393 protein-coding genes, 3 tRNA genes, 12 pseudogenes and 1 riboswitch are annotated in these 454,775 nt (G+C 72.1%); of the genes and pseudogenes, 200 read left to right on the top strand and 208 right to left on the bottom strand.

The genetic code is table 11. The features are described 5' to 3' along the window. The first annotated feature begins 45 nt into the window (after positions 1 to 45). Positions 46 to 708, top strand: a complete 663-nt coding sequence (locus tag GQF42_RS39715) for a nucleoside/nucleotide kinase family protein (protein ID WP_158928122.1) — start codon at positions 46 to 48, stop codon at positions 706 to 708. A gap of 24 nt (positions 709 to 732) precedes the next feature. On the opposite strand, the gene GQF42_RS39710 is transcribed toward GQF42_RS39715, so the two are convergent. Then, on the bottom strand, positions 733 to 2,562 hold the full coding sequence (locus GQF42_RS39710) for a hypothetical protein (RefSeq protein WP_158928120.1): 1,830 nt from the start codon (positions 2,560 to 2,562) through the stop codon (positions 733 to 735). Positions 2,563 to 2,727: 165 nt separating this feature from the next. Here GQF42_RS39710 and GQF42_RS39705 point away from each other — a divergent pair, with 165 nt between their 5' ends. The 4 genes from GQF42_RS39705 (at position 2,728) to GQF42_RS39690 (ending at position 7,205) form a co-directional block, all read left to right on the top strand. Further along, a complete protein-coding gene (locus tag GQF42_RS39705; protein ID WP_158928118.1) occupies positions 2,728 to 3,510 on the top strand; it encodes a hypothetical protein in 783 nt (260 codons plus the stop codon). Between the two features lie 163 nt (positions 3,511 to 3,673). Continuing rightward, the gene (locus GQF42_RS39700; RefSeq protein WP_158928116.1) at positions 3,674 to 5,440 is read left to right on the top strand and encodes a phospholipid carrier-dependent glycosyltransferase; all 1,767 of its coding nucleotides are present in this window, start codon (positions 3,674 to 3,676) and stop codon (positions 5,438 to 5,440) included. A 78-nt stretch (positions 5,441 to 5,518) separates the two neighbouring features. Next, complete coding sequence (locus GQF42_RS39695) at positions 5,519 to 6,436, top strand: MurR/RpiR family transcriptional regulator (RefSeq protein ID WP_199272957.1); 918 nt, start codon at positions 5,519 to 5,521, stop codon at positions 6,434 to 6,436. A 400-nt stretch (positions 6,437 to 6,836) separates the two neighbouring features. Next, positions 6,837 to 7,205, top strand: coding sequence for a hypothetical protein (locus GQF42_RS39690; protein ID WP_199272956.1), 369 nt, complete (start codon positions 6,837 to 6,839; stop codon positions 7,203 to 7,205). 655 nt (positions 7,206 to 7,860) lie between these two features. On the opposite strand, the gene GQF42_RS39685 is transcribed toward GQF42_RS39690, so the two are convergent. Continuing rightward, on the bottom strand, positions 7,861 to 8,559 hold the full coding sequence (locus GQF42_RS39685; protein WP_158928112.1) for a peptidoglycan-binding domain-containing protein: 699 nt from the start codon (positions 8,557 to 8,559) through the stop codon (positions 7,861 to 7,863). A gap of 191 nt (positions 8,560 to 8,750) precedes the next feature. On the opposite strand from GQF42_RS39685, the gene GQF42_RS39680 reads away from it, so the two are divergent. Next, positions 8,751 to 11,168: a polysaccharide lyase 8 family protein gene (locus GQF42_RS39680; RefSeq protein WP_158928110.1), complete on the top strand. Its 2,418-nt coding sequence runs from the start codon at positions 8,751 to 8,753 to the stop codon at positions 11,166 to 11,168. On the opposite strand, the gene GQF42_RS39675 is transcribed toward GQF42_RS39680, so the two are convergent. From GQF42_RS39675 to GQF42_RS39650, 6 genes are all read right to left on the bottom strand, one after another. Further along, on the bottom strand, positions 11,155 to 11,997 hold the full coding sequence (locus GQF42_RS39675; RefSeq protein WP_158928108.1) for an ATP-grasp domain-containing protein: 843 nt from the start codon (positions 11,995 to 11,997) through the stop codon (positions 11,155 to 11,157). The two genes, GQF42_RS39680 and GQF42_RS39675, sit on opposite strands and share 14 nt — an antisense overlap. Before the next feature lie 264 nt (positions 11,998 to 12,261). Next, positions 12,262 to 13,248: a hydroxyacid dehydrogenase gene (locus tag GQF42_RS39670; RefSeq protein WP_158928106.1), complete on the bottom strand. Its 987-nt coding sequence runs from the start codon at positions 13,246 to 13,248 to the stop codon at positions 12,262 to 12,264. 59 nt (positions 13,249 to 13,307) lie between these two features. Beyond that, on the bottom strand, positions 13,308 to 14,231 hold the full coding sequence (locus tag GQF42_RS39665) for a carbohydrate ABC transporter permease (protein WP_158928104.1): 924 nt from the start codon (positions 14,229 to 14,231) through the stop codon (positions 13,308 to 13,310). Beyond that, a complete protein-coding gene (locus GQF42_RS39660) occupies positions 14,228 to 15,214 on the bottom strand; it encodes a carbohydrate ABC transporter permease (RefSeq protein WP_233273638.1) in 987 nt (328 codons plus the stop codon). Before GQF42_RS39660 ends, GQF42_RS39665 begins: the two co-directional genes overlap by 4 nt. Before the next feature lie 205 nt (positions 15,215 to 15,419). After that, positions 15,420 to 16,727: an ABC transporter substrate-binding protein gene (locus tag GQF42_RS39655; RefSeq protein ID WP_158928102.1), complete on the bottom strand. Its 1,308-nt coding sequence runs from the start codon at positions 16,725 to 16,727 to the stop codon at positions 15,420 to 15,422. A 148-nt stretch (positions 16,728 to 16,875) separates the two neighbouring features. After that, positions 16,876 to 17,985 carry a substrate-binding domain-containing protein gene (locus tag GQF42_RS39650; protein WP_158928100.1) on the bottom strand — a complete coding sequence of 370 codons (1,110 nt, stop codon included), beginning with the start codon at positions 17,983 to 17,985 and terminating at the stop codon, positions 16,876 to 16,878. A 197-nt stretch (positions 17,986 to 18,182) separates the two neighbouring features. Between GQF42_RS39650 and GQF42_RS39645 the strand changes: the two genes are divergently transcribed. The 3 genes from GQF42_RS39645 to GQF42_RS39635 all read left to right on the top strand — a co-directional run bounded on the left by GQF42_RS39645 (position 18,183) and on the right by GQF42_RS39635 (position 22,629). Next, positions 18,183 to 18,926, top strand: coding sequence for a TetR family transcriptional regulator (locus tag GQF42_RS39645; RefSeq protein ID WP_158928098.1), 744 nt, complete (start codon positions 18,183 to 18,185; stop codon positions 18,924 to 18,926). A gap of 159 nt (positions 18,927 to 19,085) precedes the next feature. Next, the gene (locus GQF42_RS39640) at positions 19,086 to 19,502 is read left to right on the top strand and encodes a Zn-ribbon domain-containing OB-fold protein (protein WP_158928096.1); all 417 of its coding nucleotides are present in this window, start codon (positions 19,086 to 19,088) and stop codon (positions 19,500 to 19,502) included. 370 nt (positions 19,503 to 19,872) lie between these two features. Then, a complete protein-coding gene (locus GQF42_RS39635) occupies positions 19,873 to 22,629 on the top strand; it encodes a hypothetical protein (protein ID WP_158928094.1) in 2,757 nt (918 codons plus the stop codon). Between the two features lie 34 nt (positions 22,630 to 22,663). On the opposite strand, the gene GQF42_RS39630 is transcribed toward GQF42_RS39635, so the two are convergent. Together GQF42_RS39630 and GQF42_RS39625 are read right to left on the bottom strand one after the other, a co-directional pair. Beyond that, the gene (locus GQF42_RS39630) at positions 22,664 to 23,050 is read right to left on the bottom strand and encodes a PPOX class F420-dependent oxidoreductase (protein WP_158928092.1); all 387 of its coding nucleotides are present in this window, start codon (positions 23,048 to 23,050) and stop codon (positions 22,664 to 22,666) included. A gap of 10 nt (positions 23,051 to 23,060) precedes the next feature. Continuing rightward, on the bottom strand, positions 23,061 to 24,257 hold the full coding sequence (locus GQF42_RS39625; protein WP_158928089.1) for a MalY/PatB family protein: 1,197 nt from the start codon (positions 24,255 to 24,257) through the stop codon (positions 23,061 to 23,063). 150 nt (positions 24,258 to 24,407) lie between these two features. Here GQF42_RS39625 and GQF42_RS39620 point away from each other — a divergent pair, with 150 nt between their 5' ends. Both GQF42_RS39620 and GQF42_RS39615 read left to right on the top strand, forming a co-directional pair. After that, positions 24,408 to 25,238 carry an SAM-dependent methyltransferase gene (locus GQF42_RS39620; RefSeq protein WP_158928087.1) on the top strand — a complete coding sequence of 277 codons (831 nt, stop codon included), beginning with the start codon at positions 24,408 to 24,410 and terminating at the stop codon, positions 25,236 to 25,238. Positions 25,239 to 25,356: 118 nt separating this feature from the next. Next, positions 25,357 to 26,742 (top strand): S1 family peptidase, encoded by a 1,386-nt coding sequence (locus GQF42_RS39615; RefSeq protein ID WP_158928085.1) that lies wholly within the window; start codon positions 25,357 to 25,359, stop codon positions 26,740 to 26,742. A 94-nt stretch (positions 26,743 to 26,836) separates the two neighbouring features. Here GQF42_RS39615 and GQF42_RS39610 read toward each other — a convergent pair whose 3' ends face one another. Together GQF42_RS39610 and GQF42_RS39605 are read right to left on the bottom strand one after the other, a co-directional pair. Further along, positions 26,837 to 27,031: a hypothetical protein gene (locus tag GQF42_RS39610; RefSeq protein WP_158928083.1), complete on the bottom strand. Its 195-nt coding sequence runs from the start codon at positions 27,029 to 27,031 to the stop codon at positions 26,837 to 26,839. A 100-nt stretch (positions 27,032 to 27,131) separates the two neighbouring features. After that, positions 27,132 to 28,280: an ROK family transcriptional regulator gene (locus tag GQF42_RS39605; RefSeq protein WP_233273637.1), complete on the bottom strand. Its 1,149-nt coding sequence runs from the start codon at positions 28,278 to 28,280 to the stop codon at positions 27,132 to 27,134. A 157-nt stretch (positions 28,281 to 28,437) separates the two neighbouring features. On the opposite strand from GQF42_RS39605, the gene GQF42_RS39600 reads away from it, so the two are divergent. Next, complete coding sequence (locus GQF42_RS39600) at positions 28,438 to 29,640, top strand: Gfo/Idh/MocA family protein (RefSeq protein WP_158928079.1); 1,203 nt, start codon at positions 28,438 to 28,440, stop codon at positions 29,638 to 29,640. Positions 29,641 to 29,669: 29 nt separating this feature from the next. Here the strand turns inward: GQF42_RS39600 and GQF42_RS39595 are convergent, their stop codons facing one another. Both GQF42_RS39595 and GQF42_RS39590 read right to left on the bottom strand, forming a co-directional pair. Next, the gene (locus tag GQF42_RS39595) at positions 29,670 to 30,368 is read right to left on the bottom strand and encodes a L,D-transpeptidase family protein (RefSeq protein WP_158928077.1); all 699 of its coding nucleotides are present in this window, start codon (positions 30,366 to 30,368) and stop codon (positions 29,670 to 29,672) included. 111 nt (positions 30,369 to 30,479) lie between these two features. Further along, a complete protein-coding gene (locus tag GQF42_RS39590) occupies positions 30,480 to 31,118 on the bottom strand; it encodes a maleylpyruvate isomerase family mycothiol-dependent enzyme (RefSeq protein ID WP_158928075.1) in 639 nt (212 codons plus the stop codon). Between the two features lie 70 nt (positions 31,119 to 31,188). Here GQF42_RS39590 and GQF42_RS39585 point away from each other — a divergent pair, with 70 nt between their 5' ends. Next, the gene (locus GQF42_RS39585) at positions 31,189 to 32,082 is read left to right on the top strand and encodes a LysR family transcriptional regulator (protein ID WP_158928073.1); all 894 of its coding nucleotides are present in this window, start codon (positions 31,189 to 31,191) and stop codon (positions 32,080 to 32,082) included. An 11-nt stretch (positions 32,083 to 32,093) separates the two neighbouring features. Here the strand turns inward: GQF42_RS39585 and GQF42_RS39580 are convergent, their stop codons facing one another. The 5 genes from GQF42_RS39580 to GQF42_RS39560 all read right to left on the bottom strand — a co-directional run bounded on the left by GQF42_RS39580 (position 32,094) and on the right by GQF42_RS39560 (position 36,127). Next, positions 32,094 to 32,945, bottom strand: coding sequence for an SDR family NAD(P)-dependent oxidoreductase (locus GQF42_RS39580; RefSeq protein WP_158928071.1), 852 nt, complete (start codon positions 32,943 to 32,945; stop codon positions 32,094 to 32,096). 54 nt (positions 32,946 to 32,999) lie between these two features. Next, complete coding sequence (locus GQF42_RS39575) at positions 33,000 to 33,914, bottom strand: SDR family oxidoreductase (RefSeq protein WP_158928069.1); 915 nt, start codon at positions 33,912 to 33,914, stop codon at positions 33,000 to 33,002. 95 nt (positions 33,915 to 34,009) lie between these two features. Continuing rightward, a complete protein-coding gene (locus tag GQF42_RS39570) occupies positions 34,010 to 34,384 on the bottom strand; it encodes a DUF4180 domain-containing protein (RefSeq protein ID WP_158928067.1) in 375 nt (124 codons plus the stop codon). A gap of 28 nt (positions 34,385 to 34,412) precedes the next feature. Continuing rightward, positions 34,413 to 35,042, bottom strand: coding sequence for an MBL fold metallo-hydrolase (locus GQF42_RS39565; RefSeq protein WP_158928065.1), 630 nt, complete (start codon positions 35,040 to 35,042; stop codon positions 34,413 to 34,415). After that, positions 35,042 to 36,127 (bottom strand): S-(hydroxymethyl)mycothiol dehydrogenase, encoded by a 1,086-nt coding sequence (locus tag GQF42_RS39560; protein ID WP_158928063.1) that lies wholly within the window; start codon positions 36,125 to 36,127, stop codon positions 35,042 to 35,044. The genes GQF42_RS39565 and GQF42_RS39560 overlap by 1 nt, the downstream gene beginning before the upstream one ends. 289 nt (positions 36,128 to 36,416) lie before the next feature. On the opposite strand from GQF42_RS39560, the gene GQF42_RS39555 reads away from it, so the two are divergent. Continuing rightward, entirely contained in the window at positions 36,417 to 37,202 is a 786-nt protein-coding gene (locus GQF42_RS39555; RefSeq protein ID WP_158928061.1) for an acyltransferase domain-containing protein, read from the top strand. A 44-nt stretch (positions 37,203 to 37,246) separates the two neighbouring features. Here the strand turns inward: GQF42_RS39555 and GQF42_RS39550 are convergent, their stop codons facing one another. After that, positions 37,247 to 37,552, bottom strand: coding sequence for a hypothetical protein (locus GQF42_RS39550; RefSeq protein WP_158928060.1), 306 nt, complete (start codon positions 37,550 to 37,552; stop codon positions 37,247 to 37,249). A 173-nt stretch (positions 37,553 to 37,725) separates the two neighbouring features. On the opposite strand from GQF42_RS39550, the gene GQF42_RS39545 reads away from it, so the two are divergent. The 3 genes from GQF42_RS39545 (at position 37,726) to GQF42_RS39535 (ending at position 40,801) form a co-directional block, all read left to right on the top strand. Next, positions 37,726 to 38,091 carry a nuclear transport factor 2 family protein gene (locus GQF42_RS39545; protein WP_158928059.1) on the top strand — a complete coding sequence of 122 codons (366 nt, stop codon included), beginning with the start codon at positions 37,726 to 37,728 and terminating at the stop codon, positions 38,089 to 38,091. Between the two features lie 250 nt (positions 38,092 to 38,341). Then, positions 38,342 to 38,422, top strand: a riboswitch (ZMP/ZTP riboswitch). A gap of 24 nt (positions 38,423 to 38,446) precedes the next feature. Further along, positions 38,447 to 39,292, top strand: coding sequence for a bifunctional 5,10-methylenetetrahydrofolate dehydrogenase/5,10-methenyltetrahydrofolate cyclohydrolase (locus tag GQF42_RS39540; RefSeq protein WP_158928057.1), 846 nt, complete (start codon positions 38,447 to 38,449; stop codon positions 39,290 to 39,292). Positions 39,293 to 39,571: 279 nt separating this feature from the next. Then, a complete protein-coding gene (locus tag GQF42_RS39535) occupies positions 39,572 to 40,801 on the top strand; it encodes a glycosyltransferase (protein ID WP_158931140.1) in 1,230 nt (409 codons plus the stop codon). 223 nt (positions 40,802 to 41,024) lie between these two features. On the opposite strand, the gene GQF42_RS39530 is transcribed toward GQF42_RS39535, so the two are convergent. Next, on the bottom strand, positions 41,025 to 42,050 hold the full coding sequence (locus GQF42_RS39530; RefSeq protein ID WP_158928055.1) for an alcohol dehydrogenase: 1,026 nt from the start codon (positions 42,048 to 42,050) through the stop codon (positions 41,025 to 41,027). Positions 42,051 to 42,222: 172 nt separating this feature from the next. Next, entirely contained in the window at positions 42,223 to 42,885 is a 663-nt protein-coding gene (locus GQF42_RS39525; RefSeq protein WP_158928053.1) for a TetR/AcrR family transcriptional regulator, read from the bottom strand. Between the two features lie 173 nt (positions 42,886 to 43,058). On the opposite strand from GQF42_RS39525, the gene GQF42_RS39520 reads away from it, so the two are divergent. Next, a complete protein-coding gene (locus GQF42_RS39520) occupies positions 43,059 to 44,312 on the top strand; it encodes a YncE family protein (protein ID WP_158928051.1) in 1,254 nt (417 codons plus the stop codon). 64 nt (positions 44,313 to 44,376) lie between these two features. Here GQF42_RS39520 and GQF42_RS39515 read toward each other — a convergent pair whose 3' ends face one another. Next, positions 44,377 to 46,242 (bottom strand): cellulase family glycosylhydrolase, encoded by a 1,866-nt coding sequence (locus GQF42_RS39515; RefSeq protein WP_158928049.1) that lies wholly within the window; start codon positions 46,240 to 46,242, stop codon positions 44,377 to 44,379. Positions 46,243 to 46,307: 65 nt separating this feature from the next. Next, complete coding sequence (locus GQF42_RS39510) at positions 46,308 to 48,407, bottom strand: elongation factor G (protein WP_158928047.1); 2,100 nt, start codon at positions 48,405 to 48,407, stop codon at positions 46,308 to 46,310. A 207-nt stretch (positions 48,408 to 48,614) separates the two neighbouring features. On the opposite strand from GQF42_RS39510, the gene GQF42_RS46415 reads away from it, so the two are divergent. Both GQF42_RS46415 and GQF42_RS39500 read left to right on the top strand, forming a co-directional pair. Further along, positions 48,615 to 49,142: a 2Fe-2S iron-sulfur cluster-binding protein gene (locus GQF42_RS46415; RefSeq protein WP_233273636.1), complete on the top strand. Its 528-nt coding sequence runs from the start codon at positions 48,615 to 48,617 to the stop codon at positions 49,140 to 49,142. A gap of 418 nt (positions 49,143 to 49,560) precedes the next feature. Beyond that, on the top strand, positions 49,561 to 50,664 hold the full coding sequence (locus tag GQF42_RS39500; RefSeq protein WP_158928045.1) for an XdhC family protein: 1,104 nt from the start codon (positions 49,561 to 49,563) through the stop codon (positions 50,662 to 50,664). A gap of 188 nt (positions 50,665 to 50,852) precedes the next feature. On the opposite strand, the gene GQF42_RS39495 is transcribed toward GQF42_RS39500, so the two are convergent. After that, positions 50,853 to 51,353, bottom strand: a complete 501-nt coding sequence (locus GQF42_RS39495) for a metallophosphoesterase family protein (RefSeq protein ID WP_158928043.1) — start codon at positions 51,351 to 51,353, stop codon at positions 50,853 to 50,855. 108 nt (positions 51,354 to 51,461) lie between these two features. Between GQF42_RS39495 and GQF42_RS39490 the strand changes: the two genes are divergently transcribed. Genes GQF42_RS39490 through GQF42_RS39480 form a run of 3 tightly spaced genes read left to right on the top strand, consistent with a single transcriptional unit; the run spans position 51,462 to position 53,894 of the window. Beyond that, positions 51,462 to 51,899, top strand: a complete 438-nt coding sequence (locus tag GQF42_RS39490; RefSeq protein WP_158928041.1) for a MarR family winged helix-turn-helix transcriptional regulator — start codon at positions 51,462 to 51,464, stop codon at positions 51,897 to 51,899. Next, the gene (locus tag GQF42_RS39485; RefSeq protein ID WP_233273635.1) at positions 51,896 to 53,302 is read left to right on the top strand and encodes an MFS transporter; all 1,407 of its coding nucleotides are present in this window, start codon (positions 51,896 to 51,898) and stop codon (positions 53,300 to 53,302) included. The genes GQF42_RS39490 and GQF42_RS39485 overlap by 4 nt, the downstream gene beginning before the upstream one ends. A gap of 7 nt (positions 53,303 to 53,309) precedes the next feature. Next, positions 53,310 to 53,894: an isochorismatase family protein gene (locus GQF42_RS39480; RefSeq protein ID WP_158928039.1), complete on the top strand. Its 585-nt coding sequence runs from the start codon at positions 53,310 to 53,312 to the stop codon at positions 53,892 to 53,894. Between the two features lie 117 nt (positions 53,895 to 54,011). Here the strand turns inward: GQF42_RS39480 and rfbB are convergent, their stop codons facing one another. Beyond that, the gene (gene rfbB / locus GQF42_RS39475; RefSeq protein WP_158928037.1) at positions 54,012 to 54,983 is read right to left on the bottom strand and encodes a dTDP-glucose 4,6-dehydratase; all 972 of its coding nucleotides are present in this window, start codon (positions 54,981 to 54,983) and stop codon (positions 54,012 to 54,014) included. 101 nt (positions 54,984 to 55,084) lie between these two features. On the opposite strand from rfbB, the gene ctaD reads away from it, so the two are divergent. Beyond that, complete coding sequence (gene ctaD, locus GQF42_RS39470; protein ID WP_158928035.1) at positions 55,085 to 56,773, top strand: aa3-type cytochrome oxidase subunit I; 1,689 nt, start codon at positions 55,085 to 55,087, stop codon at positions 56,771 to 56,773. Continuing rightward, on the top strand, positions 56,770 to 57,153 hold the full coding sequence (ctaF, locus tag GQF42_RS39465) for an aa3-type cytochrome oxidase subunit IV (protein ID WP_158928033.1): 384 nt from the start codon (positions 56,770 to 56,772) through the stop codon (positions 57,151 to 57,153). The genes ctaD and ctaF overlap by 4 nt, the downstream gene beginning before the upstream one ends. Here the strand turns inward: ctaF and qcrB are convergent. From qcrB to GQF42_RS39450, 3 genes are all read right to left on the bottom strand, one after another. Beyond that, the gene (qcrB, locus tag GQF42_RS39460; protein WP_158928031.1) at positions 57,089 to 58,582 is read right to left on the bottom strand and encodes a cytochrome bc1 complex cytochrome b subunit; all 1,494 of its coding nucleotides are present in this window, start codon (positions 58,580 to 58,582) and stop codon (positions 57,089 to 57,091) included. The two genes, ctaF and qcrB, sit on opposite strands and share 65 nt — an antisense overlap. Beyond that, complete coding sequence (locus tag GQF42_RS39455; RefSeq protein ID WP_158928029.1) at positions 58,579 to 58,854, bottom strand: hypothetical protein; 276 nt, start codon at positions 58,852 to 58,854, stop codon at positions 58,579 to 58,581. Before GQF42_RS39455 ends, qcrB begins: the two co-directional genes overlap by 4 nt. Positions 58,855 to 58,934: 80 nt before the next feature. Then, positions 58,935 to 61,397 carry a SpoIIE family protein phosphatase gene (locus GQF42_RS39450; protein WP_158928027.1) on the bottom strand — a complete coding sequence of 821 codons (2,463 nt, stop codon included), beginning with the start codon at positions 61,395 to 61,397 and terminating at the stop codon, positions 58,935 to 58,937. Between the two features lie 216 nt (positions 61,398 to 61,613). Here GQF42_RS39450 and lanKC point away from each other — a divergent pair, with 216 nt between their 5' ends. From lanKC to GQF42_RS39430, 4 genes are all read left to right on the top strand, one after another. Further along, positions 61,614 to 64,226: a class III lanthionine synthetase LanKC gene (lanKC, locus tag GQF42_RS39445; protein ID WP_158928025.1), complete on the top strand. Its 2,613-nt coding sequence runs from the start codon at positions 61,614 to 61,616 to the stop codon at positions 64,224 to 64,226. 36 nt (positions 64,227 to 64,262) lie between these two features. Further along, positions 64,263 to 64,379 carry a SapB/AmfS family lanthipeptide gene (locus GQF42_RS39440; protein ID WP_158928023.1) on the top strand — a complete coding sequence of 39 codons (117 nt, stop codon included), beginning with the start codon at positions 64,263 to 64,265 and terminating at the stop codon, positions 64,377 to 64,379. A 299-nt stretch (positions 64,380 to 64,678) separates the two neighbouring features. Further along, on the top strand, positions 64,679 to 66,463 hold the full coding sequence (locus GQF42_RS39435) for an ABC transporter ATP-binding protein (RefSeq protein WP_158931136.1): 1,785 nt from the start codon (positions 64,679 to 64,681) through the stop codon (positions 66,461 to 66,463). Positions 66,464 to 66,683: 220 nt separating this feature from the next. Continuing rightward, positions 66,684 to 68,351: an ATP-binding cassette domain-containing protein gene (locus GQF42_RS39430; protein ID WP_158931134.1), complete on the top strand. Its 1,668-nt coding sequence runs from the start codon at positions 66,684 to 66,686 to the stop codon at positions 68,349 to 68,351. A 7-nt stretch (positions 68,352 to 68,358) separates the two neighbouring features. Here the strand turns inward: GQF42_RS39430 and GQF42_RS39425 are convergent, their stop codons facing one another. After that, positions 68,359 to 68,967: a response regulator transcription factor gene (locus GQF42_RS39425; RefSeq protein WP_158928021.1), complete on the bottom strand. Its 609-nt coding sequence runs from the start codon at positions 68,965 to 68,967 to the stop codon at positions 68,359 to 68,361. Positions 68,968 to 69,351: 384 nt separating this feature from the next. Here GQF42_RS39425 and GQF42_RS39420 point away from each other — a divergent pair, with 384 nt between their 5' ends. After that, positions 69,352 to 71,493 (top strand): SpoIIE family protein phosphatase, encoded by a 2,142-nt coding sequence (locus tag GQF42_RS39420; protein WP_158928019.1) that lies wholly within the window; start codon positions 69,352 to 69,354, stop codon positions 71,491 to 71,493. A 104-nt stretch (positions 71,494 to 71,597) separates the two neighbouring features. Here GQF42_RS39420 and GQF42_RS39415 read toward each other — a convergent pair whose 3' ends face one another. Then, a complete protein-coding gene (locus tag GQF42_RS39415; RefSeq protein ID WP_233273633.1) occupies positions 71,598 to 73,046 on the bottom strand; it encodes a S1 family peptidase in 1,449 nt (482 codons plus the stop codon). A gap of 184 nt (positions 73,047 to 73,230) precedes the next feature. Between GQF42_RS39415 and GQF42_RS39410 the strand changes: the two genes are divergently transcribed. The 5 genes from GQF42_RS39410 to GQF42_RS39390 all read left to right on the top strand — a co-directional run bounded on the left by GQF42_RS39410 (position 73,231) and on the right by GQF42_RS39390 (position 80,320). After that, positions 73,231 to 73,644 (top strand): PaaI family thioesterase, encoded by a 414-nt coding sequence (locus GQF42_RS39410; RefSeq protein WP_158928017.1) that lies wholly within the window; start codon positions 73,231 to 73,233, stop codon positions 73,642 to 73,644. 454 nt (positions 73,645 to 74,098) lie between these two features. Beyond that, positions 74,099 to 74,314, top strand: a complete 216-nt coding sequence (locus GQF42_RS39405) for a type A2 lantipeptide (protein ID WP_158928015.1) — start codon at positions 74,099 to 74,101, stop codon at positions 74,312 to 74,314. A gap of 144 nt (positions 74,315 to 74,458) precedes the next feature. Next, positions 74,459 to 75,262, top strand: a complete 804-nt coding sequence (locus tag GQF42_RS39400) for an HlyD family efflux transporter periplasmic adaptor subunit (RefSeq protein ID WP_158928013.1) — start codon at positions 74,459 to 74,461, stop codon at positions 75,260 to 75,262. Between the two features lie 65 nt (positions 75,263 to 75,327). Continuing rightward, complete coding sequence (locus GQF42_RS39395; protein WP_158928011.1) at positions 75,328 to 77,493, top strand: NHLP family bacteriocin export ABC transporter peptidase/permease/ATPase subunit; 2,166 nt, start codon at positions 75,328 to 75,330, stop codon at positions 77,491 to 77,493. Between the two features lies 1 nt (position 77,494). After that, positions 77,495 to 80,320 carry an NHLP bacteriocin export ABC transporter permease/ATPase subunit gene (locus GQF42_RS39390; RefSeq protein ID WP_158928009.1) on the top strand — a complete coding sequence of 942 codons (2,826 nt, stop codon included), beginning with the start codon at positions 77,495 to 77,497 and terminating at the stop codon, positions 80,318 to 80,320. 55 nt (positions 80,321 to 80,375) lie between these two features. Here GQF42_RS39390 and GQF42_RS39385 read toward each other — a convergent pair whose 3' ends face one another. From GQF42_RS39385 to GQF42_RS39375, 3 genes are all read right to left on the bottom strand, one after another. Next, positions 80,376 to 81,218: a ribonuclease BN gene (locus tag GQF42_RS39385; protein ID WP_158928007.1), complete on the bottom strand. Its 843-nt coding sequence runs from the start codon at positions 81,216 to 81,218 to the stop codon at positions 80,376 to 80,378. Positions 81,219 to 81,703: 485 nt separating this feature from the next. Continuing rightward, on the bottom strand, positions 81,704 to 82,228 hold the full coding sequence (locus tag GQF42_RS39380; protein ID WP_158928005.1) for an SRPBCC family protein: 525 nt from the start codon (positions 82,226 to 82,228) through the stop codon (positions 81,704 to 81,706). Positions 82,229 to 82,234: 6 nt separating this feature from the next. Continuing rightward, positions 82,235 to 82,579 (bottom strand): ArsR/SmtB family transcription factor, encoded by a 345-nt coding sequence (locus GQF42_RS39375; protein ID WP_158928003.1) that lies wholly within the window; start codon positions 82,577 to 82,579, stop codon positions 82,235 to 82,237. 174 nt (positions 82,580 to 82,753) lie between these two features. Here GQF42_RS39375 and GQF42_RS39370 point away from each other — a divergent pair, with 174 nt between their 5' ends. Continuing rightward, positions 82,754 to 84,268: an MFS transporter gene (locus GQF42_RS39370; protein WP_158928001.1), complete on the top strand. Its 1,515-nt coding sequence runs from the start codon at positions 82,754 to 82,756 to the stop codon at positions 84,266 to 84,268. Positions 84,269 to 84,860: 592 nt separating this feature from the next. On the opposite strand, the gene GQF42_RS39365 is transcribed toward GQF42_RS39370, so the two are convergent. Beyond that, positions 84,861 to 85,295 carry a subtilase-type protease inhibitor gene (locus tag GQF42_RS39365; protein ID WP_158927999.1) on the bottom strand — a complete coding sequence of 145 codons (435 nt, stop codon included), beginning with the start codon at positions 85,293 to 85,295 and terminating at the stop codon, positions 84,861 to 84,863. A gap of 610 nt (positions 85,296 to 85,905) precedes the next feature. Between GQF42_RS39365 and GQF42_RS39360 the strand changes: the two genes are divergently transcribed. Next, a complete protein-coding gene (locus GQF42_RS39360) occupies positions 85,906 to 87,075 on the top strand; it encodes a lactate 2-monooxygenase (protein ID WP_158931130.1) in 1,170 nt (389 codons plus the stop codon). A 46-nt stretch (positions 87,076 to 87,121) separates the two neighbouring features. Here GQF42_RS39360 and GQF42_RS39355 read toward each other — a convergent pair whose 3' ends face one another. From GQF42_RS39355 to GQF42_RS39345, 3 genes are all read right to left on the bottom strand, one after another. Next, entirely contained in the window at positions 87,122 to 88,867 is a 1,746-nt protein-coding gene (locus GQF42_RS39355; protein ID WP_158927997.1) for an RICIN domain-containing protein, read from the bottom strand. Positions 88,868 to 89,367: 500 nt separating this feature from the next. Then, positions 89,368 to 89,745, bottom strand: a complete 378-nt coding sequence (locus GQF42_RS39350) for a toxin Doc (RefSeq protein ID WP_158927995.1) — start codon at positions 89,743 to 89,745, stop codon at positions 89,368 to 89,370. A 4-nt stretch (positions 89,746 to 89,749) separates the two neighbouring features. After that, positions 89,750 to 89,989 carry a hypothetical protein gene (locus GQF42_RS39345; RefSeq protein ID WP_158927993.1) on the bottom strand — a complete coding sequence of 80 codons (240 nt, stop codon included), beginning with the start codon at positions 89,987 to 89,989 and terminating at the stop codon, positions 89,750 to 89,752. A gap of 179 nt (positions 89,990 to 90,168) precedes the next feature. On the opposite strand from GQF42_RS39345, the gene GQF42_RS39340 reads away from it, so the two are divergent. Together GQF42_RS39340 and GQF42_RS39335 are read left to right on the top strand one after the other, a co-directional pair. Beyond that, positions 90,169 to 90,678, top strand: coding sequence for a methylated-DNA--[protein]-cysteine S-methyltransferase (locus GQF42_RS39340; protein ID WP_158927991.1), 510 nt, complete (start codon positions 90,169 to 90,171; stop codon positions 90,676 to 90,678). 11 nt (positions 90,679 to 90,689) lie between these two features. After that, positions 90,690 to 90,974 (top strand): annotated as a pseudogene (locus tag GQF42_RS39335) (2OG-Fe(II) oxygenase); the annotation flags it as partial. 191 nt (positions 90,975 to 91,165) lie between these two features. Here the strand turns inward: GQF42_RS39335 and GQF42_RS39330 are convergent. Continuing rightward, positions 91,166 to 94,273 carry a glycoside hydrolase family 2 TIM barrel-domain containing protein gene (locus tag GQF42_RS39330; protein ID WP_158927989.1) on the bottom strand — a complete coding sequence of 1,036 codons (3,108 nt, stop codon included), beginning with the start codon at positions 94,271 to 94,273 and terminating at the stop codon, positions 91,166 to 91,168. Positions 94,274 to 94,538: 265 nt separating this feature from the next. On the opposite strand from GQF42_RS39330, the gene GQF42_RS39325 reads away from it, so the two are divergent. Beyond that, the gene (locus tag GQF42_RS39325) at positions 94,539 to 96,923 is read left to right on the top strand and encodes a SpoIIE family protein phosphatase (RefSeq protein WP_158927987.1); all 2,385 of its coding nucleotides are present in this window, start codon (positions 94,539 to 94,541) and stop codon (positions 96,921 to 96,923) included. Positions 96,924 to 97,637: 714 nt separating this feature from the next. Here the strand turns inward: GQF42_RS39325 and GQF42_RS39320 are convergent. Beyond that, positions 97,638 to 98,186 (bottom strand): RNA polymerase sigma factor, encoded by a 549-nt coding sequence (locus GQF42_RS39320; protein ID WP_158927985.1) that lies wholly within the window; start codon positions 98,184 to 98,186, stop codon positions 97,638 to 97,640. A gap of 47 nt (positions 98,187 to 98,233) precedes the next feature. Here GQF42_RS39320 and GQF42_RS39315 point away from each other — a divergent pair, with 47 nt between their 5' ends. From GQF42_RS39315 to GQF42_RS39295, 5 genes are all read left to right on the top strand, one after another. Continuing rightward, positions 98,234 to 99,628 (top strand): serine/threonine-protein kinase, encoded by a 1,395-nt coding sequence (locus GQF42_RS39315; protein WP_158927983.1) that lies wholly within the window; start codon positions 98,234 to 98,236, stop codon positions 99,626 to 99,628. Positions 99,629 to 99,779: 151 nt separating this feature from the next. Continuing rightward, a complete protein-coding gene (locus GQF42_RS39310) occupies positions 99,780 to 100,481 on the top strand; it encodes a DUF4232 domain-containing protein (protein ID WP_158927981.1) in 702 nt (233 codons plus the stop codon). Between the two features lie 197 nt (positions 100,482 to 100,678). After that, on the top strand, positions 100,679 to 101,920 hold the full coding sequence (locus GQF42_RS39305; protein ID WP_199272955.1) for a polysaccharide deacetylase family protein: 1,242 nt from the start codon (positions 100,679 to 100,681) through the stop codon (positions 101,918 to 101,920). A gap of 64 nt (positions 101,921 to 101,984) precedes the next feature. Next, positions 101,985 to 103,238 (top strand): arsenic transporter, encoded by a 1,254-nt coding sequence (locus GQF42_RS39300; protein WP_199273149.1) that lies wholly within the window; start codon positions 101,985 to 101,987, stop codon positions 103,236 to 103,238. A 31-nt stretch (positions 103,239 to 103,269) separates the two neighbouring features. Then, positions 103,270 to 103,788 (top strand): universal stress protein, encoded by a 519-nt coding sequence (locus GQF42_RS39295; RefSeq protein WP_158931124.1) that lies wholly within the window; start codon positions 103,270 to 103,272, stop codon positions 103,786 to 103,788. A 1-nt stretch (position 103,789) separates the two neighbouring features. Here the strand turns inward: GQF42_RS39295 and GQF42_RS39290 are convergent, their stop codons facing one another. The 3 genes and pseudogenes from GQF42_RS39290 to GQF42_RS45180 all read right to left on the bottom strand — a co-directional run bounded on the left by GQF42_RS39290 (position 103,790) and on the right by GQF42_RS45180 (position 106,341). Further along, entirely contained in the window at positions 103,790 to 105,769 is a 1,980-nt protein-coding gene (locus GQF42_RS39290; RefSeq protein WP_158927979.1) for an RICIN domain-containing protein, read from the bottom strand. Positions 105,770 to 106,012: 243 nt separating this feature from the next. After that, positions 106,013 to 106,219 (bottom strand): annotated as a pseudogene (locus GQF42_RS39285) (helix-turn-helix domain-containing protein); the annotation flags it as partial. Beyond that, a complete protein-coding gene (locus GQF42_RS45180) occupies positions 106,180 to 106,341 on the bottom strand; it encodes a hypothetical protein (RefSeq protein ID WP_199273181.1) in 162 nt (53 codons plus the stop codon). The pseudogene GQF42_RS39285 and the gene GQF42_RS45180, both read right to left, overlap by 40 nt. A gap of 97 nt (positions 106,342 to 106,438) precedes the next feature. Between GQF42_RS45180 and GQF42_RS39280 the strand changes: the two are divergent. Beyond that, a pseudogene (locus GQF42_RS39280) lies at positions 106,439 to 107,259 on the top strand (phytanoyl-CoA dioxygenase family protein). Between the two features lie 12 nt (positions 107,260 to 107,271). On the opposite strand, the gene GQF42_RS39275 reads toward GQF42_RS39280, so the two are convergent. Further along, positions 107,272 to 108,240 (bottom strand): aldo/keto reductase, encoded by a 969-nt coding sequence (locus tag GQF42_RS39275; protein WP_158927977.1) that lies wholly within the window; start codon positions 108,238 to 108,240, stop codon positions 107,272 to 107,274. Positions 108,241 to 108,439: 199 nt separating this feature from the next. Here GQF42_RS39275 and GQF42_RS39270 point away from each other — a divergent pair, with 199 nt between their 5' ends. Together GQF42_RS39270 and GQF42_RS39265 are read left to right on the top strand one after the other, a co-directional pair. Continuing rightward, positions 108,440 to 109,243 (top strand): endo alpha-1,4 polygalactosaminidase, encoded by an 804-nt coding sequence (locus GQF42_RS39270; RefSeq protein WP_233273632.1) that lies wholly within the window; start codon positions 108,440 to 108,442, stop codon positions 109,241 to 109,243. 159 nt (positions 109,244 to 109,402) lie between these two features. Beyond that, entirely contained in the window at positions 109,403 to 110,254 is an 852-nt protein-coding gene (locus GQF42_RS39265; protein WP_199272953.1) for a hypothetical protein, read from the top strand. On the opposite strand, the gene GQF42_RS39260 is transcribed toward GQF42_RS39265, so the two are convergent. Next, on the bottom strand, positions 110,251 to 110,784 hold the full coding sequence (locus tag GQF42_RS39260) for a flavoprotein (RefSeq protein WP_158927973.1): 534 nt from the start codon (positions 110,782 to 110,784) through the stop codon (positions 110,251 to 110,253). The genes GQF42_RS39265 and GQF42_RS39260 overlap by 4 nt on opposite strands. A gap of 9 nt (positions 110,785 to 110,793) precedes the next feature. Beyond that, complete coding sequence (locus GQF42_RS39255; protein WP_158927971.1) at positions 110,794 to 111,252, bottom strand: nuclear transport factor 2 family protein; 459 nt, start codon at positions 111,250 to 111,252, stop codon at positions 110,794 to 110,796. Positions 111,253 to 111,366: 114 nt separating this feature from the next. Between GQF42_RS39255 and GQF42_RS39250 the strand changes: the two genes are divergently transcribed. Further along, the gene (locus GQF42_RS39250; protein WP_158931120.1) at positions 111,367 to 111,954 is read left to right on the top strand and encodes a TetR/AcrR family transcriptional regulator; all 588 of its coding nucleotides are present in this window, start codon (positions 111,367 to 111,369) and stop codon (positions 111,952 to 111,954) included. On the opposite strand, the gene GQF42_RS39245 is transcribed toward GQF42_RS39250, so the two are convergent. The 3 genes from GQF42_RS39245 to GQF42_RS39235 all read right to left on the bottom strand — a co-directional run bounded on the left by GQF42_RS39245 (position 111,929) and on the right by GQF42_RS39235 (position 114,004). After that, entirely contained in the window at positions 111,929 to 112,135 is a 207-nt protein-coding gene (locus GQF42_RS39245; protein ID WP_158927969.1) for a ferredoxin, read from the bottom strand. The two genes, GQF42_RS39250 and GQF42_RS39245, sit on opposite strands and share 26 nt — an antisense overlap. Positions 112,136 to 112,147: 12 nt before the next feature. Next, the gene (locus GQF42_RS39240) at positions 112,148 to 113,377 is read right to left on the bottom strand and encodes a cytochrome P450 (protein WP_158927967.1); all 1,230 of its coding nucleotides are present in this window, start codon (positions 113,375 to 113,377) and stop codon (positions 112,148 to 112,150) included. A 201-nt stretch (positions 113,378 to 113,578) separates the two neighbouring features. After that, on the bottom strand, positions 113,579 to 114,004 hold the full coding sequence (locus GQF42_RS39235) for a nuclear transport factor 2 family protein (RefSeq protein ID WP_158927965.1): 426 nt from the start codon (positions 114,002 to 114,004) through the stop codon (positions 113,579 to 113,581). Between the two features lie 207 nt (positions 114,005 to 114,211). Here GQF42_RS39235 and GQF42_RS39230 point away from each other — a divergent pair, with 207 nt between their 5' ends. After that, complete coding sequence (locus GQF42_RS39230; RefSeq protein ID WP_158927963.1) at positions 114,212 to 114,661, top strand: nitroreductase family deazaflavin-dependent oxidoreductase; 450 nt, start codon at positions 114,212 to 114,214, stop codon at positions 114,659 to 114,661. Positions 114,662 to 114,830: 169 nt separating this feature from the next. On the opposite strand, the gene GQF42_RS39225 is transcribed toward GQF42_RS39230, so the two are convergent. Both GQF42_RS39225 and GQF42_RS39220 read right to left on the bottom strand, forming a co-directional pair. After that, entirely contained in the window at positions 114,831 to 115,295 is a 465-nt protein-coding gene (locus tag GQF42_RS39225; protein ID WP_158927961.1) for a pyridoxamine 5'-phosphate oxidase family protein, read from the bottom strand. A gap of 44 nt (positions 115,296 to 115,339) precedes the next feature. Beyond that, positions 115,340 to 116,059 carry a TetR/AcrR family transcriptional regulator gene (locus GQF42_RS39220; RefSeq protein WP_158927959.1) on the bottom strand — a complete coding sequence of 240 codons (720 nt, stop codon included), beginning with the start codon at positions 116,057 to 116,059 and terminating at the stop codon, positions 115,340 to 115,342. Positions 116,060 to 116,182: 123 nt separating this feature from the next. Here GQF42_RS39220 and GQF42_RS39215 point away from each other — a divergent pair, with 123 nt between their 5' ends. Both GQF42_RS39215 and GQF42_RS39210 read left to right on the top strand, forming a co-directional pair. Then, on the top strand, positions 116,183 to 117,685 hold the full coding sequence (locus tag GQF42_RS39215) for an APC family permease (RefSeq protein ID WP_158927957.1): 1,503 nt from the start codon (positions 116,183 to 116,185) through the stop codon (positions 117,683 to 117,685). Positions 117,686 to 117,718: 33 nt separating this feature from the next. Continuing rightward, positions 117,719 to 119,344 carry an amidohydrolase gene (locus tag GQF42_RS39210; protein WP_158927955.1) on the top strand — a complete coding sequence of 542 codons (1,626 nt, stop codon included), beginning with the start codon at positions 117,719 to 117,721 and terminating at the stop codon, positions 119,342 to 119,344. A 70-nt stretch (positions 119,345 to 119,414) separates the two neighbouring features. Here GQF42_RS39210 and GQF42_RS39205 read toward each other — a convergent pair whose 3' ends face one another. After that, entirely contained in the window at positions 119,415 to 120,389 is a 975-nt protein-coding gene (locus tag GQF42_RS39205; protein ID WP_158927953.1) for a GlxA family transcriptional regulator, read from the bottom strand. 71 nt (positions 120,390 to 120,460) lie between these two features. On the opposite strand from GQF42_RS39205, the gene GQF42_RS39200 reads away from it, so the two are divergent. Together GQF42_RS39200 and GQF42_RS39195 are read left to right on the top strand one after the other, a co-directional pair. Continuing rightward, entirely contained in the window at positions 120,461 to 121,411 is a 951-nt protein-coding gene (locus GQF42_RS39200) for an NADP-dependent oxidoreductase (protein WP_199272952.1), read from the top strand. Positions 121,412 to 121,591: 180 nt separating this feature from the next. Further along, entirely contained in the window at positions 121,592 to 121,972 is a 381-nt protein-coding gene (locus tag GQF42_RS39195; RefSeq protein WP_158927949.1) for an anti-sigma factor antagonist, read from the top strand. A gap of 23 nt (positions 121,973 to 121,995) precedes the next feature. Here GQF42_RS39195 and tuf read toward each other — a convergent pair whose 3' ends face one another. The 3 genes from tuf to GQF42_RS39180 form a co-directional block, all read right to left on the bottom strand. Further along, positions 121,996 to 123,189: an elongation factor Tu gene (tuf, locus tag GQF42_RS39190; RefSeq protein WP_158927947.1), complete on the bottom strand. Its 1,194-nt coding sequence runs from the start codon at positions 123,187 to 123,189 to the stop codon at positions 121,996 to 121,998. A 64-nt stretch (positions 123,190 to 123,253) separates the two neighbouring features. Then, complete coding sequence (locus GQF42_RS39185; RefSeq protein WP_158927945.1) at positions 123,254 to 124,207, bottom strand: ribose-phosphate diphosphokinase; 954 nt, start codon at positions 124,205 to 124,207, stop codon at positions 123,254 to 123,256. A gap of 42 nt (positions 124,208 to 124,249) precedes the next feature. Beyond that, positions 124,250 to 126,739 carry an ArnT family glycosyltransferase gene (locus GQF42_RS39180; RefSeq protein WP_158927943.1) on the bottom strand — a complete coding sequence of 830 codons (2,490 nt, stop codon included), beginning with the start codon at positions 126,737 to 126,739 and terminating at the stop codon, positions 124,250 to 124,252. Positions 126,740 to 126,998: 259 nt separating this feature from the next. On the opposite strand from GQF42_RS39180, the gene GQF42_RS39175 reads away from it, so the two are divergent. Then, complete coding sequence (locus GQF42_RS39175; protein ID WP_158927941.1) at positions 126,999 to 128,234, top strand: lectin; 1,236 nt, start codon at positions 126,999 to 127,001, stop codon at positions 128,232 to 128,234. 12 nt (positions 128,235 to 128,246) lie between these two features. Here the strand turns inward: GQF42_RS39175 and GQF42_RS39170 are convergent, their stop codons facing one another. Beyond that, the gene (locus GQF42_RS39170; protein ID WP_158927939.1) at positions 128,247 to 128,492 is read right to left on the bottom strand and encodes a hypothetical protein; all 246 of its coding nucleotides are present in this window, start codon (positions 128,490 to 128,492) and stop codon (positions 128,247 to 128,249) included. A gap of 65 nt (positions 128,493 to 128,557) precedes the next feature. Between GQF42_RS39170 and GQF42_RS39165 the strand changes: the two genes are divergently transcribed. Then, positions 128,558 to 129,637: a PHP domain-containing protein gene (locus GQF42_RS39165; protein ID WP_158927937.1), complete on the top strand. Its 1,080-nt coding sequence runs from the start codon at positions 128,558 to 128,560 to the stop codon at positions 129,635 to 129,637. Positions 129,638 to 129,764: 127 nt separating this feature from the next. Here the strand turns inward: GQF42_RS39165 and GQF42_RS39160 are convergent, their stop codons facing one another. The 4 genes from GQF42_RS39160 to GQF42_RS39145 all read right to left on the bottom strand — a co-directional run bounded on the left by GQF42_RS39160 (position 129,765) and on the right by GQF42_RS39145 (position 135,942). After that, the gene (locus GQF42_RS39160) at positions 129,765 to 130,637 is read right to left on the bottom strand and encodes an alpha/beta fold hydrolase (RefSeq protein ID WP_158927935.1); all 873 of its coding nucleotides are present in this window, start codon (positions 130,635 to 130,637) and stop codon (positions 129,765 to 129,767) included. Between the two features lie 151 nt (positions 130,638 to 130,788). Further along, on the bottom strand, positions 130,789 to 132,078 hold the full coding sequence (locus tag GQF42_RS39155) for an ROK family transcriptional regulator (RefSeq protein WP_158927933.1): 1,290 nt from the start codon (positions 132,076 to 132,078) through the stop codon (positions 130,789 to 130,791). Positions 132,079 to 132,153: 75 nt separating this feature from the next. Next, complete coding sequence (locus tag GQF42_RS39150) at positions 132,154 to 132,717, bottom strand: hypothetical protein (protein ID WP_158927931.1); 564 nt, start codon at positions 132,715 to 132,717, stop codon at positions 132,154 to 132,156. 45 nt (positions 132,718 to 132,762) lie between these two features. Further along, entirely contained in the window at positions 132,763 to 135,942 is a 3,180-nt protein-coding gene (locus GQF42_RS39145) for a cytochrome P450 (protein WP_158927929.1), read from the bottom strand. Positions 135,943 to 136,202: 260 nt separating this feature from the next. Here GQF42_RS39145 and GQF42_RS39140 point away from each other — a divergent pair, with 260 nt between their 5' ends. Further along, complete coding sequence (locus GQF42_RS39140) at positions 136,203 to 136,844, top strand: PAS domain-containing protein (protein ID WP_158927927.1); 642 nt, start codon at positions 136,203 to 136,205, stop codon at positions 136,842 to 136,844. Positions 136,845 to 137,410: 566 nt separating this feature from the next. Here the strand turns inward: GQF42_RS39140 and GQF42_RS47370 are convergent. Then, the gene (locus tag GQF42_RS47370) at positions 137,411 to 137,698 is read right to left on the bottom strand and encodes a DUF3626 domain-containing protein (RefSeq protein ID WP_325100391.1); all 288 of its coding nucleotides are present in this window, start codon (positions 137,696 to 137,698) and stop codon (positions 137,411 to 137,413) included. Positions 137,699 to 137,743: 45 nt separating this feature from the next. Between GQF42_RS47370 and GQF42_RS39130 the strand changes: the two genes are divergently transcribed. From GQF42_RS39130 to GQF42_RS39115, 4 genes and pseudogenes are all read left to right on the top strand, one after another. Beyond that, entirely contained in the window at positions 137,744 to 138,238 is a 495-nt protein-coding gene (locus GQF42_RS39130) for an FBP domain-containing protein (RefSeq protein WP_158927925.1), read from the top strand. 97 nt (positions 138,239 to 138,335) lie between these two features. Beyond that, positions 138,336 to 139,589 (top strand): FUSC family protein, encoded by a 1,254-nt coding sequence (locus tag GQF42_RS39125; protein ID WP_199272951.1) that lies wholly within the window; start codon positions 138,336 to 138,338, stop codon positions 139,587 to 139,589. Between the two features lie 54 nt (positions 139,590 to 139,643). Further along, positions 139,644 to 140,298, top strand: a pseudogene (locus GQF42_RS39120) (hypothetical protein). Positions 140,299 to 140,404: 106 nt separating this feature from the next. Next, a complete protein-coding gene (locus GQF42_RS39115; protein WP_199272950.1) occupies positions 140,405 to 141,607 on the top strand; it encodes a lactonase family protein in 1,203 nt (400 codons plus the stop codon). On the opposite strand, the gene GQF42_RS39110 is transcribed toward GQF42_RS39115, so the two are convergent. Both GQF42_RS39110 and GQF42_RS39105 read right to left on the bottom strand, forming a co-directional pair. Then, a complete protein-coding gene (locus GQF42_RS39110; protein WP_158927923.1) occupies positions 141,575 to 142,300 on the bottom strand; it encodes a DUF2470 domain-containing protein in 726 nt (241 codons plus the stop codon). The genes GQF42_RS39115 and GQF42_RS39110 overlap by 33 nt on opposite strands. An 82-nt stretch (positions 142,301 to 142,382) precedes the next feature. Then, on the bottom strand, positions 142,383 to 142,988 hold the full coding sequence (locus GQF42_RS39105) for a TetR/AcrR family transcriptional regulator (RefSeq protein WP_158927921.1): 606 nt from the start codon (positions 142,986 to 142,988) through the stop codon (positions 142,383 to 142,385). A 161-nt stretch (positions 142,989 to 143,149) separates the two neighbouring features. Between GQF42_RS39105 and GQF42_RS39100 the strand changes: the two genes are divergently transcribed. Continuing rightward, positions 143,150 to 144,712, top strand: a complete 1,563-nt coding sequence (locus GQF42_RS39100; RefSeq protein WP_199273148.1) for a cytochrome P450 — start codon at positions 143,150 to 143,152, stop codon at positions 144,710 to 144,712. On the opposite strand, the gene GQF42_RS39095 is transcribed toward GQF42_RS39100, so the two are convergent. The 8 genes from GQF42_RS39095 to GQF42_RS39060 all read right to left on the bottom strand — a co-directional run bounded on the left by GQF42_RS39095 (position 144,674) and on the right by GQF42_RS39060 (position 153,445). Further along, complete coding sequence (locus GQF42_RS39095; RefSeq protein WP_158927917.1) at positions 144,674 to 145,531, bottom strand: pentapeptide repeat-containing protein; 858 nt, start codon at positions 145,529 to 145,531, stop codon at positions 144,674 to 144,676. The two genes, GQF42_RS39100 and GQF42_RS39095, sit on opposite strands and share 39 nt — an antisense overlap. 141 nt (positions 145,532 to 145,672) lie before the next feature. Continuing rightward, positions 145,673 to 146,974, bottom strand: coding sequence for an alpha/beta fold hydrolase (locus GQF42_RS39090; protein ID WP_158927915.1), 1,302 nt, complete (start codon positions 146,972 to 146,974; stop codon positions 145,673 to 145,675). Between the two features lie 94 nt (positions 146,975 to 147,068). Further along, positions 147,069 to 148,094 (bottom strand): LacI family DNA-binding transcriptional regulator, encoded by a 1,026-nt coding sequence (locus tag GQF42_RS39085; protein WP_158927913.1) that lies wholly within the window; start codon positions 148,092 to 148,094, stop codon positions 147,069 to 147,071. Positions 148,095 to 148,428: 334 nt separating this feature from the next. Further along, positions 148,429 to 148,749, bottom strand: coding sequence for an L-rhamnose mutarotase (locus GQF42_RS39080; protein ID WP_158931114.1), 321 nt, complete (start codon positions 148,747 to 148,749; stop codon positions 148,429 to 148,431). Between the two features lie 17 nt (positions 148,750 to 148,766). Further along, on the bottom strand, positions 148,767 to 149,846 hold the full coding sequence (gene rhaS, locus GQF42_RS39075; RefSeq protein WP_158927911.1) for a rhamnose ABC transporter substrate-binding protein: 1,080 nt from the start codon (positions 149,844 to 149,846) through the stop codon (positions 148,767 to 148,769). A gap of 32 nt (positions 149,847 to 149,878) precedes the next feature. Further along, entirely contained in the window at positions 149,879 to 150,868 is a 990-nt protein-coding gene (locus GQF42_RS39070; protein WP_158927909.1) for an ABC transporter permease, read from the bottom strand. Continuing rightward, positions 150,861 to 151,931, bottom strand: a complete 1,071-nt coding sequence (locus GQF42_RS39065) for an ABC transporter permease (RefSeq protein ID WP_158927907.1) — start codon at positions 151,929 to 151,931, stop codon at positions 150,861 to 150,863. Before GQF42_RS39065 ends, GQF42_RS39070 begins: the two co-directional genes overlap by 8 nt. Beyond that, positions 151,928 to 153,445, bottom strand: a complete 1,518-nt coding sequence (locus tag GQF42_RS39060) for a sugar ABC transporter ATP-binding protein (RefSeq protein WP_158927905.1) — start codon at positions 153,443 to 153,445, stop codon at positions 151,928 to 151,930. The genes GQF42_RS39065 and GQF42_RS39060 overlap by 4 nt, the downstream gene beginning before the upstream one ends. Positions 153,446 to 153,717: 272 nt before the next feature. Here GQF42_RS39060 and rhaI point away from each other — a divergent pair, with 272 nt between their 5' ends. From rhaI to GQF42_RS39025, 7 genes are all read left to right on the top strand, one after another. Next, a complete protein-coding gene (gene rhaI, locus GQF42_RS39055; protein WP_158927903.1) occupies positions 153,718 to 154,887 on the top strand; it encodes an L-rhamnose isomerase in 1,170 nt (389 codons plus the stop codon). Positions 154,888 to 154,996: 109 nt separating this feature from the next. After that, the gene (locus GQF42_RS39050) at positions 154,997 to 157,036 is read left to right on the top strand and encodes a bifunctional aldolase/short-chain dehydrogenase (RefSeq protein ID WP_158927901.1); all 2,040 of its coding nucleotides are present in this window, start codon (positions 154,997 to 154,999) and stop codon (positions 157,034 to 157,036) included. Further along, a complete protein-coding gene (locus GQF42_RS39045) occupies positions 157,033 to 158,481 on the top strand; it encodes a rhamnulokinase (protein WP_199272949.1) in 1,449 nt (482 codons plus the stop codon). The genes GQF42_RS39050 and GQF42_RS39045 overlap by 4 nt, the downstream gene beginning before the upstream one ends. A 72-nt stretch (positions 158,482 to 158,553) precedes the next feature. After that, positions 158,554 to 159,309: a (Fe-S)-binding protein gene (locus GQF42_RS39040; protein WP_158927899.1), complete on the top strand. Its 756-nt coding sequence runs from the start codon at positions 158,554 to 158,556 to the stop codon at positions 159,307 to 159,309. After that, positions 159,306 to 160,802 (top strand): LutB/LldF family L-lactate oxidation iron-sulfur protein, encoded by a 1,497-nt coding sequence (locus tag GQF42_RS39035; protein WP_158927897.1) that lies wholly within the window; start codon positions 159,306 to 159,308, stop codon positions 160,800 to 160,802. Before GQF42_RS39040 ends, GQF42_RS39035 begins: the two co-directional genes overlap by 4 nt. After that, positions 160,799 to 161,443, top strand: coding sequence for a LutC/YkgG family protein (locus tag GQF42_RS39030; protein ID WP_158927895.1), 645 nt, complete (start codon positions 160,799 to 160,801; stop codon positions 161,441 to 161,443). Before GQF42_RS39035 ends, GQF42_RS39030 begins: the two co-directional genes overlap by 4 nt. A 91-nt stretch (positions 161,444 to 161,534) precedes the next feature. After that, complete coding sequence (locus GQF42_RS39025) at positions 161,535 to 162,689, top strand: ABC transporter ATP-binding protein (protein WP_158927893.1); 1,155 nt, start codon at positions 161,535 to 161,537, stop codon at positions 162,687 to 162,689. Positions 162,690 to 162,715: 26 nt separating this feature from the next. Here GQF42_RS39025 and GQF42_RS39020 read toward each other — a convergent pair whose 3' ends face one another. The 4 genes from GQF42_RS39020 to GQF42_RS39005 form a co-directional block, all read right to left on the bottom strand. Beyond that, complete coding sequence (locus GQF42_RS39020; protein WP_158927891.1) at positions 162,716 to 163,654, bottom strand: ABC transporter substrate-binding protein; 939 nt, start codon at positions 163,652 to 163,654, stop codon at positions 162,716 to 162,718. After that, a complete protein-coding gene (locus tag GQF42_RS39015; RefSeq protein ID WP_158927889.1) occupies positions 163,651 to 164,322 on the bottom strand; it encodes an ABC transporter permease in 672 nt (223 codons plus the stop codon). The genes GQF42_RS39020 and GQF42_RS39015 overlap by 4 nt, the downstream gene beginning before the upstream one ends. Continuing rightward, on the bottom strand, positions 164,319 to 165,062 hold the full coding sequence (locus GQF42_RS39010) for an ABC transporter permease (protein ID WP_158927887.1): 744 nt from the start codon (positions 165,060 to 165,062) through the stop codon (positions 164,319 to 164,321). The genes GQF42_RS39015 and GQF42_RS39010 overlap by 4 nt, the downstream gene beginning before the upstream one ends. A gap of 179 nt (positions 165,063 to 165,241) precedes the next feature. Continuing rightward, a complete protein-coding gene (locus GQF42_RS39005) occupies positions 165,242 to 165,817 on the bottom strand; it encodes a TetR/AcrR family transcriptional regulator (protein ID WP_158927885.1) in 576 nt (191 codons plus the stop codon). A gap of 121 nt (positions 165,818 to 165,938) precedes the next feature. Between GQF42_RS39005 and GQF42_RS39000 the strand changes: the two genes are divergently transcribed. The 3 genes from GQF42_RS39000 to GQF42_RS38990 all read left to right on the top strand — a co-directional run bounded on the left by GQF42_RS39000 (position 165,939) and on the right by GQF42_RS38990 (position 169,224). Further along, positions 165,939 to 166,796 carry an AAA family ATPase gene (locus GQF42_RS39000; protein ID WP_158927883.1) on the top strand — a complete coding sequence of 286 codons (858 nt, stop codon included), beginning with the start codon at positions 165,939 to 165,941 and terminating at the stop codon, positions 166,794 to 166,796. Between the two features lie 53 nt (positions 166,797 to 166,849). After that, the gene (locus GQF42_RS38995) at positions 166,850 to 168,151 is read left to right on the top strand and encodes a VWA domain-containing protein (protein WP_158931110.1); all 1,302 of its coding nucleotides are present in this window, start codon (positions 166,850 to 166,852) and stop codon (positions 168,149 to 168,151) included. Between the two features lie 89 nt (positions 168,152 to 168,240). Next, positions 168,241 to 169,224: a pyridoxal-phosphate dependent enzyme gene (locus GQF42_RS38990; protein WP_158927881.1), complete on the top strand. Its 984-nt coding sequence runs from the start codon at positions 168,241 to 168,243 to the stop codon at positions 169,222 to 169,224. Between the two features lie 539 nt (positions 169,225 to 169,763). Here GQF42_RS38990 and GQF42_RS38985 read toward each other — a convergent pair. Continuing rightward, the gene (locus GQF42_RS38985) at positions 169,764 to 172,100 is read right to left on the bottom strand and encodes an MFS transporter (protein ID WP_158927879.1); all 2,337 of its coding nucleotides are present in this window, start codon (positions 172,098 to 172,100) and stop codon (positions 169,764 to 169,766) included. A gap of 183 nt (positions 172,101 to 172,283) precedes the next feature. Between GQF42_RS38985 and GQF42_RS38980 the strand changes: the two genes are divergently transcribed. Further along, positions 172,284 to 173,249, top strand: a complete 966-nt coding sequence (locus GQF42_RS38980) for a pirin family protein (protein WP_158927877.1) — start codon at positions 172,284 to 172,286, stop codon at positions 173,247 to 173,249. Here the strand turns inward: GQF42_RS38980 and GQF42_RS38975 are convergent. From GQF42_RS38975 to GQF42_RS38955, 5 genes are all read right to left on the bottom strand, one after another. After that, positions 173,154 to 173,822 (bottom strand): hypothetical protein, encoded by a 669-nt coding sequence (locus GQF42_RS38975; protein ID WP_158927875.1) that lies wholly within the window; start codon positions 173,820 to 173,822, stop codon positions 173,154 to 173,156. The genes GQF42_RS38980 and GQF42_RS38975 overlap by 96 nt on opposite strands. A gap of 296 nt (positions 173,823 to 174,118) precedes the next feature. Continuing rightward, positions 174,119 to 174,700: a class I SAM-dependent methyltransferase gene (locus GQF42_RS38970; protein WP_158927873.1), complete on the bottom strand. Its 582-nt coding sequence runs from the start codon at positions 174,698 to 174,700 to the stop codon at positions 174,119 to 174,121. 179 nt (positions 174,701 to 174,879) lie between these two features. Continuing rightward, entirely contained in the window at positions 174,880 to 175,062 is a 183-nt protein-coding gene (locus GQF42_RS38965; RefSeq protein ID WP_158927871.1) for a hypothetical protein, read from the bottom strand. A 162-nt stretch (positions 175,063 to 175,224) separates the two neighbouring features. Continuing rightward, a complete protein-coding gene (locus tag GQF42_RS38960) occupies positions 175,225 to 175,659 on the bottom strand; it encodes an OsmC family protein (protein WP_158927869.1) in 435 nt (144 codons plus the stop codon). A 27-nt stretch (positions 175,660 to 175,686) separates the two neighbouring features. Beyond that, entirely contained in the window at positions 175,687 to 177,081 is a 1,395-nt protein-coding gene (locus GQF42_RS38955) for an FAD-binding oxidoreductase (protein WP_158927867.1), read from the bottom strand. A 156-nt stretch (positions 177,082 to 177,237) separates the two neighbouring features. Between GQF42_RS38955 and GQF42_RS38950 the strand changes: the two genes are divergently transcribed. The 5 genes from GQF42_RS38950 (at position 177,238) to GQF42_RS38930 (ending at position 179,906) form a co-directional block, all read left to right on the top strand. Next, positions 177,238 to 177,669 (top strand): universal stress protein, encoded by a 432-nt coding sequence (locus GQF42_RS38950; RefSeq protein ID WP_158927852.1) that lies wholly within the window; start codon positions 177,238 to 177,240, stop codon positions 177,667 to 177,669. A 125-nt stretch (positions 177,670 to 177,794) separates the two neighbouring features. Beyond that, on the top strand, positions 177,795 to 178,283 hold the full coding sequence (locus GQF42_RS38945; protein ID WP_158927850.1) for a MarR family winged helix-turn-helix transcriptional regulator: 489 nt from the start codon (positions 177,795 to 177,797) through the stop codon (positions 178,281 to 178,283). Beyond that, positions 178,280 to 178,735, top strand: coding sequence for a winged helix DNA-binding protein (locus tag GQF42_RS38940; RefSeq protein WP_158927847.1), 456 nt, complete (start codon positions 178,280 to 178,282; stop codon positions 178,733 to 178,735). Before GQF42_RS38945 ends, GQF42_RS38940 begins: the two co-directional genes overlap by 4 nt. Before the next feature lie 62 nt (positions 178,736 to 178,797). After that, positions 178,798 to 179,145 carry a tetratricopeptide repeat protein gene (locus GQF42_RS38935; RefSeq protein WP_158931108.1) on the top strand — a complete coding sequence of 116 codons (348 nt, stop codon included), beginning with the start codon at positions 178,798 to 178,800 and terminating at the stop codon, positions 179,143 to 179,145. Between the two features lie 92 nt (positions 179,146 to 179,237). Further along, positions 179,238 to 179,906 (top strand): peptide deformylase, encoded by a 669-nt coding sequence (locus tag GQF42_RS38930; protein ID WP_158927845.1) that lies wholly within the window; start codon positions 179,238 to 179,240, stop codon positions 179,904 to 179,906. Here GQF42_RS38930 and GQF42_RS38925 read toward each other — a convergent pair. Further along, positions 179,891 to 181,321 carry a dihydrolipoyl dehydrogenase family protein gene (locus GQF42_RS38925; protein ID WP_158927843.1) on the bottom strand — a complete coding sequence of 477 codons (1,431 nt, stop codon included), beginning with the start codon at positions 181,319 to 181,321 and terminating at the stop codon, positions 179,891 to 179,893. The genes GQF42_RS38930 and GQF42_RS38925 overlap by 16 nt on opposite strands. A 140-nt stretch (positions 181,322 to 181,461) precedes the next feature. Between GQF42_RS38925 and trxA (GQF42_RS38920) the strand changes: the two genes are divergently transcribed. Further along, a complete protein-coding gene (gene trxA, locus GQF42_RS38920; RefSeq protein ID WP_158927841.1) occupies positions 181,462 to 181,836 on the top strand; it encodes a thioredoxin in 375 nt (124 codons plus the stop codon). A gap of 37 nt (positions 181,837 to 181,873) precedes the next feature. Here the strand turns inward: trxA (GQF42_RS38920) and GQF42_RS38915 are convergent, their stop codons facing one another. Beyond that, the gene (locus GQF42_RS38915) at positions 181,874 to 182,887 is read right to left on the bottom strand and encodes a LacI family DNA-binding transcriptional regulator (RefSeq protein ID WP_199273147.1); all 1,014 of its coding nucleotides are present in this window, start codon (positions 182,885 to 182,887) and stop codon (positions 181,874 to 181,876) included. 173 nt (positions 182,888 to 183,060) lie between these two features. Here GQF42_RS38915 and GQF42_RS38910 point away from each other — a divergent pair, with 173 nt between their 5' ends. Both GQF42_RS38910 and GQF42_RS38905 read left to right on the top strand, forming a co-directional pair. Further along, positions 183,061 to 183,804 (top strand): TetR/AcrR family transcriptional regulator, encoded by a 744-nt coding sequence (locus GQF42_RS38910; RefSeq protein WP_158927837.1) that lies wholly within the window; start codon positions 183,061 to 183,063, stop codon positions 183,802 to 183,804. A gap of 146 nt (positions 183,805 to 183,950) precedes the next feature. Then, positions 183,951 to 185,120 (top strand): FAD-dependent oxidoreductase, encoded by a 1,170-nt coding sequence (locus GQF42_RS38905; RefSeq protein ID WP_158927835.1) that lies wholly within the window; start codon positions 183,951 to 183,953, stop codon positions 185,118 to 185,120. Positions 185,121 to 185,126: 6 nt separating this feature from the next. On the opposite strand, the gene GQF42_RS38900 is transcribed toward GQF42_RS38905, so the two are convergent. After that, the gene (locus tag GQF42_RS38900; protein WP_199272948.1) at positions 185,127 to 185,810 is read right to left on the bottom strand and encodes a TetR/AcrR family transcriptional regulator; all 684 of its coding nucleotides are present in this window, start codon (positions 185,808 to 185,810) and stop codon (positions 185,127 to 185,129) included. 99 nt (positions 185,811 to 185,909) lie between these two features. Here GQF42_RS38900 and GQF42_RS38895 point away from each other — a divergent pair, with 99 nt between their 5' ends. From GQF42_RS38895 to GQF42_RS38885, 3 genes are all read left to right on the top strand, one after another. Next, positions 185,910 to 186,473, top strand: coding sequence for an NADPH-dependent FMN reductase (locus GQF42_RS38895; RefSeq protein ID WP_158927833.1), 564 nt, complete (start codon positions 185,910 to 185,912; stop codon positions 186,471 to 186,473). Positions 186,474 to 186,837: 364 nt separating this feature from the next. Beyond that, positions 186,838 to 188,259 carry an amidase gene (locus tag GQF42_RS38890; RefSeq protein WP_158927831.1) on the top strand — a complete coding sequence of 474 codons (1,422 nt, stop codon included), beginning with the start codon at positions 186,838 to 186,840 and terminating at the stop codon, positions 188,257 to 188,259. 227 nt (positions 188,260 to 188,486) lie between these two features. Then, the gene (locus GQF42_RS38885; RefSeq protein WP_158927829.1) at positions 188,487 to 188,933 is read left to right on the top strand and encodes a type II toxin-antitoxin system PemK/MazF family toxin; all 447 of its coding nucleotides are present in this window, start codon (positions 188,487 to 188,489) and stop codon (positions 188,931 to 188,933) included. Between the two features lie 12 nt (positions 188,934 to 188,945). On the opposite strand, the gene GQF42_RS38880 is transcribed toward GQF42_RS38885, so the two are convergent. After that, complete coding sequence (locus GQF42_RS38880; RefSeq protein ID WP_199272947.1) at positions 188,946 to 189,797, bottom strand: TIGR02452 family protein; 852 nt, start codon at positions 189,795 to 189,797, stop codon at positions 188,946 to 188,948. A 276-nt stretch (positions 189,798 to 190,073) separates the two neighbouring features. Between GQF42_RS38880 and egtA the strand changes: the two genes are divergently transcribed. From egtA to egtD, 4 genes are read left to right on the top strand one after another with little or no spacing between them, the layout of a single operon-like run. After that, positions 190,074 to 191,414 carry an ergothioneine biosynthesis glutamate--cysteine ligase EgtA gene (gene egtA, locus GQF42_RS38875; RefSeq protein ID WP_158927825.1) on the top strand — a complete coding sequence of 447 codons (1,341 nt, stop codon included), beginning with the start codon at positions 190,074 to 190,076 and terminating at the stop codon, positions 191,412 to 191,414. Further along, the gene (egtB, locus tag GQF42_RS38870) at positions 191,411 to 192,757 is read left to right on the top strand and encodes an ergothioneine biosynthesis protein EgtB (RefSeq protein ID WP_158927823.1); all 1,347 of its coding nucleotides are present in this window, start codon (positions 191,411 to 191,413) and stop codon (positions 192,755 to 192,757) included. The genes egtA and egtB overlap by 4 nt, the downstream gene beginning before the upstream one ends. Continuing rightward, the gene (gene egtC, locus GQF42_RS38865) at positions 192,757 to 193,572 is read left to right on the top strand and encodes an ergothioneine biosynthesis protein EgtC (RefSeq protein WP_158927821.1); all 816 of its coding nucleotides are present in this window, start codon (positions 192,757 to 192,759) and stop codon (positions 193,570 to 193,572) included. The genes egtB and egtC overlap by 1 nt, the downstream gene beginning before the upstream one ends. Continuing rightward, positions 193,569 to 194,528 (top strand): L-histidine N(alpha)-methyltransferase, encoded by a 960-nt coding sequence (gene egtD / locus GQF42_RS38860; protein WP_158927819.1) that lies wholly within the window; start codon positions 193,569 to 193,571, stop codon positions 194,526 to 194,528. The genes egtC and egtD overlap by 4 nt, the downstream gene beginning before the upstream one ends. 1 nt (position 194,529) lies before the next feature. Here egtD and GQF42_RS38855 read toward each other — a convergent pair whose 3' ends face one another. After that, complete coding sequence (locus GQF42_RS38855) at positions 194,530 to 195,783, bottom strand: extracellular solute-binding protein (RefSeq protein WP_158927817.1); 1,254 nt, start codon at positions 195,781 to 195,783, stop codon at positions 194,530 to 194,532. Between the two features lie 209 nt (positions 195,784 to 195,992). Between GQF42_RS38855 and GQF42_RS38850 the strand changes: the two genes are divergently transcribed. Continuing rightward, a complete protein-coding gene (locus GQF42_RS38850; protein WP_158927815.1) occupies positions 195,993 to 196,208 on the top strand; it encodes a dodecin in 216 nt (71 codons plus the stop codon). 12 nt (positions 196,209 to 196,220) lie between these two features. On the opposite strand, the gene GQF42_RS38845 is transcribed toward GQF42_RS38850, so the two are convergent. Continuing rightward, positions 196,221 to 196,712, bottom strand: coding sequence for a phosphatase domain-containing protein (locus tag GQF42_RS38845; RefSeq protein ID WP_158927813.1), 492 nt, complete (start codon positions 196,710 to 196,712; stop codon positions 196,221 to 196,223). A 341-nt stretch (positions 196,713 to 197,053) separates the two neighbouring features. On the opposite strand from GQF42_RS38845, the gene GQF42_RS38840 reads away from it, so the two are divergent. From GQF42_RS38840 to GQF42_RS38810, 7 genes are all read left to right on the top strand, one after another. Then, positions 197,054 to 198,061, top strand: a complete 1,008-nt coding sequence (locus tag GQF42_RS38840) for an LLM class flavin-dependent oxidoreductase (protein ID WP_158927811.1) — start codon at positions 197,054 to 197,056, stop codon at positions 198,059 to 198,061. A gap of 73 nt (positions 198,062 to 198,134) precedes the next feature. Further along, complete coding sequence (locus GQF42_RS38835; protein WP_158927809.1) at positions 198,135 to 198,332, top strand: antitoxin; 198 nt, start codon at positions 198,135 to 198,137, stop codon at positions 198,330 to 198,332. Between the two features lie 32 nt (positions 198,333 to 198,364). After that, complete coding sequence (locus GQF42_RS38830) at positions 198,365 to 200,695, top strand: ATP-binding cassette domain-containing protein (RefSeq protein WP_158927807.1); 2,331 nt, start codon at positions 198,365 to 198,367, stop codon at positions 200,693 to 200,695. A 97-nt stretch (positions 200,696 to 200,792) separates the two neighbouring features. Next, positions 200,793 to 201,188, top strand: coding sequence for a CU044_2847 family protein (locus GQF42_RS38825; protein ID WP_158927805.1), 396 nt, complete (start codon positions 200,793 to 200,795; stop codon positions 201,186 to 201,188). Positions 201,189 to 201,191: 3 nt separating this feature from the next. Then, complete coding sequence (locus GQF42_RS38820; RefSeq protein ID WP_158927803.1) at positions 201,192 to 203,336, top strand: VMAP-C domain-containing protein; 2,145 nt, start codon at positions 201,192 to 201,194, stop codon at positions 203,334 to 203,336. After that, positions 203,333 to 204,283, top strand: coding sequence for an AAA family ATPase (locus GQF42_RS38815; RefSeq protein WP_158927801.1), 951 nt, complete (start codon positions 203,333 to 203,335; stop codon positions 204,281 to 204,283). Before GQF42_RS38820 ends, GQF42_RS38815 begins: the two co-directional genes overlap by 4 nt. Positions 204,284 to 204,285: 2 nt before the next feature. Next, complete coding sequence (locus GQF42_RS38810; RefSeq protein ID WP_158927799.1) at positions 204,286 to 207,630, top strand: SAV_2336 N-terminal domain-related protein; 3,345 nt, start codon at positions 204,286 to 204,288, stop codon at positions 207,628 to 207,630. On the opposite strand, the gene GQF42_RS38805 is transcribed toward GQF42_RS38810, so the two are convergent. From GQF42_RS38805 to GQF42_RS38785, 5 genes are all read right to left on the bottom strand, one after another. Then, positions 207,611 to 208,477 carry a lysophospholipid acyltransferase family protein gene (locus GQF42_RS38805; RefSeq protein ID WP_158927797.1) on the bottom strand — a complete coding sequence of 289 codons (867 nt, stop codon included), beginning with the start codon at positions 208,475 to 208,477 and terminating at the stop codon, positions 207,611 to 207,613. The genes GQF42_RS38810 and GQF42_RS38805 overlap by 20 nt on opposite strands. Next, the gene (locus GQF42_RS38800) at positions 208,477 to 209,247 is read right to left on the bottom strand and encodes a GNAT family N-acetyltransferase (RefSeq protein WP_158927795.1); all 771 of its coding nucleotides are present in this window, start codon (positions 209,245 to 209,247) and stop codon (positions 208,477 to 208,479) included. The genes GQF42_RS38805 and GQF42_RS38800 overlap by 1 nt, the downstream gene beginning before the upstream one ends. Before the next feature lie 238 nt (positions 209,248 to 209,485). Continuing rightward, on the bottom strand, positions 209,486 to 210,235 hold the full coding sequence (locus tag GQF42_RS38795) for a succinate dehydrogenase/fumarate reductase iron-sulfur subunit (RefSeq protein ID WP_158927793.1): 750 nt from the start codon (positions 210,233 to 210,235) through the stop codon (positions 209,486 to 209,488). Next, a complete protein-coding gene (locus GQF42_RS38790) occupies positions 210,232 to 212,178 on the bottom strand; it encodes a fumarate reductase/succinate dehydrogenase flavoprotein subunit (protein WP_158927791.1) in 1,947 nt (648 codons plus the stop codon). The genes GQF42_RS38795 and GQF42_RS38790 overlap by 4 nt, the downstream gene beginning before the upstream one ends. Before the next feature lie 2 nt (positions 212,179 to 212,180). Further along, positions 212,181 to 212,852, bottom strand: a complete 672-nt coding sequence (locus tag GQF42_RS38785; protein ID WP_158931104.1) for a succinate dehydrogenase — start codon at positions 212,850 to 212,852, stop codon at positions 212,181 to 212,183. A gap of 119 nt (positions 212,853 to 212,971) precedes the next feature. On the opposite strand from GQF42_RS38785, the gene GQF42_RS38780 reads away from it, so the two are divergent. Next, complete coding sequence (locus tag GQF42_RS38780; RefSeq protein ID WP_158927789.1) at positions 212,972 to 213,856, top strand: LysR family transcriptional regulator; 885 nt, start codon at positions 212,972 to 212,974, stop codon at positions 213,854 to 213,856. Positions 213,857 to 213,974: 118 nt separating this feature from the next. Here the strand turns inward: GQF42_RS38780 and GQF42_RS38775 are convergent, their stop codons facing one another. The 3 genes from GQF42_RS38775 to GQF42_RS38765 all read right to left on the bottom strand — a co-directional run bounded on the left by GQF42_RS38775 (position 213,975) and on the right by GQF42_RS38765 (position 218,179). Beyond that, the gene (locus GQF42_RS38775) at positions 213,975 to 216,128 is read right to left on the bottom strand and encodes a putative bifunctional diguanylate cyclase/phosphodiesterase (RefSeq protein WP_158927787.1); all 2,154 of its coding nucleotides are present in this window, start codon (positions 216,126 to 216,128) and stop codon (positions 213,975 to 213,977) included. Next, a complete protein-coding gene (locus GQF42_RS38770) occupies positions 216,125 to 216,937 on the bottom strand; it encodes an SAM-dependent methyltransferase (protein ID WP_158927785.1) in 813 nt (270 codons plus the stop codon). The genes GQF42_RS38775 and GQF42_RS38770 overlap by 4 nt, the downstream gene beginning before the upstream one ends. 279 nt (positions 216,938 to 217,216) lie before the next feature. After that, complete coding sequence (locus GQF42_RS38765; RefSeq protein ID WP_158931102.1) at positions 217,217 to 218,179, bottom strand: SCO0930 family lipoprotein; 963 nt, start codon at positions 218,177 to 218,179, stop codon at positions 217,217 to 217,219. A 748-nt stretch (positions 218,180 to 218,927) separates the two neighbouring features. On the opposite strand from GQF42_RS38765, the gene GQF42_RS47050 reads away from it, so the two are divergent. Continuing rightward, a complete protein-coding gene (locus GQF42_RS47050; RefSeq protein WP_267906197.1) occupies positions 218,928 to 219,056 on the top strand; it encodes a hypothetical protein in 129 nt (42 codons plus the stop codon). 31 nt (positions 219,057 to 219,087) lie between these two features. Beyond that, complete coding sequence (locus tag GQF42_RS38755; protein ID WP_158927781.1) at positions 219,088 to 219,852, top strand: bestrophin-like domain; 765 nt, start codon at positions 219,088 to 219,090, stop codon at positions 219,850 to 219,852. Positions 219,853 to 219,912: 60 nt separating this feature from the next. On the opposite strand, the gene GQF42_RS38750 is transcribed toward GQF42_RS38755, so the two are convergent. After that, entirely contained in the window at positions 219,913 to 220,326 is a 414-nt protein-coding gene (locus GQF42_RS38750; protein ID WP_158927779.1) for a hypothetical protein, read from the bottom strand. Between the two features lie 332 nt (positions 220,327 to 220,658). Between GQF42_RS38750 and GQF42_RS38745 the strand changes: the two genes are divergently transcribed. After that, positions 220,659 to 221,330: a class F sortase gene (locus GQF42_RS38745; protein ID WP_199272946.1), complete on the top strand. Its 672-nt coding sequence runs from the start codon at positions 220,659 to 220,661 to the stop codon at positions 221,328 to 221,330. An 89-nt stretch (positions 221,331 to 221,419) separates the two neighbouring features. Here GQF42_RS38745 and GQF42_RS38740 read toward each other — a convergent pair whose 3' ends face one another. Both GQF42_RS38740 and lysX read right to left on the bottom strand, forming a co-directional pair. Then, positions 221,420 to 222,256: a polysaccharide deacetylase family protein gene (locus GQF42_RS38740; protein WP_158927777.1), complete on the bottom strand. Its 837-nt coding sequence runs from the start codon at positions 222,254 to 222,256 to the stop codon at positions 221,420 to 221,422. A gap of 353 nt (positions 222,257 to 222,609) precedes the next feature. Next, positions 222,610 to 225,888, bottom strand: a complete 3,279-nt coding sequence (lysX, locus tag GQF42_RS38735) for a bifunctional lysylphosphatidylglycerol synthetase/lysine--tRNA ligase LysX (RefSeq protein ID WP_158927775.1) — start codon at positions 225,886 to 225,888, stop codon at positions 222,610 to 222,612. A gap of 135 nt (positions 225,889 to 226,023) precedes the next feature. On the opposite strand from lysX, the gene GQF42_RS38730 reads away from it, so the two are divergent. Beyond that, positions 226,024 to 226,506, top strand: a complete 483-nt coding sequence (locus GQF42_RS38730) for a universal stress protein (protein WP_158927773.1) — start codon at positions 226,024 to 226,026, stop codon at positions 226,504 to 226,506. On the opposite strand, the gene GQF42_RS38725 is transcribed toward GQF42_RS38730, so the two are convergent. Next, entirely contained in the window at positions 226,442 to 227,683 is a 1,242-nt protein-coding gene (locus GQF42_RS38725) for an MFS transporter (protein WP_233273631.1), read from the bottom strand. The two genes, GQF42_RS38730 and GQF42_RS38725, sit on opposite strands and share 65 nt — an antisense overlap. A 204-nt stretch (positions 227,684 to 227,887) precedes the next feature. Here GQF42_RS38725 and GQF42_RS38720 point away from each other — a divergent pair, with 204 nt between their 5' ends. Next, positions 227,888 to 229,312 (top strand): amino acid permease, encoded by a 1,425-nt coding sequence (locus tag GQF42_RS38720; protein WP_158927769.1) that lies wholly within the window; start codon positions 227,888 to 227,890, stop codon positions 229,310 to 229,312. An 11-nt stretch (positions 229,313 to 229,323) separates the two neighbouring features. Here GQF42_RS38720 and GQF42_RS38715 read toward each other — a convergent pair whose 3' ends face one another. Continuing rightward, the gene (locus tag GQF42_RS38715) at positions 229,324 to 230,469 is read right to left on the bottom strand and encodes a CapA family protein (protein ID WP_158927767.1); all 1,146 of its coding nucleotides are present in this window, start codon (positions 230,467 to 230,469) and stop codon (positions 229,324 to 229,326) included. A 215-nt stretch (positions 230,470 to 230,684) separates the two neighbouring features. Between GQF42_RS38715 and GQF42_RS38710 the strand changes: the two genes are divergently transcribed. From GQF42_RS38710 to GQF42_RS38700, 3 genes are all read left to right on the top strand, one after another. Beyond that, complete coding sequence (locus GQF42_RS38710) at positions 230,685 to 231,254, top strand: sigma-70 family RNA polymerase sigma factor (RefSeq protein WP_158927766.1); 570 nt, start codon at positions 230,685 to 230,687, stop codon at positions 231,252 to 231,254. A 151-nt stretch (positions 231,255 to 231,405) separates the two neighbouring features. Continuing rightward, positions 231,406 to 231,921: a hypothetical protein gene (locus GQF42_RS38705; protein ID WP_158927764.1), complete on the top strand. Its 516-nt coding sequence runs from the start codon at positions 231,406 to 231,408 to the stop codon at positions 231,919 to 231,921. 173 nt (positions 231,922 to 232,094) lie between these two features. Next, positions 232,095 to 232,748, top strand: coding sequence for a zf-HC2 domain-containing protein (locus tag GQF42_RS38700; RefSeq protein WP_158927762.1), 654 nt, complete (start codon positions 232,095 to 232,097; stop codon positions 232,746 to 232,748). Between the two features lie 26 nt (positions 232,749 to 232,774). On the opposite strand, the gene GQF42_RS38695 is transcribed toward GQF42_RS38700, so the two are convergent. The 3 genes and pseudogenes from GQF42_RS38695 to GQF42_RS38685 all read right to left on the bottom strand — a co-directional run bounded on the left by GQF42_RS38695 (position 232,775) and on the right by GQF42_RS38685 (position 237,012). After that, positions 232,775 to 233,638 carry an Fpg/Nei family DNA glycosylase gene (locus GQF42_RS38695; protein ID WP_158927760.1) on the bottom strand — a complete coding sequence of 288 codons (864 nt, stop codon included), beginning with the start codon at positions 233,636 to 233,638 and terminating at the stop codon, positions 232,775 to 232,777. A gap of 31 nt (positions 233,639 to 233,669) precedes the next feature. Beyond that, positions 233,670 to 235,756 (bottom strand): annotated as a pseudogene (locus GQF42_RS38690) (SpoIIE family protein phosphatase). Positions 235,757 to 235,869: 113 nt separating this feature from the next. After that, a complete protein-coding gene (locus tag GQF42_RS38685; protein WP_158927759.1) occupies positions 235,870 to 237,012 on the bottom strand; it encodes a DUF6777 domain-containing protein in 1,143 nt (380 codons plus the stop codon). A gap of 136 nt (positions 237,013 to 237,148) precedes the next feature. Between GQF42_RS38685 and GQF42_RS38680 the strand changes: the two genes are divergently transcribed. Next, positions 237,149 to 238,570, top strand: a complete 1,422-nt coding sequence (locus tag GQF42_RS38680) for a lipase maturation factor family protein (RefSeq protein ID WP_158927757.1) — start codon at positions 237,149 to 237,151, stop codon at positions 238,568 to 238,570. On the opposite strand, the gene GQF42_RS38675 is transcribed toward GQF42_RS38680, so the two are convergent. The 7 genes from GQF42_RS38675 to GQF42_RS38640 all read right to left on the bottom strand — a co-directional run bounded on the left by GQF42_RS38675 (position 238,558) and on the right by GQF42_RS38640 (position 246,224). After that, entirely contained in the window at positions 238,558 to 239,382 is an 825-nt protein-coding gene (locus GQF42_RS38675; RefSeq protein ID WP_158927755.1) for an amidohydrolase family protein, read from the bottom strand. The two genes, GQF42_RS38680 and GQF42_RS38675, sit on opposite strands and share 13 nt — an antisense overlap. Before the next feature lie 124 nt (positions 239,383 to 239,506). After that, entirely contained in the window at positions 239,507 to 240,469 is a 963-nt protein-coding gene (locus tag GQF42_RS38665) for an aldo/keto reductase (protein ID WP_158927753.1), read from the bottom strand. Further along, the gene (locus GQF42_RS38660) at positions 240,466 to 241,221 is read right to left on the bottom strand and encodes an SDR family NAD(P)-dependent oxidoreductase (RefSeq protein ID WP_158927751.1); all 756 of its coding nucleotides are present in this window, start codon (positions 241,219 to 241,221) and stop codon (positions 240,466 to 240,468) included. Before GQF42_RS38660 ends, GQF42_RS38665 begins: the two co-directional genes overlap by 4 nt. Then, the gene (locus GQF42_RS38655; RefSeq protein WP_158927749.1) at positions 241,218 to 242,558 is read right to left on the bottom strand and encodes an L-fuconate dehydratase; all 1,341 of its coding nucleotides are present in this window, start codon (positions 242,556 to 242,558) and stop codon (positions 241,218 to 241,220) included. Before GQF42_RS38655 ends, GQF42_RS38660 begins: the two co-directional genes overlap by 4 nt. Before the next feature lie 69 nt (positions 242,559 to 242,627). Beyond that, positions 242,628 to 243,656, bottom strand: a complete 1,029-nt coding sequence (locus GQF42_RS38650; protein WP_158927747.1) for an ABC transporter permease — start codon at positions 243,654 to 243,656, stop codon at positions 242,628 to 242,630. Beyond that, a complete protein-coding gene (locus tag GQF42_RS38645; protein ID WP_158927745.1) occupies positions 243,649 to 245,163 on the bottom strand; it encodes a sugar ABC transporter ATP-binding protein in 1,515 nt (504 codons plus the stop codon). Before GQF42_RS38645 ends, GQF42_RS38650 begins: the two co-directional genes overlap by 8 nt. Further along, a complete protein-coding gene (locus tag GQF42_RS38640; RefSeq protein ID WP_158927743.1) occupies positions 245,160 to 246,224 on the bottom strand; it encodes a sugar ABC transporter substrate-binding protein in 1,065 nt (354 codons plus the stop codon). The genes GQF42_RS38645 and GQF42_RS38640 overlap by 4 nt, the downstream gene beginning before the upstream one ends. Before the next feature lie 207 nt (positions 246,225 to 246,431). Here GQF42_RS38640 and GQF42_RS38635 point away from each other — a divergent pair, with 207 nt between their 5' ends. Next, a complete protein-coding gene (locus GQF42_RS38635) occupies positions 246,432 to 247,133 on the top strand; it encodes a FadR/GntR family transcriptional regulator (protein ID WP_158927742.1) in 702 nt (233 codons plus the stop codon). Between the two features lie 149 nt (positions 247,134 to 247,282). Here GQF42_RS38635 and GQF42_RS38630 read toward each other — a convergent pair whose 3' ends face one another. From GQF42_RS38630 to GQF42_RS38605, 6 genes are read right to left on the bottom strand one after another with little or no spacing between them, the layout of a single operon-like run. After that, on the bottom strand, positions 247,283 to 250,303 hold the full coding sequence (locus tag GQF42_RS38630; RefSeq protein ID WP_158927740.1) for an alpha-mannosidase: 3,021 nt from the start codon (positions 250,301 to 250,303) through the stop codon (positions 247,283 to 247,285). A 30-nt stretch (positions 250,304 to 250,333) separates the two neighbouring features. Continuing rightward, positions 250,334 to 250,648: a hypothetical protein gene (locus GQF42_RS38625; protein WP_199272945.1), complete on the bottom strand. Its 315-nt coding sequence runs from the start codon at positions 250,646 to 250,648 to the stop codon at positions 250,334 to 250,336. Further along, a complete protein-coding gene (locus tag GQF42_RS38620; protein WP_158927738.1) occupies positions 250,645 to 251,901 on the bottom strand; it encodes a glycoside hydrolase 5 family protein in 1,257 nt (418 codons plus the stop codon). Before GQF42_RS38620 ends, GQF42_RS38625 begins: the two co-directional genes overlap by 4 nt. A gap of 29 nt (positions 251,902 to 251,930) precedes the next feature. After that, entirely contained in the window at positions 251,931 to 252,836 is a 906-nt protein-coding gene (locus GQF42_RS38615; protein WP_158927736.1) for a carbohydrate ABC transporter permease, read from the bottom strand. Next, positions 252,833 to 253,744, bottom strand: coding sequence for a carbohydrate ABC transporter permease (locus GQF42_RS38610; protein ID WP_158927734.1), 912 nt, complete (start codon positions 253,742 to 253,744; stop codon positions 252,833 to 252,835). Before GQF42_RS38610 ends, GQF42_RS38615 begins: the two co-directional genes overlap by 4 nt. 6 nt (positions 253,745 to 253,750) lie before the next feature. Further along, entirely contained in the window at positions 253,751 to 255,037 is a 1,287-nt protein-coding gene (locus GQF42_RS38605) for an ABC transporter substrate-binding protein (protein ID WP_158927732.1), read from the bottom strand. Between the two features lie 257 nt (positions 255,038 to 255,294). On the opposite strand from GQF42_RS38605, the gene GQF42_RS38600 reads away from it, so the two are divergent. Next, on the top strand, positions 255,295 to 256,329 hold the full coding sequence (locus tag GQF42_RS38600; RefSeq protein ID WP_158927730.1) for a LacI family DNA-binding transcriptional regulator: 1,035 nt from the start codon (positions 255,295 to 255,297) through the stop codon (positions 256,327 to 256,329). 600 nt (positions 256,330 to 256,929) lie between these two features. Here the strand turns inward: GQF42_RS38600 and GQF42_RS38595 are convergent. Continuing rightward, a complete protein-coding gene (locus GQF42_RS38595) occupies positions 256,930 to 259,266 on the bottom strand; it encodes an alpha-L-fucosidase (protein WP_158927729.1) in 2,337 nt (778 codons plus the stop codon). Between the two features lie 210 nt (positions 259,267 to 259,476). On the opposite strand from GQF42_RS38595, the gene GQF42_RS38590 reads away from it, so the two are divergent. After that, positions 259,477 to 260,826 (top strand): amidase, encoded by a 1,350-nt coding sequence (locus GQF42_RS38590; RefSeq protein ID WP_158927728.1) that lies wholly within the window; start codon positions 259,477 to 259,479, stop codon positions 260,824 to 260,826. A gap of 7 nt (positions 260,827 to 260,833) precedes the next feature. On the opposite strand, the gene GQF42_RS38585 is transcribed toward GQF42_RS38590, so the two are convergent. Together GQF42_RS38585 and GQF42_RS38580 are read right to left on the bottom strand one after the other, a co-directional pair. Then, entirely contained in the window at positions 260,834 to 261,319 is a 486-nt protein-coding gene (locus tag GQF42_RS38585; protein ID WP_158927727.1) for a GNAT family N-acetyltransferase, read from the bottom strand. A 98-nt stretch (positions 261,320 to 261,417) separates the two neighbouring features. Beyond that, positions 261,418 to 261,594, bottom strand: a complete 177-nt coding sequence (locus tag GQF42_RS38580; protein ID WP_158927726.1) for a hypothetical protein — start codon at positions 261,592 to 261,594, stop codon at positions 261,418 to 261,420. A 421-nt stretch (positions 261,595 to 262,015) separates the two neighbouring features. Between GQF42_RS38580 and GQF42_RS38575 the strand changes: the two genes are divergently transcribed. Both GQF42_RS38575 and GQF42_RS38570 read left to right on the top strand, forming a co-directional pair. After that, the gene (locus tag GQF42_RS38575; RefSeq protein ID WP_158927725.1) at positions 262,016 to 262,411 is read left to right on the top strand and encodes a hypothetical protein; all 396 of its coding nucleotides are present in this window, start codon (positions 262,016 to 262,018) and stop codon (positions 262,409 to 262,411) included. Between the two features lie 54 nt (positions 262,412 to 262,465). Beyond that, on the top strand, positions 262,466 to 263,266 hold the full coding sequence (locus GQF42_RS38570; protein ID WP_158927724.1) for an SDR family oxidoreductase: 801 nt from the start codon (positions 262,466 to 262,468) through the stop codon (positions 263,264 to 263,266). 102 nt (positions 263,267 to 263,368) lie between these two features. Here GQF42_RS38570 and GQF42_RS38565 read toward each other — a convergent pair whose 3' ends face one another. From GQF42_RS38565 to GQF42_RS38550, 4 genes are all read right to left on the bottom strand, one after another. Beyond that, positions 263,369 to 264,871, bottom strand: coding sequence for an SDR family NAD(P)-dependent oxidoreductase (locus GQF42_RS38565; RefSeq protein ID WP_158927723.1), 1,503 nt, complete (start codon positions 264,869 to 264,871; stop codon positions 263,369 to 263,371). Positions 264,872 to 265,099: 228 nt separating this feature from the next. Continuing rightward, positions 265,100 to 266,431 (bottom strand): wax ester/triacylglycerol synthase family O-acyltransferase, encoded by a 1,332-nt coding sequence (locus GQF42_RS38560; protein ID WP_158927722.1) that lies wholly within the window; start codon positions 266,429 to 266,431, stop codon positions 265,100 to 265,102. Positions 266,432 to 266,587: 156 nt separating this feature from the next. After that, a complete protein-coding gene (locus GQF42_RS38555) occupies positions 266,588 to 268,909 on the bottom strand; it encodes a GH92 family glycosyl hydrolase (RefSeq protein WP_158927721.1) in 2,322 nt (773 codons plus the stop codon). 131 nt (positions 268,910 to 269,040) lie between these two features. Continuing rightward, positions 269,041 to 269,304: a GNAT family N-acetyltransferase gene (locus GQF42_RS38550; protein WP_158927720.1), complete on the bottom strand. Its 264-nt coding sequence runs from the start codon at positions 269,302 to 269,304 to the stop codon at positions 269,041 to 269,043. Positions 269,305 to 270,275: 971 nt separating this feature from the next. Here GQF42_RS38550 and GQF42_RS38545 point away from each other — a divergent pair. The 7 genes from GQF42_RS38545 to GQF42_RS38515 all read left to right on the top strand — a co-directional run bounded on the left by GQF42_RS38545 (position 270,276) and on the right by GQF42_RS38515 (position 278,791). Continuing rightward, the gene (locus GQF42_RS38545) at positions 270,276 to 271,568 is read left to right on the top strand and encodes a formylglycine-generating enzyme family protein (RefSeq protein WP_233273630.1); all 1,293 of its coding nucleotides are present in this window, start codon (positions 270,276 to 270,278) and stop codon (positions 271,566 to 271,568) included. A gap of 32 nt (positions 271,569 to 271,600) precedes the next feature. Continuing rightward, the gene (locus GQF42_RS38540) at positions 271,601 to 272,077 is read left to right on the top strand and encodes a pyridoxamine 5'-phosphate oxidase family protein (protein WP_325100416.1); all 477 of its coding nucleotides are present in this window, start codon (positions 271,601 to 271,603) and stop codon (positions 272,075 to 272,077) included. A 48-nt stretch (positions 272,078 to 272,125) separates the two neighbouring features. Further along, entirely contained in the window at positions 272,126 to 273,367 is a 1,242-nt protein-coding gene (locus tag GQF42_RS38535; RefSeq protein ID WP_267906160.1) for an MFS transporter, read from the top strand. A 31-nt stretch (positions 273,368 to 273,398) separates the two neighbouring features. Further along, positions 273,399 to 274,127, top strand: a complete 729-nt coding sequence (locus tag GQF42_RS38530; RefSeq protein ID WP_158927717.1) for a class I SAM-dependent methyltransferase — start codon at positions 273,399 to 273,401, stop codon at positions 274,125 to 274,127. Positions 274,128 to 274,183: 56 nt separating this feature from the next. Next, complete coding sequence (locus tag GQF42_RS38525; RefSeq protein ID WP_158927716.1) at positions 274,184 to 275,395, top strand: cytochrome P450; 1,212 nt, start codon at positions 274,184 to 274,186, stop codon at positions 275,393 to 275,395. A gap of 109 nt (positions 275,396 to 275,504) precedes the next feature. Next, positions 275,505 to 276,659, top strand: coding sequence for an ATP-grasp domain-containing protein (locus GQF42_RS38520; RefSeq protein ID WP_158927714.1), 1,155 nt, complete (start codon positions 275,505 to 275,507; stop codon positions 276,657 to 276,659). Beyond that, positions 276,656 to 278,791: a xanthine dehydrogenase family protein molybdopterin-binding subunit gene (locus tag GQF42_RS38515; RefSeq protein ID WP_158927712.1), complete on the top strand. Its 2,136-nt coding sequence runs from the start codon at positions 276,656 to 276,658 to the stop codon at positions 278,789 to 278,791. Before GQF42_RS38520 ends, GQF42_RS38515 begins: the two co-directional genes overlap by 4 nt. Positions 278,792 to 278,864: 73 nt before the next feature. Here GQF42_RS38515 and glgC read toward each other — a convergent pair whose 3' ends face one another. From glgC to GQF42_RS38500, 3 genes are read right to left on the bottom strand one after another with little or no spacing between them, the layout of a single operon-like run. Continuing rightward, a complete protein-coding gene (gene glgC, locus GQF42_RS38510) occupies positions 278,865 to 280,085 on the bottom strand; it encodes a glucose-1-phosphate adenylyltransferase (protein WP_158927710.1) in 1,221 nt (406 codons plus the stop codon). Positions 280,086 to 280,136: 51 nt separating this feature from the next. Further along, positions 280,137 to 281,288, bottom strand: a complete 1,152-nt coding sequence (gene glgA / locus GQF42_RS38505; RefSeq protein ID WP_158927708.1) for a glycogen synthase — start codon at positions 281,286 to 281,288, stop codon at positions 280,137 to 280,139. 34 nt (positions 281,289 to 281,322) lie between these two features. After that, positions 281,323 to 282,099 carry a (2Fe-2S)-binding protein gene (locus GQF42_RS38500; RefSeq protein ID WP_158931096.1) on the bottom strand — a complete coding sequence of 259 codons (777 nt, stop codon included), beginning with the start codon at positions 282,097 to 282,099 and terminating at the stop codon, positions 281,323 to 281,325. 173 nt (positions 282,100 to 282,272) lie between these two features. On the opposite strand from GQF42_RS38500, the gene GQF42_RS38495 reads away from it, so the two are divergent. Beyond that, positions 282,273 to 283,475 carry a DMT family transporter gene (locus GQF42_RS38495; RefSeq protein ID WP_158927706.1) on the top strand — a complete coding sequence of 401 codons (1,203 nt, stop codon included), beginning with the start codon at positions 282,273 to 282,275 and terminating at the stop codon, positions 283,473 to 283,475. On the opposite strand, the gene GQF42_RS38490 is transcribed toward GQF42_RS38495, so the two are convergent. Then, positions 283,465 to 284,637, bottom strand: coding sequence for a transglycosylase family protein (locus GQF42_RS38490; protein WP_158927704.1), 1,173 nt, complete (start codon positions 284,635 to 284,637; stop codon positions 283,465 to 283,467). The genes GQF42_RS38495 and GQF42_RS38490 overlap by 11 nt on opposite strands. 271 nt (positions 284,638 to 284,908) lie before the next feature. Here GQF42_RS38490 and gndA point away from each other — a divergent pair, with 271 nt between their 5' ends. Further along, positions 284,909 to 286,351, top strand: coding sequence for an NADP-dependent phosphogluconate dehydrogenase (gene gndA, locus GQF42_RS38485; protein WP_158927702.1), 1,443 nt, complete (start codon positions 284,909 to 284,911; stop codon positions 286,349 to 286,351). A 574-nt stretch (positions 286,352 to 286,925) separates the two neighbouring features. Here the strand turns inward: gndA and GQF42_RS38480 are convergent. Both GQF42_RS38480 and panD read right to left on the bottom strand, forming a co-directional pair. Then, positions 286,926 to 287,279 (bottom strand): annotated as a pseudogene (locus GQF42_RS38480) (GNAT family N-acetyltransferase); the annotation flags it as partial. Positions 287,280 to 287,312: 33 nt separating this feature from the next. Beyond that, positions 287,313 to 287,732 carry an aspartate 1-decarboxylase gene (gene panD, locus GQF42_RS38475; RefSeq protein WP_158927698.1) on the bottom strand — a complete coding sequence of 140 codons (420 nt, stop codon included), beginning with the start codon at positions 287,730 to 287,732 and terminating at the stop codon, positions 287,313 to 287,315. 674 nt (positions 287,733 to 288,406) lie between these two features. Here panD and GQF42_RS38470 point away from each other — a divergent pair. After that, positions 288,407 to 289,633, top strand: coding sequence for an IS30 family transposase (locus GQF42_RS38470; RefSeq protein ID WP_158927696.1), 1,227 nt, complete (start codon positions 288,407 to 288,409; stop codon positions 289,631 to 289,633). 154 nt (positions 289,634 to 289,787) lie between these two features. Here GQF42_RS38470 and GQF42_RS38465 read toward each other — a convergent pair whose 3' ends face one another. From GQF42_RS38465 to dnaK, 8 genes are read right to left on the bottom strand one after another with little or no spacing between them, the layout of a single operon-like run. Further along, on the bottom strand, positions 289,788 to 291,602 hold the full coding sequence (locus GQF42_RS38465; RefSeq protein WP_158927694.1) for an FAD-dependent oxidoreductase: 1,815 nt from the start codon (positions 291,600 to 291,602) through the stop codon (positions 289,788 to 289,790). Beyond that, positions 291,602 to 291,865 carry a UBP-type zinc finger domain-containing protein gene (locus GQF42_RS38460; protein WP_158927692.1) on the bottom strand — a complete coding sequence of 88 codons (264 nt, stop codon included), beginning with the start codon at positions 291,863 to 291,865 and terminating at the stop codon, positions 291,602 to 291,604. Before GQF42_RS38460 ends, GQF42_RS38465 begins: the two co-directional genes overlap by 1 nt. Positions 291,866 to 291,870: 5 nt before the next feature. Further along, positions 291,871 to 292,317 carry a thioredoxin gene (gene trxA / locus GQF42_RS38455; protein WP_158927690.1) on the bottom strand — a complete coding sequence of 149 codons (447 nt, stop codon included), beginning with the start codon at positions 292,315 to 292,317 and terminating at the stop codon, positions 291,871 to 291,873. Further along, positions 292,314 to 294,953 carry an ATP-dependent chaperone ClpB gene (gene clpB, locus GQF42_RS38450; protein ID WP_158927689.1) on the bottom strand — a complete coding sequence of 880 codons (2,640 nt, stop codon included), beginning with the start codon at positions 294,951 to 294,953 and terminating at the stop codon, positions 292,314 to 292,316. The genes trxA (GQF42_RS38455) and clpB overlap by 4 nt, the downstream gene beginning before the upstream one ends. Then, positions 294,944 to 295,351: a chaperone modulator CbpM gene (locus GQF42_RS38445; RefSeq protein WP_158927688.1), complete on the bottom strand. Its 408-nt coding sequence runs from the start codon at positions 295,349 to 295,351 to the stop codon at positions 294,944 to 294,946. Before GQF42_RS38445 ends, clpB begins: the two co-directional genes overlap by 10 nt. After that, the gene (locus GQF42_RS38440; RefSeq protein WP_158927687.1) at positions 295,348 to 296,301 is read right to left on the bottom strand and encodes a DnaJ C-terminal domain-containing protein; all 954 of its coding nucleotides are present in this window, start codon (positions 296,299 to 296,301) and stop codon (positions 295,348 to 295,350) included. Before GQF42_RS38440 ends, GQF42_RS38445 begins: the two co-directional genes overlap by 4 nt. A gap of 6 nt (positions 296,302 to 296,307) precedes the next feature. Next, complete coding sequence (locus GQF42_RS38435) at positions 296,308 to 296,916, bottom strand: nucleotide exchange factor GrpE (RefSeq protein WP_158927686.1); 609 nt, start codon at positions 296,914 to 296,916, stop codon at positions 296,308 to 296,310. An 8-nt stretch (positions 296,917 to 296,924) separates the two neighbouring features. Then, positions 296,925 to 298,826 (bottom strand): molecular chaperone DnaK, encoded by a 1,902-nt coding sequence (dnaK, locus tag GQF42_RS38430; protein ID WP_158927685.1) that lies wholly within the window; start codon positions 298,824 to 298,826, stop codon positions 296,925 to 296,927. A gap of 277 nt (positions 298,827 to 299,103) precedes the next feature. On the opposite strand from dnaK, the gene GQF42_RS38425 reads away from it, so the two are divergent. Continuing rightward, positions 299,104 to 300,885, top strand: coding sequence for a helix-turn-helix domain-containing protein (locus GQF42_RS38425; RefSeq protein ID WP_199272944.1), 1,782 nt, complete (start codon positions 299,104 to 299,106; stop codon positions 300,883 to 300,885). 224 nt (positions 300,886 to 301,109) lie between these two features. Here the strand turns inward: GQF42_RS38425 and GQF42_RS38420 are convergent, their stop codons facing one another. Further along, positions 301,110 to 302,009 carry a LysR family transcriptional regulator gene (locus GQF42_RS38420; RefSeq protein WP_158927684.1) on the bottom strand — a complete coding sequence of 300 codons (900 nt, stop codon included), beginning with the start codon at positions 302,007 to 302,009 and terminating at the stop codon, positions 301,110 to 301,112. A gap of 266 nt (positions 302,010 to 302,275) precedes the next feature. Here GQF42_RS38420 and GQF42_RS38415 point away from each other — a divergent pair, with 266 nt between their 5' ends. The 5 genes and pseudogenes from GQF42_RS38415 to GQF42_RS38390 all read left to right on the top strand — a co-directional run bounded on the left by GQF42_RS38415 (position 302,276) and on the right by GQF42_RS38390 (position 308,998). Continuing rightward, positions 302,276 to 303,463: an MFS transporter gene (locus GQF42_RS38415; RefSeq protein WP_233273628.1), complete on the top strand. Its 1,188-nt coding sequence runs from the start codon at positions 302,276 to 302,278 to the stop codon at positions 303,461 to 303,463. A 502-nt stretch (positions 303,464 to 303,965) separates the two neighbouring features. Continuing rightward, entirely contained in the window at positions 303,966 to 304,415 is a 450-nt protein-coding gene (locus GQF42_RS38405) for a DUF1931 family protein (protein WP_158927682.1), read from the top strand. Positions 304,416 to 304,622: 207 nt separating this feature from the next. After that, positions 304,623 to 304,925, top strand: a pseudogene (locus tag GQF42_RS38400) (hypothetical protein); the annotation flags it as partial. A 291-nt stretch (positions 304,926 to 305,216) separates the two neighbouring features. Continuing rightward, on the top strand, positions 305,217 to 306,392 hold the full coding sequence (locus tag GQF42_RS38395; protein ID WP_158927680.1) for a glutathione-independent formaldehyde dehydrogenase: 1,176 nt from the start codon (positions 305,217 to 305,219) through the stop codon (positions 306,390 to 306,392). 431 nt (positions 306,393 to 306,823) lie between these two features. Beyond that, positions 306,824 to 308,998, top strand: a complete 2,175-nt coding sequence (locus GQF42_RS38390) for an FUSC family protein (protein WP_158927678.1) — start codon at positions 306,824 to 306,826, stop codon at positions 308,996 to 308,998. Between the two features lie 158 nt (positions 308,999 to 309,156). Here the strand turns inward: GQF42_RS38390 and GQF42_RS47845 are convergent, their stop codons facing one another. The 3 genes from GQF42_RS47845 to GQF42_RS38375 form a co-directional block, all read right to left on the bottom strand. Continuing rightward, the gene (locus GQF42_RS47845; protein ID WP_158927676.1) at positions 309,157 to 309,345 is read right to left on the bottom strand and encodes a hypothetical protein; all 189 of its coding nucleotides are present in this window, start codon (positions 309,343 to 309,345) and stop codon (positions 309,157 to 309,159) included. Between the two features lie 323 nt (positions 309,346 to 309,668). Continuing rightward, positions 309,669 to 313,253 carry a sodium/proline symporter PutP gene (putP, locus tag GQF42_RS38380; protein ID WP_158927674.1) on the bottom strand — a complete coding sequence of 1,195 codons (3,585 nt, stop codon included), beginning with the start codon at positions 313,251 to 313,253 and terminating at the stop codon, positions 309,669 to 309,671. 161 nt (positions 313,254 to 313,414) lie between these two features. Next, positions 313,415 to 314,014: a PP2C family protein-serine/threonine phosphatase gene (locus tag GQF42_RS38375; RefSeq protein ID WP_233273627.1), complete on the bottom strand. Its 600-nt coding sequence runs from the start codon at positions 314,012 to 314,014 to the stop codon at positions 313,415 to 313,417. Positions 314,015 to 314,321: 307 nt separating this feature from the next. Between GQF42_RS38375 and GQF42_RS38370 the strand changes: the two genes are divergently transcribed. The 3 genes from GQF42_RS38370 (at position 314,322) to GQF42_RS38360 (ending at position 319,248) form a co-directional block, all read left to right on the top strand. Next, the gene (locus GQF42_RS38370; RefSeq protein ID WP_158927672.1) at positions 314,322 to 314,735 is read left to right on the top strand and encodes an FKBP-type peptidyl-prolyl cis-trans isomerase; all 414 of its coding nucleotides are present in this window, start codon (positions 314,322 to 314,324) and stop codon (positions 314,733 to 314,735) included. 318 nt (positions 314,736 to 315,053) lie between these two features. Then, positions 315,054 to 317,852, top strand: coding sequence for a SpoIIE family protein phosphatase (locus tag GQF42_RS38365; RefSeq protein WP_407699518.1), 2,799 nt, complete (start codon positions 315,054 to 315,056; stop codon positions 317,850 to 317,852). Positions 317,853 to 318,099: 247 nt separating this feature from the next. Next, positions 318,100 to 319,248 carry an ABC transporter substrate-binding protein gene (locus GQF42_RS38360; protein WP_375993497.1) on the top strand — a complete coding sequence of 383 codons (1,149 nt, stop codon included), beginning with the start codon at positions 318,100 to 318,102 and terminating at the stop codon, positions 319,246 to 319,248. 40 nt (positions 319,249 to 319,288) lie between these two features. On the opposite strand, the gene GQF42_RS38355 is transcribed toward GQF42_RS38360, so the two are convergent. Then, complete coding sequence (locus GQF42_RS38355) at positions 319,289 to 321,364, bottom strand: SpoIIE family protein phosphatase (protein ID WP_158927670.1); 2,076 nt, start codon at positions 321,362 to 321,364, stop codon at positions 319,289 to 319,291. Between the two features lie 265 nt (positions 321,365 to 321,629). Beyond that, positions 321,630 to 321,749 (bottom strand): annotated as a pseudogene (locus tag GQF42_RS47840) (LysR family transcriptional regulator); the annotation flags it as partial. Positions 321,750 to 321,790: 41 nt separating this feature from the next. On the opposite strand from GQF42_RS47840, the gene GQF42_RS38345 reads away from it, so the two are divergent. Further along, positions 321,791 to 322,189 carry a TOBE domain-containing protein gene (locus tag GQF42_RS38345; protein WP_158927668.1) on the top strand — a complete coding sequence of 133 codons (399 nt, stop codon included), beginning with the start codon at positions 321,791 to 321,793 and terminating at the stop codon, positions 322,187 to 322,189. On the opposite strand, the gene GQF42_RS38340 is transcribed toward GQF42_RS38345, so the two are convergent. The 10 genes from GQF42_RS38340 to GQF42_RS38295 form a co-directional block, all read right to left on the bottom strand. Next, positions 322,143 to 322,409: a hypothetical protein gene (locus GQF42_RS38340; RefSeq protein ID WP_199273180.1), complete on the bottom strand. Its 267-nt coding sequence runs from the start codon at positions 322,407 to 322,409 to the stop codon at positions 322,143 to 322,145. The genes GQF42_RS38345 and GQF42_RS38340 overlap by 47 nt on opposite strands. Next, positions 322,406 to 322,708 carry a thioredoxin family protein gene (locus GQF42_RS38335; protein ID WP_158927666.1) on the bottom strand — a complete coding sequence of 101 codons (303 nt, stop codon included), beginning with the start codon at positions 322,706 to 322,708 and terminating at the stop codon, positions 322,406 to 322,408. Before GQF42_RS38335 ends, GQF42_RS38340 begins: the two co-directional genes overlap by 4 nt. A gap of 32 nt (positions 322,709 to 322,740) precedes the next feature. Further along, positions 322,741 to 323,928, bottom strand: coding sequence for a sensor histidine kinase (locus tag GQF42_RS38330; protein ID WP_158927664.1), 1,188 nt, complete (start codon positions 323,926 to 323,928; stop codon positions 322,741 to 322,743). Positions 323,929 to 323,994: 66 nt separating this feature from the next. Continuing rightward, complete coding sequence (locus GQF42_RS38325; protein ID WP_407699517.1) at positions 323,995 to 325,719, bottom strand: sodium/solute symporter; 1,725 nt, start codon at positions 325,717 to 325,719, stop codon at positions 323,995 to 323,997. Positions 325,720 to 325,750: 31 nt separating this feature from the next. Then, positions 325,751 to 326,134 carry a hypothetical protein gene (locus GQF42_RS38320; RefSeq protein ID WP_158927662.1) on the bottom strand — a complete coding sequence of 128 codons (384 nt, stop codon included), beginning with the start codon at positions 326,132 to 326,134 and terminating at the stop codon, positions 325,751 to 325,753. 99 nt (positions 326,135 to 326,233) lie between these two features. Then, entirely contained in the window at positions 326,234 to 327,037 is an 804-nt protein-coding gene (locus tag GQF42_RS38315; RefSeq protein ID WP_158927660.1) for a LytR/AlgR family response regulator transcription factor, read from the bottom strand. 216 nt (positions 327,038 to 327,253) lie between these two features. Beyond that, positions 327,254 to 329,650, bottom strand: a complete 2,397-nt coding sequence (locus GQF42_RS38310; RefSeq protein ID WP_199272943.1) for a glycoside hydrolase family 65 protein — start codon at positions 329,648 to 329,650, stop codon at positions 327,254 to 327,256. Between the two features lie 171 nt (positions 329,651 to 329,821). Next, positions 329,822 to 332,026, bottom strand: coding sequence for an RICIN domain-containing protein (locus tag GQF42_RS38305; protein ID WP_199272942.1), 2,205 nt, complete (start codon positions 332,024 to 332,026; stop codon positions 329,822 to 329,824). Positions 332,027 to 332,083: 57 nt separating this feature from the next. Beyond that, positions 332,084 to 333,442 carry a lectin gene (locus GQF42_RS38300; protein WP_158927658.1) on the bottom strand — a complete coding sequence of 453 codons (1,359 nt, stop codon included), beginning with the start codon at positions 333,440 to 333,442 and terminating at the stop codon, positions 332,084 to 332,086. A gap of 225 nt (positions 333,443 to 333,667) precedes the next feature. Next, positions 333,668 to 335,527, bottom strand: a complete 1,860-nt coding sequence (locus tag GQF42_RS38295; RefSeq protein ID WP_158931078.1) for an ABC transporter ATP-binding protein — start codon at positions 335,525 to 335,527, stop codon at positions 333,668 to 333,670. Positions 335,528 to 335,800: 273 nt separating this feature from the next. Here GQF42_RS38295 and GQF42_RS38290 point away from each other — a divergent pair, with 273 nt between their 5' ends. Further along, positions 335,801 to 336,718 (top strand): lysylphosphatidylglycerol synthase transmembrane domain-containing protein, encoded by a 918-nt coding sequence (locus tag GQF42_RS38290; RefSeq protein WP_158931076.1) that lies wholly within the window; start codon positions 335,801 to 335,803, stop codon positions 336,716 to 336,718. A gap of 46 nt (positions 336,719 to 336,764) precedes the next feature. After that, entirely contained in the window at positions 336,765 to 337,529 is a 765-nt protein-coding gene (locus GQF42_RS38285; RefSeq protein ID WP_158927656.1) for a crotonase/enoyl-CoA hydratase family protein, read from the top strand. A gap of 32 nt (positions 337,530 to 337,561) precedes the next feature. On the opposite strand, the gene GQF42_RS38280 is transcribed toward GQF42_RS38285, so the two are convergent. The 3 genes from GQF42_RS38280 to GQF42_RS38270 are packed head-to-tail and all read right to left on the bottom strand — an operon-like array spanning position 337,562 to position 341,762. Beyond that, on the bottom strand, positions 337,562 to 338,917 hold the full coding sequence (locus GQF42_RS38280; RefSeq protein ID WP_158927654.1) for an NAD(P)/FAD-dependent oxidoreductase: 1,356 nt from the start codon (positions 338,915 to 338,917) through the stop codon (positions 337,562 to 337,564). Further along, entirely contained in the window at positions 338,914 to 340,335 is a 1,422-nt protein-coding gene (locus GQF42_RS38275; RefSeq protein ID WP_158927652.1) for an FAD-dependent oxidoreductase, read from the bottom strand. Before GQF42_RS38275 ends, GQF42_RS38280 begins: the two co-directional genes overlap by 4 nt. Next, entirely contained in the window at positions 340,332 to 341,762 is a 1,431-nt protein-coding gene (locus GQF42_RS38270; RefSeq protein WP_158927650.1) for an FGGY family carbohydrate kinase, read from the bottom strand. The genes GQF42_RS38275 and GQF42_RS38270 overlap by 4 nt, the downstream gene beginning before the upstream one ends. A gap of 254 nt (positions 341,763 to 342,016) precedes the next feature. Between GQF42_RS38270 and GQF42_RS38265 the strand changes: the two genes are divergently transcribed. The 8 genes from GQF42_RS38265 (at position 342,017) to GQF42_RS38230 (ending at position 353,257) form a co-directional block, all read left to right on the top strand. After that, entirely contained in the window at positions 342,017 to 343,003 is a 987-nt protein-coding gene (locus GQF42_RS38265) for a hypothetical protein (protein ID WP_199272940.1), read from the top strand. 44 nt (positions 343,004 to 343,047) lie between these two features. Beyond that, positions 343,048 to 344,580 (top strand): amino acid permease, encoded by a 1,533-nt coding sequence (locus GQF42_RS38260; protein WP_158927648.1) that lies wholly within the window; start codon positions 343,048 to 343,050, stop codon positions 344,578 to 344,580. A 184-nt stretch (positions 344,581 to 344,764) separates the two neighbouring features. Next, positions 344,765 to 345,856, top strand: coding sequence for a mechanosensitive ion channel family protein (locus GQF42_RS38255; protein WP_158927646.1), 1,092 nt, complete (start codon positions 344,765 to 344,767; stop codon positions 345,854 to 345,856). A 281-nt stretch (positions 345,857 to 346,137) separates the two neighbouring features. Beyond that, positions 346,138 to 348,357 (top strand): NADP-dependent isocitrate dehydrogenase, encoded by a 2,220-nt coding sequence (locus tag GQF42_RS38250; protein WP_158927644.1) that lies wholly within the window; start codon positions 346,138 to 346,140, stop codon positions 348,355 to 348,357. A 200-nt stretch (positions 348,358 to 348,557) separates the two neighbouring features. Continuing rightward, positions 348,558 to 349,874: a bifunctional o-acetylhomoserine/o-acetylserine sulfhydrylase gene (locus tag GQF42_RS38245; RefSeq protein ID WP_158927642.1), complete on the top strand. Its 1,317-nt coding sequence runs from the start codon at positions 348,558 to 348,560 to the stop codon at positions 349,872 to 349,874. After that, positions 349,875 to 351,014 carry a homoserine O-acetyltransferase MetX gene (gene metX, locus GQF42_RS38240; RefSeq protein WP_158927640.1) on the top strand — a complete coding sequence of 380 codons (1,140 nt, stop codon included), beginning with the start codon at positions 349,875 to 349,877 and terminating at the stop codon, positions 351,012 to 351,014. Positions 351,015 to 351,083: 69 nt separating this feature from the next. Beyond that, positions 351,084 to 351,863 carry an N-formylglutamate amidohydrolase gene (locus GQF42_RS38235; RefSeq protein WP_158927638.1) on the top strand — a complete coding sequence of 260 codons (780 nt, stop codon included), beginning with the start codon at positions 351,084 to 351,086 and terminating at the stop codon, positions 351,861 to 351,863. A 176-nt stretch (positions 351,864 to 352,039) separates the two neighbouring features. Next, positions 352,040 to 353,257: a cytochrome P450 gene (locus GQF42_RS38230; protein ID WP_158927636.1), complete on the top strand. Its 1,218-nt coding sequence runs from the start codon at positions 352,040 to 352,042 to the stop codon at positions 353,255 to 353,257. 24 nt (positions 353,258 to 353,281) lie between these two features. On the opposite strand, the gene GQF42_RS38225 is transcribed toward GQF42_RS38230, so the two are convergent. The 3 genes from GQF42_RS38225 to GQF42_RS38215 are packed head-to-tail and all read right to left on the bottom strand — an operon-like array spanning position 353,282 to position 355,862. Further along, positions 353,282 to 353,800: a hypothetical protein gene (locus GQF42_RS38225; RefSeq protein WP_233273626.1), complete on the bottom strand. Its 519-nt coding sequence runs from the start codon at positions 353,798 to 353,800 to the stop codon at positions 353,282 to 353,284. Beyond that, positions 353,797 to 354,435, bottom strand: coding sequence for an RNA polymerase sigma factor (locus GQF42_RS38220; protein WP_199272939.1), 639 nt, complete (start codon positions 354,433 to 354,435; stop codon positions 353,797 to 353,799). Before GQF42_RS38220 ends, GQF42_RS38225 begins: the two co-directional genes overlap by 4 nt. Continuing rightward, positions 354,432 to 355,862, bottom strand: coding sequence for a S8 family peptidase (locus tag GQF42_RS38215; RefSeq protein ID WP_158927632.1), 1,431 nt, complete (start codon positions 355,860 to 355,862; stop codon positions 354,432 to 354,434). The genes GQF42_RS38220 and GQF42_RS38215 overlap by 4 nt, the downstream gene beginning before the upstream one ends. Before the next feature lie 77 nt (positions 355,863 to 355,939). Here GQF42_RS38215 and GQF42_RS38210 point away from each other — a divergent pair, with 77 nt between their 5' ends. After that, the gene (locus tag GQF42_RS38210) at positions 355,940 to 358,552 is read left to right on the top strand and encodes a CHAT domain-containing protein (RefSeq protein WP_158927630.1); all 2,613 of its coding nucleotides are present in this window, start codon (positions 355,940 to 355,942) and stop codon (positions 358,550 to 358,552) included. A gap of 6 nt (positions 358,553 to 358,558) precedes the next feature. Here the strand turns inward: GQF42_RS38210 and GQF42_RS38205 are convergent, their stop codons facing one another. Beyond that, complete coding sequence (locus tag GQF42_RS38205; RefSeq protein ID WP_158927628.1) at positions 358,559 to 360,277, bottom strand: LuxR family transcriptional regulator AbsR2; 1,719 nt, start codon at positions 360,275 to 360,277, stop codon at positions 358,559 to 358,561. 95 nt (positions 360,278 to 360,372) lie between these two features. Between GQF42_RS38205 and absR1 the strand changes: the two genes are divergently transcribed. Then, complete coding sequence (gene absR1, locus GQF42_RS38200; RefSeq protein WP_158927626.1) at positions 360,373 to 361,458, top strand: beta-glucuronidase AbsR1; 1,086 nt, start codon at positions 360,373 to 360,375, stop codon at positions 361,456 to 361,458. Positions 361,459 to 361,653: 195 nt separating this feature from the next. On the opposite strand, the pseudogene GQF42_RS38195 reads toward absR1, so the two are convergent. The 5 genes and pseudogenes from GQF42_RS38195 to GQF42_RS47045 form a co-directional block, all read right to left on the bottom strand. Further along, positions 361,654 to 362,481: pseudogene (locus GQF42_RS38195) on the bottom strand (LLM class flavin-dependent oxidoreductase); the annotation flags it as partial. Then, positions 362,478 to 362,817 (bottom strand): annotated as a pseudogene (locus GQF42_RS38190) (ABC transporter substrate-binding protein); the annotation flags it as partial. The pseudogenes GQF42_RS38190 and GQF42_RS38195, both read right to left, overlap by 4 nt. Before the next feature lie 230 nt (positions 362,818 to 363,047). Further along, positions 363,048 to 363,203, bottom strand: a pseudogene (locus GQF42_RS38185) (amino acid ABC transporter permease); the annotation flags it as partial. Between the two features lie 18 nt (positions 363,204 to 363,221). Beyond that, positions 363,222 to 364,106, bottom strand: a complete 885-nt coding sequence (locus GQF42_RS38180; protein WP_158927624.1) for a glutathione S-transferase C-terminal domain-containing protein — start codon at positions 364,104 to 364,106, stop codon at positions 363,222 to 363,224. Positions 364,107 to 364,182: 76 nt separating this feature from the next. Continuing rightward, positions 364,183 to 364,305, bottom strand: a complete 123-nt coding sequence (locus GQF42_RS47045; protein WP_267906159.1) for a putative leader peptide — start codon at positions 364,303 to 364,305, stop codon at positions 364,183 to 364,185. A 173-nt stretch (positions 364,306 to 364,478) separates the two neighbouring features. Between GQF42_RS47045 and GQF42_RS38175 the strand changes: the two genes are divergently transcribed. The 7 genes from GQF42_RS38175 (at position 364,479) to GQF42_RS38145 (ending at position 371,733) form a co-directional block, all read left to right on the top strand. Continuing rightward, complete coding sequence (locus tag GQF42_RS38175; protein WP_158927622.1) at positions 364,479 to 365,639, top strand: NAD(P)/FAD-dependent oxidoreductase; 1,161 nt, start codon at positions 364,479 to 364,481, stop codon at positions 365,637 to 365,639. A gap of 34 nt (positions 365,640 to 365,673) precedes the next feature. Further along, positions 365,674 to 365,991: a (2Fe-2S)-binding protein gene (locus tag GQF42_RS38170; protein ID WP_158927620.1), complete on the top strand. Its 318-nt coding sequence runs from the start codon at positions 365,674 to 365,676 to the stop codon at positions 365,989 to 365,991. Continuing rightward, positions 365,988 to 367,391, top strand: a complete 1,404-nt coding sequence (locus GQF42_RS38165) for an FAD/NAD(P)-dependent oxidoreductase (protein WP_158927618.1) — start codon at positions 365,988 to 365,990, stop codon at positions 367,389 to 367,391. The genes GQF42_RS38170 and GQF42_RS38165 overlap by 4 nt, the downstream gene beginning before the upstream one ends. A gap of 31 nt (positions 367,392 to 367,422) precedes the next feature. Then, positions 367,423 to 368,319 carry a dihydrodipicolinate synthase family protein gene (locus tag GQF42_RS38160; protein ID WP_158927616.1) on the top strand — a complete coding sequence of 299 codons (897 nt, stop codon included), beginning with the start codon at positions 367,423 to 367,425 and terminating at the stop codon, positions 368,317 to 368,319. A 23-nt stretch (positions 368,320 to 368,342) separates the two neighbouring features. Next, complete coding sequence (locus GQF42_RS38155) at positions 368,343 to 369,344, top strand: proline racemase family protein (protein WP_158927614.1); 1,002 nt, start codon at positions 368,343 to 368,345, stop codon at positions 369,342 to 369,344. A 22-nt stretch (positions 369,345 to 369,366) separates the two neighbouring features. Then, positions 369,367 to 370,062: a GntR family transcriptional regulator gene (locus GQF42_RS38150; RefSeq protein ID WP_233273625.1), complete on the top strand. Its 696-nt coding sequence runs from the start codon at positions 369,367 to 369,369 to the stop codon at positions 370,060 to 370,062. Between the two features lie 222 nt (positions 370,063 to 370,284). After that, positions 370,285 to 371,733, top strand: coding sequence for an amino acid permease (locus GQF42_RS38145; RefSeq protein WP_158927610.1), 1,449 nt, complete (start codon positions 370,285 to 370,287; stop codon positions 371,731 to 371,733). 456 nt (positions 371,734 to 372,189) lie between these two features. On the opposite strand, the gene GQF42_RS38140 is transcribed toward GQF42_RS38145, so the two are convergent. After that, positions 372,190 to 372,768 (bottom strand): TetR/AcrR family transcriptional regulator, encoded by a 579-nt coding sequence (locus tag GQF42_RS38140; protein ID WP_158927608.1) that lies wholly within the window; start codon positions 372,766 to 372,768, stop codon positions 372,190 to 372,192. A 90-nt stretch (positions 372,769 to 372,858) separates the two neighbouring features. Between GQF42_RS38140 and GQF42_RS38135 the strand changes: the two genes are divergently transcribed. Further along, complete coding sequence (locus tag GQF42_RS38135) at positions 372,859 to 373,740, top strand: SDR family oxidoreductase (RefSeq protein WP_158927606.1); 882 nt, start codon at positions 372,859 to 372,861, stop codon at positions 373,738 to 373,740. Positions 373,741 to 373,877: 137 nt separating this feature from the next. On the opposite strand, the gene GQF42_RS38130 is transcribed toward GQF42_RS38135, so the two are convergent. Together GQF42_RS38130 and GQF42_RS38125 are read right to left on the bottom strand one after the other, a co-directional pair. Next, complete coding sequence (locus tag GQF42_RS38130; RefSeq protein WP_233273837.1) at positions 373,878 to 374,321, bottom strand: aldo/keto reductase; 444 nt, start codon at positions 374,319 to 374,321, stop codon at positions 373,878 to 373,880. A 121-nt stretch (positions 374,322 to 374,442) separates the two neighbouring features. Continuing rightward, complete coding sequence (locus GQF42_RS38125) at positions 374,443 to 375,075, bottom strand: MmyB family transcriptional regulator (protein WP_233273624.1); 633 nt, start codon at positions 375,073 to 375,075, stop codon at positions 374,443 to 374,445. A 191-nt stretch (positions 375,076 to 375,266) separates the two neighbouring features. Between GQF42_RS38125 and GQF42_RS38120 the strand changes: the two genes are divergently transcribed. The 3 genes from GQF42_RS38120 (at position 375,267) to GQF42_RS38110 (ending at position 378,149) form a co-directional block, all read left to right on the top strand. Continuing rightward, entirely contained in the window at positions 375,267 to 375,932 is a 666-nt protein-coding gene (locus tag GQF42_RS38120; RefSeq protein WP_158927602.1) for a nitroreductase, read from the top strand. 504 nt (positions 375,933 to 376,436) lie between these two features. Further along, positions 376,437 to 376,805: a DUF6479 family protein gene (locus GQF42_RS38115; RefSeq protein WP_158927600.1), complete on the top strand. Its 369-nt coding sequence runs from the start codon at positions 376,437 to 376,439 to the stop codon at positions 376,803 to 376,805. Positions 376,806 to 377,291: 486 nt separating this feature from the next. Then, entirely contained in the window at positions 377,292 to 378,149 is an 858-nt protein-coding gene (locus GQF42_RS38110) for a SigB/SigF/SigG family RNA polymerase sigma factor (protein ID WP_158927598.1), read from the top strand. A gap of 40 nt (positions 378,150 to 378,189) precedes the next feature. Here the strand turns inward: GQF42_RS38110 and GQF42_RS38105 are convergent, their stop codons facing one another. Beyond that, on the bottom strand, positions 378,190 to 379,146 hold the full coding sequence (locus GQF42_RS38105) for an SRPBCC family protein (RefSeq protein WP_158927596.1): 957 nt from the start codon (positions 379,144 to 379,146) through the stop codon (positions 378,190 to 378,192). Between the two features lie 3 nt (positions 379,147 to 379,149). Next, positions 379,150 to 380,001 (bottom strand): histone protein, encoded by an 852-nt coding sequence (locus GQF42_RS38100; protein WP_158927594.1) that lies wholly within the window; start codon positions 379,999 to 380,001, stop codon positions 379,150 to 379,152. 140 nt (positions 380,002 to 380,141) lie between these two features. Here GQF42_RS38100 and GQF42_RS38095 point away from each other — a divergent pair, with 140 nt between their 5' ends. Genes GQF42_RS38095 through GQF42_RS38060 form a run of 8 tightly spaced genes read left to right on the top strand, consistent with a single transcriptional unit; the run spans position 380,142 to position 383,944 of the window. Continuing rightward, positions 380,142 to 380,504 carry a gas vesicle protein GvpO gene (locus GQF42_RS38095; protein ID WP_158927592.1) on the top strand — a complete coding sequence of 121 codons (363 nt, stop codon included), beginning with the start codon at positions 380,142 to 380,144 and terminating at the stop codon, positions 380,502 to 380,504. A gap of 31 nt (positions 380,505 to 380,535) precedes the next feature. Then, entirely contained in the window at positions 380,536 to 381,015 is a 480-nt protein-coding gene (locus GQF42_RS38090) for a gas vesicle structural protein GvpA (RefSeq protein WP_158927590.1), read from the top strand. A 3-nt stretch (positions 381,016 to 381,018) separates the two neighbouring features. Beyond that, positions 381,019 to 381,732, top strand: coding sequence for a GvpL/GvpF family gas vesicle protein (locus GQF42_RS38085; RefSeq protein ID WP_158927588.1), 714 nt, complete (start codon positions 381,019 to 381,021; stop codon positions 381,730 to 381,732). 12 nt (positions 381,733 to 381,744) lie between these two features. Then, complete coding sequence (locus GQF42_RS38080; RefSeq protein WP_158927586.1) at positions 381,745 to 381,999, top strand: gas vesicle protein GvpG; 255 nt, start codon at positions 381,745 to 381,747, stop codon at positions 381,997 to 381,999. 20 nt (positions 382,000 to 382,019) lie between these two features. After that, on the top strand, positions 382,020 to 382,451 hold the full coding sequence (locus tag GQF42_RS38075) for a gas vesicle protein (RefSeq protein ID WP_158927584.1): 432 nt from the start codon (positions 382,020 to 382,022) through the stop codon (positions 382,449 to 382,451). Beyond that, positions 382,444 to 383,286 (top strand): GvpL/GvpF family gas vesicle protein, encoded by an 843-nt coding sequence (locus GQF42_RS38070; RefSeq protein ID WP_158927582.1) that lies wholly within the window; start codon positions 382,444 to 382,446, stop codon positions 383,284 to 383,286. Before GQF42_RS38075 ends, GQF42_RS38070 begins: the two co-directional genes overlap by 8 nt. Next, the gene (locus tag GQF42_RS38065) at positions 383,283 to 383,516 is read left to right on the top strand and encodes a gas vesicle protein (RefSeq protein ID WP_158927580.1); all 234 of its coding nucleotides are present in this window, start codon (positions 383,283 to 383,285) and stop codon (positions 383,514 to 383,516) included. Before GQF42_RS38070 ends, GQF42_RS38065 begins: the two co-directional genes overlap by 4 nt. After that, positions 383,513 to 383,944: a gas vesicle protein K gene (locus GQF42_RS38060; protein ID WP_158927578.1), complete on the top strand. Its 432-nt coding sequence runs from the start codon at positions 383,513 to 383,515 to the stop codon at positions 383,942 to 383,944. The genes GQF42_RS38065 and GQF42_RS38060 overlap by 4 nt, the downstream gene beginning before the upstream one ends. An 85-nt stretch (positions 383,945 to 384,029) precedes the next feature. Here the strand turns inward: GQF42_RS38060 and GQF42_RS38055 are convergent, their stop codons facing one another. Then, entirely contained in the window at positions 384,030 to 384,995 is a 966-nt protein-coding gene (locus GQF42_RS38055) for an LLM class F420-dependent oxidoreductase (RefSeq protein WP_158931070.1), read from the bottom strand. Positions 384,996 to 385,239: 244 nt separating this feature from the next. Here GQF42_RS38055 and GQF42_RS38050 point away from each other — a divergent pair, with 244 nt between their 5' ends. Beyond that, a complete protein-coding gene (locus GQF42_RS38050; RefSeq protein WP_158927576.1) occupies positions 385,240 to 385,413 on the top strand; it encodes a CsbD family protein in 174 nt (57 codons plus the stop codon). Between the two features lie 336 nt (positions 385,414 to 385,749). Here GQF42_RS38050 and GQF42_RS38045 read toward each other — a convergent pair whose 3' ends face one another. From GQF42_RS38045 to GQF42_RS38035, 3 genes are all read right to left on the bottom strand, one after another. Next, positions 385,750 to 390,093, bottom strand: coding sequence for a cation-translocating P-type ATPase (locus GQF42_RS38045; protein ID WP_158927574.1), 4,344 nt, complete (start codon positions 390,091 to 390,093; stop codon positions 385,750 to 385,752). A gap of 12 nt (positions 390,094 to 390,105) precedes the next feature. Next, positions 390,106 to 390,795, bottom strand: a complete 690-nt coding sequence (locus GQF42_RS38040; protein WP_233273623.1) for a hypothetical protein — start codon at positions 390,793 to 390,795, stop codon at positions 390,106 to 390,108. Positions 390,796 to 391,070: 275 nt separating this feature from the next. Then, a complete protein-coding gene (locus GQF42_RS38035) occupies positions 391,071 to 391,253 on the bottom strand; it encodes a hypothetical protein (protein WP_158927572.1) in 183 nt (60 codons plus the stop codon). A gap of 531 nt (positions 391,254 to 391,784) precedes the next feature. Here GQF42_RS38035 and GQF42_RS38030 point away from each other — a divergent pair. Together GQF42_RS38030 and GQF42_RS45170 are read left to right on the top strand one after the other, a co-directional pair. Continuing rightward, a complete protein-coding gene (locus GQF42_RS38030; protein WP_158927570.1) occupies positions 391,785 to 392,342 on the top strand; it encodes a hypothetical protein in 558 nt (185 codons plus the stop codon). An 87-nt stretch (positions 392,343 to 392,429) separates the two neighbouring features. After that, a complete protein-coding gene (locus GQF42_RS45170; RefSeq protein WP_199272937.1) occupies positions 392,430 to 392,585 on the top strand; it encodes a DUF6131 family protein in 156 nt (51 codons plus the stop codon). A 54-nt stretch (positions 392,586 to 392,639) separates the two neighbouring features. On the opposite strand, the gene GQF42_RS38025 is transcribed toward GQF42_RS45170, so the two are convergent. The 3 genes from GQF42_RS38025 to GQF42_RS38015 form a co-directional block, all read right to left on the bottom strand. After that, complete coding sequence (locus GQF42_RS38025) at positions 392,640 to 393,449, bottom strand: class I SAM-dependent methyltransferase (protein ID WP_158927568.1); 810 nt, start codon at positions 393,447 to 393,449, stop codon at positions 392,640 to 392,642. 36 nt (positions 393,450 to 393,485) lie between these two features. Beyond that, positions 393,486 to 394,034, bottom strand: a complete 549-nt coding sequence (locus GQF42_RS38020; RefSeq protein ID WP_158927566.1) for a type 1 glutamine amidotransferase domain-containing protein — start codon at positions 394,032 to 394,034, stop codon at positions 393,486 to 393,488. An 82-nt stretch (positions 394,035 to 394,116) separates the two neighbouring features. Beyond that, entirely contained in the window at positions 394,117 to 394,788 is a 672-nt protein-coding gene (locus GQF42_RS38015) for an HhH-GDP family DNA glycosylase (protein ID WP_158927564.1), read from the bottom strand. A gap of 448 nt (positions 394,789 to 395,236) precedes the next feature. Here GQF42_RS38015 and GQF42_RS38010 point away from each other — a divergent pair, with 448 nt between their 5' ends. The 8 genes from GQF42_RS38010 to ligD all read left to right on the top strand — a co-directional run bounded on the left by GQF42_RS38010 (position 395,237) and on the right by ligD (position 400,693). Next, entirely contained in the window at positions 395,237 to 395,725 is a 489-nt protein-coding gene (locus tag GQF42_RS38010; protein WP_158927562.1) for a hypothetical protein, read from the top strand. After that, on the top strand, positions 395,722 to 396,015 hold the full coding sequence (locus GQF42_RS38005; RefSeq protein WP_233273622.1) for an MrpF/PhaF family protein: 294 nt from the start codon (positions 395,722 to 395,724) through the stop codon (positions 396,013 to 396,015). The genes GQF42_RS38010 and GQF42_RS38005 overlap by 4 nt, the downstream gene beginning before the upstream one ends. A gap of 1 nt (position 396,016) precedes the next feature. Then, complete coding sequence (locus GQF42_RS46400) at positions 396,017 to 396,325, top strand: cation:proton antiporter (protein WP_233273621.1); 309 nt, start codon at positions 396,017 to 396,019, stop codon at positions 396,323 to 396,325. After that, complete coding sequence (locus GQF42_RS46395; protein WP_325100386.1) at positions 396,322 to 396,627, top strand: Na(+)/H(+) antiporter subunit B; 306 nt, start codon at positions 396,322 to 396,324, stop codon at positions 396,625 to 396,627. Before GQF42_RS46400 ends, GQF42_RS46395 begins: the two co-directional genes overlap by 4 nt. Then, positions 396,617 to 397,372 (top strand): MnhB domain-containing protein, encoded by a 756-nt coding sequence (locus GQF42_RS37995; RefSeq protein ID WP_158927558.1) that lies wholly within the window; start codon positions 396,617 to 396,619, stop codon positions 397,370 to 397,372. Before GQF42_RS46395 ends, GQF42_RS37995 begins: the two co-directional genes overlap by 11 nt. Continuing rightward, positions 397,369 to 397,713 (top strand): sodium:proton antiporter, encoded by a 345-nt coding sequence (locus GQF42_RS37990; RefSeq protein WP_158927556.1) that lies wholly within the window; start codon positions 397,369 to 397,371, stop codon positions 397,711 to 397,713. The genes GQF42_RS37995 and GQF42_RS37990 overlap by 4 nt, the downstream gene beginning before the upstream one ends. A gap of 10 nt (positions 397,714 to 397,723) precedes the next feature. Next, entirely contained in the window at positions 397,724 to 399,574 is a 1,851-nt protein-coding gene (locus tag GQF42_RS37985; protein WP_158927554.1) for a complex I subunit 5 family protein, read from the top strand. A 186-nt stretch (positions 399,575 to 399,760) separates the two neighbouring features. Next, complete coding sequence (gene ligD / locus GQF42_RS37980; RefSeq protein WP_158927552.1) at positions 399,761 to 400,693, top strand: non-homologous end-joining DNA ligase; 933 nt, start codon at positions 399,761 to 399,763, stop codon at positions 400,691 to 400,693. A gap of 1,008 nt (positions 400,694 to 401,701) precedes the next feature. On the opposite strand, the gene GQF42_RS37975 is transcribed toward ligD, so the two are convergent. Beyond that, positions 401,702 to 401,775 (bottom strand) — tRNA-Pro (locus GQF42_RS37975). 47 nt (positions 401,776 to 401,822) lie between these two features. Further along, positions 401,823 to 403,247, bottom strand: a complete 1,425-nt coding sequence (locus GQF42_RS37970) for an MFS transporter (RefSeq protein ID WP_158927550.1) — start codon at positions 403,245 to 403,247, stop codon at positions 401,823 to 401,825. 235 nt (positions 403,248 to 403,482) lie between these two features. Between GQF42_RS37970 and GQF42_RS37965 the strand changes: the two genes are divergently transcribed. Next, complete coding sequence (locus tag GQF42_RS37965) at positions 403,483 to 404,061, top strand: TetR/AcrR family transcriptional regulator (protein WP_158927548.1); 579 nt, start codon at positions 403,483 to 403,485, stop codon at positions 404,059 to 404,061. Positions 404,062 to 404,074: 13 nt separating this feature from the next. On the opposite strand, the gene GQF42_RS37960 is transcribed toward GQF42_RS37965, so the two are convergent. Beyond that, a complete protein-coding gene (locus tag GQF42_RS37960; protein WP_158927546.1) occupies positions 404,075 to 404,599 on the bottom strand; it encodes a hypothetical protein in 525 nt (174 codons plus the stop codon). 130 nt (positions 404,600 to 404,729) lie between these two features. Here GQF42_RS37960 and GQF42_RS37955 point away from each other — a divergent pair, with 130 nt between their 5' ends. After that, positions 404,730 to 405,074 (top strand): cupin domain-containing protein, encoded by a 345-nt coding sequence (locus GQF42_RS37955; protein ID WP_158927544.1) that lies wholly within the window; start codon positions 404,730 to 404,732, stop codon positions 405,072 to 405,074. 56 nt (positions 405,075 to 405,130) lie between these two features. Here GQF42_RS37955 and GQF42_RS37950 read toward each other — a convergent pair whose 3' ends face one another. Next, positions 405,131 to 405,742, bottom strand: a complete 612-nt coding sequence (locus tag GQF42_RS37950; RefSeq protein WP_158927542.1) for a poly-gamma-glutamate hydrolase family protein — start codon at positions 405,740 to 405,742, stop codon at positions 405,131 to 405,133. A gap of 9 nt (positions 405,743 to 405,751) precedes the next feature. Then, complete coding sequence (locus GQF42_RS37945) at positions 405,752 to 406,783, bottom strand: LacI family DNA-binding transcriptional regulator (RefSeq protein WP_158927540.1); 1,032 nt, start codon at positions 406,781 to 406,783, stop codon at positions 405,752 to 405,754. Between the two features lie 136 nt (positions 406,784 to 406,919). Between GQF42_RS37945 and GQF42_RS37940 the strand changes: the two genes are divergently transcribed. Genes GQF42_RS37940 through GQF42_RS37930 form a run of 3 tightly spaced genes read left to right on the top strand, consistent with a single transcriptional unit; the run spans position 406,920 to position 409,943 of the window. Then, positions 406,920 to 408,086, top strand: a complete 1,167-nt coding sequence (locus GQF42_RS37940) for a phytanoyl-CoA dioxygenase family protein (protein WP_158927538.1) — start codon at positions 406,920 to 406,922, stop codon at positions 408,084 to 408,086. Between the two features lie 16 nt (positions 408,087 to 408,102). Then, positions 408,103 to 408,897: an SDR family oxidoreductase gene (locus tag GQF42_RS37935; RefSeq protein ID WP_158927536.1), complete on the top strand. Its 795-nt coding sequence runs from the start codon at positions 408,103 to 408,105 to the stop codon at positions 408,895 to 408,897. 41 nt (positions 408,898 to 408,938) lie between these two features. Next, entirely contained in the window at positions 408,939 to 409,943 is a 1,005-nt protein-coding gene (locus tag GQF42_RS37930; protein WP_158927534.1) for a Gfo/Idh/MocA family protein, read from the top strand. 49 nt (positions 409,944 to 409,992) lie between these two features. Here GQF42_RS37930 and GQF42_RS37925 read toward each other — a convergent pair whose 3' ends face one another. From GQF42_RS37925 to GQF42_RS37905, 5 genes are all read right to left on the bottom strand, one after another. Next, complete coding sequence (locus GQF42_RS37925) at positions 409,993 to 410,184, bottom strand: hypothetical protein (protein ID WP_158927532.1); 192 nt, start codon at positions 410,182 to 410,184, stop codon at positions 409,993 to 409,995. 189 nt (positions 410,185 to 410,373) lie between these two features. Continuing rightward, the gene (locus tag GQF42_RS37920) at positions 410,374 to 411,282 is read right to left on the bottom strand and encodes a sugar phosphate isomerase/epimerase family protein (RefSeq protein WP_158927530.1); all 909 of its coding nucleotides are present in this window, start codon (positions 411,280 to 411,282) and stop codon (positions 410,374 to 410,376) included. Positions 411,283 to 411,284: 2 nt separating this feature from the next. Then, complete coding sequence (locus tag GQF42_RS37915) at positions 411,285 to 412,196, bottom strand: ATP-binding cassette domain-containing protein (RefSeq protein WP_158927528.1); 912 nt, start codon at positions 412,194 to 412,196, stop codon at positions 411,285 to 411,287. Positions 412,197 to 412,199: 3 nt separating this feature from the next. Continuing rightward, positions 412,200 to 413,279, bottom strand: a complete 1,080-nt coding sequence (locus GQF42_RS37910; RefSeq protein WP_199272936.1) for an ABC transporter permease — start codon at positions 413,277 to 413,279, stop codon at positions 412,200 to 412,202. Continuing rightward, positions 413,279 to 414,298: a sugar ABC transporter substrate-binding protein gene (locus GQF42_RS37905; protein ID WP_158927524.1), complete on the bottom strand. Its 1,020-nt coding sequence runs from the start codon at positions 414,296 to 414,298 to the stop codon at positions 413,279 to 413,281. Before GQF42_RS37905 ends, GQF42_RS37910 begins: the two co-directional genes overlap by 1 nt. A gap of 177 nt (positions 414,299 to 414,475) precedes the next feature. Here GQF42_RS37905 and GQF42_RS37900 point away from each other — a divergent pair, with 177 nt between their 5' ends. The 6 genes from GQF42_RS37900 (at position 414,476) to GQF42_RS37875 (ending at position 421,617) form a co-directional block, all read left to right on the top strand. Continuing rightward, positions 414,476 to 415,267, top strand: a complete 792-nt coding sequence (locus GQF42_RS37900) for a GntR family transcriptional regulator (protein WP_158927522.1) — start codon at positions 414,476 to 414,478, stop codon at positions 415,265 to 415,267. 323 nt (positions 415,268 to 415,590) lie between these two features. Continuing rightward, a complete protein-coding gene (locus GQF42_RS37895) occupies positions 415,591 to 416,904 on the top strand; it encodes an ABC transporter substrate-binding protein (protein WP_158927520.1) in 1,314 nt (437 codons plus the stop codon). A gap of 8 nt (positions 416,905 to 416,912) precedes the next feature. Further along, positions 416,913 to 417,893, top strand: a complete 981-nt coding sequence (locus GQF42_RS37890; RefSeq protein ID WP_158927518.1) for a carbohydrate ABC transporter permease — start codon at positions 416,913 to 416,915, stop codon at positions 417,891 to 417,893. Further along, a complete protein-coding gene (locus tag GQF42_RS37885; protein WP_158927516.1) occupies positions 417,890 to 418,777 on the top strand; it encodes a carbohydrate ABC transporter permease in 888 nt (295 codons plus the stop codon). The genes GQF42_RS37890 and GQF42_RS37885 overlap by 4 nt, the downstream gene beginning before the upstream one ends. Positions 418,778 to 419,103: 326 nt before the next feature. Next, positions 419,104 to 420,438, top strand: coding sequence for a PP2C family protein-serine/threonine phosphatase (locus GQF42_RS37880; protein WP_158927514.1), 1,335 nt, complete (start codon positions 419,104 to 419,106; stop codon positions 420,436 to 420,438). A gap of 186 nt (positions 420,439 to 420,624) precedes the next feature. Next, positions 420,625 to 421,617 carry an MASE1 domain-containing protein gene (locus GQF42_RS37875; protein WP_158927512.1) on the top strand — a complete coding sequence of 331 codons (993 nt, stop codon included), beginning with the start codon at positions 420,625 to 420,627 and terminating at the stop codon, positions 421,615 to 421,617. A 28-nt stretch (positions 421,618 to 421,645) separates the two neighbouring features. Here the strand turns inward: GQF42_RS37875 and GQF42_RS37870 are convergent. Beyond that, positions 421,646 to 421,722: transfer RNA gene (locus GQF42_RS37870), tRNA-Pro, on the bottom strand. 136 nt (positions 421,723 to 421,858) lie between these two features. On the opposite strand from GQF42_RS37870, the gene GQF42_RS37865 reads away from it, so the two are divergent. From GQF42_RS37865 to GQF42_RS46385, 3 genes and pseudogenes are all read left to right on the top strand, one after another. Beyond that, positions 421,859 to 422,392, top strand: a complete 534-nt coding sequence (locus GQF42_RS37865) for a DUF309 domain-containing protein (protein ID WP_158927510.1) — start codon at positions 421,859 to 421,861, stop codon at positions 422,390 to 422,392. A gap of 58 nt (positions 422,393 to 422,450) precedes the next feature. Beyond that, positions 422,451 to 423,230 carry a precorrin-6A synthase (deacetylating) gene (gene cobF, locus GQF42_RS37860; RefSeq protein ID WP_158927508.1) on the top strand — a complete coding sequence of 260 codons (780 nt, stop codon included), beginning with the start codon at positions 422,451 to 422,453 and terminating at the stop codon, positions 423,228 to 423,230. 59 nt (positions 423,231 to 423,289) lie between these two features. Then, positions 423,290 to 423,487, top strand: a pseudogene (locus GQF42_RS46385) (hypothetical protein); the annotation flags it as partial. A gap of 15 nt (positions 423,488 to 423,502) precedes the next feature. Here GQF42_RS46385 and GQF42_RS37850 read toward each other — a convergent pair. Next, positions 423,503 to 424,249 carry a cobalt-precorrin-6A reductase gene (locus GQF42_RS37850; protein WP_158927506.1) on the bottom strand — a complete coding sequence of 249 codons (747 nt, stop codon included), beginning with the start codon at positions 424,247 to 424,249 and terminating at the stop codon, positions 423,503 to 423,505. A 62-nt stretch (positions 424,250 to 424,311) separates the two neighbouring features. Here GQF42_RS37850 and GQF42_RS37845 point away from each other — a divergent pair, with 62 nt between their 5' ends. Then, the gene (locus GQF42_RS37845; RefSeq protein WP_233273620.1) at positions 424,312 to 425,121 is read left to right on the top strand and encodes an HAD-IIA family hydrolase; all 810 of its coding nucleotides are present in this window, start codon (positions 424,312 to 424,314) and stop codon (positions 425,119 to 425,121) included. Here the strand turns inward: GQF42_RS37845 and GQF42_RS37840 are convergent. The 3 genes from GQF42_RS37840 to GQF42_RS37830 all read right to left on the bottom strand — a co-directional run bounded on the left by GQF42_RS37840 (position 425,110) and on the right by GQF42_RS37830 (position 428,761). After that, a complete protein-coding gene (locus GQF42_RS37840) occupies positions 425,110 to 425,892 on the bottom strand; it encodes a sulfite exporter TauE/SafE family protein (protein ID WP_158927504.1) in 783 nt (260 codons plus the stop codon). The genes GQF42_RS37845 and GQF42_RS37840 overlap by 12 nt on opposite strands. A 78-nt stretch (positions 425,893 to 425,970) precedes the next feature. Beyond that, the gene (locus GQF42_RS37835; RefSeq protein ID WP_158927502.1) at positions 425,971 to 427,500 is read right to left on the bottom strand and encodes a long-chain-fatty-acid--CoA ligase; all 1,530 of its coding nucleotides are present in this window, start codon (positions 427,498 to 427,500) and stop codon (positions 425,971 to 425,973) included. Positions 427,501 to 427,573: 73 nt separating this feature from the next. After that, the gene (locus tag GQF42_RS37830) at positions 427,574 to 428,761 is read right to left on the bottom strand and encodes a thiolase family protein (protein WP_158927500.1); all 1,188 of its coding nucleotides are present in this window, start codon (positions 428,759 to 428,761) and stop codon (positions 427,574 to 427,576) included. Between the two features lie 155 nt (positions 428,762 to 428,916). Between GQF42_RS37830 and GQF42_RS37825 the strand changes: the two genes are divergently transcribed. Both GQF42_RS37825 and GQF42_RS37820 read left to right on the top strand, forming a co-directional pair. Beyond that, a complete protein-coding gene (locus tag GQF42_RS37825; protein WP_158927498.1) occupies positions 428,917 to 429,726 on the top strand; it encodes an alpha/beta hydrolase in 810 nt (269 codons plus the stop codon). A 143-nt stretch (positions 429,727 to 429,869) separates the two neighbouring features. Further along, complete coding sequence (locus GQF42_RS37820; RefSeq protein ID WP_158927496.1) at positions 429,870 to 430,697, top strand: SAM-dependent methyltransferase; 828 nt, start codon at positions 429,870 to 429,872, stop codon at positions 430,695 to 430,697. Here the strand turns inward: GQF42_RS37820 and GQF42_RS37815 are convergent. Beyond that, entirely contained in the window at positions 430,694 to 431,548 is an 855-nt protein-coding gene (locus tag GQF42_RS37815) for a Cof-type HAD-IIB family hydrolase (RefSeq protein ID WP_158927494.1), read from the bottom strand. The two genes, GQF42_RS37820 and GQF42_RS37815, sit on opposite strands and share 4 nt — an antisense overlap. Positions 431,549 to 431,741: 193 nt before the next feature. Between GQF42_RS37815 and GQF42_RS37810 the strand changes: the two genes are divergently transcribed. From GQF42_RS37810 to GQF42_RS46380, 6 genes are all read left to right on the top strand, one after another. Beyond that, complete coding sequence (locus tag GQF42_RS37810; protein ID WP_158927492.1) at positions 431,742 to 432,554, top strand: SAM-dependent methyltransferase; 813 nt, start codon at positions 431,742 to 431,744, stop codon at positions 432,552 to 432,554. Between the two features lie 45 nt (positions 432,555 to 432,599). Beyond that, a complete protein-coding gene (locus GQF42_RS37805; RefSeq protein ID WP_158927490.1) occupies positions 432,600 to 434,003 on the top strand; it encodes a type I glutamate--ammonia ligase in 1,404 nt (467 codons plus the stop codon). A gap of 2 nt (positions 434,004 to 434,005) precedes the next feature. Next, on the top strand, positions 434,006 to 435,190 hold the full coding sequence (locus GQF42_RS37800; protein WP_158927488.1) for an amidohydrolase family protein: 1,185 nt from the start codon (positions 434,006 to 434,008) through the stop codon (positions 435,188 to 435,190). 16 nt (positions 435,191 to 435,206) lie between these two features. Beyond that, on the top strand, positions 435,207 to 435,734 hold the full coding sequence (locus tag GQF42_RS37795; RefSeq protein WP_158931064.1) for an NUDIX hydrolase family protein: 528 nt from the start codon (positions 435,207 to 435,209) through the stop codon (positions 435,732 to 435,734). Between the two features lie 182 nt (positions 435,735 to 435,916). Beyond that, positions 435,917 to 436,714: a COG4705 family protein gene (locus tag GQF42_RS37790; protein WP_158927486.1), complete on the top strand. Its 798-nt coding sequence runs from the start codon at positions 435,917 to 435,919 to the stop codon at positions 436,712 to 436,714. Positions 436,715 to 436,979: 265 nt separating this feature from the next. Further along, positions 436,980 to 437,165, top strand: a complete 186-nt coding sequence (locus GQF42_RS46380; protein ID WP_233273619.1) for a hypothetical protein — start codon at positions 436,980 to 436,982, stop codon at positions 437,163 to 437,165. A 221-nt stretch (positions 437,166 to 437,386) separates the two neighbouring features. Here the strand turns inward: GQF42_RS46380 and GQF42_RS37780 are convergent. Next, positions 437,387 to 437,460: transfer RNA gene (locus GQF42_RS37780), tRNA-Pro, on the bottom strand. A 125-nt stretch (positions 437,461 to 437,585) separates the two neighbouring features. Between GQF42_RS37780 and GQF42_RS37775 the strand changes: the two genes are divergently transcribed. Further along, on the top strand, positions 437,586 to 438,293 hold the full coding sequence (locus tag GQF42_RS37775; protein WP_158927484.1) for a thiamine pyrophosphate-dependent enzyme: 708 nt from the start codon (positions 437,586 to 437,588) through the stop codon (positions 438,291 to 438,293). 47 nt (positions 438,294 to 438,340) lie between these two features. Continuing rightward, the gene (locus GQF42_RS37770; RefSeq protein WP_158927483.1) at positions 438,341 to 439,261 is read left to right on the top strand and encodes a transketolase family protein; all 921 of its coding nucleotides are present in this window, start codon (positions 438,341 to 438,343) and stop codon (positions 439,259 to 439,261) included. Between the two features lie 16 nt (positions 439,262 to 439,277). On the opposite strand, the gene GQF42_RS37765 is transcribed toward GQF42_RS37770, so the two are convergent. The 13 genes from GQF42_RS37765 to GQF42_RS37705 form a co-directional block, all read right to left on the bottom strand. Continuing rightward, on the bottom strand, positions 439,278 to 440,639 hold the full coding sequence (locus tag GQF42_RS37765; protein ID WP_158927482.1) for an MFS transporter: 1,362 nt from the start codon (positions 440,637 to 440,639) through the stop codon (positions 439,278 to 439,280). 96 nt (positions 440,640 to 440,735) lie between these two features. Next, a complete protein-coding gene (locus GQF42_RS37760) occupies positions 440,736 to 441,095 on the bottom strand; it encodes an MmcQ/YjbR family DNA-binding protein (RefSeq protein WP_158927481.1) in 360 nt (119 codons plus the stop codon). A gap of 30 nt (positions 441,096 to 441,125) precedes the next feature. Then, complete coding sequence (locus GQF42_RS37755; protein ID WP_158931062.1) at positions 441,126 to 441,641, bottom strand: GNAT family N-acetyltransferase; 516 nt, start codon at positions 441,639 to 441,641, stop codon at positions 441,126 to 441,128. Between the two features lie 2 nt (positions 441,642 to 441,643). Next, positions 441,644 to 442,225: a helix-turn-helix domain-containing protein gene (locus tag GQF42_RS37750; protein WP_158927480.1), complete on the bottom strand. Its 582-nt coding sequence runs from the start codon at positions 442,223 to 442,225 to the stop codon at positions 441,644 to 441,646. Between the two features lie 46 nt (positions 442,226 to 442,271). Next, complete coding sequence (locus GQF42_RS37745) at positions 442,272 to 443,177, bottom strand: LysR family transcriptional regulator (protein ID WP_158927479.1); 906 nt, start codon at positions 443,175 to 443,177, stop codon at positions 442,272 to 442,274. A 31-nt stretch (positions 443,178 to 443,208) separates the two neighbouring features. Continuing rightward, positions 443,209 to 444,408 carry a glycine C-acetyltransferase gene (locus tag GQF42_RS37740; protein WP_158927478.1) on the bottom strand — a complete coding sequence of 400 codons (1,200 nt, stop codon included), beginning with the start codon at positions 444,406 to 444,408 and terminating at the stop codon, positions 443,209 to 443,211. Between the two features lie 84 nt (positions 444,409 to 444,492). Further along, complete coding sequence (tdh, locus tag GQF42_RS37735; protein ID WP_158927476.1) at positions 444,493 to 445,521, bottom strand: L-threonine 3-dehydrogenase; 1,029 nt, start codon at positions 445,519 to 445,521, stop codon at positions 444,493 to 444,495. 189 nt (positions 445,522 to 445,710) lie between these two features. Then, positions 445,711 to 446,286 (bottom strand): GAF domain-containing protein, encoded by a 576-nt coding sequence (locus GQF42_RS37730; RefSeq protein ID WP_158927474.1) that lies wholly within the window; start codon positions 446,284 to 446,286, stop codon positions 445,711 to 445,713. Positions 446,287 to 446,371: 85 nt separating this feature from the next. Continuing rightward, a complete protein-coding gene (locus GQF42_RS37725) occupies positions 446,372 to 446,971 on the bottom strand; it encodes a GTP-binding protein (protein ID WP_158927472.1) in 600 nt (199 codons plus the stop codon). Next, complete coding sequence (locus GQF42_RS37720; RefSeq protein WP_067053808.1) at positions 446,949 to 447,320, bottom strand: DUF742 domain-containing protein; 372 nt, start codon at positions 447,318 to 447,320, stop codon at positions 446,949 to 446,951. Before GQF42_RS37720 ends, GQF42_RS37725 begins: the two co-directional genes overlap by 23 nt. Before the next feature lie 2 nt (positions 447,321 to 447,322). After that, entirely contained in the window at positions 447,323 to 447,757 is a 435-nt protein-coding gene (locus GQF42_RS37715; RefSeq protein ID WP_158927470.1) for a roadblock/LC7 domain-containing protein, read from the bottom strand. Positions 447,758 to 447,857: 100 nt separating this feature from the next. Beyond that, positions 447,858 to 450,002: a sensor histidine kinase gene (locus tag GQF42_RS37710; protein ID WP_199272934.1), complete on the bottom strand. Its 2,145-nt coding sequence runs from the start codon at positions 450,000 to 450,002 to the stop codon at positions 447,858 to 447,860. A gap of 497 nt (positions 450,003 to 450,499) precedes the next feature. Further along, on the bottom strand, positions 450,500 to 451,699 hold the full coding sequence (locus GQF42_RS37705; protein WP_375998458.1) for an MBL fold metallo-hydrolase: 1,200 nt from the start codon (positions 451,697 to 451,699) through the stop codon (positions 450,500 to 450,502). Positions 451,700 to 451,959: 260 nt separating this feature from the next. Here GQF42_RS37705 and GQF42_RS37700 point away from each other — a divergent pair, with 260 nt between their 5' ends. Both GQF42_RS37700 and GQF42_RS37695 read left to right on the top strand, forming a co-directional pair. Further along, positions 451,960 to 453,144, top strand: coding sequence for a glutamate dehydrogenase (locus tag GQF42_RS37700; RefSeq protein ID WP_158927466.1), 1,185 nt, complete (start codon positions 451,960 to 451,962; stop codon positions 453,142 to 453,144). Between the two features lie 26 nt (positions 453,145 to 453,170). Further along, complete coding sequence (locus tag GQF42_RS37695) at positions 453,171 to 453,791, top strand: TetR/AcrR family transcriptional regulator (RefSeq protein WP_199272933.1); 621 nt, start codon at positions 453,171 to 453,173, stop codon at positions 453,789 to 453,791. A 128-nt stretch (positions 453,792 to 453,919) separates the two neighbouring features. On the opposite strand, the gene GQF42_RS37690 is transcribed toward GQF42_RS37695, so the two are convergent. After that, on the bottom strand, positions 453,920 to 454,705 hold the full coding sequence (locus GQF42_RS37690) for an SGNH/GDSL hydrolase family protein (protein WP_158927464.1): 786 nt from the start codon (positions 454,703 to 454,705) through the stop codon (positions 453,920 to 453,922). Positions 454,706 to 454,775: the final 70 nt, after the last annotated feature.

Genomic DNA, 454,775 nt, shown 5'->3' with positions numbered 1-454,775 from the left:
GGACTTCCGGATCCGCCGGAAGGGGGCGGTGCCACACTGTCCGGTGTGCCGCTGACCTTCGACGACCTCCTCGCCCGCGCCCGTGTCCTCGCTGCGGGCGGCCGGCGTGCCGTGCTCGGCATCGCGGGCAGCCCCGGTGCGGGCAAGACGACCCTCGCCGCGCACCTTGTGCGCGCGCTGAACGCGGACGGCCCGCCCCGGGCCGCGCACGTGCCGATGGACGGCTTCCATCTGGCCGACGCCGAACTCGACCGCCTGGGCCGCAGGGACCGCAAGGGCGCGCCGGACACCTTCGACCCGGCCGGGTACGCGGCGCTGCTGCTGCGGCTGCGCGAGGACACCGAGGAGGTGGTGTACGCGCCGGGGTTCGAGCGGGTCCTGGAGCAGCCCCTTGCGGGCGCGATCCCGGTGCCGCCGGCCGCCCGGTTGGTGGTGACCGAGGGCAACTACCTTCTGCTGGCGGAGGGTTCGTGGGCGCGGGTGCGGCCGTTGCTGGACGAGGTGTGGTTCTGCGAGATCGCCGAGGACGAGCGGATCCGCCGACTGGTCGCCCGGCACGAGGAGTTCGGCAAGGACCACGAGAGCGCCGTGGCCTGGGTGCTGGGCTCGGACCAGCGCAACGCCGGCCTGGTGGCGGCGACCCGGGGGCGGGCGGACCTGGTGGTGCCGCCCGCCGCGCTGCCCACCGCCGTCCTCCCCGAGGGCTGACGCCCCGCCGTGCGGCGCCTTGGCTCAGCCGCGCAGGGTGAGCGAGGGCTCGCCCCGGCCGTCCCCGGCCACGGCACCGACGAGCGCCGTGAACGCCTCCGTGCGTACGGTGAGTTCTCCCCCGGCTTCCTCGAAGGCGGGCGCGAAGACTCCCCCGGGCCCGTACCGTACGGCGAACACGTGCAGCCCGTCCGGGGTGCCCGGCGCCGGGTCGGCTTCCAGGGCGGTGGAGGAGACCAGGTGGCGCCAGCCCTCGTCCGGGTTGCCGTAGCCGCGCGGGTCGGCGGCGAGCGCGAACGCGGCCTGTTCCTGGGTGAGTTCGGCGCGGGCGTCGAAGTGCTCGTCGCCGGGCGCCGCCGGGTGGGTGAGCCGCAGGGCACCCGCCGCCGTGACCTCGCCCTCGGCAGTGCGGCGCACCCGGTCGCCGTCGTCGGCCGCGTACGGCAGCCCGGACAGCAGGTACGGCGCTCCCTCGAGCCGCTCCACGGCGACCGTCACCCACAGGCGCGTGCCGTCGGTGACGTACAGCGAGCGGACATGGCGCAGGACGTGGTCGCGGCCGACGACCGGCTTGGTGACCAGCTTGGCGGCGAGTGTGTCGGCGCGGACGTCGCGGACCCGTACCTCGCCCATCGGGCGGCACAGCAGGAAGCCGTCGGTGACCGGGCCGAAGCCGTGCCGGCGGCGCACGGCGGCGGGCAGGTAGTAGGTGCCGGCGGCCTCGACCAGGGTGGGGGTCATCCGGCTGTCGAAAGCCACGGAGACGGTGCCGGAGCGCAACTGGTGGCGGGCGGCGTCCGGGGACGGAGCGCGGTGCCAGCGGGTGGGGTCCTGGATCTGCCAGACCAGCATGAAGGCGAAGTGCCCGTCGATCCGGCCGTCGCGCCGCGTCGCGTGCCGGCCCCAGCGGGTGTCGCCCCGGTAGCGGCCGAGGTCGGCGCCGATGCGAGCGCCGAAGTACCTGAGGCCCAGGACGGATTCGAAACCCGAGTGCTGTTCGCTGTAGCGCGGTCCTCCGCAGTCGTAGCCGCCGCCGGTGAGCCGGGCGTCGAGGTAGCGGGCGAGGGTGTCGCCGTCCTCGGCGAACATCTCCGTGCCGCTGACCCGGTGGGCCTGGGCGAGGAAGGACAGGGAGATCGGGCCGTAGTTGTTGTCGTAGGCACCACCGTGCTCGGGCGGCAGCAGGGCTCCCCGGTCGCGGACCCGGTGGGCGCGGATCTCCTCGGCATACAGGCTCAGTGCCCTCCCCCGCACCGACTCCCCTTCCTCTTGGGAGAGATGGCGGGCGAGCATGAGGCCACCGACCACACAGCCGATGGCCTGGTTGCCGGCCCGCTGCGGGTTGAAGAAGGTCGCCTCGGTCAGCCAGCGCCAGTAGCCATGGGCCACCTGCCGTAGTTCCGCCAGCTGTTCGTCGCCGAGAAGGCCTTCGGCCTGGTCGAGGACGTTGACCGCCTGGAGCAGCGCCCAGACCGTGCTGGGCCAGTCGCCGATGGGGTGGGCGCCCGCGTCGAGGACGTAACGGGCGTACGGCAGGCCGGAGTTGGTCAGACACAGGTTGGGGTAGCCGGGGTTGTCCCCGGTGTAGACGCGCTCGCGCAGGTGGAAGACGAGGCTGCGGCGAACGGCCTCGGGCAGGCGGGGGTCCTTGCCGCGCTGCCAGGCGAGGGCGAGCAGGGAGGTGATGCCGAGCGAGGTGTCGCCGATGTCGTCGTGGGCGTCGGGGTGTTCGAGGCTGCCCTCGGGGGTGAGCCGCGCGAGGGCCTCTTCGGTCACGTCGGCGAGCACCGCGTCGTACGCCTGCGGGGTGTCCGGCAGGTCGTGCAGCGGGCCGCGCTGGTGGGGCAGGTGCACGCTGGGTCAGCCCTTCTTCGTGGTGGTCGCCAGGCCTGCCACCAGTCTCTTGCGGGAGACGGGGAAACAGATGAGCGTCGGGGCGAGCGCGCGTGTCGACAGGGCGAACTTCGCACCGCAGGAGGAGCCGCCTGCCCTGTCCGGGACCAGGGTGGGGTCGCTCCGGTGGCCGCCGCCGGGTCGGACCGGGGTGTGGGCGCGCCCGCCGGCACCGGCCCGGTTGCCGTGCGCCGATGCGCCGATGCCTGCGCGGTGCGGCCCCGCCTGACGTTCGCCCTCACCCGGCAGGGCCGCGAGGTGCCGCTGACCGTGCCCCAGGGCGCGGAGGTGCTGCTGGAGGCCCCTCTGCCCTGTCCGGGCGTGGACCGGCGCCGGGAGGTGCTGCGTACCACCGCCCTGCCCTTCGGGTGTGTGCTGCTCGACGGCCTCGAGCAGTGGGGCCGGCTCGACCTGTTCGCCGCGGCCGACGGCTACGGCGCCTTCGACACGGACGTCACGGTCACGCTGGACGCGTCGGCGGGCGGCTTATCGGTCGCCGACGCGGGGCGCAACGACATCGACGTGCGCGGCGGCCTCACCGAGCGCGGCACGGGCACGCTCACGCCGACCGGCCGCAACCGGTACACGGGCGGGACCGTCCTGGTCCAGGGCACGCTGGTCGCAGGCGGCAAGGACGCCCGGCACGGGGACGTCCGGATCACGGACGGCGCGCCGGGCTTCGCCGAGCGGCTGCGGGTGCGCGGCGCCTACGCGCAGGACGCCGGCACGCTCGAGGTCGTTCTGCGCGCGGGCCGCAGGGCGCCGCTGGCGGTTCGTCACTGGCGGTACCGGGTGGCTCGGCGGCGCTGTCGCTGCGGCTCGGCAGCGAGCGGCCACCTGCCGCGGGCAGCACCCTGCCGGTCCTCGACGCGCCGCGGCTGCGCGGCCGGTTCGCCCGGATCGAGGTGAACTCCGAGAGGCTGCGGGCCGTACCCGTGTACACGGCAGAAGGTCTGTCGGTACGACTCGTGCAGCGGTGACGCCCCCGGCGGTGGGAGCGGTGCGACAGTAGGGCCATGATCCGGCCCACGCCCGCCTCCGCCGTCGTACGGCCGGTGCCACCGCGGGGCGGATGATGGCGCGCGAACAGCACCTGGTCCTCGGCCGGACGGCTCTTGCCGGAGCACCGGCCCGCCCGTACACGGGAGTGCGCCGGCACCGGCGGTGGCTGGTGCCGCTCCTGGTCGTGCTGCTGCTCGCCCAGATGGCCGCGGCGATGGTGACGACGGCCGTGCAGCAGACGCCGACGATCGACGAGCCGGTGTACGTGGCGACGGCCACCGACTATCTGCACGAGCACCGGATCCGCTACAACCCCGAGCATCCGCCGCTCGGCAAGCTGCTGATCGCGGCCGGGGTCGCGGTGGCGGGGCCGCACTACGACCCGGGGTACGCCGGCACGCAAGGGGACGTGGGCCGGCATCTGCTGTACGAGTCGGGCAACGACCCCGGGCGGCTGATGCTGTGGGCGCGGCTGCCGGTCATCGCGCTGACGCTGCTGTTCGGGCTGGTCGCGTTCGCGTTCGCCCGTGAACTGACCGGCACGGCGGGCGGCTTGGTGGCACTCGCCCTGTACGCCTTCTCGCCCGATCCGATCGCGCACGGTTCACTGGCGACGCTGGACATGCCGATGACCGGCTTCGTGCTGACCTCGGCGTGGCTGGTGTGGCGGGCGCGCCGGCGGCCCGCGCTGTACCTGCCGCTCGCGGGGGCGGCTTTGGGGGCTGCCGTGGCGACCAAGATGAGCGCGCTGCCCGCGGTGCCGGTGCTGATGGGGCTCGCGGCGGTGTCGGTCCTCGCCGCGGGCCGGGAGGTGACGCGGTCCGGCCGGCCGGGCACGGGCGCGGACCGGTGGCGGCACCTGCCCGCGGGACTCACGGGCCTGCTCGGCGCCGGTCGGCGCAGACCCCTGCCGGCGCTCGGCGGGGCGGCCGTGGTGGCGGTGGTGGCCGTCGCCGTCGTCTGGGCCTCGTATCTGGTGGTCGACCCTCGGCTGCGGTTCTCTCCCGCCGAACCGGTACCGGCCCTGCACGGGCTGCGCGGCCGGCTGGTGGACCTGCTGCCGCTGCCGCCCGCGTACCGGGCCGGGATGCGGGTGCAGTTCGCGCTGGAGGAGCAGCCGTGGCAGGGCTATCTGTTCGGGCACCTGTACACCGGCTCGCGCTGGTACTACCTGCCCGTCGCCCTGCTGGTGAAGACGCCGCTCGGCCTGCTGGCGCTCGGTGCGGCCGGTGCCGTGGCGGTCGTCGCGGTACGGCGGCTGCGGCCCGCGGCGCCGTATCTGCTGCTGCCGCCCGCCGTACTGCTGGCGGCGGCGATGACGGGTTCGCGGGACTTCGGGACGCGGTACGCGCTGTTCGTTCCGGTGTTCCTGGCGGTGACGGCGGCCTGTGTACCGGCCTGCCTGCCGCGCCCGGGCCGGCGGTGGACGGCCGCCGCGGCCGCCGCGCTGGTGCTGTGGACGGCGCTGACTTCGCTGCGGACCTTCCCCTGCTACCTGCCGTATGCCAACGAGGCGTTCGGCGGGCCGGCCAACACCCATCGGCTGCTGCACGACTCCAACGTGGACTGGGGCCAGGACCTCGGACGACTCGCGGACCGGCTCCGGCAGCGCTACCCGGATGAGCGGGTGTGGCTGGTGTACAAGGGCAGCGGTGTGCCCTCGTACTACGGCATACACGCCGCCGATCCGCGTGACGTGCCGCCGGACCGGGTGCACGGGCTGCTGGTGGTGTCGGACTCGGCGGTCGCCAGGGCACGCGGACGACTGGCCGAACTGATCGCCACCAGTCATCCGATCGACGATGTGGGTCATTCGATCACTCTCTTTCGTCGCTGAGCACGCACGCTCAACCCGCTGGTCACAGCTTTGAGTGAGCTATGTTGAGTGCTTGTGGCAGACAAAGGAGGCGGACCGGTGCCCTCGCCGCAGCAGGCACGCGCCCAGGCATCAGCGATCACCTCGGGCAAGAGCGTGCCCGAGGCCGAGGCGGCACCGACCTCACGACTCAGGGAAATGTTCGACGGCCCCCGCCTGTCACCGGGTCAGCGGCGCATCGCCCAGTATCTGATCGAGCACATCACCGAGGCCGCATTCCTGTCGATCACCGAGCTGGCCGACCGGGTCGGGGTCAGCCAGCCCTCCGTCACCCGCTTCGCCGCCGCCGTCGGCTTCAGCGGCTATCCGGCGCTGCGCGAGAAGCTGCAGTCGATCGCGCTGAGCACGCTCGCGGGTGGGCCGGGCGAGGAGGACCGGGCCAACGAGCTCCAGGCCGCGGTCGACGCCGAGATCGAGAACCTGGAGAACCTGCGGCGCGACTTCGCCGATCCCGACCGCGTCATCCAGGTCGGCCGCGCGCTGTCCCGCTCCACCCCGCTGACCGTGCTCGGCCTGCGCATCTCGGTGTCGCTGGCCGAGTACTTCGGGTATGCGGCCCGCCGGATCCATCCCGACGTACGGCTGGTCACGCGGGGCGGCAGCGTGGCCTACGACGCGCTGATGCAGTCGCGTGAGGCCGGCGGCACCTGGGTCCTCGCCTTCGCCATGCCCCGGCACTCCCAGGAGACCCTCAACGCCGTCCGGGTGGCCCGCGGCGCCGGTCTGAAGGTCGTGCTCGTCACCGACCTCGCGCTCGGACCGGTGGCCGACGAGGCCGACGTCGTCTTCGCCACCGGGACCGGCTCGCGGATGGTGTTCGACTCCTACGCCGCGCCCGGCGTGCTGGCGGCAGCGCTGCTGCAGGCCATGACCGACGCCGATCCGGAGCGCACCCAGGCCCGCCTCGAGAAGTACGAGCAGCTCTCCGATCAGCACCAGTTCTTCCTGAAGGACTGAATACCGCGGCTGCCCGCGCCGGTCGCCGGGCAGCCGTCGGGCGCCCGTGAAGATCCTGCGGATCCCCCCTGTCCTGGACCGGGACGATCCACAACAAAGCGCGCATGAATGTTTTCATACGTCTTGCAAAGCGCACGGCATATATAAATACTGCTCGGACATTGCCCCGAGAAAGCCGACGGACCCGCCATGCGCACGCACCTCCACACGCAACGGCGGTTCCCGATGCCCGGGGCCCCGCACGGACACCCTCAGCCGCCGTTTCCTACCCACGTCGGTGCCCGGGGTGTTCCGGGGCGCGCCCGTTGCACGACGCGCCCGTGGCGGCCCCGGCCATCCCCTAGGCCGGGGCCGCCCCGCACTCGTCGGACCACCCTCACGACGCCGCACACCGGAAGCGATGATCATGCCCCTGACCAGCACGCGCATCAGTCCCGACTGGCCCTGTCAGGTCAAGAGCCCGGGCTCGTACGACTGGGAGCGCTCGGCCGCCAGATGGCTCCGGGAGCTGATCCCTGCACGCTACGCCAGCTATCCGGCGCTCATCCGGCACCCGGTCCTGCTGGCCCGGCACGCCCAGCTCCAGGTCCAGCAGGAGGTCCGGGTGGCCCGCACGGCCCTGCAGACCGCGCGGGCCGAACTGCCGATGCTGGGGCTGCCCGAGTCGGTCATCGAGCACACCATCAAGCTGTACGCCGCCGAGGTCCTGCAACTGCAGCACATCGCCCGCAGCGTGCGGGCGGTCAGCGAGGCGCTGGCGGGGCGCTGACCCGCGCGTCGGCGCGGGCCTCCCGGCCCGCCGGGGCGAGGCACCCGACGTCGGGCCGGTGAACTCTTCGGGGGCTCACGCGCGCCGGCCCCGGCGCGCGCGGGAACGGCGCCGACGCAGGGAGCGGCGGCGTGGGCGGAAGCCGCATCGCGCGCGGGAGCGACCTCGCGCGTGAAAGCCGGGCCGCATACGGAAGCCACGTCGGATGCGGGGGCAGCGGCTTTCGCGGGAGCCACGGACGTCGGACGCCGACGCCACGACCTGCACGGGAGCCACGGACGTCGAACGCGGACGCCACGACCTGCACGGGAGCCACGGACGCCGGACGCCGACGCCACGACCTGCACGGGAGCCACGGACGCCCGACGCCGACGCCACGACCTGCACGGGAGCCACGGACGCCCGACGCCGACGCCACGACCTGCACGGGAGCCACGGACGCCCGACGCCGACGCCACGACCTGCACGGGAGCCACGGACGCCCGACGCCGACGCCACGACCTGCACGGGAGCCACGGACGTCGGACGCGGACGCCACGACCTGCACGGGAGCCACGGACGTGCGCGGCAGCAGTGTCGTCCGCGACAGCCGTATCGGCCTGCCCGCCGGGGCGGTCCGCGCCGGTTCGCCGCCGCGGACCGGACCGGGAGGGCCTTACGAACCGTCGTCGGGGTTCGTGCGCGACTCCAGTGCGCGGCGGGTGTCGTCGCCGTAGACACCGGTCTCGTCGCCGCGGATGCCGTACCAGAGCTGGAAGCGGGCCACGGCCGCGGTGAGGGCGGCGTCGTAGGTGCCGCTGGCGGAGCCGTCGCGGTAGACGTCCGGGATGCGCAGCAGGCGTTCCTGGAGTTCGGTGACCTCGGGGCCCGTGTCGCCCTGACGCAGGGTGCCGGGGCCGTCGGGATCTGCGGCAGCGGTGGCCGAGGAGGTCGCGGTCGGTGTGGCGGCGGGCGGTGCGCCGGTCGCGGGCCGGGACGGGTGCGCGGTCGCGGCGGCCTCCTGGCGGGCGGGCAGCAGCAGGGCGCAGCCGAAGCCGACGAGTGCGGCCGCCGCCACGGCCCCGGCCACGGCGGCCCGGGTGAGGCGGGGGGCCGGGACGCGGGCGCCGGAGGCGGGGCCGGCCGGCGCGGCGGGTGGCAGTTCCTGGGTGTCGTCCTCGGCGGTGGGTGGCTCCCCGCGCACCGCAGCGGGGCGCGGGGAGAGCGCCGTGGTGACGGGCTCGAAGGTCACCGGGTCGGGACGGATCTCCCGCATCAGCTCCGCGAGGGCGTCGAACCGGCGGGGCCGCAGCACCCGGATGGGTTCCAGCACCGGTGCGGGCTCAGGGCGTTCGGGCTCGGGCGGTGTCGGCACCTGGCTCTCCTTCCGTCCCCGGCCCGTCTCGGACGGGCAGGACCTGCGAAGCCCCCGTGCTCGGATACGGCCCGCACGGCCGCCCCGTTCAGATCCTCCCCGGCTCCCCTCACAGTCACAGAACGATCGAAACGCTCAACTCGGTATAAAGCATTGAGCGTTTGGGAAAGCGCGTGCTAGAAAGCGCCGTCATGACGACTCCTTGGTCACGCCGTGGCTTTCTGGCCATCTGTTCCGGCACCGCTGTCGCCCTGGGGATCGGTACGCCGGCATTCGCGGCCTCGGACGAGTTCGCGACGCTCCGCGCGCGCTGGCGCACCCTGATCCTCGGCGAGGGATTCGACCCCGCCGCCGAGCCGTTCGCCTCCCGCCTCTCCGGCCTGGGCACGACGGCGGGCCGGTACCGGGCCACGATGGCCCCCGCCGCCGGCTCCCTGTGGCCCGACCTGGTCTACGCCGACCCGGATCCGGACACCGACCAGGAGTCGTTCGGCTACTCCGGCAACATGAACACCAGCTACACCCGGCTGAGCACGCTCGCTCAGGCCTACTGCCAGCCGGGCACCGGGCTTACCGGTGACACCGGCCTGCGGGACGCGATCGTCGCCGGCCTGGACCATCTCCACGACGACGTCTACAACGCGAGCCGGACCCCGTACGGCAACTGGTACAACTGGCAGATCGGCGCCCCTCAGGCGCTGCTCGACGTGTGCGTGCTGATGTACGACGCCCTGTCGGCCACCCAGCTCGCCGGCCACCTCGCCGCGGTGGACCACTTCGTGCCCGACTCGGCGGTGGCGAGCTACAGCGGGACGAGCACGGGCGCGAACCGGGTGGACCTGTGCCGGGTGCTGGCGCTGCGCGGGGTCGTCGGGGCGAGTGCGGCCAAGGTGGCGCTGGCCCGTGACGCCCTGTCCCCTGTTTTCCCGTACGTCACCTCGGGCGACGGCCTGTACGCCGACGGCTCGTTCATCCAGCACACCTCGGTGCCGTACACCGGTTCCTACGGTTCGGTGCTGCTCGGCGGGCTGGGGCTGCTGTTCGCGCTGCTGGCGGGCTCCGGTTGGGCGGTGACGGACCCGAACCGGCAGATCGTGTTCGACGCGGTGGAGCACTCCTGGGCGCCGTTCCTCTACAACGGTCTGGTGATGGACGGCGTCGCGGGCCGGGCGATCAGCCGGGGGCTGACGGCGTCGGACCCTCAGCACATCCAGCAGGACGATCACTTGCGCGGTCATCCGGTCCTGGCCTCGATCGTGCTGCTCGGGCAGGGGGCGAGCGATGCGGAGAACGCGCGCTGGCGGGCGCTGGTGAAGGGCTGGGTGCAGCGGGACCACTACAGTCCGCCGCTGGCCGACCCGGTGCTGAGCCTGCCGCATCTGGCCCGGCTGAAAGCAGTTCAGGACGACACCTCGCTCACGGCGGTCGCCGAGCCGGCCGGGCATCGCCTGTTCCCGTCCATGGCGCGGGCCACCCACCGCAGACCCGGCTGGGCGGCCTCGCTGAGCATGGCCGACAAGAGGATCACCTACTACGAGACCGGCAACGGCGAGAACCTGCGCGGCTGGCACACCGGTGCCGGGATGCTCTACTGGTGGGGCGACACCTTTGCCAACGGCCAGTACAGTGACGCCTTCTGGCCCACCGTCGACCCGTACCGGCTGCCGGGTACGACCACCTCCCGCAAGGCGCTGGCCGATGCGGCGGGCGGCGACTGGGGGGCGGCGAAGCCGGACGTGAACTGGGTGGGCGGGGCCACGGACGGCGAGCGGGCCGCCGTCGGGCAGTACCTCAAGGGGCTGCAGTCGACGCTCGTGGCGAAGAAGTCGTGGTTCTTCCTGGACGACACGGTCGTCTGTCTCGGCGCGGGCATCACCTGCACCGACGGCACGGCCGTGGAGACCACGGTCGACAACCGCAACCTCGGCCCCACCGGCGGTGCCCCGTTCACGGTGGACGGCACGCTCGAGCCCGCTGCCTACCCATGGTCGGCGACGCTCACGGGCGCGAAGTGGGCGCACCTGGGCGGGCACGGCGGCTACGTCTTCCCCGGTGGGGCGGCGGTGCGGGCGCTGCGCGAGTCCCGGGACGGCAGCTGGAGCACGATCAACAAGGGCGGTGCGACGACCGTCGTGAACCGCAGGTACCTGACGCTGTGCGTCGATCACGGAACCGATCCGGTGAACGCCTCGTACGCCTACCTCCTGCTCCCCGGCGCATCCGCGGCCCGCACCCGGGCGCGGGCCGCGGATGCGCAGTGGCTGACCGTTCTCGCCAACTCCGACAGCCAGCAGGGCATTTCGGTGCGTTCGCTCGGGTTCACCGGGGTGAACTTCTGGTTCGGCGGAACGGTCGGAACGCTGACCGCGAGCGATCCGTGCTGTGTGATGATCAGCGAGCACGGCGACGGCACCGCCGTGATCGCCGTGAGCGATCCGATGCGCATGCGCACCGGCCTCACCCTGACCTGGCGGCGGGCGGTCGCCGCGGTGACCTCCACACCGGCCGCACTTGCCTCGGCAGCCACCGGAAGCGCACTGACGCTCACCTTCGGCGACCTCACGGGAACCGCGGGGGCCACCCAGCGGGTCGCCGTCAGGCTGGGCTGAGCGCTCCCTGCACAAACCGGCTCAGGGACGCCGTGAACGTGCCGACGAAGGCGTCCCTGGCCTCCTCCGGCAGTGCCTCCAGAGACAGGTAGGGGTTCAGGTCCTCCAGTTCGACCAGCAGCAGGCCGCCGTCGCGGGCACGGCAGGCGTCCACGCGCTGGATGCCGTGGCCGAGGTCGTTCCAGTCGACGAAACGCCGGGCGAACTCCAGGTCGGCGGCGGTGGCCGGGTACGGCTGCAGCTCCCAGCGGCGCTCCGGGTCGGGGGCGTACAGGGCGTACTCGAAGTCGTCGTCGACGAAGTAGAAGGAGACCTCGTGGACGAAGTCGACGCACGGCTGGATCAGCACCTCGCCGCGGGCCGCCGCGGCGATCTGTCCGGCGGGCACGATCCGCAGGCCCACCGAGTCCGCGCCCAGCTTCGGCTTGACCACGTACCGCTCGGCGGGCGGCAGCCGGTCCAGGTCCTCGGTACTGCCGACGGTCGGTATGACCGGGAAGCCGGCGGCGCTCAGGTCGAGCAGGTACTGCTTGCCGGCCATGTCCGCCTTGCCGGTGAGCGGGTTGTACACCCGGGTGCCGGTGGCGAGCGCCTGCTCGCGGAAGGCGTCGTAGGCGCTCTGGTAGCCGAGGACGGGCCCGCTGTTGCGGACGACCACGGCGTCGAAGCCGTCCATGAGCGCGGCCGCGTCCAACGGATGACACAGGGCGAGGTCGAAGCGGGCGCGGAGGCGGGCGGTGAGGAAGATGTCCTCGTCGCAGTAGCGGCGCCCGCGGGCCTGGTACGCCAGGTCGGTGACGTAGAGCAGGCGGGGGCGGACGGCGGGCATGCGCGATCTCCTAGGACGGGCCGGTGCGGGGACGGCCGGCGGCCCGCCACCGCAGGCGGGCCTGCCGACGCGGGCCGGTCCCGGCACGGTGGAGAAAGGTTACGTCGCAGGGTGGGGGCGGTGTCGGGCGGGGCTGGCCGCAGCGCTGGACCGGAACCCGGGACCGGGCCGCCGGTGAGTGCCGCAGGGGCTCTTGCCCCACCCGGCGTGCTCGGCCAAGGGGCCATGGATCTCTTTTGCCTGCAAGGGAAGTTGGACTGTCGGTCAGGCCGAGCGGGTCAGCTCCTGCGGGCCGACCGGGTGGGCGAAGGGCAGGCCGCGGGCGTAGCGGGCGAGTTCGTCGACGGCCCAGTCGGTCATGCGGCCCAGTTCGGTCCCGAGGGAGCCGGCGATGTGCGGGGTGAGCAGGACGTTCGGCAGGGTGTAGAGGGGGGAGTCGGCGGGCGGCAGGTCGGGCTCGGTGACGTCGAGGACGGCGTTCAGGCGGCCGGTGCGCAGGTGTGCGGTGAGGGCGTCGGTGTCCACCAGGGAGCCACGTGCGGTGTTGACGAGGGTCGCGCCGTCCTTGAGCAGGGCGAGGCGCCGGGCATCGAACATGTGCCGGGTCTCGGGGAGTTGGGGCGCGTGGATGCTCACCACGTCGCTGCGCGCGGCGAGTTCGTCCAGGCCGGCGGGTTCGGCGCCCAGGGCGCGGGCCTCGGCAGGATCGACGTAGGGGTCGTACAGCAGGACGTGCAGGTCGAACGGGCGCAGCAGCTCGATGACGCGTCGGCCGACCCGGGAGGCGCCGACCACGCCGACCGTGCGCCGGTAGTTGCCGTGGCCGGTGTAGTACGGCAGGAGGCCGGGCCGGGTGCGGGTGCGGGCGTAGGCGTGGGCGATGTCGAGGACGCGTTTGCCCGCGAACAGGATGGCGGCCAGGGTGAATTCGGCGACGGGTACGGCGTTGGCGGCGGCGGCCGAGGAGACGGTGATGCCGTGTTTCCAGACGGCGTCGGTGACATGGTGTTTGACCGAGCCGGCCGCGTGGACGACGGCACGCAGCCGGGGCATGCGGCGCAGCGCGTCCTCGGTGAGCGCGGGCGCGCCCCAGTGGGTGAAGAGCACTTCGGTGCGGGCCAGTCGGGCGGCTGTCGCCGGGTCGGCGTCGTCGATCGTCGTGATCGTCGTGGTCGTGTCGATGCGGGCGACGGTGTGCAGCCGGTCGAGGCGGCCGTCGGTGAGCAGGGTGTGGTGGATGTCGCTGCCCATGGCGAGTGCGGTACGCGGGCGGGCAGGGGCAGGGCAAGGGGCGGGGGTCTCGGTCACCTTCACTTCACCGCGCCGGCGGTCAGGCCGGAGCGCCAGAAGCGCTGCAGGCAGACGAAGGCGGCGATCAGCGGGAGGACGGCCACGAGCGAGCCGGTGATCACGAGAGCGTAGTACTCGGGCTGCTGCTGGGTGACGCTGTTCCACATGAACAGGCCCAGGTTGACCGGGTAGAGGTGATCGTCGTTGAGCATCACGAGCGCGCCGAAGAAATTGTTCCAGCCGGCCGTGAAGGAGAACAGGAAGATCGTCATGAAGCCGGGTGCCAGCATGGGCAGTCCGATGCGGGCGAAGGTGCGCAGTTCGCCGGCGCCGTCGACGTGGGCGGCCTCGAGGACCTCGTTCGGTACGTAGCCCTCGGAGAAGACGCGGGCCAGGTAGACGCCGAAGGGGTTGACCAGGGCGGGCAGCAGCAGCGCCCAGTAGGTGTTGACGACCCCGGCTTTGGTGGCGAGCAGGTACATGGGCAGCTGGATGACGGTGCTGGGTACCAGGACGCCGCCGAGGACGAGGCCGAACAGCTTCTCCTTGCCCTTGAAGTCGTACTTGTCGAAGGCGTATCCGGTGGCGACGCACAGCAGGCTGCAGGCGGCGGAGCCGACGACGGAGTAGAGGATGCTGTTGGCGAACCAGCGCAGGTAGATGCCGTCGTCGAAGGTGAACAGGTGTCTGAGGTTGGTGAGGAGGTTCATGTCGCCGAGCGCGAAGCCCGAGGTGGCGAACAGGTCACGGTGGTTCTTGGTGGCGGCGATCAACAGCCAGCTGACCGGCATCAGGGTGTAGCAGGCGGCGAGGACCAGCAGGCCGTTGACGACGGTCTTCGACAGCAGTGCGGACGTGGGCGTACGGCGGCCGGTGCGGGTCGGGGTCCGGTGGCGGGCGGTGGGTTGCCGGGCGGCGGAGGTGCCGTGGGTGAGGGTGGTCATGCCGCCGCCTTCCAGCGGTTGCCGAGCCGGGTGACGACGAAGGAGAGGGCGATGCCGAGCGCGGCGAGCATCAGGGAGGCGGCCGCGGCGAGGCCGTAGTCGTGCTGCACGAATCCCGCCTTCCAGATGAACAGGGTCGGTGACCACGCGGTGTCGATCGAGGGCGCGCCCCGCTGGTTGAGCAGCTTGGGTTCGGTGAACAGCTGGATTGCGCCGACGCAGGTGAACAGGACGGTCATGACGATCGCCGAGGCGATCATGGGGATCTTGATGCGCAGGGCGGTGCGCAGGTGGCCGGCGCCGTCCATGACGGCTGCTTCGATCACTTCGCGCGGTACGGCCTGGAGGGCGGCGTAGAAGATGACCATGTTGTAGCCGGTCCACTGCCAGGCGGACAGGTTGGTCATGGAGAGCAGGACGTGATCGTTGGCGTAGAAGTCCCAGCTGCCGCCGGCCGACTGGATCCAGTCGAGCACGGGGCTGAGGCCGGGGGTGTAGAGGTAGATCCAGACGATCGAGGCGATCAGCGAGGGGATCGCGTGCGGCAGGAAGAGCGCCAGCTGGAAGAACCGCTTCGCCCGGGCGAGGGCGGAGTCGACAAGCAGGGCGAGGGCGAGGGACGAGCCGATCAGTGCCGGGATGTACAGCGCGCAGTAGAGCGCGATGTGTGCGAAGGAGGCGCGGAAGCCGGCGTCGGACAGGGCGGCGGAGTAGTTGGCGAGTCCGGCGAACACCCTCCGGGTGCCGCCGAAGCCGAGCCCGGAGGAGCGTTCCCGGAAGAGGCTCATCCACAGCGCGTAGCCGATCGGCGCGACCATCACGGCGCCGAACAGGACGAAGAACGGCGTGATGAGCAGGGCTGCGGCCCGGCGCCGGCCGCGGCTGGGCCGGACGGCCGCGGCCGGCTCGGCGGACTGCGGTCCGGCGGCCGGGCCGTGCTGTGCGCCGGGCGGTCCGGCGGTTCGGGCCAGGGGTGCTGCCACAGCGGCTCCTTCGAAGGCGGGGCGGGGGCGGACGAGTCGGAAGCGAGGAGGATGCGGCGGGTGGGGAAGGCGGGGTCTTCACGGTTCGGATCCGCGCGGTCCGGGCCGGAGCCGGCGGGGCGGGTGCGGCGCGCCCCCTCAGCGCACCGCACCCGCGCGCCCTCTCCTTGCCCGGGGTCCCGGCATGCGGGGCCCCGATGAGGATCTACTCGGCGAGCTTGAGGCCGCGGTCGGTGATGCCCGACTCGGCCTTCTTCTCGCCCGCCTCGACGCCCGCGGTGAAGCCGGACTTGGCGGTGGCGTCCTGGATGGCGGTGTAGACGTCCATCTGGTCGGGGCCCCAGGTCCAGCCGGGCACGATCGTGTCCGCCTGCTGGGAGGCGAGGCCGTAGAGGTCCTGGCCGTTGAGGTAGGAGGTGTCGAACCTGGCCGCGGCGACCTTGCGCATGTCCGGGTTGGCGGGCAGGGCGCTGCTCGGTGACGTCAGGTCGGCGAGCCGGGCCTCCACGCCGGCCTTGTTCGTGGTGAGCCAGGTGATGAACTCGGTGGCGGCCTCGACATGCCTGCTGCCCTTGAGTACGCCGTAGGAGGTGCCGCCGTAGTTGCCGACGGCGGGGGTGCCCCAGTTGGGCATGGGGGCGGCGGCCCACTTGCCCTTGAGGTCGGGCAGGGCGGTTTTCATGCCGCCGGCCGACCAGGAGGCGCCCAGGTAGGAGAGGGTACTGCCCTGGGCGCGGGACTTGGTCTCCTCGGGGCTGTAGCCGGTGAGGGTCTGCACGAGGTCGTTCCTGACCAGGTCGTCCCAGTAGGCGGTGACCTTCTTGGTGGCGGCGTCGTCCACGCCGGTCTTCCAGGCGTCGCCCCGGGTGCCGAACCACTTGCCGCCCGCCTGCCAGGCAAGGGCCGCGAGCAGGCCGGGGTCGTTCTTGGGCAGGGAGGCCAGCCGGATGTTCTTGTCCTGCTTCTTGACCTTCTCTGCGGCCTTCTTGAAGTCGTCCCAGGTCTTGGGGACGGTGATGCCGTACTTCTTGAACAGGTCGGTGCGGTAGTAGAAGAGCTGTGGTGCGACGTCGTAGGGGACGGTCCAGGTGCGGCCGCCGAAGGTGACCAGGGACTGGACGGACTGCGGGAACTTCGTCTTGACCGTTTGACCGGCGTACTTGGTCAGATCGATCAGATTGCCCTGGCTGGCGAACTCGGGGACCATCTGGTACTCGATCGTGGCGACGTCCGGGGCGTTGCCCGCCTGCACCGCGTTGGCCAGCTTGCTGTAGCCCTCGGTGCTGCTCGGGATCTCCGTGAATCTGACCTTGATGTCCTTGTGCGTCCTGTTGAACGCGTCCACGGTCGACTTGGCGCCGAGGGTCCAGGTCCAGTAGTCGATGGTCACGGGCTTGCCGTCGGACGCGTCGCCCGTCGAGCCGGAGCCGCCGCCGCAGGCGGTGGCGAGCAGGCCCAGTGCGGCGACGGCGGCGGTGGCGACTGTGCAGAACGATCGTGGCGTACGCGTCATGGCACGGCTCCTACGAGACCTCGTACGGGAAGAGGCGGTCGCAGGACATCTTTTGTGTGCGCACGATCAACGTCAAGAGCGTTCGCGCAAGATAATCAAAACGATCGCTTAGTTGATCGATTTCCGAGCGCCTCTCCGGTACGGAGCGTCAGAAGCCGCCGACGGGCTGCTCGCCGCCGCAGGAGGAGCGGATGTGCAACTCCGGGAGCAGGTCGAGGTGTTGGCGGGGTCCGGGGCGTCGGCCGTCAGCCTGCTCGGCGAGACGGTGCAGCAGGAGTCCGGCGGCCCGTTCGCCGACCGCGCGGGTGGGTGGTGCGATGGCACTCAGGGGTACGTCGGCGAGGGCGGCGACCTGGTCCTCGTAGGCGATGAGCGCGAAGTCGTCGGGGACCCGCACGCCGTGGGCCTGGAGCCGGGGGACGAGCACGATGGCGTCCTCGTCGCTGTGCACCAGGGCCGCGGTGACGGCGCGTTCGCGCACCGCCCGGACGAGGTAGTCGACGCAGGCGTCGTAGTCGCCGTGCTCCCGGACGCTCGGGGCGCCCTGGTCGACGTCGATGCCGCGTGCGCGTACGGCGGCCTGGAACCCGGCGCTGATCTGGACGGCGTGCGGGCCCTCCTGGAGGACGGCGGTGATCCTGCGGTGGCCGAGGGCGGCCAGGTGGCCGACGGCGGCGGCGGCACCGTGGGCGCGGTCGGTGCGGACCCGGTCGAGATCGGCGGCGGGGTTGCCGGGCGGGGCGGAGCGCTCCACCAGCACGGTGGGCACCCCGCACTCCATCAGCCATTTCTCCTGCCCGTCCTCGGGGATGCCGGCGAACCAACTGGGCGCCGCCAGCAGCCCGCGCGCACCGCCTGCGATCAGGTGGTCCGCCTGGACGCCGTCCTCGGTGTCGACATAACCGGAGACGCCGAGCACGAGCCGACCGCCCCGGGCCTCAACGGCCTCCCGGGCGCCGCGCACGATGTCGGCGAAGAGATTGACCGTGGTCGGCACGATCATCCCGATGACGGCGCCCTCGAGGGATTCCCGCCGCGGTTCGCCGACGGCGGCCGTGGCGGCGGCGTGCTCGCCGGGCCAGACGACCGCGCCGTGCAGCCGGCGCACCCGGCCCTGGGCGGCGAGGGTCTCCACGTCGCGGCGCAGGGTGACGGCGGAGACGCCGAGTTCGGCGGCCAGTTCGGCGACGCGAAGGCTGCCCCGCTCCCGGACGAGTTCGAGCACCCGCTCGTGGCGCTGGTCGACGTGCAGTCGCATGGGGCTCCCCCTGGAACAGTGAGCGCGCTGGAGTGATCGCGAACGGCTTACTCTACGCCCACAATCGTATCGATCGATTCCTCTCAATTCGATCGCTCCGATGTTCGGATGGGTGTCCGACAGCACTCAGTTCCCTCACGGCGCGCTCACGTTGCACTGAGTGCCATGAGGCTCGTCCGGGTGCTACGTTCCCGTCCATGAGCTCCAGCAGCGCGGCGCCGGCCGCGAAGCCGCCGATGCGGGAGGCCCTGGTCGCGGCGGCCTTCCGGCTCTTCGTGGAACGCGGGTACGAGCAGACCACCGTCGACGACATCGTGGCGCTGGCCGGGGTCGGCCGACGTTCCTTCTTCCGGTACTTCCCCTCCAAGGAGGATGTGGTCTTCCCCGATCACGAGCGCTGCCTGGCCGACATGACCGCCTTTCTCGCGGTGAGCGACGAGGAGCACGAGCCGGTGCGGCGGGTCTGCGACGCGGCCCGGCTGGTGCTGCGGATGTACGCCGAGAACCCGGCGTTCTCCGTGCAGCGATACCGCCTCACCAGGCAGGTGCCGGGTCTGCGCGCCTATGAACTGTCGGTGGTGTGGCGCTACGAGCGTGCGCTCGCGGAGTATCTGCGCGGGCGGTTCTCGGGGCGCCCCGACGGGACGCTGCGGGCCGACGTGATCGCCGCGGCGGTCGTCGCCGCGCACAACAACGGCCTGCGCTCCTGGCTGCGGTCGGACGGCGAGGGCGACGCGGGCGCGGCGGTGGACCACGCTCTGGGTTTTGTGCAGCGGGCGTTCGGGCGGGCCGTAGAGGACGTGGCGTCCGTCGGCGTCGGTCCGGTGCCGGCCGGCGGACCGGCCGAACGTCCCGACGACGTGGTGGTGCTGGCCTGCCACCGAGACGCCCCGCTGTGGCGGGTGGTGCAGGAGCTGGAGACGGCGCTGGGCCGGACCTGAGCGGGCCTTGCACACAGATTCAGGGTACCGAGTGCCTTTACCTGTGACACTCAGTGCCATATCCTGTCGGTGTGCGCGGCGGCACGGCCACCACGCACACGTGTGCCCGGTGCGCGCCGGACACGCGGGTTTCCGGCCGAGCGCAGGGAGTTGACCAGCGTGTACCACCACTCAGCAAACGCCACGCATTCGGCGGCCGGCACCGCGACGGGCGTACTCGATCCCGTCTCCGCGGACTCCAGGGACGCCATCGTCTTCCAGCGCTGCACCTGGTGCGGCACCGCGATGTACCACCGGCTGCTGTGTCCGGTGTGCCAGGGCAGCGAGCTGCGCACGGAGCGCAGCGAGGGCGTGGGCACGGTCCGGCACTCCACCGTGCTGCACCGCAACACGCCTGCTGCGCGCAATGTGTCGCTGATCGAGATGGCCGAGGGGTTCGTGGTGCGGGGCCGGGTCATGGGCCCGCCGGTAGGCATCCACAGCGGCGACCGGGTGCGGTTGTCCACCGCCAAGGACCCGGTGCGCGGCGAGCCGGTCTTCCAGCTGACGGACGAGCCCCTGCGGGCCTGGACCTGAGGATCCCGGGCCCACCCCGGCCCAGGCCGTCACGCGCGCGACACCCCGGCAGCAACTGCCGTACCGCGAACGGCTGTCCGGTCTCGAACGCGTGGTTCGCGCCGAGGCCCACGGCTTGGGCGAGCACGCCGTCGCGGTCACCGGCGACCGGCCCGCCCGGCAACCGAATGGATGCCGACCGTCGTAGCCGTAGCCACTGTCACAGTCACAGTCACAGTCACAGTCACAGTCACAGTCACAGTCACAGTCACACGATGTGATCGATCACTTCTCCTTCACAGGCAACCCACAGACTTGACCTTCCGTCCTCCGGGGGCGAGGGGCTCCCGGGACGGCCGGGACGCCCGAGGTCGGGGGTCAGGGAGGAACTGTGGTCCGTGCCCGGCACATAGGGGTGACCGCCGCCGCGTTGCTCGCGGTAGCGGGGGCGTCCCCAGGGGTGGCAGTCGCGCAAGGCCAACAGCCGCCGCATGCAGTCAGGTTGGCCGCGTCGGACGGCGAGGCTCTGCCGCCGGGCTGGCGGCTGTCCGGCGGGGGGCCGGCACAGCAGCTGGTGTGGCGCTCGGACCGGCCGGTGCCGATGGGTGACGCGCGGGTCGAATTCCGTTCGGACGGGCGTCTGTTGGGCGTGCCGCAGCCCGCTCGGGACGGGCGCACCTTCCGGCTGCCGCTCACCGGACAGCAGGCCGACGGGCTGCGCGGGCTGCAAGTGTGGTCCGGTGGCCGGAGGTTGGACGCGCGTCAGCCCTCGGGGGCCGCGTCCGCGGTGAAACCCCCGGCCCCGCTGCCGGCGAACACCGTCGACCCGGGCAGGCCCGGCACGTACCGGACCACGAGCGGCGAGTACAGCCTCAAGGACGTGCGGGTGCCCGGCCTTTCCACGCCGGTGGAGATGCGCGGGGTGGTCGTCGCCCCGGTCGGCACCACGGGCAAGCGGCCGCTGGCACTGTTCCTGCACGGCCGCCACTCCACCTGCTACCAGGGCGAACAGATCAGCGGCGACTGGCCCTGCAAGCCCGGCTGGAAGCCGGTGCCGAGTCACCGCGGCTATCTGCGCGACCAGAAACTGCTGGCCTCGCAGGGCTATGTGACCGTCTCGATCGCCGCCAACGGCATCAACGGCCAGGACTTCGCGGCCGAGGACGGCGGCGCCCAGGCCCGCTCCTCGCTGGTGCGACTGCACCTGGCCCACTGGGCGGACTGGGCCGCGCACCCCGGGACCGCGCCGGGGGCCGTTCGCCGGGCACCGCGTGCCGACCTGTCGCGGGTGCTGCTCGTCGGGCACTCGCGGGGTGGCGAGGGCGTCAACCGGGCGGCCCTGGACAGCCTCTACCCGCCGCCCGCCGACCGGGACGGCTACCACGGCCCGGTCCGCTGGACGGTCCGCGGCACGGTCCTGATCGGCCCCACGGCCTTCGGGCAGAACCCGGTGCCCGATGTGCCGTCGGTGACGATCCTTCCCGGCTGCGACGGTGACGTCTTCGACCTGCAGGGCGAGGTGTACGTCGACGGCACTCGCGCGGTCAGCAACGGCAGCGCGCTGCACAGCGCCGTCTACGTCATCGGTGCCGACCACAACTTCTTCAACTCCGAGTGGACTCCGGGCCGGTCGGCGGCGCCCGCCGAGGACGACTTCTCCGACGACCCCAAGCACCCGGACCCCGTGTGCAACGAGCACGCGGCGCCCCGGCTCGGCGCCGACCAGCAGCACCGGGCCGGTTCGACGTACGTCGCGGCCGCCGCGCGGCTGTTCCTGGCCGGGGACGACCGGGTACGGCCGCTGCTGGACGGCTCCGGCAGGCGGGCGCCGTCGGCGGACCCGGCACGGGTCCTCAGCCATGCGGTGGGGGCGCGCCGGGGTGCCGGGTTCCTGCCGGACGGCGGGGTGTCGGTGTCCGGCGCCCGGCTGTGCGACGCGGTGACCTCCAGCCCGGGCAGGGCCTGTCTGGGGGAGGCCGCGAAGGGGGCGTCGCCGCACTTCGCGCAGTGGGAGACCGGCCCGGAGACCGGCCGGCGCGCGATCGCGCTGCGCTGGACGCGGGCCGGCGCGCCCGCGCGGGTGAGTGTGCGGCGACCGGTGTCGCTCAAGGGCTCCGAGGCGCTGGCGCTGCGGCTGTTCGTGCCGCCGAACTCCCGGGGCACCCAGCTGGACGTGTCGCTCACCGACGCCTCCGGACGGAAGGCAACCTTGGGCCGCGTCCGCGCCGACGGGTTGCCCGGCAGCGCGCGGACCGCGTCGTACTGGGCACGTGAGTTCCGGCTGCCGCTGACGGCGGCCACCCGTGCGGGGTTCGCGCTCGGCTCGGTCAAGTCCATGGAGCTGACGGCACGTTCGGCCTCCGGACAGGCCTGGCTGTTGGACGCGTGGGGCTGGCGTCCGGGGACGCCGGCGGCGCGGGCGGCGGCACTGCCCCGGGTCGACGTCGGCCGGATGACGGTGGAAGAGGGCGACTCGGGGGTGCGCACCTACCGGGTGCCGGTCCGGGTGAGCGGCCACGGCAGTGGCCAGGTCCGGGTGTACGTCGTCGACCCGGCCACCGGAAGTGCGAAGAACCGGCTGGTGACGGTGCGTCCGGGCGGTCATGACATCGACGTACCGGTCGAGGTGAGGGGCAACACCCGCTACGGCTCGGACGTGTCGCACGACGTGCTGGTCAAGGCGGTGCACGGTGCGGTCGTCGGCTCCTACCGGGGCGGGATCACGGTCCACGACGACGATCCGGCGCCGACGATGACGGTCACGCCGGTCGCCGGCCGGGTCACGGAGGGGCAGTCCCTGATCTGGCGGCTGTCCCTGTCGCAGGCGGTCGACGTGGACATGAGCGCGATGTTCACGGCGGTGCCGGGCACGGGGCCGGAGCTGTCCACGAAGGACGTCCCGGCGCGCTGGCTCCGGGACACCGCCGGGGTCGAGCCGGACCCGGAGCGGCCGCTGTCGAAGGCCGGGCTCTACCTGTGGGTGGACATCCCGGCCGGGAAGAGCAGCGTGGACATCACCGTGCCCACCGTCGAGGACAAGGTGAAGGAGCCGGCCGAGTCGGTACGGTTCCAGCAGGCCGACATGGCGAGCGGTGAGCCCGAGTCCGGCGGGCTGGTGCTGAACGGCTCGGTGCTGGACGCGCCGTAGGGCACGGTCGGGATCCGGGTGGCCCGCACCGCGCTCACTGCGTGAGGGTCACGCGGATCCCGACGGTGCCGTCCAGGCCGCGCCGCAGCCTGCTGCCCAGCAGGGTGAGGCGGCCGAGGATGCCGTACTTGCGGGCGAGGAGGCCCCGGTAGCGGGCGGTGGTGGCCGCGTCGGTGATCACGGCGGTGGCCGGCAACTGGTCGCCTGTGGGATTGCCGCGCACGTCGCAGGGGCCGACGAGGACGTCCGCGCGGCGCCGGATCCGCTTGACCTTGAAGCTGTCGGCGACCGTCCAGAGCCCGAGGGCGTCGCCGTCCCTGACCACCCACACCGGGGTGGCCACCGGTGTGCCGTTCTTGCGGTAGCTGGTGACCAGCAGGTACTTACCGGCGCCGAGCCGGTCCAGCCGTGTGTCGTCCATGACCGGCAGTCTAGGATCCCGTCCCCGTTGGGGGCAGAGCGGCCGCCATGCGTCGTACGCCGTCGGTGAGGATCTCGGGCGAGGTGGCCAGGTTCAGCCGTACGTGGCCGGCGCCGCCGGTGCCGAAGGGCAGCCCGGAGTTGACGGCGACCCGGCCGCGCTCGAGGAAGACCTGTGCGGGATCGTCGCCGAGGTCGAGGGCACGGCAGTCGAGCCAGGCCAGGTACGTCGCCTCGGCCGGGTGCAGGCGGATCGCGGGCAGGTGCTCGGCGAGCAGGCGGGCGAGCAGGTTCCGGTTGGCCGCGAGCCCTGCCAGCAGGGCGTCCAGCCAGCCGGTGCCGGCGCGCAGGGCGGCCGTGTGGGCGATGACGCCGATGTGGCTGGGGCCGTGGCCGACCTCCTCGGGGAGCCGGGCGAGGTCGGTGGCGGCGCCGGGTCCGGCGAGTGCGACGGCGGCCTTGAGTCCGGCCAGGTTCCAGCCCTTGGAGGCGGACATCAGGGACAGGCCGCGCTCGGCGCCGGGCACGCTCAGATACGGTACGAAGGGGACGCCGGGGGTGACGAGCGGGGCGTGGATCTCGTCCGCGACGACCCGGACGCCGTAGCGCTCGGCGAGGGCGGCGACGGTGGCCAGTTCGCCCGCGGTGTGGACGGTTCCGGTGGGGTTGTGCGGGCTGCACAGCAGGTAGGCGGCGCGGCCGGAGCCGGCGGTCGCCGCCCGGAACGTCTCCTCCAGGGCGGCCGGGTCGAGGCGCAGGCCGGGGCCGAGCGGCACTTCGACCACCTTGCGGTCCATGTGACCGATGAACTGGAAGAACGGCGGATAGACGGGCGGGTCGACGATCACCGGATCACCCGGCCCGGTGACCAGTCTGAGCATCTCGACCACGCCGAGCATCACGTCCGGAACGATCGCGGTCCGCTCGATCGCGATCCCGTCCCAGTCCCAGCGGTCGGCGGCGAACGCTGCCAGTGCCTCGGCGTAGGCGGTGCCGGTGGGGTATCCGGTGTCGCCGAGGGCGAGCGCGTCGGTGACGGCGCGGACCACCGCTTCGGCGAGGGGGACGTCCATCTCGGCGACCCACAGCGGCAGCACGTCCGCGGGGTAGGTGCGCCACTTCATGCTGGTACGACATCGCAGCCGCTCCAGGTCCAGGGCGCGCAGCGGGTCCGGTTCTCCTGCGGGGTGGTGCGGGATGCCCGTCATGGGGCTCACGATAGGCGGCCGGGGCGGCAGCGGGAACGACCGGAAAGGCCGGAGTGCCCGGCGATGATCAACTCGGGCGTCTAGATTGCGTCGTGAACGGTGAACGCGCCGTTCGCCCGGCTTCCCTCAGGCATCCAGGAGCTGACCCACGTGACCGACAACCCGGCAGCCACCAACGACGTGGCCGTGTCGCTGCGCAGCCGCATCAACACCAGTCAGCCACACACCGCGCGGATCTGGAACTACTGGCTCGGCGGCAAGGACAACTACGAGGTCGACCGCGCGGCCGGTGACCGGATCCGTCAACTGCACCCGGGCATCGGGGAGTACGCGCGCGCCGACCGGCTCTTTCTGGGGCGTGCCGTGCGCCATCTGGTCGCCGAGGCGGGTATCCGGCAGTTCCTGGACATCGGCACCGGGCTGCCCACCGCCGACAACACGCACGAGGTCGCCCAGCGCATCGCGCCGGAGTCCCGGATCGTGTACGTCGACAACGACCCGCTCGTCCTCGCGCACGCGCGCGCCCTGCTGACGAGCACGCCCGAGGGCCGCACCGACTACCTGGACGAGGACCTGCGCAATGTCGACGCGATCCTCGACCACGCGGCGCGGACGCTGGACCTCAGTGAGCCGGTGGCGCTGATGCTGCTCGGCGTGGTCATCTTCATCGGTGACGACGAGGATCCGTACGGCCTGGTACGGCAGTTGACGGATCGTCTGCCGACGGGCAGTCACCTGGTGCTGTCGCACACCGTCACCAGCCCGTCGATGCCGGACGTGGACGAGGCGGTGAAGTTCTGGAACGAGAACGGCACTCCCAGGCTCACCCAGCGCACCCCCGAGGACGTGGCCCGGTTCTTCGACGGGCTCGAGCTGCTGGAGCCGGGGGTGGTGTCCTGCTCGCGCTGGCGCCCGGAGCACGCGCACGGGGCAGCGCCGGAGGAGGTCGCCATGTTCGGTGCAGTGGCACGGAAGAACTGAGCCGCGCTGAACGCCGGGGCCGTGGGCCGCGTATGGAGGTGCGGGCCCTCGACGAGCCGGGGGTCCCGCGCCACCTGCACGGGCGGCGCGCGTTCGGGTTCGGCTTCGGGAGCCTTGCATGCGGCACGCACGACGACGCATCGTCCGGCGAGTGACACGCCTGGCGGCGGTCGGCGGACTCCTTCTGGGGGGCGCGATGGTCACCCAGGCGGCCATGGCGAGCCAGCCGCCTGGGCCCGCCACGAGAGCACTGTCCTCCGCCTCCGGCGCCGAGGACACCGGAGCCGCGCTGGTGGCGCGGCTCGGTACGGCCCGCACGGCGGGGAACTGGATCGGCGCCGACGGGCGTGCGGTAGTGGCGGTGACCGATGACGCGGCGGCGCGGGCGGTGCGTGGCGCGGGCGCCGAGCCCAGGGTCGTCGCGCACAGTATGGACGCACTGAAGTCGGCGACCGCCACGCTGCGTTCGGCGCCGCGTGTGGCGGGCACCGCGTGGGCGGTGGACTACCGGACCAACCGGGTGCTGGTGAGCGCGGACCGAACGGTGTCCCGGGGGGACTGGTCGCGGATGAGCCGACTTGCCGCGAAAATAGGTGACTTCGTGCGGATGGAGCGGGCGCAGGGCAGTTTCACCACGCGGCTGAACGGGGCCCAGCCGATCCTGTCGACCGGTGGGCGCTGCTCGGCGGGGTTCAATGTGACCAACGGGCGGAGCGACTTCATCCTCACCGCCGGGCACTGCGGTCCGGCCGGGTCGACCTGGTTCGCCGACAACCAGGGCAACCAGCAGCTGGGGCAGACGGTGAGCAGCACCTTTCCCGGTAACGACTTCTCGCTCGTGCAGTACGCCTCCGGCAAGGCCGGTGACGGCGCCGACGTCGTCGCGATCGGCGGCGGCAACGGGGTGCGGATCACCGGGGCCGCCGATGCGACGGTGGGGCAGCGGGTGTTCCGCAGCGGCAGCACCAGCGGGCTGCACGACGGGACGGTCACCGCGCTGAACGCGACCGTCAACTACCCCGAGGGAACGGTCACCGGGCTCATCCAGACCAATGTGTGTGCCGAACCGGGCGACAGCGGCGGCCCGCTGTTCTCGGACGGGATCGCGCTCGGTGTCACCTCGGGCGGCAGCGGTGACTGCACGGCGGGCGGGACGACGTTCTTCCAGCCGGTGACCAAGGCTTTGGCGGCGCTGAACGTCAAGCTCATCGTGTCGGCGCAGAACGCCGGCGCGGCCGCCCGGAGCGCCGCCCCCTCCCCCGCGCCGTCCGCGGCGGCCACCCAGGCGGCGATCGCGCCGAGCGCGGTGACACCGGGGTCGGCGGCGCCCGTGACGGGCGGCCGGAGCCAGACGCTGCTGGCACGGCTGACGGACACCCGGAACATCGGTCCCGGGCTGCTGGTCGTCGCGGGCAGTCTGATCGCGCTCGTCGCGACCCGGTACATCCGGGCCGAGCAGGACCGCAAGGCCTATCAGCGGTACTACTCGGCGACGTGGGGCTGACCGGAGCCGGGTTGCGCAGGCAGCGGAGCGGAAAGGCACCCGTACGGTGACGGGTGCCTTTTCGGACGGTTCGGCGCGGTCCGCGCGAGGTCGGTCAGGCCGCGCGCTGCGACTGGGGGGTCACGGCGGCCCACTCCATCACGAGGCGCTGGTACTTCGCGCGCTGCTCGGTGGTAAGTGTCCCGCCGGACCGGCGCCACAGGGCCCTGATCTCCTCGTTGACCTCCGCGGCCGATCGCGCCGAGCGATCCGAGGCGGCTTCAACAGTGGTGGACATGCTGTGAAGCATATGCCGATCGACGTGAAGGCGCCGTGAGCAAGTTCACGTGATACGGACATTCCGGACCGTGTTACTCATCACGTCGATGTGTCAAGCGCCAGGCGGGAGTTCACACCTGGCCCTCACCCAGCACCAGCACCTGGATGGCCAGTACGGCGGCGCCGCGCGCCCAGTCGTGGAAGTCGGAGACCTTCGTCTCCAGGGCGACCGGATCGGCGAGCGGATGCCGGTGGGCGCGGAGGGTCCGGTGGACCGTGTCCCCGGCCACATCCATCAGGCCGACGCCCTCGCCGGCGAGCAGGATCCGCTGCGGCAGGGCGAAGTTGGCGATCTGCGCGACCAGGATGCCGAGCGCCCGGGCGGCCTCGCCGACCACCCGGGAGGCCATGGGCTCGCCCGCGGCGGCACCGGAGAGGATCTCCTCGTAGCCGATGTCACGGCCGGTCGCGGCGCGGACCTGGTACTCGATGCCGGGGATGGTGAGCAACGACACAGCGCTGCCGCGCTCGCCGGTGGGGGTGAGCGGGCCGTGCGGGTCGATGATCCAGTGCAGGCCGGGGCCGCGGCCCTCCTCCGCGAAGGGCACGCGCCTGCCGCCGAGCACCAGCCCGTAGCCGATGCCGGCGCCGATGGTCAGCACGGCGAAGCGCTCCAGCCCGCGGCCCGCGCCGAACCAGGTCTCCGCCTCGGTCAGGGCGGCCACGTCGTTCTCCACGACGACCGGCAGCCCGGTCCGCTCCTGGACCAGGGGGGCGAGCGGCACGTCACGCCAGCCGAGGAACGGCGACTCCTCGACCACCGCGCGCCCGCGCACCAGGCCGCCGACACCGATGCCGATGCCTGCCGGGGCCGGACGCCCCTCGGCCAGCAGGGCGGCCAGCTCGGCGACCGTACCGGCGACGGCGTCCGGGTCATGGGTGGTCAGCGGCCGGTCGAGGCGGCCGACGACCTCGCTGCGCAACGTGGTGGCCACGCCGTAGACCGTGTCGCCGGTGATCTTGAAGCCGAGGAAGGAACAGGAGTCGGCGACGACGCCCAGCGGCCGGGACGGCCGCCCCTGCCGTGCCTCGGCCCCGCCGCCCGCCTCGGGCGCCTCCACCAGCAGCCCGGACTCGATGAGGGGCTTGGTCAGCCGGGTGAGGCTGCCCTGGGAGAGCCCGAGGCGCCGGGCCAGCTCGGTGCGGGAGAGCGGTCCGTGTACGAGCGCCTCGATGGCGACGGAGCGTTCCGCGGGGCTCAGCGGCAGCCATTCGGTCACGGCGCCCCCTTCTCCTCGGTTCTCCTCGGTATGTGTTTCGGCTTCTGTTTTCTTCTGACTCAGAAGCAACCAGGTCACCCTACTCCGCCGCGCGCGCCGCAGAAGCGTTCTCCGACCCCCTTGACGGTCCAATTCTTCCGCCACAAAAGTAATCGGCATGACTTTCTCTCTCGGTATCGTCGGCGCCGGACAGTTCTCCGGTCAGTTCGCCACGCTGTTCCAGGCCCATCCCGGCGTCCGTGACGTGTATGTCACCGATCTGCTGCCCGAGCGGGCCGAGCGGCTCGTCGCCGCACAGGGGCTCGCAGGCACCTTCCCGTCGTACGAGGCCATGCTGGAGTCGAAAGCGGTCGACGCGGTCGCGGTCTTCACCCAGCGCTGGACGCACGGCCCGCTGGTGCTGCAGGGCCTTGCTGCCGGCAAGCACGTGTACTCCGCCGTCCCCATGGCGATCAGCACCGAGGAGACAGCCGCGATCATCGACGCGGTCCGGGCGACCGGGCTGACCTACATGATGGGCGAGACCAGCCAGTACAACCCGGCGACCGTGCACGCCCGCAACCAGATCGACCGGCGCGCCTTCGGTCGGCTGTTCTACGCCGAGGGCGACTACGTCCACGACATGGACCTCGGCTTCTACGACGCCTACCGCTACAGCGGCGGCGAGAACTGGAAGGCGACCGCCAGCTATCCGCCCCTGCTGTATCCGACGCATTCGGTGGGCGGGGTACTCGGGGCCTGGCGGACACATGCGGTGAGCGTGTCGGCGATCGGCGTGCGGGACGATCGCGGCGACGGCGTCTTCGATCGTTCGGTCAGCCAGTTCGACAACGACGTGTCGAACGCGACCGCTCTGTTCGAGGTGGCGGGCGGTGGATCGTTCCGCACGAACGAGTTCCGGCGGGTCGGCTACCCCTCGCACATCCGCGAGTCCCGGTTCCGGTTCTTCGGCACCGAGGCCAGCATGGAGCAGCTGGCGACGGTGGCGCTGTGGCAGGACAAGGACGGGGTGAAGGACATCAGCGAACTGCTGGAGCCCAAGGCGACGCTGTCCCCCGACGATCCCTCGCTGGCCCATGTCGCGCCGGAGCTGCGGGCCGCCTTCACCTCCGGTTCGGCCCCGGTGCACGACCGGTCCCGGCTGCCCCGGGAGTTCGACGGGCTGCACAACGGCCACGAGGGCAGCCATCACTTCCTCGTGGACGACTTCGTCACCGCCGTCAACACCCGTTCACTGCCGTCGGTGGACGCGTGGACGGCCGCCCGCTACACCCTGCCGGGCATCATCGCGCACGAGTCCGCGCGGCAGGGCGGGGTACGGCTGGCGATCCCCGACTTCGGGGACGCGCCCGAGATGTGAGGCTCCGGGCGGCGACGGTTCAGGGGCCCTCAGGTGCCCGGCTTGCGGCCGTAGACGAAGACGTCGTCGCCCGTCCTCAGCAACGACCAGTACTTCTGGGCGTCCTTGGTGGTCATGTTGACGCAGCCGTGCGAACCGGGCGGGTTCCACATGCTCAGGCCCACCGAGTGGAAGGCCTGGCCGCCGTCGAAGAACTGGCTGTAGGGCATCGGCACGTTGTACAGGGTCGAGACGTGGTGGAGGTCCCGCCAGTAGATCTTCTTCAGGCCTGTGCGGGTGGTGTAGCCCTTGCGGCCGGTGCGCACGGGGACGGGTCCGTAGACGAGTTTCCTGCCGTCCTGGATCCAGCTGAGCTGGAGCGTGAGGTTCACGCAGGCGATACGGCCCTTGTTCACCGGACACTTGCCGTCCTTGCCGGGGTTCTTGCCCACGGCCTTCTGCTGGTTGATCAGGTCCATCACGGCCCAGGTGACGGGACCGGCGTAGCCGATGTCGGGGGTGATGCCGTTTCGGTCCTGGAAGGCCTTGATGGCCTTGCAGTCGGCGGCCGACTGCCTGCCGTCGACGGGCCGGCCGAGAAACTTCTCCACCTGCTTCTGGTACGGCCCCGCCTGCGTGGTGCAGTTCGTGGCCGACTGGGCCGGTGCGGCGGTGAGGGCGAGCGCGAGCGGCGCCACCAGTCCCGTGACGCCCAGCGCGACGACACTCCGTCTCCGTATGTCCCCCATGGTTGTCCCCTCTCCCCTTGCGGCCCGGGACCTGCCCCGGGTGCTTTCTACGCGCTTCCCCCGATGTCCGACCACTAGACCTGTGCGGGGGCACGGGGGTTGTGGTTCCGGTCAGGCTGTGACGAAACGGTGAACTTCGTCGCCGCGCAGCCGGCCGGCGGGAAGCCTGCGGCCGTAGGCGACCAGCAGCAGGTCCTGGCCGCGGCCGTACAGGGGCGCGCCCGTGCCGAAGGACCAGTCGAGGTCGTCGGCGCACAGCCGGACGCCGGTGAGGTCGGTGCCGAAGACGCGGAAGGCGCGCGGGTCGACGGCGTCGAGGAGGGTCCGCAGCCGGTCCTCGGGGACCGTGCGGTCCAGCCCCAGGGCGACGGTGACGTCCAGGCCGTGCACGACGTCGTGCCCGAGGGCCGCGACGAGCCCGCCGACCGGGGGCTTCCAGGGATGGTGGGCGTGGATCCGCAGGAACGCGGCGAGTTCGGCGTCCGAGTGGGCGGCCGCGTCTTTGCGGGCGAGCCGGTCGGTCGTGCGGTGCAGGCTGCCGCGCGCCTTGAGCAGTTCCGCCAGGATCCTGGCGGTCGGATACCTGAACCCCATCGACATGTGCGCCACGACCTCCCGTACCCGCCAGCCCGCGCAGAGACTGGGCGCCGCCCACTGCAGGGGCGTCAACGTCTCGAAGAAATCGGCCAATTCGCGACGCTCGGCGGCGATGGCGGCGGCTGTGGCGGCGGTGTCTGCTGCTGTCCCCATGCCTCCAGGGTGTTGATCACGCGGCCGGAAGTCCAAGACATGATCCGTCTGGCACCTAGCATGAACGGTTATGGAGTTGAGGCAGCTGCGGTATTTCGTGACGGTGGTGGAGGAGGCCGGTTTCACCCGGGCCGCCGAGCAGCTGCATCTGGCCCAGCCCGGACTGAGTGCTCAAGTGCGGCAGCTGGAGCGGGAGTTGGGGCAACCGCTGCTGGACCGCTCGGGCCGATCGGTGCGGCCGACGGAGGTCGGTGAGGCCGTGCTGCCGTACGCGCGGGCGGCGCTCGCGGCCGTCGAGGGGATACGGCAGACGGTGCAGGAGTACACCGGTCTGCTGCGCGGCCGGGTCGCCGTGGGTCTCGTCCCCGGCACGCTCGCGCACGCCTTCGACGTGGCCGGGCTGCTGGCGGACTTCCATGCGGCGCACCCGCACGTCGAGGTCACCCTCACCGAGGACACCACGGACCGGATGCTGGCCGCGCTGCGCAGGGGCGAGCTGGACCTTGCGGTCACCGCAGTCGCCGACCAGCCGCCGCCGGGCCTCGCCGTACACGTCGTGATCGACGAGCCGCTGGTGGCGTCGGCCGCCCCCGGGCATCCCCTGCTCGCCGGGTACGACGGCACGGGCGGCGTCCCGCTGACAGCCCTGCGCGGGCACCGGCTGATCAGCCTGCCGCGCGGGACCGGAACGCGCGCCGTCCTGGAACGGCTGTGTGCCGAGGCGGGTTTCCGGCCGCACATCGCCATCGAGGCGGCGACCCCGGACGCGCTCGTCCGCCTGGCGGCCCACGGCCTGGGCGTCGCCGTGGTCCCCGGACTGCTCCCCCGGCCCGGCCTCACCGCCCTGCCCCTCGACGACGCGCGCGCACGCGGACGCGTGGCCCTGGCCTGGCGGGCCGAGGGACCGATGACTCCGGCGGCGCGGGAACTGCTGGGGCGGCTGCGGGCGAGGACGGCCCGGTGAGCGCCGGTGAGCTACCGGCCCGTTCCCGCCTCCGGGTCGCGGTGGGCCGGTCGCGCCGCCGCCCGCACCCCGTCCGGGCGCTGCCGCAGCGCCGCGTGGAAGCCCGTGTTCACCGCCGTCAGACCGCCATCGACCACCAGCGTCGTCCCGGTGATCCACGCGGCGTCACGTGAGGCGAGGAAGGCGACCGCGGCGGCGATGTCCTCGGGCTCGCCGATGCGGCCGAGCGGGTACAGGGTCCGGATGGCGTCGAGTTCGTCGGCGCGGCCCTCCCACGCCGAGGTGCGGACCGTACCCGGCGCCACGAGGTTCACCCGTACACCCCGGGCCGCCGCATGCCCGGCCAGGGTCCGGGTCAGCGAGGAGAGGCCGGCCTTGGCGGCGCTGTAGGCGTGGTTGCCGAAGTCCTGCAGGCCGTTCACGGAGCCGATGCTGACGATCGCGCCGCGCCCGGAGGCGGCGAGGTGGGGCAGCGCGGCCCGGCAGCAGCGCTGGACGCCGGTGAGGGTGATGTCGAGGTCGCGCGCCCACGCCTCGTCGGGGTCGTCCTCGAACAGCGGGGCGTCCGGCGTGCAGTGGGCGGCGCAGTTGACCAGCACGTCCAGCGAGCCGAACGCGGCGACGGCGTGCGCGACGGCGGCCTGCACCGACAGGCGGTCGGCGACGTCGCACGCCAACGCCTCCGCGACCAGGCCCTGTTGACGCAGGGACACCGCGGCTCGCCCGGCCTCGGGCAGGTCACGGTCGGTCAGCAGGACCAGGCCGCCCTCCTCGGCGAGCCGGCGGGCGACGGCCGCGCCGATACCGCGGGCCGCGCCCGTGACGAGAACTCCGTGTCCGGTGAAACGGCTGTGATCGGTCATGGGCCGACCGTACGGCCCGGGCGCCGCGGTTTCACCGGGTACGGCGGGACGACCTCACCGGTAGCCGGTGACATCGGCGGGCCTGCCCGTGTCCTGCACCTCGACCAGGTACCGCCAGGCGTCGGGCCGGCTGCCGTCGAGGTCGGTGAAGCCGTACACCCGGGCGAGTCCGCCGCTGGACAGGGACTGCCCGTTGAAGCGGGCAACGTCGGGATCGGTGGCCAGGGCGGCAACGGCGCGGCCGGCGAAGCGCGGGGTCTCGGAGATGGCGAAGTGCGGTTCGCGGACGAGGGCGTCACGCCAGTTGTCCTCGCGCACTCCGTATGCGTCGAGCATCAGCTCCGAGCGCAGCCAGCCCGGGGTGAGCGCGAGGGCGGTGGCGCCGCGCGGGCCCAGCTCGTGGCCGAGCGCGAAGGCCATGCGCAGGACGCCGGCCTTGGCGAGGTCGTAGAAGAAGTTCACGCGGTAGGTGTCGCGGTTGTAGTCGGCGGTGCCGTCGGTGACTTCCACGACCAGGCCGCCGGGCCGGCGCAGCAGCAGGGGCAGCGCGTAGTGGCTGGTGACGGCGTGGGTCTCGACCGCGAGCCGCAGGAGCCTGAGCCCGTTGTCCAGGTCGTGCTCCCAGACCGGGGTGTTCCACTCGAAGAGGTTCTCGCCGCCCCAGATGTCGTTGACGAGGATGTCCAGCCGGCCCTGTTCGTCCGCGATGCGGTCCACCAGGGTCCGTACGGCGCCGTGGTCCAGGTGGTCGACGGGGACGCCGATCCCGGTTCCGCCCGCCGCGGTGACGAGGTCGGCGGTGTCCTCGATGGTCTCGGGGCGGTCGTACTCCGAGCGCCGGGTGCGGGTGCTGCGGCCGGTGACGTAGACGGTGGCGCCGGCCGCGCCGAGTTCCACGGCGATGCCGCGTCCGGCGCCCCGGGTCGCCCCGGCGACCAGCGCCACCCTGTCGTTGAGCGGTCCTGACATGCCCGGCCTCCTGTGCGGTGCGACTGCTGTCGCGGTCCACTGTCACGGGAAAGCCGGACATCTTCTGTCGGTATTGCCTGCGAGGTCTGCCGGTACTACCTGCTCAGTCGCTCCTCCAGCCCTGCCTCGTCGGCGAGGAACCACAGCTGGTTTCCCTGGTTGGACTCGTACACGAAGTCGCGCAGGGCCTCGCTCGCCCCGAGGTGCGCCGAGATGTCGCCGAGGACCGCGAGCCGCAGCCGGTAGTTCACGAACTTCTGCACGACGGCGCCGGCCACGCCGGAGCGCAGCCGGAAGAACTCCTCCGCCACCCGCTGCACGGGCACCGCGACCAGCTCGGCGTCCTGGCCGAACGCGTCGCCGATCAGGTCCAGCGCCACGCGTTCGCCGTCGAGGAGCGGGCCGTGGGATGCACAGCGCAGGACGCGGGTGCCGTGCAGGGTCTCGAGCGTGTTCGTGTGCGCGGTCATGACCGTGATCGTACGGGCGTACGCGGCTTCAGTGCCCGCGACGGATCCACTCCTCCAGGTGGGGTGCCTCGGCACCGATCGTCGTGGACTCGCCGTGCCCGGTGAGAACCTTGGTCTGCGGCGGCAGGGTGAGGAGCTTGTCGCGGATGGAGTCGATGATCGTCGGGAAGTGGGAGTACGAGCGGCCGGTGGCGCCGGGACCGCCCTGGAAGAGGGTGTCGCCGGTGAAGACGGCGCCGAGCCCGGGGTCGTACAGGCAGACGGCCCCGGGGGCGTGGCCCGGGGTGTGGATCACGGTGAGGTCGGCGCCGGCCGCCTCGATGACCTGCCCGTCCAACAGGTGCCGGTCGGGCTCGCGGTCCGGGTGGGTCATCCGCCACAGCGGCAGGTCGTCGGGGTGCAGCCAGATGGTGGCGCCGGTGAGGTCGGCGAGTCGCGGTGCGGCGTTGACGTGGTCGTTGTGGGCGTGCGTGCACACGATGGCGATCAGGCGCCGGTCGTCGACCGCTGCGGCGATGGCCTCGGCGTCGTGGGCTGCGTCGACGACGATCACCTCCCGCTCGTCGCCGACGATCCACACGTTGTTCTCGACGTCCCAGGTGCCGCCGTCGAGGCTGAACTTGCCGGAGGTGACGAGGCGTTCGATGCGCACGGTCATCACAGCACCACCACCGAGCGCAGCACGTCACCGCCGTGCATCCGCTCGAACGCCTTCTCCACCTCGTCCAGTTGGACGGTCTCGGTGACGAACGCGTCGAGCGGCAGCCGGCCCTGCAGGTGCAGGTCGATCAGCATGGGGAAGTCCCGGCTGGGCAGACAGTCGCCGTACCAGGACGACTTCAGGGCGCCGCCTCGGCCGAAGACGTCCAGCAGGGGCAGTTCGAGCTTCATCTCGGGGGTGGGCACGCCGACGAGGACGACGGTGCCGGCGAGGTCGCGGGCGTAGAAGGCCTGCCGGTAGGTCTCGGGGCGGCCGACGGCCTCGATGACGACGTCGGCTCCGAAGCCTCCGGTCAGCTCGCGGATCGCCTCGACCGGGTCGGTGTCCTTGGAGTTGACGGTGTGGGTGGCGCCCAGGGCGCGGGCCCGGTCGAGCTTGCGGCCGTCGATGTCCACGGCGATGATCTTCGCCGCGCCCGCGAGGTTCGACCCGGCGATGGCCGCGTCGCCGACGCCGCCGCAGCCGATGACGGCGACGGAGTCGCCGCGGCCGACGCCGCCCGTGTTGATGGCCGCGCCGATGCCGGCCATGACTCCGCAGCCGAGCAGTCCGGCGACCGCCGGGGAGACGGCCGGGTCGACCTTGGTGCACTGACCGGCGGCGACGAGCGTCTTCTCGGCGAACGCGCCGATGCCGAGCGCCGGGGACAGCTCGGTGCCATCGGTCAGGGTCATCTTCTGCTTGGCGTTGTGGGTGTCGAAGCAGTACCAGGGGCGGCCCCGCAGACAGGCCCGGCACTGGCCGCACACCGCACGCCAGTTGAGGACGACGAAGTCACCGGGTGCCACCTCCGTGACACCCTCGCCGACCGACTCCACGACGCCGGCGGCCTCGTGGCCGAGCAGGAAGGGGAAGTCGTCCGTGATGCCGCCCTGTTTGTAGTGCAGATCGGTGTGGCAGACACCGCAGGCCTGGACGCGTACGACGGCCTCGCCGGGCCCCGGGTCCGGGACCACGATCGTCTCGACCCGTACGGGTGCGTCCTTCCCCGGTGCGATCACGCCGCGTACTTCCTGCGCCATGGTCCGGCCCCTTCTTTCGATTGCCTTCGTTGCCGACCCTACGCGTGACCGATCGGTAGCGGGGCGGACCACGGCGGTGGTCGTGGATCTTTCCGGCCTCCGGCCGCACGGGTCCGGCAGCCACCGGCAGAGGGGCTGCAGCCGGGGAAGGGGATCGGAATCCTTTGCTGTCGCTTCGCATCGCATTGGAATGTGACCGAAAATGGCCATTCCATGATGACAATTTTTTTGCAGGGTGTGGGAGTCTGCCTGGTGTGTGCGCCCGGCCGCGCCGTGCCTCAATGGGGGCATGTTCCTTGACGGCCGCACCGGACGTACCGCATTCCTGTTCTCGGCCGATGCCTCGCCACGGCCCGGAACCGGGCGTGAACTCCGGGCGGAGTGCCCGGTGTTCGCCGAGGCACTGGACGACGTCTGCGCACGCCTCGACCCGTATCTCGAACTCCCGCTGGGCGGCGTGATGTTCGCGGCCGACGGCACGCACACGGCGGCGCTGCTGGAGCGGGCGTCGTTCGCCGGTCCGGCGCTCTTCGCGCTCCAGGCGGCGCAGTACCGGCTGCTGGGCAGCTGGGGCGTCCGGCCGGACGTGGTCTACGGTCAGGCGGCCGGGCGGATGGCCGCCGCGTATGCCGCCGGTGTCTTCTCCCTGGCCGAGGCCTGCCACGCGGTCGGCACTCTGGCCCGGCTCCTCGACGCCCTGCCCGAACCGGCACCGGAGCGCCCCGGGATGGACGGGCTCCTCGGCGCGTACGGCCGTACGCTTGCCACGCTGCACCCACGGGCCCCGCGCCTCCCGCTCGTGTGCGATGTCACCGCCCGCCCGGTGGGCGCCGAGACCGCCGAGGCGGAGTTCTGGGTACCACGCGCCCCACTGCCGTTCACGGACATGGCCGGCGCACTGCACCGCACCGGGGTCCGCACCTGGATCGAGCTGGGGCCGGGCGATCTGCTCGTCCGCCTCCTGCCCGGCTGCCTGCCGGGGAGCACGGGCGCGGCGTTCGCGTTCTCCCGGGACTGGGAGGTACTGCGGGCGGGGCGGGAGCCGGCGGCAGGCCCCGGACCCGGGCAGCGGTGAGGGCCGCCCCACCGACGGGGACGGCCCTCGCAACCGGGGTCGGATCAGCCCTCGACGGCCGGGACCAGGCCCGTCACGGGGGCCGCGAGGTCGGTGACCTGGTGCAGTTCGTTCAGCTTGTTCAGCTGGTTGACCCGGTTCAGCGCGCGCATCTGCTCGGACACCCGCGGGACCTGCTTCTTGTGCGCGGCCGGGATGTCGCTGACGGTGAGCGAGTCCAGCGTGGTCATGGGGTTGATCAGCCCGGTGTGCGGTGCGCTCTCGGCGGCCGCGTTCGCCAGCGGGGCGGCGAGACCCGTGATCCCGGCGGCGAGGCCGAGGGCGGCGACGATACGTCGTGTTGAGATCATGCCTTCAGCAACGCGCCCGGGCCCCGGCCGGACACGGTCGGCGGCCCCCGCTCACCCGTGAGGCGGAGACCACCGGCTGCGCTTGCCGTGGCCGCCGGGCCGGAGGAGCCTCGAAGAACGGAGTCCGCGCGGTCCGCTCCGCGCCGGGCCGCGGGCGCCTGGAGGAGGTCACCATGGGCATCGCGACAGGTTCCGCCTTCGACATCGAGACACTGCGCCGGGCCGTGGAGGGCAACACCGGCAACTCCCTGCTCGCGCTCTACGCCGACGGGGCACAGATCCGCATCGTCGACCACAACAACCAGCCCAGCCATCCCACGGTGCTGCACGGCCGGATCCAGATCGCCGAGTTGCTGAACGACGTCTACAGCCGCGACATGACGCACAAGCTCGAGCAGTGCGTCCTGCAGGGCGACCACCTCGCCTTCAGCGAGGTGTGCCAGTACGGCGACGGCACCAAGGTCTTCGCCGAGTCGATGGTCACGTTGCGGGACGGCAAGATCGCCGACCAGCTGATCATCCAGGCCTGGGACGAGTAGGCGTACCCGATATGGCGGGCGTCGGCAGGAAGGGTGCGAGGGTCCGGGTCACCTCCAGGCTGACCTGGACCTTCTCGGCCCATGCGGCCCTGGGAGGGATACGTCTGCGGTCGCTGCTCAAGGCCGCGCGGCCACGCCCCGTGCCGAGCGGCCGACGCTCCCGGCACCGTCGAGCCGTTCCGTGCCGGCGCCGTTGAGGCGTCCGCGGCCGGCACCGGGACCGGGAGCTTGCGCATGCTCGGTTAGGCTGTACACGGGCCGTGACTGGCGCTGAGGTGGAGTACCACCGGGGAGCGGCCCGTGCCGGTTGCCGCGCGCCTGGGCGAGAGAGTCGATCCGCTCAGGAGTGTGCAGCATGACCCAGGCCCGTCTCATGGACGGCACCGCCCTCGCCCGCCGTGTCGTCGAGGACACCACGAGGAGGGCGGCCGAGCTGACCGCCCGGACCGGTGTCACCCCGTGCCTCGCGACCGTCCTGGTCGGTGAGGACCCGGCGTCCGTGACCTATGTCCGCATGAAGCAGAACCGCTGCCGCAAGGCCGGTATCGCCTCCCGGCACGTGGCGCTGCCGGCCACCACGACGACCGCCGAACTCGTCGGCATCCTGCGGGAGTTGTCCGCCGATCCGGCCGTGCACGGCATCCTGCTCCAGCACCCGGTCGGCGACCATGTCGACGAGCGGGCGGCGTTCGAGGCGATCGCGCCCGAGAAGGACGTCGACGGAGTCACCTTCGCCTCGTTCGCCACGATGAGCTTCGGCCTGCCGGGCTTCGTCTCCTGCACACCGGGCGGGATCATGCGGCTGCTGGACGAGTACGGCGTCGACCCCGCCGGCAAGCGGGCGGTGGTCGTGGGCCGCAGTGCGATTCTCGGCAAGCCGGTGGGCATGCTGCTCCTGGCCCGGGACGCGACCGTGACCTACTGCCATTCGCGCACCCGGGAGTTGTCGGCGGCGGTCCGCGAGGCCGACATCGTCGTCGCGGCCGTCGGCCGGCCCCGGCTGATCCGCGGGCAGGACATCAAGCCCGGCGCGGTCGTGATCGACGCGGGCTACAACCCGGGCAACGTCGGCGACGTCGACTTCGACTCGGCCGTGGAGCGGGCCTCGCTGATCACCCCGGTGCCGGGTGGTGTCGGCCCGATGACCATCGCCACCCTGCTGGAGCAGACGGTCGCGGCCGCCGGGAGGGCGACCGCGTGACACCGGGCGGCCAGGTCCGGGACCATTTCCGGTCGTCCCGGCCGTTGCAGTTCCCGATCACGACCGTGGTGCCGTCGGTGGTGCCGGGCTCGTAGGCGTCGAGGCACCTGTCGCCGTGGACGACCAGCTTGTGCCGAACGTGTCGCGCGCCGACCGCAGAGCCCGCCCGGGCGCGAGGTCTGCGACCCGAAGGAGGGGGAACCGGCCGCGCGGTCCGGCCCGTTGGGCCCCGCGGTCGGCGCCGCGCCGCCATACTGGGTCACTGTGCGCATTGCGATCATGACGGCCGGATCCCGGGGCGATGTCGCCCCCTACACCGGGCTGGGGCACCGCCTCGCGCTGGCCGGGCACGAGGTCACCCTGGTCACCCATGCCCGCTTCGAGCCGCTGGTGGCGGGGTCGGGCGTACGGTTCCACTCCCTGCCCGTCGATCCACTGGCGGAGCTGGAGTCCCCGCGCGGACGCGGCCTGCAGCGCAGTGCCAGCGACGCCGGGAAACTGCTGCGCCTGGCGGACATGGCGCGCCGACTGGTCGGGCGGATGACCGAGGACCTGCTCACGGCGGCCGACGGCAGCGAGGCGCTGCTGCTGTCCGCCTCGCTGGCCCCGCTCGGCCATACGATCGCCGAGGGACTGCGGCTGCCGAGCATCGGCGTCTATCTCCAACCCATCGCCGGGACAAGGGAGTTCGCACCTGCGGTACTCGGTGGCGGCTCCTGGGGACCAGTGGCCAACCGGGCGGCCGGGCACGGGGTGTGCCTCGCCACGGAACACATCTTCGCCGGCGCCCTGCCCGGGGTGCGCAGACGGCTCGGTCTGCCCCGGCAGCGGGCCGGGGCGGGACTGCGCACCAGGGAGCGGCGGCTGTGGCCGGTACTCCACGGCTTCAGCCCGCTGGTGGTGCCCCGGCCCCGGGACTGGCGCCCTGGACTGACGGTGAGCGGGTACTGGTGGCCGTACGACACACAGCAGGAACTCCCGCAGAATGTACGGGAGTTCCTTGATGACGGTCCGCCTCCGGTCTTCGTCGGGCTGGGCAGCGCCACCGTGCCGGACGCCCGGCGGCTCAGCGCCCAGGTGGTGGCGGCGCTGCGGCGGGCCGGGCTGCGCGGGGTGATCCAGCGCGGCTGGGGCGGGCTCACGGCCGACGGAGACGACATGCTGACCATCGGCGAGGTGCCGCACGCGCTGCTGTTCCCGCACATGGCGGCCGTGGTCCACCACGCGGGCGCGGGCACGACCGCGGCGGGGCTGCGCGCCGGGGTGCCGGCGGTGCCGGTACCGGTCCAGTTCGACGCGGGCTTCTGGTCGGCCCGGCTGGTGGCGCTGGGCGTCGCACCGGCCGCCGTACCGCTGCGCCGCCTGACCGTGGACGCCCTGTCCTCGGCCCTGGTCCAAGCCACCCGAGAGCCTCCGTACCGGGACCGGGCCCGCACCCTGGGCATTCGCATCCGCGGGGAGGACGGCACCGCCCCGGTCCTGAAGGCACTGCAGCGGCTGGGCGGTTGAGGGGGCCGACGACGGCGGGCCCCGGCCCCACGCGGCCGGGGCCGGCCGACGGGCACGGGCCCGCCGGGCCCAGGGTCGGTCGGGCCCAGGTGCGGTTGACTCGCGCGGGCTGTCGAGTCCAGGGGCGGCCGGGCCCAAGGTCAGCAGGCCCGACCCCGGTCAGGCCCTGCGGCGGTCGGCCGTGGGCCCTGTGGGCCGGCCGGCCGGGCGTCGGTCGGCGGGGTCAGCCGTTCGTGAGGACCATGCGGAAGCGGGCCTTGCCCGCGAGCATCTTCTGGAAGGCGGCGTCCGCGTCGTCCAGCGGTACGTTCTCGGTCATCGGGCGGATGCCGTGCAGGGCGCTGAACTCCATGGTGTCCATCACGTCCTGCGCGGTGCCGGACGGATGGCCGCGCACGACCCGGGCGCCCATGATCAGCTGGAACGGGACGATGTCCAGGGGGTCGCTGTCCGCGCCGATGACCACCAGTTCACCGCGCGGCGCGAGCCCGTCCACGGTGGCGCTGATGGCCCCGGAGTTCCCGGCGGTGGCCAGGACGACGCGCATCCCGCCCAGGGACTGCAGGGACTCGGCGACAGGGGTGCCGCAGGTGCTGTCGACGTAGTGGTGGGCGCCCAACTGCTTGGCGAAGTCGGCCTTCTCCGCGCCCCGTGCGATCGCCACGGTCTCGAAGCCCATCGCCGCCGCGTACTGCACCCCGAGGTGACCGAGGCCGCCGAGCCCGAGTACCGCGACCCGGTCGCCGGGCCGGGCGGAACTGCGCCGCAGCCCGTTGAAGACGGTCACGCCCGCACAGGCCATGGGCCCGGCATCGCTCGGCGCGAGCGCATCGGGGATGCGGGCCAGTGCGTCGACGGGCGCGATCATCTTCTCGGCGAAGCCTCCGTCATAGGTCCACCCGGGCGTCTTGAGACTGGTGCACAGGATGAAGTCGCCCCGCCGGCAGGGCGTGCAGTGGCCGCAGCTGCCGCCGAACCAGCCGACCGCCACCCGGTCGCCGACCTGCCAGCCCCAGTCCTGCAGCCCCGCGCCGAGCGCCTCGATCCGCCCGGCGACCTCGTGCCCGGGAACCTCCGGGAACGTCACGCCCGGCACCGCGGCATGCACGAACATGGCGTCGCTGTGGCAGACGCCGCACGCCTCGACGGCGATCCGCACATGCCCGAAACCGGGCTCCTGCACCTCCCGCTCCGCCAGCTCGAACGGGCCGCCCGCGGCCCTCACCTGCGCGACTCGATAGGTACTCATCCCGCTCACTCCTGTGCCTCGCGGTGTGCCGTCTCCGTTCCGGAGCACGACTACGACGCCCCCGCACCAGCAGACCAGCTCCGCGCCGATCCCGCGCGGCGAGCCGCCCGAAACGGCACTGACCTGGGCCGACGCCACCCGGCACACACCCTGGTCACCCCGGTCACCCCGGTCACCCGGTCGCGGGGCGCCAGCCCTGCGGCCGGAGCATCCCCAGCAGCAACCGCACCAGCTCGTCCACCACCTCGTCCAGCGTGGCGTCCACCCAGCCCGCGCTCCAGTCGTGCAGCAGGCCGTTGACGCTGCCGATGAAGGCGGTCGCGGCGAGCCGGTAGTCCCGGGGCGCCGCCTCCCCGCTGCGCACGGCCGCGTCCGCCTCGGCGCGGATGAGGTCGACCCAGCGGGCCCGGCGGGCCAGGCGCTGCTCCTCCAGGCGCGGGCTGACGCCGATGATCTCCACGAAGGCGATACGGATCCGGCGCGGATCGCGGGTGACACCGCGGGCGTAGGCCCGGAAGAGCACCGCGGCACGCTCGGCCAGCGGCAGGCCGTCCGCCGTGGCGAGGGCGTCCAGCACCGCCTGCTCGGCCCAGCCGTTGACCTCCAGGTGCAGCGCGGCGAGCACGTCCTCCAGGGTCCGGAACTCCTCGTAGAACTGGCGCGTGGACAGTCCGGCGGCCTGGCTGAGCGCGGCGACCGTGGTCGCCCGGTAGCCGGGTGTGCCGCCGAACAGCTCCAGGGCCGCGTCCAGGAACCGGCGGCGCCGTTCGGCCTGCCGCTCCTCGGCGGACCTGCCGCCGTAGCGGCCCGTCGGCGCCTTGAGCCTGCCCGTCACGCTTCCCCCTCCGTCGCCCACCGACCCCCAATCTTGTCGTGCACACCTCTTGTCGAGTAAGCCGCCTCCTCCTTACTTTTCAGTAAGTTCACTGTGAATGCGCGTGTGTTCAGACTTCCCGAGCGTTCCCCCCGTCAGACTCCCGTGAGACTCTCCGAGGAAGGGGAGCAGTCATGCCTGCCTCCAGAACCAGGCACCTGTGCTCCGTGGCCGCCGCCCTCGTCCTGACCGTCGCCGGACCGGCGACCGCCGCGACCGCCGCCACGGCCGGCTCCGACGGCCTGCGCGAGGTGCTGTTCGTCGGCAACAACTGGGACGGCACCGCCGATGTCATCCGCTCCTCCGGCGACTTCGCGAAGATCGGCCGGATCAACGTCATCCCCGACAAGGCGGAGCGGCTGGCCGAGATCAACGCCGATCCGGTCAAGTGGATCTACTACATGTCGATCCGCAACGAGGTCGGCGAGGGACACGACCAGTACGCGGACGACATGTACTCCACGCCGGACGGGAGGTCTGTGGTCGTCTCCCGGCCGAGCTTCGCCGACGTCGTCTCCATCGACCTGGCCACCGACAAGGTCAACTGGCGCTTCCCGGTGGCCGGTTACCGCGCCGACCACATGGCCGTCTCCCCCGACGGCACCCGGGTCGCGGTCTCCGCCTCGACCGCGAACAAGGTGCAGGTGCTGGACATCGGCACCGGCAGGGAACTGGGCGAGTTCGCCACCGGCGACAAGCCGCACGAGAACTTCTTCACCGACGGCGGCAAGTACATCTGGAACATGTCCATCGGCGAGGTCACCACGTCCCTCGACGACCCGGGCTGGGACTGGACCAAGGGCGACCGTCACATCACCGTCGTGGACGCGACCACGTTCAAACAGGTCAAGACCATCGACATGCGGCAGCGGCTGGACGCGATCGGGCTGAAGAACTTCTCCAGCGCGGTCCGACCCGCCGCCTTCACGCCCGACTGGTCCAAGCTGTACTTCCAGGTGTCGTTCTTCAACGGCTTCCTGGAGTACGACGTGGCCGCCGACAAGATCACCCGGGTGGCGACGCTGCCGGAGAACCCTGCGACGAACCCGGACCGCACCACCTGGCTGCTGGACTCCCGCCACCACGGCATCTCGATGAACCCCGAGGGCACCAAGCTGTGCGTCGCCGGGACCATGGACAACTACGCGACCGTGGTCGACCGGGCCTCCTTCGACGTCGGTCCGCTCATCACCGCGTCGACGCCGTACTGGGCGACGGTGAGCGGCGACGGCAAGGACTGCGTCATCTCCGAGGCCGGCGCCGACCAGATCACGGCCATCGACTTCGCCACCGGGCAGAAGGTGCTCTCGGTGCCGGTCGGCGACCATCCGCAGCGCGTCCGGCTGGGGCATGTCCAGGCCGACTGGACCGGTCCGAGCGGGAGTTGAGCGCCGGCGGTCTCCGGGGGGACCCCACTCTCCCCGGAGGCCGTTCGGCTTGGGTCCAAGGGCCTCAGAAGTGCGCCGCCGCCCAGGCGGCCAGCTCGGACCTGGCCGCGCCCAGCAGGTCCGCCGAGGGCGCCGTGGCCCCGTTGGTCACCAGCGCGTAGTGCAGGACACCGGAGTCGCCGTCGGTGAGCAGCAGCCGGCGGCTGCCGGTGCCGCCCGGCTCGGGAGCGACGGCGACCGGGGCGGCGGCGGAGTAGGCGGGCGGGGCGTACGCCGTGCCCAGGTCGGAGACGACGGTGGTCGAGGCGGTGGGGAAGGACGCCGGCAGGTGCAGTTCGGTGGGGGCGGTGCCGTCCCCGGAGCGCCACACCAGCAGCCCGTACTGTCCGGAACCCACCAGCCGGGCCACGTTCGGCAGCGAGCCGGGCACCGGGTTCCAGGTGAGGGTCGTGGAGCCGTCGCGGGAGCGGTCCTCGTAGGTGAAGGCCAGCGTCGTGCCGGCCGTTGCGCTGGGGTAGACGCGGTCGAGGAGCCGGGAGTCCTGACGCAGTGCCACTTGGCCCGAGTCGTCGAGGTCCACGGCGGAGAGGTCCTCGTCGTTCCAGGCGTCGCCGGAGGTGAGCACCTTGTCGGGATTGCCGTTCATCGGCTCGTGGTGCCTGCCGTTGTAGATGTCCCACTGCCACTGGGTGCCGGAGAGCACCGGGCCAAAACCGGCCGGGTCCGACCACCAACCGGTACCCGGCCGGCCGGAGTCGAGGGCCTGGTACATGGCCTTGAGGACGGTGGGCGCCTTGTCGGAGACGGTGCCGGACAGGGGATGCCCGAACTCGCTGACCACGGCCGCGGTGCCGGCCGAGGCAGCGCGGCTTCGGACGGTGGCGAAGTCGGAGGCGTACTGGCCGTCGGCCGCCTTGCCCCACATCAGGATCCCGGAGATGGCCTTCTGGTCGTAGAAGTGGGTGTTGAACACGTAGTCCGGGCCTAGGGTGTGCGCATCCAGCAGGCCGCCCTCCTGCTTCTGGGTGGAGATGTTGGAGTTCCAGAAGAGGTTGGGCTCCACGAAGGCGGGCTTGCCCTGCCAGCCGGCCGCGTCCATCCGGGCGCGGAACTTCACGTAGAACGGCCACAGCAGATCCCGCTCCCAGGTACGGGAGGTCTGCCCGGAGTCGTAGGAGCCGGCATACGGCTCGTTGTACGGGTCGAAGCCGACGATGCCCGCGAACTCCGCCCGGTCCAGGTTCTGCTGAAGATACGCCAGGGTTGTCCCGGCGGTGTCGAGGAAGGCGTCCTGGAGGCCGTGGCTGTCGTGCCAGAAGTCGTACTGCGCCTCCTGCACGGCCGCGTTCTGGGTGATGTTCTGACCCCAGAAGAGGCAGATCCCGCACGACTCGGCGGGGTAACCCCCGGCGTCCACCGCCCACTTGGGGGCGCCGTCGCCCGTGTACCAGCTGCCGGCGGTGAACAGGTGGCGGGAGTACAGGTCCTGGTGGAAGTCGGGGACGACCCGCACGCCCTCGTCCAGGAAGGCGCGCATCTGCTCGGTGACGGCGGCCAGGTAGCCGGTGTCGACCCGGCCGCGCACCGGCTCGGCGTGCGCCCAGGAGAGCAGGAAGCGGACCGCGTTGCCGCCGCCGAGGGCGCGCAGCGCGGTGGCGGACTTGCGGGCGTCGGCGACGGAGGCGAACGGCAGGCCGCTGTTCTCCTCCAGTTTGGTCTCACCGGAGACGTTGTAGCCCCGCAGGACGATCTCGCGCCCCTGGCCGTCGGTGAAACGGCCGCCCTGCACGGTGAGCGGGGAGCCGTCGAACCAGAGGGAGTCGGAGGGAGGAGCCGAGGTGGCGGCGGTGGCGGGCGGGGCGCCCGCCACCGTCGGGAATCCGCTGAGGACGACCAGGACAGCCAGCAGACGCGCCCGGATGTTCGACATGTACACCACAGTCCGACGCGGTCCGGGCAGCGTCAATACCACCTGACTCACAAGTAAGTTGACCATCAGTCAGCACGCGGTGCCCCGTCACCGGTCCTGCGCATCACGTTCAGCAGGTACTCCTTGCGGTGGAGCGGGTTGTGGTCGGTGCGCGGCCGTTCGGGGACGGCGCCCCGGGCGACCGGTGCGTAGTGGTCGAACGCCGTCTCCAGCTCGCCCTCGCCCCGGGTGAGCCCGGGCAGGCGCTGCTCCAGCTCGTGCACCCGGGCGGCCGGCACCGTGCCCTCCAGTACGGCCCCGGCCGCGAGCGCACCGGTGGCCTCCGGTACGGCGCCCAGCCTCGCGAGCACCGGCAGCAGCGCGCCCAGCGTGTCGGCGGGGGCCTCGAGCCGGAAGCGGTGCACCGGTTCGTGCACGACCGTCCCCGCCCGGCGCAGCGCCTCGGTCAGGACCAGCGGGGTCAAGCCCCGGAAGTCGTACCCGGTGCTCGACATGCTCTTGTCGAAGCCCTGGTGGGCGTGGCTCTGCCGGGGCGAGTACCCGCAATGGGTCATGGTCACCGTGCAGTCGGGGATCCGCCAGCCGTGCAGGCCCTGGCCGAGCGTCTCGCGGACGGTGTCCTCGACGGCTCTGAAGAAGGCGTACGGCATCGCGCCCAGCTCCACCTCCAGCCGGAACGCCACGCCCGCGCCGGGCGATGCGGGCTCGACCCGCAGGCCCACGGTGGCGAGGAACGGGTTGGGGTCCTGCCTGTTGAACTCCACGGCGCGTCCGGTGCCGGCCGGCCGCTCGATGCACAGGGTCGTCGTCTCGCGGAAGGCGACGTCCAGGCCGTACTCCTCGGCGAGGGTGGCCTGGACGACCTCCTTCTGCACCTCGCCGTAGAGCGAGACGGAGGTCTGCCCGCGCAGTTCGTCGTGGCGGACGCCGATCAGCGGATCCTGTTCGGCGAGCTGGGTGAGCGCCAGGTGCAGGGAGCGCCGGTCCGCACCGGGGCCGGGGACGACAACGGTCTCCAGGGTGGGCGGCGCGAAATGGTGCTCATGCGCCCGTCCCGGCAGGCCGAGCGCGTCACCGATCCGGATGCCGCCGAGCCCCCAGATCTTGACGATCCGCCCGGCACCGGCACTCTCCCGCCGGGCGTCGCCGGCCCCCTCGAAGACGCTGAGCGCGGTGACACGTCCCTCGGGGCGGCCGTCGCGGGCCCGGCCGGCCGCCCGGGCACCGGTGGTCCGGCCGCCTCCCGCGGGGCTGTCGACGGCCCCGCCCCGGGCACGCACACCGGCGAGGTCGCCCCCGTCGCCGCCGCTTCCGAACGGGATCCGGTCACGGACACGCAGGGTGCCCGAGAAGATGCGCGCGTAGGCCACCTTCTCCCCCGCCGGACCCCGTTCGACCTTGAAGACCGAGGCCGACAGGGGCCCGGCGGGGTCGCCGCCGGCAGCGGGCAGCAGTTGTTCGATACCGGCGACCAGTTCGGGTACGCCCGCCCCCGTGACGGCGGAGCCGAAGTACACGGGGTGGACCAGGGACCGCCGGGCCTGGGCTGCGACAGCCGCGTACAGGCGACTGTCGGGGATCCCCCGGTCGAGATAGGCGGCGAGCAGGTCGTCGTCGTGGTCGGCGAGCACCTCGGGGACGGCCGGGCCGAGGCCGGGCTCGAAGCGGGCGGCGCGGGTGCCGGGCGAGGCGGGGCTGCCCATCGGGACCAGCGGTACGGCCAGCCTGCGCGCCATCTGCTCGAGCACGGCGGGGCCGTTCGCGCCGCGCCGGTCGATCTTGTTGACGAAGATCAGGGCGGGGATGCCCAGTCGGCGCAGGGTGCGCATCAGCACCCTGGTCTGTGCCTGCACCCCCTCGACGGCAGAGACGACCAGAACGGCGCCGTCGAGGATGCCGAGCACACGCTCGACCTCGGCGATGAAGTCCGGATGACCGGGGGTGTCGATGAGGTTGACGGTGACGCCGTCGAGCGGGAACGACACGACGGCGGACTTGATCGTGATGCCGCGCCGGCGTTCCAGCGCGAGGGTGTCGGTCCGGGTGTTTCCGTCGTCGACGCTGCCGACCTCGTCGATGACCCCGGCCGTGTGCAGCAGCCGTTCGGTCAGGCTGGTCTTACCGGCGTCGACATGCGCGAGAATTCCGAGATTGAGCAGATGCACTGAGCGTGATGTCCTTAGGCATGGGGTGGATTCCTTCCTCGGGTGACATGCACGCAGCGCGCATCGCTGGTCCTCTCCGGGTGACGACGGATCCCGCGCAGTGCAGCAGACTCCGGGACCCCACGGCAATGGATTAACGCTCAACGAAAGCCCCCGTGCAGCGTTCACCACGACCGGGGCAGGGTCATAATGTGACCTGCATCACCAATGATCGCTTTCCACCCCCTCCCCCATGGGTGGAGGGCATATGCGGCACCTCTCGGTGCATGTGGACGGCACGACGGACGAGGACGACGTGGAGCCCGCTGCGGCGCATGCACGGTCGACCTGGACGGAGGAAGCGTGAAGAGCTGCTGCCCGGTGCTCGCCACCCAGGCCGACAGGTGCGGGGCGACCACGCGCGAAGGGCTCGCCCGGGGCGGCGCCCGGACGGCGCTGCAGCGGGCGTCCCACGGGCGGCACGCCCTGCGGTGCGGCTGCCGCACCCCCGGCCCGATCATGGCGGCGCACGATCCGCTGCGCGGGGATCCGCGCCCCGCCGCGGACAGGATCCGCCAGGCGCTGCAGGGCAGCCTCTGCCTCGGTGTTCACCACCGGCACCCGACCGCCCCGGGTTCCGCGCGAACTCGCCCGGCAGGGTCCCGACTTGGCGATGGCGGCCGTCGAGCCGCCCGGGCGGCAGACGCGTCGGCTGCACGCCCTCGCGCACCAGGTTGTCCGGGTGAATCCCCGTAAGGCCCAGCCCTGTTACCCGCCGCCGACCGCCGGCATGGCAGCGGCACTGCAGTGCGCAGCGCCCAGGCGGCAGGCCGCCGGCGTGGCCGCCTTCGTCACGGGCCACAGCCCGACGCCTCCTGAGCGGCCGACGACGGCGGTGCGCGGCGTGGATGACGGAGCGGCCCCGGCGAGCCGTGCGGGCCCCGGGGACCTGCATGGCGCCGGGGACCGGCCCCGCCCCGCGGACCGACCGACGCCGACGACCGGCGCGGGCCCGGCGGCCGGTCCGGGCCCCGTGAGCGGCACGGATACAACGTCCCGCCCAAATCCCACGGCCGGCACGGCCTCGGTGACTGGTGCGGTCCGGTGACCGGTATGGAACCGGCAAGAGGAGCGGGCCGCGTACGGGGAGAAGACCCGGTGAGAGGAGTGGATCGTGCGTGAGATTCTGCCGGCGCTGGCGCGCTGGCACGCGGACGGGGCGCCGTTCGGTCTGGCCACGGTCGTCGCGGTCAGCCGCAGCGCGCCGCGGGGGCCCGGTGCCGCCATGGCCGTGGGGCCGGACGACGAGGTGGTGGGGAGTGTCTCCGGGGGCTGTGTGGAGGGAGCGGTGTTCGAACTGGCACGGGAGGTCGTGGCGAGCGGCGAGGCGCGGCTGGAGTCGTTCGGGTACAGCGACGCGGACGCCTTCGCGGTCGGCCTCACCTGCGGCGGCGAGATCACCCTGCTGGTACGGCCGGTGACCCCCGATACGGACCCGGCGTTCGGCGCGGTCGCCGCCTCCGTCGCCGCGGGCGAGCCGGTGACCGTGACGACGGTGGTGGACGGGCCGGCGCCGCGCGGCGCAAGCCTCGCCGTCTGGCCGGACCGGGCGCACGGCACACTCGGCACGACCGGCCTGGATGTCGCCGCCACCGCCGATGCGCGCGGCGAACTCGCCCTCGGGGCCTCGCTGTTGCGTCACTACGGGCCGCACGGGGAACGCCGTGAGGACGCCGTCACCGTGTTCCTCCAGTCGTTCGCGCCACCGCCGCGCATGCTGGTGTTCGGCGCGATCGACTACGCGGCTGCGGTGGCCCGCATCGGCGACTTCCTCGGCTACCGGGTCACCGTGTGCGACGCCCGCCCGGTCTTCGCCACGCCCAAGCGCTTCCCTGCCGCCGTCGAGGTGATCGCCGAGTGGCCGCACCGCTATCTCGCCGGCACCGAGACCGACGAGCGCACGGTGATCTGCGTCCTGACCCACGACCCCAAGTTCGACGTACCGCTTCTTGAGGAAGCCCTGCGCCGGCCGGCCGCCTACATCGGGGCGATGGGCAGCCGGAAGACCCACGGGGAGCGGCGCGCACGGCTCAGGGAGGCCGGGCTGAGCGAGGCCGAGCTGTCCCGGCTGCGCTCGCCGCTCGGCCTCGACCTCGGCGCCCGCACCCCCGAGGAAGTCGCCGTCTCCGTCGCCGCCGAAATCGTCGCCCTGCGCTGGGGCGGCAGCGGCACGCCCCTGACCAGCACCGCCGGAGCCATCCACCCTCCGGCCGCCTGACAAATCGCGACACGCCCGGAAGCAGCACGTCAAGGAGCCGGCCGGCAGACCAGCTCGCCCAGAGCCGACCGCGCCGGCCGCCGGGGCACCTCGAGGGTGATGCCGCCGCGCGCCCCGGGCCGCCGGGCACGACCGCCCCACAGGACCGTCGCGCAGGCCGCCCGGGCACGGCCGTCGCGTCCGGCTCGCTACCGCTCCGGCAGCCGGTGCAGGGTCACGTCGGTGAGCGCGCCGTCGGCGAGCGTGGCGGTGAGGTAGGTGCAGTGGGGCCGGCGGCGCCGGTCGGTCGGGGAGCCGGGGTTGAGCAGCCGCAGGCCGGTCGGGGTGGTGGTGTCCCAGGGGATGTGGCTGTGCCCGAAGACCAGGACGTCGAGATCGGGGAAGCGGGCGGCGCAGCGGGCCTCGCGCCCCTGGGCGGGGCCGGTCTCGTGCACGACGGCGAAGCGCAGGCCGTCCAGCTCCGCGTACGCCACTTCGGGCAGCCGGGCACGCAGCGCGGGGCCGTCGTTGTTGCCGTAGACCCCGATCAGCCGGCGGCTTCTGCTCCGGAGCAGGTCCAGGGTGGCGGTGTCGACCCAGTCGCCGGCGTGGAACACCACGTCCGCGTGCGGGAGTTCGGCCAGCAGCTGCTCCGGGAGGCGCTTGGCGCGCTTGGGCAGGTGGGTGTCGGACACCAACAGCAGACGCACACCGCCAACCTAGCCGAGACGGCGGGCGGGCGGGTTCCCGAAAATAGTCAGATGCAACTGAACAGTTTGAGTTGCGCAGTTTTACCTGTCCAGTCTAGGCTGTGGGGCATGGCTGACATCTCCGACTCCGCCGCCCGCGCCGCGCGCGACCTGCGCGTGGTGTTCAGCAGGCTGCGGCGTCGTATACGCGAGGTCGCGCAGAACACCGACCTCAGCCCGTCGCAGGAGTCGGCGCTCACCCTGGTCGGCAAGCACGGCGCCGCCACGGCCAGCGCCCTCGCCGCCGCCGAGGGCGTGCGCCCGCAGTCGATGGCGACCACGCTGGCCGCCCTGGACCAGCACGGCCTGATCCGGCGCGCCCCGGACCCGGACGACGGCCGACGCCAGCTGGTCACCCTGACGGACGCCGGGCGAGCCCGGATCGAGGGCAACCGGCAGGTCCGCGAGGAGTGGCTGGCCCGCGCCTTCCAGGACCGCTACAGCGAGGAGGAGCGGCAGACCGTCCTGCAGGCGCTCGAGCTGATGGAACGGCTGTCGCGCCCGTGATACCGAGGCTCGGCGCACACACCGAACAGCCCGGTCGCCCCGCCCCTGCCGGATTCGACCGCCGGCTGATCCCGCCGATGCTCGTCGGCTCGGTCCTCAACCCCATCAACTCCTCGATGATCGCCGTGGCCCTGGTGCCGATCGGCGTCGCCTTCGGGGCCCCGCCCGCCGAGACCGTCTGGCTGGTATCGGCGCTGTATCTGGCCACGGCCGTCGGGCAGCCCGTCATCGGCCGCCTGGTGGACATGTACGGCCCGCGCAGGCTCTATCTCTGCGGTACGGCGCTGGTCGGCATCGCCGGTCTGCTCGGCGCGCTCGCGCCCTCGCTGGGCGCACTGATCGCGGCGCGGGTGCTGCTGGGCTTCGGGACGTCGGCGGCATACCCGGCGGCCATGCGGCTGACCCGCAGCGAGGCCGAACGCACCGGGCAGGACAGCCCTGCGGGTGTGCTGACCGCGCTGGCCGTCGCCAACCAGACGGTCTCCGTCGTCGGGCCCGCGCTCGGCGGCCTGCTGATCGGCGTGGGCGGCTGGCGTGCCGTGTTCACGGTCAACGTGCCGCTGTCGGCGGCCTGCCTGGTGCTCGGCATGCTGCGGCTGCCCCGGTCCGAGACCCGGCGGCGCGGCGTGGACGTACCCGGCATGGTGCTGTTCGCCCTGCTGCTGATCGCGCTGATGCTGTTCCTGATGAACCCGCGCGTCGACCACTGGTACCTGCCGGTGCTGTCGGTCCTCGCCGCCGCCGGTTTCGGCAGGCGCGAGCTGCGGGTGCCGGACCCGTTCGTCGACCTGCGGGTCCTCGGCGGGAACGGCCCGCTGCTCACGACCTATCTGCGCCAGGTGCTCGCCTACACCACCTCCTACGCCTTCATGTACGGCTACACGCAGTGGCTGGAGCAGGGCCGCGGGCTCGGCGCCTCCACGGCCGGGCTCATGCTGCTGCCGCTGTCGGTGTCCGCGCTGATCGTGTCCACGCTCACCGGGCGCCGGGAGGCCATCCGGGCCAAACTGCTCATCGGCTCCGTGCTGCAGGTCGCGGGCTGCGCCTTGCTGCTGCTCGTGCGCGCCGACAGTCCGCTGTGGCTGCTGCTCGCGGTGGGCACGGTGCTCGGCGTCCCGCAGGGGCTCATCGGCCTGGCCACGCAGAACGCCCTGTACCGGCAGGCCGATCCGGAACGGATCGCCTCCGCGGCCGGGCTGCTGCGGACCTTCATGTACCTCGGTGCGCTGGGCGCGTCCGCCGCCACCGCGGCGTTCTACCCGCACCGCGCCGACACGGCCGGGCTGCACGGCCTGGCCCTGTTCATGCTCGCCGGCTCCGCCCTGTTGCTGGCGACGACGTTGCCCGACCGTTCCCTCGGCCGGCTCACCCCCGCACGTACCACCACCCCTGGAAAGGCCTGACCGACTCATGTCGCTCACCACGCTCGACCCCCGTACCGCCCTCGTCGCGATCGACCTGCAGAACGGCATCGCGGCCATGCCCACCCAGCCGTACGCCGGCCCCGAGGTGGTGGCGCGCACGGTGGAACTCGCCGACGCCTTCCGCGCCAGCAACCTGCCGGTCGTCCTGGTCCGCGTCTCCTTCGCCGCCGACGGCGGGGACGTGGTGCCCGGCCGCACCGAGCGCACGGCCCGCGGCCTCGCCTTCCCCGAGGGCTGGGACATCGTCGTCGACGAACTCTCCGGCCACCCCGGCGACATCCACGTCACGAAGCACAACTGGAGCGCCTTCCACGGCACCGACCTGGACGTCCAGCTGCGCCGCCGCGGCATCACCCAGATCGTGCTGACGGGCATCGCCACCAGCATCGGCGTGGAGTCCACCGCCCGGGACGCCTACGCCCACGGCTACCACGTCACCCTGGCGACCGACGCGATGGCCGACGCCGACGCCGAGGCGCACGCCAACAGCGTCGAGCGGATCTTCCCGCGGCTCGGCGAGAGCGGCACCACCGCCGAGATCCTGGAACTGCTGGCCAAGACCCACGCCTGACATCCGTCCGGTCGGCGCGCGCCGGCACACGTCTCGACGGCACTGCCCCATGTCCCTGCGGACGTGGGGCAGTGCCTCGTGCAGGGCGGCGGCCGGTTCGGTGCCGCCCAGGCACTGTCACCGTGCGCCGCGCCGCTTGAGCGGCTCCCACCAGGCGCGGTGCTCTCGGTACCAGGCGACGGTCCCGCCGGGTCCCGCGGTGAAGTCACGGTGCGGGCGGTAGCCGAGTTCGTCGCGGGCCTTGCTCCAATCGACCGAGTAGCGCAGGTCATGACCCTTGCGGTCGGCGACGTGGGCCACCCGGTCCCAGCCCGCACCGCACGCCTCGAGGAGCAGGCCGGTCAGCTCCCTGTTGCTCAGCTCGGTGCCGCCGCCGAGGTTGTAGACCTCGCCGGGACGGCCCTTGGTGCGTACCAGCTCGACGCCCCGGCAGTGGTCGTCGACGTGCAGCCAGTCGCGGACGTTGCGCCCGTCGCCGTAGAACGGAACGGTCAGTCCGTCGAGGAGGTTGGTGACGAAGAGCGGGATCACCTTCTCGGGGAACTGGTGCGGACCGTAGGTGTTGGAAGAGCGGGTGATACGGACGTCCAGGCCGTGGGTGCGGTGGCAGGCCAGGGCCAGCAGGTCGGCGGAGGCCTTGGAGGCGGAGTAGGGCGAGGAGGGGTCGAGCGGGTGCTCCTCCGTCCAGGAGCCGGTGTCGATCGAGCCGTAGACCTCGTCGGTGGAGATGTGCACGAACGGGCCCGTGCCGTGCCTGAGGGCCGCGTCCAGCAGGGTCTGGGTGCCCAGGACGTTGGTGCGTACGAAGGCGCCGGCCGCCGCGATCGACCGGTCGACATGCGACTCGGCGGCGAAGTGCACCACCTGGTCGGCGTCCGCCATCAGCTTGTCGACCAGGGCGGCGTCACAGATGTCGCCGTGCACGAAGTCCAGCCGGGGGTGACCGGCCGGCAGGTTGGCGAGGGTGCCGGCGTAGGTGAGCTTGTCCAGCACGGTGATGCGGGGCGCGTCGGGCGAGGTGTCGGCGAGCAGCGTACGGACGTAGTGGGAGCCGACGAAGCCGGCGGCGCCGGTGACCAGGAGGTTCATGAACGGATGTGCACCTTGCTGTGGTCTGCGAGGACGAGCCGGGCCGTGTGCAGGCGTGGCGCGGGCGGGCGCTCAGGTCATCGGGAGTAGCGTCGCCCGAGATGACCGAACTACCACAGATGTCCGACACCTGTGAAGCCGTGGAGCGCTACTCGGCCCCCGCTCCACGGCCCGGCCGGACCCTGCTGCGCTGGGCCGCCACGACCGACCACAAGGTGATCGGCCGACTCTACATGGTCACGGCGTTCTGCTTCTTCCTGTTCGCCGGTCTGCTGGCCCTCGGCATGCGCGCCGAACTCGCCCGGCCGGGGCTGCAGTTCCTGAACGAGCAGGGTTACGACGAGTTCTTCACCATCCACGGCACGATCATGATGCTGCTGTTCGCGACACCCATGTTCGCCGGGTTCGCCAACGCGGTGATGCCGCTCCAGATCGGCGCCCCGGACCTGGCGCTGCCGCGGCTGAACGCGATGTCGTACTGGATGTACCTGTTCGGGGCGCTGATGGTGGTGTCCGGCTTCCTCGTGCCGGGCGGGGCCGCCTCGTTCGGCTGGTTCGCGTACGCGCCGCTGAACAGCGCCTACTTCTCGCCGGGTGCGGGCGGCGATCTGTGGGCGATGGGCCTGGTGGTCACCGGTGTGTCGACGACGCTGACCGCGGTCAACTTCATCACCACGATCCTGTGCCTGCGTGCCCCGGGCATGACCATGTTCCGGATGCCGATGTTCACCTGGAACGTGCTGTTCACCTCGATCCTGGTCCTGCCCGCGTTCCCGGTGTTCGCGGCGGCGCTGCTGGCGCTCGAGGCGGGCCGCAAGTTCGGGGCGCATGTCTTCGACGCGGCGAACGGTGGCGCGATCCTGTGGCAGCACCTGTTCTGGTTCTTCGGGCACCCCGAGGTCTACATCGTGGCGCTGCCGTTCTTCGGGATCATCTCGGAGATCATCCCGGTGTTCTCCCGCAAGCCGCAGTTCGGCTATCTGCCGATGATCGGCGCGACCATCGCGATCACGATGCTGTCGGCAGTGGTGTGGGCACATCACATGTTCGCCACCGGCGCGGTGCTGCTGCCGTTCTTCTCCCTGATGTCGTTCCTGATCGCGGTGCCCACCGGCATCAAGTTCTTCGCGTGGATCGGCACGATGGTGAACGGGTCGGTGTCGTTCGAGACACCGATGCTGTGGGCCATGGGCTTTCTGGTGTCGTTCCTGCTCGGCGGGCTGAGCGGGGTGCTGATCGCCTCCCCGCCGCTGGACTTCCACGTCACCGACACCTACTTCATCGTGGCGCACCTGCACTACGTCCTGTTCGGCACGGTGGTGTTCGCGATGTTCGCCGGGTTCTACTTCTGGTGGCCGAAGTTCACCGGCAGGATGCTGGACGAGCGGCTCGGCAAGCTGCACTTCTGGCTGCTGTTCCCGGCGTTCCAGCTGACCTTCCTGGTGCAGCACTGGCTCGGCGCGGCCGGGATGCCGCGCCGGTACGCGGACTACCTCCCGGCGGACGGCTTCACGCTGCTCAACACCCTGTCCTCGGCGGGCGCGTTCCTGCTGGGCGTCTCCACGCTGCCGTTCCTCTACAACGTCTGGCGCACCGCCGCCCGCGGCGAGAAGGTCACCCTCGACGACCCGTGGGGCTGGGGCCGGGGCCTGGAGTGGGCCACCTCCTGTCCGCCGCCCCGGCACAACTTCGTGGCCCTGCCCCGGATCCGCTCGGAGTCGCCCGCCTTCGACCTGCACCATCCGCAGGCCGGGCACGACGGGCGGAGCGGTACGGAGAGCACCCGATGAAGACCGAGTCGATGCTGTTCGGCACAGTGGCACTGTTCTTCGCCGGGTCCGCCGCGCTGTACGGGGCGTGGTCCGGGGACGAGACGGGCACGGTCGCGCTGGTCGTCGCGTGCGCGATGGCGGCACTGATGTCGTTCTTCTGCCTGATCCAGTACCGGCGCAGGGGCACCCGCGCGCAGGACCGCACCGAGGCGGAGGTGGCCGACGGAGCGGGCCCGGTGGCGTTCTTCCCGGACGAGAGCATGTGGCCGATCGTCACCGCGCTGGGTTGTGCGGTGACGGCGGCCGGCGTCGTCTACGGCCTGTGGCTGCTCCTCATCGGTCTGGGAGTCCTGGCTCGCGGGGTGTTCGGGATGGCGTTCCAGTACGTGCAGCGGTGAGCGGCCGGCGCGGCGCGCCGGGCCGGAAGGACTCGGGGGGCCGGTGGTCGCTCTCGTAACCGCCGGTGACGCTCTGCCGGATCTCGCCGGTGGACACGCCCTCCTCGAGCCGGCCGCGTTCGGCCGAGGTGAGGGCCCGGCACAGCCACCGGGTCACGATGAAGGCCAGGACGGGCGCCACGACCAGGGCGACGCGCAGGATCCAGGTGAGGGCGTTGACCGAGACCCGGAAGGTCTGGGCGATGACGTCGTTGCCGCCGGCCAGCAGCAGCACGCCGTAGAAGACGGTGCCCGCGACCCCGAGGCCGGTACGGACGGGACGCTCACGCGGCCGGTCGCAGAAGTGCCGCTCGGTGCGCCCCTCCCCCGTGATGCGCTGCTCCACGAACGGATGGGCGTACAGCACGGCGAACAGCAGTCCGGGCAGCACGATCGCGGGCAGCAGGACGTTCCACATCAGGGTGTGCCCGGCCACGTTCGTCTCCCAGGCCGGCGTCAGTCGCAGCGCCCCCTCCAGGAAGCCGACGTACCAGTCCGGCTGGGCGCCGGTGGAGACCTGGTCGGGCCGGTAGGGGCCGTAGTTCCAGACCGGGTTGACCTGGGCGATCGCGGCCAGCAGCACCAGAACACCGGCGACGATGATCGACAGGCCGCCCGAAGCCGCCGTGAACTGCGGGAAGAAGGGTTTGCCGACGGCGTTGCGCACGGTGTGGCCCGGGCCGCGCCACTGGGTGTGCTTGAGGTGGAAGACGAGGAACAGGTGCACGGTTACCAGGGCGATCAGGGCGCCCGGAAGCAGCAGGATGTGCACCGGATACAGGCGGGTGACGATGTCGTGCGCCGGGTAGGGGCCGCCGAAGACGAGGAAGCTGACGTAGGTGCCGGCCACCGGGATCGACGTCATGATGCCCTGCGCGATGCGCAGCCCGGTCCCGGAGAGCAGGTCGTCGGGGAGCGAGTAGCCGGCGAAGCCCTCGGCGAGCGAGACCACGAACAGGGTCAGCCCGATCGCCCAGTTCAGCTCGCGGGGCCGACGGAAGGCCCCGGTGAAGAAGATCCGCAGCAGATGCAGGCCGATCGCGGCCACGAAGACCAGCGCGGCCCAGTGGTGGGTCTGGCGCATCAGCAGTCCGCCGCGTACGTCGAAGCTGATGTGGAGGGTGGAGTCGAAGGCGGCCGACATGCGCACCCCGCGCAGCGGCACATAGGGGCCCGTGTAGACGACCTCGCGCATCTCCGGCGTGAAGAACAGCGTCAGCCACACACCGGTCAGGAACAGCACCAGCAGGCTGTACAGCGCGAGTTCGCCGAGCAGGAACGACCAGTGGTCGGGGAACGCCTTGCGCAGCAGAGGGCCGCTCTCCAGGGCGGGCAGCCGGGCGTCCACGGCCTCGACGATCCGCTCGGCACGACGGCCGGCCCGGCTCATGTGTCCTGCGGCTCCGCCGCCGCCTGTGCCACCTCGGCCTCGATGTCCGCGCGGGGCCGGCCGGTGTGCCGGGCGTAGTCGCTGAGCGCGGTCTGCACCTCACGGTCCAGGTCCCGCCACGCGCGCAGGGCGGTCTCGTAGGTGCCCGACTGGGCACCCGTCATCCCGCGTTCGGCCGGCGGTCCGTAGGTGTCGCGCAGTGCCTCGACCGTGTGCTGCGCCGCGTCGGCGGCGCGCTGCTTGGCCACCAGCTCTTCGAAGGTGTCTGCCACGCCGATCGACCCTAGGCACGGCGGGCGCGTGAGCCCCTCCGACCTGCCGCGGGCGGTCGCACCCGTACCCGAGTGGCGGCTCAGCGGTCGGGCACGAGATCGGCCCACACCTGCTTGCCGCCGCTGACCGGGACCGTCCCCCAGGCCGCCGAGACGGCCTCCACCAGCAGGATGCCCCGCCCGCCGGTGGCCTCCCAGCCGATGCTGGTGGGTTTGACGGGGCTGCGCGGCGAGGAGTCGGCGACGGCGAGCCGGAGCCGGTGGTTGATCAGGCTGAGGTCGAGACGGACCTGACCGTCGGTGTGCACCAGGGCGTTGGTGACGAGTTCGGAGACGACCAGCAGAGCCGCGTCGAGGGTGTCCTGGTGGATGCCCCAGGTGCGCAGGGTGCGCCGGGTGAAGCGGCGGGCGTGCCGCACCGCCTCCGGGACCCGCCACACCGTCCAGCTCTCGCGCAGCGGCCGTACGGCCATGCCGTCGTAGCGCATCAGCAGCAGGGCCACGTCGTCGGTGCGGTGCGACCCGGTCAGCAGCGCGTCGGCGACCAGGCCGAGGTGCGCGGGGTCGGCGGCGGACAACTCGCGGGCGAGGCGCGCCATGCCGGTGTCGAGGTCGCAGTCCACGGACTCCACCAGGCCGTCGGTGGTCAGCGCGATCACCGTGCCGGGCTGGAGCCGGAGCGGGGTCATCGGGAACTCCGCCTGGCCGAGCACGCCGAGCGGCGGTCCGCCCTCGGCACCCACGATCTCGACGGTGCCGTCCGGGTGGCGCAGCACGGGCTCCAGATGGCCGGCGCGCACGCACCAGGCGGTGCCCTGTTCCATGTCGACGTCGACGTAGGCGCAGGTGGCGAAGAGATCGGTCTCCATGTCCAGCAGCAGCCGGTTGGCATGCGAGACGACCACGTCCGGGGCGTGCCCCTCGGCGGCGTAGGCGCGCAGCGCGGTGCGCATCTGGCCCATCAGGGTGGCGGCGCCCGCGTTGTGGCCCTGGACGTCGCCGATGACGAAGGCCACGTGGTTGTCGGCGAGCGGGATCACGTCGTACCAGTCGCCGCCGACCTCGAGCCCCGCGGTGGTGGGCAGATAGCGGGCGACGGCGACCGCGCCGGGCAGCCGGGGCAGGCGGCGCGGCAGCAGGGTGCGCTGGAGCATGCCGACGAGTTCGTGCTCGGCGTCGAAGGCATGGGCGCGCAGCAGGGCCTGGCCGGTCAGGCCGGCACAGGCGGTGAGCAGGGCCCGTTCGTCGGGGCCGAAGTCGTGCGGGTCGTCCCAGCCGATCAGGCAGGCACCGGCCATACGGCCGGCGGCGGGCAGCGGCAGCACGGCGAGGCCGCCGGGGCCGACGTCGGCGAGCGCGGGCTCCAGGGGGCTGCCGGCGGGCCAGATCCGGGCGCGGCCCTCGCGCAGCGCGGCAGCCAGGGTGGGCATGGCCCGCACCGGCGCGTCGGGCCACTCGGTACGCCATTCGGTGCGCCACAGCTCGGGCCATGACTCCGGTCCGGGCGGGTCGAGGACGGTGACGACGAGGCGGTCGTTCTCCAGTTCGGCGAGCGCGATCCGGTCGGCCTGCAGCGGCCTGCGCAGGGCGGCGACGACGGCGGCGCCGACGTCCTTGACCGTGCCCGCGGTGGCGAGGGCTGCCGCCAGGCGCTGCACCCGGGCCACATCCGTGACGTCGGAGCGCAGGGTGGAGACGTCGGCGACGGTGCCGACCAGCCGGGCCGGGCGGCCGTCCCCGGCGGCCAGCAGCCGCCCGCGCAGCCGCACCCACCGGGGCGCGCCGGAGGAGTGCAGGATGCGGAACTCCAGCTCGCGCTCGCCGATGGACATGTGGTCGGCCTCGACCACGGACATCAGTGCGGGCAGGTCCTCGGGCACGGTGCGCCCGAGCAGGGTCTCCACCCGGCCGTCGAAGTCGTCCCGGTCGAACCCGAACAGCCGCAGGATGGCGTCGCCGACCTCGACCCGGCCGGTGTCCATGGCGAGGCAGAAGGCGTCCTCGGACAGCTCACCGGTGTCGGCCGGGGCGCCGGGCGGGGCGGGTACGGCGACGGCACGGGCGACCAGTTCCAGGCAGGCGCGGTCGTCCGTGCCGAAGCCGCCGGGATGCTCACTGACGGCCACCAGGCAGCCGGTGCCCGCCGGGCCGAGAGGCAGCACGGCCAGGGAGAAGTCCGGGGACGGGGTGCGGCGGGCCTCGAGGCACCCGGCCAGCTCCTCGGGGCCGAGGCGGCGCGGGCGCCCGGTGCGATGGACCTCGGCGACCGGGGAGCCGCCGTCGGCCGGATAGCCGTCCCGCAGGCCGTACAGGGTGCGCGGCAGGCCCACAGACTCGGCGAGTGCCAGATGGCCGGAGTCGTCGCCGGACGTGTACACCCCGGCGAAGGCCGCGCCGGCGAACACCAGCGCCTGTTCCAGGACCCGGCGGAGCCGGTCCGGCGTGCCGGGCGACGCGCCCAGCGCGCCGAGGGCGGCTTCGGCACGCTCCGGCGCCGTCCTCGTCCCGCCGACCGCAGCGCGCTCGCTCACCACGTTCGCCATTACAGCGCGTGCGGGCGTCGCGCGCAGCCCCTGTGAACACATCGAGTGCCCCGCGCGCCCGGTTGATTCGAAAGCCGCCGAACACATCTTGACCCGTGCGTTCCGCACGGTGACCTCGTGACAGACGTGACTGTCCGCAGCCTTCCGGTGCCTGCGAGTGTCTTTTCCGGTCACCGACGACGAGGGTGCGGTCACCGAGGACGAGGGCGGAGGGGCATGGACAAGCGGTACGAGGTGTACGCGCTCGCCGACGGGCACTTCTACGACACGCCCGACCGGCTCCAGGGGGCCGGCGGTGAGGCTGCGCCGCTGTTCGCGACGGCGCGTCGCACCGTCCCGGACGGCTGGCTCGCGGCTCGCTCCGGCGACTGGCTGACGCTGACCCCGCTCGGCGCGGACGGCGCTGCGCTGCCGTCGCCGGCCCAGGGGTGGAAGGTCCACTCCTCGGCGACGGCCACGAACGCGGAGCGGATCGCCCGGATCGTGTGGGACTACTGTGTGCCGCGGCGCATCCCGTTCAAGTTCGTGCCCGGTCCGCAGCTGCTGCACCTGCGCAACGCCAAGTACGCGGGCCGCGACACCAGCGGCAAGTTCGTCACCCTCTACCCTGCGGACGAGCGGCAGTTGCACGAGGTACTGCGCGAACTGGGCGCGCTGCTCGAGGGGTTCGAGGGGCCGTACATCCTCACCGACCTGCGCTGGGGCGAGGGTCCGCTCCACGTCCGCTACGGCGCCTTCGCCCGCCGGTACGTCGTCGACGAACGCGGCACGCTGGTGGCTGCGGTGGCCGACGGCGAGGGCCGGCTGGTGCCGGACCGGCGGGCGCCGTCCTTCCAGGTGCCCGAGTGGGCGACCCTGCCCGCGTTCCTGCGACCGCACCTCGAGGCCCGCAACACCACCACGGTCGGCGAGCTGCCGTACCGCATCGAGAAGGCGCTGCACTTCTCCAACGGTGGCGGGGTGTACGTCGGGACCGACACGCGCGACGGACGCCGGGTGGTGCTCAAGGAGGCCCGGCCGCACGCGGGGCTGGCCGCCGACGGCGCGGACGCGGTGGCCCGGCTGGAGCGGGAGAAGGCGGCGCTCGAGCGGGTCGCCGGGACCGGTGTGGTGCCCGAGGTACGGGACTGGTTCGTACTCGGCGAGCACCGGTTCCTGGTCATGGACCATCTGGCGGGCCGCCCGCTCAACGCCTTCTTCGCCCAGCGGCATCCGCTGCTCACCCCCGACCCCGACCCGGCGAGGGTCGCCGCGTACACGGCGTGGGCGCTGCGGATCAACGCGGCGGTGGAGCGGGCGGTCGCGGCGGTGCATGCGCGCGGGCTGGTCTTCAACGACCTGCACGTGTTCAACATCATGGTGGACGAGGACGAACAGGCGGTCCGGCTCATCGACTTCGAGGCCGCCGCCCCCGCTGCCGAGAACGCCCGGCAGACCGTCGCCCACCCCGGCTTCTTCGCACCGCCGGACCGGCGCGGCCCGGACGTCGACCGCTATGCGCTGGCCTGTCTGCGGCTCGCCCTGTTCCTGCCGGTGACCACCCTGTTCGTGGTGGACCGCGGCAAGGCCGCGCATCTGGCCGAGGTGATCGCCGAGCAGTTCCCGGACGTGCCGCGCGCCTACCTGGACGAGGCGGTCGCCGAGATCACCCGGGACACGGCGGGCGGACGGCGCGCCCGGACGGCCCCGCCGGCCGTGCCCGGCGACTGGCCCTACAGCCGCGACTCGATGGCGAAGGCGATCCTGGCCTCGGCCACGCCGGAGCGCGACGACCGGCTCTTCCCCGGTGACATCGCCCAGTTCTCGGACGGCGGCGGCCTCGGCCTCGCGCACGGCGCGGCAGGCGTCCTGTACGCGCTCCGGGCGTCCGGGGCCGGCCGCTACGACGAGGGCGAGCGCTGGCTGCTCGACCACACCGCCCCACCGCCGCCCGGCACCCCGCTCGGCCTGTACGACGGGCTCGCGGGCGTCGCCCTGGTGCTGGACCAGCTGGGCCATCGGCAGCGGGCGTTGGACCTGCTGGACGGCATCCTGCGGGAGAACTGGCGCAACCTCGCCTCGGACCTGCACGGCGGACTCGCCGGGCTCGGTCTGGTCCTCGACGAACTCGCGGCCACCACGGGTGAACAGGCGCTTCGGCGCCATGCAGTGGAGGCCGCCGACATCCTCGTACGGCGTCTGGCCGAACCGGTGCCGGCAGCCCCGCGTCGGCGCGCCGGGCTGCTGCGCGGCGCGAGCGGGCCGGCCCTGTTCCTGCTCCGGCACCACGAACGGACCGGCGAGGCACGCTACTTGGCCGCGGCGGCCGAAGCGCTCCGCCGTGACCTGGACTGCTGTGTGACCCAGGAGACGGGCGGCGGCCTGGAGGTGGACGAGGGCCGGCGGACACTGCCCTACCTCGGCGACGGCAGCGCGGGCATCGGCCTCGTCCTGGACGACTACCTCGCGCATGCGGACGACGCCGGGTTCGAGCGCGCCCGGACCGGCATCCTCACCGCCACCACCTCCCGCTTCTACGCCCAGCCCGGCCTTTTCCAGGGCCGCGCCGGAATGGTCCTGCACCTCGCCCGCACCTCGGCCCCGGGCGCCACCGCGGAGCGGCTGGAGCAGCAGATCGCCGGGCTCGGCTGGTTCGCGATGGCCTACCAGGGCCAACTCGCCTTCCCCGGGCACCAGATGATGCGTCTTTCCATGGACCTTGCCACCGGTACGGCAGGCTGCCTGCTCGCGCTCGCCGCGGCCCGCGACGACGCCGGCACCGCGCACCTGCCCTTCCTGCCGCCGCCACCGGCGGCCCTCACCCGCGGCTCCGCACTGACGGAGTCGTGACACAACCCCCGTCCCCGAGAAGGAAAGGACAACGTCATGGCACTGCTCGACCTGCAGACCCTGGAGTCCGAGGAACAGCACGACGGCGGCGGCGCGAGCACCGTGAGCCTGCTCTCCTGTGTCTCCGCCGCGAGCATTCTGCTCTGTCTCTGACCGGCCCGGCGCATCCACGGCTCCGGACGCCCCCTCCGCACCGGAGGGGCCGTCCGGGGCCTCCCCCTGCGGCCCGGCCCGGCGGGGACAAACCCCGAACACAAGCCGCGCGGGCCGACTGCCCCGCCCCCGGCCCCCGGCCCCCGGCGCCCGGCCGAGGTCGCCCGAGCCCGTGGCCCGTCCCAAGGCGCTCGGACCCGACTCCGTTCCCGTGCGATCGAGCGAGGCCGCTGCCCATGGAGCCGATGGAGCCGATGGAGTCATTGAAGTCGATGGAGTCGATGGAGTCGATGGAGTCGATGGAGTCGGTGAACTCCCGTGACGGCAGCGCCGGTTCGGTGACCGGTCGTGACCTGTCGCGCGCGGCGTTGCGGCAGGGTGGCGTGCGCTGTGCCGCGTTGTGCGCGGTGAGTACCGCCGCCACGGCGGCCGGCCTGCTGCTGCCGGCCCTCCTCGGCCACACCCTGGACCTGCTGCTGGCCCACGCCCCCGCCGGCCTCTGGATCGGCTGGTGTGCCGGGGTCGTGCTGCTCCTCGCCCTGCTGGACGGCTGCGCGGGCGTCCTGACCGGCACGGTCGGCGCGTACACCACTGCCTGGCTGCGTCGGCACGTCACCGGGCATGTGCTGGCCCTGGGCCCGCGTGCGACGGCCCGGTTCGGCGCCGGGGACCTGGTGGCCCGGTGGGTCGGAAACGCGGCGCAGGCCGGGACGGCGCCGGGCGCGCTGGCCGCGCTGCTCGCCGCGCTCGCCGGGCCCGTCGGCGGCGTGGTGGCGCTCGGCCTGCTCGACCCGTGGCTGGCGGCCGTGTTCCTCGCCGGGGCGCCGGTCCTGGCCCTGCTGCTGCGCGCGTTCACCCGGGACACCTCGGCGTGCGTGGCCGATTACCAGCGGGTGCAGGGCCGGATCGCCGCCGCGCTGGCGGAAGCCATCGGCGGCACCCGGACGATTCGGGCGGCGGGCGCCGAGGACCGGGAGACGGCCCGGATCCTGGCGCCGCTGCCCGAACTGGCGCGCGCCGGGCTGCGGATGTGGCAGGTGCAGGGGCGGGCCGCCGCGCAGGCGGTCACGGTGGCGCCGCTGCTCAACCTGGGCGTGCTGGCGGTGGCCGGGCTGCTGCTGGCCCGGCACCGGCTGTCGGTGGGCGAGGTGCTGGCCGCCTCCCGGTACGCGGTGCTGGCCACCGGTGTCGGCGCGCTGGTCGGACAGCTGGCCGCGCTGGGCAGGGCCCGCGCGGCGACCGGACGGCTCGCCGAGGTGTCGGCCGAGCCGCGCCCGGTGTACGGCACCCGCGGCCTGCCCCCCGGCCCCGGCCGGCTGGAACTGCGCGCGGTGACCGCACGGCGTGGCGGCCGTACGGTCCTGGACGGGCTGGATCTGACGATCCCGGGCGGCACGACCCTGGCGCTGGTCGGCCGCTCCGGCGCGGGCAAGTCCCTGCTCGCCGAGGTGGCCGGCCGGCTCGCCGACCCGGATGCGGGCGAGGTCCTGCTCGACGGCGTCCCGCTGCGCGACCTCACCCACGACGCGCTGCGCCGCGCCGTGGCCTACGCCTTCGAGCGCCCGGTCCTGCTGGGCTCGACGATCGAGGACACCCTCGGCTTCGGACTCACCGCCCGGTCACCGGCCGGCGTCCGGTCGGCCGCCCGGCGCGCCCACGCCGACGACTTCGTCCGCCGCCTGCCCGCCGGCTACGCGACCCGCACCGCCGACGCCCCCCGCTCCGGCGGCGAGTCCCAACGCCTGGGCCTGGCTCGCGCCTTCGCCCGCGGCGGCCGGCTTGTCGTCCTCGATGACGCCCTGTCCAGCCTCGACACGGTCACGGAACACCGGATCACCCAGACCCTGCTGGCCCCCGCCCCGGCCGAGACCCGCCTACTGATCGCCCACCGCCCGGCGACGGCGGCCCGCGCGCACCGGGTCGCCTGGCTGGACGGCGGCCGGATCAGGGCGGTCGGTACCCATCGGGAGCTGTGGCGGGAGGCGGAGTACCGGGCGGTGTTCGCGGGTGAGGGGGACGGCGCGGCGGGAGCCGGGGCAGAGGACGGCGTCGGCGGCGGGGCCCGGACGCAGGCGCGGGGCTGATGTGGGCAGGGCCGCGCGGCGGGACCCGCCGTGGCCGAGCGGCGAAGGCCGGGACCGGGAGACGAGGGCCGATGGACGTACCGGATGGTGGCCGGGGTGTACGCATGTGCCGTATCGGGAGCGGGAGTTGACAGGCGTGCGCGACGAAGGACACGGATCCGGGGCGGCCACCGGGCGGCAACTGAGGCGGGCGGCCCGGTTTCTGCGGGCGCGGTGGCGGGTGCTGCTGCGGCTGGGTGCCTGGTCCCTGCTGGAGGCGGGGCAGACCTTCCTCGCCGGGTACGCGCTTGCGCGGGCGCTGGACGCCGGCTTCCTGGCCGGGGACGTACGCACGGGCCTGCTGTGGCTGGGGGCGGCGGGGCTCGCCGTGGGTGCCGGGGCGTACGGCACCGGGCGGGTGTACGGCGTGGTCGCCGCGCTGGTCGAACCGGCCCGGGACCAGCTGGTGACGGCGGTCGTCGGGCGTGGGGTGCGGGAGGCGGACCCGGGCGCGCTGTCCGGGCTCACCCAGCAGGTGGAACTGGCCCGGGACACGCTCGCGGGCGTGGTGATGGTCTCGCGCTCGTTCCTGTTCACCGCCGCCGGTGCGCTGATCGGCCTGTTCTCGCTGGCGCCGTTGCTGCTGGCGGTCGTGCTGCCGCCCCTGCTGGCCGGTGTGGCCCTGTTCGCGGCGACGCTGCGGCCGCTGGCTCGCCGTCAGGAGGCGTTCCTCACCGCCGACGAGGCGCTGGCCGGGGAGCTGGGCGCACTGTGCCCGGGGCTGCGGGACGTCACGGCGGCCGGTGCCGAGGAGCGGGCCGCGGCGGACGTCGGGGAGCGGATCGACGCCGAGCTGCGCACCGCCCGCGCCCTGGCCCGCTGGAGTCTGGCCCGTACGGCCGCGCTGGCCGTGGGCGGTGAGCTGCCCGTGGTCCTGCTGCTGCTCACCACACCCTGGCTGCTGCGCCGCGGCGTCACCCCGGGCGCGCTGGTCGGCGCGCTGGCCTATGTCACCCAGTCCCTGCTCCCGGCCCTGCAGAACCTGGTCCACGGCCTGGGCACGAGCGGCTCCCGCCTGACGGTCGTCCTGCGCAGACTGACCCGCGCGCCCCTGGTGTGCGGGGAACCGCACGGCCGGCCACCCACACCCCGCGGCCGCCAGGAGCCGTCGGTTCCCCGCTCCCCGGACTCCCCCGCCCTGACCCTCGCCTCCGTCACCTTTGCTTACGGCCCCGACGCCGAACCGGTCCTCGACGGCCTCGACCTCACCCTCCCCACCGGCGCCCACCTGGCCGTCGTGGGCCCCAGCGGCATCGGGAAATCGACGCTCACCGGACTGGTCTGCGGCCTGCTCACCCCCCAGCGCGGCACGATCCGGGTGTACGGAAACCCCGCCCCCGCGCCGCAGGCAACCGTGCTGATCCCGCAGGAGGCGTACGTCCACGGCGGCACCCTCGCCGAGAACCTGTCCCTGTTCCGCCCGGATCCCGTGCCGGAGGCGGAGCTGCTGGCCGCCGCCGACGCGGTCGGGCTGGCCCCGCTGCTGCGGATGCTGGGCGGACCCGGCGCCCGGGTCGATCCGGCCGGGCTGTCGGCCGGCGAGCGCCAGCTGATCGCGCTGACCAGGGCCTATCTCTCGCCGGCCCCGCTCGCCCTGCTGGACGAGGCGACCTGCCATCTCGACCCGGAGGCGGAGGCGCGCGCCGAACGGGCCTTTGCCGCGCGCCCCGGCGGCACGCTCGTGATCGTCGCCCACCGTCTCAGCTCCGCCCGCCGTGCCGGGCGGATCCTGGTCATGGACGGCACGCGCACCGTCTGCGGCACCCACGAGGAGCTGCTGCGCACCTCGGCCCTCTACCGGAGCCTGACCGCAGGCTGGACACCACACCAGGCCCCCCTGCCCTCCTAGGTCCGGGTCACAGCCACCCTTCCCCGCGCGATATGCGAATGGCGTCGATCCGGTTGCGGGCCCCCGTCTTGCGGGTGATCGACGCCATGTAGTTGCGGACCGTGCCGTGGGACAGATGCAGGCTCCCGGCGATCTCCGCTATCGAGGCACCGCCGGCCGCCAGGGACAGGACGCTCAGCTCGCGTCTGGTCAGCGGCATCTGGGCCGCCTTGAGGAATCCGAAGCCGAGCGAGGCATCGACGAAACGTTCCCTCACTGCGACGCTGCGGATGGCGTGCACCAGCCGGTCCGGTGAGCCCGCCTTGTCGACGAAACCGAGGGCGCCCGCCTCGGCGGCCCGTTTGAGCAGGCCCGGCCGGTTCGCGTGGGCCAGCACCACCAGCGCCGGCGGCCGGCCGCCGTTCCGCGCCGGGGACAGCTCACCGATCGGGGGTGTGCCATGGCCGTCGACGCAGGCCAGGTCCGCCGCGCACACGTCCGGCGACAAGGACCGTATGCGCGCGGCGGCGTTCCGCCACGGCGTGTCGTCCACGGCGAGACCCGGTTCCCGGTCCAGCCATTCCGCCAGCACCGATCGCTCCAGACACGCGTCGTGCACCAGAAGTACCCGGATCATGCCCCGCCCCCTCGCAGGTCGTCGTACACCGTTCCGCCTCGCCGCCCGTGCCGTACCGGCCGGTCGCGGCCCGCCCGGTGATCACCGGCGCGGTCCTCCCCCTCTCCCGTGCGCCGCCCGCCTGGTGGTCCGCGGCGCGGAAAGTGCCTGCCCATTCTTGGGCGCGTCTCTCGTTCACGGGCGCGGAGATTCGGCCATCAGGGTGCGCGGGGGCGCACGCGGGGCGCCCGTACGCCATCCGCGCTTCCGGTGCCCGCACAGGAGTCGGTACGGATCCGGGTGTCCAGCGGCGTCCGGGCCGGGGCGCTCGCCGTGCGCGGCGCGCCCCCGCGAGGGAGTCTGGCCCCCGGGGCGCCACGCGCGGCCGTACGAGGAGGTGGTGGCGTGTCCGACGGGCCAGGGCCGGGACCGGCACCGGCGGCCGACAGGACGGCGGTCGCCCAGCCGTTGCTGTCGTTCGCGCTGGCCACGATGCTCGAGGAGGTGCACGCCCACTCCGGCGCGGTGTATCTGCTCCGGCCGGACCGGCCGGTCCTGGAGATGGCGGTGCACGCGGGGATGCCCCGGGCGTTCGCGGCACCGTGGGAGCGGGTCGGGCTGAGCGCACCGATCCCGGTCGCCGACGCGGCGCGCGAGCGGCGGCTGGTGTGGGTGGGCGGCGAGGAGGCGATGGCGCGCTCCTATCCGCGGATCGCGGTGGTCCTGCCGTACCCGTTCGCGCTGGCCGCGATGCCCGTGGCGACCGAGAGCCGGGTGTACGGCGCGGTGTTCGTGATCTGGCCGGGCGTGCATCCGCCGGACCTGTCCGAAGGGGAGCGCGCACATCTGATGGCGGCCTGCAACGGGCTGGCACGGCGTCTGGAGCGGGCCGCAGCGAAGAACCTGCCGATCGGCCCCGAGGCGGATGTGCTGGCGGTGCCGGCGCCGGACGCGGCCGGCACGCTGGGCCCCGTCGAGGCGGTTCGGATGGTGTCCCGGCTGCCGTACGGGCTGATGTCGCTGGATCTGTACGGCCGGATTGCGTTCGTCAACACGGCCGCGCTCGAGATGCTCGGCACGATGGCCGAGGAACTGCTCGGGACGGTGCCGTGGGAGTCGGTGCCCTGGCTCAACGACCCGATGTACGAGGAGCGTTACCGGGGGGCGCTGATCAGCCAGCAGGTCACGTCGTTCGTGGCGCTGCGTCCGCCGGGCGAGTGGCTGTCGTTCCGGATGTATCCCAGTACGACCGGGCTGAGCGTGCGCATCACCCGGGCCCGGGCGGTGGCGGACATGGCGTACGAGACACCGCAGACCGCTCCGGCGGCGTCCCGGCTGGTGACGATCTCGCAGGTGCTGGGCCTCGCGGCGGCGTTGACCGAGGCGGTGGGGGTGCAGGACGTGGTGCAGCTGGTGTGGGACGAGGTGACCCCGGCGGTCGGCGGCCAGGCGGTGGTGATCCTCGGTTCACAGGGCGGGCGGCTGCATGTGCTGGGGCACCGGGGATACGGCGACCCGCGGATCGTGGAACGGTTCCACGGGCTGCCGCTGACCGAGCGCACCCCGGGCACCCATGCCCTGACCAGCGGGGTGCCCGCGTTCTTCGACTCGCGTGAGCAGTTGGAGCGGCTGTATCCGGGCCGGCACCACACCCCGGACGGCTTCGCGGCCTGGGCGTATCTGCCGCTGATCGCGTCCGGGCGGCCGGTGGGCACCTGTGTGCTGGCGTATGCCGAGCCGCATGTCTTCCCCGCCGACGAGCGGGCCGTGCTGACCTCCCTGGGCGGGCTGATCGCGCAGGCGCTGGAGCGCGCCCAGCTCTACGACGCCAAGCACCGGCTGGCGCACGGGCTTCAGCAGGCACTGCTGCCCAGCTCGCTGGCGCCGCCGCCGGGTATCGAGGCGGCGGCCCGTTACCTGCCGGCCACGCACGGCATGGACATCGGCGGCGACTTCTACGACCTGGTGCCGACGCTGCCGCTGACGTCGGCGGTGATCGGGGACGTACAGGGGCACAATGTGACGGCGGCGGGCCTGATGGGGCAGATCCGTACCGGGGTGCGGGCGTACACCACGGTCGGGCAGGCGCCGCACGAGGTGATGAGCAGCACCAACCGGCTGCTGATCGACCTGGGTTCCGAGCTGTTCGCCAGCTGCCTGTACCTGCGGCTCGATCCGGCGCACGGGCGGGCCGTGATGGCGCGGGCCGGGCATCCGCCACCGTTGCTGCGACGGCCGGACGGGCGGGTGCGGGTGCTGGACCTGGCCGGCGGTCCGCTGCTCGGGATCGACGCGGCCGCCGCGTATCCGACGACCGAGGTGCCCCTCGCGCGCGGTTCGGTCCTGGTGCTGTACACCGACGGTCTGGTGGAGTCCCCCGGTATCGACATCGAGGACGCTCTGGCCGACCTCGGCTCGCTGCTGTCGGAGATCGGCGACCGGCCGCTGGAACAGCTGGCGGACGAGGTCGTACGGCACAGTGCGGAGGTACGGCGGCGCACGGACGATGTGGCGGTGCTGCTGCTGCGGGCCTGCCCCGGCGCCTGAGGCGTGAGACGGTCCGGCCCTCCTGCCGGAGGACCGGACCGTGTCCCCGCCGGCCGGGAACCGCGGGTGAGGCCGGGCGGGGAGTGCGGAGTGAAACGGTCGGCTCAGCGGGTGCCGGTCAGGGACGATCCATCGTTCGCGGAGCCGCTGCCGGAGACGTCGCTGCCGCTGCCGGACTGGTCCCCCGACCCGGCGCCGGACGGGTCGGAAGCCCCGCTGCCCGACGGGTCGGTGGCTCCGCTGCCCGACGGGTCGGAAGCGCCGCTGCCCGACGGGTCGGTGGCCGAGGCGGACGGGGCGGCGGAGCCGGACTGGTCGCCGCCGGCGCCGGACGGGTCGCTCGCCGAGGCGGACGGGGCAGCGGAGCCGGACTGGCCACCCGCGCCGCCGCTGCCGCCGTTGCCGAGCGTCGCGCCGGTGGCCTGCAGGGCGGCGGTGACCGGCTGGAAGAAGGTCTCGCCGCCGCTGGTGCAGTCGCCGCTGCCGCCTGAGGTGAGGCCGACCGCGCTGCCGTCCTGGGTGAACAGGGAGCCACCGCTGTCGCCGGCCTCGGCGCAGACGTTGGTCTGGATGAGGCCGTTGACGGTGTCGGTGCCGCCCGGGACGGTCTCGCTCGCGAAGTTCACGGTGGCGTCGAGGCCGGTGACCTGGCCGTTGTGCAGGCCGGTGGTGGAGCCCATGCGGAACACGGTCTCGCCCACGGTGGCGTCCGCGGCCCGGGTGATCTGCACGGTCTGGCCGTTGCCGGCGTTGACCTCGCTGGATGCCTGGGTGGTCTTGTCGTTGTACTTGACGAGCGAGAAGTCGTTGCCGGGGAACTTCGCCTGGTCCACGGTGGCGATGGGCTGGCCGTTCTGGGAGTCGGACCAGTCCTTGGCGGCGACCCCGCAGTGACCGGCCGTCAGGAAGGCGGGGCTGCCGTCGGACGCGGTGACGTTGAAGCCGAGGGAGCAGCGGACACCACCCTGTTGTGTCTGGGCGAAGATGGCGTCGCCGCCCGAGACGAAGGTGCTGAACTTCCCGGCGGACTTCTTCAGGGTCGCCATGCCGGAGCCGAGGCTCTGCACGGTCGACTGCAGTCTGTTCCACTTGGCGCCGGTGACGCTGGCGTCGGCGGTGACGAGGATCTTGTCGGTGCGCGGGTCGACGGCCCAGGACGTGCCGGGGATCGTCGCCTTGGTCCTGAGCGTTCCTGCGGCGGTCTTGAGCGCCTTGGTGCTGTTCTTCACCTGGCGGACGACCGCGCCCGCGTTCTTGGCCTGGACGACCGTGTTGCTGTCGCCGTTGACCACGTTGACGACCAGCTGCTGCTTGGCGCTGTCGTAGTACGACCCGGCGAAGGCGGTGCCGAGGATCTTCTGCACCTGGGCGGCGAGGCCGGAGGCGTCCGAGGCCTTCAGGGTCCGCGCGGTGCCGAGGGTGCCCGCGGCGTTCGTGTCGTTCTTGTCCTGGGACGCCATGGCGTTGGGCAGCAGGAGAGCCGCCGCTCCGAGCGCCGCGACACCGCCCACCGCTATCGCGGCTTTGCGCTTGGGCATTCGCTTGTGACTCAAACTTCTCGACCTCCTGGGGACGGGGGTCTGCCGCTCTTGGGCAGTTCGTATCGGGGCGCCTGGATGGCCGTACGTACGCACACGGCGCGCGCCGTGTTCAAAGCCGGAGCGCAACTGCCGTGCGGGGCGGGTGAATCGGCCATGGTGCGCGTGGCGTGGCGGGCGGCCGGGAACAAGCACCCATATGACGATGACCACCGCCGAAGCCGACAAGATCCTCTCCGCCTGCTTCGCGCCCTGGGTGCGCGATCTCGGACTCCGGGCCGAGGGAGTCGGCGAGGACCGGGCCATGCTGCGTCTGCCCTGGTCCGAGGGGCTGGCACGGGAGGGTGGCGCGCTGTCGGGGCAGGCCCTGATGGCGGCTGCCGACACGGCGACGGTGATCGCGGTGTCGGCCGCGCGGGGTGCCTTCGTGCCGATGACGACCGTGCAGCAGTCGACGTCGTTCCAGCGGCCGGTGACCGGTTCGGATGTCCTGATCGAAGCGGTCCTGACGAGACTGGGGCGCCGGATGGCGTTCGCGGACGTCACACTGACCGATGCCGGCTCGGGCGCGCTCGCCGCCCGCGCGAGCACGGTCTATGCGATTCTGGGCTGACACGGTCCGCCACCGATCAGTAACGGACCGTTCCGGACGTGTAACGGAATCACAGCTTCAGCGAATCTGCACATCGAATACCCAAGCGGGTCACCGATGACCGCGGATCTGCACATGTGCGCGCCCCCGGACACACGTTTGGCGCGGAGTGCCGGATTCGCCGTCAGTAAGACAAGGGACCGGACGCGACGATGCGGCGCGGCTTGTGAAGGAGTCGCCGACAAGCCGTGCGTGCGCCTGCACGGATGAACCCGTTCCCCAGCCAAGTGCCCTGGTGAGCGCCCTGGTTGATTGGAAGCGCGCCCCACGTGCGTGCTTTGATCCATCGCACCGCGGGGGTCGCTGCGGGCCCCTGGGTGACGGGGGCCGGGCGCCCGCGGCCGCGCGTCCCGTCTGTCCCCAGAGGGGGCCGCTCCCCCTTTGTGAAATATCCATTAGGAAGGGAAGTTCCATCATGAACTCCACCCCCCAGGTTGAGACCGTCGAGATCTCGGACGCCGAGCTGGACAACGTCTCCGGCGGCCTGTCCGTGAACGCCCTCAACACCGTGACGGGCGCCATCAACGGCATCGCCCCGGTTTCCGGCCTGGCCAACACCGCCATCGGCACCGTCGAGGGTGTCACCGGCCTGAACGTTCAGCCGGTCACCGACCTGGTCGCCGGTCTCTGATCGCACCACGGTGTCACCGAAGTCCCGGAGCCGTTTCGCGGCTCCGGGGCTCTCGGGTGCCCACGTACGGCCGGATACCGTCCGCCGTCACAGGTGCCCGTGTCTTTGTCGTCACGCTGTCTCTCCTCGGGTGAGGGAAGTTCCGTGCAGTTCCGCCAACAGGCCCTCGCCAAGCTCCAGTCGCCGGAAGAACTGGACCTTCCGGTGCGGCTGGCCCGTCCCCAGGGATGGCTCGCGCTGGGCGTCACCGTCGTCGTCATGGCGGCGGCCTCCGTCTGGGCCGTGACCGGTTCGGTCGCCTCCACGGTGGACGCGCCCGCCATCCTCACCCACGGACAGGGCAGTTACGTGCTGCAGAGCCCGGTGTCCGGCCAGGTCATCGCCGTCCTCGCGCACCAGGGCGAGCAGCTGCCCGCGAACGCCCCGGTCCTCAAGGTCCGTACCGCACAGGGCGACTCGGTCGTGCGCAGCGTCGCCGCGGGCCGCGTCACCGCGCTCGCCGCCACCATCGGGCAGATCATCCAGACCGGCACCAGTGTCGCCTCCGTGGAGAAGGTCGCCCACGCCTCCGACCCGCTGTACGCGACCGTGTACGTCCCCGCCGAGAACGCCGCCTCGATCCCGGCGCACGCCTCCGTGGACCTCACCGTCTCCTCGGTGCCGACGCAGACGTACGGTGTGCTGCGCGGCTGGGTGAAGTCGGTGGACCGCGAGGCGCAGTCCGCCCAGTCGATCTCCGCGTTCCTCGGCGACAGCCAGCTCGGCCAGCAGTTCACCCGCAAGGACCGCCCGGTGGCCGTCACGGTCGTCCTGGACACGTCGGCCACGAAGAGCGGCTATCGCTGGTCCACCTCCGACGGGCCGCCGTTCGGGCTCGACTCGATGACTCTCGCCTCCGCTTCGGTCAAGCTGGCCGACCAGCGTCCGATCGATTGGCTGCTGCCGTGAGCCCTCAGCCGGGAAATGGCCAGGACACCCGTGGCCGCAGAAGGGCCGCACCGGCCAGGCGGCCGGTGCCCAAGCCCCGCGGCGGCACGGTCCGCACCCCCACCGTGCTCCAGATGGAGGCCGTCGAGTGCGGCGCCGCCTCCCTCGGGATGATCCTCGGCCACTACGGCCGGCACGTCCCGCTGGAGGAGCTGCGCATCGCCTGCGGTGTCTCCCGCGACGGCTCGCGCGCCTCCAACCTGCTCAAGGCGGCCCGCAGTTACGGCCTGACCGCCAAGGGCATGCAGATGGACCTGGCCGCGCTCGCCGAGGTCGCGGCACCGGCCATCCTGTTCTGGGAGTTCAACCACTACGTCGTCTTCGACGGCATGGGCCGCCGCTTCGGCCGGCGCGGGGTGTACATCAACGACCCCGCCAAGGGCCGCCGGTTCGTGCCCATGGAGGAGTTCGACGGCAGCTTCACCGGTGTGGTGCTGGTGCTGGAGCCGGGTGACGGCTTCACCAGGGGCGGGCGCAAGGCGGGCGTGCTCGGCGCGATGCCGGCCCGGCTGCGCGGCACCGCGGGCACCCTGCCCGCCGCCGTCCTCGCCAGTCTGCTGCTGGTCGCGGTCGGCGCCGCCGTACCCGCGCTCAGCCGCACCTACATCGACAAGTTCCTCATCGACGGACAGACGTCGCTGCTGGGCGTGCTGTTCGCCTCGATGGGCACCTGTGTGCTGCTCACCCTGGTGCTGACCTGGCTCCAGCAGGCCAATCTGCTGCACGGCCGGATCATCTCCTCCACCCTCTCCAGCGCCCGCTTCCTGCGCCATCTGCTGCGGCTGCCGGTCACGTTCTTCGCCCAGCGCTCCCCCGCCGACCTGGTGCAGCGCCTGCAGTCCAACGACCAGGTCGCCGAGACCCTGGCCCGGGACCTCGCGGCGGCGGGCGTGGACGCGATCGTGGTCGTGCTGTACGCCGTGCTGCTCTACACCTACGACCCGCAGCTGACCTTCGTCGGCATCGGCGTGGCCCTGCTCAACGTGGTCGCCATGCGGCTGGTCGTAAGGCTGCGGGCGACCCGGACAGCGAAGCTGCGCGCGGACACCGCGCGACTGACCACCACCTCGTACACCGGCCTTCAGCTGATCGAGACGATGAAGGCGACCGGTGGCGAGGACGGCTACTTCCGCAAGTGGGCCGGGCAGCACGCCACCACCCTGGAGGAGCAGCAGCGGCTCGGGGTGCCGAGCGCGTGGCTCGGGGTGGTCGCGCCGACCCTCGCCACCTTCAACAGCGCGCTGATCCTGTGGATCGGCGGCATGCGGGCCGTCGAGGGGCACATCTCGGTGGGTCTGCTGGTCGCCTTCCAGTCGCTGGTGACCCGCTTCACCGCCCCGCTCACCCGGCTCAACGGCGTGGCGGGCCGGATCCAGGACTTCGCGGCCGACGTCGCCCGGCTGAAGGACGTGGAGAACTTCCAGACCGACCCGCTCTACGCCCGCCCCGGCGGCGGCGACTCCACGCGGCGGCTGCACGGGCACGTCGAGCTGGAGAACGTCACCTTCGGCTACAGCCCGCTGGACAAACCGCTGCTGAGCGGCTTCGACCTGACCGTGGGTCCGGGGCAGCAGGTGGCGCTGGTCGGCGGCTCCGGAAGCGGCAAGTCGACGGTGTCCCGGCTGATCTCGGGCCTGTACGCCCCGTGGGACGGGGTAATCCGCATCGACGACCGCCGTCTGGAGGACATCCCGCGCGGGGCGCTGGCCTCCTCGGTCTCCTTCGTCGACCAGGACGTGTTCCTCTTCGAGGGCTCGGTCCGCGACAACGTGGCCCTGTGGGATCCGTCGATCCCGGACGAGGCCGTGGTGGAGGCGCTCAAGGACGCGGCCCTGTACGACGTGGTGATGCGCCGGCCGGGCGGCATCCACAGCAGGGTCGAGCAGGACGGCCACAACTTCTCCGGCGGTCAGCGCCAGCGCCTGGAGATCGCGCGGGCACTGGTGCGCCGGCCGAGCATCCTCGTGCTGGACGAGGTGACCAGCGCGCTGGACGCGGAGACCGAGCTGATCGTGATGGACAACCTGCGCCGGCGCGGCTGCGCCTGCGTGGTGATCGCGCACCGGCTGAGCACGGTCCGCGACAGCGACGAGATCGTGGTGCTCCAGCACGGCACGGTCGTCGAACGCGGGCGGCACGAGGAACTGGTGGCGCACGGCGGCGCATACGCCGCGCTGGTCAGGGAGCGGTGAGATGACGACTGTTCAGGAGGGGTACGACGGCGACCTCGTCATCGGCGCGCTCGGCTCGCTCGGCACGCGCGTGGACTGCGCCGGCTTCAACCGCGTCGACCTCGAGGGCCCGCAGGTGCTCTGGCTGGTCGCGGCCGGCGCCCTGGACCTGTTTGCGGTGGACGCGGCCCAGCAGGGCCACTGGCACCACCTCGGCCGGCTGGCGGCGGGCACACTGCTGCTCGGCCCGGTCGCCGGACCCCAGCACACCCTGGTGGCCCGCCCGGTGCGCGACTGCGTGGTGCACCGGATCAACCTGCGCGAGCTGTACCAGCCGGCCAACACCCAGACCTGGTCCTACGACGAGTACGGCAACCCGCAGTACGTTCCGCCCGCCACCAGCCCGCTGGAGTACGCGGTCGCGCTCGGCGTCGGTCGCGGGCTGTCCGTCCTGTTCCAGGCCCCGATGGCCGAGGACCGCTCCCAGGCACCCACCGACGACGACGTGTTCTGGATGCAGGTCCCGCCGGGCAGCGTCCAGTACGGCTCGCTGTACGGTGCGGAGGCCGCCGCCGATCTGCTGATGGACCCGGCGCTGTGGCAGTCCATGGTGGACCAGCAGTACCGGCTGCTGACCGCGCTGGACCGGTGGATCGAGCAGTTGGAGCGCACCCACGAGACGCGCGCCGCCGCCGGTATCAAGGCCGGTGAGGAGGTCCGCGCCCAGGCCGACCAGACGCTGCTCGCCTCCATCGGCAGGCGCTCGGCCCGCCGGACGACGGCCGCGGACGCCGATGCCGGCTACGCGGCCTGCAGGCTGGTCGCCGAGGCGGCCGGGATCACCCTCGCCGAGCCCGCGCAGAGCGGCACCGAGAGCGAACGCCTCGACCCGGTGGAGCGGGTCGCCCTCGCCTCCCGGGTGCGCACCCGGACCGTACGGCTCCAGGGGCGCTGGTGGCGGGAGAACGTGGGCCCGCTGGTCGGACACCGGGCGCTGTCCGGGGCGCCGGTCGCGCTGCTGTGGCGGCGCGGCGGGTACGTCGCCGTACATCCCGGCACCGGACGCGAGACGCCGATCGAGAAGGCCAACACGGAGGAGTTCGAACCGCGCGCGGTGATGTTCTACCGGCCGCTGCCGGACAAGGCGCTCTCGCCGCTCGGTCTGCTGCGGTTCAGTCTCCAGGGCACCCGCGGTGACCTGCTCGGCCTGCTGCTCGCCGGGCTGGTGACGGTGGTGATCGGCGCGCTGGTGCCGGTCGCGACCGGCAAGGTGCTCGGCGAGTACGTGCCGACGGCGCAGTCGGGCCTGATCGTCCAGGTGTGCCTGGCCGTGATGGTGAGCGGGGTGGTGGCGGCGGCCTTCACGCTGCTGGAGAACCTTTCCATCCTGCGGCTGGAGGGCCGGATCGAGGCCGCGCTGCAGCCCGCCGTGTGGGACAGGCTGCTGCGGCTGCCCACCCGGTTCTTCACCCAGCGCTCCACCGGTGAGCTGGCCAGTGCCGCCATGGGCATCAGCGCGATCCGCCGGCTGCTGGCGGGTGTCGGCCCGGTGGTCGCGCAGTCGGTGACGGTCGGCGCGATGAACCTGGGGATGCTGTTCTGGTACAGCCCGGCGATGGCGACGGCGGCGCTCGGCATGCTCGTCGTCATCGCGGCCGTGTTCCTGGGTCTCGGACTGTGGCAGGTGCGCTGGCAGCGGCGGCTGGTGTCGCTCGGCAACAAGCTGAACAACCAGGCCTTCCAGACCCTGCGCGGTCTGCCCAAGCTGCGGGTGGCGGCGGCCGAGAACTACGCGTACGCCGCCTGGGCGCGGGAGTTCGCGCGCAGCCGGGAGCTGCAGCAGAAGGTCGGCCGGATCAAGAACCTCACCTCGGTGCTGGGCTCGGTCTATCTGCCGGTGTGCACGCTGCTGATGTTCATGCTGCTGGCGGGCCCGGCCAGGGGCGCGATGTCGGCGGCGGACTTCCTCACCTTCAACACCTCGGTGACGATGGTGCTGACCGCGGTCACCCAGCTGACCGGCTCCTTCGTCTCGGCGGTGGCCGCGCTGCCGCTGTTCGAGGAGATCAAGCCGGTCTTCGAGGCGACCCCCGAGGTGCGCACGTCCAGCACCCGGCCGGGCCCGCTGTCGGGTGCGATCGAGGCCCGCCGGCTGTCCTTCCGGTACGCCGACGACGGGCCGCTCGTCCTCGACGACGTGTCGTTCGCCATCCGGCCGGGCGAGTTCGTCGCCGTCGTCGGCCCGAGCGGCTGTGGCAAGTCCACCCTGCTGAGGCTGCTCATCGGCTTCGACAAGCCGGTCTCCGGCAGCGTCCTGTACGACGGCCAGGACCTCGCGGCGCTCGACCAGTCGGCGCTGCGCCGTCAGTGCGGAGTGGTCCTGCAGCACGCCCAGCCGTTCACGGGCTCCATCCTGGACGTCATCTGCGGCACCGAGCCGTACACGCCCGAGGAGGCGATGGCGGCGGCCGAGATGGCGGGGCTCGCGGAGGACATCAAGCGGATGCCGATGGGGCTGCACACGATCGTGGCCGGCAACGGTGCGATCTCCGGCGGCCAGCGGCAGCGCCTGATGATCGCCCAGGCCCTGATCCGGCGTCCGCGGATCCTCTTCTTCGACGAGGCCACCAGCGCCCTGGACAACGACACCCAGCGCATCGTCATCGACAGCACCCGCAAGCTGAACGCCACCCGGATCGTCATCGCCCACCGGCTGTCGACGGTCCTGGACGCCGACCGGGTGATCGTGATGGAGGACGGCAAGGTCGTCCAGCAGGGCAGCCCGGCCGAGCTGCTCGCCGACACCGGGGGCCGGCTGCACGAGCTGGTGCGCAGGCAGATGGCCTGAGCCCTGTCGTCACATTCCCGTCTGGCCCGCGAGGACGGGCGTGTGACGACAGGACCTAGGGCTGCTCGGTCTGCTCCCCGGCCCGGTGGTGGTGGGAGGGCATCCAGTGGTGCTCGCAGAACCAGCGGCCGAACAGGGCACCGCCGTAGATGACGAACCCGACGCCGATCAGCCAGGACTCGACCACGAGGACGGTGCCCACGGCGCCGTAACTGAGTGCGTTGGTGACGATCAGCGGGGTGAAGACGAGAGAGGAGAAGGCCCGCAGGCCGGACAGGCCGAGGACGGTGGCGACGGCGCCGGGCAGCAGGGAGCGCCACTGGATCTGGCCACCCAGCAGGAAACGCTGTCCCCACCAGAAGAAGAGCACGCCGGTCACCGCGGACAGCACGATCCGCCGGCCGCCGGACAGCATGGTCTTCGTGGCCGCCTCCTGGTAGAGGTAGGCGGTGAGCACCACCAGCCAGGTCGCCTGCCGCCACACCCGGTGCCAGGGCCCGGACGGCAGGCCCCAGATGCGTTCGTAGGCGTTCTGCACACTGCCGCCGAAGGTCACGCCGAAGACGCCGAGCAGGACGAGGCTGAAGACGCTGGTCGTGCCGACGACGTTGCGCGGCGGGCTGACGACGTCGGTGAGCGCACGGGCGGACGGCCCGGACAGACCCATGCCGTCGGTCAGCCAGGCGGCGAACCCGCCCCGGGCCAGCGGGTCGGCGGCGGCCACCACGATCAGCAGCGGGGCCAGCGTCACCAGGGCGAGGGTGGCGAACCCCATGGCCCGGTGCAGCAGTTCCAGCTCCCGGCCGTGCTCGAACAGAGCCCGCACCCTCAGCCACTGCCAAGCACGGTGCAGGCCGCGCCGCCACCACTCCACGGCTCCTCCCGCGCTCGCCGCCATTCCCCCCGTGTCCTTCTGTCTCCTCCTGTGCCGATTCATCCATCCTGGCGCGCTTCGGGCAACTCGCACCCGCGGCGACACGGCGCAGGAGTGAGCCGGCGGCACCCGCGAGCCGACGGGGCCGCTGTCCCCTTGCCGGGCCGGATCCGCCGCCGCGTGCCGCTACGCGGTCCGGCCGTGGCACCCGGCCCGCCGACGCCCGGTTTGGCAGTGGAGCACCGGCTGGGGCAGGAGGCCCGCCCGGGGTGACCCCGTCCGCAAGCACGCCGTAGCAGGTCAGGCGGTAGGCAGCGGCCGCGGTCCGGGGCGCGGTCACCCGCGGCCGGTCTCGGCCGCGGACACCCGGGGCGAGTACCGCACCCGGTACATGCGCCACGGGAGCACCGCGTTCCCGGACGGGTGGTTCGGCGCGCGGCTGCCGGCCGGGCCCGGCGCGCTGCCCTCCGCCCGGTCCCGGGTACTCACGAGCCGACCCGAGCGGCCGGTCAGTCCAGGCCCGGCACGGGGGCGCCGGAGGGCGCACCGGCGTCGAGATAGCCGGCGTAGTACTCCTTCCAGGATGCGCTCGGCCCCGTGTGCGACCCCTCGAAGCGCTCACCGCGCGCCTTGGCGTCGAGGGCGCCGAGACACACCTCCCAGCCGGCACCGTTGCGGGCGGCGGTGTTCGCCTCGCCGAGGACATTGGTGAGCGTGAACCGGGTCCGCCGCTCGGCGACCGCCTCCAGGTCGAAGTGGAGTTCGTCGCCGCCCCACTCGAAGGACAGATGCCGTGGCGGGTCGATGGCGAGCACCCGGCCGGTGAACTCGGGCACGTCCGGGCCGCTGAAGCGGATGGTGCCGCCGGGGCGCAGCTCCATCTCGGCGCGGAACGGGAACCACTGCTCGAGTTCGTCGGGATCGGTGACGAACTGCCAGACCCGGTCCGCCGGGTGGTCGTAGGTGCGGGTGAACCGGACGGCGGGGTGGCCGTCGTCCAGGGTCAGACAGGTGCCGGTGAGGTCGACGGGCATGGCGCTTCAGTCCTTGGGTGGTGAGGGGTGTCGGGTGTCGTCCGACGTCTCGTCCAGGCGCCGGCCCAGGGTGTCCAGGCTGCTGTTCCACAGCCTGCGATAGGGCTCCAGCCAGGCGTCGAGGGCGACGATCGGAGCCGGGTCCAGGGCGTGGACGCGTCGCTGCGCGTCCTGCCGGACACGGACCAGGCCCGCCTCCCGGAGCACCTTCAGATGCTTGGACGTGCTCGGCTGGCTCAGCCCGCAGATCTCGGCGATCTCCCCGACGGGCCGGGGCCCCTCCCGCAGGAGCGCGACGATCGCCCGCCGGTGGGGGTCGGCCAGGGCGGACCAGAGCGCCGCATCGGACATGCGGCCAATATGCGCTGCGGGTTATATGCCTGTCAAGACATATAACCCGCACCCTCACGGAGTCCAGCGAAACGTTGCCGTTTCGATGAAAGTGCTCTACTCTCGATGTGTACGAAACAGTTTCGTTTACGTGCCGTTTACTTCCGCACCCGAACGACTTCCCTGGAGTGGTTCATGTCCCAGCAGACCCTGGCCGACGGCCCCCGGGCCGGAGCCGCCGCAGTCGACGCGGCCGAGACGAGCGGGGCCTCCCCCAAGCGGTGGTGGATCCTCGCGGTCGTCGCCGTCGCCCAGCTGATGGTCGTCCTCGACGCCACGATCGTGAACATCGCCCTGCCGTCCGCCCAGACCGACCTCGGCTTCTCCGACGGCAACCGGCAGTGGATCGTGACGGCCTATGCCCTCGCCTTCGCCTCCCTGCTGCTGCTCGGCGGCCGCATCGCCGATCTGTTCGGCCGCAAGCCCGCCTTCCTCGTCGGCGTCGTCGGCTTCGCCGGGGCCTCCGCACTCGGCGGCGCCGCGAACGGCTTCACGATGCTGGTGGTCGCCCGCGCCCTGCAGGGCGCCTTCGGCGCCCTCCTCGCGCCCGCCGCGCTGTCCCTGCTCAACACCACCTTCACCGACGCCCGGGAACGGGCCCGCGCCTTCAGCGTGTACGGCGCGATCGCCGGCGCCGGCGGTGCGGTGGGCCTGCTGCTCGGCGGTGTGCTGACCGACGCCCTGGACTGGCGCTGGACGCTGTATGTGAACGTGGCCATCGCGGTCGTCGCCTTCGCGGGCGGCTGGATCCTGCTGAGCAACCACCGCGACGCCGCGGGCGCCAGGCTCGACGTGCCGGGCACGGTCCTGGTCGCCTCCGGTCTCTTCTCCCTGGTGTACGGCTTCTCCAACGCCGAGACCCACGACTGGAGTTCGCCGCTGACCTGGGGCTTCCTGATCGCGGGCGGTCTGCTGCTGGCGGCCTTCGCCTGGTGGCAGACGCGGGCCGCGCACCCGCTGCTGCCGCTGCGCATCCTGCTCGACCGCAACCGCGCCGCCTCCTACCTCGCGGTGCTGATCACCGGCGCGGGCATGTTCGGCGTGTTCCTCTTCCTGACCTACTACCTCCAGCTCAACCTCGGCTTCAGCCCCACGAAGACCGGTGTGGCGTTCCTGCCGATGGTCGGCGCGCTGATGGTGACCGCACAGGTGGGCACCACGGTGCTGCTGCCCAGGATCGGCCCGAAGGCGGTCATCCCGCTGGGCTTCGCGATCGCCACGGCCGGCATGGCCTGGCTGACCGGCATCGGCCTCGGCGCGCACTACTCGACCGCGGTGCTGCCCCAGCTGGTCGTGATCGGCGTCGGCCTCGGTCTGGTCATGCCGCCGGCCATGCAGCTGGCCACCGGCGGGGTCGCGGCGGAGGACGCGGGGGTGGCCTCCGCAGCCGTCAACGCCATGCAGCAGGTGGGCGGTTCGATCGGTACGGCGCTGCTGAACACCCTCGCGTCGACCGCCGCCACGAACTACCTGGCCGGCCGGGACGCCACCAGCAAGCTGGTCCGGGCGCAGGCGACCATCGAGAGCTACACCACCGCCTTCTGGTGGTCCGCGGGGCTCTTCGCCGCGGGCGCGCTGATCGCCTTCCTGCTCTACCGGCGCGGGCTGCCGCAGCAGGACGCGGGGGCCGCTCCGGTCGTCCACATGTGACCGCCGGACCACGACGGGCCGAGGCGCCGCCGTCAGCAGGGAGACGGCGGCCCCTCGGCCCGTCGTGGTGCAGGGGGTGCGCAAGGCGCGGGCGGTGCTCGGCAGCGCCGTGTCCCTCGTCCTGGGGACGGGACGTTCGTCCGCCGGTACCAGGAGCCGCAGTTGGCATGTCGGTTCCGCCGGTTCCGCGCCGCGTACGCGCACTGCCGGGGAGCGGGTGCCGGTCCGGCGGCCCCCGCGCACTCGCCGTGCGGGGTGCCTGAGCCGTGCGGTTCGTGCCCGAGCCGCGTGGCTCGGCGCCTCGGCCGTGTCGCTCCGTGACCTGCCGCGCCGCTTGCCGCGACACGAGTCACCGGCTCCGGCCCGGCGACCCGGTTGAAACCGGTGTTTTTTCGCCGCTCCCCGGGAGGCCCCCCACGGGCCTGCCCGGGGAGCGGCTCTGTGCCCGGGAACCGGCGGGCGGCCCCACTCCGCCCGTCGGTCCCGGTGCGAGATCGCAGGTTCCCCGCTCCAGGGGCCGCACTCCCCAGTTACGGACCTGATCCGGCAAGTACGGAGATCCGTGCGATCCCGGCCTTGGACGGTGTACCGCCTAGAAGGCGAAGACACCGCCGACAATGGAGTCCTTCACACACGCGTTGCCGAAGGACCGCTCGTAGGAGACGCGTTGACCCTGCCAGACACCCTGGACGGTGACGACCACCGGGTCGTACAGCTTGTTGCACCACACGCCCTCGGCGGGCTTGAGCGCGCTGAAGTCACCGCCGGAGCCGCGCAGTTCGGCGCAGGCCCGGGCCGCGTCCGGGTGGGTACCGGAGGGCGTGGGAGCGCAGGAGAGGGTGACGGCGCGCTCGGGCGTGGCCGTGGCCGCGTCACTGCCGTGGCCGGTGGTGAGAACCAGCGCCGACGGGGCGTACAGCGACGACGGGGCGGCGCCCGGTGCAGCGACGGCGGCCCCGGTCAGGGGTCCGCAAACGGCGGCGGCCGTGAGGCCGAGGGCCGCTGCCCAGCGCGCGGTGTTCCGCATTGTGTGCATCCTTCCGCTCGAACATTCGTGGTGCCGGCCCGGGCCCGGGTCGGGCACCGGAGCGGCGAGCGCCACTCTGCCGAGTCCCCCGCCGAAACACACATCGCACGCATGGGTTTCAGTAACCTTTCGTGTTGAATCAGTGGCGCGATGTCACGGAATTTGCACACCGTGACCCAGGAACGGAGCGGGTTCCGTTCCATCGAAGCGTTTCAATGGCCGAAAATCGGCGCTTCGTTAATCGTCCTGAAACATTCCGGCTTCGACCCCCTCAAGCCCCTTCATGACTCCTTGTGTTCATGAAATGATCACCAAGCGGGGGGCACCCCCGGATCCCGGCCGGTGTTCGTTTCCTCCACCGGGGACGCGGAAGGTGGACGAACCATCCCCTGGATCATGCCGTTTCGGCCGCCGCACCGTCGGCGCACCCTTCCTGCTGTGCCTGTTCTCCGACCCCGAGGGCGTCGACACCGCCGTGGGCCGGCCGAACCGGTCACCCGTCACCTCGGCCACCGGCCACCCGCCACCCGCCACCCGCCACCCGCCACCCGCCACTATCGTCGGGCTGCACGCGTACCCATCCCATCGGCGAGGAGAGGCGGACGGCCGGATGGCGCAGCACTGGGCCGACTTCCAGTACGAGATCTATCTGAACGGGATGACGGGGGCCGTGCCCCGACTCCCCACCGATCTGACCCGGCTCGCGGAAGTGGCCGAACACCGGCTCCCGCCGGGCCCGGTGGGGTACGTGGCGGGCAGCGCGGGCGACGGCAGCACGAGCCGCGCCAACCGGGCCGCGCTCGCCCGGCGCCGGATCGTGCCGCGCATGCTGCGGGACGTGGCCGAGCGGGATCTGTCCACCGAGGTGCTCGGGCGGTCCCTGCCGGCGCCGCTGGCGCTGGCGCCCGTCGGGGTACTGAAGATCATGCACCCGGACGCCGAGTCGGCGGCGGCCCGGGCCGCCGCCGCGCGAGGCGTGCCGTACATCCTGTCGTCGGCGTCCAGCACGCCGATGGAGCAGGTGGCCCGGGAGATGGGGGACGGCGAGCGGTGGTTCCAGCTGTACTGGGGCAAGGACCGCGAGGTCACCCGGAGTTTCCTCGCCCGGGCCAAGGCCGCCGGCTTCTCGGTGCTGGTGGTCACCCTCGACACCCAGTTGCTGGCATGGCGGCCGCGCGACCTGGACCAGGCGTACCTGCCGTTCCTGCACGGAGTCGGCACGGCCAACTACTTCTCCGACCCGGCGTTCCAGGCAGGGCTCGACAAGCCCGTGCACGAGGACCTGAAGGCGGCCGTGCTGCACTTCCTGGGCCTGTTCGGAGACGCCGGCCACACCTGGCCGGACCTGGCCTTCCTGCGGGAGCACTGGGACGGCCCGATCGTCCTCAAGGGCGTCCTGCACCCGGACGACGCCCGGCTGGCCGCAGATGCCGGGATGGACGGGGTGGTGGTCTCCAACCACGGCGGCCGCCAGGTGGCCGGCTCGGTCGCCGCGGCCGACGCGCTGCCCCGGGTCGCGGAGGCGGTCGGCGACCGGCTGACGGTGCTGTTCGACAGCGGGGTGCGCACCGGCGACGACGTGTTCAAGGCGCTGGCCCTGGGCGCGCGGGCGGTGCTGCTCGGCCGGCCCTACGTCTACGGGCTCGGCCTGGACGGGCAGGCGGGCGTCGAGCATGTCATCCGGTGTCTGCTGGCCGAGTTCGACCTCACGCTCGCGTTGTCCGGGCACGCCCGCCCGGGGACGGTGTCGGCGGCCGACCTCGTCGAGGACCCCGTGTGACGCCGTACCCGCAGCCGGTGGCGGTCGGTCCGCCACCGGCGATCTCTCAGATGTCCTGCTCCGCCGGCCCGCCCGGCTGCGCAAAGGGCCCGCCCGAACCGGCGGTCGACAGGGAGCCCGGGCTCGCCGACGCCGCGTCGGTGACCCAGCGCTGGCCGGCGGAGCGGTCCCGGACCGTCACGACGAGATCGGCGCCCGGGGTCCCGCCCGGGCCGGCGAGGGCGAGGGTGCGGTCCCAGCGGGGCAGCAACTCGCCCTGTGCGGTGAGGTCGTAACGCACGTCGGCGGACCGCTCGGAGTCCTCCTCGGCGCAGGTGCCGAGGATCACCACTCCGGCGTCGGCGTGCGAGTCCAGGCACAGACCCGAGTCGGCGGCGCTGCGCAGCAGCCCGTCGGTGTCGTACGTCCACCGCTGGGTGAGGGCCGAGGAGCAGACGGCCATGACCGCGCCCGCCCCGGCTTTCGGTGTGCCCTTGATGTCGAGGCACAGGTCGGCGGCGGCGTTGCGCAGCCGCGCGGGCCGGCCGGCCGTGGGCAGGCCCGTGGTGCCGGGCGCGGTGGCGGAACCGGGGGCGGCCGGGCCGGCGGTCCCCGGGGCGGCGCCGGTGGAGGCGACCGGATCGGTGCCGTCACCGCCGTCCGGCCACATGCCGACCACGAGGACGGTCGCGAGCAGCACGGCCGAGGCGACCCCGACTCCGGTGAGCAGCGTGCGGGAGGAGAGGGCGGCGCCGGGTGCGCGCAGGACGGCCGCCGGGAACCGGGCGAGCGGTCCCGACTCGCCGCCACCGTGCCGCCGGCCACGGGACTGTCCTGTCCGGGCCCGTGGTTCGGACGGTTCGTCGTCGGCTCTCCCGCGTGCGCCGGACAGCACGGCGCGCGCGAGCAGGCCGGGCCCGCCCCCGCCGCGCCTGCGTCCGCCCGAGCGCCGGGAGCCGCGGGTGCGGGCCGGGCCGGTCCGGCGGCCGGGGCGGGAGTCGAGATAGCGGCGGGCGCCCCAGCCGAGCACGGCCTCGGCGAGCAGCACGCCGGGCGCGGCGTCGGCGTGGCCCAGTTGCTCGGCGGCGTGCCGGCAGAAGGAGCAGGCGGCCAGATGCTCCTGTACGTCGGGCAGCAGGGCACCGCCACGGCGGATCGGGACGTCGAGCAGGCGGTTGTAGTAGCGGCAGTCCTTGCCGGGCGCGAGTTCCCGGTGGGCGCGCACCAGGCCCTCGCGGAACTTCTCCCGGGCCTGCTCCAACGCGGCCGTCGCGCTGTCGGTGTCGACACCGAGCAGCGCGGCGGGAACGGTCGTCGGCTCGGCCTCGACCTCGGTGTGCCACAGCAGCGTCTGCTCCAGCCGGGGAAGGGCGTGGAAGGAGCGGTCGGACAGAACGCGGTTTTCCGGTATCAGCGTCTTGGCGGCGCGCATTCCGCGGCCCCCGGCGGGCTTTGCGAGTCCGGGCAGTACGGCGGTGATGCGGTCGGTGCCGGACCAGTTGACGACCGTGTCCCTGACTGCCACGAGCAGCCGGGGCCGCAGCGCCTCGGCGGGTTCGCCGAGCGCGAGCCGGCCGAGTACCTGGTGGAAGGCGGTGGCGGTGACCATGTGGGCGAGCGGCCCGGACAGGGCGAGGCAGATGACCGCGTACTCCTGCGCAGGCTGCCAGTGCCGGGCCATGAGCAGGGCGGCGGACCGGGAGCCTTCCGCGTCGGAGCCGGCCCGCAGCGGACCGGCCAGCAACTCGTCCGGTTCCCCGGTGTCTGCGCCCGGCGGCGGATAGGGCGGACGAGGAGGGTGGGGGGTGGGCACAGAGCGGATTCCTTTGGTGCGAGATCGGTGCGTGATGCGTCGATGCTTCCTCGGGCGCGCGCGGGGAGGCGAATGCACCGGCGCTCGGCCGGCGAAGGATCCGCAACTGCCGGAAAGACCCCGGACTTTACCCCCCGCACGGGCGTGTCAACCCTTGCACAACTTACACACGAGCAACAAGGCGCCCGCACAACATCGACAGGTTTGAAAGAAAGTCAGAAATGAAGCCGTCCCGCCTGTTCGTGTGCGACCGCATTCGGAATTCCGAGCGCCCCGTGTGAAGCGTGCGCACACACCGGCCGGCCGCGCTCGCTCCCGGGCCCCACGGCCCGGGTGGTGGACTGGGTCCGGCCCTCTCGAAAGGCCCCGTACACCGGCCGCCGGCCCTCTTCCTCCCGCCCACGGCCGGCGGCCCCGCTCCGCCTGACCCGGCCGGCGGCCCCGGCGGCTTCCCCCGCCGGCCGGGGCAGGTCGGACCGGACCGGTGCCCGGCCCAGCACTCAGATCTGCCAGGAACGCAGCCGGTCGGCGGCACCGTACACGTCGGCCTTGCCGGACATCAGGTCGCGGGTCAGGTCGACAAGGGCGCCGTAGGGCGGGTCGATGCCGACGCCGCTGACGAACATGTAGGCCACGGCGGTCGCGCAGGCGAAGCGGGCGTTGGCCGCGGGCAGCGGCTTGAGCAGGGCGAGGGTGTGCAGCAGGGCGGCGGCCCGCCAGGCGGGGTCGGAGTCCACCCCCAGCCGCGGCGGGTCCACACGGTGCCGGGCGACAGCGGCGACCAGCGCGGAGAAGTCGTCGACCGTCGGCTGGTCGGGCAGGACCTCCTCATGGCGCTGGAGCAGCCAGGGGACGTCGATATGAATGACGGAGGGCATCGATTCAGGCGGCCTCGTCCTTGGCGGGGGGCTCGTCGTCGGGGAAGGCCGCCGCGAACTCCTCGGCGTGCGCGGCGAAGAACCGGCGGAAGGTCTCGGCGCCCTCCTGCAGCGCCCGGTGCCGGGCGATGTCGGCGGCGGCGGCCTCACGCACGAGGGCCTTCATCGACGTACCGCGCTCCTTGGCGATCTGCCGCAGGTCCTCAAGTTCCCGGTCGCTGAACTCCACGTTGAGAGCTGGCATGTCCTTCACGGTACCGCGCGGGTACTCCGCCGTAAATAGCACCAGGTCAGAGGCTATCTGAAACGGTACCTCCGAGATCCGAAAGCCATGTCCGATTCCCGCCGGTCCGCAGGCGCCGTACGCAGCAGACTCGGCAGCACGCACAACGACCTGACGACCACGGGACACCAGGAGCACCGATGAACACCCGCACTGTGCACACCGTCCACCCGAGCCCACTGGGCGACCTGCTGCTGACCGGCACGGTCTCGGCGGCCGGTCTCGCGCTCACCTCGCTCACCCTGCCCGGGCAGCGCGGCGCGCCCGCCGTCCGCGCCGAGGACCGCGACGACGCGCCGTTCGCCGTGGCACACCGGCAGCTGGAGGTCTACTTCTCGGGCCGCCCGACCCGCTTCGACCTGTCGCTCGCGCCCGTCGGCACCCCCTTCCAGCAGGCGGTCTGGCAGGCCCTGGACGACATCCCCCACGGCACGACGACCACGTACGGCGTGCTGGCCGCCCGGCTGGGCGTGCCACGGGCCGAGCTGCGCGCGGTGGGCCGGGCGCTGGGCGCCAACCCGCTCCTGCTCGTCCGCCCCTGCCACCGGGTGATCGGCGCGGACGGCTCGATGCGCGGGTACGCGGGCGGCGTCGCACGCAAGGTGTGGCTGCTCACACACGAAGGCGCGCTCCAGCCGACGCTGGTGTGAGGGAGGCCGTCATGCAGCTCACCGTGGCACAGGCGCGGCGGCGCGTGGCCCGCACCGACTGGGCCGGGCTCGCCGCCGAGCTGGACGAGCAGGGCAGCGCGCCCACCGGCCCGCTGCTGACGCCCGCCGAGTGTGCCGACCTCGCCGCGCTGTACGACGAGCCGGAGCTGTTCCGGACGACGCTCGACCTGGCCCGGCACCGGTTCGGCTCCGGCCAGTACCGCTCCTTCACCCATGACCTGCCCGCCCCGGTGGCCGCGCTGCGCGCCGCGCTCTGTCCGCAGGGGTTGCCCGTAGGCGGCCGGGACACTGGAGACGACACCCCCGACGAGGGTGCCGCCGGGCACCTTGCTCCCCCCTGCACATTGCCGTGCGCCAGGTCGGCGGCGGCTGTCCCCGCGGCACCCGCACCCGCGTCCTCGGCGCGAACTCCGGTTGCCGGCGGGCCGCGCCGAGGAGGTCGGGAACCCGCCCTCCCGCCGCTGCGCTACACCTCCAGCCGGCTGATGCGCACGGCCCCCTTCGCCTCGCCCGGCCGGGCGCTGGTGAGCGTCAGGCGCAGCCGCGAGCCGCGCACCGCGTCGAAGGTGATCACCGTAGGGCTGTCCGACGCGGTGGCCCAGTCCGTCCTGACACCCGTCACCGGCACATGCGCGTGCCCGTCCCACACCGCCACCTCGACGCGCGCGGGCAGCGTGTGACCGGCGTCCACCGTGAAGGAGACCGCCACCCGGTCGAAGGTCCGGGTGCGCCCGGCGTCGAGGCAGACCCAGTCCGTCGGGCGGGCTCCGCTGAAGGCGGGCAGCAGCGCGGTGGCGGACTTCGAAAAGGCGTTGGACCAGCCGGTGGTCGGATCGCCGTCCAGCATCGCGGCCGGCGGGGTGTCCTCCCGCCCGGAGTAACTGGCATCCGCACGCGGGGAGTTGAGGGGGGCCGGATGGTCGGGCCCGAAGTCCGCGGCCGGGGTGCGGGTCGCCTCGCGTGCCGCCGTCGCGCGCACGCTCACCGCGGCGGTACGCAGGCCGTCCACGCGCGCGGTGACCTTCAGCTCCCCGGGTGCCGTGCCGGAGCGGACGATGGCGAGGGCCTTGCCGTGGAACGCGGTGCGGGTGCTCGCCTGGTAGCGCTCGGCGCTCTCCTCGCGACCGTTGTCGACCCCGGCCAGGGACCCGCCGACGACGGCGAAGGTGATGAGGTGCTCGGCGTCCGGCACCACCACGCCGTGCGCGTCGACGATGTCGGCGGTGGCGAAGAGCAGCGAACGTCCGTCGGCCGCAAGGGAGTTGCGATCGGTGGTGAGGCGTACGGCGTACGGGGCGCCGGCCGTGCGCAGCACATCGGTGGCGACGACCTCGCCGTCCCGCCGGGCCACCGCCTTCAACTCGCCGGGCCGGTACGGGACCTTCCAGGTCAGGTGCAGCTTGCCCGCGCTGCCGTTGGGGCTCGTGTAGCTGCCCGGGTAGGGGCCGTCGGTGAAGGTCTTGTCGTCGCCGGTCGCCTCGGTGGTCTCCAGGTAGCCGCGCCCGTCGGTGGTCCGCTTGACGTCGAACTCCCGCACACCCAGCGACCTTCCGTTGAGGAACAGCTCGACGGAGGGCACGTTGGCGTACGCCCAGACCTCGACCGTGGCACCCTCCCCGAGGTCCTCGTGGTTCCAGGTCATGGGAAGCAGGTGGACCATCGGCTCGGTCGTCCACTGGCTCTTGAAGAGGTGGTACATGTCCTTGGGGAATCCCGCTGTGTCGACGGCGCCGAAGAAGGACGCCTTGACCGGGAAGACGTCGTACGGGGTGGGCTCGCCGATGTAGTCGATGCCGGACCACAGGAACTGTCCCGCGAACCACTTGCGGTCCCGGTCCTTCTTGTGGCCGTACTCGCCGCTCATCGTCCAGGAGGCGAGGTTGTTGTCGTAGGAGGAGGTGGCCCGCCTGCCAGGGGTGTGGTTCTCGCCGGTGTTGAGGTGCTCCGGCTCCTGGTAGGCCCCGCGGGTGGAGGTCTCCGAGGAGGATTCGGACTCGAAGAGGAACAGGTGCGGGTACCTGGCGTGCAGGGCGTCGACCGACTTCGCGGTGTTGTAGTTCAGGCCGAGGCCGTCGAGCTTGGCGAGCATCAGGTCGGCCGGGGAACCGGCGGCGGGCACGCCGTGGTACTTGTTGGAGCCGATGACCACCGGGCGGGTGTCGTCTGCGGACTTGATCGCGCCGATGATCCGGTCGGCCATGGCGAGCCCGGCGGTGGAGGTGGAGTCGGGGATCTCGTTGCCGATGGACCAGAGCACCACGGCGGGCGAGTTGCGGGCGGCACGCACCATCTCGGTGGCGTCCTGCTCGCACCACTCGTCGAAGAACCGGCCGTAGTCGTAGGTGGTCTTGCCGGTCCGCCAGCAGTCGAAGGCCTCCACCATCATCACGATCCCCAGCTCCTCACAGGCCTGGATCATCTGCGGCGAGGGCGGGTTGTGCGAGGTGCGCAGGGCGTTGACGCCCATCGACTTCATGATCCGCATCTGTCTGCGGACCGCGTCCAGGCTGATCGCCGCGCCGAGGGCGCCCTGGTCGTGGTGGAGGTCGACGCCCTTGATCTTGGTGGAGGTCCCGTTGAGGGAGAAGCCCTCCTCGGGATCGAAGCGGTAGTCGCGGATGCCGAAGGACGTACGGCAGGTGTCGGTGGTCCGGCCGCCGGCGCGCAACTCGGTGTGCAGGGTGTAGCGGTTGCCCGGGGTGTCGAAGTCCCACAGCCGGGGCCTGGGCACGGTCAGTCGATGGGTCTCGGTGGCCTGCTCGGAGACGGCGACGGTGGTGGCGGCGCGGGCGACCGTACGGCCGTCGGGTCCGAGGATCCGGGACAGGACCTGCACGTCCGTACCGGTGCCGGACTCGTTGACGACGCTCGTCGCCACCCGGACCAGGGCGCTGGCCGCCGAGATCTCCGAGGTGGTGACGTACGTGCCCCAGCGGGCCACGTGCACCGGCTCGGTGATCACCAGCCGTGCCTCGCGGTAGATGCCGCTGCCGGAGTACCAGCGGCTGCTCGGCAGCTGGTTCTGCACCTTGACCGCGAGGACGTTCGGCGTGCTGCCGTCGGTGTGCACCAGGGCGGTGAGGTCGAGGGCGAAGCCCGTGTAGCCGTAGGGGTGGCGGCCCAGCTCGGTGCCGTTGCAGTAGATGTGGGAGTCCATGTAGACGCCGTCGAACTCGACCGAGACGCTGCCGCCCGCGTACGCGGGCGGCAGCGTGAAGGCGAGCCGGTACCAGCCGAGGCCGCCCGGGAGGAATCCGGTGCCGCCGGCGGTGCCGTGGTCGGTGGTGGGGGTCTGCTCGATGCTCCAGTCGTGCGGTACGGCGACCTCGCGCCAGGCGGAGTCGTCGTAGCCGGGGTCGGCGGCCCGGTCGTAGGCGCCGGTCGGGTCGGTGATGCCACCGGGGTCGACCAGCGCGAAGCGCCAGCCGTCCCGCAGCGGCACGACGTGGCGGCCACCGGCGCCCGAGGGCGCGTCGGCGGCACAGGCGGCCGGGGCCGCCGCGGTGCTCAGCAGTGCTCCGGCCGCGGGCGTTGCCCCGGCTGCGACCAGTACCGATCGGCGAGTGACCGTCATGGCGGCTCTCCCTCATCAGGGCCCAGAAGTACTCACAACTGATCGTGAACAAACAGATTCTGACGGTTTGCCAGACGCAGTCGTCAAGGGCCGGGAACCTCGTGTCCGCCCTCGGTGGGGCAACGGCCTGATTTCCTCCTTGACCTTGTTCGACGGACCGGCCGGGCGGTCCGGGGCCGTGGTTCGCGGGAGTGCGTGAAGCACTACGCTGGAACGGAAGTGGTGCCACCTGTTCACTGTGAGTGTGCGCTTGGGAGCGGCGACGATGAGCCGGGTCTATCCGTTCGACGAGGCGGCGACGGCCCGGGCTGTCATCGACGACCACGGGACGCTGGTGGAGTGGAACGAGGGCGCGCGGCGCCTGCTCGGCCACCCGGCCGATGCCGTCCTGGGCCGCCCCGCCGCCCGACTGCTGGCCGGGAGCGACACCCCGGCGGTCCCCCCGGGCGTCCGCTGGCAGGGCACGGTCGGATTGCGCCACCGGGACGGCCGTACGGTCCCGGTCTGGCTGCTCGCCCACCGTCGGCCGCCCCGTGACGGACACGACGGCAGCTGGCTCCTGGTCACCCCGCTGACCGGCCGTGAGCCGCCCGCCGCGGGCGACCCGCTCGCCGAGGCGGGCCTGATCCAGTCCCCGTGCGCGCTCGCCGTGTACGACGAGGAGCTGCGGCTGCGCCGGCTGAACGACGCCATGGCCGAGGTCATCGGCCTGTCGGAGGAGCAGGTCCGGGGCCTCAGGCTCGCGGAGATCGGCGGCAGGCCGCAGAGCGAGGAACTGGAGCAGGCCATGCTCCAGGTGCTCAACAGCGGCAGACCGCAGGACATGCAGACGTTCACCCGCACCGGCGGCGAAGAGCGCACCCACGCCTGGCTCGCCAGGATGGCCCCGGTCAGGGACCGCCGGGGCCGGGTACGGGGCGTGTGTCTGGCCGCGCACGACATCACCGACAACTACCGGGCCCGGCAGCGGCTGCAACTGGTGAACGAGGCGAGCGTGCGCATCGGCAGCACCCTCGACGTCACCCGGACGGCCGAGGAACTGGCGGAGGTGTGCGTGCCCGCGCTCGCCGACTTCGTCACCATCGACCTGCTGGACCCGGACGAGCACGGCGGCCAGCCCCCGGCCCACGTCACGGCGCCGGTGCAGCTGCGCCGGATCGCCCACCGGTCGGTGCACCGCAGCGTGCCGGAGGCGGTGATCGGGCCCGGGCGGACCGAGCAGTACCCTGTCGGCTCCCCGCAGGCCGACTCGCTGACCGCGGGCCACACGATCATCGCCTCCGTGGCCGAGGGGGACATGGACGAGTGGCTGACCTGGCACACCATACGTGCCCGGCGGGTGCAGGAGTTCGGCATGCACTCCTCGATGGCGGTGCCGATCCAGGCCCGCGGGCTGACCCTCGGGGTCGCGGTCTTCACCCGGCACCGGCGCCCGGAGGGGTTCACCGCGGACGACGTGCTGCTCGCCGAGGAGATCACCGCCCGCGCCGCCGTCTGCGTCGACAACGCCCGCCGCTACTCGCGCGAGCGGGAGACCGCCCTGGCGCTGCAGCGCAGCCTGCTGCCCCGCAGCCTGCCGCGCACGGCCGCGCTGGAGGTCTCCTCCCGCTATCTTCCGGCCGCGCGGGCCGGGGTCGGCGGCGACTGGTTCGACGTGATCCCGCTGTCCGGGATGCGGGTCGCGATGGTGGTCGGGGATGTCGTCGGGCACGGCGTCGAGGCCTCCGCCACGATGGGCCGGCTGCGCACGGCCGTACGCACCCTCGCGGACATCGACCTCGCCCCGGACGAACTGCTCACCCACCTGAACGACCTGGTGGTCCGGCTGTCGGAGGAGTCCGGTGCGGACGGCAGCCCCGGCGAGGTCGGCGCGACCTGCCTGTACGCGCTCTACGACCCGGTGTCCCGGCGCTGCACCCTGGCCCGTGCCGGGCATCCGCCGCCCGTGCTGCTGCGGCCGGGCGAGGCGCCCCGGGCCGTGGACCTGCCCGCCGGTCCCCCGCTGGGTCTGGGCGGGCTGCCCTTCGAGTGCGCCGAGGTGGAACTGCCCGAGGGCGCCGTCCTCGCGCTGTACACGGACGGACTGGTGTGGTCCCGGGAGCGTGACCCGGACACGACCCGTGAGCGGCTGTACGAGGCCCTCGGGGCATGCTCGGACTCCCTGGACGCGACCTGCGACCGCGTCCTGCACACCCTGCTCCCTGCGGGCGGTGCCGCCGACGACGTGGCGCTGCTGCTCGCCCGCACCCGGGGCCTGCCCGCGTCGCAGGTGGTGACCTGGGACATCCCGGCCGACCCGGCGCTCGTCGCACCGGTCCGCAAGCAGGTCGTGGAGCAGTTGGACACCTGGGGGCTGAGCGAGGTGTCCTTCACGGCGGAGCTGGTGGTCAGCGAGCTGGTCACCAACGCCATCCGCTACGGCGCCCATCCCATCCGGCTGCGGCTGATCCACGACGCGACCACCCTGATCTGCGAGGTGTCCGACGCCAGCCACACCGCGCCGCATCTGCGCCGGGCCAAGACCTTCGACGAGGGCGGCCGGGGCCTGCTGCTGGTCGCGCAGCTGACCCAGCGCTGGGGCAGCCGGCACACCCCGGAGGGCAAGACGATCTGGGCGGAGCTGCCGGTGTACGAGGAGGAGGACCGCTAGGTCCTGTCGTCGAACTCCAGCCGTCCGTCCGGAGGGCGGGCCTCGCGGCGCACGGCGGGCATCACCGGCAGCGCGCGACCGGCGGCCGAGCCCTCGGCGCCGCACGGGCGCTGGTCCGGGCGGCCGGTACGCCGCCGTCCGCCCGGAGGGCGGGCCTCGCGGCGTCAGGTGCCTGCTCTCGGCGTGCCGGGCCTTGGCCCTCGTACTGGACGTACTCGGGCCTGGCCCGGGTGCGGCGAGTGGGGGTGCCTTCGCCGGGGGAGCGTGCAGGGCGTCGCGGGGCAGGTCGGAGTTCGACGGCACGGCCTGGCGGAGCCACCGGCCCCGGCACCGCTGTGGTCCGGCGGTTCGCGCCCGCTGGCGGTACGGCCGGGCCGGGCGTGTGCTGGTGGCATGGCAGCACGTGCTGGACGCGAGCGGTCCTGGCAGCGGGCCGGGGCCTTCGCCGCGGTCTCCATCGCGCTGTTCTGTATCCAGGTCGACTTCTTCGCGCTCAATCTGGCCATCCCCGGGATGGCCGCCGACCTCGGTGTGCCGGTCTCTGCCGCCCAGTGGACGGTGTCCGCGTACATGCTCGCCATCGGCTGCTGCTTCGTCGTCACCCCGAGTCCGTCGTCACGACGCACCTGCCCCCTTGACGCCGTCGACGTCGCCGTCGGTCGTGCCGCGACGCCCGGGACGTTCCGGGCTCCGCGGACGCGGCGCCCGGCCGGATCAGCCGCCGGCCAGCCAGGGCCGTACCTGCTTGCGGGCCTCGTGCAGGCGGGACTTGAGGGTGCCGAGCGGGATGCCGACGCGCTCGGCGACCTCGGCGTAGTCCAGCTGGCAGATGTCCCGGTAGACCAGCGGCGCAACGAGATGCGGGTGCGTGCGCTCCAGCCGGTCCAGGGCCTCCAGCAGATCCACCCGGGAGCCGGCGATCACGCTGGTGGTGCGCGGGTCGACGGCGTGCGTGGGCTCGATGACGACGGGCTGTTCGGCGGCCCGCCGCTTCAGCTCGCGGTACTTCTGCCGGCAGCAGTTCGCGACCACGCTGTACAGCCAGGTGCCGAAGCGGCTGCGGCCCTCGAACGCGGTGATGTGCCGGGCGACCTGGAGCAGCACGTCCTGGGCGGCCTCCTCGGCGTCCTCCCGGCAGGGCAGGAAGCGCGCGCAGCGCCGCACGACCTCCGGCCGGATCTCGGCCAGCAACCGGTCCAGTGCGGCGCTGTCGCCCGCGGCGGCCCGCCGGGCGAGGTCTTCCGTCGGCGCCTGGTCCTGCACGGACGGGCCCCCCTTCGAGTCGATCTCAGGCCAGGCATGATAGTCGTATGCACTCCCTGGAGCGGATCGGCCGCTACCGCCTCGAACGGCCGCTCGGCAGCGGCGCCTTCGCCACGGTGTGGCTCGCCCACGACGAAGAACTCCAGGCTCCGGTCGCGGTGAAGGTCCTCGCCGACAACTGGGCGCACCGGCTGGACATCAGGGAGCGCTTCCTGTCCGAGGCCCGGCTGCTGCGCCGGGCCGGTTCCAGCAGGATCGTGCAGGTCTACGACATCGGTCAACTCCCGGACGGCAGGCCGTACTTCGTGATGGAGTACGCCGACGGCGGTACCCTCGCCGATCTGCTGGCCGGCGGTCCGCTGCCGGTGCGCGACGCGCTGGCGCTGACCGCGGAGGCCGCGCGCAGTGCCGCCGCACTGCACGAGGCGGGGATCGTGCACCGCGACATCAAGCCGACCAACGTGCTGCTGCACACCGCCCCGGACGGCACCCGGCGGCTGCTGCTGGCCGACCTGGGTCTCGCCAAGAGCCTCGCGCAGGCCTCGGTGCTGACGCTGGCCGCGGGCTCGGCGGGCTATCAGCCGCCGGAGCAGGCCGAACCCGGCGAGGGCATCGACGAGCGGGCCGACGTCTACAGCCTGGGCGCGGTCGGCTACGAACTGCTCACCGGGACCGTGCCGGGCGCCCCGGGCAAGGTCGTACCGCCCCGGCGGCTGCGCCCTGATCTCGGTGAGGACGTGGAGCGGGCGCTGCTGCGCGCGCTGGAGCCGGACCGGGCGCGGCGCTGGCCCGGCGCGCAGGCGTTCGCGCAGGAGCTGGACCGGCTGGCGGCGACCGGGCCGGCCACTGCGCCCGCCGTCCGGCGGCTGGACGGCGTGCGCGGGCGGCTGAACATCGTGACGCTGTCGCTGGCCGCGATCGCCGCCGCCGCGGTGGCCGCGGTGGCGGTGACCGCGGTGCTGCACCACGGTGGCGCAGCACAGGAGACACGGGTGACGGACGCGACCGGGCGGGTGGTCGTACAGGTACCCGCCGGCTGGGGCCACGAACTGCGCAACTCCGGCTGGGACCCGAGCGTGCTGGGGCTGGGCAAGGGGCACGAGCCGGGGCTGGTGGTCGCCGACGACCTGACCCGGTGGCCCGACCTGGGCAAGCCCGTGGACGGTGTGTTCGTCGGGCTGAGCGAGCACGGCGACGTCACGGCGAAGGTGACGGCGCTCGCCCACTCCGGCTGCAGCTACTCCGGCAGCCGCACGTTCGCCGACGCCGACTTCCGGGGACTGGTGCGGGCCTGGAGCGGCTGCCCGGACGGCGGCTCGGTCACGGAGTCCGCGCTGACCCCTGCCGGCGGCACCGGTCAGCCCCAGGTGTACGTACAGGTGCGCGAGCAGGGAACGGGCGACGCCACGGACGGCGTACTCCGTTCGCTGCGGGTGGGCTGAGGCACGCCTGCCCGGGTCCGGAGCGGGGAAAGAACCCTGCGTGTGCCGAACTTTTCGGGCGCTGCGCGCATCGGAGTGTGGTGACGGCGCACTCGGCGCCGCAGGCACGCGTCCCCTCGCGTGCCGTGATCATCCAGGAGTGTTGAGCGACATGGTGTACGCACCCCGGTCCGCGCGGCACGGGGCCCTGCTCGTCGGTACGTTCGCCGTGCTGGGCCTCCTGACCGCCTGTGGCAACAGTAGTCACGACGTCCACAGCAACCCGCCTCTGACGTCCTCCGGCACGGCCGCGCCCGCGACGGGCGGCACCCGGACCCCGGGGTCCGCCACGCCCACCCCGTCCGCCGCCGCCACCGGCCCCGGCGCCGCCGCCTCGTCCGCCCCGCATGCGACCGCCTCCGCGGGCGGCGGTACGACCAGCACGGGAGCCGCGAGCTCCCGCTGCCACACCTCCCAGCTGCGCGCCTCCGTGGGCCGCAACGATCCGGGCGCCGGCCAGGAGAACTTCCCCGTCGTGCTCACCAACTCCTCCGCGCAGACCTGCACCCTGCACGGCTATCCGGGCGCCGCGTTCGTGAACGCCTCCGGCGGCCAGCTCGGCCCGGACCCCAAGCGCGAGTCGGGCTCTCCGGCCACCATCACGCTGAGGCCCGGGCAGAGCGCCTGGGCCGGGCTGACCTTCTCCAACCCCGGCGTCAGCGGCGCCAGGACGGCCACCCCGGCCGCGCTGGTGGTCACCCCGCCGGACGAGCGCGACTCCCTCAAGGTCACATGGGCCGGTGGAGCAGTCCCCGTGGGCGGGAACTCCTCGTCCGTGTTCTTGTCGGTGTTCACCCCCGGCACCGCTCCCTGACCTGCACAACAGCCCCCCACGACACCCCGCTGCCCCGGACCGGGACAGCGGGGTTCGTCATGAGCGCGCCATAACTGTCACAGAACGGCAACAGCCACCGCCGGCCGCGATCTTTCTTCCCGCTCCCGCGATCGAACCCGTCGACCGCATGGCGAGCAGGCCCCTGCAGGGGCCGAGAAAAGGAAGTCGGGGACAAGATGAGCGGGATCTCACGCAGGCGGGTGCTGACGGCGGGCGCGGCGGCGGGCGCCCTGGGCACGCTGGCCGCGTGCTCCTCCGGCACCGGCCTGTCGGTCGGCGGCACGGACAAGGACGGCAACGGCACCGCCCAGGCCCGCCCGGCGAAACTCATCGGAGACGGCTCCACGGCGGACACCGGCGCCCAGCCTCACCAGCCGACGCCCGAGCGGCTGAAGCCGGGCCAGAAGCCGCCGCAGTTCGTGGTGTTCTCCTGGGACGGCGCGGGCGAGCTGAGCAACCAGCTCTTCTCGCGGTTCCGCAAGGTGGCCGCCGACCACGGTGCCAAGATGACGTTCTTCCTCAGCGGCATCTACACCCTTCCCGAGTCCAAGAAGAACCTGTACCGTCCGCCGCAGCACCCGGTCGGCGCCTCCGCCATCGGCTATCTCGCCGACCGGCACATCCACGCCACCTTGCAGCAGGTCCGCTCGGCGTGGCTGGAGGGCCACGAGATAGGCACCCACTTCAACGGGCACTTCTGCGGGGCGACCGGTGTGCGCAACTGGTCCCCGGCCGAGTGGCACAGCGAGATCGACCAGGCCAAGAGCTTTGTGAAGCAGTGGAAGACCAACACCGGCTTCACCGACCTGGAGCCGCTCCCCTTCGACTACGACAAGGAGCTGATGGGCGGCCGCACCCCCTGCCTGGAGGGCCAGTCCAACCTGCTGCCCACCGCTGCCGCGCTCGGCTGGAAGTACGACGCCAGCTCCCCCGGCGGCCTGCAGATCTGGCCGGGCAAGGTGCAGGGCGGGAAGATCTGGGACTTCCCGCTGCAGTCGGTCCCGTTCCCCGGGCACAACTTCCAGGTGCTCTCGATGGACTACAACATGATGTTCAACCAGTCCGGCGGCAACCCCACCGGCGACCGCGCCCAGTTCGACGCCTGGCGCACCCAGGCCCGCGACGCCTACGTCGCCGGCTTCCAGCGTGCTCACGACACCAACCGCGCCCCCTTCTTCATCGGCAACCACTTCGAACGCTGGAACGGCGGCATCTACATGGACGCCGTCGAGGAGGCGATCGGGAAGATGGCCGCGCAGGGCGACGACGTACGCTTCGTGTCGTTCAAGCAGCTCGTGCACTGGCTCGAGGCGCAGGACCCGGCGGTGCTGCGCAAGCTGCGCACCCTGGTGCCCGGGCAGTCACCGACGGGCGGCTGGGCGGAGTTCCTGGGCACGGCGGGCAGCCGGGCCTCCTGAGGGGGTGCACGGCCATCTGTTTTCATGGGCAGGCACCCCGTGACCGATCCGGGAAGGACCCGCCCTGAACGCCCCGCTCGCCGAAGCTCTTTCCGCCGTCCTGCTCGTCGCCGTGCTCGCCTGGGCCGTGGTACGGCCCAGGGGATGGCCGGAGGCGGTCATGGCCGTCCCGGCCGCCGGGATCGCGGTCGCCACCGGCGCCATCTCCCTCGACCACGCCCGGGCGGAGGCGGAACGGCTCGGCCCGGTGGTGGGGTTCCTCGCGGCCGTGCTGGTGCTCGCCCACTTCTGCGACGTGGAGGGGCTGTTCCAGGCCTGCGGGGCCTGGATGGCCCGGTGGGCGGCGGGCTGGCCGGTGCGGCTGCTGACGGCTGTCTTCGCACTGGCCTCCGCCATCACCGCCGTCCTCAGCCTGGACGCCACGATCGTGCTGCTCACCCCGGTGGTCTTCGCCACGGCCGCACGCACCGGCGTACGGCCCAAACCACACGTCTACGCCTGTACGCACCTGTCGAACAGCGCCTCGCTGCTGCTGCCGGTGTCCAACCTGACGAACCTGCTGGCGTTCGCGGAGAGCGGGCTGAGCTTCACCCGGTTCGCGGCGCTGATGGCGCTGCCGTGGCTGGTGGCGATCGCCGCCGAGTATGTGGTGTTCCGCCGGTTCTTCGCCCGTGACCTCGCGGTGGCGGCCCCGGTGGGCGAGGACACCGGCACCCCTCCCCGACTGCCGCTGTTCGCCCTGGTCACCGTCGCCTGCACGCTGGCGGGGTTCGTGGTGGCGTCGGCGTTCGGGGTGGAGCCTGCCTGGGTCGCGGCGGCGGGCGCGCTGGTCCTGGCGGGCCGGGCGCTGGTGCGCCGCAGGGCGACCCTGCCGAGTGTCGTGCGGGCGGCGGCCCCCTCCTTCCTCGCGTTCGTGCCGGCGCTGGCCATCGTGGTGCGGGCGGTGGTCGACAACGGGCTCTCGGACGTCCTCGGACAGGTGGTGCCGGGCGGCTCCTCGCTGCCCGCGCTGCTCGGGATCGCCGCGCTGGCCGCCGTCCTGGCGAACCTGATCAACAACCTGCCCGCGGTGCTGGTCCTGCTGCCACTGGCCGCGCCAGGCGGGCCGGGGGCGGTGCTGGCGGTGCTGCTCGGGGTGAACATCGGCCCGAACCTGACCTACGCCGGATCGCTGGCGACGCTGCTGTGGCGGCGGATCGTGCACCAGCACGAGCACGGTGTGGATCTCGGGGAGTTCACCCGGCTGGGCCTGATCGCCGTGCCGTCCTCGCTCGCGGTCGCGGTGGTGGCACTGTGGGGGTCGCTGCAGATCTTCTGAGAGGTTGTCCGACGTCTGGGAGGCCGACCGGATGCGTGTGATCGCCTGGCTCGTCGAGAGCACCTGGCCCGCCTGTGTGGACGCCGTGCGCGCCCACGTGCCGGCCGATGCCGAGGTGGTGCTGCTGCACGTCAGCGACGCCGAGGTGCCGGACCTCGCGCACGGGGCGTTCGCGGGGCTGCTGGGACGGGGGCATCCGCCGGGGCATCTCCCGGCCGAGGGCTGGGGGAAGGATCCCGGTGACCGGCTGGAGGCGCTCGGCAGGAGTTCGGCGGCCGAGCTGCTCGACGCAGCGGCAGAGCGGCTGGGGCGGCCGTGTGTGTGCGAGGAGCGGTCGGGCCGGGTCGAGCGGGAGGTGGTGGCCGCCTGCGAGAGCGCCGATCTGCTGGTGCTGGCCCGCGACGGCGACCGGTCCCGGCTCGGGCCGCACAGCCTCGGCCCCGCCGTCCGTTTCACGGTCGACCACGCGCCCTGCCCGGTGCTGCTGGTGTGGCCGGAACCGGCTCCGCCACTGGACACGATCCCGCCACCGCCGCCGCCCCGTCCCTGAGTCAGCGGCGCTGCCGCCCGCCGCCGCCCGCGTATCCTCCGCCGCCCCCGCCGCAGTAGTACGGGTACGCGGCGCAGGGATCGAAGGTGGCGGACGGCGTGGGCGTGGGAGCCGCGCCGGTGGGCGGTGGAGCCGGAGCCGGTGCCGACGTGGTCCTGGACACCTTGGGGGCCGGTGGCGTCTCGGGCGGCGTGGGGCGCGAGGTGGCGGTCGGCGAAGGGGCGCTGTCGCTGTCCCAGTTGACGTTCTGCATCTGCAGCTCGGGCCTGGCGGTGTCGACGGACCACCGCTGGTCGGTACCGGTGGCGCGGTCCTTGGTGACCAGGGCGCCGGAGCCGTCGGTGGCGGCCGGGGTCAGTGCCAGCTCCTGGTTCCAGCGGGGTACGAGGACGCCCTGGAGCGTGAAGTCGTAGCGGATGTTCCGGGCGGCGCTGCCGGTGGCCGAACAGGGGGCGAGGCGGATCGAGTAGCCGAGGCTGGAGTCCAGGCACAGGTCGGGCGCGGCGGAGTTGCGCAGGCGTCCGTCGGTCTCGTACGACCACTGCTGGCTCGGGGACGCATCGCAGGTGGCGAGTTCGGTCTCGGCGCCCTTGACGGCCTTGCCGCCGACGACGCCGACGCACAGTCCGGAGGCGAGGTTGTGCAGCCGGCCGTGCAGCGCGCCCTGCCCGGCCGCGCTCGCTCCGGCCCAGGACGCGCCGGGACTCGAGGTGCCCCTGCCCGGCGCCCGCGAGGACGCACCGGCCCCGGACGGGGCCGGGCCGTCGCCGGAGCCGAGCACCGACCACAGCACCAGGGGCAGCACGACCAGAGCGCTGACGGTGCCGACGGCCAGGGCGAGGTGACGGCGCCGGGTACGGCGGGCGGCGCGCAGGGCGGAACGGCGGGAGGGGCCGGGCGCGTCGGGGCCGACGGGAGTGCCGGGGGCGGCGGACTCGGCCCGAGCGGCCGTCCGGCCTCCGCGCGCCGGTCCGGTGGGCCCGTGCAGGCCGGTGGACTCGGTGTCCTGGGGGCGGGGCCGGCGTGCGGACCGGGCGGTTGCGCGTCGGCGCGCTGCCTCGGCGAGGCGCCGTCTGCGCGCGGACTCGGCCGAGACGTCGGGGCCCGCGGACCCGGTGGAGAAGAAGGCCTCACCGGACGGGGGTGTCATGGACGCGGGGTCGGGGGCCGGGGCGGCGGCCTCGTGTGTCCGGCGCGCGCGGGACTCCACATAGGCGCGGGCGCCCCAGCCGAGCACCGCCTCGGCCAGCGGCAGGCCCAGGTCGGCGTTGAACGCGTCGAGTTGGCCTGCGGTGCGACGGCAGTGGGTGCAGCGGTCCAGGTGCTCGCGCAGATCCGGGTCCAGGTCGATGCCGCCGCGCCGGAACGTCACGTCGAGCAGGCGCTGATAGCGCTGACACTCGTCGTCGGGGGCGAGTTCGCGGTGGACCTGCAGGCACTCCTCGCGCAGCCTCTCCCGCGCCCGCCGGAGTTCGACGCGGGCGTCCTCCTCGTCCAGGCCGAGCAGGGCGGCGGGCACGGCGAGCGGCTCGGCCTCGACCTGCGTGTGCCACAGCACGGCGCGGGAGGTCTGGGGCACCCGCTGGAAGGCACGGGACAGCAGCCGCCGTTCCGGGGGCGGCAGCAGCCGGGCGGCGGCGCGCTCACCGGTGGTGGCGGACCGCAGCGCCGGATGGAGGAGTTCCTGACGACCGTCGCTGTCCCACTCGGCCGCGATCCGGCGGACGGCGACCAGCACGGGAGGGCGCCAGGCGGCGGTCGGGCCGGCCTGCCGGAGCGAGGCACCGAAGAGCCGGGTGAAGGCCGCGGTGGTGAGCATGCCGGCGGCACGCGTGCCGTCCGTGCACAGCCGGGCATAGGCGAAGGCCGCTTCCCAGTGCCGGTCGAGCAGTTCGCCGACGGGGTGGAGCGCGGGAGTCACACCCGTCCACTTCTTCAGTTCGGCGCTGAGTTGCTCGTCGGACAGGCCTTCCTCATGCACGGCCGTATTCCTCCAGACGCGATTCGGGAAATAGTCCATACCAACAGGTATGGCGACGTCATGGGGCAGCTCGAACGTCCACCTGAGGCGGCTCTTTTGAAGCGTGGGGGGTGTACGGGGAGCGGCCTGACGCATGCAGCGGGGAATGTAATTTTCTGCATGCGAACAGCGCACACTTTTGCACAGCGCGGCGCTTTGGAACAAGGGATCCGGCACTTTTCCGCATTCCGTACGGCGACCCGCCTATTGACGTTTCGTCAAAGGCAGTTCGCCGGTGGAAACCAATTCCTCCCTTCGGCGCCGTTCACCCGCCCGGTAGGCGCCCGGCGGCACCCCGTGGCGCTCTCGGAAGACCCGGCTGAAGTGGAAGGGGCTCGGGGACCCGGAGGCGGCCGCCACCCGCTCCACCGTCAGGTCGGTGGCCTCGAGGAGCCGGGCCGCGTGCCGCAGAAGGTGAACAGCCAACTGTCCGAACCCCGGGGCCGGTCGACGCCGTAGCCCGGCCCCTGGTCGTAGCGTCCGGTGACCACGAGAGTGGCCGCCGGGGACGGATCCCCGGCGGCAGCCGTCACAGGCAGTTCCTCGGCACGCACAGGCATCCTCCCGTCGGACGCGCCGTCCTGGCGTGGGCGACGTACGACCCGGCCGGCGAACCTCAGGAGCGGACACATGACAGTCACGGACCCGATCGACGCCACCGGTGCCATCCTGACCGAGCCGCTGCGGCACCGGTTCGAGGAGGACGGATTCACCGTCGTTCCCGCGCTGTTCGACCGTGCCGAGACCGAGCGGCTGTGCGCCGTCTTCGCGGCGCTGGACGCGGCCGGTCCGGTGCCGGGGCACTTCGAACCGCGACCGGCGGACCCGGACCCGCTGCGCCGGTACCCCCGGGTGCTGCAGCCGCACGAATTCGACTCCGCGGCACGGCAGTTCCTGCTGGACGTCCGGCTGCGCGCCGCCCTGGAGGTACTGTTCGGCGAGGAGGTACTGGCGGCGCAGAGCATGTTCTACTTCAAACCGCCTGGGGCGCGGGGGCAGGCGCTGCACCAGGACAACTTCTGTCTGCGGGCCGAGCCGGGCACGTGCGTGGCCGCGTGGGTGGCCTGCGAGCCGGTCGACCGGGCCAACGGCGGTCTCGAAGTCCTGCCGGGCACGCACCGGATGGACCTGTTCTGTCCCGAACTCGCCGACGAACGGCTGCCGTTCGCCCGTGAGTGCGTTCCGCCGCCACCCGGACTCGTCCGGTGCCGGTGGAACTGGCCCCGGGTGACGTGCTGTTCTTCAACGGCAGCCTGGTGCACGGCTCCGGACCCAACGGCACCGCCGACCGATTTCGGCGCTCGTTCATCGGGCACTACGTGGGGCGGTCGGCCGAGCGCATCCGGCCGTTCTACCGGACGCCGGCCATGTCCGGTGGGCGGGTCGTGCCGGCGCCGAGCCAGGGTGCGGGTCCGTGCGGCACGGAGTTCGCACCGCACGGACGCCGCTGAACCGGCGCGGGTTCAGTGGCCGCTGATCGCGCGTGCCGTGTACGGCTGCTCCAGTTCCTCGATCTCCTTCTCGCTCAGCTCCAGTTCCACGGACGCCGCCGCGTCCTCGATGTGGTGGGGCTTGGCCGCGCCGACGATCGGGGCCGTCACCGTGGTGCGGTGCAGCAGCCAGGCGAGGGCCACCTGGGCGCGGGGTACGCCGCGTGCCTGGGCGATGCGGGTGACGGCCTCCACGATCGAGCGGTCGCTGTCCAGGTACAGCCGGCTGCCGAAGTTGTCGTTGGCACTGCGCTCGGTGACCGTGCCCCAGTCGCGGGTCAGCCGGCCGCGGGCGAGCGGGCTCCACGGCAGCGCACCGACGCCCTGGTCCGCACAGAGCGGCAGCATCTCCCGCTCCTCCTCGCGGTAGAGCAGGTTGTAGTGGTTCTGCATGGACACGAACTTCGTCCAGCCGTGCCGCTCGGCGGTGTACTGCAGCTTGGCGAACTCCCACGCGTACATCGAACTCGCCCCGATGTAGCGGACCTTGCCCGACTTGACCAGGTCGTGCAGCGCCTCCATCGTCTCCTCGGCGGGAGTCGAGTGGTCGTAGCGGTGGATCTGGTAGAGGTCGACGTGGTCGGTGCCGAGCCGGCGCAGGCTGTGGTCGATCTCGGTCATGATGTTCTTGCGGGACAGTCCGGCGCCGTTGGGGCCCGGCCGCATCCGGCCGTGCACCTTGGTGGCCAGCACGATCTCGTCGCGGTTCGCGGACTCGCGCAGGACCTTGCCGACGATCTCCTCGCTGGTGCCGTCGGAGTAGACGTTGGCGGTGTCGAAGAAGTTGATGCCCGCCTCCAGCGCCTGCCGGATGAGCGGACGGGACGCCTCCTCGTCGAGGGTCCACTCGTGGACACCGCGGTCGGGCAGGCCGTAGGTCATGCAGCCCAGACAGATCCGTGACACGTCCAGGCCCGTGGAACCGAGCTTCACGTACTGCATCGATGCTGCTCCCGCCGTCGGAATCGATGGTCGGACCGAGCGTACGACGTGACCGGCCACCGACTTGACTATGAGAACGCGCGGGCGATTTGATCCTGACACGTGCCGCGCCGCCCGGCGTGGGCAGGATGGAGCGGACTTGCCCCCCACGGGTGTTCTTCGCGCCGCGGGTTCCCCGAGGACCGCAGGCGCTCTGGCAGTGGCCCTGATCGTCGCGGTGCCGGCCCTGGCCGGCTGCTCCGCCCGGGGCACCGGCGACAGCCGCGACACGGGCGGTTCGCAGCGGCCGGCCGCAGTGCGGCTGCCCCCGCGCCACGCCGGGTTCGACTACCAGATCGGCGGGGCCTATCCGCCGCCCGAGGGAGTGCGGATCGTCAGCCGCGACCGCTCCGACTCCCCCGCGCCGGGCCTGTACAACATCTGCTACGTCAACGCCTTCCAGGCCCAGCCCGAGGAACGCTCCTCCTGGCCGTCCGACCTGCTGCTGCGTGACGCGCACGGCAGGGTCGTCATCGACGAGGACTGGAACGAGCCGCTGCTCGACATCGGCACCCCGGCCAAGCGCGAGCGGGTGGCCGGGCGGGTGAACCGGTGGCTCGACGGCTGCGCGAAGAAGGGCTTCGACGCCGTCGAGCCGGACAACTACGACAGCTACACCCGCTCCCACCACCTGCTCACCGCGTCCGACGCGACCGCGTACATGACCCTGCTGTCCCGGCACGCGCACGCCCGGCATCTGGCCATCGCCCAGAAGAACACCGCCGAGCTGGCCGGTGAGCGCGGGCGGGCCGGGCTGGACTTCGCGGTGGCGGAGGAGTGCGGGCAGTACGACGAGTGCGGGGTGTACGCCAGGGCGTTCGACGCCCGGGTCGTGGACATCGAGTACACCGACAGCGGCCTGCGCAAGGCCCTCGACCGCTGGGGCGGGCGGTTGAGCATCGTGCGCCGGGACCGGGACGTCTCCACTCCGGGCAGTACCGAATACGTCCGAAAAGTGCAGTAGCAGGCTGGTGTGCCATCCGGCGGCCCTTCCGGGGCGCAGTCGTTGCTGCCGTCAGGTGATCGACCGGCGTGGGAAACAGCGGATCGTCGTACTGTCCGCTCATTCTCGGCGGCAGACGACCGGCGTCCGGCCGGTCACGGCCGCCTCGGAGGAAACGCGGTGCCGACACGTTCCACCACGCTCAGAACCCTGGCCGGGGCAGCGTTGCTGCCCGTGGCCCTTGTCACCCCCGGCTGCGGGCAGTTCACAGCCGCAGCGGCGCCCGAGACGCCGGGCACGCTGTGCGCGGCCGCGGGCACCCTGCACGGCCCCCACGGCGAGCAGGCTCAGGTCAGCCTGTGCGCGGACACCGGCTCCCCGAGACTGAACATCACGGCCCCCGCCAGTTGCCGGGGTGCCGACACCAAGGTCCAGTACGTCTGCCGTACCGAGGGCTCCTGGACGGTGCGCCGGGCCGGCAAGACGCTGGGCACCGGAGCGCTGCCCGGCTCGCGGCTGTACGCGGGCCCGGGTGCGTACGAGATCTCCGCCACCGTGCGGGTGAGGTCGACGCCCGCCGGGGTCGACCTCAAGGGCCCGGTGAAGGCGACGCTGTCGATGACCTCGCCGATGGGGAAGGCCACACACGTCGTCTCCGTCGACAAGAGCGAGCTGCGCCGCAACTCCACGACGACGCTGACGTACACGATCCGCCGGGACAGCGACGAGGGCGACGGCAACGCGCGGCTGGGGATGATCGGCGAGGACGGCACCGGCGTCCAGATCCGCAGCACGGACCACCGCTGTGTGAACCCGCTGGTGGGCCGGTACCCGTCGAAGACCCGGATGATGCACTCCCTGGACTGCACCGTGACGGAGCTGCAGCCCGGCCACCCGGAGAAGATCAGGGTCCAGATCACCGTCGGCTCGAAGTGCTCCACGGTGGTCTCCAAGCTCGGCTACTGGATCCCGCAGGGCCAGAGCATGTTCACCGGGGCCATGCTCGAGGGCCCCAAGCTGACCTGCCGCTAGAGCGGCCGGAGCAGGTCCAGCACCCGCTCCCAGGCGAAGTCCGGCCGACTGCCGTCCGGCCGGACTTCGCCGTTGTACGGCTCACCGAAGCGGACGCCCATCCCGCGCAGCCGGTCCAGGCTGTCCTGGTAGGCGGGGTGGGCCGCCAGGGCGTCGGCGACGCAGGGCAGGACCGCCACCGGTATGTCCAGGCCCGTCGCCTCGCACAGGGTGCCGAGGGCGAGTGTGTCGGCGATGCCGGCCGCCCACTTGTTGACGGTGTTGAAGGTGGCGGGCGCCACCGCCACGGCGTCCGGCGGCGGGAAGGGGCGCGGGTCGGCCGGGGTGCGCCAGGCCGAGCGGACGGGACGGCCCGTCCGCGCCGCCACGGCCTCGGTGTCGAAGAAGCCGCCCGCCGCAAGGGGCGTCGCGATGACACCGACCTCCCAGGCGCGTTCCTGCGCGGCGGTGATCAGCCGGCCGACGCCGGAGGCGATGCCGGCCGCGCAGACGACGACGTAGAGGAAGGGTTTCTCGTCCTGTCGGGTCATCCGGGCACCCTACTGAAGCGGGAAGGACACCCCTCGCTCGGCCTCGGGCCGGGGCCCGAGGATGCGGCGCTGCTTCTCCTCGATGGGTACGTCGTTGATGCTGGCCTCGCGCCGGGTCATCAGGCCGTGCTCGTCGAACTCCCACAGTTCGTTTCCGTAGGAGCGCCACCACTGCCCGCCCGTGTCGTGACACTCGTACTGGAAGCGGACGGCGATGCGGTTGCCGTCGAAGGCCCACAGGTCCTTGCGCAGCGCGTAGTCCAGCTCGCGCCGCCACTTGGCGGTGAGGAACGCGACGATCTCGGCGCGTCCGGTGACGAAGGTGCCGCGATTGCGCCAGCGCGAGTTCTCGGAGTAGGCGAGCGCCACCTTGTGCGGATCGCGGGTGTTCCAGGCGTCCTCGGCCGCCCGGACCTTCTGGACGGCGCTCTCGCGGGTGAACGGCGGCAGGGGCGGACGGTCCGCCATGGTCTCCTCCTGACAGAGCGAGAGAACGAGCGTTCTCCGTGCGGCTGCTACCGTAGGAGAACGCTCGTTCTCTCGTCAAGGAATGCGTCAAGGAGTGAAGTGCCGATGCCGCCGATGGACACCGCGGTCGCCCGGGACCGGGCCCTGGACGCCGCGCAGGAGCTGTTCTACGCCCGCGGCATACAGGCCGTGGGCATGGACGAACTCCGCGGCGCCTCGGGGCTCTCGCTCAAACGCCTGTACCAGCTGTTCCCCACCAAGGAACAGCTGGTCGCGGCCTATCTGGCCCGGCGCGACGAGCGTTGGCGCCGGCGCCTGGCCGAGCACGTCGCACGCCGGCCGGACCCACGGCAGCGGATCTGGGCCGTGTTCGGCTGGCTCCAGGAGTGGTTCGGCGAGGACGGCTTCCACGGCTGCGCCTGGATCAACGCCTACGGCGAACTGGGCACCACCTCCACCCTGGTGGCCGAGCAGGTGCGCGCCCACAAGGAGGCGTTCCGCGGCTACCTCGTCTCGCTCGTGGACGCCGCGGAGCTGCCCGCCGCGCTGGCCGGCCCCCTGTTCCTGCTGGCCGAGGGAGCCATGGTCACGGCGGGCATCACCGGCAGCGCGCGACCGGCGGCCGAGGCCCTCGACGCTGCGCGGGCGCTGGTCTCGGCCGCGGGCGCGGACGGGGTCAGCCGGTCGTCTCCGACACCTTGATCGCGCCGACCGGGCAGGCGCGGGCCGCCTCCTTGGCCATCGCGTCGTCCGTGCCGTTCTCCTGGCCGGGCAGCAGGGCGCTGAAGCCGTCGTCGTCCTGGGTGAAGACGTTCGGGGCAGTGAGCGCGCACTGCCCGGCGCCGATGCAGACGTCCGTGTCGATATTGACCTTGATGTGCATGAGCTGAGCCTCTTACCAGGTCACGGGGAGTTCCAGCATCCCCTGGATCGTGTCGCCGCGTTTGAAGGGGATGTCCTCGGCCGGGACGGCCAGCCGCAGGCCGGGCAGCCGGGCCAGCAGGCTGCCGAGGGCGATCTCCAGCTCGGCGCGGGCCAGGTTCTGGCCCAGGCACTGGTGGATGCCGAAGCCGAACGCCACGTGGTGGCGGGCGGAGCGATGGAAGTCCAGGGCGTCGGGGTCGTCGTACTGGCCCGGGTCACGGTTGATCACCGAGGTGGAGAAGAGCACGCCCTCTCCGGCGCGGATCGTGTGACCGTCGACCTCGATGTCCTCCAGAGCCACCCGCTGCAGGCCCTCCGCGATGGAGAGCATCCGCATCAGTTCCTCGACGGCGGCGGGCAGCAGCGCCGGGTCGGCGCGCAGCTCGGCCAGCCGGTCGGGGTGCTGGAGCAGGGTGAAGGTGCCCAGCGAGATCATGTTGGCGGTGGTCTCATGGCCCGCGACCAGCAGGATGAGGGCCAGGGACACGACGTCCGTGCGCTCCAGGGTGCCGTCGCGCAGCTGGTGGTGGACGAGGTCGTCGAGGATCCCGTCGCCGGGCTCGGCCTCCTTCGCCTTGTCCTCGATCAGCCCGCCGATGTACCCCTCCAGGCGCACGCGGGCGGCCACGCTGTCGGCCGCCCTGGGGCCGCGCAGCAGCCTGCGGGACTGTTCCTCGAAGAACTCGTGGTCGGCGTACGGCACGCCGAGCAGGCCGCAGATCACGGTCGACGGCACGGGCAGCGCGAAGGCGGAGACCAGTTCGGCGGGCGGACCCTGGGCGATCATCGTGTCCAGCAGCCGGTCCACGACCTGCTGGATCCAGGGCCGTAGCTCGGTGGCGCGGCGGACGGTGAAGTCCGGGATCATCATCCGGCGCTGCCGGTTGTGTTCGGGGTCGTCCAGCCCGAGCAGGGCCACCCGGCGGTCCCGGGCGCCCTGGAAGCGCTCGGCCGGGATGGGGAAGTCGGGTCGGCAGCGGTCGGAGGACAGCCGGGGGTCGGAGAGCAGGGCGCGCGCGGCGGCGTGCCCGGTGACCGCCCAGACCTCGCGGCCGTCGAAGAGCGTGACGCGCGACAGGGCTCGCCCGTCGCGCAGCGGCTCGTATCCGGTAGGGGGGTGGTAGGGGCAGGTGCGGTCCTGCGGGAAGGCGACGGGTTCGGCCGGGGTCGCCGGGACGGTGGTGTCCGTCAGTTCCGTCATGGAAAGACCTCGCAGACGAAGAGGTGCGTGGTGCCGATCTTCATTAGATGCCCGAGGCACCTATAGGTCCACGTCAAGTTCGGCCACTTGGGTGAATCGCGGAATCTGGCCGAAGAAGGGGGGTGCGAGGGGTGTGGAACCGGCCTGATCCGGCGGCCTGGGGCCGTGGCCCGCCCTTCGGGGGTCCGCCCGGATGGCCGGTCACGAGTCCAGAGTACGACTCCGTTTCGGCGCGAAGGCGCGGGCCGCGGCGAGGCTGTCCTCGTACACGTGGCGCCGTACGGCCAGACCTCCCCGGACCGTGAGGTGCAGGGCGAAGCGGGCCGTGTACGCGCGGCCGGTGGGTGCCGGCGTGTGCCGGATGACGCCGGGGACCACCGCGTCCTCGCCGTCGACCAGGATCCGCTCGGCGCTCGTGTCCTGCTGCGGGACTCGGTGTGCGGCCGGCTCCCGGAAGTGGCCGGCGACGTCGGCGCGGGTGGCGCGGTGCCGGTTCCAGGGGGTGTCGGGACGGCCGTGCCCGTCCTTGGGCCGGCCCGGCCGCCAGTCGCACTCCTGCGCGTACGGCTCGGCGATCCGGCTCAGCGGCTCCTGCACGACGGAGCGGGTCGCGGGGGTGCCCGGCATGGGCGATCTCCTCGGACGGTCCCCCGGCGGCCCTCGTGGCGGGCGACCGGTACGCGGATCACTGTGCCGCCGGGTGATGCCGAAGCTCGATCACCTGTGAGGCGGGGGCCGTCCCGGGGAAGGCATCCGCGGTACGGACGAACCGTGCGGCCGCCGGTGTTGGAACCGGTGGCAGAAGCCGTTGGACCGACGAAGGGGACGGATCCCATGCCTCTCGAGGGTGAGTACGAGCCCAGCCCGGCGCAGTGGGTACGCGAACAGGTCGAGCTGTACGAGGGTTCGGGCGGGACGAAGGGGACGACGCTCATGGACACCGGGCTTCCGGTGATCATCCTGACGACCCGGGGCGCGAAGAGCGGGAAGATCCGCAAGACGCCGTTGATGCGGGTGGAGCACGCGGGGACGTATGCGGTGGTCGCCTCCCAGGGCGGCGCCCCCAAGCACCCGGTCTGGTACTTCAACATCACCTCCGATCCGCATGTCGAGCTGCAGGACGGACCGGTCAGGCAGGACATGCGGGCGCGTGAGGTGACCGGCGAGGAGAAGAAGCAGTGGTGGGAGCGGGCGGTCGCCGCCTACCCGCCGTACGCCGAGTACCAGCAGAAGACGGCGCGGCAGATCCCGGTGTTCGTGCTGGAGCCCTTCGACGGGAGCTGATTCACGCCGGGAACCGGCGGGATTTAGAAAAATCTACGCCGGACGCGTGTGAACCCGCTGCGGAGCGGGCACTCGTGCCACAGGCCCCGCCGCGTTCCCCCGTCGCGGCGGGGCCCTTTCGCGCCCTCGTCCGCGGGGTCCGGCGAACGGGTGGCCCCCGGGAGGTCCCCTACCGGGCGCCGACCCATTCACCGTCCCTCATCAACTCCCGCCCCTTCAGCTCGTTCTCCTCGCGCCAGGCCTGGACACGGTGCGGAACGACTCTGAAGTACAGGTAGCGCGTGGCGAGTTGGCGGGGGTCGAAGCCTGTCTTGCCTGCGAAGACCTCCGCGTCCTCCTCGGGCAGGTCCTGCGGGGGCACAGCCTGGACGGTGCCCTCGATCATGATGACGTCCCGCGTCGGGCCGAGGCCGAGGCGGGCCCGGCCCGAGGTCACGAGATTGCGGCCGGTGGGGCTCTCGGCCGGGGTGGCGATCAGCACGGTGGCGCCGTCCCAGACGAAGGACAGCGGCACGAGATGGGGAGCGCCGCCGTCGGGTCCGGCGGTGGCCACCCAGACGTCGACGTCGTGCTCCAGCCGGTACAGGGTGTCCTTCAGGCGCTCCGCGGTGGTGCGGGCGGGCGGTGGGGTCATGACGTACGGCCTCCTCGGGATGCGGATCCCGCCCAGTGTGACCGTCAGCCCGCCTGATCCGCACGGACGTGATCCAGGCGTGTCCGCGCCGCCGTCAGGAACAGGTCGAGGGCGGCCGGGTAGGAGCTGGTGCGCATGGTGGCGACAAGGTGGCGGGACGTGGCCGCGATGTGCGGGTGGGTGGCGGCGGGCAGCCGGCCGTAGGTGCTGCGCCACACCTCCACCTCGGCCTCGCGCGCGGCCCGGGGCAGAGCGGTGCCGGCGGAGTCCAGGGCACCGAAGGCGAGGGCCTGGTCGACGAACGCGTGATAGATCCGTACCGCCTCCGGATCCGGGAACCCGGCCCGCCGCAGCACGCCGAGGATGCTCTCCACGGCCTGTATCTCGCGCGCCCGGCCGGTGACCCGGTGGGCGCTGAGCACCGCGGCCCGGGGATGCGCGAGGGCGCCGGCATGCATGCGCAGCCCGAGTTCGCGCAGGTCGGCCAGCCAGTCCCCGGTCGGCTTCCAGGTGCGCATGGAGTGGCCGATCAGTTCGTCGGCGATGGCGAGCATCAGGTCGTCGGTGTGCCGGAAGTACCGGTAGAGGGAGCTGGGATCGGCGCCCAGCGCCCGGCCGAGGCGACGCACGGACAGGGCGTCGGCGCCGTGCTCCTCGATCAGCCGCAGGGCGGTCGCGACGATCAGCTCCTCGGACAGGACGACGCCCTGCTTGGTGGGGCGCCGGCGCTGCCGCCCGGCGGCCGGTACGACGCGTTCGCTCATGCTGGCCTCCCTCGGCTGTGCCCGGCACCTTATGACAACACCGTTGACCTGTGAAGTGCACGGGCGGTTTCATCTGCGGTCACCGGGGCCGACCGGGCCCTGCGGTGCGAGCGGAGAGCCGGCATGAGCGAGACCCCCTTCGGGGTGGATCCCCCCGCGCAGCCCGAGCTGCGCAAGTCCCTGAGTGTGGTGGACGGCGTCGCCGTCGCCGCCTCCAGCACGGCCGCGACCACGAGCATCGGCATCGGTCTCGGAGTGACGGCCGGGGTCGTCGGCCTGCATCTGCCGGCGATCATGCTGCTGGCGTTCCTGCCGGTCCTCGGCATCGCCGGGGCCTACTCCCGGCTCAACCGAGTGGAGCCGAACGCGGGCAACGGCTATGTCTGGGTGGGCCGTTCGCTCAGTCCCTGGCTCGGCTTCACGGTCGGCTGGGTCAACTGCGTGGCGAGCGTCGCGTTTCTCGCCTACACCACGGCGGTCACCGGATCTGCGCTGCTGCAGCTGGCCGGGGAGGCAGGCGTGCACCGGGTCGGATCGCTCGCGCTCGACCCCGGCTCGACGGCGCAGACGACGGCGGTCGGCATCGTGGTGCTGGTCCTGGTCACCCTGACCGCCGTGACCGGCGTGCGCACGGCAGCCCGGCTGCAGACCGGGCTGCTGCTCTTCGAGTACGCCGTCCTGCTCGGGTTCTGCGGATACGGACTCGCCATGGGCCCGCACCCGTTCCGGCTCTCCTGGTTCGACCCGTTCGCGATCCCTTCGGCGACCGCCCTGGCACAGGGGATGCTGCTGTCGGTGTTCTGCTACTGGGGGTTCGAGGCCGCGTTCACCGTCAACGAGGAGGTGCGTGACCCGCGCGACGCCTCGCGGGCCGGGACCATCACCTTGGTGACCATGCTCGGGTTGTTCCTGCTGGGTTCGGTCGCCTTCCAACGGGTGCTGTCCGAGCGGGAGTTGGCCGGACACGGCGCCGAGGGGCTGGCCTACTTCGGGGACCGGCTGGCCCAGCAGCCGCTGGCCGCGCTGCCGCTGGTCGCGCTGATGTTCTCGGCGGTGGCCTCGCTCCAGGCGGGCGTCATCCCGACGGCACGCGGGATGTTCGCGATGAGCCGGGACCGCACGCTCGGTCCGGTGTGGTCCAAGGTCAGCCCCCGGTACGGGACACCGGCGGCCGGGACCCTGCTGATCGGGGCAGTGTCCGTGGCGGTGGCGCTGCTGGCGCTGGTGATTCCGCGCGTCGCGGACATGATCAACGCGATCGTCAACGCCGTCGGCATCGTCGTCGCCCTGTCCTACGCGCTCACCGCGCTCGCCGCGGCCGTGCGGTTCCGGGCCCTGCTGCGGCAGGACTGGCGCCAGGGCGTGCGGGCGGTGGTGCTGCCCACCCTGAGCGCGCTCGTGCTGCTGGGCCTCGGCGGGTATCTCGGCTGGTCCTTCTACCGCTCCGCCGACCACCTGGAACTGCGCGCGGACAACGGCTGGTTCCTGCTGCTCATGCCGGTCGCGATGATCGCGTCCGGGTTCGTCGTGGGCGCGTGGGCGAAGTGGGTGCGCAGGTCGCCGTACTTCCGTACCGGCGTGGGCACCGACGCCGACTCCGGGCGACTGCTCTCGGCCTCCAACTGACCTGATACGAAACACGATTGCGGGAAAGGCATCATGCACACCGATCTCCTCTTCACCGGCGGCCCCGTCCTGACCCCCGAGGGCCGTACGGCGTCCGCCGTGGCCGTCACCGGTGACCGGATCACCGCCGTCGGGCACGACGAGGTACGCGAACTCGCCGGGCCGCGCACCGAGGTGGTGGACCTCGCCGGGCGGCTGCTGCTGCCCGGCTTCCAGGACGCTCACGTCCATCCGGTGCCGGCCGGGTTGGAACTGGCCCGGTGCGACCTGACGGGCACGACGACGGCCGAGGAGTCCGTGGCCGCCGTACGCGCCTACGCCGAGGCCCATCCCGAGCGGGCGTGGATCCTCGGCGGCGGCTGGTCGATGGAGGCGTTCGCCGGTGGTACGCCGACGAAGGAGCTGCTGGACGCGGTCGTGCCGGACCGGCCGGTGTACCTGCCCAACCGGGACCATCACGGCGCCTGGGTGAACAGCCGGGCGCTCGAGCTGGCCGGCATCGGCCGGGACACGCCCGATCCGGCCGACGGGCGGATCGAGCGGGACGCCTCCGGCGAGCCGACCGGCACGCTGCAGGAAGGGGCGATGCAGCTGGTCGGCCGGCTGACCCCGCCCGCGACCGCGGCCGACCGGCTGGCCGCCCTGCTGCACGCCCAGCGGCATCTGCACGCGCTCGGCATCACCGCCTGGCAGGACGCGCTGGTCGGCGACTTCCTCGGCATGGACGACCCGGCCGAGGCGTACCGCACGGCCGCCCGGGAGGGGACGCTGACCGCGCGGGTGGTAGGCGCGCTGTGGTGGGACCGGGCGCGCGGCGCCGAGCAGATCCCCGAACTGGTCGAGAAGCGGCGGGAGTCGAGCCACGGGCGGTTCCGGGCGAGCACGGTGAAGCTGATGCTGGACGGGGTCGCCGAGAACGGTACGGCCGCGCTGCTCGAGCCCTATCTGGACCGGTGCGGGTGCGCCACCGCCAATCGCGGCAAGAGTTTTGTCGACCCGAGCCAACTACCCAAGTACGTCACGGAGTTGGATGCGCTCGGCTTCCAGTGCCATTTCCACGCCCTCGGCGACCGGGCCGTACGCGACGCGCTGGACGCCGTCGAGGCGGCTCGGGCCGCGAACGGGCCGGGCGACACCCGGCCGCATCTCGCGCACCTCCAGGTCGTGCACCCGGACGACGTGCCGCGCTTCGCCCGGCTCGGCGCGACCGCGAACATCCAGCCGCTGTGGGCCGCGCACGAACCGCAGATGGACGAGCTGACGATCCCGTTCCTCGGGGCCGAACGGGCCACCTGGCAGTACCCGTTCGGGGCGCTGCTGCGGTCCGGGGCGCGGCTCGCTGCGGGCAGTGACTGGCCGGTGAGCAGCCCCGATCCACTGCAGGGCATCCATGTTGCGGTCAACCGGGTCGAGCCCGGCGGCACGGGACCGGTCTTCCTGCCCGAGGAGCGGCTGGACCTCACGCAGGCGCTGACGGCGTACACGGCCGGGTCGGCGTATGTGAACCATCTGGACGACACCGGCCGGGTGGCCGTAGGGGCGCTCGCCGATCTGGTGGTGCTCGACCGCGATCCGTTTGCCGGGCCGCCCGAGGAGATCGCGCGGACGGCGGTGGCGCTCACCTATGTGGGCGGTGAGCGGGTGTACGCCGCCGAGTGACCTGCGTCGGCCGCCTCGATGCGGGTGCGGGCCCCGCTCGGGCGGCCCCGCCGGACCATCCCTCGTCGCTTCAGCGGGCCTGCTGGAACGTCCGCCGGTACGCCAGCGGGGACACCCCGATGGCCGCGTGCAGGTGCTGGCGCAGCGAGGCGCCGGTGGCGAAGCCGACCTCGGCGGCGATCCGGTCCACCGGCAGATCGCTGGACTCCAGCAGATGCCGGGCGCGGGCGACGCGCTGCTGGATGAGCCAGCGGCCGGGGCTGAGGCCGACCTCGTCGTGGAAGCGGCGGGCGAAGGTGCGCAGGCTCATCCGGGCGTGGCCCGCGAGGTCGGCCAGGGTGAGCGGCTCGTCCAGGCGCTCCAGGGCCCACAGGCGGGCCCCGGCCGTGCTCGCCGCGCCGCTCTCCGGGACCGGCTGGTCGATGTACTGGGCCTGGCCGCCGTCGCGGAACGGTGGGACGACACAGCGGCGGGCGACGGAGTTGGCCAGCTCGCTGCCGTGGTCGGTGCGGACGATGTGCAGGCAGATGTCGACGCCGGAGGCGGCTCCGGCCGAGGTGAGGATGCGGCCGTCCGCGACGAAGAGGACGTCCGGATCGAGGTCCACCCGCGGGAAGAGACGGCGGAACGGCTCGGCCGACTGCCAGTGCGTGGTCGCGCGGCGGCCGTCGAGCAGGCCGGCCTGGGCGAGGACGAAGGCGGCCGTGCAGATCGAGACGATCCGGGCGTCCGGGCGGATGCGGCCGAGCGCCGTGGCGACCTCCTCGGGCAGCTCGGCGGGGATGTACGCGGGCGGCATCGAGGTGACCACCACCGTGTCCGCCGTCGGGAGGATCTCGGGGCCGTGCTCGACGCCGATGGTGAAGTCTGCGTTGGTGCGCACCGGCTCGCCGTCGACCGAACAGGTCAGCACCTCGTAGTGCCCGTCGGCGGCGCCGAGGATACGGCTGGGGATGCCCAGCTCGAAGGGGTAGACGCCGTCCAGGGCGAGGACGACCACCCGCTCGGGACGCCGGGCGGACAGCTCCACATCCACATCAGCCATGGCACGATTCTATCGAATGATGGCCATCATGCCATTTCCCGACTGCTCGGATCCCGGCAGGCTGGGTGACCATGAACGATGTGAACACGATGCGCGCCATCAGTCAGGACGTCCTCGGCGGTCCCGAGGTCCTCAAGGAAGTGCAGGTGGAACGGCCGAAGCCGGGCCCGAACCAGGTGCTGGTCCGGGTGCGGGCCGCCGGCGTCAATCCCACCGACTGGAAGCACCGGTCCGGGGGCCTGTTCCTGGGCAGGCCGCCGTTCGTCCTGGGCTGGGACGTCTCCGGCGAGGTGGCCGAGACCGGGATCGGCGTGGCCGCCTTCGAGCCCGGGGACGAGGTCTTCGGCATGCTGCCCTACCCGTACGGCGCCGGCTCGCACGCCGAGTACGTGATCGCCCCGGTACGCGCCCTGGTGCGCAAGCCCGCCTCGCTCGACCACACCCGGGCGGGCGCGCTGCCGCTGGTGTCCCTGACCGCCTGGCAGGCGCTGACCGAGCACGCGGACCTCCGGCCGGGGCAGCGGGTGCTGATCCACGCGGCGGCCGGCGGTGTCGGGCACGTGGCCGTGCAGATCGCCAAGGCGCGCGGTGCGTATGTGATCGGTACGGCGAGCGCGCCAAAGCACGACTTCCTGCGGGAGATCGGGGTGGACGAGGCGATCGACTACCGCACGACCGAGGTCACCGAGACGGTGCGGGACGTGGACGTCGTCCTGGACACGATCGGCGGCGACACCTCGGTCGCGTCGCTGAAGGTGCTGCGGCCGGGCGGTGTCGTGGTGTCGATCCTGCCCGGCGGCGCCGCGGGATTCCACGAGGAGGCCGAGCGGCTCGGCGTACGGGCGGTGCAGATGCTGGTGGACGCCGACCGGGCCGGGATGGAGGCGATCGCGGAGCTGGCGGAGTCGGGGAAGCTGAAGGCGACGATCGCCGGGACGTTCCCGCTGGCCGACGCGGCGAAGGCGCACGCGCTGGGCGAGACCGGCCGGACGACGGGGAAGCTGGTACTGCTGACCGACTGATCGCCCGTGCACGGCCGCCGCGCAGTCAGCGCACAGCCGCCGCCAAACTCGATGACATATGTCAATCGAACATGCTCAAATTCCTTCTGTCGAGGGTAACTTGACGGTCAGAAGACAAACCGTCGGGGCGTGGTCCGTCAGGACGCGGGCGGCTCGGTGTGGGCGGGAGGTGAGGCGGTCATGCGGGACGAACGTGCACCCTTCCACCGGCACATACGCGTGTACCAGCACCGGGCGTACACGGTGCTGGAGCTGCGGGGCGAGATCGATCTCCTCTCGGCGACGGAGATCGGCCCGGTGCTGGACCGGTTCACCGGCCGGGGCCACGCCCGGGTCGTGATCGATCTGCGGCCGGTGGAGTTCTTCGACTGCTCGGGGCTGCGGCTGCTGTACCGGGCCCGGACCCGGGTGCTGGACGGCGGCGGGCAGCTGCTCCTGGTGTGCACGCATCCGCTGACCCTGCGCGTGATGAAGGTGACCGGGCTGTCCCGGCTGCTGCCCGCGCATCCGAGCCTGGACGCGGCCGTGGCCCGCGCAGAGGCCGCGTCCGGCTCACTGTGATCTCCACCGGCCGTCCGCGAGCGCTACGTGAGGATCCGGGTGACCTGCCCCGCGCCGACGGTGCGCCCGCCCTCCCGGATGGCGAACTTCAGGCCCTCCTCCATCGCGATGGGCTGGATGAGGGTGACGTGCAGGGTCGTGTTGTCCCCGGGCATGACCATCTCGGTGCCCCGGGGCAGGGTCACCACTCCGGTCACATCGGTGGTGCGGAAGTAGAACTGGGGGCGGTAGTTCTCGAAGAAGGGGGTGTGCCGGCCGCCCTCGTCCTTGGCCAGGATGTAGGCGCGCGCCTCGAACTCGGTGTGCGGGGTGACCGATCCGGGCCTGATGACGACCTGGCCGCGTTCGACGTCGTCCCGTTTGATCCCGCGCAGCAGCAGTCCCACGTTCTCCCCGGCCCGGCCCTCGTCCAGCAGTTTGCGGAACATCTCGATGCCGGTGACCGTGGTCCGGGTCTTCTTCTCGTGGATGCCGATGATCTCGACCTCGCTGTTGACCCGCAGGATGCCGCGCTCGATCCGGCCGGTGACGACGGTGCCCCGGCCGGTGATGGTGAAGACGTCCTCGACGGGCATCAGGAACGGCCTGTCCACCTCGCGCTGCGGTTCGGGCACGAACCGGTCGACGGCGTCGAGGAGTTCGAGTACCGAGCCGGTCCAGCGCGGGTCGCCCTCGAGCGCCCGGAGCGCGGAGACCCGTACGACCGGGACGTCGTCGCCGGGGAACTCGTACTCGGTGAGCAGCTCGCGCACCTCCAGTTCCACCAGCTCCAGGATCTCCTCGTCGTCCACCATGTCGGTCTTGTTCAGGGCGACGACGATGTACGGCACCCCCACCTGGCGGGCCAGCAGCACGTGTTCCTTGGTCTGCGGCATGGGTCCGTCGGTGGCGGCGACGACGAGGACGGCGCCGTCCATCTGGGCGGCACCGGTGATCATGTTCTTGATGTAGTCGGCGTGGCCCGGGCAGTCGACGTGGGCGTAGTGCCGCAGCGCAGTCTGGTACTCGACATGGGCGATGGAGATGGTGATGCCCCGCTGGCGCTCCTCGGGTGCCTTGTCGATCTGGTCGAAGGGAGTGAACGGGTTCAGTTCGGGGTGCTTGTCGTGCAGCACCTTGGTGATGGCCGCCGTCAGCGTGGTCTTGCCGTGGTCGATATGACCGATGGTGCCGATGTTCACATGCGGTTTGGTCCGCTCGAACTTCGCCTTCGCCACTGCCAGCCCTCCAGGTCGGGTGGGTGCCGCCGGGTGCCGCGCCACTCCTTCCCTTCTAGGGCCTCTACGAGTGCTCGAACAGGGCGCTCACCGACTCACCGTTGTGAATGCGCCGTACCGCCTCGGCCAGCGCGGGAGCGATGGACAGCACCTGGAGCTTGCCGGTCTTTTCGGCGGTTTCGTCCATCGGCACCGGCACGGTGTTGGTGCAGACGATCTCCAGTACGTCGGGCTGCTCGCTCAGCCGCTCGACGGCACCGGCCGCGAACACCCCGTGGGTGCACGCCACCCGGATCGAACGGGGACCCAACTCCCGTAGTCTGTCGAGGAGTTCGATGACCGTGCTGCCCTTGGCGATCTCGTCGTCCAGCACGATGACGTCCCGGCCGGTGACATCGCCGATGACGGAGCTGATGCTCACCCGGTCGTCCGGGTAGCGCTGCTTGGCACCGGCCGCCACCCGTGCCCCGATCAGCCGGGCGAAGGCGGCGGCCTGCTTGGCGTTGCCGAGGTCCGGCGAGACGACCGTCGTACGCGTCAGGTCGTACTGGCCGAAGTGCGCGGCCAGCTCGCGCAGCGCGTGCAGATGGTCCACCGGCACCGAGAAGAAGCCGTGCACCTGCGGGGCGTGCAGGGTCATGGCGAGCACCCGGCCGGCGCCGGCCGCCACCAGCAGGTCGGCGACCAGGCGCCCGCCCAGCGAGATGCGCGGTGCGTCCTTCTTGTCGGAGCGGGCGTAGGAGTAGTGCGGCATGACGACCGTGATCCGGGCCGCGGAGGCGCCCCGGGCGGCGTCGCACATCAGCAGCAGCTCCACCAGGTGCTCCTGCACCGGCCGGACCAGCGGCTGGATCAGGAAGACGTCCCGCTCCCGGCAGTTGGCCTGAAGCTGCACCTCCAGGCAGTCGTTGGCGAACCGGCTGACCCGGGTCGGCCTGAGCGGCACCCCGAGGTGGGCGCAGACCTCCCGGGCCAGTTCAGGATGGGCACTGCCGCTGAAGACGGCGATGTCTCGCACGATCCGCTCCTCGCATGATCGGCACAGGCTGCCGAGGTCATGCTACTGGCCCGGCCCGCACCGGTAGAGCTGCTGGGCGGCGGCCGTGTTCCCCGCGCGGCCCGGCAGGGACGACGCCACGGCGGAGTCCGTGCCGCCGTAGGCCGAGGCCGGGACCTGGGTGCAGGTGGCCTGCACCCAGCCGGCGATCTGCGCGGCGGCCGTCTGTCCGGTGCCCCCCTGCCCGGTGCGGGCAGCCGTCTGCCCGGTGCCCGGGGCCATAGCGCCCATGCCCCGGCCGCCGCCCAACAGCACGTACCGGACCTTGCCGGCGTCGATCAGCTGCCGGAACCCGGCCTCGGTCGGGAACGGCACCCGGCCGCTGAAGCCGCCGAGGGGCAGGACGTCGGCACCGCTCGCCAGGATGTACGGCGCCGCTGTGCTCCAGCTGCTGGTGGCGAACGCATAGGCGGCGGAGCCCTGGTGCGCACGGGTGTAGGCGAGCAGCCGGCGCTGGGCCGCGGTCAGCGCGCCGCCCGAGCCGACGCCGCCGAAGCCGCCCCCGCCACCGGCCCCGCCCCGGCCCATGTCGCGCAGGCCGCCCTGGCTCACCCGCCCGGACACGGTACCGCCGGCCCACACCGTCCGCCCGAACCGTCCGGAGTCCGCACGCGTCGCGCCCTGGCCGCGGTCCGAGCCGGTGGGACCGACCGCGCCCATGACGTTGGTGCGGTACGAGGGAGCGAAGACCTGCACCGCCCACGCGCTCGGCGCGATGAGCAGGGCCGCGAGGGAGGCGGCGAGACCGGCGAGCGCGAGCCGTCCGCCGGCCCGCGGGCGCCCGGGCCGGGCCAGGACCAGCAGGACGACCGCAGCCAGGCCGAGCACGGCCAGGACGGGGACCAGGCCCGGCAGGAACGTCGGGAACTGCCCGGCGAGGTAGGCGGCCCAGGCCGCCGTCGCCGCCACCGCGCCCGGCAGCACCCAGGCGCGGGGCCCGCCGGCCCGGTAGGCACGCCACAGCAGCACGGTCCCGGCACCGGTGAGCGCGGCGAGCGGCACCGCGATCACGCCCATGTAGTACGTGTGCCCGGCGACACTGCCCGCGCTGAAGACCAGGAAGTACAGGGCGAGCCAGGTGGCCCACAGGACGTACCCGGCGCGCAGCCGGTCGGTGCGCGGCCGTCCGCGGGACCAGAGCAGTCCGCACACCGCGGCCAGGGCCGCGATCGGGTAGAACCAGCCGGTCTGGGAGGCGAGCGAGGTACCGAACATCTTCGACCAGCCGTTCTGGTCACCGCCGAACCCGCCGCCCCCCTGGCGGCCGGCGACCGATGCCCCGGTCGCCGTCGGTCCACGGGTGCCCTGGTCCGACCAGGCGCCCTGCCCACCCCGGGCACCGCCCGCGCCGAACGCCCGGTCATGGGCGTGCGCACCGCCGCCCGCACGGTCACCACCCTGCGCACGGGCACCGCCGTACGCACCGGCGCCGCCGAACGCGCCCGCGTCACGGGAGCCGAGGCCTGCGGCGCCCAGGCCGGTCGCCCGGCCGGAGGCACCACCGAATCCACGGCCCGCGCCCTGCCCAGCACCAGCACCAGCACCAGCACCAGCACCAGCACCAGCACCAGCACCAGCACCAGCGTGGCCGCCTCCGCCGCCCTGGGTCGCGCTGACACTTCCGGTGGAGGCCGCGCTGATGCCGAGCGAGGAGAAACGGGTCAGGAAGTTGTAGCCGACCACCATGCTGAAGGCCGAGTTGTTGGTGGTGCCATCCACATAGGGGCGGTCCTTGGCCGGGGTGAGGGTGACGGCGAGCATCCACGACGCCGACACAGCGGTCATCACCAGGGCGGACACGCCGAGATGCGCCAGCCGCCGGCGCAGCGTGAGCGGCGCCGAGATCAGGTAGACCAGGGCGAGCGCGGGCAGGACGACCCACGCCTCCAGCATCTTGGACTGGAAGCCGACACCGACCCAGAACCCGGCCAGGACGAGCGGGCGCAGCCGGCCGGCCTGGGCGGCCCGCTGGGTGGCCTCGGCGGCCAGCAGCAGGCACAGCGTGAACGCCGGATCCTCGACCGAGGTGCGGAACAGCCCGACCGCGACGGGGGTCACCAGGAACGCCGTGCCGGTGATCAGCGCCGCGTGCACCCCGGCCCAGCGGCGCACCACGCGGTACAGCACCAGCAGGCTCGCCACGCCTTCGAGGGCCTGGGGCAGGGTCAGCGCCCATGGATGGAATCCGAAGAGCCGCGCGGACAGCGCCTGCGGCCACAGGAATCCCGGCAATTTGTCGAGCGTGATGGAATTGCCGGGATCGAAGGAACCGTAGAAGAAGGCCTTCCAGCTCTCCGTCATGCTGCGGGCCGCACTCGCGTAGAACGTGTGGTACTCGCTGCGCTCGATGCCCCAGAGGTAGAGCACGGCAGCGAGTACGACGAGGACCAGCAGCGCAGGTCGGGCGTATGCGGGCTCGCCCTGTGGTGATCTCCACGGGGGGCGACGGACGGCACCGGTGGGGACGGTTGCGTCGAGGACGTTCGTGGCCATGCGCAGCAGTCTTCGTCACCGCGTCACCCCACAAGACCGATGAGGCCTGCTTTCAAGGAAATTCTCACCGCCACAAGGGCGACTCTTTAACCGCATGAGATGGCAATTACGCCGGTCAAGTGAATTCCTTACCCCAGTCGTTACTGGCATTCATCTGACGGACCGTCAGAAACAGGTCCGTACCAGAGTCTTGACGCTCACTTATCTCACTCCTTAAATCAAGAGGAATCCCAGCACCCCCCACGCCGAACGGAGAGCCATGGCATCCCCACGCCTGCTCCGCAGATGCCTCTTCGCCGCCCTGTCCGCCGTCCTGGTCGGCTCCGCCGCCGTCGGTCCCGCGCGGGCCCAGACCGCCGCCCCGGCGGCGGCGACCGCCACCACCTTCTCCGACACCTTCGACGGACCGGCGGGCTCCCCGGTCGACTCCTCGAAGTGGACGATGGAGACCGGCGACAACGTCAACAACCACGAGCGGGAGTACTACACGTCCGGGACGAACAACGCGGCCCTGGACGGACAGGGCCATCTGGTGATCACCGCCCGCAAGGAGAACCCGGCCGGTTACCAGTGCTGGTACGGCACCTGCCAGTACACCTCGGCCCGGCTGAACACGGCCGGGAAGTTCAACGCCCAGTACGGGCACGTCGAGGCGCGCATGAAGATCCCGCGCGGGCAGGGCATGTGGCCGGCGTTCTGGATGCTCGGCACACCGGTCAACTGGCCGGACTCGGGCGAGATCGACGTGATGGAGAACGTCGGGTTCGAGCCCTCCACCGTGCACGGCACCATCCACGGCCCCGGCTACTCCGGCTCGGGCGGCATCGGCGCGGCATACAGCCTGCCGAACGGCCAGGCCTTCGCAGACGCCTTCCACACCTTCGCCGTCGACTGGGCCCCCGACTCCATCACCTGGTCGGTGGACGGCAACGTCTACGAGCGGCGCACCCCCGCCGATCTGGGCGGGAAGACCTGGGTGTTCAACAACAAGCCCTTCTTCCTGATCCTGAACCTGGCGGTCGGCGGCTACTGGCCCGGCGACCCCGACGGCAGCACCCAGTTCCCGCAGCAGCTGGTGGTGGACTCGGTGTCGGTGACGACGAGCGACAGCGCGGCCGGGCTCCCGATCCGGGGCCTGGCCGGCAAGTGCGTGGACGTGGCGGGCGCCAACTCCGCGAACGGCACCCCCGTCCAGCTCTACGACTGCAACGGCACCGCCGCGCAGGAGTGGACGGTCGGCTCGGACGGCACGATCCGGGCGCTCGGCAAGTGCCTGGACGTCACGGACAACGGCACTGCGGACGGCTCGACCGTCCAGCTGTGGGACTGCACCGGCGGCCCGAACCAGAAGTGGACCGTCACCGGGGCGAACGACATCGTCAACCCACAGGCGAACAGATGTCTGGACGTGACCGGGAACAACTCGGCCAACGGCACACGGCTGCAGATCTGGACGTGCACCGGCGGCGCCAACCAGAAGTGGACGGTCGGCTGAGCCGCACCCGTCTCAGTGCAGCGTCCAGGTGTACTTGTCCCCACCGACCCAGCGGACCGCGTCGGGATCGTCCAGGTCGTGGATGGTGATGCCGTAGGAGGCGGCGACCTCCAGTACGTCGGTGACGGTCCGGACCTCACCGATCACCTCCCCGTCGATCTCCATGATCCTGAAGGGGGGCCGGCCCGACCTGCCCGGGCACACCCCGAGCACCATGACCCGCGGATGGGAGATGTGGGGGACTGCTTGTTCGGTCATGAAATAGAGCGTAAGACGCATCCGGCTTCGAGGAGATCCGGAGCGGTGGAGCCATCCTGGTGTGTATGGACCCCGTCGCCGCCCTTGACCGGATCGCCTTTCTGCTGGAGCGGCAGCTCGCCCCCGCCCACCGGGTGAAAGCCTTCCGTACCGCCGCCCGGACGCTCGCGGCCCTGCCCGAGGGCGAGGTCGCCGGGCGTGCGGCGGCGGGGACGCTGGAGGCGCTGAAGGGGATCGGGCCGAAGACCTCACAGGTGGTGCGGGAGGCGCTGGCCGGGGAGGTGCCCGGGTATCTGCGCGCACTGGAGGAGGAGGGCGGTCCTGCGCCGCACGAGGGAGCCGGAGCCGGGCTGCGGGCGCTGATCCGGGGGGACTGTCACACACACTCGGACTGGTCCGATGGGGGCAGTCCGATCGAGGAGATGGGGCGGGCGGCGGCCGCGCTCGGGCACGAGTGGACGGCGCTGACCGATCACTCCCCGCGGCTGACCGTGGCCCACGGGCTGTCGGCCGAGCGGCTGCGCGAGCAGCTGGACGTGGTGGCGGAGCTGAATGCCCGCTGGGCGCCGTTCCGGCTGCTCACGGGCATCGAGTGCGACATCCTCGAGGACGGCTCGCTGGACCAGGAGCCGGAGCTGCTGCAACGGCTGGACGTGGTCGTCGTGTCCGTCCATTCCAAGCTGCGGATGGACGCCCGCTCGATGACCCGGCGGATGGCGGCCGCCGTCCGCGACCCGCACGCGGATGTGCTCGGGCACTGCACCGGGCGCCTGGTCACGGGCTGGGGGCGGCCTGAGTCCCGGTTCGACGCGGACGCCGTGTTCGCCGCCTGCGCCGAGTCCGGTACGGCCGTGGAGATCAACAGCCGCCCGGAGCGGCTGGACCCGCCCCGGCGGCTGCTGCGCCGGGCCGTGGCAGCCGGGGTGCTGTTCTCCATCGACACCGACGCCCACGCCCCCGGCCAGCTGGACTGGCAGATCCTCGGCTGCGCACGGGCCGAGGAGTGCGGGGTGCCCGCCGCCCGGGTGGTGACGACCTGGTCCGCCGAGGAGCTGCTCGGCTGGACCCACGAGGGTCGCGTGCCTGCCCGGGCGGCGCGGGCCCGACCTGCCCGACCCCGCGGGGACGAGCGCCCGCGGGGGTGACACAGGTCACCTACAGGTTCGGAACGCCGGAAGATGGTTGCCCGTTGAACCAACCGTGGGTGCACGCCCACCACCCGGACCGCCCCGGTCGTGATTCCCCCGTCACGGCCGGGGCTTTCTCCTGCTCCTACCGCGCGCCCGCCTCGGCGGGCTCGACAGGACGTGCCGCCCCGGCCTCGGCGAACTCCCGCAGGTCGGCCGTGAGCCGGGCCGCGTGCGTGGCGAACAGGCCGTGACCGGCACGCTCGTACACCTTCAGGACGCCGTCCGGCACCAGCCGGGCCGCCCGCTCACCGGTGAGGGCCAGGGGCGCGGAGGCGTCGTCGGTGCCGTGCACGACCAGCACCGGAAGCTCCAGCCCCGCCAGCTCGTCGGCGATGTCCAGCTCCGCGACGACGGCCCGGACTGCGGTCGCGGCGCGGGGCTCGGCGGACAGGCAGAGATCGACCATGTAGCGGACATAGGCCGGGGAGACCTCGTTCTCGGGGAACTGGAGCGCGAAGAAGGCGTCCGCGAGCCGGGTGTAGTAGGCGGCCCGGTCGCGCCGGAACAGCTCCTCGTCGGCGCGCAGGTCCGCGGGGGCGATGCCCTCGGGCAGCCGGGGCGTGCGGACGACCCCGGGGCTGACCCCGGCGACCAGGGCGACACGGTCCACGCGTGCGGTGCCGTGCCGGGTCACGCAGCGGATCACCTCGGCGGTCCCGACGGAGTGCCCGACGAGGGTGATCCCACGCAGGTCGAGGTGGTCGAGCAGGCCGTTCACATCGTCGGCGAGGGTGTCGAGGTCGTAGCCGGACCAGACGTCGTCGGAGCGTCCGTGGCCCCGCCGGTCCAGCGCCACGCAGCGGAATCCGGCCTCCGCGAGCGGCAGGGTCTGGTACTCCCACATCTCGTGGCCGACGTAGGCGCTGGCGACGAAGACGACGACGGGGCCGGTCGCGGGGCCGTGGTCGATGTAGTGCAGTCGGGTACCGTCGACGGGGCTCTCGTAGTACGGCATGGGATGCCTCCTCGGCTGTCCGGACCAGGTGCGGCCCGCTCGGTCGCGCTGACGTCACCGATACTCCCCGGATCCCACGCACGGGTCGATTACCCGTCAGGTCATGGCCGCCCCCGCCCCGCCCGACAGGTGCGGCGGATCCGCGGGCCGCTCAGCGGGGGGTGCGTTGGCGCAGGGCGGCGCGCCAGGCCGGCAGGCGGTCCTCGGCGACCGGTTCGGGACGCCGGCCGCCACTGGCGAAGAAGTCGGCCAGCGGCAGGATCGCGGCGCCCACGGTGACCGCGTCGGGGCCGAGCCGGCCGAGGTCGATGGTCACCTTGTCGGCCGGATGGCGCAGCGCGTACGTCGTCGCGTGGCGGCGTACGGAGGGCAGGAAGCGGGTGCCGAGCTGGAGCCCGGCCCAGCCGCCGACGATGATCCGCTCGGGCTGGAAGAGGTTGATCAGGTCGGACAGGCCCGCGCCGAGGTACTCGGCGGTCTCCTCCAGGACGGCCAGCGCGACCGCGTCGGGCGCGGTGCCCTCGGGCGGGTAGGCGGCGGCGAGCATCGCGGTGAGCCGGGTCTCCTCGTCGGTGCCCTCGGGGGGCCGACCGCCCTCCTCGCGCCAGCGGGCGAGCAGTGACTCGGCGCCCGCGTAGGCCTCCAGGCAGCCGGGCGCGCCGCACCGGCAGCGCCGCCCGCGGACCCGTACGGTCAGATGCCCCCACTCGACGGCCCGGCCGTGCTCCACCTCGGGGGTGACCAGGCAGGCGCCGACGCCGGAGCCGAAGAGCACGACAACGGCGTTGCGGGCGCCGCGGCCCGCGCCGAACCACATCTCCGCCTGGCCCAGGGTCTTGGCGCCGTTGTCGATGAAGTACGGGATCTCGTCGGGGAGTTGGGAGGCCGAGCGGAGCAGCTGCTCCAGCGGGACGGCGTCCCAGCCGATGGTCTGTCCGTGTACGACGGCCCCCCGGTCCGGGGTGTGCTCGACGATGCCGGGGACGCCGACACCGACGCCGAGCAGCCGCTCGGGGGCGGCCTGTTCGACACCGAGGACCTCGGCGATACCGTCGCGGACATGGCCGGTGATCACATCGACGTCGTAGCTCTGCGAGGCCAACGGACGCTCGGTGCGGGCCAGTTCCGTCAGCGCCAGGTCGAACAGCTCGACACGGACGCGGGTTTCGCCGACGTCGACGCCGATCATCTGCCCGCTGTGCGGGGCGACGCGCAGCAGGGTGCGCGGCCGGCCGCCGTCGGAGTCGACGCTGCCGGCCTCCTCGACCAGGCCGTCGGCGATCAGGTCGGCGACCACGTTGCTGACCGAGCCGGAGCTGAGGCCGGTCGCGGGGCCCAGCTCGAACCGGCTGAGCGGGCCGTCGAAATACAGCTTCTGCAGCACGGCCGTGCGGTTGCCCCGCCTGAGGTCGCGTACCGTGCGCCCGTTCCGCCCCGCCATGCGGCTCCCTTCACGAACCCTGCCCGACCTGCAATGTACCCCTTCGAGTAGCCGGAAGGCGACTTTCCCCCCGTCTTAGTTCACGCTATGAGCTAAGACGGGGGTCGAGTGATCTCGTCCAGGGCGGCGACGAGGCCGGGCCCGACCGCCTGCCGTGCCCGGCGGGCAGCGGCCTTTGCCCCCCTGCCACGGAACCGTTTCGACCAGCATGATCAGGTATCCCGGGCCGGGTCCCGCGATCCGGTGCGGCCGGCCCGCGTGGGAACCCGGCTCCCTGCGCGGTACGGCCTGTCCGGCCCGCGCCGTGGAGTCGCCCCAGGGGCTGCCGGGGCAGCGGGCCTCGAGCGTGTGGCGCACGGCGGGACCGCCGTCGGCATGGACCGTGCGCGGTGCGGGAACACCGGCCTTGGCGACGGCACGGCAGAACTCGCCCTCGGCGGCGAGGAGCCGGGACTCGCGGCGGAGCCCCGGCCCGGTCGGCGCGGTCTTGGGGACGTGGCGGACACCGTCGGTGAGCCGCGGCTCCCCGACGGTGGTGCAGGTGCCGCCGCCGAGGGCGCGCACCCCGGCCCTCCGGGCGGGCGCGCGGCCCGCCGCGGCCGGGACCGGCCGGGCCCGCTCCTCTGGCAGGCGGCGCAAGTCCGCCACCGCCGGGTCTGCCACCGCGCGCCCCTCCCCCGCGGCTCAGCCGGCCGCGTACACGTCCTCCACGTACCGCCCGTCCGCCACCAGCACGTTCAGCCAGCGTTCGGCCGCCGGTCCGTCGGCGTCGGGGGTGCGTTCCCGGTACAGGGTACGGAACGCCTCGCGGACGCCGGGGGCCATCCGGGCGCCGTCGCCGCAGACGTACACCCGCGCACCGGAGTTCAGCAGGTCCCAGACCTCGTCGGCCTCGGCCGCGATGCGGTGTTGGACGAACAGGGCGCCGCTCTCGGGGGCGGCGCTGAAGGCCGGGCGCAGCGAGACGGCGCCGGCGGCCTCGGCGGCCCGCAGTTCGTCCGCGTGCAGGAAGTCCGCGTCGGGGGCGTCGCAGCCGAAGTACAGCAGCGCGGGCGGGAGTTCGGCCCCGGCGGCGCGGGCGGCCGTGCGGTCGGCGACGGCGCCGCGGAACGGGGCGAGTCCGGTGCCCGCGGCGATCATGACGACCGGTGCCGAGCCGTCGATCCGGAAGACCTCGCGGCAGGGCTGTACGCGGGCGTACACGGTGTCCCCGGGCTCCAGGGCGGCGAGGTGGCCGGAGCCGGTGCCCCGGTAGTGACCCCGGCCGGAGCGGGCGGGGGCGTCGAGCACCGAGACCATGAGGTCCACGTGACCGGCGTCGACGGCCGGTGAGGAGGAGACCGAGTAGTGACGGGGCCTCAGCGGGGTCAGCAGGTCGAGCAGGAGCGGCCAGCCGAGGGCGCCGCGCAGGGCGGGGTTGTCCTCGACGAGTTCCACCAGGGTGCGCGGGTCGTCGGGGGTGACCGCGGCGAGCGCGGCCCGCTCGGGCGGGCAGGGGTTGGCCTCGGCGAGCAGGGCCAGCTGCCGGCCGGTCGGCCGCTCCTGCAACTCGACGTGATGGGTAAGAAGTTGACGTACCGTCAGCGGACGGTCCACGGCGAGGCCGTCGCGGCGCGGGCGGGTGGCCCGGATGTCCAGCACGGCGTCGGCGTCGAGGCCGAACGCGGCGACGGCGCGGTCCACCGACTCCGGCGCGTTGGCGGGCAGCACGGTCAGGTGGTCGGCGGTGCGGTAGGTGACGCCCTCGGGCAGGGCGACGCGCAGGAACCGCTTGGTGCGGGGGTGGTCCGACGCAGTCAGGTCGTGGGCCTCGGTCACCGTCATGGGAACCAGCTCGTGCCGCTCGGCGAGGGCGTCCAGCAGCCCTCCGGTCAGGGTGCGGACCTCGTAGGTGTGGGCGGGCTCGTCGGGGTCCTGCGGGGCGGCGTCGGGGTCGCCGTACCCGGTCAGCAGCGCGGTGCGCAGCCGGGCGGTGAAATCCCGGACGGTACCGCCGAGATCGCCGGAGGCGTCGGCGGCGGCCCGGTCGGTCAGGCGGGTGGCACCGAGTTCGGCGAGACGGGCGTCGACGCGGGTGGGGACCTGCTGGTAGGTGGCGGCCCAGTTGCGGTCTCCGACGCCGAGGACGGCGTAGGTCACCCCGGTCAGGTCCGGGGTGCCCTCCAGCCAGGTGGTGAAGGCACCGGCGTCGTCGGTGGGGCGGCCGTTGTAGGAGGCGGCGGTGATGACCACGGGCCGGTCGGCGGGCAGTCCGTCCGCGTAGGCGTCCAGGGCCGCGACCTCGGTGGCGCAGCCGACGGCGGCGGCCTCGTCGGCGAGCTGCGCGGCGAAGGCGCGGCAGGTGCCGTAGTTGCTGCCGTGCAGGAACAGGGCACTGGTGCCGGGGCGGACGCGGGCCGGGAGCGTGTCCGGGGTCCGGGCGCCATCCTCCTGCGGGCGCGCGGCGCCGGGCAGCGGGGCGTGGACGCGGTCGGCGGCCGTGCGCGGGGTGAGGGTGAGGGTGAAGCTCTCGGGCTTGAGGGTGAGGGTCTCCTTGACGTGCAGCTGGTAGTCGGCGTGGTCGTGCAGCCGGTAGCGGTGGACCAGCATGGCGAGCAGCATGGTGGCCTCGTGCAGCGCGAACTGCCGCCCGATGCAGGCGCGTTCACCGGTGCCGAAGGGCTTGAAGGCGTGCACCGGGCGGGCTGCCTCGGCCTCGGCGGTGAACCGCTCGGGGTCGAAGTGCTCCGGGTTGTCGCCCCACACCGGCTGGCGGTGCAGCATCGGGGCCATGACGGTCACGGCCTGTCCGGCGCGCATCGGGATCCGGCCACCGAGCAGGGTGTCCTCGCGGGCCCTGCGGCTGAAGGCGGCGGCCGTCGGCCACAGCCGCAGCGCCTCGTTGAGGACCTGGCGGGTGTAGGTGAGCCGGCCGATCTCGTCGTACGTGGGCTCCGGGTCGGCGTCGTCGCCCCACAGCGCGTCGGCCTCGCGCTGCACCAGCCGGAGCACGGCCGGGTTCCTGGCGAGGTAGTACAGGGCGAAGGACATCGCGCCCGAGGTCGTCTCGTGGCCGGCGATCAGGAAGGTGATGACCTGGTTGCGGATGTTGGCCGTGTCGAGGGTGGTGCCGTCGGCGGGGTGCGGGGCACTCAGCATCAGACCCAGCAGGTCCTCGGCGCCGCTCTGGTCGGTGCCGGCGCGGGAGTCGATGACGTCGTCGACGACCTGGGCGAGGTGGTCGGCGTCCCGCCGGAAGGCCGCGTCGCGGGCGGAGTAGTCGTTGCCCGGGGTACGGGCCAGGCGGTGCATGCTCCATTCCAGGCAGCGGACCATGGACTCCACGAAGGGGTGCGGCTCGCCGCGCTCGAAGGAGCCGAAGTCGTAGTCGAAGCCGGCGAGCCCGATGGTGTCCAGGGTCATGCGCGTCATGTCGTCGGGCACGTTCACGGCCTGCCCGTCCCGGGCCGCGCGGTCCCAGGAGTCGATGAGCCGGCGGGCCACCTTGAGCATGACCGGGTGGTAGGTGCGCATCGAGCCGAGCGCGAAGGCGGGCATCAGGATGTCGTGCGCCTTGGCCCAGTTGGGTTCGTCGTTGTACGCCGTGAACAGGCCGTCGGCGGCGAACTCCCGCACGTTCTCCAGCGCGGGTCCGACGTGCTTGGCGAACCGCTCCTCGTCGGCGAGGTCCGCGACCAGGTCGGCGTCCGCGACGAACATCACCTCCCGGCCGTGCAGCCGGCGCACCAGCACCGGGCCGTGGGTGCGCATCAGCTCCATGACCTGCTGGATGGGCGTGCTGCCGGGACCGGTGGCGGTGATGTCGACGACGGGGACGCCGGGCAGGGTTCCGGCCGGATCACGGTGCAGTGCGGTGGGGGGCATGGCGCGACAACTGCCTTTCGCGGTAACGGAGTACTCCCGGTAACGGAGTACTGCGTTCCAGAGTGGGCGACCGATGACACGCGCCTGGGCCACGGCGCTACATGATCGCGCAGTCAAATCTCGGCCACGGGGCTTGCGCCCGCCCCCGCTCCCGGCCTCGCCGCACTCCCCGGGGCCCGTACGCGGTTTGCCGCCGACCTGGATCCTCGACTTGGATGAGGGGGGATCGGCACAGGGCTCGATCGCGGCGGGAGGTGGACATGGACCTGGGGCGGGCCGACGCGGTCGTCTGGCGCAACCGGGCCCTGCTGGTCTTCGACCGGGTGTCGGTGCCGGTCGCGGTGTGCGATGTGTACGGCCAGGTGGTGCTGGCCAATCCCGCGATGGCCGCGGAGTGCGGTTCGACGCCGGGGCGGCTGCGCGGCCGGGACGTGCTGGAGCTGTTCCGCCCGCAGGAGACCGGCCAGGTGGAACGGATCGCCGAGGCCCTGCGGCTGCGGCACCGCTCGCGCTACCAGGTGTCGGTGCGCTGGCGCGCGCCCGACGGCGCCGAGCGGTACGGCGAGCTGACGGCGGACCCCGTGAGTGACACCGTGGACGAGACACCGGCCCTGCTCGTGATGCTGCGGGTACAGGGCGAGTGCGCGCCGCCCGGGCCGCAGCCGCCCCCGGTCACCCCGGTCGAGGCCCGGGTCCTGGCCCTGCTGGCGGGCGGCGCCGGCACCGCGGCCGCCGCCCGCGAACTGGGCCTGAGCAAGGACGGCGTCACCTACCATCTGCGCCGCCTGTCGGCCCGCTGGAACGCCGCGAACCGCACCGAACTGGTCGCCCGCGCCTATGCCTTGGGCGTCCTCGGGCCGGGGGTGTGGCCACCGGAGGCGAGGATGCCGGAGGCGGAGTAGGGCGTGCCCGTGCCGTGCGCGCGCAGGCCGTCCCCGCGCCCCGCGGTGCCCCTGAGCGGGCCAGGGTGTGCCGGACCATCGTGAGGTGCTGGGGTTCGTGGCGGCCGGTACGGGCCGCGTCGCCGATCATGCGCGGGGTGAGCAGGCCCCGCTCGGCGATCGCCGCGCCGAGGTCGGCGTGCTCCGGTCCCCTCAGGTCGGCGTGGCGGCGCAGTGCGGTCACGGTGAGCCGGTGGCCGGGGTGCCGTGCGAGCGGGGAGGGCGGGATCCGGGCCGGCGCCTCTACCGGGGTGTGCAGGCAACTCGCGTCGAGGACCAGCGCCCCCCACGTCCCTGGCCGGCAGCACACCGGCGTGGACATGGCTCTCGACGGAGTCGTTGAGGGGGGGCCTGCTCGTCCGCCTCCGCGAGCGCCGTCAGTGGCATCGCCGCGGCCACCGCGAAGCCGGTGGGCCCGGCCGCGCTGTCCGGATGGCAGGACGTGGCCCGCTCCAGGACGGCTCCGGCGGGCCGCAGGCGCGAGGGGCCTGAGCGCGGGGCCGCGCCGACCACCTGGTGCCGGACGTTCAGGGCGTCGTACAGCGGGCGCTCCCGCGCGGGGGCGCGTCGTCGTACGCGCCGCCGATGATCCGGCTCTCGCAGCGTGCCCGGTCACCGCCGGAATGCACGGTGAACCCGCCGTTGCCGGCGCCGGTGGCGTACTGCGAGTGGTACGCGCCGTCCCGGGCGAGTGCTGCCGGGATCGGCAGACCGGCGACAGCAGTCGACAGAAACCCGTTGGCCCATCCCTCAACGGCTACATAAGCTAGCCATGAACCTAGAGGCCCTAGGTGCAGCAATAGCCCGCAATGCATCCGAACGGACCCGGACGCACCCGAACGAATCCAGAAGGGGTTCCCATGAAACCAGTCACCGAGCAGGACATCCGTACCTCTTTTGTCAACTGCTCGAAGGGGGAGGCCAAGCGGCTGGCGCTCCCGCGGGACCTCGGTGAACGTCCGTGGGACGACCTGGACTTCCTCGGCTGGCGGGATCCGGGTGCGCCCGATCGCAGCTACCTCGTCACCGAGCGGGGCGACCGGCTCGTGGGCGTGGCGCTGCGTTTCCAGGCCGCGCAGCGCGGGTTCCTGCACCGCAGCATGTGCTCGGTGTGCCTGACCACGCATCCGCGCGGCGGGGTGACGCTGATGACCGCGCGCAAGGCGGGACCGGCCGGCCGCGAGGGCAACTCGGCCGGGCTGTACATGTGCACCGACCTGGCGTGTTCGCTGTACGTGCGGGGCAGGAAGGTGCCGGAGTCCGGCGCCCGGTTCGAGGAGAGCCTGACCGTGGAGGAGCAGGTGTCCCGCGCGAACGCGAACCTGCACGCCTTCCTCGACAAGCTGGGCGCCTGATCCCCGACCGCCCGTGCGCCCGCCACCGTCCCGTCGGCCGGCACACCCCCCGACCGGGCCCGTTCGACGCGTCCGGGGAACGGGAACAGGCCAAGGGATGCACGACGTACGGAAGTGGCCCGAGGAACTGCTGCGCCTGCTCAGGCGCCGCCGGGAGCCGGTGGTCGTCCAGACGCTGCGGTCGGCGACGGCGGCGACGATCGCCTACGTCGTCGCGCTCCGGCTGAGCCCCGAACCGGCCCCCCTCACCGCGCCCCTGACCGCGCTGCTGGTCGTCCAGGTGACCTTCTACGCCACCCTCACCAACGGCATCCGCCGGGTGAACTCGGTGGTGGCCGGGGTGCTGGTCGCCATCGCCTTCAGTGTGCTGGTGGGCCTGACCTGGTGGAGCCTGGCGCTGCTGATCGTGGCCGCGCTGGCGGTCGGGCACCTGGTGCGGGTGGACGAGTACGTCGCCGAGGTGGCGATCAGTGCCATGCTCGTGCTCGGGGTCACCACCGTCGGTTTCACCGCGTGGGCGCGCATCGTGGAAACGCTGATCGGCGCCGTCGTCGGCACGGCCTGCAACCTGCTGCTCCCGCCACCGGTGTGGGTGGACGAGGCGGGCCGGTCGATCGAGGACCTGGCACGCCGGCTGCGGCAGTTGATGCTGCGGATCGGCGAGGAGGCCGCCGGCCGGACCCCCTGGCAGCGGGCGGCCGAGCGGCTGCACGAGGCCCGTCGGCTGGACCAGCACATCGCCCGGGTGGACGCGTCGCTGCGGCAGGCCGAGGACAGCCTGCGGCTCAATCCGCGGGTCAAGGAGGGGCTGCTGCACCGGGTGGTGCTGCGCACCGGCCTCGACACGCTCGAGATCTGCACGGTGGTGCTGCGGGTGCTGGCCCGGTCCCTCACGGATCTGGCGAAGGCCCGCGGACCCGATGAGCTGTTCCCGGCCCGGGCCGGGGCGACCGTGGAGCAGCTGCTGGGCGAGATGGGCGACGCCGTGGTCAGCTTCGCGGTCCTGGTCACCACCCATCTCAGCGAGAACGCCGAGTCCGCGGAGGCGCGCCTGACGGCCGAGCTGCACACGGCGGCCGGCACCCGGGACCGGCTGGCCGAGCAGCTCCGCGAGGAGATCCGCCGGGACTGGTCGAACTGGCAGCTGCTGGGCGCCGTACTGACCGAGACGACCCGGATCATCGACGAGCTGAACACCGAGCACCGCACCCGGCGCCTGCTGGAGGAACTGGACCGGGTCTCCCGCGGACAGCGGGCCAAGCTGCCGCGCATGACCCGGCTGCGCGAGCGGATCGGCGTCCAGGACGAGCTGTGGCGGAACCGTATGGGGTTCGGCGAGCGTTCTCGGTGAAGGAGAACAGTCTCCGCTGCAGAGCCGTGGAAACCAGGCGAGGGGGACGACCGGATGGCCGGTGCACAGGTGCGGATCGTCGGGAACGGGCTGCGCCTGCCGGGCGGGGCGGCGGTGCGGTTCGTCCGTACGCTGCGGCTGCCCGAGACGGGCACGCATCCGCTGCCGCCCGGGCTGGGCGGGTTCCCGGTGCGGCGGGTGGCCGGCCACGCCGACCGGGTGCCCGAGCCGTGGCGGGCGCGCAGCGGTGTGATGCTGCCGATGTATCTGCGCGAGGCGATGTGGCTGAGCTTCTCCGGGACTACGGAACCCGCCGCCCTCCAGGTCGGCGTCGGCAAGGTGTGCGCGGGGCGGCTCGATGCGCCAGGAGGTCTACCGGGACGACCGGCTGCTCACCGACTGGTCCGAGCAGCACGCCGGGCGCGTGTTCGTGCACCTGGTCACACCGCCCGACTGGCGGCGCATCACCGGCGAAGCGCCCCCGCCGTCACCGGTGGACCGGGCGGCGTACACGAACGCGGGCCTGCCCTGGTACGGCTACTACGACGGTGACGCCGAGGACCTGGCCCCGGCCGGCACCCTCGAGGAGGCCAAACCGTTCGGCGACTGGCTCGGCGAGGACCTGGAGCCCTGGCAGGCGCCGTCCGCCGGGCAGGTGAAACCACTCAAGGACGCGCCTGGTCGGCCGGTCGAGGAGGGCGAGTGGTAACCCTCGTTGCATGGTGTGCAACCCCCGTTGCCGTACTTGCCCTTGGCGGCCGGCACGGGCCAAGGTGGCTGTCACGACCGGGGCGAGCGACGACCTGAGGTGTGGCATGGACACGGAGGCGCAGACGGGGAGCGGGCGCTGGACCAGGCGCCGGTTCGTCGGGGCCGTGGCGGGCACGGCGGCCGTGGTGGTGGTGCCGTCCCCGGCGGCCCCGCCGCCCGACTCCCCGCGCCGGGCCGACGCACCACGCTCGGCTGCACCGCCCCGCGCACAGTCCGGCCCCCGTCCGCTGTACGTGGGCACCTACACCTCCGTCGACGGCGGCGGCACCGGCATCGCACTGACCTCCTACGACCCGGTGACCGGCCGGATCTCCGGTTCCGGCACGCTCACCGGGATCCCCGACCCGTCGTATCTCGCCGTGCATCCGGACGGGCGCACGCTGTACGCGGTGGACGAGCGCGACGACGGCGGCGTGACGGCCGTACGTCTCGCGGACCGGCGGATCCTCGGCACCCGGAACACGGGCGGCGCGGGCCCCTGCCATCTGTCGGTGCATCCCTCGGGGCGCTGGCTGCTGAGCGCCAACTACGGCTCGGGCAGCGTCGCCGTGCATCCGATCGACGCCACCGGCGCCCTCGGCGAGCGCACCGATCTGGTCACGCACTCCTCCCCGGCCCCCGGCCCGGGTCAACAGGGGCCGCACGCGCACCAGTTCATCACCGCTCCGGACGGCGGCCACGTCCTCGCGGTGGACCTCGGCACCGACACCGTCTACACCTACCGGCTGGACGAGGCCGAGGGCACGCTCAAGGACGTGGCACAGGCGCACACCCGGCCCGGAGCGGGCCCGCGCCATCTGACCTTCCATCCCGGCGGGCGCTACGCCTATCTGGCCAACGAGGTGGACGACACGGCAGTCGTCTGCTCCTACGACCCTCCCTCCGGGCGCCTGACGATCGGCGCGCCCCAGTCCACGGGGTCGGCCGGCACCACCACCAACTACCCGGCGCAGTTCCAGGTGACGGCGAACGGCCGGTACGCGTTCCTGGCCAACCGGGGCGACAACAGCCTCACGCGGTACGCGGTCGAGGCCGGCGGGGCCCGGCTGCGGCTGCTCGGCACGGTGCCGGTGGACGGGGACTTCCCACGGCAGATCGCCCTCTCGCCGGACGGCACCCTGCTCTTCGCGGCGAACCAGCACTCGGGGACGGTCACCGTCTTCCACGTCGACTCCTCGGCCGGCGAACTCACCCCGGCGGGCGAGCCGTTCGCCTCACCCGTCGCCGTCTGCGCGCTGCCGCTGTAGCGCCCGGGGGCAGCCGGCGGCAGCGGCCTGGGTCAGCAGGGCATGCATGCGCTCGGTGAGCTGGGCGACGTCGTCGGCGGGCGCATGGAAGGGCAGGCGTACGTCGCCGTGGGCGCGGGTGCGCTCGATGCGCAGGGTCAGTCCGTGCCGGTCGACGGCGAGGGGCAGCACGCGGGTCACGGCGTGCAGGCTCTCGGGGCGCACCAGGCGGGTGAGCCGCTCGACGGCGTCCGGGTGGGCGTCGGCAAGGTGGGTCAGCAGTCGGGCCTCGGCGGTGGCGAGGGGGTCGGGCCGGGCCTCGGCGAACTCGTCGAGGCCGACGACCACGGCGCCGCAGGACTCCCGCAGCACCACCCGGGTGGGCCGGAACAGCAGGTCGCCGCGGTCCGCGGCGAACCAGCCGGCGAGGTAGAGCCGGGCCCGGATCCGGCTGCGCACCGGTACGGGGGCGACGTCGGCGAACTCCATCATGGCGGAGGGCTCCTGGCGCGGGGCGCAGACCACCGCGGTGAGCAGGGCGCTGTCGTCGGGCACCGCGAGCCGCACCGTGCCGTCGTCGGCCACGGTGTGCGCGCCGACGTACTCCTCGCGGGCGCCGTCCGCGGTCACCGCGCACGACCATGCGGCAGCGAGCACCGACCGTGCACGCTGAGCCGCGCCGGGTGCGGCCGTCCAGTCCTGCGTGTCACCCATCCCGAAGACCTCCTTAGGTAAGCCTTGCCTAACCTATCGGAGATCGGGGTGCGCGCCAACCACACCCCCGCACCCGACGGGACTAGGCGATGACGCCCAGCAGCGCCCGGGCGCACAGATCGCGCACCTGCTCCTGGGTCAACTCCCCGTCGCGCAGCCACTCCAGGCACACGGCCGTGGTGAAGGCGAGCCAGCCGCGCACCGCCAGGCGCACCTGCGGGGCGGTCTCGAAGACCGGCCCGAACTCGGGATCCGCGGCCAGCGCGGCGAGGATCTGCTTCTCCTGGGCGGCCAGAGCCCGTTGATAGACCCGCCGCACGACCTGGTCGCCGGCCGCGTCGGCGCGGTGGAAGGCACGGAAACCGTGCGCATGGGCCCGGACGTAGCCGAGGTAGGCGTCGAGGCCGGCACCGAGCTGCTCACGCACCGGCACGCCCGGGACGGCGGCCGTCATGCGCAGCATCCGCTCGCTCTCGCGCTCCACGACCGCCGCGAAGAAGTCCCTCTTGTTCGGGAAGTAGTGGTAGAGCAGCCCTCGGGAGACCCCCGCGATCTCGGCGACCTGCTCGATCCACACCTCGTCGTAGGGACTCTCCGAGAACAGCCTGGAGCCGACCGACAGCAACTGCTCACGGCGCTCCGCGGTGCTCAGTCGGCGCCGGGCTCGCTCCCCCTGGTTCGCGGGCATGCCCTCACTTTACTGGACACGGGTTCAACAAGCCTTGACGCCGGTTCGATGACCGGATCACACTGGAACCGGTTATTGAACTCACGTACAACATGTGCGCGGCACAGGTTCAACGGTCCGCTGGATCAAGGGAGATCGGCGTCATGGCGGAGACGACTCGGATGCCGGAGACGACCCACACCGCCGAAACCGGCCCGCCCAGGGGATTTCGAAGCGCCGAGCTGGGCTGGCCGGAGCTGGACCGCATCCCGCATCCGCAGCGCCGGGTGCCGCTGCTCGGCGACGTCCTCGGCGTGAACCGGCGCACGCCCATACAGGACTCCATGCGCTTCGCGCGCGAGCTGGGCCCCATCTTCCGGCGCAGGGCCTTCGGCAAGGAGTTCGTGTTCGTCTGGGGAGCGCCGCTCGCCGCCGACCTCGCCGACGAGTCCCGGTTCGCCAAGCATGTCGGGCTCGGGGTGGCCAATCTGCGGCCGCTCGCCGGGGACGGGCTGTTCACCGCCTACAACCACGAGCCCAACTGGCAGCTGGCGCACGACGTGCTGGCGCCCGGCTTCAGTCGGGAGGCCATGGAGGGCTACCACGGGATGATGCTGGCGGTCGCCGAGCGGCTGACCGGCCACTGGGACCGCGAGGCGGCGGCCGGGCGCACGGTGGACGTACCCGGGGACATGACCAAGCTGACCCTGGAGACGATCGCGCGCACCGGGTTCGGGCACGACTTCGGCTCCTTCGAGCGGGACCGGCCGCACCCCTTCGTCAGCGCGATGGTCGGTACCCTCACCTACGCCCAGCGCCTGAACAGCGTGCCCGCGCCGCTCGCCCCGCTGATGCTGCGCGCCGCCGCCCGGCGCAACGCGGCCGACATGGCCCACCTCAACCGCACGGTCGACGACCTGGTCGCGGCCCGTCGCCGCTCCGGTGGCGGGGAGGGTGACCTGCTGGACCGGATGCTCGAGACGGCGCATCCGCAGACGGGTGAGAGGCTGTCGGCCGAGAACGTCCGCAAACAGGTGATCACGTTCCTGGTGGCAGGCCACGAGACCACCTCGGGCGCCCTCTCCTTCGCCCTTTACTACCTCGCCCGGCATCCGGAGATCGCCGCTCGGGCGCGCGCCGAGGTGGACCGCGTCTGGGGCGACACCGAGCGGCCCGGCTACGACCGGATCGCCAAGCTGCGCTACGTACGACGGGTCCTGGACGAGTCGCTGCGGCTGTGGCCGACCGCGCCGGCCTTCGCCCGCGAGGCCCTGCAGGACACGCTGCTCGTCGGCGACCATCCGATGCGCCGGGGCGCGTGGGCGCTCGTCCTGACCCCGATGCTCCACCGCGACCCGGAGGTGTGGGGGGAGGACGCCGAACGGTTCGACCCGGACCGCTTCGACGCGGGGGCCGTACGCGCCCGCCCGCCGCACACCTTCAAGCCGTTCGGTACCGGGGCGCGGGCCTGCATCGGCCGCCAGTTCGCGCTGCACGAGGCGACCCTCGTCCTCGGCCTGCTCCTGCGCCGCTACGACCTGCGGCCCGACCCCGCGTACCGGCTGAGCGTCACCGAACGGCTGACCGTGATGCCGCAGGGACTGCGGCTGGGCCTGGACCAGCGCCCCGCGGCAGCGCGCGGAACCGCCCGATCAACCACGACGAACCAGCAGACGGACGACAGCGCAACCCGCCACGACCCGGCCTCAGTGCCCCGCTGCCCAGTGCACCGGCCGACCGACTGACTCCGGCAACCGCGTTCCGACACTGCCGCGCGCAGCGTTCAGCTGCGGCTGGGTGAGGAAGAACGCGCCGGTGAGGTCCGCATCGGTCAGGTCGGCGTCACGCAGGTCGGCGCCGATCATGTCCGCGCCGCGCAGATCGGCTCCGGTGAGGTCGGCGGCGATGAGACAGGCTCCGCGCAGACTCGCCCCACGCAGATCCGCGCCCCGCAGCCGGGCCCCGACGAGATCCGCGCCCCGCCGGTCCTTCCCGCCGCCCTTGCCCTTCTTGCCGCCCTTGCTCCCCGTGACGCCGGCCCGGACCAGGTCGCTGGTGCGCAGCAGGAGAACGTTGACCTGCCGGCGGTGCGCGGCCACGTCCAGCACGGCCAGCTCTCCCGGGCTCAGCCGGGTCAGTCGCCCGGTCTCCTCCAGCGCCCGCCGCAGATCGGGGTGGACGGGCCGGGCAGCGGGCAGGCCGAGCGCCTCGGTCAGGTACCACAGCAGCTCGTGCAGCTGCCGTACGACCGGGAACACGTCGAACATCAGCCGGGCGTGCTCCTTGGACCCGGTACGCCAGTCCTGCCCGCCGAAGGTGAGCTGCGAGACCTTCTGGCCGGCGCCGAAGCAGTCGTAGACCGTGCAGCCGGTGAAGCCCTTCGTCCGCAGATCCGCGTGGATGCCGCACCGGTGGTCGCCCCGGAGGTTCGGACACGGCTTGCCGGCGGGCTTGTTCAGCGCGAAGTCGGCGGACGCGGCGAAGGGCAGGGCGACACAGCACAGCCCGAAGCACTCCGCGCAGTCACCGCGCAGGTCGGAGAGGTCAGCAATCTGTTCCGGCATGGTCTCCAGCCTACTGACCCGGCGTCGGCGCCATGCGCGGGCCCGGAGGAGCCGACGACGGCCGTACGGCGCACGCCGTTCCAGGAACCGACGCCGCCAGCGCAGCAGCCATGGCGTGTGTCCCCTTGCGGGGCGTTCGCCTCACGCCTCGTCGCGGGTCAGCGCCAGCAGCCGGTCCAGCACCCTGGGCGCCCCCGTGCGGAGCCCGTCGTGCTCGAACTCGTCCGTCACCCAGGTCCGCAGACCACGAATGGCCCGTGCGGTCTCCACGGAGTGGGCCGTGTCGACGTACATGTCGTCGTGGTAGACCGCCGCGGCGACCGGCACCTCGTTGGCGGCGAGGCGGGCGGAGTCGTACAGCGGGGCCCACTGCGTGCAGGCGGCGATGAGTTCGGCCGTTTCCCGCAGGGGGCGCAGGGCGGGGTCTGCGTCGAACATCCAGGGGTGCACCGTCTCACCGGTGAAGAGCACCGGGGCGTCACCCGCGAGCGCCTTGGCCGCGTCGAACTGCGGGAACTCGGCGCGGATCCGCTCGGCGGCCCAGGCGGTGGGGCGGGCGTCCTGGCCGTAGACCGACTCGTGGACGAGGGCGTAGAGGGGGTGGCCGGCGTACGACAGCAGGGACTGGGCCTGCTCCTGGAAGGCGTCGGACAGCTCCGGGCCGGCCGGGGTGCGGACGAAGGCGTCCTCCAGCAGGTGGTGCAGGCGGTGGCTGCCGTCGCTCGTGCCGAGCATCAGGCCCAGGGACTGGAAGGCCTCGGCCGTGAACCGGTAGCCGTTCGGGAGGAGCACCTCGTGGGTGAGGAGGTGGTCGGCGATCCGGCGGGCCCGTTCCACGTCCTGCGGGTAGCGGACGTAGTGCGCGGTGACCTTGCGTTCGACGCGCGGGTAGGCCGCGCGGTAGACGTCCTCGGCGTGGGCGTGCAGGGAGGGCAGGCCCCCGGTGATGACGGCGGTGGCGAGTCCCTCGGGGGCGAGGGAGAGGTACGACACCGTGCAGAAGCCGCCGAAGCTCTGGCCGAGCACGGTCCAGGGGGCGCCCCCGGTGACCTCGGGGCGGATGGCCTCGCAGTCCCGCACGATGGAGTCGGCGCGGAAGTGGGCGAGGTACGCGGCCTGTTCGGCGGGGCCGCCGCGCAGCGGGAGCGTCTGCCGGGTGGCGGGCGTGGAGCTGCCGGTGCCGCGTTGGTCGAGCAGCAGGACGCGGTACTCCTTCAGGGCCCGGTCGAGCCAGGACTGACGGCCGACGAAACGATTCGCCCCGAAGCCGGGGCCGCCCTGGAGGTACAGCAGCCAGGGCAGGTCCTGCCGCTCCTTGTCGCTCGCGACGACCTCACGGGCGTACAGGTCGATGGTCTCGCCGCCCGGGGCGGCGTGGTCGAGGGGCACGGTGAAGCGGCGGTCGGTCAGGACGACACCAGGCTGGCGGTAGCTGAGGCTCAACGGGGCTCCCGGGGCGGATGGGACGGGGGTCCAGTTCAGCACATGAGCGGCCGTCGGCCGACCCCGGAGATCATGGTTTTTACTGAACTCGCGGTCAGCGTGCGGCGAGACTGGAGCGGCGCACCACCAGCTCCGGCTGGAGCACCACCCGGCGGTGCTCGTGCGGCTGCCCGCCCTCGCCCTGTTCGGTCTCCTCGAGGAGCAGTTCGGCCGCGAGCGCGCCCATGGTGACGGCCGGCTGCCGTACGGAGGTGAGCGGTACGGCCGCCGCCGCGGCGAACTCGATGTCGTCGTAGCCGACGATCGCGAGGTCGCCCGGGACGCTCACACCCGCCGCGTACACGGCCTGCAGGACGCCGAGGGCGAGCAGGTCGTTGGCGCAGAACACGGCCGTGGGGCGGTCGGCGAGGCCCAGCAGGCGGGCGCCCGCGTCCCGGCCGGCCGCGACGTCGAGGCGTTCGGTGGGCAGTTCGCGCAGCGCTCCCGGCCCGAGACCGGCCTCGGCGAGCGCGTTCAGGGCACCGGTACGGCGGTCGCGGACCTGGTTGAGGCCGGCCGGTCCGCTGACGTAGGCGATCGAACGGTGGCCCGCGTCCACCAGATGCCGCACCGCGAGGGCGCCGCCGGTCACGTCGTCCACGGAGACGGAGCACTCGGTCGCACCCTGTGCGACCCGGTCGACCAGCACGAACGGGATGCCGTGCCGGCGGAAGGTCTCGATGTTGCGGCCGGTGGCGTCGGCCGGGGTCAGCAGCACGCCGCGCACCCGCTGCTCGGCGAACAGGGACAGGTACTCGGCCTCCTCGGCGGCGTTCTGCGCACTGTTGCAGACCATCACACCGAGCCCCGCCTCGCGGGCCGCCCGCTCGGCGCCGCGCGCCACGTCCACGAAGAAGGGGTTGCCCATGTCGAGCACGAGCAGGCCCATGATCCTGCTGCGGCCCGCCCGCAGCTGACGCGCGGACTCGCTGCGGACGTAGCCGAGCCGGTCGATCGCGGACAGCACCCGGGCCCGGGTCTCACTGGCGACCGCGTCCGGGCGGTTGATGACGTTCGACACCGTGCCGACCGACACTCCGGCGGCACGGGCGACGTCCTTGATACCCACCGACTGGGTCATCGGGCGAGGACCTCCAGGGACGAGAACGGGACGGCGGGCGGCCCTTCACACTACCGTCATGCCGAAAGGGCGTGGCCGGCCACGCACGGGCCCGCCGGTGGTACCCACCACGAGGGGCACCCGGCCGTGGACGCCGTGGTCGCTGCCGTGCAGGGACATGTTCCGGGCGGTGCCGCAGCCGTGGGCACTGGTGCAGGCGCCGTTCGGGCCGCTCCACTCCCCCGGCGCGGTCCGGCCCGACCGGCCGTGCTGGAGCCCGCCCTCGGGCATCGCGAGGAACGGGCGCGGCCGGGAGAGGTGACCCGGGGCGCCGCGACCCCGCTTCCGGCTGCCGTCATGGCAGATGGAACACCTCCGTGAGTGGCCTCATGACCTCGTCGGGCCGGGTACCGGCCGGCGACTCGAAGAACGGCGCCATCTGCGCCTGCCAGCGGGCGTTGACATCGGTGGCCTCCATGCCGGCCCGGGCGGCGGCGAAGTCCTCCGTCTCCAGGTAGCCGACGAGCAGGCCGTCCTCGCGCAGGAACAGCGAGTAGTTGTGCCAGCCGGTCGCCTCCAGGGCGCCGAGCATCTCCGGCCACACGGCGGCGTGCCGTGCGCGGTACGCGTCGAGCCGGTCCGCCCGGACCTTGAGCAGGAAGCACACGCGCTGCATCAACATCCCCAGGACTGCTAGAAGTTGAACTGATCGATGTTCTTCGCGTCGAACACGGTCGGCTTCCCCAGGTTGATCACACCGTCCTTGCCGATCGTGTACGTCGTCCCGTCCGCCTGGAAGGTCTCGCCCGCCCTGCCGGTGATCTGCCCCGAGGCCAGCGCGACCACGGTCCGCGCGGCCAGGTCGCCGAGCCTGGCCGGGTCCCACAGCTCGAAGGCGTCGACGGTGCCGTTCTTGACGTACTTGCGCAGGTCGTCGGGCGTACCGAGACCGGTGAGCCTCACCTTGCCCCGGTACTTGGAGCCGGACAGGTACTGGGCGGCCGCCTTGATGCCGACGGTGGTCGGGGAGATGATGCCCTTCAGGTCCGGGTGCTCCTGGAGCAGGCCCTGGGTCTGCTGGAAGGACTGCTGGGCGTCGTCGTTCCCGTAAGCGATCTTGACGAGCCTGACGTTCCTGTACGTGGGGTCCTTCAGCTCGTCCTTCATGTACCCGATCCAGGTGTTCTGGTTGGTCGCGGTCTGTGCGGCCGACAGGATCGCGATCTCGCCCCTGTACCCGATCTGCTGCGCGAGCAACCGCACCTCGGTACGGCCCAGATCCTCGGCGGACGCCTGTGAGACGAAGGCGTTGCGGCAGCCGGGACTGGTGTCGGAGTCGTAGGTGACGACCTTGATGCCGTTCTTCATCGCCTGCTTGAGCGCGGTGCACAGCGCGCCCGGGTCCTGCGCGGACACGGCGATGCCGTTCACCTGCTGCTGGGTGAGCGTATTGACGTAACTCACCTGCCCGGCGGTGTCGGTGGCACTTGAGGGCCCGACCTCCTTGTACGTCGAGCCGAGTCCGGTGAGCGCCTTCTCGCCGCCCCTGTCGGCGACGGTGAAGTAGGGGTTGTTCACCTGCTTGGGCAGGAAGCCGACGGTGAGTCCCTTCTTGGTGACGGCATGCGGATCCGCCTTGCCGGCGGTGGCGGCGGCGTTGTTGTCGTTCTTGACGTCGTTCTTGGTGGTACCGCTGCAGGCGGTGAGGGCGAGAGCGAGGGAGGTTCCGGCGGCCAGGGCGGCGCAGGTGCGGCGCAGGGACGGCTTGGGCATGGCAGGGGGTCCTTTGTGAGGGAGGGGACGGGCTACGAGGTCGCAGTCGGGGAGGCTCTGCGGCCCACTCTCGCGACGGTGATCCGACGTGCGACCCGGGGGCCGAGCACAGAAACCACCAGCAGCACACCGGTGACAACGGTCTGGGACTGCGCGGAGACGTTCAGCAGACTCATCACGTTCTGCAGCGCGCCCAGCAGGAACACACCGGCGACCGCCCCGCCCAACGTCCCCTTGCCGCCGTCGAAGTCGATCCCGCCGAGCAGCACGGCAGCGACGACGGAGAGTTCGAGTCCGGTGGCGTTGTCATAGCGCGCGCTGGCGTAGTGCAGCGCCCAGAACACTCCCGTCAGCGACGACATGAACCCGGTGGCCACGAACAGCGCCAACTTGGTCCGCCTGACCCGGATCCCGGCGAACCGCGCGGCTTCCTCGCTCGCGCCCACCGCGAACAACGACCGCCCGAACGGCGTGGCGTGCAACACCACCACGGCGAGGGCGAGCAGCACCAGGAAGGGCAGGAACGCCTGCGGCAGGAACGTGGTGCCGAGCCGGCCGGAGGCGAAGTCCAGGTACGAGGAGGGGAAGTCGGTGACCGCGTCGGAGCCGAGCACGATCTGGGCGATCCCCCGGTAGGCGGCGAGGGTGCCGATGGTGACGGCGAGGGACGGCAGTCCGAGCCGGGTGACGAGCAGGCCGTTGACCAGCCCGCACACCACGCCCAGCAGCAGGCACAGCGGGATGATCGTCTCGATGGCCATGCCCTCGTTCCAGAGCCGGCCCAGCACCGCCCCGGACAGCCCGGCGGTGGACGCCACCGACAGGTCGATCTCGCCGCAGACCACGAGCAGGGTCATCGGCAGGGCGATCAATGCGATGGGCAGGGTGTTGCCGATCAGGAACGACAGATTCAGCGCGTTGCCGAAACCGTCCACGAAGCCGAACGACACCAGCAACAGGACGACGAGGAGCGCGCCGACGACCGTGTCCCAGCGGACGGCGCGGGTCAGTGACTCAGACACCGGCGTTCTCCTTGGGCAGGGCGGGCCTGTGCCGCTGCGACTTCTTCTTGAGGGCGGCGGCCACCCGCAGCGCGACGACCCGGTCGACGGCGATCGCGAGGAGCAGCAGGACGCCGTTGATGGCGAGCACCCACACGGAGTTGACGCCGAGCGCGGGCAGCACGCTGTTGACGGAGGTGAGCAGCAGGGCTCCGAGGGCTGCGCCGTAGACGCTGCCCGAGCCGCCGGTGAAGACGACACCGCCGACCACGACCGCGCTGACGACGGTGAGTTCGTAGCCGTTTGCGGTACCGGAGTCGACGTTGCCGAACCGGGCGAGATACATCGCCCCGGCAAGTCCGGCGAGCGCGCCGCAGAAGGTGTGGGCGGCCAGGATCCGACGGCGCACCGGGATACCGGCCAGCCGGGCGGCCTCCGGGTTGGAGCCGAGGGCGTACAACTCCCGTCCGCCGGCGAAGTGTTTGAGGTAGTAGGCGGTGGCAACGAGGACCACCAGGGCGATGACGGCGAGCCAGGGGATCGCGAAGACGCCCCCGGAGCCGAAGTCGACGAAGCCGCCCGGCAGGTCGGCCGCGGTGATCTGGCGGGAGCCGACCCAGATGGAGTCGACGCCCCGGATGACGTACAGGGTGCCGAGCGTGACGACCAGCGCGGGCACCTGGCCGATGCTGACCAACAGGCCGTTGAGCAGCCCGAGTCCGGTGCCGAGGGCCACGGCGAGGAGGATCGCGACGACGGCGTTCCGGCCGTCCTGCAGACAGGAACCGGCGGCGAAGGCGGTGATGCCGAGGGTGGAGCCGACCGACAGATCGACGTTGCGGGTGATGACGACGAGGGACTGGCCGGTGGCGACCAGCACCAGGATCGTGGCGTTCAGCAGCAGATCCTTGATGCCCTGCTCGGACAGGAACTCGCTGTTGCCCGCCTGGGTGACCGCGATCATCACCAGGAGGACGACGAGGGTGGCGAGTTCACGCATCCGCAGGACACGCTCGACCAGCCGGGTCCCACTGGATGGGGGCGTCTCGGCGAGGGGGGCCCGGTCCGGCACGGTCTCCGTCATGCGGCGCCCCTCCCGGTGGCTGCGGCCATCACGGTCTCCTCGGTGGCTTCGGAGCGGGGGATCTCGGCGGTGATGCGGCCCTCGTGCATCACCAGCACGCGGTCGGCCATGGCGAGGACCTCGGGCAGGTCGGAGGAGATCATCAGCACCGCCACGCCGTCGGCGGCGAGCCGGGACAGCAGCCGGTGCACCTCCGCCTTCGTGCCGACGTCGATGCCGCGCGTCGGCTCGTCCACGATGAGCACCTTCGGGCGGGTGGCGAGCCATTTGGCGAGGACGACCTTCTGCTGGTTGCCGCCGGAGAGCGTGGCGACGGCATCGGCGATCCGGGCGTACTTCACCTGGAGCTTCACCGCCCAGTCCAGGGACCGGCTGCGTTCGGCGCCCCGGTCCACCAGCCCGGCCTTCACGGTCGTACGCAGTCCGGTCAGAGCGATGTTGCGCTCGATGGACATGTCCGGCACCAGGCCCTGGGCGCGGCGGTCCTCGGGGACCAGGGCCAGTCCCGCGGCCATCGCCGTGGACGGCGCGCCGCCCGTGAGCCGGCGCCCGTCGACCTCGACCTCGCCCGCATCCCACCGGTCGACGCCGAACACGGCGCGGGCCACCTCGGTACGGCCGGCGCCCACCAGTCCGGCGAGCCCGACGATCTCTCCGCACCGCACCTCGAAGGAGACGTCGGTGAACACGCCCTCGCGCGTCAGCCTCCTTACGCTGAGCGCCACTTGACCGGGTGTCACCTTCTGCTTGGGATACAGCTCGGCCAGTTCGCGACCGACCATCCGGCGGACCAGGTCGTCCTCGGTCATGCCCTCGAGCGGCTCACTGGCGATCCAGGCGCCGTCCCGCAGGGTGGTGACCCGGTGGCAGATCCGGAATATCTCCTCCAGGCGGTGGGAGATGAACAGGACGGCGGCACCCTGCTCGCCCAGGGTGCGCACGACACCGAAGAGCCGGGCGACCTCGCTGCCGGTCAGGGCGGCCGTCGGCTCGTCCATGATCAGGACCCGGGCGTCGAAGGAGAGCGCCTTGGCGATCTCCACGATCTGCTGATCGGCGATCGACAGCCCCCGGGCGGGCCGGTCGGGGTCGAGGTCGACGCCGAGCCGTTTCATCAGGGCGGCCGTGGCCGCACGGGTGGCCCGGTGGTCGATCCGGCCGAGGGCCCGCCGGGGCTGGCGGCCCATGTGGATGTTCTCGGCGATGGACAGGTCGGGGAAGAGCGTGGGCTCCTGGTAGATGACGGCGATTCCGGCGTCGCGGGCGTCGCCGGGGCCCTGGAAGACGACGGGCCCGCCGTCGAGCAGCACCTGGCCGGCGTCCGGCCGGTGCACCCCGGCGAGGGTCTTGATCAGCGTCGACTTGCCCGCGCCGTTCTCGCCGGCAAGGGCGTGCACCTCGCCGGGCAGCAGTTCCAGGGAGACGTCCCTGAGGGCGCGTACGGCACCGAAGGACTTGGAGACGCCCCTGAGTGCCAGCACCGGCGCCGGTCCCGTCTCGGGCGGGAGGGTCATGTCAGGCTCCTCGACGACACCGACGGAACGGCCGCGAGGCCTCCACAGCGCCGTGAAAGGTTTCAACTGGATTGCCGGGACCGTAGGCACCGCGGCCACGGCACGTCAATGGGTCCGTATCGAAAAAGTTCTGAAAGCCGAAGGTCACAACGGGATCACGGAAAACGGGGTCGGTCGGAGCGCTTGACACCCTCCCAAGAGGCCCCTAACTTGCGATTCTGAATCGTTTCACAGCATGGTCGTTTTGGACCGACACCACCAGGAGCCCTGCAGTGACCGACCTCGCCGCGGTGAAGGCCGCGCTCAAGACCCAGGCCGTCGAGACGCCGTCGTGGGCGTACGGGAACTCGGGCACCCGATTCAAGGTGTTCGCCCAGGCCGGAGTGCCCCGCGACCCGTGGGAGAAGCTCCAGGACGCGGCGCAGGTGCACCGGTTCACCGGCGTGGCCCCGACCGTCGCCCTGCACATTCCCTGGGACAGGGTCGAGGGCCCCGACGGATACGCGGGGTTGGCGAAGTACGCCGAGGAGCGCGGGCTGAAGCTGGGCGCGATCAACTCCAACACCTTCCAGGACGACGCCTACAAGCTGGGCAGCGTCTGCCATCCGGACGCGGCGGTGCGGCGCAAGGCGGTCGGCCATCTGCTCCAGTGCGTCGACATCATGGACGCCACCGGGTCCCGGGACCTGAAGCTGTGGTTCGCCGACGGCACGAACTATCCCGGCCAGGACGACATCCGCGCCCGGCAGGACCGGCTGGCCGAGGGGCTGGCCGAGGTGTACGGGCGGCTCGGCGAGAGGCAGCGGATGCTGCTGGAGTACAAGCTCTTCGAACCGGCCTTCTACACGACCGACGTGCCGGACTGGGGCACCGCGTACGCCCACTGCCTCAGGCTCGGTGACAAGGCGCAGGTGGTCGTCGACACCGGGCACCACGCCCCGGGGACCAACATCGAGTTCATCGTGGCGACGCTGCTGCGGGAGGGGAGGCTCGGGGGGTTCGACTTCAACTCCCGGTTCTACGCCGACGACGACCTGATGGTGGGGGCGGCCGATCCCTTCCAGCTGTTCCGGATCATGTGCGAGGTGGTGCGCGGGGGCGGGTTGCCGGCCGAGGTCGCGTTCATGCTCGACCAGTGTCACAACATCGAGGCGAAGATTCCGGCGATCATCCGTTCGGTGATGAACGTTCAGGAAGCCACGGCCAAAGCCCTACTGGTCGACCGGTCCGCGTTGGCCGAGGCTCAGCTCCGTGGTGATGTGCTCGGCGCCAACGCCGTGCTGATGGACGCGTACAACACCGATGTGCGGCCGTTGCTGCGCGAGGTCCGGGAGGAGATGGGGGTGGAGGCGGATCCCCTTGCCGCCTATTCCCGGTCCGGGTGGGCGCAGCGGATTGTCGCCGAGCGGGTCGGGGGGCAGCAGGCCGGCTGGGGGGCGTGAGCGTCCGCCCGGTCGAGCGCCGTTGCGGGGTGCGGGCCGTATGTGACTGCTCGCGCGGTGTCCCGCGTCCCTTTCCGCTCCCCTCCTCTTCTGCAAAGGAACCGTTCCCATGACCACCCATCCCGAAGCCGCCGCCCTTCTCTCCCGTTCCCACCGGCTCGGCTCCGACCCCCGTAACACCAACTACGCCGGCGGAAACGCCTCCGCGAAAGGAACCGATGTCGACCCGGTGACCGGTCGCGAGGTCGAACTCATGTGGGTCAAGGGGTCCGGAGGAGATCTGCGCACCCTGACGGAGGCGGGGCTCGCGGTGCTCCGGCTGGACCGGCTGCGGGCGCTTGCCGACGCCTGTCCCGGGGTCGAGCGGGAGGACGAGATGGTCGCCGCGCTCGACTACTGTCTGCACGGCAAGGGCGGGGCGGCGCCGTCCATCGACACCGCGATGCACGGGCTGGTGGACGCCCCGCACGTCGACCACCTGCATCCGGACTCGGGGATCGCACTCGCCTGCGCGGCCGACGGCGAGAAGCTGACCGCCGAGTGTTTCGGGGACCGTGTGGTGTGGGTGCCGTGGCGGCGGCCCGGGTTCCGGCTGGGGCTCGACATCGCCGCGGTCAGGGCCGCCAACCCGCAGGCCGTCGGATGCGTCCTCGGCGGACACGGCATCACCGCCTGGGGCGACAGCTCCGAGGAGTGCGAACGCAACTCGCTGTACATCATCCGTACGGCCGAGGAGTTCCTCGCCGGGCGGGGCAGGGCGGAGCCCCTGGGACCCGTCGTCGAGGGGTACGAGGCGCTGCCCGAGGCCGAGCGCAGACAGCGGGCAGCGGCGCTCGCGCCGTATGTGCGGGCCCTCGCCTCCCGGGACAAGGCGCAGGTCGGGCACTTCGACGACTCCGACACCGTCCTCGACTTCCTGGCCCGCGCCGGGCATCCCCGGCTCGCCGCGCTCGGCACCTCCTGCCCCGATCACTTTCTGCGGACGAAGATACGACCGCTGGTGCTCGACCTGCCGCCGGCCGCTCCCCTCCACGACGCCGTCGCCCGACTGACGGAGCTGCACGCCGCGTACCGGGAGGAGTACGCCGCCTATTACACGCGCCATGCCCTGCCCGACTCCCCCGCCATGCGCGGCGCCGATCCGGCGATCGTGCTGATCCCGGGCGTGGGGATGTTCTCCTTCGGCAAGGACAAGCAGACCGCCCGGGTGGCCGGCGAGTTCTACGTCAACGCCATCCATGTGATGCGGGGTGCGGAGGCGGTCTCCACGTATGCGCCGATCGAGGAGGCCGAGAAGTTCCGGATCGAGTACTGGGCGCTGGAGGAGGCCAAGCTCCGGCGGATGCCGCGGCCGAGGCCGCTGGCGACCCGGGTGGCGCTGGTGACAGGGGCCGGCAGCGGCATCGGGAAGGCCGTTGCGCACCGGCTCGTCGCCGAGGGGGCGTGCGTCGTGGTCGCCGACCTCGACGCGGACGGCGCCGCGGCCGTCGCCGAGGAGCTGGGCGGGCCGGACAAGGCCGTCGCCGTCGCCGTGGACGTCACCGACGAGGACCAGATCGCCGCCGCGTTCCGGGCCGCCGTGCTCGCCTTCGGCGGGGTCGACCTCGTCGTGAACAACGCCGGGATCTCCATCTCCAAGCCCTTGCTGGAGACGTCGGTGCGGGACTGGGATCTGCAGCACGACATCATGGCCCGCGGGTCCTTCCTCGTGTCGCGGGAGGCGGCCCGGGTGATGATCGCGCAGAAACTGGGCGGAGACATCGTCTACATCACCTCCAAGAACGCCGTCTTCGCCGGACCCGACAACATCGCCTACGCTGCCACCAAGGCCGACCAGGCGCATCAAGTACGTTTGCTGGCAGCCGAGTTGGGCGAGCACGGGATCCGGGTCAACGGGGTCAGCCCGGACGGGGTGGTGCGCGGTTCCGGGATCTTCGCGGGCGGCTGGGGTGCGCAGCGGGCGGCGGTGTACGGGGTGCCGGAGGAGAAGCTGGGCGAGTTCTACGCGCAGCGGACGATCCTCAAGCGCGAGGTCCTGCCCGAGCACGTCGCGGGCGCCGTCTTCGCGCTCACGGGCGGGGACCTCACGCACACCACCGGGCTGCACATCCCGGTCGACGCGGGTGTGGCGGCCGCGTTCCTGCGATGAGCGCGGGTGTGCGGTCGTACGCCGCGGTCGATCTGGGCGCGTCCAGCGGGCGGGTGATGGTCGGCCGCGTGGGGCCGGACTCGCTGGAGGTGAGCGAGGCGCACCGGTTCCCCAACCGGCCGGTGCGCGTCCCGGAGGGGCTGCGCTGGGACGTCCTCGGGCTGTACGGCGGTGTCCTGGACGGGCTGCGGGCGGCGGGCCGGGTGGCTTCGGTGGGCCTCGACGGCTGGGCCGTGGACTACGGCCTGCTGGACGCCGACGGGGCCCTGCTGGGCAATCCGGTGCACTACCGCGACGCCCGCACGGAGGGCGTCGCCGAGCAGGTGTGGGCGACCGTGCCGGCCGCGCAGCTCTACGCGGCGACCGGGATCCAGTACGCGCCCTTCAACACCCTGTACCAGCTCACCGCCGCCCGGAAGACCGAGCAACTCATGTGCTCCAAGCGTCTGTTGCTGATCCCTGACCTGCTCTCGTACTGGCTCACCGGCGAACAGGGCACCGAGCTGACCAACGCCTCCACCACGCAGCTCATCGATCCCCGGACGCGGACCTGGTCGTACGAGGTCGCCGAGCGGCTCGGCATCGACCTCGGCCTGTTCGCACCGCTGCGCCGGCCCGGGGATCCGGCGGGGGTACTGCGGCCCGAGGTGCTGGCGGAGACCGGGCTGGCCGGACCGGTGCCGGTGACGGCCGTGGGCTCGCACGACACCGCATCCGCGGTGGCCGCCGTCCCGGCGACGGGTGAGCGCTTCGCCTACATCTGCACCGGCACCTGGTCCCTGGCGGGGCTGGAGCTGACCGCTCCGGTGCTCACCGAGGCGAGCCGGGCCGCGAACTTCACCAATGAGCTGGGGCTGGACGGCACGGTGCGGTACCTGCGCAACATCATGGGGCTGTGGCTGCTGCAGGAGTGCCAACGCGCCTGGGGCGGACCGGACTTGGCGCTGTTGCTGCACGAGGCGGGCAGCGTGCCGATGCTGCGCTCGGTGGTGGACGCGGGGGACGCGGCGTTCCTGGCACCGGGGCGGATGCCGCAGCGGATCGCCGCCGCGTGCCGGGCCTCGGGCCAGCCGGTTCCGCGGACACGGGGCGAGGTCACCCGGTGCATCCTCGACTCCCTCGCCCTCGCCCACCGGCGGGCCGTCGCGGACGCCCAGCGTCTGGCCGACCACCCGGTGGACGTGGTGTACGTCGTCGGCGGCGGTGCCCGCAACACCCTGCTGTGCCAGCTGACGGCCGACGCCTGCGGGCTGCCCGTGGTGGCCGGCCCGACCGAGGCGGCGGCCCTCGGCAACGTCCTCGTCCAGGCCCGCGCCCACGGACCGGCCGGCGATCTGGCCGCGATGCGCCGACTGCTCGCCCGCACCCAGCCGCTGACCCGGTACGCGCCTCGTGGCGACGACGCCCCCTGGCAGGCGGCCGAGGCGCGACTGCTCACACCGTGAGTCGCCCTCTCCCCTCGGCGGTATGCGCCTACTACCCTGCACTCGTCCGATGACCGACCCCGAGGAGCCGCGATGCGTGTCGCCCTGTTCCTGACCTGTGTCAACGACACGCTCTATCCCGACACAGGCCGTGCCGTGGTGAAACTGCTGACCAGACTGGGCGTCGACGTCGACTTCCCGCTGGGGCAGACCTGCTGCGGACAGGCGCACTACAACACCGGATACCGGCACGAGACGGAGCCGCTGGCCCGGCACTTCTCCGATGTCTTCGGCGAGTACGAGGCCGTAGTGACCCCGTCCGGGTCGTGTGCGGCGATGGTGCGGGAGCTGTATCCCCGGCTGGGCGAGCGGGCGCGGGCCGAGGGGCGCGGGCAGACACTGGCCCGGACGCTCGCGCCGGTGGTGCCGAAGACGTACGAGCTGACGGAGTTCCTGGTGGACGTGCTCGGCGTGACGGACGTCGGCGCCCACTACCCGCGCAAGGTCACCTACCATCCGACCTGTCACGGGCTGCGCGCTCTGCGGCTCGGCGACCGGCCGCGGCGGCTGCTGGAGGCCGTCAAGGGACTGGAGCTGGTCGAACTGCCGGGCGCCGAGGAGTGCTGCGGGTTCGGCGGTACGTTCGCGCTGAAGAACGCCGACGTGTCGGCGGCGATGGGCGCGGACAAGGTGCGCGCCGCCGAGTCGACGGGCGCGCAGGTGCTGTGCGCGGCCGACAACTCGTGTCTGATGCACATCGGCGGCACGACGAGCCGGTTGCGGTCGGGGCTGCGGCCGGTGCACATCGCGGAGATCCTGGCGAGCACGGAGGAGGAACCGGCCCTATGAGCGGGACGTTCGTCGGCATGCCTGCGTTTGCGGCGTTCCCGGAGGCGGCCCGGGAGGCCGTCGGCAACCGGACCCTGCGCGGCAACCTGCGGCACGCCACCCACACCATCCGGGCCAAGCGGGCCAGGGCGGTCGCCGAGGTGTCCGACTGGGCCGAGCTGCGGGAGGCGGGCCGGCGCATCAAGGACCACACACTGCACCATCTCGACAGGTATCTGGAGCAGTTGGAGGAGTCGGTCACCCGGGCCGGCGGCACGGTCCACTGGGCGGCCGACGCCGCCGAGGCCAACCGGATCGTGGCCGACCTCGTCACGGCGACCGGCGAGTCGGAGGTCGTCAAGGTCAAGTCGATGGCCACGCAGGAGATCGGTCTCAACGAGGCCCTCGAGGCGGCCGGCATCCGCGCCTACGAGACCGATCTCGCCGAGCTGATCGTGCAGTTGGGCAAGGACCGGCCCTCGCACATCCTGGTCCCGGCCATCCACCGCAACCGCGGTGAGATCAGGGACATCTTCGCGAAGGAGATGGGCGAGTGGGGCCGCCCGGCGCCCGATGGGCTCACGGACACGCCCGCCGAACTCGCCGAGGCCGCGCGGCTGCATCTGCGGGAGAAGTTCCTGCGGGCCAAGGTCGGCATCTCGGGTGCCAACTTCATGGTCGCCGAGACCGGCACGCTGGTCGTGGTGGAGTCCGAGGGGAACGGCCGGATGTGCCTGACCCTGCCCGAGACCCTGATCTCGGTCGTGGGCCTGGAGAAGGTGGTACCGACCTGGCGTGACCTGGAGGTCTTCCTCCAAACGCTGCCCCGTTCCGCCACCGCCGAGCGGATGAACCCGTACACCAGCATGTGGACCGGCACGACCGGCGAGGACGGGCCGCGGACCTTCCACCTGGTCCTGCTGGACAACGGCCGCACGGACACCCTCGCCGACCAGGTCGGCCGCCAGGCCCTGCGCTGCATCCGCTGCTCGGCCTGTCTCAACGTCTGCCCCGTCTACGAGCGGGCGGGCGGGCACGCCTACGGCTCGGTCTACCCGGGCCCGATCGGCGCCATCCTGAGCCCCCAACTGAGAGGCACGGCAAGCGAGATCGACGCGTCGTTGCCGTATGCATCGAGTCTGTGCGGGGCCTGCTACGACGTCTGCCCGGTCGCCATCGACATCCCGGAGGTGCTGGTGCACCTGCGGGAGCGGGTGGTCGAGGGCGGTCCGGCGGTGCGTGCGGGCAACCGGGTGCTGCTGAAACCGGCCAAGGGACACGCGGCGGAACGTGCGGCCATGCGCGCGGCCCGCTGGGCGCTGGCCCACCCGGGCGCCCTGCGCACCGGCCAGCGGCTCGCCTCCCGGACCCGCCGGCTGCATCCCCGTACCCTGCCGGGTCCGGGCCGGGCCTGGTCCGGCACCCGGGACCTGCCGCCGGTACCGGCGGAGCCGTTCCGGGACTGGTGGCAGCGCACCCACGGTACGGACAACGGCGAGGGAGCCGCCAAGTGAGCAGCAGGGAACGGGTCCTGGGCCGGGTGCGGCGGGCGCTGGCCGACGTGCGCCCGGACGAGCGGCCGTACGAGGAGGCCGTGGGCCGGGACTATCTGCGCGAGCACGGGCGGCGCAGCACCGAGGAGACGGTGGAGCTGCTGGCTCAGAACCTGGCGGACTACCGGGCGATCGTGCACCGCAGCACTGCCGGGGAGATGGCGGACCTGGTCATGCGGCTACTGGCCGAGCGCGGCTCGCAGGAGGTGCTGGTGCCGCCCGGGCTGCCGCCGCAGTGGCTGGCCGCCGCCGATCCGGTGCGGATCCACGACCGGGCCGAGAGCACACCGCAGCGGCTGGACCAGGTGGGCAGCGTGGTGACGGGCTGTGCCGTGGCGATCGCCGAGACCGGCACGATCGTGCTGGACGGCTCCCCCGACCAGGGCCGGCGCCGTATCTCGCTGGTTCCCGACCATCACATCTGTGTCGTCCGGGTACCGGACCAGGTCGTCTCCTCCGTCCCGCAGGCCCTCGACCGCCTCGACCCCACACGCCCGTTGACCTGGATCTCCGGCCCGTCCGCCACCAGTGACATCGAACTGGACCGGGTGGAGGGCGTGCACGGCCCGCGGACGCTGGAAGTGATCCTGCTGAGCGCATGAGCCGCACCCCGTCCGCCTGCCCCTCGGCCCCGGTGAGCGCGGCCGGACGGCTCGTCGCGCGCCGCGCGAGCGGCCCCGTTAGCGTGAGGGAATGATCCGGTTCGAGCAGGTCACCAAGCGGTATCCGGACGGTACGACGGCCGTGGACGACCTCTCGTTCGAGGTCTCCGAGGGCGAGCTGGTCACGCTCGTGGGGCCGTCCGGGTGCGGCAAGACGACGACCATGATGATGGTGAACCGGCTGATCGAGCCGACCTGCGGGCGGATCCTCGTCGACGACGAGGACGTCGCCCGCGTCGACCCCGTGCGGCTGCGCCGCCGGATCGGCTACGTGATCCAGCAGGTGGGCCTCTTCCCGCACCGCACCGTCCTCGACAACACCGCGACCGTGCCCGCGCTGCTCGGCTGGAAGCGGACGAAGGCCAGGGCGCGGGCGGCCGAGCTGCTCGAGCTGGTCGGGCTCGACCCGACGACGTACGGCCCGCGTTACCCGGAACAGCTCTCCGGTGGACAGCGGCAGCGGGTCGGGGTGGCGCGGGCGCTCGCCGCGGATCCGCCGGTGCTGCTGATGGACGAGCCGTTCGGCGCGGTCGACCCGGTGGTGCGCGAGCAGTTGCAGGACGAGTTCCTGCGGATGCAGGCCGCGGTGCGCAAGACGGTGTTGCTGGTCACGCACGACATCGAGGAGGCCGTCCGGCTCGGTGACCGGATCGCCGTGTACGGGCAGGGCCGCATCGAGCAGTTCGACACACCCGGAGCGGTGCTGGGCGCGCCCGCCACGCCATACGTCGCCTCCTTCGTGGGCGCCGACCGCGGGCTCAAGCGGCTGTCGGTCACCGCGCTCGAACCGGACGACCTGGAACAGCCGCCCGTGGCCCGTCTGGACGAGCCCGCCGAGCGGGCCCGGGAGCGGCTGCGGGCCGAGGGCGCGCGCTGGGCGGTCGTCCTCGATGTACGCGGCGACCTGCACGGCTGGGTCGGCATCGACGCCCTGGCGGCGGGCGGCACGGTCGGGGACCGCACCCACCGGATGACCGCGTGGGTGCCGCTGGGCACACCACTGAAGCAGGCGTTCGGGGTGATGCTCCAGTACGACGCCGGGTGGGTCGCGGTGCTGGACGGAGCGCGCTTCCTCGGCGTGCTCACCCCGGCGAAGCTGCACGAGGCGCTGCGTCGCTCGGTGGACGCGGACGCGCGGGGCGTGGCGCGCGGGCAGGTCCCGTTCGACTCGGTGTCGGATGCCTGAGCCCGGTCGGTGCCGCGTGCGGCCGGTCACTTCAGCAGGCCCTTGTCCTTGAGACAGGTGCGGGCCACGTCGGCGGGCAGCCGGCGCCAGCTGTCGACCTGCTGGTTCATGGACGCCAGGTCGGCCGTCGTCAGCACGTCGTTGAGCCTGCCGAGCGCCGTCGTCACGCGTGCGCCGCCCGCACGGGGGCGGTTGACGACCGGGACGATGTAGTCGGCGTTCTGCAGGTGCTTGTCGTCGGCGAGGACCACCAGGCCGAACTGGTCCAGCGTGGCGTCCGTGGTCGTGGTCAGTACCATCTGGTCCCGGCCCGCCTGCACGGCACGCTTGGCCTGGGTGGTACCGACGCCCTTGGGATCGATGCCGATGATGTCGATGCCGTAGACCTTCTTCAACCCTGGCTCGCAGTACGGCCGTTGGACGCACTCGTCACCGGCCGCGAGCCGCACCTTCAGGCCCGACGCGCCGAGGTCGCCGAGGGTCTTGAGGTGGTGTTCGCGGGCGTAGTCCGCGCGGACCGCGAAGGCGTTCTGGTCGACAGCCCGGCCGGGCGGAAGGACGGTGAGTCCGCGGGGCGCGGCGAGTTCCCGCAGCGCCTTCATCGTCCGGTCGAGGTCGGGTGAGCCGACCGGCCTGGCGTCGGCGCCGTGTGTCTTGGCGTTCAGCCAGTCGGCGAAGGTGGCCGCGTACTCGGGCACGACGTCGATCTGGCCGGACTCCAGCGCCGGTTCGTACAGCTCCCGGTTGGCGACCGTGAGCATCGAGGTCGTGTAGCCGGCCTGGTCCAGCAGCTGGGCGTACATCTGGGCGAGCAGGTCGCTCTCGGTGAAGCCGGCCGAGCCGATGGTGAGGTGGTGGCTGTCGCCGGGCGCGGCGGTGACCTCGCCGCGGTTCTCCAGGGAGGGGCCGGTGGTGCAGGCGGTGAGGGTGAGCAGTACGGCCACGGCTGCCGTACGGACCCTCATCGCGACCCTCGTGGCCAGTGCGGGGCGAGCCGCTCGGCGATCTCGAAGACGGCCTCGACGATCAGCGCGAACCCGGCGACCAGGATCGCTCCGGCGACCACCTGGGGCGTACTGGCCAGGTTGAAGCCGGCGGTGATGATGCGGCCGAGGCCGCCGCCGCCCGCGAGCGCGGCGATGGTGGCGGTGGCGACCAGCTGGACGGCGGCGATCCGGACCCCGGTCATGACCAGCGGGAGCGCGAGGGGCAGCTCCACGCGCAGCAGCATCTGCCGCCCGGTCATCCCCATGCCCCGGGCCGCCCGGACGATGCTGCGGTCGACCTCGCGCATGCCGACGTAGGCGTTGGTGAGCAGCGGTGGCACGGCGAACAGCACCAGCGCCACCACCGTGGGGCCCTCGCCCCACTTCCCGACCGGGGTCAGGAGCAGCAGCACCAGGACGGCGAAGGTGGGTACGGCCCGGCCGACGTTGGAGATGTTCACGGCGAGGGCGCCGCCCTTGCCGAGGTGGCCGAGGACGAGAGCCACCGGGAGCGCGATCACGCAGCTGACGGCGAGACAGACGACGGTGAGGACGAGGTGCTGCAGCAGCCGGCTCCGGATGCCGTCGTCGCCGGACCAGTGCGCGGGGTCGGTGAGCCAGTGCCAGCTCGCACTGAGCGTGTTCATGCGCGGCCCGCTCTCGCCCCACGTAGCCCTGTGCGCGACCGCCGCCGCCGGGCGGGGGCGCGTGCCCGCCCGGCTCTCGTCCACGGCGTGATCAGCCGCTGCACACCGAGCAGCAGGAGGTCGGCGGCGACGGCGATCAGGACGCACAGCGCCGACGCGGTGAGCACCTGGGCCTTGAAGTAGGTGTTCATGCCCGCGTAGATGAGGTTGCCGAGGCCACCGAAGCCGACGATCGCACCGACCGTGACCAGGGAGACCGCCGAGACGGTGGCGATGCGCAGCCCGGCCATCGCGGCGGGCAGCGCAAGGGGCAGTTCCACGGTGAGCAGCAGCCGGATGGGGCCGTAGCCGAGGCCGCGCGCGGCCTGCCGGGTCTCCTCGGGTACCGCGCGCAGGCCCGCGAGGATGTTCCGGACGAGCAGGGTGAGTGAGTACAGCACCAGCCCGGCGACGACAAGGGTGGCCGACAGGCCGTACAGCGGCAGGAGCAGGGAGAACATGGCGAGCGACGGGATGGTGTAGAGGATCGTCGTCAGGGCGAGGACCGGTCCGGCCGCCCAGCCCCAGCGGCGGGCCAGCACCGCGAGCGGCAGGGCGATGGCCAGGCCGATGAGGACCGACAGGGCGGTCAGCCGGAGGTGCTGGACGACCGCGTCGAGCAGGATCTGCCGGCGCGTGCTCAGATAGGCGCCGCAGATCCAGTCGTTGCGCGCGAGGCAGTCGTGCGGGGGCGCGGTCACGGGTTCATTGCACCGGGCGGGCGAGTGGGGTGGCGCGTTGGGCTGACCCGTACGAGCGAGGCCGGGCGCCATCGGCGCCCTCGTGTCCGGGCCGGACACCGCAGATCGGGCGGCCCGTCCCGCGCAGCAGTACCCGGAGCCCCCCGGCCTTCCGCCCCCACGCCGGGGGGCACGGCCCGTCAGGCCATCCCCGCCGCGTCCAGGAGCGCGCTCGCCGTCGTCGTGGCGAGGCCGTCGTCCAGGTGCTCCACCTTCGCGCCGGCCCGGGCGCTGGCGCCGTCGAAGACCAGCACCAGCTGGCGGGCGAGCAGCTCGGGGTCGCGGGCGCCGCCGCGTTCCGCCTCGGCGCGCAGGGCCTGCGTCAGGCGCTCCTTGACGGCGCGGGCGACCACGCTCGCCGGGTGCTCCGGGTCCTTGAGTTCGACCAGGACGGCCAGGTAGGGACAGCCGTGGTAGTCGGGGTCGGCGGCGGACCTCGTCACCTGCTCGAAGACATGGAGGATCCGCTCGCGCGGGGTGGCGTGCTCCGGGTCGGGGTGCGCGAGGCGTGCCTCGTAGCGCGGGATCCGCCGCTCCAGGCTGGCGGCCAGCATCGCGTCCTTGCTGTCGAAGAGCTGGTACATCGACCGCTTGGAGACACCGGCCTCCCGGCACAGGGCCTCGATGCCGACGCCGACGCCGTCACGGTAGGAGAGCCTGGCGGCGGCGTCGAGCAGCCGGTCGCGGGAGGACGCCTTGTCGGTGGTGGTGGCCATGCAGCGAGGTTACCCCGGTGTGGGCGACAGAGAAACCGATCGGTGTATTTGCGTGACAGGGGGACTGAACAAGCGCTTAGATAGGAGACCGGACCCCGCTCCCCACCCGCCGGAGGCCCCGTTGTTCACGTCCGTCGACGACGTCTCCGCCCGCCTCGCCGAGACCGGCTACCTCGCCTCGCCCGCCGTCGCCACGACCGTGTTCCTCGCCGGCCGGCTGGGTAAGCCGCTGCTGGTGGAGGGCCCCGCGGGAGTGGGCAAGACCGAGCTGGCCAAGGCCGTCGCCCAGGTGGCCGGGGCCCGGCTGGTGCGGCTGCAGTGCTACGAGGGCGTCGACGAGTCCCGGGCGCTGTACGAGTGGAACCACGCCAAACAGCTGCTGCGCATCAGCGCGGGCCGCGACGAGAGCTGGGACGAGACGCGCACCGACATCTTCAGCGAGGAGTTCCTGCTGCCCCGCCCGCTGCTGACCGCCATCCGCGGGGACGAGCCGACGGTGCTGCTGATCGACGAGACCGACAAGGCCGACGTCGAGATGGAGGGGCTGCTGCTGGAGGTGCTCAGCGACTTCCAGATCACGGTTCCGGAGCTGGGCACGGTCACCGCGACCCGCCGCCCGTTCGTCGTCCTCACCTCCAACGCCGGCCGGGAGCTGTCCGAGGCGCTGCGCCGGCGCTGTCTGTTCCTGCACATCGGCTTTCCCGAGGAGGAGCTGGAGCGGCGGATCGTCCGGCTGAAGGTGCCGGGCCTGAGCGAGGCGCTGGCCGCGTCGGTGGTCCGGGTGGTCGGCGCGCTGCGCGCGATGGACCTGCGCAAGGCGCCGTCGGTCGCCGAGACCGTGGACTGGGCGCACACCCTGCTGGCCCTGGGCGCCGACACACTGGACGAGACGGTCGTACGCGACAGTCTCGGGGTGATCCTCAAGCACCAGGACGACATCCAGAAGGCGGCGGCCAAGCTCGACCTGGACGCGCTGTGACCGAGGTCGCCGAGCGCATCACCGGCCTGGTCGGGGCGCTGCGCGCGCACGGGATGCGGATCGGCACGGGCGAGAGCGTGGACGCGGCCCGCGCGGTGGCGGCACTGGGTCTCGCGGACCGGGAGCTGCTGCGCGAGGGGCTGGCCGCGACGCTGCTGCACGGCCCGGGGCAGCGGGCGGTGTTCGACCCGGTCTTCGACCTGTACTTCCCGCGCACCGTCGGGGGCCTTCAGGGCTCCGGCGCGGACCGGGACGAGCTGCGCGGCCGGCTGGCCGAGGCCCTCGCCGCCGACGACCGGGCGACGATGGCCCGGTTGGCGGCCGAAGCCGTCGACGGCATGGGCGGGTACGGCAGTTCACCGGGCTCCGACGGCTTCTCGGCGTACCAGACCCTCGATCGGCTGCGCCCGCAGACCCTGTTGGCGCGCGTGCGCAGCGATCTGCGGGGCCGCGACGGGAACGGCGCCGGCGACGGCTTCGCCGACCGGTTGCTGGACGACGAGATCCGGCGCCGTATCGAGGCGTTCCGGCGGATGGTCGGGGCGGAGGCGCGGCGCCGGGTCGCGGAGCGGCGCGGGCGCGACGAGATCGCCCGGCGCGGTGTCGCACCGACCGCCGACCGGGTGGACTTCCTGTTCGCGGGCCGGGATCAACTGGCCGAGCTGCGCCGGGCGGTTCAGCCGCTCGCCCGCAAGCTGGCCACCCGGCTGGCCGCGCGCCGGCGCCGGGCCGCGCGCGGCACCGTCGACCTGCGGCGCACGCTGCGTTCCTCGCTGTCCACGGGCGGGGTGCCGATGCGGCCGGTGCTGCGCAGGCGCCGCCCCGTCCGCCCCGAACTGGTGCTGCTGTGCGATGTGTCCGGCTCGGTGTCGGGCTTCTCGGACTTCACGATGCTGCTGGTACAGGCGCTGCACGACCAGTTCAGCAAGATCCGGGTGTTCGCCTTCGTCAACCGGCTCGACGAGGTGACCGCACTGCTCGAGCACGGCCGCGCCGACCCCGACGGGCTCGGTGCCCGCATCCGCACCGAGGCCACGCTCACCGGCTGGCACGGCAGCAGTGACTACGGCGTGGCGCTGGGCGAGTTCGCCGAGCGGTACGGCGACGCGGTCGGCCCGCGCTCCACCGTGTTCGTCCTCGGGGACGCGCGCACGAACATGAGCGACCCGAACCTGGCCGCGGTGCGCGAGGTCGCCCGGCGGTCCCGGCGTGTGTACTGGCTCAACCCGGAGCCGCGGGACCGCTGGGGCACCGGCGACTCGGCCGCCCCCGCCTACGCCGACCTGGTCGAGATGTACGAGTGCCGTACGGCCCGACAGCTCAGCGCGCTGATCGCCCGGCTGCTTCCGGTGTGATCGACTGGTCCCGAACGACCGCGAGCGGCACCTGATCCGGACCTGATCTGCGCCTGACCCGCTCTTGATCGCACCGAAGGACGTACGCCATGAGCCACTCCCCCGTACCGCTCGGCACCTTCCCCACGCCCGTCGAACCGGCGCCCCGGCTGGCCGTCGCGCTCGGGCTCGAGCCGACGGACCTGTGGATCAAACGGGACGACCTGACCGGTCTGGGCGGCGGCGGGAACAAGATCCGCAAGCTGGAGTGGACGGTGGGCGCGGCCCTCGCCGAGGGCGCGGACACGCTCGTGACCACGGGTGCCGCGCAGAGCAACCACGCCCGGCTGACCGCCGCGGCGGCCGCCCGGCTGGGCCTGGCCGCCGTGCTCGTGCTGCGGGGCGCGCCCGGCGCCGCACGGTCCGGGAACCTGGCGCTGGACGGTCTGTTCGGGGCGCGGCTCGCCTGGGCGGGTGACGTGGACCAGGCAGGCCTGGACCTGGCCGCGGCCGAGGTGTGCGCGCGGCTGCGGGCGGACGGTGCCCGGCCGGCGCTGATCCCGTTCGGCGGGTCGGGTGTGGCGGGCGCGCGGGGCTATGTGCGCTGCGGCGAGGAGCTTGACGCGCAGGTACCCGAGCTGCGCACGGTGGTGGTCGCGCTCGGCTCGGGCGGCACCATGGCCGGGCTGGTCGCGGCCCTCGGCACCGGCTCGGTGCTCGGCGTCGACGTGGGCGCGCTGGCGGACCCGGCCGCGGCGGTGGCCCGGTTCGCGGCGCCGCTCGCGCCGCAGGAGGTCACGGCCGGGGAACTGCGCGTGCGCCGGGACCAGGTGGGCCGCGGCTACGCGGTGCTGACCGGACCGGCGAGCGAGGCGCTCCGGCTCGCCGCCCGCACCGAGGGCCTGGTCCTCGATCCCGTGTACACCGCCCGGGCCCTGGCCGGTCTGCGCGCGGCTGTCGCCGACGGGGACGTCCGGCCCGGCGAGAAGACGGTGTTCGTCCACACCGGCGGCCTGCCCGGCCTGTTCGGTCATCCGGACGCCGTCGCGTTCGCGGAACAGGGGGCGGCCGAGTTCGCGGACCGGGTGAACTGAGCGGGACGCCCGTACGGGGCGAGCCCGCGGATGTGCGCCGGTCGGCTCTTCGCCGGTCCGCTCTTCGCGGACCGGTTCGCCGTGGTGCCGGCGAAGTCGTCGACCACTGCGGGGACCCCCGGTCTGTCCCGCGGCACCTAAGTCCACGGCCGGCCGGGCCCTGGACGCTCTCGGCCGCCGGCTGGAGGAGCTGCGACGAACGAGTCCGGTACCGGCAGCGCGCCGACGGCGCTCGATGAGCGGCTGCGCGGGCGCACCACCTCGGCCAGACCGACCGGCGGCCGCAGCGCCCGCCGACCGGCCCGCTACAGCCACGCCCGGTGCACCTGCGCCGGGCCGCGGCGGGTGCGCCGACCCTCGCCTCGGCGGCGGCGTACTTCGCGGAGCCCGGCGGCCCATCCCGTCCGGCCGAGCCTGCCCCCGGCAGACGAACGAGTCCGGTACCGGCAGCGCGCCGACGGCGGTGCCGAGCCCGGTCGCCCCGGCCTCGGTCCAGCCGTCCCCGAGCACATCGGGCCCCTGAGGAGCGCCGGGGTGAACTACGCCGCCGGATGGGCGAGTTCCATGTCATGGCCCTCGACCCCGGCGCCGCCGACCCTCACTCCCGCGGCCCGCGGAGGGTAGCCGGCCGCGATCAGCGTGTACGGGCCGTCGTCCAGGTCGGAGAAAGCGTACGCCCCGTCGTCGCCGGTGGTGGTCGTGGCGACGACGTTGCCCACGGCGTCCAGCAGGGTCACCCGGGCGCCGCCGAGCGGTCCGCCCGCGCCCCGCACCGTGCCGCGCACCTGCGCACCGGAGCGCAGTTCGGCCTGGACACGGGTGACGCCGGTGCGGGCGACCTCCACGGGCAGCGCGAGCGGGCGGTGCCTGGGCGAGCCGACCGCGAGGGTGACCGGGCCCGGCGCGAGCCCGGTGAAGGCGAACTCACCCAGCCCGTCGGTCCGTTGCGTCGCCAGCACCTCCCCGCGCACATCGGTGACGATCACGACCGCTCCGGCGACCGGCCCCCCGCCGTCCGCGGCCCGGACCACGCCGGCCAGCCCGCTGGTGCCGTCGAGCAGCAGGTCGCACGCGACCGGATGCGCGCCGACGACGACGGTGCCGGCCCGTGGACGACGACCGTCCGCGGAGGCGACGAGCACATACGTCCCCTCCCCGGGCGCCACCACGGCATAGCCGCCGTCGGCCCCGGCGAGGGACCGGCCCACCTGCCGTCCGTCCAGCGAGACGAGCGTGACCGCGGCCCGCCCGACACCGGCCCCGTCGGTTCCGCGCACGAACCCGCGCACGGCCGTCCCGCCGGCACCGCTCGCGCCGACCGCGCGAGCCGGCGCCCGGTCGGCTCCCCTTCTCCCGGCCCCGCCGACGGCCGGCCCCGTCCCGGCACCGGCCCGTACCTGCGTCCCGCCGACCGACTCCCCGGCCTCCCCAGCCGCCTCCCGTACCACCCGCACCCCGGCCACCGTCCGGCGCGGAATGAAGGCGGCGACCAGCAGGGCGAGCACCGCGGCGCCCGACCCGACGGCCATGACCGCCTTGAAGCCGTTCTCCGAAGGCAGCGCCGTGGCGCCGAAGGCCATGGTCGTCCGGGCGAGGATCACGCCCGCGACCGCGCTGGCGGTGGACGTTCCGATGGACCGCATGAGGGTGTTGAAGCTGTTCGCCGCGGCGGTCTCGGACGGATCGACGGCGCCCATGATCAGCGCGGGCATCGCGCCGTAGGCGAAGCCGATGCCGGCGCCGATGACGCAGGAGGCCACCAGCAACTCCCAGACGGCGTGCATCAGCACGATGTCGAGCCCGTACCCGGCGGCGACGATCACCGCTCCGCACATCAGGGTCACCTTCGGGCCCCAGGTCCGGGAGATGAGGGCGGACACGGGTGCCATCGCCATCATCACCAGGCCGGTCGGCGCCATCACCAGACCGGCGTCGAGCAGCGACTTGCCGAGTCCGTATCCGGTCGCCTTGGGCAACTGCAGGAGCTGCGGAAGGACCAGGGACATCGCGAACATGGAGAAGCCGAAGGCGACCGAGGCGAGGTTGGTCACCAGGACCTGGCGGCGGGCGGTGGTGCGCAGGTCCACCAGGGGCCGTGCGGTGCGCAGTTCGAACAGGCCCCAGGCGAGCAGGACGACGACGGCCGCCCCGAACAGGCCGAGCGTCGTACCGCTGCGCCACCCCCAGTCGGCCCCCTTGGAGACGCCGAGCAGCAGGCAGATCAGACCGGCGGCCATGCCGAGCGCGCCGGGCAGGTCGAAACGGCCGCCGGTGCGCACCCGGGACTCGGGGACGAGGAGCAGGACGAGTACGCCGACGACGGCGCCGAGTCCGGCCGAGGTCCAGAACAGCACATGCCAGTCGTAGTGGTCGGCGATCAGTGCGGCGGCGGGCAGGCCGAGCGCGCCGCCGACGCCGAGCGACGCGCTCATCAGGGCGGTGGCGGAGGCGAGCCGTTCGGCGGGCAGTTCGTCGCGCATGATGCTGATGCCGAGCGGGATCACACCGGAGGCCAGGCCCTGGAGCGCCCGTCCGACGACCATCGGGGCGAGACCGTCGCTGAGCGCGGCCGTCACCGAGCCCGCGACCAGCATCACCAGGCTCGTCAGCAGCATCAGCCGTTTGCCGTACATGTCGCCGAGCCGGCCCATGACGGGCGTGGCCACGGCCGCCGCGAGGAGGGTCGCGGTGACCGCCCAGGCCGCGTCGGACGCGGATGCGTGCAGCAGCCTGGGCAGTTCGGGCACGATCGGGATGACCAGGGTCTGCATCAGTGAGACCACGATCCCGCCGAGGGCCAGTACCGCGACGACGGCGTTCGTCTCGGGTACGGCGGGCTCGACCGCCTCGGCGTGCCGGAGATGCGCTGGGGACATGGGCGGGCCTCCATCGGGGACACGGTCGGCATGCTCCACCCGAATGTAAGTCAGTTGATTGACTCACCCAAGTGGTATCACCGTTCCCCCACATCGGGTGACGGCCCCTGAACGGACTCCGTTCGCGAGTTCGGTGGCCCGTCCGCCCGGCAACCCGGACCGCCGGCCGCTAGGTTGGGCGGCATGAGCAACCTTGACCGCGCGCCCGTGCCCAGTCTCTGCGGCGGCCGTGGATTCGTCGTCGCCGAACCCGTGCGCGAGCTGCTGAGCCCCCGTCATGTGAAGCTGGGCGGGTCGACCGAGGTGCGCCGGCTGTTGCCCAACCTCGGCCGGCGCATGATCGGCGCGTGGGCCTTCGTCGACCACTACGGTCCCGACGACATCGCCCACGAGCCCGGCATGCAGGTCCCGCCGCACCCGCACATCGGCCTGCAGACGGTGAGCTGGCTGCACGCGGGCGAGGTGCTGCACCGCGACTCCACGGGCAGCCTGCAGACGATCCTGCCCCGTCAGTTGGGCCTGATGACCTCGGGGCGTGCGATCAGCCACTCCGAGGAGAGCCCGCGCCCGCACGCCCGCCTCCTGCACGGCGCCCAGCTGTGGGTCGCGCTGCCGGACGAACACCGCCACGCCGACCCGGCGTTCGAGTACCACCCGGACCTGCCCACGGTCACCGCGCCCGGCCTGACCGCCACGGTGATCCTCGGCGGCCTCGACGGCTCGGTCTCCCCCGGTACGACGTACACCCCGATCGTCGGCGCGGACCTCGCCCTGTCCCGGGGTGCCGACGTCCGACTGCCCCTGGAACCGGACTTCGAGTACGGCGTGCTGGCGATGTCCGGCGAGGTGCACGTGGACGGGGTGCCGGTGCTGCCCGGCTCGATGCTCTACCTCGGCTGCGGCCGCACCGAACTGCCGCTGCGGGCCGAGTCGGACGCCGGGATCATGCTGCTGGGCGGCGAGCCGTTCGCCGAGGAGCTGGTCATGTGGTGGAACTTCGTCGGACGCACCCAGGAGGAGATCGTGCAGGCTCGCGAGGAGTGGATGAGCGGGTCACGGTTCGGGGAAGTGAAGGGGTACGACGGGGAGCCGTTGCCTGCGCCGGAACTGCCGGCTGTGCCGCTGAAGGCCCGGGGTCGGGTGCGCTGAGCCGGCGTCTTCAGCCCGAACCACGCACAGCCGGGCGCGGCCTTGGCAGGCACCGGCCTTCGCGGCGCAGCCGGGGCCGTGCCGGCTCGCCCGTACGGCGACGGGCGCGAGCAGTGCCGGAACGACGGCGGTGAACCAAGTCGCCGCATCCGACAGGCTCATGGTGCGGCTGGCGACGCCCAGGCCGACGGGCAGCAGCGCCAGGCCGGGACAGGAGGCGAGGAACAGCCCGGCGAGGGCTTGGCCGCGCTGCGCCGGGGCGGCCGTACCGGCCATGTGTCCGACCGCGGACTTGAACAGCACCTCGGCTGGGGAAGTCGAAGACAGCGCGTGGCCGCCTGGGTTCACGCGCCGCCGCTCCACGACGAGGTCCGCCCGCAGCAGCCCGTTGTGGCTGACCAGTTGCGCCGACTCGCTGAGAGCAGCACCCGTGGCGAACGAGGGCGAGGGCGAGGTTGACGGCGACGACATCATCGACGACTGGGGCGGAACACTGGTGCAGCCGCTCATCAGGGCCCCGACGGCAAGGATCAGCGACATGGCGATGCGGGACAGCGTGGATCGGGACCGCATGACGCCTCCGCTGATGGACACCCGGGTCGTGCGTAGTGGTGTTCACCACGAGAACCCGGAAGGAGGCCGTACGCGCGCCGAACGGGCCGTTCGGGCGATGCGCGGCAGCCGCTCCTTGCCGGCGTCGGCGCGCAGCTGGTTCGTCGCGGCCATGACCGCCGTCCGGAGACGGGAGGCTGGTGCCGCCGGCCTCCGTCCACCCACTCGGCTGCCGCGGTCGGGCGGGCGCCATGGCCCGGCCCCGGTGCGGGGCCTACCGGACGGTCCTGCCTTCGGGGCAGGGACGAGCGGCGGGTTCAGCGCCTGACGGCGCGGACGACCGTGTCGAGGGCGACGGCCGTGTCGACGGGGCGCTGGGCCACCTCGGCAACGACGATGTCCGCCCACTGGTCCCACACCGCGCGCACCGATTCCACGCTGGTCAGCACACCGGGGTCCTGTGGGCCTCCGGTGCCGTGCTCCAGGTTGTCGGCGTCATGGCCGACCAGGAGGAGGGTGCCGCCGGGCCGGGCGGCGCGGGCGGCACTCTGCAGAACCTTCTCCGCCTCCGGCCGCGGCAGGTGGAGGTAGGAGAGGAGGACGAGGTCGTAGGCGCCCTGTTCGGGCTCGTACCGCGTGACGTCGGCCACCGCCGCCTTCACCGCCCGTCCCGCTGCCGCGTCCTTGATGCGGCCCACGGCGACCGGGGAGAAGTCCAGCGCGTCGACGCGCCAGCCGCGGTCCGCCAGCCACAGGGCGTTGCGCCCCTCCCCGGCGGCCAGGTCCAGCGCCCGCCCGGGCTCAAGGCCCGCCAGCTCCCGGACCACCCATACGTTCGGCTCCACCGACCACACGCGTTCGGCGGAACGGTAGCGCTCGTCCCAGGCCCCTGCGTCCATGACTCTCCTCGGCTTCTCGCACCCGTGCCGCTCGGCACGACGACACCACACGTCCACGTTCCGCCGGAACCCTACGGGAGCGAGGGGCCGGCACCCTGGTGTCGGTCCGCAGCACGACGTGAGGTGCGCGACGACGCCGGGGATGTGCGCGCGTCGGCCGACGGCGCCCGCGAGCCGGGTCACTTCTCCCAGCCGACCGTCTCCGGGAGCGGGTTGAGGAAGATGGTCGCGCCGACGTTGGCGAGGCCCTTCTTCACCGCGTAGCGGCCGCGTTGGCCGCGACCACGATCATCAGGAGCCAGCCGGCTGCCTTGCGCAGCACATAGCGTGCCATCCGCGGCACCTCCCCAAGGTGTGATCATCAGCTTGGTTCGTACCTTGCGGGGAAGGCCAGGCTCCCGCCGCTGCCGCCATGAGGCCGACACACGGCCGCAGCAAACGGTCCGGAATGCACGGCAATTCGGATGATCTTGGCGTTCCCCGCCGTTACATTCCGGGTCCTCCTCTCAGGCCCGCTCGACTCGTCAGGCCTGCTCGACCGTGGCCCGCACGGGCGTTCCCGTCTCCACCGTGCGGCTGACGGTGCACAGACGGTCGTGGGAGGTCTTCACCGCCCGGGGCAGGATCGCCCGGGCCCGCTCGGCGCCCTCGCCGTCCGGGAACGTGACGTGGAAGGTCACCGCGAGGTCGGTGAGGCGGTTGCCGAGTTCGTCGTCGACCTTGGTGCCCTGCACGGCGACGGTGAAGACCGTGGGCTCCGCGTGCCGGCTGGTCGCGACGTCCACGTCGACGGCCGTGCAGCCGCCGAGCGCCGCGAGCAGCAGCTCGACCGGGGTGAACTCGGTGTCTCCTGCGGCGCCGGTGCCGAAGGAGACCGTGCCGCCGCGTACGTTGGTCGCCACGAAGTGGCCGGTGCTGGTGCGCTCCACGGTGACGGAGCGCAGGGAGGTTTCGGTCATGTCGGCGACCCTACGCCGCGGGCCGCCTCAGCGGCCGGTCACCTTGCCCGGGTTGAGCAGGCCACGGGGGTCGAGGGCGTCCTTGACGGCCCGGTTCAGGGCCATCACCGCCGGGCCCAGCTCGGCCCGCAGTCCGTCCCGTTTGAGCAGACCCACCCCGTGCTCGCCGGTGACCGTGCCGCCCAGCGCCAGCGCCTCGGCGATGATCTCGTGGAAGGCGGCCTGCGCCCGCTCCCGTGCCGCCTGGTCGCCGGGCGGCGTGATGAGCAGCGGGTGCAGATTGCCGTCACCGGCGTGCGCGATGTTGGCGATGAGCGTGTCGTGCCGCTGGGCGATGGCCTCGATCCGGCCGAGCATCTCCGGGACGGCGGACTTGGGTACGCAGATGTCCTCGGTGAGCACCGGGCCCAGCCGCTCCAGGGCCGGGTAGGCGAGCCGGCGCGCCTCGAACAGTGCGTCCGCCTCCTGCGGGTCGGTGGAGCGGGCCGCCCAGGTGGCGCCCGCGCCCTCGAAGCAGCGCAGCATGGCCTCGGCCTCCTCCTGTCCCGCCGGGCCCGGCGCGTCGGTGCGGCCGAGCAGGACGACGTCCGCGTCGGCGGACAGTCCCATCTGCTTCCAGGCGTCGACGGCCTGAAGACAGTGCCGGTCGATGAGTTCGAGGGCCGAGGGGGTCACACCGGCGGCGGCCACCGCGGCGACCGCGCGTCCCGCGTCCACGACGGACGAGAAGTACCCGGCGACCGTGTGCTCCGGCGGCCGGCTGGGCCGCAGCCGCAGCGTCACCTCGGTGATGACGCCGAGGGTGCCCTCGGAGCCGACCATCAGTGAGGTGAGGTCGTAGCCGGCGACGCCCTTCGCGGTACGGCGGCCGACCCGGACGAGTTCGCCGGTGCCGGTGACGAACTCCAGCCCCAGCACGTAGTCGCGTGTGACGCCGTACTTCACGCAGCACAGTCCGCCCGCGTTGGTGGCCACGTTGCCGCCGATGGTGGACCAGCGGGCGCTGGCCGGGTCCGGCGGGTACCACAGGTCGTATGCGGCGCAGGCGGTACGCAGGTCCTCGTTGACGACGCCCGGTTCGACGACCGCCAGCCGCTCCAGCGGGTCGATGCGTCTGATGGCCGTCATGGCCTCGGTGGACAGCACGACCGCCCCGTCGACGGCGTTCGCGCCGCCGGACAGACCGGTGCCGGCACCGCGGGGGACCACCGGGGCCGCGTGGTCGAGGCAGGCGAGGACGACCGCCCGCACCTCCTCGGCGGTCCGTGGCCGCACCATCGCCACAGGCAGTGCGTGGGGTGCCCATTCGGCCTCGTCGTGCGCGTAACCCGCCAGCACGGCGCGGTCGGTGACGACACGTCCCTCGGGCAGATCGCGGTGGAGACGGTCGGTCAGCGCGCGGACCGGGAGTTCCTGGGGCATGACAGCACGGTAATCGCGCCCGCCGCGCATGGACCGGCGGTTGGGACGATCACCACACCGAAACCGGGAAGTCCGCCGTCCTCGGGGAGGTTGCCACTGGTGACGCCGGACCGTCGGCGTCGTACGTCAGCTCGCGGAGCTAGAGGAAGAAGAGTCATGTTCCAGCGCATCCTGGTCGCCGTCGATTCCAGTCCCGCCCGTCACTCCGCCGTACGGCTGGCGGGTGAACTGGCAGGGCCGGCCGACGCCGAGGTCCGGGTCCTGCATGTCGTCGCGTCCGCCGCCACGCTCGCCACGGTCGTCGCGCTGGAGGACGACGACGAAGCCCAGGCGGTGCTCGACGAGGCCGTGGCGACCCTGCGCGACCTGGGCATCAAGACCGAGGGCGCGCTCGCCACCGGCCTGACCACCCAGATCGCCACCACCATCGCCGAGTCGGCCAAGGAGTTCGGCGCCGACCTCATCGTGCTGAGCCCGCATCACCGCGGCTCCGTGGAGGCACTGTTCAACCCGCGGATCAGCGACGCCGTGGCGCACGCCAGCGGGACGGCGATCCTGCTGGCGCCGCAGGACGCGGACCGGTCCTGACGCCGCCGGACCTGCCGGAGGCCGCTGCTCGCCCCCGGCAGGTCCGTTTCGCCCCGGCGGAACTCGTGGTCCGGAGTCCGGAAAAATAGTAGCCATGTACATAGTAGCCATGTACGGTATCTCTCATGAGCAACGGTTCCCAAGGAGCCACGCCGGGCTTCCTGGTGTGGCGGCTGTCGATGAAGTGGCGGGTCGCGGTGGACCGCGCGGTGGCCCCGCTGGGGCTGACCCACGCGCAGTACTCCCTGGTGGCCTCGCTGTACGGCATGCACCGCTCCGGCCTGCGGCCCAGCCAGCGCCGGCTCGCCGACCACACCGGCCTGGAGGCCCTCTACGTCTCCAAGCTGGCCCGCGGTCTGGAGTCGGCCGGCCTGCTGGAGCGCATCCGCGACCCCGACGACCCGCGTGCCGTCCAGCTCACGCTCACGGCGCGGGGACGCGAGGTCACCGAGCAGGCGATCGACGTCGTCCAGGGACTGCTGCGGCAGCTGCTGGCGCCGCTCGGCGGACTCGACAGCCCGCGCGCACGGGAGTTCACGCGCGACCTCGGCGCCCTGCTCGACGCACCGCTTGACCCGTTCGGCACCACCGATCACGAGACGGAGCAGTCATGACCACCACCGCACCGCGAGTCGACCCGCGTGTCATCGCCCTCGCCCACTACGCCTCGCGTGCCGTCCTGGAGCGCGTCCTCGCCCCGCACGGGATCGACTTCCTCCGGTCCGTCACCCTCCGGCTCACCGCGGTGGCCGACCGCCCGGTCGAGCGGGCCGCACTGGTCGCCGAGGTCGTCGGCGCGGTGAAGGTCACCGAGGCCGAGGCGCACCGCGCGCTCGAGGCGCTGATGGGCGCCGGCCTGGTGTCCGCCGAGGAGCCGTCCCACGTGCACGCCACGGACGCGGGACGGAAGCTGTACGCCACGACCTCCGCCGAGACCGCCCCGGTCAGCGCCCGGATCTACGCGGGCATCTCCGAGGAGGACCGGGCGGTGACCGGCCGCGTACTCACCCTGATCACCGAGCGGGCCGACGCGGAGCTGGCCGCTGCGATTACACGGAACAGTTAGTGGAATATTCAATGACCACCTTCCGTTGAGGCCGCCGAAGGAGGTCATCAGTGGAGACGCGAGTGGAGACCACGTACTACGACCACGGCACGCCCGCCGAGCGCTGGGAGCGGGCACAGCAGTTCTTCGGCGCCAAGGACTACGCGAGCGCGGCGCGTGTGCTGACCGGGCTGGTCGAGGAGGTGCCGGAGCAGACCGGACCCCGGCTGCTGCTGGCCCGCGCCTACTACCACTCGGCCCAACTGCGCCGCGCAGAGGCCGAGTTGCGCATCATCGTCGAGCGCGACCCGGTGGAGCACTACGCCCGGCTGCTGCTGGGCCGCACCCTCGAGCGGCAGTCCCGGCACGAGGAGGCGGAGCGCCATCTGCGGATCGCCTCGGCACTGGCGGGCGACTTCCCGCAGGAGTGACGGGCACCTCATGGGCCCGGTTCCCGTACGGGGACCGGGCCCACGGCATGCGAACACCCCGGGAGCGGCGGGGGGCATGGCATCCTGGCGCGATGGCACCCTCCCGTGATCAGGCACAACTCGCCGAACAGGTCGAGGAACTCCTCGCTGCCGGCGGCCCCTTGCCCGTCGTCGCCGCCGGACAGCCGGTGCTGCGGCGCGGCGCCGAGCCGTACGACGGCCAGCTCGGCCCCGCCCTGCTGGCCCGCTTCGTCGAGGCCCTGCGCGTCACCATGCACGCCGCTCCCGGGGTGGGCCTCGCCGCTCCCCAGGTCGGCGTGCCGCTGAGGATCGCCGTCATCGAGGACCCGGCCCCGGTGCCCGAGGAGGTCGCCGTGGCCCGGGGCCGCGTTCCGCAGCCGTTCCGGGTCCTGGTCAACCCGGTGTACGAACCCGTCGGCACCGCGCGCGCCGCGTTCTACGAGGGCTGCCTGAGCGTACCGGGCTGGCAGGCCGTGGTGGCCCGGCACGCCGAGGTACGGCTGCGCGGCCAGGACGGGCAGGGCCGCGAGCTGGACGAGACGATCACCGGCTGGCCGGCCCGGATCGTCCAGCACGAGACCGACCACCTCGACGGCACCCTCTACCTGGACCGCGCCGAACTACGGTCGCTGTCCACGCACGAGGCGGTCGCCGCGCTGTGGGCCCAGCCGACGCCGGACGCGGCGGCCGAGGCCCTCGGATTCGAACTCCCTCAGTCCCGCACTCAGTTGTCGCGGTAGGCCTCCAGCAGCCGCAGCCACACCTCGCTCAGCGTCGGGTACGACGGGACCGCGTGCCACAGGCGGTCGACCGGGACGCGGCCCGCGACGGCGACGGTCGCCGAGTGGATGAGTTCGCCGACGCCGGGGCCGACGAAGGTGACGCCGCGCAGGATCTCCTCCTCCAGGTCGACCACCATCCGGGCGCGCCCCGTGTAGCCGTCGGCGTACAGGCCCGCACCGGCGACCGAGGAGAACTCGACGTCGACGGCGCGCACGCGGTGGCCGGCCTGTTCCGCCTCGGCGAGCGAGAGGCCGACCGCGGCGGCCTCGGGGTCGGTGAAGACGACCTGCGGTACGGCGTGGTGGTCGGCGGTGGCGGCGTGCGCACCCCAGGGCTCCTGCAGCAGGGTGCCGCCGGCGGCCCGGTCGGCGATGGCCGCTCCGGCGATCCGGGCCTGGTACTTGCCCTGGTGGGTGAGGAGGGCGCGGTGGTTCACGTCGCCGACGGCGTACAGCCAGTCGGTGCCGGTGACGCGCAGGCTGTCGTCCACGTCCAGCCAGGAGCCCGGCTTCAGGCCGACGGTGTCGAGCCCGATGTCGTCGGTGTGCGGGACGCGGCCGGTGGCGAACAGGATCTCGTCGGCCTCCAGCCGCTCGCCCGTGCCGGTCTCCACCACGACGGTGCCGTGCTCGCGGGTGACGGAGGCGGCGGAGGTGCCGGTGCGGACGTCGACACCCGCCTCGGTGAGCGCTCCGGCGACCAGTTCACCGGCGAACGGCTCCATCCGGTTCAGCAGGCCCTTGCCCCGCACCAGCAGGGTGACCTGCGAACCGAGGGCCTGCCATGCGGTCGCCATCTCGGTGGCGACGACACCGCCGCCGACGACGATCAGCCGGGCCGGTGCGGCCTTGGCGCTGGTCGCCTCGCGGCTGGTCCAGGGCTTCACGTCGGCGAGGCCGGGCAGGTCGGGCAGCTGGGCCCGGGTACCGGTGGCGACCGCGACGGCATGCCGGGCGGTGAGGGTCGTGACCGTGCCGTCGGGAGCGGTCACGGTGACCGTACGGGGTCCGGCGAGCCGGCCGTGGCCGCGGTACAGGTCGGCACCGATGCCGTTCAGCCAGGCGACCTGGCCGTCGTCCTTCCAGTGGGAGGTGTAGTCGTCCCGGCGGGCGAGGACCGCCGGGGTGTCGAGGAGGCCCTGGACGTCCTGGGCGAGGCCGGGCAGGCGGCGGGCGTCGGCCTGGGCGATCACCGGCCGCAGCAGCGCCTTGCTGGGCATGCACGCCCAGTACGAGCACTCTCCGCCGACCAGTTCGCTCTCCACGACCGCGGTGGTGAGACCGGCCGCACGTGTGCGGTCGGCGACGTTCTCCCCCACGGGCCCGGCCCCGAGCACCACGACGTCGTACGCGATGGATTCCGTTTCCGTCATGGGCACAGTCTGGTGGGTGGTGTGCGTGGCGGCCACACGGGTACGCGCGCGGAATGCAGGCGTGCACAGGTGGAATAGGCAGCCCGACGGCCGCGTTTCCGCCGACGGCACACCCACACCGGGAAGTAGGGATTCACACCATGAGCAGCACCGTGGAGCTGACCAAGGACAACTTCGACCAGACGGTCACCGAGAACGAGTTCGTTCTCATCGACTTCTGGGCGTCCTGGTGCGGGCCGTGCCGGCAGTTCGCGCCGGTCTACGAGCAGTCCGCCAAGGACAACCCCGACCTGGTCTTCGGCAAGGTGGACACCGAGGCCCAGCCGGAGCTGGCAGCGGCCTTCAACATCCAGTCGATCCCGACGCTCATGATCGTCCGTGACAAGATCGCCGTGTACGCCCAGCCGGGTGCGCTGCCCGAGGCCGCGCTGACGGACATCATCGGGCAGGCCCGGAAGCTGGACATGGACGAGGTCCGCAAGAGCGTCGCCGCCCAGCAGGGGGGCGCCCAGTAGCAGGCGGCACCACGGACCGGGGGTCCCGGGCGCGCGATCAGCTGGACTCGCGCCGGATCACCGAGGCCCCCAGTACGGTGCGCACCTCCGGTTCCCCGCCGGGGTCACGTACGGCGCGGTCGACCAGTTCCGCCAGGTCCCGGCCGGAAGGCAGGTCGATACGGACCGTGCTGAGCCTCGGGCGCAGCAGCCGGCCGAGCATCAGGTCGTCGGCGCCGATCACGGCCACGTCCTCGGGGACGCGCAGCCCCTCGTCCTGCAGGGCGCGCATCAGCAGCATCGCGTACTCGTCGTTGTAGGCGAACACCGCGTCCAGCTCCGACTCCCGCCAGCGGGCCGCAAGTCGGCCGGCCGACTGCTCCGTGTACGCGAGCGGCAGCTCCGTCACGGCCGCGTCCGTGCCGCGCAGTGCCTCGCGCACACCGGCGAGCCGGGGCCGGGAGTAGAACTCCAGGCCGGGTTCCTCCGGCACCACCACGCCGATCCGGCGGCGCCCTCGGGCCAGCAGGTGGGTGCCCGCGCGGTGACCGACCGCGTCGTGGTCCATCAGCAGGGCGTGTGCGCCGTCGACGCGCACGGGGCCGAGGGTGACCACGGCCCGGGCGCCGGAGCGCTTGAGGTTCTCCACGCCCCGCGGGCCGAGTTCCACGCCGGGTACCAGGACGGCGACCGGCCGCAGCTCGGCCCAGGCACGGGCGGCTTCGTCGGCGTGCAGACCGACCGTGCCGTACTGCACGACGGTGTAGTCCAGGCGGCCGAGCGCCTGCTGGAGTTCGTTGAGGAACGCGCTGTAGAGGGGGCCCACCGGGATCGCCGGGGCGGGCATGAGGACCATGCGGCTGTGTCCGGCGCGCAGGCTGCGGGCAGCGGCGTGCGGCACGTACCCCAGTTCCCGGGCGGCCTCGTGGACGCGCCGGCGCGTCGGTTCGCTGATCCGTACGGCGCTGGTGTTGTTGAGGACGTACGACACGGTCGCGCGGGAGACTCCGGCCAGGCGGGCGACGTCGGCGCTCGTGGGCGTGTTCGGTATCTGCACCATGACAGACCGCATCTTGGCAGAGCGGCGGGCGCCCGGAGCGGGCGGGGCGATGTGGTTCACCGTTCGACGAAATCCAGTGCGGTCCGCACCTCCCGCACCTGAGTGTCCGACGGTGTCCGGCAGGCGGCGGCGAACATGTTCGTAACGAACTTGCTCGTAACGAACATGTTCGTTACGGTGAAGTCATGACCTCCTCTGCCGACTCCCCTGGTTCCCCTGGTTCCCCTGGTTCCCCTGGTTCCCCTGGTTCCCCTGGTTCCCCTGGTTCCCCTGGTCCCCCTCGTTCCCGTCGCGAGCGTCCCGCCAAGCCCGCCCTCACCCGGGAGGGCATCGTCACGGCCGCCGTCGCGATCCTGCGCGCGGAAGGGCTGCGCAAGGTCACCATGCGGCGCCTCGCGCAGGAGCTGGACACCGGCCCGGCCTCGCTGTACGTGTACGTCCGCAGCACCGACGAACTGCACGCGGCCGTCCTGGACGAACTGCTCGGCACGGTCGGACCCGCCCCGGCCGAGGGCACCTGGCGGGAGCGGCTGGAGAAGGTCCTCACCGCCTGCACCGCGATGCTCCTGGAACACCCGAGCCTCGCCCGCTCGGCACTGACCGCACGGCCGAGCGGCCCGCACTATCTGCGGCTCATCGAGACCCTGCTGGAGCTGCTCGACGCGGGCGGGGTACCGCGGGCACAGGCGGCGTGGGGCGTCGACCTGCTGCTCCAGCACGCCACCGCGACCGCCGCCGAGCATGCCGGGGAGGAGTCCACGGGCGACTGGCAGGCGCTGTCCCGCGCCCTGCGCGAGGCGCCCGCGGGCACGCATCCGCACATCGCCGAGAGTGCCGACGCGCTGCTGTCCGGAGCCCCCCGGGCCCGCCTGTCGTGGGCCTTCCAGGCCCTGATCAACGGCATCGAGCGGACCGCCGTACCGGGCTGACGTGCCACGGAGCGCCGTAAGCGCACCCCGACGGTGCTGCACGGCAGCCGGCGGCCGGTCCGCCGCACGGCCCGCTCCCGCATCCGACGACCCGCCGACCCGGCGGACCGGCCCGCACCCACCCGCACACCCACCCGGAGGCCACCATGACCGCCCCCTCGCACAGCACATCCACCCTCCCTCACCTGCCTCACCACCCCGTCACCGTCGTCGGCGCGGGGCTCGGTGGGCTCGCGCTCGCCCGGGTGCTGCACGTGCACGGCATCGAGGCCGCCCTCTTCGATCTGGACGCTTCGCCGGACGCCCGGATCCAGGGCGGGATGCTCGACATCCACGACGACTCCGGCCAGGAGGCGCTGCGGGCGGCCGGGCTGCACACGGAGTTCCTCCGGCGCGTCCACGCCGGTGGACAGGCCATGCGGGTCCTGGACCGGTACGGCACGGTCCGGCTGGCCGAGGCCGACGACGGCAGCGGCGGCCGGCCCGAGATCGACCGCGGTGCGCTGCGCGAGCTGCTGCTCGGCTCGCTGCCCGAGGGCACGGTCCGCTGGGGCGCCAAGGTCACCGGGGCGCGCCCGCTGGGCGGCGGCCGGCACGAGGTGAGGCTCGCGGACGGCACCGGCTTCACCACGGACGTCCTGGTCGGCGCGGACGGCGCCTGGTCCAGGATCCGCCCGCTGCTCTCGCCCGCCCGGCCCGCGTACACGGGGGTGTCGTTCGTCGAGGCGGACCTGACGGAGGCCGATGTGCGGCATCCGGCGAGCGCGGCGGTGGTCGGCGGCGGGATGCTGTTCGCGCTGGACGCGGGCCGGGGCTTCCTCGCGCACCGCGAGAGCGACGGCAGCCTGCACGTCTACGCGGCCGTCGAGGCGCCGCAGGACTGGCTGGACGGCATCGACTTCGACGACACCGAGGCGGCGAAGGCGGCGGTGCTGAAGGAGTTCGGCGGCTGGGACGAGAGCCTGCGGGCGCTGGTCGCCGACGCGGACGGGCTGCTGGTGCCCCGGCGGATCCACGCACTGCCGGTCGGGCACCGCTGGGACCGGATCCCCGGGGTCACCCTGCTCGGGGACGCGGCCCATCTGATGTCGCCGTTCGCGGGCGAGGGAGCCAACCTGGCCCTGCTCGACGGCGCCGAACTGGGCCGTGCCCTGGCCGCGCACCCCGGGGACACCGAGGCGGCGCTGACGGCCTACGAGGAGCGGATGTTCCGGCGTGCCGAGGTGTCCGCGGCGGAGTCGGCGGCGAACAGCGCCCTGCTGTTCCGGGCCGACGCCCCGCAGGGTCTGCTCGACCTGTTCGTACAGGGCGTCTGAGCGGGCTCAGCGCTGCGGCGGCTCGGTGCCGGTCACCCGGGCGACCAGGTCGATCCAGCCCGTCTCGAGGCGCTCCATGGGCATGCCGCACTGACGGGTCTGATGGTGGATCAGGGCCGGGTCGAGCGAGGCCAGCAGCGTCTGGGCCAGCAGGTCGCAGTCGGCGTGCGGCACGATCCGGCGCAGCAGCATCGTGATGTGCGTGCGCCGCGCCGCTATCGCCGGATGGGAGAAGCGACGGGCGGGATCCGGCTGGGCGGCCAGCTGGAGGTCGAGCTGCTCGGCCGACCGGTACAGCACCGCCACGCCGAAGGCGCGCAGCCGGTCCAGGGGCGGCGCTCCGGGGCCGAGCGGCGCGGGCCCGCCCAGGAAGTCGGCCTGGAGCTGCCGGTCGGCGTGGTCGAGCAGGGCCATCAGCAGCCCCGTGCGGTCACCGAAGCGGCGGAACACCGTGCCCTTGCCGACCTTGGCCGCCGCGGCCACCGCCTCCATGGTGACCCCGGCCACCCCGTGTTCGGCGATCAGGCGGGCGGCGGCCTCCAGCAGCCGGGCCCGGTTGCGGGCCGCGTCGGCGCGCAGGCACGGCTCCTCGGTGGCCGGAGCCACCTGGAGCAACCGAGGTGCGTCGAGGGGCTCCTCAGGCATCGGGAAAGAGGGCAGCGCGGCGGACATGAAGCCAGCGTAAAGCATCGGGAACAAAACTGGACCGCGGTCCGCTTATGCTGGTAGAAACTTAAACGGACTTCGGTCCGGATCGAAACCGCGATGATTCAGCCCTTTGGAGTTCCCATGTCTGTCCGTATCCTCGCGCTCGTCGGCAGCCTCCGCGCCGGTTCGCACAACCGCCAGCTCGCCGAGGCGGCCGTCAAGCTCGCTCCCGAGGGTGCCGAGGTCGTGCTCTTCGAGGGCCTCGCCGAGATCCCGTTCTACAACGAGGACATCGACGTCGAGGGCAACGTGCCGGCCCCCGCCGCGAAGCTGCGTGAGGCCGCCCAGGCCGCCGACGCCTTCCTGCTGTTCTCCCCCGAGTACAACGGCACCATCCCGGCCGTCCTGAAGAACGCCATCGACTGGCTGTCCCGCCCGTACGGCGCCGGCGCCTTCGGCGGCAAGCCTGTCGCCGTGATCGGCACCGCCTTCGGCCAGTACGGCGGCGTGTGGGCGCAGGACGAGGCCCGCAAGGCCGTGGGCATCGCCGGCGGCAACGTGATCGAGGACATCAAGCTGTCCATCCCGGGCTCCGTGACCCGCTTCGCCGCGACCCACCCGGTGGACGACGCCGAGGTCGCCGCCCAGCTGACCGAGGTCGTCGCCCGTCTGCACGGCAACGTGGGCGAGACCGCGGCCGCCTGAGCCGTGTCGCACCCGGAAAGGGGGCCGGAGTCGCACTCCGGCCCCCTTTTTCGCGGCATGGTCGCCAACACGGTGCGGATCTACACGCTCGGCGCACACGTCCGCAGCCGTCTCGACACTGCCTATATGACCTGTGCCTGCCTCGGCGGCAGCCTCGGTTCCTTGCTGGGCGCCCGGGCCTACGCGTGCTGCGGCTGGACCGGGGTGTGTGCCGTGGCCGCCGTGTCCACCGCGCTGGGGCTGCTCCGGCACCTGTGCGCCGTACACCGGACGCACCCGCCTGGCCGAAACCGGTATCGGAGCCCACACCCGGACGTTACCGTTCGGTAGACATCGTGCCCGGAGCCTCCCGGAGGTGCTCCCCATGACGCCCGACCGTGCCGCAGGCCTCGCCGAGAGCCGACGTGCGCTCGCCGAGGGAGAGGTGTCCTCCGTCGCGCTGGTGGAGCGGGCACTGGCCCGGATCGAGGCCACGCAGCCGACCCTGAACGCGTTCCGGATCGTACGGGCCGAGGCCGCGCTCGCCGAAGCGGCCGCAGCCGACCGGGAGCTGGCCGCCGGGGTGCGAGGCCCGCTGCTCGGGGTGCCGGTGGCGGTCAAGGACGACATGGACGTGGCGGGCGAGCCGACCGCGTTCGGCTGCCGGGGCGACTTCCCGCCGGTGGCCGAGGACGGTGAGGCGGTACGGCGGCTGCGCGCGGCCGGTGCCGTGATCGTGGGCAAGACCAACACCTGCGAGCTGGGACAGTGGCCGTTCACCGAGGGGCCGGCGTTCGGGGAGACCCGCAACCCGTGGCACCCCGGGCACACGCCCGGTGGTTCGTCCGGAGGTTCGGCCTGCGCCGTCGCCGCCGGGCTCGTGCCCGCCGCGCTCGGCTCCGACGGGGCCGGCTCGGTGCGGATCCCGGCCTCGTGGACCCATCTGATCGGCATCAAACCGCAGCGCGGCCGGATCTCGACCTGGCCGCACGGCGAGTCCTTCCAGGGCATCACGGTCAACGGGACCCTCGCCCGCACGGTCGCCGACGCGGCCCTGCTGCTGGACGCGGCGAGCGGCAACCACGCCCGGGACCCGCACCGGCCGGCCGCCCTGACGGTGGCGGACGCCGTCGGCCGCGCCCCGGGCCGGCTGCGTATCGCCCTGTCGCTGAACCCTCCCTTCACCGCCCTGCCGGTCCGGCTGCACCCGCACATCCGCTCCCGGGTCGTCGAACTCGCCGAAAAACTCGCCGCGTTGGGGCACGAGGTCGAGGAGGCCGATCCGCCGTACGGGCCGATCGGGCTGACCTTCGTACCGCGCGCCACCGCCGGGATCGCCGAGCGGGTCCGGGACGTGCCCGACCCGGCGCTGCTCGATCCGCGCACCCGGGAAGCGGCCCGGCTGGGGCGGCTGCTCGGCGGAGTCCCGCTCCGGGCGGCCCGGCGCGCGGAGGCGGTGCTGCAGCGTCGCATCGGCCGGTTCTTCTCCTCCTACGACGTGATCCTCGCGCCCACAACAGCCGCTCCCCCGCCCCGGGTCGGCGCCCTGAACCGGCTGGGCGGGGCGGCCACGGACCGCGCGATCATCGTGGCCTGTCCGTACGCCTGGCCGTGGAACGTGCTGGGCTGGCCCGGCGTGAACGTACCCGCCGGTTTCGTCGACGGCGGCCTGCCGGTCGGCGCCCAGCTGCTCGGCCCGGCCGACAGCGAGCCCCGCCTGGTCTCTCTCGCCGCACAGTTGGAGACGGAGCTGCACTGGCACGAGCTGTGGCCGCCGGAGCCGGCGGTGGACTGCCCGGCCGGGTGAGGAGGCCCGTCCGTCCCGGTGGCCCACGGCAGTTGCGCCCGGACCGGCGGCAGCGCAGCGGTGGCGCGGGCCCCCGGCCGGCGGCATGCGCGGTCCCACCCACCGGCCGACGGGGGCTGACGTACGCGACCGTGCGCCGCTTGTTCCGCCTGCCCCCACCGCACCTGCGCAACACCCGCACGGTGGTCGCCCGTTGCCCGATCAGGGCCGACCGCTAAGGTTCCCCCGTGAGCACGTTTACCGAAGAGAACGTCCCCGGCCGGTACGGCCCCCACGCCACCACCGAGGCCGACCCGCACGGGGTCGGCCGGGTGCACACCGAGTACTCCCCCGCCCACGACGGCGACCCGGACCCGGGCGAGATCGTGTGGACCTGGGTGCCCTTCGAGGAGAACGACGGCCGGGGCAAGGACCGCCCGGTCCTGGTCGTCGCCCGGGAGGCGGCCGACACGCTCCTCGCCGTGCAGCTGACCAGCAAGCGGCACGACGGCGACCGGGACTACGTGGCGATCGGCAGCGGGCCGTGGGACCGGTCCGGCCGGGACTCCTGGGTGGACGTGGACCGGGTGCTGCGGCTGCACGAGCAGGGCATGCGCCGCGAGGCGTGCGCGCTGGACCGGGGGCGGTTCAACCTGGTCCGCCAGCGGCTGCACGAGCGCTACGGCTGGACCTGAGCGCGGCACACCTCAGAGAAACGCCCGGGCGAACGCTTCGCGCACCACCGCTCCCGGTGTCCGGTCCAGCACCCCGAACACCACGTGGTCGAAGGTGCTCGTGAACCGGCCGCCGGGGCCGAGCAACGCCCGGAAGGCGCCGGCGACCTGCACCGGGTCGTTCTGGAACACTCCGCAGCCCCAGGCGCCGAGCACCAGCCGGCGGTAGCCGTGGGCGGCGGCCGTCTCCAGCACGCGCTCGGCGCGCACCGCCAGGGCGCCCGGCAGGCCGTCGGCGCGTTCGGGCGCCGTGCGCCGTACGACGCCCGCGTTGGGTGCGGCCGCGGTGAGGAAGCCCGCGCGGTACGGCTCGGCCAGCAGCCGGCCCCTGTCGTCGCGGAAGACCGGGACGGCCGGTGAGTGGATCACCCGGTCCGTGTAGAACGGATCGCGCTCGGCGCGGTGGTGGTCGTAGAAGGCGCGGGCCGTGAGCAGGCAGGTGTACAGCGCCGAGGCGCGGCACAGGGCCTCTTCCTGGGCCTGCGCGCCGTTGAGATAGCCGCCGCCGGGATTGCGGGCCGAGGCGAAGTTCAGGACGGCGACGGGTGCGTCGGCCATCCGGCGGGCGGCTTCCAGACTGCTCTCACCGGTGACCTCGAAGGCGGTGGCCCCGAAAGCGCTGCCCTCGCGGGCGGCTGCCGCCGCACCGCGGGCGTCACCCGGTTGCCGTACCGGGACCGGCTCCGGTCCGCACATCCGCGTCCCCGCCCGGGCGGCCTCGATGTCCGCCCCGAGGGACACCTCCCGGCCGTCCGGCGCGCGGTACCGGCCCGCGGTCACGATCTGCTCCGTCTCCGCGGCGATCCCGCGCAGGCGCGCGCTCACGGCGCCACCCCCGTGGACGCCCTGGCGACCGCCCGCGCGGTTTCCCCCGTCGTGCTCATGCATGCATCCTGGGCGATGCTGGTGATGCGCTGCAACGGAGTTTCCCCGCTCCCGGAACGGCCGGAGAACGCGTACGGAAACGGAGGTGACCGAACGGGAACGTCCGACGGGGCACTCTTGTGCGAACCGGCTCGAGGGTCTTGGGTGGAGCGCATGCCTGGCCGGGCCATGACCGACCTGGCCGGTGGCATGGTGGAATCTCAGGAGGATCCCGACATGTCCGACTCGAACACCGGCGGCGACTGTACCGAGCACCGCACCGCCGTCACCGAGCCCGAGGTGGAGGCCCTGGTCAGGGGCATCTGCTTCAAGACCGGACCGCCCCGCGCCCTCGGTGTGGAACTGGAGTGGCTGGTCCACGAGCTGCGCGCACCGCAGCTCCCCGTGACACCCGAACGACTTCAGGCGGCCTACGCCGCCTTGCGGGCCGTACCCCTGCACTCGCCGCTGACCGTGGAACCCGGCGGCCAGCTGGAACTGAGTTCGCTGCCCGCAGCCTCCCTGATGGAGTGCATCCGCACCGTCTCCGCCGACCTGGACGCCGTCCGTGGCGTCCTCGCCGAGGACGGGCTCACCCTCGTCGGCATCGGCCACGATCCCTGGCACACGCCGCGCAGGTTCCTGCACGAGCCGCGCTACGACGCCATGGAGACCTGTCTGGACCGCACCGGTCCGGCCGGCCGGCACATGATGTGCACCTCCGCCTCCGTACAGGTCTGCGTGGACGCCGGACAGGAGGAGCCCGGCCCGCTCGGCCATGCGCGGCGCTGGTGGCTGGCGCATCACCTGGGCGCGGTGCTGGTGGCCGCGTTCGCCAACTCCCCGCTGATCGGACAGGAGCCCACGGGCTGGCTGTCCACCCGGCAGTTGCTGTGGCTGGAGATCGGCGCCGGCCGCGCGGGCGCCCCCCGGCTGGACGGCGCACCGCGCGACGTCTGGGCCCGGCATGTGCTGGACTCGCCGGTGATGTGCGTCCGCCGTGACGGCGGGCCGTGGGAGGTGCCCGAGGGACTCACCTTCCGGGAGTGGACACGCTCCCGCTCACCCCGGCCGCCCACCCGGGCGGACCTCGACTACCACCTGACCACGCTGTTCCCGCCGATCCGCCCGCGCGGTCACCTGGAGCTGCGCATGATCGACGCACAGCCCGGAGAGGACGGCTGGATCGTGCCGCTCGCGGTGACGGCGGCACTGTTCGACGACCCGGGGGCCGCCGAGACGGCGTACCGGGCCGTGAAACCCCTTGCGGAGCGGGCCATGGACCTGCCGGCCCCGCACAACCCGCTGTGGACCGACGCGGCCCGGCACGGCCTCGCCGACCCGGAGCTGCGCGAGGCCGCCGCCGTGTGTTTCGCGGCGGCACTGGAGGCACTGCCCCGGCTCGGGGCCGACGCCGAGGTGACCGACGCGGTGGCCGCGTTCCGGGACCGTTACGTCGCCCGGGGACGCTGCCCGGCCGACGACCTGCTGGACCTGCGGCGCGGCCTGGACGCGTCCCGGCCCGGCGGCACCGGCGGCACCTCCACCGACCGCCGGAGGAAGGACATCCGCACATGACCGCCCCCGACACCGACGCCTTCACCGCCGGCAGGGCCGAACCGGACACCGAGGCGCTGCGCGAGCGTGCGCTCGCCTCGCTCCTCACCGCCCGTGACCGCACCACGCTGTTGACCTCCTGCGTCGAGGAACCGGACCTGACCGCCCAGCACTCCCCGCTGATGTCCCCGCTGGTGTGGGACCTCGCCCACATCGGCAACCAGGAGGAGCTGTGGCTGCTGCGGGCGGTCGGCGGCCGGGAGGCCATGCGGCCCGAGATCGACGGCCTGTACGACGCCTTCGAGCATCCGCGCTCCGAACGCCCCTCGCTGCCGCTGCTGGCGCCCGCCGAGGCGCGCGCGTACGCGGCCGAGGTCCGCGGCCGGGTCATGGACCTGCTGCAGGGCGCGGACTTCCACGGCTCCCGGCTGACCGAGGCCGGGTTCGTCTTCGGGATGATCGCCCAGCACGAACAGCAGCACGACGAGACCATGCTGATCACGCATCAGCTCAGGAGGGGGCCGCGGGCGCTGACCGCCTCCGACCCCGAGCCGGCAGCGCCGTTCACCGGTCCGGCCGAGGTCCTCGTGCCCGGCGGCCCGTTCACGATGGGCACCTCCACCGAGCCCTGGGCGCTGGACAACGAACGCCCGGCGCACGTACGGGAGGTGGCGCCGTTCTGGATCGACACCACCTTGGTGACGAACGCCGCGTACCAGGCGTTCATCGAGGACGGCGGCTACGACACCGAGCGCTGGTGGACCCCGGACGGCTGGGCGCACATCAGGCAGCACTCCATCACGGCCCCGCTGTTCTGGCACCGGGAGGGCGGCCAGTGGCTGCGCCGCCGGTTCGGGGTCACCGAGCCGGTCCCGGCGGACCAGCCGGTCCTGCACGTGTGCTGGTACGAGGCCGACGCCTACGCCCGCTGGGCCGGACGCCGGCTGCCCACCGAGGCGGAGTGGGAGAAGGCCGCCCGGCACGATCCGGCATCCGGCCGCTCACGGCGCTACCCGTGGGGCGACGCCGACCCGGCGCCGCAGCACGCCAACCTGGGCCAGCGCCATCTCGGCCCGGCGCCCGCCGGAAGCTTTCCTGCGGGCGAATCCCCGCTCGGTGTACGGCAGTTGATCGGGGACGTGTGGGAGTGGACGGCGAGCGACTTCCTGCCGTACCCCGGCTTTGAGGCCTTCCCGTACCGGGAGTACTCGGAGGTGTTCTTCGGCTCCGACCACAAGGTGCTGCGCGGCGGTTCGTTCGCGGTGGACCCGGTGGCCTGCCGGGGCACGTTCCGCAACTGGGACTACCCGATCCGGCGGCAGATCTTCTCCGGGTTCCGCACCGCCCGCTCGGAGGTCGCCTGATGTGTCGCCATATCGCTTACCTGGGACCGGAGATACCGCTCGGGCAGCTGCTGACGCAGCCTCCGCACAGCCTGGTGCACCAGTCGTGGGCGCCGCAGCGGCAGGCTTCCGGGACGGTCAACGCCGACGGTTTCGGGGTGGGCTGGTACGCCGCACAGGATCCGGTCCCGGCGCGGTACCGGCGGGCCGGGCCGATCTGGGCGGATCCGGCCTTCGCCGATCTGGGCCGGGTGGTGCGCTCCGGCGCCGTGCTCGCCGCCGTGCGGGACGCTACGGCCGCAACCGGGGACGGCGAGGCAGCCGCGGCACCTTTCTCCTCCGGGCGCTGGCTGTTCAGCCACAACGGCGCCGTCGCGGGCTGGCCGGACTCCGCGGCCCCGCTGGTGTCCGCGCTGCCCCCGGTCGACCTGCTGGCGCTGGAGGCCCGTACCGACTCGGCGTTCGTGTGGGCGCTGGTCCTGCACCGGCTGCGTTCGGGCGACGAGCCGGGGCAGGCCCTCGGCGAATCGGTCCGCGAACTGGCCGGGGCGGCGCCCGCCTCCCGCCTCAACCTGCTGTTGACGGACGGCGACACGATCGCGGCCACCGCCTGGGGTGACAGCCTCTGGTACCGCACCGAGCCCGGCCGGAGCACGGTCGTCGCCTCCGAGCCGTACGACGACGACCCGCTCTGGCAGGAGGTCCCCGACCGCACCGTGCTCACCGCGAGCCGCGCCGGTGTGCTGCTCGCCCCGCTGGAGGATCCGGCGTCCTCCCCCACTCCCGACTCCGCTCGAGCGGGGGCACCCCCATCATCGAAGGAGCCCTGCACGTGAGCCACCTGCACGTCACCCGCACTCTCCCCGAGGACGCCACGGACGCCGCGCTGCGCGCCGACGTCCTGCACGGCCTCACCGTCCGCCCCAAGTGGCTGCCGCCGAAGTGGTTCTACGACGCGCGCGGCAGCGAACTGTTCGAGCAGATCACCGAGTTGCCCGAGTACTACCCCACACGCGCGGAGCGGGAGATCCTGGCCACGCGCTCCGGCGAGATCGCCGCGGCGAGCGGTGCCCGCACGCTGGTCGAACTCGGCTCGGGTTCCTCGGAGAAGACCCGCCACCTGCTCGACGCGCTCGCGCCCGCGGCGTACGTGCCGGTCGACGTCAGCGAGAGCGCCCTCGTCCAGGCCGGGCAGGCACTCGTCCGGGAGCGCCCGGACCTCGAGGTGCACGCCCTGATCGCCGACTTCACCGCCCCGCTGGACCTGCCCGCCACACCCGGCCCCCGGCTGGTGGCGTTCCTCGGCGGCACGATCGGCAATCTGCTGCCCGACGAGCGCGCGAAGTTCCTGGCTTCCGTGCGCTCACTGCTGGAGCCGGGCGACGGGCTGCTGCTCGGCACCGACCTCGTCAAGGACGAGCGGGTGCTGGTGCGGGCCTACGACGACGCGGCCGGGGTGACCGCCGCGTTCAACAAGAACGTGCTGGCCGTCGTCGACCGTGAGCTGGGCGCCGACTTCGACCCGGACGCCTTCGACCACGTGGCCCTGTGGGACGCCGAGCGCGAGTGGATCGAGATGCGGCTGCGCTCGCGTACCGCGCAGACCGTGAAGGTGCCCGCGCTGGACCTCGCCGTGGACTTCGCGGCGGGCGAGGAGCTGCGTACCGAGGTGTCGGCGAAGTTCCGCCGGGACGGAGTCAGTGGCGAACTCGACGATGCCGGACTGGAGTTGACCCACTGGTGGACCGACGCCCAGGACCGCTTCGCGCTGTCGCTGAGCGTGGTGCGGTGAGTCAGAGGTCCGGCGCGAGCTTCTCGGTGATCCTGGCCGAGGCCCGGCGGGCCTCGGCCGCCGGGTCCGCTCCGTCCAGCACGCGGGTCATGTACTCCTTGATCGGGTTGTCGGCCTCGACGTCGGCCCACTGAGGGGTGCTGGGGGTCGCCCGGCCGTGTGCCGCACCCGCGGCCATGGCGGCGACCCCCTCCTCGTCCGCGACCGCGCCCGCCAGCGTGCTCTTGTTCGGCACGTAGTTCATGGTGCGGGCGAGTTCGGTGTCCCACTTGGCGCCGGTGAGCGCCCCGACGACGGCGGTCGCGGCGAACTGGTCCTTGGTGTTGTCCGGGACCACGAGGTCGGAGCCGCCGGTGAATACGGTGCCGGGCCGGGCCGCGGTCTTCCCCGGCACCGGGAAGAAGCCCAGTTTCCCCTTGAGGGCCGGATTCTGCTGAACGATCGACTGGGCGAGCCCGGGTACGGCGACGATCTGGGCCACCTTGCCGCCGGCGAACACCCCGGCCTGGGGCGGGTGTTCCTCGTCGGCGCCCACCGGGCCCCGGCCCAGCGCCTGGAGCTGCCGGTAGAACTCCATGCCGCGCAGCGCGGCCGGGGTGTCCAGGCTGCCCTTCCATTCGTAGTCCCGCTGCACGGCGAGGTCACCGCCCTCGTCCCAGATGAAGCCGGAGAGCGTGTACCAGTCCTGCCCGGCAAGGTAAATGCCTTGACTGCCGCCGGAGTTGAGCTTCTGGGTGTCGGCGAGCCACTCCTCGCGGGTCCGCGGTGGGCGGGTGACGCCGGCCGCCTCGAACAGGTCCTTGCGGTAGATGACGACACGGTTGGCCGCGTACCAGGGGATGCCGTACTGCGCACTGCCGTCCTTGCCGGGATCGGCGAGGCCGGGCAGCCACGCGTCCTTGCCCCAGTCGCGCATCGACTCCAGCGTGAGATCGGCGAGCCGGCCACCGTCGGCGTACAGCGGCACCTGTGTGTTGCCGACCTCGATGACGTCGGGGCCCGTTCCGGAGCCGTCCTTGAGCGCCGCTCGGACCTTCTCGACGATGCCGGTCCACTGCTGGATGCGGATGTCGAGGCGCAGGTCCTTGTGGGTGCGCTCGAAGTCCTCGGTGAAGCGCCGCAGGAACTCCTGGGAAGCGCTGTCCTTCATCAGCCACACGGTGACGGTCTTGCGCTCGTGCCCGCCCGGGAGCATCCCGCAGGCGCTCACTAGGCAGCCGGTGGCACAGACGAAGGCGAGCAGACGACGTCTCACGAGGGGTCCTGTTCTGTCTGGCATGGCGTGCGGACAGGTGTGGGGGCCCGGCGTGGGGGGACGAGCGCAGGCGCTCGTACGGGTGTGCTGGATTTTGGTATGGACCAATGCGGAGGTCAAGGCCTACCAGCGACAGCTCCGGGACGCCGTGCGGACGGAGCGGGGATGCGGCACGGTGGAGGGTGGCCTGACACGAGAGGAGCACCCGCATGTCGAATCACACCTACCGGGTCACCGAGATCGTCGGCACCTCGCACGAGGGCGTCGACCAGGCCATCCGCAACGGCATCGCGCGCGCCGACCAGACGCTGCGCAACCTGGACTGGTTCGAGGTGACCCAGGTCCGCGGACAGATCGAGAACGGGCGGATCGAGCACTACCAAGTGGGCCTGAAGGTGGGCTTCCGCATCGAGGACGAGGACTGACCCGCCCTCCCCTCAGGTGCGGCCCTCGCGCTCCTGAGCCTCTTCCAGCGCGGCGGACCTCGCGGCCCAGCGGGCCCGTACGACGCGGAACCCGGCGCGTTCGGCATCGTCACAGACCAGTTCGTCGTCGTCCACGAGAAAGCGGACCTCGCGGTCCCGGGCGAGCCGGCGCAGGATCTCCAGTTTGGTGAACCGCGCCGGCCTTCGATCGGCGTCGCCGCGCATGAACACCCGCCCCTGCGGCAGCCCATGGGCCGCGAGCCAGTCCAGCGTGTCGCGTCGGCACCGCTCGGGACGGCCGGTGAGGTAGACGACCTCGCAGTCACCGGCGCTGCGCACGGCCAGCGCGATGCCCTCGGCGAGGGGCGGGTCCTCGGGCGCGGCGGCGAAGAACGCGGCCCAGTCCTTCGGCCGGCTCTCCAGGAAGTGCTGCCGGTGGGCCGTGTCGGCCAGGGTGTTGTCGAGGTCGAACACGGCGAGCGGGCGCCTGCTGCTGTCGGTCACGGGCTCACCCTAGGTCCTGTCGTCGAACTCCCGCCGTCCGCCCGGAGGGCGGGCCTCGCGGCGTCAGGTGCGTGCTCTCGGCGCGCCGAGCCCCGGCCCTCGTACTGGACGTACCTGGGCCGGGGCCCGGTGCGGCGGGAGGGCGTGCATCGCGTCACGGGGCAGGCGGGAGTTCGACGACAGGGCCTGGCCAGGTGCCGGTCGGCCTCCGCAGCGCCCGGTCGAGGCCTACGCGCGCGGGCTGCCGGGCCCGCGGAACCGGGGCCGGGCAAAGCCGAGCCGAGCCGAGCCGATCCGAGCCGCCGCGGGAATCCCCGGCCGGTCAGGACGTTGAACACTGCGTGAGCAGCTCAGTGATCGCCCGGACCCGGTTCTCCGTCCTCGACCGCTCCCGCACCCGCGAGGGGCGCCCGCCCGCCGAGGCGCTACGGGACACCGTCGCGCTGGCCCAGGAGGCGGAGGCGCTCGGCTACCACCGGTTCTGGGTGTCCGAGCACCACGGTGTGCCCGGAGTCGCCGGTTCGGCACCGACCGTGCTCGCCGCCGCGGTCGCCGCCGCCACCCGCACGATCCGGGTCGGCACCGGCGGGGTGATGCTGCCCAACCACCGGCCCCTCGTCGTCGCCGAGCAGTTCGGCGTCCTGGAGGCACTGTTCCCCGGGCGGATCGACATGGGGCTCGGCCGGTCCGTCGGCTTCACCGACGGGGTGCGCAGGGCCCTCGGCCGGGACAAGGAGGACGCCGAGGACTTCGCGGCCCAGCTCGGCGAGGTGCTCGGCTGGTTCGAGGGCACCTCGCCGACCGGGGTGCACGCCCGCCCGGCCGAGGGCCTGCGGGTGCCGGCCTTCGTGCTGGCCATGGGCGAGGGCGCGCGCATCGCGGCCCGCGCCGGGCTGCCCATGGTCATCGGGGATCTCCGCAACCGCGAGAAGATGCTGCGCGGCATCGACCAGTACCGTTCCGGTTTCCGCCCCTCCCCCTGGGCCCATGAGCCGTACGTCGTGGTCTCCGGCACCGTCGCGGTCGCCGGCACCGAGGCCGAGGCGCGCCGGCTGCTGGTTCCGGAGGCCTGGTCGATGGCCTGCTCCCGCACGCACGGCACCTTCCCGCCGCTCGCCCCCGCCGAGGAGACCGAGGCCCGCACGATGACCGCGAGAGAGCGCGGCTTCTACGACGCCGGGCTCGCCGGGCACGTCGCCGGCACCGCGGAGCAGGTCGAGCACGAGCTGGGGACGGTGCTGAAGGAGTCGGGTGCCGACGAGGTCCTGGTCACGACCAGCACCTACGACCGTACGGCCCTGCTGGACTCCTACCGGCGGCTCGCCGCGCTCTTCGCCCCGGGGCGCTGACGGCCCGAGATGCGAAGGCGGCCGGGGCCGGTGAACCTGGGAGGGGAAGCCTCAAGCGACGAGGAGGGCTGCCATGTCGGTGATGGACAAGCTCAAGCAGATGCTCAAGGGCCACGAGGAGCAGGCCGGGCAGGGCGTCGACAAGGCGGGGGACTTCGTGGACGAGAAGACCCAGAGCAGGTACAGCTCCCAGGTCGACACCGCGCAGGACAAGCTGAAGGACCAGCTGGGAGGGGACCGGTCGCAGGACACGGACAACCCTCCGCGGTAGTGACGCACGGGCGCGGATAGGATTGCCCGTCCATGCAGCACCCACATGACCCCTACGTCCGCGTCCGCGGCGCCCGTGAGCACAACCTCAAGGGCGTCGACGTCGACATCCCGCGGGACGTACTGGCCGTGTTCACCGGTGTGTCCGGCTCGGGGAAGTCGTCGCTGGCGTTCGGCACGATCTACGCCGAGGCCCAGCGACGGTACTTCGAGTCGGTCGCGCCGTACGCACGCCGGCTGATCCACCAGGTCGGGGCGCCCAAGGTCGGCGAGATCAGCGGGCTGCCGCCCGCCGTGTCGCTCCAGCAGCGCCGCTCGTCACCGACCTCCCGCTCGTCGGTGGGCACGGTCACCAACCTCTCCAACTCCCTGCGCATGCTCTTCTCGCGCGCCGGAACGTACCCGCCGGGCGCCGAGCGGCTCGACTCGGACGCGTTCTCGCCCAACACCGCGGCCGGCGCCTGCCCCCACTGCCACGGTCTCGGCCAGGTGCCCGAGACGACCGAGGAACTGCTGGTCCCGGACCCCGCGCTGTCCATCCGCGAGGGCGCGATCGCCGCCTGGCCGGGCGCCTGGCAGGGCAAGAACCTGCGGGACATCCTCGACACGCTCGGTTACGACGTGGACCGGCCCTGGCGCGACCTGCCCGCCGAGGAGCGGGAGTGGATCCTGTTCACGGACGAGCAGCCGGTCGTCACGGTCCACCCGGTCCGGGACGCGGACCGGATCCAACGGCCTTACCAGGGCACGTACATGAGCGCCCGCCGGTATGTGCTCAAGACCTTCTCGGACACCAAGTCCCGGACGCTGCGCGCAAAGGCGGAGCGCTTCTTGGCCAACAGGCCCTGCGAGGTGTGCGGGGGCAGCCGGCTGCGGCCGGAGGCACTCGCGGTGACCTTCGGCGGGCGCACCATCGCCGAGCTGGCCGCGCTGCCGCTGACCGACCTGGCCGGGCTGCTCGACGGCCGGGACGAGGCCGCCCGGGTACTCACCGAGGACCTCAAGGCCCGGATGGCCCCGGTCGTCGAACTCGGCCTCGGCTATCTCAGCCTCGACCGCTTCGCCCCGACCCTCTCGGCCGGTGAGCTGCAACGGCTGCGCCTGGCCACGCAGTTGCGCTCCGGACTGTTCGGCGTGGTGTACGTGCTGGACGAACCGTCGGCCGGCCTGCACCCGGCGGACACCGAGGCGCTGCTGACCGTGCTGGAGCGGCTGAAGGCCGCGGGCAACTCGGTGTTCGTGGTGGAGCATCACCTGGAGGTGGTGCGCGGCGCCGACTGGCTGGTGGACGTCGGTCCCGGCGCGGGCGAGCACGGCGGACGCGTGCTGTACAGCGGGCCGCCGGCCGAGCTGGCGTCGGTGCAGGAGTCGGCGACGGCGGCCTTCCTCTTCGACGAGTCCCCGGGTCCGGCCCGCCAGGTCCGTGAGCCACGCGGCTGGTTGGAGGTCGGCCCGGTCACCCGGCACAACCTGCGCGCGGTGACGGCCGGGTTCCCGCTCGGCGCGTTCACCGCCGTCACCGGGGTCTCCGGCTCCGGAAAGTCCACGCTCATCGGTGAGCTGACCGAGGAGCTGGCGGGCGTGGAGCGGCTCGTACGGGTCGACCAGCGGCCGATCGGGCGGACCCCGCGCTCCAATCTGGCCACCTACACCGGTCTGTTCGACGTGGTCCGCAAGGTGTTCGCGGGCACCGAGGAGGCGCGGGCCCGCGGGTACGGCGTCGGACGCTTCTCCTTCAACGTGGCCGGAGGGCGCTGCGAGACCTGCCAGGGCGAGGGGTTCGTCAGCGTCGAACTGCTGTTCCTGCCGAGCACCTACGCACCCTGCCCCGACTGCGGCGGCGCCCGCTACAACCCGGGCACGCTCCACGTGACGTACCGGGACCGGAACATCGCCGAGGTGCTCGATCTGACCGTGGAGGCGGCGGCGGATTTCTTCGCGGACGTACCGGCCGCCGCCCGCAGCCTTCGCACCCTGCTCGACGTGGGCCTCGGTTATCTGCGCCTCGGGCAGCCGGCGACCGAGCTGTCCGGCGGCGAGGCCCAGCGGATCAAGCTGGCGAGCGAGCTGCAGCGCGGGCGGCGCGGCCACACCCTGTACCTGCTGGACGAGCCGACCACCGGACTGCACCCGGCCGACGTGGAGGTACTGATGGAGCGGCTGCACGGGCTGGTCGACGCCGGGCACACGGTCGTGGTGGTCGAGCACGACATGACGGTGGTCGCGGGCGCCGACTGGGTGATCGACCTGGGCCCCGGCGGGGGCGACCGGGGCGGGCGCATCGTGGCGTCCGGCCCGCCGCAGCGGGTGGCCGGGTCGGCCCGGAGCGCGACGGCACCGTACCTGGCGCGGGTCATGCCCTGAACGCCACGCGTGGCCCTCACGTGCCCAATGCATCGATGTGGTAACCGAGTTGGGCCATCGGGGCGGCCCCTGGGCCGTCCTTGACGATAATGTGGCGGTGTCCACTTCACCCGAAATCGAACTCGACGACGGCACTCCGATCCGGTTCGTCCTCGCCCCCGGGGCGGGGGCACTGCCCGCCGTACCGGAGGACGACGGCCCCGCGGGCATGGGCCGGGTGGTGCCGGTCGGCGCGGGCGGCCGGAGCGTCGCGGACTTCGCCGCCGACAAGCTGCGCGGCGCCCTGCGGCAGATCGGCCCGCTGCTCCAGGAGGTCCACGACGCCGCGACGGCGGTACCCGAGCCACCGACCGAGCTGAGCGTGACCTTCGGCGTGCAGCTCGGCCAGGACCTCAAGTTCGGGATCGTCGGCGCCACCGGGCAGGCGCAGCTCACCGTCACCGCCGCCTGGAAGCCCGCGGCCCCCGGTGCCGGCCCGGCCCCCGCGGAGTGAGGCGTGGGCTGGTTCCACACCACGGGGGACGCCGCCGTCCATCCGTCCCGGTACGTTGCCACCGTACGGCGCACCGAGGACGGCAGAACGGCGGGCGCGGGGTTCGTCCTCGCCCCTGACACGGTGCTGACCTGCGCGCACGTCGTCAACGCCGCGCTGGGCCGGGACATGTTCCACAGCACGGCACCGGGTGCCCGGGACGTGCAGGTCGAGATCCGCAGGCCCACCACGGGCTCCTCGCGCCACACCGCACGGGTCGCGCACTGGATCCCGCCGCGCGCCCCGGACGGCGGGCCGGTGCGACCGGGCAGCGACACATGGCTCGGCGACCTCGCCGTCCTGCGCGTCGACACCCCGGCCGCGGGGCTGCCCGGCGGCCCCCGCCAGGCAGCCCTGTCGGTCGGCCAGAAACTCGACGCCTGGCACGGCAACGGCCGCGACTCCACGGTGGCCCGGCTCACCGTCGCCTCCCTGCCGGGCCCGCACGGCTACGTCGACGGCGCGCCCACCGGCATGGCGGTCGGCATCGGATACAGCGGCGGACCCCTGTGGTGCCAGGAGGAACACGCCGTCGTCGGGCTCATGGCCGGGCACTTCATGCCTCTCGACGCCGCCGGAAACCCGCTCCCGCTCGACTTCCAGAACGTCATCCGGCGCAGCTGGGTCATCCCCTGGCAGGCCGTCGAGGCCGAGCTGCGCCCCCTGGGCGTGCTGGAGCGGCTGCGGCCCGAACCGCCCGACGCCGACGAGCACGCCTTCGAGCTGCTGGTGCAGGCGGTCGAGGACGCACTGCCCTGGCCCAACGATCGCGGTGGCTACGCCCGGCGGCTGGCCCGGCTGTGCGGGGTGGAACCCGGCAGCGACATCGCCCCGCCCTCCCCCGAGGAGTTCGCGGGCTTCCTGCTGACGCATCCGCGCTCCCTCGCGGCCCTCAGCGGACTGCTGCGCCGGGACGACCCGGGGACCGCCGACCGGCTGCTCGCCGCCGGCGGCCTGTCCCGCACCCCCCGACTGCTGTCCCCGGTCGAGTACGCGGACCTGCGCGGGCACCTGCGCGCCCTCGACCCCGCCGTCACCGCACGCTTCCCCGAGACCGTACGCGCCGCGCTGCCGCACCTGGCGGCCCGGCCGGGCGGCGACAGCGTGGACGCGCTCGTCGACCACCTGGAGATCCTGCCGGGGGACGGCCATGCCGGCCACGACGAACCGAGGGTGCCCGCGCTGCTGCGGGTGATCGAGTACCTCGGCGCCCTCCTCCCCGACACCCAGCGGGCCCGGCTGCGGCTGTGGTCCGACGGGGTGGCCGGCCGGCTCGGCATCGAGCGCTCCGCGCTGAGCGAGCGGCGCTACGACGCCCAGGAGTGGGCGCGCTCGGTACGCGGACGTGCCGCGCGGGTCCGGGTCCTGGTTCAGGTGACGCAGGCCGGGCGGGGCCGGCACCGGCTGCGGATCTGGTGCGACGAGGGCGCCGGGCCCCGCCAGGTGTCCGCCGAGAGCGTGCAGACGTACACGGCCTCGGAGGCGGCCCGGGAGGTGCTGCGGGCCCTGGACTCGCTCGCACCGCCGCCCGAGGACGAGCGGCCGCCACTGGTGGAGGTGCTCGTGGACCGCGGCGGCCTCAACCTGCCGGTCGACGAGTGGGCCGCGCGGGACCCCGCCGAACTGGTGCCCGGGGTGCTCGGCGTGGAGTTCCCGCTGGTCGTCCACTGCCCCGAACTCCTGCGCCGCAACGGCCGGTTCGTCTCCCGCTGGCGCAGCAGGTGGAACCGCCTGGACTCGGGCGAGACACTGGTCGTCTCCGACGCCACCGACCGGGACGCGCTCTACCCCACGCTCGTCAACCAACTCGACACGGTGCGCGTCTTCGTGGACGTGAGCCCCGGTCCGCCCCGGGACCGCATCGTGCAGACCTGCCTGGCCGTGGGCATACCTGTGGTGATGTGGGACCGCGGCGAGGACGGCCCCTCGCACAGCGTCCGGCACATGGCGCGGGTCGCCACCCGGGAGCTGCCCGACGGCGTCCACAACTACCGGGCGAGCGCCCAGGCCAATCCACCCGAGTTCCCCGGCCGTCCGGTCCTCGCCTGGGCCGACGCCGACCGCACCGTCCCGCGTCTGCACCTGTCCGAACCCCAGGAGGGCCCATGACATCCGCCGCCGGCGCCGAGTGGCGCCTGTTCCGGGGCGACGGCGTACCCCGGGACGTCGCGCTGCCCTCCGCCCCGCCCTGGCGGCGCTTCGCCCCGGCCCGCGCCCCACGGCCGCAGCTGCCGTACGTCATCGACCCACGGCACGCCGACATCGTCAACGCGGCCCTGCACCTGCGCCGTCCGCTGCTGGTCACCGGGCCCGCGGGCACGGGCAAGTCGTCCCTCGCCCGGGCCGTCGCGCTCGAGCTGCGCCTGGGCGACCTGCTGCGCTGGTCCGTCACCAGCCGCTCCACCGTGCCCGACGCCCTGTACGTCTACGACGCCATCGGCCGGCTGCGTGAGACCACGCTCAGCCGGGACCGCGGCGAACACGAGCCGTCCATCGGGCAGTTCATCCGGCTCGGGCCGCTCGGCACCGCGCTGGTGGGCTCGGCCGCGCCGCGCTGCCTGCTCATCGACGAGATGGACAAGGGCGACGTCGACCTCCCCAACGATCTGCTCACCGTGTTCGAGGAGGGCTACTTCGAGATCAAGGAGCTGGTGCGGCTGCCGGAGGACACCGCCCACGTGGAGGTGCAGACCTCCGACCACCGGGGCACGGTCCGGGTGCACCAAGGGCTCGTGCAGTGCGCCGAGTTCCCCGTCGTGATCATCACGAGCAACGGCGAGCGGGACTTCCCGCCCGCCTTCCTGCGCCGCTGCCTCCGGCTCGAGCTGCCGGTGCCCGACGAGGAGCGGCTGCGCACCATCGTCGCCGCGCACCTCGGCGACGATGCGCTGCGCGAGGCCGACGACCTGATCGACGCCTTCCTGCGCCGCCGCGCCCTCGGCGAACTGGCCACCGACCAGTTGCTGAACGCCGTGTTCCTGCGCACCGGAGGCGTCGATCTGGATGCGGACGGCCTGCTGGACGCCGTCCTGCACCAGCTCACCGGGGCGATGTGACCGTGGCGGGCGGGGGCGGGCGGCTGGCCGAGGCACTGCGGGTGCTGGCCGCCTGCGGGCACGACCTGGACGCCGACCAGGTCCTCGACGTGCTCTGGCTCGCCCGCCGCCTGCCCGCCGACACCGACGCGCCGCTGCTGCGCGAGCCGGAGCCGGTCCCGGTCCGCCCCGTGCCCGATCCCGCCCCCGAGCCCGGCCGCGGGGCCCCGCGCCCACAGGCCCCCGATCCCGACGACCCGGACCTGCCCGACCTCACCGCCCCGGCCCTGTACGCGGCGGCCCGCCGGTCGCCCGTGCCCGAGGTGCGGCTCGCCCCGTCCACGCCCGAACCGCGCCGGGCGATGCCGGTGCGGGTGCCCGAGGACAAGGCGCTCGCAGACGAACTCGAACTGGGCCGGGCTCTGAGGCCGCTGCGCCGCCGCCTCGACAGCCGCCACCGCACGGAGATCGACGAGGAGCGCACCGCCGCCCAGCTGGCCGAGACGGGCCTGCCCGACGTGGTGGAACGGCCGGTGCGCGAACGCTGGCTGAATCTGGTGCTGCTCGTCGACGACGGCCTGTCGATGCTGTTGTGGCACCGGCTGGGCGCGGAACTGCGCACCCTGCTGGAGCGGTTGGGTGCCTTCGCCACCACCCGGGTGCTCGGCCTCGACACCCGTGCCGCCCGCGAACCCCGGCTGCACGCCCGGCCGTTCAGGCCCGACAGCGGCGAACTGCCGCTGAGCACGGTCAACGACCCCTCGGGCCGTGCCCTCGTCCTCGTCGTCAGCGACGGCATGGGCACCGCCTGGCGGTCCGGGGCCATGCACCGGCTGCTGGCCCTCTGGGCGGCCCGGGGACCGGCCGCGGTCCTGCAGACGCTGCCGCCGGACATGTGGGAGGCCTCCGGCATCGCCGCGGAGCGCTGGCAGGCCACCACCCGGCGGATCGGCGGCGCCAACGCGGCCTGGGAGGTGGGCGATCCGTTGCTGCCGCCGGAGCTGTCCACCTTCGACGGGGTGCCCGTGCCCGTCCTCGAGCCGACCTCCGAGTCGCTGCGGGACTGGGCCCGGCTGCTCGCCTCGCCCGGCACCACCGTGGAACTGCCCCTGCTGTCGCCGCCCGATCCGTACGGAAGTGTGGCCGGCGCCCGGGACCTGACCAGCGCCCAGCACTTCCGGGACGCGGCCACCCCGGAGGCGTACCGGCTCGCCGCCCATCTCGCTGCGGTGTCCCCGCTGTCGGTGCCGGTGATGCGGCTGGTCCAGTCGGCGGTGCCGTGGCCGGCCACCACCTCGCATCTGGCGGAGGTGTTCCTCGGCGGCCTGGTCCGGCCGCACCCGGCGCCGGTGCCCGGACCGCTGCCCGCCAAGCACCGGGTGTTCGACTTCGCCGAGGAGTCCAAGTCGGTGCTGCTGGACTCCGTCCCGCAGGCCGAACTGCTGCGCACCAGTCGCCGTATCGGCCGCCGTCTTGAGGAACTCGCGGGCAGTTCACCCGACTTTCCGGCCTGGCTGGCCCATCCGGACGGCCCCGCTCATCTGCCGGGTTCCCACCAGCCGTTCACCAGTGTCGAGCGGCGGCTGCTCGCCCGGTTCGGGGTGTCGTTCGAGCGGCTGCCCGGCATCTCGGTCCGGGAGCCGGAACGCACCACCGCGGGAGCCGACGGCTGGAGACCGCTGACCGGCGCGGACCCGGCCCGGCTCGGCCCCTACATCCTGCGCGACCGGCGCCGGGGCCGCCGTACGGTCCTGTACCGGGGCACCGACGCCCAGGGCACGGAGGCGGTGCTGCGCACCCCGCGGCCCGATCTCCCGGCGGCGAACGCCCAGTTGATCCCGATGGAGGCGGACGCGCTGTCGCGGCTGCAGGGACAGTACGCGCCCGCCCTGCTCGCCGCCGGTCTGGGGGACTCCCCGCCCTGGCTCGCGATGGCGCCGATCGGCGAGCCGGAGACCGGGCACGGCGGGCCACCGCGCCTGTCCGAGGTGTTCGCCCGCTCCCTGCAGGACGGCACCGCCCCGTTCGACCTCGTCCGCGGCCTGCTGGTCTCCTGGCACCTGGCGAACGCGCTCGCCCTGTGCCACGCCGCCGGGCTGGTCCCCGCCGACTTCGCCATGGACGGTGTGTACGTGCTGCGCCGTACCGTGGCGCTCGCCGACCTGTCCGACTATGTCGTCGACGGCCGCTATCTGGGCTCCGGACCGGCGCCGACCGCCGCGGACAGCGTGCGCGCGCTGGGCGCGCTGCTGCAGCTGATCAGCACCAAGGCGGGCGTGGAGGTGCCGAGTCTGCCGGAGGGCATGCATCTGTGGCAGGGGGACGGCTGGGAGGAGCTGCGCGGCCTGGTGCTGCGCTGTCTCGACGACGACCCGGCCCGCCGGCCCACCGCCCGTGAGGTCGCCGACGCCCTCGCCAGGTACATCGCCATGGCCCGGCTGCGGTCCGGCGACGACGCGCCCGCGCCGGTCCCGAGCACCGGCACCCGGCCGGACGTGCGCGTACCACTCACCCCGCCGGCCCTGCCCCGCACCGCCGCGGAGCCCGGCCGGCGGCTGTCCCTGCCCCGTTTCAAGGCGGGCCGCGCGCAGCTGAAGGAGCGCCTGGCCCGGCTGCGCGAACCGATGGCGCACAGCAGACGGCTGACGCTGGTCAGCGCGCACCACTACAGCGGCCGGGCCACCGCGACCATGGCGCTGGGCTCCGTGCTCGCCGCCGTACGCGACGACCCCGTCCTCGCCCTCGACGGAGCCGCCACCGAGGGGGCGCTCGCCGCCTTCCTGCCGCGCGACCGCAACCGGGCCGTGCCCCGGGATCTGGCCGCCCTGCCGCTCGGCCCGCCGTACGAGCGGATCCGCGCCCTCACCACGCGTCTCGCCTCGGGCCTCGAGGTGACCGCACACCGCACGGGGCACTACGGACCCAACTCGGCGCATGCCCATGAGTACGTACGGCTGCTGGCGCACACGGCGCCGTACTACTCCTTCGTGCTGACCGACTGGGCGCCGGTGCGCGTCGATCCGCCACCGGAGGTGATCCTCGACCACACGGACCGTCTGATCGTGTGCTGCGGTACGGCCGACTCGTCCCGGGAGGCCGCCGTGCACGTCCTCGACCGGGTCCGGGAGACCGGCCATCCCGGTCTGGCCGACCAGGCGGTCGTCGTGACCACCCCGGCCGACGGCTCGCACCGCCGGGGCCTGCCCGACATCTTCGCCCGGCAGCGGATCATTCCGCCCGCCCAGGTGGTGTTCGTGCCCTTCGACGCCGCGCTGCAGTCGCCGCACTGGGAGCTGAAGGATCTGCGCACGGCCACCGTGGAGGCCTGTCTGCGGCTCGCGGAACTGGTCATGGGCCCGGCGGCGTAGCCGGCTGTCCCGTACCGACCGGGGTGGCTTGCGCGGGCCGGCCCACGACCAGGGCCGTGTGGGTCCAGGCAGGTTCCGGGCCGGCCGGCTGGGCCGCCCGGGCCAGGGCACGGCGGTCCGGGTGGGTGCCCGGCGGGATCAGCGGGCGTATCTCCACCTCGGCGATCAGGCCCCGGGCGCGGGCCACCCGCCACAGGGAGGCGAGCAGGGTGTCCTCGCCGACGAACGCCGCCGCCGTGCCCGGCCCGCCGCTCTCCTGCCGGTAGCGCAGGCTGACCGGCTGCACGGGGACGCCCGCGTCCAGGGCGGCCTGGAACACCGCCCGGTGGAAGCGCCCGTGGGCCCGCCCGCACCAGGTGCTGCCCTCGGGGAAGGCGGCCACGGCCGCGCCCGCGCGCAGCGCCTCGGCGATCCGGGCGACCGTCTCGGGCAGGGCGCGCAGCCGGTCCCGCTCGATGAACAGCACCCCGCCGCGCGCGGCCAGTGCGCCGGCCACCGGCCACTGCCGGATCTCGGTCTTGGCGAGCATGCGGGCCGGGCGTACGGCGGTCAGCAGCGGGATGTCCAGCCACGAGACGTGGTTGGCGACCAGCAGCAGCCCGCCGTCCGGAGCGGCGGTGCCGGTGAGGCGGACGCGGACCCCTATGGCCCGCACGATCGCCCGGCACCACCGCCCGACCCACTCGGCGGGGATCCTCCCGCCGAGTGGGGACAGCGCGACCCCGGCCACCAGCAGGGCCACGACGGCGGTCAGCCGGAGCACGGCCCGGGGCACGGCCGCCGCGGCCCGGGCGGGCTCCACACAGGCGCCCGGGGTGCAGGGCGCGCTGGGCAGCCAGACGCTCATCAGGCCGGCACGAGGGAGAGGAAGTGCCGCAGATAGCGCGGGTTGACCCGGCGCATCGACAGCAGCACGTACAGGTCGGCGACCCCGAAGTCCGCGTCGTGCGCGGGCTCGCCGCACACCCAGGCGCCGAGGCGCAGGTAGCCGCGCAGCAGGGCGGGCAGTTCGCCGGGGCCGGCGGGGGTTTCGGCGCCGGGGGTCCACGGCAGCAGCGGCCGTACCCGGAACTCCTCGGGGGCCATGTGCTTGGCGCGCACCCGCTCCCAGGTGGCGCTCGCCAGGGCCCCGCCGTCGGCGAGCGGCACCGAGCAGCAGCCCGCCAGCCACTCGTGCCCGTGGTCGACCATGTAGCGGGCGATCCCGGCCCAGATCAGGCTGATGACGGCGCCGTCGCGGTGGTCGGGGTGCACGCAGGAGCGGCCGACTTCGACCAGCGAGGGCCGGATCGAGTCGAGTGCGCCCAGCTCGAACTCGCCCTCGGAGTAGAGCCGCCCGGCGACCGCGGCCCGCTCCGGGGGCAGCAGCCGGTAGGTGCCGACCACCTGGCCGGTCACGGTGTCGCGCACCAGCAGGTGGTCGCAGTAGGCGTCGAAGGCGTCGACGTCGAGGCCCGGCTGCGGGGTGGCCAGCAGGGCCCCCATCTCCCCGGCGAAGACGTCGTGCCGCAGCCGCTGCGCGGCTCGTACGTCGTCCTCGTCACGGGCGAGGGTGACGGTGTAGCGGACAGGTGCCGCAGGCTGCGGGGGACGGTCGAGGGTGGATACGCCGGTCATGGCTCACTCCTGGTCACGGGCCGGTTCGGCGACGGGGGCGGACCGGTGCGTACGGCCCGTTGCTCCTGTTCTTCCGACGCCGGTTGGCGTACGCGTGACCTGTGCCGGGAGCGGGGATGTGGGAATGTTGAACGCCGGGATCCCGACGATCACGGGAAACCAGACGGGGCCGGGGATGAGCACCACTCCCGGCCCCGCCCGCCCGCCTCCTTGTCGGCGAACGTCGTGGTCGACCGCGCTACCGCTTCTTCGCCTTGCCGGCGGCGCGCAGCCACTCCTTGTTCATGCTGGTGATGGACGGCAGCGGGATGCCCTTGGGACAGGCGGTGGCGCACTCGCCGGTCAGCGTGCAGCCGCCGAAGCCCTCCGCGTCCATCTGCGCCACCATGTCCAGCACACGCGTCTCCCGCTCGGGCGCGCCCTGCGGCAGCACACTGAGATGGTTGATCTTCGCCGAGGTGAACAGCATCGCCGCGCCGTTGGGACAGGCGGCCACACACGCGCCGCACCCGATGCACTCGGCGTGCTCGAAGGCGTAGTCCGCGTCCGGCTTGGGCACCGCCGTGGCGTGCGCCTCGGGCGCGGAACCGGTCGGCGCGGTGATGTAACCACCGGCCTGGATGATCCGGTCGAACGCGGACCGGTCGACCACGAGGTCCTTGATCACCGGGAACGCGGCAGCCCGCCACGGCTCGATGTCGATCGTGTCGCCGTCCTTGAAGGACCGCATGTGCAGCTGACACGTGGTCGTGCGCTCCGGACCGTGCGCATCACCGTTGATCACCAGCGAGCACGCCCCGCAGATACCCTCACGGCAGTCGTGGTCGAAGGCCACGGGATCCTCGCCCCTGAGGATCAGCTCCTCGTTGAGCGTGTCGAGCATCTCCAGGAACGACATGTCCGAGGAGATACCGTCGATGTCGTACGTCGCCATCGCGCCGGGCGAGTCGTCGTTCTTCTGGCGCCAGACGCGCAGGGTGAGCCTCATGCGTAGCTCCGCTGGGTGGGATGGACGTACTCGAAGACGAGGTCTTCCCTGTGCAGGGTCGGGGCCTCGCCGGTCCCCGTGAACTCCCAGGCCGCCGCATAGGAGAACTCCTCGTCCCGGCGGGCCGCCTCACCCTCGGGAGTCTGGGACTCCTCACGGAAATGACCACCGCAGGACTCCGCACGGTGCAGGGCATCCAGACACATCAGCTCGGCCAGCTCGAGATAGTCCACGATCCGGTTGGCCTTCTCCAGCGACTGGTTGAACTCCTCACCACTGCCCGGCACCTTGATACGCCGCCAGAACTCCTCACGGATCTGCGGAATACGCTCCAGGGCCTTGCGCAGCCCCTCCTCGCTGCGGGCCATACCGCAGAACTCCCACATCACCTCACCCACCTCACGGTGGAAGGAATCCGGCGTACGGTCCCCGTCCACCGCCAGCAGCCGCTCCAGCCGCTCCTGCGTCTGGGCCAAAACCTCCTGCACCACGGGATGGTCCACACCGACCTCGCCCTGCCGGGGATTGCGCGCCAGGTAGTCGTTGATCGTCGACGGCAGCACGAAGTAACCGTCCGCCAGCCCCTGCATCAACGCCGAGGCACCCAGCCGGTTGGCACCGTGGTCGGAGAAGTTGGCCTCCCCGATCGCGAACAGACCCGGAATCGTGGTCTGCAGGTCGTAGTCGACCCACAGCCCGCCCATCGTGTAATGCACCGCGGGATAGATCCGCATCGGAACCTCGTACGGGTCCTCGTCCGTGATCCGCTGGTACATGTCGAAAAGATTGCCGTACTTCGCCTCGACGGCGGCACGCCCCATCCGCCGGATCGCGTCCGCGAAGTCCAGATACACACCCTGACCACCCGGACCGACCCCACGCCCCTCGTCACACACGTTCTTCGCGGCACGCGAGGCGATGTCACGCGGGACCAGGTTGCCGAACGAGGGATAGATCCGCTCCAGGTAGTAGTCCCGCTCGTCCTCGGGAATCTCGTTCGCCGGCCGCTTGTCGCCCATTGCCCTGGGCACCCAGATCCGCCCGTCGTTGCGCAGCGACTCACTCATCAGCGTCAGCTTCGACTGATGATCACCCGTGCGCGGAATACACGTCGGATGAATCTGCGTGAAACACGGATTGGCGAAGTACGCACCACGCCGGTGCGCCCGCCAGATCGCGGTCGCATTGGAATTCATCGCGTTCGTCGACAGATAGAACACATTGCCGTACCCACCCGAGGCCAGCACCACCGCGTCCGCGACATACGTGGAGACCCGGCCGGTCACCAGGTCACGCGCCACGATGCCACGCGCCCGCCCGTCGATCACGATGAGGTCGAGCATCTCCGTACGCGGGTGCAACTCGACGTTGCCGGCAGCGATCTGGCGCGACAGCGCCTGGTACGCACCCAGCAGCAGCTGCTGACCCGTCTGGCCCCGCGCATAGAAAGTGCGCGAGACCTGCACACCACCGAAGGAGCGGGTGTCCAGCAGACCACCGTACTCACGCGCGAACGGCACACCCTGCGCCACACACTGGTCGATGATCTGCACCGAGATCTCCGCCAGCCGGTGCACATTCGACTCACGCGCCCGGAAATCCCCGCCCTTGACCGTGTCGTAGAACAACCGGTGCACCGAGTCACCGTCGTTGCGGTAGTTCTTCGCGGCGTTGATACCCCCCTGCGCGGCGATGGAGTGGGCACGGCGCGGCGAGTCCTGGTAACAGAACTGGACGACGTGGTAGCCCTGTTCGGCGAGCGTGGCGCCCGCGGAGCCGCCCGCGAGTCCGGTGCCGACGACGATCACGGTGTGCTTGCGCCGGTTGGCCGGGTTGACCAGCTTGGCCTCGAAGCGACGGGTGTTCCACCGCTCGGCGATCGGCCCCGCCGGGGCCTTGGTGTCGGTGACCGGCTCGCCGGTCGTGTACTCGACGTAGGTCATACTCAGCTCACCACTCCGGTCATGACGCCCACGGGTACGGCGACGAAGCCGGCCGTGAGCAACAGCGCGAGGACGTTGGCGACGGCCTTGAGGGCGCGGTCGCGGGCGCGGCTGCCGACGCCGAGGGTCTGCGCGGCGCTCCAGAAGCCGTGCCGGATGTGCAGGCCCAGCGCGAGCATCGCGACGATGTAGATGACGTTGCTGTACCAGTGCGAGAAGTCGCCGACGACATTCTGGTACGGGTGCCCGTGCTCGAAGTGGCCCGGGTGCACGGTGCCGGTGGTCAGGTCCAGGAGGTGCCAGATCACGAACAGGCCGAGGATGATCCCGCCCCAGCGCATCGTGCGCGTGGCGTAGCTCGCTCCGCGCCTGGGGTGCACGTACTTGCTGGGCCGGGCCTTGATGTCCCGGCGGCTGAGCTGGTACGCGGACGTGGCGTGGGCGACCACCGCGACGACCAGGACGATCCGGATGAGCCAGAGCGTCCACTCGTAGTGCATGAACGGCTCGCCCACGGTGCGCAGCCAGTGGGCGTAGTGGTTGAACTCTCCCGCGCCGAAATAGATCTTGAGGTTGCCGATCATGTGCGCCACCAGGTACGCAAGCATGATCAGGCCGCTGACGGCCATCACCGTCTTCTTGCCGACGGAGGAGTCCCACGCCGTGCGCGCCATGGACGGCCGTCGGGCCGTCCGCGTTGCCAGAGCCATGTGCGGAACGCTAGGACCTGAGGGCCTGATCGGTCCAAGACATGATGCAGCTCGTTTCCATAGGCAGGGGCTATTCTGGTGGGATGCAGTTCCAGCAGCTCCAGTACTTCGTGGCCGTGGCCGAGACCCGGCACTTCACCCGGGCCGCCGAGCTGGTGCATGTCGCCCAGCCGTCGCTGTCGCAGCAGATCAAGGCACTGGAGCGGGAGCTGGGCGCGGATCTGTTCCTGCGCGCTCGGGGCAACATCACGCTCACCGACGCGGGTGAGGCGCTGCTGCCGCTGGCCCGGCGGATCCTGGCCGACGCGGACACGGCCCGGTACGAGGTGCAGGAGCTGGTGCAGCTGCGGCGGGGGCGGGTGCGGCTGGGAGCGACGCCGAGCCTGTGCACGGGCCTGTTGCCGGACGTGCTGCGCGCCTTCCACGACCGCTACCCCGGCATCCAGCTGGTGATCGAGGAGAGCGGCTCGCACGACCTGGTACGGGAGCTGGCGCGGGGTGCGCTCGATCTTGCGTTGATCGTCCTGCCGTTGCCGACGCCCGCGCCCGCGCTGTCGACGGTGACGCTGCTGCGGGAGGAGTTGGTGGTGGTGTCCTCGCCCGAGGTGCCGGCGCCCGGCCGGGGCGGGCGGGTGGCGCACATCGCGGACCTGGAGGGCGAACGGCTGGTGATGTTCCGGCACGGCTACGACCTGCGGGAGCTGACCGTGGCGGCGTGCCGGGCGGAGGGGTTCGAGCCCGATTTCGCCGTGGAGGGCGGGGAGATGGACGCGGTGCTGGGTTTCGTGCGGGCGGGGCTGGGCGCGGCCGTCGTCCCGCGCATGGTCGCGTCCAGGTCCGGGGGCGGCCTGCGGGTCACTGCGCTGGCCAGGCCGGGGCTGCACCGGACCATTGCGTTGGCTCACCGCAGTGACGTGGCTCCGCCGCGCGCTGCGCGGGAGTTGCAGCGGATGCTGCTCGAGCGGTGAGCGGGCTCTCGTCCGGATTCGCCGGCCGCGGAAGCGCCGTTTCGGGGCGCGGGGGCAGGGTCGCGTCTCGCGCAGTCCCCCGCGACCTCGTGGGGGCTTGCGCCCCCGCACCCCCGCATCAGCCCGTCGCGTCCACCAGCGCCAGGTCGTGCAGCCTCTCCGGCGGGCCCGGTCTGGCGTAGTACCAGCCCTGGGCCGTGTCGCAGCCCAGTATCCGCAACTGTTCGGCCTGGGCGCCCGTTTCCACGCCCTCGACGGTGACCGCGAGGTCCAGGCTGTGGGCGAGGGAGACGATTCCCTCGACGATCTTCAAATCGACCGGGTCGGCGGGGAACTGCTGCATGCCCTGGGTGAAGGAGCGGTCCAGTTTGAGGATGCTCACGGGCAGACGGCGCAGGTTGGCGAGGTTGGAGTAGCCGGTGCCGAAGTCGTCCAGGGCGATGTCGACGCCCATCTCGGCCAGCCGGCGCAGGGGTTTGAGCAGGTCGTCGTCGGCGCCGATGAGCGCGGACTCGGTGACCTCCAGGCACAGCGCCTCCGGGGCCACACCGGCGCGCTCCAGGATGTCGACCGTGTCCTGGACCAGCGCCGGATGGCTGAGCTGGCACGGGGACAGGTTGACGTTGATCCTCAGCGGCCCGGCGCTGGTCTCGGTGCCGTAGCGCTCGCGCCAGGCGCGGGCCTGGCGGATGGACTCCTCCAGCACCCAGCGGCCCAGCGGCACGATCAGGCCGGTGTGCTCGGCGAGCGGGATGAAGCGGTCGGGGCCGAGCACCCCGTGCTGCGGGTGCAGCCAGCGCACCAGGGCCTCGGCGCCGCGCACGCTGCCGTCGCCGAGGTGGACCAGGGGCTGGTACTCGATGAAGAACTCACCGCGCTCCAGGGCCGTGGGCAGGGCGGTGGTCAGGCCGTGGCGGGTGATGGCGCGGGCGTCGGCCTCCGGGTCGGCCAGTTCCGAGCGGTTTCCGCCCGCCGATTTCGCCCGGTACATGGTGATGTCCGCGCTGCGCAGGACCTCGGCGGCGGTGCGTTCCCCGGCCGGGCCCTCCACGATGCCGAGGCTGCCGCGCACCATGAGGTCCCGGCCGTCGATGCTGATGGGGGTCACGAGCGCGTTCATGATGCGCTCGGCCAGCTCGTCCACCTTGCGCTCGGTGCCGGGTCCCGTGGTCAGGGCCACGAACTCGTCTCCGCCGAGCCGGGCGACCATCTCTCCGGGCGCGGTCGCGCAGGACTGCAGCCGGTCGGCGACCTCCACCAGCAGCCGGTCGCCGGCCGCGTGCCCGAGGCTGTCGTTGACGGTCTTGAAGCCGTCCAGGTCGAGATAGCACAGGCCGAACCGCTGACCCTCGCCGGCGGCCAGGACCTTCTCCAGACGCTCGAAGAACAGGGTGCGGTTGGGCAGTCCGGTGAGCGCGTCGTGTGTGGCCTCGTAGCGCAGCCGGAGGTTGAGCAGCCGCCGCTCGGTGGTGTCCTCCATGAGGGCCAACTGGTACTGCGGTGCGCCCTCGGCGTCGCGCAGCAGGGAGACCGTCAGGTTGGTCCACAGGACCGTGCCGTCGGGGCGGTTGAAGGCCTTTTCGAGGTGGTAGTGCTCGCGGTCGCCGCGGACCAGTTCGTCGTAGAGCCTCCAGGTCTGCGGGGCGTCCTCGGGGTGCACCCAGTCGTGGACCCGGCGGCCACGCAGGTTCTGCTCGGAGAAGCCGAACATGCGCAGCAGCGCCCCGTTGACCTGCAGGACGTTGCCGTCGAGGTCGGCGATGCCGATCCCTATGGCGGCGCCCTCGAAGACCGCGCGGAAGCGGGCCTCGCTGGCGTGCAGCGCCTGTGCGACCACGCCCTGGGCCTGCAACGCGGCCTGGGCGATGGCCTCCTGCTCGACCAGGGTGCGCTCGCGCAGGGCCTGCGCGTACCCGGCGGCCATCGCGTGCTGCAACCGCGAGGAACGCAGCCGCGGTTCGTCCTGCGGGGCCTCGGGACCGTCCTCGCCGCAGTACAGCACCAGATAGGCGTCGACGCAGTCCAGGGTGCGGGTGAGCGCCTCGGGGTCGGTGCAGTGGGCGCCGACGAGGGCCGCGCCGACCGCCCGCGCGCCGTCCGCGTCGAAGCCGTGCGCCCGCAGCAGCCCGCTCAACCGGCGGGCGAGCGGCAAAAGCCGCTCCTCGAACTCGGCACGGGTCAGCGAGGTGGAGGTCACCGGGTAGACCGCACGGCTCCAGATCGTCGCGAACCGGCGCAGTCTGCCCTCCGGTCCGTCCGGCTCCGCGCTCACGCGGTGCGCCCCACGCCGGCGAATCCGGAGAAGGCGAACGGATCCTCGTCCTCCGGCGCCGATTCCGGGCGCCAGTGCGGCATCGGCACCAGTCCGGGTTCCACCATCTCGTACCCCTCGAAGAACCGCGCGATCTCCTCGCGCGAGCGCATGATCAGCGGGTTGCGAATGTCCCTGTATACGTCCACCGCGCCCTCGGCCCGCTCGACGGGCAGCGGGATTCCCTCGTACGAGGCATGGGTGAGGATCAGCATGCTGCCGGGAGCGAGCGCCTCGCGCAGCTCGGCCACCGCACCGTAGGGGTCGTCCACGTCTTCCACGAAGTGCAGTATGGCAACGAGGAGGAGGGCAACTGGCCGGTTCAGGTCGATCAGCCGCTCCAACCGGGGGCTCGCGAGGATCTCCTGAGGCTTGCGCAGGTCGGCCGCGACCACGTCCGTGTCCTCGTTGCCGGCCAGTACCGCCTGGCTGTGCGCGACGGCGACCGGGTCGTGGTCGACGTAGACCACGCGCGTGCCCGGCGCGGCCGCCTGGGCCACCTCGTGGACGTTGCCGAACGTCGGGATGCCGGAGCCGATGTCGAGGAACTGGGTGAGGCCCTCCTGGGCCGCGAACCGCACGGCCCGCCGCATGAACGCCCGGTTCGCCTGCATGATCTTCGGCAGGCCGGGCATGAACTCCATGGCCTTGCGGGCCGCTTCCCGGTCGACCTCGAAGTTGTACGAACCGCCCAGGTAGTAGTCGTAGATCCGCGAGACGCTCGGCACCGAGATGTCGATGCTCCGTGGGGCCCAGGCGGGACGCTCCATGTATCTCTCCAAGGCGTGGACGACAGGCGTAGGCGATCCGGTGTTCGAGCTGAGGCTACTGATCGCCCGCCAAAGGAGCGACCCGAAACGGAAATTGACCATCCGTTCCCGGTCACTGCCTGCGGCATGTGCCTGTACGACCCCGCTGTGTGACGACCGTTGCGCCGCCTGCGCGTTCCGCCCGGTACAACACGGTCCGCCCCCTCCGTGCGGTGCGGAGGGGGCGGACCTTCGGTGGCGCTCCGGGCAGGGCGGGGCGATCGACCCTGGGGAGGTGATCTAGTTGCCCGGTGCGCCGACCGGCTTGCCGTCGGGCGAGACGGCGTACCAGGTGCCGCCCACGCCCTGACCGTTGGTGTCGCCGGGGGCCTTGTCCCCGGAGAAGGTGTAGATCGGCCAGCAGTTGACGGTCATCTGCTTCACACCGTCGGGACGGGTGAAGCCCATCAGGCCCTTCTTCTTGACGCCCTGGGTGTCCTCGGGCTTGACGATGCCGACGGCCGGCCACTTCACGAGGCAGGCGCCGGTGCAGTTCGAGACGGACTTGGGCCAGGCCTTGTCCTTCAGGAAGCGGTAGACGGTCCGGCCGTTCTTGTCGACGATGATGTCACCGAGCTTGGGGTCCTTGCGCACGGACAGCCCGGGCAGGGCGGCCAGGGAGGCCTTCTTCCCGTCGGCGGCCAGCGCGAACCACTTGCCGCCCACGCCCTGGCCGTTGACGTCACCGGCGTTGACGTCCTTGGCGTAGCGGTACGCGGGCCAGCCGCCGATGGTGAGCTGCTTGGTGCCGTCGGCGCGGGTGACCGAGCCGAGCAGCGCCTTGTCGACGCCGGCACCGGCGGTGGCGTCGCCGGCGGGCACCGGCGGCCAGGTGCTGGCGCAGTCGCCGGCGCAGTTCGACTTGGGCGGGTTGGCGGTGTCCTTGTCGAACCGGTAGAGGGTGAGGCCGGAGCCGTCGGTCAGCACATTGCCCAGGTCGGGGTTGGCGGCCACGGTGAGCTTGCCCGCGGGGGCGGCCTGGGTCGGAGAGGCGGAACTCTGGTTGCCGTCGGCGCCGTAGCCGTTTCCGGCGCCCGTGCCGATGCCTGCGCCCGTGGTCGGGCTGCCCGCGGGCGCGGTGGCCCCGACGTTCTGGGCCGCCGCGGCCGGGGTGGTGCTGTTGTCCTGACCGCACGCCGTCGTCAGCGCCAGCACCGAGGCGGCTGTGGCCACCAGTGAGGCGGTCCGCCAGGAGGTCTTCATCGTCAACTCCCCATTATTGCCTGGATGTTGCAGCGCCTTGCTACGCCGCCGCACGGCCATGGGTACGCACCGCGGGGGCCCAAGCGTTCAACCCGGAGGGGAAGTTCTTCGGGAAATTCTTTCCGGATGCCGCGTCACACCCCTGCGCCGGCGGCGCACGCGGGCGCACGTTTCACGCCAACCGCACGCTTGGGCGCGTCAAACCATTGATCATGAGATGTCCTTCCTTAGGGCCAATCCTGGCGCACTACGGCGTACTTCCGGTTTCCGGACCCCCATGATCTTCGTCGTGCATGGACCCGAAGTGACCCGATGCGCGCCCGCCGCAAGGGTGTTGGCCCTGTTGACGCTGAGCTGGACCCTGGTGGGCTGCCCGGTCGGCAGCGCGTCGGCCGACGCCTGCGCGTCCGCCTCCACGGGACCGGACGGCACGGTGGCGGTGGCGTGGGCAGGTGACGGCGACCACTGGCCCACTCCCCCGCCCTGCCCGTTGCCGACACCGCCACCGTGCCCGCCCACACCCACACCGACCCCCACACCTCCTCCCCCACCACCCCCGCCGCCGCCGAAGCCGCGTCCGGCGCCCAAGCCCGTCCCGAAGCCCAAGCCGAAACCGAGATCCAGGCCCCCGGCCCGGCCCGCGCCGGCCGCCCGGCCGGTACCGGCACCCCCGCCCGCCCCCACACCGACGCCGGACCCGAGGCCCAGGCCGACACCCAAGCGCGCCCCACGGCCCACGGTGACCCCGGTGAGCTATCCCGCGTACCACCCCCACGCCGTCAGCCACCGGGCGCCGAACACCACCACGCCGGTGGTCTACGTCCTGCTCATCACCGTCCCCGCGATCGTCGCCGTCGCGGCCCTGCGCCCGCGCTGACGCGTCGGCCGCTCACCCTTGGAGGTATCCGTTGCCGGATTGGCTTGTTCTCGCCCTCGCGATGCTGGGGGCCTGTGCCGTCGTGGTGGTCATCACCGTCGTACGCAACAGGCGGGCTCCCGAGGACGAGGATCCCAGCGAGACCCCGGACGTCATCGAATACATGACGATGTGGATCGGTGTCGTGTACGCCATCGTCCTGGGTCTCGCCATCGCGGGCGTCTGGGAGGCCCGCAGCTCCGCCCAGGACTACGTGCAGAGCGAGGCCCAGGCGCTGCACGAGATCTCGGAGCGGGTGCGGGTCTATCCGCCGGACGTGCGTGACCGGATCCGCACCGACGTCAACGCCTATGTCGCGTACGTCGTCGACCACGAGTGGAAGACGATGTCGAACGACGAGCGGGTCACCGACCGCGGCACCGCGCTGCTGCAGAAGGTCCGCCAGGACGTCACCGACTACCGGCCGAAGAACGACTTCGAGGCACAGGCCTACCAGCCCCTGCTGGACCAGATGACCGCCGCCGACCAGGCGCGGAACAACCGCGCCGACTCCACCGGGGCCACCATGCCGCCGGTGGTGTGGTGGGGACTGTTCATCGGCGGTCTGGTCACCGTCGGCATGGTGTTCGCGCTGCAGATCCGGCGCACCAAACGCGAACTGGTCCTGGCCGGGCTGTTCTCCGCGACCATCGCGTTCATGCTGTTCCTCATCTGGGACTTCGACGCCCCCTACAGCCGGGGCATCGCGGTGACCGCGGACCCGTTCACGAACCTGTTCCCGACCGTCGTCAAATAACCCGTGGCCTTCGCCCCGGCTCCCGTGCGGGACCGGGGCAAAGGCATGCCCGGACTGGGGTCACATCCGCTTCTCGTTCCTGCGGCGCAGCCAGAAGACACCGCCCCCGATGACCGCCGAGGCCACGAGTGCGCTGCCGATGGCCATGTCGGTGGGCGTGGCACCGCTGGACCTGGCGCCTCCGGCACCGCTGTGGACACCGCCGAGCACGGTCAGCCGGGCTTCGCCCGCGACCGCGGGTCCGGCCAGGGTGTGCCACGGGGCGCCGCGGCCACGACCGTCCTCGTCCTCGTCCCAGCGGCCGTTCCAGTTGCCCTTGCCCCGGCCGGCACCGTCACCGCGGCCCGGATCCCGGGCCCCGAAGTTGCGATGGCCGTTGCCGTCGCCCAGGCCGTCCGCGACGGCCACGGGGGCGGCGAACCCGAGTACGGCGAACGCGGCGCACACGGCCGCGAGGGCACGTCGGTTTCTCATGTGAACCTCCGCGGGAGGCGCCCCGGGTCCGGTCCCGGTCGATCGGCGAGAAAACGCCTCCCGGGACGACCCTCGGACCCCGGGAACACGCCCGCATGTCGAGAATGGTCCGTCCTGGTGAGGCAACGCGCCGGACGGAAAGCACACAATCTGATATTGCCGCAGGTCACGGATGGTCAGAAGTTTCCCGGAAACGGCGACTCGGATGGCGCACCACACCCGCCGCGGGCCACCCGTTCGCCGCTCAACCCGTCGCCCGCGATGCGCGCGGGATTTAGCGTTTTCCCACGCGCTACGCACGCGGCGGCAGCCGCGTCGAGAGAGGTTGGCGAATGTCTGTGTCCGAACTGTTCGAGCTTGCCGAAGAGGAGGAACGGCGGAGGAGGCGCGCCCCGTGGGGTGTGATAGCGCTTGTTCTGCTGACCGGTCTGGCGCTCATTCGCAATGGCTCGGGGGAGTTCGACATCGGTCCGCCGCAGCCCGCCTCGGCGGCGGCCCCCGACAGCCGCACCGCCACGGGCGCGTTCGCCGCGGCCCCGGCCCCGCTCGGCTTCTCCGCCGTCCGCCGGGTGCGGATCCCGGCGATCCGGGTGGACGCGCCGGTGACGCCCGTGGGCCTGGACGCCGACGGCTGGGTCGAAGCGCCACCGCCGGAGAACGCCTCTCTCGCGGGCTGGTTCACCGGTGCGGTCTCCCCCGGTGAGAAGGGCACGTCCGTCATCGTCGGACACGTCGACAACCAGCGGGGCCCCGCCGTGTTCTACGGGCTCGGCGCGCTGAAGAAGGGCAACCGGATCGAGGTCCTGCGCAAGGACGGAAGGACCGTGGTGTTCGAGATCTACGGCGTCGAGGTCTTCTCGAAGGCCGGTTTCCCCGGTGACCTGGTGTACGGCTCGAAGGGAACGCCGGAACTGCGGGTCATCACCTGCGGCGGCGGATTCTCGAAGCAGCGCGGCTACGACGGGAATGTCGTGGTCTTCGCCCGCCTGGTCGCGGTGCGCTGAAGCCACCGCGCCGGGCGGGCGATCACACGGGAGAACGGTCTTTGGGAACGGACGGAAAAAGGGATGTGCAAAAAAGCTCCGCAATACCGTCACAGGCGTCTGGGCGGCACCGTCATGTGATACCCGGAGTCGATGAGATGGGGCAGCCATTCACGGATCGCGTGGACGGTCTGCGAACGGTCGCCCCCGGCGTCGTGGGAGAGCACCACGACACCGGGGGCGGCGCCGCTCTCCACCCGGTCGATGATGGTGGAGGTGCCCGGCGTCATCCAGTCGGTGGTGTCCACCGTCCAGGCCATCGGCTCCATGCCCATCTCGGCGCCCAGTTGGAACGCGGCCCGGTTCCAGGCGCCGTAAGGGGCCCGGAACCACTGGGGGCGTTCACCGTAGGACTCCTCGATGGCGTCGCTGGTGCTCTTCATCTCGTCGTGGATCTCACGGCGGTCGAGGGTCGTCAGCAGCGGATGCGTCCAGGTGTGGTTGCCGACGACATGGCCCTCGTCGGCCATGCGGGCGACCAGCTTCTTGTTCTCGACGACGCACTCCCCGCACAGGAAGAACATCGCCCGGACGTCGTACTTGGCAAGGGTGTCCAGGATGTGCGGGGTGTAGTCCGGGTTGGGGCCGTCGTCGAACGTCAGCATCATGTGCCGGCCGCGGCCGGAGATCCGGAGAATCGGCTCGGTGCGTACCTTCAGTCGGCGCGGCGCCGCGCGCGGCGGTCCGTCGTCGGTGAGCGGCTGGAGACGGAAGGCCGAGGACTTGAGGGCCTGGCGGGCCTGCGGGCCGGAAAGGGGGGCCGGGGCATGCGGCGCGCTCTCCTCGGCGCCGCCCGCGAGGACGACTCCGGCACTTCCCGCGGCCCCGAGTGCGGCGGCGCCGGCGAGGAGCATCCGGCGCCGGGTGAGGAACTGATCCTTCTGCATGACTCATCAGTCGCCCCACGAGGCTCCGGCGCACCACAACGACACCGGTGCGGCGGCAGGAATGCACCCGGTCGGAGCAGTACGGGGGCGGTGGAGGTGCGCCGGACGGCTCCCTGACAGATCATCAGTTCACAGCGGCAGCACAAGCGATGCAGAGAGCCGCAGGCCGAACGGGCGTGCGGGCCCCTGCTCCGGGGCGGTGCAACTGCCGCTGCCTCTCATCACCTTCGGCCGCGGCGTGCTCGCCCTGCCCGCCGGTTTCGCCCGCTCGGGCACCGACGCGCCCCTGCGGGCCCTGAACTCCTCCCGGCAGCGGGGCGCCGGTACGGGCGCGCCCCTGTTCGTGCCGGGCCTCAGCGGTGGCGCACCAGCGGGAACGGCAGGGTCTCGCGGATCGTCAGGCCGGTGAGGAACATGACGAGCCGGTCGACGCCGAGGCCGAGGCCGCCGGTCGGGGGCATGGCGTACTCGAGGGCCTGGAGGAAGTCCTCGTCCAGTTCCATGGCCTCCGCATCGCCGCCCGCGGCCCGCAGCGACTGCTCGGTGAGCCGTCGGCGCTGTTCCACGGGGTCGGTCAACTCCGAGTAGGCGGTGCCGAGTTCAGTGCCGAAGGCGACGAGGTCCCAGCGCTCGGCGAGCCGCGGGTCGGTGCGGTGCTGCCGGGTCAGCGGGGACACGTCGGTCGGGAAGTCCCTGTAGAACGTGGGCATTCGGGTGCGTTCCTCCACGAGCCGCTCGTACATCTCCAGGACGACGTCGGCGGGCGTGTCGTCGGCGGTGTACGGCACCCCGGTGCGGTCGCACAGCCGGTGCAGCCGCAGCAGTTCGGTGCCGGGGGTGATCTCCTCGCCCAGTTCCTCGGAGATCGCCCCGTACACGGTCTTGACCGGCCAGGCACCGGAGATGTCGTACTCCTGCCCGCCCCTGCGGGCCACCGGGGAGCCGAAGGCGGCGCGTGCCGCGCCCTGGACCAGCTCGCGGGTGAGGTCGAGCATCACCGTGTAGTCGGCGTGCGCCTGGTAGGCCTCCAGCATCGTGAACTCGGGGTTGTGCTTGTAGGAGACACCCTCGTTGCGGAAGGTGCGGCCCAGTTCGAAGACCTTCTCCAGACCGCCGACGCAGAGCCGCTTGAGGAACAGCTCGGGGGCGATGCGCAGGTAGAGGTCGAGGTCGTAGGCGTTGATGTGGGTGGTGAAGGGGCGGGCGTTGGCGCCGCCGTGGATCTGCTGCAGCATCGGGGTCTCGACCTCGAGGTAGCCGCGGTCCAGCAGGCCCTGGCGCAGTGCCTGTACGACGGTGGAGCGGGCCCGGAGCACGGCGCGGGCGGCGGGGCTGGTAGCGAGGTCGAGATAGCGGCGGCGGACCTTGGCCTCGGGGTCGGCGAGGCCGCGGTGTTTGTCGGGCAGCGGGCGCAGGCACTTGCCGGTGAGCTGCCAGTCGGTGACGAACACGGTGGGTTCGCCCTTGTCGCTCACGCCCGCGTGGCCGGAGACGGTGATGTGGTCGCCGATGTCGGTGTCGGCGGTGAAGCGGTCGAGGGCGGCGCCGGGCGTGTCGCGGGTGAGGGCGATCTGGTGGTCGCCCGACCAGTCGCGCAGCAGGACGAAGACGATGCCGCCGAAGTCGCGGACCAGCATCACCCGGCCGGCCACGGTGACGTCCTGGCCGGGCCGGACGTCGGCGAGGGCGTGGGTGGGGGCGGGGACGCCGACCGGGTAGGGGTCGGTGCCGGCGGCGCGCAGCCGGTCGAGGGTGCGGCGGCGGACCCGGACCTGGTCGGGCAGGCCCGCCTCGGGGGCCGCGGCGGCGCCCCGGTGCCCTTCGTCGAGGCCGAGCACCGCCAGCGGGGGCAGTTCCTGGGTGGTGGCGGGACGCTGTCCGTTCTTCGGGTGTCCCTTGCCCCAGAGCTTGCGCAGGGACGGGACGGAGACGAAGCCCTCGGCGATGCCGGAGGCGAGGCCGATCCGGGCGAGCGAGGCGGTCTCGCCGTAGCAGATGAAGCGCGGATACCACTCGGGGTGGTACTTGGCATTGGAGCGGTACAGGGCCTCCAGCTGCCACCAGCGGGAGAAGAACAGCAGCAGGCGGCGCCAGAGCCTGAGGACGGGTCCGGCGCCGATGCGGGCGCCCTCCTCGAAGACGGACCGGAAGACGGCGAAGTTCAGCGAGATCCTGCGCACGCCCAGCTTGGGTGCGGCGGCGCACAGCTCGGCGACCATGAACTCCATGACCCCGTTGGGGGCGGCGCGGTCGCGGCGCATCAGATCCAGGGACACGCCGTCGTGGCCCCAGGGCACGAAGGAGAGCAGGGCGAGGAGCCGACCGTCCTCGCCGAGGGCCTCCACGAGCAGGCAGTCGCCGTCGGCGGGGTCGCCGAGCCGGTCCAGGGCCATGGAGAAGCCGCGTTCGGTCTCGGTGTCGCGCCAGGCGTCGGCCTTGTCGACGACCTCCTCCATCTCCCGTTCGCCGAGGCTGGAGTGGCGGCGGATGCGGCTGGTGGCGCCGGTGCGGGCGACGCGGTGCGCGGCCTGCCGGGTGACCCGCATGTCCCGGCCGTCGAGATCGAAGGAGGCCACGTGCACGATCGCCTCGTCGCCGAGCTGGAGGGCGCCGAGCCCGGCGCGGGCGTAGGCGCGGGCGCCGTCCTCGGAGGCCCCCATCACGGCGGGCGCCCAGGCGTAGCGCCGGGCCAGGTCCAGCCAGGCGGCGATCGCGTGCGGCCAGGCCTCCGGGTCCCCGACGGGATCGCCGCTGGCCAGGCACACCCCGGTCTCGACGCGGTAGGTGACGGCGGCCTTGCCGCTGGACGAGAAGACGACGGCCTTGTCCCGGCGGGTGGCGAAGTAGCCGAGGGAGTCACGCTCGCCGTAGATCGCGAGGAGGGCGCGGATGCGGGCCTCCTCGTCGTCGTGCAGGGCGGCCTCCAGGCGCTGGGAGCGGAACAGCGTGGCGGCGGCGTTGAGCAGGGCGAGGGCGCCGAGCAGGCCGAGCACGAAGGTGACCTTGCGCGGCGGACGGCCGGTGAAATGGCCTTCGGAGACCAGCCCGCCGCACACCCGGTCGGCCGCCCAGGCCAGGTGCTGGCCGGCCGGGAGCGTGCCCGGGAACAGCAGGACCAGCCCCCAGCCCAGCAGGATCGCCACGACGATCCCGGCCGCCAGTACGCCGAGGGCCCGGCGTACGGCGGCACGCCGGGAGGCGGCGTAGAACTCCCGGCGGGCCACGACGAGCAGGACCAGCAGCAGGCCGCACAGCACGAGGGACGGCAGGGACGCCACGTAGAGGCCCAGGGACACGCCGAGCGCGTCGCTGAGGACGACCAGGCCGAGGTAGACGACGACCAGCCACCAGGCGACCTTCTTGCGGGCGGCGATGGCGCCGGCCAGCAGGAACAGGAAGACGGCGTAGGCGAGGTTGGCGCTGATGGGCACCAGGAGCGCGTCGAGGGCGTGGGCGACCGGGCGGAGCAGGCGCCGCAGGGGCTCGATGAGGGCGAGCAGGGCGCACAGCAGGGCGAGCGCGGCGAAGAACGTCGCGAAGGCCTCGGGCACCCAGCCGAGCCGCCCCCCGGCGGGCGGGCGTGTCGCGGCCGTGGGGTTCCTCCGGGCGGAGGACTCCGCACTGGCGGTCATGGTTCCGACTGTAGGAAGCGGCCGGGCGGCTCGCCCGTCGAGAGCGCCGGATCCGGTGGCCGGACGTCCACTTGTCCTGTCCCGATACGGCCCCGTGGCTCAGCGGGAACCGCTGGTTCCGATAGCCTCACGGCCGTGACGGAACAGCAGGGGCAGCACTCCCATTCGCACGCGCACCAGTTCGAGCGGGGTACGGACGGGCCGAAGGTCATCGTGGTCGGGGTGGACGGCTCCGACTCCTCGCTGCGCGCCGCCGCGTACGCGGGCGGGCTCGCCCGGCGCCAGCACGCGCTGCTGGCCGTGGTGTACGTGCAGCCGGTCCTCGCGGCCGGGGCGGCGCTCGGGGCGCCGGTGGCGGAGACCACCGACGCGATCGCCGAGGACCTGGTCACGTACATCCGGGAGGCGGCCGAGCGCGTCAAGGGGATATTCGAGGTCCGCTGGGAGTTCCACACCTTCCGCGGGGACGCCTACAGCGGGCTGGTCAGGGCGGCCGACGAGCTGAAGGCGGACGCGGTGGTCGTCGGCGCCTCGGAGCAGGCCGGGCACCGGATCATCGGCTCGGTGGCGGTGCGGCTGGTGAAGGCCGGACGCTGGCCGGTGACGGTCGTTCCGTAGGCCGGAACAGCAGCAGCGGGGTCGCCAGCAGCAGGATCCCGGCGGTGGCGATCGCCGTACGCGGGCTGGTGACGGCGGCGAGCAGGCCCCACAGGGCGGTCACGGCGGCGGTTGTGGCCTTGCCGGTGACCGACCAGGCGGCGAGGGTACGGGCCACCCGGTCGGGCGGGGCCAGTTCCAGCCGTTCGGCGGCGAGGACGGGGTTGAACACGCCGCAGCAGGTGATCAGCCCCGCCTCGGTCACCATCACGATCAGCAGGCCGGGCACGCCGGGGCGGACGAAGGCGAGTCCGACGGACCACAGCGCGCGCAGCACACCGGAGGTGAGCAGGACGCGGCGACGGCCGTAGCGGGTGGTGAGCGGGCGGGCGAGCCGGGAGCCGAGCAGTCCGCCGAGGCAGGGCACCGCGAAGGCGAGGCCGTACTGCCAGGGCGTGAAGCCGAGGTGCCCGACCATGAGGACCGCGAGCACCGGCGAGACGGCCATGATCAGGGCGTTGTTCGCCAGCGAGTTGAAGAACAGCGGGCGCAGGGCGCGGCTGGTGAGCAGGTGCCGCCAGCCGTCGAGGAGTTCTCCTGCGCGGGGCGCTGCGGTGCGCTGCGGGTGGGCCTCGCCGGTGCCGATGGCCCGGATGCCGAGAGCGGAGAGCAGATAGCTGACGGCGTCCACGACCACCGTCGTCACGGGTCCGATCAGACCGATCGCGGCGCCGCCGAGCGGCGGGCCGAGTACGGAGGCCGTCCAGGTGGTGGACTCGAACCGGCTGGTGGCGGTGAGCAGGTCGGCGGGCGCGACGAGGGCCTTGAGGTGGGCGCCGGAGGCGGCGGTGAAGGTGATGTCGGCCGCTGCGACGATCACGGCGACCGCCAGCAGCTGCCCGAAGCCGAGCACGCCGAGCGCGTAGGCGGCGGGCAGGGTGAGCAGCGCGGCACAGCGCACGAGGTCGGCGGTGATCATCACCGGGCGCTTGCGCCGGAACTCGATCCACGGCCCGAGCGGTACGGCGGCCACCGCGCCGACCGCCACACCGGCGGAGGCGAGCAGCGACACCTCGGCGGATCCGGCGTGCAGGACGAGGACCGCGATCATCGCGAAGGCGTCGAACGCGAGCCAGGTGCCGAAGGTACTGACGGCGTACGCCCCCCACAGCCACCCGAACCGCCGGCCCAGTTTCATGCACAACCTCCTGTTGACCCAGGACATGAAAACCAGCAGGACGTCGTCGACGCAAACAACCAGGACGGCACCCACCACAACCACCGGTTGTACGAGTACGTCCGGACTGCGGCCCGGCCCGTGCGTGGCGTCTTCCGTACGCGATGGGCCTGAGCCATCATGATCCGCCGGCAGCCGTTTGCCGTCGGCGAAGAGGTGAGGCTCATGGACAGGATCCGCGCGGGCGAAGGCATTCTCCGCCGCAAACCCATCGAGCACATCGAGGACACGGAAGTCGGCGAGGGCACCCGGCTGGACCGGTCGCTGGGCCTGTGGCAGCTCACCGCGATCGGCGTGGGCGGCATCATCGGCGCCGGTATCTTCACGCTGGCCGGCACGGTGGCCAACGGCACGGCCGGTCCGGCAGTGCTGGTGTCGTTCCTGATCGCCGGTGTGGCGAGCGCGTGTGCGGCGCTGTCGTACGCCGAGTTCGCCGGGCTGATCCCCAAGGCGGGGTCGGCGTACACGTACGGCTATGCGGTGCTCGGCGAGTTCGCGGGCTGGTTCATCGGCTGGGACCTGCTGCTGGAGTACACCGCGATCGTGGCCGTGGTGGCGATCGGCATCTCCGGATATTTCAGCTTCCTGGTCGAGGAGATGGGCGCGAACCTGCCGCACTGGATGCTGGGCGCGCCCGGCACCGGGGACGGGCACCGGGTCGACCTGTTCGCCGCCGTGCTGTGCCTGCTGATCGCCTGGCTCCTGAACCTGGGCATCCGCAGCGCGGCCCGCTTCGAGACCGTTGTCGTCGGGCTGAAGGTGGTCGTGGTGCTGCTGGTGATCGGGGTGGGCGTGTTCCACATCGACACCGCGAACTACCACCCGTTCTTCCCGTACGGCATCGGCGGCGCCTTCACCGGCGCGGCCACCGTGTTCTTCGCGGTGTTCGGCTACGACGCGATGTCGACGGCGGCCGAGGAATCGAAGGACGCGCAGCGGCACATGCCCAAGGCGATCATCTACTCGCTGGCGATCTCGATGGTGCTGTACGTGGCGGCCTGTCTGGTGCTGACGGGCATGCAGAACTACAAGCACATCAACAAGGAGAGCGGCTTCTCGACCGCGTTCAAGTCCGTGGGGCTGAGCGGGCTGGCGGACGTGATCGCGGTGGGCGCCATCATCGGCATCCTGACCGTGATGTTCACGTTCATGCTGGGCGTGACGCGGGTGTGGTTCTCCATGTCCCGCGACGGGCTGCTGCCCAAGTGGTTCGCCAAGACCCACCCGACGCGCCATGTGCCGACCCGGGTGACCTGGATCGTCGGGGTGGGCTCGGCGGCCATCGCCGGGTTCGTGCCGATCGGCTCGGCGGCCGAGCTGACCAACATCGGCATCCTGCTGGCGTTCGTGGTGGTGTGCACGGCGGTGATCGTGCTGCGCTACCGCCAGCCGGAGCTGCCCCGCACCTTCCGCACGCCGGGGATGCCGGTCGTGCCCGCGCTGGGGGTCGTCTTCTCGATCTGGCTGATCACGTTCCTGCAGTGGGAGACCTGGGTGCGGTTCGCGGTGTGGTTCGTGATCGGGTGCGTGATCTACTTCGGCTACTCCTACAAGCGCTCCGCGCTGGCCGTACGACAGTCCGCCGGATGAGCGCGGGCTGATCACTCCCCCATGACCAGGCCGTCCTTGGCCGCTCCGCGGCTGAGCGTCACGTCCCGGATGCGGTCGCGCACCGCGCCCAGCTCGGCGCCGTCGGCGATGGCCCGGTTGAGGTCGACCACCCGGCCCGCGTCCGGGTCGAACCACTCGGGGATGAACTCGGCCTTGGTGACCCGCCAGCGGTCGCCCGGCCGCGCGGGCGGGAGGAAGGTGAAGCGGCCGAGGGTGGACTCGTTGCCGCGCGGGTCCCGGGCACCGCGCTGGTACGTCTCGCCGGGGATCTGCTCACCCATGCCGTAGATCACCCAGGTGCCGTTGACCTTCTCGTACGCCTGCGGGACATGGGCGTGGCTGCCGAGGATCAGGTCGATGTCGGGGCGGCCGGCGGTGCTCGAGGCGGTGAGCCTCCGGGCCAGGGCGAGCTGCTGCTCGTCCGGCGCGTCCTGCCAGTCGGTGCCCCAGTGCACCGAGACCACGACCACGTCGGCGCCGGCCTGCCGGGCGGCACGGGCGTCGGAGATCATCCGTTGCTCGTCGGCGAGGCTGACGGCCCAGGGCTCGCCGGCCGGCAACGGGTTTGCGCCGGCGTCGAGGGTGTACGACAGGTGCGCGACCCGGGCCGGGCCGGCCGCGAAGATCGTCACCGAGTGCGCCTCGGCTGCGCTGCGGGCGGTGCCGGCGTGCTTGAGGCCGGCCTCGTCCATCGCGTCCAGGGTGCGGCGGATGCCGGCGGCTCCGTCGTCCAGGGCGTGACTGGAGGCGGTGGAGCAGCCGTCGTATCCGGTCGCGGTGAGGCCCTGGGCGATCTGCGGCGGGGACTTGAAGGGCGGGTAACCGGAGTGCTCGCCTCCGGTGCCGTAGACGGTGTCCATGTGACACAGCGCCAGATCGGCGCGGGAGACGACGGGTTCGACGTCGGCGAGCATGGGCCGGAAGTCGTAGCCGCTCTCGCCGGCGTCGTAGGCCGCGCGGTCGACGACGGAGGTCTGCGGCAGGACGCCGCCGGAGGCGACCAGGGTGAAGCCGCGGGCGGCGGAGCCGGCGGGGGCCCCGCGCCCGGAATCCTGCCGTGCGTGGTTGGTACAGGCCGCCGCGGCCGCCAGGACGGCGGTGACGGCCAGGGCCATGTGTTGTCTGCGTCCGAGCATCAGGTCACCCCAGATATGTCGTATTTACCGACAATGCCGCGACGGGCATATGGGTACGAATCTGGCACGCCGAATAAACGGATCAGGCCTCCTCATTAGCCCGTCCGGCCCCTGCGGAACCGCTCGTCCGACCGTTCACCGACGCGATCGACCGTCCGTCGCACCGCGGCGTGGACCCCCTGTCCCCCGGCTCCGGCCTGCGCTGCCATACGGCCATGACGGCCGCGACCTCACTCACCCACCGGACGGCGGCGCCGGCCCACGGGACGACGACCGCCGAGCACGAACTGGCCGCGCTCCAGCGCGAGCACGGCGGCCCGCTCTTCGCGCTGCTGCTCCGGCTCTGCGACGGCGACCGGCAGCGCGCCGAGGACCTCGCCCAGGAGACCCTGGTACGCGCCTGGCAGCACCCCGAGGCAGTGCACGCCGACGGCTTCGACTCGGTGCGACCCTGGCTGCTGACCGTCGCCCGGCGCCTTGCGATCGACGCCCGGCGGGCCCGGCGGGCCCGGCCGCCCGAGGCCGGCGGCGAGGTCCCCGAGACCGCACGGGTCAGCGCCGACCACGCCGAGCGGGCCGCCACGATGCTCGACGTGCGCAAGGCTGTGAAGACACTCACGCCGGAGCACCGTGACGTCCTTGTACTCGTGTACTTCCTCGGGGCCAGTGTGGCGGAAGCGGCGCAGACCCTCGGCGTACCACCCGGTACCGTGAAGTCCCGGGCGTACTATGCGCTGCGCGCGCTGCGCCGGGTCCTGCCGGGTTACACAGCCGACCTGCACTGAAACCGGAGGCTGGGTCAAACCTCGGTAAAGCGCCTTGCTGTGGCACCCGTTGGGGCAATGGGCTGTCCTCATCCGCGTTCCGGGCGGGGGCCGGGCCGCGAGCCGACGGGGCTCGGGCCACGCGCACGTACCGGAGGAAGGGCAGGAAGGGATGCTGCACAGAGGGCACGAGAGCACGGACGGCACCGGCGGCGGTGAACTGGCCGTCCCCATGGCCTGGTTGTACGCCGAGTACATCGCCGACGAGCTGCTGCGCACGGGCGATCTCATGCCGCCCACGTCCTTCGAGTTCAGGGCCGGCCGGGACGCGCTGGCGCTGACCGTCTTCCTGTCCGACACCGACGGGGAGCTGTCCGGCATCCGGGTGATCTCCCAGCTGGAGAACTGGCTGTCGCTGACCGCCTACGACCAGCCGTGGCAGGAGTGGGTCCGGGAGCGGATGGCCGAGCTGACCGACCGGGCCGCCGAGACCGGCGCGCGCTCGCCGGACCTGGCCCTCGCCGCGCAGGCCTGGCGCTGGCTGGAGGAGACCGAGCTGCTCGCGCCGGACCTGGACGCGGTGCCGGGCGGCGGCGCGGTGCCCGGCGAGGACGACGGGCCGAAGGTGTGGACCCCGGCCTGGCGGCTCGGCCTGCCGCTCGGACACCTGGCGATCCACCTGTTCTGACCCGGGCGTTCGGAGCCGCGGACTTTTTCGAAAACCGACCAATCCGCGGGCCGGACCGCTCCGAATCCCTCGTCCGGGATTTCCGTGGGTGGCTTGAGTGATTCGGCTGTCGGCTGCGTACGGGTGGGAGCACGGAGTAACCCCACCCACACCCATCGGCACGAGGATTCGGCATGAGGTCCCAGGAAAGGCATCGTGACGTCGGCGCCTACGCGCTCGGCGTGCTGAACGAGGTGGACGCGTTCCGCTTCGAGGACCACCTCATGGAGTGCTCCCAGTGCGCGGCACAGGTGACCGAATTCGGCCCCGCAGCACGGCAGTTGATGCTGTACCGCCGAGCCACGCCGCGCTTTGTGCACCCCATGGCGCAGCTCGGGCCCCGGCTGCTGGAGCGGCTTCTCGGCGAGGTCGTGCGCCGGCAGCAGGTACGCCGTCGCCGCTTCCTGTACGGCCTGGCCGCCTCCGTGGTGCTGGCCGTGGCCGGTCCGGGGCTGGTGGCCTTCGCCGGCCATGACGAACCGGCCGCGCACGTCACCGCGACGACCGATCCCAGGACCGGGGTGTGGGCCGAGGTCACCGCGGACGACGAGGACACCGGCAGCAGGCTGCTGCTGCGGGTCAAGGACCGCACCGGCCCGCACACCTGCCGGCTCGTCGTCGTGGGCCGCGACGGCTCCGAACAGGTCGCCGGCACCTGGACCCAGTCCGGCCGCGACACCGGCACCTTCACCGCGCTCGGATCCTCCCCGCTGCACCCGGACCAGATCGCCCACTACGACGTACGCACCGCCGACGGCCAGTCCCTGGTGTCCGTCGAGGCGCCCTGAGCCCCCTCGGGCGCGGCGCCGCGCGCTCACTTCAGCAGCCGTGACAGCCTGCGGTCCGCCAGCGGCCTGCCGCCCGTCTGGCACGTGGGGCAGTACTGGAGCGAGGAGTCGCTGAAGGAGACCTCGCGGATGGTGTCGCCGCACACCGGGCAGGGCTCTCCGGTACGGCCGTGGACGCGCAGCCCGCTCTTCTTCTCCGCCTTCAGCCGCCCGGCGGCCATCCCCCGGGAGCGCTCGACCGCCTCGCTGAGCGTGCTGCGCAGCGCCTCGTAGAGCTGACGGGTCTCCTGCGGGGTGAGGGAGGAGGCGAGCTTGAACGGGGACGTCTTCGCGGCGTGCAGGATCTCGTCGCTGTAGGCGTTGCCGACGCCCGCGATCAGGGACTGGTCGCGCAGGGCACCCTTCAGCCGGCGCCTTTCGTCCCTGAGCAGGGCGGCGAACCGCTCCTCGTCGAAGCCGTCGCCGAGCGGGTCCGGGCCGAGCCGGGCGATCCCCTCGACCTCCTGCGGATCGCGGACGACGTAGACCGCGAGGCGCTTTTGGGTGCCGGCCTCGGTGAGGTCGAAGCCCTCGCCGGTCTCCAGCGCCACGCGCAGCGCGAGCGGGCCCCTGCCCGGCTTGGGCGGGCCGTCGGGGAGCCGGTCCTTCCACTGCAGCCAGCCCGCACGGGCCAGATGGGTCACCAGATGCAGGCCACTGTCCGCCTCCAGGTCCAGGAACTTGCCGTGCCGGTGCACGGCCGCCACCTCAGCGCCCTCGAGGGCGGTGACCGGCGGGTCGTACGTCTTCAGGACGCTGACGGCGACCGGCAGCACCCGGGCGACCCTGCGGCCCGCCAGGTGCTCGGCGAGGAAGTCCTTGAGCGCTTCCACCTCGGGCAGTTCCGGCATACGTCCAGAGTGCCATCCGGGGTCCCTGTCGTCAGGCGTGCCCGGGCAGCAGGAACTCGCACCACATGGCCCTGCCGCAGCCGCGTGCCTCCACACCCCGGACGTCGGCGAGCCCGTCCACCAGGAGCAGGCCCCGGCCGCGGACGCCGTCCTGTGCCGCGTCACGGCGGCGTGGCAGGGCGCTGGAGGAGTCCTCGACCTCGATACGGACCCTGCGGTCGGTGCCGTCCAGCGCCCGCAGGGTGACGACCGCGGAGCCCTCGGTGTGCAGCAGGGCGTTGGTGATCAGCTCGTCGGCGACCGGTTCGATCTCGTCGGCCCGCCCGTCGGCGCCCCAGGCGCGGGCAGCGTCGCGGATCAGGTGCCGGGCCTGGACCAGGCCCTCCGGGTCGCCGGGTGCCGCCTGCTGCTGGAGCCGTCCGCCGGCCCTGGGGACCTCTGGGCGCGCCGGCGCAGCAGGAGCAACGCCACGTCGTCGTCGGCGCCCCGCTCCTCCGCCAGCTGGATCAGCCGGTCGGCGAGGTCCCGCACGTCGTCCGGGCCCGCGCCGACGAGCGCCACCAGGCCACGCATGCCGTCGTCGAGGTCGGCCCCGGGCCGTTCGACGAGCCCGTCGGTGCACAGCAGCAGCGTGTGGCCGGGCTCGAGTTCGAGGGTGGTGACCGGGTATTCCAGCCGGCCGAACTCGGCGGACAGACCGAGCGGCAGCCCGCCCTCGACCGGGACCCGGCGGCAGGTGCCGTCGCGGTGCCGGATCAGCGGGTCGATGTGCCCGGCGCGGACGGCGTGTACGACTCCGGTGGACAGGTCGGCCTCGGCGTACAGGCAGGTGGCGAAGCGGTCGGTGTCGAGTTCGTGGAGGAAGACGGAGGCGCGGGCCATCACGGTGGCCGGGGTGTGCCCCTCGGCGGCGTAGGCACGCAGCACGATCCGCAACTGGCCCATGACGGCCGCCGCGTGTGTGTCATGGCCCTGGACGTCGCCGATGACCGCGCCGACCCGGCCGCCGGGCAGCGGGATCAGGTCGTACCAGTCGCCGCCGATGTCCCGGCCCAGGGCGCCCCCGGCGGTGGCGGCGCGGTAGCGCACGGCGACGTCGGCGCCGCGCACGCTGGGGATGGTGCGCGGCAGCATGGCCTGCTGCAGGCTCTGGGCGAGGTCCTTCTCCTGCTCGTAGAGCATGGCTCGCTGCAGGCTCTGCGCGATGCTGCTGCCGAGCGCGACCAGCACGGCGCGCTCCTCGGTGGAGAAGCCGCGCCGGTCGTCGTAGAGCAGGCCCATCGCTCCGATCGGGCGGGCCTGGGCGATCAGCGGGAGATAGGCGGCGGAGGTGATGTGCAGGTCGGTGAGGTGCGGCCAGAGGATCGGATAGCCCTCGGCGAACTCCTCGGGGGACTCGATGAAGCGCGGCAGCAGCGTGCGGACGACCTCGCTCATCGGGTACGGCTCGTCGATGCGGTTCACCTGACTGGCGGGCACGAAGCTGCCGACGGGGGCCTCGGCGACGAGACGGATCCGGCCCGCCTCCACCAGACCCATGACCAGGCTCGCCGCACCGAGGCGGCGGACGCCGTGGGTGTCCTTGAGGACGTCGATGACGTCCCGGACCGTGCGGGCATGGGCGAGGGCGGCGGAGACGACCTGGACGATGTTGGTCTGCCGGCGGAACGCCTCGTCCTGGGCGGCGCGCAGGCTGCGGGCAGTGGCGTCGGCCAGTTCCTCGGTGGCGTCGCGGACGATGCCGACGACCCGGCGCGGGCGGCCGGTGCTGTCGCGGCGGATGTAGCCCTGGCTGTGGGTCCAGCGCAGGGTGCCGTCGCGGCGGCGGACACGGAAGTAGGCGCCGTAGTTCTCACGGCCGTCCTTGATGGCCCGCGAGACCGCCGCGTCCAGCCGGGCGCCCTCCGGCGGCGGCACCCGTGTGGCGAGGGTCTTCAGGCGCCCGTCGAACTCCTCGGGCGGCAGGTCGAACACCTCGTGGGCCTGGGCGTCCAGGTGGATCAGGCCCTTGTCCAGGTCCCAGTCGAAGGTGCCCATGCGGTTGAGCGCCAGGATCGGGTCCGGATGGGCGGGCCAGTCATCCGGGAGTGACAGGGCACTCGCTCCCCGATCAGCCATGGGGCCACCATGCCAGGGTTTGTCGGATTGTTCGACCGGATCGGGGAGCTGTCCGCGGACCTGGCCGCGCGGGACGCGCCGCAGCCCGGCCGGGGTGAGCGCTTCGGTCGTGATCAGCCGCCGGGGACGTGCGTGGCGGGCTCGTCGGGCGGGCTGTCGTTCGGGCTGTCGTCCGCCGGGCCGGGCGGGCCCGTGCCGTGGCGCGGGCCGGGGCTGGCGGGCGGGCCGCTCCCGGCCGTCGCGTCCAGGGTGCGGACGAGGGACGGCGAGGTCTGTGGCAGGGCCGGTCCGGGCGCCGGGGTGGTCCGGACCGCGGGCACGGAACTGCGGCCCGGCGCGGCCTGGGCGGCGGGTGTGGCGGCGCCGGTGGGCGCACTGGGCAGCCCCGGGGCCGGCGGTGCGGTGTCCACGGGCGCGGTGTCCGTCGGGTCCGGGGCACCCTGGGGCGGGGCGGCGGCCCAGGCGGGCGCGGCGACGACCTGGTCGTGGCGGACGTCGTGGCCGATCCGGCGCTCGATCCAGGTGTGCCTGTCGACGTCGACGATCGTGATGCTGGCGACGACGCGGGGTGCCGGGGTCACCACGACCACCTGGCTCGGCCGGTATCCGGACCACGCGCTGCCGCGGGCGCCGAGGCCGCCGCGGACGGCGACGGGCGCCCCCAGCGGGTTGCCGCAGGCGCAGCGGACCCGGGGCATGCCACGGTTGTCCACGAGAACGGCCGTGCCGGCCTGGAGCACCGCCTGGTAGCCGGTCGCCTGCCCGTGGTGGTAGGCGTGGTTGGTGACGCGGGTGTCGGTGCGCAGCACGACCGGGGTCATGCCGCGCAGAAACCCGGGCACGCCGGTCGCGGAGATGCCGGCGGCACCGGCGAAGGCGTCGGCGCGGGCCGGGTTTGCCGTCAGGTACTCGATCTGCCGCTCGACGTCACAGCCGGCCACGTGCGCGGTACCGCTGTAGAGGCCGGGCGTCCCGCCGGGCAGGGCGCGCATCTCGTGCCGGGGGACGACGGCCAGGGTGGCGGGCAGCGTCGGGTCAGGGGGCACGCCGGGATCGGAGCTGCTCGTGGGCGGGAGCGCGGCGGGCTCGGTGACGGTGGAGCCGGTGAAGGGCTCGGGCCCCTGGGAGGCGGCGGGCTGGAGGTAGATCTCCACGCCCATCCGGGCCTCCTTCACGCCGGGGCTGGCGCAGCCGGCCAGGAGGAGCGCGGCCGAGAGCGCGCAGGCCGTGACGATGGATCCGGTGGGTATCCGCACCGTACACTCCGCATCACTGTGGGTTACTTGGCCTCTATTGTCTGCATTGCACCCGTTTGGCTGGCAACTCGGGGGACGGTCATGATGGAGACCGGCCCCCCCTCGGCGGTGTGGCCGTGACGAAGGGCGCGCAGCCGTGAACTGGTTCACCGCTCCCGACTACTGGCTGAGCCGACTGGTCTTCCAGCGGGCTCTGGCCGCCGTGTACCTGGTCGCGTTCCTCACGGCGGCCCGGCAGTTCCGTGCGCTGCTGGGCGAACGAGGCATGCTGCCGATCCCCCGCTTCGTGTCGTGGACACCCTTCAAGCGGGCCCCGAGCGTGTTCCAGCTGCACTACTCGGACCGCTTCTTCGCAGGCTGCGCCTGGGCGGGCTGCGCGGTGTCGGCGGCGCTGCTCGCCGGGGCGGACTCGCTGCTGCCGCTGTGGGCCGGGATCCTGCTGTGGCTGGTGCCGTGGGCGCTGTACCTGTCGATCGTCAACGTGGGGCAGACCTGGTACGCGTTCGGCTGGGAGTCGCTGTTGCTGGAGACGGGCTTCCTGGCCGCGTTCCTCGGGAACGACGAGGTGGCGCCGCCGGTCGTGGTGCTGTTCCTGCTGCGCTGGATCCTGTTCCGGGTGGAGTTCGGCGCCGGGCTGATCAAGCTGCGGGGCGACGCGTGCTGGCGCAAGCTGACCTGTCTGTACTACCACCACGAGACCCAGCCGATGCCGGGCCCGCTGAGCTGGTTCTTCCACCGTCTGCCGAGGCCGCTGCACCGGGTGGAGGTGGCCGCCAACCATGTCACCCAACTGGTCGTGCCCGTGTTGCTGTTCACCCCGCAGCCGGTCGCCTCGGCCGCCGCCGCGCTGATGATCGTCACCCAGCTGTGGCTGGTGCTGTCCGGCAACTTCTCCTGGCTGAACTGGATCACCATCGTGCTGGCCCTGTCGGCACTGCGCTTCCCCGGCTCGGCGCCGTCCGTGCCGCCGGCGCAGCTGTGGTACGAGGTCCTGGTGCTCGCAGTCGGCGCGCTGCTGGTCTGCCTGAGCTACCACCCGGTGACGAACATGATCTCCCGCCGCCAGGTCATGAACCGCTCCTTCGACCCGCTGCACCTGGTGAACACCTACGGCGCGTTCGGCAGCGTCAGCCGGGTCCGCTACGAGGTGGTGGTCGAGGGCACGCTGGACGACGTACCGCGCGAGGACTCGGACTGGCGGGAGTACGAGTTCCGGGGCAAGCCCGGGGACACCCGGCACTGGCCGCGCCAGTTCGCGCCGTACCACCTGCGTCTGGACTGGCTGATGTGGTTCGCGGCACTGTCCCCGGGCTATGCCGTCGAGTGGTTCGGCGCGCTGGTCGAGCGGCTGCTGGACAACGACCGCGACACCTTGCGCCTGCTGCGCCGTTCCCCCTTCCCGCCGGACACCCCGCCCCGTTTCGTCCGGGCGCGTCTGTTCCGCTACCGCTACACGACCTGGCGGGAGCTGCGGGAGACGGGCGCCTGCTGGGAGCGGACCTATGTGCGCGAGTACCTGCCGCCCACGCGGCTGGCCGGGGTGGCTCAGAGGTCGTAGACGCGGCAGGCGGTGGTCTCGAGAACGCGGACGCGGTCGGCCGGCCCGATCAACCGGGTTGTCGCGTCGAGGACTTCGCCGTACGTCCCGGCCGCCGTGCACACCGGCCAGTCCGAGCCGAACATCAGGCGGTCAGGGCCGAAGGCCTCCAGGGCGGTCTCGGTGTAGGGGCGCAGGTCGTCGACGGTCCAGGAGGCGGGGTCGGCCTCCGTGACCATGCCGGAGAGCTTGCAGCAGGTGTTGGGCACAGCGGCGAGGGCGCGCAGGTAGGTGGCCCAGGGTTCGAGGACGCCCGACGCGATGGGCGGCTTGCCCAGGTGGTCGAGGACGAAGGTGAGCCGGGGGACCGACCGCGCCGCCTGGACACAGGCCGGGAGCTGGTGGGGCAGCACGACGAGGTCGTACACGAGCCCGGCGTCCGCGAGCGCGGTCAGGCCACGGCGGACGTCCGGGCGCAGCAGCCACTGCGGGTCGGGCTCGCTCTGCACCTGGTGCCGGATGCCCTTCAGGTGGGCGCCGCCGGGCAGCCGGCGCAGCCGGGCCAGCTCTTCGGCGATGTCCGGGCGGGTCAGGTCGGCCCAGCCGACGACACCGGCGATCAGGGGGTGGGCGGCGGCCAGCGCCAGGAACTCGGGGGTCTCCTCGGGCACGGTGACCGTCTGGACGAGGACGGTACGGGTGACTCCGGCCGCTCGCGCCTCGGGCTCGAGGTCGGTGAAGGCGAAGTCCCGTCTGAGCGGGCTGTGTTCGGGGATCCAGTCCTGGTCCCGCACCGAGAGGTCCCAGACGTGGTGGTGGGCGTCGACGGTCACGGCGACTCCCGGACTCCGCGGTGGGCGGCCTCGTGGTCGGCGATCCGGTCGGCCCGGACCTTGGTGTGCAGGGCAACTGTCATGACGGGTCCTTCCGCGCGGCCCGGGCCTCGGGGCTCAGGGCTCAGGGCTCAGGGCTCAGCAGGCCGGTCTCCCGCAGCTCCCGCCAGAAACCGTCCGGCACGTGGGCCGCGAACTGCTCGGCACAGTCGTGGACTTCGGCCGCCGACCGGGGTCCGGTCAGCACGCAGGCGACGGCCGGGTGGGCGGCGCAGAAGGCCAGCGCCGCGGCCCGCAGGGTGGTCCCGTGCCGCTCGGCGACCGCCTGCATCAGCACGGCACGCTCCAGCAACTCTGCGGGCGCCCGCCCGTAGTCGTACGTCGCATCCGGCCTCGGGTCGGCCAGCAGCCCCGAGTTGAAGACGCCGCCGAGGACGACCGACACCCCACGCTCGGCGGCGGCCGGCAGCAGGTCGGCGGCGGCGCTCTGGTCGAGCAGCGTGTAGCGGCCCGCACACAGGACCACGTCCACGTCGGTGTCGCGCACGAACCGGGTGAGCATCTCCGTCTGGTTCATGCCCGCGCCGATCGCGCGCACCACACCCTCGCCGCGCAGCTTCTCCAGGGCCGGATAGCCCTCACGGAAGGCCTGTTCGGCGTGGTCGTCGGGGTCGTGCAGATACACGACGTCGACGCGGTCCAGGCCGAGGCGGTCGAGGCTGGCCTCCAAAGAGCGGCGGACGCCGTCGGCGCTGAAGTCCCACACGCGCCGGTGCGCGGCGGGTACGGCGAAGCCGTTGGCCAGGTCGTCGCCGGTGCTGCCGGCGGGCTCGAGGCGGCGGCCGACCTTGGTGGAGACGGTGTAGCGGGTACGGTCGTACGCCCGCAGGGCCGCGCCGAGCCGGCGTTCGGACAGGCCGAGTCCGTAGTGCGGGGCGGTGTCGAAGTAACGCAGGCCGCGCTGCCAGGCGGCCCGTACCGCCTCGTGCGCCTGCTCGTCGTCCAGTGAGGTGAAGAGGTTGCCGATCGGGGCGGCCCCGAAACCGAGCGGGGTGACGTCGACACCGCTGCGGCCGAGCCGGCTCACCGGCCCGCCGGGCGCAGCCTGAGGCCCTGCATGCCGCCGTCGACGGCGAGCGCGGTGCCGGTGGTGGCGCCGGACAGGGGGCTGGCCAAGTAGGCGATGGCGCCTGCGACTTCGGCGGCCGACACCAGGCGGCCGGTGGGCTGGCGGGCCTCGAGGGCGGCGCGTTCGGCGGCGGGGTCGGGGGCCGCGTCCAGCAGCCGGCCGATCCACGGGGTGTCCGCCGTGCCGGGGTTGACACAGTTGACGCGGATGCCCTCGCGGACGTGGTCGGCGGCCATGGCGAGGGTCAGGGAGTACACGGCGCCCTTGGTGGCGCTGTACAGGGCGCGCTGCGGCAGCCCGGCGGTGGCCGCGATCGAGCAGGTGTTGACGATCGCCGCGTGCGCGGAGCGGCGCAGGTGCGGAAGGGCGGCGCGGGCGGCGCGGACCATGCCGAGGACGTTGACGTCGAAGACGCGTTGCCATTCGGCGTCGTCGTTGTCCTCCACGGTGCCCCGGGCGCCGATCCCGGCGTTGTTGACGAGGACGTCCAGGCCCCCGAGGTCCTCGGCGGCGCGCGCGACGGCCGTACGGACCAAGGCGTCGTCCGTGACGTCGGCGCGGTGGGCGAGGAGCGGCTTGTCGACGCCGGTGATGTCCCGGTCGAGGACGGCGACCTGGGCGCCCCGGGCGGCGAGGAGTTCGGCGGTGGCCCGGCCGATGCCGGAGGCCCCGCCGGTGACCAGGGCCTTCAGACCCGCGAAGTCGCTCATGCGGCCTGTCCTTTCCGGGTGTCGGGGTCGGCGGCCCAGTAGGTACCACCGGGGAAGGTGTACCGCTCGACGGAGTCCGGGCGCAGGGCTGCCGAGAACCCGGGTGCGGTGGGTGCCGCGTAGTGGCCGTCGCGGACGACGACCGGGGTGACGAAGTGCTCGTGGAGGTGGTCGACGTACTCGATGACCCGGTCCTCGGTGGTGCCCGAGACCGCCAGGTAGTCGAACATGGACAGGTGCTGGACGAGTTCGCACAGGCCGACCCCGCCGGCGTGCGGGCAGACGGGGACGCCGAACTTGGCGGCGAGCAGCAGGACGGCGAGGTTCTCGTTGACCCCGGCGACGCGTGCCGCGTCGATCTGGACGATGTCGAGGGCGCCCGCCTGCAGCAGCTGCTTGAACATGATCCGGTTGTGCACGTGTTCGCCGGTGGCGACCTTCACCGGGGCCACCGCGCGGCGGATCGCGGCGTGGCCGAGGACGTCGTCGGGGCTGGTGGGCTCCTCGATCCAGTACGGGCCGAACTCGGCGAGCGCCCTGGTCCAGCGGATGGCCTCGTCCACGTTCCAGCGCTGGTTGGCGTCGACGGCGAGCCTGATGTCGGGTCCGACGACCGCACGGGCGACCCGGCAGCGCCGGATGTCGTCGTCGAGGTCGGCGCCGACCTTCAGCTTGATCTGGGTGAAGCCGTCGGCGACGGCCTGCGCGGCGAGCCGGCCGAGCTTGTCGTCGTCGTAGCCGAGCCAGCCCGGGGAGGTGGTGTAGGCGGGGAAGCCTCGCTCCAGCAGCCGGGCGCGGCGCTCCTCGGCGCCCTGTCTGCCGCGCCTGAGCAGCTCGAGCGCCTCCCCGGGTGTGAGAGCGTCCGCGATGTACCGGAAGTCGATCTGCGCCACCAGCCAATCGGGGTCGGCGTCGGCGAGCAGCTGCCACAGCGGCTTGCCGGCCCGGCGGGCGGCGAGGTCCCAGACGGCGTTGACGACGGCCCCGATCGCCATGTGCATCACACCCTTCTCGGGGCCGAGCCAGCGCAGCTGACTGTCGCCGATCAGGTCCCGGAAGAGCCCGCCCGGGTCGGCACACAGCTCTGCCACGTCGCGGCCGAGCACATGGTCGCGCAGCGCGTCGACCGCGGCCACCTGGACGTCGTTGCCCCGCCCGATGGTGAAGACGAATCCGTGTCCCTCGATCCCGTCGGCGGCGTCGGTGCGCAGGACGACGTAGGCCGCCGAGTAGTCGGGGTCCGGGTTCATCGCGTCGGAGCCGTCCAGCTCGCGCGAGGTGGGGAAACGGATGTCGTGGGTGTCGACCGCGGTGATGCGGGCGGGGGCCTGGGACACTGAAGTCCTTTCGGTCGTCGAATATCTGACGCTCCATCGTGTCTGACACTTCGTCATGTCCGACGTTCGTCAGTCCTGGGCGCGGCCCGTCGTCACTCGGGCGATCATGAGGGCGACGAGGATGATCCCGCCGTAGATGGCCTGGATCCAGAACGACGGGACCTGGGCGAGGGTGAGCAGGTTCTGTACGACACCCAGGAGCAGGACGCCGGTCAGGGCGCCGAACATGGTGCCCTTGCCGCCGTCCAGGCTGATGCCGCCGATCACCGCGGCGGCGAACACCGTGAAGATCATGTTCTGGCCCTGGTTGGCGCTGATCGCACCGACGTAGCCGGTCTGCAGCAGACCGCCGACGGAGGCGAGCACGCCCGCGACCACGTAGACACCGAGCATGACCCGGTCCACGCGGACGCCGGCGGCGCGGGCGGCGTCGGCGTTGCCGCCGATCGCGTACAGGGCACGGCCGGTGCGGTGGTACTTCAGCAGGAACCCGGTGACGGCGAAGGCGACCGCGGCGAGCCACACGGACAGCGGGACGTTGAGGAAGGTGGTGGTGGCCGGCGAGTAGAAGCTGTCGGGCATGCCGAACAGGGTCTTGCCCTTGGTGGCGCCGACGAGCAGTCCGCGCAGCACGATGAGCATCGCGAGCGTGACGATGAAGGCGTTGAGCCGGAACTTCACGACGAGGATGCCGTTGAAGGCGCCGACGGCCGCACCGGCCACGGGAATCGCCAGCAGGGCGAGCCCGGCCGGAAGATCCGCGCCCCAGCCGGACTGGCTCGCGGGCAGCACCAGCAGGGCGCCGATGGCCGGCGCGATGCCGACCACCGACTCCAGGGACAGGTCGAACTTGCCGGTGATCAGGACGAGGGACTCGGCGAGCACGACCATCGCGAGCGCGGCGGAGGCACCGAGGATCGAGATCAGGTTCCGCTCGGTCAGGAAGGAGTCGTTGACCAGGGCGCCCAGCACCATGAGCAGCAACAGGGCCGGTACCAGGGCGAGTTCGCGCGCTCGGCGCAGCAGCACGGTCCTGGCCGACCGCGCGTCCGGGGTCCTGGGGGGCGCGAGCGGCGGGGCCGCCCGGGTGTCAGCCATGGTCAACTCCTTCGATGGAGGCGATCAGCTCGTGGTCGCGCCAGCCGGCCGGGTGTTCGGCGACGACACGGCCGTGGAAGAGGACGAGGACGCGGTCGCAGCGGCGCAGGTCGTCGAGTTCGTCGGAGACGACGAGGACGGCGGTGCCGTCGTCGCGGGCGCTGTCCATGCGGGCGAGCAGCGACTCCTTGGACTTCACGTCGACGCCCGCGGTGGGGTTGATCAGGACCAGCAGGCGGGGGTCGGAGGCGAGGGCGCGGGCCATGACGACCTTCTGCGCGTTGCCGCCGGACAGGTCGGACACGGGCTGGTCGGGGCCTTCGGCGTGGATGTCGAGGCGGTCGATCAGCCCGGCGGCGAAGCGGCGCCGACGGTCGGTGGCGACGAAGCCGAACCGGCCCAGCTGGTCCAGCACGCTGAGCGTGGTGTTGTCGCCGATGCTCATGCCGGACACCAGTCCCTGCTCGTGCCGGTCGCGCGGAACGCAGCCGACCCCGGCCCGCAGGGCGGCCCGTACGTCACCGAACGGCAGTTGCCCGCCGTCCAGTTCGGCGCTGCCGCCGGTCGGGGTGTGCAGTCCGGCGAAGGACTCGGCGAGTTCGGTCTTGCCACTGCCGCTGGAGCCTGCGAGTCCGACGACCTCGCCGCGCCGCAGGGTGAGGTCGACGCCGTCGTACGCCGGGGAGGTGAGCCCGCGCGCCTCCAGCAGGACGGGGGCATCTTCGTCGACCTGCCGTTCGCGGACACCCTGTTCGGTGACGGACTCCCCCGCCATGGCCTCCACCAGGGCCGCCCTGGGCAGGTCGGCGACGGGTGCGGTGGTGATCCAGCGGGCGTCGCGCAGCACGGTGACCGTCTGGCAGACCTCGTAGACCTCCTGGAGGTGGTGCGAGATGAACAGGAAGGTGACACCGGAATCCTGCAGGGAGCGCATCCGCGTGAAGAGCCGCTCGATCTCCCGGTTGTCGAGCTGGGCGGTGGGTTCGTCCAGAACGATGAAGCGGGCACCGAAACTCAGCGCCCGGGCGATCTCCACCATTTGGCGGTCCTCGACCCTGAGGTCGGCGGTGCGGGCCTCGGGGTCGACGTGCACGCCCCAGGTGCCGAGCAGCTCGGCGGCCTCGCGGCGCAGCCGGCGCCAGCTGATGAGGCCGCGGGCGGCGGGCTGCCGGTTGAGGAACAGGTTCTCGGCGACCGTCAGTTCCGGGACGACCGTGGGTCTCTGGTACACGCAGGCCACCTTGCGGCGCCAGGCGTTCCGGTCGGCGAGCGGGGGCGCGCTCTCGCCGTCGAAGCGGACCGTGCCCTCGTCCGGGGCCTGCAGTCCGGTGAGGACGTTGACCAAGGTGGACTTGCCCGCGCCGTTGCGGCCGACCAGGGCGTGGGACTCGCCCGCGCGGACGGTGAGCCGGCCGTCGGCGAGGGCGACCGCGGGACCGTACCGTTTGACGATGCCCCGGGCTTCCACCAGCGGGGTGCTGTGCGGGGTGACCTCGGGGGTGCTCATTTGACCGTGTTGCCCCACAGCTTGGGGTCGTCGACGTTGGCCTTGGTGACCAGGGGTGCGGGCAGTTGGTCCTCGAGGATCCCGCTCGGCAGCTTGACGATCGTGGAACCGTGGTCGGTGGGCCCGGGCTTGAACGTCTTCCCGGCCATAGCCGCCTTGATGTAGTACAGGCCGTACTGGGCGTAGGCGTCGGCGGGCTGGGAGACCGTGGCGTCGATCTGGCCCTTGCGGATGGCGTCGAACTCCTGCGGGATGCCGTCGTTGGAGACGATGTCGATGTGGCCCTGCTGTCCGGCGGCCTTGAGCATGCCCTTGGACTTGAGGGTCTGCAGGGTCGGCGCGAGGTAGACACCGCCGGCCTGGAGGTAGATGCCCTTGATGTCGGGATTGGCGTTGAGCAGGGTGTCGAGCTTGGCGGCGGCGGTGTCGGACTCCCACTTGGCCGGGATCTCCAGCACCTTGAGCTTCGGGTACTTCTTCTTCACGCAGGACCGGAAGGCCTCGGAGCGGTCGCGGCCGTTGACCGAGGCGAGGTCGCCCATGACCTGTACGACCTTGCCGCTGGTGATGTGCTGCCCGAGGTAGTCGCAGGCCTTCTCGCCGTACGCGACGTTGTCGGCGCGCACCACCATGGCGACCTTGCCCTTGTCGGGCGCGACGTCGACGGCGACGACAGGGACGCCCTTGCGCGCGGCCTGGTCGAGCCCGGCCTGGATGGCTGCGCTGTCCAGCGGCGCGACCACCAACCCCTTGACGCCCTGGGTGAGTTCGTTGTCGATGTCGGTGATCTGCTGCGAGGGGTCGCTGTTGGAGTTGACCGTCTTGAGGACCTGAACGCCCTCGGACTTGGCCATCTTGGGTACGTAGTCGTTGTACGACTGCCAGAACGGCGAGGTCAGCAGCGGCAGGATCACGCCGACCCTGCCGGTTCCGCCGCTGCCCGCGCTCGCGGTGTCCTTGGTGCTGCCGCAGGCGGCGAGCATGAGCGAGGCGCCGGCGGCCAGAGCCGCCGCGCCGATGATCCGGGACCTGCTGCGCTTCCTCACTGTGCTGGCGGGCATCTCGCGGCTCCTCGTTGAGGGTGGTGTCGAGGTGGTGTCGAGGGTGTTCGAGCAGACGCCGCATACTTATCAGACCAATAAGCCGATGCAACACCCTCGTGCAGCGAAAATTCCGGCTTTCGCGCCGTAGTGGTCCGACCACTCTGCTGGTTAGACTGCGTTGCACCGGGTGACCGGGCGTCGGCACCGGGTGGCTGGAGGAGTGGCGTGGACGAGGCAGCCCCGCAGAAGGGCACGGTGACCCAGCGCGCCATCGAGGAGATCAAGGCGATGATCGCCGAGGGCCGGCTGGAGCCGGGCCAGCGGCTGCCCACCGAGCGGGATCTCGCCGTCCAGTTGGGCATCTCCCGCAGCTCGATGCGGGAGGCGATCCGCGCGCTGACGGTGATGGGTGTCCTGGAGGCCCGGCACGGCTCCGGGATCTACGTCACCGCGCTGGAGGCAGGCGACCTGCTGGAGACCTTCGGTGTGGTCGCGGACCTCTCCCGGGGCCCACGCCTGGTGGAACTGCTGGAGGTGCGCCGGATCCTGGAGTCGACGGCGACCGCGCTGGCCGCCGCGCGCATCACCGCTGACCAACTCGCCGCCGTCGAGAAGCACTTGGCGGCGATGAACGCCACCGACGACCCCGAGGAGATCCTCGCCCACGATCTCGCCTTCCACCGCGAGATCGCCGCCGCGGCGGGCAACGAGACCATGGCGGCGATCCTGGAGGGCCTGTCCTCGCGCACCTTCCGCGCCCGGGTCTGGCGCGGCTACCAGGAGGAGGGCGCCTTCGCCCGCACCCGCCGCGAGCACGCCCGTATCCACCGCGCCCTCGCCGCCCGCGACCCGGAGGCGGCACGGGCGGCGGCAGCGGCCCATGTGGGCGAGGTGGAGGAGTGGCTACGGGCCCAACTGGGCCCATGACCTCACCGACCGTGGCCCGCACCGGGCGCGGCTCCACACGTGACCCGACCGAGCAGAGCCCGGGGCGGTCGGCATCGGCCGCCTGGCCACCAGGGGCACCCCGTGACCACCGCCCCCCGGACTCCGAGCGGCGTGATCCGCGGCGCCCGTCAGGCCCGCCGTAGCCTGAGCGTCACCAGCTCGAACGGCCGCAGTCGTACGGTGATCCGCGCGCCGTCGCGCCGCGGCGGCCCGCTGTCGCCGACCGGCCGTTCCAGCAGGTCGGTCACGGTGACGTCGGCGACCTCGAAGCCGGCCGTGAGTGTCGCCCGGGCCCGTCCGCCGTGGGCCTCGTGGAAGCGGACCACCACATCGCCGCTGCCGTCGTCGGCGAGTTTCACCGCCGTGATCACGACGGCGTCGTTGTCGACGGTGACCAGCGGGGCCACCTCGTGGGTGCCGGTCAGCGGGCGCTGTGGCAGGTTGATCCGCCAGCCCTCGCGGACCGCGTCGGCGACCGAGGCACCCAGGACCAGGGCGTGCCGGAAACGGTGTACGCCCTGGTCGGTCTCGGGGTCGGGAAAGCGCGGGGCACGCAGGAGGGACGCGCGCACCGTGGTGGTGGTACCGCGATCGCCACCGGTCCGCACGGTGCGGGTCACATCGTGGCCGTACGTCGAGTCGTTGACGACCGCGACACCCCAGCCGGGCTCCTCCAGGTGCATGAAGCGGTGGTTGCACGCCTCGAACTTGGCAGCCTCCCACGAGGTGTTGGTGTGGGTCGGCCGGTACACGTGCCCGAACTGGGTCTCCGAGGCGTACCGTTCGGCGTGCAGGTCGAGCGGGAAGGCCAGTTTCAGGAACTTCTCCCTCTCGTGCCAGTCGACCTCGGTGTCGATCAGCAGCCGCCGTTCGCCGGGCGGCAGGGACAGCACCTGGGTGACACGGGAGTTCCCGAAGGACCGGGTGATCCGCACCGAGGTGCCGTCCTCGCCGGCGCTCACCTCGTCCACGTCCGTGAGGTCCGTGACCGTGTTCCGGTAGAACTCGTCCACGTCCCAGGCGTCCCACATGTTCGGGAAATCCGGGTGGAGCTGGAGCAGATTGGCGGCCGTGCCCGGGGCGACGCTCTCGCGGTCGGCCTCGATGTCGTGGGCGGAGACGACGAGGCCACGGGCGTCGACCTCGACGCGAAGGAGTCCGTTGCCCAGGACGTGTCCGCCCGCGGCGCGTGGGGACAGCGTCGTGCCCTGCGGCGTGCGCGGCGTTCCGGCCCCGCCGGCGGGCACACCGTCACGGCTGTGCGGCGCCGAGTTGAAGACCAGCGTCCGCGCCCCCTCCCCCGCCAGGGCCCGCTGAGCCGCGCCGATGAGGTCGTTCAGTTCCCCGGCGATCCGGCCGTACGTCGCCCGTGCCTCCCGGTGCACCCAGGCGATGGACGAACCGGGCAGGATGTCGTGGAACTGGTGCAGCAGCACCGTCTTCCAGATGCGGTCCAACTCCTCGTAAGGGTAGGGGAATCCGGTGCGGACGGCGGCCGTGGCCGCCCACAGCTCCGCCTCGCGCAGCAGGTGTTCGCTGCGCCGGTTGCCCTGTTTGGTCTGCGCCTGGCTGGTGAGGGTGGCGCGGTGCAGTTCGAGGTACAGCTCACCGGCCCACACGGGCGGCTCGGGGTACTCGGCCTCGGCCTTGCGGAAGAACGCGCGCGGTGTCTCCCAGACGACGGTCGCGGAGCCTTCGAGGTCACGCAGCCGGGCCGCCTTGGCGACCATCTCGCGTGTCGTGCCGCCACCCCCGTCGCCCCACCCGGTGGGCGCAAGGGAGTGCCGGGCCCTGCCCTTGTCCCTGAAGCTGCGTTCCGCGTGGGCGAGTTCGCTGCCCTTCATGGCGCAGTTGTAGGTGTCCACCGGCGGGAAGTGGGTGAAGATCCGGGTGCCGTCGATGCCCTCCCACTGGAAGGTGTGGTGCGGGAACGTGTTGGTCCGCGACCACGAGATCTTCTGGGTCAGCAGCCACTTGGCGCCGGCCGCCCTGATGATCTGCGGAAGTCCTGCGGCGAAGCCGAACGTGTCGGGCAGCCAGGCCTCCTCGTTCTCGATGCCGAACTCGTCGAGGAAGAACCGCTTGCCGTGGACGAACTGACGGGCCATGGCCTCCGAGCCCGGCATGTTGGTGTCCGACTCCACCCACATCCCGCCGGTCGGCACGAACCGTCCCTCGGCCACCGCCTTCTTCACCCGTGCCCACACCTCGGGCCGGTGTTCCTTCACCCACGCCCACTGCTGCGCCTGGGACATGGCGAACACGAACTCCGGCTCGTCCTCGATGAGTTGCGTCATGTTGGAGGTCGTCCGCGCCACCTTGCGGACCGTCTCGCGCAGCGGCCACAGCCACGCCGAGTCGATGTGCGCGTGCCCGACGGCGCTGATCCGGTGCGCGGAGGGCACGGCGGGGGCGGACAGCACACCGGTGAGCCGTTCCCGGGCCCGGGCCGCCGTGCCGCCCACGTCCTGGAGGTCGACGGCGTCCAGGGCGCGCTCGACGGCGCGCAGGATGTCGTACCGGCGGGCGGAGTCCACGGGCAGCTCGGCCATCAGCTCACCGAGCACCTCCAGGTCCATGACCAGCTGCCAGACGGTCTCGTCGAAGACGGCGAGGTCCATGCGGGCGAGCGTGTACTGCGGCTCGCTGCCCGCGGTTTCCTTGTCGCCGAGCTGCGTGGGCAGGAAGGGGTGGTAGTCGAGGACGACCGGGTTGGAGGCGGCCTCGATGTGCAGGCGCACCTCCTCGCCGCCCTCGACGGGCGCGCCGATGCGCACCCACTGGTTGCGTGGGTTGAGGCCCTTCACCGCAGAGCCGTCGGGCCGGTAGACGAGACCCTCGCACTGGAAGCCGGGCATGTTCTCGTCGAAGCCCAGGTCGAGCAGGGCCTCGACGGTCTTGCCCGCCCACTCCTGCGGTACGGCCCCGGTCACCCGGAACCAGCTAGTGCCCCAGGGCGCGCCCCACCGGGCGCCGACCTCGACGGGCTCCGGCTCGGCGGCGATTCCCTCCGCGACCGGCACGGGTTCGCCGGGCGCGTGCCAGACGGCGACCCGCAGCGGCACGGACTCGGGGTACACGGCGGGACGGATGCGCTCGTCGAGGACGCGCCTGAGGCGGGCTTCCACCAGAGTGCGGTCGTCATGCATGCGGGGTGCTCCCTGCGGGGTTCCGGGTGATTACCAGGTGTGGGTGACGGTGACGGGGGCCGAGGTGGTGTACAGCTCCCCCACGGCGCGCCGTTCGAACCGTCCCGCGCTCGCCCCTTGTTCGCCCTGCAGGCCGGCGAGGCGGCAGGCGTGCCGGCAGGTGCCGCCGAGGAAGCGGCGGGTGCCGTGCGGCAGGAGGCGGTGCAGTTCGTAGTGCCGGACGGTACCGGGGGCGGCGCCCCGGGCGAGGCGGAGGCCGCTGCCGCTCGCCGCCGTGACGCGGGCGTTCGGGTGCGCGGCCGGGGTGGCGGCGGCGAGCGGGACCGTGCGTCTGGTGGGGTTCACGAGCGGGCGCCTCCGCGTGGGGTGAGGAGCACCTGGTCGGGAGTGACGACTTCGGTGATGCCGCGTACGGCGAGGTGGTCCTTGTCGTCCGCACGAACGTCGAGGACGGTGGTGGGGCGGGCGCCGTCGGCGACCAGCCGGAAGAAGGCGTCGAAGACGTCTCCGCCGGGGGCGCAGCGGGAGCGGCGCTCCGGTTCGCCGGGCACGACGAGAGCGGTGGTGCGCACGGCCGGGGCCGGACGGGTGCGGTGTGCCGCGTCGGCGAGCACGCGGGCGATGTCCTTGGGCGCGCGAGCGCTGGTGAACAGGCCGAGCCCGTATTCGAGTTCGGGGAAGTCGGCGAGGTCGCGGGCGACGTCGTACGAACACCACCAGGTGATGCCCCACAGGTCGGGGCAGTCCAGGGCATGGGTGAGCGTCGCCTCGGCGAACGCGGCGGCGTGCTCGGCGGGCACGAGCGGGGCGGGTGCGCCGACCTCCTGGAGCCACACGGGCCGGTGCGGCGCCCCGGCCCAGGCCTTGCTCAGTTCGACGAGATAGGCGGCGTGGTGCTCGGCCGGCACGGAGGTCCGGCCGTGGCGCTGGGCGGTGCCGTTGAACACCCAGGAGTGCACGGCCGTGACGTCGCCGAGGCGGGCGGAGTGGGCGGGGGTGAAGGGCTGGTCGTCCTGATACCAGGCGGCGTCGTAGGAGGCGTGCAGATGGAGCCGGCCCGGGGCGCCCTCGGCGCAGGCGCCCAGCATGCGCACGAGCCACCGCTCGGCCTCCTCGGCCGTGATCCGGTCGGGGTCGGGGTGCGGGCCGGCGGCGAACTGGTTGACCTCGTTGCCGACGGTCATGCCGAGGAAGTTGGGGCGGTCGGCGAGGGCGGCGGCGAGGGCGCGCAGGTAGGCGGCCTCGCCGTCCACCACGTCCGGGTCGGTGAACAGGTTGCGCCGGTGCCAGGTGCGGGTCCAGGCGGGCAGGAAGTCGAAGCTGCTCAGGTGTCCTTGCAGACCGTCGACGTTGACGGCCAGGCCGCGTTCGGCGGCGGCGTCGACGAGGGCCACGAGCTGCTCGACGGCGTGCGGGCGGATCAGGGTGCGGTTGGGCTGGAAGTAGGGCCACAGCGCAAAGACGCGGATGTGGTCCAGGCCGAGCGCGGCGATCGCGTCGAGGTCGGCGCGCACGGAGTCGAGGTCGAAGTCGAGCCAGTGGTGGAACCACCCTTCGCTCGGGGTGTAGTTGACGCCGAAGCGCACGGCAGGAGGCATGGGTGTCCTTGCGGGAAGGTGGACGTCGGTCAGCCCTTGACGGCGCCCTCGCCCACGCCACGGAAGAAGTACCGCTGCAGACAGGCGAAGAGGGCGATGAGCGGGGCCACGGCGATCACGGTGCCGGCGGCGACGAGCCGTTCGTCGTTGGCGAAGGTGCCGTGCAGATAGTTCAGGCCGATGGTGAGGGTGAACTTGGAGGGATCGCTGAGCACGATGAGCGGCCACAGGAAGTCGTCCCAGGCGCCCATGAAGGCGAAGATCGCGACGACGGCCACCGTCCCCTTCACCGAGGGCAGCGCGATGCGCAGGAACCGCTGCCAGACGGTGGCGCCGTCGACGTAGGCCGCCTCCTCGATCTCGTACGGCAACGAACGGAAGGCGTTGCGCATCAGCAGCACGTTCATCGCGCCGATCGCGCCGGGCAGGACGACGCCGATGAGGGTGTTGTTCAGGCCGAGTTCGCGCATGGTGGTGAACTGGGCGATGACGATGCCCTCGACGGGCACGAGCATGGCCAGCACGAACACGAGCGTGGTCACGCGCCGGCCGCGAAAGCGCAGCCGGGCCAGGGCGTATCCGGCGAGGGCCGAACCGACGCAGTTGGTCACGACGTTGGCGGTGGCGACCTTCAGGGAGTTCAGGGCGTAGTCCCAGACGGGGATGGTGTCGGCGACCCGTGCGTAGTTGTGCAGGGTGGGATGAGCGGGCAGGAAGCTGGGCGGCGAGCTGTAGATGTCCTCGGTGGGGCCCTTGAGGGAGGTGGACAGCTGCCACAGGAACGGGCCGACGGTCAGCGCGAGGACGGCGAGAAGCAGCAGATAGCGCCAGACCAGCTCGCCGACGCGGACTCGGCGGCCGTGCTGGTCGGTCAGGCGCGGCTCCCGTCGCACGGTGACGGTCCTCTCGGGCCGTACCTTCTCCAGGACGCTCACGGCTCCTCCCTGCGGTCGGTACGCAGCACGAGCAGCATGAGCGCGACGGTGACGAGGAAGACGACGACGGACAGGGCGGAGGCATAACCGACGCGGCCGGTCAGGCCGGTGCCGGTGCGCTGGACGAGCATGACGAGGGTGGTGTCCTCGCCGGCCGGGCCGCCGTCCGGGCCCGCCATCAGGTACACCTCGGAGAACACCTTGAAGGCGGCGACCGAGGACAGGGCCGCGACCAGCACCATCGTGGAGCGCACGGCGGGCACGGTGACCGTGAGGAAGCGGCGCAGCGGTCCCGCGCCGTCCACGGCGGCGGCCTCGTGCAGTTCGCGGGGCACGTCGGCCAGCGCCGCCAGGTAAATGATCATGTAGTAGCCCAGGCCCTTCCACACCGTGACGGCCATGGCGCTCAGCAGGAGCAGCCACTGGTCGCTGAGGAAGCCGACCCGGCCGATCCCGATGGCCTGCAGCAGCGAGTTGACCAGGCCGCGTTCGTCCAGCAGCCACACCCAGATCAGCCCGACGACCACGATCGAGGCGACGACCGGGGTGTAGAAGGCGGAGCGGAAGAAGGTGATGCCGGGGATGTTCTTCTGCACCAGCAGCGCGAGCAGCAACGGCAGGACGACCAGGGCCGGTACGACGCCGAGGACGTAGAGCGTGCTGTTGCGCAGGCCGGTCCAGAACATGTCGTCGTGCAGCAGCTCGCGGAAGTTGGCGAGGCCCACGAAGCGGCCGGGCAGCAGGGTGCGGCGGTCGGTGAAGGAGTTCACCAGGGTGGAGACGAACGGGTAGAGCACGAAGGCGCCGGTGACGAGCAGTCCGGGTGCGGCGAACAGCCAGGGGCTGTGCGGGAGTTGTCGCCGGATCCGGGCCGGTGGACGGTTGGTGACGCGGAGGGGGACGGCCATGGCCGCTCAGCCCTGCTGGAGCAGGCGGTCGGCGGCCTTGACAGCGTTGTCGAGAGCCTGCTTGGGGCTCTCCTTGCCCTGGAGCGCCTTGGCGACCTCGTTGCGCAGCGCGGTCTTCATCTGGTCGCTGAACAGGACGGGTGTGTAATTGACCGCATTCTTCAGGGACTTGGCGGCGGCGATACGCACCCGGGTCTCGTCGGTGCCGTCCTCCTTGGTGAAGTACGGGTCGTTCAGGGAGCCCGCGGTGCTCGGGAAGATGGCGACCTTCTTGGCGAACGACATCTGGTTCTGCGCGTCGGTGACGAAGTGGGCGAAGGCGACGGCCGCCGGGGTGTGCCTGGTGCGGGAGTTGACCATCACTCCCATGACGTACATGTTGACGTGCCCGGTGCTGGTGATCTGGTCGGTGATGCCGATGTTCCTGTACAGGCTCGGCGCGTTCTTCTTGAAGTTGCCGAGGTCCAGGGCACTGCCGGGGTTCATGGCGACGGCGCCGGTGAGGAACTTCTTGCCGGAGGACTCCGGGGTCGCGGTCAGCGCCTGCGGATCAAGGGCGCCCGCGTCGTACAACTGCTTGTACTTGGTGAGGAGTTCGACTCCCTTGGTGTCATTGAAGGCGAATGCGCTGCCCTGCTGGTTCATCAGCGGGACACCGTAGCGCCCGAAGTCCTCGATGGTGGGCACGTTGGCGAGGGTGGCGACCTTGCCGCCGCTCTTCCTCGCCATCTGCAGGGCGTCCGCGAAGAGTTCGTCATACGTCCTGGGCGCCTGGTCGGGGTCGAGCCCGGCCTCGCGGAAGAGGGCCTTGTTGTAGAAGAGCGGGCCGGTGTTCAGATACCACGGGAAGGCGTAGGTGCCGCTCAGGCCCGGCACCTGGTGACTGGCCCAAGCCCCCTGCAGATACTCGGACTTGTATGTGCCGGCTGCCTTGTCGAGGTCCATGGCCAGCCCGGCGCGGGCGAGCGGGGCGACCAGGTCCGGGGAGACGTTGACGACGTCGGGCAGGGTGCCGCCGCCCGCGTCGGCGCTGAGCTTGTCGGCGTAGCCCTCGGCGGGCTGGTCGATCCACTTCACCTGCGTGCCCGGATACTTCTTCTCGAAGTCGGCGATCAGCCCCTCGAAGTACGACTTGAAATTGGCGCGCAGGTTCCAGGTCTCGAAGGTGATGTTTCCCTCGACCTTTCCGGAGGCGTCGGTCGAGCCGCCGCCGTCACCGCCCGAGCCGCAGGCGCTCAGCGGCAGGACGAGGGCGACGGCAGCGGCGAGGAGGGCTCTGCGAGGTGTGGGCACGGTGACACGGCTCCCTTGCTGTGTCCGGCAGTTGGGGGTGCCAGAGACCATGCACGGGCCGTTCGGAAAAAGTCAACGGATTCGCGAACTAAAGAAATATGGCGTTCATTAGTGCAGGTCAGAGAGTTCGGTTCGAGAGGTTGTCACGGTTCACTAATGCGCTTTAGGGTCTTGACACTCAAGCGCATTAGCCAACAACACCCGGAAGGGGGTGCAGTGTGCCGCCGACCAGACGGTCTCCCGCACGCCGGCCCACGATGAAGGACATCGCCCGGCGTGCAGGGGTCTCCGAGAGTGCGGTCTCCTTCGCCCTGAACGACCGCCCCGGTGTCTCCGAGGCCACCCGCGCCCGGGTCCGCCGGGTCGCCGAGCAGCTGGGCTGGCGCCCCAGTACGGCCGCCCGCGCGCTGTCCGGCGAGGGCGCGGCCACGCTCGGCTTCGTCCTCGCCCGTCCCGCGCACACCCTGGGCGTCGACTCCTTCTTCCTCCAACTCGTCTCCGGCATCCAGGAAGTGCTCGCCGAACGCCATCTGGGCCTGTTGTTCCAGATGGCCGAGGACGTGGCCGACGAGTGCGCGGTCTACCGGCGCTGGTGGGCGGAGCACCGGGTGGACGGCGTCCTGGTGGCCGACCCCCGCGCCGAGGACCCACGCCCCGGCCTGCTCGACGAACTGGGCCTGCCCGCCGTGGTGATCGGCGGCGCACCCGAGGTGTGCCATCCGGGGCTGTCCACGGTGTGGGCGGACGACGCGGGTGCGATGGCCTCGGTGGTGGACGAGCTGACGGCGCTCGGCCACCGCCGGATCGTGCACATCGCCGGCCTGCCCGACCTGGCGCACACCCAGCGCCGGATCGCCACGCTGCGTGCGCAGGCGCTGCGACGGGGGCTGAGCGAGGTCCGCTCGGTGCCCACCGACTACTCCGACACGGAGGGCGCCGCGGTGACCCGCCGGGTACTGGACGGCTCCCCCGCTCCCACGGCGCTGATCTACGACAACGACGTGATGGCCGTGGCGGGACTCTCGGCGGCTGCCGACCTCGGCTTCCGCGTCCCGCAGGACGTCTCGGTGGTCTCCTGGGAGGACTCGGCCCTGTGCCGCATGGTCACCCCCCAACTCTCCGCGCTGTCCCGCGACAGTGCGGAGTTCGGCCGCACGGCGGCACGCGAACTGCTGGCTCTGCTGGACGGGGACGCGGCCCGCGCGGTGGGGGTGCCGGTACCCCGGCTGACGGGACGGGGCAGTACGGGCGCGGCGGCTGCGCCGCGGGAACGCGGGCCCGGACTGCCGTAGCCGCGGCCGTGGTTACGGTCGGCGCACGGGAAGTCCTTGGTGTAGTAGCTCCGGCTGTTGGCCTCCGGGGGGTGTCGCTCTTCACCTTGGGTTCCCGGAGCAGCCGGTTGAGCTTGTGGTAGGCCATCTCGCGGACGAGGTTCTCCAGCCAGGGCAGGGAGATGTGGATGCAGCAGGGTGCGGGTGCGGTAGAAGGCACCGGTCGCGGTGGCGCCGGTGACCGACGGCCGGGCACCCGAGCGCAGTTCGTACCCCTTGGCGCCGAACGAGGTCCGCGGCGGCTCGATGCCGATCACGACGTCGTCCGACCTGGCCCCGCCCGTCACGACGGGACCGTGCCGTGGCCCGGCCCGACGCCCGCAGGTCCTCGGCGAGGGTGTCGGCCACTCGGCGTTCGGCGCCGCTGCCGACGACCAGCCGGGTTTGTCGCCCGTAGGCGTGACTCCCGTCCCTGCCCTCCAGTTGACGAGAGCCGGTGCGGTGAGCGGGGTCGGCGGCCGCGCCCGCCGGGCGAGTGCGGGAACCGGTGGGACGAACAGTGCCAGGGCCGAGGCGATGCCGAGCAGCAGGGAGTGTCCCCTGCTGCGTCTGCCGCCTCGCTCAGCCATACCACTGCACTTTGAACACCCACACGTACCGGCCCGCCTTGCGGGCCGCCTCCGGGACGTCGACCACCAGCGAGCCGCCCGTGACGGTCCAGGTCAGGGGGCGGTCGTACCCCAGCATCGTCACCTTGTCCCCGGGCCGCACCGGCACCGGCGCCTGCACGGTCAGCTTCGCGCCCGGCTCGGCGAGGGAGTGGATGTAGAAGGCCTCGTCGGGGCGGACGGTGAAGCGCAGGTCGTCGCCGAGCTGGGCCGTGCGGGACCAGTACGTGGTGTCGTACACCGCCTCCCCGTTCACCCTCAGCCACTGGCCCGTCTCGCGCAGCCGGGTCTGCATGATCTCGGGGATCGTGCCGTCCGCACGCGGGCCGATGTCGAGGAGGAAGTTGCCGTTCTTGGAGACGATGTCGACGAGGCTGCGCACGACCTCCTCGGCGGTCATGTAGGCGGAGTCGGGGGTGGCCCGGTTGTAGCCGTAGCTGAAGGGGTCCAGGCCCCGGCTGGCCTCCCACTTGGCGACGACCGTGTTGTCGTACGTCGTGTACTCGGGGGTCGTGAAGTCGTGGAAGGCGATGCCCGAGCGGTTGTTGACGGTCACGTCGATCGGACGGGCCCGGTTCTTGGCGTGGTTGAAGTACTCGGCGAGGACATGGAGACTGTCGTTGGCGCCGCCGATGTCGCACCAGATGATCTCCGGGTCGTACCCGTGGATCAGCTCCAGCATCTGCGGGGCCTGGTAGTCGCGGACGTAGTCCTTGCCGGCGGTGTAGCCGGTGTACGGCACCGGGGCGAGGGTGTACGGATTGCGCGGGGCGTGGCCCATCCACGGGTTGTCGGGGTTGAACCACTCCGGCATGGAGAAGTACAGGCCCCGGTGCAGTTCGGGGGCGTAGCGGCGGCTCGCCTCGAAAAGTTCCTCGACCAGGTCCCGCTTGGGGCCCATCTTGACGGCGTTGCGGTCGCAGACCTTGGTGTCCCACAGGGCGAAGCCCTCATGGTGCTTGGAGGTCAGCACGTGGTACTGGGCGCCCGCGTCACGGAACAGCTCCACCCACGCGCGCGGATCGAACTTCTCGGCGGTGAAACGGGGGATGAAGTCGTCATAGGCGAAGTCCTCGCCGTAGGTGTCCCGGTGGTAGGCGTACACGGCGTCGGCCGGGTCCTGCATGTGGTCCCAGTACCACTCGGCGTACTCCTTGCCGACCGGCGACCACGCGGGCACGGAGTAGACACCCCAGTGGATGAAGATGCCGAACTTGGCGCCCTGGAACCAGTACGGCGCCTGGTGCGCGGACAGGGAGTCCTCGGTGGGGGCGTAGTCGGCGGTGCCGAGGGTCAACGCGGCCTTGCCCGCGGTCACTCGGGCGCCCCGGCCGGTGACCGTCACCGTGCCGTCCGCCCGGGTGCCCGCCGCCGTGCCCGGGCGGTTGCGGATGCCGATGCGGACGCGCGCCTGTTCGCCGGGGTCGAGGCGGCGGACACGGGCGGGCTGGACCGTGCGGGCGCCCGGGACGTCGACCGCCACCGAGACACCGTCGGCGGCCAGGACGGCGACCGTGCCGGCGTTGACGACGGTCGCCTCCACGCTCTGCGTGCCGGCCGGTTCGAGCAGGGACGGTGTGGAGTGCGGGGAGCGCAGAGCCAACGCCCGTCCCTCGGCGGCCGGTTGGAGGGTGAGGGCGAAGATGTGCAGGGAGGTCTTGTTCGCCTCGGCCGGGCTGGTGACGGGGAGCGTGACGGCGACCGCCTCGCGGCGCGGGTCGAACCACACCTCCGAGACGCCGATGCCGACCTCGTGCTCGTCCCTGCCGCCGTCCGGCCGGTAACGGTAGGGCGCCGACAGCGGGCCGCCCGCGGAGTACCAGTCGGCGCCGCCGAGCCCCGCGGTGGTGGTCGTGCCGTCCGCGTAGTGCACGGTGGCCTGCCCGAAGGCGTCACCGTAGCTGCCCGCGGTGAGGAAGAACGCCGACAGATAGCGGCCCTTGGGCAGGTCGAGGCGCTGGCCGAGGGCGACGACGTTGTTCTTGGCGCCCTCGGTCGAGGCGGGGAAGAGGAAGGGAACGCCGTCGACCTCGACGCGGCCGGCGGCCAGTTCCTCGCCTGGGAAGGTGTACCCGGATCCGTCGAAGTCGCCGCCGCGCGCGGAGGCGGTGTCGATGCCGTCGTTGTCGTAGAGGACGTCGAGCGGGACGGAGACCGGATCGGGTACGGCGACCCAGGGTCCTTGGCGTTCGGCGGCCCGTGCGGATGTGGCCGCGGTGAGGGGGAGGGCGGCCACGGCGGTCACGCCCGCCGCCGCGCCCAGGATTCGCCGTCTGGGATACGTGCTCATGAGCGGCTCCCATACTCTTCCGAGTCATCGGACGTCTGATGATTGTGGGGGGATTACGGGACTGTCAACGGGGCTGTGGCTGCCGAAAATTGAAGTAGAGATCGGATGACAGATCACCGGTCCGTGATCGGCCTCTCGACGTGTGGCGCCCGACCGGGCACAGTTCTCCCTGCGCCTCGATTCATACCGACGAGTAGCCAAGGAGTGCCCGTGACCGAGTGGGCCGGCCGGACCGCCGCAGAGATCGCCGCCGCCGTACGCGCGAAGGAGGTCACGGCTCGGGAGGTGGTGGCGGAACACCTTGCGCTCATCCAGCGGCTCGACCGGCGGATCGGGGCGTTTCGCACGGTGCGGGCCGAGGCGGCGCTCACCGAGGCCGACGAGCTGGCCTCGCGTGCCGATCTGGCCGAACTGCCCCTTGCGGGTGTCCCGTTGGCCGTGAAGGACAACCTGGCGGTGCGCGGCGAGTCCCGGCGCGACGGCTCGGCCGCCACACCCGACACCCCGGCCGACGCCGACCATGTGACGGTGGCCCGGCTGCGCGCGGCCGGTGCGGTGGTCGTGGGACTGACGAACGTGCCCGAACTGTGCGTCTTCGGCACCACGGAGGGCGTGTACGGCACGACCCGCAATCCGTGGGACCTCTCGCGCACGGCGGGCGGCTCCTCCGGCGGCAGTGCGGCGGCGGTGGCCGCGGGACTGGTACCGCTCGCGCTCGGCAACGACGGCATGGGCTCGCTGCGCATCCCGGCCGCGAACTGCGGTCTGGTCACGCTGAAGCCGGGGCACGGGGTGGTGCCCGCCGGGATCGGCCACGGCGACTGGTTCGGCATGGCCGAGAACGGCCCGCTGGCCACGACGGTCGAGGATCTGCGGCTGATGCTGGACGTGCTCGCGGACACCCCTGTACCCCGGGCCCAGGAGCCCGTGTCGCTACGGGTCGCGGTGGCCCTGCGCAGCCCGCTCGCCGGGACCGGCGTGAGCAGGCCGTATACGACCGCGGTGCGGGAGGCGGCCGGGGTGCTGGCACGGGGCGGGCACCAGGTGCGCCGGGCCGAGCCGCCGTATCCGCTCTCCCTGGGCATCACCGCGCTGCGGCACTGGACGGCGGGGACGGCCGTGGACGCCGAGGGCCTGGACCCGGCGCGGCTGGCCCGGCGGACCCGGGTGCACGCGGCGCTGGGCCGGCGGTTCGTCGGCCCGGTCCGCAACGGCGACAGCCGCGAGCGGCTGCGCGCGCAGCTGATGCCCTTCTTCACCGAGCACGACGTGCTGCTCACCCCGGCGCTGGCCCGCCGCTCCCCCGCGGCCGGCCCGTGGCACGAACGCGGCTGGCTGCGCAACATCCTCGCCAACAGCGCGTACTCCCCGTTCACCCCGCCATGGAACCTCACCGGCTGGCCCGCGATGTCAGTCCCTGTCGGCAGGCTCCCCTCCGGTGCCCCCTGTGCCGTCCAGCTCGTCGGGCGCCCGGGCTCGGAGGACGCCCTGCTGGGGCTGGCGGAGGAACTGGAGAAGCGGCGGCCCTGGCAGCGCACGGCACGGGTGGCGGGCCCCTGAGCCCCGCCTACTCGAGTGACCGGTACATGATGTGCAGCCCCACCCTGCCGTGCCTGGGGTGGTCGAAGGCCTGGGGAACCGTGCCGAGGATCCTGAAGCCGAGGGAGGCCCACAGGCCGACCGCGGGGTTCGTCTCGACGACGGCGTTGAAGACCATCGCGCGATAGCCGTGCGCCCGGGCCTCGGCGAGGAGGTGCTCGGCCAGGGCCCGGCCGATGCCCTGCCCCGCGCGGTCGGGGTCGACCATGAAGCCGGCATTGGCCACCCGGGAGGCGGGGCCTCCGTAATTGGCGGTCAGGTAAGCGGTTCCGACCACGTCTCCCGCCGCGTCCTCGGCGACGTAGACGCGCTTGGCCGGGCCCATCCACAGCGCACGGGCGTCGTCCTCACTCGTGCGCGGGTCCCAGGTGTAGGTCTCGGCGGCGGCGACGATCCGGTGCCAGAAAGGCCAGATCCGCGGCCAGTCGTCGGCCACGGCTCGTCTGATCGGCACGGGTGTGGGTCCGCGTCCCGCACGGGCGTGGTCCCGCCCGGTCGTCACCGGCGGCCACGCCCATGCGTACGGCGATCGCGAACGGTTCTGCCCGGGGCTCAGTCGACGCTGGGCAGGATGTGCGGCTCGGCCAGGTCGTCCTCGTAGCCCGCGAGGCGGATCGGGGCCGAGCGGGCCCACACGTCGAGGCTCCCCAGCTCTCCGGGCCGCCGTCGGCCCCCGCGCTCCGTGCGTTCCTTGGGGCGCTGCTCGCCATTCGTCTTCTCCGGTGTCACCGCGCACTCCTTATGTGTCGGGTCACCCTTGGGGGCCTGCCGGACAGCATGTGCTCCGGTGCTGGACGCCCGCTCGGGTCTGGATGGAAGGCCAGTTCGGACGCGGTGGCGCCGGTACGTACGGACGATGGGTCTGGGTGGGACCCACTACTGCTGCCCGTCCCTACCAGATTAACCAAATGAGCGGATGTCCGCTCGATAGGGAGTGCAAACAAGCTGTAACTAATACGAGTCATGCAGCACCCCAATGCCCATCAATATGCCGCTATTTGCCACAAAGCGCATCACCAAACCCTCACTGCGATTCACCCGGTTGGTCTACTCGGCGACGCGACACGGTTCAGGTGCCGTTGGCCGGACCGCAAGCTCCACATGATCTGCTGGCGTGCGGGCAACGGCTGTCTCGCGGAAGGACTGACGCATGGAGCTGCGCAGCGTCGAGGAGCTGATGGATCTGCTGTACGCCGGCCGGCACCAGCATGCGTTGCGGACCGCGGCACTGCTGCGCCGCAGCCGACCCGCCGACAAGGAGCTCCAGGTGGCGGGCCTGGTACACGGGATCGGGCCGGTGCTGTGCCCGGGCGACGAGGCGGGCCGGGCCCGCAGCACGGCCGAGGCGGTGCGTCCCCTGCTCGGGGAGCGGGTGTTCCGGCTGGTCCGCGGGGACGCGGGCACCGCCGACGACGATGTGCAGCGACTGCGCCTCGCGGACGAGGAGGGCCGCACGACGGGTTTCGACGCGGGCGTCCTGGAGGACTGGCGCACGGTACTCGAACTGGTGGCGGCCCGGCACTCCAGGCTCGGCGCAGTGGACTGACCGCTCCTGCGCACGCCCCTGTTGCCTGACGGCCCGTCATGAGACGGTAGGGCGATGACGTCGTCGTGCGCACTGAATGGCAGGGCGGCCGTCGTCACCGGCGCAACGCGTGGCATCGGGCGAGCCGTGGCCGAGGCCCTCACCGCGGCCGGGGCGCTGGTCTGCGTGACCGCGCGGGACGCGGCCGAGGTGCGGCGCACCGCCGCCGAGCTGGGCGGGATCGGCCTGGCCGGGGACGTGGCAGGACCGGGGCACCCGGAGGCGCTGACGGAGCTGGCGCTGCGCGCGTTCGGGCGGCTGGACATCGTGGTCAACAACGCGGCGACGAACCGGCCGTACGGACCCCTGATGGACACCGACCCGGACGCCTGGCGCGAGGCGTTCGCCGTCAACGTCGAGGCGCCGTTGCGGCTGGTGCGGTGTGCGTGGCGGGGCTGGATGCGCGAGCACGGCGGGGCCGTGGTCAATGTGTGCACCGAGGGCGCCACGCATCCGGGCCCGAACGTGGGCGCGTACGGCACCACCAAGGCGGCCCTGCTCCATCTCACCGGACAGCTGGCGGGCGAACTCGCGCCCCGGGTGCGGGTGAACTCCGTCTCCCCCGGGCTGGTGCGCACCGAGATGGCCCGGTTCGTGTGGGAGCCGGGCGAGGCGGAGGTGGCCGCGGGGCTGCCGCTCGGGCGGATCGGGGAACCTCAGGACGTGGCCCGGGCGGTGGTGTGGCTGGTGTCCGACGCGGCCGAGTGGGTCACGGGCGCGGATCTGCTCGTGGACGGCGGGACACGGGTGCGCGCCGCGTCCACGGCAGTGCCGTACGCCGTGCACCAGCGGTTGCGCGGGGGGCCCGGGGTCTAGGCGGCGACGCGGCCCGGCCCCCTGAGGGGCCGCAGTCCCCCTGCAGTCCCATGGGGCCCGCAACGGGAGTTCAGCCACGAAGTACGCGTCGCCTGCGGGGTGTCACCACTTGCCGGGCGCGTAGTCCTTCATGAACACGCCGTACAGGTCCTCGCCCGCCTCACCGCGCACGATCGGGTCGTAGACGCGGGCGGCGCCGTCGACCAGGTCGAGCGGGGCGTGGAAGCCGGCCTCGGCGAGGCGCAGCTTGTCGTAGTGCGGCCGTTCGTCGGTGATCCAGCCGGTGTCGACGGAGGTCATCAGGATGCCGTCGGTGTCGAACATCTCCTGGCCGCTGGTCCGCGTGACCATGTTCATGGCCGCCTTCGCGGCGTTGGTGTTTGGGTGCCCGGCGCCCTTGTAGCCGCGGCTGAAGACGCCTTCCATCGCCGAGACGTTGACGACGTAGCTGCGCCCGCTGTCCGCCTTCTTCGCGGCGTCGGCCATGGCCGGGCGCAGCTTGCTGATGAGGATGAACGGCGAGGTGTAGTTGCACAGCTGGGTCTCGAGCAACTCCACCGGGGAGATCTGCTCGATGGTCTGTACCCAGGTGTTCGTCTCCACGACGTCGGGGAGCAGGCCGCCGGCGTCGATGGCGGTGCCCTCGATGTGCCGGGCGACGCTGGCGTTGCCCGCGACGAGGGCGAGGTCGGCGACCTTCTGCGCGTCCAGGCCGCTGGTGCCGACGGGGAGCGCGGCGATGCCGTCGACGGCGCCGGAGTTGAAGGCGCCGATGACGTGATGGGCGGGGAGTTCCCCGGCGGGCAGCGGGGCGCTCTCGCCCTCGACCAGGGCCGCGTAGGCGGAGGGCAGGCGGCGCACGGTCTGCGTGGCGTTGTTGATCAGGATGTCGAGCGGGCCCGCCTCGGCGACCTGCTCGGCCAGGGCCACGGCCTGCGCCGGATCGCGCAGGTCGATGCCGACGACCTCCAGGCGGTGGATCCAGTCCGCCGAGTCCTCCATCGCCTTGAACCGGCGGATGGCGTCCTTGGGGAAGCGCGTGGTGATGGTGGTGTGGGCGCCGTCGCGCAGCAGGCGCAGCGCGATGTACATGCCGATCTTGGCGCGCCCGCCGGTGAGCAGGGCGCGCTTGCCGGTGAGGTCGGCACGGGCGTCGCGCTTGGCCCGGTTCATGCGGGCGCAGTCCGGGCAGAGCTGGTGGTAGAAGTAGTCGACCTCGACGTAGCGGCCCTTGCAGGTGTAGCAGGAGCGCGGGCGCTGGAGTATGCCCGCGAGCCTGCCCTCCTCGACCTTGGAGCTGGGCAGGATGCCCTCGGTCTCGTCGTCGATGCGCTCGGCGGAGCCGGTCGCGGTGGCCTCGGTGACCGCCTTGTCGTGCGCGGTCTTGGCGGCCCGGCGCTCCTGGCGGCGGCGCTGCTTGACCGTGCGGTAGATGTGCGAGGTGGCCCGGCGCACCCTGATCGCGTCGGGGTGGTCGACCTCGATGGTGTCGAGTTCCTCGAGCACGCTGAGGCAGACGGCCAGCCGCTCGGGGTCGATACCCGGCCCGTAGACCACTTCGTCCGTGGCCATGGAGGCCATGGAGCCGTCCTCTGTCACCGTCATCGCGCTGCCGCTTCCCTGATCACCCGCGCAGCGCGCCGACTCGCGCCCGCTTTCGAACGGGGAATTTTACGGAGCGGACCGGCCACCCGCCAAACCCGCCCGGAGCAGGACCACGATCCGGACGGTCGCCGACGTCGGGGCGTGGTCGGGGCGTGTCGAGGAGCGACGCCCGAGGGGGCCACCCGCACCCGGCGACAAGAGGGGTGCGGGTGGACGGGTGGGTGCCCCTCAGGCCTCGCAGGCGGACAGCAGCGTCTCGATCTCGGCCGACACCGCGTGGGCGAACCGGTCCAGGTCCGGCACCGCCTGCGCGTCGGCGACCAGGCCGTAGTGCACACGGCCGCGGTACGTCGAGATCGCCACCGCGAGAGACTGGCCGGGAGCGAGCGGGGCCAGTGGATAGACCTCGGTCAGCTCGTGACCGCCGAGCCTGAGCCCGAGCCCGGGCAGCGGCACGCTGGTGACCAGGATGTCGAACCACAGCCGCGCGGCCTGGCCGACGAGGGGACCGCCGAGCCGGTGGCCGAGGGCCGGGACGTGGTCGGCGAGCAGGGCCACGGCGCCCGCACCCCGGTTCGGTCCCGCGTCCTTGTTGCGGATCATCGCCGTACGCACGGTGTCCAGGCGGCCGAGCGGGTCCGGTTCGCCGACGGGAAGCGGTATCAGGTAGCCGGAGAGCCGGTTGCCCTGTGGGTGGGCGGTACGCGGACGGCGCCGGGAGACGGGGATGAGGGCGCGCGGCGCCACGCCCTTGGTGGACTCGCCGCGCTCCTCCAGCCAGCGGCGCAGCGCACCGGCGACGACGGCGATGAGCACGTCGTTGACCGTGCCGCCCACGCTCTTGCGCACCCGGTGCACGTCGTCGATGTCCACGACCACGCCGGCCGTGCGGCGGGTGCCGCTGGGGGACGACGTCAGCGCGGAGGAGGGCCGCATGCCGAACGTGGAGCGGGCGAGGGAGGCGCCGATGTCCAGGGCCCGGCCCGCGTCGGACAGCACGCCCCGGACCAGTCCGGGCAGTAGTCCCGGCAGCCGGCGCACGTCGGGCAGCAGACCACGCGGCGGTTCGATGGCGCGCGGCGCCCGCTGGGGCAGGTCCACCGGGTCCAGGACGCCGGCGGCGAGCTTGAGCGCGCGCAGCCCGTCGGCGAGGGCGTGGTGGAACTTGAACAGCACCGCGAAGGACATCCCGTCCTCGCCGGGCAGCACATGGGCCTCCCACGGAGGCCGGCCCCGCTCCAGCGGGCGTTCCATGAGCCGGCCGGCGACCGCGTGGAAGTCCGCGGTCGGGGCGTGCAGCCGTACGTGGTTCAGGGGGTCGAAGTCCGGATCCGTCTCGCGCACGGCGGCGCCGAAGGCGAGCGGTTGCCACACGTCGCGGATGCGCAGGCGGAGTCCGGGTACGGCGGCGGCGCGGGCGGCGAGCAGGTCGGCCGCGTGGGCGCCGGCGGTGGGCGAGTGGGCGCCGAAGACGCCGAGCGCGCCGAGGTGCATCGGATGCCGGTCGGACTCGATGTTCCAGAACGCCAGGTCGAGGGGAGCGAGCAGATCGGAAGTCAAGGGCTTGCCTCACGCATCGACGACGGGTGGATGTGCAGTCACTCGCAGTCAATCTCCGACACCCGATTACGGTCAAGTACGATCATGCTACGCACAGTTAACGCCAGATTAAGTCCCGCCCCCCGAACGGAGGCGGGACCACGGAATACGCCGTGCTCACCTCAGGACAGGCTGCGCCGCCTCGGGTGACGTACCCCACTCAGACGGGCGCGAGCCGACCGTGAACGCGAGTGAGCGCATCGAGCGCAGCGCTGCGTTCGTCACATACGTCCGGCCGTGTACGTGACCGTCGGTGCGCACGGACTGGATGTAGCGGTCGGCGGCCGAGGTGCCGGGCGCCGTGATGGTCAGTGCGCCGCTCGGCCAGTAGTGGCGGTCCAACGTGAGGTCGACCCGGTCGAAGACGGGGGTGGACAGACCCCAGGTGCCGTAGCCGGGCTGGATCGGGAACATGCCGATGGACGACAGCACGTTCCAGGCGGACATCGTGCCCAGGTCGTCGTTGCCCGTGATGCCGGTCGGCCCGTCGGTGAACAGGGTCAGCGCGGCATGGACCACGTCGGTGGTCTTCCAGGGCTGACCGGTGGCGAGGTACGTGTACGGCGCGATCAGATCGGGCTCGTTCATCGGGTTGTACTTGTCGGCGTTGTAGTAGGCGTACGCGCTCCCGTGCACCCACACCTCGCGGGCGGTCTGCGCGGGGTCGGCGAGCAGCCGGCCGTAGGCGAAGAAGGAGTCCAGCCGGTCGTTGGCCGCGCGCTCGCCGCCGATGAGCCGCACCATGCCGGGCACGTCCTGCGGGACGAGCCACTGGTACTGCCAGGCGGTGCCCTCGTGGAAGCCGGTGCCGCGGGCCGGGTCGGCCGAGCCGGTGAAGGCGCCGGAGGCGTCGCGGGCGCGGAAGAAGCCGGTCGCGGGGTCGAAGATGTTCCGGTAGCTCTGCGCGCGGGCCGCGTACCGGGCGGCGTCCGCGCCATGGCCGAGACCACGGGCCATCTGGGCCAGCATCGCGTCGGCGAGCGCGTACTCCAGGGTGACCGAGGCGCCGTGGTGGTAGTCGGAGTCGCCCATCTTGGCGTACGGGCGCTTGTCGACGTACGGCGCGAAGCCGTGCGCGAGGTACTCGGCGTTGGCCTCCCGGCCGATGCCCGGGTACGAGGCGGGCGGGACGCCGTCGGCGTTCTTCCTCAGCGCGCGGTAGGCCCGCTCCTCGAAGCCCTTGAGCAGGCCCGACTGGTAGGCCGTGGTCAGGAACGGGGTGACCGGGTCACCACTCATGACGTTCGTCTCGACCGGGCCGTAACCCCACTTGGGCAGCCAGCCGCCGTCCTCGTCGATCGCGACCACCGAGCGGGCCATGTCCCGTGCCTCGCGCGGCGCGAGCAGGGCGAGGAGCTGGGCCTGGGTTCGGTAGGTGTCCCACAGCGACCAGTTCTGGTAGTACGTGAAGCCGTCGGCGTGGCGGATACGCCGGTCCCAGCCGAGGTACCTGCCGTCGGCGTCGCCGCCGATGTTCGGCGCGAGGAACGACCGGTACAGCGAGGAGTAGAAGGTCCGGCGCAGCGTGTCCGTGCCGCCCTGGACGTGGACGCCGGCGAGCCGCTTCTCCCACTCCTCCCGGGCCCGCTCGCGCACGGCGTCGAAGGACCGGCCGCCCTCGGCGTCGAGGTTGCCGGCCGCGCCGTGCGCGTCGACGTACGACAGCGCGGTGGTCGCCTCGACCGTGCGGTCCCTGGTCGTGTCGAAGCGTACGTAGGCGCCACCGTGTCCGCTGCGGGAGCCCGGGGTGACGCTCCGGCCGTCCCAGGTGCCGTAGGCGGTGAAGGGCCGGCTGAACCGAGTGATGGTGTAGACGGTGTAGGGGCCGGTGTCGCGGCAGAAGCCGTGGCCGGTGATCGCGGTGCGCACGGTGTGGTCGTCGAGGATCTCGACGTTGCTGGAGACCGCCTTGTGCAGGGACTGGGCGGCATTGAGCAGGACGTTGGCCTGCGCGGTGGCGGGGAAGGTGTAGCGCTGCATACCGGTGCGCTCGGTCGCGGTCAGCTCGGCACGGATGCCGGAGGCGAGGCCGACACGGTAGTAGCCGGGACTCGCCGCCTCGTCCTGGTGCGAGTAGGCCGCGGCGTACTTGGTGTAGTCCGTCTGCGTCACGTCGCCCGTGGTCGGCAGCACGGGCAGGTCGCCGCCGATGCCACAGCCGACACCCGAGAGATGGACCAGCGAGAAGCCGCGGATGCGGCTCTGCGTGTAGTCGTATCCGGCGAAGTGCCCGGTGTCCGGGGAGAACTGCACCATGCCGAAGGGCACGGCGGCGCCGGGGAAGGTGTTGCCCTCGTTCTGGCTCCCGATGAAGGGGTTGACCAGGTCGGTGAGGTGGCCGTCGGTCCGCTCGGCGGCGCCTGCGGCGGGGGTGGCGGTCAGCGCGGACGCTGCCATCATCCCGGCCAGGAACAGCCGTGTGCGCCGGGTCCCTCTCATGTCGGATGACCTCCGGAGGTTCGACATCGTTCCCTGCATCCTGAAGGGCGAACGACACAAACCCGGGCATTCCATGGGGGTTGCGCATGCCGCGTCGCGCGAGGGTGACACGGGCGAGTGATGACGGGCACTCAGATCGCCTGTGTGAAAACCGCTTGGCCGCGGACGAAGCCCGGCGCACCGGAGAAGTGATGGGCCAGCGCACGGCTCTTGTTGCCGGTGTGCCGGACGAGCGCGCAACCCCGGGTGCGGGCGCGGGAGACGGCGTACTCCAGCAGGCAGCGGCCGAGTCCGCAGCCGCGCCGAGCCGCCCGGATACGCACCGCCTCGAGCAACGCCCGCTCGGCATCGCCCTTGCCGGGCCCAGGAAGTGCGGTGAGCGCGGGCCGCACCACAGGTGGGGGCGGCGGACCTGCGCAGGCTCCGACCCGGGCCGCCGGACGGGCCGTGGTGGGACGCTCCGGCGTCCTCGGCCTCGATCAGCATCTCGGCCGTCGCGTCGAGTTCACATCGGCCGTGGTCCCCGGGAAAGGCGAACGGGCTCCGCAGTCACGGCAGGCACGCCCGCGGTCTACGCGGAAGACCGCCCGGGGCTTGCGGAGGAAGGCCGAACCCCGTGAAATAAGACCCCATTGGCCCCCTGTCCGGAATATTCGGGACCTTCACTCCGTGCCATCTGCATGCTGTTGGTAAAATCTTGTTTTCAGTGAAGCCCTGTGCGGCCTGCAACGAAGTGTCCAAAACCTTTCCCCCGCAACAGGGTGAGAATTGGCCAGGCGAGAGCACCCTCGGGCCGAATCGGAAAGTTTCGTTCCGTTTCCGGACGCGCTGGTGGCGGCACTCGACTCCCCCAGGCAGGCCTGCATGGCACCCCACCTTCCCGGTCGGCGCAATCCGGTGCCGACCTCTTCCTCATGGATGAGAACGGGCCATTCATCCGACCTTCCCCTGCGAGATGGAATCCGGCCACATGGCGAACAGGGCAAAAACACGGCCGGAACAAACCATGATTCCTGTCACACGGGCCACGCTATTGACTCCCTGATCACGCGCCACGTAATTTCCATTACCAACGTCATTGACGAGAGGAGGTGCTCGATATGACCGACGAAACTTTCCTCGGCTCGCGCGAGTCTGCGATGAACACCAAGTGGGAGGGCTGATCCCCTACCCCTAGGTTGGCGCCGCCGCTCGCCGTGAGTGAGCGGCGGCGCCTCATCGGCATTTTGTCTCTATAACTTTGTTCTCTCGAGCACTGCGCAGCGGATATAACAAAGAAAGTCCTGGGCTTCCTCGGCGGACTCCGGCGTAAAAACAGAGGACGCTTCACATGACAAGGGGAGACACATTGGAATCCGACCGGTACATGGAAGAGGTCAAGGACGAAATTTCCCTCGCCGAGAAGCTCGCGGAGGAGGGTAAGGCCACGGACATCTGCCACATGGCGAAAGAACATCCCAAGTGGCAGGTGAGGGCCGCCTGCGTCACGCTGCTGGGAGAAAATTTCCCGGATCATCCGGACGCGAAGGAAACCATAGCCTACTGCACGCACGATCCTGTCGATCAGGTGGCGTTCACGGCGATCCGAACCGCCGGCGACAAGCGGGTCGACACCGCGATCCGAGACTTGATCTGCATCACAGGATGGCCCAGCAACTTCACTCGAGACCATACGAGCAAACCCGTCGGGTTCGGTGCCGCCTATACCAAGCGTGCACTCATCTCGATCTTTGGCAGCGAAGATCCGGACACGCTGCGCCGACTTGAGGACGAGCATTTCGTCGAGCTGCGCAAGAACGTGTCCAAAGGAAAGCGCGAACGGAACAACGACGATGTAGTCCTCGTTCCGGGCGGCCCATTCATTGCCGGCGCCTCGCGGCAACAGATCGAACGGGTTCACCAGCAGGTCGGTTCGTTCGAGATGAACGACCAGGACAACCACCCGCGAGTCGTAGAGCTTCCGTCGTTCTATATCGACCGCACGACGGTGACGAACAGGCGCTACGCAGAGTTCCTCGCCGACGTCGAAAACACCGAGGACCACGATCACCCGGACCAGCCGATCGGTCACGACCATACGCCGGCGCACTGGCATGACAAGCGCTTCAACCACCCTGACCAGCCCGTGGTCGGAGTCGACTGGTACGACGCCTGGGCGTTCGCCAAATGGGCCGGCGGGCGCCTTCCCACCGAAGACGAATGGGAGAAGGCGGCCCGGGGCATCGACGCGCGCGCCTTCCCCTGGGGCAACGAGTGGAATGCCGAGTACGCGAACAACGTCTCACGGGCTTTCGGGGTCACCCCCACCCACCGCACCGAGCTGGAAGAGCTACTCCTCAAGGCGACTTCCGAATACCCCGCATCCCCTGTGCTGGCCGCTGATGCGCTGCCGGAAGGGGCCAGCCCGTACGGTGCACTCAACATGGTCGGCAACGTGTGGGAGATGACGTTGACCAACTTCTACACGAGGGAGGACATGGATCCCTTCCTCAAGGGGAGGAAGCCGATCGAGTTCATGAACAGGAAGGAGGCGTTCTTCTCCTTGCGGGGAGGGACCTGGACGTCACCCGCCGTGTGCCTGACGACGTATTACCGAGGGAAAGACCTGATCACAGACCGGCATAACGAGATCGGTTTCCGCTGCGTGTATCCTGCGTGACTCGAAAACCCGAGGTACATTTCTTGCCCACCGTGAAGATGAAGCGTCGGACTGACCGTCTCTGGTCTGCCGCGGATGCACCCTTCGACATCGATGAATTCCTTCGCCAGCCATTGGTCGCACGGGTTGCCACCGGTCATCGGGTCATTCGACCGGTCTGGTACCTGTGGGAGGACGAAACATTCTGGGTCATCACAGGGAAGTGGTCCCGGCTGGCGGACCGGCTGCAGGCCGATTCCGCCTTCGAACTCGTCGTCGACACGTGTGACATCCGTACCGGTCGGACTCTTCAAGTCATCGCACGGGGCTGCGGCTCAGTGGTGCCGTTCGAAGATGCCGAGCGAGGACGCCGAAAACTCGTCAGATACCTGGGTCCGGACGAGACGCTTTGGGACGATCGGTTCGCTCTCCCACAGCCACCCACGGATGAAACCTGGTGGGCGAAACTGGTACCCGACACCATGTGGGTCTCCGATCAGTCATTCAAGCCTTCCATGAACGGATCGTGACCGACAAACCCCTCACCAAGTTCCCGCGCGTCTAGGACGACAATCAAAATGCTACGGTCCGCACCGCAAGAATGGTCTTACGCTCAGGCGCTGAGAAATCCGCGCCTCGCCTTCTTTCTCTGCGGCGTAGTCATTTCCAGTGCCGGTGACGGCATGCTCATCACCGCGATTCCACTGCTGGCCCTGAAGATCCATGGATCTCTCCCGCCCGCCTTCGCGGTGTCCCTTGCCGCAGCGGCTCCCTATGTTTCGTCCACATGCCTGGCAATACCTTTCAGCCTGGGCAGACTACGTATACCGCCGAAAGTGTCCTTGGTGTCGGACTGTGTGGTGCGCTGCGCCACCCTCACTGCCCTGGGCCTGGCAGCGGTCGGCGGAGTACTCGCCATCGGGGTTCTTCTCGGAGCGCTGGTCCTGGGTTCGTGCCTACGATCGATGGCCAATGCCGGCACCAGACTGGCAGCGCTCAGCTTGGTCCCCGCACATGGACGCTACGCGGTGAACGGCCTGCTGGCCACGGTCAAGCAGTTCGCCCTGTACGTGGCAGGCCCCTCCCTGGGGGGACTGGTGGCCGCCCTCGTCAGCCCGGAATGGGCCCTCGTGATCGACGGCGCAACCTTCATTCCCCTCCTGGTCGCCGCACTTCTGGCCATCCCCCGTGCACCGTCGGCACCCACCAGGTCGGCAGCGACCGAGTCGGGCCTGAAGGTGATCCGCCGACTTCCCGTCGCATGGAAACTACTTGTCGTCGTCTTTCTGTTCAATCTTTTCTATATGCCGGTGGAAGCCGCTCTCCCCCTGTTCGTGAACGGTCCGCTCGAAGGCAGCAGCCGGGCGCTGGGAGTCATATGGACCCTCTTCGGTGCCGGCGCGATCCTGGGCGCGCTCGCAACGAACTACCTGCGGTCGGTTCCCCAACGCCCGCTTCTCATGGGAATTGTTGCAGCCTGGAGCTTCGCCATGTTCGGGTTGGCGAGTTCGCGCAGTGTTGTCACGGCGGCAGTCGTCTTCTTCGTCGCAGGTCTCATCTACGCACCGTTCACACCTGTCGCGTATTCCTACCTGAATCTCTTCCTCTCTGCGAAGGATGAGCAACCGGTCACCCTTCTGTGGTCCACCGTTTCGGCGCTGGCCGCGCCGCTCGGCCTGGTGGCGGCGGGTCCTCTCATTTACGCGATCGGAGGAAGGGAAAGCATCTTCCTGTCGGCACTCGTCACTCTGGTGCTGGCCGCCATCGCATTGCCCTTTGTTCGGTCCCAACCCACACCTGTGACGCGTCCATCTGATTGACAGCATCGGTTACAGAAAAGAGGTCGACAGAATGGACTACGACATCTCGGCGTACGGAGACCAGCGCCCGGACTACGACTCCATGGGGTGGGCGCTGCGTCACGACGAGGAAGAAGCGAGCGCCTTCTTGGCCGATCTCGCACCCGGCGGCCGGGCGTTGGAGCTGGGTGTGGGAACAGGACGGGTCGCGTTCCCGCTGGCCCGTCGCGGCCTGACCGTGGTGGGGATCGAAGGGTCTCGCTCCATGGCCGAGCAGCTTGAGCGAAAAATCAGTGACGTCACCGTCGAGGTGCTGATCGGCGATTTCGCCGATGTGCAGGCCGAGGGCGCCTTCGATCTCGTCTACTGCATCAGTGAGACGTTCTTCCTGCTCCCGAGCCAGGAGAGCCAGCTTCGCTGCCTGCACAACGCGGCAGCACGTCTGACCAAGGGTGGCCGGGTCGTCGTTCAGGCGATCGTCCCCGATCACGACCTGTTCTGTAGCACCCAGAGCACCCTCACCCGGCAGGTGAACGAACAAGGCGCCATCATCGCCGCGCGCCGGCACAACCGAGCCGAGCAGCGCGTCGACGTACAGAACATCGTGTTCGGTAGCAAAGATCCGGCGTACTACCCCATGCACTACCGGTATGTGTGGCCATCGGAACTCGACCTGATGGCGAAACTGGCCGGCCTTGCTCTTGCGTCAAGGACGGGGGGCTGGCGTGCCGAGCCGTACACCGCGTCCGGTGGGTATGTGGCGGTGTACGAAAAGAATTGATCCCTGCAGGCGCGACAGGATCCGCGACTTTCATGCGGTCGAAAGGCAAAGCTGAGATGGAGACCCTTCTTCCACGGCTACCGTTTCCCAGGGCCGGCGTCTTCGATCTGCCGGCGGAACTCCGTGAGTTGCAACACCGTGATGCGCCGACAAAGGTGCTCACGCCGACCGGAGACGAGGCATGGCTTGTCACCCGCTATGCAGATGTGCGCAGTCTCCTCGCGGACACCCGGCTCGGTCGCACCCACCCCGCTCCCGACCAGGCGACCCGGCTGAGCAACTCGGCACTGACCACAGCGGGTCCCGTCGGCAGTTACGCATCCGAGCGAGAGGACCACGCCAGGTACCGGCGTAGGCTCACGCCGGCGTTCTCGGCGAAGCGGATGCGGGCTCTGCACGGCCGCACGGAGGAGCTTTTGGCCGGCATCCTGGATCGGATGGCCGCGCTCCCCTCTCCGGTGGATCTCCACGACACCGTGTCGATGCCGCTCTCCTTGCACGTCATCTGCGAACTGCTCGGCGTCCCGTACGAAGACCATGACAGGTTTCGGGCGTGGTTCGACGGCGTATCGAGCATGACGAACCTCGAGCGCTCGACCGAGGCTCGGCAAAACCTGTCCGCGTACATGTACGAGCTGGCGCGACGCAAGGTTGACACACCCGGTGAGGACTTGATCAGCGATCTGGTGCATTCCGGGACGATGGAACTCACCCCCCGCGCGCCAGGAAGTGCATCGGCGCTGGACGATCTCTCCTACGTGGCAGCCTCTTTGCTGTTCGCGGGTTACCGGACCACGGCGATCAAGGTGGACGCCGGTGCGGTACTGCTCTTGTCGAACGAAGACCAGCGCGCTGCGCTGTACCGCGATCCGGCCCTGGCGGAAGGTGCAGTGGAGGAGGTTCTCCGGCTCTCGTCACCCGATCTCCCGCTTCTCCGGTACGCCCGGGAGGACATCGAGATTGCCGGGACGCATGTGAAGCTGGGCGAAGCGGTGCTTCTTTCAACTCTGGCCGCGAACCGCGACAGTTCGGTTTTCGCCGATCCCGACAGGTTTGATATCACCCGGGATCCGAATCCGCATCTTTCGTTCGGTCACGGGCCTCGTCTCTGTATTGGCACGACCCTCGCACGTATAGAGATCGCGGCGGCCCTGAGAATGCTTGTTCAGCGTTTTCCATCGCTTCGCCTGGCTCTTCCGGTGGAGGATTTGACCAGGCGGAACGACGTGTTGATCGGTGGGCTCGCGGCGGTGCCTGTGGAGTGGTGAGCCGACAGTTCCGGTTTCCGGTCGAGTGTCTGAAGTGGATCTTGGGGGTCCCGTGCCGGCGATTCTAGTCATGGGCTGCGGCCCTCGGTCACCTCATGGCCGTGATCAAATGCGGCGCCTGTCCGAGCAGGCTCGGCGCCGCGGCGTACAGCTCATTGGTGCCGATGCACCTGCAAACCTGACCGGTGTCGATACGACAATGTTCGACTCTGTCGTCAGGTGTAACGTGGAGGACTCCGCTGCCGCCGTTGACGAACTGCGGTCGCTGACCGCGGATTTCGTAGGCGGACTGGCTTTCCGTGATCTCTGCATCGAGCCACTCGCCGCGGTGGGAGAGGTGCTGGGGATACCGTGCGTCAGCCCGCTGACCGCGCGGACGACCCGCAACAAGGACCTGTGCAGGAACCGGCTGCGTCAAGCCGGTTTGCCGCAGCCCGCCTCGTTGCTGGCGGAAGGCCGGGCGGAGGCCCTGGAGTTCCTGCACGAAACCGCACCCGGGCCGTGGATCATCAAGCCGCGTGACGGCATGGGGAGTGCCGATGTCGACCTGGTCCGCTCGCCCGCCGAACTGGAATCGGCACTCCTCGGGCGTCCGGACGGAAAACCTTTTCTGATCGAGGAATTCGTCTCCGGTCCGGAATACTCTGCCGAGGGCTTGGTACTCAATGGTCGGCCTGCCGTTGTCGCGCTGACGCAGAAGTCTGTCGGGCCGCGGTTCGTGGAAACCGGACATCGCATACCCGCCGACTTCTCCGCCACCCAGGAAGAGGGCGTGTGCGAGCAGGTTCAAAAAGCAGTCAGCGCCGTCGGCCTGACGCACGGATTCTTTCATGTTGAATTCTGGATGACTGGGGCCGGTGTCGTCCTGGGGGAAATACACGCGCGGCCGGGGGGAGCCTTTATTCCCACCATGACCGAGTACGTCCGCCCCGGGATGGAACTCTACGGAATATATGTCGACGATGCTCTGGGAGCCGAATCGGTCCACATCCCCGCCCTCACAAGAAGCGCTGGAATGCGGCACATCATAGTCGAGCCACCGGGCCGGCTCGTCTCGGTTTCGGGATGGGAGGACGCGCACTCCTCACCCGAACTCATCGCAGCGGGTCTGGCGGTCGGGCCCGGGGACGAGATAACCCAGGTGTCATGGTCGGCCGACCGGCATGGGTTCATCGTCGTCGGAGGTGCGTCGGGGGAGGAAGTCGACACCCGCCTCGACCGGATCCGGGACCGGATCACGTTCGAAGTGTCCCCGGCGCAATGACCACGCCGACAGGCAGTACCGCTGTGCACTCTCGTGTGGAGGGCCGGGCCAAGGTCACTGGAGCAGCACGTTACGCAGGTGAGATTTCCTGTCCCGGCCTTGCCCATGGCTGGCTCGTGGTGTCCACCATCGCCCGGGGCCGGATTCTCTCGGTGGAGTCCGATCCGGTACGGGCGATGCCCGGTGTCCTGGCTGTTGTGCACCACGGGAACGCCCCTCGTCTCAACGGGGACTACACGAACCTCCTTGGCCGACCCGATCCGACCACTGTGGTCTTTCAGCACGACCGGGTGCCGTACGCAGGCTGGCCGGTGGCTCTGGTGGTCGCCGAAACTCCTGAACAGGCCAGGGAGGCCGCCGAGGCGCTGGTGATCCGCTACGACATGGAACCTCACGACGTGGCCTTCCACGCCGGATGCCCCGGTACGGCAGAGAACCCGCCGTACCTTCACAAGGAGACGGCGAAGGGGGACATGGCGGCCGAACTGGCCCTGTCCGCCTTCGTCGTGGACGCGGAGTACACCACACCGGAGGAACACCCCAGTCCCTTGGAGCCGCATGCGGCGATGGCGCGCTGGGAAGACGGCCGACTGGAGATCGTCGACTCGAATCAGGGCAGCAGATGGGTGGCGGACGAGATTGCCACCATGTTCTCTGTGGACCCGGCGTCGGTACGGGTGCGGTCCGAACACGTCGGAGGAGCGTTCGGATCCAAGCTCCTGCGCGTGCACCAGGTGCTGGCTGTCATGGGCGCCTCCGTCGTCGAGCGTCCTGTGCGTGTCGTACTGACGCGTCGTCAGATGTTCTCGCTGGCCGGCTACCGCAGTCCCACGGTGCAGCGCGTCAGGCTCGGTGCCGACGTCGACGGCCGGCTACGGGTGCTCGACCACCAGGCGCAGTGCCTCAACGCGTCGGTTCACCGCTTCGTCGAGCAGAGCACCGAGGCGGCGCAGGTACTGTATGACGCCGACGCGCATCACACCGTCAACCGGGTCGTGCCACTTGACGTGCCGTCAACCGGCTGGATGCGCGCGCCCGGCATGGCACCCGGGTCGTTCGCGCTGGAGAGCGCACTCGATGAACTGGCCGAGATGTGCGCCGTGGACCCCATCGCACTGCGCGCACGCAACGAACCGCAGACCGGCCCCGTGTCCGGACTTCCCTTCAGCAGCCGCCGGTTGCTCGCCTGCTTCGAGGAAGGCGCCCGCAGGTTCGGCTGGGCGCGGCGGGATCCGCGTCCGGGCCTGCGCCGTGAGGGGCGTTGGCTGCTGGGGACCGGCACCGCAGCGGCCGCGTTTCCCGTGGGCGTCGCCCCGTCCACGGCGACCGTGACGGCGCAGGCCGACGGCACGTTCACCGTACGGATCACAGCCTCGGACCCCGGAACGGGTGCGCGCACTGCGCTCACCCTGATCGCTGCCGAAGCGTTGGACGTGCCACCCGACCGTGTCCGGGTCCTGATCGCGGACAGCGGCTACGGCCGTGCCATGGTCGCCGGCAGCTCGATGGGCACCCGTTCCTGGGGCTGGGCGATCAAGACCGCGGTGGGTGACCTACGAGAGCTTCTGGCGCGAAGCCAGGACATACCTCCTCAGGGGATCACGGGTCGGGCGGACACGTCCACGCTCATGGGTACGCTGGCGAAGCGGGAACGACACACCTACGGGGCACAGTTCGCGGAAGTCGCCGTGGACGTCACCAGTGGCGAGGTACGTGTACGGCGCATGCTCGGCATCTTCGCCGCAGGTCGCATCGTCAACCCGCTGACCGCACGCAGTCAGTTCGTCGGCGGAATGACCTGGGGGCTTTCCATGGCGCTGCACGAGGGCGCGGTCAGGGACCGGGCCTTCGGCGACCTGGTCGGTGCCGATCTCGCGGGATATCACATCGCGGCGAACGCCGATGTACCGCTGATCGAGGCCGACTGGGTGGACGACCCGGATGACGACGACCCGATCGGTATCAAGGGCATCGGCGAGATCGGGAACGTCGGAGCCGCGGCGGCGATCACCAATGCGGTGTGGCACGCCACCGGCGTGCGCCACCGCGACCTGCCGATCAGGCCCGACCGTGTCCTGTCGGCGGGCGCTGTGGCCGATACGGAGAACGTCGCGCCCCGGCACCCCGTCTGACGTCGATTCCTCGGCGTTGGTGGGTACAGGTGCGGGCCGGTCGCGGCTGCTGTGCCGGGGTTCCACAAAGGCCTCAGGAGACCCGCTGCCCCTTCCCCAGGGCGATCACCCCGCCCGCGGACACCGTGTACAGCTCGGCATCCCGTTCCGGGTTGACGCCGATCGTCGCTCCGGGCGGAACCTCCACGTTCTTGTCCAGGACGGCACCGCGCACCACCGCGCCCCGTCCGATGCGCACGTTGTCGTGGAGCACCGAGCCCTGGACCACGGCCCCGGGGTCGACCCGTACGCCCGGGGACAGCACGGATCGGGTGACCTGACCGCGGACCAGGCAGCCCGCGCTGATGATGGACTCGCTCGCGATGCCGCCGGCGTTGAAGCGGGCCGGGGAGAGCTGGCCCGAGTGGGTGTAGACGGGCCACTGCCGGTTGTACAGGTTGAAGGCGGGACGTTCGGCGATGAGGTCCATGTGCGACTCGTAGTAGGCATCCAGGGTGCCCACGTCCCGCCAGTAGCCCTGGTCGCGGGTGGTCTCGCCGGGCACGTGGTTGTCACGGAAGTCGTACAGCTGGGCCTCGCCGCGCGCGGTGAGCTGGGGCAGGATCGAGCCGCCCATGTCGTGCACGGACTGCCCGTCCTCGGCGTCGCGGTGCAGCGCCTCGACGAGGGCCTTGGTGGTGAAGACGTAGTTGCCCATCGAGGCGAACACGTTCTCCGGGTCGTCGGGGAGCCCCGGCGGGTCGGCGGGCTTCTCCAGGAATCGCCGGATCGTGCGGCCGTCCGTGGCCGGTGTGATCACCCCGAAGGCCGAGGACTGCACGCGCGGCACCCGGATGCCGGCCACCGTCACCCCCGCGCCCCCGTCGATGTGCTGCGCGACCATCTGCCGCGGGTCCATGCGGTAGACGTGGTCGGCACCGAACACCGCGACGTACTCGGGCTGTTCGTCGTGGATCAGGTTCAGCGACTGCAGGATCGCGTCGGCGCTGCCCAGGTACCAGCGTGGGCCGAGGCGCTGCTGGGCCGGGACCGGGGTGACGTAGTTGCCGAGCAGGCTGGACATCCGCCAGGTGGTGGTGATGTGCCGGTCCAGCGAGTGCGATTTGTACTGGGTCAGTACGCAGATGCGCAGGACGTCGGCGTTGACGAGGTTGGACAGGACGAAGTCGACGAGACGGTAGGTGCCGCCGAAGGTGACGGCCGGTTTGGCGCGGTCGGCGGTCAGCGGCATCAGGCGCTTGCCTTCCCCGCCCGCCAGTACGATCCCGAGTACGGAAGGCCCTCCACGACGCATGGCCGCTCCCCTCACCCTGGTAGAACCATGGCTGCCCCGAGCCCGGCCGGGCTAAGCCCGTTTGAGGATCTCCTCGTACAGCCCCGCTGTGCGCCGGGCCACCGCGTCCCAGCCGAACTCCCCCACAGCGCGTGCCCGTCCGGCCTCCCCCATCCGCCGGGCCCCGGCCGGGTCGCCGAGGACCTGGTCGAGCGCCCGGGCGAGGCCCGCCTCGAAGTCCTCGCCCTTGTCCACCAGCAGACCCGTCCGGCCGTCGTCCACGACCTCGGGAATCCCGCCGACCCGGGAGGCCACGACCGGCGTGCCGCACGCCATCGCCTCCAGGTTCACGATGCCGAGCGGCTCGTACACCGACGGACAGACGAACACGCAGGCGTGGGTGAGGAGTTGGATCACCTCCGCGCGCGGCAGCATCTGCGGGATCCAGAAGACGCCCTCGCGGGCGCGGCTCACCTCCTCGAACAGCTCGCGGAACTCGCGGTCGATCTCGGGGGTGTCCGGGGCCCCCGCGCACAGCACGACCTGGGCGGCCGGGTCGATGTCCCGGACCGCGCGCAGCAGATGGGGCACGCCCTTCTGCCGGGTGATGCGGCCGACGAAGAGGACGGAGGGGCGGGCCGGGTCGATGCCGTGCCGGTCCAGGGCGCCGGTGCCGTGGTCCGGGCGGTACAGGCGGGTGTCGATGCCGTTGTGCACGACGTGGACGTTCGCCGGATCCAGCGCCGGATAGCAGGCCAGGACGTCCTCACGCATCGCGCCCGACACGGCGATGACGGCGTCGGCGGCCTCGAGGGCGGTGCGCTCGGCCCAGCCCGACAGTGCGTATCCGCCGCCCAGTTGCTCCGCCTTCCAGGGGCGCAGCGGCTCCAGGGAGTGGGCGGTGGCCACGTGCGGGATGCCGTACAGCAGTTTGGCGAGATGGCCGGCGAGGCCGGCGTACCAGGTGTGGGAGTGGACGAGTTCACGGCCCTCGAGGGCGGCGGCCATCGACAGGTCCACGGAGAAGGTGCGCAGCGCGTCGTTGGAGCCGTCGAGCGCGGACCAGGGCCGGTGGCGTACGACGCCCACCCCGCGGCCCTCGCCCCAGCAGTGCACCTCCAGGTCCACCAGGTCGCTCAACTCCCGGGCCAGGAACTCCACATGGACTCCGGCGCCGCCGTACACGTCCGGGGGGTACTCCCGGGTCAGCAGTCCCACTCGCACCCGACAACTCCCTCGTCCCGGCTGCACGTTCCTTTCATGGTCGCCCGGATGCGGTCCCCGGGGAAGAGTGCGGCGGCCGGTTGAAGCAGCAGTCGCCGCAGACTCCGCCACCGGGCACCCGGTAGTACAGACAACAGCTGCGGCGGCGGAACGCGGTGCCGGTGCGGGTGCCGGTGGCGCGCAGGAGGGGGTGCGCGAAGAGGTCGTCCGTCAGCGTGCGGGCACGCTCGGCCACGTCGGTACGGCCGTGCGCCCGGGCCCAGCGGTCCAGTTCCCGGGCCGCCCCGCCGAGCGCGGAGCCCGCGTTGCCCCACAGCAGTCCGGCCGCGACACCGTAGCGCGCCCGTAGGGCTTCCCCCAGGGGTGCGAGATGACGCTCCAGCACGCCAGAGGCGAGGTCGGGTTCCCCCGGTTGCGGGCGCACTTCGGTCAGGAGCAGGTCGCCCGGGGCGGACGCCCTCACGTCCCAGCGCAGCAGCCCGGGATCGAGATCGGGCAGCCGGCCGTACAGGGCGGCGCAGCCGAGGGCCACGGACCACAGCCGGGCGGCCAGCCCCTGCTGCGCGAGGGAGGCGGCGACCCGCGGCTCGGGGGCGCGCAGCCGCTCCGTGACCACGACGACGCGCGAGGCCAGGGCGTCGCCGCGGCCGTGCGCCGGTGCCGTTGCGTAGGTCTGCGCAAGCGTCGGCAGCTCCACGCGGGCCGGACCGGCCGCCGCCCCGGCGGTGCGCAGGGCGAAGAAGCCGCCGAGCGGGCGGAGGGCGGCGAGTGCGGGGTCGAGGTCGAGATCCACGAAAGGCAGTAGTACCAGGCACACCCGCCGCAAGGATGATCAGGTCACTGCCGTACTCCATCGGCAGTAGGACGCATTGCGTGCTCAGGGACGACGACGGAAAGAGCACGGACGGGCAGAGTGTTGGCCATGGAAGCCGACCGTTCGCCGCACCGGGCTCGCAGCCCCCGTCCCCCGCAGAGGAGACGCCGATGAGCGCCCTCGCGTTGTCCGTGCTGTTGTCGGTCGTGTCCGCGCTCGCCTACGCGGGCGGCGCGATCGTGCAGGAGCAGGTCGCGGTGTCCTCTCCCGACAGCACGTACATGCCGTTGCGCCGCCCGAGTTGGTGGGGGGCGCTGGCGCTCAACGGTCTCGGCGGTGTGCTGCACGTGGTGGCGCTGGCCTGTGGTCCGCTCAGCCTCGTCCAGCCGCTCGGCGCGCTGACCATCGTCTTCGCGCTGCCCATGGCGGCGCTGTTCGTCGGCCGCGGGGCGGGGGCGACCGCCTGGCGCGGTGCGGTCATGGCCACGGTGGGCCTCGCCGGTCTGCTGTCCGTGGTCGGCTCCTCCGACTCGCACTCGCTCGACACGGCCCAGCGGGTGGCGGTCGCGCTGGTCACCGGGGGCGCGGTCGCCGCGCTGACGCTTGCGGGGCTGGCCGCCCACCGCCACCCGGCGGTGCGCAGCGTGCTCATCGCCACCGCCTCCGGCATCGCCTTCGGCATGTCCTCGGTCTTCACCAAGACGGTCGCCGAGGACTGGACCCACGGCATCGACCTGAGCGACCTGCCCTCGCTCGCCGTGATCGGCCTGTTCGCGGTCGCGGGCGTCGTGCTGTCCCAGGCCTCCTACCGCGGCGGTGGCCTCGCCGCCCCGCTGGCCACGCTGACCGTGGTCAACCCCGTGCTGGCGGCCGCCGTGGGCATCCTGATGTTCGGCGAGTCGTTCCGTTACGGCGAGTTGGGCACCGGCCTCGCCGTGACCTGCGGGGTGGTCGCGGGGGGCGGCCTGGTCATGCTGACCACCGAGCGGATCGAACGCACCGGTACGACCGCGCAGGCGGGTACGTCCGCGTCCTCGGCGGGTACGTCGGCCGCCGCGCTGCACGCGCCTGCCGGACTGCCGCAGCAGCGCGTGGCGGCACCGGCCGAGGCGGAGCGGCCCGCGCCCGCCGAGGACGGCGACGGGCTCGGCGAACCGGCCCCGCGCGACCTGCCGGCCCCGCCGCCGGTCGACGGCCTCGAGCCCGCTCCGGGCGACGGCCTGCTGCCCGCTCCGCGCGGCAGCGGCCCGGAGGCCGGGAGTGGTGAACCCCCCGCCGTCCGGGCGCGCGCCGTGCCCTACTCGGCGCTCGCCGCGGGCGCCCTGCTGCCGCTGCCGTTCCTGGACACCGGCCGTACGTGCGTCAGATCCTGACGCCGCCGGCCCGGAGATAGGCGAGCGGGTCGATGTCCGTACCGAACTCGGGCCCGGTCCGCACCTCGAAGTGCAGATGCGGACCGGTGACGTTTCCGGTGGCTCCGGAACGGCCGAGGCGCTGGCCCGCGGTGACGTTCTGCCCGATCCGCACGGAGATGGCCGACAGATGGGCGTACTGGGTGTAGCGGCCGTCGGCGTGGTGGAGCACCACCTGGTAGCCGTAGGAGCCGCCCCAGCCCGCGGCCACCACCTGCCCGGCCTCGGCGGCCTTGACGGAGGTGCCGGTCGGCACGAGGAAGTCGACGCCGGTGTGGTAGCCCTTCGACCAGCGCGAGCCGGCCACGTGGTAGCCGGTGCCGATGGGCGCGTCGACCGGGGCGAGGAGCGTGCGGCCGGTACTCCTGGTCCGTTGCGGCGCGGCCGTGTGCGCGGTCTTGTGCTCCGCAGGGGCCTTGTGCTCCCAAGGGGCCTTGCGCTTGGGGGACTTGGTGCCGGGGGCAGCCGTGGCGTGCAGGCTGAGCCGCTGGCCCGGCAGGATCAGGTCCGGGTCGGCGCCGATCGTGCCGCGGTTGCCGGCGTAGAGCCCGCGCCAGCCGCCGCGGACGTGGTGCTCGTCGGCGATGCCGGAGAGCGTGTCGCCGTGCACGACCGTGTACATCTCGGCCCGGCCGGCCCGGGACTGCGGGGTGGTCTGCGGCCGTACGTCCCGTACGGAGGTTTTCTTCTCCGCCTGAACGGGCCGGGTCGCGGCGCTGTCCGTGTGCACGCCGGGATCGGCGTCGCCCCGGGTCAGCCCGGCCCGCACCGAGCAGAGCGGCCAGGCACCGGGTCCCTGCCCGTCGAGGACCTGCTCGGCGACGGCGATCTGCTGTCCCCGGGTCGCGAGGTCGGCGCGCGGCGCGTACCGGGTGCCGCCGTAGGCCTCCCAGGTGGACTGGGTGAACTGCAGCCCGCCGAAGTAGCCGTTGCCCGTGTTGATGCTCCAGTTGCCGCTGGACTCGCAGGCGGCGACCTTGTTCCAGATGGAGGCGTCGGCCGCGCCGGCGGTGCCGGCGGCGACCAGCGGGATCGCGAGTCCGGCGCCGCCCGCGGTGACGGTGAGTGAGGCGCGATTGATCCTGTTCGGCTGGTACCGGCGATGCCGGCCGCGTACGGCCATGTCCGATGTCCCCTCGGCATGCGTCAGGAGGGGCAAAACTAAGCGCAGCGAACAGGCCATGACAAGACGGAAAACCGGCCGCCCCCACCGTCCAAGTGGCCGGGAACGGCTGCCGATTGACCTGATCCGGGCAGGACTGAGGCGTCCGGCGCCGTCGGCGCGTACTCAAGTCCGGCGGGTCTGATGTGCGCTCACTGCGGCGGCACGCAAGGATGGGCGAGGACCCGTACTGACGGAGCCGTAGTCACGAGGCAACCAGGGAGCAGGCGGCATGAGCACTTCAGCGCAGATCGGTGTCACGGGCCTCGCGGTCATGGGCCGCAACCTCGCCCGGAACTTCGCCCGCAACGGCTACACGGTCGCCGTGCACAACCGTACGGTGTCACGGACGAAGGCGCTGGTGGAGGAGTTCGGGAGCGAGGGCGACTTCATCGGGGCCGAGACCGCCGAGGAGTTCGTGGCGGCGCTCGAGCGCCCGCGCCGGCTGGTGATCATGGTGAAGGCCGGTGAGCCGACGGACGCGGTGATCCAGGAGTTCGCGCCGCTGCTGGAGCCCGGTGACATGATCATCGACGGCGGGAACGCGCACTTCGCGGACACCCGGCGCCGTGAGAAGGCGCTGCGCGAGCAGGGCATCCACTTCGTCGGCATGGGTGTGTCCGGCGGTGAGGAGGGTGCACTGCACGGGCCGAGCATCATGCCGGGCGGTCCCAAGGAGTCGTACGACTCGCTGGGGCCCATGCTGGAGAAGATCTCCGCGAAGGCGAAGGACGGGGCGCCCTGTGTGACACATGTGGGCCCCGACGGCGCCGGGCACTTCGTGAAGATGGTCCACAACGGTATCGAGTACGCCGACATGCAGCTGATCGGCGAGGCCTACCAGCTGTTGCGCGACGTCGCCGGGTACTCCCCCGCCGAGATCGCGGACGTCTTCCGTACCTGGAACCAGGGCCGGCTGGACTCGTACCTGATCGAGATCACGGCCGAGGTGCTGTCCCACGTGGACGCGGCCACGGGCAAGCCGTTCGTGGACGTCGTGGTCGACGAGGCCGAGCAGAAGGGCACCGGCCGCTGGACGGTGCAGATCGCCCTCGACCTGGGCGTTCCGGTGTCCGGCATCGCCGAGGCGGTCTTCGCACGCTCGCTGTCCGGGCACGCCGCGCTGCGTGCGGCCTCGCAGGGGCTGGCGGGGCCGAAGCCCAAGGCGCTGGGCAAGGAGGAGGAGGCGGCGGCCTTCGCCGACCGGGTGGAGCAGGCGCTGTACGCGTCCAAGATCGTGTCGTACACGCAGGGTTTCCACGAGATCACGGCGGGCAGCGAGGAGTACGACTGGGACATCGACCTCGGTGCGGTGGCCTCGATCTGGCGGGGCGGCTGCATCATCCGGGCGGCCTTCCTGGACCGCATCCGCGCCGCGTACGACGCCCGCCCCGACCTGCCGAGCCTGCTGTCGGACGAGACGTTCGCGCGCGAGATCGCGGGAGCGCAGGACGACTGGCGCGAGGTGGTGATCGCGTCGGTGCGGCAGGGTGTGCCGACGCCGGGCTTCTCGGCGGCGCTTGCGTACTACGACGGGCTGCGGGCGGATCGCCTGCCGGCGGCTCTGACGCAGGGGCAGCGGGACTTCTTCGGGGCACACACGTACCGGCGGGTGGACCGCGAGGGATCGTTCCACACGCTGTGGGGTGGGGACCGGTCGGAGGTTTCCGCGTAGCGACCGCGGTGCGCGCCTGAGAGCGAGGGACGCGGGGCGCGGGGAACTGCTGCGTGCGCGGCTGCGGGCGCGTCATGACTGCTGGCACGACGTCGCAGCGGGCGTGTCGTGACACCGGGCGTGTCGTGAGACCGGGCACGACGTGACACCGGGCACGACGTCGGCGCGGGCGACGCGGCTGCGCGCTATGGCGACACGGGCGCGATGGCGACGCGGCGCGCAGTTCCTCGCGCTCGCGCCCCTGCCCGGCCCGGGGTTTTCACCTGCGGGTCAGGGGCGGGCCGGGCTCCGGGTTCGGTACCGGCTCCGGGCCGGGTGGGATCGGGGACGGTGACGGTTCCGGCGGGGCCGGGGGCGAGGGTGGTGGGGGCTGTGGCGGCGGTGAGGGCTGAGGTCCCGGCTCCGGTGGGGCCGGGCTGGGCGGAGGTGCCGGGGGCGGGACCGGGCTGGGGTAGGGGTCCGGGGTGGTCATGGGGTCCTCCAGGCAGGCACGGGACGTCGTCGGCTCTCTGGACTCATCCCACACCTGCCCGGTGACGCCTCGACCACTCACCCGTCAGGACGAAGAGCCCACTCAGAAGCGGCCGGGGTGGGCCCGCAGCCAGTCCTTCGCGGCCGTCAGCAGCTCCGGGTCGGCCGGCGGGGCGACCTCGGGGTGGCGTTCGGCCCACTTGACGACGTACGGGCACAGCGGGGCCACCGGGACGCCCTCGCGCTCGGCGAGGGCGTACAGCTCGCGGGCGAGGGAGCCGGCGATGCCCTTGCCCTCGTGGGCGGGCTCGACGATGGTGTGGACCGGAACCAGGGCGCGTGCGGGCGACTCCAGCACGAAGTACTCGATGTGGCCGACGACCTCATCCGCGGCCACGGCCTCCAGGCGGCCCGCCGCCCGGTCGTCGCGTATCTCGATCTCGCTCATGGGCTCCCACGCTCCTGGTCTGGTCCTGGTCCGGCGGTCCGGTCAGGCCGGGCGGGCCTGCGGGCTGCGCTGCTGGTCCGTGCCGGGCACCGGCTCGGACGGGTCCGCGCCGAGGGACACGATCCTGTTGTCCGCGTCGACATGTACCACCCGCGGCCGCAGCTGACGCGCCTCGGCGTCGGTGACCTGAGCGTAGCTGATGATGATCACCAGGTCCCCGGGATGCACGAGATGGGCGGCCGCCCCGTTGATCCCGACGACCCCTGATCCGCGCTCACCCTCGATGACGTACGTCTCGAGCCGGGCACCGTTGGTGATGTCGACGATGTGCACCAGCTCGCCGGGCAGCAGGTCGGCGGCGTCGAGGAGATCCGCGTCGATGGTCACCGATCCCACGTAGTGCAGGTCGGCCTGGGTGACGGTGGCGCGGTGGATCTTGGACTTGAACAGAGTGCGCAGCACTTTGGACTCCTGGAAGACGGCTCCCTGCCTGCTTTCTGCAGGTCAAGGGCGGTCTTCACTCTACACCGGCACCCGTCGGAGTCGATGATTGTGAGGAACATCGCTTCACTTGGACGACAGGGTTCCCTGCCTGCATTTCCGTGCGAACCAGGCTGCTGTGACGCCGCCGATCAGACGTTGCCGGGAAGACCCTCTGGGGACTGATGCTGATCAGACGCCGACTTGCTTGACGATGCGTCAGTTATGAGAAGTCGGGCGTGCCGCGCGACGGTCAGGACGCCAACGACCGCCGTGACCACGCCGATCGCAGGCACGAGCGGGGGAAACACCGGGCCGGACGGGCCGAAAGCCGCCTTGCCGAGGATGAGCGACGCCACCAGCGTGGCGGCGTGGGACTCAATCCCCCAGATGGTGTCGGGGAGTCACGCGATGAGGCGGGCGAAGAGTCGGGTCTGGAGCGCTTCACCGACACTCCGGGGAGTTGGCTCGCTATGTGGAACGCGTCCTCGGACTCCGACACGTCCGCGTGAGGCGTCCACGCGACCGCCGGTGCCGCGCCCACCGTCGACTCCAGCAGGCCGCTCACCTGGTTGAGCAGTTCGTCGAACTCGGCCAGAGGATTGAGAGGGCTTCCGTTCTAGTGGTCGTCGCAACACCCCAGTTCAGGGGATGCGATGGACTTCGAGATTCGGAAGGTGCGGAGCCCTCAGGGCCGCAAGAAGCTCTCTGCTGAGCGAGCTGCATACTTCCAGCTCATGCAGCAGGGTGTGAGCAACGAGGACGCGTGCCGGATCGTCGGGGTGAACTCGAAGACCGGCAGGCGCTGGCGCAACGGACGTAGACCGTCCGGCCGGAACAAGGCGGCACCACCGGTTCGTCCGGTGGTGCCGTTCTCCGCTTCTTCGACGCGGTGCCTGAGTCAGGACGAGCGGATCTACATAGCCGACCGGATACGGGAGAAAGCACCGGTCAGGGCCATCGCCGCCGAACTGGGCCGCAGCCCGTCCACCATCAGCCGCGAGATCCGCCGCAACCGCACCACGGGCACCACCGGTCAGTGGCGCTACCGGCCCTACGCCGCTCAGGCTCGCGCGGACAGCCGCCGTCCCCGCCCCAAGCCGCGGAAAATCCACCGGATCCCTGAGCTGCGAGACTTCGTCCAGGCCGGCCTTGACCGCCGGTGGAGCCCGGAACAGATATGCCACGCTCTGAAGTCACAGTTTCCCGACCGGCCGGAGATGCATGTGGTCCACGAGACGGTCTACCAGGCTCTCTACGTCCAGGGCCGTGGGGAACTGCGCCGTGAGCTGGCCCGCGCACTGCGCTCGGGGCGCACCCGCCGCAAGCCCCAGCGGCAGACCCGCAGCCGGCAGCCCCGCTTCCGGGACCCCATGGTCATGATCAGCGAACGTCCCGCCGAGGCCGAAGACCGGGCAGTGCCCGGCCACTGGGAAGGCGACCTGATCATCGGTAAGGACGGAGCCTCGGCCATCGGCACCCTCGTCGAACGCGCCACCCGCTACGTGATGCTCTTGCACCTGCCCGACGGCCGCAGCGCCGAACACGTCCGGGACGCCCTGGTGGACACCGTCCGGACGCTGCCCGGACACCTGGTCCGCTCACTCACCTGGGACCAGGGCGCCGAGATGGCCACCCACAAGAGCTTCAGCATCGCCACCGACGTCCCGGTCTACTTCTGCGACCCGGCCAGTCCCTGGCAGCGCGGCTCGAACGAGAACACCAACGGCCTGCTGCGGCAGTACTTCCCCAAGGGCACCGACCTCTCGGTCCACACTCGCGAACACCTGGAGGCCGTAGCGGCCGAACTCAACGGCCGCCCACGCAAAACGCTCGGCTGGGAAACCCCAGCCGAGCGCCTGCATAAACTGCTCACGGCCTGATCAACACGACCACGTGTTGCGACGACCCCTAGAAACTGCCAGGGTGGGTGCCCAGACGGGCCTTTACTGTCGGCGCCACCGCGGTGGCGTCGACAGGCATGGCCATCGCCATCGCCTCCTCATTGCTTCTCGTCATCCCATCGTCCGCCATTCGTCATCCGAGCCATGCGGACTCCTTGTGACGTATGCGTGGGGAGACGTCCGAGTGGCCCGCGACAGCTGACGTGCCCGTGGTGCCGGGTACGGCCGAGTGCCCCAGGTGCCGGTGCACGAAGTGGATGGCCATCGCGCCCTCACCGGCCGCGGAGGCCACCCGCTTCACCGAGCCGCTGCGAACGTCCCCTACCGCGAAGACCCCGGGCAGGCTGGTCTCCAGGGTCATGCACGAGCGCCCGCGGCCGTGCCACACCTCGGGGGAGGTGCAGGCTTCCTGGGCCTCCGGCCCGGTGAGGACGAAGCCGCGGGAGTCGAGGGCGATGGTGCCGGCGAGCCACTCGGTGTGCGGTTCGGCGCCGGTGAAGACGAACAGGCTCCGTACCGCGAGCCGGCGGTGCACGCCCGTGCGGTTGTCGACCACGTCGAGTTCCTCCAGCACTTCCCGGCCGATGACCTCGGTGACCTCGGTGTGCAGCATGACCTCCACCCGCGGATGGCGCTCGACCTGGTCGATCAGGTAGCGGGACATGTTGGCCTCGAGGCTGGCTCCTCGGACCAGCAGGTGCACCTTCGGCGCGTACCCGGCGAGGAACAGCACCGCCTGGCCCGCCGAGTTGCCTCCGCCGACGACGGCCACCGGGTCGGTGCGGCACTGCTGGGCCTCGTAGACGGTCGCCGAGTAGTGCACGCTCGTTCCCTCCAGGGCTTCGATGCCGGGCACCTGGAGCCGGCGGTAGCGGGCACCCATGGCCAGGACGACGGCGCGGGCGGCGATCTCGCTACCGTCGGCGAACGCCACGACGTAGTGGTCGTCGCCCTTGGGCTGGAGACCGGTCGCCTCCAGCGGAAGGCTGATCCTGGCGCCGAACTTGTCGGCCTGGAGCACGGCGCGTTCGGTGAGTTCGGCGCCGGAGATGCCGGATGGGAAGCCGAGCAGATTCTCGATGCGGGACGACGTGCCGGCCTGGCCGCCGGTGGCCATCGCCTCCACCACCGTGGTGCTCAGGCCCTCGGAGGCGGCGTATACCGCGGCAGCGAGGCCGGCGGGTCCGGAGCCCACGATGAGGACGTCGCCGTGACGGTTTCCGGCGGGCAGTGACGGCAGGCCGATGAGCCGGGCCAGTTCCGCGTTGCTGGGGTTGCGCAGCAGGGTGGTGTCCCGCCAGATGACGAGTGGTGTCTCCGCCGGGCCGACGCCGAAGCGGCGCAGCAGCTCCTCGGCCTCCTCGTCGGTCTCCAGGTCGATCCAGCGGTGCGGCAGCCGGTTGCGGACGGCGAACTCGCGCAGCCGTCTGGTGTCGGGCGAGTAGCGCGAGCCGATGATGCGGAAGCCGGCGCCCTGTCCGACGAGCAGCGCGCGACGGCCCAGACAGGCGCGCAGCACGATGTCCCCGATGGTGGCGTCCTGGGACACCAGGTGGCGCAACTGGTCCAAGGAGACGACAAGGACCTCGCCCGGCTCCCTGGCGACAGCGGTGTAGAAGGCCACTTGTCCGTACAGCAGGCCGAGTTCGCCGATGAAGCGACCCGGGCCGTGCACGCGCAGCACGTGCTCCTCGGGAGTGCCGTAGTCCTCGACGACGGCGACGGTACCGCTGAGGACGACGAAGAACGTCTCGCAGCGCTCCCCCTCCCGGATCAGCACGTCGTTCGGAGCCATGGTCCGGCGTTGCCCGTGCTCCGCCAGACGTGCTGTCTGGTCCTCCGTGAGGCGCGGATACGCACCGTGGATGTCCGGGGTCTCCCAGAAGGCGGCCTCGTCCGCTTTCTCCGGCACCGGTCCTTCGCCCGGCAGCGACTGGTCGCCGGACATCAGACGAACGCCTCGTGAACGTAGCACCAGCGCCAATCCTCGCCGGGCTGGAACGACTGCACGATCGGATGGGCGACGGCAGCTGCGTGCCTGCGCGCGTGCTTGTTCGGCGAGGAGTCGCAGCAGCCGACGTGCCCGCAGGTCAGGCAGAGCCTCAGGTGGACCCACGGGGAGCCGAGCGTCAGACACTCCTGACACCCTTCTGGGGTCAGCGGCTGGACCGGCCGGACATGCGCGAGGTGGGGGTCTGCGTGCAGGGTCATCCGGATCACCCTTTCCGGGCGGTGATCGACTGTTCCACCCACTGGCGCAGAGCGGGGGCGGGCGCCGCCCCCGCCTGCCGGGCGACCGTCTCGCCCTGGTAGAGGATCAGCAGTGTCGGTACGGCCTGGACCTCGAAACGCTGCGACAGTCGGGGGTTCTTGTCGACGTCGACCTTGACGAGTTTGATTCGGCCGGCGAGATCGGTGGCGACCTTCTCCAGTGCGGGGCTGACCATGCGGCAGGGGCCGCACCAGGTGGCCCACAGGTCGACCACGACGGGGACGTCGGCCCGCTCGGCGACCTCGGTGAAGTCGTCGTCGCCCGCGTCCACCATCCACGGTAGGGGCTGCTTGCAGTGGCCGCACTTGGGGCGGCCCTCCGCGGCCACGGGCACCCGGTTGGTGCGCCCGCAGTTCGGACATCTGACGGTCGTCGCCTGCATCGTGCTCATGCCGCCCGCGCTCCCTTCACGTCCTCGGGCTGGTCGTAGGTGACGACCAGCTCGCCATGTTCGGCGTCCACACGGACCGTCGCGCCGTCCTGGACGTCACCGCGCAGCAGGGCGCGCCCGACCATCGTCTCGACCTCGTGGGAGATGTAGCGGCGCAGCGGCCGGGCCCCGTACACCGGGTCGTAGCCCTGGTGGGCGATCACCTCCCGTGCCGCATCGGTGAGTTCGACGGTGATGCGGCGTTCGGCGAGGCGGCGGCGCAGTTCGTCGAACTGCAGCTCCACGATCCGCTCGATCTGCCGCTCGCCGAGTGGTTTGAACAGCACGATGTCGTCGACGCGGTTGAGGAACTCCGGGCGGAAGTGCCCGCGCAGCTCGCCCATCACCAGGGCGCGGGCGTCCGGCTTGATCTCGCCCTCGGCGGTGGCGCCGTCGAGGAGGTGCTCGGAGCCGATGTTGGACGTCATGATGATCACGGTGTTGCGGAAGTCGACGGTGCGGCCCTGGGAGTCGGTGATGCGGCCGTCGTCGAGGACCTGAAGCAGGGTGTTGAAGACATCGGTGTGCGCCTTCTCGATCTCGTCGAACAGCACGACCGAGTACGGCTTGCGGCGTACGGCCTCGGTGAGCTGGCCGCCCTCCTCGTAGCCGACGTATCCGGGTGGTGCGCCCATGAGCCGGCTGACGGTGTGCCGCTCCTGGTACTCACTCATGTCGAGGCGGACCATGTTCTCCTCGGAGTCGAACAGGGCCGCCGCGAGGGTCTTGGCCAGCTCGGTCTTCCCGACGCCGGTGGGGCCGAGGAAGATGAACGAGCCGATGGGGCGACGCGGGTCGCGGATGCCGGAGCGGGCGCGGATGATGGCGTCGGCGACGAGTTTGACGGCCTCGTCCTGGCCGATGACGCGCTCGCGCAGGATCTCGTCGAGCCGCAGCAGCTTCTCGCGTTCGCCCTCCTGGAGACGGGCGACGGGGATGCCGGTCCAGGCGGCGACGATCTCGGCGATCTCCTCCTCGGTGACGACCTCGCGCAGCAGCCGGTTCTGCCCTTGTTTGGCGGCCAGTTGCTCCTCCTCGGCCCTCAGCCGGCGCTCCAGGTCCTGGAGGCGGCCGTAGCGGAGTTCGGCGGCGCGGTTGAGATCGTAGGCGCGTTCGGCCTCCTCCGCCTCGTGGCGGACCTGCTCCAGTTCCTGGCGTAGTTCCTGCACGCGGCGGATGGCCTGCCGTTCGGCCTCCCACTGGGCGTGTTTGGCGTCGGCCTCGCCGCGCAGGTCGGCCAGTTCCTTGCGCAGTTCCTCCAGGCGAGTTTTGCTGGCGGCGTCGGTCTCCTTGGACAGGGCCGCCTCCTCGATCTCCAGGCGGGTGACGCGGCGGGTGATCTCGTCGAGTTCGGCGGGCATCGAGTCGATCTCGGTACGCAGTCGGGCGCACGCCTCGTCGACGAGGTCGATGGCCTTGTCGGGCAGGAACCGGTCGGTGATGTAGCGGTGGCTGAGGGTGGCCGCGGAGACCAGCGCGGTGTCCTGGATCTTCACGCCGTGGAAGACCTCGAGGCGTTCGCGCAGTCCGCGCAGGATGGAGATGGTGTCCTCCACGCTCGGCTCGTCGACCAGCACCTGCTGGAAGCGGCGTTCGAGGGCGGCGTCCTTCTCGATGTGCTTGCGGTACTCGTCGAGGGTGGTGGCGCCGATCATGTGGAGTTCGCCGCGGGCGAGCATCGGCTTGAGCATGTTGCCCGCGTCCATGGCCCCTTCGGCGGCGCCCGCACCTACGACGGTGTGGAGTTCGTCGACGAAGAGCAGGATGCGCCCCTGGGCTGCCTTCACCTCGGACAGCACGGCCTTGAGGCGTTCCTCGAACTCGCCGCGGTACTTGGCGCCGGCGACCAGGGAGCCCATGTCGAGAGCGAACACCGTCTTGTCGCGCAGGCCCTCGGGGACGTCGCCGCGAACGATGCGCTGGGCCAGGCCCTCGACGATGGCGGTCTTGCCGACGCCGGGATCGCCGATGAGGACGGGGTTGTTCTTGGTCTTGCGGCTGAGGATCTGGGTGACGCGGCGGATCTCCGCATCACGGCCGATGACCGGGTCCAGCTTCCCGGACCGAGCCTCGAGGACCAGGTCGCGGCCGTACTTCTCCAGAGCCTCATAGGCCACTTCGGGGTTGGCGGAGGTGACGCGCTGGTTGCCGCGGACCTGGGTGAGCGCGCTCAGGAACGAATCCCGGGTCACGCCGTGCTCCTTGAGCAGGCGTCCGGCGGCGGTCGCCGAGCCCTCCTCGGCCAGGGCGAGCAGGAGGTGCTCCACGGACACGTACTCGTCCTTGAGGCGTTTGGCCTCCCGCTCGGCGGCATCGAGCAGGCGGGACAGGCGCTGAGTGACGAAGACCTGGCCGGGTGCCGCGCCGTGACCGGTGACCTTCGGGCGGCGGGAGAGTTCCTCGCGCACGGCCGCGCGCAGCTCCTTCGGCTCGGTGCCGGCCTGTTGCAGCAACCGTGGGATCAGACCGTCCTCCTGATCGAGAAGCGCGAGCAGCAGGTGTTCCCCGTCAACCTCGGTCTGCCCCATGCCGATGGCCGCGCTCTGGGCCTCCTGGAGGGCTTCCTGGGACTTCTGGGTGAGACGGTTCATGTCCATGGGGGTGTTTCACTCCTCGTGCCGCGGCCGCGCAGGGCGGCTTCGAGCAGGCTGATGCGGTCGAGCAGGTCGAGCACCAGGCCGATGGATGCGTAGTTGAGGCAGAGTCCGGTGCGCAGCCGCTGGATACGGGCGAGAACCGCCGGGGCCGTGGGGTCGAACACCAGTCGCCCCCCGGAGTCGCGTTCGGCGTCGACCAGGCCGAGGGCGACGAACCGGCGGATCAGATCGGGGTGGAGGCCCGAGCGACGGGCCACGGCGGCCAGGGAGAGCCTGGGGACGGGCACGAGCGCGTACCGGACAGCCGTCGAGGCGGTGATGTCGGCGCCCGTTCGTACCGGACGGGCGCCCACGCCGGCCCGGCCGATGCCTCCCGCTCCCGCGGGTCGGTCGTTCATCGCGTCCTCCTGGGGTCGAACGAGGAAGTGGCGGCGAGCTTCTCGAACAGTTCGCGCTCCCGGTCGCCGAGGGTGGGAGGCACCATGACGCGAAGTTCGGCGTAGAGGTCGCCGTTCACGCCCCGCGGGTTCGGCATGCCCTCGCCGCGCAGCCGCAGCCGCCGGCCGCTGGACGAACCCGCGGGCACCGTGACCTTGGCCGTGCCGCCGCCGGGCGTGGGCACCGGCACGGTCGCACCCAGGGCCGCCTCCCACGGGGCGACGGGGACCTGGACGTGCACGTCACGGCCGTCCAGCCGGAACCGGGGGTGGGGCTGGATACGCACCCGCAGGTACAGGTCGCCCGCGGCGGCGTCACCACTGCCCTGGCCACCCTCACCCGCCAGCCGGATGCGCTGCCCGTCGGTGACGCCGGGCGGCACGTCGACCTCGTAGCGCCGCGGCTGCCCGGTGGGGCCGGCGAGTGTGACGGTGCGACGGCCGCCTCGGTACGCCTCCTCGACGGCGAGCGGCAGTTCCGCTTCCTGGTCCGCTCCGGGGACGCCGCCTCGGGCGGCGCCGGCTCCGAACATGGAGCCGAGCAGGTCCTCGATGTCGATGCCCTCGGCGCCGAAGTCGTCGCCGAAGCCGGTGGCGTACCGGACGCGAGGACCGCCCGCGCCTGCGGTCCTCCGACCGCGGAAGCCGCCGCCCGCTCCCGCCGCGACCCGTTCGTCGAAGTCCTCCGGGATCTTACGGAAATCCTCGCCGAAGCGGTCGTAGCGGGCTCGGGTCCTGGGATCGGACAGGACGCTGTATGCCTCGTTGAGGTCCTTGAAGCGCTCCTCCGCCCCGGGGTCCTTGTTGACGTCCGGGTGGTACCTGCGGGCGAGTTTGCGATAGGCCTGCTGGATCTCGTCCTGGCTCGCGGTCCGCGACACGCCCAGCACCTCGTAGAAGTCCCGTGCCATGACCGGTCACTCCCGCTTCGCGACCGTCACGGCGGCGGGCCTGAGCTGCCGTTCGCCGTCCCCGTAGCCGGGGCGCAGCACCTCGATGACGGTGCCCGGTGGAGCGCCGGGGTCCTGGACGACACCGACCACCTCGTGCCGGGCCGGGTCGAAGGCGACGCCGGTCTCCGCATGCCGCGGGTAGCCGAGCAGTTCGAGGACGTTCACCGCCTGGTCGCGTACGGCCCGGATGCCCTCCACGATCGCGCCCGGATCGGCGCCGGCGTGGGTCAGGGCGAGTTCGAGGTTGTCGAGGACGGGGAGGAAGGCGGCCGCCGTGCGGGACCGCTCGACCGCCCGTTCACGCTCCAGTTCCCTGGCGTGACGCTTGCGAAGGTTGTCGAGGTCGGCGAGTGCGCGCCGCCAGCGGTCCTCCAGTTCCTGGATCGCGGTCGTGTACTCGTCCTCGGCAGGCGCGGGGCCGGCGGCATCAGGTCCCGGTTCGCCGTTCGCCGCTTCGGGCCGGGGCGGGCCCGGTTGGGGCAAATCCCCGCGAGGACGGCGTCCGGCGCCTTCCGGGACCCGTACGCCCGGATCCGACGCGGCCCGGTCGGGTTCCTGGGGGTGGGTGGGCATGGCGCGCCTCAGCCCTTGTCGAACTCGGCGTCGATGACATCATCGTCACCGCCACCGCCACTCGTGGGACCGCCGGTGTCGGCGTCCTGGCCGGGACCGCCGCCCGTGGCGGCGGCGCCCTGATGGGCCGCCAGCCCGGCGAGCACCTGCTGGAGTTCGGAGGTCAGAGGCCGCACACGCTCCACGCCCGCCTCTTCCTTGACCGCCGCCCGGGCGTCGGACACGAGCATCTCGGCGCGTGCCCTCTCGTGCGCGGGCGCCGCGTCGCCCAGTTCGGCGAGACGCTTCTCGACCTGGTACGCGACGGCGTCGAGTTCATTGCGGGCGTCGACGGCCTCGCGGAGTGCCTGGTCCTGTCCCTGGTTGCGCTCGGCCTCCTGGACCATGCGTTCGACCTCACTGCGGTCCAGGTTGGAGCTCTCGCTGATGGTGATGCCCTGTTCCTTGCCGGTGTCCCGGTCGCGGGCCTTGACGTTGAGGATGCCGTTGGCGTCGATGTCGAAGGTGACCTCGACCTGTGGTTCGCCCCGCGGCGCCTGCCGGATGTCGGTGAGCTGGAACCGGCCCAGCGCCCGGTTGTCGGCGGCCCGCTCGCGCTCGCCCTGCAGCACCACCACGTCGACGGCCGGCTGGTTGTCCTCCGCGGTGGAGAAGGTCTCGCTGCGACGCACCGGGATGGTGGTGTTCCGCTCGACGATCTTCGTCATCACTCCGCCGCGCGTCTCCACGCCCAGCGACAAGGGTGTGACGTCGAGCAGCAGGACGTCCTTGACCTCGCCCTTGAGCACCCCGGCCTGGATCGCGGCGCCCAGGGCCACGACCTCGTCGGGGTTGACGCTCATGTTGGGTTCCTTGCCGCCGGTCAGCCGGCGGACCAGGGCCTGGACGGCGGGGATGCGGGTGGAACCGCCGACCAGGATGACCTCGTCGATATCGCTCTCGCCGACCTTCGCGTCGGCCATCGCCTGCTCCACCGGTCCCAGGCAGCGCTCCACCAGGTCGCCGGTGATCTGCTCGAAGGTGGACCGCATGATCGAGTCGGTGAGGTGCTTGGGGCCCGAGGCGTCGGCGGTGATGAACGGCAGGCTGACCTGCGTCTGCGTCACCGAACTGAGCTCGGTCTTGGCCTTCTCCGCCGCCTCGAACAGTCGTTGCAGCGCCTGCGGGTCCTTGCGCAGGTCGATGCCGTTCTCCTTCTGGAAGTCGTCCGCGAGGTAGTCCACCAGACGCCGGTCGAAGTCGTCGCCGCCCAGGTGGCTGTCACCGGCGGTGGAGCGCACCTCCACCACGCCGTCGCCGACGTCGAGGATGCTCACGTCGAAGGTGCCGCCGCCCAGGTCGAAGACGAGGACGGTCTCGTGCTCCTTCTTGTCCATGCCGTACGCGAGGGCGGCCGCCGTCGGCTCGTTGATGATGCGCAGCACCTCCAGCCCGGCGATCCGTCCGGCGTCCTTGGTCGCGGTGCGCTGAGCGTCGTTGAAGTAGGCGGGCACCGTGATGACCGCCTCCGTGACCCGCTCCCCCAGCTGCTTGGACGCGTCGTCGGCGAGTTTGCGCAGCACCTGTGCGCTGATCTCCTCAGGCGCGTACAGCTTGTCGCGCACCTTGAAGCGGGCCGCCCCGCCGTCGCCCTCGACGACGTCGTACGCCACCGCCCTGGCCTCGTCGGAGATCTCGTCGAAGTGCCGGCCGATGAACCGCTTGGCCGAGTAGATGGTGCCCTTGGGGTTGAGGATCGCCTGGCGCCGGGCCAGCTGGCCCACCAGACGTTCCCCGGTGTCGGTGAAGGCCACCACGGACGGTGTCGTGCGGTTGCCCTCGCTGTTGGGCACGACGGACGGCTCGCCGCCCTCCCACACGGCGATCACCGAGTTGGTGGTGCCCAGGTCGATGCCCACTGCCTTGGCCATGAGGAACTCCTCCCGGTGCAGCGCCTGCGTCGACTCTCCGGATCACGTTCGTTCAGGTAGAGGTGGGACTCCGCCGGTTTCCCATCGGTGCGCACGGAGGGTCTCGAGCACTCCCCAGGGTGACGAACCGGGTGGCTCCACGCCTGCGCCTGACGAGTCAGGAATGCACGGGTCCGGTCGCCCCACGAGTACGAGAGAATGAACCCACACACCTCGGGTAGCCGGCCCGGGACCGGGTACACGAAAGCCGCTCACCTCCGAAGGACGGAGTGATCCCATGGTCGGCAGTCGGGCGTACGGCCTGTACCACCGCTACTCCGACCGGAAGGGCAGCCTTCCGCGGGGCAGCTCCGGGCGGCGCTCCACGGCCGCGCCCAGGCGGCCCCGCCTGCCCGCTCGCACCCCAGCCGCCCATGCCCTCCTCGAACTGGTCGCGCTCTCCCGCGCCCAGTTCGACGCTCCGGACGAAGGCGAGATCCTGCGCCTGGCCATGGAGCACATGGTCGCCGCGGGGCCGTACAGCGCCGAGGCCGGATACCTCAAGGTGGGCGGCGACCTGGTCCCCAGCCCGAGGAACGGGCAGACGCATGCCTTGGCCGTGGGCCGGAGGGTGCGGGAGCTGGCCGGGCAGGACGGCGAGGTGAGCGTAGCCGGCAGGCCCTGGGGCCGGGCCCTGGGGCTACGCGGACCCGGGGTACTCCACGGCTACCTCGTGGTCACGTCCCGCTCCCGGCCCACCGAGGCCGAGCGGTCCCTGCTCGCCATGCTCGTCCGGCACACCGCTGCCGCAATGTCAGTGGCCTTCGCGCACCGCCGCCAACGCGAGGACGCGCTGGAGCTGCACCGGCTGCGGGAGGAACGCACAGCCCTCCAGCGGCAGCTGATCTCTGTGGTGGCCGAGCTGGGCTACGAGCGAGCCGTTCACGCTCTCATGGCCGACGTGGCTGCCTCGGGTGGCGGCGAGGAAGCTGTCACCCGCGCACTGCACGGGCTCACTGGACTTCCCGCGCTGGTCGAGGACCGCTTCGGTCGGCTGAGGTCCTGGACCGGCCCCAGCCGCCCCGTCCCCTATCCCGAGCCGGACCCCGTGCGCCAGGACGAAATGCTGCACGCCGTCGCCCGTCAGGCCGGGCCGGTGCGGATAAGGGACCGGCTGATCACGCTGATCCGCACACACGGCGAGATCCTGGGCGTGCTGGCGCTGGTCGATGCCCGGGGCGAGGCCGACGAGCACACCGTACTCGCGCTTCGACACGCCGCCGCGTCGCTCGCTCTGGAGCTGACGCACCTGCGCAGTCTGGCCGAAGTGGAGCTGAGGCTGCACCGCGAGCTGGCCGACGACCTCCTGGCAGGGACGGACGAGGCGAGCGCCTACGCCCGGTCCGAGGCAGTAGGACACGACCTGCACCGCAGCCACTCCGTCGTCGTGGTGCAGTGGTCGAACCGGACCGCCGACGATTCCTTCGCACAGACCGTGGGGCGGGCGGCCGTTGCGGTGGGCATGCGCTCGCTGCTGACCCGCGGCTCCGACCACGTCATCCTCATCACTGGCGGCAGGCCGCACGCCCGCGCGCTGTACGAGGCGCTCGCCCGGGAGACCGGGACACGGTCCGGGACGATCGGGGTGAGCGCCCCTTCCGACTCCCTGAACGACATCCCCCACCACTACCAGGAGGCGCAGCGCGCCCTGGACGTGCGCCGCCACTCCCGCGAGCGCTACGGCACGACGTTCTTCGACGAGCTCGGCCTCTACCGCATCCTGGGACCCGGCAGCGATTACCGGGAACTGGAGACGTTCGTCCACGAGTGGCTCGGGCAGCTCATCGACTACGACTCCCGGCACCACGCGGCCATGGTGGAGACCCTGTCCCGGTACTTCGACTGCGGCGGCAACTACGACGAGACCGCCGACTCCCTCGCGATCCACCGCAGCACGCTGCGCTATCGGCTCCAGCGCATCCGCGACATCAGCGGCCACGACCTCGCGAACGTCGAGGACCGGCTGAACCTCCAGGTGGCGACCCGAGTGTGGAAGATCGTGCTGGGCGGACCCGGCTGATGCCTCACTGCCGGAAGATGGGGCCTTGATTCATCACCGCCATCGCTATGATCGACGGCCCCTTCGGCACCAGCCCCGAAGGGGCCGAGAAGGTGTCCGACGCCGCCTGTGGACAACGGCAGAGGGAGCGTCAGCGGATGCTGCGGCAGATGTCGCGGCCGGAGCGAGGCGAACGCAGGAGCCGGACACCACCGACGGGTGACGTCCGGCCCCCGGCCCGAGCGTCACAGGGCCATGACGTGGAGGTCGACCAGGTCGAGCAGTGCCCGCAGAGCCGAGCTGGGCCGCCGGGTCGACGACGTGCCGAGATGCATGCTCCAGAGGAGCATGGTGCTGTGGACGTCCAGGACATCCAGGACGTGCAGGCCGGGGGTGCGGGCAACGGCGAACGCGGGCAGGAAGGCGATGCCCAGACCGTGCCGGACCAGTGCCGCCCCCATGTCGATGTCGGGCACTTCCAGTGCCACCCTGCGTGCGATGCCCGCCGCCGCGAACGCCCGGTCGACCACCTCTCGGTTTCCGTAGCCCGGCGGGAAGTCCACGAAGGGCTCCCCCGCGAGGTCCGCAAGTGCCACCTTTCCCCGCTGCGCGAGCGGATGGGCGGCGCTCACCACCAGGACGAGCGGCACGGTGGCCAGCTCCCGTGCGTCGATTCCAGCGGGCTTGCGTTCGGGCAGCGACAGGAAGGCCACGTCCAGGTCCCCGCTGAGCAGCGCGTGCGCCAGTCCCGCCGAACCGGCCGTCGCCAGCCGCAGCCGGACGTCGATCGCCGGATGCCGCGCGTGCAGCTGCCCGAGGAGCGCAGGCAGGTCCACCACCTCGACCGAGGCCATGGCGCCCACGTTCACCGTGCCGCGCAGCGTGTCCTGTGCGGCGCGCACGGCGTCCTGGGCGGCCTGGGCGGCGTGCAGGGTGGCCCGGGCCTCCGGCAGCAGCGCGGCGCCCGCCCCGGTGAGCCGGACCTGCTGCGACGTGCGCTCGAACAGCGCACAGCCGAGCTCGCGCTCCAGGGAGCGGATCGCGGCGGACACCCCTGACTGCACCACGTGCAGTCGACGGGCGGCGCGCGTGAAACTCAGCTCCTCGGCGACCGCGATGAAGTGCTCCAGCTGACGTAGCTCCACACCAGAAGTATCACTCGCGTTGCTGGAGCCCAGCAAAAACATTCGTTGGCACTGATTCGGGCTGGTGAGGAGGATGGAAAGCGCCATCCGCTTCCGCCCGAGGAGGGGTACCCCTGCCTGCCGTTCCGACGCCGCTGAGCCGTCCCACAGCCGACGCTCCCCACGACCCGACTCTCCGGATCCCAGCACCCGCTCCCGCCGACCTGCCGCCCCGTGGCCCCGCCCGGCGCCGTGCCTCGCACACGACCGGCTTCTGGTTCGTGGCGGTGGCCTTCACCGTGCTGATGGCCTTCGGCACCGCGCCGACCCCACTGTGGCCGCTGTACGAGGCCCGGGACCACTTCGGCGCGACCACGGTCACGGTGGCGTACGCCTCGATGGTCGTGGGCGCAGCGGCCGCCTTCCTAGGACTGGGACACCTCTCGGACCGGTTCGGCCGGCGGCGCATCATCGTCCCGGCGCTGCTGGTCGGCATCGTCGCGTCGGTCGTACTGATCGTGTGGCGGGACCTGCCGGGGCTGATCGCGGGCAGGATCCTGAACGGTGTCGGACTGGGGCTGATGGCCTCGACCGCGACGACGTACCTGCACGACCTGTACCAGGAGGTCCGTCCGGAACGGACGGGTTCGGTGCTGCCCGGCATCGTGGCCACCGCCGCCAACCTCGGCGGCCTGGCCTCAGGGCCCCTGGTCGCCGGAGCCGCCGCCGAGTGGCTTCCCACGCCCCTGATCACCGCCCAGGCGATCTTCATGCTCGCCATGGCAGTGTGCCTGGCGCTGGTGCTGTGCACCCCGGAGACCGTGGACCTGGAGTTGCCCGCGGCCCAACCGCCCAGCAGGTTCGTGCTGCGCCCCGGCGGCCGGCGGGCGTTCGGCGCGGCCGGCGCGCTGGGAGCCTTCGCCTTCGCGATCCTCGGCCTGATCTCCTCCCTCGGGGCGAGCGTGCTCCACGGCACCCTGCGCACCGACTCGCACCTCGTGGTCGGCCTGGCGGCCTTCCTCATGTTCGGTTCCGCGGCGGCCGCCCAGCTGGTGCTGGGCCGACTCCCACTGCCCCGGATCCTGATCGTGGGGGCAGTGGTCTTTCCGGTCGGCCTGCTCCTGTGCGCCGTCTCCCTCTACCACCCGGCACTCTGGCTCTACCTGGTCGCCGTGTCCCTGTCGGGAGCCGGCTCCGGGCTGCTGTTCAAGGGAGGAATCGAACGTGCCGGTTCAGTGGCCGAGCCCGCCTCACGCGCGGGGGTACTCGCCGTGTTCTTCGTCGTCGCGTACCTGGGAATGGGCCTGCCCTCCGTCCTGTTCAGCATCGCCCTGCGGCACTTCGCCGTGCAGACCGCGATGATCGGCTTCGCGACAGTCCTCTCCTGCGGCGCCGTTGTGTCGGTGGTCGTCGCCTTGCGGGATCGCGCACTCGGTCCCGGCGAGTTCTCGGCGCAGTCCGCTCGCCCCTCCTGACCCCCCTACGGCGCATGCGACACGGCTGTCCGGGAGGCGCGGACCCGGGCACCCGGGGGTGCGCGTGACACGGATCCGCGGCGGACGGGAGGCCCGAGATGTCTGCGGAATCGGCCAGAACGATCGCGCTCCCCGCCGGTGAGGAGATCGCGGCGCTCGGGCTGGGCACCTGGTACCTGGGCGAGGACCCTGTCCGGCGTGAACAGGAGATCGCCGCGCTGCGGCTGGGCGTGGACCTGGGCGCGACCGTCGTCGGCACGGCGGAGATGACGGCGACGGCGCAGCCGAGGACAGCCTCCTGCAGACGGACGACCGTACGGCTGGCCGAGGGATGCCTGCGAACTTCATGCTGCTCTGCCAGGGGAAGAGGGGGCGCCCTTTTTCGGCCTGGAGTGCGGAGGCGCTCAGCAGGGGGCTCTGCGAATCTCGACCGGGTAACAGCCGATGACGGCGCGGGCGGGAGCGATCGGCGCCGTCCGTTCCCGGTGAGGAGGCGAGAGGCATGACCGTGATGGGTGTGTCGAAGTTCGAAAGGTTCTTCCGCGCCGCCGCAAGCCTCGACGTGGACAGGAACGACCTGAAGCGATACGGCGATTTCGTCGACGCCAAGCTCTACGACCTCCTGGTCGTCGGCCAGGCGTCGGCCAAGGCCAACGGCAGGGATACCGTCGAACCGTGGGATCTACCGATCACCAAGGGCCTCCAGGAGAGCATCCACCGGTTCCGGCGGCTCGACGAGGAGGTCGAGCTGAAGCCGATCCTGGAACAGCTCGCCGCGCACCCTCCCCTCGACAGGACACCCACCCAGGAGGCCGAAGAGCGCTACCCCGAGATCATCGGCGGTCTCAGCGTCGCTCTCGCCGAGACGTTCAAAATCATGTATCCGGATCTCAAGAACCCGCAGACCAGTCACTGGGAGGGCGTGACCGCGGTGTTCGACCGGCTGCTGTAGCAGTCGCGCCCCGGTGCATGTCGCCGGACTGGACTGAGCCGCCGGACGGGGGGGCGGAATGTGGCGACTGGGAACCCTCACGAGGCCCGGGTCGCGCCGCACCGCCCGCCACCACACCGGCCGCTGACCTGGTGCGGTGGGCCAAGGTGCGCTGGCGGATCGAGCACGATTACCGCGAGTTCAAACATGGCCTCGGAATGGACCACTTCGCTCAACAACGCCTCGACGGTCGTGACCGTGGGTATCGGGGTGATCGTCTGCTACGTGGATGTGGTGGTCATCAACCTGGTGTGGGCGCTGTTCATCCTCAACGACCGAGTGTTCGCTTCCCCGACACGAACGCCGCTGCACGTCACGGAGTACTGGACGTTGTCCTGGTTCGTCGCTTCGGTCGCCACGGTGGGTGGCGCGCTGGGATCGGGCCTGGAGAGCGACGAGGCGATCCGGGCAGCCGCCTACTCCAAGCGCGAACAGGAGCGTCGCAGCGTGCTGCAGGACGACCACGGGGACTGGCGGGTGACTGGCCTCAGTCGGAGATGTGCCGTCGGTTGGTGGTCGTCCGGGTCCGGAGATTCCGCTGATCGGTCGGTACGTGGTTGTTTCGCCTCGGGGCCGACGGGGACCCGGACGTAACACCGCCGGAGCGCGGTTGCTCCGCCTGGCGGGCCGACGGCAATTGACCGATCCGTCTAATCCAGGTGAACGGCTCTCGGAGGTGTGCCGGAGTCGCAGTACTTGCGAGGGTCAGGCTCGTTGCGCTCTCTCCATCACCGCCATGCCGCGACATCAAGGGAAGTCATCATGAAAGCAGCGGTATACGAAGGACCGCGAACGGTCACAGTGAAGGACGTACCGGACGCGAAGATCGAGCACCCCTGCGACATCATCGTCAAGATCACCACCACGAACATCTGCGGTTCGGACCTGCACATGTACGAGGGCCGCACCTCGTTCGAGTCCGGCCGCACCCTGGGACACGAGAACATGGGCCAGGTCGTGGAGGTCGGCTCGGCCGTCCGCAAGATCCAGGTGGGCGAGTATGTGGTCCTGCCTTTCAACATCGCCTGCGGCTTCTGCAAGCAGTGTGAGCAGGGCCTGACCAATTACTGCCTGACCATGCAGCCGGAACCGGCGCTTGCGGGAGCCGCCTACGGATTCGCCGACATGGGGCCCTACCAGGGTGGCCAGGCGGAGCTGCTGCGCGTGCCCTACGGCGACTTCAACGCGTTGCGACTGGGCGAGGACGCCGCCGAGCGGCAGACCGACTACGTGATGCTCGCCGATATCTTCCCGACCGGCTATCACGCCACCGAGATGGCCCACGTCAAGCCGGGCGACCAGACCATCGTCTTCGGTGCCGGTCCCGTCGGGCTGATGGCGACCTACTCCGCCCTCCTCAAGGGCGCCGGCCGCGTCTGGACGGCCGACTACCAGCCCGACCGGCTGCGCAAGGCGGAGGAGATCGGGGCCATCCCGATCAACACCGCCGAGCAGAACCCGGCGGAGGTCGTCAAGGAGGCCACCCTCGGTCTGGGCGCCGACAACGGCTGCGAATGCGTCGGCTACCAGGCACACGACCCTGAGGGACACGAGGACGCCAGCCTCACGCTCAACGGCCTGATTGACTCGGTCAGGTTCACGGGCGGCATCGGCGTGGTGGGCGTGTTCCTGCCCCAGGACCCCGGCGGCGCGGAGGCCCAGGGGGAGCTGGAAGCTCAGGGCAAGGTCCCGATCGACTTCGGCATGATGTGGTTCAAGGGCCAGCGCATGGGGACCGGGCAGGCGCCGGTGAAGAAGTACAACCGGGCGCTGCGGGATCTGATCGCCGGCGGGAAGGCGAAGCCGAGTTTCGTCGTCTCCCACGAGCTCAGCCTGGACGAGGCCCCCACCGCCTACGAGCACTTCGACGCCCGTGACGAGGGCTGGACCAAGGTGGTCCTGCATCCCAACGGACACGGCAACGGCCACAGGCGGTAAGGAGACCCGAGGGCCGCCGTCCGCCTGTTCCCGGGGATGGGTCCGGCCGGCGAGTGGCGATCGACCCCGGCTCCACCGGGACTGACGGACGGCGTTTCGCTTGCTCTCCGGTCGGACCTGAACCAGGGGCGATCGCCCGCGTCCGGCCCGGTAGAACGGATGACGGACGCCTCCCCCGGGCCTGCCGGGCGCCTACTCGACAGGCCGGGTCTGAACGCGCTCCTGCAGTCATAGCCATGGTTGGCGTCTTCGCCGATCCGCGAGGACTTCCGTCAAGGTCCGTGGTGGCGTCCGGCATGTCAGGTTGCGTCCGAGGACAGGTGTAAGTGTTCGACCCGATCCGGGGTGTGCGCCCGCCTATCCGCAGCGCACAGGAAGCGTCGGCCGCGGCCGACGCGACCTGGCAGGGCACTCCGGCTAGGCTCACATCCGTGACGTGGCGGCGGGCCTTCAGGGAGGTCGTGCGATCCGGGCTCACGATCGAGGAGACGCGGCTGGAGCCCCTGCTCGCGCTCCGCACGGCCGCTGGGGTGGCGATCGTCGTCGGGCCGACGCTGTGGCTGGTCTCCCCTGCGTATGCCGCGTCCGCCGCCCTCGGCGCCTACTCCGCGGGTGGGGCCACCTTCCAGCGCACCTGGCGTCCACGCAAGGTGATCGCGCTCGGCGCGGGCGCGGGTCTGGCGCTCAGCACCTTCGTGGGTTACCTGGCGGCGGGGCGACTCGTGACGTTCCTGCCGCTGCTGGCCGTATGGGCCTTTGCCGCGGGAATGGCGTGGGCCGTCGGATCGACCGCTGGGATCGTCGCAGCGACGACGGTCGGCAGCATGCTGGTGACCATCACCCTGCCCACGAGCGTCGGGCACGCCCTGGAGCACGCCGGGGTCATCGCGCTCGGGGGCGTGACGCAGGCCGTGCTGATCCTGCTGTTCCCGATCCGGCGTTGGGGAGCGCATCGTGACGCGCTCGCCGAGGCCCTGGCCGCCGTGGCGGACTACGCCCGCCGGTTGCGGCACGACCCGACCGCCCCGTTCGACCCGGAGCCGTTGATGACGGCCCGGGACGCGGCTGCCGTGACGCCGTCACAGGCCCGCACCCGTCCCCCCGTCCTGCACGGCCCGCGGGGACTCGCCGAGCGCATTCGGCCGGTCGTCGCCGCGCTCGCCGACCCGGACGTGGGCGCCCCGGCGGAGGGACCCGGGCGGGACCGCGCGCGGGAGTTGCTGGACGCGGCCGCCGACGTTCTGGATGCGGCCGCCCGTTCGATCCGCCGCGGCACTCCCGCCGAGGTGCGGCCCGGGAGCATGGACGTCCTGTGCGTCGACGAGGAGCACGAGGTGCTGGAGGGCTCCGCGCGGCAAGCCGCCGAGCGGCTCGTGGAACTGCTCGGCGAGGCGTTGGAGATCGCCGGGAGCGGCTGTGCCCGCGGGCGGACACCCACGCCGCCCGGCCTCGCCGGCGCCCAGTTCCTGGTGCGCCCGACCATGCACCGGCTGGTCCCGGTCGTCGTCCGGGCGGTCCGCCGTGAGTTCCGCCGGGACTCGCCCGTGTTCCGGCACGCCGTCCGCCTGGCGGCGGTGGCCACGCTCGGCTATCTGATCGCCGCCCGGCTCCCCCTGGGCCACGGCTACTGGGCGCCCCTCGCCTCGGTGATGGTGATGCGGCCGGACTTCCACCGGACGTACGCGCGTGCGGTGGCCCGGTTCGCCGGAACCCTGGCCGGGGTCGCGCTCGCCACCGGGATGGTGCGGGCCCTGAGCCCGGACGCCCACGTGTCCGGCGCGCTGGCGGTGGTCGCGGCGGGCCTGTCGTACACGGTGAACCGCACCGGCTACGCCTACTCCCAGTGCTTCACCGCCGCGTACGTCGTCTTCCTGCTCGGCATGGGCGGACAGGCATGGGAGCAGACAGTCCCGGAGCGGGTGGTGCTCACCCTGCTCGGCGGGGCCCTGGCCATGCTGGCGTACGTGGTGTTCCCCGCCTGGGAGACACCCCGGCTGCCGGGCCGGCTTGCGGACTGGCTCGCCGCCAACGGCCGCTACGCGGCCGCGGTGCTCCGCAACTACGCCGAACCGACCCGGGAGCATCACGCCGACATGCGCAGGGCACTGCTGGCGAGCAGGGAGGCACGTGCCGCCTGGCAGGAGGCATACGACCGGGCAAGGCGGGAACCGGTCCGCCCCAGGGGGCTGACGTCGCGCGAGGCGCGGGAGGCCCAGGAGGCGCTCAAGGGGTTCGGCCGCGCGGCGATGCTCATGGAGAGCCACGTCCCGCGGGCCGACAGCCGTGTCGTCCCCGAGGCGGAGCGGTTCGCCGAGGCCCTGGAGACGGACACGGCGAAGGCGGCAGTCGCCGTGCGCGAGCACAGGAATCCGGACTGGGGACGCGTGGAGGAGGCGCTCCACGCGTGGGAGAACGCCGCCGGCAATGGGAGCCCGGTCGTGCGGCGCGAGGCGGAACTGCAAAAACGGGCCTTGGAAGACCTCGCGACAGCCGTGAGCCGCACACCCCTGGAACGGGACGTCGGCTCTGCTCGCGAGGAGCAGCGGGTGCGGGCGACCCTGGCTGCGGAAGGTAACGGATCAGGGCCCGCGCACCGAGGTGGGTGACGGCGCCGGCGACGGAGAGCGCCGCGCCTCCTGGAACGGGAAATCGTCTCCCGGCCGCGTCGAGCGCCGCCACACGCGTTACGAGCACCAGCGCCCTTCCGTGGGGTTGTCCGGAACCGCAAGGAAGCCGGCCGCTGATCGAAAGACCTGGGCAGCGGTCATCTCTGCGGACTGCCCATTTCAGCGCTGAAGAGCACCGGGTCGCCCTCAAAGCCCCTGATCATCTCGTGTATGCCCCACACCCCGGAGGATCCTCGGGTGAACTCGGCAACCGTCGCGGCCGTGGCATCGGCGACCTGTGAGAAGTCGTCCGCCAGCAGCTGCTGGTACCCCTGGACAATGACCACACCAGCATTGGAGATGTCCCCGCACCTGCGGGGTGCCGTCCTGGTGGATGGCCACGCCGACCACCACACGCCCGTACACGGGCGCCAGGCGGTCGAACTCCAGGACCATCACCTCGACGAACCCGAAGCCCATGCCGGTGGCGGTTCCGCGGCACGGGCGGTGGCCGGCGCGACCGGCCAGCCATGTCAGCCGGAAGTCTGGCGGACCGGTATGACAGGATCGCCCCCGTCCACCACTTTGACGGCAGGCAGTCGCCCCGCTGCCCCGCCTGCCGGAGCCATCAGATCCACGTTGTTCGGCGACGGCGGATCCGCCCGCCGGGCTAGCCGATCGCGTCGGCCGCAATGACCTGCTCCGTCCAGATGATCTTGCCGGTCTTCGTGTACCGAGTGCCCCACCGGTGGGCCATCTGGGCAACGATCAGCAGGCCTCGTCCCCCCTCGTCGGTGGTCCGCGCGTGACGTAGCCGTGGCGCGGTGCTGCTGGCGTCGGAGACCTCGCAGATCAGGCCGCGATCCCGGATCAAGCGCAGGCAGACCGGCCCAGCCGCATGGCGGATCGCGTTGGTCACCAGTTCACTGACGATGAGTTCCGTGGTGAACGTGAGATCGGGGATGCCCCACTCCGTCAGCTTCTGAGCCGCGAGGTCGCGGGCGTGCGCGACGGCAGCCGGATCGCTGGGCAGGTCCCAGGAGGCGACGCGGTCCGGGGCCAGGACACGGGTCCGGGCGAGGAGCAGGGCCGCGTCGTCGGCAGGCGGACCCGTCAGTAGGCTGTCGATCACTCGTCGGCCGGTCTCCGCCAGGGTGGGCAGGGGGGCTGCGAGGGCATTGCCCAGCCGGGAGAGCCCGATGTCGATGTCCCGGTCGACGGACTCGATGAGGCCGTCGGTGTAGAGGGCGATGAGGCTGCCGTCTTCCAGCTCGGTCTCGATGGCCTCGAAGGGGAGGTAGCCGAGGCCGAGTGGTGGTCCGGCGGGCAGGTCCAGAATGTCGGCGGCGCGGTCTGGAGCGACGATCACCGGGGGAAGGTGACCTGCTCGGGCCATTGTGCACAGCCTGCTGACCGGGTCGTAGACGGCGTACAGGCAGGTGGCGCCCAGGAATGCGGTGCCCGTCGCCTCGTCCTCGGCCGCCAACGCAGCATCGATGTCGTGCGCCCCCATGAGGCCGATGACCAGGTCGTCCAGACGGGCCAGCAGTTCGTCCGGGGACAGGTCGAGGTTGGCGAGCGTGCGTACCGCGACGCGCAGGCGCCCCATGGTCGCCGCGGCGTTGATACCGTGCCCGGCCACGTCTCCGACGACCAGGGCGACACGTGCTCCGGAGAGCGGGATCACGTCGAACCAGTCGCCGCCCACACCACTGGGGGCGTCCGCCGGCAGGTACCACGAGGCCACCGCGAGAGCGGACCCTCCCGTCAGGTCCTGCGGCAGCAGGTAGCGCTGCATGGAGCGGGCCGCGGTGCGCTCGCGGGTGAAGCGGCGTGCGTTGTCGATGCACACCGCAGCGCGGGAGACGAGTTCCTCGGCGAGGCGGACGTCGTCGTCCTCGAAGGGGCCCAGCCTCCGGGACCGGGCGAACGTCGCCACCCCCAGGGTGACGCCGCGCGCCCGAACGGGGACCACCATCACCGAGCGGAAGTCGTAGTCCAGGAACGAGGCGCCCAGCGTCTCGTCCACGGTCACCCACGGACTGTTGGTCCGGTCCAGAACCCGTTCGACCAGGGTCTTGCTCTCGAGCAGACAGCGGGTCACGGGCGTCGCGGGCGCACGTCGGACTGTTTCCCCCACGGCCAGTGACGCCTCGGGGCAGCCCTCCCGGACCGACTGCTGGGCCGCGCGGCGGATGACGGGCGCCATGCCGACCGGCCCGGGTGTCGGCTCCTCGCCTCTCATGACCGAGTCCAGCAGGTCGACGGCGACGAAGTCGGCGACGGCCGGCACCGCGTCGTCAGCCAGTTCCTGCGCGGTCCGGGTGACGTCCAGGGTGCTGCCGATGCGCGCGGCGGCGTCGTTCAGCAGGGCCAGGCGTTCCTGGGCCCGCCATCGTTCGGTGACGTCGATGATCATGTACCAGATGCCGACGTTCCGGTCGTGGCGGTCCTTCATCGCGAAGAAGGAGGCGGAGATCGCGCGGCTTCGGTCGTGCACCGTGAAGCCGGCGCCGCGGTACTCGTAGTCCATCACCGGCGCGCCGGTCCGGAGAACTTCGTGCATCTTCTCCTCGAAGGCGTCGGCCTCGGCTTGCGGCAGGATCTCCCCCATCCGCCGCCCCAGCCGTCGTTTGAGGGGGATCTGGCGGTCCAGTGGCTCGTTCACCCAGACGTACCGCAGATCCGTGTCGAGGACGGCGATGCCGACCGGTGCGTGGCTGAGGAACGGGGTGAGCATCAGCTGGCTCACTCCGCCGCCCGGCATCCGCCAGAAGGCACGTTTCGGAGGCCGGCCGACGAACCTGCCGAAGATCAGTGCCGCGAGAGTGGCGACCAGGACGCCCGGAATCATCTCGTAGATGCCCGACCAGAAGGGGCCGTGCAGCGGCTTGATCACACGCCACAGGAGCACCGTGACTGCGCCGGACACGATCCCGGCCATGGCCCCCGCCCAGGTCATGCGGGGCCAGTACAGCGAAAGCAGGACCACCGGGCCGAAAGCGGCCCCGAAGCCCGCCCAGGCGTAGCCCACGATCCCCAGCAGCCCGCCGCCTCGCAGCGCGATCAGGGAGGCCACGAGGGTCACGGCGACGACGGCGGAGCGCCCCACCCACACCAGTGCCTCGTCCGAGGCGCGCCGCTTGAGGAACGCGTGGTAGAAGTCCTCCGTGAGGGCGACGGACGACACGAGGAGCTGGCTGTCCGCGGTCGAGATGATCGCGGCGAGTACCGCGATCAGCATCACACCGGCGCCCCACGGACTGAACAGGGTCCGGCTCAGAGCGATGTATACCGTCTGCGGGTCATGGAGCGGTGTGCCGAACCGCGCGATGCCCAGCAGGCCGACCACTGTGGCACCGGCCAGCACCACGACCACCCACCCGGTCTCGATACGGCGGGCCGCCGGCACGGCACTGGTGCTGCGGATGCCCATGAAGCGGGCCAGGATGTGCGGCTGCCCGAAATAGCCGAGGCCCCAGGAGAGCAATGAGATGATCGCGACGGCGCCGAGCGATCCGCCGCCTGCCGACCACCGTCCGTTCACGAAGTCGACTTTGGCACCCATGTCCAGCAGGCTGGGCGTCTTGGTGTTGAGGGAGTCACGAAGCGCACCGAAGCCGCCGAGCGTCGCGATACCGACGACGGGGAGGACGAGCAGGGCGAGGAACATCAGCGTGGCCTGCATGACGTGCGTCAGGCTCACGGCCAGGAAGCCGCCCAGGCACGAGTAGACGACGATCACCAGGGCGGTCAGGGCTACCCCGAGCCGGAAACCGGCGCCGAAGATGTGCCCGAAAAGCAGCCCGCCGGCCACCAGTCCACTGGCGACGTACACCGTGAAGAACACAAGGGTGACCGCCGCCGAGACCATCCGGAGCATCCGTGTGCGGTCCTCGAACCGCTCCTCCAGGTAGGCCGACAGGCTCACCGCGTTCCCTGCCCGCTCGGTGTAGGTGCGCAGCCTCGGCGCGACGAACAACCAGTTGAGATACGTACCGAGCACCAGCCCGACCGCGATCCAGCCGGCGCCGACACCGGCCGCGTACACCGCTCCGGGGAAGGCGAGGAACAGCCAGCCGGACATGTCGCTGGCCCCTGCGGACAGGGCGGCGACGAAAGCGGGGAGCCTGCGGCCGCCCAGGGCGAAGTCGGCGAAGGTGTGCGTACGGCGGTAGGCCTGTACACCTGTTCCGATCATGACGGCCACGTACACGAGGAACGTTGCCACGATCGGCGCACTCAAGTCGGACATACTGCCTCGCTTGCGAGGTTCATGAGCACGGGCTGACAACCGCACGACTGACAGTCGTGATCCCTTCTGCACAAATGTACCGAGACCGGTCGCCGTCGGCGGCCGGTGCCGGCACGGGCACTCCGTCAGTCCGGGGTCGAAGAAGACCGCCATCGTGGCAATCAGGCACGGAAGTCCTCTCCCTTCGGGATCGGCAGCCCGATCAGGAGCAGTGTCACGTCGTCGTCAGGCGTGGCCATGTCCGGCAGGAGGGTCTTGATCAGTAGGTCTGCGGTCTGGTCGAGGCTCTCCCGATATGCGGGTTGGGTCGCCTGCTGGAACGGCGCCCCTGCGCCATACGGATCGTTGACGCCCAGCGGTACCCCGACCGGCGTCTGGAGCATTCGGGCAGGCCCGTCGGGGGGCAGGGCGCTGACCGGGAGGTGTCCCGCCAAGCAGAGGATGACCTCGTGGGTGCTCTGGTCTACCACCAGGTGGACGCAGGTGACGAGCTGATCCGCCAGGTCGGCCACAAACGCGTCCAGCCTGGTCATCAGCCGGCTCGGCGGTACGTCTGTGCGGGCCAGTGCGTGGGAGGCCGCGCGCATCCGGCCCATGACGGCCGCCGCCTCCAGGCCGCGACCCATCAAGTCACCCACGACGTTGCCGGTGCGGTGCCCGTCCAGCGGAATGATGTCGTACCAGTCGCCGCCCACTCCAGGGTCCTGGACGGGCGCCAGGTACCGGTGGGCGACGGGCAGGTGGCAGGGAGGACGGCTCACCCACACCGTCTTCGACGACTTCGTACCGACGGAACGCGCCGCAGGTCGGAGTCACCCCGTCGGATACGTGGGCGATGCACGAGCGCATGGTGCGGCGTAAGGCCTCACGAGCGCTGCACAGCCACGCGATGTGACCTGTGCGTGCCGGTCGCGTACCTCGGCTGTACGAAAGATCATCACGTGTGGCCGCTGGATCGGTGTGCTCCGAGGACCGGCACTCTCGGTAGCGTGACCATCTGCTGCATGGAGTGTCCATGTGTCCGGCTGGTCCGTGCGACGGCATCCGACGGAGAGTGATGAGGCTGCAATGAGTGAACTGACGAAGCCCGAGGTCGACGTTCCGGAGGGTGACGCTCCTTCCGAGCTGACCATCCGGGACCTGATCGTCGGGGACGGGGCCGAGGTAAAGCCGGGCATGGTGGTCAGGGTCCACTATGTCGGGGTGACCTTCGAGTCCGGGAAGGAGTTCGATGCCTCCTGGGACCGGGGCCAGCCGTTCAAGTTCGCCCTGGGCAGCGGCAAGGTCATCAAGGGCTGGGACAGGGGGGTGAGGGGGATGAGGGTCGGCGGTCGGCGCGAGATCATCGTTCCCCCACGTCTCGGCTACGGCAGTCAGTCGCCCTCGCCGTTGATCCCGGCAGGCTCGACCCTGGTCTTCGTGGTGGACCTGCTGGACTCGTATTCCAGCACGACCGGGTGGAGCAGCGCCCAGCAGCCCTGACCCCTCCTCCGCTACGACGTGCTGCGTCGTCCCCCGGGGTTGGCGCCGCCGTGCTCCTCGTTGCCGCTACCGCTTCCGCAGGCAGGTTCTTGGCGTCCTGGTGGTACAGCAGTTGCGCCCAGGCCGACGAGCAGAGACAGCGACACGAAGAAACTCCCGATCCGTCTGCTCCCTGCCTGCTTTTGCAGGTCAAGGGCGATCTTGCGCTCATCGCCGTCCTCGAGTGGACCCCCGTGCGTCGCGGACGCTTGGCGGTCGGCCACCTAGTAACGATAGAAAGGTGATGTGAGCGGAGTTTCAGGTCAATCCGGGCAGGATGTGCCTGATGCGTCCGTACGGACTCGTCGGCGCGGTCGGCGCCGTCGGGCGGGCGAGGCGTGGCGGTCGGATTCGCTGCTGAGCCTGCACAGCCTCGCGGGCCAGGTCTTCCTGCTCCAGCTGGCGGTTGTGCTGCTGCTCGTCGCCGCCACCCTGGTGGCGCTCGTCGTACAGGCTCAGCGCGACGTGATGGCAGACGCCCGCCACCGGACGCTCACCGTGGCGCAGACGTTCGCGAATTCCCCGGGGGTCGTGGCGGCGCTCAAGAGCGCGAACCCGACCGCGGCGGTACAGCCGCACGTCGAAGCGGTCCGGAAGGCCACAGGAGTCGACGCCGTCATCGTGTACGGACTGAACGGGGTCACACTCGCCCACAGCGACCCGCGTCAGGTCGGCAGACGCGTCATCGGGCCCTATGCGGCGGCGGCGACCGGCCAGCCGTTCACGAGTACGTTCAAGGGCTCGCTGGGGCTCTCCGTGGTCTCGGCGGTGCCCGTCAGGAGCCCTGACGGTTCGGTCATCGGCGTCGTCTCCGTGCCCGTCACGGTCGAGAGGGTGCAGCACCGGGTGGACCGGCAGCTGCCCGTCCTCCTCGCCGGCGCCGCCGCCGCTCTGGTCCTCGCCGCAGGCGGGTCGGCCCTCGTGAGCCGGCGGCTGCGGCGGCAGACCCATGGCCTGGGGGCCACCGAGATGACCCGGATGTACGAGCACCACGACGCGGTGTTGCACGCGGTGCGGGAGGGCGTGCTGATCATCGACGGCGACGGCCGCCTGCTGCTGGCCAACGACGAGGCGCGACGGCTTCTGGCCCTGCCGGCGGACGCGGAGCGGCGGCAGATCACCGATCTGGGGCTGGAGGAGGACCTCGCCGGGCTGCTGGCCGCCGACCGCCCCGCCACCGACGAGGTGTACCTGGCGGCCGACCGGCTGCTGGCGGTCAGCAAGCGGCTCACCGCGCCTCACGGGCCGGCCGGCAGCGTGGTCACGCTCCGGGACACCACCGAGCTGCTGGCCGTCTCCGGGCTGGCGGAGAGGGCGCGCCAACGGCTGCAGTCGCTCTACGACGCCGGACTGCGGATCGGCACCACGCTCGATGTGAAGCGCACGGCCGAGGAACTGGCCGAGGTGGCGGTGACCCGGTTCGCCGACATCGCCACCGTCGATCTGCTGGACCCGGTCCTGCGCGGCGAGGAGATCTCCGGTGCGCCCGCGGAGATCACCGAGCTGCGCCGCAGCGCCGTCGCCGGTCTCGACGCGGGCCATCCCCTCCACTCCGTCCGCGAGCTGATCCGGCTCGTCCCGGCCCACCCCGTTTTCCTGGCGATGGCCGAGGGCCGCTCGATCCTGGTCGGGGACCTGAGCGCCTGCGACGCCTGGCGGTCGCAGCAGCCCGCAGACGCCCGGTGGATCCTCGATCACGGCATCCACTCCATGCTCGTGGTGCCCCTCCGCGCCCGCGGCGTGGTGCTGGGCGTGGTGACGTACTGGCGCGCGAGGGGCTCCCCGTCGTTCGAGGAGGAGGACGTGTCCTTCGCCGAGGAGCTGGCCGCGCGGGCGGCGGTCTGCATCGACAACGCCCGCCGCTACACCCGCGAACACACCATGGCCGTCGCCCTGCAGCACAGTCTGCTGCCCCGCGCGCTGCCCGAGCAGTCCGCCCTCGACGTCGCCTACCGCTATCTGCCGGCCCAGGCCGGGGTGGGCGGGGACTGGTTCGATGTCATCCCGCTGTCCGGTACCCGGGTGGCGCTGGTCGTGGGCGATGTCGTGGGCCACGGTCTGCACGCCGCGGCGACGATGGGCCGGCTGCGCACCGCCGTGCACAACTTCGCCGTCCTGGACATGCCCGTGGAGGAGCTGCTGGGCCGGCTGGACGAGCTGGTGGCGCAGATCGACTCCGAGGAGATCACCCCGGCGGAGTACGAGCAGGGGCTGGTCACCGGAGCGACCTGCCAGTACGCCGTCTACGACCCCACCTCCGGGCGACTGGACATCGCCACGGCCGGACACCCGGGACCTGCGCTGGTCCGGCCCGACGGGACCGTCGACTTCCCTCGGCTGTCCGTCTCCCCGCCCCTGGGGCTCGCGGCCGGCCTGCCGGTCGAGGCCGCCCAGCTCACCGTGCCCGAGGGTTCCCGGCTGGTGCTCTACACCGACGGGCTGATCGAGGACCGCACCCGTGACCTGGACGCCGGTCTGGAGGCCCTGCGTGACGCTCTGACAGGGCCCGACCGCACACCGGAGGCCACCTGCGCGGCGGTGATGGAGGCCATGCTGTCCGACCGGCCCTGGGACGACATCGCGCTGCTGGTGGCCCGCACGCGCCGACTCGGACCGGATCAGGTCGCCGAGTGGGAGGTGCCCCGTGACCCGGCGGCGGTGGGCCCCGTGCGCACCGCCTGCGCCCGCCGACTGACGGAATGGGGGCTGGAGCAGGTCGTTTTCACCGCCGAACTCATCCTCAGCGAGCTGATCACCAACGCGGTCCGCTACGGAGCCGAGCCCATCACCGTGCGGCTGCTGCGCACACAGCCGGCCGGCAGCCCCGATGCGGGTGCCCTGATCTTCGAGGTCGCCGACGGCAGCAGCACGTCGCCGCGGCTGCGCCGGGCGAAGGTCACCGACGAAGGGGGCCGCGGACTCTTCCTGGTCGCCCGCTTCGCCGAACGCTGGGGGACCCGTTACACGACCACGGGCAAGGTCATCTGGGCCGAACAGTCGCTGCACCACGCCGCCGCGCCGGAGGCGGAAGGACTCGGCGAGCTGCTGCTCGACCAGTGGGACGACACCGCGATGTGAAGTGTGCGGGTACGTCCCGTCCGGAGCAGCCTCACGCCGGGGGAAAGAGGGAAAGACGGTGGTCCCGGGCTGGCCGGTCGGCATTGCGCCGCCGAGGCGGCCTACCCTGGCCTCGATGTCCACTTCGTCGGCGCCGTGGAGCCGGACAAGCCGGGAGGCGCAGCGGGAGGCCCGCCGCTGCGGACCCGGTGGCGCCGCCGGCAGCGGGACGAGGTGACCACCTCACCCCCCACCTCCGGGAGCAGCCGTGACCACACCGTGTGCCCGAGCAGCGGCGGTCTTCGGCTGCTGCTTCACTCTCGTGGCACTGGGCCTGAGCGCTTGCGAGAGCACACCGGCCACCGGCCCCGCGAAGCCGTCGGTGGCCACGTCCGCCGCGAACATGGGCGGCATGCGCGCGCTGATCAGCGCAGCAAAACGGGAGGGCACGCTCAGAGCGATCGCGCTGCCGCGTGACTGGGCCGACTACGGCGGCCTGATCAGCGGCTTCGAGAAGAAGTACGGGATCAAGGTCACGGTCGAGAAGCCGCTGGGCCACAGCGAGGACGAGATCGACGCCTTGAGGAAGAGGGGGAACCGGCCGACAGCGCCCGACGTGATCGACGTGGGCGATACGTTCGCACGCAATGCGGCGGCACTGAATCTTCTCGCGCCGTACAAGGTGGCCGCCTACGATTCGATCCCCGACAGTCAGAAGGACCCGCAGGCCCGCTGGGCCAACAACTACGGGGGCTACATCTCCATCGGCTGCGACGCCAAGCGGGTCACACCCTGTCCGGAGACCTTCGCCGATCTGCTCAAGCCCGGCTACCGGGGCAAGGTCGCGCTCGAAGGCGACCCGACCCGGTCGGCCACCGCCTTCGCCAGTGTCTACGCGACCGCGCTGGCGAACAACGGGTCGTTCGACAACATCCAGCCCGGTCTCGACTTCTTCGCCGAACTCAACAACCGCGGCAACTTCAACCCTGTCAGTTCCAACTCGGCGACGATCACGAGCGGCCGGACCCCGATCAGCATCAACTGGGACTACATCAACCTCGGCTACGCCGACCAGCTCCGCGACAAGGGCGTGAACTGGCAGGTCGCCATCCCCTTCGACGGCAGCTTCGCCCAGTACTTCGCGCTGGCGGTCAGCAAGAACGCCCCTCATCCGGCGGCTGCCCGCCTGTGGCAGGAGTATCTCTTCAGCCCGGAGGGCCAGAACCTCCGGCTGCGCGCCTATGCCCGCCCGGTGCTCATGGACGCCATGAGGCAGGACGGCACCCTCGACGAGGCCGCCGCCGCACGACTGCCGACGGTCGAGGGAACGCCGCAGTTCCCGACGGACGCGCAACTGGACAAGGCGAGGCAGACGGTCACCCGGGGCTGGGCGAAGGCCGTCTCCGGCCGCAGGTGAGGGACGGCAGCTGACGTCGCCCCTCCCCCGGTGTGACTGCTCAGGACCGGGCTCGGGCGATGAGCAGCGCCACGTCGTCCTCGCCCTCACCGCCGGGCGGGCGCAGGATCTCCAGGATGCGGTCGCAGGTGCTTTCCAGATCGTGGCCGCGTGTCACGGTGAGGACGTCGAGGAGCGCGCCGAGGCGAGCGTCGATGGGTTCGCTTCGGGTTTCGACCAAACCATCGGTGTAGAGGACCAGTTCGTCGCCGGGGCGGAAGGTGATCGTGGCGGCCTCGAAGGGCACCCCGCCGACGCCCAGCGGTGCGCCGGTGGGCAGATCCAGGAGCTGTGCCGCGTGGCCGGCCCGCAGCAGGGCCGGGGGCAGGTGACCGGCGAGGCAGATCTCGCACTGGTCCTGGTGAGGGTCGTAGACGCAGTAGATGCAGGTGGTGATGGTCTGCTCGATGCCTTCGGTCAGGTGATCCAGGTGACGAAGGGCCTCGGCGGGGGCGAGGGACAGCTCGGCGAAGGCACGGGCGGCACTGCGCAGTTGCCCCATGGTGGCGGCGGCGTTGATACCGCTGCCCATGACATCTCCGACGACCAGGGCGGTTCTGTCGCCCTGGAGAGGTACGGCGTCGTACCAGTCGCCGCCGATCTCGCTCGCGGCGCCGGCGGGTTGGTATCGGCAGGCAACCTCCAGGCCGGGCAGATGCGACGGGCGCTCCGGAAGCAGGCTGCGCTGGAGGACGAGGGCCGCATTGCGCTGGGCCTGGTACCCGCGGGCGTTGTCGATGCACACCGCGGCCCGGGCGGCCAACTCGCAGGCCAGGAAGGCGTCGTCGTGGTCGAACGGCACGGGGTTCCGGGTGCGCGCGAGGTCCAGGGCGCCCAGGACTTCGCCCCGGGCCACGAGCGGTACGGCCAGGTAGGAATGAACGCCGGCCGCCGCGAGGGCGGAGGCCGCCTCGCCGTGCCGGGCGATGCGCTCGAGATCCTGACGGGTGGTGTGGGGCACCAGTACCGGTTGGCGGGTGTGCACGCACTGGGTGATCAGGCGGTCACTGTCGTAGTGGGCGAGTCCTCCCGGCGGGTCGGCCGCGCGGACCGTCTCCGTGGAGTGGGCCGCGCTGATCGCGAGGGCACGGAAGAGCGCGGGTCCCTCGTGCGGCGCGCTCCGGCCGTCGAGGACGCTGTCGAGTACGTCCACGGCCGCCACATCGGCCAGGACCGGTACGACGACATCGGCAAGCTCGCGCGCCGTCGTCTCCAGATCGAGGGTGGTGCCCACGGAGGCGGAGGCTCTGGCGATCAGTGCCAGCCGTTGCCGGGCCTGTGCCGCCTCGGCAGCGGCACGATAACGCTCGGTGACGTCGATGACGGAGTAGGCCAGGCCCAGCACCCGTCCACCGGAGTCCTCCAGCCGGTAGTACGAGACGGACCAGGCATGCTCGTGATCCGGGTCGCCGGGGGGACGGCAGACGATGTCACGGTCCACGACCGACTCGCCCGTCTCCAGGACGCGGCGCAGACGTGCCTCGGGGTCCGTGTCCAGGTAAGTGAGCATCTCGCCGACCGACCGGCCCAGACGCTCGGCGGCGGACTGACCGGTGATGCGTTCGAGAGCGGGATTCACGGCCACGTACCGCAGGTCCGGGTCCAGAATGGCCAGCCCGACCGGGGACTGGGACACCAGACGCATGGCCAGGGCGGCGTCTCTCTCGACCCGCTCCACGGCGGACTGGTCCGCGACAAGTCCCAGGGCGTAGACGTCGCCGAGGTCGTCCAGCAGCCGCATGTTGCGGAACGCCACCAGGCGGGTGCTGCCGTCCTTGTGCCGGATCGGGAACGCCCCTGCCCAGTCGGTACCGGATTCCAGGACCTCGGCGAACAGCTCGGTCACCGCGTCCCGGTGCTCCTCGTGGACCGTCAGCCGGGCCGCGTGCTGCCCCAGCGCCTCCGCCGCGGTGTAACCGAACAGTTCTTCGGCTTTCGGGCTCCAGAAGACCACCCGGCCCTGCGCGTTCAGCACCACTGCGGCAACGCTGAGCAGATCGAGCAGGCCGCTCGGCGGCGCGGTGGGAGACGCCACCGGCCGGCCGTGGCCTGCTTGGGAGGGGTCCGTCGTGCCCATGCCTCATCTTCCTCCCGCTCGGTGCCTCGGCTCCTGCCGTACCGGCGGGTGTTCTGCCTTCATCCATGGTCGGCCCGGAACCCGGAAGTACACACCTGGACCGACTGCCCGCGCTTCGTCGCCGATGGCGGGTCGCCGCCGAACAGCCCGCCGGTCTCCGCCTGGGGCGGTGGAGCTTCACGTCGCAGGGCGCGAGGCGGCGCGGGACGGCGAGGCCGATGCGTCCGGCGGCGCCCGTGCCGACGTGCATGCCGTCGAGGTCGTGCTCGAGTCTTCGTATCGCGGCCGACGGGGACGGTTGCGACACGTAACAGACGGCTGCTGCGCGGGCGAAGTGGCGTTCCCTGGCGAGCGCGACGCGGTACTCCAGCCGGCGCGGCAGCATGCACGGCCTGCGCGAGGAGAACGGACGGCTAGGGTTCGAGGGTGCCGACGTACAGCATTGGCCAGGCCGCGCGCCTGTTGAGGGTGAGTCCGGAAACCGTGCGCCGGTGGGCGGACGCGGGCCGGCCGCCGATGGGCCGGGACGGCTCGGGCAACCGGATGATCGACGGCGTGGGGCTGGCACGGTTCGTGCGGGAGCGCGCGGCCGAGGACGAGCGGGCCGGGGCGGCTGGTGGGCCCACCTCCGTGCGCAACGCGCTCACCGGCATCGTCACCGGCCTGAGGGCGGACGACGTCGTGGCCCGGGTGGAGATCCAGGCCGGTCCGCACCAGGTCGTGTCCCTGGTGACCCGCGAGGCCGCGGATGAGCTGGGTCTCGCGGTCGGGGTCACGGTCATTGCGCGGGTGAAGTCGACGAGCGTGCACGTCGAGCGGTCGTAGCAGCCTGTGCTCCGCTCGGGTCCGTGCGGCACAGCAGGGCCGCCCACAGGTCGAGCCGGTCCCGCAGGCGCGACAGGTCACGGCTGGTGTGCCCGCCGAGGTTGGCGGCGAGGCCGTGCGCGCCGAAGGCGGTGGTGAACCCGGCCGCGTACAGCGGCCACATCTGCGGGGCGGGGGTCACCGACGCGGCCGTGGCTCCCCCGCGCACGTCCGCGGTCACGGTTCGCGTGCTGTGGTCGGGCGCGGTGCGGCGACGGCCTCCCGCAGCCGCTCCACCGACGGCGGGGGGCCCACGCTGCACGACAGGCTCGCCTCCTGCCCCGGGCGAGCGAACGGATCGGCGCCGTCGACCAGCACCGTCGGCGAGCCGTGCATGCCCAGCCGCTCGGCCTGCGCCGGGTCGGTCACCTCGCGCCAGGTCACGGTGACCTCGTCACGCCCCTGGAGGGCGAGAGCCAGTCGCTCGCGCAGCGCCGCGGTGTGCGGACGTTCCGGGACGACCAGGATGGTCACTTCCATGGCGGCAGCGCAGTTCCCCGTGGGCAGGACGCTCACGGTGGCGGCGAGGCCTGGATGCCGGGGCGGAACTTGGGGACATGGAGCGTGATCTTCGTGCCCGCTCCGACGCCCGTCTCGATGACGAGGCCGTACGCGTCGCCGTAGACCCGGCGCAGCCGGCGGTCCACGTTGCGCAGTCCGATGCCGGTGGCCGCTCCGGCCGTGCCGCGCAGGATCGCGCGCAGGCGTGCCGGTTCCATGCCGACGCCGTTGTCCTCGATGACGACGCGGGCCTCGGTGCCCTCGTCCTCGGCGGTGATCGTGACGACACTGCGCTCCACGGACTCCTCGAGGCCGTGTTTGAGGGCGTTCTCGACGAGGGGTTGCAGACAGAGGAACGGCAGCGTGACGGGCAGTACCTCCGGGGCGATGCGCAGGGTGACCTCCAGACGGCGGCCGAAGCGGGCGCGGGCCAGCTCCAGGTACTGCTCGATGGAGCGCAACTCCTCGGCGAGGGTGGTGAAGTCGCCGCCGCGGCGGAAGGAGTAGCGGGTGAAGTCGGCGAACTCCTGCAGGAGTTCGCGGGCCCGCTCGGGGTCGGTCCGCACGAAGGAGGCGATGCCGGCGAGCGAGTTGTAGATGAAGTGCGGGGAGATCTGTGCGCGCAGGGCGCGGTCCTCGGCCTGGTGGGCGCTGACGCGGGCCCGGTCGAGGTCGGCGAGGTCGAGGTCCAGCGAGAGCCTGCGGGCCGCCGCCACGGCCCGGGTGTGGGCGGCGGACTCCTTGGCGGCGAAGACGGCGAGGGCGCCGGCGGGCCGCCCGTCGGTCGTGAGCGGGGCCAGGGCGCCCCAGCGGACGGGGCAGTCCTCGTCGTCGCAGGACAGCGGAAAGGTCCGGGTCCGGGGCGGGTCGGTGAGCTGGGCCGTGAGGTGCTCGCGGTGGTGCTCGGCGGCGCCGTCCCAGGCGAGGACGGCGGCGGTGTCGGTGAGAGCGAGGGCGGGCGCGCCGAGCAGCGGGCGCAGCCGCCGCGCCGCCCTGCGGGCCGTGTCCGGGGTGAGCCCGGCGCGCAGGGGTGCCGCGGCGAGCGCGACGGTGTGCAGGGTGTGGACCAGGGCCCGGGCCCCGTCGGCGTCGACCGCGTGCTCCTGCTGCCGGCGCGCCGCGCCGTGCCCCAGGGCGGCACCGAGCACGAACAGCGCGAGCCCGGCCAGGACGAGGGCGGCGGTACCGAGGACGGTCATGGGCGGGCCCGGGTGCGGTGGTGACCGGTGCGGGCGAGGTCGGTGGTGGACACGGTGGCTCCTCGGTCAGGGGGTGGCCGGGCCCGGGCGGGTGGCTTCGGGCAGGTGGAGGCGGGCCATCGTGGTGGCGGTGCCGGGCGGGACGCGGTCACGGGTGGCGAGGGAGGTCAGGATCATCGCCGCGAAGCCGACCGGGACGGACCACACGGCGGGCCAGGCCAGCAGGGTGTGCAGCCAGCCGGAGTCGGCGCCGCCGGCGATGGTGGCCGTCACCGCGGCCAGCGCCGAACCGCCACCGAGGAGCAGCCCGGCGATCGCGCCCGGCGGGGTCAGGCCGCGCCACCATATGCCGAGGACGAGCAGCGGGCAGAAGGAGGAGGCCGAGACGGCGAAGGCCAGTCCGACCGCGTCGGCCACGGGCAGGTCGCCGACCAGCGCCGACGCGGCTGTGGGCACGGCGATCGCGGGCAGCGTGGCGAGCCGGAAGTGGCGCACGCCCAGGGTGGGCAGGACGTCCTGGGCGAGCACGCCCGCGACGGACATGGTGAGTCCGCAGGCGGTGGACAGGAACGCCGCGCAGGCGCCACCCGCGACGAGCGCGCCGAGCAGGTTCCCGGCGACCCCGCCGAGCAGCCGCTGGGGCAGGACGAGGACCGCCGCGTCGGTGTCGCCGGTGAGCAGCAGGTCGGGCGCGTACAGCCGGCCGAGCATGCCGTACAGCGGCGTCAGCAGGTAGAACGCGCCGAGCAGGCCCAGCACGCTGACGGTGGTGCGGCGGGCGGCGCGGCCGTCGCGGTTGGTGTAGAAGCGGACGACGACGTGCGGCAGGCCCATGGTGCCGAGGAAGGTGGCGAGGATCAGCCCGTACGTGGCGTACAGGCCGTGCTGTTCGCGGGAGGCGGACAGGGGCGTGCCCCAGCTGGAGGAGGCGCGGTCGGGGGTCCGGTCGGGCAGGGGGACGACGGCGCCGGCCGGGAAGCGCACGGTCGTGCCCGCGCCGAGCCGGTGTCGGCCCTCGTCCAGCCGCACCGTGGCACCGTGCACCCGGCGGCCGTCGACGCTTCCGGACACCGTCACCCGGACCGGCTCGCTCACGGTGAGGGCGAGCGGGGTGTCGATACGCACCTCGGTGGAGCGGTGGAAGGCGGGCCGCTCGTCCCAGACGGGCGCCGGGGCGCTATCGGCGCGCCAGGCCAGCAGCAGGAACAGCACCGGCACCAGCAGGGCGGTGAGTTTCAGCCAGTACTGGAAGGCCTGGACGAAGGTGATGCTGCGCATGCCGCCGGCGGCCACGGCCGCGGTCACCACGGCGGAGACGGCCAGGCCGCCGAGCCAGCCCGGGGCGCCGGTGAGCAGCCGCAGGGTGAGGCCGGCGCCGCGCAGCTGGGGCAGCAGATAGAGCCAGCCGATGCCGACGACCAGCACGCCCGCGACCCTGCGCACCGCCCGGGACTCGAGCCGGGCCTCGGCGAAGTCGGGCAGTGTGTAGGCGCCGGAGCGGCGCAGCGGGGCGGCCACGAAGGCCAGCAGCACCAGGAAGCCGGCGGTGTAACCGATGGGGAACCACAGCATGTCGACGCCCTGGGCGAGGACGAGTCCGGCGACGCCGAGGAAGGAGGCGGCGGACAGGTACTCGCCGCTGACCGCGGTGGCGTTGAGCCGGGGAGCGACGGTGCGCGAGGCGACGTAGAAGTCGGAGGTGGTGCGCGAGATGCGCAGACCGAGCGCGCCGACGAGGACCGTGGCGAGGACCACGGCCGTCACGCCCGCCATGCCGTACGTCTGGTTCACCGGGCGGCCCCGGCGGCTGCTCGGCGCATGGTCAGGGGCTTTCCACGGGGGACGGGCGGGCCGGTTCGGTCTCGTTGCGCTCGGCGCGGCGGACGTACCAGGCACCGATGGCCAGCAGCGCGGGGTACGGTGCCACGCCCAGGAGCAGCCAGACCGCGAGAGGGACGTGGGGCGCGCCGGTGGCCGACGGCAGGAGCCGCAGCAGGAGGGGGAGCAGGCCGATCGGGACCGCGAGGAGGGTCGTCGCGAGGAGCGCGGCACGCATCTGACGATGCATCAACAGGCTGACGGTGGCGTCGGTTTCGGGTGCGTCCGGGCGCGGCTCGGGGACGGCCGGCGGGCGCGGCACCGCGTGGTCCTCGGCGGGAGGCCGTCCGGTGACCAGCTCTCTGCGAGGGACGGATTCGGCACCCATGACGCACTCCCCGAGGCCACGGTGATCACCTGGTGTGCGGCGAGTGTACGCAGCGCGAGGCCGCACCGGCAGCCGCAGAGCGCAATCGCCGCCTGTCCGTCACCTGCGGACCCTGCCCGCCACGTGCCGGGCCAGCAGGTCGCGCAGTTCCCGGGCGTTGCGGCGGCTCACGGCGAGGGTCCGGTCACCGATCCGGACGGTCACGTTGCCGCCGTCCAGGCGGAGTTCCTCGATGCGGCCGAGAGCGACGAGCCGGCTGCGGTGGATACGCACGAAGCCCCGGTTGCGCCACTGTTCCTCCAGCGTGGACAGCGGGATGCGCACCAGGTGGCTGCCGTGCCGGGTGTGCAGCCGGGCGTAGTCGCCCTGCGCCTCGACGTAGGTGATGTCGGCGATGGGCACGAACCGGGTCACGCCGCCCAGTTCCACGGGGACCTGGTCACCCAGGGCGGGCGAGGTCACCGCGGAGGCGGCCGGCCGGGGGCCCTGCCCGGCCGCGACCAGGTCGGCGACCCGGCGCACGGCCTCGGCGAAGCGCTCCTTGCGCAGGGGTTTGAGGAGGTAGTCGACGGCCTTGAGGTCGAAGGCACGCACCGCGAAGTCGTCGTGGGCGGTGACGAAGACGATCAGCGGGGGTGCGGCGAACCCACCGAGCAGGCGGGCCAGTTCGAGACCGTCCAGTCCGGGCATGTGGATGTCGAGGAAGACGACGTCGACGGCCGGGGCGCCGTCCGGTCCGGCCTCCATGACCCGGCCGAGGCGGCGCAGCGCCTCGGTGGCCGTCGGCGCGGGGATCACCGTGCCGACGCGCGTGTCCTGCCCGAGCAGGTACAGCAGCTCCTCGAGCGCGGGTTCCTCGTCGTCCACCGCCAGCACCCGCAGGGGGGCGTCGGTCGCGCTCATCCACGCGGCTCCTCTCTTCAGCGACCACTCGTCGATGCGTCAACCACCCACCGGTGCATGGTGGTCCTCGGGGCCGCTGCCGTCGAGAGGCGGCCGGTTCCGCCCGCTGGGCGACACCGAGCGGCACCTGCTCGCAGCGCGTGCAGGCACCCCCGGTACGACGCCGCCGGCCTCGCGGTGTTCCTCCTGCGCGCGTCCTGAAGGGCGCGGGGCGCTTCACTCCGGCAGCACCAGGCGGGCCGTCTCGCCGGCCACCACCGTGATCACCTGGCCCCACAGGCGGATGCCGATGGGGGAACGGTCGGAGGCCGGTACGGACACCTCCAACAGGCCGCTGCGCAGGCGCAGATGGGCGCCCCAGTGACCGTGGTAGCGGAACGGGAACCCGTAGGAGGAGAGTTCGGGGAGCGGGACCGGGTCGAGGCTCAGGACGCCGCCCCGGGTTTCCAGGCCGGTCAGTCCGCGCTGGACGAGGTCGAGGGTGCCGGCCATCGCGCCGAGGTGGATGCCCTCGCCGGTGGTGCCGCCCTGGAGGTCCGCGATGTCGCCGCGCAGCGACTCCTGGACGAAGGCCCAGGCGTCCGCGCGGCGGGCGCGGGCCAGGATCCAGCCGTGGACCAGGCCGCTGAGCGTGGAGCCGTGGCTGGTGCGGTGCAGATAGTGGTCCACGGTGGCGGTCCAGGCGTGTTCGTCCAGTCGGTAGCCCAATCTGCCGAACAGGGCGCGGAGTTCGGCGGGTGAGAAGAGGTAGCCGAGCATGAGGACGTCGGCCTGCTTGGACGCCTTGTACCGGTTGACGGAGTCGCCCTCCGCCTCCAGGATCCGGTCCAGGCGCCGGATGTCGTCGTAGCGCTTGCGGTAGTCGTCCCAGTCCAGCTCGGCGAGGTCGCCGTACCCCTCGAACTGGCTGATCACCCCGTCGTGGAAGGGGATGTGGAGGGTGCGGGAGACCTCCTCCCAGCGGACGGGCTCGTCGTGTTCCAGGCCGGCGCTCTCGGTGAGTTCACGGCGGCGTGGCTCGGGCAGGGCGTTCAGCAGTTCCAGGGCGCGGGCGAGCACCCAGGCGGCGGTGACGTTGGTGTACGCGTTGTCGTCCAGGCCGGGTGCGGTCGCGCCGGGGTAGGCGTCGTGGTACTCGTCGGGGCCGACCACGCCCCGGATGCGGTGCCGGCCGAGGCGGGCGTCGTAGGTGGCCGAGTCCGCCCAGAAGCGGGCGATGTGCAGCAGCATCTCGGCGCCCTCACCGTGCAGGAAGTCGGTGTCGCCGGTGGCCTCGTGGTATTGCCAGATGTTGTAGGCCACCGCCGAGCCGACGTGGTGCTGCAGGTGGGAGTGGTCCGGCAGCCAGTGGCCGGAGCGGGGGTTGAGGTGCAGCTGCTGGGCCTCCTCGCGGCCGTCGCTGCCGCTCTGCCACGGGTAGAGCGCGCCGCGCCGGCCGAGTTCGTGTGCCGCGTGGCGGGCGGCGTCCAGGCGCCGGTGCCGGTAGTGGAGCAGGGCGCGGGAGACCTCGGGCAGGTGGAGGTTGAGGTAGGGCAGGACGAAGAGTTCGTCCCAGAAGACATGGCCGCGGTAGGCCTCGCCGTGCAGCCCCCGCGCGGGCACGCCGACGTCGAGGTCGGCGGTGTGCGGGGAGAGGGTCTGCAGCACATGGAACAGGTGCAGGCGCAGGATGCTGCCCGCCTCGCCGGGGACCTCCAGCGCGGTGCGCCGCCACAACTGCTCCCAGGCCGTGGCGTGCGTCTCGCGCAGCTCGTCGAAGCCGGGGGCGGCGTCGACGCGCTCGACGGCCGCGTGCAGGGGGTCGCCGATGGCGGGGTCGCGGGAGGTGTGCAGGGCGACGGTCTTGTCGACGGTGACGGTGCGGCCGGGCAGCAGCGTGAGCCGCACCAGCTGGACGGCGCGGTGGGCCTCGTTCGCGTGGCTGACGGGCACGTCGGCGGTCAGCCGGTGGGCCAGTCCGAAGCGGACGTCGGAGGTGCGGGTACGACAGCGCAGCCACACCGTGCCGGGTGCGGCGGTGCCGGTGTGGAAACGGGTGAGGTGCCGGCCGTCCAGGTCCCGGTAGCGGGCCACACCGGAGTTGGTGACCCGTCCGTCGAGTGCGGCCTCGGCCTCCAGGCCGACACCGGGTCCCTCGAGGGTGAACTCGGTGCGCAGGGCGGCGAGATGGGGATCGGTCAGGTGGACGAGGCGCAGCTGGCGCACATGGAGCGTCCCGCCGCCGGGGAGGCTGTAGCCGGTGCGGCGCTCGAGCAGGCCGGGGTCGAGGTGGAGGATCTGGTGGTGCTCGGTGACGTGGGCGGTGTCCGGGGTGAGCCAGTCCCCGCCCGCGAGCCGGAAGCGCAACGGCAGCCAGTTGGGCAGGTTGACCATGTCCTCGTTCTCGACCCGGCGCCCGGCGACCTCGGAGGTGAGCCGGTTGTAGCAGCCGGCCGCGTAGGTGCCCGGGTAGTGGACCTCGTCCGCGGTGCACTCGGGCAGGGCGCCGCGGGTGGCGAAGTAGCCGTTGCCGAGGGTGCACAGGGACTCCCGCAGCCGCTCCTCCTCCGGCCGGTAGCCGTCGTACTCCCAGGCCGGACCCATCGTCACCGCCCCCTGGACAGGGGACTCCATTCGAACAGGGGAGCGAGCGGGAGCCGCGTCGGCACACCTCCCCGGCCGAACGGGGGCACGAGGGTCCGGCCCCTGCCCCGTCGGACCCTGCCGGTATGCGGCTCCATGAGGAGATTGTGCCGCGGCGGGGCCCGACGGAGTGGCTCCGACTAGGCCGGACGGGGGACCGCATCAGGGATAGCCGACCAGGTCCGCGACGTTCGACGACGAGTTCGAGGGTCCTCCCGTTCCGTTGATGACGTGGCTGATGGTGCCGGTGCCGCCGAGGGAGACCGTCACCATGCTGGTGAAGCGGACGTTCGCGTTGTTCGGCGCCTCGATGGCGTGGTCGGCCGTCACGCTCGGGTCGGCGCTGAAGTAGCAGTAGCTGCCGAGACCGTACGCCTGGTGGCTGGTGACGGAGTCGGCGACCTTGTAGGCGGCGTAGCCCTTGGTGGAGCCGTTCATCCAGGACGCCTGGTCCGGCGGGTCGTACGGCATCTCGTTCTGGAAGAAGTAGGTCCGGCCGCCGTTGCCGTTCCAGATCACCTGGTCCTTCTGGAAGTGCTCGACGAACAGCCCGTACATGGTCACGTCGTCGCCGTTGACCACGAGTCCGGTGTCGGCGGTGTTGCTGTTCCAGCCGACGCCGCTGCCGTGGTCGGCGCGCCAGAGCCACATGTGGTCCCCGATGACGTTCTTGCTGTTGACGACGAGGCTGGTGGCCGCCTTGCCGACGCCGGCGCCGCCGATGCGGAAGTAGACGTCGTGCAGGGAGGTCGGGTCGGCCGCATGGGAGGCGGAGGAGCCGGCAGGCCCGACCTCGACCAGGGTCTTCGAGCTGGTGGTACCGGCGTCGAAGAGCAGGCCCGCGATCTGCACGCCGTCGACGTCGGCGACGGTCATCGCGGTGATGCCGTTGTCGGGCACGAAGGTGGCGAGCCCGAGGCCGAGGACGACCGTGTCGGGGCGGGTCACCTGCAGGGTCTGGTCGAGGTGGTAGACGCCGGGCGTGACCAGCAGGTTCTGGCCCGCGGCGAGGGCCGCGTTGATCTGGGCGGCACTCGCGCCGGGCTTGACGACGTAGAACTGGCTCAGTGGCAGCGAGATGCCGGACGGGCTGCCGCTCCCCCAGCTGGTACCCGAGCTGTTGGAGCGCGTGGACGGCACGAACACCTGGTAGTTCCCGGATCCGTCGACGTACAGGAACGGCTTCTCCCGGACGACCGGGCTCTGCGCGACGGTGGTGTACGGCGGGTTCGGGAAGCTGGTGGACGGCACGCCCTGGCTGCCGGTGAACACCATGTTCCAGTTGGACCCGGTCCAGCTGCCCAGCTGCGCGTTGCGGGTCATCCACTGCTGCTGCGTACCGGAGTTGACCTGCCCGTCGACCTTGCTGTCGGCGAGGTAGCCGCCGCTGGACCAGCCGCCGTCGTCCAGGGCGAGATTGCCGCGCAGATGCATCCGGCGGTACGGCGCGGCCTGCGAGACGGCCCAACGGTCACTGCCGTTGGTGGGGTTGACCGAGAGGTTCTCGGCGCCGCGCCAGAAGTTCTGGGTGGCGTTGCCCTGGAACCAGTCGGCCTCGGCGTGCACGGCACCGTTGATCGAGACCGCGTCGGGGCTGAGGCCGAGGCCGAGCACCTGGGTGTAGAACCCGACGTTGACGTCCGCGCTGTAGGCGCCGGGCTTGAACAGGACGGCGTAGCGGTCGGAGCCGAACTGGTTGGTCTCCTGCTGCTTGAAGAGGGTGTCCAGCCTGCCCTGGATGGTGGACGACGACATCGAGGGATCGAAGACGACGACGTTCGGACCCAGGTCGGGGTTGCTCGTCGACTGGGTCACGGGGACCACCTGGAAGCGCTGGGCGGCGGTGCCGTTGCACGTGTACTGCTGGAACTGCGTGCTGTCGGCGAGCGACGCGCCCGGATCGTCCAGGCACTTGCCGCTGTTCCTGTTGACGAAGTGGAAGGCGCCGCCGCCGTCGTCCACGGCCTGCCACTGCTGGTTGGCGCCGCCGCCGTAGCTCCACAGCTGGATCGGCGCACTGTCGGCGGTGGAGACATTGGTGACGTCCAGCACCTGGCCGGTGTCGCCCGCGTTGTTGATCCGCACGGAGCCGTTGCCGGCGTCGGTGAAGCTCCACTGCTGGGCCGTGGTGCCGTTGCACGCGTACTGCTGGACGGCGGTGCCGTTGGCGGTGGCCGCGGCCTTGGCGTCCAGGCACTTGCCGCTCGCGGCGTTGATGACGGTGGCGAATCCGGTGGGCAGGGCGGTGGCGGCGTGCGCGGGCGTGGCCTTGAGCAGGGGCGTCGGCGCGGCGGTGAGCACACAGGCGGCCGCTGCGCCGACGAGGGCGACCACCGCGGATCTACGGCGGCGGGAAAGAGGAGGCACGGGGGTTCTCCTTGACTGGCCTGCGGGGCGAAGGCCGGGGAATGAGGGGCCGGGAGGTCAGCCGGTGTAGCCGGCGAAGACGCGGGTGTAGTCCCAGTCGGACTGGCTCACTCCGGAGCAGCTGTCGGCGGGGCCGCCGGTGCACGGCCGGTCGCGGTTGGCGGACCAGAACGTGAGCCGGGCCAGGTGGTGCTGCTGGGCGTAGGCCAGGATGGTCCGGAAGTCGTTCACCGTGACGGTCTCGTTGTTGTCGGTGATGCCGTTCATCGACGAGATGCCCATGTCCCGGTAGGCCTGGTCGTCGCTGTAGCCGTAGGCGTTCTTCAGGTCGTTCTTGAGGCCCTCGGCGGCCTGCGTGGTGAGGTTGCCCATGTTCTGTCCGGCGCCCCCGAAGTCGAACGGCATGATGGCCCAGGCGTCCGCGGTCAGGCCGGAGGAGGCGGCCCGGTTGATCAGGCTGGTGTCGGGGCCGGACTGCCCGGTGCCGATCGTGACGTACACCTTCAGGCCGGGGTTGTTCGCCTTCACCGTCTTGAGCGCGTCCACGGTCCGCTGCTGCACGGTGGCGTTGCTGTACGCGTCGGCCTCGATGTCGATGTCGATCGCCTTCAGGCCGTAGGCGTTGATCACCTTCTGGTACGCGGCGGCGAGTTCACCCGCGCTGGAGCAGGAACTCTCCAGCTTGTTGCCGCTGTAGCCGCCGAAGGACGGGATCACGTCACCGCCGTTCGCCCGCACGGTGTTGACCGTCTGCTGGTCCACCCCGCCGGTCAGCGGGCGGCTGCCGTCCCACTGCGGATCGCAGTAGCCGTTGCTGAGCACGAAGGCGAGCGTGAACCACTTCACGCCCGTGGCCTGGGTGATGGTGGTGGGGTCCGGCGGGCTGCCCCAGCCGTTGTAGAGGTACGGCGCGACGGCCATCGGCGCGGACGGGTTGCCGCCGCCGTCCGCCGCGGGCGCGGTCCACTTCTGGTTGGCGCCGCCGCTGCAGCTCCAGATCTGCACCCGGGTGCCGTTGGCCGAGTTGTTGCCGGTGACGTCCAGGCACTTGTTCGCCTGCGGGTTGACGATGTCGTGGGCGGCGGTGACGGTCCACTTCTGGTTCGCTCCGCCGGTACAGGACCACAGCTGGGCCGTGGCGCCGTCGGCGGTCGAGTTGCCGGTCACATCGAGGCACTTGCCGAGGGCGCGGATCGTGCCGTCGCTGCCGACGGTCCACTGCTGGGCGTTCGTGCCGTTGCAGTCGTAGAGCTGGACGGGTGTGCCGTCGGCGGAGTTGGCCCCGGCGACGTCAAGGCATTTGCCGGCGAGGCCGGTGATGGCGCCGGTGGCGGCCTGGGCGGGGGAAGCGGTGAGCAGCCCGGCCGAGAGCGCGACGACGCCGAGGGCGACTGCTGCGGGAAGAGGTCTGGCCATGTGCGGGCGGCCTTTCGTGTGGGGGGGCAAGCCAACACCCCGTGGTGGAGCGGGAATTGGGGTGTCCGCAGGCTTTGTTTAAGGCGTGAAACTAAAGGTCCGGACCAGCGGCGTCAAGAGGTGGGACAGCAACGCCCCCCAAGGGGCGCGGGCGCCGCATAACCAACCCCGACAAACCGGCGGTCGGCAACGGCCCGCACCCCTGCGGCGTACCTGCGCGACGGCTCACACGGCGGTGGCGAACTGCGTCCGGTACAGCTCGGCATACCGCCCGTCCGCCGCCAACAGCTCCTCGTGCGTGCCCCGTTCCACGATCCGCCCGGACTCCACGACCAGGATCTGGTCGGCGGCCCGGACCGTGGACAGCCGGTGGGCGATGACCACGGCGGTACGGCCCTCCAGCGCCTCGGTGAGCGCCTCCTGCACGGCCGCCTCGGAGGTGTTGTCCAGATGGGCGGTGGCCTCGTCCAGGATCACCACGCGCTGGCGGGCCAGCAGCAGCCGGGCGATCGTCATGCGCTGGCGTTCACCGCCGGAGAGCCGGTAGCCGCGCTCACCGACGACCGTCTCCAGGCCGTCCGGCAGGGACCGTACGACCTCTGCCAGGCGGGCCCGGCCGAGGGCGTCCCACAGGTCCTCGTCGGTGGCGTCCGGGCGGGCCAGCAGCAGGTTGGCGCGGACGGTGTCGTGGAAGAGGTGGCCGTCCTGGGTGACCATGCCGAGGGTGGCCCGCAGGGCGGCGGCGGTCAGGTCGCGCACATCGGTGCCGCCGACCCGGACGGCGCCCGCGTCGACGTCGTACAGCCGCGGCAGCAGCTGGGCGATGGTGGACTTGCCGGCGCCGGAGGAGCCGACGAGGGCGACCGTCTGCCCGGGTTCGGCGCGGAAGGAGATGCCGTGCAGGACCTCGGAGCCCCCGCGGGTGTCGAGGGCGGCGACCTCCTCCAGGGAGGCGAGGGAGACCTGGTCGGCAGAGGGGTAGGCGAAGCGGACGTCCTCGAACTCGACGGCGACCGGACCCTCGGGGACGTCCACGGCGTCCGGCTTCTCCTCGATGAGCGGCTTGAGGTCCAGCACCTCGAAGACCCGCTCGAAGCTGACGAGGGCGCTCATCACCTCCACCCGGGCCCCGGCGAGCGCGGTGAGCGGGGCGTACAGCCGGGTCAGCAGCAGCGAGAGGGAGACGACCGCGCCCGCCTGGAGGGTGCCGTGCAGCGCGAACCAGCCGCCGAGGCCGTAGACGAGGGCGAGCGCGAGCGCGGAGACCAGGGTGAGAGAGGTGATGAACACGGACTGCGCGGTCGCCGTGCGCACGCCGATGTCGCGCACCCGGGCGGCGCGGGCCGCGAACTCCGCCGACTCCTCCTCGGGGCGGCCGAACAGCTTGACCAGGGTGGCGCCGGGCGCGGAGAACCGCTCGGTCATCCGGGTGCCCATGGCCGCGTTCAGCGCCGCCGCCTCCCGCTGCATCCGGGCCATCCGGCTGCCCATGCGGCGGGCCGGCAGCACGAACACCGGCAGCAGGACCAGCGCGAGCAGGGTGATCTGCCAGGACAGGGTCAGCATCACGGCCAGCGTGAGCACCAGCGTGACCAGGTTGCTCACCACGCCCGACAGGGTGTTGGCGAACGCCCGCTGGGCGCCGATCACGTCGTTGTTGAGACGGCTGACCAGCGCGCCCGTACGAGTCCGTGTGAAGAACGCGACGGGCATGCGCTGCACATGATCGAACACAGCCGTCCTGAGGTCGAGGATGAGTCCCTCCCCGAGCGTCGACGACAACCGGCGGCCGAGGATGCCGAGCCCTGCCTCACCGAGGGCGACGAGCGCGATCAGCAGCGAGAGCCGCACGACCCTGCCGGAGTCGTGCCCCGCCACGATCGCGTCGACGACGCGGCCGGCGAGCACGGGGGTCGCGACGGCGAGCAGCGCGGTCACCACCCCGAACAGTACGAACCGGACGATGCCCGCGCGGTGCGGACGGGCGAAGGCGGCGATACGGCGCAGCGTGGCGCGGGCGAGGGGACGGCGGTCGGCCTGCGCGTTCATCACGCTGTGCAACTGCGTCCATGCGGTGGTCTCCATGCTCATGCACAAGAACGTAGAACCTCAAGCTTCGTTGAGGTCAATGTCCGCTTCTTTTCACCCCCACCGGGACAACCACCGCGGCCCCTGCCCGCGTCCCTCTCCCCGAAGGCCCCGATGACCACAGCCTGCAAGCCGCCGGCCCGTAAGCCGGCGTCCGCGAATCCGCCACCTGCCGTTGAGACGGCGCGGAAAACCTCTCGAGGTGTGAGAGCACTACACCTCCCCGACCTGGGCCATGGACGCCTTCACCGGCTCGCCCGGCACCTCCCCGTGCGGCAGCTGCTGTGCCTGCTGCCGCTCGTGCTCGTCGCGATCCTCGCGGTGCGCAACCGGTCCGTGCTCCTCGACGGCTTCGGCCAGCTGCGGACCGCCTCGTGGCCCTGGCTGCTGGCGGCGGCCGGAGCCACCTGCCTGACCTGGGTGGCCGCGGCCATCACCCGGCAGGGCGCGGTGATCCAGCCACTGCCCCGGTGGCGACTGCTGGCCACGCAGTTCGCGGCAGGCTCGGCCAACCATCTGCTGCCGACCGGGCTCGGCTCGGGCGCGGTCAATCTGCGGTTCATGACCGTGTGCGGGGTGCCGCTCGCGCGCTCCTCCGCCGCGCTCGCGCTCTACCTGCTCGCCGAGTCGGTCGGCCGGCTGAGCCTGCTGGCCGCGCTGCTGCTCGCCTTCCCCGACGCGCTGCACATCGGCCCCCTGCTCCCCCACGGGGCCGTGGGCCCGCTGCTGGCCGTCGCGGGCACGGTAGTGGCGGTGGCGGTGGCCGCGCTGGCCCTCGTACGCCCCCTGCGCGCGCCCGTGCTCCGCTTCGTGCGCACCGCCCTGGGCGAGGCCCGTTCGGTGCACACGCGTCCGGCCAGGGCGCTCGCGCTGTGGGGCGGCTCGTTCGCCTTCCCGGCGCTGCAGGCCGCCGGCCTGGTGGCGGTGGGGCAGGCGCTGGAACTGCCGGTGCCGCCGGCGCACATGGCGCTGGCGTACCTGGCCGCGACGGTGGCGGTGGCGCTGGTGCCCACGCCGGGCGGAATCGGTTCGGTCGAGGCGGCGCTGATCGTGGCGCTGGTGGCGGCGGGCGGCCCGGTGGCGGTGGCCACGGCGGTGGTGCTCGCCTACCGCATCATCACCGTGTGGGTGCCACTGGTGCCGGGCGCGCTGACGCTGGGGGCGCTGGTGCGCCTGAAGGTCATCTGAGGCAGAGTGGCCCTCCGCAGCGCAGTCACCCTGAGGAGGGTCCCCCGTGCCGGTCCGCGTCGAGCGCAAGGAGTACGTCACCACCGTCGTCCTGTCCCGGCCCGAGGCCCGCAACGCGGTCGACGGGCCCACGGCCGCTGAACTCACCGATGCCTTCCGGGAGTTCGAGGCCGACGACAGCGCCCGGGTGGCGGTCCTGTGGGGCGAGGGCGGCACGTTCTGCGCGGGGGCGGACCTGAAGGCGATCGGCACCGAGCGCGGCAACCGCGTGGCCGAGGACGGCGACGGCCCGATGGGACCGACCCGGATGCGGCTGTCCAAGCCGGTGATCGCGGCGGTGGCCGGGCACGCGGTCGCGGGCGGCCTCGAACTCGCCCTGTGGTGCGATCTGCGGATCGCGGAGGAGGACGCCGTCTTCGGCGTGTTCTGCCGCCGCTGGGGCGTACCGCTCATCGACGGTGGCACGGTGCGGCTGCCCCGGCTGATCGGCACCGGCCGGGCCATGGACATGATCCTGACCGGCCGCCCGGTCCCGGCCAGGGAGGCCTGCGAGATCGGGCTCGCCAACCGCCTGGTGCCCACGGGATCCGCCCGCGCCGAGGCCGAGGCGCTCGCGGCCGGCATCGCCCGCTTCCCGCAGGCCTGTCTGCGCAGCGACCGCGCGTCGGTCCTCGACCAGGAGGGACTGGACGAGGAGACGGCACTGCGCACCGAACTCCGGCACGGGATGGGTGTGTTGACACAGAGCGCGGAAGGCGCAGCCCGGTTCTCCTCGGGCGCCGGGCGGCACGGCTCGTTCAACGGAATCTGAGCGGGCTGCTCCCAGGCCCGCACGCACTCCGGTCAGCGCACGCTCACCCGTACCTCGCCGCCTGTGGCGTCGACGCGGTGGTGCCAGCGGGCCGTGAGGGTCAGGGTGCGGTGGGGCAGGGCGGCGGCGGGGACGGGCCGCTCGTGGTGCAGCAGCCTGCCGTCCTGGTGTACGTACAGGACGGGCCGGCGCAGCGGGGCCGCGGTGCGCAGGACGTAGCGCTCGGGGCGGGCCGCCGGCGTGATGCGGTTCGGGGCGATCCAGCGCAGCGGCGCCTCGACGGCGAGCGGCACCCCGGGGCCGGGCCAGGCGGCGCCCGCCAGGAAGCCGAGCACGGCCCGGGCCGCCCGGGCGCCCTCGCGGGCCGCCGCGTCCGCGGGTTCGACGGCGTGCAGGACGTTCCCGGCGGCGAAGACGCCAAAGCGTGAGGTGTGCAGAAAGCCGTCGACGGCGGGGCCGCGGGTGCCGGGGTCCAGGGCGAGAGAACCGCGGCGGGCCAGTTCGTGGTCCGGGATGAAATCGCCGGTGAACACGACGGTGTCGCAGGACAGTACGGCCGTCCGGCCGTCGCGGTGGCGGACGCGGACGCCGGACAGACGTCCGTGACCGAGGAGTTCGGCGACCGTGGTCTGCGTCAGCAACGGGATCCGGTGTCGCAGGCGGGCCGACTGCGCCCGGGTGACGGGCACTTGGGCGCGAAGCTGCTCCGTGACCAGTGCGACGATCTCGGCGCCGGCCGCGCGCAACGTGTCGGCCGCCGCGTAGGAGACGTGCTCGGCGCCGACCACGACCGCGCGGGTGCCGATGCGCTGCCCGAACAGGTGGACGGCCTGCTGGAGTTCACCGGTGGTGTAGACACCGGCGGGACGGGTGCCCGGCACCAGCCGGGCCGTACGCGGGCGTTCCCGGGCGCCGGTGGCGAGGACGACGGCCCGCGCCCCGATGGTCTCGGGTCCGCCGGGACCGACCGCGTTCAGCACCACGCCCGGGAGCACCGGGCCGTGCTGCGCACCGGTGTCCGCCCCGGTCCCGGACCCCTGTGCCCCTGCCGCGCCCGGGGCGGTCCCCCAGTCCAGAGCGGTCACCCCGGTCCGGAGCACGGCGCCCGCCCGTCCGGCCGCCTCCGCGAGCAGGCGGGCGTACTCGGGGCCGGTCAGCGGGTGCGTACGGGTGCCGAAGCCGCCGTGGGCGCAGTGCCGGGGCACTCCCCCGGCCTCCCGCTCACGCTCGAGCACCTCGATCCGGCCGGCTCCGGACGCGGCCAGGCGGGCGGCGGCGACCAGGCCCGCGGGCCCCGCGCCGACGACGAGCACGTCGACCTCGCGGGCGAACGGACCCGGGGTGCCGTGTGCCCCGCCGGCGCTCGGTGCGCTTCGCCGGGCCGTCATGTCCGAATCCCCTCATTCTGCGCCGACTCGAACAACTCCCGTACCGCCGCGCCGCAGTAGAACCCCTGACAGCGGCCCGCCCGGGCCCGGGTGCGGCGGCGCAGGCCCTCGAGGCTGCGCGGTGGGACCGGTCCGGCCAGGGCGTCGCGGATCTCGCCTCGGGAGACGCGCTCGCAGTGACAGACCAGGGTGCCGTACTCGGGGTCCGCGGCGATGAGTTCGGGCCGCTGGTAGGGGCGTGGGAAGGCCTCGCCGAGGTTGGGCATGGTCAGCGGCTGCGGCTCGCGCACCGGGCCCAGGTCCAGTCCGGTGTCCTGCAGCAGGCCGGTGACATGGGCGGCGATCGCCAGGGACGCGGTCAGGCCGGTGGAGCGGATGCCGCCGACGGTGACGTACCCCTGCTCGGGGTGGACGGCGATGCGGTAGTCCTCCTGTCCGGTGGCCGCGCGCAGTCCGGCGTAGACGGCGGTGACCTCCTCGTCGACGAGGTCGGGCAGGACACGGCGGCCCTTGTCCCTGAGGCCGGCCAGGCCGTCGGCGGTGGAGCCGGTGGCCCGTTTGTCGTCCAGGTCCTCGGCGGTGGGGCCGAGCAGGACGTTGCCGTACACGGTGGGCGCGACCAGGACGCCCTTGCCGAGTGCGGTCGGGACGGGCAGGAGGATGTGCCGGACGAGCGGGCGGGCGAGCTTGTCGTACACCAGGAGCTGACCGCGGCGCGGGGTGACGGTGAAGTCCTCGTGGCCGAGCAGCCGGTCGAGGGTGTCGGCGTGCAGTCCGGCCGCGTTGACCAGGCGGCGGGCGGACAGGACGCCTCGGGTCGTCTGCAGCAGGTGGTCTTCGCCGGTGCCCCGGTGTGCCCGCTCCACCTTGGCGTTGAGATGCAGGTCGACTCCGGCGCGGACCGCCTGGGTGGCGTACGCCAGGGTCGTCGTCCAGGGACAGATGATGCTCTCGCCGGGGACGTGCAGGGCGCCGAGCGCTCCGGGGCCGAGGCGCGGTTCACGGGCGTACAGCTCGTCGGGGCCCAGCAGGCTCGTGTCGTGGCAGCCGTTGCGCTCGGCCTTCTGTGCCAGCTCGGGCAGGGCGGCCAGTTGCTCCGCGTCCCAGGCGACCAGCAGGGCGCCGACGCGTTCGACGGGAATGCCGGTCTCGGCCGCGTAGGCGCCCAGCCGTTCGTAGCCCTCATGGACCAGGCGGGCCTCCAGGGTGCCGGGGGCCGCGTCGAAACCGGTGTGCAGGATCGCGGTGTTGGCCTTGGAGGTGCCCTGGCCGACGTCGTCCTGGGCCTCGACCAGGGCGATCCGCAGCCGGGGGTGGCGGGCCAGTTCGCGGGCGACGGCGCAGCCGACCACGCCGGCACCGACGACCGCCACGTCGTAGCTGCCGGTGGGCAGCGGGCCCTGTGCGGTGACGGTCATGAGGCGAGCAGGGTCCGGACGGCGGCGCGGAAGCCGGTGCGACGCTCGGCGGCCTGGTCGGCGGTGATGCGGGGTTCGTACACGGCGGCGGGCTTTCCGTCGGGCAGGGCCTGGTCGACGCCCAGCGTACGGTCCGCACCCAGGCGGGCGAGCGTGGCGGCACCGAGGGCGGTGGCGTCAGGCAGCGCGGAGACTTCGACGGGGCGTTGCAGCAGGTCGGCCTGGGTCTGCATGAGGAGCGCGGAACGGGTCAGGCCGCCGTCGACGCGCAGGCGGTCCAGGCCGGCGCCGAGGTCTCCCGCGGCGGCGTCGGCGAGTTCGGCGACCTGGGCGGCGATGCCCTCGCACAGGGCGCGCACGAGGTGCCCGGGGGTGGTGTCGAGGCCGAGGCCGGTGAGGGAGCCGCGCAGGTCGCCACGCCACCAGGGGGCGGCGAGTCCGGCGAGGGCGGGGACGAAGGTGACGCCGCCGCTGTCGGGGACGGCGCCGCCCACCGGGTCGAGGTCGGCGGCGCCGGTGATGACGCCGAGTTCGCTGAGCCAGCGGACGGCGGAGGCGGCCGTGTAGACCTGGCCGTCCAGGCAGTAGCTGGTGGTGCCGGCGAGCCGCCAGGCGATGCAGCTGACCAGGCCCGAGGTGCCGCGCCGGGGCTGCTCGCCGGTGTGCGCGAGCAGGAACGCGCCCGTACCGTAGGTGCACTTGGCGGTGCCGGGACCGGTGACGCGCTGGGCGAGCAGGGCGGCCTGCTGGTCGACGGCCAGGCCGGTGAGCGGGATCTCGGGGCCGAACACCGTCGTCGTGCCGATGAGCTGGGCGTTGTCGGCCGGCTGCGGGAGCCGTTCGTCGCCGAGCCCGTACAGTTCCAGCGCCCTCCGCGACCACTGGGCGCTGTCCAGGTCGAGGAGCTGGGTGCGGCCGGCGGTGGCGGCGTCGGTGGCGTAGGCGCCGGTGAGACGGTGGACCAGCCAGGCGTCCGAGGTGGTGACGACGCCCTCGCGGGTGAGGTGGCGGCGGATCCAGGCCATCTTGGGCGCGGCGAAGTACGGGTCGAGGGGCAGGCCGGTCAGCAGTCGCAGCTCCTCGGCGTGTTCCGCGAGTTCGGCGCAGACCGTCTCGGCGCGCCGGTCCTGCCAGACCAGGGCGTCGGTGAGGGGGCGGCCGGTGGCCGGGTCCCAGGCGAGGACGGTCTCGCCCTGGTTGGCGAGGCCCAGCGCCACGACCGGTTCGCCCGCTTCGGCGAGCGCCTGCCGGCCGGCGGCGACCACCGAGTCGAACAGCTCGGCGGGGTCCACCTCGACCAGGCCGCCGGGCAGATACCGGGGGCGGACCTCGGCGAACCCGGTGGCGAGGACACCGCGCTCCGGGCAGACCACGAGGGCCTTGGAGCCGGACGTGCCCTGGTCGACGGCGAGCACCGGCCCGGTCATCGCACCTTCCCCCGCTTCGCATCGAAGATCACACCGCGTCAGCCTGCCGTTGCGCCGTGTCCGGCGTCAAGCGTCGCCGGGCACTCAACTTGCCTGCATAAATAGTTGTGTTGACAACAATGGTATGGAGGAACCTCCACCTCTATAGTGACCGCCGACGCGCCCACCGCGCGCCAATCCCCGCCCACAGGAGGGCTGTTGCTACGCCACCCCGCCACCTCGCCCGCGTGCCAGTGGCCCGGGACCGACGGCTGATGGCCAGAGAAGGAGCACGTCCCTCCTACGACCCGGCCGGGCCCGACCGCGCGCTGCGCGCCGCTCTGCAGGATCTGCGCACCGGCCGCTGGATGGCCATGCGCGCGTTGCTCGCGGACACCACGAACTGGTGGCAGTGGACCCAGCGCACCCAGGTCCTGGCAGCCGCCGCCGCGGGCACCGACGTGGTGCGCGCCTGGCTCGCCGAGGAGCCGGGCAGTACCCACGCCGTGGTGATGCACGCCCGGGTCGCGGTCGAACGGGCGCTGCGGGCACAGCGTGAACGGCACCGCCGTACCCATGAGTTGTGGATCGAGGCCTGGGACGCCGCCCAGTCCGCCACCGGGGCCGCTCCGCACGACCCGGTGCCCTGGGTGTGCCTGCTGGCGCTCGCCCAGCTGGACCCGGAACAGCGCTGGGAGGAGCACCGGGCGGCGCCGCCCGAGCCGATGCTGCCGCCGGGGCCCTGGGGCCTGCTCGCCGAGGCCGGCAAGCGCGACCCGTACAACCGCGAGGCCCACCACAGGATGCTGCAGTTCCTGTACGCGCGCGGCGGCACCGGCCGGCTCGCGGAGGCCGCCGGCTATGCGCAGTGGGCCGCCGGGCAGGCCCCGGCCGGCTCCGCGCTGCATGTCCTGCCGCTGTACGTCCGGGTCGAGCGCTACCGGCGCGACAGCGGCCACGACGCGGCGCTCGACCTGCACTGGGTGGCGGAGGACGCGGCCCGCGAGGCACGGCGCGCCCTGCACTCCTGGTTCGAGCACACCCACCGCGGCGAGCGCTCGCTGCTGGACCTCAACCACCTCGCCCACGCCCTGTGGGGATCCCTGCAGTTCCCCGACGCGGTCCGGGTGTTCGACGCGATAGGCCCCTACTTCACCCCTCCGCCCTGGATGTACCGCGCCCCCGGCCGCGACCGGGCCGTGGAGATCTTCCTCCAGGCCCGGGAGCGCTGCCGGGCCGCCGCGGACGGCTCCCGCCCCTGAACGCCCCACCTGCTCAAGCCCTTTGACCCGGAGGTTTCCCCCGCATGTCCGCCACCCCCGATCCATCGCCGTCGCCGGGCCTGCCCCAGCAGGACGAGGAGCAGCGTCTGCGTGAACTCGGCTACCGGCCGGTGCTGGCCCGCCGCATGGGCGGCTTCGGCAACTTCGCGATCAGCTTCTCGGTGATCTCGATCCTGTCCGGCTGCATGACCCTGTACGGCTTCGGCCTGAACACCGGCGGCCCCGCCGTGATGCTGTGGGGCTGGGCGGGCGTCGGCCTGTTCGTACTGTGCGTCGGTCTCGCACTCGCCGAGGTCACCAGCGCCTATCCGACCTCCGGCGCGCTGTACTACATGGCCGACCGGCTCGGCGGGCGGCGCTGGGGCTGGTACACGGGCTGGCTGAACCTGCTCGGTCTGCTCGGTGCGATCGCCGGTATCGACTACGGCGCCGCCCTGTTCACCGGCGCCTTCGCTAACCTCCAGTGGGGCTTCACGCCGACGCCCGGCAAGACCATGCTGATCTTCTGCGCCATCCTGCTGCTGCACGCGGTGCTGAACCTGTTCGGCGTCCGCCTGGTCAGCCTGCTCAACTCGATCAGCGTCTGGTGGCACCTGGCGGGCGTCGCGCTGATCGTCGGCGCGCTCGCGATCGTCCCCGACCACCACCAGTCGGCCTCCTTCGTGTTCACGAAGTTCGTCAACGAGACCGGCTGGCACAACCCGGTCTACGTGGCGGCGATCGGTTTGCTGCTCGCCCAGTACACCTTCTCCGGCTACGACGCCTCCGCCCATCTCTCGGAGGAGACCTCCCAGGCCTCCGTGTCCGCGGCCAAGGGCATCGTGCGCTCCATCTGGGCCTCCTGGATCGCCGGCTTCGTCCTGCTCGCCGGGCTGACCTTCGCCATCCAGAACTACGACGCCACGCGCAACACCGCGACCGGCGTACCGCCCGCGCAGATCCTGCTCGACGGCCTCGGCACCGACGGTGCCAGCGCGCTGCTGCTGGTCGTGATCGTCGCCCAGCTGTTCTGCGGCAACGCCGAGGTCGCCGCGGCCAGCCGGATGGTGTTCGCGTTCAGCCGGGACGGTGCCCTGCCGGGCTCGCACCTGTGGCGCAAGGTGAGCGGCCGTACCCAGACGCCGGTCGCGGCCGTGTGGCTCGCGGTGATCGTCGCCTGTGTGCTCGCCCTGCCCTCGCTGTACTCGGCGACGGCGTACAACGCGGTGACCGCCATCAACGTCATCGGCATCACGCCCGCCTACGCCATCCCGGTGCTGCTGCGGCTGCGCGCGGGCGACCGGTTCAGGCCCGGGCCGTGGCATCTGGGCCGCTGGAGCAAGCCCGTCGGCTGGGTCGCGGTGGTCTGGGTGGCCTGTGTGACCGTGCTGTTCTGCCTGCCGCAGGCCTCGCCGGTCACCGTCGACTCGATGAACTACGCCTCGGTCGCGCTTGCCGTCGTCCTCGTCCTGGCGAGCGTCTGGTGGTACGTCGCCCGCCGTTCGTACGGCACGCCCACCGCCGCCGCGTACGGCAGCGACCGCGACCAGGCCGAACTCGCGGAGGGGATCATCTGAGCCACCTGCCCCAAGGGCGCCGGTCCGGGTGCGAACTGGTGTTCCGGATACGGCAGGATGAACGATCGCGCCGGTCACCGGAGTTCCTCCGGCCGGCGCGTTCGCACATCCCGCACTTCGAGCAGGTGACCCACGTGACGACACTTCACCACTCCGCAGCCGGCCCGGGCATCGGAGGTGAGCGGTGAACCGCGCACTGACCCTGGACGACCTCGTCCTCGCCGGAGTCTCGACCGCGGCGGGCCTGGTGCTCGCCTTCCTGTCGCGCACCCTGCTGCGCTGGCTCGCCAAGCACGCGAAGCGGACCAAGTGGAGCGGCGACGACGTCATCGTGGACGCGCTGCGCTCGGTCGTACCGTGGGCCGCGATCGCCGCGGGCCTGGCGGCGGCAGCGGCCGTGCTGCCCCTCACCCGGACCGTGCACCACCACACCAACCAGATCCTCCAGGTGTGGCTGATCTTCGTCGTCACCCTGTCCGCGGCCCGGGTGATCGCCGGCCTGGTCCGCACGGTCACCCAGTCCCGCTCGGGCGTGGCGGGCTCGGCGACGATCTTCGTCAACATCACCCGGGTGCTGGTCCTCGCGATCGGCTTCCTGATCGTGCTCCAGACGCTCGGCATCTCCATCGCCCCCCTGCTGACCGCCCTCGGCGTCGGCGGTCTGGCGGTGGCCCTCGCCCTGCAGGACACGCTCGCCAACCTCTTCGCGGGCGTGCACATCCTGGCCTCCAAGACCGTCCAGCCGGGTGACTACATCCGGCTCAGCAGCGGCGAGGAGGGCTATGTCGTGGACATCAACTGGCGCCAGACGACGGTCCGCCAGCTGTCCAACAACCTCGTGGTCATCCCCAACGGCCAGCTCGCCAAGGCCAACATGACCAACTACACGCGCCCCGAGCAGCGGCTGACCGTGCTGGTGCAGGTGGGCGTCGGCTACGACGCCGACCTGGAACACGTCGAGCGGGTGACGGCCGAGGTCGTCGCGCAGACCATGCGCGACGTCCCCGGCGCCGTACCGGACCACGAGCCCGCCATCCGCTTCCACACCTTCGGCGACTCCCGTATCGGCTTCACGGTGATCCTCGGCGTCGGCGAGTTCAGCGACCAGTACCGCATCAAGCACGAGTTCATCAAGCGCCTGCACCGCCGCTACCGCGCGGAGGGCATCCGCATCCCGGCCCCCACCCGCACGGTGGCCCTGCACCAGGGCGCCGCGCTGATCCCGCAGCAGCGCAGCGGGGAGGACGTCGCCGGCGGGGCGGTGGTGGCCGACTAGCCGGGCCGGCCGCAAGGGCCGCCCGCGCGTCGCGGCCGGCAGCACCGCCGGGGCCCGGTGGCCGCGACGCGGGCCGCGGGCGCGGCGGTGACGCCCTGCCGGCCCTGGCCGGGTCGGCCAACCCGGACGAGGCAGGGTGGACGGACGGTGGTCCCGGCGGTGCGCACCGTGATGAACCGCGATACGGCACGGACGGCGCATGGGTGACCCCTGTCGAGTCGACTCCGATCACGAGATATCTTGATGTCGAGCAATGTTGCAGACGTGGAGCGGAGCACCCGGTGACTGACTCGACCATCATCTACACCTACACAGACGAGGCCCCGGCCCTGGCGACGCATTCGTTCCTGCCGGTGATCCAGGCGTACGCCTCGCAGGCCGGTGTGCCGGTCACGACGCGCGACATCTCGCTGGCCGGACGCATCATCGCCCACTTCCCGGAGTACCTGAACGAGGACCAGCGCATCCCCGACGCGCTGGCCGAGCTGGGCGAGCTGGCCAAGACCCCCGCGGCCAACATCGTCAAGCTGCCGAACATCTCGGCGTCCATCCCGCAGCTGAAGGCCGCCGTCGCCGAGCTGCAGGGCAAGGGCTACGCGCTGCCGGACTACCCGGACGACCCCAAGACCGACGAGGAGCGCGAGATCCGCGCCCGCTACGACAAGATCAAGGGCTCCGCCGTCAACCCGGTGCTGCGTGAGGGCAACTCCGACCGCCGCGCCCCGGCCTCGGTGAAGAACTACGCCAAGACCCACCCGCACCGCATGGGCGCCTGGACCGGCGAGTCCAAGACCAATGTGGCGACGATGGGCGAGAACGACTTCCGCTCCACCGAGAAGTCGGTCGTCATCGCCGAGGACGGCGCCCTCAAGATCGAGCTGGTCGCCGCCGACGGCACCACGACCGTGCTGCGCGAGTCGGTGCCGGTGCTCAAGGACGAGGTCGTCGACGCCTCCGTCCTGCACGTCGCGGAGCTGGAGACGTTCCTCGCCGCGCAGGTCGCCCGCGCCAAGGCCGAGGGCGTGCTGTTCTCCGTGCACCTGAAGGCCACGATGATGAAGGTCTCCGACCCGATCATCTTCGGTCACGTGGTGCGCGCCTTCTTCCCGAAGACGTTCGCGAAGTACGGCGAGACGCTCAAGGCCGCGGGTCTCAGCCCGAACGACGGCCTCGGCGGCATCCTCAAGGGCCTGGAGAACCTGCCCGAGGGCGCCGAGATCAAGGCCTCCTTCGACGCCGAGCTGACCGACGGCCCGGCCCTGGCCATGGTCGACTCGGACAAGGGCATCACCAACCTGCACGTCCCCTCGGACGTCATCGTCGACGCCTCCATGCCGGCGATGATCCGCACCTCCGGCCACATGTGGGGCCCGGACGGCCAGGAGGCCGACACCCTCGCCGTCATCCCGGACTCCTCCTACGCCGGTGTCTACCAGGCCGTCATCGAGGACTGCCGGGCGAACGGCGCCTACGACCCGTCCACCATGGGCTCGGTGCCGAACGTCGGCCTGATGGCGCAGAAGGCCGAGGAGTACGGCTCCCACGACAAGACCTTCGAGATCGCGACCGCCGGCACGGTCCGGGTGACCGACGCGGCCGGCAACGTCCTGATCGAGCAGCCGGTCGCCGAGGGCGACATCTTCCGCGCCTGCCAGACCAAGGACGCCCCGATCCGCGACTGGGTCAAGCTGGCCGTCACCCGCGCCCGCGCCACCGGCGACCCGGCCGTCTTCTGGCTGGACGAGGGCCGCGCGCACGACGCCAACCTGATCGCCAGGGTCCGGCAGTACCTGCCGGAGCACGACACCGAGGGCCTGGACATCAGGATCCTCGCCCCGGTCGACGCCACCAAGCTGTCGGTGGAGCGCATCCGCCGCGGCGAGAACACCATCTCGGTGACCGGCAACGTGCTGCGTGACTACCTGACCGACCTGTTCCCGATCCTGGAGCTGGGCACCAGCGCCAAGATGCTGTCGGTCGTCCCGCTGATGGCGGGCGGCGGCCTGTTCGAGACGGGCGCCGGCGGCTCCGCGCCCAAGCACGTCCAGCAGCTGGTCAAGGAGAACTACCTGCGCTGGGACTCCCTGGGTGAGTTCTTCGCCCTGGTGCCGTCCTTCGAGCAGTACGCCGAGGCCACCGGCAACGCCCGTGCCAAGGTCCTCGCCGACACCCTCGACCGCGCCACGGCGAGCTTCCTCAACGAGGACAAGTCCCCGACCCGTCGTGTCGGCGGCATCGACAACCGCGGCAGCCACTTCTACCTGTCCCTGTACTGGGCGCAGGAGCTGGCCCGGCAGACCGACGACGCCGACCTGGCCAAGGTGTTCGCGCCGTTCGCCGAGTCCCTCGCGGCCGACGAGCACAAGATCGTGGACGAGCTGATCGCCGTGCAGGGCTCCCCGGCCGACATCGGCGGCTACTACCAGGTCGACCAGGCCAAGGCGGACGCGGTCATGCGCCCGTCGGCCACCTGGAACGCGGCGCTCGCGTCCCTCGCCTAAGGGCCACGGCGCCTGCGCGCAGGCCCGCTGACTCCGCCCCGGCCGGAACCCCTGGCCGGGGCGGAGTCGTGTCCGGGAACATTGCTGCGACATGTCGTCCATGACGACCTCATGTCACGTCTCATACATGGCTGTTCGGGCGAGTTCGCGCGTGGTTGTCTCGTGCCACGTCCCGCCGTCTCCCACGCCCGAGGAGCTTCATGAGCACACAGCCCACCACCGGCACCCCGGCCTGGTCCTTCGAGACACAGCAGATCCACGCCGGGGCCGCCCCCGACCCGACGACCGGCGCCCGGGCGACGCCGGTGTACCAGACCACCTCGTTCGTCTTCCGCGACACGCAGCACGCGGCCGACCTGTTCTCGCTGGCCGAGCCCGGCAACATCTACACCCGGATCCACAACCCGACCACGGACGTGTTCGAGCAGCGCATCGCCGCGCTGGAGGGCGGCGTGGGAGCGGTCGCGCTCGCCTCGGGGCAGGCGGCCGAGACGCTGGCGATCCTGACGCTGGCCGGGGCCGGGGACCACATCGTCTCCAGCACCTCCCTGTACGGCGGCACCTACAACCTCTTCCGGCACACCCTGCCCCGGTTCGGCATCGAGGTGTCCTTCGTGGACGACCCGGACGACGCCGAGGCCTGGCGGGCCGCGATCCGGCCGACCACCAAGGCACTGTTCGCCGAGTCGTTCGGCAACCCGCGCGGCAACGTCCTGGACGTGCAGGCGGTCGCCGACGTGGCCCATGCGGCCGGGGTCCCGCTGATCGTGGACAACACCGTGCCGACGCCGTACCTGCTGCGGCCCCTCGAGCACGGCGCGGACATCGTGGTGCACTCGGCGACCAAGTTCCTCGGCGGGCACGGCACGGCGATCGCCGGTGTCGTGGTGGACGGCGGCAGCTTCGACTTCGGCGCGCACGCCGACCGCTTCCCGGGCTTCACCGAACCCGACCCGAGCTATCACGGGCTGCGCTACTGGCCGGCGCTCGGCCCTGGCGCGTTCGCCGTGAAGCTGCGGGTACAGCTGCTGCGCGACCTCGGCCCGGCGCTCTCCCCGCACTCGGCGTTCCTGCTGCTCCAGGGCGTGGAGACGCTGAGCCTGCGCCTGGAGCGGCACACCGCCAACGCGCAGGCACTCGCGCAGTGGCTGGAACAGCGCGACGAGGTCTCCGTCGTCCACTATCCGGGCCTGGAGTCCAGCAAGTGGTACAAGGCGGGGCAGCGGTACCTGCCGCGCGGGGCCGGTGCCGTGCTCTCCTTCGAGCTGCGTGGCGGGGTCGGGGCGGGCCGGCGGTTCGTGGACGCCGTCGAGCTGTTCAGCCATCTCGCCAACATCGGTGACGTACGCAGTCTGATCATCCACCCGGCGTCCACCACGCACAGCCAGCTCACCGAGGAGGAGCTGGCGGCGACCGGCACCGCGCCGGGCCTGGTCCGGCTGTCGGTCGGCATCGAGAACCTGGCCGACCTCAAGGCGGACCTGGAGGCCGGCTTCCGCGCGGCCAAGGACGCGTAGGTGAGCACCGTTCCAGCCACGGAGCGTGTGCCGGTGACCGGGGCCTGGCGGGAGGGCGACCCGCCGGGCCGGCGGCAGTGGTGGACGGCGGACAGCCCCCTGCCCCTCGATGCGGGCGGTGAACTGCCCGGTGTGCGACTGGCGTTCGAGACCTGGGGGCGGCTCGCGCCGGACGCGTCCAACGCGGTGCTGGTGCTGCACGCGCTGACCGGCGACAGCCATGCCGCCGGTCCCGCGGGGCCGGGGCATCCGTCGCCCGGCTGGTGGGACGAACTGGTGGGCCCCGGGCGCGCACTGGACACCGACCGGTGGTTCGTGGTGGCACCCAACGTGCTGGGCGGCTGCCAGGGCAGCACGGGCCCGGCCGCCCCGCACCCGGACGGCCGCGGGGCCTGGGGCGGCGCCTTCCCCTTCCTCACCCAGCGCGACCAGGTCGCGGCGGAGGCCGGGCTCGCGGACGCCCTGGGCATCGCGCGCTGGGCGCTGGTCGTCGGGGGCTCGATGGGCGGGATGCGGGCCGTGGAGTGGGCGGTGTCGTACCCGGAGCGGGCCGGGGCGCTGCTGCTGCTCGCCACCACGGCGGCGGCGAGCGCGGAGCAGATCGCCTGGGCCGGTATCCAGCTGCACGCCATCCGCGCCGACCCGCACTGGCAGGGCGGCACCTATCACGGCACCGGCCGGGGACCGGTCGTGGGGCTGGGCCTGGCCCGCCGTCTCGCCCAGGTCACCTACCGCAGCGAGCCGGAGCTGACCGCCCGCTTCGGCCGGTCCCCGCAGGACGCCGAGGACCCCTGGCGCAGCGGCCGCTACCAGGTGGAGTCGTACCTGGACCATCACGCGGCGAAACTGGTCAGCCGGTTCGACGCGGGCAGCTACGTCGTCCTGACCGAGGCGATGAACGCCCATGACGCCGGCCGCGGCCGGGGCGGGCTCCGGGCCGCTCTCGCCCGGGTCGGCGCACCCACCCTGGTGGCCGGTGTCGACTCCGACCGCCTCTACCCCCTTGCCCAGCAGCGGGAGCTGGCCGCGCTGATCCCGGGCGCCGACCGGGTGCGGGTGGTGCACTCGCCGTACGGGCACGACGGGTTCCTGATCGAGACGGAACAAGTAGGTCTGCTGATGAGGGAGTTGCTGGGCTGACGCGGGGCGGCTGCGGACGGTGTGGCACCGTGATCCGCGACACCGTCACCCCACCGTCCGGAGCCGCCCGTGTCCGCCTTCGAACTGCTCCCCGGCGACCCCGCCTCGCCCGTCCTGCTGCACGTGCCGCACGCGGCGCGGGAGATTCCCGAGAACGTGCGCCCCGCCATCGTGCTGGACGACCGCGCCCTGGCGGCCGAGCTGGACCACATCACGGATGCGCACACCGCCGAACTGGCCGCGCTGGCGGCTGAGTTGGCCACCACGACCCCCTGGCGGTTCGTGAACCGGCTGTCCCGGCTGGTCGTGGACCCGGAGCGGTTCCCGGACGAGCGGGAGGAGATGGCGGCCGTCGGCATGGGCGCCGTGTACACGCGGACCACGCACCTGGGCGAACTGCGGCCACCGGACACCGATCCCGAGCCTCTGCTGGAGCGGTACTTCCGGCCGTATGCGCGGGCCATGACCGAGGCGGTGGCGGACCGGCTGGCCGCCGCCGGCCGGGCCGTGATCATCGACGTGCACTCCTACCCGAGCGCCCCGCTGCCCTACGAACTGCACGCCGCCGGGCCGCGCCCGCCGGTCTGCCTGGGCACGGACCCCTTCCACACCCCGCCGTGGCTGACCGCCGCGGCCCGCGAGGCCTTCGCGCCCTGCGGCGCGACGGGCCTGGACAGCCCCTTCGCCGGGACGTACGTGCCACTGGAGTTCTACGGCACCGACGCCCGGGTCGGCGCCCTGATGGTGGAGATCCGGCGGGACACCTATATGGCGGAGCCGGGCGGGCCGACCGGCCCCGGGCTGGACCGGCTGGCGGACGCGCTGGCCGGACTCGTGAACGCGGTCTGAGACGCCCCCGCAAGGGGCGCGGGGCCGTGGCGCCATGCGGCTGCGCGGGCTCCGTCCGGCCACAACGGCGCAGCACGGGCACGGCGCCCCGGCGCGGCAGCCCCACGGGCCCGGCCGCCCTCCACATGGCGCACTCCCGCAGGACAGCCAGAGGCCCCCGTACCAGGGTGGAGGGCATGACCGAGGAGACCACGCTCACCGGCCAGGCACCGCCGCCCGTGCGGGACTGGTCCACGCCCGACCTGGACGGGACGGAGTTCGACCCGGTCCTCGCCGGCCTCATGCGCGAGGGTCCGCTGACCCGGATCCGGCTGCCGTTCGGCGAGGGCTGGGCGTGGCTGGCGACCCGCCACGACGACGTGAAGCTGATCACCAACGACCCGCGGTTCAGCCGCACCGAGGTGACACACCGTCAAGTCACCCGGATGGCACCGAACTTCGCGCCCCGCCCGGGCTCTCTCGCCTGGGCCGACCAGCCGGATCACAACCGGCTGCGCAAGCCGGTCGCGGGCGCCTTCACGGTGAGCGCCATGAAACGGCTGCGGCCCCGCGCCCAGGCGCTCCTGGACGCGCTGGTGGACGGCGTCGTGCAGGACGGGCCGCCCGCCGACCTGGTCGAGCGGGTGCTGGAGCCGTTCCCGCTCTGCGTCGTCAGCGAGGTGATGGGCGTGCCCGCCGCCGACCGGGGGCAGGTGCACGCATGGACGCGGGAGATCATCTCCACCAACGGGGTCGAGGCCGCCGGCCGGGCCAAGGACGGGCTGTACGGGTGGATCACCCAGGCCGTCCGGGCCCGGGCCGCGAGCCCGGCCGAGGACGTCTACTCGATGCTCGGCACGGCCGTGGCCCGCGGGGAGATCCGCGAGGAGGAGGCCGTGGGGCTCGCCGGGCCGCTGCAGATCGGCGGCGAGGCCGTCACCCACAACTGCGGGCAGATGCTGTACCTCCTGCTGACCCGGCCGGAGCTGATGGAACGGATGCGGGCGCGTCCCGAGGCACGCGGTCCGGTGCTGGACGAGCTGTTCCGGTGGATCCCGCACCGCAGCTCGGTGGGGCTCGCCCGGATCGCGCTGGAGGACGTGGAGATCGCCGGCCACCGGATCGCGGCGGGCGAGCCGGTCTACGTCTCCTACCTCGCCGCCAACCGCGACCCGGCCGTCTTCCCCGACCCGGACCGCATCGACCCCGACCGCGATCCCAACCCGCACGTGGCGTTCGGCAACGGCCCGCACTTCTGCACCGGAACGGTGCTGGCCCGGCTGCAGACCGAGCTGCTGATCGACACTCTCCTGGACCGGCTGCCCGGGCTGCGCCTCGCCGTGCCGCCGGAGCAGGTGCTCTGGCGGCACAGGACGATGATCCGCGGCCCCCGGACGCTGCCCGTGACCTGGTGACCACGGGCGGCTCGCCGAACGGCCTCAGGCCCGCAGCCACTCGGTGACGATGACCTCCGCGCCGGTCCGCAGCCTCAGGGCGAACGGGCCGGCCGGCGGTGTGTCACTGGCGAAGCGGCCGAGGGGGTCGACCGTGACCGGGCGGGCCGTCTGCGGGCCGCCGAGCACCTCGATACGCGCCGACGCGGGCGGCAGCACCTGGCCGATCAGCCCGTCCTCGGTCACCTCCACGTCGACGGTCACCTCGCCCGCCCGGAACGTCAGCATCCGCGGCGGGTCCGTGACGCCCCGCACCGGCAGCGCGTCCACGAGCGAGTCGAAGGCCAGCTCCGCGATCTCGGCGTCCAGGTCGTGCAACGCGAAGGCCTCGAGCGCCAGTTGGCGCAAGGCGTCGGGGACCGGGTCCAGAACGGCGGCCGCCTGCCGCAGCTCCTCCTCCAGCAGCAGGTCCCCGAACGCGCCGTCGCCCGCGTCCTCGTGGGGCAGGCCGCCCTCGTCGTCCGTGCCCTGCGGGGGCACACCGTTGCCGTCACTGCCACTCATGCCGCACCTCGTGCGTCCATCCGGGCCCGCAGCCGGCGCAGGCAGCGCTGCCGCAGGGGTCCGATGCTGCCGACCGCGATACCGAGCGCGGCCGAGATCTCCACATAGCTGGGCTGCGGGGAGGCGACCAGCACACGCAGCAGTTGCCGGCAGCGCTCGCCCATCCCCTCCAGCTCCTGCCACAGGCGGCGGACCCGCTCGGCACGGTCCGCCTCCTCCTCGGAGTCGATCAGCGACTCCTCTGGCGTCCGGGCGTCGCTGGCCCGGTCGAGCACCTGCGGGTCGTCCGTCAGGGTCAGCCGGGCCAGGCTCTTGAGTACCTTCAGGCACTCGTTGCGGGCCGTGCTGGCCAGCCAGGCCCCCGCCTTGTCGGGTTCGCGGATCCGCCCCAGATGCTGGGCGAAGCGGAACCACACGGTCTGATAGACCTCGTGTGCGTCGGCGTCCGAGAGCCGGTGTGCGCGCACCACCGACCACACCAGCGGACTCATCCCTTCCACGAGCGCCTTCCAGGCCGCGGCGTCCCCGTCGACGGCGGACTGGACCAACGCCCCGACCTCTGTACGGTCCACGGCTCCACCCCTCGTGTACGGCTCGTCATCGTACGCCGTGGAGCGGAGCGTCCCGGACCTCATACGGGCACGGCCGCGTCTACGGCCGACGCCGGGCGCCAGGTGGGCGGCCGGAGCACCGTGACGCGTGCCCCGCGCACCTCGGTGGTGTCCGTGGCCGACGCCAGCAGCAGGTCGCGGGCGGCCCGCGGGTCGCGCTCCTGCTGCGCCGTCATGTGCGCGGCGACGAGGCCCGCGACGACCGGCGTGGCGAAGGAGGTGCCGCTCCACTGGGCGAGCCCGTCGAACATCACCTGGTGCGGCTTGGCGCCGGTGCTCTCCCGGCCCTCGCTCAGCACACCGGTGTGGCGGGGGAGCTGACAGGTGCAGGTGTAGTCGAAACCGAACCGGCAGGTGTCGTAGGTGGAGTGCTGGTAGACGTACGGCACGGGTGTGTCGAAACCGGTGAGGGCGCTGGTGAGCCGCTCACCCGGGGCGAAGACCCGTACCCAGGGGCCGTGGTTGCTGAAGCAGGCCTCGCTCTCGCCGTCCGCGCTGAGCGCGCCCACCGACACGACGCTGCCCTCGTACTCGGGCAGGGCGGCGTAGGCGGCGGGCCAGAACGGCGCGTTGCTGGAGTTGTTGCCGGCCGCGGCCACCAGCAGGGTGCGCTGCTCGCGCAGTTCCCGCATGAACGCGTCCAGGCCGATGAGGCCGTCGGTGCCCTCGGTGGTGGTGCCGGCGGAGAGGCTGATGATGTCGGGCCAGCCGCCCTCGTCGACCGCTTCGAAGAGCCGGGCGCCGAACTCGGACTCCAGGATCGCGCCCGCGTCGCTCATGGTGTTGCGGACGGTCACCTCGGTGTTCGGCGCGACCGCCGCGAGGATCCCGGCGATGAACGTGCCGTGTCCGGCGTACTGGCGCAGTGCCCCGTCGGCGTCGGTCTCTGCCGGCTGGGTGTCGCCCGTGGTGTGCGCGAGCAGCGGGTAGCCGCCGTGGTCGTGCACCAGGCCGGTGTCGACCACGAGGACCCGGGCGGCGGTTGCCGCGTCGTAACGGCCCTCGGCGGCGGCCGGGTTGGCCGGCCGGCCGCGCGGCACGGGCACCGGCTCGTCGCTCGGGCAGGCGTTGACCGCGATGTGCACCAGGTGGTTGCGGCCGACCAGCCGGCGGCCCTGGCGGCCCTCGGCATCGCGCAGGGCGCGCAGGGCGTGCGGGACGGAGTCGGTGCCCTCGGCGGGGTCGCCGATCCGGATACGGGTCACGCCGGTGCGGTTGGCCTGCGGTCCTTCCCGGCGCACATGGTCGGGCACCAGGCCTGCGGTCGCGGTGAAGTGGGCGCGCACGGTGTCCTCGACGACCCTGGCCTCCTCGCCGTCCCGGGCCAGGACGACTCCCTTCTCGTACAGGAAGTGGGCGGCGCCGTCGTCGTACGGGCCCATCGCCAGGGCGATGTCCGGCATCGCGCGCTGGATGTGGTCGAACTGCTCATGGAAACGCTGTGGTGCCATGATGTCTCCTCCCCCGCAAAGACGGTGTTCGACAGTGAGAGTCGTGGGGCCACCGTCTGATACATCAGGCCACTACCATGCGAGACGTGACAGCGGGAAGCGAAACAGTTTCCGAACTGCTGCCCTTGGTCTTCGCCGACCCGGGCGCGGCCCGGGCGCGCGCGGAACAGGTGCTGCAGGCCGCTCCGCCACCGCTCAACGCCAGCGTCGCCCACCAGGTTCTCGGCATCTGGCAGCGGGACTTCGGCGATCTGCGGATCGCGCTCGGGCATCTGCGCCGGGCCCGGGACCTGGCCGCGCGCGCCGAGTCGGCCGACCGGGAGGCCGACGTGCTCGCGACACTCGGGGTCGCACTGGTGCATGCGGGGCGCACGCGGCAGGGGCTCACCTCCTTCGAGCGCGGGGTCGCGCGGGGCAGCGGCCACACCCGGGCCAGGGTGCTGTACCGGCGGGCGTACGTGTGGTGGGTGCTGGGCCACCACCGGGAGGCGCTGGAGGACGTACGGCGGGCCCTGCCGGTGCTGCGGCAGGTCGGCGACGACATCTGGACCGCACGGGCGCTGACCCTGCGGGCCACCGTGCATCTGGCGCTCGGCGCGGTGGACCGGGCGGACGCCGACTTCACGGCGGCCGAGCGGCTGTGGGACACCACCGGCCAGGAGCACGACAAGGCCGACGCGGTGGAGAGCCGGGGGCTGGCCGCGTTCCGCTCCGGGGACATCCCGGCGGCGCTGCGGCTGCTGGACGAGGCCGAGGAGCGCTACGCCAAGCTCGGCACCCCGACGTACATGCTGTCCATCCGGCGCTGCGAGGTGCTGATGGCGGCCGGACTGGCCCCGGAGGCGCTGGCCGAGGCGGACACGACGATCGCGTTCCTGGACCGGATCGGCGGGCAGTCCACCCGCAAGGCCGAGGTGCTGCTGGCCGCCGCGCGCGCCGCCTGCTCGGCCGGGGACCCGCACACCGCCGTCGCCCGCGCCGCCGTGGCCGTACGGCTGTTCGCGGCGCAGCGACGGATGTGGTGGGAGACGCATGCCCGGCTGGTGCTGACGGAGGCCCGGGTGGCGGCCGGGCGCCGGTCGGGGCGGCTGGTCGCGGACGCGGCGGCGGTCGCCGAGAAGCTGGCCTCCTTCGGTTCGCCCGCCGCCCCGGACGCCTCGCTGCTCGCGGGCCGGATCGCGCTGGCGCTGGGCTGGACGGCGGACGCGGAACGGCATCTGGCGGTCGCCGCGCGCAGCCGGTACGGCGGCCCGCCGCAGGCAAGGGTGACGGGATGGGCGGCGCAGGCGCTCAGGGCCCGCGCCGCCGGGTCCCGGCGCGGGGTGCTGGAGGCGTGCCGGCGCGGCCTGGATGTACTGGACGACCACCGGATGACGCTCGGCGCCTCGGAGCTGCGGGCCCGCACGACCGCGCAGGGGGCCGAACTGGCGGCGCTCGCCCAGGAGGTGGGCCTCGCCCAGGGCAGTCCGCGGCGGCTGCTGGAGTGGAGCGAGCGCTGGCGGTCGACCGTGCTGTCCGCGCCGCCCACCCGGCCGCCCGCCGACCCGGCGCTGCTGAGCGGTCTGACCGCCTACCGGGAGATAGCGGCGCGTGCGGAGGAGGCCCGGATGGAGGGCCGTCCGGTGCCCGCTCTGGAGCGCGAACGGCGGCGTCTGGAGCGGGAGATCCGCTCCCGCACCCATCACATCCGCGGTGCCGCGCCACACGGCGGGGACCGCTTCGACACGGTCCGGCTGCTGGACCGGCTCGGCGACGCCCGCCTGGTCGAACTCGCCGTCGTGGACGGGCGGGTGCACGTGCTGCTGTGCGGACAGGGCCGGGTGCGGCGGTTCGCGGGCGGCCCGCTGACGGAGGCGATGGCCGAGGCCGAGTACGTCCAGGCGGGCCTGCGGCGGCTCGCCCACCCCGGCGCCGAGGCACGGCTGCCGCTGGTGGAGGCGGGCGGGCGGCGACTGCAGGAGCTGCTGCTGGGCGGGGCCGCGCAGCATCTTGGCGCCGGTCCCGTGGTGATCGTGCCGCCGGGCGCCCTGCACCGCGTGCCGTGGGCGCTGCTGCCCGCGCTGCGCGAGCGGGTGCTCAGCGTCTCCCCGTCGGCGGGCAGTTGGCTGCGCGCTCGCGAGACCGAGCCGCCGCCGGGCGGCCGGCACGTCCTGGTGCGCGGCCCCGGCCTCGCCACCGGCGGCGCCGAGGTGCCGGAACTGACGGGCCGGTACGGCACGGCGACGGTCCTGGAGGGGGACGACGCCCAGGTCCCCCGGGTCCTGGAGCACCTCGACGGCGCGGCCCTCGCCCATCTCGCGGCGCACGGCACGTTTCGCGCGGACAGCCCGCTGTTCAGCAGTCTGCGGATGGCCGACGGCCCGCTGATCGTGCACGACTTCGAGCGCCTGGCCCGCAGCCCGTACCGGATCATCCTCTCCAGCTGCGACACGGCCCGCCTCGCCTCGGTCGGCGCCGACGAACTCCTCGGCCTGGTCACGGCGTTGCTCCCGCTGGGCACGGCCGGGGTGGTGGCGAGCAGCGCCCCGGTCAACGACGCGGCGGTGGTCCCCCTGATGCTGGCCCTGCACAAGGGCCTCGATGCGGGCCTGTCGCTCGCCGAGGCCCTGCGCGACGCCCGCAGCGCCCTGCCGGGCGACCCGGTCCACCAGGCGACGGGGTGGGCGTTCGCGGCGTTCGGGGCGGCCTGAGCGCTGCTATGCCGACGCGCACTGCGGCAACTCCACCAACCAGGGCAACGCCCCTCGGTCCCCGGTTCCGAGCCGTGTGTAGGCGCTGTACAGATGGTTGCCGACGGTCCGCACGGACAGCGTGAGCCGTTCGGCGATCTCCCGGTTGCTCAGCCCCGCCGCCGCGAGGGTCACGATCTGGCGCTGCCGGGCGGTCAGTTCACCGAGGACGAGACCTGCCAGCACCGGTGTGCGCGCTCCCTGGCAGCGGCGCGCGAGGGCAACCGCGCGGGTGCGTGAGCGCCGGGCGGCACGCGGATCCCGGTGGGCCCGTACGGCCTGCGCGTGCGCCTCGGCGGCGAAGAGCAGGAACCCCCGCTCCCGCAGTTCCTCGGCGGCACGGTCCAGTCCGCCGCCGTCCCCGAGCGTCAGCGCTTCGGCGTGCTGCGCGAACACACTGCCCGCGGGCAGCTCCCGCACGGACCGCCCGGGCTCCCCCAGACGTACGGAGTCGTACCGCGCGTAGACGTCGTCCCCTTCATTCAACTCCCCGTCGGCCAGCCTCAGTTCCGTACGGCAGCCACTGTCCCCCGGTGCGCTGCGCAGCCCCTCGCGGGCCCAGGCGGCGGCGTCGCGCAGCTCGCCCCGCAGCCGGGCGAACCGGGCCCGCACGGCGGCGTATCCGGCCGGGACCCGGGCTCCCTCCGCCACCACCCACTCCCCCACCGGAGTGGGCACCGCCCGGACGTCGAGCCGCTCGATCGCCCCTACCAGGGCTCGCTGTTCGCTCTCGAGGTCCGGTCCGACATCGCGAGGGGCACGCGTCAGCCGGCGGGCGCGCAGCCGGCCGGCCCCGGCGCGCAGGGCGGGGCCGTGCAGCGGGTCGGCGAGGGCGACGGCACCGCCTTGGTCGTCGACGTGGATCAGACCGTCCGTCTCCAGACGCTCCAGGACGTCCAGGTCCAGGTCGTCGAGCGGCAGCGGCAACGGCTCCGCGAACGCAAGGCGTTCCAGCGTCTCCCGCTCGGCGACGGCGGATCGTTCGAGCACCGGGGCGAGCCGCTCGCGCACGGCCGGGGTGAGCGGCAGCGCGCCGCGCCAGGCCCGCTCGCCGGTGCCCGCAACGGGCGTCAGCCGGCCGTCCACGCAGAGCGTGGTCACCAGGTCGCGCAGCAGCCGCAGGTCGCCCCGGCACACGGCGTACAGACGGCGCACGGTGAGCGTTTCCAGGCCGGTCGCGGTGAGCAGCTGCGCCACGTCCTCGAACGGCAGTGGCGCCAGGGCAAGTCGGGGCAGCAGTTCCCCGGTCCACAGCCGGGACACCGCGCCCGGTGCGGGCACACCGTCCACCGCGGCCACGACGAGCCGGGTGCGGCCGTGCACGGCGAGCTGGTGGACGAGGGCGGCGGAGGCCTCGTCCAGCAGGTGGGCGTCGTCCACGACGAGGAGCCGTACCCCGGACAGGATCTGGACCGCGCGCTGCGGCGAGACACCGTCGGGCAGCAGGTGTGCGAAGGCGGCGAAGGGCAGGTCACGGGCCTCGGGTGTGCCGGTCACCCGGGCATGGTCGGTGCCCCGGACCGCCTCCGCGATCAACCGGGTCTTGCCGTGGCCGGCCGGGCCGGTCACCACGATGCCGTGCCGCCCGGCGGCCCACGCCCCGCGGACCAGCTCGAGTTCCTCGTCCCGGCCGGTGAACGGCCAGGGCGGCACCGGTGTCGTCGCGTCCTGTTCGTAAGTCCTCACACCAACCAGAGCCCGCGTACTCAGGTTTGATACAGGGCGACTTGAGTAGCCCCCGACTCAGGTGCCCGGTGGTGGCGTTCGGGCACGCTGTCCGCATGACCCGACGCCTCTGCTCGCTACCGCGGCAGCCGGCCCCGTGCTTCGCCCCGGGGCTGACGGCCGAGCGGCTGGGCGCGCTGCTCGCCGGGCGGCGGATGTGGGTCAACGGCACGGTCCTGCACTACTACTTCTACGACGACGTCTGTGCCGCCTCGGTGATCCCGGTCCCCGGGACCGGGGAGCTGCGCCGGGTGCCGTGGGCCGGCGGCGAGGCGCAGCGGGACGCGGTACGCGCCTGCTTCCGCGAGTGGCAGGGGCTCGGCATCGGTGTCACGTTCGCCGAGGTCGGCGACCGGCACGAGGCGGAGCTGCGGATCGGGTTCCAGACCGGCGGCGGCTCCTGGTCGGCGGTGGGCCGGGAGGCGCTGTCGGTCGGCCGGGGCGAACGCACCATGAACCTGGGCTGGGATGTGACCTGGCCCGGGGAGCATGCGACGGTCCTGCACGTGATCGGGCACGCACTCGGCATGGCGCACGAGCACCAGAGCCCGTACGCCGGGCTCCACTGGGACGACGAGGCCGTGTACGCCGAGCTGGCGGGCCCGCCGAACTTCTGGAACCGGGAGACGACGGACACGAACGTCCTGCACACGCTCGAGGCCGGCGAGGCCAGCGGTTCGGTGTGGGATCCGCACTCGATCATGACGTTCCCGTTCGGGCCGGGGCTGGTGCTGGAGCCGGAGCAGTACCGCGGGGGGCTGCGTCCGTCCGGTGCCCCGTCCCCGGCGGACAAGGAGTTCGTGCTCCGCTGGTATCCGCCGGCCGACCCGGCCGCTCCGGCCGCGCTCGTGCCGTTCCGTTCGGCGCCGCTCGGGCTCGGTCCGGGCGAGCAGGCCGACTTCACCGTCGAGCCGCCGGAGACCCGCGACTACACCGTGGGCACCTTCGGCGACGCCGACACCGTGCTCGTGGTCTTCGAGGAGCGCGACGGGGAACCGCGTTTCCTCGCGGGCCACGACGACGGCGGCGCGCCGGACAACGCCGCCGTCCGGGTACGGCTCGTCAAGGGCCGCCGCTATGTCGTCCGGGTCCGGCTGTACTCGACGTGGGGATCGGGAGAGACAGCGGTCATGTGCTGGTGACGGCACACGGACCAGGGCGACCAAAGTCCGGCACCGGGGGAGCGGTCGCGGACGTCACCTACGGGGGAGGTGACGTCCGCGACCACGCCGACGTCCACGTGCGAACACGGCACGAACGCCCGGTGGCCGAGGCGCCGTCCGGGCTGGAACCAGTGAGCCAGGACCGTCCCGGCTGGAACGAGTGAGCCCGGGGCGTCAGCGGCCCGCCGGTTCCGCCTCCGGTCCGGGGCCGGTTTGCGTTGCGGGCCGCACCGGGGCCCAGGGGAACGGCGGGTCCGGTATCTCCGTGCGCAGTACGGGGGCGACCGCCGACTGGAACAGTTCCAGGGAGTCCCGGTGCTGGACGCCGGTGAGGCCGCCGGCCTCCGCGTGCACATGCAGGACCGTGTGCCCGAGCTGCTCGTGGTAGCGGTGCACCTTGTCGATGACCTGCTGGGGACTGCCGATCAAAGCCGAGCTGCGCGCCACGAAGTCCTCCAGGGTCTCGAAGACCACGGGCAGTGCGGACCTGCGCTGGAACGCCAGGTTGCGCTCGAAGACCGGCCGGTAGGCCTCCAGCGCCTCCTGGGAGGTGCGCGCCACGTACAGCCCGGCGGAGCCCGCGCCGATCGCGAGGTCCGCCGGATGCCGGCCGTGGTGCGTCCAGCGCTCGCGGCAGTGACGGACCAGCTCGGCGTACGGCTCCACGGGGTGGGTCACGTTCGCCGAGAACAGCGGGTCGCCGTGGCGGGCGGCGAGGTCCACGGACCACCTGCTGGTGGCGCTGCCGTGCCAGACCCGGACGGGACGCTGGTACGGCCGCGGCCAGACCTCGGCGTCCTTCAGCGGCGGCCGGAAGCGGGTGTCGGCGGTGACCCGGTCCTGCCGCCACAGCTGCCGGAACACCTCGTAGCTCTCGGTGTTGCGGTCCCACTGGTCCTCGGGCGTGACCTGGAACAGCTCCCGCTGGGCAGTGCCGTTGCCCTTGCCTGTGATCAGGTCCAGGCGGCCGTCGGCGAGGTGGTCCAGGGTCGCGTAGTTTCGGAGCCGGTGAGGGTCCGCTGGTCGCTGCCCACGTACGCCAGCGGCGGGAATCCGGCCGGGAGGGCTCCCTCGCCGATGACGAGCCTGCCGCTCTTGCGGAGCGATGGGGGCAGTTCGGCGCTGATGGACTTCACCTCGGACACCTTGACGGTGGTCTGCCGGGCGGCGCCGTTGGAGACCTGTCCGACGACGATCTCACCGGGCCTGGCGGGTGACGGGGGAGGTGGCCGCGTCGCTGTCACCACCGCAGGCGGCGAGCCCGGTGGCGAGGGTGGCGACCGCGATCGCCGCGGTGATGCCGCGGGTCAGTCCGCGTCGGGAAAGGTGGCTGGGCATGGCTGTCCTTGTCGTTCGGTGGTGGTGGCGGTCGGCGGGAGGCCGTCGGGGGGAGGGCGTCGAGGGGAGGCCGTCGGCTGGACGTCGTGGGAGGAGGTGGTCGGAGTCGGTGGTCGGGGTCGGACGCACGCTCAGGTCGATGCCGTCCAGCACGCGATGGGTGCCGTACCGCTGGTGGACGTTGTGCACCTCCAGGGCGGCCGGGGCGCTGTGCGGGGTGCCGGTGGCGGTCATACGGCGGCCTCCCTGCGCAGCCGGGCCCGCACTCCGGTGAGGGCCGCCCGCGCCTTCTGCAGCGGGGTCGGCGACAGCGCGCGGGGGGCACCGCGGGCGAAGTACCGCTCGACGTAGAACTGGACGACGGACACGGCACTGGTGAGGATCAGACGTACCCGGTGCGCGCGTCACCTGCGGGAAGCGTCCTCGGTGTCGGCGGCGCGGCCCGCCCAGTCCAGGATCTGGACGGCGGCCCCGGCGGCCTCCAGGCCCTGGCAACGGCCGTGGTGGCGGCGGGAGATGCCCTCGAGGTCGAGGTGCCGGCCGAAGGCGGGGCGTGCGGCCAGCCGGCCGGCGTAGACCCACAGAGCGCGGTGGGCGGCGATGCGGTGCACGGCGGAGGCGTCGAGGTGGCAGCGGTGGACCATGTCCAACTGCACCAGGGTCACCCACAGTTCGACGTCGGCGGCGGTGAGCCGGTCGTCGACCAGGTATTCCTCTTCCGTGAGCCGGCTCTCCAGCCGGCCCAGGGTGTCGAACAGCGCGTCGAGGGCCGCGGCCCGCTCGACCGGCCCGGTGCCGGCCCGTCCGGCGCACTGCGCGGCCTCCTCGATGGCGTCACACATGGCCTCGACGGCCTCGATCACGGACTCCTGGCCGCTCGGGTAGAGTGCCGCGCCGCCCTCGTGCGGGAAGCGGTCGAGGTCGCGCAGGATGTCGCGGGCCTCGGTGCTGACGATGCGTCCGGACCAGTCGTCGCTGAGCACCGGGGCAAGGGCCGGGCCGGTGTAGTGGTGCGCGCTCGCCTCGTACAGCGGGCGCAGCGCCGCGTGGCCGCCGCCGGGACAGTCCGGGACGGCGGGCAGCACGGTGACCGGACAGCCGGCGTCCAGGCCGAGGAGGCTGTGCCCGACGGCGAGGCGCAGCCCGTCGGGACAGGCGGTCGACAGATGCAGCCGGTAGCGGTGGGGCACGGCGTAGTGGCCGCTGCGCGCGTCCTGGCCGATCCGGCCCCGGAAGACGGGGCAGGCCCGGTGGACGGACGGGACGGCGGCGAGTGAGGTGATGGACATGCGTCTCCCCGGGTGGTGGGCGTGCGTCAGGGGCGCGCCGACGGAGGTCGTCGGCCGGCGGGCGCGCGGGCCCGGCTCAGCGGTGCAGGCTGATCGCGCTGCAGACGCGCTGGAGGTCGATGTGCAGGCGGGAGGTGAGCAGGGGTGCGCGCAACGGTGTACGGCCCGTTCGGCCGGTGACCGTTTCGAGGCGCCGCATGGTTCCCTACCTGTTCACTAGGATTCCCTCCCTGGAGTGTCGATCCGGTGCCGGGCGACGTCAAGAGGGTGTCCACGCCCGGGACTCCGGCCGGGCGGCAGTGGAGGGCACGAGGGAGGGCCGAGGGTGTCCGAGGTCTCCTCAGAAAGTGCGCCATGTGACATAGTACTGACGTGGCGAAGCGACTGACCTGCGATGTCGTGGTCGTCGGAGCCGGGATGGTGGGTGCGGCCTGCGCGCTGTACGCCACGCGGACCGGCCTCGATGTGCGGGTGGTGGACCGGGGACCGGTGGCCGGCGGCACCACCGGCGCGGGCGAGGGCAACCTGCTCGTATCCGACAAGGAACCGGGCCCCGAACTCGAACTCGCCCTGCTGTCGGCCCGGTTGTGGGACGACCTGGCGGGCGAGCTGGGCGCGGCCGTCGAGTACGAACCCAAGGGCGGCCTGGTGGTCGCCTCGACGCCCGGCGCACTGGCCGCGCTCACACGGTTCGCGGCCGGGCAGCGCGAGGCCGGGGTCGTGGCCGATCCGGTGGATGCGGCCGGACTTCCCGAATTCGAGCCCCACTTGGCACCCGGGATGGCGGGCGGGGTGCACTATCCACAGGACGCCCAGGTCATGCCCGCGCTGGCCGCCGCGCACCTGCTGCGCGCCTCGGGCGCCCGGCTGCACACGGACCGGACCGTGACCGGGGTGGTGCGCACGGCGGACGGCGCGGTGGCCGGGGTCCGCACAGACCGGGGCGAGGTGCACGCACGGGCGGTGGTGAACGCGGCCGGCACCTGGGGCGGCGACCTCGCCGCGCTCGCGGGTGTCCGGCTGCCGGTACTCCCCCGGCGCGGCTTCGTCCTGGTCACCGAGCCGCTGCCACGGCTGATCCGGCACAAGGTGTACGCGGCGGACTATGTGGCCGACGTCGCGAGCGACTCGCCCTGCCTGCGCACCTCGCCCGTCGTGGAGGGTACGGCCGCGGGCCCCGTGCTCATCGGCGCGAGCCGGGAGCGGGTGGGCTTCGACCGCTCGTTGTCCCTGGCGGCGGTCAGGGCGCTCGCGGCCGGGGCGATCGGCCTGTTCCCGTTCCTGCAGCGGGTCCGCGCGCTGCGCACGTACGCGGGCTTCCGGCCGTATCTGCCCGACCATCTTCCCGCGATCGGCCCCGACCCCCGGGTGCCCGGGCTGTTCCACGCCTGCGGTCACGAGGGCGCCGGCATCGGACTGGCCACCGGCACCGGCCGGTTGATCGCCCAGGCGCTCACCGGACAGCCGCCCGAGCTGGATCTCACCCCGTTCCGCCCGGAACGGTTCGACCCCGACGGAGGCGAAGCAGCGTGAATCCCTGGAGTCGGACCGAGGGAGGCAACACACCGTGAATCCACATGAGTTGGCACGGGCGCGGCCTGGCGAGGCCTTCACCGCCACCTTCGACGGTCGCCCCGTCACGGCGCTGCCCGGGCAGACGGTCGCGGCGGCGCTGTGGGCGGCGGGCGTGAGGGCCTGGCGCAGCACGCGCGGCACGGGACGGCCACGCGGGGTGTTCTGCGGGATCGGGGTGTGCTTCGACTGCCTGGTGACCGTCAACGGCAAGGCCGACCAGCGGGCCTGTCTGGTCCCGGTGCGCCCGGGCGACGAGATCCGCACCCAGGAGGGGACCGGACGGGACGACGGCCGCGGGGCGGGGCGATGACCGGGCGCGCGCATCTCGCCGTCGTCGGAGCGGGCCCGGCGGGCCTCGCCGGGGCGCTGTCCGCGGCCGCCCGGGGCGTCCGGGTCACCCTGATCGACGCGGCCGGCCAGGCGGGCGGGCAGTTCTACCGGCAGCCCGCCCCCGCGCTGGGCGCCCGCCGCCCCGAGGCCCTGCACCACCAGTGGCGCACCTGGCGGCGGCTGGCGGACGGCCTCGCCCGGCACATCGCGGCCGGACGCATCACCCATCTGACAGACCACCATGTCTGGTGTGTGCAGCGGGAGTCGGACTCCTTCACGGTGCACGCGCTGCTCGGTCCCGCACAGGAGCAGGGGGTCACCGTCCGCGCCGACGCGGTGCTGCTGGCCACGGGCGGCTACGAGCGCGTCCTGCCCTTTCCCGGCTGGACGCTTCCCGGAGTCGTCACGGCGGGCGGCGCACAGGCCATGCTCAAGGGTGCTCTGGTGCTGCCCGGCCGGACGGCCGTGGTCGCGGGCACCGGGCCGCTGCTGCTGCCGGTGGCCACCGGGCTCGCCGCGGCGGGGACCCGGGTGGCCGCGCTGGTGGAGTCCGCCGGACCCACGGCCGTACTGCGCCGCGCGCCGGACCTCGCCGCGCACCCCGCCAAGCTCGCCGAAGGCGCCTGGTACGCGGCGCTGTTGCTGCGCCACGGGGTGCGCACGCTGTCCCGGCACACCGTACTGGAGGCGCACGGCACCGACCGGCTGACGGCGGTCACGGTCGCCGCGCTGGACCGCACGGGGCGGATCCGGCCCGGCAGTGGGCGCCGCATCTCCTGCGACACCCTCGCCGTCGGCCATGGCATGCTGCCGCACACCGACCTTGCCGAGGCCCTCGGCTGCACCCTTGCCGGGACGGACGTACGGGTGGACGGCGAGCAGCGCACCGACGTGCGCGGGGTGTGGGCCGCGGGCGAGACCACCGGCATCGGCGGCGCGGCCCTCGCGCTCGCCGAGGGGCACATCGCGGGCCGCTCGGCCGCCGCCCGGCTGCACGGCACCGTCCCCGACCCGCGCGCCTGGGCCGCCGCCGCCCGGGTCAGGACCCGGCTGCGGGCGTTCTTCGCGGCGCTCGAGACGGTGTACGCCCCGCCCGCGGGCTGGGCGGAGCGCATCCCGGACGACACGGTGGTGTGCCGGTGCGAGGAGGTCACCGCCGGCCCTGTCCGTACGGCCGCACGATCGCTCGGCGCCACGGACCTGCGCACCGCGAAACTGCTCACCCGGGCCGGGATGGGCTGGTGTCAGGGCCGGATGTGCGCACCCGCCGTGGCCGCACTGACCGGCTGCCCGCTCACCGCGGGACGCCGGCCCTTCGCCCGCCCGGTACCGCTCGGCGTGCTGGCGAACCTGCCGGACGACGACACAGCCGAACAGTGACATGTCACACCGCATTGATTGGGGACCGTTCATGACCCACCCGGAGAACCGCCCCTGGCGCGGCGTCCTCGTCGCCACCGCGCTCCCCCTGCGCGACGACCTCTCGGTCGACCACGACCGCTACGCCGAGCACTGCGCCTGGCTGGTGGCGAACGGCTGCGACGGCGTCGTGCCCAACGGCTCGCTCGGCGAGTACCAGGTACTCACCCCCGAGGAGCGCGCCCGAGTGGTGGAGACGGCCGTGGCGGCGGTCGGCGGCGCGCGAGTGATGCCGGGCGTCGCCGCGTACGGCTCCGCCGAGGCCCGCCGGTGGGCCGAGCAGGCGGGCGCGGCGGGCTGCGCCTCGGTGATGCTGCTGCCCCCCAACGCCTACCGTGCCGACGACCGCTCGGTCCTCGCCCACTATGCGGAGGTCGCGAGGTCGGGCCTGCCGGTGGTGGCGTACAACAACCCGATCGACACCAAGGTCGACCTGGTGCCCGAACTCCTCGCCCGACTGCACGGCGAGGGGCACATCCATGGCGTCAAGGAGTTCTCGGGCGATGTCCGCCGCGCGTACCGCATCGCCGAACTCGCCCCTGACCTGGACCTGTTGACCGGCGCCGACGACGTCCTGCTGGAGCTGACCGTGGCGGGCGCCAAGGGCTGGGTGGCCGGCTACCCCAACGCGCTGCCCCGTGCCTCGGTGCAGCTGTACCGCGCCGCGGTGGCCGGCGACCTCGCCACGGCCCTGCCCCTGTACCGGCAGTTGCACCCGCTGCTGCGCTGGGACTCACGGGTGGAGTTCGTGCAGGCCATCAAACTGTCCATGGACGTCGTAGGCCGGTACGGCGGCCCGGTGCGCCCGCCGCGGGTGCCACTGCTCCCCGAGCAGGAGGCCGCGGTCCGTGCGGCCACCGAGAAGGCCGTCGCAGCAGGGCTCGTCTGACGTTCGAGAGGGAGGCCGGAGCGTTGCGCAGCACACTCGTCCTGCACGCCGTGGACTCGCACACCGAGGGCATGCCGACCCGCGTGATCACCGGCGGGATCGGCACCGTACCGGGTGCGACGATGAACGAGCGGCGGCTGTACTTCCGTGAACACCGCGACCACATCAAGCAGTTGCTGATGAACGAGCCGCGCGGCCACTCCGCGATGAGCGGCGCGGTCCTGCAGCCGCCGAGCCGCCCCGACTGCGACTGGGGCGTGATCTACATCGAGGTGTCGGGCTATCTGCCGATGTGCGGGCACGGCACCATCGGGGTGGCCACCGTGCTGGTCGAGACCGGCATGGTGGAGGTCGTGGAGCCGGTGACCACCATCCGGCTGGACACGCCGGCGGGGCTGGTGGTGGCCGAGGTGGCGGTGGACAACGGCGCCGCGCGGCATGTGACCCTGAGGAACGTGCCGTCGTTCGCCGTCGCGCTCGACCGCGCGATCACACTGCCCGGCGGACGTACGGTCACCTACGACCTGGCCTATGGCGGCAACTTCTACGCGATCCTCCCGCTGGACGCCTTCGGTCTCCCCTTCGACCGCGCCCGCAAGGACGACATCCTCGCGGCCGGCCTCACGCTGATGGAGGCGATCAACTCCGAGGCGGAGCCGGTGCATCCGGAAGATCCGTCGATCCGCGGCTGCCACCACGTGCACCTGTACGCGCCCGGTGCCACCGCCCGGCACTCGCGGCACGCGATGGTCATCCACCCGGGCTGGTTCGACCGCTCCCCGTGCGGCACGGGTACCAGCGCGCGCATGGCGCAGCTGTACGCGCGCGGCGAACTGCCGTTGCACACCGAGTTCGTGAACGAGTCCTTCATCGGCACCCGGTTCACCGGACGGCTGCTCGGTGAGAGCAAGGTCGCCGAAGTCCCGGCGGTGCTGCCGAGCTTCACCGGTCGCGCGTGGATCACCGGCACCGCCCAGTACCTGCTGGACCCCACCGATCCGTTCCCGGAGGGATTCGTCCTCTAGACTCCCGCCGGTGATGCGTGACATGGCACAGAACACCTCGGACGGGGACCTGCCGGCGCTGCCCCGGCTCGGCGGCCGGCGCAGCAGCTACCGTGAGCGGGTCGCCGACGCGCTGCGCGCCGCGCTGATCGCGGGCGAGCTGCGCCCCGGCGAGGTCTACTCCGCCCCGTCCCTCGCCGCCCGCTTCGGTGTCTCGGCGACACCGGTGCGGGAGGCGATGCTGGACCTGGCCAAGGAGGGCCTGGTCGACACCGTGCCCAACAAGGGCTTCCGGGTCACCGCCGTCTCCGACCAGCAGCTGGACGAGTACACGCACATCCGTGCCCTCATCGAGATCCCCACCGTCGCCGGGCTGGCCCGCACCGCCGACCGTGTCTCGCTGGAGGCGTTGCGCCCGGCGGCCCGGGAGATCGTCACCGCGGCGGTGGCGGGCGACCTGATCGCCTATGTCGAGGCCGACACCCGCTTCCACCTCGGCCTGCTGGCCCTGGCCGGCAACGCCCACCTGGTCGAGGTGATCGCCGACCTGCGCGGGCGCTCCCGCCTCTACGGCCTGACCGCGCTGGTGCGCGCGGGCCGCCTGCTCGCCTCCGCCCAGGAACACCTCGAACTCCTCGACGCCCTGCTGGAGCGGGACGAACAGGCCGTGCACGAGATCATGACCCGGCACCTGGGCCATGTCCGCAGCCTGTGGGCGGGCGGAGAGGAACGCGGCTGACCGGGAGGACGGACACCGCCCTCACGCACCCGGCCGTCCCACGCACGAGAGGCACCACAGGACATATCGCGGCACGGACGTCCCGCGAACGCACTTTTTACGAGGTCAGCCCCGCTGAGCCGCACGAGATCCGGCGATTTTGTGGAGGGCGGCGACTTCCCCGACCATGACTGACGTCCCGGCGATCCCGGGACATCTGTGTGATTGGAGAGGCGGACCCCCATGGACAGCCCCGGAACCGCCCCGCAACCGGCTCCGGCCCCCTCGGAGACCCTCGCGGCACCCGACCAGGTCACTCACGGCCAGGTCACTGACGACCAGGTCCCTCACGACAACCCGGACGTGACGGACTCGACCGGCACCAGCAGGCATGCCCGGCAGTTCGGCCTGCCCGTCGCCACCGCGCTGGTCATGGGCAACATCATCGGCGGCGGCATCTTCACGCTGCCCGCCTCCATCGCCCCCTTCGGCACGGTCAGCCTGGTCGCCTTCGCCGTGCTGACCGTCGCCGCCATCGCCCTGGCCCTGGTCTTCGGCCGGCTCGCCGCACGCGATCCCCGCACCGGCGGCCCGTACGTCTACGCCCGCGAGGCGTTCGGCGACTTCGCCGGCTTCCTGGCCGCCTGGTCGTACTGGATCACCGGCTGGGTGTCGAACGCCGCGCTGGCCGTGGCCGCGGTCGGCTACCTCGACGTGGTGATACCGGTGGGCGGCCACCCCTGGTCCGCGTGCCTGACCGCCCTGGTCCTGCTGTGGCTGCCCGCCGTCGCCAACTTCGCCGGAACCCGGTACGTGGGTGCCGTACAACTCGTCTCCACGGTGCTGAAGTTCGTGCCGCTGCTGCTCGTCGCGGTCGGCGGGCTGTTCTTCTTCGACCCGGCGCGGCTGGGGCCGTTCAACTCGAGCGGTCACGGCCCGGTCGGCGCGGTGTCCGCCTCCGCCGCCCTGCTGCTCTTCTCCTACCTAGGGGTGGAGTCGGCCGCCGTCAGCGCGGGCGAGGTCAAGGACGCCCGCCGCAACGTGGGGCGCGCCAGCGTCATCGGCACCACGGGCGCCGCCCTGGTGTATCTGCTGGGCACCCTGGCCGTCTTCGGCACGGTGCCGCACGACCGTCTGGTGCACTCCACCGCGCCGTTCTCGGACGCCGTGAACGCGATGTTCGGCGGCAGCTGGGGCGGTACGGCCGTGGCGCTGGCGGCGGTGGTGTCGATGACGGGCTGCCTCAACGGCTGGACGCTGCTGAGCGCCCAGACCCCGTACGCCGCGGCCAAGGACGGCCTGTTCCCTGCGGCCTTCGCGCGGCGCCGCCGGGGCGTGCCGACCATCGGCGTCGCCGTCACGGTCGTCCTCGCCTCCCTGCTCACCGCCTACAACTACCTGTCGGGCTCGGGGAAGGTCTTCGAGGTCCTGGTCCTCATCACCACGTTCACCGCGACCGTGCCGTACCTCCTCGCGACGGCCGCCCAGCTCTTCCACCTGATCTCCGGCCGCCGCGAGTCGGTGGACCGCGCCCGGCTCGCCCGGGACCTGGTGATCACCGCGGTGGCGGCCGGTTTCTCCCTGTGGTTGATGGCGGGTGCCGGCTACGCGGCGGTGTACCAGGGCGTGTTGTTCCTGTTCGCCGGGGTCCTGGTGTACGCGGTGATGGTGGCGCGCCGGCAGCAGGCGTGAGAGAAGGCGCGGCAGTGGATTCCCGTGGACCCCGGGCGCGCCGGCACGCACCGCCCGACCGGGAAGTTCTTGGCGAGCGCGGCGGGTACACGGCACCGGGCCAGGGGGCGCTGTTCACGCCGAGCCGTGACGGGGCGCCGGCGCCGGCCCGCGCACGCCGCCATGGCCGGCTTCACCGACCAGCGGCGCCGGCTCCGGGCACCCGCCCCCGCGCCTGACGCGGCGGGCCTGTGGCCTCCGGCCGCGGATGGGCGGGCTCACGTCCTCGCGCCTCATGCCGGTGACGGCTGCCGCGCCGCCGCGCTGCCGGCCCAGGTGAAGGCCTCGACCTGTCCCGTGGCGTTCTTGACGGTGGACGGGACGCTTCCGGACGCGTCCTGGGCGAGGCGTTCGCTGCGGCGAAGCCACCCGTCCCGAGCGCACGGCCAGGCTGCCGCAACAGCAAGGTGGCGCAGATCAGCCCAGCGACGCGGTTGCCGCGCGCAGGTCCTCCAGGGCTGCCAGCGCATGAGGCGCGAGCCCTTCGGCATCGTCACGATCGCTTTCGGACCACCGGGCGTAGCCCTGCTTGAACGCGAGGACTCCCAGCTCGCCCGCGACATGCGCAGTCGGCCCGGGGACACCGCGGGCGATGAGCGCGGCTGTCATGGCGGCCGCGAGACCGACGCTCTTGAGGGCGTCGCGCTCCTGAAGTTCGGTGCTGGCTGCCACGGCTGCTTCGAGGCGGGGGCCGAGTTCGCGGTTCACCGGCCCCATGGCGCTCGATGCGCGCTCGAGACCGGCCGCCACCGCCTGAAGGGGGCTCGCGCTCGCAGGCGCCTCGGTGATGCCGTCGGCGAGCAGCCTGCCGAGCGTCTCCTGACCGGCGACCAGTAGCTCGCGCTTGTCGGAGAAGTACCGGAAGAAGGTGCTCTTGGTGACGCCGGCACGCTCGGCGATCTGCGCCACGGTGGTGGCGTCGTACCCCTGCTCGGTGAACAGGTCGACGGCCGCAACGACGAGTCGCTGGGACGCCCCTGGTTGCCATCTAGCCATGAGACCCAGGATAGGTGATGGGACTGTTGTCCCGTCACCGGGTAAGGTGGAGTGATGGGACAACAGTCCCATCACTTTCCGGGAGGACTCATGCACGTCTTCATCACCGGCGGCACCGGCACCATCGGCTCCGCCGTCGTCGCCGAAATGCTCGGCAACGGCCACTCCGTTCTCGCACTGGCCCGCTCGGACGGCTCCGCGCGGGCCCTTGAGAGCGCCGGCGCCAAGGTGCTGCGCGGAGACCTGGCGGACCTCGACGTCCTGCGGTCCGGCGCTGCACAGTGCGACGGCGTGATCAGTCTGGCGTTCGGCCGCGACTACAGCAGTCCGGATGCGCTCGCACAGGCCATCGCCGAGGAGAGCGCCGCTCTCGCCGCGCTGGGACGGGAACTCATCGGGAGTGACCGCCCGATCGTCACGGTCTCGGGTACCCCCTGGGTGCCGGGACGCGCCTCCACCGAGGCCGATCCGCTGCCCACCGGCGGACCGGTGGCCGGTCGAGGCCGGTCGGTCACAGCGCTGCTGGATCTCGCCTCGCGCGGTGTGCGCAGCATGGCCGTCCGCATGCCGCGCACGGTCCACAACGAGGGACAGGGCGGGTTTGCCGGCCTGTTGGTCGAGGCAGCGCGCCGCACCGGGGTTTCCGGCTACCCGGGCGACGGCACCCAGCGCTGGCCGGCCGTGCATGCGCTCGACGCGGCGGCCCTGTTCCGTCTGGTCCTTGAGTCCGCGCCGGCCGGGACGTCCTGGCACGCCGTCGCCGACGAGGGCGACGCGGTGCGGGACATCGCGACGGTCATCGGCCGGCGACTGGGCCTGCCGGTCGAGGAGGTTCCGCAGGAGAACTTCGGCCCGTTCGGCCCGATCTTCGCCATGGACCAGCCTGCGTCCAGCGCGCACACCCGCGATGCCCTCGGGTGGCAGCCGACACACGCCGGCCTTCTCCAGGACCTCGAGAACATTCGGCCCTGACGCGCTGCTCAGGATGCATCGAAGCGGATGCCACCTGGGAGATACCCGCAGCCGAAGTCGATCTCGTTGATCTTATGTACTCGACCGCATCGACGGGATCGTGGCCCCGGGGTGACCGTCAACCCCGCCGACAACAGCTACGGCGACCTCGAGCTACGGGTCGACGGGATCCACTGGGCTTCGACGACCTGGGAACCGGAGTAGGACGAGGATCCGATGTGCCGGATCTTGCCCTGGTGTACGAGGTCGGAGAGAGCGCAGAGGGTTTCGGCGACGTCGGTGTCCGGGCTGGGGCGGTGGACTTGGTAGAGGTCGATGCGGTCGGCGCCCAGGCGCCTGAGGGAGTTCTCAACCTCGCGGATGATCCAGCGCCTCGATTCTCCCCGGGAGTTGGGGGCGTCCTGGCTCTTCGGCATGAAGAACTTCTTCGCGACGGTCCTTGAGCGCCTTGCCGACGATCTCCTCCGAGACCCCGCCGGAGACACGCCCGCGGTGTCGATGAAGTTGATGCCGGCGTCGAGGGTGCGGTGGATGATCCGTACCGAGTCGGCCTCGTCTTCGTTGCCCCAGGGGCCGAACATCATCGCGCCCGGGCAGAGCGGGCTGCCCTGGACGCTGGTGCGTCCGAGCGGTCGGTAGTGGGTGAAGGTGTTCTCCTCGTGGTGGTTCAGTCGTTGTGCGAGGGGGCGACCGTGCCGGTGCTCACCCAGCCGGCGAGGAGGCTGAGGGCCTCGCGCTGCGGCGAGTCCGGTGCGGGGTGCGGAAGTTGAGGCGGAGGCCAGGGTCGGCCGGCAGATCCATCGCCTCGTAGGGCAGCGCGAGATCGCCGACGAGCGGGGGGTGAAGGCGCTTCACGCCGGAGCGGTGGATCTTCACGTCGTGGCGGGCCCACCGGCGTGCGAACTCATCGCTCCTGGTTGTGAGTTCTCCGATCAGGTCGGTCAACGCCCTGTCATGGGGTGCTCGCCCTGTCTCGGAGCGCAGGAAGGCGACGGAGTCGTCGGCACCCTTGTCCCAGTCGGTCCGGAAGTCCCGGCCGGCGGGGTCCAGAAACAGGAAGCGGGCGGTGTTGACCGGCCCCCGCCGGGCGAACAGCGGGGAGTCGAAGGCCGGTGCGTACAACGCCCGGCCGAACGCATTGGCGGCGAGGACGTCGCACCGTGCGTTGCGTACGTACGCCGGGACGTCGGTCATCGAGTCGAGCAACTTGGCGCAGTCGGCGACGACGCTCGCGAGGTCGAGGGTGCAGTGGGCCGGGTCGGCCAGGAACTCCTCCAGCGGCGCGCCGTTCGTCTCTGCTGTCGTCTCTCCACCACCCCAGGACCGGTCGTCCATCCCGGGCACCTCATGGGATCTGCCCTGCCACAGGGTCCGAGTTCCCCCTGGCCCGCACCCTCACCCACAGGCGCCTTGTTTCCGCTTCGCGGAATCAATCGCGCGGCCGTGGCCCGGCGGCTCCCGGCGATACTCGGTGCTGACCGATGAACACAGCGGTGAGGCCCGGATGAAGGGGAGGACGCGAGGACGTGGATGTGTACGAGGCCGTGGACAGCCGCCGGGCCGTGCGGGCGTTCAGCGACGAGCCGGTGGCCAAGGAGATCCTCGAACGAGTGCTGACCGCAGCGACGCGGGCTCCGTCCAGTGGGAACCTCCAGCCGTGGCATGTGTATGTCGTGACCGGCGAACCCCTGGCCGAACTCAAGAGACGCGCGACGGCCAGGGCACTGGCGGGAGACCCGGGTGACGAGCGGGAGTATCCGATGTACCCGGACGAACTGACCTCGCCGTATCTGGACCGCTTCTCCGCGGCGGCGGCTCAGCGGTACCAGGCGCTGGGAATTGAGCGCGACGACCCCGAGCGGCCCAAGAAGATCGCTACGTTGAACTCGGAGGCGTTCGGGGCACCGGTCGTCCTGTTCTGCTACCTCGACCGGACCATGGGGCCCGGACAGTGGGGTGACGCGGGGATGTACCTGCAGACGGTCATGCTGTTGCTGAGGGCGGAAGGGCTGCACAGCTGCCCCCAGGTGATGTGGACCATGTACCGCAAGACCGTCGGCCGAACTGTCGGCGCCAATGACGAGCGCGTACTGTTCTGCGGCATCTCGGTGGGTTTCGAGAGGGAAGGCGTGCCACGGCTGCGCACCGGGCGGGCGGACATGGCGGAGACGGTGAGCTTCATCGGAGTGTGACCGCTGGACGTCAGGGATGGCCAGGACAGGCCCTGAGCCTGACGTTTCGTGGGGCCGGGATGATGTGCCGTGCGGTGCAACGGCAGGCTGATCCCGGGAGTGTTATGGGATGTGCCGCATGGGGTACGGATGGCGGCGTGGGTGGCCGGGGCGGCACGGTGGCGAAGGCCGTGCCGCCCGGGCGCCACTCACCTCACCCGTACCTCACCGGTCCCGTCGTCGACCGGCACGGGGTGCCCGTTTCGTGCATAAATCACGGTCAGTGCCTCACGCACCACCGCGCGCACGGGCTTTGGCCCGGCATGGCCACGTCGAGGGGCCGGTGCCGGTTGGGGTCCCAGGCGTCCGCCGGACCAGCCCACCTCACACCGTGACGTCATGAGGACATCACCGGCAGCTGTGATGCCGTCACCGCGGGGATGCCGAAGCAGGGATGGCAGGAATCGGCACCGTCCGTGCCGCGTCCGGGTATGGCACGTCAGGGCGCCGGGTACTCGGCGTCCCATGAACACGACACAGGAGCAAGTGGCCGCCACCGGCTCGGCGGCGGGGGTGGTGGCCATCGCCGTCTGCGGTCTGTTCGTCACGGCCGCACTGGTGGGGGCCGTACGCCTCGGGATCCGGGTGCGCAGCCGGGAACCCGCTCCCCCTGGGCGCTCGGACCATCCCCGGTTGCCCCGTTCGGGACCGGTGCGTGAGGAGCGGGAGATGCGCGAGCCGAACGAGGTGCCCCGGACTACGGTGAAGGGCGACGGCCTGACACCCCACCAGCTCGGGAACGCCCCCAGCAGGCCCAGTCCTGAGCGGACCCGCCCTCGCTGGCAGCCCGGCTCCGGCGGATCGTTCGGAAGCGGGGGCAGCGGCGCGACGTAGCGTGCCCCGGCATCATCACGGCCGGACACGATGATCCCGGCCGAAGGCAGCCAAGAGTATGCCGCGGACCGGATCGATGTCCGGCCGGGTGTGCAGCGCGCGCTGCAGCTGCACGGCCTCGGTCTTGCAGGTACCCGTCGTCGGTGTCCTCGCACGGAGGTCCCGGCGTCGGGGCGGGTGTTGCGGTGCGGTCGTGCGCGGGGAGCAGAGGGCGTCCGTCGGCTGTCGGTGAGGACATCGACCAGGAGCAGCCTCGCCCCGGCGATGCCCGTTACCGCGGATGTGTGGTTTGGCAGCGGGATCGAAGGGCAGCCGAGCCTTCGTGCTTCGGAACGGAGGCGCACGCCCAGTGGGAGCCCGACTGTCCGGTACTGTCCGGCGGCCTCGGCGGCTCCTCTGCGGCAGACCCTGACCGCACTGTTCGGGTCGGCCCCTGGAACACCGTCTCAGAGGGCCGCCCCGAGAACCGCTCAGGAGGCCATCCGCATGCTGACCTACACGTCGACGAGCCGTCCCACCACACCCGAGACCGGGGCCGCCACCACCTCGCCCGCCACTCGGCGGAGCCACCACCAGGCCCCCGACACCGCGGCACTGTTCGATCGGCTCGTGGAACTGGACGACGGCCCCGAGCATGAGGTCGTGCGCGACGCACTCGTTGCCGCCTGGCTGCCCATGGCCCACCGGATCGCCGGCCGTTTCCGTGACCGTGGTGAGCTGCTGGAGGATCTGCGTCAGGTGGCCGCCCTCGGCCTGGTGAGGGCCGTGGACCGGTACGACCCCTCCCGGGGGGCTTTCGAGAGCTACGCCGTGCCGACCATCACCGGTGAGGTCAGGCGGCACTTCCGGGACCGGATGTGGGCCGTCCGGGTGCCGCGCCGGGTGCAGGAACTGCGCAACCGGGTGCGGCTGGCCCGCCGGGAGCTGGCACGGCGGCCCGGTGCTGCCGAGCCCACCACGGCCGATGTCGCCGCCCACACCGGCCTGACCGAGGAGGAGGTGTCAGCGGGCCTTGAGGCGCTGGAGAGCTTCAGGGCCCTGTCACTGGACGCTGAACTGCCCACCGGTGACGAGGGATCCCGCCTCGCCGACACCCTCGGCGCCGCCGACGCCTCGTACGACGTGGTGGTGGACCGTGAGGCGGCCAAGGCGGGCCTGCGCCGACTGCCCGAACGGGAGCGGGCCATCCTCTACATGCGGTTCTTCGAGGACGCGACGCAGAGCCGTATCGCCGATCGGTTCGGCATCTCCCAGATGCACGTCTCCCGGCTGATCAGCCGCAGCTGCGCCCGGATCCGCGCCGAAGCCCTGGCGGAGCGGCCCGGGGACCGCCGAGCGCAATGACACCAACTGCCCTTGACCACGCGTCAGGGTCGCTGTGGTCTCATGCCTCTTCGCCTTCGTCTTCGTCTTCGTACTCCTCCTCGCCCTCCTCCTCTTCGTCCTCGTACTCGCCCTCCGGTGCCTCTTCCTCATCCTCGTCGAACTCCTCCTCGGGCTCTTCTTCCTCGTAATCCGCTTCTTCCTCCTCCAACGCCTCCTCGTGGGTGCGCACCACCTCGCCGTCGCGGATCTCACCGCGCCAGCCGTCGGCGTCCTCGTCGGAGAGTGTGACGTAGCGCTGGAAGTTCTTGGCATCAAGCCGCAGCCGGCGTCCCTGGGCGCGCCACAGGTTGCCGGTCTTCTCGAAGAAGCCGGAGGGGTAGTACTCGACGACCAGCACGATGTGCGTGAGTGTGGGCGTCAGTTCGTGGAAGCTGACACAGCCACGGGTACTGCCCTTGGCCCCGTCGGAAGTCCACATGATGCGCTCGTCCGGGATCTGTTCCTGGACAGTGGCCTTCCAGGAACGGGTGGACGGCCCCACTTTCACCTTCCAGTCGCTGCTGGTCTCGTCTCCCTGGGACACGCTGCGCACGCCCTTGGTGAAGGAACTGAACTTCTCGAACCGGGTCCAGTGGTCGTAGGCGACGCGTACGGGGACGCCGACATCGAGGTGCTCGATGATGTTCGTGACCTTCGGGGTGCCGGACTTGCGGCCCTTACCGCCGCCGAACAGGCTCGATGCCTTTTCTGTGACACTGTCCTTGATGCTCTTGGCCTTCTCGCCGAGCAGAGCCTTGATCGGCGAGTCACCCTGGAGGACGCGGGCTCCGACTTTCGGGAGGACCCCGCCGTTCTCGGCCACGTCCAGCAACTGGTCGGTCAGGCCTTCCACTTTGTCGCCCGCCACGTCCGCGAGGCGCTCAACCTGGGCGCCGAGGTAGTCGACGAGTTCGTCGCGCAACCGGTCGAGGCCGGAGAGCTCGTCCTGCTCGGTCTTCCGTGCCGTCCTGGCCATGGCCTACCTCCGCCGTGTGGACGCCTTCTTGGACGCCGTCTTCTTCGGGGTGGTCTTCTTCGGGGCGGTCTTCTTCGCCGTGGACTTTCTCGCCGTGGTCTTTCTGGCCGGCGCAGCGGTCTTCTTCGCGGTCGCCCTTCCCGCCGGTGCCGCGGTCTTCTTCGCCGCGGGCTGCTTGGCCGGAGCCGCCCTCTTCCCGGCCGTCTTCTTCGCGGGCTGTGCCTTCTTGGCAGTGGCCTTGCGGGCCGTTGTCTCACGGGCCGTTGCCTTGCGCGGCGCGGGTCGTGTGGACGGCCGCTCGGCCGTGCGGCGCCGCCTGGAGGGCGCCTGCTCCGCCTCTTCGGCCCCGCGGGTGGGACGTCTGCGCTGTGACGTGGGTTTCTTCGCGCGCGGCTCTTCCTCCTCCTCTTCCTCCTCCTCTTCCTCTTCCTCTGCGTCTTCCGTCTCGTCCTCGGGCTCCTCGCCCTCCCAGTCCTCCTCGCTCTCTGCTTCCTCCTCCTCGGGTTCTTCCTCGTCCTCTTCCCGTTCTTCCTGGTCCTTCTCGCTGCCGATGCGGGCGGTCCGTTCGTGCAACACGTCCGCGAGATCTGCGAGTTTGCGATCCGCCGCCGCGGCGAGGGCCTTGCGGCCGGCGTCCTTGAATTCGCCACGTACCTGGTCGTTGAGGTCGGCGACCTGAGGCAACTCCTGGAGTCTGCGCAGGCCTTCGGTGAGCAGTTGCTGGGGTTCGAGGCCGAAGCGGCGGCCCGCGAGGTAGGTGGCCAGTCCGAAGGCGAGTCGCCCCTTCTTGACGCGACCGAGGACGTAGCCACCGGCGACAGCGGCGGCGACAGCGATCTTCGTCGAATCTTTCATCGGTCATTCCCTCCGGCGGGCCGCTGCACAGCCGCATGGCGGCATGCGGCCGGTCCGTTGCTGCCCGTTTTTAGGTGTATATGTTGAAATAGTACGTTTGAGTGACTGGGGAGCGCCGCTCCAACGACGGAGTTGGGAAGATGGCCGCGTCAGAGAAGGACCGCACAGGCAGTGGCAGGAGAGTCTCCCGCAGTGACGACACTGCACGCCGCCCGGCCGACAACAAGGCCCGGAAATCCAGCAAGCGCACGGCGGCGTGGGCCATGCGGTCGGCGGCAAGTCAACTGCAGGAACTCCTCGGGCGGGCTCCCGAATCGGTATCGGCCATCAAACGGACCGAAGACGGATGGGAGGCGGATGTCGAGGTACTCGAACTGGAGCGAGTCCCCGAGACGACCAGCGTGCTGGGCAGCTACCACGTGACGCTGGACGAGGAGGGCGACCTGCTGGCGTACGAACGGACCCGCCGCTACACCCGCGGCCAGATCGACCGGCGCCGCTGATCCGTACAAGGGGGTGGTGAAGGGAGGCGCCATGACCGTGGTACCGCAAGGCGGGGGCAGCATCTCGCGTGGAAGCACGAGCAGCCTGTACGACGTCCTGGACCTGATCCTCGACCGGGGCCTCGTCATCGACGTGTTCGTCCGCGTGTCCCTCGTCGGCATCGAGATTCTCAAGATCGACGCTCGCATCGTCGTGGCCAGTGTGGACACCTACCTGCGCTTCGCCGAAGCCTGCAACCGCCTCGACCTCGAATCCGGCAACAAACAGCCAACGCAGCTCACCGATCTCGTCGGCGAGATCACCGAAGGTGGGGCCGAAGGCAAGTCCAAGGGGGCCCTGACGGGCGCAGTCGAGGCGGTCAAGGACACCCTGACCGGCGACGGCGAGGAAGAAGAGACGGAGGAGAACGACGGGAACGAGGAAGACGATCAGGAGGAGGTCGCATACGAGGAGGAGCCCAGACAGCAGCGCCGCCGGGCCAGGAGAACGTCTCGGCGGGAGAGGGAGTGACCCATGGCCGTCTACGTCTACTCCATCACTTCGAAGAGTCACCCGATGCGTCTGGATGGCCTGCGAGGTGTCGGGGACCCTCCCGGCCCGCTGCGGTCTGTGACGGCGGGAGTGCTGAACGCGGTCGTGAGTGACGCCCCCGAGGATCTGCGTCCCAGGCGCCGCGACGTCGCGGCGCATCAGGAGGTCCAGGAACGACTGATGGCCGACGGCACGGTGTTGCCCCTGCAGTTCGGGATGACCGCCGAGAACGACGACGCCGTGCGCGGTGCGCTGGAAGACCGCGCGAGCGAGTACGAGCAGCGGCTGCAACACCTGAAAGGCGCCACCGAATACAACCTGAAGGTCTCCTGGGAGGAGAAGGCGTTGCTGCGCCGGATCCTCCGGGAGTCGCAGGAGGCTCACGAACTCAACGAGGCCACCCGCGGCGGCTCCGGCACCCCTGAGATGTCGCTCGCGCTGGGTGAGCTGATCGCGCAGGAGGTTGAGGCACGACAGCAGGCGCTCGCCTCGGGAATCGTCGAGGCCCTGCGACCGTACGCACGCGAGGAGAGCATCTCGTCGCCCGGCGGGCAGGACTTCCTCAATGTCTCCTTCCTGGTGGAGGAGGCCCAGGAGGAGATGTTCCTGGCCACGCAGATGAGCCTGGCCCACCAGTTGGGCGAGGACTGCAAGCTGCGGCTGCGCGGACCGCTGCCGCCGTACAGTTTCGTCTGAGAGGTGCAGCTCATGGGCCTGGTCAACCAGATCCTCACTTTGCCGCTGGCGCCGGTGCGGGGCGTGGGCTGGGTCGTCGACCGGGTGATCGAGGCGGCCGAGCGGGAGTACTACGACCCCGAGCCCGTACAGCGTGAACTCGCCGCACTGGAGCACGCGCTGCTCGAGGGCCGCATCGACCAGAGGACCTTCGACGAGTGCGAGGACCGGCTCCTCGACCGTCTTGAGGAGATTGTCGCCTACCGGCGGGGCCAAGCCGCTCCCTGAGCGGGAATCCAGGTGGCCGTATGACAGATCCCCTCACCAACCGACCGCGACCGTACCCCTCGCGGGCCGCGACCCCGTACGGCTACGGCCAGGGCTCCAGCGCGAACCTGGCCGACATCCTCGAGCGTGTCCTGGACAAGGGGATCGTCATCGCGGGGGACATCCGGATCAACCTGCTGGACATCGAACTGCTCACCATCAAGCTCCGGCTCATCGTCGCCTCCGTCGACAAGGCCAGGGAGATGGGGATCGACTGGTGGGAGCACGATGCCTCGCTGTCCTCCCGAGCCGGCGAGAGTGCGCTGGCCGAAGAGAACAGGCGCCTGCACGCCGAGATCGAGGCACTCAAGGAAGGACGGGAGTTGTCGCCTCGCGAAGAGCAGCCGCCCGCCGGACGGTCCCGCACCCCGCGGTCCTCCACCCGACGCAGGAGCGGGGCGAGCGATGACTGAGTCGGTGTTCTACGCCTACGCCGTGGTGCGCAACGCGGCGGGCCTCGACACGGCTCTGGAGGGCGTGGTCGGCGTCGCGGGTGCGCCGGTCCACATGGTTTCGGAGGGGCCCGGGAGCGATCTCACCGCCGCCGTCAGCCCCGTGCCCGCCGAGGAATTCCAGGAGCGTGCCCTGCGCCGCCACCTGGAGGACCTGGACTGGCTGGAAGCTGTCGCCCGCGCCCACCACAGCGTGATCGAGGCCCTGGCCGCGCACACCACCGTGCTGCCGCTTCGACTCGCCACGGTGTACCTCGACGACGGGCGGATACGGGCGATGCTGCACGAGGACGCGGAATTGTTCTCGCAGACCCTGCAGCGCCTGGCGGGACAGCTCGAATGGGGCGTGAAGATCTACGTGGAGCCGCAGCCGGACACCCGGCGCCCCGGCCCGGCGAGCGCTGCCGGCTCGGCGAGCGCTGCCGACACGACCGCCGACACCGGCCCGGGCCGGGCCTATCTGCGGGCCCGCCGCGCCCAGCGGCACTCGCGCGAGGAGTGCTACGAGGCCGCCCGGGAGGCTGCCGAACGGGTCGAGTCGATCGGCCGCGCCATGGCGACCGACCACGCCCGGCACCGGGTGCAGCAAGGGGAACTCGCCACGGGCGCCGGGGAGAACGTCGTCAACGACGCCTATCTCCTCACGCACGAGGCCACGGCGGAATTCCGCAAGCGGGTTCTCGACGCTGCCCACGGACTGCCCGGCGTACGGATCGACGTCACCGGCCCCTGGGCGCCGTACTCCTTCGTCGCCCCACCGGGCACGGAGGACCCGGCAACGGACCGGCCGCCATGAACGACACACAGCGGCCGTCCGGGGCCGAGCCACTGGCACAGAGCCAGGTGGCCCTCATCGACCTGCTCGACCGCCTGCTGAGCGGCGGCGTCGTCCTCACGGGGGACGTGGTGCTGTCGATCGCGGACATCGACCTGGTCCGCATCTCGCTGCGGGCCCTGATCGTTTCCGTGAGTGCCCGCAACCCGTCACCGTGGCAGACCCCGGCACTCCCCGAGGACGCACCATGACGGGCGCGGCCGGCGGCCGGCTCCCCGATCCGCCCGACCGCCTGGGCGAGGTCGCCGACGCCGCCGCCCGGGCGTTCCGACTGCTACCGGCGGTACCCGACGACATCGGACCAGCCCGTCGGCAGGCGTCGCCGCACCCCGCCCGCCGTATCAGCACTGATCCCGACACCGTCGAACGCGACCTGATCAGGCTCGTCCTCACCCTGGTCGAACTCCTGCGGCAGCTCATGGAGCGTCAGGCGCTGCACCGCGTCGACCAGGGTGACCTCACCGAGGAGCAGGAAGAGCGCCTGGGCACCACTCTCATGATCCTCCACGACCGCATGAGCGATCTGTGCGCCCGCTACGGCCTGACCATGGAGGATCTCAATCTGGACCTCGGCCCGCTCGGCACACTCCTGCCGCCCGGTTCTGCCGACGGACCATGAGGATGAGGGCGGTGACATCCCTGGTTCCCGCCCCTTCCCGGGCACGGCGGCCATGGCGACCGTGCCCGGCCCGGGTGCCGCCGGGTCAGAGTTCACGCAGTGCGGGCAACAGCGTCTTCTCCGCCCAGTCGAGATAGCGCAGCTGTGCGGCGCCGCCGACCTGGACCAGGGCGATCTCGGTGAAGCCCGCCTCGACGTAAGGGCGCACGGCCTCGGCGAAGACCTCCGGATCGTCCCCACAAGGGATCGAGTCCGCAACATCCTCCTCGCGTACATACGCGCTCGCGGCAGCGAAGGCCGCGGTTCCGGGAAGTTCGGCGTTGACCTTCCAGCCGCCGCCGAACCAGCGGAACTGCTCGTGCGCCCGGCGCACGGCCTCACCACGGTCCGTGTCGTAGCAGACCGGCAGCTGTCCGACACACGGCTTGCCCGTCCCGCCGTTCTCTTCGAAGGCGGTGACAAGGTCCGGGTCCGGCTCGACGGCGATCATCAGGTCGGCGGCACGGCCCGCCAGCGCACAGGAGCGCTGCCCGGAGACCGCCACGCCGATGGGTGGAGGACTGTCGGGCAGGTCCCAGAGCCTCGCGGACTCCACGTCGAAGTGCGTGCCGTGGTGGTTGACGTAACCACCACCGAACAACGCCCGGATGATCTCGACCGCCTCGGCCAGCATCTCCTGGCGTACGTCGACGGCAGGCCAGCCGCCGCCCACGACATGCTCGTTGAGGTTCTCTCCGGAGCCCAGTCCCAGCCGGAAGCGGCCGCCGGAGAGCAGCTGCATCGTTGCGGCCTGCTGTGCGACGACCGCCGGGTGGTATCGCATCGTCGGGCAGGTCACGTATGTCATCAGAGGGATCTGCGAGGTGGCCTGCGCGGCTGCGCCCAGCACGCTCCAGGCGTACGGCGCGTGCCCCTGCTCGTCCAGCCACGGAAAATAGTGGTCGGACGTCACCGAGAAGTCGAAACCGGCCTCCTCGGCCCGGACGACATGCGTCACGAGGTCGCGTGGGCCGGCCTGCTCAGTCATCATCGTGTAGCCGAATCGCACCATACGCATCGGGTTTCCCGCCGCGCGCCGAGGAAACGACATCGGGCGGTCAGCCACCGCGGGTCCGACCCGGCGGGTCGCAGTGCAGTTGACGCTTTCAAATCTTCAGTCATCAACGGACAGGACCCTGACAACCAGGGCACTTCGCCAGGTCACCGAATCGAGGCCGCGAGCGTGTTTCCCTTCCGGATCAGGGTACTTTAGATGGGTGTCCGGGATTCCTACGGGGGAAGGAGAGTGAACGACAATGGCCGGATCGCAAAAGGCCAAGGGTAAGATGGAGCAAGCCACAGGAAAGGCCAAGGAGGCCGCGGGCCGCGCCGTGGGCAACGAGCAGCTGACAGGCGAGGGCCGGGCCAAGAAGGCGAAGGGCGCAGCCCGCCAGGCCAAGGAGAAGACGAAGGACATTTTCAAGGGCTGACGCGGCACGTTATGAGCGGGATCCCTCTTCCGTATCACGGGATCCCGCTTCCTTTGTGTCGTCATGTCGTCCACGTAAGTTGCGTCGCCCACGTAAATTTTGTCGTCATGTTGCCCACGGAAGTAAGATCCGGTGTTGGGCGGGGGCGCTGCTTTTCGGGTTCCGGGAAAACGTCGGCTCGTACGCGTTTTCCCTGCGAGCCGAGGCGGCCCGCAGGGAAAACGCCGGGCTCTTTTCCGAACCCTGGACTGTTCGGGTATCCATCCCGGGCCAGGCTTCACTCCTCAGGCGCGCCGATTTCGCGCGCGCTCTACCCGTTCCCGAATTGGTCGAAGGTCACTTCGGCAGCAACCGCCGGACCGTCTCGTCCAGGCGGGGCAGGTACCGCTGCCCCGCCAGTGCCAGGGCGACCGCGGCAATCACTCCGGACCAGGCGAGGGGGCCGAGCGGGGTGCAGCCGAAGGCCCGGCTGACACCCGGCGTCTGGACCACGGTGACCAGTGCGACCGCGGAACCGAGTGCGGTGATCCGCACCAGAGGGCTGTCGCGTCGGTCGAGCAGCGTCTGCACCAGCTGCGTGCCGACCACGCCGCACAGGGCCATCGTGCTGGAGCGGCGTGCGGTACCAGGGGTGAAGCGACCGATCAGCCAGGCCGTGAGGGCGCCGAGACAGGTGGTGAGGGCTCGGTGGCGGATCTGCCGCAGCAGATGCTCGCCGAGGATCGCGGACGGCTCCTCCGGTGACCCGTGGCCGGCCCGTACGGCACCGGGAGAGGCATCCTCTTCCGCCTCGCTGCCCGGCGTGCCCGCCTTCTCGGTCACCGCGACCGCCATCGACGGGAACAGGTCCGTGAACAGGTTCACCATGAGCATCTGGCGGGTGGACAGTGGTGCCCGGCCGGCCAGCAGCGTACCGAGGAGGCCGAAGCCGACCTCGCCCGCGTTGCCGCCGATCAGGATCGCGATGGCGTCGGCCACGCTGTGCCACAGGGCGCGGCCCTCGCCGACCGCGTCGATCAGGACGGTCAGGTCGTCGTCGGTGAGGACGATGTCGGCGGCGTTGCGCGCGGCGGCCGATCCGCGCGCGTTGATGCCGACGCCTATGTCGGCTGCGCGGATGGCCGCGGCGTCGTTGGCGCCGTCGCCCACCATGCCGACCACCCGGCCTGCGTCCCGTAGCGCCTCCACGACCTGGAGCTTCTGCTCGGGGGCCACCCGGGCCACCACGCCCGCGTCGCGCAGCATCCGGGCCCGGGTGGCCCGGTCGGCCTGCGCCAGTTCGTCCCCGGTGACCACCACGGTGTCCTCGGGCCAGCCGAGAGCGGCGGCGATCGCCCGCGCGGTCTGCGGATGGTCGCCCGTGAGCATGACCGGTCGTACGCCGGTACCACGCAGGCCGGCGACCAGTGCGGTGGACGTCTCGCGCGGTACGTCGGACAGGGCGAGCAGTCCGGTGAACTCCAGGTCGCGTGGCGGCTCGTCGAGTGCCGCGGACTCCTCTTCGTCCGCGCCCAGCCGCCGTTCGGCCACTGCCAGCACCCGCAGACCGTCCGTGGCGAGCGCCTGCGCCGCGTCGCGGACACGCTTGGGCAGGCCCACGCACGCGGGCAGCACGGTCTCCGGGGCGCCCTTGACCACGAGCACGGGCGGGCCGTCCCCGGCGCGGCCGACAGCCGCCGCGTAACCGCGCGCGGCCTCGAACGGCAGATCGGCCAGCTGCGTCCAGTCGGGGTCCGGCCGGGCCGCGGTGAGGACGGCCTCGTCGGTGGCGTGTACCGGGCGGTCGGAGCCCCCGTCCTGCTGCGGGCAGGCGCGGGCCGCGGCGCGGATCGTGTCCGCGGCTCCGGCATCGTCCGTCCGGTGGGCGCCGCCCTCGGCGTCACAGGTCCGCACCAGACGCAGGCGGTTCTCCGTGAGGGTGCCGGTCTTGTCGAAGCAGATGGTGTCCATGCGGCCGAGCGCCTCCAGGGTGCGGGGGGTGCGCACCAGGACGCCGTCGCGGCTCAGTCGCCGGGCCGCAGCCAACTGCGCGACCGTGGCCACCAGCGGCAGGCCCTCGGGGACGGCGGCGACGGCGACGGCCACGCCCCCGCTGACCGCGTCCCTGACCGGGGTGCCGCGCAGCAGCGCGAGGCCGGTCACCCCGGCGCCGCCGGCCAGTGTCAACGGCAGTGCCTTGCGGGTGAGTTCCTGGAGCCTGGCCTGCACCCCGCCTGCTGGGGGCGTGCGCGCCGCGAGGTGGACGGCGCGGGCGGCCTCGGTGCGCTCGCCGGTGTCCACCACCACGGCCCGGGCCTGCCCCGTCACCACGGTCGTGCCTTCGAAGACCATGCAGCTCCGGTCGGCGACCGGCGCGTGCGGGGTGGGGTCGGTCTGCTTCTCCACCGGAAGCGACTCGCCGGTCAGCGCGGACTCGTCGACCTCCAGTCCTTCCTGCCGCAGCAGCCGGGCATCGGCGGGTACGACATCGTCCACCCCGAGCTGGATCACGTCGCCGGGCAGGAGCCCGCCGGCCTCCACGGTCCGGGTACCGCCCGCCGGTGCCTCGGTGTCCGGCGGAACGACCCGCGCCTTCTGTTTCTGCTCGGCGACCAGTCCGGACAGGGCCTGTTCGGCACGCAGCCGCTGGATGCCGCCGACCAGCGCGTTCAGATCGAGGGCGCCGATGACGAGCAGGGCGTCCATGGCCGAGCCGAGGATCGCCGAGGCGGCCGATCCGACGACGAGGACCGGGGTCAGCGGATCCTGGAGTTCGCTGCGCACGGCCCGGCCGAGCCGGTAGGACCAGCGCGCGGGTGCCGCGAACGAGTGCTGGGTGGCCCCGGTGACGGTGTCGCGCATGCCGTGGGTCAGCTGCTGCCAGGTGGTGTCCTCGGCAACCGTTTCGCTCTCGAGCCGCCTGCGCGCCTCGTCCGGGTCCAGCTCGTGCCAGTGGACGCGGGGGCGGGGCTGCGGGGTACGCCGCGCTGCCACACCGAGCGCGGCCCGCGCCCCGGACAGCAGCGCGCAGGCGGCAGCCGCGTCGACCGGAGCGTGCCGCAGTCCCGGCAGCACCGCGCGTCGCCCACGTCCGCCCTTGGACTCACCGACGGCCACGAGCAGCCCGGACAGGGCCGCGCCGGAACGGGCGAGGGTCTGCGAACGCCTGCCGACCACACGCGCCGCCGGAATCGCGGTCAGTACCCGCCACACGTCCGGCAGCCCGTGCAGGGCCAGGATGTCCGCGTCCCACAGGACCGCGGCATCGCGGTCCACGAGGGCTACGGCGATGTCGCCGGCGCGGAGCGCCGACGCCACGTCGTGATCTTCGGGCGACCGCATCCGGGCGACCGTGAGCACGGCACCCGTCTCGGCGCACGCCTCGCACACGACGTCATCGAGCGGCCGGCGGGCGTCGACGACCTGGTCGGCGAGACCCGCGAAGTCCTCGAGAGCGGGGTCGTCCACGACCACGATCCGCAGTCCGGCCCGGCGGGCCGCGTCCAGCACGGGTTCGGCCCACGGATCGCTCCCGCCGTCCTCGGTGCGCAGGGCACTGGGATGCAGGACCAGCGTGTGCGCCAGCTCCAGCCTGCGCAGCCGGTCCGGGGCGCGGACCAGCACACCGGTTCGCGCGAGCGCCGCACTGAGCAGGGCGTGGAAGGCGGCGGGGCCGTACCGGGCTGCTTTGGGCGAGCCGGCGAGCACCGCCTCGGCGGCCTCCGCGGCATCGTGCTTGACCAGCAGGGCGGCTGCCGCGCCCAGCACGCCACCGGCCTCGGCGTGAGCGGCGTACTCCTGGGCCGGGGACTCGCGCAGCGGCGGTCGCGGAGTGCCGTCCGGCGCGAGGCCGACCCGGCCGGGCGCGCAGAGCCGGTCGTGCACCTTGTCGAACGCGGCGGCGCGGGCCACGGTCTCGCCCAGCTGACACGCGCGCAGGACGCCGTCGAGGACGAGGCCGGTGGGGGTCTGACCGGCGCCGTGCGCGACGGCGTTCGCACAGGCCAGAACGAGGTCCATCCGGGAGTCGCCGAGCCGGGCGCGCAGCCAGGAGCGAAAGCGCGGGTTCTCCCGCAGCAGGGTCACCGCCGCGGTAACGGCCCGGGGCGAGGTCGGCAGACGCAGTGCGTACGCCGTGAGCGCGACGCCGATTCCGATGCCGTCCGCGGCGAGCGTGGCCGCCGCGGCGCGCACCCCGGCGGGGTCGGCCGGATGCGTGGTCTCTTCCGTGTCCTCACTGGCCAGCGCCAGCCCGTGTCGCTCGGCCAGTCCTGCCGCGTGCTCCACCACGCGGTCGATGGCCTCCTCCCTGGCCGCGGTGACCACCAGCCGCGCCAGTCCCTGGTCCCAGTAGGCGGCGAGCACGTCGGGGCGTTCGGCCAACTGCTCCGCCACCCAGCGGGCCGCCCGCGCAGTGCCACCGGCTACCGTCCGCGTTCGCTTCACAGGGCGCAGGGCGAGGTGGACGCGAGCACCGGCACGCCAGTGGTCACCGGCACCGGGCAGCGTGTTGCGGGCGACGCGTACGACCCGCAGGGTGGCGTCCGCGCCTCGCACTCCCGCACGGGCCGTCGCCACGGCCACGCCGGCGGCCGCCCCGACCGTCGGCGCAGCCGCCCGCGTGAGCAGCCGTGGAGCCGCGGGCAGCAGCCGGGCGGCGGGCCGGGCCACGGCAGCCGGAACCGTCAGCAGACCGGGCATGAGAGCCTCTCCTCACGAAGTGGTACGGCCGGGCCGGGCCGTGGGGCCGAACCGACTGGTGCCCCCATGGGGCCACGCTGCCCCGCCGCTGTCGGGGGCGGGGCCCCCGGTTCCGTCGGACGTGTCGGGGACCGTGGTGTTTCCGGCCTTGCCGGACGTCTCCGCTCCAGCGCCGCCGGTCACCTCGGCAGGACCGGTTCTCCCGGCGCCAGGGGCCATCCTGGCGCCTTGGGCACTTCCCTCGGCGGACTTGAGCGCTGCGGTGCCGAGATCGTGGGCGGGTCCGGCGCGACCGGTATGACGCGCGGCCGGTCCCTCGTCGGACTCCCGTTCCCCGACGGCTACCGGACCGGGTGGCTCACCAGCTCCCCCGTCCGCAGCCGAGAGCCCCGCCCCGCCGGTCGAAGCCGCTGCCTGCGCGCCCTGACCGCCGTCCGCCGGACGCGTCGGCCGTGGCTGGGTGAGCCAGGCCACCGCGGCTCCGGTGAGGGCCACCGGCCACTCCACGACGCCCGCCGCGCCGAGCAGTCCTGCTCCGGCGTACACCGCCATGCGTCGGCTGCGAGGCGAGACCGCACCGACCCTGTCCAGGGTTTCCTCCGCGGCCCTCTTCACCACCCCGCCGCCGGGCACCATACGCAGTACCGAGGCGGCCCCGCGCAGGGGTGCCGTAAGGGCGGATGACGACTTCTGCTCGGTCATGGCTCTCCTCGGACGAGATCGTCCTCCTGCTCCCACCGAGTGCCCTCGACCGTCCTGGTCACCCTCCCGTTCCTCGGGTGACTGCATCCACTGGGACCACTCGCCCGACGGAGAGGCCCAGGCCGGTGCCTTCAGGCCCCAGAAGCCGGTTGGTCGTTCCCGGGGCGCCCGGTAGTGGTCCGGGCGGCCCGGAACCAGCTTGAGTCACTTGAGGTCTCAGGAGCACTCCGCATCGGGCCGGAGAACGACGGGACGGCCCGTCAACGGTCCGCCGGTCACGGGGCCCGCGTGCCGGTCGCCGGAGGATCGGACTTCTCGTCGTCCTCCGTCTTGTCGCCCTCGGCCTTGGCCCGCACGTCCCGTGGGGTCGGGGCCACGACCTTCCGCTCCTCCGCGGACCGCTCTCGCGTCCTTTCGTCGGGCCGGGTGTCGCGTTCCTTGTTGCCGTGGGTGCTCATGGCAACCTCCTTTCGTCGGTTTCTTCGCCGCAGCGGCGCCCCTTTCCTCGCCACAGCAACCGCTGTGACCTGCACACGGCTTCGCACCGAGCGCGGCCTGGCGTGACGAGGTGGCGAGTACCCGGGTACTCGGAACCAGTAACAGCTGCGTCCAGGGCTCATGCCGCGACGCCCTTCCTGCCGGGACGGCGCGCGGGACTGCCCGGGCTGCGGAAGGCAGCCGCGCGGTGCCGGGGCTGCCCGCTGTACCAGGACGCGACCCAGACCGTGTTCGGCGAGGGCGACACGGGGGTACTCCCTCGACGACGATCGGCAGGTGTGCCGCCACGACCAGCGCGGACTCCAGGGCATAGGGCCGGCCACGGCCTGGAGGTCTCAGGGCACTGCGCCCTGCCCGGGCTGGAGTCCCGCCGACGCGCGGGCGGCTCCCTACCGGATCAGTTGACGGCCCCGGCCCCTCTCCCCCTCCAGGAGTACTTCGGGCATATGGGGAACTCGCTGGATATCACCCACAGTGAGGAGGTCGGTTCGATGTCTACCGGCACGCTTTTGGCGATCGTCATTCCCGTCGCAGTGGTCCTCGTACTGATCGCCGTGGCCCTGGCTCTCTTCCTGCGGCACCGGGCGCTGCGCGAGCGCTTCGGCCCGGAGTACGAACGGACCGTCGACGACGCCGACAGCCGGCTCGCCGCTGAACGTGAGCTGAGCGCACGCGAGAAACGGCACGACACGCTCGACATCAAGCCCTTGCCCGACCGTGCCCGCGAGCGCTACACGCGCAACTGGGACAACGTGCAGCACGAGTTCGTCGATCACCCCGAGGGCGCCGTACACGACGCAGACCGGCTGGTGACTTCCCTGATGCGGGAACGCGGCTACCCCACCGAGGGCTACGACCAGCAGCTCAAGGATCTGTCCGTGGAGCACGGCCGCACCCTTGAGCACTACCGAGCCGCCCACGAGATCGACGCACTCAGCATGAGCCACAAGGCCACCACCGAGCAGCTGCGCGGCGCCATGGTGCACTACCGGACTCTGTTCGACGAACTTCTCTCCGACGGCGGCCAGGCCCGCCACGCCCCGGCCTGACAGCGAGACGCCGGGCCGAACGGACACGGACAGCTTCCGTGAGAACTGCTAAGGAAACGTGAGAACTGCTAAGGAAAGGAGACCGCCGTGATCGCACTCGGCGTCATCCTGCTCATCGTCGGATTCGTCCTGCACATCGGCATCCTGTGGACGATCGGGATCATCTTGCTCGTCATCGGAGCCCTCCTGTTCCTGCTCGGCTCTGTCGGTCACGCCGTCGGCGGCCGACGCCATTACTGGTAGACCACGGGCAGTCGGGGGGGCCGTGGCACCGCCGAAAGCACCGCGTTCCTCCTCTCAGTGCGCTGGGCGGCGTGCGGCCATGAGTTGGGCCGTGGGTGCCTGTACGACCTGCAGCCCTGCGGCTTCGAGTTCCGTGCCGAGCCGGAAGGAACTGGCCGGCCACATGGCGAACGACTCCTGCGCCTGGCGCAGGATGCGGCCGTTCCGTTCGACCTGGTAGGTGAACACGGTACGGACGATCCCACGGTCGGGTTCCCGGGTGACGACGGCGGTGTAGAGGTCCGGGCCGATCCGGACGGGCCCCAGCCTGCCGACCGTGTCGCGCCGGGTCGGCAGCCGGGCCGGGGGCGGGTCGAACAGCAGCAGCCCTCCAGGCAGCAGCACCCGGCTGATGGCCTGCCAGGCGGCGCGCCGCGTGGCGGGGCTGAGGCAGGCGATGATGTTGGAGGCGATCGCCAGGTCCGCCACTGCTTCCAGCCGAAACTCCTCGATGGGTTCGCAGTGGAGGGTGAGACGCGCCCGCTGGTCGGCCTCCAGGCGGGCGACTCTCATCAGCAGGGCGGCGCGCATGGCGGGCGCCGGCTCGACGGCGTGGACGGGTGCGGCGGAGACAGCGAGGAGGACTTCGGTGACGATCCCGGTGCCGGCGCCGACGTCGACGATCGCATGCCGCGCGCGGCGGGCCGCCTCCGTGAAGCGCCGCTCGGCCCGGCGGCGGTCTGACTCGGCTTGCAACAGGTCGTAGAACTCGACCGTGACGGCATAGTCGGAGTTGTACACCTCGCCCACCTTGCCACGGCGACTGGGGTCCGAGCGCGCAGCGACCGCTTCCGCGGGGTTGCCGTCCTGCAGGTGGCGGGTCATCCGGGGACGCCGACGTGGAAGTCGTGCGGCAGCTTCTCATCCGCCCTTCTCCTCCTGCTCGAACACCCTCAGATACGTCTCGCAGAACGCCTTCAGGTCGTCCGGCTTCCGGCTCGTGACCAGCTTGTTGGGGCCGTGGTCGCAGACCTTCACCTGCTGGTCCACCCAGGTACCGCCGGCATTGCGGATGTCGGTGCGCAGGCTCGGCCACGAGGTCAGCTCGCGGCCCCGCACCACGTCCGCCTCGACCAGGGTCCAGGGCGCATGACAGATCGCCGCGACCGGGCGTCCCTGTGTGAAGAAGGCCTTCACGAACGCGACGGCCTCGTCGTTCGTCCGTAGGAAGTCCGGGTTGGCGACCCCGCCCGGTAGCACCAGACCACCGAAAGAATCCGCAGCAAGCTCACCGACGACCTCGTCCACCGTGAACGTGTCCGCCTTGTCGAGGTGGTGGAAAGCCTGCACGTCACCGGAGTCGGTGGACACCAGCACCGGATCGTGCCCGGCCGCCAGTGCCGCCTGCCAGGGCTCGGTCAGCTCCACCTGTTCGACGCCCTCGGGCGCCGTCAGAAACGCGATACGCATGATCGGTCCACTCCCTTCTTCATGTCCTGGTTACTGATGGGCGACTCGACGGTCGAGCGTCCTGGCCTTCTGACGCAACGGTTCAGCCCGCCTCCGCCGAGGCGAGCACCGCGTCGGCGAGCGTCCGGTCGAGTGCGGCGTGGACCAGACCGTCCGCGAAACGCGCCAAGTCACGTCCTGCGACGAGCCCGCCGAGCTTCTCGGGCGAGCCGGGGAGCCCCAGCCGCCGTGCTCCGTCCAAGGCCTTGCGGTCGATGTACGGTGCGAACTCCGGCCAGATGCCCTGCGCGTCACGCAGGAAGATGTCGGCTCCGGTGGGTCCGATCCCGGGTATGTCCAGCAGGGCCTTGCGCGCGTCGCGCTCCTCGCGCAGCCGGCGCAGATCACCGCCCCACCGGTCGAGCAGCAGCTCCCCTCCCTCGCCGAGCATGGTGGAGGTGCGCTCGTCGTAGCGGCGGTAGCCGCCTTCGCCGAGGGCGTCCACGCGGTGCTGCCACGACGCTTTCGCCATGGACCTCGGGTCGCGCATGCCGGCGTCGAACAAGGCGCGTGCCGCGGCCACCGCGATGTCTGCTCTGATGCGGGTGCTGAGGAGTACGGCCAGCACCAGCGTCTGGTAGAGCGGGGCCGGCGTGTTGCGCAGACGGATACCGGCCTGTGCCGCGTACGTCCGTTCCTGCCGGTCGAGCAGTGCGCGCACCACCGCTTTCTCCGTGCCGCCGACCGTCTTCCCACCTGTCTTCCTCCCAGCCATTGTGCACTCACCCGCCATCATCACCAGTAACGGAATCGAGGCTCTCGGACGGTCACGGTGGGCCGGACTGTCCGAGTACCCGTCGCAGTGGGCACCGAACCCGCCTCGGTGTGCAGTGGGCCTGCCCCCTGGGCGTTCGAGCAGTGCGACACCGGCCGGCGTGCCCGCCATGCACCGGCCGTGCCCGCCGTGCACCGGCAGGGAGCCCGCCCGGGCTCGGCGCCGGGCCCGCATCGGCGAGGTGACACGGGCGCAGGCGTGGGTATCCGGTGTCCGTAAGTGCGCGGGTCTCGGAGTGGGCAGGTGTGATCGCGCTCGGTGGTGGTCCTCCATCACGGTGATGCTCGGCCTGCCGGATCGCTCTCCCCGGCGTGCGTGGGGCATGGGAATCGCCGTGCGCGGTACACGTTGCTGGGTCCGCGACGGCACACCTGCGTGAGGAGGGGCGATGCGGCAGAGGTGGGCGGCCAGGGGCGAGGTACTGGTGTGGTGGACGGTGCTGGTCGGCGTCTATCTCATGTTCATCACCCCCGTCACGGCCCTCGAACTCCTCGTGGCCGCGGGGGGAGCGGCGATCGCGGCAGTCGCGGCACGAGCCGTGCGCGTCGCGTCGGGGGCCGGCGTCGGTGGAACCCGGAGGTGGGCGTCGGCCGCTCTGACATGGCCCGGTGCGGTTCTCGCCGACCTGGGGCGGCTGTGCGGCGTCACCGCGCGTGCCGTGAGCGGCCGTTCGCCCCAGGGGAGCATGAAGACGCTGTCGCTACGGTCCGGCACGGGCGCCGCGTGGGCGTGCGCCGCGCTGTCGGCCACTCCTGGCGCGTACGTCGTCGACGTCCAAGGGCAGAAGAGGCAAGGCCGGCAGAGCGCCGTCGCCCACTTCCTCACCGAGGACCGTACGCGACTGGAAGACGTACTCACCGAGGGGGGACGGCGGTGAACGCCTGGCTACTCGCGACGGCGGTCCTGCTGACTCTGGGGATGCCGCCGTGCGTGTGGGCCGCCGGCCGTGGTTCGGCGGTCGAGCGGCTCGCGGGGCTCAATCTCGCCACCACCGTCGTCACCGTCGTCCTGTTGCTGACGGCCCAGGGATTCGATCGCAGTTCCTTCGCCGACCTCGGTCTCGTCCTGGCCGTTCTCGGGCCCGCCGGAACGCTGGTCTTCGCCCGTTTCCTCGGTGGCCGGTCGATCGAGGCCCCCGACACGCGTCGGACCCACGGAAAGGCATGAGATGACGGCCCGCCATGTGTGCGCGCTCGTCCTGCTCGTCGTCGGCACCGGTGTGCTGTTGCTCTCCGCCGTGGGCCTGGTGGCGCTGCCCAGGCCGTTCCAGCGGCTGCACGCCCTCACCCCCGCCTCCACCGTCGGCGGACCGCTCGTCGCGTTCGCCCTGGCTGTCGAGACCGGGCCCGGGCGCGCCGCCGTCAAGCTGCTCGTCATCGCGGTGATCGTGGCCTTCGGCGGGGCGGTCACCGCGATGGCGATCGGCAGGGCGACGGCCCAGCACGAACATCTGCTGCGAAAGGACTCCCCGGAGTGAACACGGCCACCGCCCAGGAGTATCTGATCGCCGTCGCGCTGGTGCTGGTGGCGGTGAGCGCGACCGCCGCGGCGCTGGCCCGCGACCCGGTACGGCAGGCCGTCCTGCTGGCCGTCCTCGGTCTGTGTCTCACCGTCCTGTTCACGCTGCTCCAGGCGCCCGACGTGGCCCTCTCCCAGCTCGCCGTCGGTACGGCGGTCACCCCGCTGCTGATCCTGCTGACGGTCCGGAAGGTGCGCCGCGGCACGGCCGCCCACCACGAGCCGGACGGCCGTGGGCAGGAGGGCGGCGATGAGTCGTAGCGCGCGCATCCGGCTGTTCTGGGCCGCGGCCGTCGTCTTCGCCGTGGTGTACGGGTTCGCCTGCACCGGACTGCCGCACTTCGGGACCGCGGTGCACCCCTACGCCACCCGCGCGGTGGCCGCGTCCCTGCGGCAGCGCACCGCCAACGTGGTCTCCTCGGTCAACTTCGACCAGCGCGCCCTGGACACCCTCGGGGAGGAGTCGATCCTGTTCGCCTCGGTGCTCGGGACCATCGTGCTGTTGCGCCACGCGCGCGACGAGCGTGTCGGCCGGCCGCGCGCGGGACGGGTCCTGCCCAGCACCCGGCTGCTGGGCCTGGTCATGGTGCCGCTCACGCTGTTGACCGGCGTGTACATCGTGGCTCACGGCCAGTTGTCGCCGGGCGGCGGCTTCCAGGGCGGTGTCATTCTCGCCACCGGGCTGCACATGGCGTACGTGGCCGCCGACTACCGCGTGCTGAAACGGATCCGTCCGCTGGCCGTGCTCGACGCGTCCGACGCGTTCGGCGCGGGCGCCTTCGCGGCGCTGGGCCTGGCCGGGCTGATCGCAGGCGGCGCCTACCTCCAGAACGTGCTGCCGCTCGGCACCTTCGGACAGCTCTCCTCGGGCGGTCTGGTGCCGCTGCTGAACGCTGCGGTCGGTGTCGAGGTCGGCTCGGGCGTCATCGTCCTGCTCGCCTCCTTCCTGGACCAGGCAGTCGAGGTGAGACCGGCACAGAACCCGGGCTCGGGAGGCGGCACATGACGATCCTGCCCTTCCTCACCGCCGGCTGGATCTTTCTCGCCGGCGTGTACGGCATGGTCACCAGTCGCGACATCGTCCATGCCGTCGGCTGTCTCGCCGTGGCACAGTCCTCGACGTACGTGCTGCTGCTCACCGTCGGCTACCGGCGCGGCGGCATCGCCCCGTACTTCACCGACACTCCGCTGCGCACCCGCACCGTCGACCCCGTCGTCCAGGCGCTCGCGCTGACCGACGTCGTCGTGGGCGCCACGGTCACGGCGCTGCTGCTCGCACTCGCCATTCAGATCCGCAAGCGCCACGGCACGGTCGACCCGGACGCCCTCACCGGGCTGAAGGGCTAGAGGGCCGGGCATGGTGCGTACCGCCGATCTGCTGCCCCTCGCCGTCGCCGTACCGCTGCTGGGTGCTGTTGCCCTCGTGGTCGTCGGGAGATGGCTGCCGCGCCCCGCCATCGACGCGCTGGTCACGGTCTGGGCGGTGCTGGAGGCCGGCTGCCTCGCATGGCTGTGGCTACGCACCGGTGACGGGCACAGCGTCTCCTGGCTGGGCGGCTGGTCCCCGGTGCGGGGCGAGAGCGTCGGCATCGTGCTTGTCGGCGACCGGATCGGCGTCGGTCTCGCGCTGCTGACCGCCGCGCTCGTCCTCGCGGTCGTCGTCTACTCCTGGCGCTACTTCGACGAGCCGCCCGTGGCGCACGCGGGCACCTTCCCTGCCCTGCTCCTGCTGTTCGAGGCGGGCATGGTCGGGTTCGCGCTGACCGGCGACCTGTTCGACGCGTTCGTCTTCTTCGAGCTGATGGGGGCGGTCGCCTACGCACTGACGGGCTATCGCATCGAGGATCCACGGCCCGTGCAGGGTGCCCTGGTCTTCGGTGTCGTCAACTCCCTCGGCGCCTACTGCTCGTTGCTCGGCATCGGCCTGGTGTACGCGCGCACCGGTGAGCTGGGGTTCGCGCAGATCGGTGTGCAACTGGCCCGGCACCGCGCCGACACCCTGCTGTCCGTGGCCTTCGTGCTGGTCATCACCGGACTGCTGGTCAAGGCCGCGGTGGTGCCCCTGCACTTCTGGCTACCGGACGCCCACTCCGTCGCGCCGACCCCGGTGTGCATGCTGTTCTCGGGCGTCATGGTGGAACTCGCGGTCTACGGCGTCGCACGCGTCTACTGGGTCGTGTTCTCCGGGCCGCACGGCATCGCGCAGCCGCACCTGCGCGCCGTCCTCGTGGCCGCCGGGGTGCTGACGGCCCTGGTGGGAGCGGTGATGTGCTGGCAGCAGCGGCACCTCAAGCGCCTGCTCGCCTTCTCCACCATCGGGCACGTCGGCCTCTTCCTCACCGGCGCGGCACTGCTCACCTCCGCCTCGACGGCCGGCACGGCCCTCTACGTCGCCGCCCACGCCGGGGTGAAGGCGGCGCTGTTCGCCACGACCGGTGTCCTGCTCGACCGGCACGGCTCCGTCGACGAGCACGGGCTGTACCGGCGCGGCCGCGATCTCCCGCTCGTCGGTGCGCTGTTCGCCCTGGGCGGTCTCGGTCTCGCAGGCCTGCCGCCGTTCGGCACGGCTCTCGGCAAGGCCGTGACCGAACACGCCGGGGAGGAGCAGTTCCCCTGGCTGCCTGCGGTGTTCGTGTTCGTGTCGGCCCTCACGGGCGGGGCCGTGCTGCGGGCCGCTGCCCGGATCTTCGCCGGTGCCGGGCCCCGGCCCCGTGAGCGTTACGCCGGTCCGGAGACGACCGGCAGCGGTGAGGAACCGGAGATCCGCGACCCGCAGCGCCGCATCCCCACCCCGATGCTCGCCGTGCCCACCGTACTGCTCGCCGCCTCGCTCGCCCTCGGGCTGCTCCCCGGACCCGGCGTCGCCCTCGCCCGCGCCGCGCGCCAGTTCACCGACCGCACCGCCTACACCGCCGCCGTCCTCGGCCACCCCGCCACACCGGCCTCACCGATGCCGGACGTCGGGTGGAGCGCCGAGGGCGTGCTTCTCGCGCTCGCCTCGACGGCCCTGGCGGTGCTCTTCGCCGCGGCGGCAGTCTGGGGTCCCGCGCTGCGGTCACCGCTCGCGGGCCGCGCCGCGGCGCTCTGTGAAGGTGTGGGACGGCGCGTCGTGGTGCCCCTGCGCCGGCTGCACTCGGGACACCTCGGTGACTACGTCGCCTGGCTGGCCGTCGGGGTGGCGGTGCTGCTGGTCGCCATGAGCGTATAGCGCGGAGTCACCGAGTGGTGCGCCTGCATGGCATCCGGCCCGTCGGGCACTCGGAGGGGGTGACCAGCCGTCCTCCCGGCGGAAGGAATGGATCGGGATGTCCGTCTCCGCATCGCTGACGGACCGGATCCCCCTGTGCCGCATCGGACTGCGCACCGACAAGGCCGCGACCAGGAGGCACACCTCATGAGTACCAGGGCGAGCGCCCGGGAGGAGATACGGGTCGGCAGCCGCAATGTGCCGCTGTCGAACCCGGACAAGGAGCTGTTCCCGGACGACGGCATCACCAAGGCCGAGCTGATCGACTACTACCGCAGCATCGCACCTCTGATGCTGAGCCACCTCAGGGGCCGACCTCTGGTGATGGAGCGCTACCCGGACGGGTACGAGGGAAAGTCCTTCTACCACAAGGACGTTCCCGGCTATTTCCCCGACTGGATCCGCACAGTGCGTGTGCCGAAGCAGGGCGGCAGCCTCACCATGGCCGTCTGTGACAACACGGCCACTCTCGTGTACCTCGCCAACCAGGCGTGCATCACCCCGCATCCCTGGCTGAGTCCCGCGGACTGCCTGGACCGCCCCGACCGGCTCGTCTTCGACCTCGACCCGCCTGACAGCACGCACGACGGCTTCGAGAACGTCCGGTGGGGTGCGCGCCGACTGGGTGACCTGCTCACCGAGCTGGGGCTGCGGCCCGCGCTGATGACGACGGGATCACGCGGCCTGCACCTCCTGGTGCCGCTCGACCGGCGCACGGACTTCGAAACCGCCCGGCACTTCGCCCGGCGCGTCGCCGACCTGCTCGCGCAGCGGCACAGCGACCGGCTGACGACCGAAGCACGCAAGAACAGCCGCGGGGGCCGTCTCTACCTGGACGTCCAGCGCAACACCTACGCCCAGACCTCGGTCGCCCCCTACGCCGTACGCGCCCGCCCGCACGCCCCGGTCGCCACCCCGCTGGAGTGGGCGGAACTCGACGACCCGGAACTGGGACCACGGCGCTGGACCCTGCGCACCCTCTCCGAACGCCTGGACAGACACGCGAACCCTTGGAAGGACCTGAGCCGCTGCCGTCGGTCCCTCGACAGAGCGCGACGCCACTTGGACGACCTCGTGTGACCCGGCGGGACATGGGCGGGCCGTGCCGAGTCCCCACCCGGGCCAGGGGGTCTGTGCGTGCTCATGGACCGTCGCGACGCTGCCGGCGCCGCGGTCCGCGTGGAACGCCTCCCGGCCGCGTCTTCGACCTGTGCGTGTGGCCGTGGGCTGCTGCGGGTTTTCCGACGCATCTGAGGGATACGCCGCAAGTGCACTTCGGCAGTGCACGACACCGGTTTCCCGGGGCGAACCATGCTTCGAGGAGAATCCCGCGGAGTCGCTCGGTCCTCCATGGTCGAGTTGGCGCTCTCCCACCGCGGCGTCCCCCTGCAGTCCGCCTGCTGCGGCGCCAAGCACGCGATCCAGGGCAGGAACGAGGCAGTGCGTTGTGAACTCCTGCACCACCGCAGCAGGGTGCCGGTCACCATGGTTCAACTGCCGGCCCTCAACACCCCGTGGTTCGACTGGTCGTTGAGTCCGATGCCGTACCGGCCGCAGCCCGTTCCACCGATCTGCCGACCCGAACTTGCCGCCCCTGCCGTCGTGTACGCGGCGGGTCGCCCGCGCACGCGTGAGTACTGGGTCGGCGCGAGCACCGTGGGCGCACTGCTGCCAATGCCGTGGCGCCCGGCCTCCTCGACCGCTGTCCGGCCCGGACCGGCTGCGCCTCCCAGACGACCGACCAGCCGAAACCGCCCGGCAGCCGCGACAACCTCCGGCTGCCGCCGGACGGCAGCGGGGGGACTTCGGCGCGCACGGCCGCTTCGACGAACGGGCGGCATCGCGTGCGCCGCAGCCACGGGCCTCACGCCATCACGGCGCGCTCGCCTTCGCCGGAGTCGCGGCGGCCGCGAGCGTTGCGGCGGTACGACGTGGCCTGCTGCGGCGCCCGTCGACCGGCTGGGATCATGCAGGACGGGCATGGTCGTCGCCCTCCTCGTCCGGGGGCGCACGGGCGAGAGGCCAGAAAATGATCAAGAGGCCATGCCGTAATACTCCGGCATGGCCTCCGACTTGCACCTACGCAAGTCGGGACGACAGGATTTGAACCTGCGACCCCTTGACCCCCAGTCAAGTGCGCTACCAAGCTGCGCCACGTCCCGTTGCGGTCCCACCCGGGGTGTCCCCCGCGTGATCACGCAGGTCAAGCCTACCGCACCCGGGCCGGTGCCTGTGTCAGGCCCGTCGCGGCGGGGGCGTTGGGGGCCGGGCGACGGGTCGGGACCAGGAGGGCGGCGCCGGTCGCGGCCAGGCAGAGCAGGGCGAGCAGGGTCCAGCCGTGGGTGTAGCCGGAGGCGTAGGGCAGACCGGAGGGCTGGAGACGGCCGGTCACCAGGACGCTGGTGAGCGCGGCGCCGATGGAGCCGCCGATGGTGCGGATGTTGGCGTTCATCCCGGTCGCGGCGCCGGTCTGCTCGGGCGGGACGCTGCCGACGATCAGGTTGGCCATGGAGGCGAAGGCGAGTCCGATGCCAAGGCCGAAGAGCCCCGCGACCACGGCTATCTGCCACTGCGTGTCGTCCCAGAGGCTGAGGATTGCGCAGGCCAGCGCGCCGAGCGCGGCACCGGTGGTGAGCAGGGCCTTGGCGCCGACGCGGGGCTCGAGGCGGCCGGTGAGGACGCCGGAGACGAACATCGCCAGCAGCATGGGGAGCATGAGCAGGCCGGCGGTGGTGACGCTCGCGCCGAAGCCGTAGCCGGCCGCCGTCGGTGTCTGGACGAAGCCGGGCAGGAAGGACCAGATCGCGTACATCCCGGCGCCGAAGAGCAGGGCGGCCACGTTGGTCGTCCACACCGCGGGCAGCCGCATCACGCGCAGGTCGATCAGCGGGCTGCGCGAGCGGGCCTCGGCGGTCAGCCAGACGGCGAACAGCACGACGGCTGCGGCGAACAGGCCGAGCACCTTGGGTGAGCCCCAGCCCCACTGCCCGGCCTGGCTCAGCGGCAGCAGCAGGGCCACCAGCCACGCGGAGAGCAGCGCCGCGCCGGTCCAACTCACCCTCCCCTGGGCACGCTTGGGGGATTCGGGGACGTAGCGCACGGCGATCAGGACGGTCGCGGCGACGATCGCGACGGGGATCCAGAAGAGCCAGCGGTAGTCGAGCGCGGAGACGATCGGCCCGGCGGCCACCATGCCGACCCCGCCGCCCGCGGCGATCACCGCGGAGAGGTTGCTGATGCTGCCGCCGACCTCGGCCGGGGCGAACTCGTCCCGGATGATGCCGAAGGACAGCGGGAAGAGGGCACCGCCGACGCCCTGGACGACCCGGGCGACGATGAGGACGCCGATGTCCGGGGCGAGCGCGGCGACCAGACAGCCGGCGAGGACGGTGAGCAGGACGGCGACGAGCGTGCGCTTCTTGCCCACGAGGTCGCCGACCCGGCCGAGGATCGGGGTGAAGACCGAGGCGGACAGCAGATACGCCGTCATCACCCAGGTCGCGGTCGACTGGGAGGCGTGCAGGGCGTGCTGGACGGTCGGCAGGGCCGGCGCGATCAGCGACTGCAGCATGGAGAACACACCTGCGCCGGTCGCGAGGACGGCGAAGGTGAGACGGGTGGACGAGCGGGGCATGAAGGAGCCTCTCCGGAGGTCCGGGACGAACAACGTCACAGGCCAGGGAGACGGGTGGTACGGCCCGTCGGGGGAAGGCGGTGCGAGGCGGCGGACGCGTGGACGCGTCCGGGCACGGCGGGCGCCGCCTCCGCACTGCTAAAGTGGAGGTGCCCCTCCACTCTAACGGAGGCACCCCTCCGTTTCAAGATGCGGAGGTGACCCTCCGAATCGTCGAGCCCCCCAGGAGGCAGCAGTGACGGCCACCCCGTTCCCCGTCGGCGAGATCGTGGCGGCCCGCCGGCCGCACCGCAAGGACGCCGCCCGCAACTACGACGCCCTGCTCGTCGCCGCCCGTGAGGCGTTCGCCGAGCACGGCTCGGACGCCTCGCTGGAGGACATCGCACGCCGCGCGGGCGTCGGCATCGGCACCCTGTACCGGAACTTCCCCACTCGCCGCGACCTCTTCGAGAGCGTCTACGCGGACGAGGTCAACGCCCTGTGCCTGGCGGCGGCGGACGTGGCGGACCAGGAGCCGTGGAAGGCGCTGACGGCCTGGCTGGACCGGTTCGCCGGGTACATGGTCACCAAGCGAGCGGTGCGCGAGGCCCTCAACGACGAGTCGGAGATCTTCCAGTCCTGCCGCGATTCGATGTTCGCCGCCGGCGGCCCGCTGCTGGAGCGCGCGCAGGAGGCGGGCGTGGCGCGGGCGGACATGGACTTCGGCGATCTGCTGCGGATGGTCTCGGGGATCACGGCCACCGCGTTCGACGACGACGCCCAGCGCGACCGGGTCCTCGCGATCGCCCTGGACGGGGTGCGCACCGGCCGCTGACCCCGGCTCCGCGCTACTTGATCACCGCGTTGGCCACGACCACGATCGCCCCGAGCAGTGCGTCGCCCATGCCCATGAGGACCGCGATCGGCCAGCTGCGGTCCGACCAGCGGGCGGTGACCAGGCCGAGGCCGAAGAGGATGGCGATGTTGAGGGCGAACGCCGGGTACTCCAGGCCCTTCGCGGGCCACCAGTGCCAGCCCGCGCCCGCGAGGATGAAGACCGTGGGCAACACGGCCGTGACCAGCGGCCACTCGTCGCGCAGGGTGCGCAGGACGTCCCAGCGACGGTGCGGGCTGCGTTCGGCGATGTAGTGGGCGTAGCCGTGGGCCAGGGCCGAGGCGAGCGCGGTCACCAGTAGCCAGGCGGCGTCGTAGCGGCGGCCGACGGGGGTCGTGCGGCCGTACTGGGAGAGGGCGGCGACCATCGAGCTGGCGAGGACGGCGCCGTAGACCCCGCCGAAGAGGACGGCCTCGCGCGTGCCGTGGTGCCGGTGCGGCGCGCCGGGGTCAGCGGTGGCCGCCGTGGAGTCAGCCATGCTCCCCACGGTCCCCCGGGCCCGTTCCGGCCGCCAGCGGGCACCCCCCGACGAAGTGTCCGCCCACCGGCCCCGATGTCCCACACCCTGTCGGCCGCGGCGCGCCCGGGGCGCTGGCTAGGGTCGCCCCATGACGCACAGCTTCGCGCTCCACATCCCGGGCGCCGACCTCGAACCCGAGCCCCTCGATCCGGAGCAGATCGTCTCCGGGAACCCGGAGGTCACCGGAAAGGTGGTCTGGGAGTCATCGGACGGCAAGCAGATCCGCGGGATCTGGCAGATCACCCCCGGCGTGGTCACCGACACGGAGGCCGACGAACTGTTCGTGGTGATCAGCGGGTCGGCGACGATCGAGGTCGAGGGCGGCCCCACCCTGACCGTGGGGCCGGGTGACATGGCGGTGCTGCGCGCGGGCGACCGTACGACGTGGACGGTGCACGAGACGCTGCGCAAGGCGTACGCGATCACTCTCTGAGCGACCGGGCCGCGCCTGCGCAAACGCAGAGGGCCGACCGCGCCGACGCGGTCGGCTCAGCTCGGTTCCGGGGTGGCGGGCGGGAGCGTCTCGGCGAGCCGGCCGACTCCGGCGACGAACGCCTCGACCACCGGCTGCGGCGGCTGGTCCGTCCGGCCCGTGGTGCGGGCCGAGAGCGGCAGTTCCACCTGGACGCCCGCCAGCCGGGTCAGGTTGACCGGGTTCCTGGGGTGCAGTCCGCGCAGCGCGGCCGGGATCTCGGCCAGGTCCGTCACGATCCTGAACGCGGGCGCGAGGACGTCGAGTTCCCGTCCCAGCAGGAGCGTCGCCGCGCGGTTGCCGCCCCCGAGGAAGAGGGTGTGCCGGGCCTGGCGCCGCTGGTGTCCGTGCAGGGAGACCGTGAGCGACACCCGGGAGCGGAACTCGCGCAGCAGCGCGCAGTGGTCGACGGCCATGCGCGGGGACGTGATGTGCACGGGCGCCGAGGTCTCCGGCTGGGTGAAGACGAGACTGGTGGCACCGCAGCGGCGCGCGACCGCCTCGGCGAGCTGGGCCGTGCCCCCCTCGGTGCCGGCGTGCAACGCGAGCAGCCCGACGCCGCTGCCGCCCGGTTCGAGCGTCGCGAGCAGGGCTACACCGTCGATCTCCACGCGCTCGGTGTGTCCCACGACGTCTCCTCACTCGCCCGGCCGCGCGGGCATGTTGTACGGCGTGACGACCTGGATCGCGTACGGCAGCACGGGCCCGGCCGGGGGCAGGGCGCCGTGGGCGCGCATCACGAGATGGCAGGCCTCGCGCATATCGTGCCGCAGGTCGTGGTGGAGCACGGCGGACAGCCGGTGTTCGCGCAGCAGGCGGGTGTTCTCGTGGTCGAGGTCGTGGGCGATGAACACCGCGCAGTCGCGGCCGAGGTCGGCGAAGGCCCGCAGGGTGGCGTTGTTGCCGCCGCCGATGGAGTACACCGCCCGGATCTCGGGGTCGCGTTCCAGGGCCGCGCGGACGAGGTCGTACTGCGTGGCGTCCAGGCCCTGCCCCTCGGCGATCTCCACCAGCGTCCGCTCCGGATGCCGGGCCCGCATCACGCTGCGAAAGCCCATCTCACGCTCCTCCTCGTTGCGGAAGAAGCCGCTGCTGAGGCTGGTGAGGACATTGCCGGGCCGGTCGCCGAGCCACTGCCCCATCAGGTAGGCGGCGGTGGCGCCGGCGGCCCGGTTGTCGCTGCCGACGTAGCCGAGCCGGCCGCCGGCAGGCAGGTCGGTGACGAGGGTGACGACCGGGATGCCGGCCGCGGTGAGCCGGCCCACGGCGGCGGTGACCTCAGGGACGTCGGGCGCCTTGAGGATCACGCCCTGGGAGCCGCGCCGGGCGATCCGGTCCAGCGTCCCGACCAGCTCGGCGGCCGGGCCGGTCTCACGGAAGTGGAAGCGGGAGCGGACCACGGCCGGGTGCAGAGAGGGCAGTTCGGCCTCCAGGGCGGCGCGGACGGCGGTCGAGAACCGCTCGGGCGCCTGCACCACGATGTCGACCATGAAGGTACGGCCGACCAGCCGGACCTGGGTGCGCTGCCGGTCGAGGTCGGCGATGGCCCGGCGCACCTCCTGCGCGGTGTTCTCCCGCACCCCTCCCCTGCCGTTCAGCACGCGGTCCACGGTCGCCTCGCTCAGACCCGCCTGACGTGCGATTTCCCGGATCGGGAACGGATGGCCCATGGTCCGGCTCCTTGAGGGGTTTTTGATGGCTGGGTGCTGGTTGTTCGAGGGGTTTGTACTGACAAGAATGGCAGGACCGTACCGCCCCCGTGGCCGAATGCCCCCATCATGCGCAAGAGACGGAAAGAGGAGACCGATGCCCGTCGCCTCCGCACCAGGCCGCACCTGGCTGTCCGAGCAGGACTGCGACCTCGACGCCTTCCGGGCCCTGACCGACCGGTCCACCCGTCTCGCGGACTACCCGCATGCCGTTTCCGTGCGCGACGACGTCCTCCTCTACGAGGCCGGGAAGCTGCGCACGGCCGGTGACCGCGATGCGCTGCGGACCGAGCTGGTGCGGGCGCTCGCCGACGGCCCCGGGGTCGTCGTCGTACAGGGCGCCTTCGCGGACCCGGCGGTCGTGGACCGGCTCACCGCCGTCTTCGAGGCGCTCGTCGCCGAGCAGCGCGCCTCCGGGGCCGCAGCCGGCGACCACTTCGCGCAGCCGGGCGCCAACGACCGGGTGTGGAACGCGCTGGAGAAGGCGGCCCTGTACGACCCCGAGGCGTTCGCCGACTACTACGCCAACGACGTACTGGCGCTGGTCTCCTCGGCCTGGCTGGGCCCCGGCTACCAGGTGACCTCGCAGGTCAACGTGGTCAACCCGGGCGGCGCCGGCCAGAGGGTGCACCGGGACTACCACCTCGGCTTCCTGGGCAACGCCGTGGCCGCCGCCTATCCCGCGCAGGTGCACCGGCTCTCCCCCGTGCTCACGCTGCAGTGCGCGGTCGCCCACTGCGACATGCCGGTGGAGTCGGGTCCGACGCTCTGGCTGCCGTACTCCCAGCTGTACGAGCCGGGCTATCTGGCCTGGCGACTCCCGCCGTTCCAGGCGTACTTCGAGGATCACCACGTCCAGCTCCCGCTCGCCAAGGGCGACGCGGTCTTCTTCAACCCCGCGCTGTTCCACGCCGCCGGCGGCAACCGCACCGCCGATGTCCGCCGCACCGCCAATCTGCTCCAGGTCTCGTCGGCGTTCGGCCGGGCCATGGAGACGGTGGACCGGGAGGCGGTGGCGAACGCGGTGTTCCCGGTGCTGCTGCGGCGCGCGGCCGACGGCGTCGACGAGACCTGGCTGGAGAACGTGATCGCGGCGAGCGCCGAGGGCTATCCCTTCCCGACCAACCTCGACAGCGACCCGCCCGTCGACGGTCTCGCCCCGCCCTCCCAGGCGGACCTGGTACGACGGGCCGTGCGCGAGGGGTGGGATCCGCAGCGGTTGCGGAGCGGGCTGCGGTCGGGCGCCGAACGGCGCGAGAGCTGAAGGGGCTGAGCGGCGGATGGGCAGGGGACTTCCCGGCGGACTTCTCGCGGGCAGGGTGCTGCTCGTCAACGGAGGCAGCCAGGGCATGGGAGCGGCGGTCGCGCGGGCGGGTGTCCGCGAGGGTGCCGTCGTGGCGGTCACGGGCCGGCGTACGGAACCGGGCGAGGCGCTGGTGGCCGAGCTGGTGTCGGCGGGCGGCAGGGCGATGTTCGTGCGCGCCGATCTGGCGGACGCCGAGCAGGCCAGGGCGGCGGTGGCCGACGTGGTGGACACCCACGGCCGGATCGACTGCCTGGTGAACTCGGCGGGGCTCACCTCCCGCGGCACGCTGCTGGACACGACGCCCGAACTGTTCGACCAGCACATCGCGATCAACCTCAAGGGGCCGTTCTTCGCGATGCAGGCGGCGGTCGCCGACATGGTGGCGCGCAGGGCGCCCGGCACGATCGTCAACATCATCACGTCCTCGGCGCACGGCGGACAGCCGTTCCTCGCGCCGTACGTCGCCGCGAAGGCAGGCCTGGTGGGCCTGACCCGCAACGCGGCACACGCCCACCGCTGGGACCGGATCCGGATCAACGGGCTGAACATCGGCTGGACCGCGACGGAGGGCGAGGACGCCACCCAGCGCGCCTTCCACGGCGCCGGCGACGACTGGCGCGAGCAGGCGGCGGCGAGGCTGCCGATGGGCAGGCTGGGCCGGCCGGACGAAATCGCGGACTTCGTGGTCTTCCTGCTGTCCGACCGCTCGGGCGTGGTCACGGGCTCGGTGATCGACTGGGACCAGAACGTGCTCGGCGGCCTCGACTAGCTATCTCTTCTCATCCCTGGCACCAAGGAGCTGCACTCCCCATGCGTATCGGAATCCTCGGTCTCGGCCGCATCGGCACCTTCCACGCCGAGACCCTCTCCAGGCTCGACGCCGTCGAGTCGCTCGTCGTCACCGACCCGTTCGCCGAGGCGGCCAAAGCCGCCGCCGAGCGGTTCGGCGCCGAGGTCGTGGACTCGCCGCAGGCGCTGCTGGCCGCCGGTGTGGACGGCATCGTGGTGGCGGCGGCGACCGACGCCCACCCCGCCCTGATCCGGGCGGGCGTCACGGCCGGCGTCCCGGTCTTCTGCGAGAAGCCCGTCGCCAGGACGATGGGCGAGGGCGTCGAGGTGCTCAACGCCGTCCAGGACAGCGGAGTAGCGATCCAGATCGGCTACAACCGCCGTTTCGACGCGGGCTTCACCGCCGCCCGGGCCGCCGTCCGGGCGGGCGAGCTGGGCAAGCTGCACACCGTCCGCTCCACGACCCTGGACCCGGCGCCACCGCCGGCCGCCTACGTCGCCGCGTCCGGGGGCATCTTCCGGGACTGTTCCGTGCACGACTTCGACATCATCCGCTGGGTGACGGGTCGTGAGGTCACGGAGGTGTATGCGGTCGGCGGCAACCGGGGCGCCGACTACATCAAGGCCGCGGGCGACGCCGACACCACCGGCGCGATCCTCACCCTGGACGACGGCACGATCGCCGTGGTCTCCAACTCCCGCCACAACGCCCGGGGGCACGACGTCCGCATGGAGCTGCACGGCTTCGCGGACTCCATCGCCGTGGGCCTGGACGACAAGCTCCCGCTGCGCTCGGTCGAACCGGGTGCGGCCTTCCCCGCCGGCACCCCGCACGACTTCTTCATGGACCGCTTCGCGGACGCCTACCGCGCCGAACTGACCGCGTTCACCGAGGTCGTGGCCGGCTCCCGCCCGTCCCCGTGCACCATCGAGGACGCTCTGGAGGCGGGCTGGATCGCCGAGGCCTGCACCCTGTCCCTGCACGAGCACCGGCCGGTGACGATGGCGGAGGTGCGGCAGGCGTGAGCCGACGCAGAACGGCGCCGGGCGGTCGCCCGGCGCCGTTCTCCGTGTCTCAGCCGCAGTACCGGATCAGCCACTCGTCCGGGTTGTACGTGTCCCGCGCCGGGTCCGGCACGGTCGCCGGCCTGGTCTCCACCGTGTCCTGCGGGCGTATCCGCTCGGGCAGCGTGCCGAAGCGGGCGCGGCGCGCCGCGTCGGCGGTGTCCTGGGTCGCCTTGGGTGCCTCTTCCATGCGCTGTGTCATCGCGTCCTCCCGTCTGCGCGGGCGTCCCCCATCACTCTCACAACGCCCGCGTGCTCCCGGCTGGTTCCCGGCCACCCGGTGGCCGAATCCCCTGCGGTGGCGCAGGAAACACCGACGCGCCCCGGACCGCGCAGGCAGGCCCGCGGGCCCGGGAGCGCCCGGGAGCGCCCGCGGGCCCCGACAACGCCCTCAGGCCCCGCAGGAGCGCAGGAACCTGCGGGTGCGGACCGCGATCGGCAGGGGTGTGTCCGGCTCGCACGGGTACATGTCCTGCTCGACGATCGCGAACAGATCGACGCCCAGCGTCTGGGCCGCCTCCAGCACCGGCCCCAGCTCCGGCACACCGGACGGCGGTTCGCACATCACGCCCTGGGCCACGGCGGGCCCGAAGGGGATCCCGTTCGCCCGTACGCCGGCCAGGATCGCCGGGTCCACCTGCTTGAGGTGCAGGTAGCCGATGCGCTCGCCGTAGGTCTCGATCAGCTTGACGCTGTCCCCGCCGCAGTAGGCGTAGTGCCCGGTGTCCAGGCAGAGGTTGACCAGCTCGGTGTCCGTCGAGTCCAGGAACCGTTCGACATGGTCCTCGGTGTCGATGTGGGTGTCGGCGTGCGGGTGGACCACGATGTCCAGGCCGTACGCCTCCTTGACCTCGTGGCCGAGCCGCTCCATGCCCTTGGTCAGGTGCGCCCACTGCTCGGCGGTCAGCTCCGGCGGCTCCAGGATCTCGGCGGTCTTGTCGTCCCGCCAGAAGGAGGGGATGACCACCAGGTGCCGCGCGCCCGTGTCCCGGGTGAGCGCGGCGACCCGGCTGACGTGCGCCCAGGTCTCCTCCCAGACGGCCGGCCCGCGGTGCATGCCGGTGAAGACCGTGCCCGCCGAGACCTTCAGGTTCCGCCTGTCCACCTCGTCCCTGAGCCGTGCCGGGTCGGTGGGGAGGTAGCCGTACGGGCCGAGTTCGATCCACTCGTAGCCTGCGTCGGCGACCTCGTCGAGGAAGCGTTCCCAGGGCACCTGCCGGGGGTCGTCGGGGAACCAGACGCCCCAGGAGTCGGGGGCCGAGCCGACCCGGATGCGATTCAGCGGGGTGGGAGTTGCCATGATCAGGGGGTTCCTTCCGGGGACGGGGCGACGGGTGGGGTGAGGTCGCTCTCCTCGGGCAGTTCCTCGGTGTCGACGCCTCGTACCTGGGACAGTTCGTGCTTGAGCGCGGCGAGTTCGGCGCCGCCTGCCATGTGGTTGGTCAGCTCCTCCAGGCTCACCTCGCTGCGCGGGGCGGACAGCTCCAGAGTGCCCAGGCGCAGCACGTTGAAGTGGTCGCCGACCATATAGGCGTGGTGTGGGTTGTGGGTGATGAAGATGACGCCCAGGCCGCGGTCACGGGCTGCGGCAATGTACTTGAGCACCACACCGGACTGCTTCACACCGAGCGCGGCCGTGGGCTCGTCCAGGATCAGGACGCGGGCGCCGAAGTAGACGGCGCGGGCGATCGCGACGCACTGGCGCTGGCCTCCGGACAGGGTGCCGATGGGCTGCTCCAGGTCGTCCAGGACGATGCCCATGTTGCGCAGTTCCTCGTCCGCGGTCTTCTTCATCCGGGCGATGTCCAGCCGGCGGACCGGCCAGGGGCCCCTGGTCATCTCCGAGCCCAGGAAGAAGTTGCGCCACACGGGCATCAGCGGGACGGTCGCCAGGTCCTGGTAGACCGCCGCGATGCCCTTGGCCAACGCCTCGCGCGGACTGGAGAATCGCACCGGCCGGCCGTCGACGAGGAACTCGCCCTCGGTGTGCTGGTGCAGCCCGGAGACGATCTTGATGAGGGTGGACTTGCCGGCGCCGTTGTCGCCCAGCACGCAGGTCACCTGTCCGGCGTTCACCTTCAGGTCGACCCCGTGCAGCGCACGGATGTTGCCGTAGGACTTGCCCGCGCCCCGCAGTTCGGCCAGGAGGCCTTCGGAGGCGGGCGGCGGGTCCTGGAGGACGGCGCCGTGGGTGCCCGTTCCGTTGTCGGTCATCGGTTACCTCCGCGTCGCCGTGCGCTGGACCCACAGATTGATCAGAACGGCGCCGAGCAGCATCACGCCGAGGAAGGCCTTGAACCAGTCGGGGTTCCAGCCCGCGTAGACGATGCCCTGGTTGACCATGCCGAACATGAACGCGCCGAAGACGGGGCCGATCGCGGAGCCGGCGCCACCGGTGAGCAGACAGCCGCCGATCACGGCCGCGGCGATGTAGATCAGCTCGTTGCCGATGCCCTCACCGGACTGCACGGTGTTGAAGGAGAACAGGTTGTGCATGCCCACGAACCAGGCACCGAAGCCGACCAGCATGAACAGCGAGATCTTCGTGAACGTCACCGGGACGCCGACGGCCCGCGCACTGTCCTTGTTGCCGCCGACCGCGAAGATCCAGTTGCCGTACTTCGTCCGCAGCAGCACCCAGGTGGCCAGCGCGGCGAAGGCCAGCCACCACACCACCGTGATCTTCACCTGGACCCCGCCGACGTCGAACGACGAGGCGAAGATCTTCCTGGCCTGGCCGAAGCCGTCCATGTCGCTGATGTCGTCGGTGGCGACGTTGCCGGTGATCAGCTTGGTCACGGCCAGGTTCACACCCTGAAGGATCAGGAACGTGCCCAGTGTGATCAGGAAGCTCGGCAGGCCGGTCTTGACCACCATCCAGCCGTTGAAGAAGCCGATCGCGAGGGAGACGAGCAGGGCGACGATCACGCCCGTCCACACGTTCAGGGTCAGCTGGTAGCTGAGCATGCTCGCGGTGAGGGCGGAGGAGATCACGGCGACGCCGGAGGACAGGTCGAACTCGCCGCCGATCATCAGCAGGGCCACCGGGAGGGCCATGATGCCGATGGTCGAGGACTGGTAGAGGACCGTCGCCATCGAACTGCCCTGACGGACCGAGGGCGCGACGATCAGGAAGAAGACCAGGACGGCGGCGGCGCCGAGGAAGACGCCCACCTCCGGCCGGGCGAGCAGCCGCAGCGCCAGCGGGCGCCGGGCGGTGCGACCGTCGCTGTCCTTGGGACCGGACGCCGGCGGGGTGGTCCCCACGGCCGGTTCGGCGCGCTGGGCCATGCTCATCACCGGGTCCCCTTCGCGGCGAACTCGGCGACCTTGTCGACGTTGGACCTGTCGACGAAAGCCGGTCCGGTGAGCACCGGCTCCACGCCGCCGCCGCTGTAGTTGCCGTTGTTCTTGTAGAGCCACAGCCCGTCGACGGCGAGGTAGCCCTGGAGGTAGGGCTGCTGGTCGACGGCGAACTCGATGCTGCCGTTCTGGACGGCCTTGACCATGTCCTTGTTCAGGTCGAAGGTCGCCACCTTGGCCTTGCTGCCCGCGTCGCCCACCGACTGCACGGCGGTCAGCGCGAAGGGGGCGCCGAGGGTGACGACCGTGTCGATGGAGTTGTCCTGCTTGAGCTTCGCCGTGATCGTCGAGCGCACGGACGGCATGTCGGTGCCGTTCACGTACAGGGTCTCAGTGGTGCCCCTGAACGTCTTCTGCACGCCGTCGCAGCGCTGGGTGAGGCCGACGTTCCCCTGTTCCTGGATGACACAGACGATCTTCTTGGCGCCGGTCGTGTTCAGCTTGTTGCCGAACGCCTCGCCCGCCACGCTCTCGTCCTGCCCGAAGAACTCCAGCAGTCCGAGCTTGCGCCAGTCACTCAGTCCCGAGTTCAGGCCCACCACCGGGATGCCCGCCTGCTCGGCCTTGCCGATGACGCCCTTCATGGCGTCCGGCTTGGCCAGGGTGACCGCGATGCCGTCCACCTTCTGGTCGATCGCGTTCTGCACCAGGTTCGCCTGGTTGCCCGCGTTCGGGTCGGACGAGTAGACGAGCTTGACGTTGTCCTTGGCCGCGGCGGCCTCGGCTCCCTTGCGGACGGTGTCCCAGAAGGTGTCACCGGGCGCCTGGTGCGTGACCAGCGCGACGGTCATGCGCGGTGTGTTGGCCTTGCCCGCCGAGGCGTTCTGTGCCGCCTCCTCGGCCTTCTTCCCGCCGTGGGCGCTGGCGCACCCGGCGAGAGCGAGGGCTGCCGCCGCGGCCACCGCCACGAAGGGGGCCGATCGGCGAAAGCGGGAGGGAGAAGAGCGGTCCATCTTTCCAGCACCTCACTGTGCGTGCGACGGGGAAGGGACGCTGATGCGTTGGGACGGGATCCAAGTCCCTGGTGAGCCCGCTGTCAATACTTTGTTAAGACATCATTTCACGAGCAGGTCCGAATGTAAGTACAAACCATTGACACCTGTGCCCTTCCGGCCCTACACCTGAACGGCATGAGCCCAGTACACCGCACCCCGCCACGAACGGCACCGGGCGATCGCGCACTCGACTCCGTCATGTTCGCGCTGGACCGTACGAGCCCGGTGCCGCTGTACTACCAGCTCGCCCAGCAGTTGGAGGCGGCCATCGAGCACGGGGCGCTGACCCCGGGCAACCTGCTGGGCAACGAGGTCGACCTGTCCGCACGCCTCGGCCTGTCCCGCCCCACCGTCCGGCAGGCGGTCCAGTCACTGGTCGACAAGGGGCTGCTGGTGCGCCGCCGCGGGGTGGGCACACAGGTCGTGCACAGCCAGGTCAAGCGGCCGCTCGAACTCAGCAGCCTCTACGACGACCTGGAGTCGGCCGGGCAGGGCCCGACCACCCGGGTGCTGCGCAACGAACCGCTTGCGGCTCCCGCCGACGCGGCGGCGGCCCTCGGCCTCGCGGAGGGTACCGAGGTCACCGTGCTGGAACGGCTGCGCTGCACCCACGGCCGTCCGGTGGCGTTGCTGCGCACCTACGTGCCGCCCGCGCTGCTCGAACTCCCCACCCAGCGGCTGGAGTCGACGGGTCTGTACCGGATGATGCGGTCCGCCGGGATCGTCCTGCACAGCGCCCGCCAGTCCGTCGGCGCCCGCGCCGCCACCGCCGAGGAGGCCGCCCTGCTGGACGAGAAAGAGGGCGCGGCCCTGCTCACCATGCGGCGCACCGCCTACGACGACACGGGCCGGCCGGTGGAGTACGGCAGCCATGTCTACCGGGCCTCCCGGTACGCCTTCGACTTCCAGCTGCTGATCAGACCCTGATCAGCAGCTGCCGATCAGACCCCGGCCACTGCCCTGTGCTGGTCAGGGACCGAAACGGAATCACTCGCGTTCACACAGCCCCCCGCGGCCCCGGCCGCCCCTGGGGACGATTTGCCTGTCGTGCCCCAACACCGCAGGTAACGATGACGATTACGTTTCGGGCAAGAGACACCCGAGTGCGAGCCGACCTATTGACGCATGAGCGGACATGGGGGTGTTATGACGCCCACGATGTTCGGTCGAGTTGGTTTCTGAGCGGTTTCGACAACCTTTCGGTGATCAACTCACCCCTTGACCGAGCCCTGTATTCCTCAGGAGCCGCCATGCGCCTCTCCCCCTCCGGTGTCCTTGTCCCGGGTCCCAGCCGTCGCTCGGTGCTGCGCGGAGCGGGCGGTGCCGCCCTGCTCGCCGGTGCCGGCATACCCCTGCTGTCCGCCTGCGGAAGCAGCGGCTCCTCCTCCGACCCCAAGACCGTCACCCTCGGCTCCAACGCCTCGGACGCGGTACCCAAGAAGGCCTTCGAGAGCGTCTACGCGGGCTTCAAGAAGCAGTCCGGCCTCACGGTCAAGGTGAACACCAAGGACCACAACACCTTCCAGGAACAGATCAACTCGTACCTGCAGGGCACGCCTGACGATGTGTTCAACTGGTTCGCCGGTTACCGCATGCAGTTCTTCGCGGCGAAGAAGCTGGCCACGCCCGTCGACGACGTGTGGCAGAAGATCGGGGACAACTTCCCGGACGCGATGAAGAAGCTCAGCAAGGGCGAGGACGGCAAGTACTATTTCGTGCCCCTGACGACGTACCCCTGGGCGATCTTCTACCGCAAGAGCGTCTTCCAGCAGCACGGCTACAAGATCCCGGCCACCTGGGACGACTTCGTCGCCCTGTGCAAGCAGATGAAGAAGGACGGTCTGGTCCCGATCGCCTTCGGCGACAAGGACGCTTGGCCCGCGATGGGCACCTTCGACCAGATCAACTTCCGGCTCAACGGCTATGACTTCCACGTCCAGTTGATGGCGGGCAAGGCCTCCTGGACCGACGCCAGGGTGAAGGCCGTCTTCGACCACTGGGCCGAGATCCTGCCCTACCACCAGGACGGTTTCATGGGCCGTACCTGGGAGGACGCCGCACAGTCGCTGGTGGCGAAGAAAGCCGGCATGTACCTCCTCGGCTCGTTCGTGGCCCAGCAGTTCACCAACAAGGCCGACCTGGACGACCTCGACTTCTTCCCCTTCCCGGAGATCAACTCCGCCTACGGCCAGGAGACGGTCGAGGCACCGACCGACGGCTTCATGGTCAGCAAGTCCCCCAAGAACCACGCCGGTGTCCTCAAACTGCTGGAGTACCTGGGCACCCCCGCGGCGGAGGAGCTGTACCTCAAGACCGACTCCAGCGTGGTCGCCGCCTCCAGCAAGGCCGACACCTCCGCGTACTCGCCGCTGCAGAAGAAGGCGTTCGAGATGATCGGCGGCGCGAAGACCCTCACCCAGTTCATGGACCGCGACTCCCGGCCCGACTTCACCTCCACGGTGATGCAGCCAGGGCTGCAGAAGTTCCTGCAGAACCCCAAGGGCGTGGACAGCCTGCTGTCGTCCATCGAGCGCCAGAAGAAGACGATCTTCGCGTCCGAGTGAGCGACCCGATGACGACCGACACGACGACGAAGACCCCGGGGGCAGCCGCAGCGGCGCCGCCGGGGCCCACGCCCGAGAAGAAGCGCGCCACGCAGGGCCACCGGCGCCTGCTGACCCGCCGTGACCGGATCACGCTCGCCCTGATGGCGGGCGTCCCGACGATCCTGCACGTGGCCCTCGTCTGGGTCACCGCCATCGCCTCGATCTTCCTCGCCTTCACCACCTGGGACGGCATCGGGTTCGACTCGATCAAGTGGGTGGGCCTGGACAACTTCAAGCAACTCTTCAACGACAACCCGCAGTTCTGGCCGGCCGTCGAGCACAACGTCATCTGGTTCGTCGTACTGATCCTGATCCCGACGCCGTTCGGCCTGTTCCTGGCGGTGCAGCTGGACAAGAAGATCCGGTTCAGTCGGGTCTACCAGACCGCGTTCTTCCTGCCCGTCGTCATCTCGATGGCCTGCATCGGCTTCGTCTGGCAGCTGGTCTACAACCCGGACACCGGCCTGATCAACAGCATCATCGGGGCCAACAAGCCCGGCCACTACATCGACTGGATCGGCGACCCGCACCTCAATCTGTGGGCGGTCCTCATCGCGGCGTCCTGGCGGCACACCGGCTACATGATGATCCTTTACCTGGCCGGCCTGAAGAGCGTCGACCCGTCGCTGCGCGAGGCCGCCGCGCTGGACGGCGCGGGCGAGTGGCAGACGTTCAAGCACGTCATCTTCCCCACGCTGCGCCCCACCAACACGGTGGTCCTCGTCGTCACCATCATCGAGGCGCTGCGCGCCTTCGACCTGGTCTTCGTCTTCAACAAGGGCGCCCAGGGCACGGAGTTGCTGTCGATCCTGGTCACCAACAACATCATCGGCGAATCCAGCCGCATCGGTTACGGCTCCGCGATCGCCGTGGTCCTGCTGGTGATCTCCCTGGCGGTGATCATCCCGTACCTGATCGCCACTTTCCGCAAGGAGCGCCGCGCATGAGCAGCACCACTCTCCCGCTGAAGCGCCGCGCCCCGATCCGCCCGGCCCGCGTCCTGCTGCACGTCTTCCTCGCCGGTACGGCGCTGGCCTGGCTGGCCCCACTCCTGTGGGCGGTCTACTCGGCCCTGCGGCCGTACAGCGAGACCAGCACCAAGGGCTACGTCTCCTGGCCTGACAAGCTGACCTTCGAGAACTTCACGAACGCGTTCAAGCAGTCGGACATGCTGCACTACTTCGGCAACACGCTGATCGTCGCGGTGCCGGCCGTCCTGCTGACGCTGTTCCTGTCCTCGTGCGTGGCGTTCTACGTAAGCCGCTTCGACTTCCGCCTCAACCTCGCCCTCCTGCTGGTCTTCACGGCCGGCAACCTCCTTCCGCAGCAGGTCATCATCACCCCGCTGTACCGGCTGTACCTGCTGACGAACCTGCCGGGCATCACGGCCAGCGGCAAGCTGTACGACTCCGCGCTCGGCCTGGTCCTCATCCACGTGGCGTTCCAGTCGGGCTTCTGCGCGTTCGTGCTGAGCAACTACATGCGCTCGCTGCCGCACGAGCTGACCGAGGCCGCGCTGGTCGACGGCGCCTCGGTGTGGCGGCTGTACTGGCAGATCACCCTGCCGCTGTGCAAGCCCGCGATGGCGGCCCTGGCGACCCTTCTCTCCATCTGGATCTACAACGACTTCTTCTGGGCCCTCGTCCTGATCTCGACCGGCGAGAACATGCCGATCACCTCGGCCCTGAACAACCTCTCCGGCCAGTACTTCACCGACCCCAACCTGGTGGCGGCAGGCTCCCTCCTGACCGCGATCCCCACCCTGATCGTCTACTTCGCCCTCCAGCGCCAGTTCGTCAGCGGCCTGACCCTGGGCTCCAACAAGGGCTGACGGCCCCAGCGGACCCGCACCTGCGGGTATTGGCGCAAGGGGTGCTGCCGGATTCCTCCGGCAGCACCCCTGACCTGCCACTTTCCCAAGTCTTCGGCACCGCGGAGGCCGCCCGTCGAACGAGCGCCGGCACAGCGGCGGCAAGGACATCGGTGCCACAATCTAAGACGACGCAGTGAGGACCGTCCGCCCTGATGGTGATCGGGGTCGTGGAAGGAGGCCGCAATGCATCGCTCGAGGCTGGCGCTGCGCGAGCCGCTTCACCGTGTCCGGTCGGCAGACCCGACGATGACCGCAGACGGACACCGGACCGCTGGGCACCCGTGATGGCGGGAGAGAGGCACGGCAGACGCCCCGGCCGCGCGCAGCTCCCCGACCTGCATGTGCGCCTTCGTTCCGAGCTGAGCCGGATCGACGAGCAGCTGCGGGCCCTGCTGTCCTCCATGGACCGGCTGCAGGGCCTGCTGGATGCCGTGGTGGCCATCAGCCGTGAGGTGGAACTGCCTGCGGTGCTGCACCGTATCGTGACCACCGCCATGGACCTGGTCGGCGCCCGCTACGGGGCACTGGGCGTACTCGACGAGTCCGGGGAGCACCTGGAGCAGTTCATCACCGCCGGTCTGTCCGAACAGGAACGCACGGCTTTGGCCGAGACGGGCATGCCGCGCGGCCTGGGTGTCCTCGGCCACCTGATCCGATACCCCGAGCCCCTGCGGATCGACGACATCCCGGCGCACCCGGCGTCCGCCGGGTTCCCACCGGGCCATCCGCGCATGCGCACCCTGCTCGGCGTCGCCATCAGTGTGCGCGGTGAGATCTACGGTGATCTCTACCTCTCCGGGCGGCAGGACGGAAAGCCCTTCGACGTGCACGACGAGAACGTCGTCCTCGCCCTGGCCGGCGCCGCCGGCATCGCGATCGAGAACGTCCGCCTGTTCGAACGGATCCGGGTCGGGGCCGAGCAGTTCCAGCGGTTGTTGCTGCCCACGCTGCCCGACGTGCGTCCCTTCACCGCCGCCGCCATCTACCGGCCGGCCGCCGAGCCCAGTCAGCTCGGCGGGGACTGGTACGACGCCATCCTGCTGCCCGACCACGTGGTGGCGGTCGTGATCGGTGACGTGGTCGGCCATGATCTGCGGGCCGCAGCCGCCATGGCCTCCACCCGGAACATGCTGCGGGCCCTGCTGTTCGATCAGAGCCATCCGCCCGGCGAGGTCCTCACGCAGCTGGACCGGGCTCTGGAGGCCATCACCGACAATCCCGTCACGACCACCGTTCTGGCCCGCATCGAACCGGAGAAGCCGGGCTGGCGACTGCACTGGAGCACCGCGGGGCACGTCCCACCGCTGCTGCTCACCCGTGAACGCCGCGTGATGTACCTGCTCGGCGAGCCAGGGCTGCCGCTCGGTGTCGACACCGCCCAGCCCCGCCCGGACCACTCCCGCCACCTGCCCCCGGAGGCCACCGTGGTCTTCTTCACGGACGGGCTGGTCGAGCACCCCGACCACCCCATCGACGAGCGGCTGAACACGCTCGCCCATCTCGCCGTGGACCAGGCCGGCCTGCCCCTGCCCGCGTTCGTCCGGGCTCTGGCCGATCACCACCCCAGCGACGGTCACGACGACATGGCGATTCTCGCCGTGCGCACGCCGGCCGCCTGACACCGGGATGCCACTGGGCAGGCAGGAGGAACGGGGCCTCCTGTCGCGGCGCATGCCGGTCCCGCCCGTCACGGGTGCCGTGGAGGATCCGGCGGATCCGGCGGATGATGGGGCTGGGGGCGATGTCGACCCGGAGGTCGCCCGATGGCTGTCGCGCAGCGTGTACAGCTCAGCCGCGACGGTGCAATGACTGTTGCGGAGATCTGTGCCGTCGCGGCGCTGTACTACGGGTCGGCCAGGCTGGGTCTGCTCCAGCAGCTGGTGCGCGGGCAGGTCACCCCGCTGTGGCCGCCGAGCGGAATAGCGGTGGCGGGCCTGCTCCTGCGCGGCCTGAGGGTCTGGCCCGGAATCGCCCTCGGCGCGTTCCTGGTCAACATCTCGCTCGGGCCGTCGCTCCCGGCCGTGCTCGCGATCACGGCGGGAAACACCCTGGCGCCCCTGTGTTCCTACGCGCTGCTGCGCCACATCGGGTTCCGGAACGAACTGGACCGTCTGCGCGACGCGCTCGCCCTGATCTTCCTCGGTGCGTTCACCGGGATGCTGATCAGCGCGACGACGGGCAGCGGGACCCTGGTTCTCGCCGATGTCGTCAGCACCGAGGGCTTCTGGCCCACGTGGTCGGTCTGGTGGACCGGCGACGCGATGGGCGTCCTCGTGGTCGTACCGGTTCTGCTCGTTCTCGGCGCGGCACGCCTGCCGCGGGGCGTGCCGCCACTGCGGTGGCTGGAGGGACTGCTGCTGCTGGCAGCCACCGTCGGCGTGGGTGTCGTCGAGACCAGCAGCGTGCCGCTCATGTTCCTCGGGTTCCCGCTGCTGATCTGGGCGGCCTTCCGCTTCCAGCTGGCCGGGGCCGCGCCCTGCGCCTTGGCCGTGTCCACCTTCGCCGTCATCACCGCCGCACGGGGAGCGGGCCCCTTCGCCGGTCATGACCTGCTCACCGGCATGATCACCCTTCAGGCGTTCAACGGTTCCGCGTCGCTGACCGCGTTGCTGGTCTCGGCGGTCATCAGCGAGCGGAACCAGACGCAGCAGGAGATCGCGCGAGCCTGCGGGGAGCTGGCCGGGATGGCGGCCAGGATCGCCACCGGCGACCACCACCCGATGCGCCTCGAGGGGGAGGGTGGGGAGGACCGGAACGGCGGACCCACGGAAACGAAAAGGCCGTCTTCCCATTCCTGAGAAGACGACCTCCGACCGTCAATAAATCTGGTCGGGACGACAGGATTTGAACCTGCGACCCCTTGACCCCCAGTCAAGTGCGCTACCAAGCTGCGCCACGTCCCGATGCGCTCGTTCGCGGTGACCCGCGTGATCGCACGAACAGAACCTTACCCCACGGACGGGGGTGCGCCTAAGAGGGCCCGGAGGCCGTACAGGCCGCGGGCGCGCCGACGGGGACGGGGGCGGGACAATCAGCCGTATGACGAGTGCGGACGCAGCGGATGCCAGGGACCGGGACGCGGACGGGCGGGCACGCAACGCGCGGCCCCGGGACGGGCTCGGCCGCCCGTTGCCCCATGGCACCGAGGGCGTCCCACGGCAGCCGGAGGGTGTCGTACGGGCCCCGAGCGAGACGGTCGCGCAGGCGCAGGCGCTGCTGGAGGCGGGCAGGCCGTTCCACGCGCACGAGGTGTTCGAGGACGCCTGGAAGTCGGGTCCCGGGGACGAGCGGGCGCTGTGGCGGGGGCTGGCCCAGCTGGCGGTCGGTCTCACCCACGCGGCGCGCGGCAATGCCGTCGGCGGGGCGCGTCTGCTGCGGCGCGGCGCGGGGGCGGTCGAGGAGTGGGAACAGGAGCAGCGGGAGGACCGGGCGTACGGCATGGATCTCGCCGGGGTCGCCCGCTGGGCGCGGGAGCTGGCGGGACGGGTGGAGCGGGGCGCCGGTCCGGTGGACCCGGTGGCCGAGGCGCCCCGGCTCGCCCGGGGCGTGCCCGAAGACCCGCAAGGGCCGTGATGACCGTGCGTAGGGAGGCGGTGGACGCGTTGTCAGTGGCATGGGGCAGACTCGGGGCGTGCGAAAGATTCATGTCATCGGTATCGGCGCGGGCGACCCCGACCAGCTGACCCTGCAGGCGGTCAGGGCGCTCCAGGGCACGGACGTGTTCTTCCTGCTCGGCAAGGGCGAGGTGAAGGGCGATCTCACCCAGCTCCGCCGGGACATACTGGACGCACATCTGCCGGCCGGGTCGTACCGGGTCGTCGAGGCACGTGACCCGGAGCGGGACCGCGCGGCGGGCGGGTCGGCGTACTCACCCGCGGTCGAGGACTGGCGCAGCGCCCGCGCCGGGATCTACGAGCGGCTGATCGCCGAGGAGCTGGGCGAGGACGGCACCGGCGCCTTCCTGGTGTGGGGCGACCCGGCGCTGTACGACAGCACGCTCGGGATCCTGCAGGAGGTGCTGGAGCGGGGCTCGGTCGCCTTCGACTACGACGTCGTACCGGGCATCAGCAGCGTCTCCGCACTGGTCGCCCGGCACCGCACGGGTCTGAACCGGGTGGCGAGCCCGGTGCAGATCACCACCGGGCGGCGGCTGGCCGAGGGCTTCCCCGAGGGGGTGGACGACGTGGTGGTGATGCTGGACGCGCACCAGGCCTTCCGGCGGTACGCCGAGGAGGACGTCGACATCTACTGGGGGGCGTACATAGGCACCCCGGACGAGATCCTCGTCAGCGGGCCGATCGCCGAGGCGGGCCCGCAGATCGAGCGGGTGCGGGCCGAGGCGCGCGAGCGCAAGGGCTGGATCATGGACACGTATCTGCTGCGCAGGAACCCGGGCCCCGGCCGGGCCTGACGGCATCCGGGCGGACGGCCCCGCATGCGTGGCTGGTCCACCCGTGTGATCGCGACCTCGTGACCGTGACCGAGGAACCAGCGCCGCCGAGCGCCGCACAGCCCCCGGCACTGGACGCCCGCCGGCGCAACGTCGTCTTCGTGACGATCGTGCTCGGCATGCTCCTCGCGGCCCTGGACCAGACGATCGTCGGTACGGCGCTGCCGACGATCGTGTCGGACCTGGGCGGTGCCGCGCACATGTCGTGGGTGGCGACGGTCATTGGTCGGTCCTCAGGCGGCGCCGAGCCCGAGCCGCTGCAGTACGCCCGCCTCGTCGGGCACCGCCGTCACGCCCCACGGGAGCGCGGGGCGGCGTACGACGACCACGGGCAGGGCGAGTTCCCTGGCGGCGGTCAGTTTCGCGGCCGTGGCTCCGCCGCCGCTGTCCTTGGTCACCAGCACCTCGATGCGGTGGGTGCGCAGCAGTTCCGTCTCGTCGGCAACGGTGAACGGGCCGCGGGCAAGGACCAGTTCGGTGTGCGGGGGCAGCGGTGGCCCGGGCGGGTCGACCGAGCGGACGACGAAGTGCAGGTCCGTCAGGTGGGCGAAGGCGGAGAGGCCGAGGCGCCCGGTACTCAGGAACACCCGGCGGCCCAGGCACGGCAGGGCCTCGGCCGCCGCCTGGAGGGAGGGGACGTCGTACCAGCGGTCCCCGGGAACCGGTTGCCAGCCGGGCCGGCGCAGCACGACCAGCGCGACCCCCGTGGCCGCCGACGCCCGCGCCGCGTGGGCCGTGATCGCCTCGGCGAAGGGGTGGGTGGCGTCGACCAGGGCGTCCACATGGTGCGTGCGCAGCCAGTCGGCCAGGCCCTGCACGCCGCCGAAGCCGCCGATCCGCACCTCGCCCGCCACCGTGCCCGGCCGCGCGACCCGGCCGGCCAGGGACGTGGTGACCCGGATGCCGGGCCGGGCAGCGAGGTCGGCGGCAAGGCGGCGGGCCTCGGTGGTGCCGCCGAGGATCAGGACGTGCGCGGGCATAGGGGTGAGCGTACGAGGTGCTGCGGGCGGGTCGGGCGTCCGGGCCGCTACGGTCTGACGTCATGGAGGTCATGGAGGTCATGGAGGTCGCAGAGGTCGGGGAGTCCGTGCGGGCCGTGCTGATCGACATCGATGGTGTCCTCACCGTCTCCTGGAAGCCGCTGCCGGGTGCGGTGGAGGCACTGCGGGCCGTCCGGGACGCGGGTCTGGGCGTGGTCCTGGTGACCAACACCACCTCCCGGTCCCGGGCGTCCGTCGCCGCAACGCTCGCGGGCGCGGGGTTCCCGGTGGGGGCCGAGGACATCCTGACGGCCCCCGCGGCCACCGCCGCCCATCTGGCCGGGGCTCGCGTCGCGCTGTTGAACAGCGGGGACGTCGGGGCGGATCTGGAGGGGATCACCCTGGTCGGTGACGACGACGACGCGGACGTCGTGCTGCTCGGTGGCGCCGGGCCGGAGTTCGGTTACGAGGCGCTCAATCGTGCCTTCGGCCGGCTCCAGCAGGGTGCGCGGCTGGTCGCCATGCACCGGAACCTGTACTGGCGGACGGACGAGGGACTCCAACTGGACACGGGGGCGTTCCTGGCCGGTCTGGAGGCGGCCGCGGATGTCGAGGCGGAGGTCACGGGGAAGCCGTCGCGGGCGTTCTTCGAAGCGGCTCTCGGGCGTCTCGGGGTCGGCGCGGAGCAGGCGCTGATGGTCGGGGACGACATCGAGTACGACGTCCTGGCGGCTCAGCAGCTCGGCATCACCGGGGCGTTGGTCCGCACGGGCAAGTTCCTGCCCCAGAGCCTGGAGCGGGCGAGCGGACGCCCGGACCACGTCCTGGACTCCTTCGCGGACCTCCCGGCCCTGCTGGGGCTAGCGCAGTAGCAGCTGCAGCCCGCCCACGATCGTCGCCGCGATCACGAGTTGTTCGAAGAGTCGCTGGTTGATCCGGTTCACAGCCCATTTGCCGATCAACGCCCCGGGCACGACGAACACCGCGAGCGCTGCGTCGAGCAGCAGCGAGCGCCCGTCGATCAGGCCGAGGCCCGCGCTGAACGGCACCTTGGACAGGTTCACGATGAGGAAGAAGAACGCCGACGTGCCCAGGAAGCCCAGCTTTTGGAATCCGGCCGAGAGCAGATACATCGACATCACCGGGCCGCCCGCGTTGGCGACCATCGTCGTGAACCCGCCGAGCACGCCGTACGAGCGCGCCTTGGCCCGGCCGGCCCGGCCCGCCGCCGCGTCCGGCTCGTCCGGCCCGCCCGCGCCCTGCGGCCGACGACGCCGCCACAGCGTGACGCCCGCCATCAGCAGCAGGATCGCGCCGATCGAGGTGCGGACGACCCCGTCGCCGGCCCACATCAGGAACAGCGTGCCGGCCACCACGCCGGCCGCGACGGCCGGGAACAGCCGCCACAGGGTGGGCCAGTGGGCGTGCCGACGGTAGGTGAGGACGGCGAGGACATCGCCGGCGATCAGGACGGGCAGCAGGACGCCGGTGGAGGCGCGAGCGGGCAGGACCGCCGCGAAGATCGCGAGGCTCACCGTGTTGGCCCCGCTCACCGCGGTCTTCGAGAAGCCGACGAGGACGGCCGCGGAGGCGAGCGCCGCGAACCCCCAGCCGGATATGTGCCAGAGAGTCATCGTGTTCATGCGGAGACCGATGCTATGTCCGGACAAGGCTCCGGCGTAAGGACCGTCTCGCCAGGTGATCACTGCCGACCGCTAGGGCTAGTCCACTTGCTTTTCCACCTTCTCCACGTACGTCGCCCGCAGTTCCCGCTTGAGCACTTTCATGCTGGGGCCGAGCGGCAGCGCGTCCGTGAACTCCACTCGGCGCGGGTACTTGTGGCGGCCCAGGTGCTCCTTGGACCACTCGGTGACCTCGGCGGCGCCGGGCGCGGTGCCCGGCGCCGGCACGACGACGGCGCACACCTCCTCGCCGTGCAGCTCGTCGGGCAGGCCGATGACCGCGACCTGGGCGATCGCGGGGTGGCGCATCAGGACCTCCTCGACCTCCCGCGGGTACACGTTGTAACCGCCGCGGATGATGACGTCCTTCTTGCGGTCGACGATCCTGAGGAAGCCCTCGTCGTCCTTGGTGCCGAGGTCGCCGGTGCGCAGCCAGCCCTCGACCACGGCCTCGGCGGTGGCCTCGGGCCGGCCTAGGTAGCCGGAGAAGACGTTGTGGCCACGGATGACGACCTCGCCCAGCTCGCCCGCCGGAAGCAGCTCGATGCGGTCCTCCAGCTCGGCGCGGGCGATCTCCACGTCCACGCCCCACAGCGGATGCCCGATGGTGCCCGGCCTGGTGCCGAACAGCGGCTGGTTGACGGTGGCGGTCGGCGAGGTCTCCGACAGTCCGTACCCCTCGTAGATCTTCGCGCCGAACGCCTCCTCGAACCGCTCGAGCACAGCGACGGGCAGCGAGGCCCCGCCGGAGATGCAGACGCGCAGCTCGGGCAGCCGCTCGGCCCCGGCCGCTGCCGCCGCGAGGGCGACGTACATGGTCGGCACGCCGTGGAAGGTGTTCACCTGCTCCTCGGCCATCAGCTCGATGGCGCGGGCCGCGTCGAAGCGGGGCAGCAGCACGAGCGTGGCGCCGGCCCGCCAGGTGGAGTTGAGCGAGACGGTCTGCCCGAAGGCGTGGAAGAGGGGCAGGGCGCCGAGCGCGATGTCGTCGGCGCGGATGTCGTTGGCGTCGAAGGCGTTGACGGTCGCGTTCATCACGATGTTGAAGTGGCTGAGGACCGCACCCTTGGGGACGCCGGTGGTCCCGCTCGTGTAGAAGATCACCGCCGGGTCGTCGGCCGTACGGGTGACGTACGACGGCAGCGGCTCGGCTCCGGCGGCGAGCTGGTCGAACTCCGCGCCCAGGGTGACCACGTGGACCCCGAGGGCGTCGGCGGCGGCCCGGCCGGTCTCCGCCTGGGCCGGGTGGACGAGCAGCAGGCCGGCCCCGCTGTCCTTCAGCACGTGCTCGACCTCGCCCGCCGACAGCAGCAGATGCACCGGTACGACGACCGCACCGGCCGCGATGATCGCGTAGTAGGCGACCGGGAACTCGGCGGTGTTGGGTGCCATGAGGGCGACCCGGTCCCCCGGCCGTACGCCGAGGCCGGCGAGCGCGCCCGCCCGGGCGAGGGACCGCTGCCACACCTCGCCGAAGGTGAGCCGCAGGTCGCCCTCCACGAGGGCGGTCTTGCCGGGACGTCGCCTGGCGTTCTCGGCGAGGATGGTGGCGACGGACAGGGTTGCCATGGAGTGCTGCTCCGTTCCTTGCTGCGGCTCGTGCTGTCGAACTTTCTTGCAGAGAGCCCTTGTTGACGCTGTGTCAGTGCGCTTCGACCAGTACCGCGCTCCCCTGGCCCACGCCCACGCACATGGTCGCGAGCCCGCGCTCCGCTCCCGTGCGCCGCATGCGGTGCAGCAGGGTCGTCAGGATGCGGGCGCCGGAGCACCCCAGGGGGTGGCCGAGGGCGATGGCGCCGCCGGTCGGGTTGACCAGGTCCGGGTCGATGCCCAGCTGGTCGACGCAGGCGAGGGCCTGTGCGGCGAACGCCTCGTTGAACTCGGCCTCCTGCAGGTCACCGACCTCCCAGCCGACCCGCGCCAGCGCCTTGCGGGTGGCGGGAACCGGGCCGATGCCCATGACGTCGGGGTGCACGCCGGCGGAGGCGCCCGCGACATAGCGGCCGAGGGACTCCAGGCCCAGCTCGTTCAGTGCCTCCTCGCTGACCAGCAGCAGCCCGGCCGCGCCGTCGTTCATCGGCGAGGCGTTGCCCGCCGTGACCGTACCGCCCTTCCGGAAGACCGGCCGCAGACGGCCGAGTTTCTCCAGCGAGGTGTCCTCGCGGACGCACTCGTCCTGCTCCACCACGATGCCGTCCGGCCGCTCCACGGGCAGGAGTTCGTCGTCGAAGTGGCCGTTCTTGCGTGCCGCGGCGGCCCGTTGGTGACTGCGCAGGGCGAACTCGTCCTGCCGCTCGCGGGAGATGCCGTACCGGGCGGCGACCTCCTCGGCGGTCTCCCCCATGGACAGCACACCGTGCAGGTCCTTCATGGCCGGGTTGACCAGACGCCAGCCGAGCCGGGTGTCGTAGGTCTCGATGCGCTGCGGGAGTGCCTCGTCGGGGCGGGGCAGTACGAAGGGGGCGCGGCTCATGGACTCGGAGCCGCCGGCGATCACGATGTCGGCCTCGCCGGCGGCGATGGTGCGGGCGGCGGCGGTGACCGCTTCGAGGCCGGAGGCGCAGAGCCGGTTGACGGTGGCGCCGGGTACGGACTCGGGCAGGCCGGCGAGCAGGGCGGCCATGCGGGCGACATTGCGGTTGTCCTCGCCGGCCTGGTTGGCCGCGCCCCAGTAGACGTCGTCGATCCGGGCCGGGTCGAGGGCGGGCACATCGGCCACCAGGTGACGGATCACGCCGGCCGCCAGGTCGTCGGGCCGGACGGCGGACAGGGCTCCGCGCAGCTTGCCGATGGGGGTGCGGCGGGCGGCCGCGAAGTGGACGGGACGCACGGCTTCGACTCCTGACCTACGACCGGCCTACGACACTGTCGGCCGGTGGACCACACGGACACGCTTAATTAGCACTGCTAGTTTTCGACTATAGACCTCGGACCGGCCCGCTGGGAAGATCTCCCCGGAGCTTCACCGACCCGCCCGGAGGAGACATGCCCCACGTCCGCGAGCACACCCTCGACGGCACCCGCGGCCCGGTCGCCGTACGCGAGTGGCCGCACCCGGCGCCCCGGTACCTGGCTCTGGTGGTGCACGGGTACGGCGAGCACGCGGGCCGCTACGACGGGCTCGCGGCCGTGCTCACCGGGCACGGGGCGGCGGTGTACGGACCGGATCACGTCGGCCACGGCAGGTCGGCCGGGGAGCGGGTGGTGATCGAGGACTTCGAGGACGTGGTCACCGATGTGCACCGCGCGGCGGACCTCGCCCGGGCCGCCCACCCGGGCCTGCCGCTGGTCCTGGTCGGCCACTCCATGGGCGGGCTGATCGCGGCCCGCTACGCCCAGCGGTACGGCGTCGAACTGAGCGCACTGATCCTGTCCGGGCCGGTGATCGGCGACTGGGCGCTGCCGGGGCGGCTGCTGGCCCTGCCGGAAATCCCGGACACCCCGGTCAGCCCGGCCGCGCTGTCCCGGGACCCGGCCGTGGGCGCCGCCTACGCCGCCGATCCGCTGGTGTGGCACGGGCCGATGAAGCGGCCGACCCTGGAGGCGTTCGCCCGGACGCTGGAGACCGTCGCCAGGAGCGGTGACGTCGGCGCGCTCCCGCTGCTGTGGCTGCACGGCGACGACGACCGGCTGGTGCCGCTGCCCGGCAGCCGGACCGGCGTGGCGCGGCTCGCCGGCGGCCGGGCGACCGAGCGGATCTTCCCCGGGGCACGGCACGAGGTGTTCCACGAGACGGACAAGGAAGAGGTCTTCGGCGAGGTGCTGCGCTTCCTGGACCGTACGCTGCCCGGCTGACACCCCAACGTCCCTTCCCCGCAGCCACGTTGGGGGCACGCAGGCGCGCGAGGGCCCCGTGCGCCGCAGTGCGTGATCGTGTCAGACTGCTGCCCGCACGTCCCGGAGTGACCGCCGGGACCGGCCGAGCGGAGGAGCAGCACGTGACGGGGACCGACCAGGCCGCAGCGCGCATCGACACCACCCGGCCGCATCCGGCCCGGGTGTACGACTGGTTCCTCGGCGGCAAGGACAACTACCCCGTCGACGAGGAGCTGGGCCGCCGGATCACCGCGATCGACAGGGGCGCCCCGCGGGCCGCGCGCGCCAACCGGGCGTTCATGCAGCGCACCACGCGTGCCCTGGCCGAGGACGGCGTCCGCCAGTTCCTGGACATCGGCACCGGCATACCGACCGAGCCCAACCTGCACCAGATCGCCCAGTCGGTCGCGCCGGACAGCCGGGTGGTCTACGTCGACAACGACCCCATCGTGCTGGCCCATGCGCACGCGCTGCTGCGGGGCCGCCCCGAGGGCGTCACGGAGTACGTCCAGGCCGACGCCCGCGATCCGCAGGCCATCCTCGAACAGGCCGCCCGCGTCCTGGACTTCGGCCGCCCGGTCGCCCTGTCCCTGATCGCCCTGCTGCACTTCGTCGCCGACGAGGACGGCGCCCACGAACTGGTCTCCACCCTGGTCGACGCGCTGGCGCCGGGCAGCCGTCTGGTGCTGTCGACGATGACGGCCGACTTCGAGCCGGAGAACGTCGAGAAGGGCATCGCCGCCTACGCTGCGGGCGGGGTCACCCTGGTGGCCCGCTCCCGCGCCGAGGTGGCCGTCTTCTTCCAGGGCCTCGACCTGCTTCGGCCCGGCATCGTGTCGATCGCCGACTGGCGCCCGGATCAGGCGCCGGACGCCCCGGGGCCCGTCTCGCTGTACGGCGCGGTCGGCCGCAAGCCCCTGACCACGGGCACGGCCCGACCGGGGGCCTAGAGGCCGAGCACGCGCGCGATGGTGCGCACAACGCCGTTGTCGTTGTTGGACGGGGCCAGGTAGCGGGCCCGGCGCACGACCTCCGGGTGGGCGCCCGCCATCGCGAAGGACCAGTCGGCCGCGTCGAGCATCTCCAGGTCGTTGAGGTAGTCGCCGAAGACCATGGTCTGCGCGGGTGTGATGCCGAGCGCGCGCTGCAGGCCGCGCAGGGCGGCGCCCTTGTCGGCGGTGCGGTTCATCACGTCGACCCAGTGCTCGCCGGAGACGACGACCTGGTGGGTGGCGGCGAACTCCGCGAGCGCGGGGGCCGTGGAGCGCTCGGCGGATCCGAAGTCGAACAGCGCGACCTTGATCACGTCGTCCTCGACGGCGGTGACGTCCTCGACGATCCGGTGCTCGACGTAGTACTTGCGCACCTCCGCCAGGAACGCCTCGTCGGTCCGCTCGACATACGCCGACCGCTTGCCGCACACCACCACGCCCACGTCTGCGCCGTCCGCGACCAGCCGCCGTACCGTGCGGGCGATCCCGGCAGGCACGGCCGGTGCGAGGGTGTCGGAGGTCAGCTCGACGCCGTCGCGGACCACGTACGTGCCGTTCTCCGCGATGAACACCATGCCCTCGGCGACGTCCGCGAACTGCCGTGCCAGCGTGGCGTACTGGCGGCCGCTGGCCGGGCTGAACAGCACTCCGCGGCGGCGCAGTTCGGCGAGCACCGGCCACAGCCCGTCGGGGATCCGCTTGGCGTCGTCCAGCAGCGTGCCGTCCATGTCGCTGACGATCAGCCGGATGTCGGCGGGGCCCGCGGGCAGGCCGGGTATGTCCAGGAGGGGCGTGGGCGTGGCGGACATGTCCTGCTTCCGGTCGGCTGCGGCGTACCGGCCCAGTGTTCCTCATCCGCCGCGGCGTCCCGGAACCGGTTCCCGCCGCACCGGAACGTCCCGGAGCCGTCCCGGACCGCCCCGGACCGTGCGTTTCCCGGGACAGGGCGATCAACCGGCGGCACAATGACGGCGGGCAACCGCGTGCGAGAAGGGCGGCGACGTGACCGAGGGCGACTCCGCGACGGCCGGACCGGCGAGACTGAACACCTCCGTGGCGCACAACGCCCGGGTGTGGAACTACTGGATCGGCGGCAAGGACAACTACGAGGTCGACCAGCGGGTCGGTGAGCAGATCGCCGGGATGTTCCCGGTGATCCGGGAGGTGGCTCGCGCGGACCGGGAGTTCCTGGCGCGGGCGGTGCGGTTCCTGGCCGCCGAGCACGGGATCCGGCAGTTCCTGGACATCGGCACGGGGCTGCCGACCGTGGACAACACCCACGAGATCGCCCAGCGGATCGCGCCCGAGTCCCGGATCGTGTACGTCGACAACGACCCGATCGTCCTCGTGCACGCCCGCTCGCTGCTCACCAGCTCGCCCCAGGGGGTCACGGACTACCTCGACGCCGACGTGCGCGACCCCGAGACCATCGTGCTGCGCGCCGCCGAGACCCTGGACCTGACCCGGCCGGTCGCGCTGATGATGCTCGGCATCCTGAACTTCGTCCTGGACACCGGGGAGGCGCGGGACATCGTGCGCCGGCTCATGGCGGCCCTGCCCTCGGGCAGTTGGCTGGTCCTCACCCACCCGACCCACGACGAGGACGTGGGCGGCGCGGGCAACGCCGCCGCGATGAAGTTCTGGAACGCCCACGCCACCCCGCCGATCACCGCCCGAAGCCGTGCGGAGATCGCCGGGTTCCTCGACGGTCTGCAGCCGGTCGAGCCGGGCCTGGTGCCCTGCTCGCAGTGGCGTGCCGACCCGGCCGTCGCGGCGCCGGTGCCGCAGTTCGGCGCGGTGGCCGTGAAACCCTGACACCCGTCGACGCCGGCACCGCGCGGACCGAGCCGAGGAGGACGTATGACCACCCTTGCCGACCCCGTGCCCGGCGGGCGCCCCGAGGATCTGCGCCGGGTCGCCGGGCTCACCGCCGAGCTGACCCGGCAGGGCGTACACGGGATCGTGCTCGCGTACGTGGACACCGCGGGCGTGTGCCGGGTGAAGACCGTCCCCACGGCTCGGCTGGCGGCGGCCGTGACCTCGGGCGTCGGCATGTCCCCGGTGTTCGACACCTTCCTCTGCGACGACTCGGTCGTCACCACCGACGTGCTCGGCTCCCCGGACGGCGACCTGAGGCTCTACCCGGACCTCGACCGGCTGGTGGCGCTGGCGGCGCAGCCCGGCTGGGCGTGGGCGCCGGTGGACCGGATCACCCAGGAGGGCGCCCGGCACCCCGGCTGTGCCCGAACCTTTCTGCGCCGGACCGTGGCCGACGCGGCCGAGCGGCACGGCCTCGCCTTCAAGGCGGCGATCGAGGTCGAGTGGGCGGTCGGGCTCGGCTCGGCGCCCGCCGGGGAGTTCCGGCCGGCGGTCCGCGGTCCGGCGTACGGCGCGATCCGGCAGGTGGAGCTGAGCGACTGCACCGCCGATCTGCTGGCCGCCCTCGCCGCGCAGGACGTGCCCGTCGACCAGCTCCATCCCGAGTACGCGGCCGGGCAGTTCGAGATCTCGGTGGGCGCGCTGGACCCGGTGGCGGCGGCCGACCGCAGCGTGCTGGTGCGGCAGACGATCCGGGCGGTTGCCGCACGGCACGGCCTGCGGGTGTCCTTCGCCCCGGCGTATCTCGCCGACGGCGTCGGCAACGGCGGCCATCTGCACCTGTCCTGCTGGCGCGACGGGGTGAACCTGCACGCCGGCGGCGAGGGCCGGTACGGGATGACGGCCGAGGCGGAGTCGTTCGCGGCCGGGGTGCTGGCCCGGCTGCCCGCGCTGACGGCGGTCACCGCCCCGAGCCCGGCCAGCTATCTGCGGCTCCGGCCGTCGCAGTGGGCGGGGGTGTTCACGGCGTGGGGCCGCGAGACCCGGGAGGCGGCACTGCGGGTGATCACCGGTACCGCGGGCCGCCGGGCACAGGAGGCCAACCTGGAGGTCAAGCCCGTGGACCTGGCGGCCAACCCCTACCTGGCGCTCGGCTGCGTCATCGCCGCCGGCCTCGACGGCACGGCCGGGGCGCTGGAACTGCCCGAGGAGATCACCGGCGACCCTGCCCGGTACGGCCCGGACGAGGCCGCGGCTCTCGGGGTACGGCGGCTGCCACGGTCACTGTCCGAGGCCGTGGCGGAGTTCCGTACCGACGAGGTGCTGCGCACCGCCCTGGGCCCGGTGCTCGCGGACGCGGTGCGTGCCGTACGGCTCGGTGAGGCGGCGACCGCCGAGGGGCTGGACGACGCACAGGTGGCGGCGGCCTACCGCTGGGTGTACTGACCATGGCCGCGCCCGGACCGGTCCACGAGGCCCTCGCCGCGCTGCCCCTGGTGGACCACCACTGCCACGGCGCCGTGACGGCCGACCTCACGCCCGCCGGGTTCGCCTCGTTCCTGACCGAGGGCGAGGCCTGGCCCGGTGTCTCGCCCTTCGATACTCCGGTGGGGGTGGCCGTACGACGGCACTGCGCCCCTTTGCTGGACCTCCCCCGGCACGCGCCGCCGGACGCGTACACGGCCCGCCGCACGGAGCTGGGCCGACGGGAGGTCGAGCGGCGCTTCCTGACCGCCGCCGGAGCCGAGGCGTTCTTCGTGGACACCGGCTGCACCACGCACCCCCTCACCTCGCCCGCCGAGCTGGCGGCGGCCTGCGGTGCCACGGCCCGGGAGGTCGTACGCCTGGAGCAGGTGGCGGAGGCGGTGGCCGCGCGGGGCGTCGAGCCGGACGCGTATGCGGCAGCGTTCGCTGCGGCCGCCGAGGAGGCCGTGCGCCGGCCGGGCGTGGTGGCGGTGAAGTCGGTCGCGGCCTACCGCACGGGCTTCGCCCTGGACCCGGCCCGCCCGGCGGCACGGGAGGTGACCCGGGCCGCCCGGCACTGGCTCGCGGGCGGGGGCCGGCTGACCGACCCGGTGCTGGTCCGGCACCTGCTGTGGACCGCTGTGGACCTCGGCCTGCCCCTCCAGCTGCACACCGGCTTCGGCGACGCCGACCTGCGGCTGCACCACGCCGATCCGGCCCTGCTGACCGACTGGCTGCGTCTGACCTCCGGCACCGTCCCCGTCCTGCTGCTGCACTGCTGGCCGTATCACCGTCAGGCCGCCTATCTGGCCGCGGTGTTCGAGCAGGTGTACCTGGACGTCGGCCTGGCCCTGCACCACACCGGCCCCGCCCGCTGCCGGGCGGTGCTGGAGGAGGCGCTGGAGATCACCCCGTTCCGGAAACTGCTCTACAGCTCCGACGCCTACGGGCTGGCCGAATTCCACCACCTCGGCGCCCTGTGCTTCCGGCAGGGGCTCGCCGATCTCCTCCAAGCCCGCGTCGACGCCGACGAGTTGAGTCTGCCCGACGCCCTGCGCATCGCCGCCTGGACGGGCCGCGACAACGCCCGCCGACTCTACGGACTCTACGGACCACCCCCAGCCGAACCGGCCCGCGACCCCAGCGGGCGCCCCACCCGGAAAGTATGATCAAGCAATGTCAGACATGACCGAAACCACGCCCGGCTGGCTGTCCACGGACGAGCTGGAAATGGCCAGGGCCCACATGCCGATCCTGTACGTCGAGGCCGTGCCCGTGCGCGTGGACGACAGCGGCGAAGTCACCAGCATCGGACTGCTGCTGCGCATCGGCCCGGACGGGACGGTCAGCAGGGCCCTGGTCTCCGGCCGCGTCCTGCACCACGAGCGGGTCCGCGACGCCCTGCTGCGCCACCTGGAGAAGGACCTCGGCCCGGTCGCGCTGCCCCGCATCCCCGCCTCGCTCCAGCCCTTCACTGTCGCGGAGTACTTCCCCACGGCGGGCATCACCCCGTACCACGACCCGCGTCAGCACGCGGTGTCCCTCGCCTACGTCGTGCCGGTCTCCGGCGACTGCCGCCCCCGGCAGGACGCGCTGGACCTGGTCTGGTTCAGCCCGCAGGAGGCCGCCTCCCCGGCCGTGCAGAGCGAGATGCCGGGCGGACACGGGGTCCTGCTCAGGCAGGCGCTCGCGCACGTGGGTCTCACGTACTGACACCGCAGGCCTCCGACCGGCCTGTCTATCAGGCCGGTCGGGACCTTGACCAGGGATGACGCGACCGCGTTCAGGTTGCGTTCAGGTTCGCCGCACCGCGTGGCAACAGCTGCACCAGAAGCCTCAAAACAATGGCAAAGGGGGCTGGGTAGGGTGCTGTTGACCATGCGAGGGTGCGGGGCATGAGCACAGAGCACGTCCTCGAGCACCGGCCCAGCGGGCGCGCACGCGCGCGCATACGCGAGAGCGCCAACAAGGTGCCGGAGGTCACCGTCTACTTCTGGATCATCAAGGTCCTCACCACGGGCATGGGCGAGACCGCCTCCGACTTCCTGGGCCACACACTGGGCCCCGTCCCGGCGGTCGGTCTCGGCGCTCTCGCCTTCGTCGCGGCGCTCGTGCTCCAGTTCGCCGTCCACCGGTACGTGGCCTGGATCTACTGGACGGCGATCGTGATGGTCAGCGTGTTCGGCACGATGGCCGCCGACGTGCTGCACGTGGGCCTCGGGGTGCCGTACACCCTGTCCACCCCGCTCTTCCTCGTCGCCCTCGCGGCCGTCTTCGCCCTGTGGTACGCGAGCGAGCGCACGCTGTCCATCCACTCGATCCGCACCCGCCGCCGCGAGTTCTTCTACTGGGCGGCCGTCCTCGCGACGTTCGCGCTGGGCACCGCCGCGGGCGACCTGACCGCGACCATCGGCCTCGGCTACGCGGGCTCGATCGTCCTGTTCGCCGTGGCGATCTGTGTCCCGGCCCTCGCCCACCGCGCCCGCCTGCTGGGTGCGGTGACCGCGTTCTGGACGGCGTACGTCATCACGCGCCCGCTCGGCGCGTCGCTGGCCGACTGGATGGCCCTGCCGGCCAAGCGGGGCGGCCTGGCCTTGGGCCTGGGCCCGGTGACGCTGTCCTGGACGGTGGCGATCGTCGGCTTCGTGGCCTTCCTGGCGCTGTCCCGCCGGGACACCGAGCCCGCGGCCTGACACCGCCCGTCGGGTCTCGCACGGCTCGTCGCTCCAGCGCCCACCCCCGCGGCCGGGACCCGCTCCTGACGGTGTGCCGGGTTTGGCGCATGCGCCAGGTCGCCCCGTCTGCGGGCGGGTCGGGCACGGGGCGCCCTGGGCCCGACCGGCAGACACCGACCGGGGAGAACACGACGGACCGCATCACCGCGGCGGCCCTCATGTCACCGTCCGGGAGCCTCGCCGCGAAGCCGGACGCAACGCCTGGCGGGGACTGCCCGCGCAGGTGCGCCGCCCCTTCCGGCGGCCGGGCGGCGAGTCCGGCGAGGTCTCCCGGATCAGCTCGGGCGCGGGTGAGCCGACCGCGCCGCAGAACGATCCGGACAACGCCGCCCGCGCCCAGGCTCCGGCCACCGCGCTCGGCGTGCGGGCGGCCCTCGACGGCGGGTTCGGGGCGCTGCTGGAGGAGTGATGGCGGGGTGCGCAGGCCGCTGCCGCGGGCGGCAACGTGCACAACACCGTCAGCGGCGGGACACAGCCCATCCGGTCGTCCAGGGGCGGGACATGACGGTCAACCTGGGCCGGTGACAAGACGCGGCCCGCGCCGGACAGGGAATCCGGTGCGGACCGGGCATACGGAAGGGGTCGTGTCGGACTGCTCCGACACGACCCCTGACCTGCATGCTTCGCAAGTCGGGACGACAGGATTTGAACCTGCGACCCCTTGACCCCCAGTCAAGTGCGCTACCAAGCTGCGCCACGTCCCGGTGCCGTCTGACCTGGGGTTTCCCCGGTCGAAACGCGCAGGGAAACAATACCGCACTCGGATCGGTGGGCGCGCCTCGCTTTCCCGGTTGACCTCAAGTTTGGTTGAGGTTGCACGATCGTCTGCATGACGATCACAGCGGACGACAGCCGCGTCCACGGCTACGACGACCTGCCCGGGCTGATGAGCCTCATGACCGGCGATGAGAAGCACGGGCCGGCCGCCACCTCCACCCTCGACGTCCTGTGGGTGCTCTACGACCGGGTGCTCCGGGTGACACCGCAGCGGCGGGACGATCCGGCCCGGGACCGGTTCCTGCTGAGCAAGGGTCACGGGCCGATGGCGTACTACGCGGTGCTGGCGGCGAAGGGGTTCGTGCCGGTCGACCGGCTGGCCGGGTTCGGGACGTACGACTCCCCGCTCGGGCACCATCCGGACCGGGTGCTGGTGCCGGGCGCCGAGATCGCCAGCGGGTCGCTCGGGCACGGGCTGCCCATCGCCGTGGGCAGCGCCCTGGGTTTGCGCGCGCAGGGGCTGCACGACCCGGCGGTCTGGGTGCTGATCGGGGACGCCGAGCTGGACGAGGGCAGCAACCACGAGGCGATCGCCTTCGCCGGGCCCGCCGCTCTGGAGCGGCTGCACACGATCGTGGTCGACAACTCCTCCGCCAGCCATGGGCTGCCCGGCGGGATCGCCGCACGGTTCGAGGCCGCGGGCTGGTCCGCCGTGACCGTCGACGGCCGCGATCACGAGGCACTGTACGCCGCGTTCACCGCGCCGCATCCCGGTCGGCCGCACGTGGTCGTGGCCCGGGTCGAACCCAAGGCCGCCTGATGTCCCCCGCCCCTGTCCGCACTCCCGAACGGAAAGAGTTCCTCGTCATGGAAACCATGCGTGACCGTTTCGCCCCCGCCCTGTCCCGGATGCTGGACGAGGACCCCCGGGTCGCCGTCGTCCTCGCCGAGATCGGCAAGGACGCCTTCCGCGAGGCCATGGCCCGGCATCCCGACCGGGTGATCAACGTCGGCATCCGGGAGCAGCTGCTGGTCGGGGCGGCGGCCGGACTGGCGCTGACCGGCCTGCGGCCCGTCGTGCACACCTTCGCCAGCTTCCTCGTGGAGCGGCCGTTCGAGCAGATCAAACTGGACCTGGGGCACCAGGACGCGGGTGCGGTGCTGGTCAGCGCGGCGGCCTCGTTCGACTGGCCGGCGGGCGGCTACACGCACATGTCCCCCGGGGACGTGGCGCTCCTCGACACCCTGGACGGCTGGACCGTCCATGTGCCCGGACATCCGGACGAGGCCGAGACCCTGCTGCACCACGCGGTCGCCGCGGGCGACGACAAGGTGTACGTACGGCTGTCCGTGCAGTCCAACCGGCAGGGCCGGGTGATCGACGGACGGCACTTCGTCACGATCCGCGAGGGCCGCCGCGCAGTGGTCGTCGCCGTGGGCCCGGTACTGGACGCGGTCCTCGCCGCGACGGAGGGCCTGGACGTGACCGTGCTGTATGCGACGACCGTACGGCCCTTCGACGCGGCGGGGCTGCGCCGGGCCACGCAGGCGGCGGGCAACGACGTCGTGCTGGTCGAGCCGTACCTCGCGGGCACCTCGACGGCCGCGGTGAGCGAGGCCCTGTCCTACGTTCCGCACCGGGTGCTGGGCCTCGGCGTGGGGCGCCGGGAGCTGCGCCGCTACGGCACGATCGAGGAGCACGTGGCCGCGCACGGGCTGGACGCGCACGGCCTGCGGGCGCGGATCGGCGCGTTCGTGGAGGCGGGGCGGGCCGCCGTCCACGTGTGATCGCGGCCACGAGTGATCATGTCCGCGAGTGACCACGGAGGTGCCGGTGCCCGGGTCTGTCCGGCTCGGCCCGCACCAGGTCCCGTACCGCCGGGATCACGAGCAGGGTCGCGGCCACCACCACGCTGGTCACGGCGGAGACCAGCAGGACGTGACCGGCACCGAGGACCCCGGCCGCCGGGCCGGCGAGAGCCTGGCCGACCGGCATCATCGCGAGGGACCCGGCCACGTCGTAGGCGTGGATGCGGTTGAGGACGTCGGCCGGGACCTGGGTCTGCACGCTGGTCGCCCACATCACGCTCCAGAAGGACATCCCGGCGCCGGCGACGGCCGCCCCGGCCGCCATCACCGCCACGCCGAGGCCCGCGCCGACGGCCGCCGGGAAGCCGAAGAAGGCGAACAGGGCGAGTGCGCCCGCCCGGAGCATCCGGCGCGGACGCAGCCGCAGGGCGAGCACGCCGCCGACGACGGTGCCCGCGCCGAGAGCCGAGTTGACCAGGCCGTAGGCGCGCGGGCCGTGGTGCTGGACCACCTCCGTGGCCACGAGCGGGACGGTCGGACCCCACACGGCGATCATGTACAGGCACCAGACGGTGATCACACCCCACAGCCAGGCCCGGGAGCGGAACTCCCGCCAGCCCTGGACCAGATCGGCCCGGAAGGCGCGCATCCCGCGGCCTGCGGTGCCGCGGGCGCTCTCGGGCAGCGGGGGCAGCCGGAGCAGCAGCAGGCACAGGGCGCTGGCCGCGTAGGTGGCGGCGTGCGCGGCGAAGACCCCGCCGGGCGAGGCGAAGCCGACGAGGAGGCCGGCGACGGCCGGTCCGGCGAGCTGGGCGGCGGACTCGGCGATGCGGATCGCCCCGTTGGCGCCCTGGATGTCGGCGGCGAGCCGGGGCACCGTGCTGGCCACGCCGGGCTGGAAGACCGCGCCCGCGACGCCGTTGACGAAGCCGATGACGCAGATCTGCCACAGCACCACATGGCCGGCGAAGAACAGGCTCGCGGCCAGGGACTGGGTGACGAGCCGGGCCAGGTCGGCGCCGATCATCAGGCGGCGGGTGCTGAAGCGGTCGGCGACGACCCCGCCGAAGACGACGAGTCCGGCGAAGGCGGCCGCCGTCGAGGCCATGGCGAGGCCGACCGCGCCCGCGCCGTACCCGTGCTCCAGCAGGCCGGCGGCGAGGGCCACGGGCAGCATGGTGTCGCCGAGCCGGGCCACGGCCCGGGCCGCGAAGAACAGGGCGAAGTTCCGCGACCAGACGGGTGGCGGGCCCGCCTCGGTCCGACGAGCCCGCCGAGGCCACCGGGTCTGCGGGATGTGACGGTGGCGCCGTCCGTGCCCGGTGGTGCTGTCCTGCCGTGCGTCCGTTCCCGTCATGGCGGATGCCCCCTCCCCTGCCGGCCCGGCTCTCTCTCGCCACGCCGCCCGCGCCGCGGGATCATGCCACGCCGGGCCCGCGGGCAGCGGGGATTTTCACTCCGCGGGCGGGCGGCCCAACTCGGGGTGGGCGTCCAGGAGCCGGGGCGGGGCGGCCTGGCGCCAGGAGTCGGCGAGGATGTCGCGCAGCTCGCCCTCGTCCTCTAGCGCCGAGAGTCTCGCTCTTACCCACGCGAACTGGGCCTCGTGGCCGGCGATCCAGAACTTGCCCGGCTCGGCCAGCACCAGCTCGTCGCGCTCCTCCTTGGGGCAGCGCACGGCGATGGAGGTCTCCTCCTCGGGCAGGGTCGCGAACATCTTCCCGGCCACCCGGAACGTGGGCATGCTCCAGGCGATCTGCTCCGTGGTGTCGGGCAGGGACAGGGCGATACGGCGTACGTCTTCAGCGTCCGGCATGCAACGCACCGTAGCTGCCGGCACTGACAGTCACTCCGCGAGCCGTTTGTAGTAGAGGGTCGTCGGCCGCAGCTCGCCCGCCGGGCTCAGCGCGTAGTCGGGGATGACACCGGCCCGCGTCCAGCCGGCCGCGCGGTACAGGTGCTCGGCGGGGCTGCCGGTCTCGGTGTCGAGGTGGAGCAGGGTGACACCGGCGGCGGCTGCGGCCTCTTCGGCAGTGGCGAGGAGGAGACGGCCGAGTCCCCGCCCGCGCGCGGTGCGGTGCACCATCAGCTTCACCAGTTCCGCGCGGTGGCGGCTGTTCGGCTTGTCGGGGTGGGCCAGGCTCACGGTGCCGGTGACCCGGCCCGAGTCGTCCACGGCCGCCCACACCGCGAGCCGGCCCGCCGCCGTCGCGTCCGCGCGCTCACGCCACCAGGCGGCGGCCTCCGCGCGGGCGAGCGGGGCGAGGAAACCGACGGAGGCGCCGCCGTCCACCGTGTCGGCCAGCAGCTCCGCCAGCTGCGGGGCGTGCGCGCGCACGTGGGCGCCGTTCCAGCGAGCCACCCTCACGGCCGCACCACCGCCAGCACGTACCGCGTCGCGCCGGGTCCGGCGCAGCGGAACCGGGTCGGGCCGACGACGCGCATCCGCAGGCAGTCGCCGGTGTCCAGGTGGTGGACCGAATCGCCGACGGTCACCTCCAAGGCACCGTCGAGCACCCACAGATGCTGCTCCAGGCCGGTCACGGGCGGGCGGTCGTAGGCGATGTCGGCGCCGGGCGCGAGCCGGCCCTCGACCAGTTCGCCGCGCAGTCCGGGGTGCGGCGGGGAGACGGAGCGGCGTACGAAGCCGGCGGCCCGGTCCTCCCAGAGCTGCTGGTCGGCGGCCCGCACCAGCGGGGCCGGTGCCGCCTCGACCTCGCTCAGCAGCTGGGACATGGTGCGGCCGTAGACGTGGCAGAGCCGGTTCAGCAGGGCGGCGGTGGGGCTGGTCTCGGCGCGTTCGGCGCGCGACAGGGTCGACCGGCTCACCCCGCTGCGCTGTGCCAACTCGCCCAGGGACCAGCCGTGTTGGGCGCGCAGCTCGGCCAGTCGGACGCCGAGCCGAGTGTCGATCCGGGTGTCGAGGGGTCCCTCGGAGGTTCTCATATCCGGGACGCTATCCCTGATACGAGACGACGGTGTTACGGAAGCCTCACGCCTCCTGCGCCGCCCGCCCCAGCGCCTCGAGCACCGGGCGGATGAGCGGATGCCCCTCGGCCCCGCGCCTGACCGCGGCGAAGACGCGGCGGGTCGGGGCCACACCGTCGACAGGGCGGACGATCACCCGGGTCAGGTCCATGCCCTTCAGGGCCGAGCGCGGTACGAGGGCCACGCCCGCGCCGGCCGAGGCCAGGGCGACCACGGCGCGGAAGTCGTCGGAGGAGTGCTCCAGGCGGGGCTGGAAGCCGGCGCTCTCGCAGGCGAGGACGACCACGTCATGGCAGGGATTGCCGGGATACGGGCCGATCCAGGGGTCCTTGGCCAGGTCGGCGAGGGGGATCTCGGCGGTGTCCGCGAGACGGTGTCCGACGGGTACGACGGCGTCGAACGGCTCGGCGTACAGCGGGACGTGGGTGAGCCGGGGGTCGTCGGCGGGCGGGGCGCCGCGGTACTCCACGGCCACCGCCACGTCGACCTGCCGGTCCAGCACCATTGGCAGGCTCGCGTCGCCCTCCGCGTCCTGGACGCGGATGCATATGCCGGGCGCGGTCTCCGCGAGCCGGGCCACGGCCGGGGCCACGACCTGGGCGATGCCGGTGGCGAAGGCGGCCACGGTGACCGTGCCCGCCTCGCCCGAGCCGTAGGCCGCGAGTTCCGCCTCGGCCCGCTCCAGCTGGGCGAGGACGGCGTTGGTGTGGCTCAGCAGGATCTCGCCCGCCGGAGTGAGCCGCACCCCCTTCGCGCTGCGCTCGACCAGCCGGTGGCCGGTCTCCTGCTCCAGGGCCGTCAGCTGCTGGGAGACGGCGGAGGGGGTGAGATAGAGCGCGGCGGCTGCCGCCGTGACCGTGCGGTGGTCGGCCACCGCACGGAGGATGTGGAGCCGCCGTGCCTCGATCATGCGGTCCATTATCGCAAGGCGTACGCCCTGGTCAGGCCGCCAGCTCGGCGCGCGCCGCGATGAACGCGTCCACCGCGCGGTTGACGTCCTCGGCGGAGTGCGCGGCGGACAGCTGGACACGGATGCGGGCCTGGCCCTGCGGGACGACCGGGTAGGAGAAGCCGATCACGTACACACCCCGCTCCAGCAGCAGCTCGGCCATGCGGCCCGCCTTCGCCGCGTCGCCGATCATCACGGGGGCGATGGCGTGGTCACCGGGGAGGACGTCGAAGCCCTCCTCGGTCATCCGGCGGCGGAAGAGCGCGGTGTTCTCGTTCAGGCGGACGCGCAGGTCGTCGGCGGCCTCCAGCAGGTCGAGGACCTTCAGGGAGGCGGCGGCGATCACCGGGGCGAGGGTGTTGGAGAACAGGTACGGGCGGGAGCGCTGGCGCAGCAGGGCGACGATCTCGGCGCGGGCCGCGACGTAGCCGCCGGAGGCGCCGCCGAGGGCCTTGCCGAGGGTGCCGGTGATGATGTCGACACGGTCCATGACGCCGTGCAGCTCGGGGGTGCCGCGGCCGGTCGGGCCGACGAAGCCGACGGCGTGCGAGTCGTCGACCATGACCATCGCGTCGTAGCGGTCGGCGAGGTCGCAGATCTCGCCGAGCGGGGCGACGTATCCGTCCATCGAGAAGACGCCGTCGGTGACGACCAGCTTGCGCCGGGCACCGCCCTCGGTCGCCTCCTTGAGCTTGGCCTCCAGGTCGGCGAGGTCGCGGTTGGCGTAGCGGAAGCGGCGGGCCTTGGACAGGCGGATGCCGTCGATGATGGAGGCGTGGTTGAGCGCGTCGGAGATCACTGCGTCCTCCTCGCCGAGGAGGGTCTCGAAGACACCGCCGTTGGCGTCGAAGCAGGAGGAGTACAGGATCGTGTCCTCCTGGCCGAGGAACGCCGACAGCCGGGCCTCCAGCTCCTTGTGCACCTCCTGGGTGCCGCAGATGAAGCGCACGGAGGCCATGCCGTAGCCCCAGCGGTCCAGCGCCTCGTGGGCGGCGGCGATCACCTCGGGGTGGTCGGCGAGCCCGAGGTAGTTGTTGGCGCAGAAGTTGAGGACCTCGCCGGGACGGCCGCCGGCGGTGACGTTGACGGTCGCGGACTGCGGGGTGCCGATGACCCGTTCGGGCTTGTGCAGACCGGCGGCGCGGATCTCGTCGAGGGTGACGCGCAGGTCGTCGCGGACGGTGTCGAACATGGGGAGGCTCTCCTGAAGATGCTTGCAGGGGACGGGAGTTGCGCGTTCTTCGGCTTGCGCGTTCCTAGGCTCGCGCGGTCCGGCTCACGCGGTCCAGTCGAGGATGACCTTGCCGCCCTTGCCGCTGGCTGCGTCGGCGAAGGCCGCCTCGAAATCGCGGTAGCCGTAGCGGCCGGTGATCACGGGGGCGAGGTCCAGGCCGCCCTCCAGCAGCACCGACATCGCGTACCAGGTCTCGAACATCTCGCGGCCGTAGATGCCCTTGATGGTGATCATCGACGTGACGATCCGGGACCAGTCGACCGGGAACTCCTGGGACGGCAGGCCGAGCATGGCGATCCGGCCGCCGTGCGTCATGTTCGCGATCATGTCCCGCATGGCCTCGGGGCGGCCGGACATCTCCAGGCCGATGTCGAAGCCCTCGCGCAGCCCCAGCTCGCGCTGGCCGTCGGCGATGGTGGACCGTCCGACGTTCAGGGCCAGGCTGACCCCTATCTTGCGGGCCAGTTCCAGGCGCTCCTCGCTGACGTCGGTGACGACGACGTTGCGGGCGCCCGCGTGCCGGGCGACGGCGGCGGCCATCAGGCCGATCGGACCGGCGCCGGTGATCAGGACGTCCTCGCCGACCAGCGGGAAGGACAGCGCGGTGTGCACGGCGTTGCCGAACGGGTCGAAGATCGCGGCGACGTCGAGGTCGACGGGGACCCGGTGCACCCAGACGTTGGTCGCGGGCAGGGCGACGTACTCGGCGAACGCGCCGTCGCGGCCGACGCCGAGGCCGATGGTGGCGCGGCACAGATGACGGCGGCCGGCCAGGCAGTTGCGGCACTTGCCGCACACCAGATGGCCCTCGCCGCTGACACGGTCCCCTATGCGGATGTCGGTCACGTCGCGGCCGGTCTCGACGACCTGCCCGACGAACTCGTGCCCGACGACGAGCGGGGTGCGGATCGCCTGCTGCGCCCAGCCGTCCCAGGCCCGGATGTGCAGGTCGGTGCCGCAGATACCGGTACGCATGACCTTGATCAGCACGTCACCGGGGCCGATCTCCGGCTCCGGGACGTCCGTCAGCCAGAGCCCCGGCTCCGCCTTCTCCTTGACCAGCGCCTTCACGAGTGCGGCTCCTGTGGGTGAGATCCCGGCCCGCGAGCATGCCCAAGGCACCCGCACCGGGTCAGAGGGGTGGAATCACCACGCAATCTGCCGTATCCGCGGGCCGCTGGTCCATCGAGCTTTTCTTAACCGCCGCCTCAGCTTTCCTTCACGCCCCAGCTGCAGACGGCGAAGGCGAGCCGTCGTGCGTCACAAGGGCAGCCCGTCCTCGATGCTCCGTTCGAGTCGTCCTATGAGTTCGGCGGCGAGCGCCTTGATGGTCTCCAGGCCCGCCCTCCCCCATACGCGTGGTTCGGTGTCGGCGGCGCACACGGTGCCGAGCGCCATGCCGCAGCGGTCAATGAGTGGGGCGCCCATATAGGAGCGGATGCCGTAGGCGTCGACCATCGGGTTGCCGGCGAAGCGCGGGTAGTCGCGGACGTCCTCGAGGACCAACGCCTTGTGGCGGACCACCACATGGGGGCAGAACCCATGGTCCCGGGGCAGCACTCGGCCGATCTCGGCTCTGGTGCCGTCCTCGCGGACGACCGGCGCGACGGCGGGGGCGCTCAGGCCGGCGAAGAACTGGTGCTCCTCGCCGATGAAGTTGACCATGGCGTACGGCGCACCGGTGAGCTGGGCGAGATGGCCGGCGAAGGCGTCGAGCGCGGGATCGGGGCGGTCCGCCAGGCCGAGTCGGCGCAGCCGGTCGACGCGGGCGGGGGCTTCTCTGTCCTCGGGGGTGAGCAGCAGACCCCGAACCGGCCGGGGTGGCTCGTAGCTCATGGCCGTACTCCGGGCCGGACTCCTGGCGGGGCTTCGGCGCTGTGGGCGTACCTCATATAGGGACTCCGTGGGCGGTAGGGCTGGATCACATGTGGGCGCCATGGCTCGGCGCGGTCGCCGGAGCGTGGGCGAGGAGGTGGCGTACGAGGGTGAGCAGGGTCTGCACACCGGAGCTGGAGATCCGCGCGTCGCAGCGGACGACGGGGATCTGCGGGTCGAGGTCGATGGCCGCGCGGACCTCATCGGGGTCGTAGCGGTAGGCGCCGTCGAACTCGTTGACGGCGATGACGAAGCCGAGCCCGCGCTCCTCGAAGAAGTCCACGGCCGCGAAGCAGTCCTCCAGGCGCCGGGTGTCGGCGAGGATCACCGCACCGAGCGCGCCCTCGGACAGCTCGTCCCACATGAACCAGAAACGCTCCTGCCCCGGTGTACCGAACAGGTACAGCACATGCTCCGGATCGAGGGTGATCCGGCCGAAGTCCATGGCGACCGTGGTCTCCATCTTGTTCTCGATGCCGTCGAGACTGTCCGTTCCGACGCTGACCGTGGTGAGCAGCTCCTCCGTACTGAGCGGGGCGATCTCGCTGACCGCACCCACGAAGGTCGTCTTGCCGACCCCGAACCCGCCCGCCACCAGGATCTTCAGCGCGGTCGGGAACGGGTCAGAGCTGTCGTCGTAGTCCATCGAGCACTGCCTCCAGCAGAGACCGGTCAGTGGGTGTGTGGTGGAAGACGGGGGGCTTGGTGGTCAGCGCCCCGCAGTCGACGAGGTCGGAGAGCAGCACCTTGGTGACCACCGCGGGCAGTTTCAGATGCGCGGCGACCTCGGCGACCGACACGGGCGCGCGGCACAGGTCCAGCGCCTGGGCGTGCTCGGGGCCGAGGTAGCCGAGCGGGGTCACTCCGGTGGCCATCACCTGCGACATCAGGTCGAGGGCGACGCTGGGCTCGGTCCGTCCGTTGCTGACCGTGAACGGGCGCACGAGCCGTCCGGCCGCGTCGTCCAGCCAGGGCCCGTCGCCGGCCGCGGCCACGCTCAAGGCCTCGTCGCCGCTGAGTCGACGGGGTGCTGGCGGGGCGCGGTCACCAGGTAGGGGCGCACGCTCTTGACGAGCATCGCCATCTCGTAGCCGAGCACCGCGGCGTCGGCCTCGCGGCCCGCGAGCACGGCGAGACAGGTACCGGAGCCGGCGGTGGTGACGAACAGCAGGGTCGTGTCGAGTTCGACGACGACCTGGCGGACTTCCCCGCCGTCGCCGAACCGGACGCCCGCACTGCGGCCGAGCGAGTACAGGCCGGAGGCCAGGGCGGCCATGTGGTCGGCGCTGTCGATGTCCAGGCCGTGCACGGACTTCACCAGCCCGTCGCAGGACAGGAGCACCGCGCTGGTGGTGTGCGGTACGCGCTGCACGAGGCCGCTCAGCAGCCAGTCGAGGTCGGATGCATGGGCGGTCGGCGCATCGCTCGCCATGGTGGATCGACTCCTTGGGGTACGAAGGTCTGCGGGAGCGCTGGGGGTTGGGACGGGGATGGGTGGAGCAGGGGTGACGGGGGTGACTCGGGTGCGGGGGTCAGCCGGCCGGTGCGCTCCCGTCGGGCCGGCCGGCGCCACCGGCACCGTCGAATCCGGGCGTATGGGCGCGCCCTTGGGGTATGGGGGCCGGCTCAACCGGCTCCAAGAGGTCGGGCCCGTTCATGGACGCGGACTCCAAGGATCCGGGCTCCGTGGGTGCCGGATCCATGGAAACGGGCACCATGAATGCCGACTCCATGGGTACGGGCTCCATGGGTACAGCCGCCATACGCTCGACGTGTTCCATGTGCTGCATGTGCTGCTGCGCCTCGGCGAGTCCGATTCCGCGTTGGAAGGCCGCCATCAGACCCGGGTCGTGCCCCGCGACGGTGTCGGCGTCCTGGCGGGGTGCCGGACCGCCGCGCAGCTGGGGCACGATGTGTTCCTGGGCGCGGCGGCGGGGCAGTTGGGGCTTGCCCATGGTGCCGCGCACGGTGCCGGCGCGCGGGGTGGGAAGGATGCCGTCGTGCGCCTCGACCACGGACCGGTCCCCGGCGCCGATGCCGGGCACGGCAGCGGCAGGGGTGGGCCGGTCCTGCCGGGCGCCTCGCACGGGCAGCGGTGCCGGCGCGCCTGGGCCCCGCCCGCTCCCGACGGCCTCGGCCTCGGACCGCACCGAGCCGGCCCCGGCACCCGTTGCCTCGGCAGCGCTCCGCCCGGAGCCGCTCTGCCCGGAGCCGCTCTCGGCCCCGTACCGACCGGTCCCGCCCTGGGCGTGCCTCCGTCGCCCGGTACCGGAGGTCCGGCCGGTACCCGAGGTCTGGCCGGTGCCAGAGGTCTGCCCCGTACCCGTACCGGAGGTCTCAGAGAGAGGACCACGCCCTTCTTCCGACCAGACAGCCGGCACCGGCGAGGGCATCGGCGACGGCGCGCCGGTGTCGGCCGCCTCCCGGGGCTGCGGCGCACCGGCCCCGGACGACTCGGCGGGCGCCCCGGCCACCGTGCCCAACAGCGCCTGCGGGACCACGAGTACGGCCTGCACACCGCCGTAGATGTTGGTCTGCAGGCGCACATGGATGCCGTGTCGGCGCGCGAGCTGGGAGACGACGTAGAGCCCGATGCGGCCGTCGGCCAGCAGGCTGGCGACGTTGACCTGGTCGGGGTCGGCGAGCAGGGCGTTCATCCGGTTCTGCTCGCCGACGGGCATGCCGAGTCCGCGGTCCTCGACCTCCACGGCCAGCCCGGAGGTGACGAGGTTGGCCCGGAGCAGCACCTGGGTGTGCGGGGCGGAGAACACCGAGGCGTTCTCGATGAGTTCGGCCAGCAGGTGGATGACGTCGGCGACCGCGTGGCCGCGCAGTTCGCCGTCGATCGGCGGCACCAGTTTGACCCGGGAGTACTGCTCGACCTCGGCGATGGCGGAGCGCAGCACCTCGGTCATGCTCACCGGGTTGCTCCACTGCCGCCGGGAGACGGCACCGCCGAGCACGGCGAGGTTCTCGGCGTGCCGCCGGATGCGGGTGGCCAGGTGGTCCACGTGGAACAGGCCCTTGAGCAGATCAGGGTCCTCGATCTCGTTCTCCAGCTCGTCGAGGATCGAGATCTCCCGGTGTACGAGGGACTGGAGCCTGCGCGCGAGGTTGACGAAGACCTCCAGCTTCTGCTCGTTGCCCGCGTGACTGGAGAGCTGGGCGGCGCGCACGACGGCGGTGACGGCGCCGTCGTGCGCACGGGCGAGGTCCGCGGCGAGCAGCTCGAAGTCGTCGGCGTCCTCGGGCAGCCGGCGGCGCGAGGACCGCTGTGGCGGGGTCTCGCCCTGGCGCAGCGCGTCGACCAGGGCGTGCAGGTCGGCCTCGCCGCGCGCGGCGGCTCGGCGCAGCACGTCGACGCGGTCGGAGACCGCGCGGGCGGCGCGGTCGGCGGCCACGGCGGCGATGAGGATGGCGGCGACGGTCACGGCGACCCCGCCGGCGAGCACCGCCCACAGGGTGGGGCCGGTGCGGGCGCCGGTGGAGCGGATGCTGAACAGGACCGCGGCGGTGGCGCTGAGCGCGACCGCGAGGGGCGGCAGTACGGCGAGCCGCACGAGCTGAGGCCGTATGTGCGTTTCGGGCAGTGCGGGAGCGGTGCGGGCGACCGGTCGCCCGTGCCGGCCGCCCTCCCGGCGGTCGGCGCGCGTGGCCGGTGCTCGGAGGTGAGACATCGCTTGCGTCCTCGTACTGGTCCGTCGGGCCTGTCCTCGCGGGGTGCGCAAGGCGGGCATGCGTCATCGCGGAGTCGGCAGACGGAACCAGGGAATCCGGCTGCGCCGCCGACGGACACTCACAGTAGTTGCCTGAGCATCATGTGCGGTGGGCAGTTGACAAAGTCCTACGAGGAGCGTCCCGCTCTGGTATGAAGCCTCGTACGACAGACCGATAACCAGTCGGACCGGTCCGGCCCGGGCGGGCGGCGCCCCGCGCACGATTACGCAGAGTGTCGATTTTGGCCTTTGATTGAGAGTCCCGGGGGACGCCATTGAGAGTTCCGGGGTCCGCTGCGGTGCCGCCCACCGGCGCCGCGCCTCGCGCGGCCCGCGACGATCACCTGCTCGAGGACGGACGCGGAGGTGAGGGAGTCGGACGCACAGGGGCGCATGACAGCGCCGCAGGAGGAGCGCGATGGGCTCCTCCTGCGGCGCCGGCTGTCGTCGGGGACCGGTCAGGCGCGGGCGGGCGGCTCGGCCACGAGCGCGCCGACCGAGCGCCAGGTGCGGCGCTCCGTTCCCGCCACTCCTCGCCACCAGGCCTCCGCCGGGAGCTTGCCCGCCGGTTCGAAGGGCTCGCCGGGGCGGGGCAGGGCCACCGCCTGGCCGGCCTCTTCGGCCGCCTCCTTCGTCCACTCCCCCGGCTCGGCCCAGGGGTGCGGGGCGAGGTTGAAGGTGCCCCAGTGGATCGGCAGCAGCGCGCCGTGCGGCGCTCCGCCCTGGAGGTCCAGGTGGGCGCGCAGGCCTTCGTCGGGTCGCATATGAATGTCGGGCCAGAACTCGCTGTACGCCCCGATCTGGATCATCGTGGCGTCGAACGGGCCGTGAGCGGCGCCGATGTCCGCGAAGCCGTCGAAATAGCCGGTGTCGCCACTGTGGTAGATCCGGTGCTCCTCGCCCTCGACGACCCAGGACGCCCAGAGGGTGTGCTGGGTGTTGCGCAGGCCCCGGCCGCAGAAGTGGCGGGCCGGGGTGGCGGTGAGGGTGAGCCCGCCGACCTTGGTGGACTCGTGCCAGTCCAGCTCGCGCAGCCGGTCCGGGGAGACGCCCCAGTGCTCGAGGTGGGCACCGACGCCGAGCGGCACCGCGAACAGGGTGTCCGTGCCGGCCAGCGCCTTGATCGTGGGCAGGTCCAGGTGGTCGTAGTGGTCGTGGGAGATCACCACCACGTCGACCTCTCCGAGCACGGCCAGCGGCAGCGGCACCGGGTGCAGCCGCCTGGGCCCGGCGAACGGGAACGGGGAGCAGCGCTCGCCCCAGACCGGGTCGAACAGGACCCGGTGGCCGTCGATCTCCGCCAGCACGCTGGAGTGGCCCATCCAGGTCAGCCGCAGCCCCGTGGCGGGCGGCTTGGCCAGGTCGGCAAAGGTCGTGGGGTGCACCGGGACCGCACCCTTGGGGGCGCGCAGCGGCCGGGTCTCCTTGTCGAAGAACACCTTCGCGAAGTCCAGCGTGGAACCGGAAGGCCGGGTGCGCGCGGTGCCGCCGGGATTCTGGAAGACGCCGTCCTTGAAGTGCGGGGACCGGCGGATGCGTGCCATGCGCTCACCACCCGGGTCCGCGCCGAAGGCCGCCGGCCGCAGCACGCGGAGCCCGGAGCTCGAGGAACGCAATCCGGTCACGGTACCTCCCGGTGGAGTGGATGAAGCCCCCATTATGGTCGGCCCCTCCGACACCCCGGAGCCCCTGGGGCACCAGAACGCACCCGCAGAGCCCGGCCGAGCCCCGGTTCGGCACGTTGACAAGGCCGGGACCGGCTCCGAATACTGACCCACTGTTCAGTAGAAGTCACCGCCCGCCCCGGTCCTCGCCCGCGGAGGGCACGGCACGCGCGCGTACAAGCCCGCCGGCCCCACGCGCCCTCACCGACGCCCCGCAACGGCCCCGCTCCGCTCACCGCCCCCGAGGAGACCGCATGACCGCCCCCGCTCCCCTGATGTCGCTCGTGTGGACCGACCACGTCACCGGCCGGCAGGGATTCCTGGTCGTGGACCGGCTGGTGCGGGGCGTGGCCAGCGGGGGGCTGCGGATGCGCCCGGGCTGCACCCTGGAGGAGGTGGCGGGGCTCGCCCGTGGCATGACGATGAAGGAGGCCCTGCACTACGACCCCGCGGTCCGCTACATCCCCCTCGGCGGCGCCAAGGGCGGCATCGACTGCGATCCGCGGGCCCCGGAGGCGTACGGGCTGCTGGTGCGCTATCTGCGCGCCATGCGCCCGTACATCGAGAGTGTGTGGACCACGGGAGAGGATCTCGGCCTCAGCCAGGACCTGGTCGACCGCGCGGCGGCCGAGGCCGGCCTGGTCTCGTCCGTCCAGGCGGTGTATCCCCTGCTGGACGACGAGGCGGCGGCCCGTCGGCGGCTCGCGGACGCCTTCGCCGTCGAGGTGGACGGCATCGGCCTGGACGAGCTGGCCGGCGGCTGCGGGGTCGCCGAGTCGGTCCTCACGGCGCTGGACCGGGCCTCGGTGCCGTACGCGGGCACCCGGGTGGCCGTCCAGGGGCTCGGCACGATGGGCGGGGCCACCGCTCGGTTCCTCGCGCGCGCGGGGCTGACCGTGGTGGCCGTCGCCGACATCAAGGGCACGATCGCCAGTCCGGCGGGGCTCGACGTCGAGGCGCTGCTGGCCGCGCGGGACGGCCACGGCACCGTCGACCGGCGTGTGCTGCGCCCGGGCGACCGCGAACTGCCCGGCGACGCCTGGCTGTCCGCCGACGCGGAGGTCCTGGTGCCTGCGGCCGTGTCGTACGCCATCGACGCCGCCGACCAGGAGCGGATCGGCGCCCGCTGGATCGTGGAGGCCGCCAACATGCCGGTCCTGCCGGATGCGGAGGCGCTGCTCGCCGCGCGCGGGGTGACCGTACTGCCCGACGTGGTCGTCAACTCCGCCACGAACGCCTGGTGGTGGTGGACGTTGTTCGGTGACATCGGCGCCGACGCCGACGAGGCGTTCGGTCATATCCGGCGCTCCATGCGCGCCCTGACCGGTCTGATGCTCGACCGCGCGGACGCCGACGGTACGACCCCGCGCGCGGCCGCCCACGCCCTGGTGACCGACCGGCTGCCGGTGATCGCGCAACGCTTCGGCTGGTACCGGTGACCATGACAACGGTTTAGGGTGACCGCGTGGCGAGAGTGCGGTTGAGCGTGGCCGAGCGGCGGGAGGAGCTGCTGCGGGCCGCCATCGGGCAGATCGAGGCGCGGGGCGTGGCGGCGGTCCGGATCGCCGACGTGGCCGCGGCGCTCGGGGTGAGCAACGCGCTGGTGCTGTACCACTTCTCGACGAAGGAGAAGCTGGTCGCCGCGGCCTTCGCCTACGCGGCGGAGGGCGATCTCGCGCACCTGCGCAAGCTGCTGGGCCGGCGGACGTCCGCGCTGCGCCGGCTGCGGGCCGCGGTGCGCTGGTACGCGCCGACCGGGCAGGCCAAGGGCTGGCGGCTGTGGATCGAGGGCTGGGCCGTGTCCCTGCGCGAGCCCGCGCTGCGGGACCTCACCCGGGATCTGGACAAGCAGTGGAAGGCGGCGATCACCGAGGTGATCGCCGAGGGCGTGGCCGCCGAGGAGTTCGTGTGCGCCGACCCGGCAGGTACGGCGCTGCGGCTGACCGCGCTGCTGGACGGGCTGGCGGTCCAGCTGACGTCGTATCCGGGCGCGGTGCCGCGCAGCCGGGCGCAGGAGTGGGTGGACGGCGCCCTCGCCCGTGAACTGGGCCTGGACCGGAAGGCGTTGACCGAGCGGGAGCGGTGAGACACGCGAGCGGCGGGTACGGCCAGGGCGTCGTACGTGCGGGGTGGCACAGCCGCGCCCGGAGCCGTACACCGCACGCCCACGCCCCGTACCCGCCGGGTGGGCGGGCAGGGGCAGGAGTGGTGGCGTCAGGCCACCGAGGCGATGCGGTGCTTGATGTCGTCCGGGGACAGGGCGCCCTTCGCCGTCACGTGGTCGCCGGAGGACTCGCCGCGCAGCCGTCGACCGATCCACGGGACGAGGTACTCGCGCGCCCAGTGGACGTCGTCGCGGCGGATGTCCAGGGTGCCCCGGGGTGGCAGCGGCGGCCACGGCTGCTCCGGGTCGGCCGGGGTCTCGAGGCCCATGGCCTGGCCGGCGCGCAGTGCCACGCGCGTGTGCCCCTCGGGAGACAGGTGCAGCCGGTCGTTGTCCCAGGCCCTGCGGTCCTGCACGGACTTCAGGGACCACAGGTCCAGCACCGGGCAGCCGTACCGGTCGGCGATGGCGCGCACGTGCCCGTTGTACGTGGCGATCTTGCCGCGCAGATGCTTGAGCACGGGGATGCCGCGCGTGTCGAAGCCGGTCGTCACCATGACCGTGCCCGCGGCCTCGGTCAGCAGGGCCACGGCCCGTTCGAAGCGCTCGGCCACCTCGTCCGGGTCGGTGCCCGGGCGGATGATGTCGTTGCCGCCCGCGCAGAAGGAGACCAGGTCCGGGGTGAGTTCGACGGCCTGCGGGAGCTGGTCCTCCACGATCTGGTCGAGCAGCTTCCCGCGGACCGCGAGATTGGTGTACTTGAAGTCGCCCTCGGGCCGCCGGTCGGCGAGCAGTACCGCGAACCGGTCGGCCCAGCCGACGAAGGCCCCGTCGGGCCCGGGATCGCCGACGCCCTCGGTGAAGCTGTCCCCCACCGCCACGTACGACCCGATCACTGATCTGTTGTCATTCTTCGAATCGTCTGCCACATCGGACCATGATTCACCTTCGGATGTGACCTACGCG

Origin of the sequence: Streptomyces broussonetiae (assembly GCF_009796285.1) — a bacterium.
GTDB lineage: Bacteria > Actinomycetota > Actinomycetes > Streptomycetales > Streptomycetaceae > Streptomyces > Streptomyces broussonetiae.
Note: the sequence above shows the minus strand (reverse complement) of the source record. Positions and strands in the feature narration are given on the sequence as shown.

Bases quoted from the DNA above. Each gene is read 5' to 3' on its own strand.
- GQF42_RS38275 (WP_158927652.1), bottom strand. From the start codon at position 340,335: ATGACCGTCACCGCACAGGGCCCGCTGCCCACCGGCAGCTACGACGTG.
- GQF42_RS37895 (WP_158927520.1), top strand. From the start codon at position 415,591: ATGCGCCTCTCCCCCTCCGGTGTCCTTGTCCCGGGTCCCAGCCGTCGC.
- GQF42_RS38700 (WP_158927762.1), top strand. From the start codon at position 232,095: ATGAGGTCCCAGGAAAGGCATCGTGACGTCGGCGCCTACGCGCTCGGC.
- GQF42_RS38520 (WP_158927714.1), top strand. From the start codon at position 275,505: ATGCGGCGCCTGTCCGAGCAGGCTCGGCGCCGCGGCGTACAGCTCATT.
- GQF42_RS37910 (WP_199272936.1), bottom strand. From the start codon at position 413,279: ATGAGCATGGCCCAGCGCGCCGAACCGGCCGTGGGGACCACCCCGCCG.
- GQF42_RS38260 (WP_158927648.1), top strand. From the start codon at position 343,048: ATGTCCGCCACCCCCGATCCATCGCCGTCGCCGGGCCTGCCCCAGCAG.
- GQF42_RS39155 (WP_158927933.1), bottom strand. From the start codon at position 132,078: ATGGCGGGGCGGAACGGGCGCACGGTACGCGACCTCAGGCGGGGCAAC.
- GQF42_RS38320 (WP_158927662.1), bottom strand. From the start codon at position 326,134: ATGGGTGCCGAATCCGTCCCTCGCAGAGAGCTGGTCACCGGACGGCCT.
- rhaS (WP_158927911.1), bottom strand. From the start codon at position 149,846: ATGCCCAAGCCGTCCCTGCGCCGCACCTGCGCCGCCCTGGCCGCCGGA.
- GQF42_RS37765 (WP_158927482.1), bottom strand. From the start codon at position 440,639: ATGACGGGAACGGACGCACGGCAGGACAGCACCACCGGGCACGGACGG.
- GQF42_RS37925 (WP_158927532.1), bottom strand. From the start codon at position 410,184: ATGACACAGCGCATGGAAGAGGCACCCAAGGCGACCCAGGACACCGCC.
- GQF42_RS39240 (WP_158927967.1), bottom strand. From the start codon at position 113,377: ATGACGGAACTGACGGACACCACCGTCCCGGCGACCCCGGCCGAACCC.
- GQF42_RS38040 (WP_233273623.1), bottom strand. From the start codon at position 390,795: ATGACCGAGCAGAAGTCGTCATCCGCCCTTACGGCACCCCTGCGCGGG.
- GQF42_RS37835 (WP_158927502.1), bottom strand. From the start codon at position 427,500: ATGGCAACCCTGTCCGTCGCCACCATCCTCGCCGAGAACGCCAGGCGA.
- GQF42_RS38070 (WP_158927582.1), top strand. From the start codon at position 382,444: ATGACTGAGTCGGTGTTCTACGCCTACGCCGTGGTGCGCAACGCGGCG.
- GQF42_RS39550 (WP_158928060.1), bottom strand. From the start codon at position 37,552: ATGATCTCAACACGACGTATCGTCGCCGCCCTCGGCCTCGCCGCCGGG.
- GQF42_RS39655 (WP_158928102.1), bottom strand. From the start codon at position 16,727: ATGACGCGTACGCCACGATCGTTCTGCACAGTCGCCACCGCCGCCGTC.
- GQF42_RS39340 (WP_158927991.1), top strand. From the start codon at position 90,169: ATGAACACCCGCACTGTGCACACCGTCCACCCGAGCCCACTGGGCGAC.
- GQF42_RS39375 (WP_158928003.1), bottom strand. From the start codon at position 82,579: ATGTCCGATGCGGCGCTCTGGTCCGCCCTGGCCGACCCCCACCGGCGG.
- GQF42_RS38980 (WP_158927877.1), top strand. From the start codon at position 172,284: ATGAGCAACCTTGACCGCGCGCCCGTGCCCAGTCTCTGCGGCGGCCGT.
- GQF42_RS38930 (WP_158927845.1), top strand. From the start codon at position 179,238: ATGGCACCCTCCCGTGATCAGGCACAACTCGCCGAACAGGTCGAGGAA.
- GQF42_RS39315 (WP_158927983.1), top strand. From the start codon at position 98,234: ATGCACTCCCTGGAGCGGATCGGCCGCTACCGCCTCGAACGGCCGCTC.
- GQF42_RS38435 (WP_158927686.1), bottom strand. From the start codon at position 296,916: ATGCCCACCCACCCCCAGGAACCCGACCGGGCCGCGTCGGATCCGGGC.
- GQF42_RS39480 (WP_158928039.1), top strand. From the start codon at position 53,310: ATGTCGCTCACCACGCTCGACCCCCGTACCGCCCTCGTCGCGATCGAC.
- GQF42_RS39110 (WP_158927923.1), bottom strand. From the start codon at position 142,300: ATGGGTGACACGCAGGACTGGACGGCCGCACCCGGCGCGGCTCAGCGT.
- GQF42_RS38795 (WP_158927793.1), bottom strand. From the start codon at position 210,235: ATGAGGCTCACCCTGCGCGTCTGGCGCCAGAAGAACGACGACTCGCCC.
- GQF42_RS39225 (WP_158927961.1), bottom strand. From the start codon at position 115,295: ATGACCCCACCGCCCGCCCGCACCACCGCGGAGCGCCTGAAGGACACC.
- GQF42_RS38650 (WP_158927747.1), bottom strand. From the start codon at position 243,656: ATGGCTGACACCCGGGCGGCCCCGCCGCTCGCGCCCCCCAGGACCCCG.
- GQF42_RS39590 (WP_158928075.1), bottom strand. From the start codon at position 31,118: ATGGGGACAGCAGCAGACACCGCCGCCACAGCCGCCGCCATCGCCGCC.
- GQF42_RS37815 (WP_158927494.1), bottom strand. From the start codon at position 431,548: ATGTCCGCCACGCCCACGCCCCTCCTGGACATACCCGGCCTGCCCGCG.
- GQF42_RS37930 (WP_158927534.1), top strand. From the start codon at position 408,939: ATGCGTATCGGAATCCTCGGTCTCGGCCGCATCGGCACCTTCCACGCC.
- GQF42_RS38720 (WP_158927769.1), top strand. From the start codon at position 227,888: ATGGACAGGATCCGCGCGGGCGAAGGCATTCTCCGCCGCAAACCCATC.
- GQF42_RS37915 (WP_158927528.1), bottom strand. From the start codon at position 412,196: ATGACCGACAACGGAACGGGCACCCACGGCGCCGTCCTCCAGGACCCG.
- GQF42_RS38545 (WP_233273630.1), top strand. From the start codon at position 270,276: ATGGAAGAGGTCAAGGACGAAATTTCCCTCGCCGAGAAGCTCGCGGAG.
- GQF42_RS38035 (WP_158927572.1), bottom strand. From the start codon at position 391,253: ATGAGCACCCACGGCAACAAGGAACGCGACACCCGGCCCGACGAAAGG.
- GQF42_RS38705 (WP_158927764.1), top strand. From the start codon at position 231,406: ATGCTGCACAGAGGGCACGAGAGCACGGACGGCACCGGCGGCGGTGAA.
- GQF42_RS39245 (WP_158927969.1), bottom strand. From the start codon at position 112,135: ATGCACATCAAGGTCAATATCGACACGGACGTCTGCATCGGCGCCGGG.
- GQF42_RS39365 (WP_158927999.1), bottom strand. From the start codon at position 85,295: ATGCGGAACACCGCGCGCTGGGCAGCGGCCCTCGGCCTCACGGCCGCC.
- GQF42_RS39255 (WP_158927971.1), bottom strand. From the start codon at position 111,252: ATGGCGGACCGTCCGCCCCTGCCGCCGTTCACCCGCGAGAGCGCCGTC.
- GQF42_RS38745 (WP_199272946.1), top strand. From the start codon at position 220,659: ATGTCTGTGTCCGAACTGTTCGAGCTTGCCGAAGAGGAGGAACGGCGG.
- GQF42_RS37775 (WP_158927484.1), top strand. From the start codon at position 437,586: ATGACGATCACAGCGGACGACAGCCGCGTCCACGGCTACGACGACCTG.
- GQF42_RS37725 (WP_158927472.1), bottom strand. From the start codon at position 446,971: ATGGACTACGACGACAGCTCTGACCCGTTCCCGACCGCGCTGAAGATC.
- GQF42_RS37935 (WP_158927536.1), top strand. From the start codon at position 408,103: ATGGGCAGGGGACTTCCCGGCGGACTTCTCGCGGGCAGGGTGCTGCTC.
- GQF42_RS39435 (WP_158931136.1), top strand. From the start codon at position 64,679: ATGGAGTCGGTGAACTCCCGTGACGGCAGCGCCGGTTCGGTGACCGGT.
- GQF42_RS38130 (WP_233273837.1), bottom strand. From the start codon at position 374,321: ATGTTCGGCCCCTGGGGCAACGAAGACGAGGCCGACTCGGTACGGATC.
- GQF42_RS37970 (WP_158927550.1), bottom strand. From the start codon at position 403,247: ATGCCCCGCTCGTCCACCCGTCTCACCTTCGCCGTCCTCGCGACCGGC.
- GQF42_RS39130 (WP_158927925.1), top strand. From the start codon at position 137,744: ATGAAACCAGTCACCGAGCAGGACATCCGTACCTCTTTTGTCAACTGC.
- GQF42_RS38280 (WP_158927654.1), bottom strand. From the start codon at position 338,917: ATGACGGCCCGGCGAAGCGCACCGAGCGCCGGCGGGGCACACGGCACC.
- GQF42_RS38895 (WP_158927833.1), top strand. From the start codon at position 185,910: ATGTCTGTCCGTATCCTCGCGCTCGTCGGCAGCCTCCGCGCCGGTTCG.
- GQF42_RS38220 (WP_199272939.1), bottom strand. From the start codon at position 354,435: ATGAGGTCCGGGACGCTCCGCTCCACGGCGTACGATGACGAGCCGTAC.
- GQF42_RS38465 (WP_158927694.1), bottom strand. From the start codon at position 291,602: ATGTCCGGCGACCAGTCGCTGCCGGGCGAAGGACCGGTGCCGGAGAAA.
- GQF42_RS39410 (WP_158928017.1), top strand. From the start codon at position 73,231: ATGACGATGACCACCGCCGAAGCCGACAAGATCCTCTCCGCCTGCTTC.
- GQF42_RS38050 (WP_158927576.1), top strand. From the start codon at position 385,240: ATGGCCGGATCGCAAAAGGCCAAGGGTAAGATGGAGCAAGCCACAGGA.
- GQF42_RS38425 (WP_199272944.1), top strand. From the start codon at position 299,104: ATGGTCGGCAGTCGGGCGTACGGCCTGTACCACCGCTACTCCGACCGG.
- GQF42_RS39145 (WP_158927929.1), bottom strand. From the start codon at position 135,942: ATGCCCCCCACCGCACTGCACCGTGATCCGGCCGGAACCCTGCCCGGC.
- GQF42_RS38630 (WP_158927740.1), bottom strand. From the start codon at position 250,303: ATGCATGACGACCGCACTCTGGTGGAAGCCCGCCTCAGGCGCGTCCTC.
- GQF42_RS39015 (WP_158927889.1), bottom strand. From the start codon at position 164,322: ATGAACACGCTCAGTGCGAGCTGGCACTGGCTCACCGACCCCGCGCAC.
- GQF42_RS38045 (WP_158927574.1), bottom strand. From the start codon at position 390,093: ATGCCCGGTCTGCTGACGGTTCCGGCTGCCGTGGCCCGGCCCGCCGCC.
- GQF42_RS39250 (WP_158931120.1), top strand. From the start codon at position 111,367: ATGGACACCGCGGTCGCCCGGGACCGGGCCCTGGACGCCGCGCAGGAG.
- GQF42_RS37875 (WP_158927512.1), top strand. From the start codon at position 420,625: ATGACTGTTGCGGAGATCTGTGCCGTCGCGGCGCTGTACTACGGGTCG.
- GQF42_RS39560 (WP_158928063.1), bottom strand. From the start codon at position 36,127: ATGGCGCAGGAAGTACGCGGCGTGATCGCACCGGGGAAGGACGCACCC.
- GQF42_RS37865 (WP_158927510.1), top strand. From the start codon at position 421,859: ATGACGAGTGCGGACGCAGCGGATGCCAGGGACCGGGACGCGGACGGG.
- GQF42_RS39275 (WP_158927977.1), bottom strand. From the start codon at position 108,240: ATGCAGTACGTGAAGCTCGGTTCCACGGGCCTGGACGTGTCACGGATC.
- GQF42_RS39100 (WP_199273148.1), top strand. From the start codon at position 143,150: ATGCCGGAGACGACCCACACCGCCGAAACCGGCCCGCCCAGGGGATTT.
- GQF42_RS39450 (WP_158928027.1), bottom strand. From the start codon at position 61,397: ATGGCGAACGTGGTGAGCGAGCGCGCTGCGGTCGGCGGGACGAGGACG.
- GQF42_RS38010 (WP_158927562.1), top strand. From the start codon at position 395,237: ATGCGGCAGAGGTGGGCGGCCAGGGGCGAGGTACTGGTGTGGTGGACG.
- GQF42_RS37955 (WP_158927544.1), top strand. From the start codon at position 404,730: ATGACGCACAGCTTCGCGCTCCACATCCCGGGCGCCGACCTCGAACCC.
- GQF42_RS39380 (WP_158928005.1), bottom strand. From the start codon at position 82,228: ATGCCCGTCGACCTCACCGGCACCTGTCTGACCCTGGACGACGGCCAC.
- GQF42_RS38100 (WP_158927594.1), bottom strand. From the start codon at position 380,001: ATGAAAGATTCGACGAAGATCGCTGTCGCCGCCGCTGTCGCCGGTGGC.
- GQF42_RS39385 (WP_158928007.1), bottom strand. From the start codon at position 81,218: ATGGCGGCGAGCGCGGGAGGAGCCGTGGAGTGGTGGCGGCGCGGCCTG.
- GQF42_RS39545 (WP_158928059.1), top strand. From the start codon at position 37,726: ATGGGCATCGCGACAGGTTCCGCCTTCGACATCGAGACACTGCGCCGG.
- GQF42_RS39610 (WP_158928083.1), bottom strand. From the start codon at position 27,031: ATGCTTCACAGCATGTCCACCACTGTTGAAGCCGCCTCGGATCGCTCG.
- GQF42_RS38245 (WP_158927642.1), top strand. From the start codon at position 348,558: ATGAGCACACAGCCCACCACCGGCACCCCGGCCTGGTCCTTCGAGACA.
- GQF42_RS38145 (WP_158927610.1), top strand. From the start codon at position 370,285: ATGGACAGCCCCGGAACCGCCCCGCAACCGGCTCCGGCCCCCTCGGAG.
- GQF42_RS38140 (WP_158927608.1), bottom strand. From the start codon at position 372,768: ATGGCTAGATGGCAACCAGGGGCGTCCCAGCGACTCGTCGTTGCGGCC.
- GQF42_RS39370 (WP_158928001.1), top strand. From the start codon at position 82,754: ATGTCCCAGCAGACCCTGGCCGACGGCCCCCGGGCCGGAGCCGCCGCA.
- GQF42_RS39520 (WP_158928051.1), top strand. From the start codon at position 43,059: ATGCCTGCCTCCAGAACCAGGCACCTGTGCTCCGTGGCCGCCGCCCTC.
- GQF42_RS39095 (WP_158927917.1), bottom strand. From the start codon at position 145,531: ATGCCGGAACAGATTGCTGACCTCTCCGACCTGCGCGGTGACTGCGCG.
- clpB (WP_158927689.1), bottom strand. From the start codon at position 294,953: ATGGACATGAACCGTCTCACCCAGAAGTCCCAGGAAGCCCTCCAGGAG.
- GQF42_RS37880 (WP_158927514.1), top strand. From the start codon at position 419,104: ATGGCGGGAGAGAGGCACGGCAGACGCCCCGGCCGCGCGCAGCTCCCC.
- GQF42_RS37760 (WP_158927481.1), bottom strand. From the start codon at position 441,095: ATGCCGGACGCTGAAGACGTACGCCGTATCGCCCTGTCCCTGCCCGAC.
- glgC (WP_158927710.1), bottom strand. From the start codon at position 280,085: ATGCGTCGTGGAGGGCCTTCCGTACTCGGGATCGTACTGGCGGGCGGG.
- GQF42_RS39530 (WP_158928055.1), bottom strand. From the start codon at position 42,050: ATGAGTACCTATCGAGTCGCGCAGGTGAGGGCCGCGGGCGGCCCGTTC.
- egtB (WP_158927823.1), top strand. From the start codon at position 191,411: ATGACCGCCCCCGACACCGACGCCTTCACCGCCGGCAGGGCCGAACCG.
- GQF42_RS38960 (WP_158927869.1), bottom strand. From the start codon at position 175,659: ATGACCGAAACCTCCCTGCGCTCCGTCACCGTGGAGCGCACCAGCACC.
- GQF42_RS39330 (WP_158927989.1), bottom strand. From the start codon at position 94,273: ATGACGGTCACTCGCCGATCGGTACTGGTCGCAGCCGGGGCAACGCCC.
- GQF42_RS39020 (WP_158927891.1), bottom strand. From the start codon at position 163,654: ATGAGGGTCCGTACGGCAGCCGTGGCCGTACTGCTCACCCTCACCGCC.
- GQF42_RS37715 (WP_158927470.1), bottom strand. From the start codon at position 447,757: ATGGCGAGCGATGCGCCGACCGCCCATGCATCCGACCTCGACTGGCTG.
- GQF42_RS38215 (WP_158927632.1), bottom strand. From the start codon at position 355,862: ATGGCACCACAGCGTTTCCATGAGCAGTTCGACCACATCCAGCGCGCG.
- GQF42_RS39325 (WP_158927987.1), top strand. From the start codon at position 94,539: ATGAGCCGGGTCTATCCGTTCGACGAGGCGGCGACGGCCCGGGCTGTC.
- GQF42_RS38075 (WP_158927584.1), top strand. From the start codon at position 382,020: ATGACAGATCCCCTCACCAACCGACCGCGACCGTACCCCTCGCGGGCC.
- GQF42_RS47370 (WP_325100391.1), bottom strand. From the start codon at position 137,698: ATGCATTGCGGGCTATTGCTGCACCTAGGGCCTCTAGGTTCATGGCTA.
- GQF42_RS38805 (WP_158927797.1), bottom strand. From the start codon at position 208,477: ATGAGCGTCTGGCTGCCCAGCGCGCCCTGCACCCCGGGCGCCTGTGTG.
- GQF42_RS37705 (WP_375998458.1), bottom strand. From the start codon at position 451,699: ATGGGGGCTTCATCCACTCCACCGGGAGGTACCGTGACCGGATTGCGT.
- GQF42_RS39565 (WP_158928065.1), bottom strand. From the start codon at position 35,042: ATGACCGTGCGCATCGAACGCCTCGTCACCTCCGGCAAGTTCAGCCTC.
- lanKC (WP_158928025.1), top strand. From the start codon at position 61,614: ATGGACAAGCGGTACGAGGTGTACGCGCTCGCCGACGGGCACTTCTAC.
- putP (WP_158927674.1), bottom strand. From the start codon at position 313,253: ATGTCCGACTTGAGTGCGCCGATCGTGGCAACGTTCCTCGTGTACGTG.
- GQF42_RS38470 (WP_158927696.1), top strand. From the start codon at position 288,407: ATGGACTTCGAGATTCGGAAGGTGCGGAGCCCTCAGGGCCGCAAGAAG.
- GQF42_RS39595 (WP_158928077.1), bottom strand. From the start codon at position 30,368: ATGGGGGACATACGGAGACGGAGTGTCGTCGCGCTGGGCGTCACGGGA.
- GQF42_RS38710 (WP_158927766.1), top strand. From the start codon at position 230,685: ATGACGGCCGCGACCTCACTCACCCACCGGACGGCGGCGCCGGCCCAC.
- GQF42_RS38565 (WP_158927723.1), bottom strand. From the start codon at position 264,871: ATGACGGTGACAGAGGACGGCTCCATGGCCTCCATGGCCACGGACGAA.
- lysX (WP_158927775.1), bottom strand. From the start codon at position 225,888: ATGACCGCCAGTGCGGAGTCCTCCGCCCGGAGGAACCCCACGGCCGCG.
- GQF42_RS39310 (WP_158927981.1), top strand. From the start codon at position 99,780: ATGGTGTACGCACCCCGGTCCGCGCGGCACGGGGCCCTGCTCGTCGGT.
- GQF42_RS39295 (WP_158931124.1), top strand. From the start codon at position 103,270: ATGCGTGTGATCGCCTGGCTCGTCGAGAGCACCTGGCCCGCCTGTGTG.
- GQF42_RS39665 (WP_158928104.1), bottom strand. From the start codon at position 14,231: ATGACCACCCTCACCCACGGCACCTCCGCCGCCCGGCAACCCACCGCC.
- GQF42_RS39205 (WP_158927953.1), bottom strand. From the start codon at position 120,389: ATGGCTGATGTGGATGTGGAGCTGTCCGCCCGGCGTCCCGAGCGGGTG.
- GQF42_RS38940 (WP_158927847.1), top strand. From the start codon at position 178,280: ATGACCACCACCGCACCGCGAGTCGACCCGCGTGTCATCGCCCTCGCC.
- GQF42_RS38945 (WP_158927850.1), top strand. From the start codon at position 177,795: ATGAGCAACGGTTCCCAAGGAGCCACGCCGGGCTTCCTGGTGTGGCGG.
- GQF42_RS38315 (WP_158927660.1), bottom strand. From the start codon at position 327,037: ATGAGCGCGACCGACGCCCCCCTGCGGGTGCTGGCGGTGGACGACGAG.
- trxA (WP_158927690.1), bottom strand. From the start codon at position 292,317: ATGAGCACGATGCAGGCGACGACCGTCAGATGTCCGAACTGCGGGCGC.
- GQF42_RS38790 (WP_158927791.1), bottom strand. From the start codon at position 212,178: ATGACCTACGTCGAGTACACGACCGGCGAGCCGGTCACCGACACCAAG.
- GQF42_RS37885 (WP_158927516.1), top strand. From the start codon at position 417,890: ATGAGCAGCACCACTCTCCCGCTGAAGCGCCGCGCCCCGATCCGCCCG.
- GQF42_RS39050 (WP_158927901.1), top strand. From the start codon at position 154,997: ATGACCACCCATCCCGAAGCCGCCGCCCTTCTCTCCCGTTCCCACCGG.
- GQF42_RS38800 (WP_158927795.1), bottom strand. From the start codon at position 209,247: ATGACCGGCGTATCCACCCTCGACCGTCCCCCGCAGCCTGCGGCACCT.
- GQF42_RS38065 (WP_158927580.1), top strand. From the start codon at position 383,283: ATGAACGACACACAGCGGCCGTCCGGGGCCGAGCCACTGGCACAGAGC.
- GQF42_RS39570 (WP_158928067.1), bottom strand. From the start codon at position 34,384: ATGACCGCGCACACGAACACGCTCGAGACCCTGCACGGCACCCGCGTC.
- GQF42_RS39680 (WP_158928110.1), top strand. From the start codon at position 8,751: ATGACGACTCCTTGGTCACGCCGTGGCTTTCTGGCCATCTGTTCCGGC.
- GQF42_RS39690 (WP_199272956.1), top strand. From the start codon at position 6,837: ATGATCATGCCCCTGACCAGCACGCGCATCAGTCCCGACTGGCCCTGT.
- GQF42_RS37710 (WP_199272934.1), bottom strand. From the start codon at position 450,002: ATGTCTCACCTCCGAGCACCGGCCACGCGCGCCGACCGCCGGGAGGGC.
- GQF42_RS39555 (WP_158928061.1), top strand. From the start codon at position 36,417: ATGTTCCTTGACGGCCGCACCGGACGTACCGCATTCCTGTTCTCGGCC.
- GQF42_RS38915 (WP_199273147.1), bottom strand. From the start codon at position 182,887: ATGCGGTCTGTCATGGTGCAGATACCGAACACGCCCACGAGCGCCGAC.
- GQF42_RS38955 (WP_158927867.1), bottom strand. From the start codon at position 177,081: ATGCCCCAGGAACTCCCGGTCCGCGCGCTGACCGACCGTCTCCACCGC.
- GQF42_RS38440 (WP_158927687.1), bottom strand. From the start codon at position 296,301: ATGGCACGGGACTTCTACGAGGTGCTGGGCGTGTCGCGGACCGCGAGC.
- GQF42_RS38660 (WP_158927751.1), bottom strand. From the start codon at position 241,221: ATGAGCGACTTCGCGGGTCTGAAGGCCCTGGTCACCGGCGGGGCCTCC.
- GQF42_RS38595 (WP_158927729.1), bottom strand. From the start codon at position 259,266: ATGAGCACGTATCCCAGACGGCGAATCCTGGGCGCGGCGGCGGGCGTG.
- GQF42_RS37740 (WP_158927478.1), bottom strand. From the start codon at position 444,408: ATGTTCGACACCGTCCGCGACGACCTGCGCGTCACCCTCGACGAGATC.
- GQF42_RS38085 (WP_158927588.1), top strand. From the start codon at position 381,019: ATGGCCGTCTACGTCTACTCCATCACTTCGAAGAGTCACCCGATGCGT.
- GQF42_RS38490 (WP_158927704.1), bottom strand. From the start codon at position 284,637: ATGGCCGTACGCGGCCGGCATCGCCGGTACCAGCCGAACAGGATCAAT.
- GQF42_RS38995 (WP_158931110.1), top strand. From the start codon at position 166,850: ATGCGGATCGGCACGGGCGAGAGCGTGGACGCGGCCCGCGCGGTGGCG.
- GQF42_RS39625 (WP_158928089.1), bottom strand. From the start codon at position 24,257: ATGACGGGCATCCCGCACCACCCCGCAGGAGAACCGGACCCGCTGCGC.
- GQF42_RS37850 (WP_158927506.1), bottom strand. From the start codon at position 424,249: ATGCCCGCGCACGTCCTGATCCTCGGCGGCACCACCGAGGCCCGCCGC.
- GQF42_RS38025 (WP_158927568.1), bottom strand. From the start codon at position 393,449: ATGACCCGCCACCTGCAGGACGGCAACCCCGCGGAAGCGGTCGCTGCG.
- GQF42_RS38125 (WP_233273624.1), bottom strand. From the start codon at position 375,075: ATGGACGACCGGTCCTGGGGTGGTGGAGAGACGACAGCAGAGACGAAC.
- GQF42_RS38525 (WP_158927716.1), top strand. From the start codon at position 274,184: ATGGAGACCCTTCTTCCACGGCTACCGTTTCCCAGGGCCGGCGTCTTC.
- GQF42_RS38150 (WP_233273625.1), top strand. From the start codon at position 369,367: ATGGCACAGAACACCTCGGACGGGGACCTGCCGGCGCTGCCCCGGCTC.
- GQF42_RS38310 (WP_199272943.1), bottom strand. From the start codon at position 329,650: ATGGAGTCCCCTGTCCAGGGGGCGGTGACGATGGGTCCGGCCTGGGAG.
- GQF42_RS38030 (WP_158927570.1), top strand. From the start codon at position 391,785: ATGTCTACCGGCACGCTTTTGGCGATCGTCATTCCCGTCGCAGTGGTC.
- GQF42_RS38715 (WP_158927767.1), bottom strand. From the start codon at position 230,469: ATGCTCGGACGCAGACAACACATGGCCCTGGCCGTCACCGCCGTCCTG.
- GQF42_RS39670 (WP_158928106.1), bottom strand. From the start codon at position 13,248: ATGGGCAGCGACATCCACCACACCCTGCTCACCGACGGCCGCCTCGAC.
- GQF42_RS38460 (WP_158927692.1), bottom strand. From the start codon at position 291,865: ATGACCCTGCACGCAGACCCCCACCTCGCGCATGTCCGGCCGGTCCAG.
- GQF42_RS38570 (WP_158927724.1), top strand. From the start codon at position 262,466: ATGACGTCGTCGTGCGCACTGAATGGCAGGGCGGCCGTCGTCACCGGC.
- GQF42_RS39700 (WP_158928116.1), top strand. From the start codon at position 3,674: ATGATGGCGCGCGAACAGCACCTGGTCCTCGGCCGGACGGCTCTTGCC.
- GQF42_RS38975 (WP_158927875.1), bottom strand. From the start codon at position 173,822: ATGCGGTCCCGATCCACGCTGTCCCGCATCGCCATGTCGCTGATCCTT.
- GQF42_RS39425 (WP_158928021.1), bottom strand. From the start codon at position 68,967: ATGATCCGGGTACTTCTGGTGCACGACGCGTGTCTGGAGCGATCGGTG.
- GQF42_RS38225 (WP_233273626.1), bottom strand. From the start codon at position 353,800: ATGAGTGGCAGTGACGGCAACGGTGTGCCCCCGCAGGGCACGGACGAC.
- GQF42_RS39260 (WP_158927973.1), bottom strand. From the start codon at position 110,784: ATGACCCGACAGGACGAGAAACCCTTCCTCTACGTCGTCGTCTGCGCG.
- GQF42_RS37985 (WP_158927554.1), top strand. From the start codon at position 397,724: ATGGTGCGTACCGCCGATCTGCTGCCCCTCGCCGTCGCCGTACCGCTG.
- GQF42_RS37800 (WP_158927488.1), top strand. From the start codon at position 434,006: ATGGCCGCGCCCGGACCGGTCCACGAGGCCCTCGCCGCGCTGCCCCTG.
- GQF42_RS38270 (WP_158927650.1), bottom strand. From the start codon at position 341,762: ATGACCGGGCCGGTGCTCGCCGTCGACCAGGGCACGTCCGGCTCCAAG.
- GQF42_RS38965 (WP_158927871.1), bottom strand. From the start codon at position 175,062: ATGATCACACCTTGGGGAGGTGCCGCGGATGGCACGCTATGTGCTGCG.
- GQF42_RS39125 (WP_199272951.1), top strand. From the start codon at position 138,336: ATGCACGACGTACGGAAGTGGCCCGAGGAACTGCTGCGCCTGCTCAGG.
- GQF42_RS39035 (WP_158927897.1), top strand. From the start codon at position 159,306: ATGAGCGGGACGTTCGTCGGCATGCCTGCGTTTGCGGCGTTCCCGGAG.
- GQF42_RS38770 (WP_158927785.1), bottom strand. From the start codon at position 216,937: ATGGAGCGTCCCGCCTGGGCCCCACGGAGCATCGACATCTCGGTGCCG.
- GQF42_RS37845 (WP_233273620.1), top strand. From the start codon at position 424,312: ATGGAGGTCATGGAGGTCATGGAGGTCGCAGAGGTCGGGGAGTCCGTG.
- GQF42_RS38135 (WP_158927606.1), top strand. From the start codon at position 372,859: ATGCACGTCTTCATCACCGGCGGCACCGGCACCATCGGCTCCGCCGTC.
- gndA (WP_158927702.1), top strand. From the start codon at position 284,909: ATGAGCACTTCAGCGCAGATCGGTGTCACGGGCCTCGCGGTCATGGGC.
- GQF42_RS37700 (WP_158927466.1), top strand. From the start codon at position 451,960: ATGACCGCCCCCGCTCCCCTGATGTCGCTCGTGTGGACCGACCACGTC.
- GQF42_RS38015 (WP_158927564.1), bottom strand. From the start codon at position 394,788: ATGGCTGGGAGGAAGACAGGTGGGAAGACGGTCGGCGGCACGGAGAAA.
- GQF42_RS38330 (WP_158927664.1), bottom strand. From the start codon at position 323,928: ATGACCGTCCTCGGTACCGCCGCCCTCGTCCTGGCCGGGCTCGCGCTG.
- GQF42_RS39180 (WP_158927943.1), bottom strand. From the start codon at position 126,739: ATGGCCACGAACGTCCTCGACGCAACCGTCCCCACCGGTGCCGTCCGT.
- GQF42_RS38530 (WP_158927717.1), top strand. From the start codon at position 273,399: ATGGACTACGACATCTCGGCGTACGGAGACCAGCGCCCGGACTACGAC.
- GQF42_RS37730 (WP_158927474.1), bottom strand. From the start codon at position 446,286: ATGAGCTACGAGCCACCCCGGCCGGTTCGGGGTCTGCTGCTCACCCCC.
- GQF42_RS39025 (WP_158927893.1), top strand. From the start codon at position 161,535: ATGATCCGGTTCGAGCAGGTCACCAAGCGGTATCCGGACGGTACGACG.
- GQF42_RS39200 (WP_199272952.1), top strand. From the start codon at position 120,461: ATGAACGATGTGAACACGATGCGCGCCATCAGTCAGGACGTCCTCGGC.
- GQF42_RS39350 (WP_158927995.1), bottom strand. From the start codon at position 89,745: ATGCCCTCCGTCATTCATATCGACGTCCCCTGGCTGCTCCAGCGCCAT.
- GQF42_RS38335 (WP_158927666.1), bottom strand. From the start codon at position 322,708: ATGGAAGTGACCATCCTGGTCGTCCCGGAACGTCCGCACACCGCGGCG.
- GQF42_RS37770 (WP_158927483.1), top strand. From the start codon at position 438,341: ATGGAAACCATGCGTGACCGTTTCGCCCCCGCCCTGTCCCGGATGCTG.
- GQF42_RS38515 (WP_158927712.1), top strand. From the start codon at position 276,656: ATGACCACGCCGACAGGCAGTACCGCTGTGCACTCTCGTGTGGAGGGC.
- GQF42_RS39615 (WP_158928085.1), top strand. From the start codon at position 25,357: ATGCGGCACGCACGACGACGCATCGTCCGGCGAGTGACACGCCTGGCG.
- GQF42_RS38815 (WP_158927801.1), top strand. From the start codon at position 203,333: ATGACATCCGCCGCCGGCGCCGAGTGGCGCCTGTTCCGGGGCGACGGC.
- GQF42_RS39230 (WP_158927963.1), top strand. From the start codon at position 114,212: ATGCCTCTCGAGGGTGAGTACGAGCCCAGCCCGGCGCAGTGGGTACGC.
- GQF42_RS39195 (WP_158927949.1), top strand. From the start codon at position 121,592: ATGCGGGACGAACGTGCACCCTTCCACCGGCACATACGCGTGTACCAG.
- GQF42_RS37900 (WP_158927522.1), top strand. From the start codon at position 414,476: ATGAGCCCAGTACACCGCACCCCGCCACGAACGGCACCGGGCGATCGC.
- GQF42_RS38055 (WP_158931070.1), bottom strand. From the start codon at position 384,995: ATGGTGCGATTCGGCTACACGATGATGACTGAGCAGGCCGGCCCACGC.
- GQF42_RS39165 (WP_158927937.1), top strand. From the start codon at position 128,558: ATGGACCCCGTCGCCGCCCTTGACCGGATCGCCTTTCTGCTGGAGCGG.
- GQF42_RS39215 (WP_158927957.1), top strand. From the start codon at position 116,183: ATGAGCGAGACCCCCTTCGGGGTGGATCCCCCCGCGCAGCCCGAGCTG.
- rfbB (WP_158928037.1), bottom strand. From the start codon at position 54,983: ATGAACCTCCTGGTCACCGGCGCCGCCGGCTTCGTCGGCTCCCACTAC.
- GQF42_RS38905 (WP_158927835.1), top strand. From the start codon at position 183,951: ATGACCGCCCCCTCGCACAGCACATCCACCCTCCCTCACCTGCCTCAC.
- GQF42_RS38110 (WP_158927598.1), top strand. From the start codon at position 377,292: ATGCTGACCTACACGTCGACGAGCCGTCCCACCACACCCGAGACCGGG.
- ligD (WP_158927552.1), top strand. From the start codon at position 399,761: ATGAGTACCAGGGCGAGCGCCCGGGAGGAGATACGGGTCGGCAGCCGC.
- GQF42_RS39065 (WP_158927907.1), bottom strand. From the start codon at position 151,931: ATGACGGAGACCGTGCCGGACCGGGCCCCCCTCGCCGAGACGCCCCCA.
- GQF42_RS38645 (WP_158927745.1), bottom strand. From the start codon at position 245,163: ATGAGCACCCCCGAGGTCACCCCGCACAGCACCCCGCTGGTGGAAGCC.
- GQF42_RS37945 (WP_158927540.1), bottom strand. From the start codon at position 406,783: ATGGGCCATCCGTTCCCGATCCGGGAAATCGCACGTCAGGCGGGTCTG.
- GQF42_RS38115 (WP_158927600.1), top strand. From the start codon at position 376,437: ATGAACACGACACAGGAGCAAGTGGCCGCCACCGGCTCGGCGGCGGGG.
- GQF42_RS39440 (WP_158928023.1), top strand. From the start codon at position 64,263: ATGGCACTGCTCGACCTGCAGACCCTGGAGTCCGAGGAACAGCACGAC.
- GQF42_RS39005 (WP_158927885.1), bottom strand. From the start codon at position 165,817: ATGGCCACCACCACCGACAAGGCGTCCTCCCGCGACCGGCTGCTCGAC.
- GQF42_RS39220 (WP_158927959.1), bottom strand. From the start codon at position 116,059: ATGAGCGAACGCGTCGTACCGGCCGCCGGGCGGCAGCGCCGGCGCCCC.
- dnaK (WP_158927685.1), bottom strand. From the start codon at position 298,826: ATGGCCAAGGCAGTGGGCATCGACCTGGGCACCACCAACTCGGTGATC.
- GQF42_RS38925 (WP_158927843.1), bottom strand. From the start codon at position 181,321: ATGACGGAAACGGAATCCATCGCGTACGACGTCGTGGTGCTCGGGGCC.
- egtA (WP_158927825.1), top strand. From the start codon at position 190,074: ATGTCCGACTCGAACACCGGCGGCGACTGTACCGAGCACCGCACCGCC.
- GQF42_RS39040 (WP_158927899.1), top strand. From the start codon at position 158,554: ATGCGTGTCGCCCTGTTCCTGACCTGTGTCAACGACACGCTCTATCCC.
- GQF42_RS46415 (WP_233273636.1), top strand. From the start codon at position 48,615: ATGATCGCTTTCCACCCCCTCCCCCATGGGTGGAGGGCATATGCGGCA.
- GQF42_RS39170 (WP_158927939.1), bottom strand. From the start codon at position 128,492: ATGACCGAACAAGCAGTCCCCCACATCTCCCATCCGCGGGTCATGGTG.
- GQF42_RS39650 (WP_158928100.1), bottom strand. From the start codon at position 17,985: ATGCGACTGCACGTCGACCAGCGCCACGAGCGGGTGCTCGAACTCGTC.
- GQF42_RS37905 (WP_158927524.1), bottom strand. From the start codon at position 414,298: ATGGACCGCTCTTCTCCCTCCCGCTTTCGCCGATCGGCCCCCTTCGTG.
- GQF42_RS39535 (WP_158931140.1), top strand. From the start codon at position 39,572: ATGACGGCCGGATCCCGGGGCGATGTCGCCCCCTACACCGGGCTGGGG.
- GQF42_RS39345 (WP_158927993.1), bottom strand. From the start codon at position 89,989: ATGCCAGCTCTCAACGTGGAGTTCAGCGACCGGGAACTTGAGGACCTG.
- GQF42_RS39490 (WP_158928041.1), top strand. From the start codon at position 51,462: ATGGCTGACATCTCCGACTCCGCCGCCCGCGCCGCGCGCGACCTGCGC.
- GQF42_RS37890 (WP_158927518.1), top strand. From the start codon at position 416,913: ATGACGACCGACACGACGACGAAGACCCCGGGGGCAGCCGCAGCGGCG.
- GQF42_RS37750 (WP_158927480.1), bottom strand. From the start codon at position 442,225: ATGAGAACCTCCGAGGGACCCCTCGACACCCGGATCGACACTCGGCTC.
- GQF42_RS38910 (WP_158927837.1), top strand. From the start codon at position 183,061: ATGACCTCCTCTGCCGACTCCCCTGGTTCCCCTGGTTCCCCTGGTTCC.
- GQF42_RS38210 (WP_158927630.1), top strand. From the start codon at position 355,940: ATGCGAGACGTGACAGCGGGAAGCGAAACAGTTTCCGAACTGCTGCCC.
- GQF42_RS39115 (WP_199272950.1), top strand. From the start codon at position 140,405: ATGGACACGGAGGCGCAGACGGGGAGCGGGCGCTGGACCAGGCGCCGG.
- GQF42_RS39575 (WP_158928069.1), bottom strand. From the start codon at position 33,914: ATGTCAGGACCGCTCAACGACAGGGTGGCGCTGGTCGCCGGGGCGACC.
- GQF42_RS39675 (WP_158928108.1), bottom strand. From the start codon at position 11,997: ATGCCCGCCGTCCGCCCCCGCCTGCTCTACGTCACCGACCTGGCGTAC.
- GQF42_RS37920 (WP_158927530.1), bottom strand. From the start codon at position 411,282: ATGGCAACTCCCACCCCGCTGAATCGCATCCGGGTCGGCTCGGCCCCC.
- GQF42_RS38900 (WP_199272948.1), bottom strand. From the start codon at position 185,810: ATGCTTTACGCTGGCTTCATGTCCGCCGCGCTGCCCTCTTTCCCGATG.
- absR1 (WP_158927626.1), top strand. From the start codon at position 360,373: ATGACCCGACGCCTCTGCTCGCTACCGCGGCAGCCGGCCCCGTGCTTC.
- GQF42_RS38725 (WP_233273631.1), bottom strand. From the start codon at position 227,683: ATGAAACTGGGCCGGCGGTTCGGGTGGCTGTGGGGGGCGTACGCCGTC.
- GQF42_RS39235 (WP_158927965.1), bottom strand. From the start codon at position 114,004: ATGCCGGGCACCCCCGCGACCCGCTCCGTCGTGCAGGAGCCGCTGAGC.
- GQF42_RS37745 (WP_158927479.1), bottom strand. From the start codon at position 443,177: ATGATCGAGGCACGGCGGCTCCACATCCTCCGTGCGGTGGCCGACCAC.
- GQF42_RS38575 (WP_158927725.1), top strand. From the start codon at position 262,016: ATGGAGCTGCGCAGCGTCGAGGAGCTGATGGATCTGCTGTACGCCGGC.
- GQF42_RS37825 (WP_158927498.1), top strand. From the start codon at position 428,917: ATGCCCCACGTCCGCGAGCACACCCTCGACGGCACCCGCGGCCCGGTC.
- GQF42_RS39540 (WP_158928057.1), top strand. From the start codon at position 38,447: ATGACCCAGGCCCGTCTCATGGACGGCACCGCCCTCGCCCGCCGTGTC.
- GQF42_RS38950 (WP_158927852.1), top strand. From the start codon at position 177,238: ATGTTCCAGCGCATCCTGGTCGCCGTCGATTCCAGTCCCGCCCGTCAC.
- GQF42_RS39600 (WP_158928079.1), top strand. From the start codon at position 28,438: ATGACTTTCTCTCTCGGTATCGTCGGCGCCGGACAGTTCTCCGGTCAG.
- qcrB (WP_158928031.1), bottom strand. From the start codon at position 58,582: ATGAGCCGGGCCGGCCGTCGTGCCGAGCGGATCGTCGAGGCCGTGGAC.
- GQF42_RS38835 (WP_158927809.1), top strand. From the start codon at position 198,135: ATGTCGGTGATGGACAAGCTCAAGCAGATGCTCAAGGGCCACGAGGAG.
- GQF42_RS38620 (WP_158927738.1), bottom strand. From the start codon at position 251,901: ATGCCTCCTGCCGTGCGCTTCGGCGTCAACTACACCCCGAGCGAAGGG.
- GQF42_RS38265 (WP_199272940.1), top strand. From the start codon at position 342,017: ATGGCCAGAGAAGGAGCACGTCCCTCCTACGACCCGGCCGGGCCCGAC.
- GQF42_RS39580 (WP_158928071.1), bottom strand. From the start codon at position 32,945: ATGACCGATCACAGCCGTTTCACCGGACACGGAGTTCTCGTCACGGGC.
- GQF42_RS37995 (WP_158927558.1), top strand. From the start codon at position 396,617: ATGAGTCGTAGCGCGCGCATCCGGCTGTTCTGGGCCGCGGCCGTCGTC.
- GQF42_RS39160 (WP_158927935.1), bottom strand. From the start codon at position 130,637: ATGCCGTACTACGAGAGCCCCGTCGACGGTACCCGACTGCACTACATC.
- GQF42_RS39085 (WP_158927913.1), bottom strand. From the start codon at position 148,094: ATGACCCAGTCGGTGGGTATCAAGGACGTCGCCCGTGCCGCCGGAGTG.
- GQF42_RS39060 (WP_158927905.1), bottom strand. From the start codon at position 153,445: ATGACCCTCCCGCCCGAGACGGGACCGGCGCCGGTGCTGGCACTCAGG.
- ctaF (WP_158928033.1), top strand. From the start codon at position 56,770: ATGAAGACCGAGTCGATGCTGTTCGGCACAGTGGCACTGTTCTTCGCC.
- GQF42_RS38495 (WP_158927706.1), top strand. From the start codon at position 282,273: ATGAGCGCCCTCGCGTTGTCCGTGCTGTTGTCGGTCGTGTCCGCGCTC.
- GQF42_RS38080 (WP_158927586.1), top strand. From the start codon at position 381,745: ATGGGCCTGGTCAACCAGATCCTCACTTTGCCGCTGGCGCCGGTGCGG.
- GQF42_RS37960 (WP_158927546.1), bottom strand. From the start codon at position 404,599: ATGGCTGACTCCACGGCGGCCACCGCTGACCCCGGCGCGCCGCACCGG.
- GQF42_RS38095 (WP_158927592.1), top strand. From the start codon at position 380,142: ATGGCCGCGTCAGAGAAGGACCGCACAGGCAGTGGCAGGAGAGTCTCC.
- GQF42_RS38165 (WP_158927618.1), top strand. From the start codon at position 365,988: ATGACCGGGCGCGCGCATCTCGCCGTCGTCGGAGCGGGCCCGGCGGGC.
- GQF42_RS38405 (WP_158927682.1), top strand. From the start codon at position 303,966: ATGACCGTGATGGGTGTGTCGAAGTTCGAAAGGTTCTTCCGCGCCGCC.
- GQF42_RS38090 (WP_158927590.1), top strand. From the start codon at position 380,536: ATGACCGTGGTACCGCAAGGCGGGGGCAGCATCTCGCGTGGAAGCACG.
- GQF42_RS39360 (WP_158931130.1), top strand. From the start codon at position 85,906: ATGGCGCAGCACTGGGCCGACTTCCAGTACGAGATCTATCTGAACGGG.
- GQF42_RS38890 (WP_158927831.1), top strand. From the start codon at position 186,838: ATGACGCCCGACCGTGCCGCAGGCCTCGCCGAGAGCCGACGTGCGCTC.
- egtC (WP_158927821.1), top strand. From the start codon at position 192,757: ATGTGTCGCCATATCGCTTACCTGGGACCGGAGATACCGCTCGGGCAG.
- GQF42_RS38765 (WP_158931102.1), bottom strand. From the start codon at position 218,179: ATGAAGACCTCCTGGCGGACCGCCTCACTGGTGGCCACAGCCGCCTCG.
- GQF42_RS38020 (WP_158927566.1), bottom strand. From the start codon at position 394,034: ATGCGTATCGCGTTTCTGACGGCGCCCGAGGGCGTCGAACAGGTGGAG.
- GQF42_RS38555 (WP_158927721.1), bottom strand. From the start codon at position 268,909: ATGAGAGGGACCCGGCGCACACGGCTGTTCCTGGCCGGGATGATGGCA.
- GQF42_RS39405 (WP_158928015.1), top strand. From the start codon at position 74,099: ATGAACTCCACCCCCCAGGTTGAGACCGTCGAGATCTCGGACGCCGAG.
- GQF42_RS39390 (WP_158928009.1), top strand. From the start codon at position 77,495: ATGACGACTGTTCAGGAGGGGTACGACGGCGACCTCGTCATCGGCGCG.
- GQF42_RS37990 (WP_158927556.1), top strand. From the start codon at position 397,369: ATGACGATCCTGCCCTTCCTCACCGCCGGCTGGATCTTTCTCGCCGGC.
- GQF42_RS38535 (WP_267906160.1), top strand. From the start codon at position 272,126: ATGCTACGGTCCGCACCGCAAGAATGGTCTTACGCTCAGGCGCTGAGA.
- GQF42_RS38600 (WP_158927730.1), top strand. From the start codon at position 255,295: ATGAAGGACATCGCCCGGCGTGCAGGGGTCTCCGAGAGTGCGGTCTCC.
- GQF42_RS38445 (WP_158927688.1), bottom strand. From the start codon at position 295,351: ATGAACGACCGACCCGCGGGAGCGGGAGGCATCGGCCGGGCCGGCGTG.
- GQF42_RS38395 (WP_158927680.1), top strand. From the start codon at position 305,217: ATGAAAGCAGCGGTATACGAAGGACCGCGAACGGTCACAGTGAAGGAC.
- GQF42_RS39045 (WP_199272949.1), top strand. From the start codon at position 157,033: ATGAGCGCGGGTGTGCGGTCGTACGCCGCGGTCGATCTGGGCGCGTCC.
- GQF42_RS39105 (WP_158927921.1), bottom strand. From the start codon at position 142,988: ATGCCCGCGAACCAGGGGGAGCGAGCCCGGCGCCGACTGAGCACCGCG.
- GQF42_RS37805 (WP_158927490.1), top strand. From the start codon at position 432,600: ATGACCACCCTTGCCGACCCCGTGCCCGGCGGGCGCCCCGAGGATCTG.
- GQF42_RS38780 (WP_158927789.1), top strand. From the start codon at position 212,972: ATGCAGTTCCAGCAGCTCCAGTACTTCGTGGCCGTGGCCGAGACCCGG.
- GQF42_RS38370 (WP_158927672.1), top strand. From the start codon at position 314,322: ATGAGTGAACTGACGAAGCCCGAGGTCGACGTTCCGGAGGGTGACGCT.
- GQF42_RS38610 (WP_158927734.1), bottom strand. From the start codon at position 253,744: ATGGCCGTCCCCCTCCGCGTCACCAACCGTCCACCGGCCCGGATCCGG.
- GQF42_RS38970 (WP_158927873.1), bottom strand. From the start codon at position 174,700: ATGGACGCAGGGGCCTGGGACGAGCGCTACCGTTCCGCCGAACGCGTG.
- GQF42_RS39175 (WP_158927941.1), top strand. From the start codon at position 126,999: ATGGCATCCCCACGCCTGCTCCGCAGATGCCTCTTCGCCGCCCTGTCC.
- GQF42_RS39080 (WP_158931114.1), bottom strand. From the start codon at position 148,749: ATGCAGCGCGTGTGCTTCCTGCTCAAGGTCCGGGCGGACCGGCTCGAC.
- GQF42_RS38180 (WP_158927624.1), bottom strand. From the start codon at position 364,106: ATGTCCATCACCTCACTCGCCGCCGTCCCGTCCGTCCACCGGGCCTGC.
- GQF42_RS38295 (WP_158931078.1), bottom strand. From the start codon at position 335,527: ATGGAGACCACCGCATGGACGCAGTTGCACAGCGTGATGAACGCGCAG.
- GQF42_RS38740 (WP_158927777.1), bottom strand. From the start codon at position 222,256: ATGCAGAAGGATCAGTTCCTCACCCGGCGCCGGATGCTCCTCGCCGGC.
- GQF42_RS39585 (WP_158928073.1), top strand. From the start codon at position 31,189: ATGGAGTTGAGGCAGCTGCGGTATTTCGTGACGGTGGTGGAGGAGGCC.
- GQF42_RS47045 (WP_267906159.1), bottom strand. From the start codon at position 364,305: ATGCGGCGCCTCGAAACGGTCACCGGCCGAACGGGCCGTACACCGTTG.
- GQF42_RS39305 (WP_199272955.1), top strand. From the start codon at position 100,679: ATGAGCGGGATCTCACGCAGGCGGGTGCTGACGGCGGGCGCGGCGGCG.
- GQF42_RS38750 (WP_158927779.1), bottom strand. From the start codon at position 220,326: ATGAGAAACCGACGTGCCCTCGCGGCCGTGTGCGCCGCGTTCGCCGTA.
- GQF42_RS39645 (WP_158928098.1), top strand. From the start codon at position 18,183: ATGAGCTCCAGCAGCGCGGCGCCGGCCGCGAAGCCGCCGATGCGGGAG.
- GQF42_RS39210 (WP_158927955.1), top strand. From the start codon at position 117,719: ATGCACACCGATCTCCTCTTCACCGGCGGCCCCGTCCTGACCCCCGAG.
- GQF42_RS37940 (WP_158927538.1), top strand. From the start codon at position 406,920: ATGCCCGTCGCCTCCGCACCAGGCCGCACCTGGCTGTCCGAGCAGGAC.
- GQF42_RS39630 (WP_158928092.1), bottom strand. From the start codon at position 23,050: ATGGACGACACACGGCTGGACCGGCTCGGCGCCGGTAAGTACCTGCTG.
- GQF42_RS38160 (WP_158927616.1), top strand. From the start codon at position 367,423: ATGACCCACCCGGAGAACCGCCCCTGGCGCGGCGTCCTCGTCGCCACC.
- GQF42_RS38300 (WP_158927658.1), bottom strand. From the start codon at position 333,442: ATGGCCAGACCTCTTCCCGCAGCAGTCGCCCTCGGCGTCGTCGCGCTC.
- GQF42_RS37790 (WP_158927486.1), top strand. From the start codon at position 435,917: ATGAGCACAGAGCACGTCCTCGAGCACCGGCCCAGCGGGCGCGCACGC.
- GQF42_RS37840 (WP_158927504.1), bottom strand. From the start codon at position 425,892: ATGAACACGATGACTCTCTGGCACATATCCGGCTGGGGGTTCGCGGCG.
- GQF42_RS38695 (WP_158927760.1), bottom strand. From the start codon at position 233,638: ATGCCGGAACTGCCCGAGGTGGAAGCGCTCAAGGACTTCCTCGCCGAG.
- GQF42_RS46400 (WP_233273621.1), top strand. From the start codon at position 396,017: ATGACGGCCCGCCATGTGTGCGCGCTCGTCCTGCTCGTCGTCGGCACC.
- ctaD (WP_158928035.1), top strand. From the start codon at position 55,085: ATGACCGAACTACCACAGATGTCCGACACCTGTGAAGCCGTGGAGCGC.
- GQF42_RS39140 (WP_158927927.1), top strand. From the start codon at position 136,203: ATGGACCTGGGGCGGGCCGACGCGGTCGTCTGGCGCAACCGGGCCCTG.
- GQF42_RS38640 (WP_158927743.1), bottom strand. From the start codon at position 246,224: ATGCCCGCCAGCACAGTGAGGAAGCGCAGCAGGTCCCGGATCATCGGC.
- GQF42_RS38850 (WP_158927815.1), top strand. From the start codon at position 195,993: ATGTCGAATCACACCTACCGGGTCACCGAGATCGTCGGCACCTCGCAC.
- GQF42_RS38230 (WP_158927636.1), top strand. From the start codon at position 352,040: ATGACCGAGGAGACCACGCTCACCGGCCAGGCACCGCCGCCCGTGCGG.
- trxA (WP_158927841.1), top strand. From the start codon at position 181,462: ATGAGCAGCACCGTGGAGCTGACCAAGGACAACTTCGACCAGACGGTC.
- GQF42_RS38990 (WP_158927881.1), top strand. From the start codon at position 168,241: ATGAGCCACTCCCCCGTACCGCTCGGCACCTTCCCCACGCCCGTCGAA.
- GQF42_RS38060 (WP_158927578.1), top strand. From the start codon at position 383,513: ATGACGGGCGCGGCCGGCGGCCGGCTCCCCGATCCGCCCGACCGCCTG.
- GQF42_RS38355 (WP_158927670.1), bottom strand. From the start codon at position 321,364: ATGGGCACGACGGACCCCTCCCAAGCAGGCCACGGCCGGCCGGTGGCG.
- GQF42_RS39515 (WP_158928049.1), bottom strand. From the start codon at position 46,242: ATGTCGAACATCCGGGCGCGTCTGCTGGCTGTCCTGGTCGTCCTCAGC.
- GQF42_RS38105 (WP_158927596.1), bottom strand. From the start codon at position 379,146: ATGGCCAGGACGGCACGGAAGACCGAGCAGGACGAGCTCTCCGGCCTC.
- GQF42_RS38830 (WP_158927807.1), top strand. From the start codon at position 198,365: ATGCAGCACCCACATGACCCCTACGTCCGCGTCCGCGGCGCCCGTGAG.
- GQF42_RS38785 (WP_158931104.1), bottom strand. From the start codon at position 212,852: ATGGCGCGCACGGCGTGGGACTCCTCCGTCGGCAAGAAGACGGTGATG.
- GQF42_RS38985 (WP_158927879.1), bottom strand. From the start codon at position 172,100: ATGTCCCCAGCGCATCTCCGGCACGCCGAGGCGGTCGAGCCCGCCGTA.
- GQF42_RS37795 (WP_158931064.1), top strand. From the start codon at position 435,207: ATGACCGAAACCACGCCCGGCTGGCTGTCCACGGACGAGCTGGAAATG.